We start from the raw sequence: 461,373 nt of genomic DNA, 5'->3' as shown, positions 1-461,373 counted from the left end.
AAATTGCTAGAACATGGCATTGAATCTCAATTAGACACAAGAAACGAAACGTTGGGGTATAAAATCAGAGAGCACAAATTGGCTAAAGTTCCAATGTTAATTGTTGTAGGAAAAGAAGAAGCAAATAATTCTACTATAACCCTTGAACTTTCAGATAAAAAAATGGTACTAAAGTTGGATGAGGTTGAAAAAATAATGGGGCTCTTTAATGAGAATTGATAAAAAAAAGCCTAACAATGTTAGGGAACACAAGATTAATAAAGAAATTAGATCAAAATTTGTATTTTTAATAGATAAAGAAGGCAATAAAATTGGCAATGTCTATTGGTCAGAAGCTATGTCAAAAGCAGAAGAAGACAATATGGATTTAGTGCAAATAGCAGAAAATGCAGAGGCACCAGTGTGCAAAATCATGGATTATGGAAGATTTTGTTTTGAACAAAAAAAAAGCAAAAAAAAAGCAAAAAAAGATCAAAAGATGAATGAAAAAAAAGAAATAAAAATGAATCCAGCAATTTCAGCAAATGATCTATCTGTGAAAATAAAAAAAATTATGGAATGTTTAACTGAAGGCTATAAGGTTATGGTTTTATGCGTTTTTAAGGGGCGTCAAATTGATTATCCTGAAATAGCAATGAAAATGATGGAAGAAATTATATCTGCAACAAAAGATTTAGCAAAGCCAGAAAGTGATCCTAAATTAGATGGAAAAAGGTTGATTTTAAATTTAAATCCAATAAAAAAATAATTTTTAAAACTGTTAGAAATAAAAGAAATAGTTAAAAAATCAGCTAAAAAAAATTGTTTTTATTATTAGATAACCAAAGTTTGATAAGGCAAATTAATGCTTAATTTTTTATGAGATATAATAATAATTTTTTTATTTTCAAGTTTTTTTAAAACAAAATTGAAGTTTTTTTCAGATAAAATATCCAAAACTTCATCCAAAATGAACAGAGAATAATTTTTGCTTAGAGCAAGATCTATATGTTTTAAAACACGTTCTCCTCTGCTTATGTTTGCTTCAACAATAAAAGAATCCAAACCAATATAAACGCAATTTGGAGAGCTAATTTGGCCTTTAAAAGGGATTAATCCAGCAATAGATTTTGCAATTGCGGTTTTGCCAGAGCCGTTATTTCCGCGTATAATTAAAATATTTTTTTTCATTTCAAAATTAAATGGGCCAACATTATAAACAATCAAATTACTCACTATTAAATTTTTATAATTTTGTGAAAATGAGTTTTTCTTGAAAATATTGCTTTTTAAAAATTGAAAATCATAATAATAAAGAATCAAAGTTTGAATGTTTTTAGGAAATCTACTAATGTTTTTTATATAAATATATCCAATAGAAACATTCACAGGGTTAATTAAAAAAAAATAGAAAAACAGAAAAAAAGAATAGCTTAATAAGAGAAGGTTAGAAAAAGTTGAATAAACAAACCAAGAGTTAGCTTCTTTTTCTAAAAGGATTTTAATAGACTTCATGGAAATTAAATTTTGTTGAACGTCTTCTATATTAAAGATGTTAGACTGAAGATTTTTAAGTACAACTTCAGTTGAACACCACGCCTCTTTTTTTTTGCGAATTAGCGTTTGTTGAGAGAAGATAAAATATAAAAAGAATAAGAAAAAAAACAACAAATTATATATAAAAAAAGAAATTTCATGATTTTTATAAAAATGAAAAAACATAGTTAAAACAATGAGAAGCTGTCTGTAGGTAAAAAAAACTTTGTTAATAATAACCCTAAATTCATTGATTTTTAAAAAATTAGAATTAATTACTCCAATATCTTCTTTGCTAGAAATTTGATCAACGTGATGTTTTTTAAGCTCTTTAACAATGTTATTAAAGAGTGGAAAGGTAAAAAGAGCTTGAATAGCTGGATAAGTCATTTCTTGAAAAACAATCATAAAATTTTGAAAAACTTCATTTTTACTAAATGAATAGGAAAAAAAAAAGGCAGAAAAAGTTGCAAATAAAACATTTAAAAAAACAACGATCCAATTATTCTTCATTATTTTTTTAATTTGATTTAGCACTAAAAATTACTATAATAGCAAAAAAAAAATAAGGCAAATTTTAAAGAAATTTTTGTGATTAATCAATTAATTATTAAAAAACCAGTTAAAAAACATATGATTTTTAATGTTTTTTATGGTTTTTGATCATTTTTTGATAGTTTTTTTAGTGCTTTTCTTAATAAAATAGGATCAGGTTCAATTGGATGACCAAACACAATAATAGCGGTTCCTGGTTTTTTAAATAAACACCATTTTGGCCAGAATAATCCGGTGTCAATATATACAGGAATAATTTTTTTGTTCATTAATCTCGCTAATTTAAAAACTCCCATTTTAAAAGGTACAACTTCATCGAATTTAGTACGAGTTCCTTCAGGGAAAATAACCAAATTTTGATTAGATTTTAAGGCATAAATTGCTAAATTAAGCCATTCAGGATTAAACTTAGATCTATCAACTGGTATCATTCCAATAGATTTAATAAAGTGACCTAAAAACGGGATAAATACCAAATTTTTTTGAAAAACAAAAATGGGCTTTTCAACATAAACTGTAATGGCAATTATTTCTAAAAGTGATTGATGTTGTGGCGCAATTATTGCATTTTTAGGTAGTTCTCCATATACTTTTACTTTTAAATTTAATAATTTGTCACACAAAAAAAGCAAGTGTGTTGCTAGTAATTTAGTTATAAAGTGCACATTAATTGCATATATGTAGTTTGAAAAAAACATAGCTAAAAAGCCTATGAATCCGTAAAAACAGAGCATAAAAGCAAATAATATATTAAAGCTTATATTTTTAAAAACATAAGATATAATGGGTATCTTTAATAAAATTAACACAATAAAAAATCTTTTGTTAAATTGAAATTTTTTGTAAAAACAACAAATCAAAAAAGCAGAAATTTTGATATCAATTAGACTTAAAAATAAAGCTAAGGTTATGTCCATTAAGTGAATAATATCTATTCTGCATTTAAATGCAATGTTTTTTGAGGACGAGTAAAGATGAGTTTTGCTAAATTAAAACAAACTTTCTTGTTGTGTACTTTTTTGATATGTTTTACTATACAATTATTAATGATTTCGTTATTATCTAATTAATATGTCATATATAAATGTTTTTATTAGTTTTTTTTCATTGAGTTTTATTATTTTTTTTCATGAACTTGGTCATTTTCTTTTTTGCAGATATTTTGGTGTCTTTGTTGAGGTTTTCTCTGTTGGATTTGGCGGCAACATTTTTTCTTATATAGATAAACATAAAACTAAGTGGGTTTTTGGTTGGATTACTGTTGGGGGATATGTTCAGCCTTTAGAAAAAACAAGGGAAGAGGCTCCTGAGTTAATTGGTATTGAGAACGTTCATCCTTTTAAAAATATTTTAATAGATTTTGCTGGACCTTTATTTAACTTTATTTTGGGTTTTTTTTTGATTTTAGGTGTTTCTTTATATAAAGGAATTCCTGTTATGAGGTATGAAATTTCTTACGTTAAAGCTGCTTCTACAGCTGATCAAAATGGATTTCAAATTGGAGATGTTATTACCGACGTTATCACAGAAGATGGTGGGCATGTTGTTGAAGGAATAAGAAATGCTAGAATAAAAGATGGTTCTGTTGTTGCTTTTGTTAGAAAAGGAAAAGAGTTGAAAAAAAAGATTAAACTAACACAACAAGCTTTTGATGGGGTTGGTTACAGATATAATTATAAAAAAACAACTGTGAAAAATTCTCTTTGGTATTCTTTTTTGAAAGTATTTGAAATGATTTTTATGTCTTTTTTGGGTGTTTGTCTTATTTTTAAATCTTTGTTTTTACGCTTGATTGGTTATGGATCAGAAAATTTATATATGAATGTTTCTGGGGCTTTAGGGGTTGTTGCTACTGCTAATAATTTTTTAAAAAATGGCTTTGCAGATTTTTTATTCTTTTTATCTTCTGTTTCTATTTCTTTGGGAGCTTTTAATCTTTTTCCTATACCTGTTTTAGATGGTGGGCAAATTTTGATTAATTTTATTGAATGGATTTTTGGTAGGCGATTTAACGATACAGTCAGATATATTTTATTTGTTGTTAGTTTTTTCATTATGTTATGTTTATTTGTTTTTAGTACTTTGTTAGATCTTTACAGAGCAAAAATTATACAAATTTAAATTAAAGGATTAATTTTTTATAATAAATATGTTACATTGTATCAGATATTATTTTTCCTTTCGAAAGGGGTTGTTTTGTGAATAAAAAATTTTTGATGTTTTTGCTCTTCTTTTTTAATGTTTCCTCAAATATTTCAGATGACTATAGTGACGATGAGTCGTTTGTTTCTGTAAAGCCCTCTGAAAATATTTTAAAAAGTTTCTTTACAGGTATTTTTTTTACTACAAAAAATGGATTAAAGATAAAATATTATGGTGGAAGGTTTTCTAAAAAATATTTACTATCTTTTATTATGGGCTGCGCATCTCAAGAGGATGAGTACGCTTTGCTTTCCTCTTTGGGATTTTACTCTTTATCTTTAAATAAAAATGTTTTAGAAATTCAAGATTTTTTAAATTTAGAATCCGTTACTTTTGTTGTTTCTTATAGAGATGATAATTTAATTAAAAGTAAGGTTTATGATGAAAACTCTAATAAGGTTGCATCTTATTATGGGCAATATTTACAAGTTTGTGGAATAAATTTGAATGACCAAGTTTTACACCCCATTTCTTTTAAATCTTTAAATTTTGCAGTTGAAAAATTAACTCTTCATTTTTTGAGATTAGGATATTCTCATGTTGATATAGGTTATGATATTGTTAAAGACGAAAAAAGCAGATCTTTAAAAGTTGTTTATAAAATTGATTTGGATGGTTTGAAGGCTAACACTCTTGAAATTACGGGGGGAGAAGAGAGGCTTAATTTATCCTTATTAAAAAACTGGCCTAAGTATGCTCCGGCTGTTTTTGAAATTTCTCGTAACTCACTGTATTTACCTAATATGAAAGAAATTATTAAGCCCACTTATTTTTCTAATGGATATTTTGAGGTTTTTTCAAATTCTTATTTTGATATTTATGATAAAAAAATTCACATTGAGATAAATTCTGGGATGGCTTTTAAAATTGGTGAAGTTTCTGTTGACTCTTATTGTGTTGATTTTTCTACAATTTCTCAAGATAAAATAGACAAAGCTAAAAAAGTTGTTAAAAGTCTTTTTGATAAAAATTCTGGTATTTATTCTCATAAAAAAATTCAAGGTGGGTTAAATATTTTGAATCAACTTTGTCAGAATCTTGATTATTATGTAACCGTAGAAACTAAAAAAGATTTGGAAAAAAAAGAAGTTGAAGTTAACTTTGTTTTTAAAAAAAAGAACATTGCCTTTAAGAAAACATTAACTTCTATTAAATGCAGTGGAACTTCTAAAATTTCTAGCAGTAGAATTATGTCTGTTTTAAATAAAAAATTAGGAGATATGATTTCTACCGATGATTTGCATTTTTTAAAGAGTCTTTTGCTTGCTTCTGGTTGTTTTACATATGTTAATATTCAATTGATAGATGAAAACAATGGATATTTGCTAAATATTGACGTGAAAGAAGGGCCTTTGTTTAGTCTTACTAATTGTGGTATTACTCCTTATCCTGAGTTTGGAGTAAATCTTGGCTGTGGAAAAAAAAATATTTTTGATTCTGGGCGAAATTTAGATTTTTATCTTGGTATTCAAAGTCCAAGTGAAAGTAGTAATCAATCTCTTTTTTTGCGTTTTGAAATTGATCAAATTTTACCCAATGGAAAGCCTTTTTCTTTTGGTTTTGCAGCTATGTATTCTGGAAAAATAAAAAATCTTTTTTCTAAAGATGGAGAGAAGAAATGTTTGATTTTTGATCAAGAATCTGGTGGAAGAGTTTATGGGTATTTAACAAGTGAGTTTTTAGGTTTTGATCATTGTTTGGAGTTTGGATACAAATATTTTACAATGGAGGATAAGGGGTCTGTTTTTGGAAGCGTTAAAACAAATGTTGTTAATTATTCCAGAAATCAACCAGGTTCTCATTTTTCGTTTAAGCTTGATAATGAAATTTTTTTGTTTTTAATGGAGCCAAAAAATCCTACTGATAAAATTGAAATAAAATCTGAATATTGTTCATGTTTAGCTGACAGTGATAAAATTATTTTTAGGGTGATTTTTCAAACTGGACATGTTTTAGCTTTTGAATATTCTGATTTGAAAAAACATCGTCTGTTTCAATATTTAGATTATTCTGATTTGGGAGTTTGGGGGCCAATTTCTGACAATGTGATCATAGGTGCAGATAGCAAAATTGGAATTAACGCTGCTGTGGAATATATCATTCCATTAAGCGGTTTAACTGATTTTGTTCAAAGTTTGCATCCTTATGTTGCAGTTGAAGCTGGGTCTATTTTTAATTTAAAAGATCAAGATGTTTCTGAGAATTTTATTTCTGGCGCATCTTTAGGTGTTAAAATACCATTTTTAGGTGGACAAATGACTATAAAATTGTTTTATTTTATTCCTCTTCATAATAATAGTGGTGATTTTTTAACTAAAAAAGGGTTTAATTGTGGCTTTGATTTTGATTTGGCTAAAATAATCTCTTTCTAAATTTATTTAATTTTTTTTTATTTGATGCTATTCTTTTTATGATGTTTAATTTTACAGATAAGTTTGGTCAGATTTTGGAAAAATCTTTTGAATTGGCTTCTAGTAATGAGCACGTTGAATATGAGCACGTTTTATTCTCTCTTTTAAACGAAGATTTATTTTCTTACTTAGTTGAAAACAAAAAAAATGCTATTGAAGATTATGCTGAAAAAGCTTTGAGTAGTTTAAAAAAATCTGATAAAACTGGTCAAAGAATGCCTTCTTCTAAAGTTGCAACCATTTTAAGAGAGGCTGAGGAAAAAAGTAAAAGTTATAACGATGAATATATTTCTTTAGAGTGGTTAATTTATGCTGTTTTGAAGCACTTACCTTCTAAGTTCAATATAAACATGAAAGAAGTCGAAGATAAAATAATGAGTTTTAGAGAGGGAGCTAAAGTTGATTCGGCTAATTATGAAACCAAACATAAAGTTCTTGAAAAATTCACTGTTGATTTTACTGAAAAAGCTTTAAAAGGAGAGTTAGATCCAGTTATTGGCAGAGATTCTGAAATTAGACGATTGGTAACCATTACTTGTAGGAGAACAAAAAATAATCCAATTTTGGTTGGTGAGCCTGGAGTTGGTAAAACTGCAATCGTTGAAGGATTGGCTGGTAGAATTATTGCTAACGATGTTCCTGAAATTTTAAAAAACAACAAGGTTTTATCTTTAGATATCGCTAGTTTATTAGCTGGTGCAAAATATAGAGGAGAGTTTGAGGAGCGACTAAAAGAGGTTATTAGCGCTGTTGAAAAAAGAAAAGATATTATTTTATTTATAGATGAAATTCATACTTTAGTTGGTGCCGGAAAAACTGATGGAGCTATGGATGCTGCTAATATTTTAAAGCCTGCTTTAGCTAGGGGGGCTTTAAGATGTATTGGTGCTACTACTATAGATGAGTACAAAAAATATATTGAAAAAGATGGAGCTTTAGAAAGAAGGTTTCAGCCGTTAAATGTTGAGGAGCCATCTGTTAGTGAGTCTATTACTATTTTGAGGGGAATTAAAGATAGATATGAAACTCATCATGGTGTTCGTATTACTAATTCTGCTGTTGAGCAAGCCGTAAAACTTTCTCATAAATATATCTCTGATAGAAAACTTCCTGATAAAGCTGTTGATTTAATTGATGAAGCTGCAAGTAGAATTAGAATGATTATGGATTCTGACCCTGAGGTTTTGGATTCTAAAAAAAGAGAATTAATGAATTTAGAAATGGAATATAAGGCTTTAAAAAAAGAAGACTCTACAAAAGAGGATTATTTATTAGATCTTGATAAAAAAATTAATTCATTAAAAGAAGATATCATCAAAATACAAAAAGAATGGCAAGAGGACAAAGAATCTATTGCAAATTTAAGAGCCTTAAAAAAAAGATTAGAACAATCGAAAATTGATAAAGATAGATTTCAGCGAGATGGCGATTTAGCTAAAGCTTCTGAGTTGCTTTATGGAATTATTCCTGATTTACAAAAAAAAGTTTTAGAAGCAGAAGAAAAGGTTAATTTAAAACTAGTAAAAGAAGTTGTTACTGAAAAAGAAGTTGCTATGGTTTTGGAAAGGTGGTTAGGAATATCCTCAGAAAGATTATTAGAAAAAGATGATCTTACTAAAATAAAAAAAATGAACTCTATTATTAAAGAAAGAGTGATTGATCAAAATCAGGCGGTGGACGAAGTTTGTAAAGTTGTTAAAAGATCAAAAATGGGGTTAAGTTCTGATAATAGACCTATTGGTGTGTTTTTATGTGTTGGGCCAACAGGAGTTGGTAAGACAGAGTTAGCTAAAGCCTTAAGTGAATACTTGTTTGATGATATTAATGCTATGTTAAGGATTGACTGTTCTGAATATATGGAGATGCATAATGTTGCTAGGTTAATCGGATCTCCTCCAGGGTATGTTGGGCATGAAGATGGTGGTGTTTTAACTGAATCTGTTAGAAAAAAACCATATAGAATCATTTTGTTTGACGAAATAGAAAAAGCTCATCATCAAGTTTATGATATTTTATTGCAAATTTTTGATGAAGGGCGTCTTACTGATGGGCAAGGTAAAACCGTTAATTTCAAACAAACTTTAATTTTTTTAACTTCTAATATTGGCTCTGAGTTTTTAATGGAATCTAAATATGGCATTACGGACACTGTGAAAGATCAAATTAATTCAGAAATAAAAAAGGTTTTTAAACCAGAGTTACTTAATAGACTAGATAATGTTTTGTTTTTTGATAAACTCGGTTTAGATTCAATGAGTAATATTATTGATTTAAGATTTGAGGATATAAAAAAAAGATGCTCAGAGCTTGATATAAAAATAAGTTTAACAAAAGAAGCTAAATTGTGGTTGGCTAAAAATGGGCATGATCCTTTCTATGGTGCTCGTCCTTTATTAAGGTTAATGGAACAAAAGATAACAGATTTAATCACAGATTCATTAATAGACGGGGTTATTGAAAAGGGATCGGCTTATTCAATTGATTTTGATTATTATAAAAATGAATTTTTAATTAAATGACTAATTTTTCTTAATTGTTTTTATTTTATTTGTTTTATATTATAATTAAAAAAATATGAGGAAAAAAATGAAAAAAATCGTTATGTTAGCTTTGTCTCCAGTTTTTTTAAACGCTGGCTTTACAAGTTCTGTTATGGAAAGTATGGGAAGAAGCTTTGGAGAATCTTTAGGTGGTTCAATCACTGCTTCAAGGTGGTTTCATTTGGCTATAGAGTTGGGTTTAAGTGTTGGAGGCATGTCTAAAATTAAGGAGTCTGATATAAAAAACAGTAGCAGTGCTAGTTCTAGTGCTAGTGATTATAATAAAACCAGTGGTGATTTTAGTTATTATAATAAATCCGATAATTCAACTAAAACTTCTAGCGTTTTGGAAGGACATCCTTTATTTAAAATGGGTGTGGGTTTTAAAGTATATAGTGGTTTAGGTACAGAAAATTTTCAAATTGGTTCAAGTGTGGGATATGGATATTTATTAAATAATTCATATACCTTAGATTGGAATTTGTATTTTTTTGCTAGACATTCCGTTTTTTTCACTAGATTATTTGCTGGTTTTCAATATTTGGGCTGTCGTTTTGAAGCTGGTAAAACAAAATTGGAAGATGAGCTATCAGGGTTTTCTGGATTTGTTGTAGGTTTGCAACTTGGATATGTTTTTTATGAATCTTTTTATGTTGCTTTGTCATGTTCATATGCAAATCTTAAAAATGGAGAAGCAACAGTACATGAAGACATGTTTAAAAACATCAAAAATGGAACTAAAGCCTCTAGTGTTTCTGTTAATCTTTCTATTGGTATGTTATCAAATGCTTATTCAGAAGCTATTAAGGGCACTGAAGAACTTGCAAAAGCTAAAGAGCTGGCTAAGTTAGAAGCAAGGGCTGAGTTTGAAAAAAGGCAAAAAGAAAACAGTCAACAATTATTAGCAACAAAAAAGCAATCAAAAGAAAATGTTCAAAAATCTTCTTCAACTAAAAAGAAAACCGATCAAGAGGTTTCTTTTGAAGATTATAAAAAATATTTAAACTTTAAAAAAACTCACAATCAAGATATTTCTTTCGAAGAGTATAAAGAGTATTTAAAATTAACTAAAAATAAAGCTAATGGATGAGATAATTTAATATCTTAAAAAGAGCTCTTTTTATTTTATGTTTTTTTAAATGAATTAGTCTTAGTGGTGTAAAAAACTCTCAATATATTGATCTTTTTTTGAAAACGTGTTAAAATTAAAAGACGAAGGTTTTATTTTAATGAATTCAAAGATAAAAAATATTGCAATTATTGCCCATGTTGATCATGGCAAAACAACTTTAATTGACTCTCTTTTAAAACAAAGTGGAGAAGTGAAAGAATATCAAGAAATGAATGTTAGGGCTATGGATTCTAATGACATTGAAAGAGAAAGAGGAATTACTATTTTAGCAAAATGTACCTCTATTCATTGGGATGGGTATAAAATTAATATTGTTGATACTCCTGGTCACGCAGATTTTGGTGGAGAAGTTGAGCGCATTTTAAGCATGGTTGATGGAGCTATAATTTTAGTTGATGCTGCCGAAGGTCCATTACCTCAAACCAAATTTGTTTTGACAAAAGCTTTAGCCTTAAACTTAAAACCAATTGTTGTTATTAACAAAGTGGATAGGGCTGATGCGCGTGTTTCAGAGGTTTTAGACGAAATATATGAGTTGTTTTTAACATTAAATGCTACCGATGAACAATTAAATTTTAAGGTTTTATATGCTTCTGGAAGAAATGGATGGTCCACAACTGATTTGAATAATCCAACAAATAATTTGAATAGCTTGTTTGAAACCGTTTTAGAAGAAATTCCAGACTCTAAATCAAATATTGAAGAACCATTTAAAATGCTAAATGTTATTTTAGAAGTGGATCCTTTTTTAGGTGTTTTATTAACTGGTAAAGTTGAGTCAGGGGTTTTAAAACCTAATATGTCCGTGAAAGTTTTGGACTTAAATGGTAATTTAGTTGAAAATGGCAGAATAACTAAAGTTTTAACTTTTGAAGGTTTAAATAGAGTGGCCGTAGATGAGGTTAAAGCTGGAGATATTGCAATTCTTGCTGGTTTAAAAAAAGCTACTGTAACTCACACTGTTTGCGATCCGGTGATTTCTGAACCAATAAAATCAACTCCTGTTGATCCTCCAACAATGAGTATTAATCTTTATGTTAATGATTCTCCATTTGCTGGACAAGATGGAAAAAAATGTACTTCTAGAATGATTGGAGATAGATTAGAAAAAGAAGCTGAAAAAAACATTGCCTTAAAAGTTAAAAACAAAGGTGAATATTTTGAAGTTTCAGGCAGAGGCGAACTTCATTTGGGTATTTTAATTGAAACTATGAGAAGAGAAGGTTTTGAAATGGGAATAAGTAAACCCAATGTTATCCTTAAGCGTAGTGAATCTAATAAAATTTTAGAACCATTTGAGGAAGTTTTAGTAGATTGTGACGATCCTTATTCTGGTGTTGTTATAGAAAAAATGACCAAGAGAAAAGCTGCAATGCAAGAAATGTTTCAAACTGGAATGGGAAAAACAAGAATTATTTTTAAAGCGCCAACAAGGGGACTAATTGGTTATCATTCTGAATTTTTAACTGATACAAGAGGCACAGGTATTATGAACAGATCTTTTTTATGTTACGATGACTATGCTGGAGAATTACCAGGAAGAACGAATGGCGTTTTGATTTCTAATGATGTCGGTCAATCAACGGCTTATTCTTTGTTTAATTTAGAAGATCGAGGGGAAATGTTAATTTCACCAGGTGAACAGGTTTATAGAGGTATGATTGTCGGAGAACATTCAAAAGAAAATGATTTAGAAGTAAACGTGGTTAAAGGAAAAGCTTTAACAAACATGAGAGCATCTGGAAAAGATGATGCAGTAAAATGCAAACCTTGTCGCTTGTTAACAATAGAAAGTGCTATTACATATATTGAATCAGATGAGCTACTTGAAATTACTCCCAATCATATAAGATTAAGAAAAAAATATCTTGATCCAAATGAAAGAAAGAAACATTCTAGGCAAAATAATGATATGGTTTTTGGCTAATGTAACTTTTTTAATAAAAGATATCCATACATTAATTAAATCCAATAATAGTTAAGATTATAAAAAACATGATATGGTTTTTGGTTAATTTAAAGTTTTTATTTGTTTTCATACCAATTACAATATCTTCTGAATCCTTCACACATAATTTTTTCATAATCTTTTAAATCATTAAATCTTTTTAGAGATTCCTCATATAACATTTTTAAATCAAGATAAAGTTTTTCATCTTTGAATTTTTTTGTAAAATTAGTTATTTCATAAAGATCTTTTCGCGTTCCCAAACAATCATACTCTGTTGAAATATAAGCTCTGTTTACCTCATAGGTAGTTTTAGAATCATCTTTTAAAAAGGTTACAAAATTATTAATTTCATTATCTAGTTTTTCTCCATAATATGTTTTGTTCGAATATCCAACAAAAAATAATATGTAAGATTTATTAGGCTTGTTTTCTTGTGTTATAGAATTACTACAAAATATAAAGCCTAAGCCTCCGCCTAAGTAGAAATTATTATAATTAAAATAGCTTTTAAACTCCATTTTCATGAACACTTCTTCTTTGTCAAACGAGCTTCCAAGACCTATGTTAAAGCTGGAATTAATTATTTTTGTATGCAAAGAACAAGAAAGCCCAAGCTCGAAATGGTTAATAAATCCACCAATAAAAATACCTAATGAAAAATTATTACTTAAACAGTAACCTTCTGCAAATATTTTTAAATAAGTTTGGTTAAAATGATTTAAAACTTTATTAAAAATACAATATCCAGCTTCTAATTTTAAACAATATTCTTGATCTCCTATGTTTTCTGAGAAAAAATCAGCCGTTAATCTTGAAGGACTGTTTAAAAAATAGTTTCTATCTTGGGTTTCTGAAGTTATATTATATTTTAGTAATAACATAATATAAAGATTTTTTTTGAAATTTATCATGGTTATAATATAGAAAATATTAAATTTATAATATAGTGGTTATTGCGTTTTTTAATCTTTTTAATACTAAATCAGGTCCTAAATTTTGCAAAATTTCAAAAAGACAGGGAGAAACTTTTGATTTAGTAATTGCTAATCGCAAAGCTGGAGCTATATTTTTTAACTTTAAATTTGTTTTTTCCAAAAAATTTTTTAGCCAAATTTCAGCGTTATTTGTATTCCAAGGATTTGTTAATGTCTCATCAATAAATTTTTCAATATTTTTTATATCAGTTGTTTCCATTATTTTTTCATAATAATTATCTTCATACCCATAAATATCTGACATTAATAATAATTCAGATAATGTTCTAGATCTAGATTTTAACCCATCCATTCCAAGCTCAACTCTTTTCCAACCTTCTTTAGAATATCGATTTTTATTATCAAAAGTTTGAAGTTTTTCAACAAGATCAAGATTAGATAAATTACGAATATAAATTGAGTTTATGTTTAACATTTTATCTAAAGAAAATCTGGCAGAAGAAGATCTAACATTTTTAATATCAAAAATTTTACAGCAATCTTGCATAGATATAATTTCATTTTCACCATAGCTCCAACCAAGCCTTAATAAATAATTGAGAATAGCTTCTTTTAAAAAACCTTCTTTTTGATATTCTTCAACGCTTTTTGCGCCATTTCTTTTTGATAACTTTGTGCCATCTTCTGCATGAATTAAAGAAACATGAGCAAAATCTGGAGGAGTAAATTCGCAAGCTTTATAAATTTGTAATTGTCTATAAGCATTGTTTAAATGCTCAGTACCTCTAATTACCGTTGTTATATTCATATCATAATCATCAATAACAACAGCAAACATATAGGTGGGAACTCCATTAGATCTTAACAAGATCATATCATCCATATGTTCATTTTTCACAGAGCAGTCTCCTTGAATTAAATCTTTAAAATGAAGCGCTCCAGTTAATTCTGTTTTTAACCTAATAGTAAAAGGGCCGTCTCTATCTTCTGTTAAATTTCTACATTTTCTACTATAAGTTGGTGTTTGATTATGTGCGCGGGCAAAATCTCTTTCATCCGATAACTCTTTTTCAGTGCAATAACATTTATAAGCTCGGCCATCTTTTAATAATTTATAAGCGACCTCTTGATGTCTTTTTTCCCTCTGGCTTTGATAAACAACTTCATCATCATAATCAAGGCCTAAATTGTTTAAAGTAATAAAAATATTTTCAACAAACTCTGGTTTAGATCTTTCTTTATCTGTATCTTCAATTCTTAAAAGAAATTTTCCATTATTAGCCTTTGCATAAAGCCAATTAAACAAAATAGTTCTAACGCTTCCAATATGTAAAGTTCCAGTAGGAGATGGTGCAAAACGAGTTATAATCATTATGATATTTTATTATAAAAACAGATTTTCATAAAGAATAAAATAGACCATGGACTTAGAAGTAAAGTAGGGGGTTAAAGAAATTAAAGTTATAAAAATAGATTTCAATAAAAAGTAAAAATGTATGAGACACAGAAAATGAATTATCAATATTGTTGTTTTTATTATAAAAGATCATTCCGCACTTTACAAGTAAAGTTTGAATAATATATAATAAAAAGTCTTTTTCACATAAAACTTACATAGGATAAAATTTATTTAGGAGCTTTAGTTCCAAGTATTAATTGAGAATTATCTACGCTATGAACGTAAGCGGTTACTTCTTGGTCTGTTTGTAAGGTTCCTTCAACATAATAAGAACTGTTAGGAATAATTCCATCCAACTTATCTTGTACATGAACAATATAACCTAATTCAGAAAGACCAGTGATTTTACCAATTACAGTAGAACCAATTTTAAACTGATCAAAAGAATTTTCTTGCAATCTTTTAATACTTAATACAAGTCTATTGTTTCTACTATTAATATCAATAACTCTTGTGGTAATTTCTTTTCCTTCAGCAAACTCATTAAAATTTTGATACTTTCTGTTCCAAGCAACCTCATTCAAGTGTAAAGAACCAGAAACTTCTTCGTTAAATTTAACAAATAATATTTTTTCTTCGATTTTGTTAATTGTTCCAGTAACTATTTGATCTTTAGCAAAACCTAATTCTTCTATTCTTTTCAGCCAAGGATTTTTTCCATCAACTTCTCTTAAACTAAGATCAACGCGACTTCCATCAGAAATAATTTTGACTTGAAGAGTTTCTCCAACAGTTAAAACATCAGAAATATTGTCAATTTTAGACCAACTAATTTCCCTAATATGAAGTTTTCCATTAATTCCAGAGCCAAGTTCAATCAAAGCATAAGATTCAGATATAGATTTAACAATACCTTGTACTATTTGACCAGTTGAAAAAGTGGAAAGAATTTCCATGTCGTTTGAATTTTTAGCAGAAACAACAATGTTGCTTTTATTTGCATCCATTTTGATAATGGTACAATTCAATTTTCTTTTCAACAAATCTTTTGGGTCTTTTACATCATTAGGAAAATGTGTTTTTGGCAAAAAAGCACTAATATCTAAAATTCTAACAATACATCCACCATGAACCTTTTTCATAACAACGCCTTCAATTGAAGTTCTTTTTTGGCAATATTGCTCTAAAGTTCCCCATTTGGATTGTCTTTGAGCTTTAGAGTAACTGATAACAATATTTCCTTGCAAATCTTCTAAGGATTCTAAAAGAACAGGAATAACTTCGCCTTGTTTAGGAAGAGCTTTTTTGTCATCAATATAAAATTCTTCTTTAGGAATTTTTCCATATGCTTTTAGCCCTAAATCTACAAAGACAGAGTAATTATCTTCCATCATAACAACTCCGGACATAATACTACCTTTTTTGATATTGCCAATTTTTTCTAATAAATCGTTAAAAATTTGTCTGTTTTCTGGAGTTACATTTTGTGTGCTCATTATGTTTATTTCCTTTACTATAAATGATATTTTATAAGCAAAAAAAAGACAATACTCATGAATTTGAAAGCTTGAAAAATTATATTTTGATAAAACAAATGCACTTTTCTAAAAAATAGCTTTTTCTTAAACTAAAAATAATGTTTAAATGTTTTAACTGTGCAACAACGCATATAAAATGGATGGGAAAATGCTCAAATTGCAATGAATGGAATTCTTTAGAAGAAATAGATTTGTCAAATGAGAAAAAAAACAAAAAAGCAGAAAATTATTTTCCAATTTTTTTTGAATCATTAAATTCAGACGAAATTTCTGTGGTACAAAGATTAAAAAGCAAAATCACAGAATTTGATAGAACAATAGGTGGAGGCTTAGTAGAAGGAGGAGTAATATTAATTTCAGGCGATCCAGGGATAGGAAAATCAACCTTACTGCTTCAAATTTCAGATTCAAACTTTAATGGTAAAAATGTTATATATGTATCAGGCGAAGAGTCCACATCTCAAATAAAATTAAGAGCAAAAAGATTAAACATAGAAGGAAAAACATTAAAACTTACATCATTAAATAAATTAGAAGAAATATTAAGTGGAATAGAAGCAGAAAAATCAGCAACAGCATTAATAATAATAGATTCAATTCAAACAATTTATAGTGAAGCAATAGATGGTAATTCAGGTTCGGTAAGTCAAATAAAATATTGTGCACAAAAATTAATAGAATTTGCAAAAAAAGAGCATATAGCAATAATAATAGTAGGTCACGTAACAAAAGAAGGCGCAATAGCAGGGCCAAAAATTTTAGAACACAATGTGGATACAGTATTATATTTTGAAGGAGAAAGAAATTATTCGTTTCGAGTGTTAAGATCAATGAAAAACAGATTTGGACCAACAGATGAGTTAGGTATTTTTGAAATTAAAGAAAATGGATTAAAAGAAGTGTTAAATCCCTCATTAATGTTTTTAAATCAACAAAAAAAAGATGCAACAGGATCTGTTATTTTTCCAAATTTTGAGGGTAGTAGACCACTAATGTTAGAAATTCAATCATTAGTGTCAAATTCATACCTTCAAATGCCAAGAAGAGCAGTAATAGGTTGGGATCAAAACAGACTTCCAATGATATGCGCAGTTTTAGAAAAACATTGTAAAGTTTCATTAGGAAATAAAGACGTATATTTAACAGTAATGAGTGGATTAAAAATAACAGAACCAGCAGCAGATTTAGCAGTATTATGTGCAATTTTATCGTCTCATTTAAACGTAGCAATTCCATGTGGATTAGTAGCATTTGGAGAAATAGGGCTATCAGGAGAAATAAGAAGTGTGCAACATTCAATAAAAAGAATAGAAGAATCAATAAAACTAAAATGCAAAGGAGTGTTAACAGCGAATATATCGGAAAGATACGAAGATGTAATAAAGTTTTCAAATGTAAAAGAAGTTTTGTCCTGGTTTAAATCTTTGTAATAATTATATAAAAAGTTCCGTACTTTCATTTTGTTTTTTTTCTGCCTCAAGCATATTAATATAATTATAAACAAAAACCATCGCACAACCAAACACAACTAAACCAGTAGCAGTTAATAAAAATTTATTTGATGTATTAGAAGAAGGTGAGTGTGAAGGATTCTCGGTTATAGTTTTTTGCTCAACTGAGATGCCTTGAGCTCCTTTTTTATTGCTAGAAACATAACTTTGAAGATCTAAACTGCTTTTTTTTAACCTGTCTTCTAATATTTTGATTTTTTCAGCTAATTCACTCTCTTTGTTCGTGTTTTGTTGGGTAAGATTAGAAATAGTGTATTCTAATTTATTTTTAATCTGTTGTAAGTTAGTTAGGGCTTTTTCTAGATCATCTTTCTCTTTTTTAGACTTGTCTAAAGCAGCTTTACTATTTGCAGCTTCTTGTCGAGCCTCTTCTAAGGTAGTTTCAAGCTTTTGTTGAGCATCTAAATTGGCCTTTTCTAATCTTTCAATAGTTTGTTGTAATTCAGTTTGACTATTTTCAGCATCTTGATGGCTTGCAATCTCTTTTTGAGCCTCTTTGTGAGACTGTTCTAATGCAGCTGTATATTTTTCGTGAATTTCTATAAAAGCTTGAAGCTCTTCTCGAATCATTTTTCTTTGATGGTCCTCTTCTTGAATTGTTGTAATAATTTCAATGTCAGGTCTGAATTGATCAAACACTTGATTAAAAACAGGACAACGCGCTGTAGGAGGCTCAGACCCATATATGGGGTCTCTTGGTGAACCTATATCAACTGGTTCTCTTGGTGAACCTGGTTGATCAGGAGCTGTACTATTTAAAACAGATCTTGAATCAGATACTGTCTCAGATTGTACTCTTAAATGTTGAAATGATACTTGTGGTGATGATGATGTTTGTGCTTGTGGTGATGGTGATGTTTGTGCTTGTGGTGATGGTGATGGTGTTTGGACAACCTGCAAGTTCAATGCGCTGATTGACGTCTCTCTATACGGCGATGGTGATGCTTCCATACAAAATGATATTGAGGCGGCAGTATCTGTTCTTGCTGCTCTTTGAGAAGGTTGTTGTATATTTTCTATTGAGGCAGTAGTATCTGTTCTTTCTAATATTTGAGCACGTTGTTCTTCTTGTTTCTTTTGTGCTTCTGTTAAAAATTCAATTAAAATTTGTTTTGTATTTTTATTTTTATAAAGAACTATATAAACACTGTTTTTGTTTGACGATATGGCTTCAGGTATTTCTTTGTCAAGGTTTTTTTCACGAAAGATTTTTTTTGCCTCTAACATAGCTCTTTCCAGTACTTTTCGCTGTTCAGGCTTCAAATTTATCTGATTAACTTTTCCAAACTTACACTGATTAAGCATGCTAATTGCGTTAGCAATTTTATCTGAGCTACTGTTTGCCTCATTTTGACTTACGTTAGATGCTTTTCTTTGTGCCTGAGTAGAATTTAATGTGTTGCGTCTCGAAGCTGCATTTATTTGAGGACTAAAAATTGATGAATTGTGCATCAGCAATGTAGCCAATAGTATTTTTTTTATCTTCATACGATAATTTTATATAAAAAAAAATAATTTGACAAGCAATAAAAAAACAGCAATCAAACTATTTAATAAATTTGAATAGAATATAATAATAAAAAAATGAAAATTATATTAAAAAACTTTTTAACTTTGCAAAACATATCAAATTTAGCAAAAGAAATTAGAGTTTTTTTCAAGATAGGATCAATAATTTTAATAAACGGTCCAATGGGAGTGGGCAAAACAACGCTATTAAGAGAAGTTTTAAAAGAATATAAAGTAAGTAGCCCATCATTTTTGCACGCATTAACTTATGGGGAGTTTTTACACATAGACGCATACACACTAACAAAAGAACAATTTTTATTATTAAATATAGAAGAAGAGCTAGAATCAAAATGCATAATAATAGAATGGGGTAACTTGGTAGAAAATATTGTCAAAAATTTTTTGGCAACAAAAATTAAACTAAATATAGATTATCATAATGAAAAAAGAGAGATAGTATTAATGATAGATGAGGGAAGATGAGACATTATTATTGTTATAACGAAAATATAAAAAAATATTTTTATAAATCAATAGTTTCGCATGTAATAATTTGTTTACTGTTGTTAGCGAATGATTTAATTAATTTCACAGATGGCCCATTAGAAATTACAAATTCGAATGTATGTGTGCCAATTAAATTAGGAGAAGTAAGAAATACAAAAATGAAAGAGCAAGATCTTCAAATACAAAATCAAAAAAAAGAAGAAGAATTAAAAAATGAAATAGAAAAACAAGTTAAAGAAACAAAACCCCAAGAGGAGGCGGAGCCAATAATAAAAACTCCAAATAAACCAAATCAACTAGAGTTAAGAAATAAGAAGCCCTCTCAAACAAAAAACAAACCAAAACCATCAAGTGATTTAAAACAACAGCCTTCAAATATAAATTCCAAAACCAACTCTCAAATAAAAACACCTAGCTCAGGCAAAGAGGAAGCATCTAATTCTAAAACTCAAAAAAACGCAATAATTATGAGCGATATATCAGAAACAGATGAAACAAGCAAAAGAGGAAGTATTCATGAAATAAGATTCAAAAACGATGTGATTGAATATATAAAAGCGCATTGGAATCCTCCGGATTTTTTGTTAGATAAAGATTTAAAAATTACAGTGCTAATAAAATTCAATAAAAAAGGGATATTAGTTCATTACGAAATACAAAATTATCCACAAACATTAGAATACAAAGCGTTGGTAGATAGTATAAAAAAATTAATGTACACAATGACAATCAAACCATTGCCAATAGCAGGAAAAAAAATAGGATCAGATTCAATAATCTTCACATTTAACCCAATGTATAATTAAATCTTATTTTCAGCTAAATCAACTTTAGTTGAATTTTTATCTTTCTTTTTTTTAGAAGATTCACCAGTATCAATATACAAAGTATAATAAATATTTCCAATGACAAAGGTTAAAGCAGCACAAGTGATAGCAACAACGTAAGGAGCCGCTTTTGAGCCAAAACTTGTTTTCTTCAGCTGATCAATTTCTCTGTTTTTTTCTTTTATGATTCTATCAAAACCTATATTTTGCTCTCTAAGTAATCTTGTGCAATCTGCATCTTTATATTGGATATTTGCTTCAGCAACATTATATTTGGACATCCATTCAGCAACTTCTTTTGATAAATTTTCAATCATTTCGTTCTTATTTTGAATCTCTTCCTCTTTATCTTCAAGTTCTTGAGTTAATTGTTCTTTTCTTTTTTGAAAAAGACGCTCATTATCATCAGGATTTGAAAAAATCTGATTAAACAAACAAAGCAACAAAATTTTATATGTATATTTCATTTCCATCTTTATCCTCAACTATAATGCATTTTTCTTTCTTTGCTTCTTCCTCAGTTTTTCCATCAAAAATATATTGATATATCCAAAATTTATTCCATGCTTTTATCTCTTCTTCATTTGCAATTCTAACTGGTTGATCAAATTTATCGTCAATTACACAAGGAACACCACCTGCGTTTACTCTAAGTAGTTCTGGTGCACGAGGTTCCTTAATATTTTTCCAATCAAGCTGAGGACTTTTCCTTTTTTGTGGTTCTTCTTTAGGAGGAGACCAATTCGATACAGAAACGAACAGCCCAGCCAATAAGATTTCTTTTATTTTCATATTTTCATTATAGTTCATTTTTTTTGACCAATCAACATCTTCGGGATTGCAATAAAATTAATTGTTTTTGATCACTTTTCAAGTGTTTTTAAGCGTTTTTTTAGCATTTTTAAACCTTTTTTAACGCTTTTTTTTTAGTATTTTTAACTTGATTTTTTTTATAACTTGAAAAAAGCAACTATATTTTTCTTTTAAAATAAAATACTTTTATGATAGAAGAGCAATGGATATTTTAACAATAACAGACGAAGCAAAGCAGTATATTCTTGATTTATGCGAAGAAAAAGGAGCAATAGGCATTTCAGTAGATGCAATAAAGGGAGGGTGTTCAGGTCTGCAATTTAAATTTAATTTGGAGAATGAACATATAGAAGAAGAGCGCCTTGAAATAGCGGAAAACAGGTACTTTTACATCAAAAAAACAGCTCTTTTATTTGTGATGGGTTCAAGATTAGACCATAAAAAAACAGCAATAAGTTCAATGTTAGTGTTTTTAAACACAAAAACATCAAAGCAATGTGGGTGCGGAAAATCCTTCGTTTAAAGCATAATCTTTTCATTTCATAGATAAAAAAGTACCTTATAAATAATGATAGATGCCTTTCTTATATTTAATATTCCATATGAATTTGAAACGGAAAACTTAGATGACTTGTATTATAAAAAAATCAAAGAAAATGTGGATTTAGAGGCTGTTAATTTAGCTTATCAGTTTTTAAAAGACCCTATAAAAAAATTGTTTTTTTTGTGCGAAAAGCACGGAGAAACTGCGATTGATAAGCAAATAATAAAAGACGTTTTTAATTCAAAAAACACATTAAAACAAGAGTTAGACGAAGCAATAAATGCAGCAAAAAAACATGATTGGAAACTATGTTGGTACAACTTACAAAAATATCAATATTTAAAAAAACGAACCCAATAAGTGCGCCTGGCAAGATTCGAACTCGCAACCCCCAGATCCGAAGTCTGGTGCTCTATCCAATTGAGCTACAGACGCATTTAATAATCATAATTTAATTAATAAAAAATCACAACATTCAGCAAATAAGCGCTTTAAAAAGCCTACATCTTTGAAAAAGGAGTTCAAAAAAAACTTAACACATGATACTATGTAGAATATTTATGAATATAAAGAAACTATTTTTTTTTGCTACTCTAAGTGAATTAAGGGCTCCTCGTTTTCTTGTACATTCAGCTGTTTTTAACCCTCAGTTAGTTATTCCCAAGCTTGTAAGTTTTCAAAAAGATCAAAAAATAAATAAATCAATAAACAATGCTAATTTCGATTTTTATTTAGTTTCTGGGCTTTGCTATTTAATGGGATTTTATTTTTTTGAAAAATATTTATCAACTATTAAAGAGGATATAGCCACTATATTTCTAGATCCTTATAATTTTAAAGCGTTGCTATCATATGAAAACTTTAAATTTTTATATATAAATCAAGTAGAATTACTTAATAAACCAAATTTAAGAGTAACTCAAAAAACAGATGTCTACACAACACAAGAAGTGGTTTCAGATTCTGTAACTTTCACTGTCAGGCTAGAAGGTTCGGAAGAATTGTTTACAATTCTAGGCGACAACATGACTTTCACTGTTGAGACATATGATGATGGAATGTCTCCAGGGGTGCTTTATATACAAAGCGTAAATGTTGATTCTAAAAGCATGTCTGCAGCTAATGTTTGTGTTGATAGTGATGATTTTACTATAGGGCAAATTATTTCAATGAAAAAAGTTCTAATTTATTCATATTTGATACGAATAATGTGATTGATAAAGAAAAATATCCCAAAGACTTTAATAAAATTAAGAAATATAATTTTAACGAAGCTTTAGAAATAACAATTTCGCAAACGTTTGAAGGCTGCTCAAAGGTAAAAAATACGATTCTAAAGTTTTGGTTTGATATATGTCCAGGTGAGACTCAAATACATCTCTTAGGATCTGTACACAGATATCCAGCAAAAATTTCTACCTACGCAAACCTAGAAACTTTATTTATAAGCAAAATCGCCGAAAGATTGACTGTTGAAAAAAAAGAGGTCGAAGAATTTTTACCTACTCTTCTTAAAGAGGAAAATTTATCTGAATTAATAATTCAAGAGAATTTGCCTGATTTTAGTAAACCTGTAAAAATAAATAAAGAAAATTTAATAGAAACTTTAGAAAAAGCAAAATGCATTTTACCATTAGAAAAACTACAAAATTTGTACGACAAACATAATACAGAGAAGCAACTATATCTTAAACACAATCAGCGATAAGCAAGCTGGACACTAATAAATTTCAATAAAAAAACAATAGTTGAAAGAATTTTAGAAAAAAAGTAAATGTATGGAGCTGTTCGAAATGATAAATTCCATGAAATAAGCCCACCCCCTTAAAAAGAGTGACACAAAAATTAACAGTAAAAAGAATATGTTTTCATTGTTTTGTATCTTTTTTTTATATTTTTTAATACAATCTTAAGCATGGAAAAAAAAATCAATTTTTCTATTATAGCACATATAGATCACGGAAAATCCACACTAGCAGATAGACTTCTAGAGACTTGCCATGCAGTTGAAAAAAGAAAAATGCAAAATCAATTATTAGATAATCTAGAGGTGGAAAGAGAACGAGGAATAACGGTAAAATCACAAACAGTAAGATTAAATTATTTATACAACAATGAAAAATATGCTCTTAACTTAATAGATACTCCAGGACATGTAGATTTTAGTTTTGAAGTTAGAAGGGCTTTGGCCGCTTCAGATGGAGCGATAGTGTTAGTTGATGCATCACAAGGAGTTGAAGCGCAAACCATAGCAAATGTGTATAGAGCGATGGAAGAAGGCGTAACATTAGTACCAGTAATCAATAAAATAGACCTTCCAGGAGCACAAGTAGAAGCTGTTTCTCAGCAATTGGTTGATGTTTTGGGTATAGACGATGAGCCAATTTTAATATCAGCAAAAACAGGTATAGGAATAGAGGAATTATTAAGTGAATTAGTAAAAAGAATTCCACCGATTATATCTGAAGAAACCGATTTCAAGGCGTTATTAATAGATTCTTGGTTTGATATATATTTAGGGGTGGTTTTATTAGTTAAAGTTCAATCTGGCACAATCAAATTAAACGAATCTTTTAAATTTCATTCAAAAGAAAGTATCTTTAAAATAGAAAAGCTAGGTTATTTAAGGCCACAAATTGAGTATATACAAGAATTAACAGCAGGAGATGTTGGAATAATAATTGGAAATATTAGAAACGTAAAAGATTGCTCAGTAGGGGATACATTAACCCATATAAATTATTTGGGGCCACCTCTAAAAAGCTTTCCACCACAAAAAGCAGTTGTTTTTTGCGGAATGTTTCCAACTGATGCATCAGATTATCAAGAATTAAAAGACGCAATCGAAAAATTAGCTTTGAACGATGCAAGTTTAGTGATTGAACCAACACATTCTCCAGCTTTGGGTGTGGGTTTTAGATGCGGATTTTTAGGTCTTTTACATTTAGAGGTTATTCAACAAAGATTAGAACAAGAGTTCGATATGAACGTAGTTATAACGGCTCCAACAGTTGAATATATAGTTATTCAAACAAATGATGAGACTTTAAAAGTTCATGATGCTAGTTTTATGCCAGAAACACCTAAAATAAAACAAGTTTTAGAGCCCTGGGTTAAAGTTACAATTTTTTCGCCAGAAGATTATTTAGGTGAAATTATAAAATTATGTTTAGAAAAAAGAGCAAGAAATCAACAAATAGTATATTTAAACAAAATAGGAACTCAACAAAATATATCTTGTTTATATGAAATACCATTAAGTGAAATTATTTTCGATTTTCATGATAAATTAAAATCATTATCAAAAGGATATGCAAGTTTTGATTATGAAAGCTGTGGAAATAAAGAAACAGAGGTTGTCGTCGTAAATATTTTAGTAAACGCAACTAAAGTTGATAGCTTAGCCACAATTGTACACAAAGATAGTGCAGAAGCTTACGGACGTTATGCTGTGCAAAAATTAAAAGAAGAAATATCAAGAGAGTTGTTTGCAATAGCATTACAAGCAGCAATTGGAGGAAAAATAATAGCAAGAGAGACAGTTTCAGCTCTAAGAAAAGATGTTACAGCAAAATGTTATGGTGGTGATGTAACAAGAAAAAAGAAATTACTTGAAAAACAAAAAGAAGGAAAAAAAAGAATGAAAGAAATGTCAGTTGGAAGGGTAACAATCCCAAATTCAGCGATGCTTAAAATTTTAAAACGAACTTAATTTTTTTTTACCACTTTTGTTTTACACTAATAGTCATGAGCAAATTGTTTTTTATAATTTTAAATTGTTACGCTAAAAATGATAACGATTCAAGTGATTCCCCATCTCAAAAAAGCATTTTAAAAAAGTCAGATTCCATAAAAAAGCAAAAGCACGTTTCTTTTAGTATAGACGATGATCAAAAGGCAGGTTCCACAAAAAAACATGTTTCCTTTAGCATGGCTGATGAAAAAAAAGCAGAAGATTTATCCAATTCTTGTAAAAGGACTCTTTTTAGTGATGATAAAAAAAGTTGCACAGATAATCCACCTAATGATCTTGATATACCAACGATTATTTATTCTAAACACACAGAAGCTTTAATTAATTCTTACAAACAGAGTGTTTTTAAAGTTGCTGATCTAAAAAGTTGCACAGATAATCCGCCTAATGATTTTGATATACCAAACTATCCGCCTATTTATTCTAAATACTAAAAATTTAAAGCTTCAAATTGATTGTTATTTTGTTTTTTTATATAATAAAAGAAGGCGCTTGTAGCTCAATTGGATAGAGCATCAGACTACGGATCTGAGGGTTGTGAGTTCGAATCTTGCCAAGCGCACTTTTTCTTTTTATTCAAAATGTTTTAATATAGTAAAGAAATGAATAGTGCAATTTTTGAAATTTTAGAGTCTTATAATTATCCATTAAAAAGCGCTTTGATTTATAAAAATGAATTTACATTTTTAGTTGCAATTATTTTATCAGCTCAATCAAGAGATGATTTTGTCAACACCCAAACACCCAGTTTATTTGACCAGCACGATTCTCCTGAAAAAATTTTAGAATTAGGAAATGAATTGTTTGAATATATAAAAAAAATTGGATTATGGAGAAACAAAGGAAAAAACATTTTAGAATTGTGCAAACAAATTATTCAATTAAAAAAAACATTGAATATTAAAAGTTGGTATGAATCTTTTTATGAAAAAAACTTTATCGAAGATGATTTAAACTTGTTCGGACCAATTATTTCAAAAGAAGGAATTCCATCATTTAGATCAGGATTATTAACATTAAGCGGAGTTGGAAGAAAAACAGCAAATGTATTTTTAAATGTAGTTTATAATGCAAATGTATTTCCAGTTGATACGCATGTTATAAGATTAACAAACAGATTAGGAATTTCAGATAACAAAAACCCCTTAGAAATTGAAAAAAAATTAATGGATATTGTGCCAGAATATTATAAAAATAAAATTTGCCATTTTCTTGTATATCATGGAAGAACAATTTGTAAAGCGGTAAAACCAAAATGTTCAGAATGCAAGTTAAAAGAGCATTGTTTTTTTTATAAAAATAAAGATATCATATAGTCAGATGTTAAACGAAGATAAAAGTATATATTTCGAATATTTTTCTATAGCCTTTTGTGCGTTTTCTTTTTTTTATCTTTCTCATATTTGTTATCAAAAATTTTATACGAACAAAAAAAAATCAATTGAAGTATCTTTTAAAAATTTTGAAATTTATAATGAAACAATTAAAAAATACAACGGAAAAGTAATTAGTTTTAAGATTGTTGATGGATATGTGGAAGCTTTTGTTGAAAAAAATGAATTTAATTATGAGGAGTTTGATGACAACGAACCTTATCAAATAGAACAATTTGATGACAGATGTTTAATAACATTCAAATCTATTAAAAAAGTCTCGGAAAAAAAAATATTAAAAATAGAGTATAAAAAAGAAGAGCAGTTTGATATAAACAGGATAAAAATAAATTCATTTTTCTTTATTAATGCAAATAATTGGAGTATAAACATTAATAACGAAATGTATTCTAATCAAAAATTAAAAATAAATGAACATTGTTCAATAATTGAAGTATCAGAAAATTTTGTTAATTTAAAATATAATGATCAATTTATAAAAATAGATTTTTAACATTATTTCTAATAAATTTATAAAAGAAGTTAACAAAGGCAAAAAATTAATGTCTTTTTGGTAAAATCCTGGTATAGGAGATAAAAATGAAAAAATATTTATTGATGTCATTTTTAATAAACAGCAAAGCAGAACAATTGCTTTTAACTAATAACCAACCTGAAGCAATTTTTATACAACAAGAGTTAAACAAAACAACAAATATAATAGATCACTTCACACAACCCTTTATACAACCGACAATACAAACATCATCTGTATCTAAAAACAAAAAAGATTCTAGAAAAATTATTTTAAACAAAAATAAAAATTTAATGCAAAAACTAACAAAAACTAATAAAAAAATAAAAAAATCTCATTTAAAAAATCGTATTAAATTAGAAAATAGAAATCTTCTTTTTTTAGAAGAAATAAATCAACTGAACCAAAACATTGAAAACAAATGTTTATTAAAAGCTTTAAAATTAAAAGAAAAACAAAAGAGACTAAATGCTTCGTTACAAAAATTAAATAAATCATATGATGCTTATCTAAAAAAAACTACAAAATTAAAACTTTCCAAAGAAGATCATAACTATGCAATTCAACTTGCAAATAATAATTATGATAAAATAATAAGTCTAATAAATTTGCAATATTCGTTATAGCAAAAAGGATAAAAAATTATTGATTTTATTGTTAATTAGCTTGAATTTTAAGTGTGAAATTGAAGAAAAATATATTACAGCAAAAAATTAAACGATCAAAAAAATCAAAAAAAATTTGGAGCCAACAAGTTTAACGCCTAGAAAAGTTTAATAGCCTCAGCGTGTATTTTTTTTATTTTTCGTTTTTCTTTAAAGAAAAAAAATAAATAGATAAGTGAATCAAAGTTACTGCAAATGCAAAATAAGTTAACAAACAGCAAAAACAACTTTTTAAAAGTAAAAAATAATTTTGATAAAGAACTTAGAAGTTATATTGAAAAAGAGGAGGATTTCAAAAAGAAAGAAAAAGAACGATTTTTATAGTTAGTTGAAAAAATACAAAAAAAACACAGCAATTAAAAGCATGAAAATAGATAAAATTTGCCCGATGTCAAAAAAGAACAAAACAAGAACTCTTTCTTTGAAAAAATCTAAAAAGATCCTAAATAAAGAGTAAAAAAACAAAAATAAATAAAATTTTTTCCCTTTTTTTTCAAAATCATTAAAATAAAAATTTAAAATTAAAAACAATACAAAACCTTCAAAAAAAGACTCATATAAAACAACATAATCCCAATTAAAAAAAATTGAACCTAAAATTTCATCGTTCAAATAATTTGCAATTCTGCCTAAAAACAAGCCAATAGGGGTAATAGAAGCAATTAAATCAGCTATTATTAAACAATTTTTTTTGTAGTAAAAAGAATAAAAAAGAACAGAAAAAACAACCCCTAAAAAACCACCGTGAAATGACATACCACCATTTCGTATATTTAAAAACTCAGTAAAATTATAAAAATCATAAAATAAAAAATACCCCAATCTGCCACCAAAAACAACTCCTAAAACAATTAAAATAAACAAATTATCAAGGTTTTTTTGAGAAAAAGGAAGGTTGTTTTTTTTTACCATGTTTTTAATTAAAAAATCTCCGATTAAAAATGTAAAAATATAAGATAAACTATACCAATATATATCTATACCAAAAAATGAAAAAGCAATAGGGCTAACAGCAAAAATCACAACTTGTTTTTTGGTAAAGTTATATCAACTTGATGCATATATTTACCTAGTTTGTCTTTATAAGTTACCTCACACTGTTCATCTCCTTGAAAAAAAACAAATTGGCAAACTCCCTCATCAACATAAAGTTTAATAGGAAAAGGAGTAGAATTAGAAAACTCTAAAGTAACAAAACCTTCCCATCCAGGCTCTAAAGGAGTTACGTTTAGAATAAGACCACATCTAGCATAAGTAGATTTTCCAATACAAAGAGCCAAAACATCACTTGGAATTTTGAAGTATTCTTTAGTTTTTCCAAGTGCAAAACTATAAGGAGGAACAATAAAAAAATCGTTTGACTCTAAAACATGAAAAAAACCATCTTTTTCTTTAATATTTTTAGGGTCTAAAATTAAGTGCTCGTTAAGCTCTTTATCAAAAAAAAACATTTTATTTGATAATTTAGCATCAAAACCATAAGAGGAAACACCATAAGAGATTCCAGTATTAATTGTCTCCTCAAATGGAGAAATCATTTCTTGCTCTGTAATTAATTTTTTAATCTGCTTATCCGATAAAATCATTGATTTTCCTTAATCTCAGAGTCAATTGATTCATTATTTTTCTTTATAGTGTCTTGATGTGAATTTTTATAAACAGCCAAAATACTTTCGCCACCAATTAAATTTTGATATGAAGAAGCAACCATTTCAACAGAAGAGGCGTTTAATAAAACTTTCACATGATCTCCATATAGCATCCAACCATAATTAATAGCGGGAGTCCAACTTTTTTCATAAAAACTAACAAAACAGTCAGAAAAAAAATTAAGTTTAGATAAAATAGAATTGGAATGATGAGTTATTTCTAAAACATTGTTACTCAAATCAATTTCTTCGGTTTGAATATTAGCTTTATTTTTTATTAGATAAAATGAAACCTTGTCTTTTGTTTGTTCTTTTTCCACCAATTCACCACGAGCCAAAGCAAACAAATTTCTATCGCTAAAAAATGAAAAATTCAAAGTTAATTCAAGATACAAAACATCATCGATACTAATAGATTTAACATTAGCAACATAGCCATCAATAGGAGAAAGAATATAATTATCGGGATTAAGAGGAGCAATTCTCTTTTTTTTATAGTTCAAATAAAATACAAAAAATATACAAAAACAAAAAAAAATAAAAATCATAATTCAACCTCTTCTATCTTTGCTTTTTCTTGAGATAAAAATTGAAAACACTGTTGTTTTAATTCAGATAATTCTTTTATATTTTTAGCAAAATCAGAAGCAGTACATTTTTTAATGTTTTCAGATATGTCTTTTATTTTATTAAAAGCAAAATCAAAATCAAAATCTTCTGGTAAAGGTTTGTCCAAAACAACTTCTTTATTAAAAGAATCTATTTCATCCAATATTAATTTAAGCTCTTGTTTACATTCTTCATGTTCTTTTTTGACATCAGTCCAAACAGCAGAAATTTCCTTAAAGGATAAGCTAGAATTAATTTTTTTGCGATTTTCAACCAGCCTTGTAATTTTTTCTTCCAACATTTCAAAATAATGATAGCAAATTTAAATTATATTGCAAATTAAAAGTTAATCAAATATACTTTATCAAGATGACAAATCAAAAAGAAATTAATCAATGGAAAATAAAGAAAGCCTCTTTTTTTGCAGTCACGATTTCAGTGATATTATGCATATTAAAATTTTATATATACAAAACAACAGATTCATGTTCGTTGCATGCAAGCGCAACAGATTCTTTAATGGACTCAGGTATTTCATTAATCAATTTATTCGCTGTTTATGTATTATCTTTTAAAAACAAAAAAATAGCACCATTTGGGTTCGACAAAGTGGCTATTTTAATAACGACGTTCCAATGTTTTGTGATATCATTTCTTGCTTTTGAAATTTTACATGAAAGCTTTGAAAAATTGTTATGTCAACATCATGAAATTCATAACTTTCAAAACATATTTTTTGTTGCTGTAATATCTTTTTTGTTAAGCTTTACGTTGGTTTTATATCAAAGAAAAGTGGTTAAAGAAACTAATTCATTAATAGTAAAAGCAGATATGATACACTATATATCAGATATTTATTCAAATTCATTTATATTTATAGGTTTTATTTTCATGAAATTATTTAACATAATGTGGATAGATGCCGCATTAGGGGTGATGGTAAGTTTTTACTTGATAAAATCTGTTATAGGATTATTTAAAGTTTCAATTTATTCGCTCTTAGACTTAAACTTTCAAAAAGAAAAAGAAGAAATTTGCAAGATAGTAAAAGAAAGTGGCTATGAAATAAAAGATGAAAATATAAATGTTATGTTTTCAGGGCAAATTTTTCAAATCAACATAAAAGTAGAGCCCAATTTTATTGATAATGTTAATGCATTAAAAGAAAAAATAACAACTGCCTTAAAATTAAAAGATCATAAACATTCAAGTTCATGCAACCATGATAATGAATCAATTGGTCAAAATTCAAATTTTAAAATAAAAATAGAATTAGTATAAAAGAAACAATCATTATCTTGTTTTTTATAAGAAATAATGGTACTTTCACAGTATGTCTATATTTTTAAGATCATTATGTTTTTTATTAAATCTTTTTACTTTTTTTAATATTTGCTTTGCTTTAGAAGTAATTATTAGCATGTTGTTAGCATTATTAGTTTATTTACAAAAAAATTCAGAAGAATTCAGTACTCAAACAAAATTGTCAGCACCATCAAGCAGATCTGATTTTAGAATCAAATCCACTTATTTTTTAGTTGTTTTATTTATAATTAACACGTGTATACTCAATATTCTATACCAAAGAGAATATAAAAACTATATTGTAACAGATCAAAAAAAATACTAAATTAATTTTAATGGAAAACTCAAAAAATAATCAAAGCTTAAAAACTATTTTTGTAACAGGGGGAGTGGTTTCTTCTTTAGGAAAAGGAATTTGTGCTTCGATCATTTCAGGTTTGTTATCAGCAAGAGGATTCACAACAAAATTAAAAAAAATAGATCCATATTTAAACGTTGATCCAGGAACATTAAGTCCGTTAGAACATGGAGAAGTGTTTGTAACAGAAGATGGAATGGAAGCAGATCTCGACTTAGGGCATTATGAAAGATTAGGTAACAGCAAAACTTCAAAAAACGATTATATAACAGCAGGGTCAATATATCAAAAAATTTTAACAAAAGAAAGAAAAGGTTTATACGAAGGCAAAACGGTTCAAGTAGTTCCCCATTTCACAACAGAATTAAAAAAAGCAATTTTTAAAGGTACAGAAGGCTACGATTTTTTAATTTGCGAAATAGGAGGAACAGTTGGAGATATAGAAAACATAGCAATTTTGGAAACAATTCGTCAAATTAAAGCCCAAGAAAACAATGTTATATCAGCCCACGTGGCATTAATGCCATATTTAAGCAAAGCAGGTGAGTGGAAAACGAAACCAATTCAACATTCAATAAGAGATTTATTAAGCTATGGAATTCAAACAGATATTCTACTATGCAGAATGGAAAATGAAAACAAAGAAAATTGGAAAGAAAAATTATCATTATTATCTAACATAAAAAAAGAAAATATCTTCAAAGCCTTAGATGCAAAATCAATTTATCATGCAATGTTAGCGTATGAAGAAGAATCAATTTGCGAACGAGTATTGCAGATTTTCAACTTAGAAAAAAGGGAAAAAGACTTAACTTTTTTAACAAATTATGTAAACACAATAGAAAAAGATCTCCCAAAAATCGATATAGCAATAGTAGGTAAATATGTGCAATGCAAAGATGCCTATAAATCAGTTGAAGAAGCTTTATATCATGCAGCAATAGCAAATAATATACACGCAAATTTACACATAATAAACGCAGAAGAACTCAAGGAAGAAGATCTAAAAAATATGCATGGAATTTTCATTCCAGGAGGATTTGGAAAAAGAGCAATAGATGGAAAAATAAAAGCAATAGCATATGCAAAAAACAACAACATTCCACTTTTAGGCATGTGTTTAGGGATGCAATTATCAATAATAGAAGCGTTAAAATCAATTTTTCCAGAAGCAGATTCAACAGAATTCACGCCAAACACACCAGATCCAGTTGTTTTTAAGTTGTCTGAATGGAAAAAAGAAGATAAAACAATAACCTTAGGTGAAAATTTAGGTGGAACAATGCGATTAGGCTCCTATAAAAGCACATTAGTTGAAAACACTTTAACAAAATCCTTATATAATTCGGAATTTTTAATCGAAAGACATAGGCACAGATACGTATTTAACAATAAATATAAAGATTTTTTAGAAAAGGTAGGATTAACAATAAGTGCATATACAAGTGATAATTTAGTTGAAGCAGTTGAAAGAAAGGATTGTGATTTTTTCATAACAGGACAATTTCATGCAGAGTTTAATTCAACAATAAAAAAACCAAATTCATTATTTTTAGGATTTTTGAAAGCAATTAAAAACAGACTATGATTCATCATATTTTAACATCATTTAGAGTTATAATTTCACCATTTATGATGTATTTTTTATACAAAAAACATATGAAAATGAGCATTTTTTTATCAATTTTTGCTATTTTTTGTGATGTTTTTGATGGTTTTTTAGCAAGAGTTTATAAAAAAGAATCTAATTTTGGAGCAGTTTTTGATGTTTTTGCAGATAAACTTTTTTTATATCTGTCAACTTTTGGTTTACTATTAAACACTTTTAGCAACAAAATATTTATTGTTTTGAGTCTTTGGTTTTTCAGGGATATTTGTCTGTTAGCACTTTTTTTAACGAGAAAAAACAAATTTAACTCATTAAAAATAGGAAAAATTCACACAGCACTTCAATTTATTTTCATATTAACTTTATCTTTTCTTCAAACTAATAATTATATTCTACTAAGTGCTTTTTTTGTATTGTTTTTTATTACAGGTATATTTTCAGTAATATTTTATATAAAATTATTTTTTAGGAATGAATGAAATTTTAATAGAGGAACAAAAGAAATTACCAGAAAAACCTGGAGTTTACGTGTTTTTAGGAAAAAAAGAAAAAGTCCTTTATATTGGCAAAGCAAAAAATTTAAAAAAACGAACAAAATACTATTTTAAATTAGATAATTTGTCTAATAGGTTTTTGCAGATGATAAATGAAGCAATCGAGTTAAAATTTTACATTACAGAAAATGAAAACGAGGCTTTTTTATTGGAAGCTCAACTTATCAAAGAGAAACAGCCTCAATATAATATTCAATATAAAAACGGTAGGTCTTTCACTTATATAACTTTTTCAAAACATGAATATCCAAAAATTTTAATCAAGAAAAAATGGGAAAAAGATGCAATAGGACCCTTTTTATCGTATTATAATATTCAGCAAATTATTCAAGAACTTTTAACAATTTTTCAGGTGCGCACTTGTTCAGACTTTTCTTTTAAAAGAAGAAAAAGACCGTGTTTAGAGTACTTTTCCAAAAAATGCAGTGCCCCTTGTGTTCAGTTAATTTCATCTGAAGAATACAATAAAAAAGTTCAACAAATGAAAGATTTATTTAATGGCAAAAACAAAGAAATATTAAAAACATTAACCAAAGAACTTTCTGATCATATTATTAATGAAAAATTTGAATTAGCCGCTAAATTGCGTGACAATATTAATTTGTTAATCAAAATTAAAGAAAAACAAGGAATTTTTTTTGATAATATTAAACAACTAGATATTGTTTTGTTTTATCAAAATATTTTTTACATAGAGTCTATTAAAAATGGAGCTATTGTTAATATTGAATACCGAAAATATGAGCCAAATATTGAGAAAAAAGATGTTTTATTTACGTATTATTTGGATGAGCCTAAGCATAAAATTATTGGAAAAGAACCTTTGTTTTTTTTTAAATACACAAATAAATTAAGCGATAAAGAAATGAAAATAGTGAATTTTGCTCAAGATAGATTTAATAATTTGATTTCAGAAGAAAATGAAGCTTTTTGTTGGAAAAACATTTTGAAGCTAGAGAAGCTGAATACGGTTGAGGCTTATGATTGTTCTCATTATAATGGTAAATTTGCTCTTTGTGGTAGGGTGAAATTTAATATTTATGGAGAAATCTTAAAAAATGAATATAAAGTTTGGAGATACAATCAAAATTCATTTAATGACCTTGAAATTTTAGAATTTGGGTTAAAAAAAAGGAGTGAAGAGGATGATTTTCCTGATTTAATTTTAATTGATGGTGGGAAAACTCAATTAGAAATCGCCAAAAAGGCTTTGTTTCCTTTTTCTAAAATTATCGCCTATGCAAAAGGCGAAAACAGAAGGGGTGGAATTTTATACGATTATAATTGCAAAGTTTTAGATATTAACAACGAAAATTTGTTAAAATTTTTTGAAAAACTCAGACAAGCGGCTCACAATTGGGCGAAAAAAAACGCTATGTATCGATTTTCTAGTAAGTATTAGTTTTTTTCAATGAAGGCTACGCTATATTTGTATTTTCATCATGGTTTTTTTCCTTTTTTAAGAAAAGAACAAAGTCTTCGCCTTGCATAGAATCAATTTTTGTTTCAAAATCTTCTTTTTTATTTAAAATATAATCAATATAAATTAAAGCGTTATTCTTCATAATAAAAGATTTATTTAAACACTCATGGATCAATTGTTTGTTTGACATTAAAGCATTTTATCTTCATTTTTACCAACAATTTCTTATGTTGCATATTTTCTAATACCCAAATAGTAAAGGTTAATGATTCACGGGAATTTTAACATCATCTCTAATTACAACATAAATGCAAGGCTTAAATTTTTTCAATAAAAAGCTTAAAATTTCTTGTGTATGATCCGTGTTCTATAAGGCCAAGTTGCATATTCTGTAAATCTAGAGTCTTGATAATCTACAAAAGCTTTGGACTCTCCAGAAGAAATCACTAGCATGCGATTTTCTCCTGAGCTATTTTCTGAAGATTCAGGGCTTAAAAAGACCAACGTTAAAAAAAGAATGATAAATATTTCATATATATACAATACCCAAAACAGTATAAAAAACACAGATCCGAATTTAAATCAATTTGATATTAAATTAAAATTAACGCTTTTTTCTTAACATTTCATTTATGAAAAAAAGAAAGACCTTATTTATAGCTTTTTTATCAATACTATCAATAAAAGCAAAAACTGATAAACAGCCTTTTGGATTTAATCTTCATGGAAATATGTATATACCCCTTGATGATGATGCCTTAGAATTTGTGGTTGGTGGACAAGTTGCAAGTGGATCTTATCTTTCTGATATCATTGCTTCATTTGCTGGAGGAATTCGTTTTTATGATGAAGATATTTCCGCTTCTGCAATTCTTTCTCTTCCTTTATTAGGAAACAAATTAGAAGGCTCTGCTCAAGAATATTTAAGACATATTTGCTTATCTTTGCATGTTGTTTGGGAGTTGGCTGATATACCAAATTTAATGGTGGGAGTTCAAGCTAACATAGCTTTATCTGGAATAAGCTTTGGAGTTATTGTGTCTAAAAAAATCAACAGATATGAAATAGGTGGTTCTTTATATTATATTAAAGAACTTGAATTTTGGAAAAATAAAGAAAATAATAGCTCCACTAAAAGTAATTCTAGCACCACAACTATTATAAATAATAGTTCAAATACAACAGATGATGGTAGAAAGGGTTTTAGTTACATCAACGAAGAAGTAAATAATTTTTTTGAAACTTTTGTTCCAGATGACGTAGATGAAAATTCTTATAAAAAAGCGTTTAATTTACTTTCGGAATTTGTTTATGATTCTGGAACATTAGATACTCCAGAAGATATATCAGCTTTGTTATCGTCAAACCAAGAAACAAATGAAGAATCTGATACGGACACAACCTTAGGTTTAGATGAATCTTTGCATGAAACTTTTGAAAATGATTTAAATAAAAATTATCCTCTGATGATAAGATATTTGTTTTTGAAAGATGAATTTCTAAAAGAATTAGAAGAAAATAATTTAGATGAAATTTACATCTCATCGCCAAAAATATTTGATTTAAAGTTGGCTGTTTGTGCCTGTGAAAATGTTTTTGAATCTGATTCTAAAGATTGGTTTAAGTTGTTAGAAGATTTAAATTTAATGAATTTGCCAAAAAACAGAATTAATCGAAACCTTAAAGCTCTTATTGTAAACAAAATTGAAAATTTACATTGCTTTAAAGGACTTGAAAAAAAGATTATTGCAATTGTCAATAATGATATTTATTTTCAAACAAAATTAGACGATATAATGTATAAAGATGATTTCTTCATGGGAATTTATCCAGAATGCAGAAAACAAGTTTTGCAAGATTATATTGAGAACAGGAGTAATCAACAAAAAACAGTTGAAGATTGCTTTACAAGCGATTTAACCGTTGATACTTTGAAAAATTCTCATCCTGATTTATTTGAAGTGGATGATATTTGTAATTTTAAAAACAATAAAAAACATCAATTTAAACCATTTGTATATTGGAAAAATTTCATAGAATCTTTGAGAAAATTTTCAGAAGAAGAAAGTGAAGATCAGAATGGTTTGTCAGATGAAGATGATAACAATTTGTCAAACGAGCCTGAAAATGATATAAGGCAAGAACAAAACGATATAAGAGTCGGGTTAGATCCAAAAAATTTGGAATCAGAAGATGAAGATGCGCAAGCAACGATATCTCCAGAAGCAACCACAGAAGCTGCTGTAGGAGAAGATTCAACTACGCCAGAGGGTGAAGAAGTACAAACAGAGGAAGCGCAAGCAACGGTATCTTCAGAACCAAACACAGAAGCGGCTTTATTAGAAGATGAAGCCACGCCAGAAGGTGAGCAAGTACAAGCAGAGGAAGCACAAGCAACGGTATCTCCAGAACCAACCAAAGAAGCGGCTATAGGAGAAGATTCAACTACTCCAGAGGGTGAGGAAGCACAGTCAGAGGAGGCTCAAAACAAACCAAAGAAAAAAAACAAACCTTTTAAAAAAGATAAAATAAAAGAATGGATTATTGAAAATAATTCAATAAACTCAATAAACATAGAAGAGGCAAAAGAATCTTTAAAAAAAGATTTTGACGAATCAATTTTCAATCTTTTATCTCAGCAATACTTAACAGAGGTTAAAGAAATAATTAAAGCCATACTTAATGGACAGGAAAAAGAAATCAAATCTAGTTTTTTTACTGAAAAAGAACTTAAATCTTTAAAAGAACACATAAAATCTGATCTAGAGTCTTTAAAAAATGGAAACGTTGCATACGCATTAGCTTGCAGAGAATTAAACGATTTTATAAAAAGAAAACAGAATTCGGATTATAGTTGTTTTTTTAAAAAAGCATTGTTCCAGTTAGAAGATGATGGTTTGTTGAAGAATCAGAAAATAGAAGAAAAAATTATTATACAAAACTTTGATCCAGAAAAATCTTTACCAAAAAACTCAGAATATATTTATGAAAAAATTCAAGAAGAAAAATTTTATCACGTATATTCAGAAGAAAATATTTTGACTATTCTAAAAAATTTGGGGCCGAAAATAGACTATGAATCTGTGAATAAAGAAATACAAAAAATGCAAGGTGATTTAAAAGAGTACGATGAGCAAATTAAAGGCATTGAAGAATCAGAGCAAACAGAAGAATCAAAAGGACGTTTGCAAAAATTGAAAAAAAATCAAAAAAAAGAACTAAGTGCTATTTCTGAGTTTTTATCTGAATTAGAAGATTTAAATGAAGAATTATTAAAAAAATCAGAAAACACAAAACAACAACAAGAACAACAAGTTAATCTTGCTGATTTTGCAAATGAGCTTAAAAAGATATGCTCACAAGTACAAGCGCCAACAAAGTTACATACTTCATCACAAAAAGAATGGGCTAGAGATATGGCAAATGCATTAAGATCTATACACACTAATTTAAATGGATTTGCAGAAGCATTAAGATCAATTCAGATAGATTCTTCTGAGACTACCGCTGAAGAGGATACTCCTTATGTCGATTTAAATCAAATGGCAAAAGACCTTTCTGGAATTTCATCTCAAGATCAAGAAAAGCAAAGTAAAAAAACAGAAGAACAACACAATCACACTTTATCAAAAATGCATAAAGAACTTAAAAGTATCTCTGTTTCTATCAAAACAACTGAAATGCCAAAATTAACTGTTGGCAATCTATATAAAGATAGTTTTAATGCTTTTATGAAAAAAATATGTAATGAAGAAAAAAATTGTGTATCTGGCTTTAAAGAAAGTCTTAAAAAAAACAATGATGATTATTCTTTAAAAGTACTGAAACAAATTAATGAAAAAAGAAAAATTGATGAAGTCTTATTAGAATGCAAAAAACTTCAATTTGAAACAAATAACTCACAACAGGAATCAACTATAAATCAATTAATAGATTTATTAAATAAAGATCAAAAAAAAGGCCTTCCAAGTATAAACGAAAAATTTGAGTCCGCTATAAAGATGCTTTCTTTTTATGATGTTTTTGCTTTATGGTCTTTTTGCGATCAAGAATTTTTGAACTTAATAAAACAAGCTCTAAAAAGTAAAACAGTTAAAGTAAAAAAAGTTGGATCAAAAGAATTTTTTGAACTACAACACCTAGATACTAAAAATTTCTATAATATAACATGTAAAATAAAACTTTTAGAACAAATTGTTGAAGCGTGTCAAATTTTAATATCTAAAAAACAAAAAAACCCTGTAAAAACGCTAACTTGTTTTTACAAACTAAACATTGAAAGCAAAAAATTAATAATGAAAAAACTAATGCTTAAACAACAAGGAACAGATAGTCAAGATGATTTAGCGGTTATAAACAATGATCTAAAGGAAACAAGGTTACCTCTTAATAAAACTCATAACGCAACAAACATTACAAAAGAGGCTTCTGAAATAGGAGATCAAGAAAAAATAACAAAAAACACAACACAAAATCCTGAAGAAGCTAAAAAAAACGGAACCATAAAAGTTTATCCAGTGGAAAAAAACTATAAAAATAAGAAACAAAAAAATACATAAACATTTTATGTTTAATTAAAAAATTTTCAATAGGATTTATTAATATGCCAAAAATTTTACTCATAATCTTTACTTTGTCTTCTAATAAAAATACAAATTATGATATTGGATTTTTTTCTCATATAAAAAATAACGATATTGCTTTTATTACTAATTTAAATTACGAAATAAACACGGGCCTATATGCTCAAATTGGAGTTAAAATTTATGCAAGAGATTTCATAGTGGAAGTGGGATGTTCTACTAATAAACTTTTAAATTTAAAGTTAGAAATTGATTTTTTAAAAAAAGTTTCTTTTTATATTCAAGCAAAAATTTCTCATAAAACAACAATACTAGGAATCGGTCTAAGTTTTATTGAAAATATAAATAAAAATTTTTCAATAGGTTTTTTATTAGAGGGCAATATTATAGTTCAGGATGAAAAATATGAAAGTAAAACAATAAATCAAAATTTAAATATTAATAATTTAAGAACTAATGAAATACCTCAAGCAAGCATTAAAGAAGATGAACTAAATAAAATTGAAAAAATAAAGATGTATAACTTTAATGAATTAACAAGCAAATTAAACGAAACCGAAAAAAAAGATAAAAAAAAATTGTTTTATTTCTTTTTTCACTTTTTTGTTGAAAATATTAAAGAATTAATTAAAAAAAATTTTAAAGAAAAAGAAAAAGTTGAAAATATTTATATAGAACTATTTAAAATTTTTCACTCTTTTACAAATGAACTACCAGAATATATAAAAACATTATCAAATCAAGAAAACAGTAACGAAGAGCAAAATGAAAATTTTTATAGTTTTATTGAAAGCTTAAACTTAAATTTAACATCAAAAAATAAAACTGAAGATTTAATTAGCAATTTTAATTTTGTATTTAAAAATTTAAAAAATTTAAAAGAAGAAAAATATATATTTACAATTGATAAAATTTTAGATTCACTTAACAGTAAAATTGGACTTTATCATGTTGATTACTATAATAATTTTAATGGTGATAATTTCTTTTTTTCTTTTCCTAACATTGAATCTTCAGATGAGTTTGAGGTGACTCCTGATTTAAAAAATTTTCATCCAATTTTTTCAACAAACGAATATAGCCAAAAAAATAGTATGTTTGAAACCATCAAGGATAAAGAATATAAAAATGCAAAATATAAAAAAATAGATGAAAATTTTAATTTTAATTTAATCATAAAAAAAACATTGTTTGAATTTTTTCCAGATATTAATTTAATTTATACTTATCAAAATATTTGTCATACCATGTTGGTTTTAGAAACAAAAAATGAGTATAAAATATTAGACACAAACAAAATTAACGTCAATGAAATTTTTAAAACGCAAAATAAATATACGATTAATTTTCTTACTGGTTCAAACTGTGTTGTGCATTCACTTTTTTTTGCAATTTTAATCAAATACTATAAAAACACAGCAAGAGCTCTACAAGTGGCTTTAGCTTTAGATAACATGTTGGAAACTGATTTTATTTTTGTCAAAGATGTTGTTTTAACTTTATTTGAAAATAAAAAAATAAAAGAGGAAAGTCAAAATAAAATTGATACAAAAATAATGATTTTAAAACAAAACCAAAATAAAATTCACACTCAAACAAGTAAGTCTTTTTCTAATTTTTTAAGAGAAATATTAGTTGAAAAAAATTTAGCAAACTTTAAAAAAGATAATTTTGCAAGGCTAAAAGAACGATTAAAAGTAATACTTGAAAAAAATGAAAAATATTTAATATATGCATTAATTCATTTAATATATAAAAACCCAAGCAAAGAAGATCAAATTATTCAAGTTTTTGAACTTATAAAAAATTTTATGAAAAATGAAGAGGCTATCAAAGAAAACGATCTAAATAATGATTATTTTATAAACACACTTTTGGTCTTAGAGTCGATATACACTAATGATGACGAAAGAATAAAAGAGATAATCTCTAATATGAAAAATTTTATATTAAGGAATGAAAATTTAAAAAGCACTAAAATTAGAGCTTTACTTTCTAATTTTTGTGTTTAATATAATAAATAAATGAAAATTTTTTTATTTCTTATATTTTTTTTAAAAGCTGAATATCGTGTTAGGCCAGAATTATCCTTAGGAAAATATTTTTATGATTCTTTTTTCGGTGTTTCATTGGGTTTAGTAGATGATATAGAAATAGGCTCATATACCAATTTTAAAATAGAAGGATTTGCACAATATGAATTAAAAAACAATAAAAAAATTATAATTAGATCAGGAATACAATTAGAACTAGGAACAAAAAACAGTATTGGATTAAAATTCAAAGTAATTCATAAAATAGTTGAACTATTCATAATGATAAAAATGAATAATCAAAGAAGTTTCTGTCAATTCGGATTTGGTTTTGTGAAAAAATTTCATGAAGATTATTTTTATGAAATTTCTTTAGGATTTCAAAAAGAAGAAAGAAATAAAGTTATAAACAAAAAAGAATACATTTTAAACATAAAAAAAATTGATGAAAAAAATTTTAAAAAACAAATTATTCATAAATTCATATGGAATAATCAGTCTTTTTTAGAAGAAAATCTTACTCCTGAAAAATTAGACTTTTTGTTATCTCAATATATAAAAACTTTTAATCCTATTTTTAATAAAGCAACAGAAACAAATTTAAATAGAATTTTAGATGATGTTTTTTTTGAACAAAAAAAACTTTTTAATTCTTTTTTTAAAAAAATAGACGTTGAATCATTAAACAAGAATGCAATTACTTTTTTAAACAAAAACATTTTTGACTTTGATTACGACAACGAAACTAAAAAAGAATTTAAAACTTCTTTAAAAGATTATTTTCAAAATAATGGAATTTGCAATGATCTTATAAATAGAGCAATTTCTTATCAAAAAAAAACATCCAATATCTTTTTATTAAAACCAATTCATGAAAATAAAATCAATTTTGTTGAAATTTACGAAAAATATTTAGGGAAAGTGTTAATTTCATCTTATGCAATTTTACAAAATCAAATTGGTCACATTATAACTAATCAATTTTACAACAATAAAAAAAGAACCGTAGACATACAAACAATTAAAAACTCTATTATTATTAATATTGAAAAAGATATTTTACCAGTTGGAATTGGTAACAATTGCGTAATGTATTCCTATTATATTTCAATTTTTTCTTTGTTAAAAGGAGATTTAGAAAAAAGTAAAAAAATATTCTTATACCTTTATAATGATCAAACAAACCTAAGCCTTATTAACGAAAAGCTCATAAATTGTAATCCAATAAAAAATAAAAGATTCGCTGAATATTTGTATAAAATGTTGTTTGATAATAGCATAAATAAAACAATTGAAAAACTAAACGCAAAAATAAACAAAATTGAATCTGATCAATGCATACATAATCAAAGAGAATCAGAACCTCAAGCAACGAAAGAACCAGTTTCAGGCCAAGATGAATTAGCTACAGCTGAAAACTTAAATAGCCAGCAACAAGCTTTAGCAGCGGCACGAGAGGCATTAATTGCAGATGAAACTTTAATGATAGTTCATAAATCAAATAGAGAAGCCTCAAATAGAGCACAAATTTTAAAACAAGAGTCATTAATTGCAGATGAAAACTTAAAAAGAAAACAAATTTTAGAACAAGAAGCATTAATTGTAGACGAAACCTCAAAAAGAAAACAAGCTTTAGAAGCAGAACGAGAAAAATCAATAAAGATAAAAGCATTAACGACAAGAGAATTTGTGTTCTTTAGTCATTTATGCCCACACAAAGAAACGCCAATTACATCAGAATATTTTATTGCTAATTATAATTCGTTACAGCCTTTTAATTGTTTAAATGAAAAAATAACATACGACTATAATAGTAATAACACCGAGTTAGTAAATGATCACATGGATTCCGTATTACGTGAAATAAGAAAAAGAAAAATAAATACTAAGCTTCATATAATGTATTGTTTACGAGCTAACATTGAAAATTATCAAGAATTGATAGAAAAATATCCAATAATTGAAGAATTAGTTCAAGATCTTGTTGTGAAAAATGATCAAGAGTTATTTATTCCAATTTTAAAACCAGGTCATTTTTTTGCTTTTTATATATACAGAGAAAACAATGAAACTAGAATAATAACCCTAAATTCAATTGGAATACAAGAAGACTCTACTTCCTGCGGATTTATAGTTCTTCTTTGTGCAAAATTAGCATCAGAAAATTTGTTAAAAACAATATGTGAAGAACAAGATCCAATTCAACATATAAGTAATATAACAATACACGAGAATAAAACGTTTGGCCAATCTGCTAGAGATTCTATACTAGAATCGTTAACAGAGTGGGGAATATACGATCCTAAATAATTAAAAACAAACATTCTAAGCCTCGTAAATATATTAATTTTTTATATAAAAACTAAAGATTTCCATACCTCAACAAATTGTTTTAAATCTTCAATACTAGTATCCCAACTAAATGAAACTCTAATTCCATTTTTGCTTGGCAAATCAAAATTACTTAAAATTTTTGGCGCATTCAAAGTTCCAGATGAGCAAGCACTTCCATATGCAATAATAATATTTTTTAGGTCCATAATAGAAAAAACTTCAGTTCCAGATAATCCATAAGTTAACAAACAATGAATATTATCGACAAAATCAAAGGCACCATCAACAAAATTAGAAAAAAAATATTTTTTATCTATATTACTTTTTAAATAATCAGATAAAATTTTATCATTGAAAAACCTGTTAGGAATCTCTTCAACAGCAGCAGCAAAACCAGAAATTAATGGAACAGCTTCAGTGCTACTTCTTACACCAAACTCTTGTCCTCCTCCATATAAAATCGGAGATAGCACAGATTTTGAAATAATTGCAGCAACTCCAACTGGACCACCAATCTTATGAGAGCTCAAAGTCATATAATCACAACCAAGATAATCAAAATTAATATTTTTAGCCTGAGATGCGTCTATATGGACTTTAGATCCAAATTTTTTAATAAAATCAACCAACTCTTTAGTTGCTAAAATAATCCCAGATTCATTATTCACCAAAGAAATACTAATTAAATATTTTTTGTCTTTTATTTTTTGCTCAATCAATTCAAAATTCAAATCAATAACACCTTCAACTTTAGGGTGATTATAAACAGAAGGATGTTCAAATTTGCTAATCAAAATAGGCAAATCACAAGAGTTGAAAATATGATTATTAGATTCGCTAGCAGAACTTGTAAAAATTAACTCCGCATTGTTTTTAACATTTAAACACTTTTTAATTGTTTCTCGACATTCTTTTAACTTGTAACTCATATTTTTACCAGCTTGACTTAAACTAGAAGGATTGGCCCAAGCATCAAAAGATTTAAGCATAGCAATTTTAGCCTTAGGATGTAATTTTTCGCTAGAAGCAGCATCAAGAAATATCATGAATTAAATTATATCATTATTAAACAATATATTTAATAATTAAAATTATATAAATTATGAATAATTGTTATTCTATAATTAGAAAAGTTGATAAAAAAAAGTTAATTTTTATATGTTTTTTACACTTTTGGTTTATATGTATTTAATAAATGCAAAATGTGAGATTTTTTATTTTTTTACAGTTGTTTTTACAATTGTTTTTAAAAGCGGATATTACCCTTAGAGAAATTTTAGGACGTGAAGAAGAATATGTTAGAGAAGTATCTCCAGGAGGAGATATATCAAGAATTAATGATTATAAAATTGAGGATTGGCTAAAAATATTGCTAGCCGCAAGATATTATTATGTAGATAAAGAAATAAATGATTACAATAACAAAGCAGATTTACAAAATAAGTTATCTAAACCAATTCTTATAACAAATTGCGAATATGAAGATCAAATAAAAGAATATATTCCAGATTATAATTTGAGTAATTTTTGTATTTTTATTGTTAAAAATGATTCTAATCAATTTAAAAAAAGCGGAAATTGCTCTTATAAAGCAGTCACAAGCTTTGAATCTTTTGTAGAAACATCTCCTATAAACCGGTTAAATAAAGAGCCAAGCGAAATTTTAAAAGAATTTGAATTAATTAAATGGGCCAAAAAGTCTCTTTTTTTAAAAGATTGTTTAAAAAATTCGTACTGAAAAGAATTAGATGAAGGTATAGAACAAATAACTTTGAATTTTATAGCTAATCAATATGTGCAAACAGCAAAAGATCTGCCGAACGAAATAGGAGTCTTTCAAGGTACTTTAAAAGAACAAGCAAAAAGATTATCGGGAGATCTATACGCTTTAGATAGTTCAAAAGATTTCAATGGTATCTCAGACGCACCTGACCCAGTGATTGTAGCATTTGCATTCGTAGGATTTATTTTGGCATTAGTCGTGGTCTTTGTACTTTTTATTTATTGTCTAATGGAAATATTCGGCGATCCGAACGTTACTCCTCCTAAAGAAACCACAACTAAAAAAGATTATTATTATTATAATAATCAAAGTCACAGTTTAAATAAAAATCATGGCCTAGCAAATTGTTTCATTTTAATTTTTAAATGCTACAGTTATCTTTAAAAGAAATTCAAAACAATCAAAAAAACGCTAAAAATAGTCATTATTTCTAATAAAAGCCATTTTTAAAAAAATTTTTTTAATGTACCATTAAGAATGATTAAATATTTTGATTATGCAGCAACAACGCCTTGCCATGAAGATGTCATAAAAGAAATGAACAAATATTGGAATGAAAATTTTGGAAATCCAGATTCAAGAAGTCATGAATATGGTTGGAAAGCAGAAGAAGCAGTTGAAAATGCAAAAAAAATTATAGCAACCGCACTAAAAGTTGAGGCATCTGAAATATATTTTACATCAGGAGCCACAGAAGCAAATAACTTGGCAATCAAGGGCTTTGTAAATGGAATTTCATATAATAATAAGAAAATCGCCTGTTTAGTAACTGAACATAAATGTTTAATAGAAACTTTAAGAGATTTAAACAAAACACAGCAAATTCCAATAGATTTCATACCAGTAAACAGCGATGGTCTAATAAATTGGGAGTATTTTTTAAACAATATAAAAGAATATTCTTTAGTTTCAATAGGGTATGTTAATAATGAAACTGGGGTAAAACAAGATATATCACAAATAGCTAAAATATGCCGTGAAAACAACGTGAAAATACACACAGATTGTGCACAAGCATTTGGAAAAATAGATATAAATGCTAGGGAAGTGGATTTATTAAGTATTTCAGGACATAAAATTTATGGACCAAAAGGCATAGGAGTCTTGTTTATTTCAAAAAAACCAAGAGTAAGAATAAAAGCAATGATGAGCGGAGGTGGACAACAAAACAACATAAGATCAGGAACTATTCCAACGCCATTATGTGTCGGAATGGCAAAAGCAACTGAAATTTGTTTATCAAAAATGAACAAAAACACATCGAAATTTAACGATTTTCAATCGTTTTTGATAGAAAATTTAACAAAAAACGATGCTTTTATTTCAATAAATGGCTCATTAGAGCATAAAATTCCCCATATTTTAAACCTTAATATTCCATATATAGAAGGGGAAAGTTTGATTATGAGACTAAAAAACTTCGCACTATCATCAGGATCAGCGTGTACATCAAAATCATTAGAACCATCATACGTAATATCAGCAATGCACCCAGAAGAGCGAGAGTTAGCACATTCTTCTCTAAGAATTTCATTTGGAATATACACAACTTTTGACGATGTTAAAGAATTATTAACTGCACTGCAAAAACACATAAAAGAGCTAAGAGAATTAAGCCCATTATGGCATATGAAGAAAAAGAATATCGATTTACAATCAATCAAATGGAAAAAATGATTCTTTTTAACATAAAATATGATATGCATAAATAATGAATAAATGGAAAATTTTTGTTATTTTTTTATTAAACAAAACAAATGCGCCTGAGCCTGAAAAAATTACACCTATGGCGGACAAAAAAGATATTGAAAGATTAGAAAGAATGATTAAATCAACAGAAGATTTAAATTCTATTTCTGCAAAAGACCTTGTGCAACATTGTCTTAATTTAAGAAGTATTTTTCCTTCAAATCAATATTCAAATGAAGACCTTTGGTTTTATTGCGATGATTGCCGAAAACAAACAAAAGTTATTGGCGCCACTTATTTTGATGACGATATTACTTTAAGTCTGCGGAAGAACAGCGTTATGGCATCGCAATTTAGAAATTTTAGAAATATTAGAATATAAAAAAGAATCGGATCTTATTATAACAAAAGTAAAGCCTTGGGCTATAGCTAATATAATGAAGAAAACAAAGTTCCTTGGTATAGTCCAATTAGGTATTTGCGTTGCTACACATTCTTACTCCTAAATAAAAATTAATAAAAACATATTGTAAAAACAAAAAAATTAAACTAGGATGTTATCATGAATATGAAAAATAATTTAAAACTTAGCTTGTTATCTTTGGCTTTTATAAATTTGAATGCAGAAGATTTTGGAAAAGAAAATGTTATAAAAAAAGCTCAAGAAGCTTATGATAACTTGGGAGCTAAAAAAGCTTCAGAAGGTACATTTGATCAAGTAACTTGGATGGCATTAGCAAATTTGTTGGCAAAAGATTCTAATCTTTCAATAGAAGAAGGCGTTGCATCTAAGGCTGATTCTTTTGTTTGGGATAAAAGTAAGCATACAGTTTTTTTCTCTGGAAAAAAAGCTAATGATCAAAATGGAGTTATTGATTTAACCTCAAGTCATTGTGGATTTAAAGCAAGTGATTTTAAAACAAATACAAAGACTGCTTTAGATTCTATTAAGATTAAAAAATCAAACAAAAAATACTGGATTATAGGTGGAGTCGTTGCTTTAGTTGTTGTAGCTGGTGTTGGATATTATTTTTATAGCCAAAACCAAAGCGTAAGTATTAATTTATAAGTTTCTTAAGTCTACACGATAGCTCTAATAGTTCTTTTATTATATCATTGTTATTTTTTACCTCGACATCAAACCGAGATTCTAACTCTATCAACTTGTAAACCTTTATTTTTTTTAAAATTAAATAAAAAGAATTTTTTGTGTTGTTTAGTATATCAATTAACAAGACCATTGAATCAGTTGAAAATAAAATATTATCGCAATATGTTGAAGCAAAGTCACCTTCTTTCATTTTTAATATGTTTTGTTTGTGTTTATTATAATAATTCATCGTTTTTTTATAATGATTTTTGAATTTTTCTATACAACCTTCATAAACATCAAATTTTGATACAACTTGTTTTTGATATACAACTAATTTTTCTATGTTTATATGGAAATCTTTATAAATTTTTTTATCTTTATCCGCTAAAACTTTGTTTTTGTTTTTAAAAAACAGATCAACTCTTTTTAAATTTTTATTTTTTATTTCTTCAATTTTTTTTATCGTTTCATCTATACATTTTTTAGAATCAAACTTTGAGCTTAAATATAAATTTTTAGAAGTTGTCTTTTTTGAGTTAGTATTTTGTGCATATACATACATTTGATTGAAAAAAATTTTATCTATAGGTAAAGAAAAATTTTTAATATTATCCACAAAATTATCCAATATTAATTTGTTTTTATTTACAAAAGTTCTTAATTTTTCAGATGTTTGATCTAATTTATTTGAGTAATATTTGTATTTCTTATCTTTTTGATCATTCGCATATTTAGCTTTTAATAAAACATATCTTGCTTCATTTGTTACTAAATTTTTTAAATCAAAATATATATTGACTAAATCATCAGTTTTCATATGGGGGGTTTTACTATCATAAAAAGACTGAATCAAATTAGTTTTGCTATCTTCGTTTTTACTACTTAAAGTTTTTGCCATAAAACATGATTCTTCTTTTTTTAAACTCTTGTTGCAAATATCATAACTAGGCAGGGCCAAATTAGCCTTGTATTTCATTAAAAAAACAACGAGAAACCAATTTTTATTTTTACAAAGCCACATTTTCTTTCTTTCTTATGTGTAATTTTACTAAAAGGCAACTAAGAATTGATTACCAATATCTTAGCAAAATGATAATCTTCTGTTAGACTAAAATAGTGATTATTCAAAATCTTAACAAAATATACGGAAGCAGATATATTATAAAAAACTTCTCTTATTCTTTTCCTGAAAAGGAAATTTTAGCTCTTGTTGGAATAAATGGAGCAGGAAAAACCACTTTATTAAAGCTTATTTGCGGTCAAGAATCTTTTGAAGAGGGAACTATTATTTTACCAAAAGATAAAACCTTGGGGTACTTGCCTCAAGAGCCTAATTCTAATCCTGAAGAAACAATATTAAAAGAATGCTGTGCTGGAAATGTCAAACTTTTTCAAATGGAAAAGGACTTAGCTCAAGCTGAACACGATTTAGCTTTTAACTATTCTGAAGAAATTTTAGAAAATTTTGAACATTTAGAAGAATCTTTTAAAAAACTTGGTGGATATAGCCATGAAAATAATGCAAAAAACATGTTGTTATCTTTAGGTTTTGAAGAAAATCAACTTTCTCAGCATCCAGATGAATTATCCGGAGGGTGGAGAATGAGATTAGAGTTGGCTAGGTTATTAATAAAATCTCCTGATTATCTAATTTTAGATGAACCAACTAACCATTTAGATTTGCCGAGTATTGAATGGTTGGAGGATTATTTAAAAAAATTTAAAGGAACTATTTTATTTGTTTCCCATGATGAAACATTATTAAACAATTTACCAGATAGAATTTTGCACTTATCTGGTGGGTATATTAAAGAATACGTTGGTAATTATGAAGACTTCATCGAGCAAAAAGAAAGTGATGATGCAAACAAAGAGAAAATGACTAATAGTATTCAAAAAAAAGTTAAACAATTAACTAAGTTTGTTGATAGATTTAAAGCAAAAGCTTCTTTAGCTAAGCAGGCTCAAAATAAAATGAAAATGATTCAAAAATTAAATGAAGATATTGCTAATTTAGGCCCTAACATTATTCAACCAGAAGTTGATATAAAGATGTCTTGCAAAACAGAAAGCAGCAAAAGCGTTTTAAATTTTGATGGTGAAATTGGTTATGATAAACATCCTTTGCAAAAGTTTTCATTATTTGTTTATAGAGGACAAAAAATAGCTATTATTGGAGGTAATGGACTTGGTAAGTCAACCTTTATAAAAACTATTTTAGAAGAAATTCCTTTATTGTCTGGCTCTTTAAAGTTTGGTTCAAATGTTAATATAGGTTATTATGCTCAAGATCAAACTCAAAGTTTAGATCCTAATAAAAGTGTTTTTGAGAATATGCATATTGCTAACCCAGAATTTGCTGAACAACAATTAATGAGAGTACTTGGCTCTTTTTTGTTTAAAAGAGATGATATTCATAAGCCCATAAGAATTTTATCTGGAGGAGAAAAAAGCAGGCTTTGTTTAGCTTGTTTATTAGTTAGAGATCTTAATCTTTTAATTTTAGATGAACCTACAAACCATTTAGATATAATGAGCTGTCAGATTTTAGCCAATGCTGTTTCAAATTTCGCTGGAACTGTTATTTTTGTTAGCCACAATAGAAGTTTTATTGATTTAGCTTCTTCTCATTTGTTAACTTTTGAAAAAAACAATGTTTCTTTAATTGAAAAGACAACTGACTAGAATAGAAAACTTTAAATTTAACATAATATATATTATTAAACACAAATAAAAAAATTATAGTTCCTTTTTAAACTTTACTGAAGTTGAAAAATTTGAAACAATTAAAGTAAAAGGACCCTTGAAAAATGAAAAAAATTTCAAAATCAGCTTTAATATCTATTGTTTTTGGATCCCTAATATTATCTTCGATTATTTTCAATAATGAAAAAACAGTAGAACAAAAAATGTTTTCAGATTTAACTGGTGATATTAAAAATAGATCAATAAATAAAATTGAATTTTTTGATGAGCATGTTTATGTTTATGATAAAAAAAATAGATTATATAAAGTTATATTAGATTCAAATTCAAAAGCATTAATTGCAAATAACATTCCAGAAGAAGTTCAGGTTGAATATTTTAACACCCCTTTTTGGGTTATGTTTTGTAAGCATAATTTAATTGGCTTTTTGATTGTTCTTTTGTTGTTTTTTTCTATGATGTTTGGTGGCCTTCCTGGAATAAGAAGCAGAAATAAATTTAAATTATCCTTAGACCAAAAAACATTTTTTTCTGATATAGCAGGAAACGAAGAAGCTATTGATGAACTTAAAGAAGTTGTTGAGTTTTTAAAAAATCCACAAAAATTCACAAAAATAGGGGCAAAAATTCCCAAAGGAATTCTTTTATGTGGAGCTCCTGGAACCGGAAAAACTTTGTTAGCAAAAGCTGTTTCTTGCGAAGCTAAATGCTCTTTTTATTATGCTTCTGGATCTGAATTTGAGGAAGTTTATGTTGGAGTTGGTGCTAGTAGAATGAGAAGTTTGTTTGAAGAAGCTAAAAAAAATTCACCAAGCATCATATTTATAGATGAAATTGATACCATCGGCGTTAAAAGAAATAAAATTGGTTCTGTTGGAGACCAAACGCTTAACGAACTTTTAGCTCAATTAGATGGTTTTGAAACCAATAAGAGTGTTATTTTATTTGCTGCAACAAACAGACCCGAAGCTTTAGATGCTGCTTTACTAAGACCAGGAAGAATTGGGGATCGCATAATTAAAGTTGATCTTCCTTACTTAAAACAAAGAGAAGATATTTTAAGAGTCCATTTAAAAAATGTAAAAATAGATTCTTCTTTATTAGATGTAGACTCTTATAAAAAAACATCTGTGGAAGAAACAAATTCTGATAATAACGCCTCTAACATTATCAATTTAGAAAACGATGATACTACCCAAAATAAAATAACTCCAAACACACAAAAACTTGAAAATATTTCTACAATAGCAAAAATCACTTCTGGTTTTTCTGGTGCTGATTTAGCAAATGTTGTGAACGAAGCTGCTTTATTGGCTGGTAAAAATAACGAATCATTTATTACATTAAGTCATTTAAAAAAATCAGTTGAAAAAGTTAGTATGGGATCAGAAAAAAAGAACATAAACATATCAGAAGAAGATAAAAAAAGAACAGCCTTTCATGAATCTGGTCACGCAATTATTGCTAAAATTTTTGATGAAAACAAATCTATTCATATTATTACTATTTTACCTAGAGGTTTTGCTTTAGGCTACGTATACAGAACTAATACAGAAGAAAAAGATAAGGTTTCTGAAACAAAAAATGAAATGCTAAACAACATTAAAATATGTTTTGGAGGTTATGTTGCTGAACAATTATTAAACGGAAAAAATCAAGTTACCTCTGGCCCAAGCAATGATTTAGAACAAGCAAATAAAATTGCAAAAAACATGATTTATAAATTTGGTATGGGAGAAAGTTTTTTAACATATAACCTAGAAAAAGAACAAGTCGCACCAACTTCATTATCAAGAATTGATACAGAAGTTGATAACATTTTAAAATCTTCTTACAATGAGGTTTATAAAATTTTAGATGAAAAAAAAGATATATTAAATAAATTAGCAACTCTTTTACTAGAAAAAGAGGTTCTTTATGCAAATGAAATTGAAGATTTTTTTCAAGAAAACCGTTTATAATTTAACTTTGAGCTTTTTATAAAAGATACAACTTATTCATAAAATCATATATAATTTTTTTATGTTAGATAAAAAATTTTTGCTCAATTATAGAGATTTATATGAAGAAAACATGAAAAAAAGATGTTTAAAACCAGATTATGAAACATTTGAATCTTTAAATTCACAACATAAAAAAATTACAACACAAATACAATCTCTTAGAGCTTCTCAAAATAAAAACACAAAGTTTTCCGAAGAAGCAAAAAAAAATAAAGAAGAGCTTATTAGACTAACTAATTCTGAAAAAAAGTTAAACTTAGCAATAACTAAATGGTTATATGAACAGCCTAATATTTTATTAAATGAAGTTCCTTTTGGAAAAGATGAGACAGAAAATAAAGTTGTGTTTTCAACAGAAATTCCTCAAAAAAAATCTATTCCACATTATGATTTAATTGATAACTTAATCTTAAAAGAAGAATCTGCAAATTTATCTGGCTCTAGATTTTTAATTTTAAAAAAAGATTTATCAAACTTAAAAAGAGCTTTGGTTTCATTTTTATTAGATCACAATCAAGAAAATGGATATGATCCTTATGACTTACCATATATTGTGAACTCTGAAATACTTTATTCAACAGGACAGCTTCCAAAATTTGCAGAGGATGCTTTTCAATTAACAAATGAACAATGGTTAATTTCAACTGGAGAAATTCCCTTGGTTAATCTTTTTTACAATAAAATTTTATCTGAAGATGAGCTTCCAAAATTATGCACAACTTTTTCTCCGTGCTTTAGAAGTGAAGCTGGTTCTGCTAGTCGAGATACCAAAGGATTAATTCGATTACATCAATTTCATAAAGTAGAACTAGTTTCAATCTGTAAACCAGAAGATGCTGAATATTATCATCAGAAACAATTAGAAACAGCAAAGTCCGCACTTAACAAATTAGGATTACCTTATCAAATCGTTATAATTTGTTCTGGAGACACTGGATTTACTGCAGCTAAGCAATATGATATTGAAGTTTGGTTACCTGGTAGTAATAGATTTTTAGAAATAGCAAGTTGCAGTCAATGTGGATCGTTTCAAGCAATTCGTGGAAATATAAAATATAAAGATAAAAATGGAAAAAACACACACGTTCACACGCTAAATGGTTCTTGTTTGCCGTTAGAAAGACTGTTAGCTGCTATAATTGAAAATTTTTATGATGAAAAAAACAACTCAATTGTAGTGCCAGATGTTTTAAATAAATATTTTAATAAAAATATAATTTTGTTATAAACTTTAGGAGGCCTTAATGATTAAAATTTACAAATTATTAAATATAAAGCTATATCTATAAAATTATGCTAAAAAAGTTTTTTTTATTATTTGGAATTATGTTTGTTAAATCTGGCCAATGTTGTAGTTCTTCTATAAAAGAAAAAAAGCTAGTGACTAGCCAAATAAACAATAATGAAAGTGACTCTATTCTTTCAACTCAACAATCAACTCCACAAAAACAAAATAGCGCTAAATTTGGTCTTATTATCCAAATCCCTTGTTGCGAAACAAACAATAATGAAAATTATTCTGATTTTAGTGGTCAAAGCATATTCGTAGAACGAAACCAACAAGAAGTTTCCAATATTTCCTATTTTTTTGCAAAAAACATATTTTACTTACCATTTTTTTCAGATTTAGAATTTAAAATTCTTTGTTATATTTGTCGGTCTAAAAAAGATAGCATAGATAAAAAAGAGATCGATATAGATAAAAACAATCTTTTTAAAGCATCTGATGTTTCGATCATCAAAAAATTTCACTCTGCCTTTAAAATTTTAAGCCGTTCTGACTGGAAAATATTAACAAGTTTTTTGTATTTTCAAAATAAAATAGAAGCTAAAGACGTTATATCTGATACAACCTCTTTAAAAAGTTCAGAATCTTGTGAATATGAATGGGAGGAAGAAGAAAAAGAAGAAAAAGAAGAAAAAGAAGAAAAAGAAGAGGAAGAAGAAGAAGAACAAGACTCTAAGGGAGACTTTAAAGAAGAAGAAGAGACGCAAGATAAAACAATGCTTTTGTTAAGCCAAGAAAACCTTGAAATTCATATGGCCTTGGTAATCATAAAGCAAATATTTTCACACTATAGTTTTTCTTTAATAAAAGATTTTTGACCAATTAAAACGCCAGCTGCATATTGTTCGATTTTATATATTTCTCCAGTATCTAAAAATATTTTCCACTGCCCATCTTTTAATCCATCAACATATTGCCCCTCTTCTGCAATTATATTTGAATCATAAAAAGAGAAGCTTTTGCCTTGTAAAACATCTTCAAGATATAAGTCTTTTTTAACCACTACACCAGCTTCATTATAATAAAAAAAAGCACCATTTTTTTTACCGTTTTTATACCAAGCCATAGCTTGCAATGCTCCATTATCTTTAAAAAAATACACTATCCCATTTGGCTCATTATTTTTATATTCAGTTTTTGTTACTAAAACCCCTTTTTCGTAAATTTCATAAAAGCCATTCAACTCGCCTTTACTATAAAGCTTACGTTCTTTTAATTGACCATTTTCATATTCAGAATATTCTCCTTCTAAAGAACCTTCTTTATAAGATATTTTTTCTACTAAAGCACCATTTGAATATTTTTTAATTTCTCCATCTAAAAGAAAATTTTTGTAATAACAAATACTTGAAATATTACCATTTTCATCTTTTTCAATTACTTCTCCTTCTTCAATAGCTGGAGTTTTATTTTTATTCATCGCTTCTTCCATAAACTTTACAGCTTCTTCCGATTTGTTTTTGAAATACTCTTGAAAATTATCTTTAGCTAGTTTTTTTTCTTCTTCAGTTTTAGGAACGCCAAAATCTTCAGCTAATTCAATGTTTTCTTCTTCTTCAAAATCATTAAAATTCATATCAAAATATTATATGTTTTTATAAAAAAAAAATAGTTTAACAGTTTATGAATTAGAATTTATTATAATATTAAAGTTTTTAATAAATATGATATCATTAAACCATGGCTTTTTTTGTAACTGCAAATTTTATATCTAGGTGTACAATGGGTATTGCGCCAACTCCAATTGCGGTCTTACCAAATATGTGTACCGGTTTAAATCTTGATTCTGTTAGAATAACTGATTGTATGCCTATAATTAACATAAAACCTTATGGAATGTGTAATAACCCACTTAACCCAGCTGTGGCTGCTATTATTGCCTCTTCTTTTGGAGCTGTGCGGCAATTTGCTTGTATTTCTCCATTACCAACTCCTTGGGTTCCACCTAATCCTAGAGTGCTAAGTAGAAACTTACCATCCATAACTTCTGATGCAAAAAAAATGTGTTATCCTGGCGGTGTGATTTCAATTGTTCCACTACCCAACAAAATTTTTGTATAAAGCTTTTATAAAAAATATAATTTTTTCTATAAAACCCAATGTAATTAGTAACGTTAAAGTTTAAAGGACTTTTTAAAGCAATAAGTTTTGAAGTTTTAAAACGAAATATCATTAAATAACAAAGCCAACCAACTAAATCATAATTAAAATTAGAGGTTTGATCTTTTTTTTGATTTTTTGAAACCTTAAATAGTATCTACCTCTTTTTTGCAATCAGATAGACCTTTATATATTATATAAAAAGTTAACAGCCCAATTGTTCCAAACAAAAAGAATCTATCTAAGATTCTTGATTTAGACTCCTCTTTGTATCTTTTTTGAAACCATTCATCTTTTGATTTTTCTTGTGCAAAACAACTTTCTTCCAAAGTCATTATTTTTTCATCAAGTTTTCTTGCATCAGCTAATAAATCTTTTCTTTCTTCTATAGAAAAATCCTCGGTAATCTTATGATTAGATCTTAAAATCTCAGCTAACGCCGAACAACTTGTACTAGGCTCGGTTGCTATTAATGAAAACATTGCAATTAATATTAATTTATACTTCATGCGTTAAGTATATCAGGTTTAACTTTTATCAACAAGAAATTTTGATTTTTTTCTACTTTAATAATATAAAATTTTTATTTTATTTTGCTTTCTTTCATCTTGCGAAATATACTCAAAAAAATTAACTATTATATCATTTATAGTTACTTGTATTTCAAACCAATCTTCAACATAGCCTAAACATTCGCCTTTTTTAATTTTATCGCCTTTTTTTAGATTAATATTTTTTATGTTATAGTATCTCACCAAAATTATTTCTTTTTCTGATGTTGATTGGATTTTTATATAGCCAAGCTTTTTATCTAACTTAATGACCGTTCCATCGTATATTGAAATTATTTTTGATTTTTGTTTTAAATTAAAATTTATTCTACTATTTAGTTTTATTTCGGCTATATTGTTGAATGCTATTGGCATTATAAACAAAACTATATTTTCATTTTGTTTTATTTCCGCCCCCTTTATTACTTTTTCAAAAGCAAAAGATTTTGTCCGAAAAAAAAAGAATAAAAAAATATATTTCACTGTTTTTATCCCTTATTAAACTATTTTTGCTAAAGAGCTTTTAGCATATTTACTTAAAGAAAAACTTGCATTTCCTTTTGCTGGAATTGTAATCAGATCACCTGTTTTGATCATTTTACAGGTTCTTTCTGCTGATTTTTTATATTTAAATTGTCCTATAGTGCTTAAAGGAACGTTATCTTTTTCCATTAATGTTTTTAGAATGATATCCCCTAATGCATCAAGCATTTGTTCACACAAAACCTTTGTTTGCTTTGTTTTTTCTGCAAGAGCCGCAATTAACTCATTTCTTTTCATTTTTTTTCTCCTATATAACCCATTTATAAAGAAAATTCTGCCAGGTTTCCTCTAATAAAGCTAGCCTTATCTCTTCCATAAAGTTATTCATAAAACAAATATTATGTTCGGTCAAGGCCATTAAGGCTAATTGTTCATCATTTTTTAATAAAATGTGCAAATAACTGCGCGAAAAATTTTTGCAAGTATGACAAGCACATGATTTATCAATAGGATTAGAGTCATTAAAAAACTTTGAATTATTTAAATTTAAATATCTTGCTTTTTCATGTGCTCTTACTAGCGCACCTCCATGCCTTGCTAATCTTGTTGGATAAACACAATCAAATGTATCTATTCCATATGGAATTGCCATTAAAATCGCGTCTATTGTTCCTATTCCTAGCAAATGTTTTGGCCGATCTTTTCTGCACCCTGCTTTTATCATTTCTAGCACTTGTTTCATATCTTTTATGTCTTTTCCTAGTGATCCTCCTACACCTATGCCAAAACAATCTAATTCGTTTGTATATTTGATGCTTTTTGTTCTTAGATCTTCATATACCCCACCTTGAATAATTCCATATAAGCCTTGATGCTCTTTTTTATTTTGATTAAAATAATTTGCACATCTTACACCCCATCTTTGACTTCTTTCCATTGATGATTCTGTTTCGTGTTTTGGAATATGAAACGCTGTGCACTCATCTAATGCAAATATTAAATCCGCTCCAAAATTAATTTGTGCTTGCATGGCTCCTTCTGGACTTAAAAAAATTTCTTTACCATCTCTATAAGACTTAAACTTTGCACCTTCTTCCTTTATTTTTACAAGTGTTTTTTTGGTGTTTCTTATTCCCTTTAATTCTTGGCTAACTGAGCCATATCCAAGGCTAAAAATTTGATACCCACCTGAATCTGTCATCATTGGCCCATTCCATGCTGTCATTTTTTGAAGGCCACCTAATTCATCTATTTTTTCTGACCCTGGATAAACTAACAAATGATATGTATTACTTAAAATAATTTGTGTTTTGGTTCTTTTTAATATATCTGGAGAACAGGCTTTTACAGCCGCTTTTGTACCACAAAAAATAAAAGCTGGTGTTTGTATTGTTCCATGAGCAGTTTCAATTTCACCAAGCCTTCCAAACTCTGTTTCTTTTATTATTGTGAATTTTGGATTCATTTACTAATGATACTTTTTTTATTTAAAAAATTAAATCATAATAATTTACATATGTCTAAGGAATTGAGTTCTAATTTTTTTTTTCTAAAAAAGACGTCAAATTAAAAAAAATTGAAAAAAAATATTCTGATAATGTTATTTTTTTTGTTGCGTACTGTCTATTAATCATTGGTTGTATTATAATTATTTCGTCAAGTTATAACGCTACTAAAGTCTATAAGTTTACAAACGTTCACTTTGTTTATAAGCATTTTTTATTTAGTTTTTTGAGCTTGGTTTTTATGAATATTATTCAAAAACATGAAAAACATTTAAAAAAAATAGGCCATTTTATTTGGATAATGAATGTTCTTCTTTTGCTTTGCGTGATTTTATTTGGACACTCTGCTAAAGGAGCAAAAAGATGGATTTCTTTTTTAAGTTTTAATTTTCAGCCCTCTGAATTTATAAAAATTGGAATAATTTTACAAAGCTCTTATTTTTTACAGAAAAATTTTTATTTGTATTTTTTAACCTATGCTATTCCTTTGTCTTTTATAATTTTACAACCAGACTTAGGAACCGTTTTGCTTTTATCTTGTTTAGCTTGCGTTCAATTAATTAATAAAAACAATAAAATTAATTTTAAACTTATTTTTATTTCTTTTTTATCTTTGTTTTTTATTCTGATTGTTTCTTATTTTTGTTTTTCTCATGTTTATGAACGTATTAACTTGTTTTTATATCCATCTAACGATTTGTTTGGTGTTGGATACCAAAAACACAAAGCTTTTTTAACCATTATTAATGGCGGTTTTTTTGGTAAAGGATTCGGAAAAGGAGAAATGAAAGACTTTTTACCAGATGCCCATACAGATTATATTTTCGCAGTTATTGCCGAAGAATTTGGTGTTTTTGGAGCTTGCTTGGTTATCCTTTTGTTTGTTTTATTAGGATTAAGGTGCAGAAAATTAACAACAAAAAATGATTATTTTGCCATGGTTCAATTTAGCGCTATAATTTTAATACTTGGACAAGCTTGGTTAAATATTGCTTCAACTTTATCTATTATTCCAGCCAAAGGAATTCCATTGCCATTAGTTAGCTATGGTGGATCTGGTATGATTTCTCAAGGAATCTTATTTGGTCTTTTACTGGCTGTTTCTAATAAAAAATCTAATGTTCGCAGTTGATTTAGAAAAATATATCATATCGTATTATTGTTAATTTTTAATGTTTTAGTCCTAATAATGGCATAAGCAATAACCACAAAAGATAAGCATGGAACAGAAGCAGTGTATTACTTCAACACCTCCCAATACAAGCAAGCGACTTTCAAGAACAAAATGTAAAAAACGAAGAAATTATGCCAAAAACAACAATAAGGTTTTGAAAAAGAAGAATAAAAGCCTTTTTAAAAAGTTGTTAAACCTGATTACTTTTGTAATTTTGATTTTCTAATTTGTTTATAAAAATTTCTGCCCATGTATTTAAACGATTCTCTCTTAAAATTGGAATCAACAACTCCTCTTTTGCTCTTGTTAATGCAACATACATTAATCTATCTGTATCTGATTTGAACTTGCTGCGCTTATCAGTATCTATAAGTATTACCCTTTTTGCCTCTTTTCCTTTTGAAGAATGAATTGTGTTAAAAAAGATTCCATCTTCAAATAAATTAGAATTACTAGAAAAAAAATCATTTAAATCAAATATAGCTTCATATGGAGTATACCTATAATATTCAGCATATCTTCTTAAAACATCTATAAAAAAATCATAAGAATATTTTAATTTTGAATGTAAATAATTATCAACAGGCTCATAAGCGATCCAATTAACAAATAATTTTGTTAAATCATCATAATTTAATGAGTTGATAAATTCCATTTCAGGTTCTAACATTAATTGATCTAAATCAGCTTTTTTATCAAAAATATTAATAAATATTGCCCCCAAAGAAATCGGATTATTATAGGCCAACCATCTTACTAAATGTTGAAACTCTCTTATAATTGGATTAGATACTATATATGGAGAGTTTAGTAACAAACCTCTTTTCATTAGCTTCAAAGCTAAAGCTTCAATTACAGCATGTTTTTGTTTAAATAACACCATTGAATCTGTTGTTATGTATTTTATTATGTCATCATATTCATCTAAAAAAACAACTTTCACCTCTCCATCTGTTTCTTTTTTTGTAATATGATCTTCATAGCCAATATCTAAATCTTTTCCAATTTTGTTTACAAAATCACAGAGCCCTTTTGCTAATCTATGAGTTACGTTTAGTTTAATTTCATTAAAGCTTTTTGAAATTGAAATTAATTTTATTTTAAATTTTTTAAACTCATCTATTGAAGCGCCTTGAAATTCATATATAAGCTGTTTAGGGTCTCCTGCTACATATAAATCTCCATCAGTTACTTTCCATTCGTTTATAATACTAAAAACCAACTCTAACTGATCCTTAGATAAATCTTGAGCTTCGTCTATATATATTTTTTGTATATTGCCTAAAAATTGAAAAACAACTTCTCCCGATTTTTTTACTAATGAGGCCACTTCCTTTATAAGATCATCGTAATAAACAACACCTAAAGAATATTTAAGCTCTTCTTCTTTTTTTATTAAAACATCATAAAGTTGATTTTTTACTTGTGCAGCGTATTTATGAATTAATTTTTCATGCAAATCTATTCTTTCCAAACAGTCACAAATAAAACCTTTAAAATTAGATTCTTCTGAAGAAATTTCTGGAATTGATATTTTTTTTCTCAAGGTGTCTTGTTTTGTTAAAAAAATATACTTAATTTCATCTAAATCCTTTTTTTCCATTAATGCATCTTCAAAAATTGCAGCTATTTTTTTGCTATAATACTGAGGAGCTTTTGGTGATATTGTTACGTCTGGAACTTCAATTTTTGATATAACTCCATCTGAGTTTCTATTTAACCATTCAAAAAGCTGAAAAACAACTTTGTCTTTCAATAAAATGGATAAAGCTTGAGTTGAAAGATATTTTCCAGTTAATTGATTAATTGGTTTGTATAGTTTTAATATTTCATAAGCTAAAGCGTGCAAAGTTGTTATTTTCACAGAATTATCGTTTAATCTACACTTAATTTCTTCAGCCGCTGCTTTGCTAAATGTTATGAACAAAGAGCTATTGGGAGACAATCTATAATTATTCAACAAAAAGGTTGTTTTTCCACATCCAGCCGATGCCTCGATCCACTGAACTTGCATTAAGCTACCCCACTATTTAATGAAAATTTTTTTAAATCTATATCAAATGATTTTATTAGATTTTCCCATTTTTTTTTAGAATTTGTAAAAAGCAAATTATTAGAAAATTTTTTTATTAACCAAACACCTTCTTTTATCTCTGATTCTAACTGATTCATTTTCCAATCACAGTATCCAGCAAAAATTCTATAAAAAGAAGGAGTGGCATAAAAAAACTCAACAGCATCTGATAAATTCGTTATACAAACGTTTTCTGAAACACACAATGTTTTTTTACAAGAAACATCGTTTGAGTGTAGAACGAAAAAATGTTTTGGATCAACTGGACCACCTAAAAAAATCTCTGCATTTTCAATTGGACTACCAATAATTTGAGAGTGTATTTCTTCAAAAAGTTCATCGTTATTTAAAGAATGTGTAACTAAAAAACCGTATGATCTTTCAACCTTTGATTCCGTCATAAAAATAATTGATTTTTCAAAAAATGGATCTAATAATAAAGGGGTTGCAATAATAAAATTTCCTTGAAGAAATTGCATATCATTTTTTAAGTTTTCATTCATTCTTTTCTCCAAAAAATCAATTTTATAAATATAAAATACAAGCATGTGTTTAAATCTTTATTAATTTTAACTCACCTAAAATTCAATATTTTAAATATTTTCCACAATAAGAATTTATGCCTAAAAAAGTAGCTTTTGAGGTTAAAACATTTTTTATTTGATAGGAAATATTAAATCTGGATTGCCAAAAAACAATTTCAAATTGATCTAAACATATAATAACTTTATCATATTTCATCTTTTTTATATCAATTTTTTTATCAGAAATCAAGACCCAAGCGATTGTATCACACAATAAATAGTTTTTCTTTATTTCTTCAAAATTAAAATTCCCCCCTCTTCTCATATCAAATATTGGATAAATAAAAATTTTTGAAAGACCCAATTCACGCTTGTTTTTTATAATTAAAATTCTAAAATTATCGTTCATATCATCATATTCATATAAAAAAGATGTTCTTTGCCATAACATTTTTTTAGAAAAATTTATAAAATCTTTTTTGGTTAAACGATTGTTAACATATGAATAATAGGAATTTAATCTATTCCAAGTTCGAATCCCCATGATAAAATTTTCAGATGGAAAAAAAGGCGGAAAAATAAGATAGCCTAAACTTTTTTGATATTCCAAAACGAGATTTTTGTCTACTATAAACCTAAAAGCATTGCCACTCCCATCATAAGCATATATTTTGCTTAATCCTAGTGTTTTATATGGTAAATATCCAACGGTACAATTTAAGGAGGATGTTCCATCTAAAGTTTCACTCGCATATGGCAAAAATCCATGTGTTGCAACATAACCTTCTATTGCTTTTCTTATGTAATTTGCGCGTAATTTTGTAATTTCTTTACGGCTACTTTGATGTTTTTTTTTATTAATTATTAAAAACGAATTTAAACATATTCCAATTAACATCAATGCTAATGCACACTCCAAAAGAGAAAAAGCTTTAATTTTTTTCATTTATTTTCTGTATCAAATTTTGAGCTGCTATTTTGGAAGCTTCCTGCTTTGAAATCCCAACTCCTATTGCTGAACCAAACTTTTCAACTCGAACTTCAATAGTATAAATTTTTTTATGATCCATTCCTTCTTCTCTTAAAACTTTATATTCAGGAAGACCCAATAAATGGGCTTGAGATATTTCCTGTAATAACATTTTTGGCTCTTTTTTCTCTTGTAAAGGCTTTAATATGTTTTTATATAAATTTTTTATGATATTATATATAGTTTCAAAGTTTGAATCTAAATAAATTGCCGCAATAATAGATTCAACAGTATCTGCTAAAACTTTGTTTGATAATTTTTCTATATCATGCTTTAAAAACATTGAAATTTTCCATACATTTGCAACCTTAACTAAAGCAAGAGTGTTCACTAAATTTGAAAATTCATTTGCAATAGATTTAATATCTTTTGAAGTTTTAAATAATATATCCGATATAACAAAGCCTAAAATTCTATCACCTAAAAATTCAAACATTTGAAATTCACTTTGAGAAAAGCTAGGATGGGTTAAAGCTTGTTTTAACAAGTTCTTTTTTTTAAAGGTATAACCGATAAAATTTTCTATCATATTAATTTTATCCCCGCTAATATAAATTTACTTAGACTTTATCAGCCACAAAAAACTTTCTAGACCAGTTAATTTTATAAATGTATTTTGGTATCAAATATGGCAACATAGCTATCCATAAAATTAACCCATTAACGTTCTCTCGGCTTTTAGAGTTAATAATAACATAAACCGGAGTAGCAATTAAATGATCAACAGGCAAAGCCCTTGTTCCCTTAACCAGCCCAGAAAAACAATCTAAAGAGTTTGCATGATAGTCCCCTTGCACCCAAACAAAACCTTTTGGAACTTGATATTTTGGAGTGTTATCATGTGGACCTTCTCCAAGAGGCCTATTTCTATAAACATTATAAGATTTTCCATTTTTTAATGTAATGTTCCAAATTTGCCCATTCTCAATTTTATTATCATCTGTTAACAAATCATAATTTTTTACAAATTTCATTTTAACTGGCTCGTCGTTAATATGCAAAACCCCGTTCTTCATTTGAACCCAATCTCCCTCTTTTCCAACCAGTCTTTTTAAATAGTAAGTAAAAGGATCTCCTGGCAAAGTAAAAACACAAGGAGTACCGTGATCAGGAATTTTAAAAACATACCCCTTTTTTCCAAATCTAAGCACTCCACCATAAGGAATAGATAACATCGACCAACGAATACAATGCTTATTAACAAGGACCAAATCACCAGTTAAAAAAGTAGGAGTCATTGAACAAGATGGCACCATGCTTATATCATAAACAAAAAACTTGAAAAAAAGTAAAAAACAAAAAACAATATTATCGCGAATAGTTTGTTTAGTTTCTGCAGAAAAATCAATCATAAGTGTAAGATATCAAATAAATTCCGTAAAATCAAACATTTTGGTAAAAAATTTTTAGGATATTAATAGGATAATCCTTGAGAGTTTGTTGAAAAAGAGTTGTCATCTTCATCAGAGGTTGTCTTTAAAGTTTGCATTTTAATAGCCGAAGAACAAACATGTTCATTAGTCAAATTAAATTGATGATGATTTGTTTTTAAAGACCGTCTTCTAGGATGTACATAACCAATGTGTTCATAATTAAATTTATCAAAATTTTTTGGATTAAAAAAATCGTTTAAGCATTTAATTGCAGAAAAAAAATAATCTTCTCTAATTATTTTTTTCAATGTTTTTTTATTACAAAAAGGCATTATATCAAAAGGTTGTTCAAAATTTTGATATTTTAACAAATAAATCATATCAATCATATTTCCTTCTTCTTTAGTCGCTAAAATGTAAATTTCAAGTAATTTTTTTAAAATAAATTCAATTTTTTCACTGTTTGTTGCTTCGTTATTAATATTTGAATTGAAAACAGATAAAATTTTTTCAAAAGTTACAGGTATAGGATCATAATGTTTATTGGCAAAATGAGGCGCTATTACGAACTCAAAAATAAATGGCATTAATAAAAAAACATGGTTTTACACTCAATATAAAAATATTTGTCATTACTTGTAAAACCATTAGAATAAACAACATAACCTGAAAAATATTTGATATCATTTTGGTTTTTATTCAAAGTTGGAAAAAGCCAAAAACCTTTTTTTTGTTCTTGAGTTTTAAACTTTAAAACCTCATTTAATTCAAAATAATGAGGCCTAATTGTTTTAAAAAAACATTTAGTTGCCTGAGGTTCTAGCCTTAAAATAGATAATAAAGTAGAGCCAACTGTTGTTTCTGTAATTTCAAACTCAGGAGACTTTAAGACAAAATTCAATAATGTTAAAACTTTAAGCACATACATTTTGAATTGTTTATCAGAAATAAAATTAATTTACAATAGTTTTTTTTAAAAATCTTCTAAAATTCTTGAGTTAGATGTAATGCTACTAACCAAGGCCCTTAAAGGAATTGGGTCTTTTGAAAACAACGTTTCAACCAAACATTCACCAAACTCAGTTATATCATCTATTAAATTGCAAATATAAGGCGTCCCCAAACGAATTCCATTGGGGTTTTTCCAAGAATCACCAATTAAAGCAGATTTACTTACCCATATATTGGCCTGTTCAAGTAATTTTTCACATTCAATTGCAGACATTCCAAATGCTCGACAATCAAAAATAAACAAATGATTATCGGTTCCACCAGAAACAATTTTCGCACCTTTTTTCATAAAAATATCAGCTAATTTTTTTGAATTTTTAAGCACTGATTTAATATAAAGCTTATAATCGTTTGTAAGCATCTCTTCAAAAGCAACCGCTTTAGCACCAATGTTATTAACTAAAGGACCCCCTTGAATTCCAGGGAATAAAGCTTTATCTATTTTTGATCCTATATCTTTAAATTTAGTGTTTTCAGAAGAAGAGTCATATTGAGATAAAATCACACCTCCTCTTGGACCCCTTAAAGTTTTATGAGTCGTCGATGTAACAACATGAGCATGTTTTACGGGGTTTTCACATTCACCAGCAGCAACAATACCAGCAATATGAGCCATATCAACCATTAAATATGCATCTACTGAATCTGCTATTTCTCTAAATTTTTTCCAATCCCAGTTTCTGGAATAAGCAGATGCTCCTGCTATTATTAATTTTGGTTTATGTTGCTTAGCCAAAGCTTCAACTTGCTTCATATCTATTAAACCTTCTGAATCTAATGAATAATGAACACAATTATATATTTGACCAACCAAACTAACTTTTGCTCCATGAGTTAAATGTCCACCAGCTTCCAAAGATAAACTTAAAATAGTATCCTTTTTGCCCTCTTCTTTATTGAGCAAAGCTAAATATACAGCTTGATTAGCTTGTGCCCCAGAATGAGGCTGAACATTAGCCCATTTTGCTTGAAAAACATCTTTTGCCAGCTTAATACAATAACTTTCAATTTCATCTGCAAATTCACATCCAGAATAATATCTAGCATTAGGATATCCTTCTGCATATTTATTAGTAAAAACACTTGAGAGAGCTTCCCTAACATTTTTTGATGTTATATTTTCAGAGGCAATTAATGAAATTGTTTTTTTTTGCTTTTCAACTTCTTTTTCTAAAATTTTTTGAGCAGGAGATAATTCCAATTCACCAACTATTTTTCTTTTTTTCATAACAAACCCCTTTTGCTCTTTTGATTTTATCAAGAAATATAAATTTTGTAATATGGAATATGAAATATAAATTTCAGCCTAAATAATTTTAACACAATATAATAATTTATAAAATTTCTTATTATAAAAACAAAATATTGGATTTCAATGAGAGTAAACACAACGATTTTTATATTTATCAATGTCCATGTTTATAATCACGCTCAAATATAATAGTTAATCGGCTTTTCATCTGTTGTAAAATATAATCAAACCCTTTCCATTCGAATTCTTTGGGAAAATCATTATTAAGAATTTTTAAAAAAATTTGATACCCTTTTGATTTTTTAAATTTTTTTATACTTTTTTTATAAAACAGCTGATCGTCTAGTTTTTTTTCAGAAAAAACATACAAAGAGCAAACAAAAGCCAGCGACTGTTCGATTCATTTTTAATTTCGACCAAAGACAATGGATTTACATTCTTATCAAAAGTATTTTTAAAAGCACGATCACTCCAAATTTTTGGCTTTAATTTTTTAACAATATCCATTAAATATTTATCATTTTCAGCATAAAAACGTCCGTCCACAAAAAATTCTTTATATCTTTCTCAAATTGCACAACTGAAGTTAAAAAATTTCTTCACAGTATGGTTTCAAGTAATCTTTTTCTTTCCCTAAAAAAACAGCGTCCCAAAGAAGTTCAAAGTTGATTTTTGAACGATTCGTATCTTTGCTTATTTATAGGATCCATAGATAAACATAAAAAAGCAGTTAAATAAGCAACATTCTTTTTATCTTTTAACAAAGATAATTCTAAATTAGGAGCATTAACACCTTCTTTTAAAAGATTTTCAGCCTCTTCTATACCTTTAAAATCATAAGCATTGTATATAGCCTGATTACAAACTCTTTGTGTTTTTCTTACCATCTCAAAAACCGAATCAGAGAAATCTATTGCTCGAGAAGGAGCCGTCTTTTTCTTTCTCATTATTTTTCTTTTTCTTACTCGCTCAACAACCCCACTAGAAAGGTCTTTGTGTTTAGGAGAATAAAAAAAACAAACCCATGTTAATAAAATATTTATTCTTTTGATGATTTTAAACCACCTTATAAAAAGGATACTGATAAAATAAAAAAAACAAAACTTAAATTTGATTGTTAAGTTGAAAAATATCTTATAATAATAGATCATATTATTTAAATGGATCTTTTTAATTTCTTTAAAAGTAAAAAAGTTGAAGAACTGAATGAGTTAGAATTTAAAGTGTCTGATAATGAAGATGTTGTTTTTTTTGATGAAAACACTATTGAAAACAAGCAAAAAACACTCAAAAATGATCAAAAAATGCTTAAAAAACGATCAAAAACGCTTAAAAATGACTCAAAATTTGAAAAAAAACACTACGAAGGACATAGGCAAAGGCTTAAAGAAAAAATAATTGCCAATGAAATTGAACAAATGCCTGATTATGAAATTTTAGAATGTTTGTTGATGTATTCTATTCCTAGAAACGATGTTAAACCGCTTGCTAAAAATTTACTTGAAAAATTTAAAAATTTAAAAAATATTATGCTTGCTCCTGTTGATCAGTTTTTGAACATAAAAGGAGTTGGAGAAAATACTTTGTGTTTTTTTAAAGTTTTGAAGGAGATTTATTGTAGGTTTGAAAAAGTTGAAATAATTGAGGAAATTTCGATGAAATCTCCTGATAAAGTTGCTGTTTATTGCCAATCTCGTATGGGGCATTTAAAACATGAACAATTTAGAGTTTTATTCTTGAATAAAAAAAATAAGTTGATAAAAGATTTGATTTTGCAAAATGGCACAATAGATAAGGCCGCGATTTTTCCGAGAGAATTGGTTTTATTAGCTTTGCAAATTGGTGCTGGAGGCATGATTTTGGTGCATAATCATCCTAGTGGAGACCCTACCCCTTCTGATGCTGATATTCAAATTACGAAAGAAATTAAAAATGCTTCGAATCTAATGAATATATTGGTTTATGATCATTTAATTATTGCTAAAAATGCCTTTTATTCAATGAAAGCGCATAAAATTTTTTGAATATGTCGTAAAATTAAAATTGAATTAGTTAGCAATATACAAACCCAAAAAAATAGATTATTTATATTTCTTGCTTGCTATATACATAAATGCAATATAATACGCCAGCTACAATAGCTACACCGCAAATTGTGGCTATTAAGGGTTTTTTATCAGCCCTTGCATCTTTTTTAGAATATGTTTTTGGCTCTAAGGAAGCATTAGTAAAATCACCTAGTCCTTTTTTATGGCTAGAAGCTGTATCATTTAATTGATCTTTATGCGCTTTTTCCTTATTGCTTTTTTGTGTCTTGGGCTGATTCTCTAATGGCTGAATTTGAGCTTTGTCTCGTGATTCAACTGAGTCCAACTCTGTTTGTGAATCTCTTCTTAATCGCTGAATTTGAGCTTCATATGATGATTTCATTGACTCCAAATCTATCTGCAAATCTTTTCTTATTTGCTCCTCTCCATATAGTTGTATTTTTGATAGTTTTAACTGTTCTACAATATGTTGTAATTTACCTATTAAATCGTTTTTTTCTTCTGTTAACTCTCCAACAGTTGTTTGTAAGGCTTTGTTTTCGTTTTTTAAAGATATAAGCTTGTTTTGTAACTTTTGATTTTCTTCTTTAAGTTCTTTTTGTTCTTCAAAATTAAATTCGTTAAATTTTTCTAATAAGCCTTCAAGAATTATAATTTGATCCTGAAGTATAAAATCGAAATCATAAGCTTGAGCATCCCCAGGTAAGCCCTGAGTTTCTTTTATATTATTTAAGTGTTCAATAATTTGAATTTTTAATTTTTTTATATTTTCTTCGATTTTTTCAATTGGAGATTTGTATTTAATATAATTTATAGTTGCCGCAGATAACGTATTTACTTTTGCCATTGTTTTTGAACCAACCTCTTTTACTGCTTCCATTGTGCTTGAACTAGCACCCGTTAACCGACTATAAGCCCTTCTAAAAAGACCTTGATTTGTTGTTGTCAAAGAGTTGATCTCTCCTGCTTGTTGAGATGAATGAGATGAAACTTCTAAATCTTCTTCTGTTGATTTTAAATTTAAGGTGGCGCTTAAGAACAAAAAAGATGTTAATATTTTCTTAATATGCATGTAAATATATTAATGTAATTATAACATTTGGTCAACTATTCCTCAATATACACACCTAAACTCCAGATTAAAAACAGCTTTTTTAAAATTATCGCTATCTTTAAAATTAGTTTTTTTAACCTTTAATTTTTTTATCAATTAGATTGAGTACTGTTTTTAACTTTTTATCTTCATTCTAAATTTAAAAAAAAATTATCTTTTATTCTTAAATCTTTTTTTTTACAATTGTTTATATTAAAATGTTTAGTAAATGGAGAAAAATAATGAAAAAAGGTATACATCCAAACTTTCAGATCACAAATATTTATAAAGTAAACAAAGAGATTGTACAATTAATAACTTGTTTGCCTGATAACTTTCATTTGTCTATGGACCCAAGCAATCATCCAGCTTGGACAAAATCCTCTAAAAATTCTGGATCAGTTGGAAAAGCCGCTGAGTTTGCAAAAAAATATAAAGGAATAGAAGAGCTATAAAAATGGATTACAATAAACATTTGAAAAAAGGGTTTATTGATATACTAAAAAATATCTTAAAAGAAATTAGCCAATCCGGCATCAAAGAAGGGTATGGTTTGGCAATAACTTTTTTAACCAATAGTCCACATGTTGTTATCTCTGAACGAATAAAATGGCCAAATGAAATGAAGGTTTATTTATCAGAAGGTACCTTTGAGGATTTAAGAATTTGCGATACTTTTTTTGAAATAGTTTTGTTTTTTGATGATGAAGAAGAATTATTGAAAATTCCATATGTTTTTGTTACAAAAATTGAAGATACAGAAAACAACTTTGAACTCAATTTTTTAAAATCAGAAAATGAGGATTTTTTCATAACGGATGAAAACATAATAAACATAGATTTTGAAAAGAAAAAATAAATTTTTTTACCCTGTTATAAATTTAAAACATTAGATATAAATAAAAAACACGTTGAACTCAACTTTTTATTGATGAAAACACGCTTAATTCCCTAATGATAAAAATTATTTAAGTAAGTTTTGAGTTCTTTTTTAAGTATAAAAACATCTTTAAAATAAAAACAAATCAAAAGCTTAAAAATAATTCAAAGAAAAAGATTCAGATTCCGCCTAAATATTTCAAGGTAGCAAATTTTTTTTATAAAACAATACCTATCAAGACATACTACCTTTAAAGCGAAGTTGATTTTATTTTACATTCGGAAAGAAAACAATTTCTCTTAAGTTTGATGAGTCTGTTAGTAAACCTATCACTCTATCTATTCCTATTCCCACACCTGCCATTGGTGGCATTGCGTATTCCATTGCTAACAAAAAGTCTTCTTCCGATTCCATTGCCTCTTCTTCTCCGTTACTTTTTAGCTCTTTTTGCTTTTCTAATATGCTTCTTTGTAATTCTGGATCTACTAACTCTGAATATGCGTTTACCACTTCTAGTCCATTTATTACAACTTGAAATCTATCTGAAAACAATGGGTTATCTATATTTTGCTTTGCTAGTGGCCCTAAGACTGCTGGTTGATGTGTTATTATTACTGGATCTATTAGTTTTGGACGACAATATTTTTTGTATACACCATCTATTAAGCTTGCACTACTTTTATATTGATTTACATCTATTCCTTCTAATTTTCCTAATTCTTCATATAGCTTTGATTCATCTTTTAACAATTCTTCTAAATCTAAATTAGTATATTTTTTAAACAATTCTGAATAAGTCATTCTTGTCCATGGTTGACCGATATTTATTTTTGTGCCTTCGTATGTTATTGTGTCTAAAATTGATAATTCCTTCATTAAAAATGAAAACAAATTTAGTATGAATTTCATCAAATCTTCATAGTTCCAGTAAGCTGTATAAAATTCTAGCATTGTAAATTCTTGTAGATGGGTTGTGTCTATTCCTTCGTTTCTAAAGCACTTGCCAATTTCATATACTCTTTCATATCCACCTGCCATTAATCTTTTTAAATAAGTTTCTGGCGCTATTCTTAAATATAGTGGAATATTTAATGCTTTATGATGTGTTTGAAATGGTGTTGCTAATGCTCCTGATGCTTGTTTTTGTAAAATTGGTGTTTCTACTTCTATATAATCATTTGCATTTAAAAATTCTTTCAATTTACTTATAAACCTATATCTAAATTTGAACTTCTCTTTTGATTTTTCGTTCATTATTAAATCTAAGTATCTTTGTCTTATTTTTGTTTCATCATCTGATAAACCATGCCATTTTTCTGGTAAAGAATGCAGACATTTTGTTAATAAACAAATATTAGTTACTCTTATGCTTTTTTCTCCTGAGCGAGTGAAAAATATTGTTCCTTCCACTCCTACTATATCACCTAAATCTAAATTCTTTAAATAAAAGTCATAATTTGATAAATCTTCTGCGTGTAATACTATTTGCATGAAACCTGAAAAATCTTGTAGTTTTATAAAGCAAATTTTTCCTATTGATCTCATCAACATGATTCTTCCTGCTATTGAAATTTCTGAGGCTCCTTCTTCTAGCTTTAAAGCTTCTTCTAACGATTGTTTTTTATTAAAACTATCTGGATACTTTTCTTGCAACGTTTTCCATTCTTCTAATTTAGACAATCTGTTTTTTTTATATTCAGAATCTTTTACCTCATCAAAAATTTCTTCTTCGATGATGCCATCAATATCTTTATTGCTCATATTGCCATTGCTCCCACAAATTATCGATTCCATAATAATCACGCTTTTCTTTTGTGAATAAATGAATATCTATTCCTTCTACTGAACAAATTACCCATTCATTTTCTGGTATGCCAAACACATCTTCTTTTTTTATAATTTTTAATACTTTAATTTTTTTTAAAATTCCTGAAATATGTCGTTGTGATCTTACTGTACCTACCACTATATTTATCCACTCACCGTTGTTATATGCTCTTATATCAGAAACTTTTTCTTCTTCTAAAAAATTTTTTATATTTAACTTGTCTTCTTTTTCGTGATTCATAGATTCATCTTAAATTTATCACTAAATTTTATAAAAAGCTATTTGTTTGTTTTTTTTGTTTATTTGCTGATTGATTTTTATCTAAAATTTTAATCCATTAAAAATGCTAATATATGATATGCTCCGTCTTTATCGTTTATTTCATTAATAATTTCTGATATATTGCTTTCTTTCCATCTCATTATTTTTCTTAATAATGGAATAGATATATTTTGTTTATCATATTCTTGCAATAATTCTAATGCTTCCGATATTAACTGAAATGCAGTTTCTTTATCCTTTTTTATAGAGGAATCTTCTTTTTTAGGTTTATCATTTTCATTATTTTCATCATCTTCCTCATCGTCTTCTTCTTCTACAAAACTGTTTTCATAATATACCAATATATCTTTTAATTTTTCAAATATTTCATATATTTTCGCAAAATGAATATACACCTCTCTTGTTAATAATTGAAATTTTTTTAAATAATCTGTTGTTTTTTCATTTATTTTGATTAATTCTTGATAAAAATCTTTATCTAAAAGCGACAATGAGTCGTATAATTTTTGTGGGTTAATTTTTTTATAATTTGAATATTGAAAAAGGTTATCTTCATCTTGAATTGGTTGCAGTAATAGCGCTCTTGATATTGCTTTATCCAAAAAATCTATACACCCTACTCTATCTTCTTCATCTAATAAAATTTTTATTTTCTTACTTAAGATTGCATCTAATGCTTCAAAACAATATGCTGCATTATCCCATCCATCTATGTATATTAAAGACTCTAACCAAATTGTGAAAAGTTTCCAGTTCACTCCTTTGTTTTTCATTAAATCCCAGCTTGATATTTCTATACTTTCCCATGATACTGTTTCGATTGAATCATCATATTCATCTAATAACGTTTCTTCTTCTATTTTTTCTTTTCTGTTATCAAATAGAACTTGAAATTCTAATTCATGTTGAATTTCTAGATTTAGTTTAAAACCTAATAAGTCTTCAATTTTCCTCATTGTTCTTGCTCCTCTGATATTTTTGTGAACGTTTTATCTGGCATTGTATATTTTTCACCATCTAACGTTAATTCCACTGGTATCATTACCACGACTTTATCTTTTATACCTTTATCATCTTCTATATCTATTGTAAATCTTATGAAACTTGCGTGATTTATTTCTATTATATTTTCCATTAAAAATTTCATTAATTCTTTTTTATCAAAATTTAAAATTGCATCGTTTCCTTTTATTTTGTAATTTAAATTATTTTTCACTATTTTTTTGCCGCAATTTTTTGCTAATGAAACTTTAAACTCAACTAAGTCATATATGTCTATTGTTCCTTTTTTATATAAATTCAAAGCTTTTTGTCCGTTTACTTTTGCTGAACACTCTACTAATAAATGTATGTTTTTTTCATATAAATCCCCTATTGGTTTATAATTGTTAAAAACCAAACACAAACACTTATCATTGGATATCAAAAAAGATATCATTTTGCTAATTTTTTCTAAATTTTCTATAAATCTAAAAACAGGTGAGTCATAATTTGGTTTTACTATTTTTACTAATGTTACTATATCTTCTTGTTTTTTTATTAGTTCTTGCATTCTGTTAAATCCAGAAATTCCTAATAACACTCCTTTCAAATTGAACGGAAAAGCATAGGCGTTTTGTTTATAAAAATACATTGATTCATCATATTGTTCTACCAAAATTTTCGATATCGATGAATCGACCACTTTATTTATTCTTTGACTTAAAAAAAACACTTTTGTTTCAAAAAAAGAATCTTTGTTTAGGTTTGATTCTACTTTATTTAAATCTTTTTGAAATATATCTCTCAAAGATGTTGTTTGAACTTTCATTGCTAATTCTTCAAAAGCATATAGTTTGCTATTTGCTGGGTTGCTTTTATAATCTTCCAAATTTTTTTCTATATCCTTCCATTTTACTACTAAATCATCCAATAAAATATTATCTATGAAATTTATTTTTTCTAAACTTTCAACTATTGATTTTGCTAGGTTTACTGAAAAAAATTCTATTTGTTTTTTTTGAATTAATAAATAATCTGATATATTAAAATTGAAAAAAAGTTTTTTATTTTTTGCATCTAACAAAAACATATCCTCTTTTATATCGTAAAGATTTTCTATCTGCAGCGCTCTATCTATATATGTTAAAATGTTTAGCAAGCTTTCTTTTTGTAAATCTTTTATATCTCTCCACAAATTTGAATCTATTTTTCCTGCTTGCTCCATTATTTTTTGAATCTCTTCATTTGTTATTTTTACATTTTCTGCAATGTCTAATAAATGAGAATGTTTTACATCTAAAGATAAAACTTTATGCGCTTTTATTAGATAAAATTCTATCACTTTTTTCAAGTTTTTTTTTGCTATATTTTTTATTATAACTTCCATTTTACTTGATGAAGCTGCTTTGAACTTTTCTTCAAATTCTTTGTATTCGTTTATTATTACCACTAAATCTTTTATTACTTTTGAATCCCAATATAAGGCTTGAGAGGTTGCTAACAACGGAAAGTTCATTTTTGCGACTTTTTCCATGAAAGACTCTGAAAACACATCGTTTAATATGCCTTGAAAGTCTAAAACGGATTGAGACAACTGAATTTTTAATCCATCTGTTGTATAAAACGGGCTTCCTATTAATGGTATTTGATAACATCCTAATGTGTTTTTAAATCCATTAAATGATGTTGTGGTTCTTGTCATTATTTCATTTACTGCGTCTTCTCCTCCTAAAATTGTTGATCCTTCTATTTGCCTTAACACAATCTCAAATTCTTGTGATCCAAATGATCTATGTTTCAACCAATCAAATTCTGATTCGTAGAATAATGTTATTAAATCTGCTATCAATTTTTGTATGCTTTTTAAATTATCATAACTCATTCCTTGATCACCTGACTCTATTAAAAACAACAGTCTTTCTAATTCCATAAAATATTGAGATATATTATCTTTTGAAAAACAATTTACTACAAATTTATTTGAAATTAATCTGAATTGTTTTTTGATATTTTTTTTATATCCATAAAATCTTGTTGTGTCTAATTCGCTGAAATCAATTTTAAACGAAAACATTATACTTCTTTCAAAAGCTTCTGGCATTTTTATGTTCAAAATATTTTCTAACAACCAGCTTAAACTTGTTATGCTATTACTTTCTTTAAAGGCAACAAATTTTTGCTCATACTTTTCTACTTCGCTTACTTCTGCTACTAATTTTTTTAATAATGCAAATTCATTAGAGTTTAAAGGATTTACAAAGGGTCTGTTTTCTGGAATTGTATCGTATAATTTTTTTTTAGAAATTTTTATAAATTTATTTTCTATATCATTAAACAATGTTGTTAATACTAATTTTTTTGTGGCAACTAATACCATGTTTTGTTTGCATCGGTTTACCGAAGAGAAGAATGAAGATGGTATTCCATGAAAAAATAAATCGTAGCTTGAAAGATCTCCTAAATATTGTAATACAACTTTTAACTCATCTAAAAAATCCACTCTATGAACATAATTTTTATCTTTATCGTATTCATCTAATACTTCAACTACTTTTAATGCTCTTGGATAAATTTGCTCGTTCATATAAACAAGATCTTTATATACTTTTACTGAATATGCTGATGCCACTAATGAAAAAGCCGTGAAACCTGTTTTTAAAAGTTTTAGTTCATGTTCTACTTGTTTTTTATCTACGTCTTCTTTTCCTATTTCTTTTTCTGCAAAAATTTTATTTAACAAAAGATCTTTAGCAAAAAATATTTTACTTTTTTCTATTTCAAAGCCACCCTCTATTTCGCTATCTTCACCGTTTAAAACCGGTATTTTTTCTTGATTTGTTTTTGTTTGATCAAGGGCTGTAAAATACGCTCCTCTAAAATACAAACCACTTGTGTATTTATTGTTTTGAAATGTTAGCGTTAAATATTCACAAATTTTTGGATAAATTAATTGAAAATTATTTATAAAATTCATTATATTAAAACTTATCTCTGATGGAAAATTCACCATTACTTCAGATAACAACGATTTTAATTCTTCATCTAACTTTTTTTTCATTTCTTCTAACCACTCACTTGAAAACTTGCTATCTAAGCTAAATGGATTGGACCAACCAAACATATCTTCTTTATAATTTGAAAAAACTTCTAAAAAATCTGAAAAACCTTGAATCTCATCTAAATGAGTGAAAATTAGATATACTGGTATTTTCATTTCAAATTTATTTTGTAATTGCCACAATTTTTGATACAAACTTTCTATGTTTTTTTTATTATTGAGCATTATATTTGCATCTGTTGAAAGCAAGTCTTTTAATGAAACAAAATAAATTATTCCATCTATGTTTTTCATTGGACGAACTGTTTTTATTTGGTTTAATAAGCCAGTCCAACAAAAATCATGACTACTATCGTTAAATATAAGATCTGATTTTAAATCTAACACTATGCCTTCGTTAAAAAAATAATGATTGATATATGTTGTGTCTGTATAATTTAATCTTATTGGTGTTTCTAGGCTTACGTTTGAAAAAAAAGATGTTTTTCCAGCTCTTGCCATTCCAAACGATAAATACCACGGTAGTTCATATTTATAATTTGAGCTGTTTTTTAAAAAATATTTTAAAATTTTATCTGCACTATTAAAATAATCTGCAATCGAATTTTTTTCTTTTTCTAACCCTAAAAATATTTTGAGATTAGTTATAAATTTTAACTCTCTGCCCATTGAATGTTTTTTTATCAACAGATATAAAGATAAAAATAATAAAACTAAAACGCTTATTACAAATATCATTAATACTAAAGCTACTCTTGTTTTCATTTTCAACTACCTACTTATAAACTTTCCTAATAAATCAAAAAAAACTTTCATTTTAATGCTCCACATAAGTTCTACAAATATTAAATAACTAAGAACCGTTCCTATTAATATTCTTTTCCAAAATCTTACCGAATTACCTTTTAAAACGTTTTTTTCAACAAACAAAGATTTATATGCCATTGGAAATAATAGTTGTTTTTCTTTAAATAGCTTAGAATCTTTATAATATATTTTATAATAAAGTTTTGATTTTAATTCTTGAATTTCAGATTCGTAATTTGGAGACCCAGCTTTTACGCCTCTGAATCCTAGTGCAAGGCAATAAAAATAAATAATGGATAATTCTGCCGCCTCTATACTCTGATCTTTTAAAACTTCTGATATTTTATCAAAAATAACTTCTCCAGAATTGTTGGAATTAAATATCTTTTTTTCCATAAGGTTGTTTTTCCAATAATTTTTACCCTCCCAGTTTAAAAAAATAAATATTTCATCCGCTAAAGCTGCCATTATATAACTTACTTCTTCAAAAATATCTCCCCCTATTTTTCCTGTTTCATGAAAAATTTCTGATGCTTTTGTTTTCATGAAACTACTTATTTCTGTTTGTATTGAAAATATTTTTTTTATTTTTTGTTCTTCGTTATCTAATGGATTAAAAAAAGAAGATTCTTTTATTTTTTTTCTATATTTAAATATTATTTGATGAAACTCTTCAAATGCATTCGTTAAAAAAGACTTTCTATTAATCATTTAATTAAAATTTAATAATACAATCGTTAATTTTAAATTAAATAGCTTAAATAATGTTTTTCATAGCTGAATAAAGTCAGCTAGGTAATTTTATTTTTAATAATTATTTTTTTGCCGTTTTTAATTTTTGAGAATTGGCTTTTTTTGCTGTGCTCTTAACTTTTAAAGGCTCGGACTTTTTTGCGGTCTTCTTAATTGTTAAAGATTCTGGCTTTTTCTTAGCTGTTGAAGATGCTGGTTTATTTGCTGGCTTTTTCTTAGCCGCTGTAGATTCTTGTTTATTTACTGGCTTTTTCTTTGCTGTTGAAGATACTGGTTTCTGAGTCTTAGCAGATCCTTTTTTAGTAGTCTCATTCTCAGAAAGTGATTTTTCATTCGCTTTTGCTCTTTTGTTAGCGTTTTGATTAATTGTTTTTGCAGTTGGTTTTGATTTTTTTCTATTAGCATTTATTCTATTTGCATTTGTTTCATGCGCTTGGCCTACCTCTCTTTTTTGATCCGCGTATGTTTTTGAAAGTTTCTTACCATCTTCAGTTTGTAACCATCGATTTCCTGCTTTAGTGATTTTACCGTTTTGATCAACGTAAGCTTCATTCTTTTGTTTCAACGCAACCAAACGAGTATTATTGATATTATTTATCGTATCTTTAGTTTTCATTGAAAGACTTACAAACTCTTCTGCTTTCTCTGGTTCAAGGTTATATTTATCCGCTCTGCTTCTCATTTTTTCAAGAGCCTCTTGTCGTATTTCCTTAATTTCTTTTTTTGTTTTTTGTAATGGAGGATTCTTAAAAAAAGTATTTATGTTGTTAATATAAGAATTATATACCTCTTTTTCACCTGGATTTTTTTTAATCCTTTCTTTCAAGGATTGTTTTGCTCTCATTAGATTAGAGCAAACTTGCTTCCAGTTCTTACCATGGCTGGCAGCTTGTGCTTCTAGATCGCTAAAAAATGCTTTTAATTTTTCAATTTCATGTTTACAAGCTTCAAGCTCCCGCAATTTTTGATAATTTTTTTCTGCTTTATATTTAGATATATTTTTTAAATCGTTTTCATAGTCCGCTCTATGTTTAGCCATAACGCTAGATTCTTGAGCTTTCTTTTCAATATATTCTTTAACTAATTCGGATGATGAAGAGGCAAAGCTGTCCCCGACTTGTATTTCTAATTGTATCCTATTTAACAAATCCTCAGCCTCCATTGCTTGAAAATCTTTCAAATGAATTGTAGGATGTTTTTGATCTTTTGCTCTATCACTCTTGCTTTCTGGAATAACGGTTATTAATTTTTGTTTTTTGTTGACTTTTGCAGATTCATTATCTTCTATACCTCTTTTCCTCGAACCAAAATTAAAGATTGATTTTTTGTTGACTGCTTTATTTTCTTCCTCTCTCTCTCTTTTTATAATATTATTATTTCTTGCAAATGCAGCTTCAGCGTTGACAAATGTTTGTCCCGCTGATATTATAAGAGATAGCAAAGCTAGTATTTTTTGTTTTTTCATATATCCTCCCAGATATTATTTATTATAACAAAAAACGGCCTATAAGTCAATTTTTCCTATACTTACAGGCAATCTTTTATTAATAATTTAATTTAAAAATTTGGATTCAAAATCTTTTTTATAATCTGAAAAAGGCGTTGATGATTTTGTAAAATCACCTAAAATAAATCTGTCATCAGCTATGACTAAAACTTTTGTTAGATCAAGACCTTGAGATAAACAATATGATTTTTGTAGCTCAGGATTACGGTGTCTTAACAGGCACAGCAAAAAATAAGCTACTCCAGCCGGTGACAATGAATCATATTCGTACACAAACCTCAATTGATAGAGTGCCTTAATTAATTCATTAAGACAATTTTTTGCATTTTTCACTGGAAAAGCTAAATTATCTAACAAAACCATCAAAGGACAGTGCTTTAAAGCTTCTTTTTTTGCCTTTATTTTTTGACTTATTTCTTCAATTTCTTTTGGATCTGTTAAATTTTCTTTGTATTTTTTCAAATCGTTATAATCCTTATTCAAAATATTAAAATTTTCTTGAAATTTTAAAAAATCATTTTTATTAAATTCAAGCAATGAAGTTTTTAAAATAGAATCAATCAAAGTTTGATTAATTAAACGATCACTTGGATGATAAAGTTTGAACAAGATAAAAGAAACTTCGTTTGGTGTCAAACATCTATCTTTTAAAAATTTTTCTGGATTGTTTTTTAATTCTTCCTGTTTTTTTTCATTTTTTAATTCTTTCAAAACATTTAAAGCTTTATACTGATAATTTGCATTAATTAAAACAGATTTTTTTGATTGTTCTGTATAACAACTTCTTAAATCTATTCGCTCCTTAAAAAGATATCTTATAAGTTTATATTTCATACTTTCTATATCTTTTAATACACAATAATTATTTACTGTCGAAAATAAAAGCATTAGCATTATGTTTTGAATGATTAACATCTACGACTCCTAACATAAACAGTTTACCATCAGACAATTTAACAAGCGTTAAGTTTATATAACAATAAAAAGAAACAAAAGAGCAACCGAGATACCCCTATATAAATTTTTAGTTGGCTTTAAGTCTTTTTTTTCATCTGTTTGATTGCTTTCTTTTTTAACCTCTGGTTTTTTTTCTGCCATTACTTGATTCTGTTTTGTTGTTATAATTTCATCACTTTTTTTTAACTCTATTGTCTCATTTTTTTGCACATTATTTGATTCTGAGATTTTTAACAACACTGGTTTAACTTGTTTTTTTTCTATTTTTTTTTCTATGGATACTATTTTTGTTTCAGATGAATTTAATGAGTCTTTTTTCTTTATGTTTCCTTTAGATAAAAGGCTACTCATTGGCAGATTATATGCTCTTTGTTTGTTATTAAGTTCTTCGAACTCTAAATAAGACAACGTTTTTTTATTACTGTTAAAATGTTTCTCAACAATTAAAAGATTGTCCAAAAAGTTTTTATCGAACCAAGACGAATTTAAATCAGACTTCCATCTCATCAAAATTTTAAAAATCAATAAAAAGTTTTCGTTATTGCTCAATAGTTGTTTTGTTTTTTTTAGTTTTTCTGTGTTTAAATTTCTATAAAAAGTTATAATTTCTTTTTTCTCTTTATTTGATATAGAATCAACCAAAAATAAAATGTTAAAAAAATCAGTTGTTGTTAAATCTTTATCTTCTTCGCTATATATATCCAAAACCTCAATTAACATTTTAAAATTAAAAACTTCCCTTTGAAAATTTTCTGCAACAATAAATAATAAATATTTTTTAAAATCATCTTTACTTAAATTAATTTCAAATTTTTGAAAAAATAATTCGTTGAAAATTAAGTATTTAGGAACGTTTTCTAAACAATCCAAGTTACACATTAAAGCTTCTTTATATGATTGAAACAAAAGTTCTTTTTTAAAAAATTGACTGTATAAGTCCTTACACTTGTTAAAATTTTCTGCAATTATTTCTATTTCAATTTTTAAATCATTTGATTTTAATAAATAAATTAAATTATTGTTTTCTTCAGAAGGAACTTCAGAATTAATTGAAAAATTCATTATTTGCAACAAAAAAAATGAAAAACAGTTTTTATACATAATGAAAATTTATATTAAAACCATTAATTAATTGCTAATAGTTAGCATAACTTTCTCTTATTACTTTTTTGTTTTTTTTACATTAAAATTTAAATATGAGCGAACAAATACTAATTTATTTCATAAATTTTTTATTTATATATTCAATTATTAAAGGTGTTTTGAAAGGCGGAACAAGCGAACTTGTTTCTTTAATTTTTTTAGTCATAGCTTTTAGCTCGGCTGTTTATGTTTTTCAAAGTGCTTTTTATAGAACAATTATTTCTATATTTTTATTTATATCTATTTATATATTTGGACTTTTTATAGCTTACTTAATGGAATCACATTCTACGTTTGAAAAAATTAGTGGAGCCGTTATTGGTGTTGTTAAATTTTTCATTTTTTTAACGATTATTACAATAATAGCTTTATTTATGGATTCTGTTCCAAGTATTTATAAAAACAATTTTTTTGTTTATTGGATATATCAACCATCCGTGGATTTAAAAGATGCCATTGAGAAAAAGTATAAAAAATAATGGATTTTTTTTAAAATTAATATATGGTATATTCTATCTTAAGCGCCTGTAGCTCAGAAGGATAGAGCGCAAGATTCCTAATTTTGAGGCCATAGGTTCGATCCCTATCAGGCGCACGTTTATTTGACAAAGGAACAAAAAACTATATAATAATACCATGAATATAAAAATAATGATGTTTACTCTTCTGAATATAGAAAATCTCCTTAGTAGTATTACTAGACAGCAAGTTACAGATCGTTATGGTGAAATATTTAATCAATATAATCGTGTTTTTAATAGAAGAATAAGACAACAAAATGAAATAGATGATGAAATAGAAACAATAAATGAAAAGAATATAAATATAATATTTGATAATTTTTTAAATCGACAACCAAATCAAACTGAAGAATTAAATATAAATCAATTAATTGAATTAATTAACCAGGCTCAACAAATTTTTATAAATCGAGAAGCTTCACAAGATATGACAAACAATTTAAGAAATGTCGTTAATAATAGCCAGATTGCACGCCTTATTGTATTTCATGTTTTAATTATAAATATGTTAGTTCCTCTAATAAAAGATTGTTATCATAATAGACACCCTTTCAGACAGGGAATGTTTCATCATAACATAGCTCAAATAGAACATAGCTTGCAAAATCATAGTAATACTGATAGTTTCATGAACCTTTTAATTCAAACATTAAATGATCAAGTACAACATGCTCAAGGTCTGCCAAACACTTTAGATCATATATTTGATCAAAATATAAAACGCATTCATAACCAATTTATGATCTTTATAATAAGTAGTCAACCTTTAGTGTATACGTCAAATTTTTTACGAAATATTCTTATTTTTTTTAGTAGCAGTGGAAGAAATAATTTTAACGAATGAATTTAAGTATGCATAAATATGATGTTAATGAAACTAAAAATTTGTTACAATTAAAAAGAGGGAAATTATGAAAAAAATTTTAATTATCTCATGTGCTTTTAATTTAAAAGCACCTAGAGTATCGCATACTGAATCTATTCAGGCATGCAATAAAAAACCTAAGTATAAATACAATATATTAGATGAAAATGATCATTTTGTTCTATATGATGAAAAAGGTAGTAACTTTCGCAAAATGGATAAGGATGTTCCATTTATATTAGGTTTATATTATGTTTCAGCAATAGAGAATGAATTAGATAGAGTAATACAAACATATGAAAAAGAACATTTTACACCAGAACAAATAGCTAATAATCACGCAAATGCTAAAATGCTTGGAGATGCTATATTACAAACACATGAATTAATAAGTATTAATGAAAAAAATCGTAAAAAATCTAAAACATCTAAACAAAACCCTAAAAAAGCTGATGCAGCTCCAACAAAAAGATCTCGTTAAGTATAACTAAAGAACACTTTTTTCACAAATTAGATCTTGCCTTATTACCATATAAATATAAATCTATAAATTATTGATTTAAGAAATAATTCGGATCACTATCAGGCGCACGTTTATTTGACAAAGGAACAAAAAACTATATAATAATATCATGTTTAAATTTTTTTTAATGCTTTTTTTGGCAAGTCTCACAGCTCGTATTACTAAAAAAGAAGTAATTACTATGCATAACGATTTAATTCGTGATTATAATCATATTTCTGGAAATAGAAGATTACCACTTTTGAGGGAAAATGATGAACGTAAAATTAACGTTATAAATCATGCCCAAATGAATTCATATTATAATGGTTTTGAAAGAACCTTAAATCGTTTCCTAAACAATAATGATTTAGAAAATGAACAAAGAATAGAAATTATGATAAATGCTAATCAATTTATTGAAAGATTTTCAAATTGGAGTGCAAATCTGGCTAATTTAATCAGAAGATCTTACCATAATAGAAATATTTTTAGACTAGGAAATTTTCCAAGTCTTATTAACATATCTGCAGACAGACCGAACAATTTAAATACGGCTCTTCAGAATGCAGCTGAAATTTCAATAATAATAGATAACATGTTTAATGATAATCAAGAGCGCATTATAAATTTAATTAACGCAATAAAACAAAATATTCAAAGTTTAATAGAATCTCAAAATATTGATGAATTGTACGATGAGTTTATAAATAACATAAACATTATTTTTCAAATCATTAATTCACAAAAAACATTATTTAATGTGTTCAATTTAACCAGTCACAATGAAAATTAACACTTGTTAAATATAATATAATTTCATAGCCTATTATTAGGTGGTATATAAATGAATAAAAGTTTTAAAATTTTTTTTATCTCGTCTTTCTTTTGTAACATTAGTTCAGTAACTGATCTTCAATTTGCATATTCAATTTCAGTTGAATGTGAAAAATTAGACAAAGAATTGAATGAATTTAATAAAAAAATACAAGCAAGTAAAACAAGAATAAAACAACATTCAATACAAAATCCAAAAAAAGCTGATGCAGCTCCAACAAAAAGATCTTGTCAAGAGAAAAATATATAATTAAAATAGTATGGGTCCATGCCCACTGGGCCCATATCTGAACATTTATAGTTGACTAAAAAACAAAAACCAATTAAAATAAAAACATGAAAATAAGACTAATTTTTTTATTTTTCTTGCTTAAAGAAAGCTTGCAAAGTATTACTTTAGAAGAAGTCGCAGAGCAACATACAGAAGCACTTCAGGCATATAATTTAGCCTTCCATGATCGTCGTATTAATAGAAATAATGACACTAACATATTGAGAATGCCTCCATCACCAGAACAACTGCCAGCTGAAAATAGAGGTAGCGATATATCATATTTAAACACAACAAGCATCAATCTAATCTTTGATGATTTTTTAAATAATGTTACACATAACCCAGATAATTTTAATAAATTTGATTTATGGTTTAACGATTATTTCATTGGAATAATACGAGCTTCTTATCAAAATAGAAATCCTTTTAGACAAGGATTATTAACTTCAACCGTTAATGAATTTATGCAAAACTTTCTTCCAATCATAAATTTTTTGCCTTTAAACATACAAACTTTGATTCAAAATTTAAATATAGTTGCATTGGCAGCAAAAGCTTTACCAAAGAATATAGACCATGTGTTTGACACAATGGTAAGTGTTACCCATAGCGTTATAAATGCTGATTTTATGAATTCGAATGAAACTATTAGAGATGAAGCACAGCGAAATGCAGTAATTTTTTTGAAAAACACTCTTCTAACTTTTAGTTAAAATTAATTAATTTTGCACTTGTTCTCGCTCAATACGTAGAATTCATGAGAAAAAGAGAAGAAAGAATAAAACAAATGTCTTCTGAAGAAATTGAGACTCAACAAGAGATTAATAGAAAGTCTCTTAAACGAGCTAAAGAAGAAATGAAAAAAGTAAAAGAATTACTTAATCAACAAAACGCCAAAAAGCAACTACTCAACTAACAAAAAAAAGAGCAAGACAAAGTTAAAAGCAAACTATCAAAAAACAAAAAAATAATATATCCTTTTTATAAGGAAAGATGCCAGAGTGGTTTAATGGGATGGTCTCGAAAACCATTATACGTAATTGCGTATCGAGAGTTCGAATCTCTCTCTTTCCGCACTTTAAAACCCGTTGTTTTATAAATAGTTAGAAGTTTGCCAGGGTGTTTTTAGAAGATTGTTATTGTGTTTCTATACATAGATTATTATTGCGAATGACATATTAAAATTTTAATTCAGACTAACTTTTTATAAAAAAATTATTTGATTTTCTACTTTTTTTATTTGATCAATGGTTATTAATTCTTGATTCAACTCTAAATATTCAATACCATTGATCCACTGAATATCTTTAACTACTCCAACTGTTTTTTTATCTCTACGCACCTCATATCCAATAAAGTTAAAAGAGTAATCGTCTTCTTTGTTAACCAATGCAAAAACATCTAATTCCTTCTGTTTTTTTGCCTCTTCGATTGAATTTATATTTGAAAATTTAACTATACAATTCTCTTTTATGACTCCAAAAACCTTTTCAACTTCAAAAATATCGTTCTTAAGCTCTGGTTCAAAGTCTGATTCAAAAAAAATTTTGTTATTTAATAATAAATCCACTGTATAAGGATAGTACATTTGAATTTTTAAATTACCTAATAATCCATGAGTGTTTTGAACTCGACCTATTAAAATTTTTTGCATACATATTTATTGTATTGTTTAATAAATAAAAAATATACAATCAACTTTCACACACAATGCTCACTAATTCTGGAAAAAAATATGTTAAAATTTGTTTTATTCCTATATCAATAGTATCAGATGAACTAGGACAACCAACACATGCTCCAGTTAATCTTAAAACCAATTTGTAATTTTCTAATGATATAAACTCTATTCCTCCACCGTGTAATTCTAAACCTGGCTTAATTTTTTCTTCAACAATATCCCAAATTTTTTTTCCTAAATCCGATAATTCATCCCTTCTTTTTGTTTTATTTTTTTTTGAATCATAATTGTTTAAAATTTCATCATACTGCTCTTGCGAAAGAGGAAAAACATGGTTTTCTGTCATTATAAAATTTGAAACAATGTTTTGCACTTTAGGAATAATTTGATTCCAGTCATTTTCATTTTTTTTGTTAATAATTAAAAATTTTGGACCAACCAAGATATAACAAACCCCATCTATTTGCCAAATAGCTTTAGTAAGAGGAGATTTTTGAGAAGTAAATTCATCTTTGCATTCCCAAAAAATATCAATCCAAACAATATCAACAAAAACTTGAATAGAATTAGGGTTAGGAGTATATTTAATAGAAATTAACATAAAATTAGAGTAATGTTTTTAACAAATAGAATCAATAAAAAAAATTATTTTATGTAAAGAATAAGTTTTAATATATCAACTTAATAATGAACAATAAAATTATAATCAAAATTTAACCTCAACAAGGTTTATTCAACTATTATAGCTTTTGTTTTTAAAAAAGATTAATTAAACAAAACAAGCTTTTTCGAATAAAAATATGTCTCTCTAATAATATAAAAAAACATATAAAAACTGAAAATTAACTAAATCTTGAATTAATAATTTTAAAAATATACGCAATAAAATAAACCAAAAATGCAGCCAAAACAACTGTTAAATTGGCATTATACATCATTAAACAACAACTCATGATAGCCAACAAAACCATTAAAGAGAAACCATTTAAAAGGAGGTCTGATAAAACAATTGCGCAATACAAAAACCCAACCAAAACAACAATAAACAAAGTCAATTCAATTTTAAAAGGCATCCAAATAACACCAAAACTAATCAATAAAGAAAAAAAAGAGCCTATCCAAGGAAACCCTTGAGATGTTTTTGCTCCAAAAATTTTGGAAACAAATTTTTTTTTAGAAAAATCTTGCAAAGAATTACCCTGAACGACAACCCTTCCGTTTAGTCCGGTAAGACAGCTAAGTAATGCAACAGAACCAACTATTTTTCCGCCAATTGGCCCCAACAATATAATTGCACAATCATAAACTGGCGTTTTTGTTTGCTCTAAATTAGGCAAAATAAACAAACAAGATGCAAAAATTCCAATAAAGGTTATTGAAGATAAAAACAAACCAATTTTAGTGGCTTTTATTACATTCTCCTTAGGATTTTCTATCGATCCAGAGGCAAAAATACCAAACTCTATACCTAAAAAAGCAAACATTGTAATAGCGGCCCCATCAAACAACAAAGCAGAGGTTTCAAAGCAAGGAGAGTAAGAAGAGTAATAAAAAGCTCCGCACATAGAAATTAACAAAAAAAATAACAGCTTAACTAAAGTTAACCAAAAATTCAAAGCATTTGCTGCTCCAAAACTTAAAATATTTAATAGAAAAATTGACAACAAAACAAATGAAGAAAGTAGTTGTTTAGAGCAAAAATAACAAGGAAATAACCCAAAAAAATAATCAGAAAAAGATATAGCCGTAACCGCAGAAGACATGCTCATAGCAAAAAAATGACCAAAAATCAACAAAAAAGCAACCGTGTCGTTATACCCCAACCTTAAAAAATCTAAAACAGATGGAGTTTTGTTTCCAATGTTATCTTGTATATAATTATTAATTCCAACAAAAGATAAAAAGATGCAATAAGACATTACTGCGCCTAAAAACCAACTAAAAATTCCCCAAGTTTTGCAATGAGCCATTTTATAGGGTAAAAACAAGACTCCACTACCAACCATACCAGAAAAAATCATGGCAACCGCCTGCCACAAAGACATTTTTTTTATTTCGTTCATTAAATTCTCTCAAATAAAACTAAACAAATTAGTTTTTTGAATTATTAGCGTGTAATAAAAGTTCTTTTGCAGCCCAATATCTTTTCATTAAAGCCAAACCTTCGTCTCCATAAATTTCACGAGCATTATCCAAAAAAAGATCAATTCCACCCTTTTTTTCAATAGTTTTTAACCCTCTAGGTGTTATTTTTAAAGAAATTTTACCTAAAACTCTGCTGTATAAATTAACGTTTTGAATGTTAGGTTCAAATCTACGTCTAGTTCTATTAACAGCATGACTTACATTATTTCCAAAAATAACCCTTTTACCAGTAACACAACAAATTTTCATATTTTCTCCTTTTTACACTCTTTGCAACTAAAAAATTTAATGCAATACCCAACCAAATAAATAAAAGCAGAACCAATTATCACAGGTAATGTAAAGCTATTGCATAACATTATAGCAGAACTAACAATCGCTAACAATGACTGAGGAGCTAAACCATTCAAAAGAATATCCAAAACAACAACAGAAGTATACAATACTCCAATAAAAGTAACTGCAAAAACTTCAAGATCAAGAGATGAAAACCAAATAATCAAAATACTAATAGTTAAAGAAGTTAATGCGCCCCTCCAAGGAAATCCTTGAGAAGTTTCCACGTCAAAACAATTAACAATATGCTTTTTTTTAGAAAAATTTCTTAAAGAATTACCTTGAACAACTAAGTTTCCATTTAATCCAGTCAAACAACTTAATATAGCAACAACTGCAATAATTTTTGCCCCAATTTTTCCAAAAAGAACAATAGAACAATCGTAAATAGGAGTCTTTGTTAAGCTTAAATCAGGAATAATAAACAAAGCTGCAAGATAAACGCCAATAAAAATTAAAGAGGCAGAAATCAACCCATATTTTGTAGCCTTAATAACATTTTCTTCGGGGTTTTCAATAGACCCAGATGCAAAAATTCCAAATTCAATTCCCATAAATGCAAACATGGTCGTTGCAGCACCAGAAAACAACAAGGTAGGACTACCAAAAACTGGTTTATAAGATGAAGCATACCCCACTCCTAAAATTGCAATTAATAAAAAGAATAACAATTTAGCTAAAGTTAACCAAAAATTCAAAGCATTAGCAGCTCCAAAACTAATCAAGTTAATAAAAAACATCAACAGCAAAGATAAAGAAGCTATGCTTTTTGCACATAATATTGATCCAGGGAATAATCCAAGAAAATAATTTCCCAATGCTAAAGCTGTAACAGATGCGCAAATAGCCATAGCAAAAAAATGACCAAAAGCTAAAAGAAAGGCATTTCTATCACAATATTTTAATTTTAAAAAATCCATAATATCAGGATTTTTGTTACTCATGTTTTTTAAATAATAGTTGTTAACGCCAGCAAAAGATAAAAACATACAATAAGTCATAATTGCACCCATTATCCAACTAAAAATACCCCAAGATCCACAAGATGCCATCTTATAAGGTAAAAACAAAATTCCACTACCAACCATACCAGAAAAAACAAGCGCTGTAGCTGCCCACAACCCCATTTTAGAACTGGTCACTTGGACCTTATCATTTTCCATAGTAACTCTCTTCCTAATGTAGTAAAACACAATAAAAAGAAAGTAACAAGATCTAATAAAAAACTCAACATGAACCTGTGGTGGCACCTTTAGAATCAACGACCGTATAAGTCTCAGACCTATCTGAATATTTAAAATAAAAGTCCATTTTGTCTAAAAAAATTTTAAAATTAGTAATTTTACAAGTAGCAAAGGTAATTCTAGAAATTGTTTTGTACGACCCATTGATTTTCATAATTTTAATCAACTCAATAGAGCTGAAAATGTAGTTATCTTTAAAACTTTTTAAAATTTTCACACTACTTTCGTTTCTTAACAAGCTAACTTTAACATTTGAAACACAAATACCCTTAACACCAGAATCTTGGCCAGTCACCAAATCTATTTCCTCATAATAATCATTAAGACCACAATAGCTTGAAAAAGAAGAGAGCTGACCAGAGGTCAAGCACGAAGAAGAAGTTTGAACCTTTATTAGCCACTCTTTATCGTAAGATTCAAGAACGTTTTGATTTTGCAGCTCATCCAAAATATCGTTATATTTACTCATATTAATTAACAAGTTATAAATCAATTCTTAATAATTAATAAATTTTCAAAAAACTAAATATAGAAATAAAAAAAATGGCGGAAAGAAAGGGATTCGAACCCTTGATACGCAATAAACGTATACACGCGTTCCAGGCGTGCTCCTTAAACCACTCGGACACCTTTCCAACTTAAATAAATTACTATGTACAAAAAAAAAACACAATGTATTTTTACTTTATTTTTTAATACATAGATTTTTCGATCAAAAAAAAACAGAATAATAGCATGAATAAATATAAAACATTATTAGGATTTTTTGCATTTTTAAATGCACCCAACACAGAAGAAATAACTCTTTTGGGAAATGAGGCAGAATATAATAAAAAAAAAGAAGCTGCATTACATTCATATTGCGATTTTCATGAAGCAAACGCTCAAAAAACATTAAAATCAGGAGATATAAATTTTGATTATTTTAAAAGAGGTATACAAGAAGCAAAAAATGATATGATAGAAGCACTACCCAATGCTGGCTTAAACAATAAAAACATTGATTTTAATATTGTAATCAAACAAAACATTGAAAATAAAAAAGTATTTATATATATCGCATTTTTTGCTTATTGCGACCCTTGTTTTACACATTACGTTGCATATATAAATTCCGTGCCTCAATCAACACAAAATTTAATTAATATAGCTTTAGAAAAAATAAACGCTTAAAATTTTTCACTTCTAAACATTTTAAAAAAAATAATTTATAATCAGCACAAAAGGAATTTTTTATGAAAGTTACAATGAATTGGTTAAAAGATTATTTAGAAACCGAATTAACCTATAAAGAAATAATAAAAAATTTAAACAAGTTAGGGTTTGAATTAAAAAAAGATTATTCAAGCCCAGCATTATGGAAAAGCATAGAAATAGTAAAAATAATTGAAAAAAATAAACACGCAAACGCAGAAAAATTAAATCTTTATTCAATTCAAAAAAAAACTGGAGAAATTTTAACAATAGTATGCGGAGATTCTAATTTAGAAATAAATAATTTCGTCCCGTATGCAATGCCAGGCACAGTAATGCCATCAGGAATAACATTAACAACAGCAACAATAAGAGGAATAGATAGCCCAGGAATGTTATGCAGCGCAAAAGAAATAAATCTCCCATCACAAGACAATGGAGTTTTAAAATGCGCAGAAGAAGATTGGGGAAAATCAATAGCAGAGGCATACGAATCAGAGGCTATTTTCGAAATAGAACTAACGCCTAACCGAGGAGATGCTCTATCAATCTTTGGATTAGCAAGAATATTAGCAAACGAAGATTTGGGTATTTTAAAAGAACCAAAAGAAAAAGAATTTTCATTATCAGAACAACAATTTTTTGAAATTAAAAGCTCAGATTGCAGAGGCCTGATTTGCACTTTTTGTCAACACGAACCAAAATCAACACCAAATAAAATAATAAAAAGATTAATGCTAACAGAGCATGCAATTTTAAACTTAGATGTTATAGATTTAACAAATTACTTATCTCATGACTTAGGTCTTCCATTACACGTATTTGACTATGATAAAATAAAAAACAATCCATGCTCAATAGAAAATTTAACTGAAGAGCAAGAATTCGAAACATTAGCACAACAAAAAATTAAATTTAAAAAAGATACTTTAGTGTTTAAAAGCGGAGAAAATATAATTTCTTGGCCAGCCGTAATTGGAGGAGAAAATTCAAAAGTTGATGAAAATACAAAAAATATTTTACTAGAAGCAGGTGTTTTCCCAAAAGATTCAATGCAAAGAAGAAAAAACGGAGTTATAACATCAGCAGTAAAAAAAGCAGAATATGGTTTTGATCCATTTATATTAAAAAAAGTATCAAATAGATTTTTTGAAGAGCTAAACTTAAAACCAATATCTCAACAATACAAACCATTCTTAGAAACAAAAAAAATTCCATTTAATTTTTCAAAAGTAAAAGAAATATTAGGATCAAACATTCAAGAAGAAGATTTTAAAAAAATAATGATAAAAAAAGGATTTACATTCAACTCAGATGAAACAATAACACCTCCATCTTATAAATTTTTCGATATCACAACAGAAAATTGTATAATAGAAGAATTTGCAATAGCTAGATATGATTCCATTTACTCAATCAACCTTTCTCCAAGGTATGCATCAACAATCAACAAAGAAAAAAATTACTTATCAGAACTTTCATTAAATTGCGGATTCAACGAGTGTAAAAATATATCTTTAGGAAAATTAGAAAACGAAAACTTTCAAATATCCACAGAAAATAGAAAAGTAATAAATTATTCTAATCAAAATTACTCAGTTTTAAGAGGAAGTTTAATCCCAGATTTATTAAAAAACGCATCCTGGCATGTGAAAAATCAACAAAAAATATATAACTTTTTTGAAATAGGTTTAATTTACGGAGATTTTGAAAACAAACAAACACAAATGTACACAGCTATTTCTAATAACACAGAAGATCTTAGAATATTACTAAGTAAAATTTTAAACAAAAAACAAATAGAAAAAAAAGTGTTTTCAAGAGAAGATACATTAATTGCTCATGCAAAATATGCAACAAGCTTCTATTTCAACAATGAAAAATTTGCAGCACTAAGCGCAATAAAACCACAAATATTAAAAGAATTTGGATTAAAAGAATATTACGCACTTGAAATATTTCCAGAAAAACTCATAGTTGAGAACGGCTCTTTAAATAACAACTTAGAATCAGCCCCCATTTATCAAGACATAACATTCAAATTATCAGAACAAGTATCAGCATCAAAAGTAACAAACTTTTTAAATTTTAGAAATTTAGACTATAAAATTTTAATTGTTTACCCAAATAACAATATAAACGAAGAAAGAAAATTAACCGTACAGCTAAAATTGGAACAAAAAGAAAATGAAACAAAAGAACAAATTAATGAAAAAATAGAAAATTTAATATTAGCATTTCAACAATACTAAAACTTCAAAAGCTTGATAAAAAAAAACATTTTTGCTAACATCAAAAAGTAGCCCTTGTGGCGGAATGGTAGACGCGACAGACTCAAAATCTGTTATCTTTTCGATGTGGGAGTTCGAGTCTCTTCAAGGGCACCAAAAAAATTTCATTTGGATAAAGAAGTAAAATATGGTTAAATTTAAAAATGATCATAACAAATTTATCCAAACTAAATAACGTATGGAAATTAAAACAAGCAAATATAAATTTAATAGAATCAATAAAAACAAACTATAATTTATCAAATTTATCATCACAATACCTAGCAAATAAAAAAATAGAATTCGAAGAAATTCAAAACTATTTAAATCCAACATTAAAAAATAATTGGATAAAAGCAGAAGACATTCCAAATATTGAATATGCAAAACAAACAATAATATCGACCATACAAAACAAAGAAAAAATAGGAATAATAGGTGATTATGATGTAGATGGAATTTGCTCAGCAATTATTATGAAAGAATTATTTGAAGAATTCAAAATTGAAACAAGTGTTTGGATCCCCAATAGACAAGATGGTTATGGACCAAGCCAAGCTGCATTAAATTTTTTTGAAAAAAATCCAGTAGATCTTTTAATTTTAGTAGACTGCGGAACAACATCCCATGAATTTAATAATAAATATAACAAAAAAATTTTAATAATAGACCATCACCACGCACTAAATCCAATAAAAAACTGTGTAATAAACCCTAATGCAACCGCTGAAATAAACATATCCTCAAAAGATAAACTACAAAGCTTATGCGCAACATCCCTTGCCTTTTTTATAACATCAAGCATTCTAAAAGAGCTAAAGCATAAAGATTATCAAAAAACAATGAAATCATGGCTAGATTTAGTAGCACTAGCAACAATTTGCGATGTAATGCCATTAAACAATTTAAACAGAGCACTAGTAAAAGCTGGAATAAAGCAAATTGAAAAACAAGAAAGAATAGGATTAAGACAACTAATTAATTTTGCAAATATAAAATTTCCAATAACAACAAAAGATATAGCGTTTGCAATAGGACCAAGATTAAACGCAACAGGCAGAATAGAAACACCAGAAATTTCATTTAACTTACTAAAAACAAAATCCTTTGAAGAAGCAGATAAATTAATTCATAGAATAGAAATGACAAACAACTATAGAAAAGAAATACAAAACAATAGCTTTCAAGAAGCATTAAAAATAGCCAAAAACGAATCAAACCAAATACTATGCATAGCAAACGAAAACTGGAACCCAGGAATAGTAGGAATAGTAGCAGCAATGATACAAGAAGAAGAATCTAAGCCAACAATTATAGGATCAATAGTCAACAACGAAATAAAAGCATCAGCAAGATCAAAATCAGTAAATATAGGAATGTTAATAGAAAAAGCAGTCGAACTAAGCCTATTAGAAAAAGGAGGGGGCCATAAAGCAGCAGCAGGATTAACATGTAAAATTGAAAAATGGCAAGAGTTTAAAGAATGGATAAATAACCAAAACATTAAAATTGATCAAAATATAATAGAAATAGATGGAATAGCAGATTTAAACGAAATAGAGAAAGATTATAAAACAATGGCCCCATTTGGATTAGGCAACGAAGAGCCTAAAGTTCTGGTAAAAAACCTTCACATATTAAAAATAATAGAAAAAGAAAACTATAGCCTAGTCATACTAGAATCAAATTATAAAGAATCTTCATTTTTCATACAAAAATCCAAGCAAAGATTACTAGAAGAATTAAAAAGTTTATACCAACAAAAAAGTACTTTTTCAGCGGTTTTAAATTTGTCAGAAAAAAACAACCCAACAATAGAAGATATATATTAAAATTATATCTTAATTTTTTCAAACAACTCTTCAGTTTTTTTAATACGTTCTTTATGACAATCGGAAAAAAACTGAATTTTAGGAAAATTACTAATATGAACATAGAAATGAAGATCTTTCACAATTTCTTTATGTAAAGGATTTTCATTCAAAGAATCTAAAACAGTTTGCAAGTCATTTTTCAAAACATCAATAAAAATCTTAGCATAACGATAATCAGCACTTAAAACAACATCAACTAAAAGTATGTAATTCAACCCTTTTTTTAAAAAAACTTGAGACAACCCTCTCTTCAAGTCATTTTTCATTCTTTCAGCTTTTATACTCATAATATGCATTATAAAACAAAATAGAAATTTTATCATTACTAAAACATTGAATAAAAATAAAAAAAAAACAAAAATATAAAAATGAAAAGGATATATATAAAAAACATAAACCAAAAAGAACTAAAAATTGATGAAGACAACTTAAAATATTTAACAAAAACACTAAGATTCAAAGGAGAAGAAGAAATCAAAGTTTTTGATGGAGAAAAAGAATATGCAGCATACTACGAAAACAAAAAAATAATAATAAAAAACGAAATAAAAGAAAAAGAAAAAGCCTTTTTAAAAATAGCAATTGCAGAAATTCAAAAAGAAAGATTAGAGTGGATAATTGAAAAAGGAACAGAATTAGGAGTAAAAGATTTTTTCATATTAAAAACAAAAAGAACACAAAAACAATATAAAATTGAAAGAATGAACAACATAATAATTTCAGCCTGTCAACAAAGCGGAAGAATAAGCGTGCCAACAATGCAGCAAATAAACTTATTAGATTTTTTGAAGAAGGAAAATAAAAAAGAATGGTGTTACTGCTCTTTAAAAGAAAGCGCAAAACAAATTGAACAAAGCATAAATGGAGCAATAATAGGACCAGAAGGAGGATGGACAGAAGAAGAAGAGAAAACATTAAACACAAACTATCAAGCCATATCCTTAAACGCAAACACACTAAGATCAGAAACAGCAGCAATAACAGCGTTAAATTTTATATTATATGCAAAATCAACGATCTATCTTAATCTTTAGCAATTAAATTAGCTAGCTTTAATGATACAAAAAAAAACAAAAGTAGAAAGCACCTTTACAAACATTGCATTTATTTTTTCATTAAGCGTAATAAACGTGAAACAAAAACTAAATTTCCCAAATGTTGTTATATTTAACCACTCCCTTTTCACAACAAGAATTTATCAAACAAAGAATAGAAGAAGATTTACTGTCTTTTTTAATAAAAAAAATAGTTTTATACGAAGATGCAACAAAAGATTGGGATTGAGAAAAAATATAAACTTAGGAAAACTTTTTAACCAAAGGATGAAACTTATAAATTTCTTCATACAAAAAATCTTCAACATGTGTGTACTTTTCCGTAGTAGAAATTTGTTTGTGTCCAGCAATTTTTTGAACACTAACTAAATTCATCCCATTTTTAACTAAATCAGTAAGCAGCCTATGTCTAAAACTATGAGGAAAAACAGTACTTAAATCTATATTTAAAGCCACCCCTAAATTTTTTAACAACTGAAAAACTCTTTGACGAGTAATATTAAACAAATATTCATTTTTAAAGTTCATATTAAAAACATACTGATCCAAAAACAAAATAGAAGAAGAGCTAAAAAAAACAACTCGTTTCCCCCCCCCTTTCCCAACAATTTGAAGAGATTTATTTTTTTTAATTTCATGCAAATCAACACACCTTAACTTCAAAAGTTCAGAAATTCTAAGACCAGTTGAATAAAGAACCTCAACAATAGCAGCCAACCTAAAATCATTACCACAAGATAAAAAAGACCTTATTTTAAGTAAATCCCCTCCCTCCAAAAAAGGCCTGTAAATTTTGTTTTTACGCTCTTTTTTGCGGTCTTTGATAACAAAAGAAGCCCCCTTCTCTTGATTACAAAATTTAAAAAAAGAAATAAGCAAATTAATTTTCCGATCAATAGATGGCTCTAAATTTTTTCGTTCATTTTTTAAATATAAAAAATATTCAGAAACTAAATCTTCATTAAAAATATCTTTCTTATAAAACAAAATCCAATCACTAAAAATTTTAAAATCATAAAAATAACTTTTATAAGAATTTAAAGAAATCCTTTTTTCAACCCTCAAAACCCATAAAAACGAAGAAATCCAATCTTCAAGCACCACAACAATATAATAACAAAAAATTAACAAATGAGTAAATAATATCTTTACAATTCGTTGATAAAATACCCAAAATGAATGAGGACAAGTACGATGTAATTCTTGATTCTGTGAAGGGAAAAGCAAAAGGAGTGTTAATGTCAGAGTACAATAATTACAGCACAGAAAACATTTCAAAACAAACAGGAGTAAATAAATTTCAATTGTTTTTACTATTTTTATGCGCAATTTTAATAGGATTACTAGCGTTTGGTTTTGGTTATTTTTTTTATAAATATGAAAAAGATAATAAAACAGAGGAACAGCATAAAACAAACGAAAAATATTTAATAGGATCCAAGAACACAAAAAAAATAATTATAGCAGATGAAAAAGAGCAAGAAATAACAAATATAAAAAATTTTTATATATTAATAGGAAAGTATTCATTAGCAGAAGAAGGACAGAAGGTTCAAAATAAACTACAAATAAAAGCAGGTAAACTCGCAATACTAAAACCAACAAACGAAGGAGTAGTTCTCTACATAGGTCCATTTGAATCAGAAAATTTAGCTAAAAACGAAAAAAATCTTATTTTTCAAAAATCGTATATAATGGGAAGCATAACAAATGTTGTTTAAAAAAATTATAACAATAATATTAGGAATCCTTTTGATTGGATGTGAAAAAAAAGGAACAATGAAAGGAAGAAAAGAAATAATACTAATACCCAAAAACAACATAAACCAAAGATTATCGTTAAAAATATATATAGTGCAAATATTTTCAGAAGAAGCATTAAATGAAATGAGCGGAATGGAAGCAGATCAATTTTTCGAAAAATCACAAACAATTACATTACAATTTCCAAACGAAATAAAAGTTTGGGAATATGACCTAGTAGAAAACACAAGACCAATATGCTTCGTGCTACCAAGTAAAAAAAAATATTGGGGAGTATTTGTGTTTTTCAAATTCATAGAAAACGTAGAGAAAAAATTCATGTACCCAGAAGATTTAAAATCTGTAGAAATTACATTAGAAGATAGTAAATTTGAAATAACAAACATAAATAGAAAATTTAAATATACAAAAGAAAAAATAAAAACGCCATTTTGCGAATATTTAGACCCAGATCAAGCAATAAGCAACTTACCAAAGAAAAAAACAAATAAAAAAAGATTTAGCTAAAATTTAAAAATCTAGATTATTGATGTTTTATTGAAAAGTTGATAAAATTTCGTAAAAGCTGTAGTGACTTTACTGATATAATGGGGAAAAGGTAAGAATATGAGAAAGCAATATCCAATAATGTGGTTCAAAGGAATGAACGTTGGACCAGAACCGTTTCAACAAAATTCTTTATACCTACAAAATTTAATTGTTAACTATTCAAAAATTGTTAATAATTTAGGCTGGGGAATATTTGAAGTAGAGTACGATTTATCCAACCTAGCAGAAGGTTTTTTTAAGCTAAAAACATTAAAAGGTTTAAATGAAAATTTTTTATATTTTGAAGTATCCCCTGAAAACAATTTACAAATAAATTTAAAAGAATACAAAAATGAGTTTAAAAACGATAAGGAATTATATATATATTTATCATATCCAAAAAACGATTTTACCCCCCAAACGAACGAAAACACGCCAAAATATTCTGCAGAACACTTAGAAGTTGAAGATTTAAACAATAAATCTGAAAAAACAGTAATAGCATTTTTAAAACCAAATTATTTTTTAGAAATAGGAGAATCAAAAAGTTTAAAAAATGATTCAATAACAATAGCAAAAGTTAAATATAATGGAATGTCATTTGCATTAAGCAAATACACCCCACCAATTCAACAAATACAGTCTTCAAGCTTATTAAAAACAACAATAGAATCGCTAATAATAAAAATGAAAGAAAAAGCAAAATATTTAAAAAGCATAAAAAGACTTTCATCAGAACAATCTACTCAACTATCAAGCGTTTCAAACATGCTTTTTTCATTAGAATCAGCATTAAAATCTAATGACCACCCTTTTTCAATATATAAAAACATAGTACAAGCAGTATCAAACTCTTTTATTTTAGCAAAAACTTCAGATATACCAATTATAGAACCATATATGCATGATAACATAGTAAAATCAATGATCCCATTAATAGATTACGTAAATTCTAACCTAGACTTAATATTTGAGGCGTTCAAATTAACAAAATTTGAAAAAACCAAAGGAAACAAATTCAAAGGAGAAATAAAAATAACAGATAAAAACTATATATTAATAGCAATAGAAAAAGATGCATCAACAAAATATGAAGATATAAACAATTGGATATCATCTTGCAGAATAGCAACAGAAGACAAAATGGACGCAACAAAAGAACAAAGATCAAAAGGAGCAGAAAGAGTTAAAATAGAAAACTATAAGGAATACAATATACAAGAAATACCAGATATGACAATTGTAAAAATTCAAATAAAAGATTCTTCTATAAGCGAAGATGAGATTTTATTGATAGAAAATGATAATGAAATATTTCCAACCCCACCATCAATTTATATGATAGAAGTATAAAAAAACATCAAAATGAATTTTATAAAAATATTATATTTTTATTTTTTAACAGAATTTTTAGAAATCATAATAATACTAAACCTTATTTTAATGACCAACATGCAAAACATTCAAAATGAAGCAACTAAAATACTAAAGTCACAATATATAGAAATATACGATAATAAAGGAAAGTTAATAGATAAAATAGGAAGCGAAATAATAATAATTGAAATAGAATTAATTCCAATAAACGTAATAAAAGCACTGATAGCTGTGGAAGATAAAAATTTTTTTCAGCATAAAGGAGTAGATTATAAATCACTATTTAAAAATTTATATATAAATATATTAAATAAAAAAGTAATAGCAGGTGGAAGCACAATTTCCCAACAATTAGCAAAAAACATATTACAAAATCAATCAATTTTTTCAACAACAGATAAAACACTTCTAAGAAAAATAAAAGAATTAATTTTAACTTATAAAATCGAAAAACAATACACAAAAAGTCAAATTTTATATCTATATCTAAATAGAGTGTTTTTTGGAAAAAATTGTTTTGGAATAGAAGCAGCATCACAAATGTATTTTAACAAAAACACATCCAGTTTAAATTTATATGAATCTGCATTATTAATAGGTTTATTACAAAGCCCCTCAAAATATTCAAGCGATATAGAAGCCTGGAGAACAAGAGCCAGAACAGTATTAAAAAGAATGAAAAATTTAAATTTTATAACAGAAGAAGAAGAGCAAAATTTTGAAAAATTTAAAATACCAAAAATAAATATAAACGAAACAAATATAAAATTTTTCATAAATTATGTATTACAACAAATACCAAAAAACTGCTTAGATAAAGATATAAAAATAAAAACAACTTTTGATTCTGAATTATATAAAAAAGCAAATAAAAGCTTAAAAGAAACGCAAGAAGAATTAGGAGAAGAATGGCAGTCAGACGAAGGATCATTCATATTAATAGCGAAAGACGGAGCAATAAAAGTATTAATAGGAGGATTAGACTATGCAAGTTCAAATTTCAATATAGCAGTAAACTCAAAAAGACCAAGCGGATCAATATCAAAATATTACACATATTTAACAGCAATAGAAATGGGATTAAACCCAAAAAGTTTAATAGATGATAGCCCCTACTCATTTGGAACATGGGAACCAAGTAACTTTTTGCACAAAACAGTAGGAGAAGTGCAAGTAGACGTGGCTTTTGCACAATCAATTAACTCGGTAGCAGTAAGAATAATAGAAGCTATAAAGCCTAAAAAAGTAATAGAAACAATAAGAAAATTAGAAATAATAGACCCAGCGGTATCAACTCTATCATTAACATTAGGAGGATTCAATACATCGTTGTTAAATCTAACAAAATCTTTTTTGCCAATAGCAAACAAAGGATGTTTATCAGAAATATACTGTATAGAAGAAATAGAAGACTTAGAAACAAGAGAACTTTTATATAAACATAAAAAAAAATATACAAAAATATTAGACGAAAGAACCTGCTACTATATGTGGGAAATGATGAAAAGAACCGTTTCACAATACGGAACAGGAAGAAAAATAAAAATCAAAAATGGATATTTCGGAGGAAAATCAGGAACTTCAAATCAAAATAAAGATCTATATTTCGTATTATTAAATAAAAATTTTTGCATAGGATGCTGGTACGGAAGAAAGGACTTCAAAGCAATGACTCAAAATTTTAATGGACACTTATGCATAACAGCAATAAATAAATTTTTAGAACAAATAGAAGTATCAAGCGAAGATTTGTATTTCGATATAACATTAGAAGACCTAAATAAAAAACACCTAATTGATTTAATGGATATTTAAAAAAGACAGCCAATTAAAAGAGAAAATTCAAAAATCTAAAGAAAGAGCTTATTTAAGAAAACAAAGCCTGGTTGACTTCACACTCTTTTTACCACTTTGTCATATCATAAAAAAGGAAGAAAGAAGATGAAAAAAAGAATAGGATTATTTGTAATATATTTATGCATACACTCTTTTGCAGCAAATCCAAATAAAATAGAAAAAGATGATTCGGATAGAGGTGTAATTTTAAATCAATCAGAATTTGAAGAAGACCAAAATATCACAATATCATCATTTGAGATAAAAATTCAATTAAAAGCGGAAGCTTTTTATGAAGAGTTATTAAATGATCAACCGATCGCTACTAAATTACAAATTTTATTAACAGATCTCATTTTTTATAAAGATTTATTAAAAAAAACAAATAATGATTACTATTATTTGTTAATATACGAACAAATAATCCTTTTATTAAAAAATTGTTTATCCTTTAGTGAAAAAAAACTAAGAAATCTCTCTATAAACAATGCCCCATCTCTTTATTCCATTGAAAATCAAACAAAAATTACTATAGATGAGCTCATGAAAATTTGCCAAAACACACTAAACCACAATTTAGAAAAAACGCTTTTTGGCAACACAAAGAACAATAAATATAAAACAATCTTAAACCAAACACCAACAAACAGATTAAATTTAATCAAAGAAATTCCAGAAAACCAAGAAAACCAAATTGAACAAAAAAACCAAAAAAATTTACTAGCCTTAAAAGATAAAGAAAAACAAGGAATACTAGATAACTCTGAAATAGAGCAATATAAACTATTAAAAAATTTAGAGTCTAATAAAAAAAGAAGATCATTTCAAAACACAAGCCAAGAAGCAGAGCTTTTAAATAATGCTCAAATAAGACTACTTCAAAAAATGCAAAATCCAGATATACAAGAACCACCAAGAGAAAAATTAGAAGAATTCACCCCCAAACAAGAACAACTTTTTTTCATACCTTCAAACAAAATAACAACCTTTAAACAAGCAACTGAAAAGCTAAGTCAATTAATGCAATATGAAAAACAAAAAACCCGAGTTTCCTTAACGGAAAACGTTGACGGTTTAAAAAAATTTCCAAAAGCTAAAAAAAATTGACTTGTTTTCAAAAAAACAACACTAATATAAAAAAATATCAAAAACAAATTTACTATAACCACAAAAGAACTTCTATCTAATAATAAAGTTAAAAACATTAATTTAAGGCGAATTAAACAAAGCCACAACTTTTAACACAAACTTTAAACTAAAAAAGCACAAATTTTAAACCCTTTTTTATCGATTTTTGACCATTTTTTAAGCTTTTTTTACCATTTTTTAACTATTTTTAAGCATGTTTTAATAAATTTTAAAATCTAAAAAAATAAAAACACCATTGAAGTTTTTTTTAAATTTTAGTTTAATTAAATTCAAGGGAATGTAGCTCAGCTGGTAGAGCAACGGTCTCCAAAACCGTAGGTCGGGGGTTCGATCCCCTCCATTCTCGCCAATTTAAAAATAAATGAAAGAAATTTTAGAAAAACTATCAAATCGTTGGGACATTGAATTAAAACAAACAACAGATAAAAACATAGCAGAATCCATAAAAAAAAAGCAAAAAGAGCTCAATAAAATAACACAAATACAAAAAGAAATTGAAGAATACGAATTCCAAATTTTAGAATCTAAAGATATAGAAATAAATGAAATTTTTAAAGAAGAAATACTCAAATTACAAACAAAAATAGAAGAAAATTTTGAAGAATTTAAATCAAATCAAACATCAAAAGAAGAAAGCATAATATTAGAAATACGAAGCGGAGAAGGAGGGCAAGAAGCAGAGCTTTTCGCGCTAGAATTATTAGAAATGTACAAAAAACTTTGCAAAAAAATGAACTGGATCTTCAAACTTTTTGATATATCAACCAAAGAATCTGGCGGAATAAAGGGATGTACAGGAGAAATCATAGGAAAAGGAGTAAACATTTATTTAAACCAAGAATCAGGTGTGCATTGCGTAAAAAGAGTTCCAAAAACAGAAAAAAGAGGAAGAACACACACATCCACAGCAACAGTAGCAATTTTAAAACAACCAAACGAAGTAGAGGTAATAATAAACGATAAAGACTTAAAAATTGAAGTTTTCAGATCAAGCGGACCAGGAGGACAATCAGTAAACACAACAGACAGCGCAGTCAGAATTACGCATATTCCAACAAATATAGTAGTAAGCCAACAAGATGAAAAATCTCAAATTAAAAATAAAGAAAAAGCATTGAAAATTTTAAAAGCAAGAATATATGAAAAAAAGTTAGAAGAAGAAACTCAAAAAAATGAAAATGAAAGAAGAGAAGCAATTGGAAGCGCAAAACGCAACGAAAGAGTTCGAACATATCATTTTACTCAAAATTGGATAAACGATACCAGAATAGCTTTAAAATCGCATAATATAGCTAAATTCATGGATGGAGATGAACTAATTCTATTTTTAAATGAATTAATATTAACAACAATATAACAAAATTAATTAATTCAACTATAAAAGAACTTCCAGGCAATTAATCCCACTATCATAAATTGAATAAATACTAACATTTGTTTTATAAAGCGATATTATAAAATCTTCCGTTTCTGCAGTTAAATAATCCGGAACCTCTAACAATAACTGTTTAAACCTTATATCCTTCAAGGAATTTAATAAATTTTTATAAGTTTGAATATCTCCAAACAATGCAATTTCAGGATCATTTAAAGTCTCTAAAGATAAACTAAACTCTTTTGAAACATAAGGAGGATTAGCAATAACCAAATCAAAATCACCTTTAATATTATTCGCCCAATCATTTTGAATTAATTTAACCTTATTTTGAACGCTTAACAAATTCGCGTTTTCTTCAGCAATTTTTAATGCTTCAAGAGAAATATCAACACCAGTTCCTTTTGCTTTTTTGAAATCTTTCAAAATTGATAAAATAATACACCCAGTACCAACACCCAACTCTAAAACACTTCTTGTTTTTACATTAACTTTTTCTAATAAAAATTCTGTTTCTGGCCTTGGATCTAACGTAAAACTGTTTGTTTTAAAAAAATATTTCCAGAAAGGTTTTATTTGCAAAATTTTAGATAAAGGCTCACCTGTTTTTCGCCTATTTAAACACGTGTTTAAACAAATTAATGCTTGTGGTTTTAATTCTAAAGTTAAATCAATAAAATGAACATCACATAAACCCTTAATTAAATAATCAAGCTCTTTTTTCGAAAAAAACAACAAGTTCGAATCAATCCACTCTCCTAATTTCATATTTATTAAATGTACATTAAAATTCAATTACACACAAATTGATGAAAAAAGGGAGTTTTACAGGACTCCCCAAACCTTTAATTTTAAGCTCGCTCTACTCGATTAGAAGATCTTCTTGTTTGAGAAGGCCTACGAACTGTCTGTTGAGGACGAGCTTGTTTTGCATTATTTGCATTTATTTTTTTTATTCTGTTACAGTCGAATAACATCTGGGTAAATAAAATTTTTTATTACATCATGTCGAACCTATTTCATCCCCATTTGGTGGAGATGTCGGGTACCGCCCCCGAGTCCACAATGCCTATTTTAATTTTGGTTTATTACCATATCCTTTAGTTAAAGGCACCAGTTATTATAACACAAAAATTACGTAGATCAAATTAATTTCGAAGTAAATAAAAATTTTTATGCCAGCTAAAAAAAACTCTTAAAACTTTTGCACCAAATTATATTGAATACTGACCAAGTCACAAAGTTCAAGCTCTGCTAAAGCAGCGTTGATAGATGCAACAGAATAATTTGATAAAGCAATTATTTCTGAAATGCTAATTGAAACATCGCACCTTAAATTAGTTAAAATATAATTCTTAACCTCATCTAAATTTTCTTCTGCAACTGAAAACATACCATTAAAGTTCGTATTATTAGAATAATTATTAAATTCTGATAATATATCATCTGAATTTCTAACTAATATAGCTCCGTTTTTAATCAAATAATTTGTGCCATATGAACGAATATCAAAAGGGTGACCAGGAACAGCAAAAATATTTTTACCTTGTTCTAAAGCGTATTTTGCAGTGATTAAAGAACCAGAATTTATAGCAGCTTCAACAACTAAAACCCCCTTTGCAATACCAGAAATCAATCTGTTTCTATATGCAAAAAAATTAGGTTTTGGAGAATCGTTTAAGCCAATTTCAGAAACTATCAAACCATTCTGTTCTAAAATTTTAGAATAAAGAATTTTATTTTCTTCTGGATAAATAATATTAATTCCAGAACCTAAAACAGCAATAGTACCAAAAGATAAAGAGGCCTCATGAGCAGCTGTATCTATTCCCTTAGCAAAGCCAGAAACAATCGTGATATTATTCAAATCTTTAATTAATTTTTTTGTAAAAGATATTCCCTGTAAAGAAGCTGAACGAGAACCAACAACAGCCAAACATTCGTTATTTAATAAATTAACATTACCCTTACAATATAAGATAGGAGGATAATCAGAAGCCATCAAAAATTCTTTTGGATATTGATCATCAGAAAAAAAAATTAATTTAACGTTAGATTTTTGGCAATTATCAATAAAAGTTAAAACGCTTTCCTTGGAGCTAATAGAATATTGAGTTTTTTTGCCAATTTGCTTCAAGTAATCATTTAAACCATAAATTGCCTCTATAGCTGTTTTAAAAGTTTTTAATAAATGAAAAAAAGTAACCCTTCCAATTTTAGGTGTTTTTAAAAGCCTTAATTGAGCAATTTTTTCTTCTGAAAGCATAATAATATTTAAACAAAATTAAATTTTAAAAAAAAGAGAAATGAAGATTGTCTAGTTTTAATGAAAAAAATATTATTTCAAATCTTTTAAAGGAATCGACAAACATTGAATATCTATTGGATTATCTTTTAAGATGCATTGAATGTTTAAAATAGGATCTTCTAAATTAAATGACCAAGAACAAACCGATCTTTTAATTCGTGGATCCCATAATTCAATTCCACAAGATAATTTATAAAGAAAATCTTCAGAAAATTTATCTAATTTAAAAATATCATGTAAAGCAACAATAGATTGACTATTATTATCATAAGACCAATATTCATCTGTTCTGTTTGAAAATAAAACTTGCAAATTTTCAATTATTGATTCAATAACATTTTTTTCTTTTAAACTCAAAATCTTTGTAAATAAAGACATGTTTAATATTATGATAACAAAACATTAACAGTCTATTAATTTCAAAAGAAAACATAATAAACGCCCCTCACTTAAACTAATTTTTTATAAACCAAATATTTTCCGTTTTTTTCAAAAAATATTTTTAAAACAGTTTCATCTATTTTTTCAACAACATCAACAGTCTTTTTTGCAGATTCAAAACCATATCTAGCAACAATTTCTTGTCCTGGATAACAACCTTTACTTTTTGAAATAAAACGAGATACTGATCCGTAATTTATTATTAAACTTTTTTCAAACTCAAAATCTTCAAATTCTGCCAATTTATTATTTAGTCTATTTTGATAATATAATTCTTTATCATTTTCGCAAGTCATAAAATTTGAATTTAAATTTAAGTATATTTTTCCATCCAATCTATGATCATCAAAACAAAATTCACTAATTTCAGATTGAAAACTATACCAGACAGCACGCTTATCAAACTCAAATTTAAATTTTTTTCTTATATCCATTCGTTCAAAATAATTTTTCAAACCAATTAAAATTTTTTCAGTAGAAATCAAAACATTTAAGGAATCAATAAAAAAACAATCTCCAAGATATCTTGCATTTTCATTTAAAAAGAAAATATAAGAGCATTTTTTTTCTATATCAGAAGCAGATAATTTGTTTATAAAATTAAAAATATTTTCTCCTTTAATGGTTAAACACGATAAATTTGGATACATTTGATTTAATTAATACAATATGATATGTTGAAAGTAAAGGAAATTCAAACATGGCTACACCTAAAAAAAGAAAATCTTTAACTAGAAGAAAAAGAAGCAGAGCTCATGATAAAATCGTTTTACCTAATATTGTTAAGTGTGAAAATTGTCAATCTTATAAATTACCACATAAAATATGTAAAACTTGCGGACATTATAAAGGAAAGCTTATTATACAACCTAAAGTTGTAGATTAAACTATCTTTTTTTAAATCTTTTTACTTTTAAATCGTTATTAGAATCATCTGAATCAGAATCATCTGTGTTTTCTTCGTTTTCAACCAGAACAGTAGAACAATTATAATGTCTGCACAAAAATTCAATTTTTTGATTCGTTCTTTCTTTTGGAAATTGTTTAATATATTTTTTAATTATAGCCACGACATCTTTTCTTGCTCCATCTAAACCTATATGATGTATCAATTGTAAATAGCTATATTTAATAATTTTAATTGTTTTTTCATCCAAAAAATCAGGAGTAATATTAATAATAGAATTATATAAAACGCAAGCTTCATCTATTTTTTTTAAAGCAACTAAAGATTCAGCCAACAAAAACATAGCTTCAAGTTTACATTGATTGTTTTTTATTAAAGATTTTAAAATAGGTATACATTTATTATATTGACCTAACTCAAAATATTCTAAAGCTTTAAAAAAGTCAGATGAATCAACAGTTAACTCAAGTTCTAGTTCTGCTAAAAGTTTATAAGCCTGCTTTAACAAAGATAAAGCTTGGCGATATTTAACGCGATTCTTTTTTAATGAATCTACAATTTCATTATTAGCAGATGCAGACTTAGTTAAAATAAAGAATAATAATATATGCTTAATTTTTTTCATAAAAAGCTCAAAAGATAAGATTACTCATCATCATCGTCTTCGTCCTCTTCCACAGATTCAGATGAAGGTTTTGCCTCTGAGTTTTTTACTTCTTCTTTTTTTGAAGCAGAATTTTTAGGAGCCGCAGACACATTGTTTTTTTTAACAGCTAAAGAAGAATTTTCTCCATCTATTTCAACAATAGCAACACGATTCTTTGCATATGCTTCTTCTGAATCACCCTCAACCAAAATTGTTTGACCAAGACTAATAACTTTGATTCTATCAGCACTCACGCACTTAGAAACAAAATATTTCTTAACAGAATTAGCTCTTCTTGCGCCTAGTCCCATGTTGTATGAAGCGGAACCTCTTTGGTCACAATTTCCATAAATAACAACATGAACACTTTTGTTTTCATCTGCAACTAACCATTCTGTCAATTCATCCAAATCTTTTATATCTGAGTTCTTTAAAGAATCTTTATCATAACCAAAATAGAATTTATTATTTAAATCGCTATAACAATGAGCTGCAACAACAGAAGCCTCTTCATCTTCAGAAGACACTGACTTTTCGGTGAATTCCACTTCATTTGAACCAGTTTCATTTTCGTTTTCTACAGATGTTGTGGTTGTTGATGTACTTTTTACAGTTTTCTTTTTACCACAGCCAACTAATAACAAAGCTATCAAACAGATAAAATATTTATTATATATTTTCATGCATACCTCTTATAAAGAGAGATAGCAAAAAAACAAAAAAAAATCAAACTAAATACAGAAAAATAAAAATTAAAAATTAAATTTATAAAAATTAAACACCAAATTATGTAAAAATTAAAATTTAAACCCTACCCGCTACCGGACTTGAACCAGTACGGCCGAAGCCTTCAGATTTTAAGTCTGATGTGTCTACCATTCCACCAAGCGGGCGTTACTTAAAAGTTAACATTAAAATAAAATTTTAGCAACACGAAAAAAAAATTAATCCATAATTGAAAAAAAATCATCTTTTAAATCTTCAATAGCTGCATCAATATAAATCTTAGTTGTTTCTAATGAAGAATGACCCAATAAAGATTGAATAGATCTTAAGTTACAACCAGATTGCAATAAATGAGTCGCGCATGCATGACGTAACGAATGAGGCGAGATGTTTTTTAAGTTTAATTTTATACAAACAGTTCTAAAAAGCCTTGCAACAGAGCAAGCGTGCAGTTTTTTTCCAGTGTTAGAAATAAAAATATAATCTTTTCTTTCAAGTTCTTTTTTTAAAAACTCTTGCAATAATTTTTTATATAAAAACAGCATATCTTTAATAAAAGGAAAAAAAGGAACAAATCTAACTTTGTTTCCCTTTCCCTTTATTTTTATATAATTCTCAAAAAAATCTTCTGTTTTTAAATTTAAAGCTTCATTTATTCTTAACCCAACAGAATATATTAAATAAACTAAAAACCTATCTCTTGCTGAAATAAAGTTTTTTTCTTGATTATTATCAAAAGCAGACAAAAACAAAAACACATCTTCAATATTCACATTAGAAAAATGGTCACTTTCTTTTTTCTTAAAAGACTTTAACTTTTCAATTGAAAGAATTTTTCCATTTTCTCTTTTATATTTAGAAAAAGCTCTAACAGCGGCTAAATATCTTTCTTGGCTTTTATGAGACAACCCATTATCTTGTAATTTTGCAAAAATTAAACGCCAGTCATCAATAGCTGCATTTTCAATATCAAAAACAGACTGTTTTTCACTAATTAAAAAACAGTGTTTTAAATCAGAAACATAAGAAAGAATAGTGTTTTCACTGGCATTATTAAATTCCAACCAACTTTTAAAACAAACAAGATCCTTTTGCAAACAATCAGATAAATTCCGAAAATCGGCAAACATTAATATATAATATCCAAAAAAAACAAATTATAAAATAATTAAAATAATTTAAACAAATTATTATCAAGATATATCTAATGCAAAAAAAAAATGATATCTTAAAAAAGAAAGGAGTTTTCTATGAACGGACCATTCAAAACATCAAGTGATTTCAGAACAACGCATGATTCTGGGTTAAAATCATTTTATGCTAATATTTTTACTTTTTTAGGGCTAAATATAATAGCTTTCACTTCATTATCCTATTTTATAGCACAAAACTTTAATGAGTTTGCATTCCTTTATCCCAAAGGTTTTTTAAGTTTAATATTTTTTTTCTTTATATTTTCATTTGTCATGAATGCTTTAGAAAACAGTTTAACACAAAACAAACAATGGATGATAATTATTCCTTTGCTTGCTTCTTTGATAGCAATAGAAAGCTTAATATTCGCGCCTCTTATTATCGTTTTTTCTGAATCTTCAACAATATTATTATCATTTATAATTTCAGGCAGTATGTTGGCAATATTCAGCATAATTGGAACAACAACATCAGTTGATTTGTCAGAGTATAGATCACTTTTTAGCGTTGGCATTATTATGATAATTCTAACTGAAGCAATTGGTTGTTTTTTAAATTTTGCAATAAACCTAAGAATTACATCTATAGGAATTGTTTTTGCTTTTTTATTCATTATTGCTTATGATATGCAGCAACTTAAAAAAGTATATTATCAAAATTTTGAGCAATCAAACAAAAAAATTGCATTATTAGGCAGCGTTTTATTGTTTTTAAACTTCGTAATTTTATTACAAAGAATACTAATTCTTTTAAATTATAAAAAAGACAATAAATAATTTTATTTTTTTTTAAACTCACAAAATTTTGAGTTCAAGCTATTTATTTTTGAATTCAAGTTTAATATCAGTCTATTATAAAATTCATTACCTAAACGAACAATTAATTCAGATAATTCATTTTCTTCCATTTTTTCATCTGAACATGTGGATGAATCTAAATAAGTTAAAAAATCAACAAAAAACAAACCGCCATCTTTATAAAGAACGTAATCCGTAACACAAAAATCAATGTTTTCATAACTTATACTTAATACAGGCTGTGAATAATTTTTTTCATGCAATAATTTTTTATATTCATTATTCAATAAATGAAATTCGTTTTTTTTTAAATATAAGTCTTGTTCAATTTTCTTAGAAAAATTTATAAAATCAAAACTTGAGGAAATATTGTAATTCAGTAAAAAAACAAAACATTTAAGATTTTTCATTAAAAGAGTATATTGCTTTTTTGTAAAAAAAACAACATTGAAAACTTTTTAAAAAAAGAAAAAAACATTAATATAAAGTATATGAAACCTTTTCTCGTGCTGTTTGAACCAGAAATCCCTTATAATGTTGGATCTATTATTAGATTATGCGCCTGTTTTAAAACAAAGTTAGTAATAATACGTCCATGTGGCTTTATTTGGGATATAAAAAAATTGAAAAGATCAGTAATGGATTATTATGATAAATGTGAAATAGTTTTTTTTAATGAATTTAAAGAATTTAAAAAACAACACAAAGGAAGAATTTTAAGCACATCCAGCAAAAATGGAACCATGTATTCAGAATTAAAATATGAAAAAAACGACGCAATTTTAATGGGAAAAGAAAGTCTAGGACTACCAGAAGAGGTTTTTAATCAAACAGATATAAAATTAAACATTCCTATTTTTGAAAGATCATTAAATCTATCGTTATCAAGTGCAATCTTATTATCAAATGCAATTTCAAACTATTAAAAGATTTATAATTTAAAAGATAATTCTCTCTTTGTCTCTGGATCTACCAACATATACCCTCTCCCCCAAACAGTTTCTATGTAATTGCCAGCAGATGGGTGAGCTTGTTGAATTTTTTTTCTTAGTTTACACATAAAAACATCAACAATTTTATCGCCAGGCTGCTCCAAGCAAGATTCGTCATAAAGATGACTTAAAAAACTTTCTTTATTCAAAATATGACCTTGTTTTAAAATTAAAATCTCTAAAATCGAATATTCTTTGTTAGTTAATTTCAAAGCCGCGCCAGCAACTGTTACTGATTTTGTTTGTAAATTCACGGATAAATCTCCAACCGTTATAACGGAATTAGAGAAGCCTGTTTTTCTTCTAGCCACAGCTCTCAAGCGAGCGATTAACTCAATTGTTGAAATTGGCTTGCATAAAAAATCATCCGCTCCTTTAGATAAAGCCGTAACCTTATCGTTGATCCCTTGTAAAGCAGATAAAACCACAATTGGAGTATCGTTTTTAGAAGAACGAAGTCGTCTAATAACTTCAAAGCCATCAGAATCTGGTAACATTAAATCTAATAAAACAATATCATAATCAGAAAGCTTAGAAAGTTTTAATGCATCTTCAGCCAAATCGGTTTGATTACATGTAAACCCCTCTTTTCTCAAAGCCTTTGTAATCATGTTAGAAGCAATTTTATCATCTTCAACAACTAATACTCTCACAATTTTTTCTCCCTATTCTTCATAAAATCCAATTACCCATACGTTTATTAGCTAATGTTAGACTGCACAAGTTAACATTTTATTAATCCTATGTTTTTTTTTATATCCAAAATCAACTTTTCCTCTGGATTAATAAAATTTTTGTTTAAATATTTCTTTTTTAATATGTTTTCAATAATTGGATAATGAGTGCACCCATAAATTACATTTTTTTCGTGAATTACGATGTTTAATAAGTGTTTTAAAATATTTGCAACATCCTTTTTTTCAATTAAACAAGCTAAATTATCTATGGCCAAATTTTTTATATTCAATTTATTCAAAAAATTAGATGTATAACTAGTGCAAAGAACAACTCTATCTTCAAAAACACTTTGTATAACATGTTCTAATATATAAAGCACCTTATAATTAGCGTTTAACTGATCTAAAAGATCTAGGTATACACAAGAAATCGTATTACAAGCCAAAACTAAAATATCGTTTTCCTTTAATGAAAGCTTTTTCAAATTAGATAAAAAAATTTTGGAAAGACTTTCAAAATCTTTGTTCCCATAAGGAAAGTTACCTTGATCTTGAAAAAAAACAGTGTTTTTAAAAAAGTTTTTAGACTTTTTAAAAATAGATTCCCCGCCAATTCCTGAATCATAAATTACTAATCTAGGCTCTTGATACAAACTCAAGGCCTTTTTCCCCATAAAGATTAATAATAATTTCATCGCCAGTTCCTAAATATGTTGGAACTCCAATATTTATATCCTCACAAATAACTGCATTTTTATAAGAAGACGCAGCCGTTTGGCCTTTAACTACAGGATCAGCAAACTCTACCTTTACTTTAACGTTTGATGGCAAAACAACATCATAAATAACATCATTTGCATATTCAACATCAACAATCATATCCTCAGTTGCAAATTTTCTAAGTAAGAACATAGTGTTTTTAGGAACCATGTTTTCGGTGATTTCCACAGATTCATAAGTTTCAAGATCAGTTAAAAAAACGGATTTTTTTTCAAAATATGAAAATTGAAACTTCTTTTTTTCCATCATCACCAAGTCAACTGTGTCACTCGAGGAAAATCTGTGTTCTAACTTAACTCCATCTAATGACTTTAGAACTACTTGTAAATATGCACCACCTTTTCCTGGCTTTACGTGTTGTTTGGACACTACTTTCCATATTTTATCTCTTAATGAAATACAAGACCCAATTACTAGATCCATTCCTCTAATACTCATAAAACGAGTATATAAAATTTTAAAAAAAAATGCAGCCTTGTTTTGATTTAAAAATTTTTTACTCGCTTTTTTCGATATAAATAAAGATTGAATTTTTTAAATTGTGTTTACTCTGTTCAAATTTAATTTTAATTATTATTATATATACTAATGCGGGCGTGGCGGAATGGTAGACGCGCAACGTTGAGGTCGTTGTGGATTTTATCCGTGGAAGTTCGACTCTTCTCGTCCGCACCATTTTTTGTTTTAAATATATTAAATTTTTGTATCAAAAGTGATTAAAAACGTATCAAAAAACGTTAAAAAATAATCGAAAATGATTAAAAAACGTATAAAAAACAGCTAAAAAATTAATGTTTTTATTGAATTTTTTGATCTTTATATAGTTCATTGTTGTATAATTATAGCATGAGTAAAATTTTGTTTTTTATTGGAAGTTGTTTGCTAGCTCCTAATAATAATCTTTCAGAAAGATCTTTTGATGATCATGAAAATTATATAACTCTTCCATCTGGAGATTACTTCAGCCCGAGTAGTGAAATTCAGCAAAATGCAAGATATCAAAGAGCCTTAAATATAATTCATTTTAACAATCATCTTTTTGAAGAAGGGATATTTTATTACCAACTAGATTTATATTTAGTAAGAGAAGATGGAAAAATTAGATTTATGACAACAGAAGAGAAAAAATGCCCTGGATTAAAAAACTTCTTAAAAATTGGGGAGTTAATCCTTCTAATTATATAAAAAAGCCGAGAAAGAAGGTTCTGATAAGAAAAATTAGGGCTCTATTCTTAAATTTAAAAAACAAACAGAACGACTAAAAACAGTTAAAGATATTGAGTTTTTTTTTGTTTTTTTGTTTACAATTAGGGATATGAAGAAATGTTTTTTAATCGGATTATTATCCGCTGGATTTGGGTTGATGGCGCCCGAAGAGAATGCAAAAAAGGATGAGGCAAGGACACATGAAACTTTGGTAGAAAATAACCTAATGGCGCTATTACGAGAGAACATAGTAAAGATCGCGTGCAAAAAATAGAGCGAACATAGTAAGTAATGCGTAGAGATATGAGCTCCTAGCATCTTTTCTGAAGAAATATGAGCAAACTCGAAGAGATAGCACAAAAGGCAGAATAGTTTGGGGGCTAGGTACCTTGTAAAGATTAAAAAACAGGAATCGTCTCTATAAAGGAAATACATAGTAAATCTGAAGTTTCCCGCCCGTCATTTTTGTTGCATTAAGCGCTTATTTTGTTTTCATAATATTATAAATTTAATTGATAATTGTTTTTTTTAAGTTAATAGTAAAAAAAGTTGTGAAAAATGTTAAAAAATCGTTAAAGATATAGTGTTTTTTTGTTTTTTTGTTTACAATTAGGACATGAAGAAATATTTGTTAATTGGATTATTATCCGCTGGATTTGGGTTGATGGCGCCTATTGAACAACAAATGCCACAGTTTACTTTAAATGGGGAAATGATGGCAGATGAAAATGTCAAAATAGCTATAAACTCAGCTGAATACAATAACGGTGTAAGCTATTTTGAATATGGTAAGACTGTATACCTTCTATTGAAAGATAGAAAACACTATAGACGTTTAACAGATCATGAAACAAAGAACCCAAACCTTCCAATTCTTTTTAAAGGTTGTACTCTTTGAGTTCATTTGATGTTGACTAATTTATATTTTTGGTTTACATTTTGGATATGAAGATTTTTTGGTTATCGTGTTTGGTTGGATTAAATTCTGCTAAATCTCATGATGAGATTAAAGAAGATTTTAAAAAATTAGACACAACAATTAATCCAGCACTTTCACGATTGCTATTGGATATTTATGAAAAATCGAAGGTTGATTTCGAGCATAACAAAGAGATTCATTTAGCACTTTTAAGTGATGTATTGCACTTGAGACGATTGACTTTGGAAAATGAAAACAGATCTAAAAATACAATAGAAGAAGTCAAACTTTTAAATAATCAACTCAAAACTATGGAAGATCGCCATAAACACACTGAAACAGAATTGCGTGCTGATGTGAGAGAGGCTAAAAAAGGAAATAAACTTGCTGTTACTTTGATTTGTGTTGCTTGCGGTTCAATCATTATCTTTTTTGGAACTTGTTTTTATAAATTATTCTATTCTTAATTTTTTATTTAATTTTATAAATAAAAAAGATGTTTTTTTACAAATTATTCTACAAATTTTATCTTTGTTAGCAATTTGTTTAGATTTATAATTAAAATATGATCAATTTTTTTTAAACAAGGATTTTTTTTATATTATTTCCAAATTATTAAATTTTATACTATTATATAAGTTAAGATAAATTATTTTAATGAAACATGGTTTTTTATTGTTTATCTTTTATTGGGAGATGGGTTTTAAATGTCTGGAATTGTTTCTACTAATTCAAAACATAATTTGATGCAACTTTTTGCTTATGTTAAGGATCTTCTTGCTGATCTTGAAAACGAAGATCAATCTTCCGAAAACGTGAAAAATCAACTTGTTTCTATTTTTGTTAACCATCATCCTGGTTTTTGTGCTCATATTTTTCAATTTTTGAAGGCAAGAGAGCGAAAAATATTAATTGAGTCTTTAGACACTCAATTTAATCCTGAAATTTTAAATTATTTGGATGATACTATTCAAAAAGAAATTTGCAACACTTTAGCTGGACACAAACTGGCTGGTATGCTTTCTAAACTTAAAGAAGCTGAGGCTTCTGAAATTTTGGATAATTTAACTCCTGAACAACTTAAAACTCTTTTGCCTTCTTTTAACTATTTCTTTAGAAAAAATGTTGAACAGGTTATGAACTTTCCTGATGATTCTGCTGGAAAAATTATGGATCATAGAATTGTCTCTGTTCCTGAAGATTGGAATATTGGCCAAATTAAAAATTTTATTAAAACAACCAAAAATTTTCCTAAATATTTAAACACTGTTTTTTTAGTGGACAAAAAAGGATCTCCTGTTGGTGAGCTTTCTTTAACTGACATTATTAGATTGGATAAACATAGTAACTTAGAAAACAAAATTAAAAAAATTGATGTAATTTTTAGTTTTCTTACCCCTGTTAAAGAGGTTATTTATTCATTTAATCAGTTTGATCTTTATTGTGCTCCTGTCGTTGATGAAAACAACGCTTTAATTGGTGTTATTCATATTTCTACCGTTCTTGATTTAGCTCAAGCAGAAGCTGAAGAAAATTTAATGTATTCTGCTGGTATTGATAGCTCTGATTTCCATGAAAGTTTATTTACTTCCAGTTGGAACAGAATGAGATGGTTAATTGTTGGAGTTACTATCGCTTTTTTTATTAGTGTTTTGATGGACTCATTTATTGACCCTGCTTTACTTGCTACTGCTACTGTTGTTACTAGTATTTGTGGATCTTTCGGCGTTCAGGTTATTACCATTATTGTTAACGCTTTAAATAATAGAAAATTAGTTGAGTTAAACATAAAACAAACTATTTTCAAGGAACTTTGTGTTGCTGCTATTGTTTCTATTGGCTTCTCTTTTTTATTATCTTTCGCTTTTTATCAATTAAGCTACCCTGCTTTAACTATTTTAATTTTTGATATTTCTTTAGTAATTAGCTTATGTTTGAGCAGCTTAGTTGGGGTTATGTTGCCATTCATTTTGTTTAAACTTGATGTTGATCCTGGTTTGGGATCTGGTGCTATGTTGACTTCTATTACTGATACAATGTCTATTTGCTCTTTTATCTTAATTTCTAAATTTCTTCACAATATGATTATTTAATTTTTCTTAAAAGCCAAACATTCATGCTTTAATTCAACAAATAAATTTTTTTTCAATTAATTATTTTGTTTTATAAAAAAAAGCATTACACTCTATTTATGAAATATTATTTTCTATTTTTTATTTTTTGTTTTTTATTTGGTATAAAGAAAACTGCCTTAAATTCAGCAGCAAAAAACTTATCTACTAAAAAATCAGAACAAAATTCATCTACTCAAAATTTTTCACATAAAGAATTTCAAATTCTTATTAAAAGCTGGAGATCTTGTTCTAAAGGACGCAAAAAGTTCACTATGACTAACCATAAAAAAGAAAAAATATCTGAAGGCTATCTTGAATGGGATTTAAACAAAAACGAATGGATTTTTTGTTATAAAGATGAAACTTTTATTGTTAGAAATAATGAAGTTATTGTTAGAAAAAAAAATTACAAAACAGAAAAAAAATATAAATGCAGTGGATTTTTAAAAGTATTAGCTTTACCAATTGAAAGATGGGATGAAGCTATGCCTCTTGACAATGAAATTCAAATCGACAATATCGCTTATACAGAGTTTAAAACAAACAAATCTTTTTTTATTATATGTTATCAAATTAACCCTTTTCGTTTGATAAATATTATATTTGGTGAAAATAGAGAAAATTATGTTTTGAATTTTGATTAAATTGCTTAAAATTAAAAAAAACCAAAATTTTTATTTAAACAAGCCTTAAATTCATTTATTTATCTTCTTAACATTCTTTTTTTTCTTTTTGAATTTTGCACCGCTTTATGAAATGGCATAGATCCATCCCAAAAGACTTTTCCTCCGTTTTCTAATAACATCTTCGTTTCTTTTATTAAGACTTTTACCCTAACTTTTCTTAAACCTTGATAATGAAAACCTAAAATTTTTGCCACCCTTACTGTTAAATCTATTATTACTTTTTCATTTTTAATAAATGGCCCCCTATCGTTAACTTTTAATAAAATTTTTTTTCTTGGATATTCTAATGTTGTTATTTCTACTACGCATGGCAATGGTAAAAATGGATGTGCGGCAGTATAATTTCTTGATGAAAATTTTTCACCTGTTGCGGTTATATCTCCATAATCATAATATGAGGCTAATCCTATTTCGTTATAGTTTAAGTGATTTTGTACACACACTGAAAAACATCCATACGCGTTTTCAATCATATACATTTCTCCTTTTCCTTGTTTCTTTAATTGATTGTGTTTTTTTTCTATTGCGATTTTTTGAGCCAATGTTAAGGCTCTTTTTCTTTTTACGTTTAATGGACTTCTTTTATTGCACGAGCTTTTTTTAAACATAGGACTTTTATATGAATTTTTTTTGCAAGATACGTTATTTTTATGTTTTTTTTTATAGTAATCTATTTTTGCATAGTAATCTATTTTTGCATTTATACTAAACAAAAAAACAAGCTTAAAAAAACATTTCATAATATATCCTTCTTTCATTATCAATCTATAAAATTTCTCTATTTCTACCAAACCTATCTCCTTTTGTTATTACACCTTCTTTTTCCATTTTTTCTATTAGTTTTGCCGCTCTGTTATAACCAATTGGAAAACATCTTTGCAAAAAACTTGTTGACACTTTTTTTTCTGCTTTTATTAAACTAACTGCTTCTTCATATAATGGATCATCTTCTCCTCCTTCTATACTTATATTTGGAGAGTCTATATAATCTTCTTCTGCAAATGTTAAATCTATATATTTAGGAGATGCTTGCGCTTTCAAAAAATCAACCACTAACAAAACATCTTCTTCTGATACATAGCTTCCATGTATTCTTGTTAACTTTCCATCGTTTCCTAAATATAGCATATCTCCTGCCCCTAATAATTGTTCTGCCCCACTCATATCACCTAAAATTGTTCTGCTATCCACTTTTGTTGAAAGTTTAAAACTTATTCTTGTTGGAAAATTAGCTTTTATTGTTCCTGTAATTACATCTACTGATGGTCTCTGAGTTGCTATTATCATGTGTACACCTGCGGCTCTTCCCATTTGAGCTAATCTTTGAACATATAACTCAAACTCTTTACCTGCTAATAACATTAAATCTGCCATTTCATCTATTATGATAACTATATAATTAAACTCTTCAAAAGCTTCTTCCTTCTCTTCTGATTTAAATTCTTTAACTTTTTGATTGTAAGATATAATATTTCTAACGCCTATTTTAGACATAGCTTTATATCTAGATTCCATTTCATTCACCGCCCATTTTACGGCTTTTATGGCATCTTTTGCTTCTGTTACCACTGGTAATAATAAATATGGAATTTCTTCATAAGGCGTTAACTCTAATTTTTTGGGATCTATTAAAATAAACTTAACTTCTTCATATGTTTTTTGAAACATTAATGAAAGTAAAACCGTGTGAATTCCTACTGATTTACCTGATCCTGTTGTTCCTGCTATTAATAGATGTGGCATTTTGCTTAAGTCAAAAACCTCATGTTCGCCATAAATATTGCATCCAAGATATAATGGAAGATTGCCTTCAAAATTTATATATTTTTCTGATTGCATTCCTTCTTTGAAATAAACAAGTTGACGTTTGGGGTTTGATATCTCTACCCCCAATAAGTTTTTACCTGGAATTGCAGCAATTCTTACAGAAAATGATTCCATTGACCTTGCTATATCAGATGACAAACTGATTACTCTTATTGCTTTTATTCCTGGAGCTAATTCAATTGAGTATAAGGATACAACTGGACCTATAAAAACATCTACTATTTTTGCTTCAATTTTAAATTCTTGTAATGTTTTTATCAAAAGGGCTTTTTGATCTTCTACATCTATTTTAATATCTAATTTTTTTCCAACTGAAAGCAAATTCACTCCTGGCAAGTGTATTTGTTTTTTTTTATCAAATTTTTCTTTGATTTCAGATACTTTTTTTGTTTGTAGCCTTTCTTTTTTCCTAAATTCTAAAATTAAATATAAACACAGTAGCCAGCTAAAAACAAATAAAACTATAAAACATATTAAAGTTAGTAAAAATCCAAATTTTAAATAAATTAATGTTGAAAAGCCTCCTCCGTAACTGAAAAGAGATAAAAAAAAATCAAACGAAAACATAAAGCTAAAATATAAATAAAAGTGCATCTCTTCTTGAAAAAAAGAATATAAAGAAATAATAATACAAGGTAAAAATGAAAAACCATAATAATAATTTATTTTATCTATTATGGTTGAATTCAAAACTTTTTGTGAAAAAAAAAATTCAAAAACTCCAAATTTTTCATACGTTAAAATAAAATTAATAAAAGTCAATAATGCTAAAAAAAAAACGTTAAAAAAAAACCAATTTTTCTTTTTTGAAAATTGAAACATCTATATTAATTTACATTAGAAGAGTAACTTGAGCAATCTTTTGTTTTTTTATTTAGTTTACTTATCTCCACAAAAGATAAACATAATCCGACTATTAAAAAACAAAGTCCAAAAATTTTCTGTGTCTTTTGCGCTTTGCATATTTTAGGGTTCATGGCCAGATTTTATATCAACTTTAATCATTATGTCAACGTGTTTTTTTCAACCTATTTTGCGCTATTATTATTTTTTTTTGTAAATACTTTACCTCTATCATAGACAACAATACTCCACATATAATCGCCAAAAAAGCGAGAATTTTTCGTTTTAATAAAGACACAAATATCTTATATTAAAAATATTTAAATAATAAATTAATTTTCTGATACTATTACCGTTCCATCAAAAAAATTCAAACTAAATGAATCTTTGTTTAGTTTTTTTATTTCTTCTGCTGTTACAATTTTATTGTTGTTTTTCGATAAAATTATAACTTTTTCTTTTAATTCTTCGTTTTTTTCTTTTATAAACTCATCCTCTTGCTCTAATTTTTCATTGATTTGATTTAATCTTATTTTAACTATTTCAAATGAATGTTTTTCTAAATTTTGGATTTCCTGTTTTGCTTTTTCTATCTGATATAAAATTAAATTAGAATCAAATTCAGCTAAGTTTATTTCTAGTTCTTTTATTTTATCCTTTATATTTGAAATAAAACTAAAAGATATATTATCTAATTTTTGATAAAAATTTTCTATTGAATTACTAAATAAAATATCATAATCATTAAATTGATCTAAAAACTTATTCATATTTAATAGTTTTTCATATGAAAAATCAAAGGATGATGAGAAATTTTTTAAAATCTCTTTGTTTAATTCGAATTTATCGGGAACACTTAACTCTATTGCTGCTGTTGGAGTTGGTGCCCTTAAGTTTGAGGCATAATCTACTAATGTTGTATCTGTTTCGTGTCCTATTGCTGTTATTATTGACTTTTTCAAATTGGCAACTTTTCTTACTATTTCTTCATCGTTGAATATCCAAAGATCTTCCAAGCTTCCTCCACCTCTTGATAAAATTACAATATCAACATCTTCTTTTTCTTCTGCTTTAGCTAATCCAGCTAAAATAGACTTTTTTGAATCTGCACCTTGCACGTTTATTGGATAAAAATATACATATAAACATGGGAAACGATCATTAATTCTATGCATCATATCATGAAAAACTGCTCCTGTTGGAGATGTTAAAATTGCAATTTTTTTAGGAAATTTTATTAATGATTCCTTATTTTTTAACTGAAAAATTCCTTCTGCAACCAATTTTTTCTTCAATTCTTCAAGCTTTAATAATATATTTCCCTTTGAAGAAACTTCTCGAATTTCTTTCGCTATTATTTGATAAGACGATCTTCCTCCAAATATTGTAACTTTTGCATAACACTCTACTATTTTTCCTTCTTCTAAATCTGTTGATAATGGAGTTCCTCTCCAGCAAATTCCATTTATAACATAATCATCTTCTTTTAATGAAAAATATTTATGTCCTGATGAATGTAATTTTACAGATCCTAATTCTCCCCTTACCCAAACATATGGAAACGCTTGCTCTAAGGTGTTTTTTATTTCATCAGTTAACTCTTTTACTGTTTTAATTTGCAATGCTAATGACATATTTAAAGGATATTATATTTAGAATTATAATAAAACCAAAGAAAATATTTTTTTAAGATTTCATGAGAAAATTAGTAGTAACTCATCTTTAAACAAGAAATTTTTGTTAACCACATCTATTAGAACTATTTCTTGTATTTTAATAAAAACTTCTAATTCAATATCTTCATAAAAAACTTCTATAATTTGCTCTTGTTTTATAACTTTTTTAATTTTTAAAAAAAAAGATAATAAATTTATTTTGACTATGTCCAAAAAGCTATAAACTTGCTTTGGAATATCTCCAAAATCTTTTAAGTCTTCAATTATTTTTTTTAATTCTTCTATGTTTGAAATCAAACTTAATTTTTTATAAAAAGAGAACCTAATTTTATCATCATTTATATAATCTTTTGGTATTGTTGCATCTGAAAAACCAATCCAAGCAATTTTATTTTCATTTTTCTTTTTACTCGTTTTTTCAATACACTCAGATAAAACATCAAAATACATTTCTGCCCCAAAACCATAATCTTTTCCTGATTGCTTTGATCCTACTACTGTTCCTGTTCCCCTAAATTCCATATCTTGCATTGATAATTGAAATCCGCCTCCTAATGAAGAATTTTGTTGGATCATATTAATCCTATCAAAGGCAACTTCTTTAATTGTTTCTGGAACTATAAAGTAAACCTTGCCTTGAACGTCTGTCCTTCCAACTCGGCCTTTTAATTGATGTAATTGAGCTATTCCAAACATATGAGAATAAAAAACTATCATTAAATTTGCCGTTAAAATATTCACCCCAGATTCCACTATGTTTGTTGAAATTAAAATGTTTTTATTACCTCGTGAAAAATCGCTTAATGCTCTGTTTGTTTCATCTTTTGTCATTTGACCGTGTAAAACAACATATTGAAATGAAGACACTAACTTTTCAACTTCTGATATATACTGCACCCTTGGAACGACTAAAAAAACTTTACAATTATTATCTATTTCTTTTTTAATTAAATCTTCAATTTTTAGATCATTCAAAGAACAAACGTTCAACAAAACATCTTTTCTTCCAATTGGAGGTGTTTCTAACAAACTTATATCTTTTATTTTAGATAAAGATAAATGCAAAGTTCTAGGAATTGGAGTTGCGCTTAGTTGCAAAAAATGAGCTTTCAACCTTAGTTTTTCTTTAAATTTCACACCAAAATGATGTTCTTCATCTAAAACTATTAAACCCAATTTTTCTATCAATAAATTTTCGATACCTTTATGATGAGCTGTTGTAATTAATAAGTCTATTTCACTATTCAACCATTTTTTTTTAATTAAATTATTGTTTTCGTTTAATTTTGATAGAACTGCTATTTTTTTATTAATCAATAAAAATCTATCTTTCAAAGATTCAAAATGTTGAGAGGCTAAAATTGTTGTTGGTACAATAAAAATTGCTTTATGATTATTTGTTAATGTTAATGCTATTGCTCTTGCTGCTACTTCTGTTTTTCCAAAGCCTACATCTCCACATAGTAACCTATCCATCGGTTTAGTTTTTGATAAGTCTTGATTAATTTCAGTAATAGATTTTTTTTGGCTTTTTGTTAGTTCATGCTCAAAATAATTGCAAAATTCATGATAATCATCATTTTCATAAAAATTTTGTAGAACAATTGATTCTCTAGCTTTATATATTTCAATTAATTCCTGTGCTGTTTTTGATATTTCTTCTTTTAGTTTACTTTGTTTTTTTAAAATTGAAGATTTTCCTAATGTTTCAATAAGAGTGCCAGAATCTTTATTGCTATGAAATTTAAAAACTCCTATGTTATAAGATGGAATTAATAAAAACGAATCATTTAAATATTTTATTTTGAAAAAATCTAAAAGTGTATTATTTATTGTTAATGATTCAATTCCTATAAATTGACCTATTCCATATTTTTCATGTATTAAATAATCACCTTTATCAAAACTAAAAAACATTGAAATTATTTATAAATTTTCCTTTAAAAAATTCACTATATCAGCAATATGAATTCTTACTTGTTCTGTTGTGTCTCTGTATCTAACTGTAACGGTATCTTTTTTATCACCTAACAGTGAATCATGATCAACCGTAATACAAAATGGAGTTCCAATTTCATCGTGTTTTTTGTAAATTTTTCCAATATTGCTTCCAAATTCAAAAACAACTGGCAAAATATCTTTGTTTTTCAAAGAACAAAAAATATTTTTAGCAAAATTAACCATTTCATCATTGTTTTTAACTAATGAGCAAACAGCAGCTTTTATTGGAGACAAACAATGGGGCAGCTTTAAAACCGTTCTTTTCTCGTCTTTATAATATGAATTGTATAAAACAGCTAAAAAAGCCCTATCCAATCCAGCTGAAACTTCTATTATATTTGGAATAATATTAGCACCATCTTTGTTATAACAAAGCTTTTCTGTACTTTTATTATTAGCTATAACTTTTGCTTTAATATCAAAAGAAGACTGTGCTTTAGTATGAGAACCTAAATCAAAATCTCCTCTATTCGCTATTCCTTCAACCTCATCATATCCATGAGGAAATTTAAACATAATATCTGATGTAGCTTTAGAATAATGTGCTAATTCATCAGGTGCTTGATCTCTAAAAATTCCTTCTAATCCAATTTTTTTCCAAGAGTTCATTCTTGTTTCTTTCCATTCAAAAAAGAAACGCTCTGAATCTTGAGGTTCAACAAAAAATTCCATTTCCATTTGTTCAAATTCTCTTGATCTAAAAATAAAATTTTTAGGGGTAACTTCATTCCTATAAGCTTTACCAATTTGAGCAATTCCAAAAGGAAGTTTAGGAGAAAAAGAATCCATTATGTTTTTAAAGTTAATAAACATACTTTGAGCTGTTTCAGGGCGTAAGCAAGCAAACTCACCTTCTACAGGCCCCACATTAACGTTCATCATTAATTTAAAGCTACGAGGTTCACTAAAGTTAGATGATCCACATTTTGGACAAATATTATCTTTTAATTCATCATCTCTAAATCTACATTTACAATCTTTACAATCAATAAAAGTATCTTGAAAACCATTTTGATGCCCTGAAAAAAATAAAGCATCTTTATTTATTACGTTTGAACAATCCATTCCAAACACGTCATCTCGCATTAAAACAATTTCTTTCCACCAAAATTTTTTTAAATTATTTTTAAGCTCAACGCCCAATGGACCAAAATCAAAAAAACCTTTCAACCCGCCATAAATAGACGATGAGCTATAAACAAAACCACGAATTTTACAAAAAACGACTAATTCTTCTAAAGTAACCATTATTTTACATAATAAAAAAAAATATATATATTTACAATGATACTAAAATTAAGTAAAATTTTTGCATATGGAGAATAGTTTAGTGGCAAAACTCCCGACTCTGGCTCGGGCGTCCTTGGTTCGAATCCAAGTTCTCCAGCCATTTGAATGATTTGCTATTGATGTTGATTTTTTTTTAAAATAAAAAATATTGTTAAAATATTAATTTTTTTGTTTATTTTGCCAGTTTTTATAATCAATATTTATAAAATAATCTAAAATTTTAAACGTTAACCAGCAAAAATTTTTCGATTTATTTAAAAAAAGAAGATCCACATCCGCAAGATTTTAATAATTGATTATTAACAATAAAATTCTCATAACCTATCTCCATTATAAAATCTAATTCAGAATTTAATAAAAAAGGCAAAGAATACTCGTCTGTAATCACATAATCATTTAATAAAAAAAAATTATTTAAACTGTTTGCATATGAAAATTCATAAACAAACCCTTTACAACCACCAACATCAACCAAAATTAAAAGATATTGAGCATTTTTCAAAATTTGCTTTTTTGCTGAGTCTGTAATTTTCATTATTCAGCTTTTTTAGTTTGTAACGATGGTAAAGAAGCATAAATCATCAACAAAAAGAACACCCATAAACCACAGCTTAATAAAACTACAGGCATAAAAATTGGAGCTAAAGCTATTTGATCAGCTCCATTAAATAACATGCTTAAAGAGCTTTCTAAGAACGATCCAATAGATTTTCCAAAACGAGAACCAATCATATCAACAGAAGCTTTACCTTTTGTCATCGTGTCTTCTGGCAAAGAAGAATAAACCATTTGTAAATTAGGATCTAAAACAGCGTATCGACCACTTTTAGCTAATGCATCTTGAATAAAGCCAACATGAACAGCTAAAGCGGCTGCTGAATACCCCAAAAGAAAAAAAGGTGGAATATAAGATTCAAAAACAATTAAACCAAAAAATATAAAGCTAGACAAAAACAATAAAGCTGGCGAAAAACTTGTTGCAAGCCCCCAATTAAAACGAGCCAACAAAAATTTATTTAAAAAACCAGTAGAAATGACAAAAGCGCTTAGTATAAAATAAAAATTACTTAAATAATATCCAATTTCAGCATGACAGCCGTTATATTGTTTTCGAATTAATTCTTTCCAAGTTACTTCTATTAAATTTGTAGTAACGCCATAACAAATTATAACGCCCAAAATGTACATTAAATTTTTATTTTGAATAATTGTTTTTATAGAATCAGAAAAAGAAATTTTATGTTTTGGCTTCATCTTAAAAACATTTGAAAAATTTTCAGAATTAGTCTCATTTGTTACCACATAATTGTTTATAAAATAATATACAGCAATAAAAAATAATAAAGACCCCACAATTAAATAAAAATTTAAAAACAAAGCATTATTAGACTCTAATGAACCGTGCTTAAATTTTGAAGATTTAGAAAATAACATTCCTTGTAAATAAGAGCCTATAGCAGAAATTATATAAGAATAAGAAACAAATAAAGGATAAAACCTTATTTTTTCTTCTTTTGTTACACAATAATTAGCAAACCCCCAAAATAAAAATGTCACAACAATGGTACCAATTAATTCAGCAAAAACATAATAAAAAGAAAACATCCAATAAGCAATAACTGGAAAAAAATTACGAACAGATGGATATTGTGTTTGCAGCTTTTTTAAAGTCTCAACTGACATATGTAAACTTGAAATGTTTGGTAAAAAAAACAAATAAAACAAAGAAAAAAACAACAATAACGGAAAAACAGAAAACAAAAAAGCTTTTTCCTTAGAAACTTTGTTTGTTAACCAACAAAAAAACACAAAGTACAGTATGCTTATAGGCATTACAAAATACATTTTTAAAAAACTTATAGTATTCGCTGTTGCTAGTGGTGCAGATAATATGTATGTATCTTTATGAATTCTTACAATGCCATAGCAAAATATTGACGATGTGAACATCAATAATAATGAAATAAACTTGATGTTTTCTTGCCCATAAATTGGCCAAAAAAAACTTCTCACACTCGAAAAAAACGAGCTAAACCAACTTTCTCTTTTCATTTTTCCTCCCCATTTTTTATTAATTAATATTAATATTTCATGGTATCAAGTTACCGTTTAAAAAAGTAGATCATAAAAAATTCGAAAATTCCGTAAATAAAAAAACGATAAAAAAAAAGAAATTTCAAATTAAATTTTTGTTTTTTATTTTTTTTATATATACTAATAACATAATGTCTTATAATCAAAAAATTTTAAATCATTTTAACTTGCCAAAAAACGTTGGAGAGTTAGATGAAAACAATGACCAAGTTGGATCCAGTTTAGTTGGAGCTCCTTCTTGTGGAGATGTGTTAAAATTTTCAATTAAAATTGAAAACAATATAATAATAGATGCCAAATTTTTAGCATTTGGATGCGGTGCTGCAATTGCTTCTAGCTCTCTTTTAACCGAAAAAGTTATTGGAAAAACATTAAATGAAGCTGAAGAAATTTCAAACCAAGAAATTGCTAGCGAGCTTGAATTACCTCCTATTAAATACCACTGCTCTGTTTTAGCCGAAGAGGCAATTAAAGATGCTATCAAAGATTACAAAAACAAACGTATAAAATCTTAATGAATTTGATTCTCTTTTTAAAATTTATACTAATAAAAAGTTTAATTAAGCAAACTAATGTTTAACATTTTTCGTATTTTGCAAAAACATCTTAATTGTGAAGATGTTTGCTTCTATCTGTATTATAAACATATAATTAATTAATCTAACATAAACACAACATCAAATTGTTTATAATTGCTTTTATAAACTAATTTTTAAACTCTTATTTTTAAATTTTTTTATCAATATTATAGTTTAAAAAGAGATATTGTTATTTTTTTATCGATTTAGCATATTCTTCTGCTAAAACAATTGTGAAAAATATCCACACCCCGCAAAAACATAATACTATTGGCATAAAAATCGGAGCTAAAGCTATTTGGTCAGCTCCTTTAAATAACACACTTAAATTACTCTCTAAAAAAGCTCCTCCTGATTTACCAGCTCTTGAACCAACTATGTCTACAGATGCCTTGCCTTTTGTTTTTAAATCATCGTCTAATGGTAAGTATGTCATTTGAATATTAGGATCTAATATTCCATATTTGCATCCTTTTGATATGATATCTTGCAAAAATCCTATTTGCATTGCTAAAAAACCACTTGAATACCCAAAAAGCATCCAATTTGGTAAATATGAACCAAAAACCAGTAAAAAGAAAAAGAAAAATGAAAAAATCATAATTGCAATGGGTGTTACAAGAGATGATTTTAACCAGCCAAATTTACTTGTCAAATATTTATTCACTAACCCCAAAAAAATTGTACAGAACCCTGTTATAAAGTAAAAATCACTCATATATTTGCCTATTAAGGATTCTTCCCCATTGAACTCTCTTCTTACTAATTCTTTCCATGTTAGCTCTATCAAATTTGATGTTAAACCATAACAAATGACTATTACTGCTATATACATCAAGTATTTTGAGCCAATAACAGTAAAAATACTATCTTTTAATGAGGGCTTTTTTTTAGGAGTCATTTTTATTGCTTCTATTGAAACAGTTTTATCAAAAGGTAAAACTTTGTTGTTTACAAACCAAAACAAAATTAAAAATAAAGACATTGATATGATTACAAAGTAAAAATTAACAAACAAGATATCAAAATACTCTTTACTTCCCTTTTCATATCTTGAACTATATTCATATACGTATGACTGTATTTTTGCAGCAGACATAAGTCCTATATATGAATATGATGCAAAAAAAGCATAAAATCGTTTAGATTGCTCCGCAGAACTTGCATAATTAGCAAAGCCCCAAAACAAAAAAGAAATTACAATTGTTCCCCAAAGCTCTGAAAAAACATAATACAAGGAAAAAGACCAATATGCTATGACTGGAATTAAATTTTTAAAATTTGGATATTTATTTTGCCAAAAACTTATTGTTTCAATTGACATATGCAAATATTGCGAATTTGGCAGTAAAAAAATGAAAAAAACAAAAAAAAACAAAAAAAACGGACATAAAGCAATAAAAAAAATTTTTTCTTTACTTAACTTATTACTTAATGAGCAAAAAATCATCATATATATCACGCTAAATGGAAGAACCAAATATGCCTTTAAAAAACTAGTTGTATTTGCTGATGAAAGAGGCGCTGAAAGAATATAAGTATCTTTATGAATCCTCAATGTTGTATAAATGAACAACGCCAAAGTCATCATTGCTAACATTGGTATAAATTTCCAATTCTCTTTTCCATAAATTGGCCAAAAAGTAATTCTTATCCAACTTCTTAAATTAGAGCTACTTTCTCCATCTTCTGTGTTCACCATTAAAAATCTCCTGTTCAAGAGATTATCATTAATAGAAAACTAACAAAAGATCAAAATTTTAATTCAAAGAAACAGAGACAACCCTTCTTCTGCCTTTATTGGAAAAAACAACTTTTCCATCTTTTAAAGCAAAAAGAGTGTGATCTTTTCCCATGCCTACAAAATCACCAGGGAAAACCTTAGTGCCTCTTTGTCGAACGATTATGTTACCACAAATCACTTTTTCGCCCCCAAATTTTTTAACACCTAATCTACGTCCGGCTGAATCACGACCGTTTCTACTTGATCCACCTGAGCTTTTACTTGCCATTTTTAACTCCTTTTATTTTTCTTTAATTTATTAAAGAATCTCTATTGGTTAGAAGATTCTTTTTGCTTTGCTAATTCATCAGCTTCTTTGCTTAATCTTTCATATTCTTTAGATAAAGCTATGCTAGCATAAATCCAAGATATACATAAACCTATTACTAATATCATAAATGCAAATTGTTGACCATATTCCCAACCTGGAATTGCCATTACAACCATAATTTGCAAAACACTTCCTAAAGATTTTCCTGCTCTTCCACCAATAACATCAACAGCAGCTTTACCTTTGATTTTTTCTTGTTCATTTAATGGTTGATATGACATTTGAACGGTTGGATCAAACAAAGTATATTTTGCACCTTTGCTCAATATATTTTGAATAGACCCAACAATAACAGCATAAAACAATGATGCTGATAACACTGATGCTGGCAAAATAAATTTACCAAACAAAAGAAAAATATAAAAAGACGCTGAGGTTATCAACATTATAACTGGAGTTGCTAAAGCGCCAAACAACCATCCAAATTTTTTAACAATTCCTTTACAACAAAAACCGATAAAACATGTAGCTATACCTGTCCAGATGAAGAAATCACACATGAAAATTCCATATGCGTCTTTTGATGGAAACAATGATTTTACTAACCCTTTCCATGTAACTTCAACTAAGTTTGCTGTCATACCATATGACAAAACTAAAATTGTTACATACATTAAATATTTTGAATTCCATAACATTTTTAAACTTTCAGTTGTTGATGGTTTTTCTTTTTTAACTGAAGAAGATTTAACTCCAACTGTATTAATATCAAAACCTTTAGCTGCTAAAATAACTTCATTTAAATACCAATATAAAGCAGCAAAAAACAATCCACTTAATACCACACAAGCTAAAACTGTTGTTGTTGAATCTGCAGCTTTAACACCTAATTTTTTAGCAGCAATAGAAGCTGAAAAAAAATATTTGGTTATTAAACCACCAACAACTAAACCAATGTTAGAATAAGATGCAAAAATTGTAAAAATTCTTTTTGCTTCATCTTTAGAAAAAGCTGCATTTGCAAAATTCCAAAACAATAAAGAAATAACAACGTTTCCCCAAAGTTCTGAGCAAACATAAAACAATGAAAAGCTCCAATTCCCTACAGCTGCTATGATATATCTAAACCTTGGATATGCAGCTTGCCAAGAATCTATTGTTAGATGAGATGCGTGTAATTTTTCTGAAAATGGAAAAATAAAAATAGAAAAAATTATAAAAAAAGTTAAAAATGGCATTAATGTAACATAAAAAAGATTCTTTCTTGAAACATTATTGCTTAAATCCCAAAACTTTTTAACAAAAAACAATGTTGCTGGTAAAACTAAAAAAAGCTTTAAAATAGGCAAAACATCTTTTCCTGATCCATAAGCTGTCATAACCAACGAATCCTTATTAATTCTTAAACAGGTATAATTAAAAAGCGCCAATGCTAACATGGTTATCATTGTTAGTACTTTACTCGTTTCGTGAGAATAAACCGGCCAGAATGTTTTTCTGAACCATGATAATTCCTCATTTTTTGACTTTGACTCCGTCATGTAAATTCCTTTCGAACAAATTCGATTATAACATTTAAATCGTAAAAGTCAAATAACAGAAACAATATTCAAATTAAAAATTTTTTCCATTTTTCATGAAAAAGCTATATGCAAAAATTTTTTTTCACTATATAATTATTTTCAAGGCGGGATAGCTCAGCTGGTTAGAGCGGAAGAATCATAATCTTTAGGTCGGGGGTTCGAGCCCCTCTCCCGCTATTTTTCCAAAAATCGAATTTTTTTATGTTGGTTTTCCGGCTCAAAATTTTGAATTTTTGTTGAAATCAAGACTTTTTATTTTATTGGTCAAAAACTCCCCCGAGAACGACCTTTTTTATTTTTATTCCCCCAAATCCAAATAAATTAAAATAAAACTGTATTTGTTTATTGGTTCAAATTTATTAATTTCTCAATAATAGAAAAACTTATTAACATTGAACTTTGTGATCCAAATAAAGCAATATCATTTTTTTTTGGATCGTCTAAAACTATTAAACCAATAATTTGTGGATCTTCAAGTGGATAAACAAAAACGAAGGAGCTCATATGACTATTAGAAATATATCCTTTTTGAGTATATTTTTTTGCAGTACCAGTTTTCCCCCCAACAGAAATACCTCTAAAGTTATATTTTGAAACGTGTTTTCTTACATTTTCTCCCAAAATAAATCTTAATTTTTTAACAGTGGATTTATCAATTATTCTTAAAGATTCTTCTTTTTTATAAAGCGGATTTTGTTCTATGTGTAAATCCATGTTTTTACCAGTTAAAACCCTTAAAACCGCTCGACAATAAGTTGATAAAGAGATTGAAATTCCATATCCATAACTAAAAACTGAAACATCACATTTTCTTATTTTTTTAGGAGTTATAGCACCTTTTACAAAAATTTTATCTATACTCCAATCCTCAAATAACCCTATTTTTTTATAAAATTCTTTTTGATCTTCTAATTCTATTGTTTCAGCCAAAGATATAAAGGCTACGTTTGATGAATATAAAAAAGCCTGTTGAAAAGATAGCTCAATCGTGTTTGAATGCTTTAAAGCATAGTCTTTTATTTTATGCCCACCAATTGAATAGCTTGCCGGTATAGCAAGCTTTGTTTCTGGATTAACAATATCTTTTTCAAAAAACATTGAAGAAGATAAAACCTTCATAATTGAACCTAATTCATATCTAGATTGAATAGCTATGTTGGTATCATTTTTTGCATCTAGAACATGTGGATTAGATTTTTTTTCTTTTGAAGTTTTTGAATACATTGCTAAAATTTTGCCAGTTTTTGCACATATTATTATTCCACTAACAAAATTTGCATTATATTTTAATTTTCCATTTAAAAGCTCTTGCCTTAAAATGTTTTGAACAGAAGATTTTAAAGAAAGCTTTAATGGAGGGTTATCTTCGTTCTTAAGATAATCATCGTAATATTTTTCTACACCAGTTAACCCATTGTTTTCATCTGTCACCTTACCTAAAACATGTAAAAAAAGGTTAACAAATGGATAAAAGCGAATACAGTCTTTAGAAATATATATGCCAGAATAGCCAAAAGAAGATGCCTGGTTTGCTTTTTGAGGAGAGATATGTCGAGTGATCCAAACAAATTTATTGTGCAAAGTTAATCGCCTATATATATTTCGTTGTTTTTGATTTAATATGTCAGATAAATTTTTAGATATTACATTATAATCATCAATAACTTCATGAGGCAAAGAATAAATTGAATATGTTTGCATAGAAGTTGCTATTAAGTTATTTTCTGCATCTAAAATTTCAGATCTATTTTTATTGGATTTAACTTTTACAGGTTTTGAAAAAACAAAATATAAAAAAGTCAATTTTATTGGAAAAACAGCAAACAGAAACAACAAAATCGATAAATTTAATTTGTAGCTTTTATTCATATTTTTTTCAACTTAATTCTTTTGAAATTCTCTCACTTAATTTTTGAATTCTTTTGGGATTATTTAAATATCGCCATTCTACTTTTAAGGAGCTTAAATCGTCTTTCACTTTTTTTGATTCTTGTATCAAATTATTTTTTATTTTACCCAAGTAAAAAACATAAGATTTTGAAATAAAAAGCAAAAAACACAACAAAACAAAAAACCACTTTAACATTTTTTTCTCCTTAATTTTATTATAATGCTATAAATTATCATCTTAAATATCCAGCTCCTCTTCATTCAAATTATTAATAAACCATCTAACTTTTGCAGATCTAGACCTAACATTTTCTTTTATTTCTGCCTCTGTTGGATATAAAATATTTTTATTTTGAAATTTATTTTTTATTATTCTATCTTCCAATGAATGAAATGTTATTACCACAATTTTACCAAAAGGTTTCAAAATTTTCATTGCATCATCTATTCCTTTCTCTATATGCTGAAATTCTTTGTTAACATAAATTCTTAAAGCTTGAAAAATTTTTGTTGCGTAATGTTTTTTTGAACTTTGATTAAAATCACTTAAAATTTTTAAAAATTCAAAGCAAGATTCTATTTTTTTAATTTTTCTTGAGGTGCAAATTTTTTTAGCAATTTTTTTTCCATTAAACTCTTCTCCATATTTTATAAAAATCTCTGATAAATCCTCTTCTTTTAAAGAGTTAATTAAAGTTAAAGCCGTTTCAGAATTTTCGTGATTATCATATCTCATATCTAAAGAAGAGTCATATAAAAATGAAAATCCCCTATTAGGATCCTCTATTTGATTAGAAGAAAAACCTAAATCGAACAAAATCCCATCTGGTTTAACAGGAAAAGCATTGTTTTGCCAAATTTCAAATATATTTGAAAAAGAGTCATTAACAAATTTAAAATTATCTTGAAATTGATTTTTGATTCGATTCTCATAAATTAAGGTGGAAGAATCTCTGTCTATTGATATTACAACACCACCTTGCTCAAGAATTGCTTCAGTGTGTCCTCCTTGACCAAAAGTGCAGTCTATATATAACTGACCAGCTTTAACATTTAATAAATCAATTACCTCTTTTTTCATTACTGAAATATGCATATTTATTTTTTTTCCAATAACTTCTTTCTAACTGTTTCTTGATGATTTTTAAAAGCTTCTGGCTCCCATATTTGAAAAGTTGAACCTTTTCCGACAAAAGCTATTTGATTTGAGATATTTGCATGCTGTAATAATAAATCTGGAATAACAACCCTTCCATCCTTATCAAACTTCAACATAACCGCATCTGCAAAAACAGCCGATTCAAGAGACTCTCTATCTAAAGAAAAGCCATCATAATCTCTATCAATTTTTTCGCTTAATTCTTCCATTTTTTTCATTGTAAAACAATCAACAGCGTTAAGTTTGTGTGATCTAAAAGCCACAAAAGCAGAGTAATCAGATAACATTGCACGAAAATCTTTAGGAACAACAACTCTATTTTTAACGTCCATTGCATTAACAAAGGTCGAAATAAAAATAGCCATATAAATAATTTACAAAGTTAAAAACATTAAATCAATGGTTTTAAACGGGCAGCCACGGGTTTTTTCCCCATTATTTTCCACAGCATGTGAAAAACATATTGATAAATCATATTGATAAATAAAATAAATGATTGATTATCTGGTGTTTGTTGCCAAGAAACTAAATAAAAGAATCCTTAAAAACAACAACAAATTAGCTTTAATTTGGAATTTGTGATAAGATTTGACTAATGAACTTTTTAAAAAAACTAGATACAAATAAAATTTATCAAATTCTTTTCATTTTTACTTTAATATCGTCCACCTCATTTGTAACAATTCATAAATATAAAATAACGGTTTTGTTCTTGTTTACAATTTCAAATTTTATTTTTAATTTTTTTGATTCAGGCTCAATGACTATGTTATCTATGACGGTTGGTCTTTTATTAAAAGTTTTTTCAACAAAAAGTCTTTTAAAGGCTTTTTGCCAACCGATAATATGGCAAATTATGTGTTTTTTGTTTTTATCTCAAGCATTAATAAAGTCTGGATTAGCGCGCAAGGTTTCAATATATATTATGTATTTTTTTGGCACATCAACTTTATCACTAAGTTTTGGTTTTTGCTTTTTAACAGTGGTTTTTGCTTTGGTTTTACCAACTAGCACAGCCAGAATTGGAGGAATTTTCATTCCTATAGTTGCTTCAATTTTTGATATACTCTCTAAACAAGACCAAAAATTAAAAGATACAATTATAAAAGTGATTGTTTATAGTAACACAATTGCATCTGCAATGTTTTTCACCGCTAGTTCTGGAAATTTTTATATTCAAGAAATTACAAAAACACTTAACGTATATATATCAGCACAAAATTGGATGTTAAATGGATTATTCCCCGGCATTGTTTGCTTAATTGCAACAACGTTCTTAATTCACCATATAATGGATCCTAAAACTAAAAATTTAAAAAAAATAAATAAAAAAATCGAAGAAGAAATGATTGCCTTCGATTCTTTTTCTTTTAATGATTTTTTAATTTTAACGATTTTTATATCAATATTTCCATTTTGGTTTATAGCACCTATATTAAAAATCCCCTTTCTAGGTGTTTTATTAGCATCTTTATTCGTTTTTTTGTTTTTAGATATATTAAACTTTGAAGAAGATGTTTTAAGCCATAAAGAAGCCTGGAGCCTGTTTTTTTGGATGTCTAATCTTTTAATGCTTAGCTCTTTAATTACGCAATACGATTCTTTCGCCTTTTTAACAACGCTGTTCGCAAGTTTATTAAATAATATACCAGCTAATTATGAAATTTTATTTATTTTAATTTTTTACGGGTATTCTCAATATTTTTTTGCCAGTTCCACAGTTCATGCTAGCGCATTGTTTTTAATAAGCTTTGATTTATGTATAAAATATAACTATGATCCATTTTTTAGCGCATTATTATTATCATATGTTAGCAACCTGTTTGCTGGATTAACAACTTATTCAGCTAGCGAAGTAATTTTAATCACAAAAACATTTAACTGTGACTCAAAAGAATTTAACAAATATGGATTACTATTTTCCTCATTCATTTTTGTTTTATGGCTTATTTCTGGTTTTATTTGGTGGAAAATTACAAAAATCATATAATAAATTACCATAATAACTTAATTGTTTTTTATGTGATATCATAAAAAAACGGGAGAAAAAATTGTTTTATTCAGATATAAAAGAAATAGTTCATTCAGCTTTACTTCAAATAAAAAATTTTGATTCAAATTTTGAAAAAATTAATATATTGCCTATAAACAGTAATATATCTGGCCATTATTGCTCAAATTTACTTTTCGAAAACAAATTTTCAAATGAAGAAAAAGAAAAATTAAAAGAATGTTTATTAAAAAATAAATTGATAGAAAAAGTAGAAGTAATAAAAGGATACCTAAATTTAACCTTAAAAGGTGAATATTTTCAAAAAAAAAATGATCAAATTCTAAACGAAGAAATTCTACCAAATATAGGAAAAAGAGAAAAAACAAACGTTGAATTTTGTTCTGTTAACCCAACTGGATATTTACATATTGGACACGCTAGAAACGCGATTCTAGGTGATTCAATTGCTAGAATTTTAGAAAAAACAAATTATGATGTGACTAAAGAATATTATGTAAATGATGGAGGAAATCAAATCAACTTAATGGCAGAGTCTATCTATGCAAGATTATGTGAATTAAAGAATATTCATTATAAATTTCCTGAAAATGGATACAAAGGCTCAGAAATGCAAGATGTAGCCCAAACCTTAAAAAAAGATGCAACAATAGATGAAATAAAAAAAATTGCAGTAAATTTTTTTGTAAATGAAATAAAAAACGATTTAAAAAATATAAATATAAATCATGATATTTGGATTTATGAAAGCACAATTATCAAAGAAAAATATATTGAGAAAGCTTTAAAAATATTAGAAGAAAAAGGCTATATAGAAAATAACACAAGAGAAGAGAAAAAGGTTTCAAAAGGCAAAATTTCAAAAAATGCATTAACATTATTAAAAACAACATTACTAGGAGATGATCAAGATAGACCCTTAACAAAATCAGATGGATCTTGGACGTATTTTGCTCCAGACATAGGATATCATTTTTATAAAATAGAAAGAGGATTTTCATTTTTAGTGTGCACATTAGGAGCAGATCATGATAGTTATGCAAACAGAATAAAAATCGCAACAAAATTATTAGATAATAAAATAAAGCACTATACGCCAATTTGCCAAATGGTTTCGTTTGAGCATGATGGATCGTTAGTGAAGTTTTCAAAAAGAATGGGCAATTCAATTAGAATACAAGATTTCATAAAAGAAATTTCACCAGATATATTAAGATTCATGATATTAGAAAAATCTGCAGATACACAATTTGTATTCAACTATGAAAGCGCTGTAAATGTAACGTTGAAAAACCCTGTTTTTTATTGCCAATATGCTTTTGCAAGAGGTTGCTCCATTTTAAGAAAAGCTGAAAATTTAAAAACAGAAACTATAAATGAAAAAAGTGTTTTTTTTGAAAAAAAAGAAGTTCAAGATTTTATTATAACAATGTCCTCGTTTGATTCTGTATTAAGAGATTCAACAAAAGATTTAGCCCCACACAAACTCGCCAATTATACAAAAAAATTATGCGAAAAAATGCACAAACTATGGCAAATTGGAAAAATAGATGAAAACGATAGAATTATCCTTGAAAAAAATCCAATAGAAACTGAAACAAGAATAAAAATTATAAAATCATTTTTAAAAATAGCTAAAGAATGTTTTTATTGTTTAGGAATTAACGCAAAAGAAAAAATGGAATAAAAAAATTAAGCAAAACCAAAATGTTATTACTAAATTAAAATATATGATTAATTATTAATCAAATTAATTTGTTCCAAATTTTTTCAATTCTTGCTCCAAACCAGATAAAAAGTCATTGGTTAAATCAACATAAGCGATATTTAAATAATCATCATTGTAAAGATGTAAAAAATTATTTTTATCAATAGCCAAAATTTCAGTATATTTATTTATATTCTTATATAAAAATTTTTTAATATAATCTGAAACAACATAATGAAATTTCTGTTCTAATTCTTGAGCCTTTGAAATTTTATCTCTCACCTCTTTTTCCAATTCTTGAAATGCAACTTGTTTTTCTTCATTGGTTTTTTGTGTGTCTGAAACGATTGCCTGATATTTAGCTGTAATCTGTGGCCTCAAATCTTCTAACTTTCTTCTTTCTGATTCGATAAGAGACTTGATTTTTAAATATCCAACGCTCCTTGCAAATGCGCTTTCTAAACGAACAAAAGCCTTTTGTGTTGGTATTGATATTTTTTCACCATTAGAAGATTCTTTTTTTGCTTTATTATGAGCCGAAAAAACAAACAAAGAGCTTAAAAAAGTCAAAGACATAAATAATTTTAAATTTTTCATATAATGATGGTAATTTAATTTTATTAAAAATTCAAGTTTTGAAAAAAATCTAGTTATAAGGTCCAGTTAAAAGTGTTTTAATCAACAAATTTACCCACAAAAACATTTTTAATTTAAACAACAAAATTTAAGCAAGTATACTTTCTCTAGCTAATTTATCAACATAATCATGCAAAGAATTATTGTGCCCTTTTTGCCACTGCCATTTTATTTTTTTTTCTAAAACTAAACTATCTAATTTTTTCCATAAATCTAAATTTTTCACCAATCCACTTTTTGTTTTCCAATTGTTTTTTTTCCATCCATGAATCCAAGATGTTATGCCATCCATAACGTATTTACTATCAAGTACTACTTCTATATCATTTAATAATGTTAAAGCCTCGATGACAGCGGTTAGCTCCATTTTATTATTTGTGGTAAACCTTTCAAAACCAGAACCAGAGAAGAGCTGCCTACCTAGTTGATCAATAACAATATATCCCCAAGCACCTCTTCCAGGATTTCCAGAACACGCTCCATCACAAAAAACTCTAATATTTTGCATCACAAAAAGTATACAAAATTATAAAAAAAAGCGCTATTTTTTTAATGCAAAAAGCCAATTTTCTTCATTATAACTTATATCAAAAAGATTAATGTTTTCATTATTTAAATAGGCAAGCATTAAATTTTCTTGAAAATATACATGAAAATTATCTTCGCTTTCAAGTGGCTCAAAATAATTTCCAAATAAATAAATTTTAAATTGATGACGATTTAAAAAATCATAACTAAATCCCGTATCATCCTGCAAAATAACGTTGGATCTGCTAATTAAAAAATCTCTAATTTTATTAAAGTTTTTTTGTTGCAAAATATATGAAACCCCCTTTAGAAATACAGTGAAATTCTTATGAACAGATAAAATTTCACTCCAACGTTCTTCATTATTATCAGATAAATTCATTGAATAATATGTAACTTTTTTGTTTTTTTTATTCAATTTAAAATAAATCGTAAATCCTTTTTCAAAAAACTTTATATTTATATTGGTTGCTTTTAAAGCTATTAATTGTTGGTTCATTAAAGAAATCATTCCTTCGTTAAAAACAAGTTCCATTTGCTTAGTTCCGAAATATCCCATTTCATATAAAACCCTTAAATTCAAAGAAATATACCCATGAGAATCATTTGTTTTTACTATTTTACCAGCTGGCTCTAAGCCAATTATAATAAATTCATGAATATCAGGAAAAAAAATTAATGGGTAAAGAAGATCTCCACCTCCAAATGGATATAATAAAAGCTTTGTTTTCTTTATTTTTAAATCTTTTTTTTGCAATTTCGACCAATGATATATTCTTATTAATTTAGCTTTAACTCTATTATTAAACCTAGATTGTTTTAAAAAACAAACGAAATTTGCGTTGTTTTGATATATTATCATGAAAAATATTAATAAATATTTCTTGAACATTATAACAAGATGTTATAAAAAATATATGAAAGACACAAACTATCAAATCTATCGAATAAACCACCATGTCCTGGAATTATTTTAGAAAAATCTTTAATGCTTAACTCTCTTTTTAAATATGAAACTAATAAATCACCTAATATAGCTGAAAATGTTAGCATAATTGATATAAAACAGTTAACTTCTATTAAGTTATAGTAGGCAATTGAACCACAAATTATGCCGAAAATATATCCAGCAATCGTTTTATTAGGGCTTATTTTAAATATTTTTTTGCTTTTTATAAGATTCCCACCTATGTAGGAACTTGTATCTACAACAAAAGTAGAAAGAATGAATCTTAGTAAAAAAAAACCTTTTGACACAAAAAAAGCAAACGTTAAAATAATAAAAACACTAATTGTAATAAAAACTACTTTTTTTAAACGTGAAATTTTAGCTAATTTTATTGCAAAAAACACTTCAAAAAGCATTAAAAATGATAAAAAAAGCATTAAAAATTGCATTTTTTTATTAAAAATTATTATAAAAATCATTATAAAAACACTTGATAAAAATCTTTCTAAAAAATTTTTTGAAACCTTTAACATTAGTTGAATTATAAAATAAAAACATGTTTTTTTAAACAAATGATTTCTTGTCTGTTTTCTTTTGATTGTTTAAATCGTTTTTTTGTATGTTAATCAGAAATTGCTTCGTTTTTTGAATAAAGTACTGTTTCTCTCTAATCTGACGGAGTAACTGCGTCATAAGACTGCTAATCTTAGAATGTTCTATCTGTGCATCATGAAAAATTTTATCATAAACTTGTTTAAATTTTTGTGACTCCTCAACAAACAAACTATTTCCTTTATCTCCAAAAGAGTTTGCATTAAAAATTGTTATAACTTTATAGTATTTATAAGATAGATCGCATAACGGTTGAATTCTAGCTAGTAAGAGTTTCTTTTGTTCTTCATAAAAAAACAACTTTTGTTCCAGCAATATCCTTTGATCTCCTTCTAAACAAGGATCTAAATAATTAACCGGCAAAGTCTGTGATAATTCAGGCTGCGTTGATGAAAGTTTAATTGGTTTAGACTGAGCCGATTCAGTCTCGACGGAATAATGCTGTTCCCAGTAAAGCGGCACGGAATAAGGCTGTGACAAATCAAGATGTTTTAAGAAAGATTGTCTCCAATTAGGTTTAACTAAGAAATCTTGGCACCCTTGATATTGAGTAGAGGTTGATTGAAGCAAGTTAGGAGTATAAGAAAAAGCTTGTCTTGGATCTGCATTCTGTATCAAATCAGACTGCGTTAATGAAAGTTGACTTGGGTTAGACTGGACCGATTCAGACTGGGCAGAGTAAAGTTGTCCCCACTCAAGCTGTGCTAAGAAAAATCGGCTCTGGTTAGGTTGAACTAAGGAATCTTGGCACCCTTGATATTGAATAGAGATTGGTTGAAGCAAGTTAGGAGTATGAGCTTGTATTGGATCTGCAGGCTGTGTCAAATCAGACTGTTTTGATGAAAGTTGAGTTGGGTTAGGCTGGGCCGAGAAATTTTTCCTTCCTTCATTAAACGATTGGAGACCAACTGGGCTTGCCATTTTAATAAACGAACAAAATAAAACAAAATTTAATAATTTGAACATTCTCGTAATTTATATTTATATTTAAAAAACAGGTTTGTCAACAAGGTTAATTGAAGGCTTGTGCAATTTCACACAATGTAATTAAGGCTACCTCATTATACATCGATGTTTTCATTGTTTCTAAGTGTAATTTATTTAAACTTATCAAAACCTTCACTATTTTTTCTTTTTGATTAGAATTTTCATAGTTTTTTTTAAAAAAATCTAAAAGTTGTCTTATAATTGAAATAGCTACTGTCTTGTCTTCATAAAATGATTTCATTAAGACTTCATAAAGGTTTTTATAGTCTCCAGCCAAAATTAAATTAGCTATTTTTTCTATAATCTGTTCGTCTGTATATGATAAAATTTTCATTAAACTATTTTTGGTTATTTTTTTATCTAACATTGCAGCTCTGTAAAAAACACTTAAAGCTTCTCTCATTGAGCCATAGCTCACTTTTGATATTAGTTCTATACTTTCTTCGTCAATAGTTATTTCATCTGCTTCTGCGCTTGATTTTAAACATTCGCATACATTTTCTTTATCAAGATCTTGCAATGGCACACAAAAACATCGCGACTTTATTGCGCTTGATATTTTATCTATTTCTGTTGTTGCTAATATAAACCTTATTCCCTCTTTTGTTTCTTCTAACGTTTTCAATAATGCTGCTATTGCGTTTCTTGAAAGCATATGAGCTTCGTCTATAATGAAGATCTTTTCTTTTCCTGATTGTGGAACATAATTACATAAATCTAAAATTTCCCTAATATCTTCCACGCTTGTGTGGCTTGCTGCATCAAACTCTAAAAGATCTGGAATGCTTCCGTTTTGCACTCCTTTACACATTGCACATTCACCACAAACATCACCATTTTCTTCTTTTGATAAACAAAAAGATGTTGCTGCTATCAACCTTGCTAGCGTAGTTTTGCCTACTCCTGATGATCCATAAAAAATAATTGCCCTTGGCAAAAGCTTATTCTTTAAACCATTTTTTATTAATTGAATTGGAATCTCTTGCCCTATTACTTCCGAAAATTTTTTTGGCCTGTGCATTATATACTTTCAGTTTTATCATGTTTTTTTAGTTAAATCGAGTTCATGAAGTTAAAAAAGACGACAAAAAAGGCGTTATGGGGCTTAAATAAATCAGTTTTACAAATTTTTCTCCTTGTTTTTTTGCCACTTAACAAATTTTACATATCGGCATTGTAAAATAGATAACAGGAGAAACAAAAAATGAAAAAACTTCAAACAATCTTTTTATCTAGTCTTTTAATGGGTGAAAAGCTTTTATCTGCTGAATTGCAGCAACAACCGGACCGTCCTTTCGTAATACAACCCCCAAACACTAACTTAAAAGTCACCACAAAAAAACAACGGGCTAATTCTCATGTTCAACAAAATCAAAATTTAAGCGCTAATTATGACAATACGCCTCAAGAAGAACGCATAAAAACAAGTAAACTTCATAAAAGGTTTAAAAAGAAAACAAAAACTAATCAAGTTTTAAAACGCACATATATAAATTCAAAAAGCTTAAACTCAGAGCGGAAGAAAAAATTAAATAATTATTCTTCATTACCTGAAAAAACTAACAACCAAACAACTGAAGCTTCTCCCCTAGGTTCAAACGAACAAATTTTTTTTAATGATTTTATACAAATAGTAAATTTAAATAAGTTATTTGAAAATAATAATGATATAAATACCTATTTTCAAGGCTTATCTCTACATAGAGCTTCTAATCAAACAACTTGTGATTTTTTAAAAAATAAAGAACAACTTTTTAAAAACTTTATGTCACACTCCGAACAAATACTAAAAGAAAAGAATAAAAACACAAAGGAGTTTTTAATCAATTATTTAAAAAACTCATCAAAAGACGTTAATCACGATATTTTTGTTAATTTGGTAGAAAATTTACTGATACAAATTGAATCTTTTTTTGATGCTTTTGACAAAGAATTAGAACAATTATTTATCTTTTATGAAATACTTTTTTTTAACGATCTACTTCAAAAAACAACAAACGATAAAGAAAAAGCCACTTTAGAAGAAAAAATTAGAAACATTTGGTTCGCATATCTTCAAACAAATAATCATTTGATAGAATTTAAATTTTACAAAATTTCTTCTATTGTTGATTATGCCAATAAAAAAATTACATCAGTTGCTTCCTTAATTCAGGGAATAAATAACATTAGAGATTTAGATAATGAAAATTTCTTAAATTTTTTAATGAAAATTCAAGAAACAATAAATTCAAACATTGAAAACATACAAATTGATTGCGTTTTGCCAAACACCGCTAATGCAATTAATGGTTTATATTTAGCGTTGAACGATGCTTTTTCTGGGATGTTTTTATTGTCTGTTTCTAGTGCTGAAAAAAATCACAACCTAAAAAACCCCGGTTTTTCAAATTTTTTTAAGAGATATTCCTCACCTCTTACCAATGTTGGCCTTATCTCTTTAATGAATGTTTTAATGTTTAAAAATTATTCAAAAGATCCTTCTTTTAAATACTCTTTATCTATACATGATTGGTATTCTTCAAATTATAGAATTCCAAGCATTGTCAAAATCATGTCTGTTGAAGATAGAGATAACGCTATTAAACTTTTAAACTTACAAAAATCTATTATTATTAAGTTCTTAAAAAATTTTAATACAAATTATCAGACTAAAAAAATATTAACGAAAAAAGACTATAAGCATATATTAAAATTATTATCAAAACTTAAACTTATAACTAACATGTTAAACGCTTTAGATTATGATTCACAAAAAATAAATTTAGCATCTGAAAATTTAAAAACACTAAAATTTGATTTAAATAGTTTATTAGATGCTTTAAAATACGCTAAAAGAAATTCATATAATCCCACTCAAAAATTTTTTGATTCAAAGAAAAAAACAGAATCTGAAGTTATTATGAGTTTAACTTCAGAAAAAAACAACAAGAAATTAAATATTTTAACAAAAATTATTTATGAATTTTTTTACAATAGTGCAAAGCAGATTCACCATAAAGAAAAACAAAGCTGGGATTTAGGATAATAATTTATTTAACATTATTGTTAATTTATTTGAACTTTTAAATAAAATTAACTTGATATCCTTTATATTTATTAATATCTTTATAATTAGTTTATGTTTTTATTTTTTTTAATTACTATCTCCCCTGAAAATGGTCCTTGGACAAAAGAGTGTACTTCTTTAGAAGAAACCATGAGGGCTTATGTTGGGTTAGAGTCGAACAAAGATAACTCAAACGAATGCTTTGTTGCTCAAAATTATTTATTTAAATTATCTCAAATTTTTTCTTTAAAGAAAAAAATTTTTTATTATTACTCTAAAAAACAAAAAGCTTCTAAGGCCTGTCATCAAAAAAAATATTTTTATTGTGATGGTGAAATTTTTGAAATTTTGAAATAATTTTTTCATTGGTTATTTTTTATTGTATATATTTTAAGAGAGTTTCTTACTTAGAAATCTGTTTTAACAAACTTTCTTTCTCTTTTTTTTGATCTCTTTCTTTTATTGTTTGTCTTTTATCGTATAGTTTTTTTCCTTGCCCTAATCCACACAACAATTTTGCATATCCTCTTTTATTAAAAAATAATTCTAATGGCACTAATGTTAAACCTTTTTTTTGAATTTTTGATATTATTTTATTTCGTTCTTTTCTTTTTAACAAAATTATTCTATCTCTTTTATTTTCATGCTCTAAATTTTTATAATTTCCTATGTGTAAATTATATATCCATAAATGCGGAATTTTATATCCCAAATAAGAATCATTAAAACTTAATTTACCTTCTCTTATTGCTTTTATTTCACTTGATAATAAAACTATGCCAAATTCAAATTTTTCTAAAATTTCATATTCGAATTTTGCTTTTCTATTAAGTATTTTCATTTATATCTTTTTTTTATCATAATTTCTTTATAATTTTATATATTTGATTTTTTCAGTTTTTTATGATATTGCTTTTATTAGGGCGCTTAGCTCAGTTGGTAGAGCAACTGACTCTTAATCAGTGGGTCATAGGTTCGAATCCTATAGCGCCCACTTTTTTATCAAAATTATTTTTTAATTTTATGGATTATTTAATTTTTTAGTTTAGATTCAATTCATGAAAATATTTTTCAATCCTCTGTTTTTATCTTTTTTTTTATTTATTTTTTTTTATAATGCTCCAATTGATTTAACATCTGCATCATCCTCTCGCTCTAGTTTGGCAGATTTTTCTAAAGTTCATGAAGCTCAAAAATTTCAACACAATACTCAAGGCAAAGGAGAACAATTTCATTCAGAAGAAACAACCTCTTCAAATGGGCCATCAAACACAAAAAAAAGCTTTGTTTTTGCTTTGTTTGTCTTGTTAACTGGAATTGCTATATATAATGTTATCTATCAAGATTTTTCACCTTCAAACGATATAAATATTTAAATTTATAAAAAACTTTTCCTTTATTTACTTTAATTTAATATAAAATTTAAAATTTATTGATACAATTTTCTTCATGAAACTTTATGTTCATTTTTTATTGTTTTTTAGCATACAAGCCACAAATAATGAACAGTTTATCAAAAAAGCTTTGCCCAACCTTGAAGATCTTGATAATAAAGAGCATTTTTTTTTCAAATTGTTTAAAAATCAACAAAACAGTCAGTTTTTAGCCATAAAACAACTTTTAATTGATCAACAAAACAGCATCTTTTCTTTTTTACAGTTAGATGAAGATCAAATTTTTTCTGAGCATTCAAAAAAAATAAATTTTTTAATGCAATTAATTGAAATAAGAAAGCTTTTATTCGTTAATAATTTTTTGACATTAAATGATACCGATAAGAAAAATAAAATTTTGAAAATTAAAAAAGCAATTACAAATGAATACCTATATAAAGATATCGTTTTTTCTTCTAACGTAGATTTTAATATAAAAGATAATGTTTCTTATGCTCAATATATTGGCCTAAAATTAGAAAAAGATTATTGTCCTGTTATAAAAAAAATAAACAATGAGCTTAATAACAAGGAAACTAAATCTATTATAAAGGTTAGCTCTATTTTAATCATGATTTCTGCCGCTTCTGCTTTAATTTACTTCTTTATATTAATTCAAGCTGTTACTATTGGTGATAAAAAAAATAAAAGACAGGTAAATATGAACTCGTCAAATGATGAGCTATTGGAAAATTATTTTAATAATTCTGATGAACCTTTGGTTCCAGAATCTTCATGCTTTTAAAATATTTTAAATTACATTAATAAATAGTATAATTTCACAATGAAACATTTTTTATTTTTTTTACTAAATCACCATTTATTTTCTACTAATTCTGGCACAAAAAAAACTAGTATTTCTTCTATCAAAACTACAACACAAAAAACATGTATTGATACTAAAGCCATAGCCAAAAAAACAGGTCTTGATAGTAAACCTATAACAAAAGAAGCTCTATTCAAAAAAATTTTTGTTGATCCCAAATACAGAAACGCTCTATTCTTAAAAGCACCAGAAACCTTTACAGAGTGGGTATATTTCATAAAAACCTTAGATGCTCTTTTAATTGTTTTACGATTAAATATATTGACGAACAAAGATCCTTATAAAGAAGACTTTTACATGAATTTAATTCGCTTTTTAGAGGATTTCACATCTTTTTTAAATTTCGAAAAAGATGAATTTTTCATTGTGCCAGAAATGAGATTAACACTTCCAAACAAAAATATAACCAACAAGTTCAAAAGCCCGGATATGTTTGAAAGATTAAGCAAAGAAATTTTTGAACACGTTGATAGATTTATTACTTTGTTAAAAAGCTCACCAGAATTTTTTCAACCCCTTATAAAAGAATCACGTTTTAATGATCATCTAACAAAATATGAAATTTTAAAAACAAGCATCAAAATAAATAAATAAATAATAATAAAAATTTAACTTCTATATGAAAATATTAAATTTATGAAAAAAACAATGTTTTTTATTTTTTTTAATATTTCAAGCTTAACCGATTGTCTTCAACAAAAATTAGAAAACAAAAAGAAAACTTTAACAACTGAAGAAAGTATAAGAAAAAGAATTACAGCTTTTATAAACACAGCAAAATCACCGCAAATAAATGAAAAAACTTTTCTTAATTATCCATATATAAATACAATTATTTTGAACATTCCAGATTTTGCTAATAAAGAATATTGGTTATCAGAGCTACACTCATTAAGAAGAGCTATTTATTTATTTAAAATAAATCAAAAGAAGAGCCAAAACTTAAATTTAACTGATACTTACAATTCATTTATAAAATTTAATTTAGTTGAGAAATTAGAACCTTTAATACATAATTATTTAGCCTCTTTTTTCTTAACACAAGAATCTTTGGTTGAAGATTTTTTAGACAAGCAAAAAAAAGATGAGTTTAACGAACAAACACAAATAATCAAACATGTTTTTCAAAAAAATAAATTTTTTCCTTATTTAATGGATCTTATTTGTACTCAAGTTAATGCTTTTGGAAGCAATTGTTTGCTAGATAAAAACGATGATAACACTATAAAGGTACATAATTTAAAACTTAACGAGACTGTTAAGGAAGTTAATTTTTTTACATCAGAAGTTTCAAAACAGTATCAAAATTTATATAACTCAAAAAATCAAATATTTACAAAAAACACTCAAAATGAACAACAAGTTCATTTTAACTTAATAGAAAAATTAAATAATTTATCTAGGTATCCTGTTTTTTTTGATAAAGAAAAATTAACAGAACAAGAGTTATTTGAACAAGTTCTTGCTAAAATTATACTTTCTTTTTGTGAAGAATATATAGAAGAACTTGATTTTAACAAAAAGGATATACTTGAAACATTTTTGTTAATGGAGACTTTTGAAAAAAAATATTTAGAAATAAAAATAAAAACCGAAAAAGAAATGATAGCCTCAACACAAACAGAACAAACGTTTTTTTGTCATGAAGATCAAAAAGGAAGGCCATACTTAGTCTCTTTACATAAAAATGAAATTGCTGAAACTTCTGCAATAACACAACAAAAAACCAAAAGAGTTTTGACCAAATATGATTATTGCTTGTTGGGGTTTTCTATTGTTATAATAGCTACACTTATATATCAATATAAAAATCCAAACAAAATTAATAATTTATAAATTTTTTTTTTATAAAATAACAATAAGAGGTAAAAAATGAAAAAAATAATAATTGCTATTTTATCATTAAATTATTTATGTGCTCCTAAACCTTCAACTACTAAAAAAAACAACTCACAAATTATAAAAAATTGTCTAAAAAAAGGAAAAGGAAAAATGTTCCTAAAAATAGAAATAGACAATCTTAAAAAACAGCTAGAGCAAGATAAAATTGATAAAAAAAGTCAAAATCATATAGAAATTGTAGAAAAAGTAATTTATAATTTAGAACAACATTTAAAATAAAGATTTTTTTATAAACTAATTATATTTCTTTTTGCTTCAAGCTGTTCTATAAGTTGTTTATCTTCTATTCAAAAAGGGATTAAAGGAATCTAATTTTTGTTGATTTTGCCAATAAACACAACTTTTGCTGAAAAATTTAGCTCTTTTTCTTTAAAACATACTGATTTTAACCATTAAAAACCATTTTTTATTAATTTTTGCAATATTTTCATAGTTCAATTACTTCGTTTTTTCCAAAAATTGTCTGACTTTTACTAAATTTGCACGATTTTTCATTTTGTTTTTTACAATCAATCTATAATCTCTTATAATCTGATCCTGTTGCTCCTCATTATCTGGTTGTTTAAGATCAAATGAAAAAGTAAAAGGGAATTTTTATTTCGTCTTCCTCTTCACAAATTAATAACTCATCGTCTAAACAGCCTTATCTAGATTTTGTGTTTTCACTAAAAACATTTTAAACTTCATTTTTTTTGTTTTTTTTCAAAAAACTGCCGAACAATTTTAATAAACAAGCTTTTACCTCTTCTGTTTCTGCGAAACTTTTTTCAAGACTTGATTCTGATGCAGAACCGAAAGCGACTTATCCAACTTCTCTTCTGAATCATATTCTTAGTAAACATTTTTAATTTTTCCTTCCAACTCGGAAAAAGATCCATCAAACGATCTATTAGAGACTACTCTCATTTCGTTTTCTGGTAATCCTTTTGAATCAGGTAAGGATTCCTTTAATAAATCAAACCAACGATTAGATAAAGTATTGGATAAACTATTGCAAAAAACATTGCAAGATTTAAAAGTTTCGTTTTCTAAAATTTTTGAATCATCATAAGTTCCAGATGTTGAATTTCTTCTATTCGTTATCCTCGCCTTCTTCATCTTCTTCACTCTCTTCGTCTTCTTCATCCTCATCTGCTTTTGCTTCACGTAATGCTTCTTCAATTTTAGATAAAAGCTCTCTATCTGCCATTAATAAATTTAATAATTCTGAACTGTTTTTACCAACTAGCTCATCTTCAAACATTATTCCACCTAAATCTTCATCTTCGGTTAAAACATCATATTCCAAAGCATCTGCAATTAATTCTTCAATTTTTTTCTTCATTTCTGTATTCATAAAATTCTCCTAAAAAAAATTGTAACTTAATTAAAATAAAAAAACATAAATGTATATTCTATAAATTATTTCTCAATATCTTCTTCTGAAGACAATCCGGTTACATCATCTTCTTGATCTTCCAATTCATTTTTAGAGTAATCTTCATTGATCATAAGACCAATACTTTGTTTTGCTTTATCTGTTATTTTATCAATTAAAGATTGAGGTGCTGTTTTCATATATAAAATTGCAGCATCTCTACCTTGACCAATTTTTTCATCGCCAATTGAATACCAAGAACCTGCTTTTTTTATAATATCAAAACTTAATGCATAGTCGACTAACTCATCAACCTTAGAAATACCAACGCCATACATAATTACTGTTTTTGCCACTGCTCCTGGGGCAAAACACTTGTTTTTTATAATTCTCAAAGCAATTTCTCGGCCAATAACTTTATCGTCTTTTTTTATCATTGTTAAAGGCTTAACTTTGATTCTAACAGATGCATAAAATTTTAAAGCAACACCACCTGTTGTTGTCTCTGGATCTCCAAACATTACACCAATTTTTTGACGTACTTGATTAATAAAAATAACCAAACAACCTGTTTTGGAGATAGATCCTGTTAACTTTCTAAGTGCCTGACTCATTAATCTAGCTTGAAGACCCATATGGCTTGCACCCATATCTCCTTCTAACTCAGCTTTAGGAACTAAGGCTGCAACGCTATCAATCACTACACATTTAATGACCCCTGATCTAACTAAACTATCAACAATTTCTAACGCTTGTTCACCACTATCTGGTTGAGAAATAAGTAAATCTTCAACTTTTACACCTATTTTTTTAGCATAATTTATATCCAAAGCATGTTCGGCATCTACAAAAGCACAAATTCCACCTTTTTTTTGCGCCTCCGCAATAACATGCAAAGCTAACGTTGTTTTACCAGAACTTTCCTCTCCAGAAATTTCAACAATTCTACCTTCGGGAAATCCACCAATTCCAAGGGCACAATCTAACGTTAATGATCCAGTAGAAATTGCTTCCATTTTTTCGATTTTTTTATCTCCAAAACGCATAATGCTGCCTTTGCCAAAAGCTTTTTCAATTTGAGCCATAGCAGCTTCTAATGCTTTTTGTTTTCCATTGTCTATCATAGTAATATGTTAACAATTTTTTTTATTTTTAACAATTTTAGGATTCTTTTTGGTTTAATGATAAAGTTATTTTGCAAGTGAAATATTTATTAGAAATAGCTTATGATGGTGCAAATTATAAAGGTTGGCAATTTCAAAAAAACGAACGAACTATTCAAGGAATTTTAGAAGAAAAATTAAGTGTTATTTTGAGGGACAACATAAAATTACATGCGGCTGGAAGAACAGATACAGGTGTTCATGCAAAAATGCAGTGTGCTCATTTTGAAATTTTGAAAGAAATTAATAAAGAAAAAGTCAAATATAGTTTAAATTCTCTTTTAAAAAATGAAACAATAATTGTTATTAATATAAAAGAAGTTGACAATGTTTTTCATGCTAGATTTTCTTGTTTAATGAAAGAATATAGATACAATCTTTTAATTGGGGAACATGATGTTTTTTTAAACAATAGATATTGGTTAGTTCCGAAATTTGATATAGAAAAAGCACAGGAGTGTGCAAATTATTTTGTTGGAAATCATAATTTTTCAAGTTTTAGAGACTCTCAATGCCAAGCTCTTTCACCAGTTAGAACCATTAAATCTTTTAAATTTGAACAAAAAAATAAATCAATAACAGCAATAATTCAAGCAAAATCGTTTTTACATCATCAAGTTAGAATCATGATTGGAACTATATTCGAAATAACTTCAAAAAAAGAAAATTCAAGCAAAATAATGCTAATTATAGAACAAAAAAATAGAAAATTTGCTGGATTAACTGCTCCAGCTAAAGGGTTGTTTTTGGAAAAAATACAATATTAATTTTTTAACAACAACAAGAAGTTTTTTTTACCTTTTGAGGTTGCGCTAATTTGGGATAATGAACATCAGGATTCTTTTTTTGAAGTTTGCTGTATGACTCTTGTGCAATTTTCATGTTTCTTATGCCAGTATTCACCAACTCCCTTACTTCTTGAGTTACAAACAAACGAGAATTATTCTCAAACAAGTAGCTAACTGTTGGATGTTTTTTAATATAAGACGCGTTGCTTGCTTGTATATTGCTTATTTCTTGACGAGTCATTTTTTGCAAATTATTATATTGTTTCTTTTTCTCATCATCAGATATTTTGGTGTCATTTAACAACTCTACTTGATCTTTATATAATTTCATTTCCTTATTGTTAATCTCAACCACGTTTTTTGCATAATAATGAGCAAATTGAAAACCATTGTTGTTGCCAATACTAATTTCATTGACATACGGAGTCTCTTTTATTTCTGCTTTAATGATAAACGAATTATATCCGTCTTGAGTTTGTTCTGTGTTTTGTTTTTTAATAGATTGATTAAAGGCAGCGGCACAATACATCAAATTGCCAGATGGTTGATCAAACTTAATTTCAGTCCCTAATAGGCTTTTAATCAAAATGTTATCAGCTTTAGAGAAAAATTCTGCAATTTCTTTATGATCAAAAGTTTTAATTTGGTTTAATATAGCATTTGATATTAAACCATCTAAAGTCTTACCATTAGTGTCAGTATTTGTAGTTAATAATGTGTCACTTTCTATGCCTTTTATTACTTTTACAAAATCATCCACTTTAAAAACAAACTTCATCTTTATAACATCAGATCTTTCATTAATTTCACTATTAAAATCCAATTGACAAAAAGAAACTCCATCCTTGTTTTTAAAAAGCCGTATTACAAAATTTTTTTCATCTAGTTTAATTTGTGCGATACTTGTCCTTTTTGTGTTGTTATAAAATTTCAATCTTAAAAAATCGCCATTTAAATCACACGTAACCTTAGGATTTGTCAATTCAAAATTACCTTTTAAATCATCAAACAAAGCTGTGTTTTTTATTGAAAAATTAGAACCTACCAATGGTTCATGATTATCAAAAGTCTGCAACATTTCGTTTAAAGCCTCTCTATATTTTTTAACATCAACCTTAAAGTAATCCTTATTCTCAGCTTCTGTTTTGTGTGTTTGACGAAGCTTTTCAAGCTCTTTAACAACCTTTTTTTTAGCTTCTTTGATGACCGACTCAGGTAAAAAACGTAATTTTTCACCCAACAAATTAAACAAAACTTCTTGCTCTTCAAATGAACTAGCTTCTTCACACCAACTTATTATTGTTGCATTAACAGATAAGGCTGGAGCTTTTCGAACTATTGCTGTTGAAGTTACACTTCCGTGAATCGTTGAGTCTCCTCCAGCGACATTAAGTTTTTTGACAAAGCTTCGCAAACTAGCACTACTGCTTTTATTGCTTTTCTCGCTTTTATTGCTTGGCCCTGCAACTATATTAGATGCTATTAATGACAATAATAATTTTGAGTATTTTTTCATGTTTTTTCCTTCTTTTGAAAGTTTATTTTTAAAAAGTAAAATTTATATTAATTAATTATATTCTTATAAATATAATATGAACAAGTTAAAAAGTATTAAAAAACGTTAATTTTTTATCTTTTTTTTTCAAAAACATTGCTAATACGTTGTGTTGTTTTGTTTTTTTTGGTTTAATATTTTGTATATGCTAAGAATTAGACTAAGTAGAGGTGGTAGGGTTCATTTACCAATGTACAATATTGTTGTTATAGAACAATCCTTCAAAAGAGATGGTAAATTTGTTGAAAAAATTGGCTATTATCAGCCAACGCTTAAAAACACTGATCCTTTTAGACTAAACTTAAATGCAGAGGCTTTTAAAAAATGGGTTAATGTTGGAGCACAACCTAGTGAAAAAGTTGTTAAGCTTGCTAGTCAATTAGGAATTGTTGAAAAAAAAGAAGTTTCAAATAGACCTAAAAAATCAACTCCAAAGAAAAAAGCACAAGAACGAGCTAAAGAAAAAGCCTCGAAAACTTTAGTAGAAGGATAATTTATTAATCAAAGTAAAGTTTTTTTTGCTTTTTTTGCTCTATTTTTTAAAAACTTGTGACTTACTCATTTAAAAAAGAATATATAAATATGCTTATAAAATAAAAAAGGAACCTAAAAAATTTTTTTAAACATCGAAAAACAATTAAAAATTTTATACAATTAATATTGTATGATAAAGAAAAATTTTTACAAAATAGTTGGTGTTTATGTTAGAACTTTATATTGAAAAATTAAAAAAAAGTTATCCTAAAAATAGTAAGATCGTTGTTGCTATGTCTGGTGGAGTTGATAGCTCTGTTACCGCTTCTTTAATTCATCGGGCTGGATTTGAAACAATTGGTATAACCCTTCAATTATATAGATCTGGGGACCCTTCAAGAAACAAAACTTGTTGTTCTGGCAAAGATATTAAAGACGCTCAAAATGTTGCTTTTCAAGAAGATTTTAAACACTATATTTTAGATTATACTCAAAAATTTAAAGAAAAAGTTATTGATGATTTTGTTGATACTTATGAATCTGGAGCTACCCCTATTCCTTGTGGTCGTTGTAATCAATATATTAAATTTGGATATTTACTGGATTTTTGCAAAACAGTTAATGCTGATTTTTTAGTTACTGGACATTATGTAAAAAAAATACAAAATGAACTTTTTAGAGGTGAGGATACATTTAAAGATCAATCATATTTTTTAGCCTTAACCACAAAAGAACAGCTTAAAATGCTAGACTTTCCTTTAGCTTCTATTAATAAATCAGAAGTTAGAACTATGGCAAAGGAACTTAATTTAGTTGTTGCTACAAAGTATGAAAGCATGGATATTTGTTTTATTCCTGATGGAGATTATAAGGGCTTTTTAAAAAGAATGAGACCAGAAATTTTCAAACCTGGCAATGTGATTTCAGATAATAATGAAATTTTAGGAACCCATAATGGTCTTGCTGGATATACTGTTGGACAAAGAAAAGGCCTTAATTTACCAAACGGACCTTGGTTTGTTAAAGAATTAAGAACAGATTCGAATGAACTTGTTGTATGTAAAAAAGAACAATTATATGAGCAATGTTTTTTTGTTAATGAAATCAATTTATTAGTTGACGAATCTTATTTTGAAAACAAAGAAGTTCAAATTCAAGTGCGCTCTAGACAAACTCCGGCTTTCGGTATGTTTTTTGTTAAAGAAAAAAAAGTTGTATTCAATTCACCTCAAGAAGCCATATGCAAAGGACAAATTTGTGCTTTTTATAATGAAAACCAACTACTTGGTGGGTGTATTATAGAAACTGTTAAAAACAAAGATTTTTTTGCTTAAAAAGAGAGATTGCTTTATTTAGACATAACTACATTGTTGTTAGACCAGCTACTTTTATAAAAAACATCAATAAAAAACAAGGTTATTGGTTATTAACAAAAATAGAAGTTTTTTTAAATTTTCACTTTATTCTTCTTCCTATTGAAAGTAACTTTATGCCTTTATTTTGTATATTCTTAAGCGTTTTTGCACATTCAAAAATAGTTGCCCCGGTTGTTATTATATCGTCTATTATTAATATTGTTTTGTCTTTAATAAAGAGTTTATATTTTTTATTAAAAATAAAAGCATCTTTCACGTTTGTTTCTCGCTCTTTTTGAGTTTTATTTGCTTGAGTATATGTGTTTTTTGTTCTTTCAAATAAATCATGGATACATATTATTTTTGCTTGTTTTGCAACGGATTTTGCTAAGATTAAGCTTTGATTATAACCTCTTTTATATAATTTTAATGAGTGTAACGGAATTGGTGCAATTATAAAAGATGAGTTTACCATGTGTTTAATTTTTTTAACTAAAAATGAACAAAAAACATCTGATAAATAAAAATCATTGTTGTTTTTTAGCTTTATTATGTGTTTTTTTAAAAATTCATTATATATGAAGGCACTAATCATTTCATCAAAAAAAGAGTAATCTTTATCGATACAAACACTACAAACATCAATTTCTTTACCAACATAACTTAGGGGTTGTTGGCATTTTTTACAACCTAAAACTAAGTGTTTTAACGAAGAAAAGCAAGAAAAACACAAATTATTTTCTTCATTCATTTCTCCGCAAATCTTACACCTTTTGGCAAATAAAAAATCACATAAATTGCGAAAATTAAAATTCATCATATAAACTTAAAATTTTTTCTTTTTCTTTATCTATATCTTTAAAAATTTCTTCGATTTCTGCAAAAGAAACTTGATCTACTAAAGAAACAGAAATTGAGTATATTGAAAAAACCCCTTGTTCTGGAGAGTTTTTTATGCCCGATCCAATTTTTATTTGCCAAGACTTTGTTTTTAGTTGGATCCCACAGTTTATATATGTATGTTTATTATATAAGTTTGACTTTTTAAAAAAAGACTCTTTAAAATGATACGAAGTTAAAAATTGAAATTTTAAACACTCAGAAAATGTGTATAAAATTTCCAATAAAATTTGATCTTTATATATTTTTATACCATAACATTTAGAATTTTCTAAAAAGACAAAAGAGAAGAAAATTTTTTCACCTTCTCTTTCTATTGAAATACTATCTAAATATTTTTGAAAATTTGCTAACTCTAAACCAAATCTTTTATTGTTTTTATAAAAAATTTTTAAATCAAAATCTTTAAAAGAACAAACACAGTCTCCACCTAAATCTAAAATAAAATCATCATCTATTTTTTTTTCTTTTTTAACACAATTTATAAAATCCATAATTTTTCCATCTGCATTAAAAAAAACAGAAAATTTTATGATGTTTTTATCCAAACGAATAATGGGAAGATCTAACTTCATTTCTGTGCTTAATTTCAAATTTTCTTTATCTAATTTAGTATAATCCTCTTTTTCCATAAATTTGTAGCTTAGTTTTCCCTTTGTATCAAATAAGAACATGTCAACATCTGCATAAATATTTTTCATTAAGTTAAAATTAGCAAAATTATCCCCATCAAAAGTTTTTTCTGCTGTAATATTAAAATATTTTGAAAAATCTAAAATCCATGTCAAAGAGTTTTTGCTGTTTCTTTGTAAAGCGTTTAGCTTTAAAATTCCAAAATTAAAATAAGCAAACCCCCAATAGTATTTATCTAAATGCAAAAAATTATGATAATTCATATTTTTCCAAAGTTTTTTATTATATAATTCATTGTTAAAAACATAAAAAGCTGCGTCTAAAAAATTATTGTTTGATTTTAAATTTAAAACAAAGTTTGATGGAGAGATTTGTTTGTTTTTTGTACAATTTTTATTACGTGCATATGAAACACATCTTTCTATTTGAGCATTAAACTCAATATTATGCTTTAAAGATCTTACTTGAAAAATAGAACCTAAATCTTTCCAATAAAACATTGGATAAAAAGAAAAATCAACGTCTTTATTTTCCGATAAAAAATAATATCCAAAAGAAAAATATGTTTTTTCTTCAAAATCTTTAACCAAACCAGATGTTGCAAACCATCCGCTTCTTGGCGTTTTACTAAAATTTAAGTTGAAAAATTTTAATTTAGTTTTTCCTATTCCAAATTTGTTATCTAAAAAAATAATTTCATTTTTTTTTGCATCATAATTAACAAACTTTGAACTTGCTTTCCATCCCATTGCTTCACTAGAGCCTGTTTCTAAATTTAATGCTGATAATTTTCCAACGTTTGATATTTTTTCAGCTTTAATAAAAAAACCCTTACTGTTTTGTAATTTTAAATTATTTATAACATAGGTTTTTTCAAATAAAGAAATCTTAGAAATGTTTAAAACCCAATTAGAATCATAGTGCATCATACAATAAATTTTTTCAAATATGGATTCTTCTCCCACAAACGAAAAAAAGACTCTTTGAACACTACCTTTTATATTTCTATTTTTTTTAGGTTGGATATCGGTTTTTACTTCTTTTATAAAAACCCCTTCTTCTGAACAATCTGCATCTAAAAAACTTATATTAGGATGCGTTTTTGAAACATCCGAAATTAAGAAAGAGAAAAAAAAAACAATTAAAATAAAATATTTAACAAAGCTATAAAAAACCAAAGAAGTATATTGCCCCATAACATTACGATACAATATTTTAAGGGCAAAAAAAATGCTAACAAATCAAACCAATTGAAAAACAAAAAACACATCGAAAAAAACATAAAAGATTTATCCCATGCTACAAAAAAACCACACATTAACATTATTAAAACAACAAAAAATCTTGAATAATATATGTGCTTTTGCTTATAATAATTTTCTGTAGAAAATTTGTTTTTATTCATATATTCTTTATATTCTTCTAATGAAGCTTGTGACATTTTTTTTGTTTCATTCCACACAATATAAAAATCTTTTTCTTTTACAACAGATTCGTTTTTGTTTAATTTATAATGATTTAATTCATCCCCTTGCTTAATTTCCCAAACATCGAAATAATTTTGATCTTTATAAATGAATTTAATATTTTTATCTTTTCTTTGTATTGCCCATTTAGAAACATACTTTTTAGCTTTAAAAGCTTTATCATTAAAAGGAACAATAAAAAAATAAAAAAAACTTGAAATTAAAATAGTTAAATAAAGAAACGAAAATACAAAATCTTTCTTTTTTAATGTCAAACTGATAAAAATCCAAACTCCATGAATATAAATTATTCTTTTTATCGATATATAACTGCCTATAAAGGACAAAACACCTAGCATTTGACCATATCTAAATGGAACTTTTAATAATGATTCTAAAAACGAAAAATGATCTGATAATAAAAAATCTGAAAAAAAAATAATAGGAAAAAACAATAAAACAACTAAAAAAAATATTTTAACGTACTCATAAAACAAATATTTTTTTAAAAATCCAAACATTTAATTACCATATAAAAACTAACAATAATTGTAAAATAAATTATTATAAATGTTAACCAATTCAATTGAATAAAGCCCATTGCGTTAGCTAATAAAATTATAAAAGAAAAAAAGTTGATAAATTTAACCAAATAAATTTTAGAAAAAATCAAAACAAACATTAAAAAAGCCACTAAAAGAGTAACCAAAAAAATTTTAATTCTAATTAGCACCTCTTGCCAAGAGTTTAAATCAAAAAAAGCTAATTTGTCAGGAATTGTAATTGAGTCAAGGTTTGCTTCTATAGCTGCACTTTCAAAAGTAAAATTAATTATATCAGAATTTATCAAAACTTTTCCTTTAGATTTTTTTAATGTCAACATTAACAATTTGTTTTTTTCAATAGAAATTTTTTCTATAACACTGAAAAGATAGTTTTCAACGTGCAACAAACAACCAACTAATTCATTTTTATTTCTTTCGTAAATTGAAACATTCATTCTTAGCTCTGGCACGTTTACTACGTGCCTTGGTTTTATGCTGTGAAAAACTTTGTTTTTATATAACTCTAAGCCTCTTTTTTTTAAAAAAACATTTGACCTTGGAACAATAAACAAATCATTGAAAACAAAAAAAATTCCAAAAAAAACACAATTTAAGAAAATTATTTTAAAAATTTCTTTAGAAGTAATGCCTATTTGAATAAAAAAAACTTTTATTTCGCCCAAAATAAAATCATTAAATAAATTAAAAAAAACAGATAAGATAAAAGATATAATTGTTAAAAAATTAAAAAATTCTAAAATCGATAATCCTAATAAAATAAAAAGATTGTCTATGCCAAAATTAAAACCTTGCATTTGCATTAAAAGAGTTGGAATTAAATTCATCGCAGCAGTTACACAAAACACGCATTGAAAAATAACACAAAACTTTAATATTCTTTTGATATAAAATGAATATAAAACAAACAAACTCTTAAAATTTTAACATATATTTATTATAAAAAAAACAATTTATCTTTTTAAGATAACCTTCCAAAAACTCATCATTTTTGTCATACAATTGATATCTGTTATTAAATCATATAAAGAAACTCCATTAAACCTTAAGACACTTGAATGTAGCTCTATTTTTTTATCTAAAAACTCCATAAGCTCTCGACCTTTTGGGGTTAAATCCATAGACTCCTCTCCAATATCGTTTAAATACTCCTTAAGTTTTTCTAAATTTTTTGCTTTATCTACATTCGCACCATGACTAAACATTAGTAAAAAGAAAAGCCAGCCATCCTCTAACTCACCTTTTGTGAATTTTTTCACTTCAATATCAATAATATCTGCTGCATATTCATATGTTTTTAAGCATACAGATAAAAAATCAATATAAAGATTGAAAATTTCAGTTCTTTCTTTCGCTTGCATATAATAAAAATATCAATTAATTGTTATATTTTTATAAAATACATGGTTATAATTTATTTAACTTTTAAAAATTTTTTAACATATTTTTGTCTAAAAATTTCTGTAAAATCCAAGCAGCACTTGAAGCATCTTCGTCTTTTGAGCCAAAAACCTCTTTTGTGCTAAATCTTTCATCTTCATAATATAAAGGAACTTCATCTATTTCTTTTATAATTGCAGAAACCCAACTTTTTACTCTTTCACATTGTAAACCAGGCTTTCCATTCATTAATATTGGCCAACCAATTACTAAGCATTTGGGGGATAATAATTTAAGTTCTGTAATTAATTCTTTAAACGAATACACAGTTTTGTGTGGTATTGCAACCATTAGTTTATCGTATGCTTTTGCTATTCCAGTTTTTTTTCCTAAATCTAACCCAACTATTAACTTCATTTTAGATCTTTCAAAATAAAATTTTTTTCATCCTCTGTTAAAAAACCATTGTTATAAAGATTTAAAGTTTCTAAATAAACCTTAATTCCATTTTTTGTATTTTGATTTAGAGAGCCTTCATTTAGTTTTTTATAAAAAAAAGAAAACAACGAAGATAAATCATTTGAAAAATTTTTATCTTCATTTAAATAATGCAAATCACATCTTGTGTGTATTGTAAAATTTGTAAAATTAGAAATATGAATAATGATTTTAGAAAAACAAGGAAGGTCTTCAAAAATTTTTAAAAAAACAGATTGCTTGCTTTCGCTTAAATTATTAAAAAAATAAATCACTCCAACTTTGTTGTTTAAAGAAGATTCATTTATGAATTTTTGAAAAAAATGAATGTCTTCAATCAAAGCATCAGTTGGCAAAATAAAAAGATCTTCATTTTTAACAAAATTTGTTATCCATATTTTTGCAGATTCCACCCCTCCTAATAAACAAATTGGTCTCTTTTGTATCATAATTTAACAACACCTTGCCTTAAAATTTTCATTGCTCCCCCATCAAAAGAAATAATAGTGGAAGGAGCTTGCTTTATTGTTAAGTCCGACTCAATACCATCTAAATTAAATTTTTTTTGAATATCTTTAAAATAAAAAATATTTTCTTCATCAGAGATGTTTGCGCTTGGCATAACTAATGGCTGATCAATAATTTCTAAAATTTTTAGTAAATCTTTGTTGTTAGGAATTCTAACAGCAACAGAATCATTAACAAATTGTAATTTTGAGTTTGTTTTTTTTTTTAGAATAATGGTTAAACCACCCGGCCAATGTCTTTCCATTAAAATGCGAGCCTGATCTTCTATAACGCAATCTTTTTCAATCAATGCTATATTGGCATAATGAACTGGCATAGCTTTGTTATAGTTTCGTTTTTTTAAATCAAAAACTTTTTTTACAGCAAAATAACTATAAGCTAAAGCGCCTATGCCATATAAAGTATCAGTTGGCAGTATTAAAACATTTGATTTTTTTAAAGAATTAACCGCTTCATCAATTGTTAACATAATTGAATTATACAAAAAATAATTGTATTTTAAACTCATGTTAAGATTTTTTTCATTTTTTATACTTTGTTTTTTAAACACAGCAAAACCAGTTGTTCGCATATCGAATAAAAAGTTCGGAATAAACTCATATAAAACATTTTATATAAAAAGCATTAAAGGGCAATTATCAGATAAAGTACAAAAACAATTAAATGAAAAATATTGGAAAGGAAGTAATGAAAAAGACAATGAACAAATAAAAATAGAGTATGAAATTTTTGAATTTTTAGATTTTTTATATGTGAAATGTACCATTACAATTAACGGCAAAAAAAAATCCTTTACAATAAAAAACAAATATTCAAAGAACAAAGACTGGAGACATGATGATGAACTTATTGAAAAAATATCTAAAACTATTAACGAACAAAGTAATTTTTTGGTGTGTAGATAATGATTACGTGGTTATTGGGAAAAAATATAAACGTAGATTTAATTTGGCAAAATTATGAAAATGAAATCATTAAAAACTTAAACTTGGTTCAAAACATAAATTTGTTTGAAGAAAAAAAATATAAGTATATTTATGATAAAAAAGATTCTTTTTTCTTTAAAAACAGAAAAAGAGAAATTCAAAGCGAACTAATAGTAAAAGGAGTTTCTAAAATTGATAAGGATATAATGCATGATAATGATATTATCATAGACATTGATTCTCAAAACGATAAATTCTTATTTCAATTTTTAATAAAGTTAACAAAAATATCATTTATACAAGAGGAGCTTTTTTTTATTTCAAAATTAACAAATTTAAATGATTTATCAACAATAATCAGTTTAAAGAAACTAGAAATTAACCACACACATTGGAATTATTTCTTACAAAAAGAACAACAAAATTGGTTTAAAATGCTAAAAGAAAATATTTTATTAAAAGAAGGGGTGTTTTTTCCAAATAAAATTATTCCAATCATGATTTATGCAATTAACGCAAAAGTAACACAAAAAGCAACACTATTATTTATTCAAAGCAAAATAAAACAAGGAAGCCAAATATGGCAATTAACAAAATTTTGGGAATCTTGCTTCAAAAGCTTGCCCAATATATAAAATTTGCATATTATTTTATATAAGGAGAATGTTGTTGAAAGTAGCAGTAAAAGATGGTCAAGTTGATCACGCGAATAGAATTTTAAAAAAAAGAATGCAAAGATCAGGTTTGTTTGATTATTTACAAACACATAAAAATCATGTGCCAAAAACTCAAACCAGAACCGAAAAAAAAGCTGAAAAATTAAAAGTCATTGCAAAATATCTAAAAAACAGAATGAAAAGAGAAGGTTACTAAACACAACTAAAGAGATCCAAGAAAGGAGAAACAAATGATGCATTTTTTTTTAATAGGAACTGGAATTTTATTTGTTTTTTTATTAATTTTATTATTGAGCGTATATTTTACGGTGCCTCAAAATCAAATTTTCATAATAGAAAGATTTGGTAAGTTTCATAAGTTAGCAGATTCTGGTTTAAATATGAGGATACCTTTCATAGATACAATAAAAGGAAAACTGATATTGCAAGTCTTATATCACAATGTTATTTTAGAGACAAAAACCAATGATAATGTGTTTGTAGAAATTCATTGTTCAATTCAATATAGAGTTTTGAAAAACAAAGCCTTTGAAGCTTATTACTCTTTGGATGATCCTGTTTCTCAGCTTGAATCTTATGTTTTTGATACGATAAGAGGAACAGTTCCAAAGTTAACAATTGATAATTTATTTGAAGAAAAAGATCAAATTGCTCAATCGGTTAAAAACTCTTTAGATCATGTTATGCACGATTTTGGAATCGAAATAATTAAAACCTTAATTACACATATTGATCCAGCTCAAAAAGTAAAAGCAGCAATGAACGAAATTAACGCTGCAGAAAGAGAAAGAAAAGCTGCCCAACACAGAGCTGAAGCAGAAAAACTTGTGATAATTAAAGCTGCAGAAGCACAAAAAGAAAGCCGAATTTTGCAAGGAGAAGGAGTTGCAGGTCAAAGAAAAGCTATAATTCACGGATTAAGAGAATCCTTAAACGAATTAAAAATCAGCTCAGATCCTAATAGCAACATAACAGAACAAGAAGCAATTAATTTATTACTAGTAAACCAATATTTTGACACGTTAAAAGATATAGGAGCACACTCAAAAAGCAACGCTATTTTTTTAAATCACAACTCTTTTGATGGTGATTTCTTATCAAATAATAAAGATAAAGACTCTAAAAAAAACATTTTAGAAGCAATTTTAAGTGCAGATATAGTTAGATCTGAAAACTCTGAAAACAAAAAAAATTGAATTACACTTTTAAAAAAGCATTAGTGAAATTAAACTTAAAACAATTATTTTAAAATTTGATTTATTCCAATTTTGTTAATAGCACTTATTGGAATAACCGAAAAATCATATTTGCTTTTTATAGATAAAACAGCTTGATCAACACATTCTTGGCTAACTAAATCAATTTTATTTAAAACAACTATTTGCTTTTTTGTTAACAAAGCCTCAGAAAATTCTTTAATTTCATGCAACATTAAGTCTAAAAGCTCTAATGAATTTCCCAAAGAAACATCTATAATATGAATTATTCCTCTGCATCTTTCTATATGACCTAAAAAATCATATCCCAACCCCTTGTTTTTACTGGCACCTTGTATAATACCAGGCAAATCAGCCAAAATAATTTTATCATCTTCATTCCACAATGCCCCTAATTCAGGCTTCAAAGTTGTAAAAGGATAGTCTCCAATTTTTGTGGAAGAACCTGTTAACATTTTTAAAAGAGTTGATTTACCTGCGTTTGGTAATCCAACCAAGCCATAATCACAAAACAACTTTAAAATTAATCTAATCCAAGACTCCTGTGAGGGCTCGCCTTCCGTTCTTTGTTTTGGAGCTCTATTAGTAGAAGAAACAAATTTTAAATTACCTTGTCCTCCTTTGCCACCTTCAAATAAAGTAAAAAATGTATCTTTTTTAACCGCATCAAAATACATCAAACTCATATCATCAGAATAAATTTGAGTCCCTAAAGGAATATGAATAACCAAATTTTCAGCATTTTTACCATAACAATTTGAAGAACCGCCATCTTGCCCATTTTTAGCTTTATAATGAATCTTTCTTGAGAAATCAATTAAAGTTTCTTTATTAGGATCAACATAAAATATAATTGACCCACCTTTGCCACCATCTCCACCATCTGGACCACCATTTGGAACAAATTTTTCATGTCTAAAAGAAATTTTTCCATTGCCACCTGCTCCAGACTTTACATAAATTTTTGCTTTATCAATAAATTTCATAATTTTATTATATAATTAACTAAAGATATAAATCAAAAAAATTCAAAATAATAGTACAAAAAAAATTTTTATGATATAATTACTAATATGAAATTTTTCAGTGTTTTTTTGTTTTTTTTTAATTTTTTATCAGCAAAAAGCTATATTTTAGGATTAGAGGACGAAGTAAAAAAAGACCCCAAATATTCTAAATTAAAAAATAATACAAGTTTTAAAAAAGCAAATATAATAGTTGTCATAACAGAAATAAACGATTTTGCAAAAAATTCAATTAGACCATCAAGAAATATTTTTGGATATAGCCAGTATTTAATTTTAATCTATCAAAAAGAGAAGCTGATTTACAAAAAAACATTGAGACTATCATGTTTCAATGAAAAAAACAGAAACAACATAGTTTTTAACGAGAAAAAACAACTAGAAAATAGAAAAAAGGTTGCAGATTATACTTTGAACCTACTTTCATTAAGTGATTTTTTAAAAGAAATAAATAAACAAATATCTAGACACAAATTAGATGAACCAACTTCAAATTTAATTTTCTTCAATGAAAATGGAAAAATTAAAGCAATAAGCACAAACTTTAAAGAATTTTCTAGTGAGGTTAAAAACGCTATTCCATTAACGATTATTCCCACAATCTTAAATCAACACGATATCAAAATAGTAAAATTTGAAAGAATTTTCAATCATGGAATTTATTCATATATAACAATTGATAATACATTAATTAAACTTCCAAATAAAAATTATTTTCAAAATTTATATAAAACATTATTAAAAATAGAATATATTTACTTATTGGATAAAGAGATTTTCAATAAAGATTCGTCTATATTTTTCACAGAATTTGACAAGCTAGAAAACAAAAACATAGAAGAATTAATTAAATTAATAAAAACAAAGAAAAAAGGATTTTAATGCAGCTATTAAAAATAATAAAAGCTTTTGACCAAAGATTATTTAAAAAAGCACAAAAAGTTACAGTGTTTGATGATTATTTAGAGGAATTTAGTGAAAATTTAAGATATACAATGAACGCACTTGGAGGATGTGGTTTAGCCGCCATTCAAGTTGAAGATGATCCAAAATTTCAACTGAAAGAATTTGATAATTATAGAGCTCAACCCAACATAATAATAATTCAACCATCAGATGCAGATTTTTTAGTTGCAATAAACCCTGAAATAACTCATTACAGCACTGAAACAGACTTTTCTCAAGAAGGATGTTTATCAATTCCAGGAAAAAAAAGTGTAGCAAAAATTGAAAGATCAATATCAATTAAAGTAAAATATCAAAATTTACAAGGAAAAGAAATCGAAAACACACTAACAAACGAAGCTGCAAGAATTTTTCAACATGAGTATGATCATAATATTGGAATTTTATTTCCACAAAGATTAGAATCATCAAGAGAAAATTTTTTTTGGATAAAGTATAGACAAGAGATAAAAAGAAAATGAGATTATATTTAAATATATTTTTAGTTTTCATGATTTTATCATTGTTTTTATTTAATAAAAAACAAAAAATTATGGCAATTTCAGAAAATCAATTATGTTCAACAAAATTTGAAAAAGCAACAATTTATCATGGCCCAAATAATAAAAATATAGCTAGGTTTGTTCTTAAAAAAGGATATCCTCTTTTTGTATTAGAACGTAGAAAAGGCTGGATAAAAATAATTGATCCTGAAAACAGAGTTGGCTGGATAAAAAAAGACAACCTTTCAAACGAACCAAGAGCTTTAACAAAAAATAAAATAATTATTGAAAATGAAGATATGGTAATAATGCCAAACGTAAGTGTGAAATTAATAAAAGTAAAAAATAACGAATGTATAATTGAAATTGAAAAAAAACAGATAAAATTAAATAAAAATGATTTATGGATTTGCCCATAATTAAAAAATTTTGAAACTAGTCTTTAAAAAAATAACCAAAACCAAACAATTTAATAAATAAGATGATTAATCTGAAAACAAATATCAATGTTGTAATAAAATTCATCAAAATTAATTTAAAAAGATAAAATCTGCTATATAAAAACAAAATCAAAAACTTTGTAATGAACAATATAAAAAGAACTAACACACTAATTTAAAAGCAAAAAATTCAAATTTATAACAAAAACACTAAAAAATTAAAAAAAAAACAACATTTTTCATTTTGGCAAATTATTTTTTTGATAAGATTTAACAACGTTTGATAATAAACAAGCAATAGTCATAGGACCAACGCCACCAATATTAGGAGTATAAGCTAATGAGTCAATATAACATTCAGGATCAATATCTCCAAAAGTTTCTGATTGATCCTTTGTAACACCAATATCAATCAAAACAGATCCTTTTTTCACACAATCACTTTTAATGAAATGCTTTTTACCAACAGCAGAACAAATAATATCACAGTTCAAAAGTTCTTTTTTCATTAAGTCAAAATTAATTTTGGAATGTAATATAGAAACTAAAGAATTTTCATGCAAAAACATCAAAGAAAGAGGCTTCCCAACCAAAGAAGATCTTCCAATAATTGCAACTTTTTTTGAATTTAATTGAATATTATAAAATTTTAATAATTCTATAACTCCCAGAGCAGTACAAGGAAAAAGTCCAGAATACCCCAAACACAATCTTCCTTGTTGAATAACGCTTAAACCATCAACATCTTTTCGATAATCAATTAATTGAGTGATATCAGATAAATGAAAAGGTAAAGGCATTTGAATAATAATACCATGAATGCTTTGATCATAATTTAAATTTTCGATATGTTTTTTTAAGTCTTCGTAAGAAATATTTTCATCGAATTTAAATAATTTAGTAGAAATTTCGACCTCTGTTGCCTTTTTCATTTTAAACTTGATGTATAAATCGCTAGCTGAATTATTACCAACTTGTACAATCGCCAAACAAGGCTCAAAATTAAAAGCCTGCAGTTTAATAAAACTTAAAAGATGCTCAGAAGCTGGCTTTCCATATAAAATTTTTTGAAAATTCATAAATTAACGACGAGAATATTGCTGAGGCTTTCTAGAAGTTCTAAAGCCAGGATGTTCTCTTTCTTTCTTTCTAGAATCAGAAGTCAAAAAGCCATTTTTTCTCAAAATAGATCGCATGTCAGGAAACAATAAAGTCAAAGCCTTAGAAAAAGCCAGTTTCAAAGCGTCAGATTGTCCCGATTTTCCACCACCAATCAACTTAAACTTAATATTAAAATTAAAAGCAAAATTTTGAGTTTCATCCAATAAAATCAAAGGACTAACAGCATTGTGAGACAAAGCTTCATTATTAAAATAAACATTAAAACCATCTTTAATTTTTTGAATAGAAAACTTTTCTTTTCTATTAATCGTCAACCAACATTTAGCAACAGATTCTTTTCTTCTACCCGTTGCATAAGAATCAGTTAAAGATACAGATTCAGAAATTTCATCAAGAACAGGAACCTCAATCATAGAAGTTAAAGTTTCATTATTTATATTTTTTTCAATCATAGAATTTCTCTCTTATTTTTGGTATTTTCTTCATCCAAATTCCAAACCTCAGGCTTTAAGCTTTGATAACAGTGCTGATCATCAGCAAAAACCCTTAAATTTTTCATTTTAGCTCTACCCAAGGGGCCACGAGGAATCATTCTCTCAACAGCCTTGTAAACAACGTGAGTTGGATCCTTAGACATCAATCTTTCTTTAATCGTCCTTTGCTTCAAGCCACCAGCAAAGCCTGTATGCCAATAAAATGGTTTTGCAAGTTTATCACCAGTAACCTTTATATATTTTGCATTCAAAACAATAACACCGAAACCATTGTTAGCATAAGGAGTATAAAGAACATTGCTTTTTCCATTTATAACATGTGCAATCTTAGATGCCACTCTACCCAAAATACAATCTTTAACATCAACAATCAGCCATTTTCTTTTATCCAAGCTACCTTTGGGATAAGTCGTCTGTCTCATGAAATATATCCTTTTCAGTAAAAATTTTATAGAAAAAACAAAAAAAAGTCAACAAGAACAAAAAATAATTTAACAAATTAAAAAACGCTTAAAAGAAAAAATAATGAAGTGTTTTTTTTACAAAGCTTTGAAGATATAAACAAAAGCCCCCCTCACAGAAACAACATAAATATAACAAAATATTTTTTTTCAAACCAGCCAATAAAAAGCTTTCAATAAAAAGCACCACAAAACATTAATTATGCTTTCACCCGCTTATTAATCAATTGTTCAAAAAATATAAAAAAAATAAAATAGTTGAAAACAATCTTCGACGTGTAAAAGAAACACCTTTTTTATTCCCATCAAAAAACAAGAGATAAAAGAAATCTTCAGCCAATATATTAATTTAATTTGTATAAAAAAAGTTACATAAAATTAAATTAAATCATCAACAGTATAATTTTCATCATCAACAATTTCTTCATATTTACAATTAAATCTTTGAACAAGTTCATCTTTATAAACTTTTGTTTCTTCAAGGTTGGAACAAATTTTATCAAAAGCAACCATAGCAACCTTAGGCTTATAACGAGAATTAGACAACAAAGAAACCCCAGATAAAACAATATCAGAAGCCTTACAAAACGAAATAAAAGCAATCTCATAATGACTAAAATCATTAGAGAGCTCTTCAAAAGTAACCCTATTAAATTTTTTCGACATACTCAACCCTGTTTTGCATTAAACTTTCTATTTTTTTTGCAAATATAAAAAAGCCTTCCACGTCTTTTAACTAAAAAACCATCTCCACGAGTTTTCAAACTTTTCAACGAACTAACAACCTTCATAGCACAACCTTCTTAAAAAAGCTGGGATACTAGGATTCGAACCTAGGAATGGCGGGATCAAAACCCGCTGCCTTGCCACTTGGCTATATCCCAATGAAAGAACTTTATTATAAAAAACAAAAAAAGTAAACACTAAAATTAAAAATTTTTTATTAGTTGAGCAAAATCAATATTTAATTGAAAATTTTCAGAGGCAGCTTTTTTAGATAAAGACTCAATAAGAAATTCAAGAGCAATAATTTCAGAATCTTTTTCCTTGTTTTTTTTCATTAACATAATTTTGTTTTTTTCATCATTAATAAAAGCCTTATAAGCTAAATGTTTTTGCGTGTAACAAGATAAATATGCGTACTCCGCCTCCTCCTGCCAGTCTTCGGTTTTATGTTTATCAACCAAATATTCCTTATAAGATTTTTCACGGTCTAATTCAACAAATTTCAAATCTTTTTTTAAAGAAACAGTAGAGCTTATAATAAGTTCTCTACGAGATTTTAAAGCGGCAAAAAAAAGATCTTTAAAAGAAAAAAACAAAATTAAACAAGCAAAAATAAAACTAAAAAATAAAAATAAATTAACACTCATATTTTGATAACACCTTATTAAAAATTGAATTTATAATATCATTATCAACAACCTTATGGCCCGAAGTAAAAGAGTTCAAGGATTTAAGCTCCACCTTCAAAGAGACAAGCTCTTCAGACCACTCCTTTTCGTCTTTAGATAATTTTTTAACAACATAACTATCAATTTTAGCTTTTTTAGATTGCTTAAGCTCTATTCGACGAGTGTCAAAAAAACATTTGTCTGATTTTTTTTTCTGAATCAAAGTTTTAAGTAAATGCTCCTCTGCCGACCTCAGCTTCAAAGCCCCCATAATTGGATAACGAAAAAAACAATAAAAAAAGTAATAAAACAAAGCAAAAGACAAAAAAGTCCAAAAAACCTGATGAAATATTTTTCCGTATAAACAAATATGATTGCTCATAAATTAATGATTTACTCCCAAAAGAGAAAAAGCAATAGCAAAAGAAAGTAAAGCAACTAATTCAACAGTGGCAATACCAATAAGAACCATAGTTTTTCCATTCCCGGTTTTGTCCATCTCGGGATTTCTACCCATAGCATCAACATAACTACAAATAATTTTCGCAATAGAAAAAGCAGTTGCAGCCATAGGCAACAAAGCTAAAGCACAAGCATAATTCATATCTATTCTCCTTTCCCACACCTTATTAATTCAGTGACCAAGACTCATTTCTGCAATATATATGCAAGCCAACATTATAAAAATATAAGCCTGTAAAAATGAAACTAACACCTCAAATATACTAAATCCAATAGAAAAAACAAGAGTGATTAATTTATCACCAGAAAAACCCAAAGACATTTTTCCCAATATGTGCAAAATCAAATGACCAACAATAACATTAACACTTAATCTAACAGCCAAAGTTAAAGGCCTAATGGAAAAAGAAAGTAACTCTAAAATAAACAAAAAAGGCTGCATAAATAAAGGAACATCAACCACAAAATGCTTCCAAATATGAATTCCATAATGCTTAAACCCCATAAAAAAAACCATAAAAAAAACAATTATAGCCAAAGAAAAATTAACCATAAATTGGCTAGTAGCCGCATAGTTCCAAGGAAAAAGATTACTAAGATTCAACAAAACAATAAAAACAGCCAAAGACATCAAACAAGGAATACACCGTTCCGCCTTCTTGCCAACTTGCCCTAAAATAAAAGAATATAAATTTTCATAGATCATTTCATAAAAATTTTGAACCCCTTGAGGATAATAACCAACATTTAAAAATAAATAAAAAATAAAAATAAAAAAACTCGGATAAAGTAAATTTAAAGTTAAGTTAGAAATAGAAAAATCTAGCCCGGCAAAATAAATTTCAACAAAACGATGATACTCCTTCAAAAAATCCATGAATAAATAATATCAAAACCAGCTGATTACATCAACAACACGAAACATGCTCAAAAAACTCTCATTAAAACAAAACTTCAATATTAAAAACTTAAATTAATTAAAAGATCGATTAATTCATCACTAAAAGTAAAATCTCTACCCAATGAAAAAATTACATCATAGGAGGCATTCCACCACCCATAGAATGATCAGAATCTTTCTCCGATAAGTTAGTAACAAAAGCCTCACAAGTCAAAAGCATACCAGCAACACTACCAGCATTCATTAAGGCACAACGAACCACCTTTAAAGGATCAATAACACCAATTTGAACTAAATCACCAAAGACATCATTACGAACATCTAAGCCAAAATTCAAATTTTTAGCAGCTTGAGAAGAATTAATTTTATCAAGAACCAAAGCAAAATCATCCCTACCAGCATTTTCTAAAATAGTTAACAAAGGAGCCTTCAAAGCCTGATAAACAGCATAAAAACCAATTTTTCTATCTCCAGAAACAGAATCAAGATGCCCCTTCAAAACATTTCTAGCATATAATAAAGAAACACTACCACCAGGAACAATACCCTCAGAAATAGCAGCTTTAACAGCCTGAACAGCATCATCAACTCTATCCTTACATTCTTTAGCAGCCTCTTCAGTAGCCCCACCAACATTAATAACAGCAACACCACCAGCTAATTTAGCCAATCTTTCAGCAAATTTTTCCTTGTCATAGTCAGAAGTAGCGTTTTCCATTTGATAACGAATTTGGTTAATACGATCTTCAATATCAGCCTTTTCACCCAAACCTTCAACAATTGTGGTTTCCTTATCATTCATAACAACTCTTTTAGCCTGACCAAGCTCATTAATAGTAACTTGATCCAAACGATAACCAGCCTCTTCAGAAATATACTGACCACCAGTTAAAGCAGCAAGATCCTGACAAATCTCTTTCCTGCGATCACCAAAACCAGGAGCCTTAACAGCAGCAACTTTCAAAACCCCCTTTAACTTATTCAAAATCAAAGATTGCAAAGCCTCACCATCTAAATCTTCAGCAACAATTAATAACCCTCTGCCAGCAGAATTAACAGCCTGCAAAACAGGTAAAAGCATCTGCATAGAAGAAATTTTCTTATCATAAATTAAAACAAAAGGATTATCTAACTCAACAACCATTTTTTCAGTGTTAGTAACAAAATAAGAGGAAATATACCCACGATCAAATTGCATACCTTCAACAACCTTCAAATCATGCTCTTTTGTCTTTCCCTCTTCAACAGTAATCACACCGTCTTTACCAATTTTTTGAAAAGCATCAGAAATTAACTCACCAATATGAGAATCACCATTAGCAGAAACAATCGCTACTTGCTTAATTTTTTCAAAATCGTCAGCAACAACAACTTTCAACTCATTCATAGCATCAACAGCAATTTTAATAGCATCATCAATACCAGATTTCACCAAAACACTATTAGCCCCATAAGTAACACCCTTTAAAGCAGACTTAAAAATATTAGCAGCCAAAACAATAGAAGTAGTGGTACCATCACCAGCATTATCAACAGTGTGAACAGCGGCAGTCTTAAAAAAAGAAGCAACAGAATTTTCTTCAGGATCTTTAAGATCAATAGCCTTAGCAATGCTAACACCGTCTTTAGTCATCTTAGTGGAATAACCTTGATCCAACATAACAACCTTACCAGCAGGACCCAAAGTAGTCTTAACAGCCCCTTCAATCAAATTAACAACACTTAACTTAATCTCATCTAAAGATTTTTTATCAAAATTAACTTTTTTAGCCATAATTTATTCCTCCACTCCTAAAATTTCTTCAGCTTTAATAATAATCAATTCATCTTCACTAGCCGGTGCAGAAACAATAGTACCACTCCAACTAGGAAAAACAGCAATATCTCCAACTTTAACGCTAAAAGACTTGTCTTTTTCAAATTCACCAATAGCTAAAACTTCACCACGAGAAGATTTATCTTTAGTAGCCTCAGCGATAAAAAGACCGCCAACCTTTTCTGTCTTAATTTTCTTGATTAAAATTCTACCTGTCAAAGGCCTAATACCCATAAAAAATCTCCTTAAAAATTCGATTCAAAAAAGAATCCAAAAAAATTATATCAAAGAATACCCCTCGAAGCAATTTAATAAAAAATTAATAATTGCCGCATATAATCATAACATCATAGCAGAACAGCTTTGCTATGAGCAAAAATAAAAAACATCCTTTTATTATTCGTATCGAAAGCTCTTCATTTGAAGTGCTTGAGGTTTTATATTTCTTTATAAAAAACCTCGAAAAATCAAGATTTTTAAAATATAAAATAAAAATAAATAAAAAATAAGTAAATTAATTAATTTGTTTGTTGTTTTCTTTAAGCACTAAACAAGTGATTATTAAGCTTGAAAAACACAAAAGCAACCATCAAAGAAGCAACAATGACACCCCAAAGCAATCATAGATAACTTAGAACTCTTGTCGCGAAATGCACGAAAATCACTACGCAACTCTGTGTTTTCCTTGGCAAGATTTTGCATTCGTTCTTGATTTTTGTCAGCATCATCTTTAGCATCTAATTTCGCTTTAAAAAATTTATTATTAGCAAATATTACCTCTGTTCGTAACGCTTTAACCTCTTCCTCAAGAGTTGAAAAACAATAAAAGAACAAAAACAAAGAAATAAATTTTAAGTTTTTCATTTCACACCCCTTATCTTACTTATATCCATACGAAACTGAAGCCCTTCTTTTTCGTCAAGAGTCAAATCTCTCACACGACCATCTTTTCCAACAGCAATATAACGAGGCGGAGACACGCTTAAAATACAAGGCTCATCACCTCTTTGTTTTTGCGCCGAAAATGCTGCTTCCTTATATTTCACAGTGTCCGCTATATCTTTAGGCACATCATACCAAACAGGCTCTTCCTTTGTAGGAGCAAGCAAATTCGAATGTTCTGATTGAAATTTCAAAACATTTTTTTGTAGGGCTCGAAGTTCTTCTTCGAGACCAGCAAAACAAAAAAAACATAAAAACAAAAAGACAAATTTCATGTTTTTCATAACGCACCTCTTATTTGGCTTAGATCTGCTTGATTCTTATGAACATCTTTTTCTTTTTGGTTACAATCTCTAATTAAGCCATTAGGTGCAACCATGAACATACGCATAGTACCACTACTACCAGAAATATACTTACAATCTCTTTTAAAATCCATAGCATTAGCCAATGCGGTTCTATAATCAATGCCATTAACAAGATCTTTGGGCGGATGATAATAAACATACTGCACCTGCTGATCATCGGCATCCTTTGTAGGAGAAAACAAACTGGAGCTATATGCCAAAACTACAAATAAAAGCATCTTTTTCTTCATGCCCCAATTTTATCCCACGCAGACAAAACGAGCAATACCTAATACACAAAAAATCAACCCCTAATTTTCCAGTAAAAACCAAGAAAACATATTTGTAAATAACAAAAATTATAATCGCACAATCAAATTCTAACGGTAATTATAACAAAACAATTTTCATTTTTGAATTGAGCGCGAGACTAAGGCAAATTCAACAAACAGTAAACATCTGTCAACGCAAAAAACAATAAACAATTTCTATTTTGATCAAAATTTTAATAAAAAACAGATCATTTTTTAACGTTTTTTAACCTTTTTTGATAGTTTTTTAAGCCTTTTTTAACTGTTTTCAACACGCTTTTTAACAAAAATTTAGTTAAACCTTAAAAAAATAATATAGAAAATTAAATAGAAAAATAAAAAATCAATCTTTTTTTTCTAAGAAACAATTAGAATAATCAATTTCAAGAACATCATAAGTTTTTTCGCCAGCAGGAGGAGTAAAAGAAAAGGAATCTCCGACTCTTTTACCAGCCATAGCCTGCCCTAAAGGTGAGTAAAACGATATTTTATTTTTACTAACATCAGATTCAGAATTATGGACTAAAGTATAAACAGATTTTTCGCCATTATCATCTTCAAGAGTAACCGTTGCATTAAAGCCGATAATATCGTGATTTATAGACATAACATCAAAAATAACAGAAGAAGTAATTTCAGATTTTAATTCGGCAATTTTACCCTGAATTCTTTCTAAATCATTTCTAGCTGCATCAAGCTCAGCGTTTTCGCTAAAATCACCCAAACTTCTTGCAAAAGACACCGCCTGCAAAGTAACTTGTTCGTCTTCTTCTAGACTAGCTAATTCTTTTTTCAGTTTATTCAGCCCATTTTCAGTAATTAGCGCCATAAAATCATTCCTCTAAAACGCGGAGAGAGAGGGATTCGAACCCTCGGTACGAATTAATTTTCGTACAACGGTTTAGCAAACCGGCGCTTTAAGCCACTCAGCCACCTCTCCAACGAAACAATACTATAATTTTTAAAAATTTTTATCAAGCGTGATGGTCGAAAATATTTTTCAATAAATAATATGCAAAAAACAACAAATTATTCGTGAAATTACAAAAACACGAAAAGATTTTATTAAAAAAATTTTGATGTATAAAAATTAGCACAATCATATTTTTCTATGTTGACTTAACACAAATAAAAAGATAAAATTTTACAAGAAGGAAATGTATTATGAAAAAATATTTATTAATTGTAGGAGCTCTCTTTTGCTCAAACTCACTTTTGAGCGTGCAAACAGGCGAAACAACAAGCGAATGTACAAGAAGATTTGAAAAACAGATGCAAGAAGAAGTTGGTGCCTTTGACAAACAACAAAGAGAAGATGCTAAAAAATTTCAAGAAAAAAGCATTGTCCGTGAATGTTGCACAGTCATGTAATCTTTTAAAGATTTTACATTCAACATTTCAAACGTTTTTAATGTGTTTTAAAAAATTTTTTCAATATTTAATAATCATTAAGCAATTTCAACACCAATCGACTTTAATTTATCAAAAAGGGAGCAATAGCCTCTTTCTACTATGTCTATTGAAGATATTATTGTTTCTCCTTTTGCTACTGTTGCTAAAAGTAAATTTGCCATACCGCTTCTTACTGTTTTTGCTTTTATTTCTTTTACAGAACGTATATTTTTAACTCCTTTTATTACAACAGAATGCAAATAATTGCATGAATAGCGGCATTTATTACCTATACACTCATTAAACCCAACTAGATCACAGCCAAATTTATTAAAATCTTCTATGTAATCTAATCTATTGTTGTATACTGTTTCATGTATTATTGTTGTTGTTCCATTAGATAAAGCCGCCATAACTGCTAAAAAAGGCTGGAGATCTGTTCTCAACATAGGGAACACACCGGTTTCTAAGAACACAGATTTTCTAAAATTTTTACCTTTAAAAAAAGCGATACAATCATTGGAAATTCTTTTGTACTCTCCTCCTAACATAGAATAAGCTCCTAAAAAAGAACCTATCAATTCTGGAATCACCCCTTCGACTTCTATGTATCCATTTGTGATTGAAGCTAAAACAGCCCAAGTTGCAGCCTCTAAATAATCACCATGAATAAAACCGTTTGAAATTGTATTAAAAACAGCATCGCCAATCACCCTAACAGATCTATCTGATTCATAAAACACATCAACTCCCATTTCTATCAAAAGAGTTATTAATGCATTTATTTCTGGTTCTATCGCAATGTTTTTTATAATAGATGTTCCACTAGATATAGAAGCCAAAAACAAACAGGTTTCAGTTGCACCAACAGATGGATAAGGAAGCTCTATTTCACATCCCAACATTTTTTTGTTTTTTTTTATATGATATACATCTTTCTCCTCATAAAAACTTATTCCAAATTTATTGAAAGCTAAAACATGGAAATCAGTTAATCTATCGCCTAAATTACATCCCTTCATTTTAGGAAAAGATATGAAGTCAAAATATTTTAATAAAGCAGATGCTATTAAAAAAGTTGTCATGTTTGTGTTGGAGGAATCTGATAAAATGTTTTTTAAGTTCGTTGTGTTTACTCTACACTCTCTTGCCTCAACATTAAAATCACACTGAACACCAATTGATTTCAACATTTCTAACGTTTTTTGAACATCAAGGTTATTTGGAAGATTAGAAAAAAAAGACTCTCCTCTAACTAATAAAGAAGCTGCCAATGCTTTTATTGAGAAATTTTTCGCTCCAGACAAGCGAATTCTTCCACTTATTGCTTTTCCTCCAATTATTTTATAGGAATTATTAATTTTCATAGTATAACAACAATTATAATAATTTTACACAACATTAAAAGTTAGTTTCAAAAAATTTTACAACTTTAAAAAAAAATGATAGCATAAAACGATGTCGGATCAAAGTGCAAAATGGTACATAGTAAAATGCCCAACTGGAGTTGAAACAAAATTTGAAATAGAATTTAAAGAAAATTTAGGAAAATATAAGTCTTTAGATTTGTTATCAGATATGTTTATTCCAGCTTTAACACAACAAAAAACGACAAGTAGAAGAGCAATAATGGCTAATTATATTTTTGTTAAAATGATATTAAACGAAACCATTGATAAAATTTTTGATAAAATAAAATACGCCTCTTTAATGAGAGATCAACATTTAAAAATTGTTGAAGTTGACGAAGAAACCGTTAACAATTTAAAAATTAAAGATGCAGAGGAAAAAGAAAAATTAGAATCTAAGCTTGAAGTTGGAGAAATTGTTAAAATATTAGAGGCCCCATTTATGGATTTTGAAGGAAAAATAGAAAAAATAGAAGAAGCAAGCGAAATGGTTTCTGTTTCTGTTAACATCCTAGGTAACCCTATTTTCATAGAGTTGCCATTTTCAGCAATAAAGCGTATAAATAATGAGTAAGAGGTTTTATGAGTAAAGCAACCACAAAAGGAAAAGAAATTGCTGGCTATATTTGCTTATGCCTACCCGCAAGAAAAGCTACGCCTGGTCCTCCAATTGGGCCTGCGTTTGGTCAAAAAGGGGTAAGCGGAGCTGAATTTGCTAAGCAATTCAATGAAGTCACTAAAAAATTAGAAGAAAATACTCCAGTAAGAGTAAGAGTTTCTGTTTACACTAACAGAACTTTTACGTTCGTATTACTAGGTACTCCCGTCTCTCACTATCTAAAGCAATCTGCAAAAATTGCTAAGGGTGGTTCGGAGGCTGGAAGATCAGTTGCTGGAACAATTACAAAATCTGATTTAAAAGCTATAGCTGAAATTAAAATGCAAGAAGGATTAAGCGCAAGAAGCATTGAAAGCGCAATGAAAATTATTGCTGGATCTGCTCGAGCTATGGGATTAACAATAATAGAAGAGAGGTCAAATGGCTGAGTTAAAAAAAAATTGTACATTACCAAAGAAATTACAAAACAAACATGGAAAAAGATTTTTAAATTTATATGAAAAATTTGAAAGAAAAATTTATAATCCTTTGGAAGCTTTTAATTTGTTGGTTAATAATGTAAAAAAACACGAGTCTATAGATGTTGTTTTTATATTGGGTATTGATCCTAAAAAAACGGATCAAGTTATTAAGGGCGTTTTAAAAGTTGTTCCTAATGGCCTTGGTAAGGATGTTAAAGTTGGCGTTTTCACAAAAACAAACATTCAAGATTATCTTGACAACGGCGCTACTTATGCTGGCTTTGAAGACTTAATATCTGATATTAAATCAGAAAAAGTTGATGCAGATGTTTATATTGCATCAAAAGAAATTATGCCCGATTTAGCTAAGTTGGGACTAGGAAGAGTTTTAAAGGGAAAAATGCCCAATCCAAAACTTGGAACTGTCGTTGAAGAAAAAGATTTAGTTAAAGCTGTTAAAGAACAAAAAGCTGGACAGCTGACATTTAGATCTCAAGCTACTTTAGTTCAGTCTAATATTGGAAAAGCATCTTTTTCAGGAATTGCACTATATGAAAATTATATCGCTTTAAAAAATGCTATTATAGCTGCAAGACCTCAAGTTGTTAAACCACATTCATATATAAAGAGAATATTTATATCTTCTACTATGAGCCCTAGTTTACAACTGGAAATAAATGAAAATAAGGATAACAAGCAATGATAAAACTAGAAAAACAAGAATTAGCACAAAAGCTAAAAGAAAAATTTTCGGATAAGTTATGTGGATTGGTTTTGTCTCATAAAAAAATAACTTATGAACAAATTGATCAAGCAAGAAGATCCTCTACAGGAAAAACCACTGTTATAAAAATTAAAAATAAGTTAGCACAAAAGGCTTTTGATAATACCACATACAATGATGCTGTATCAAACCTTAAGCTTGAAAATTTATTTATTTTTGGGGATGATTTTTTCGAAGCTAGTAAAATTGCGGCAACTTTAGAAAAAGACGTTAAAGATGTCAAAATAATTAAAGCTGCTTCTAGTGAAAACAAAAACCATGATTTAAACTTTGTTTATGAGTTAGCTAGCATCGGATCTAAAGAGAACTTGCAATCCAAGGTGTTAAGTGTTATAAGTGAAGTAACAAAAAAAGCTCTTCGTGTTGTTAATGCAAGGTGCGAAAAATTAAGAGAAGGAAATTAAAAAATGAGTGTTTCTAATAAAATCGATGATATAATTAAAGGGTTAGAAGGATTAACTATTGCAGAAACGGTTGAATTCGTTAAAGAATGTGAAGATCGTTGGGGAGTAAGTGCGGCTGCAGCTACTGTTGCTGTTGCTGGACCAGCTGCTGTTGCTGAAGAAGAAGATTCTGAAAAAGAGGTTCTTTTAACTGCTATGGGAGAAAAAATTAAAACAATTAAAGCTCTTAGAGAAGTTAACCCTGATTTATCTTTAATGGATGCAAAAAAAGCAGTAGAAGCTATAACCGATGCTGCTCCTTACTCTTTAGGAAAGTTTGAGAAAACTAAGGCTGAAGAGTTATTAAAGAAATTTCAAGAAGTTGGGGCTGCCCCAAAAATTAAATAATTTTCTAAATTTCAAATTCAGAAAATTTTCTGTTTTTAAAAAAGTTATAAATAAATTTGAAACCATAAATAACGATTCAAAGTTATTTTTTATTAAAAAATGCAATTAATTTGCACTATAAAATTTTTATTAAAGTTAAAAAAAAACAATGTTTTTTTCAATAATTTCTAAATCATTTTTTTGTTTAATAACATCCAAGGAGAAATATAAAAATGAGTAGCGTGCAACATGCCTTGCTGAGGATAAGACCTCCACGAGTTAAAATCACTTATGACGTAGAAAAAGGTAATGCGATTGAAAAAGCAGAACTTCCTTTTATCGTTGGAATTTTAGCTGATGTGGTTGGTGATAATGCAGAAGCCTTAGAACATATTAAAACACGTAAGTTTATTGAAATTAATAGAGATAATTTTAATGCAGTCATATCTTCATTAAACCCTAAGATCTCAATTTCAGTAGATAGCGTAATAGATAAAAAAGTAAAAGTAATTAGAGTTCCATTAGAATTTTCAAGCTTTAATGATTTTACTCCAGATTCCATCGCTTCTAAAGTGCCTGTTTTAAAAAACCTTTTAGATAGAAGAACCGCTTTAATGGATTTATCTTCAAAATTAGATAGTAATGATCCATTAAATGATAAAATTCAAGTTTGGATGACCAATAAAGAGGAAAGAAAAGCTTTATCCCTTGATATTGAAACAAAAAAAATGGAAGCAACCACAAAATGGTTAAACGAAATAAAATTAATTAAACCTGAAGTTGATTCTAGTTTTATTTTGAATTTATTTGTTGAATTAAACGAAGCGTTTAAAACAATTGATGAAAACAATGCTATAACAACTGATCCATACTCTTTCTTAATTGGATTGGTTGCTAATATTGATGCTCAAATTTCTGCCCAAATGGATGCTATAATTCATAATCCTGTTTTTCAAAAATTGGAAGCATCTTGGAGAGGATTGCAAAAATTAGTATTCAATACAGAAACTGGTACTCATTTGAAATTAAGATTGTTACCAATCACAAAAAAAGAGCTTTATAATGATTTAATGAGGGCTGTAGAGTTTGATCAAAGCGCATTATTTAAAAAAGTATATGAAGATGAATATGGAACATTAGGTGGAACTCCATACTCCTGTTTAGTTGGAGATTTCGCATTTGGTCGATCTAAATATGATATTGAATTATTAAGAGCAATTTCCACTCTTGCAGCTGCATCACACGCTCCTTTCATTGGCGGAGTTAATCCAAATATGTTTGACATTGAATCATTTGCTGATTTAGGGGTTCCAAGAGACTTAGCTTCTATCTTTGAAAGCTCAGAATTAGCTGCATGGAATAGTTTTAGACAAACAGAAGATTCAAGATATGTAAGCTTGGTATTACCTACTGTTTTAATGAGATCTCCTTATGATCCAGAAGAAAATCCTTGTGAATCATTCAATTATGAAGAAGATGTTGAAGGAACAAACAACAGTTTGTTTTGTTGGGGAAATCCTGCATATGATTTAGCTTTGAAAATTACAACTGCATACGCTGAATTTAGCTGGACAACTGCTATTAGAGGTGAAGAAGGTGGTGGAAAAGTTGAAAGTCTTCCAACCTTTACCTATGAAACAGATGGTGGAGACGTTGAATTGAAGTGTCCTTGCCAAGTTTCTATTACAGATAGAAGAGAAAAAGAATTAAGTAACTTAGGATTTATTTCTCTTTGTCACTCAAAAGGTAATGATCATGCTGTGTTCTTCAGCGGACAAACTTCACAAAAAGCAAAAAGATATAATACGCCTGATGCTTCAGCAAATGCAGTTATATCCACAAGATTACCTTATCTTTTGAATGCGTCTCGATTTGCTCATTATATAAAAATGTTAATGCGAGCTAAAATTGGTTCGTTCTTAACAGCTGCAGAAGTACAAGTTTACTTGCAAAACTGGATTGCCCAATATGTCTTGTTATCAGATATGGGAACTCAAGAAGTAAAATCTAGATATCCTTTACGATTGGCAAAAATAACGGTTGTAGATTCTCCAGATGATCCTGGTAGCTATAAAGCAATTATTTTGCTAAAACCACATTTTCAATTGGAAGAACTAGCTGTTTCCCTCAGATTGGTAGCAAAGCTATAAGAGAAGAAAGGAAGAAAGGAAAAACTAAATCATGAACGCGCCTTATAAACAACTTTTTGACAAATTATCTGTAGCTAACGATGCATCAAACGTGCCCTCGGGAGTAAATGATCCAAATTGGCTAATGGGAATTTCAAAGTTAACAAAAAGTAAAATCGAAGGATTTAAAAATTATTGTCAAATCATTGATCATGAATTTGCAATGAACAGAGGGGTTGAATCTTCTATCGTGAAAGATGTTATGAAACCAAACGGTGGATTAATTGGATATGACTTAAAAGTTATAGTACCATCATCATCTGTAAACGCTGATGCACATCTATATTTTTATCAAAATCACCCAATAAAGACTGTTTCAATAGTAAGAATAGGAAGAATAAACACAGATACACCACAAACATTAGAATCATATACGTTCACACAATGTTATATAACAAGCATGATAACAAAGGGTGATGTTTTAGCAATAAGCTTTAGATATTCTGCTGTTGAAAGAAAAACACCTGAAATCAAAAAAAATGGAAGTGCTAGAGGTATGCATGCTGCTCAGCATAACTTTATGACCATAAAATCCGATCAAGGAACTCCAGTCAAAAAAGCCGCTCCACCAAAAAAGAAGAAAAAAGCAAAGAAAAAGAACAGCAAAAAAAAATAAGTGAATAAACCATATTTCTTCTTTTGAACTTATTTGCTTAATATAAAATTAACTGTTTGTTCACCTTTTGTATTGACTTGTTTGTTTTTATGATCTACCATTTGCATAATAAGATTAAAAACATTAGGGGGATTTTTATGTCAATATATAGCAAATATCTTGATGAACTACACGAAGGTGAAAAGAATTCTGCTGTCATTACGCCAAATTTTTTAATAAAAATTGCGCAATCCAGTGGTTCAGATACAAACTCAACAGGTACAACAATCACAAGCAGTAAAATTCCAAATTTCACAGATTACTGTCATTTGGAAGAGTTTAGAACAAAAATGGGAAGAGGCATTCAAAAAGCAGCCTCAGAACCTGTAAAGCCAGATGGAGGGTTAAACGCAGGAACCTTGGATATTGTTATAAACGCTTCCTTTTTAAATGCAGATTTTAACAATGTTTTTCATCAAAATAATTGTGTAGACATTGTTATAGTAAGAATTCAAACTATAAACGCAGAAAGTCCTACTGTTTTAGAAACCAATACATTTACAACAAGTTACACAACAAATCTTATTGTACATGGTGATATCTTGGCTGTAAGCTTCAGATATTCAAGCTTCACAAGAACAACAACTTCAACAAACACAGAAGGTGGAAATGAAGGAAATGTTTCTTCTTCTTATAATTTCACAACAACAACAAAATCAAGCACTTAATTTTTATAAGCTTATTGTTTTTTTTTCTAGTAACTTGTATTTATTAATTTAGTATGAAAAAATTAAAAGCATTCTCACTTTTAGAATTAATGATTGTTTTATCAATTATGGGAATTTTAATGATATCTATTTCTCAAGGAAATAAATTGATGAATTTAGCAAAAGTTCAAAAAACAATTAATCAGATAACCTTACTAAAAAACATAGATAAAAACGATTTAACAATTGATGCAAAAAACGATGAAATATGGAACCAACTAATACAAGCAAACCAAATTTCTAAAAAAGAACAAAAACCCGCTGTAGGAGGAATCTTTTTCTTCGAAGATTTATCAATTGTATATTTAGCAGCAAACAAAGATAAAAAAGGAATTTTAAATTTAGAAACTGCTCAAAAAATCAAACAAGAAATTGATGGAACTTTAGAAGAGGACTATGGCTCAATAAAAATTAAACTAGGCTCTAATTTAAACACATATCCTGATGATAAAAAAGAAAAAGCTTATATATTAGAAATATCTATATGAAAAAAATAAACGCATTCTCATTACTAGAGTTAACATTAAGCCTATCTATAATGGGTTTAATGCTAACCAGTTTAACAATTTTACATACTCTTATTTCAAAAATGAACAAAAAAGATATAAATGAAACAAAATATCACCATATAAGAATAGCGATGCAAAATTATCTTTTGAAAAACGGTAAATTACCATATGCATCCAAAAACGAAGATGGTAATTCATCAATAACTCTTTATCAAGGATATGTTCCATATAAAACATTGGGAATATCTAAAACCTATTTATATGATGCAAATAATAGGGCTTTTTTATATGTTGTAAATCCGTTATTAACAGACACCAACATCCCGATTCAAACACCATTATCATATTACCCAAAAGAAAAAGAAAAATCTTTTTTAAGATTATATAAGCAACATGAAAATATTTTATATCATGATTATTACTCACAAGAAAATCAACTTGAAATTTTTGATGAAAAAAATATATCAGTAATAGAAGAAAATGATTATTTTTTTGTTTTAACACAACAGCCAAAAAATTTTAAGACCCAAAAAGAGCTTGATCAATGGGTGGCAAGAAATATAGATAATAAAGATGAACAATATAAAGTGCAGAACATAATAGCTTGGCTGATAATCACAAATAATCATAAAAAAAATGATAAAATGAAATTTTATATTAATAAACAAACATCAATTTTTTTTCAAACAAGGTTTGATATGGCAGCACAAATAGGTTTTTATTGCTCAGCTGAACCATTAATATATTAAAACTTTTGAACCTGAGACTAAACTAGAAAATATTAAAAAAGATTAGAAAACAAACCTAAACATCTTTTTAAATTAAATTACTTTAAAAAATCTCTTAACTTTTTACTTCTTCCAGGTAAACTTAACCGCCTCAACAATTTAGATTCTAGCTGCCTAATTCTTTCACGAGTCACTTTAAACTTGTTTCCAACTTGCTCCAAAGTGTGTTCTGTTTTTGTGCCAATTCCAAACCTCATTCTAATAAGCCTATCTTCTCTTGTGCTCAAAGTAGATAAAGCCTTTGAAATTTCCTCTTGCAAAGCAGAAGTTAAAGCCGCATCAAAAGTAGACATTACAGATTTATCTTCAAGAACATCACTTAAACTACTTTCTTCATCATCATGATTAATAGGAGCATTCATGCTAACAGGATCTTTAGCAATTCTCAAAACTTTTTTAATTTTATCTAAAGACATATCTAACTTCTTAGCCAATTCTTCATCAGTAGGTTCTCGTCCATGAACATTTACAAACTGTCTAGATAATCTAGAAATTTTATTGAAAGTTTCAATCATATGAACAGGAATTCTAATTGTTCTAGCTTGGTCAGCAATAGCCCTAGAAATAGACTGTCTAATCCACCAAGTTGCATAAGTAGAAAACTTGAAACCTCTTTCAGCATCAAATTTTTCAACCGCTTTCATTAAACCAATATTTCCTTCTTGAATTAAATCAAGGAAATCTAAACCTTTATTCGTGTGTTTTTTAGCAGAAGAAACAACTAATCGTAAATTAGACTCAACCATGCTTTTTTTTGCATTTGCAACTTTTTCAGCGTTTTCATTAAATTGCAAATATAGTTTTTTAAAATCATAAATAGCCATAGAAACTTTTGATTCAAAAGATTGAACAAAAATTTTAATATCCAAAAGCATAGCTTCATTTAATTTTTTAATAAAATCAGACCAATCATCACTCCCCTCTTCAAAAAAACCACCAAATTCAAACTTTCCCTTCAAAATTTTAAAAAAAGTCTCTTTAGAATATCCTAGTTTTAACGCATATCCCATCAACTTAACATCAAAATTATTTAATAAGACGGAAATATCTTTAATGTTTGCAACAAGTTGATTTAAAAAAGTGTAATCTAAGTTTTTCAAAGCTTCAATCAAATCTAATTTAATGTTACTTATTTTTTCAGAATCTTTTTCTTCTTTTAGTGAAATACATAATCCATAAATTTTTTTTGCATCTTCTAAACCATCAAGAACAACTTCATCCTCTTCAGCTTCTTCTAAAAACACCTCAGAATCTTCAGCTAATTGATGAATAATTTCTTCTTCAACAGGATTAGAAGCCTCCTCCTTCATTAAAACAAAATTTAACAATGTTAAAATATGGTCAATAACAAAAGGGAAATTAACCATGCAAGATAACATTCCGTTTTTACCATTCACAATATCATTAGCAAAAGAAACCTCCTCTTCTCTTGACAGCAAAGGAATAGAGCCCATTTCTTTTAAATACAACCTTACAGGATCCTCTATTCTAGCATTATCAGTAAAAACTAGATTTGATTTTTCAGGATCCTCTTCCTCTTCAACAACCTCTTCTTCAAAATCTACAGACTCATCATCCTCGGAAGCAAATTCTTTAGATTTATCCTCGATATCATCATCCTCGTCTTTAGATTCATCATCCACAATATTAATATCATTACTAATAAAAAAATCAGCAATAATATCAACATATCCAAGATCAAAATCTCCTTCTTCAACTATTTCACGAATTTCAGAAACATTTATAACCCCTTTTTTTTTAAAAGTATCATTAAATAAATGAGTAATCAGAGTTTTAAGCTCCTCATTAAAATTATAATCAATATGATCCAAATTCAACAAAACATCATTTTTTTTATTCATTATAGTCCCTCTGACTCAACCATTGTTTATACAAATCCCATTCCTCTTCAGTAAAATTTTTCAAAAATCTTGTTTCTCGCTCTTTATTAGAAACATTTTGAATATGATTAAATATTTTATACCACTCTTCAAGAGCAGTGTCAAAACTCAACCCATCAAGACCAAAATTAATTTTAGCAACCTCATCCAAAAAAGAACAAGACAAAGAACTTCCATTTAATAAAAGCAAAAGCTCTTTTTTTAAGCTATTATCCATGTTTAATTTTAAAAAATCCTCTGCAACTTGATCCAACAGTTCATTATACCCCAAAATCAACTTAAAAAGTAATAAAAAAAGAGTTTTTGTCTCATAATTTTTTAATTTTTCAACATTTTGAAATTTTTTTTTACTCCACCTAAATTGATTCCAACTTTTTTTATATTCAATTTTTAAAAAAGGATCACACATAGAGCCTAACAAATCAAATAAATTTTTAAAAAACAAAGCTTTTTTATCTGGATTTTCAGGGATTTTTTCTAAAATTAAAAAAAATTCAAAAAGAGGATAGGTTTTTAAATCACTCAAATCTTTATTGTTTAATAAGTAACTAGCAGGATCTTGATTTGAATCCAATAAAATAAAATCAATTTCTTTACCAGTCCTAATTAATTTTAAAGCAAGTAAAGCAACTTTATGAGAGGCTTTTCTTCCAGCCTGATCACCATCTAAACAAATAATAATTTTATCAGTATGCTTCCAAAGCTTTTCTATATGCTCTTTTGAAACCGCCGTTCCCATACAAGCAACAGCAGAAAATCCATTCTGCTGCATTAATATAGCATCTAAATACCCTTCAACTAAATAAATAACATCTTTTTTTTTAATAAAATTTAAACCATATAAAATTTCTTTTTTGTGAAAAACAAAAGAATCAGCACCATTAATATATTTACTATCCCTTGAATCTAAACACCTTCCACCAAAACTTACTAAATTACCATAATCATCAAAAATTGGAAAAGTGACCCTGTTTTGAAAAACTTTAAAAAAAACAGATTTAAAACCAAATTTGGAAAAATTTAATTTATACCGATTTAAAAATTCTTGAACCAACTGAAAAGAAGGACACCAACCAAGATGAAATTTCTCAACAAATTCTAAGTTAACCCCCCTATCTTTCAAAAAATCAATAGCTTCATTATTAATAGAAAAAAAATCTAATAATTTATTTAAAGAATTAGATACATTTTTTTGTTTAATCTCAACACCAACAATTTCACACAAATCATTAAAGGCTTTTTTAGTATCACAGTGATTATATTCTGAATAAAAAGAAATTAAATCTCCTCCTCGACCGCATCCAAAACAATGAAATAAATTATTATCAGAATTAACATGAAAAGAGGCTGTTTTTTCATGATGAAAAGGACAAAGGCCAACAAACTTTCCATCTCCAACACTTTTTAATTTAACAAATTTACTTATATAATCTAAAAGTTTAATTTTATCTTTTATCAAAGAAAATTTATTTTGCATAATTATCCTTATAAAAATTTAACAACTCAGTTTTAGATAACTTTCCAAAATTCTGATACCAAAAAAACTCTATTTGTTTCAAAGCATCACCAATTTGCTTACCCATATATCCAAAATCAATCAAATCTTGCCCAGAAATAGGAACACAGTCTATTTTAATCTTTTCAAAAAAAACATTTTCTAAAATCATTTTATCATTTAAAAGTTTTTCTCCAAATTTATTAAAAATAATGTTAGCATCAGTTTGATTTTTTAAAGAAACACCTTTTAATAAATTAATATATTTTTTCTGAGAATTAGATAAACAAATCAAACTTTTTTCATTCAAAAATAAACTAGTAAAAGCCAAATCTGAAAGATTGAAAATATCAATTAAATCAATTTTTCGCGAACTTTTCAGATTAAGAATATCCATAATAGGAAGAAAATCTTTAAAAAATTCAGAAAAATACTTGCCATTAATAATTTTAAACCACTCTTGAGTAATTCGTTCTTTAGAAATAGTCAACAAACCTTCTTTCAATTTAAGACAAGCAGCTAATCCAAAAGAATCAGCATTACGAAAACGAACGGCAAATCTAAAAAATCTCAAAATTCTTAGAAAATCTTCCTTAATTCTCATTTCAGGGTCACCAATAAATTTAACAATGCCATGATCCAAATCTTTAAGACCATCAAAATAATCAAAAATTTCACCAGAATAATCACAATAAAAAGCGTTCATAGTGAAATCTCGCCTAGCAGCATCTTCCTCATAAGTAGTACCAGAAAAAGAAACCAAAGCATGCCGCCCATCGGTTTCAACATCTTTTCTTAAAGTGGTTATTTCATATTTTTTTTCACCAACAATAGTAACAGTACCATGTTTTAACCCAGTTGGAATAATAGAAAAATGCGATTTAAGCAAATCATTAACTTCAAAAGGTAAAAAAGGAGTGGCAATATCAATATCATCAACTAAAGTATTAAATAAAATAAAATCACGAACACATCCACCAACTAATTTGCAATTATAATTTAATAATTGAAAAATTTTTTCCAAATCTTTATTAAAAGGAAAAATTATTCTCATTAATAAAAAAATACATTTTATAAAATATTTTTTCAAGAATTATTGATATTTTAATCAAAATCTAAGACTATATATATTATGGAACATTTTAAAGTTCAAAATGCAATAGACTCTCTGCTAACAAAAATTTGCCATGATTTAATAAACCCATTAGGATCAGCGCAAATGGCAATTGAAGAAAATGAACCCGAATATCTAAACCAATCAATAAAAGAAGCAATATTAAAAGTTGATATGTATAGATTTTTATATAGAACAAGTATAGATAACGAATTACAAACCAAAAAATTTAAAGAATTTTTAGAACAAACAAAATTTAATATATTAATCAACTTTCAACACACCAAACTAACTCCATTATTATTCTTTTTATCTCAAAAAATGCTTACAAAATCTGCAATAATAGTAAACGAAAATGAAATTAAACTAGAGTATATGTTTTTTAATGAAAGAGAAATAAAAGCAATAAATGGAATTTTCGATACTATAGATACGTTTAACATAATGTTATATCTAGCATATTTACAATACAGCATATATTATAAAATCAAATTAACGAATTTAGAGAATAATAAATGGACAATGCAAATCAAAAATATATCAAACTTGAAGGAGTTAAAACACACGGATTAAAAAATATTAACCTAGAAATTCCACACGATCAAATAACCGTTATAACAGGAGTAAGCGGATCAGGAAAATCTTCATTAGCAATAGATACAATTTTTGCAGAGGGCCAAAGAAGATACTTAGAAAGCTTATCAAGTTATGCAAGACAATTTTTAAACAAGTTTGAAAAACCAGATTTTGAAAAAATATCAGGGCTAAGACCATCAATAGCAATAGAGCAAAAAACCCAAGGATATAACCCAAGATCCACAGTTGGCACAGTAACAGAAATTTATGATTATTTAAGGGTTCTTTATGCAAGAATCGGAACACCACACTCTCCATTCACAAATTTGCCATTAAAAGCCTATAGCCCAAGCGAAATCACTAATCATTTATTATCAGTAAACATAAAAGAATTTAAACTAATATCTTCAATAATATATAAAAGAAAAGGTAGTTTTAAAGTTGAATTATTAAAATTACAAAAAGAAGGATTTAGTGAAATAATAATAGACGATAAAATTTACTCTTTAGATGAAATTCCAGAATTAGACAAAAACAAATTTCACACAATAGAACTATTAATAGGGCAATTTAACACAGAGTTTAACGAAAGATATGAAATAGAAAACGCAATAGCAAATGCATTTGAATATAACCAAATAATAAAAGTAACAACAGAAGAGAAAGAATCAACATTTTCAAAAACAGCAATTTGCCCAGTATCAGGATTTAGCTTAACAGAATTTTCGCCAAGATTGTTTTCATTTAACAGCCCAGTTGGAGCATGTAAAAAATGCTCAGGATTAGGATACACACAAGATGACTGGGGAATAAAGGAACAGTGTCATAAATGTCTAGGTTTAAGATTAAACGAACAAGCTTTATGTGTAAAATTAGAAAACAAAAACATAGCTGAAGTTTGCCATCTTTCATTAAATCAAGCAAAAAACTTTATAGACAACCTAACCCTATCAAAATCAGATCAAGAAATCGCAACCTCATTAACAAACGAAATAAGCAAAAGATTAGAGTTTTTACTCGACGTAGGCCTGCATTATTTAACAATGGAAAGATCGGCAGAAACATTATCAGGTGGAGAAAGCCAAAGAATAAGATTAGCATCACAAATAGGATCTGGTTTAGAAGGTGTTTTATACGTTTTAGACGAACCATCAATAGGTTTACACCCACAAGATCAAGATAAACTAATAAACACATTAAAAAAGCTAAAAAACCTAGGAAACACAATATTAATGGTGGAACACGATGAAGAAACAATGTTAGCATCAGATTATTTAATAGAAATAGGTCCAAAAGCAGGTGTATACGGAGGAGAGGTGGTTTTCTCAGGCACATTGCAAAATTTATTAAAACAAAACACCCTAACATCTCAATATCTTAAAAAAGAAAAAGAAATAAAAATTGAAAAAACACCTTTTGATTTTAAAAACTCAAAAACAATATCAATTAAAAACGCAACATTTAATAATTTAAATCAATTAAACGTTGATATTCCATTAAATTGTTTGGTAGGAGTCTGTGGAGTATCAGGAAGCGGAAAATCCACGTTAATTATGGAAATTTTAGCAACAGCACTAAAAGCAAAGCAAGATGACCTAGATTCTTCGTTGTGCTCATTAGAAGGAGAAATTCCTCCATTTGAAATAATTAATCAAGCTCCAATAGGAAGAACACCAAGATCAACTCCCTCAACATATACAGGAATATGGAGTTATATAAGAGATTGGTATGCGCAACTTCCAGAATCAAAAAGCAGAGGATACACAGCAAGTAGATTTTCTTTCAATGTAGAAGGAGGAAGATGTGCATTGTGTAAAGGAGAAGGAGTAAGGCATATAGAAATGCACTTCTTACCAGATGTCGAAATTCAGTGCGAAGAATGTCAAGGAAAGAGATTTAACAAAGAAACATGCGAAATAAAATATGAAAATCTTTCAATAGCTGATGTTTTAAATCTTTCAGTAGAAGAAGCATTAAATATTTTCAACTTTATACCACAAATGAAAGAAATGTTACAAACATTAAAAAACGTGAAATTAGATTATATAAAACTAGGACAAAACGCAATCACGCTCTCAGGTGGAGAAGCTCAAAGAATAAAATTAGCAAAAATTTTAGGGCAAAAAAAGAAAATACAACTATCAACGCTTTATATTTTAGATGAACCAACAACAGGTCTGCATTTTGACGATATTCAAGCACTAATGCAAATATTAAACAAATTAAAAGCAAAAGAACACTCAATAATAATAATAGAACATCACTGTGATGTATTAAAAAATTTAGATTGGTTAATAGAATTAGGGCCAGAAGGTGGTAAAAACGGAGGAAAAATAATAGCAGAAGGAACGTATGAAGAATTAAAAAATAAAAACACACCAACAAGTAAATTTTTTAAATAATTCTTCTTAAAATAAACATTTTCTTAAAAATTTTGTAAACTGAAAATTATGAATAAAATTTCAAAACTAATTCCAAATATTTTATCTTATTCAAGAATTATTTTAACCTTAATTATTGATGTTTTTTTATACAAAAAAAGCATAAAATTAGCTGTTTTTTGTATCTTTTTAGCATCAATTTCAGACTTTTTTGATGGTTTTTTAGCAAGAAAATTAAATACAACAAGTAAATACGGAGCAAATTTAGATTTAATAGCAGACAAAATTTTCTCTATAAACATGCTATTATATATTTTTTTCACCAATAAATATTTTCCAATTTTCTTTATTGTTTTTCTATTAATTTCAAGAGAAATAGCAATGGTAATAATAAGAAATATATATAAAAAAGACATACCAGCATCGAAATTAGGGAAAATTAAAACAGTTTTTCTAAACATATCATATGTGTTTTTATTAATAAACTATGAAATTTTCATAATATTTTTTATTTTAGGCTTTTTAACATCTACATTTTCACAATTTAAATATCTAAAAACATAAAAACCTTTATATATAATGAATTTGCAATTAAAATGTAAAAATGAAATATAAACTAAACATAATTTTATTTATTTTATATGTTTGCGGCTCTTTTTGCGTTAAATATTTCGGTTTTTTCATTCCTTACAATAATTGTTATACTTATATTGAAAAAATTGCCAAAAAAGAAAAAAACAATAGAATTGCTGGTGTAATAATAAAAAACAGAAAAAATTTAGAAGTTATTCCCGTTCAAAAAAAAATTATTGGAGTGTTTTCAAAAAATAATAAAATTTTTTTTATGGATAACACAGGAAATACATTTGACTCTGAAAATGATGATCCAGATGATTACATTGCAATATCTGGAAACCTTAAATATTGGCCAATATATTATAAAGAGCTAGAAAAACATCCTAAAATTTTAAAAAAAACATTTGCGGCTACTATTTTTCATTATAGAATTGATCTTTATTTAAGGCCTGGAATTTTAGTCAAACTAAATAGATCCATTAAAGATTTAAATGATTTTCATGAAATTTTTCCTGAATATTTTTTAAAAGAAAATTATTATATCGATTTAAGAAACACGAAAAAAGTTGGATATGCAGAATATAATATAATATTTTATTGACAAGAATAATTATTTTTTTTACTTAAACTAAAAACACCAATTTAAAATTTCTTTAATTCCATCTTCAAAATAAGGCTCCCATTCCGATATATTCAACTTAGATAGAACATAACTACTTACATCTAAATTAGGATTAAAATTTTTAGGATGATCTATTCCAATTTGCAACTTAGCAAATTTTTTACCTATATTATTAGCAATATCACGTAATCCATTATGCCCACCTAAACCTTCTGTTGTTTTTAATTTAAAAGTGAATTTTTTAATACTTAATTCATCGTGTAAAACCAATAAATCTTCAGGCTTAAATTTAAAAAACATATATAATTCTCTTAATGCATCAAAGGAAACGTTCATAAAAACCTTTGATTGAATTATGTTCACATTATTAGGTGTTTTATAAAAAACATACCTATTCGTTTCTTTTTTTTGTATATAACCACACTTTTTTAATAATGCATCAGATAAAAGCAAACCAAGACTATGATATGTGTTTTTATAACATAAACCAGGATTACCAATTGCAAAAACAAACTTCATTTTTTATAAATTTATAATATTAGAAGCAACCCAATCACTAAAATCTTCTTGTATTCCAATTTGCCTAGCGCACTCCACACCATTTCGAAAAATAATAAAAGTAGGGATAGATAAAATTCCATAATCTGCTGATATTTTTGATAAATTATCAATATCAATTTTATATATTTTTACTTTTTGATCTTCGGACATTGTTTGATATTCCTCACAAACAGATTCAAAAACACTAGAAAACATCTTACAAGGCCCACACCATTGAGCAAAAAAATAAACAACAACAAAAATATCTTTTTCTTCTAAAACAAATTTATGAAAATCGTTTTCTGATTTAATTATTAAAGACATATCAAAATATTAAAAAAATTTTTTTATTTTGAACAGCCTCTGTTTTATTTCATATACGGAGGCACATCGGAAGCTTCGTTTTCATCTTTGCTGCTACCAAAAAAGAAACTAAATAATCTTTTAAAAAAACCTTTCGGCTTCTTTTTTACCACATAATCCTCGGAGGCTTCATTAACTGCTGCAGAGTGAGGTTGTCCTATTAGATCATCCTCTTGCAAGCTTAATAATTCATCAAAAGATGTTGTATCAAAATCTGATGAATAACTATCATCAAATTCGTTAAAAGTGTTTTCAACTGGCTTGTTTTTTTCTGTGTAATTAGAGGTTGTTGCGAAAATAGATAACTCAACTTTTCCGCTTAAGTCATCATCTAATGTTGCTCCAAAAATAATGTTTGCTTCTGGAGATACTGATTGTCTTATATATTCAACTGCTTTGTTTATATCTGATAAAGTCATATCTTTACCACAACGAATGCAAATAATTACTCCATCAATATCTTTAGACATCATTCCGCCTAGCTCTAATAATGGACTAGCCATAGCTTCTTGTGCTGCTTTAATTCCTCTATCTTCACCAGACGAAAATCCGGTTCCCATTCTTGCTCTACTTTTTTTACCCTTCATAATTGTGAAAAAATCAGCAACGTCAACATTAATTCTAGCTGGCTCTTTTATTGTTTGAATAAAACTTCTTAAACCTTCGCATAAAATTTCATCTGTTAATCTAAAGGCGTTCTCAAATGTGGTTTCTGAATTAGATAACGAAAATAGGTTTTGATTACTAATTACAATTAAAACATCTGAGTTTTTTTGAAAAATTTCTACACCTAATCTCGCACATTTCTTTCTTTGCTCACCTTCAAATTCAAAAGGAGTTGTTACAAGACCAATAACCAAAATGCCAAGATCTAATGCTATTCTTCCAATTTCAGGTCCTGCTCCTGTTCCTGTTCCTCCTCCCATACCTGAAACAATAAACAAAACATGTGTTCCTTCTAAATGTTTTTTTATTTCATCTTCACTTTCAAGAACTGCTAATCTACCCACTTCTGGATCTGCTCCTGCACCATGTCCTTGTGTTAACTTTGGACCAAGTTGCATTTTAACTTCAGACTTCGCTCCTTTTAACACTTGAGCATCAGTATTGTAAATTATAGTTTTCACTCCTTTAATACCGCTTTCAATAACGGCATTAACAGCATTACCACCACTTCCACCGACACCAATTACCGCAATTTGTGGAGTGAAATCTTTTAAATCTGTTCTTTTAGAAAGAATATCACTCAAAGAGTTTTTGGGAGGACAATTAATATTTTCTTTTTTTAAATCTTTTGTTTCAAGATTTTTTAACTCCACCTCTACCTTTTTTTTTTGCCCTTTTTTTAGATCGTTTTCTTTTTTGATCCCCTTCATATCAACTCCCTTTATTATGTCATATTTTATCACAAAAAAAGAATTTTACACAATGAGGTAAAAAACCAATTAAGCATCCAAAAAATAACCAATAACTCTTTTCAGAAACTTTATAATTCTATTTAAACTTTTTTCATTTTTAAAATTTTTAAAAAACAAATCAGCAACTCCAAAAATATCATCCTTACCAACTGTTTTTATTTTTAATGTGGTTCCTTTTTGTAAAGACTCTATTAAATCAGATAAAAAAGAAGCGTTACCAAAACAAACTACATTATAAATTTTTTGATTTGAAAATAAAGAAATTGTTTTTTTTATTTCGTTAATAAAAATTGTTATTTCTGGTAAAATTTTTCTAATCATTTCTGATTGTAAAATAAACTCTTCGTTTGAATCTCTAACAATTCTAATCCATGAACAAAAATGTTCTGGCTTTAAAGCTGCAGCCAATGATTCGTGTTTAATTCTAGAAGCTTCTTCTAATGAAAGGTTTAGACTGCGAGCTATTTTATAAGTTATAGACTCTGATCCAAAATTAATATTTCCAGCCTTCACAGGAGCACCTTTATAGTAAAAACACCATTGCATTTTTGAATGACCAATATCAAAAACCAAAGAACCTAATCCCTTCTCATCTTCAGATAGATATCTATCTCCTAGTGATAAAATTGAAGGCACTAAATCTATTACATTAAAATTTAATTGCTCTAATAAATAAATTAAATTATTAATTTTACTTTTAAATGCATAACATATAAAATATTGAAAACTTAAATTATCACAAAACAAACCATATGGGTTTTCAATTGTAAAGTCATCTAAAATATATTTAACTGGAAAGCTTTTTATTAATACTCCGTTTTTGTTTTTTACCCACTTTTTAATATTGCGACTAATCATATCTATTTTAAACTGATCAATAACACCTTGAATTTTCAGGTTTTTCACAGATAGTGTTTTATATTCCAAAATTTTACCGCTTAATAATAAAACAATATTAACTATTTTTTTATTAATTTGAGATTCTATTCTTTTTACAAGATTTAAAACAGAGGTTTGAAATAAAAAAACATTCACAACGTACCCATTAAAAATTCCACTTTTTTTTTCTTTCACATTAATCGTTTGTTTTAAATTATCATCAAAAAACATACCTTTTATTTCATAACTTCCTAAGTCTAATAATAAAGTATCTTTTGGGAACATATCTTGTTATTATAACCACAACAAGAGAAATATTGCAAAAAACATTTTGATTTTTTTTTATAAATTTAAAAATTTTTCGACAAAAACAAATAAATTTTTTCAACAAATTTATTCATGTTTTCAAGGCCTTTTTCTGTCCAGCCCTCTATTAACACTCTCAGAATAGACTCTGTATTTGAACTTCTAATAATTAAACATCCTTGTTCTAAAAAAACTTTTATACCATCAAATTCTGTAAAGTGTATCGAATTTTCTTTAAAGTATTTTTTTAATAAATTCATTTTATTTTCTTTATCTGCAGAATCCACACAATCAATATTGGGACATTTTTTTAAAAAAGTTTTTGGAATTAATTGTAACAACGAATCTAAAGTTAAATTTGATTTTTCTAAAAGAGAAAGAAAAATTAAGCTTGAATAAATTCCATCATCTATAAAAAAGTGATCTTTAAACATATAATGACCGCTCATTTCACCTGCTATAAAACAATCTTTTTCAACTGCTAAGTTTTGAATATTAGAATGACCCGTTTTTGAAAAAAAACTTTCACTAAATTGGGAGCACCATTTTTTGATAGATAAACTACTAATATCATCCCAAATCACCTTGCTTTTTGTGTTTGTTATTTGATGATTCAGGTATAAAATCATTGCAAGAAACACATCTCCGGATATTAAGTTTCCTTTATATAATAATGAAGTTCTATCTGCATCTCCATCAATTATAAAAGCAAAATCTATTTCATTTTTTTGCTCTATTTTTTTTATTTCTTCCAATCTTTCAATACAATTTGGATCTGGTGGAAATCCGCCAAAATCTTCTTTTTTTTCCTTGTTTAATATGATGTTTTGACCTTTTAAGTTTAAAAAATCAATTATATCTCCTCCACAACCGTTTAAAAGATCCCACCCTATGTTAAATTTTCCTTCTAATTTTATTGAATTTAATCGCGCAAGATATTCAGTCTTATCTATGTTATGCTCTGTCCCTTCTTCGAAATTTTCAAAATTTTTTTCTAAACATCTGTTGATTAAACTTGTTAATCTTTCTTCTGAAAAGGCTTTGTTTTCTACGAAAAATTTTATTCCATGATATTCATTTGGATTATGTGATGCTGTTATTGATACTGCTGCATCTATTTTTTTTTGTACCGCCATATATTGAACGACAGGTGTTCCCACTTGGCCTAGTTTATATACATTTATTCCTGTTGATAGTACACCTTTTATGAAAGAATTATAGATGTTTTCTGATAATTTACGCCTATCATGACACACACATAAACTTGATTTATTTTGTATTATTAACTCTGTTCCAAAACTTTTACCCAATAAAAAAGCATCTTCTGTATCTAAGTTTTTACTTCTTAAATCGTATGCTTTTTTAACACTATGGGCAAATTCACTTGATAAAATCACATTAAAATAATAGCAAAATTTACAAAAAAAATCAAAATTGCTACATTGGTTATATGATAAAAAATAAATTAATTGTTTTAATTTTTGCGTGTTTTAATGTTTTCTCCATGCAAAATAGTGGATGCGCCCAGACAAAATAAACTAACTAGGTTGCTAAATTCACTAAAAAAAATTTCATTTCCAAATGAAGAAGGATCACTTGAAGTAATTTATCTTCAGGACTATATAACAAGTCTTCCAATAGGTCACAAGTTCACAAACAACTTAGAAAAATATTACACAGCCTTGAAAACACAATCAAGTGAAAACAAAATTAAATTTTTTAAATATAAAATATACGTATATACCAGAACACCTCTTTCTATTGAGTACGATGGAATTAAACCAACAAGAAAGAAAAATATTTATTAATTATTTGCTAAATAAAAACACACTATATGAAAGGGAAATGAAATTTTTTGTTCAATCATTTTATCAATATTCCATGAATGAAAAAAAACCTCTTCTTATAAAGATGCTAACAAAATTCAATCACACCAGGCTTTCTCAAATTTTAGTTAAATTTTTTTATCAAGCACGTGAAAAAGAAAAATTATCAACATTAAAATTAATAGTTGATGAAAATTTAATTGGATCAAACATTGAGGATTATTTAATGTTCTTTGAAGAAGAATCCCATAAACACGCCGTTAAATTTATTAATAGTAATCCTGCTTATAAAAAGCTTTATTTAACTTTGCTAGAAGTAAGGCAAAAAAAAATAAAAAAAGAAATAAAAAACAAAATAAAAAGAGGATTGGAACAAAAACGAAAAAAAATAGAAAGAGAAATAAAAATAGCAATGGAACAAAAAACAATAGAAGAAAGATCAATAGAAAGAAACCAACAAAAAAAAGAACTAGAATACGGAGAATACGCAGACAGAGAACGGGAAAAAGAAATAGAAATACAACAAATAGCAATAGAAGAAAAAGAAACAATGAAAAAAAGATTTTTTTATAATTAAATTAATCAAAAAATAAGCAGAAACACAAAATTATAACTCAAAAATAAAACGAGACGGAATTTGTGAGAAAAATTTACCATTAATCCTTCTAGAAGTTGTATATAATATATCCAAAAATCTTTTGGCTCTTGTTATTGTTACATATGCCAATCTTCTTTCTTCTTCTAACTCTTCTGTTGTTTTTGATAACATTGATGGAAAAATATTTTCTTCCCATCCTGGCGCTATTACAATATCAAATTCTAATCCTTTTGCTCCGTGCATTGTCATTATTTGAACTTCGTTTGACTCCTCTTCCTCTGTTGTGAATTGTAAATTTTCTAAAAAGTCTGAAAGTACTTCATATTGCTTTAAATGATCTTTTAATGCATCTATATTTTTCATTTCTTTAATATCTTCTAATTCAATGTATTTTGTATCTTTTAAAATTGCTTTTAAAACTTCTATTGGTTTTGTTTCTTTTAACAGCGCTCTCCATGTTTTTATTTGCATTAAAAATATTTTACATTTTTCTGAGACAGCTTTTGGTAGTTGATCTAACAAAGCTATAAGAGCATTTTCAAAACCACAGTTTAATGATTTCATTGCATCTAAAAACATACTTTGCTTCGCTTCTCCTATTCCTCTTTTTGGTGTATTTATTATTCTTGAAAAAGCTAAAAAATCTTCCGCAGAATTTATTGCTCTTAAATAAGAAATTAAATCCAAAATTTCTTTTTTATCATAAAATTTCTTACCAGCTGAAAGTTTATATTTAATGTTGTTTTCTACCAATGCTTGCTCTATTGCTAACAACTGAAGGTTTGTTCTTACTAATACTCCGATTGTATAATCTGGATAGTTTTTTTGATAATCTATAACTTTTTTTGCTATATATGCTGCTTCATCGTATTCATTAAACACTTTATTAACTTTGATAAAACCGGTTAAAGTTTCATTTGCCGATATTAAATTTTTTATATATTTCTTTCTATTTTTACTGATTACGTTCACAGCTCCCCTTAAAATTTGGCTGCAGCTTCTATAATTTTCTTCTAATTTTATTATTTTTGCTTCCTGAAAATCTTCTTGAAATGATTGAATATATTTTATGTTTGCTCCTCTGAATGCATAAATAGACTGATCTTCATCTCCTACACAAAATAAACTTGCATCTTTGCTTAAATTTTTTATCCATTTATATTGCAAACCATTGATATCTTGATATTCATCTACTAATAAATGTGAGCAAATTTCTTTATTGGCATCTTCGTTGTTTGCAAATAAATCGACTGCTTTTTGTATTAAATCTGAATAATCTAAAAAATTATTTTCTTTTAATGTTTTTTGGTAAAATTCATATGTCTTTATAAACAATATATCGTCTTTTGTTTTTCCTGTTTCTTTATATTGAGATATTTTATCTAATAATACTTTTGGTTTTTCTTCACTTCCAACACTTTTTAAGTAATTTTTTATTATTCTTTTTTGATCATCCTCTGTTAAAAGTTGAAAGTTTGGCTCTAAACTTACTAATGAACTATATTTTCTTAAAATTTGAGCTGAAATTTTGTGAAACGTTCCACAATATATCGATTTTGCTTCTTCTCCTATGATAAGAGATAACCTTGTTAATAACTCTTTTGCAGCTTTATTCGTGAAGGTTGTGGCAACTATTTGATTTGCGGGTGTTCCTTCTTGGATTATTTTTACTATTCGATTTATTACTACGCTTGTTTTTCCAGTTCCAGCTCCAGCTAAAATTAAAATTCTTTTATTTTCGCTTTTAATCGCTTCTTCTTGTGCTTTATTAAACATGATCCTATTTATTAATTATTTCAAATAATTCTTTATTGTTTTTAGTTGTTTTTAATTTTGAAAGCAAGAAGGGCATTCCTTCTGATCCCATTGAAAGCATAATTTTTCTTATAGCCCATCTTTTATTTAATTCTGATTCTGCTTTAAAAAACTTATCTTCATTTCTGGTTCCACTTTGAATTATATCTATTGCTGGATACACTCGTTTATTGGCTAGATTTGGATCTAAATACAACTCACAATTTCCTGTTCCTGCAAATTCTTGAAGAATATAAAAATCCATTTGAGATTTATTTTTATCTAACGCAGTTCCTATTATTGTTAAAGAACCTTTTTCTTCTGTTTTTCTTGCCGCTCCAAATATTTTTTTTGGCCCCTCCATTGCATGAGCATCTATACCACCAGATAAAACTTTGCCTGATGATGGGGTAACTGTGTTATAAGCTCTTGCTAATCTTGTAATAGAATCTAAAAACAAAACAACATCTGAACCTTGTTCCACCATTCTTTTCGCTTTTTCTATTGTTAGTTCTGCTATTTGAATATGTCTAGAAGCAGCTTCATCAAAAGTTGAAGAAATAACCTCTCCTCGCACCGATCTTTTCATATCTGTGACTTCTTCTGGACGCTCATCTATTAATAAAACCATTAATTCAACTTCTGGATGATTTTTTGTGATTGCGTTTGCCATGTTTTGCATTAAAATTGTTTTTCCAGTTCTAGGCTGTGCTATTATTAGAGCTCTTTGACCAAAACCTATTGGAACAACTAAATCACAGGCCCTAAGAACTAAATCTTCTTTTGAAGCATCTTCTAATTCAAAATTTATTTTATCGATTGGATATAAAGGAGTTAATTGTTCAAAATTAACACGATTTTTTTTTGAATCTCCGTTTTCTCCATTTATTGTTAAAATATTTGCTAAATTAAAGTTTTTCTCTGTTTCTCTTGGATATTTTATAACGGCCTCTAAGATATCGCCTGTTTTTATATTAGCTTTTCTAACTTTTTGGCCAGGAACGAAAATATCAAATGAAGTAATTTTATAGTTAATATCTGGAAACCTTAAAAAAGCATGTCCAGCATCTGAGACTATTTCCAAAACTCCTTTAACTATTACAACGGATCCATTGTATATATATCTTTTTAAAATTAATGTGAACAAATCGTGTAATTTATATGAATATGGGTCTTCTATTTTTAATTGTTCTCCTAATTCTAGTAAATCAGCAAGTTTTTTCGATTTTAGCTCATTAAAATCTATAAACTTTGGAAGGCCTTTGACTTCTATTTTTTCATTATCTTTGATTGAAAATGATGGATCATTTGGTTGAGAATGTTTTTTTGGATCAAATTCAACATTTGAAAAAAAGGTGTCGTTTAATATTAAATCATTCATCTTTTTTTTTATCACGGTTTTTTTGATAGCCAAACCTTCTTTTTCACTAAAACTTTTTCCTTTTATTGTCATAAAAAATATAAAATCCCTTCAATTGAAAATTAATTAAATTTATATTGTTATTATAAAAAATAAAAAATTTTAGTACAATACTCAAAAATACTAAAATTTTTTTAGGAAAAATATAAGATTTTTTAAAAATCTTGAAAATTTTGTTTTAAGTTTTGGACCAACAAAGATAATTTTTTGACTATTGATTTGCTAGAATCAACGGCTAATTTTGTTAACCTTTGTTGTTTTTTATATTGTTCTCTTTTTAATGAGCAATACATCCATTCATTATTCTCATCGTGTTGAGATTTAAAAATATCTGATAAGGTCATTTAATTTCCTCTTTCATTTTCGCCTCTCTATTTGTAGAATAGACAAACTTTATTAAAAAGTCAATAATTGTGTTTAAGTTGTTTTTTTTACTTACCTTTACTTTAACTGTTTTGATAAACTGCTGTTAGTATGAACAAGGTAAATGAACTTCAAAAAATTATTAGAAACCTTCAAAAAATATATAATTATGCTATTCAATCTGAAAATTTAGCTATTGCTTTACAATCTCAAAAAGTTTTAGCCTCTATTATTAATCACAAAAAAGAAGAAGTGTCTCTTGCAAATTTAAATAAAGATCAAATAGAAAAATTAATAAAAGAATCAGAATCAAAACTACACAAATAATGTTAATTTTTTTTTTTTTGACTTATTATGATATATAAATGCTTATATCTGAAATAAAATCTAATATCGAAGTTCTTAACAATTTTTTAGAAATAAAACCCTTTGATGGAGAACCCAAAAAAGTTATCTCAGAAATTTTAAAAAAAATTGAACACCCTTTTACATTAATTTCAATTCATTTTGTAGGAAGAAGATTTGTTCATAAAGATAATTTACATCTTTTAAAAGGCAGAAGATTCAGAATTTATTTTGGACTGAAAATAAATAAAAAAATTTATATCAAATTTGGATGGCATAAAATAAAAAATTTAAACGATATAGAATTTCAAAATCTAAAAAATAATTGGTCTCAAAATTATTTCGAAAACGACGGAAGATGTTTAATTGAAAAATCTGGAGGCGTACTGTGTTATCATAACTTAATTTATGCTAAGGCGAAAATTTCTTGTTAGTTTTAATTATAATTAGCAAACAACAAATATTTTTTAATTTTTAGGTTTAGTGTTTTTATTATCTCTAAAAGTTTTTTTTCTATCTTCTTTAAATTTAGATGTAGCAAAATTTTTTTCAATTTGTTCTTTTTTATATGAAGGATTATAAGTTTTTTTCACTGCTTTTTTATTATCTAATTTTTTATCTGGACCTTTAAAATTTTTATTGTCATTGCTTTTATTATATTCATTCTTGTTTTTTGGTTTTACTGAAATTTTTTTCTTTTTTGTTTTATCTTTATTTGTTTCAATAAATTCACTTTGAACATTATCCAATAATGCAGAATCTGTTTCTTTTAATAAATCAACATTACCATCAAAATTTGAAACAATAGGTTTATTTTCTAAATCTAAACTTGTATTATGGCCATTTAAATTATCTTCATATTCATTTTTTATTTTTTTATATTGTTCTAGCAAAGAAGTTAGCTGTAATGCCGAAGCTTCATCTTCAACCGAATTCAAAGATGATTCAAGGTTCTCTATTAAGGAATTTAATTTAACCAAAACACCATCTGAGTTTTCAAAAAATTGAGTTTCATTTAAGTGAAAAGATTTATATAAAGAGTCTTCAACAAACCTTTCTAATAAATTTTCAAATAATTTTGATGCTTCAATTTTATATTCTGTTAATGGATCTTTTTGTCCATGTGCTCGTAATTCTGTGATTTGTTTTATATAAGATAAATTTAATAAATGAGAGCTCCATAAATCATCTAATGTTGTTAATAAAATTGTTTTAAAGGACTTCATGTTTATGTCTTTCATTTTTGAAACTACAACCTCAGATGCATTATCAAAAGAAAAATCAACTCCAAATAAGTCACTCATTGAGCGTACGGTTACTGAATTTGTGTTTTGTTCAAAAAAATTCAACTTTTCTCTTACAAATTTTTCTAAATGAGAAGTTAAATCATCATCAAACAAATATTTATTCCTAAATTCATAAATCATAGTCCTCTGCTCATCCATAACACCATCATATTTTATTAAATATTTCCTTTGATCAAAACTTCTTGCTTCAACCATTTTTTGAGCTTTTTCAACTTGACGAGTTATCCAAGGATCATATATAGGCTCACCTTTCGTCATAGCACTTTTTAACCAACTTTGATTTGAAAAATTTTTCATTAAGGGGTCATCCAATGAAATCATAAACTTAGATCTTCCTGGGTCACCTTGTCTTCCGGCTCTTCCTCGAGCTTGATCATCCACCCTTCTGCTTTCATTTCTTTCTGTTCCAATAACAAAAAGCCCACCTGCCTTCAAAACAATATCTTTTGATTTTTTTATTTCAGATTTTATAGCAGGCTTTTTAGCTTCAATTTCAGCTTCACTTAAACCTTGCTCTCTTAATAATCGTACATGCATATCCAAGTTTCCACCTAGTTGAATATCCGTCCCTCTTCCAGCCATGTTTGTTGCAATAGTGATAGCCCGAGGCATTCCTGCTTGAGCAATGATATCAGCTTCTTCTTTGTTTCTTTTTGCATTTAAAACGTTAAACTTCCAACCTAATTTTTTAAATTTTTGAGCATAAACTTCTGAAAATTCAACGCTACCAGTGATTAATAAAACAGGCTGTTGTTTATCCAAAGCCTCTTTAACTTCTTTTACAATTGCATTAAATTTATCTTCAAAATCAATATAAATTTCATCGTCTTCATCTTTTCTGATAACTTTTTTATGAGTTGGAATTGAAATAGTATCTACACCATAAATTTCATAAAACTCTTCAGCTTCACTTAAACAAGTACCACTCATACCTGAAAATTTTTGATAAAGACCAAAAAATTTTTGATAACTAATAGAAGCAGAAGTTCTGCCCTCTGAATTAATTCGAACCCCTTCTTTAGCTTCAATTGCTTGGTGCAAACCATTTGAAAGCCTTCTTCCATCTAAAATACGACCAGTATGTTCATCAATTAATAAAATTTCACCTCTATTACTCACAATATAATCAACGTTTCTTGCCAGCATATATTCCGCATGCAAACATTGATTTAATCCATGAACATAATTAAGTTGCCCACTAGAGTACAAAGTCTCACCCTTTTCAACAACATTATCTTGCTCTAACATAGAATTTATTTTTTTAAGCCCAGCTTCTGAAAAAGTAATGCTTTTTTGAGACTTTTCTATTTCATAATCTTCCTCAGTAAGTTGCCTGACTAAATCAATTAAATAAGAATAATATTCTAAAGAATCATCAGAAGGGTTTGTGATTATTAAAGGAGTTCTGCCATCATCAATTAATTTATCTGCTTCGTCAACCAAAACAAAATCCAAACCTCTTTGACGAATTTGAGATTTATCCATACTCATATTGTCATATAAATAATCAAACCCCAAAGTCGAACCGGTTGCATATACAATATCTAAACCATAAATAATTTGTTTTTCTTTTGTGTCCATTGATTCTAATAAAGCACCACAAGTCAAACCTAAAAACGAGTATAATCGACCCATTTCATCTGAATCTCTTTTAGCTAAATAATCGTTCACAGTAGCAACATGAACACTTTTACCATCCAATGCGTTTAAATAAACAGCTGGAGTCGCAGCTAATGTTTTTCCTTCTCCGGTTTTCATTTCAGTCATACAACCACGGTGCAGCGAAATAGCGGCCATTAATTGTTCATCATAATGCTCTAACCCTAAAACTCTTTTAGAAGCCTCTTTTACAGTTGCAAAAGCCTCAACTAAAATATCATCTAAAGTTTCTCCATTTTTTATTCTTTCTTTAAATTCAAGAGTCTTTTTTTTTAAATCAGCGTTTGAAAGATTAGAAAAATCATCTTTAAGAATATTTATTTTCTCTATTATAGGATATAAAACCTTAACTTTTCGTGCGTTATAATCAGGATAAATTAATCTGTGAACTATGCAATAACCATAATAAAAAAACAACCAAAAAAAATACAAAAAATAAGATGGAATAAACCAAACAATATTCCAAATAAAAAAAAACGCTTTTACAAAAATATACATAAGTTACCTTTCTTTAACCAAATGCTTTATAAACTTAATTGCATCTGCTAAATTTTGAGACTGTTTAGCGTGAATACACAATTGATTATGTCCTTTTACAGAAAAAGAAACGCCTAATTTTTTGGAAAGCCAAGTCACCTCAATATCCCTTTTTAATAAAACATCTTTTAAAAAAGCTGTATCAATATTAAGAACAACGTATTCAGAAGCCATTTTATTGTTTGCACAAACATCATTATTAATAGAAGATTCATCAGAAAAACCATCAAACTTAGTTGGTTTAACGGAATCAGAGCCAAAAAAAGAAGATTGATTAGAGATATCTTTTTTTGAAATATCAACCTTAGATTTTCCATAACTTCTTTTTTCTTTGTTGTGATGCCCCCCTTTAAAAGCAAAGTTTTTTTCTCGGTTGTAAAAACTTCTTTCATTTTTTCCATTAAAGACATCATCGCTTGTTAAACCATTTGACTCAGATAATTCATTAAGCTGAAAATTTATATCAACTTCTTGAGTTAATTTACTTTGGGTTTTAGAAGCTAATAAAGTTTCCATTGAGTTCAACACTTCATTAAGTTTTATAATAGAAGTATTTAAAATTTCATAAAAATCTTTAGAGTTTAAACATGTTTTTTTAGAGTCTAACTGAATAGAAGTAATAGAATTAGTTGTTCCAGTAACTTTACAATCGATCAAACTTAAAAATTCATCTTCCAACTGATTCAAATCAACAATAAAACTTGTTTTTTCTTCATGCTTAATTAAACCAATAGAAACACCAGCAATTAAATTTTTAATAAGCTTTTTTTGATAAAGTAAAATTGAAGTTCCGCAAACTGATGACATAGAACTACCGCCATCACAGCTAACAACATCACAAACAACTCTTATTACGTTTGATTTATCTAATAAACAAGATTTTATAGCTTTTTTAATAAGCTCGCTATGGCCTATTTCCCTTCTAGAGCCGCCAACACTTTTTTTATTACTTAAATGAGATAAAAAGTTATAGTTAACAATAAAAGATTCAGGTGTTTTACCATCAATAGAATCAATCCATTGAACATTCGAACTATCTCCTATAGATATTGAAGAAATAATTTGTGTGTTGCCCCTTGAAAAGAAATTACAATTAGAAACTCCAGCAACTAATTGATTAACTAAAGATTGCTCTCTAATATCCATTAGTAAACTAGATGGATCAAACAAACTTCTTCCATCTATTCTTTTTTTATTTCTTGTTATATGTTCTGCAAAACGATAAGAAACCAAATCTCTTACATAAGAATTATAAACATAGTTTTGACCACAATCTTTTTCAAAATCTTTAAGATTAAAAGAGCTTCTATCTTTTGCTAAAAAAGAATTAAAAAGCTTTTTTGAAAACCCCCAAGCACTTCTTCTAGAAAAAAACCCAATCGAATTAGAGTTAATAGGTTCTAATTTATAACTTGGGTGCCCCTTAATTTCAGAAATAATCTTATATTGAAGACGATTCATATCTTCAGCAAAAGAACAAGTTATTTTAAAAGCCTTATCCAAAATAGATTTGTAAGAATCTGAATTTTTTAAAACAAGATCAGAAAAACACTCATAATCAACCATTGTGTTTTCAGTTAAGTAATCTAAATTATTTAAACTTGAAGGCTGAGAAGAAAAAGAGGCTAAAAATCTAAATTTAACATCTTTTTTATTAGCCTTATTAATGTTTCCACCTGAAACTTTGCATAAAGAAACAGGAAACTCAGTAACGCCAAATAAAAGCAAAGATAAAGAAGAAGCTAAAACAGAAACAACTTCTAAAGAATAGTCATCATAACTTAAAACTTGAAAATATAAATTAACATCTTTATTAAAATCGCTTGGAAACAAAGGGCGAACACACCTATCAATTAATCTTGATAAAGTTATATCAAAGTCTGAGATAAAGTCCTTTTTTTTAAAACCACCCGGTATTTTATTAATCGAATTAAACCTAGATTCAAAAGTTACTTTTAAAGGTTTACAACCAGACTCTGAAAAAGAACAAGAAACATCTTCTTTTGCAATTGTCAAATGGCACATAACACTTGTTTTTTCGGCTGTTACGATAACTCTTTTATTTTCTAAGTCAAAAAAAAAACTAAAAGGAATCGAATTAAAATTTTCTTTTATAGATATCATTTCCTCAATCCTAATGCCTCAATTAAAGATGAATATTGTTGAGTGTTTGTACGCTTTAAATACTTCAACAATTTTCTACGAGTTTCTAATTTTTTTAAAAAACCTCTTTTAGAATGATGATCCTTTTTGTTTTTTTGAAAGTGAACAGTTAAGGAAGCAATATCTTCAGTCAAAAGAGCTATTTGAACTTGAGATGAACCAGTATCGTTTTCAGAAATTCTATGTTTTTTGATTATTTCTAGTTTATTCATGTAATATTTCATATCATAAAATGTCAAAAAAAACAGCCCCTAAAAAAAACAAAGGTAATTTTTAGAAACGTTTTTTTTAAATTAAATATAATTTTTTAATAGAAAAATTGGTTGTTTTCACTAAACCACGAAATTCTTCGTTTAAATTTAAACAATAAATAGCCCCACCAATTAACCGATCATCTTTTATGCTTAATTCACAGCCATTTTTTAATTTTTCAAACTGCTCAAATGAAATAAATAAAGATGGGTAAAATTCAAAAAAACAATCCAAACCAATACCTTCAGTAGCTTTTTCAATCAAACCTAAATCAAACCCATTGCTAGCAATTCGCCTTAATGTTATAACACAACCTAAAACAGACAAGCTATTACATAAATCACTAGCTAAAGTTCTAACATAAGTTCCTTTTTCACAAACAACTTCAAAGCTTGCAACATCCCCCTCAAAAGAAATTAATTCAAGAGAATGTATAAAAACATTTCTTTTAGGTATATCAAATAAAACTCCATTTCTAGCAAGTTTATAAGCTCTTTTACCATTAATTTTAATTGCAGAAAATTTATTAGGCCGCTGTTCAATTAAACCAATAAATTTATATATAGAAGAAACAATGTCTTTTAACTCTGGCCTTTTATTGTTTTTTTCAACAACCTTACCAGAAACATCGTCTGAATCAGTTTTAAATCCAAATTGAATAGAAAAAAAGTATTTTTTAGAAGTTGGAAGATATTGAATAAATTTAGTAGCTCTTTCTACAGCAACAACCAAAAGACCAGTGGCAAAAGGATCTAAAGTGCCACTGTGTCCAACCCTTTTATAATTTTTTTTAAAAGGTTTTATACAAAAAAAAGAAGAAACGTCCAGAGGTTTATCCAACAAAAAAAAACAACCAGACATTATAAAAAAATTTATTTTTTAGCAGCAGTTTTTGCTGAAGCAGAAGAACTAGAAGAAGCTTCAGACGAAGAATCAGAAGCCTTTTTTCTTAAAGAAGAAATACTAGCAATAGTATCAGTTGATTTACTACCAACCAATAAAACATTTTTAGGTATTTCAATAGAAGAGAGCCTAATTGGTGTTTTTGCTTTAGCATTAGATAAGTCACACTCTAAGCAATCAGGCATGTTTTCCGGAGTTGCTTTTAAAACCAAAGTGGATTTTACAATGTTTAAAATTGCACCTAATTTAATATCATTACACAATTCTGCGTTTTTATAAACAATTGGAACCCTCATCTTAAACTCAACACTAGGAACAACTATTTGGAAATCAATGTGTAAAATTTTTTCAGAAACGGAGTCTTTTTGTAAAACTTTTGCAACAACAATGCGCTTACTATTATTAAAATCAACGTTTGTAAATTTATTAAATAAAGTTTTAGACCTAATTGCCCGTTCAAGATCTTTTAACTCTAAGCAGCCAGAAAAAACTTCTTTTTGACCATAAAAAGTTGCAGGAATTAAGCCCTCACTTCTCAACTTTCTTGCTGCTTTTGACCCTATATCGCTTCTTTCTTTTATAACAAGCTCATAATCATTCAAATTCATCATATTACTCCCAACGCGATTCAGCTTTTAAAATAAAAACCTTTTGACTGTTTTTTCACCTTAATGATACTGTTTTTTTGAAAAAAAAAATAGTCCAGGCATAATGTTTTTTGTCAAAAAAAGCAAAACAACAAAAAAATTTAAATTTTTGTTGAACCAAACCCTCCAGATCTACTTTCTTTTATATCGCTTTTTTTTCTAAAAACAGATAAACCATCACTTAAAACCATTTCTGGCGCTTCAACCTTAGAAAAAACCATTTGAGCAACTCTATCTCCAACGCTCACCTTAAAAACATTATCAGATAAATTCATTAAAATCACAGCAACCTCTCCTCTATAATCAGAATCAATAGTGCCCGGAGAATTTAAAACAAAAACTTGATTTTTTAAAGCAAAACCAGAACGAGAACGAATTTGAGCTTCATAACCAACTTCAATTTCCATGCAAAACCCCAAATTAATCAAACCAACCTTTTTAGGCTCAATTTCTAAATCAACACAGGAAAAAAGATCATAACCAACGCTACCTTCCGTTTGCCGCTCTGGCAGACGGCCGCCAGTCAATAAATTAAAAACAACCTTCATATAATAAAATAATAAACAAATTTACAAAAAATTTATAGAATTAATTGTCAGAATAATTATGCCAACAAGCCTCAACAGATTCGTTTTCTTCAAGTTTTTCAATCAAAGCTTCCACAGCTTCCAAACTTCCTTTTGTAGCACAAGTATTAGGCTCATAAGTAATACCAGCAAAAATAATTGGCCAATTTTTTTCAAGTTCAACTTGAGCTTGATTATGCATGTCCACAGAAAACTTTGCAATATTTCCAGAAACATCCAAAGCACCAATCGAAGCTGAGTCTAATAAAAAATCCTCTTCTTTGTCTTTTGGAACCTCACATTCAACTTTTGAAATCTTATTAAACATAAAAACAACAGAGTTTGGCTCAGCAATTGATCCATTCGCACGACTAAAAATATATCTAATTTCAGGAGCGGTCTTATTCTTATTACAAGTATGAGCTAAAACAATGATAGCAACACCATCAAGATACCCCTCATAAACAATAGTTTCAACTTTTTCATTAGGATCAATCTTAGTCTCTATAGCTTTTTTAATAATATCCTTTGGAACATTAGCATTCTGTGCCATTTTTAAAGCTAGCCTAAGCCTAGGATTAAAATCAGGATTGTTTGAAGACCCCTCTTTTACAGCAACAGTTATAATTTTAGCAATTTTCATAAAAACCTTTGCTCTTTTTTTATCCATAGCGTTTTTTTTACCTGCTACGTTCTTTGCGTGTGAATGTCCTGCCATTAAGCCCAATATACACTTTTTTTTAAATTTTGTTTAGCTAAATAAAAAAACTTACCCCCCCCATCATCTATCTAAAAAGACAAATAAAATGATTAAATAAACAATAGTAATGAAAAAAACAACAGGAGAATTAATAGGAGAACACATAAAAACAAACAAAGAAAATAAAATCATTCTAGGAATAGATCCAGGCCTACACTTTTTAGGAATAGGCATAATTGAAATCGATCCAGAAATAATAAACACAATTGAAACAAACAAAAAAAACAAAATAAACCCAATTTCATTAATTCCAATTATAACAAATCATACTCATTTGTTTTTAAAATTAAAAACTAAACGAGAAACCACAGAAAAATTGTTTTTTATATACGAGCAAATAAATCAAATAATAGAAAGATACTCTCCAAATTTAATAATTGTTGAAGATTCGTTTGTGGGGCTAAACAAAAACTCAGCAATAAAATTAGGATTAGCTAGAGGAAGCATTTTAACAGCAATTGGAAAAAACAAAGGAAAAGTAGAAATAATAGCCCCAAAACAAATAAAACTAGAAGTCACACAAAAAGGAAATGCAGAAAAACAAGAGATAGAAAGTTTTTTCAAAAACAACCTAGAAAACTGGAAAAACAGCGAAAAATTCGATAGTACAGATGCATTGGCGGCAGCTTTTTGTGGAATTAAATTTTTTGTATAGCAACAATTAATTTTAGTTCCAAAAAGACCCTTAAAAAAGCACGATTTTTTGCGTTTTATCTATTATTTCTTCAGGTAAAAAAACATAGTCTTTTTTTGTGTTCAAACAATAACATCCTTTTGGCCCTGATCTTACTATTCCTATATCATTAATTATAATTTTTCCGCAATCTTCTTTAAAAACACCTATATCTTTACCATCATAAACGGGTAAGTTGTAATATTCAGACAAAATCTCTCCATTTTTTCCACTTTTTGGATAAACATATATTTTATCTTTTAATACTAATGCTATCATAGAAGCGTTCACCAAAACAAAAGGTTTTTTGTTATATGCACGAATTATTCCTATTAACAAAAACAAATAACCCAATGCTAAAAAAACATATCTAACTCTCTCTTTTATTATAGAAAAAATTAAAAAAAACGATAAAAAAACAACAAAAAACAGATAAAAAACAGGTAAAAAATGAATATTTCCAGCTGTTTTTGATAAAAAAATGATCAATTTTTCAAAAAAAATAAACTCATAATTAATAATTAATGCAAAATATTTAGCTAAAAAACTTGGCAAAAAAATATAAATTAATAGTGATGGAGTAATTAAAAAACTTAACAAGGGAGTTGTTATTAAATTAGATAAAAAAGGCTGTAAACAAATTTGTTTAAACTGAAAAATTGAAATTGGCCCGATTAATGACATAGCTGATAAAGTCGTCCAAAACGAAGATAACACCTTGTTTTTTATATTTTTGTTTAACGAGTAAATCCCTAAAACTCCACCAAATGAAAGCTGAAAACTCAAATCATATATAGCTTCTGGGTTAATCATTAAAATTATCGATGCGGTTAACAAAACACTTTCTACATCATTTTTTCTGCCATTAAACAACATAAACAGAGAAACAGACGACATAAAAAGAGTTCTTAACAACGGATACTCAAATCCAACCAAATAACAATATATCACTATTGAAAAAATCGAGAACAACTGAGCTGACACAAACAATGGAATTGTGAAAGCAGACTTTAAGTAAAAAGTTCCAATCATAAAATAGAAAATATAAAACAGTAAAATTAAAACAACACTCAAATTTAATATAGAAACACCTAAAACATGAGATAAACCAGCTTTTTCGTATACTTTTCTTCTTTCTTTTGAAATAGAAAAAGTGTCTGATAAAAATATCGCACAACAAAAATCTGCTGCATCTAAACTTAAATAAGTATGAAATTTTTCTCTTAAATAATTCTTTAAATTATGATTCTTGGTTTTTTTAATTTTAAATGTTTTTATTACACCTCTAGGCTTCATTCTTCTATCATTCATAAATTGCATTGGAATATGAAACCTACCTATTGCTTCAATTTTTCCTGCATTTTTTAAAGTCTCTAAGTCATCAACTGCCATAATTGCTTCTTTTGGAAAAGATGGATATTTGTCTAATTCATATTCAAACGAAGTTTTTGGGATATACTTGAAGTTTTTCAGCAATAAATAATTTGCTTTTTCTCTTATTTGATAATCGATTATATCGGCTTGAAAGCTTGTATATCTATAGGAGTAATTAGTTTCAGTAACTTTAAACAAACCACGAATACAACCTAATAAAAAAAAAATCAGTATTCTTCTTATTTTTGGAGTGATTTTTTTATAAAAAACTGTGAAAATAGAAATTAAAAAACAAATACTTTTAATTCCTAGCCCCAAATACAAACCAGCCGTTAGAAAAATTGGTGCCAAACTTTGTAGTTGATAAATATTTACCATTTATTTGATAGTATATACTAATTTTTTAGCCTGTATAGTTGCTGCCAATAATCTTTATAATCAAAAAATTCTGTCAATTAAAAAATCACAACTTCAGAATTTATCTCGAAGATAAGGTGATGCTATTTTATTTATTTTAAACAATAAACAGACATTCCTTAGGCTCGATGAAATTGGGTGCTTCTTTTACCCTTCTGGAGAAAACAAAAGATCTCCATTTGTAAATGAACCGTGTTTTGTTTTTTCTTTACAAATTTTGTTGTTTTTTATATGTTTAATAAACAGGTGAAAATTTTTGAAAAAGGGCTTTTTTTTGAAAAAATTGCAGATAAAATTTTAAAGCAAAAAGGGCTTTTGATTGTTGGGACAAGAATAAAATCTAAAACTGGAGAAATCGATATACTTGCAAAAAACAACGACAAAACTTTTTATATAGTTGAGGTTAAGCATAGAAAAAACATTGATAATGCAGCCTATTCAATTTCGCATACACAATGTAAACGATCCATAACAACCTTTTTTGAATTTATGAACAAAAACAAGCTCGAATATTCAAATTTATACTATATAACAATTTTATTTGATAACAAAAAATATAAAATAATTAACGTAGATTTTTCATTTTTTGTAGATTTTGTTTAGCTAAGCTTTGTTACATAAGAATATGGATTTCTTCGATTAAGTACTGGTTGTATTGCAGGAGTTTTTGATAAGTAATTACTCTTTTTTCCCACAAAAACGAGTAATTTGAACCACTTGCTTCAGGCTCTAATTGAATTTGAGAAATCGAATTTTTTTGAACGGAAGTTTCACTTACTGCTTGCTCAACCTCTGAACTATTTGACTGAATTGAGTGTCCCTCTTGTTTATTGTTGGCTACTTACTCAACTTTTTTTAATAATATATTTTGTAACTTTTGTTCATATGCTTGTTCTTGCTCTGCTAACCTTTGCTCAAACTTTAAAGACATATCTTTTAACTTTTTTTGATTTTCTTTTTGTTGATCAGCTAACTTTTGTTCTAAGTTTGTAATTTGCTCTTTTAAGCTTTTAAGACCGTTCTTATTAACGCTTTTCACATCAACCAACTGCTTTTTTAGCTCTTCATTAGCAGCACTTTTTTGACTCAAATCAAATAACTTGGCATCCATCTTATTTTCTATTTTTTTTTGCCAAGTAATAATTTCCTCCTTAAACTTATAAGTCCATAAATTCATAGAGTCCATCTCCTTTTTTACATTTGTATGAATAGACAAAAACATACTAGGAATTTCCTTCAAATCGCGCTGTTGTTCATTATAATTACGCTCAACTTTTGATAAACGGTCAAAGGTGTACAGAAATTTTTTTTCTAATTCTGTTTCTAACTTAGCCTTCCATTGTTTTTCCGCCTCAAAAATAGACACTCCTTCGTTGCTAGTGCTTTGAAATAACCCCAATTGATTTTTTATATCTGACACATCTTTTTTAAGATTTTCAACAGAGTCCAAAAAATTTGTGTACGAAAGGTCGACAATAGTTTTAGACTGTTGTATAAGACTTATCGAATCCTGCACTAAACTATTATTTACAGGACCTTCAAAATCCAACCCTTCTTTTATCTCCGCTGTTTTTGGTGGAGATAAAATCACAAAACTCAGAAATAAGCAAAATATTTGTTTTATATTCATGCTATTACTATTACACATTTGCTAAATTAATAGAAACATATTTTTAAAGCAATATTATATGACTTCTCAAAGCTTCAATAGAAACCTCTTCTTGGCTAGCTTTTTCAAGGTTTTTTAAAACAACTGAATTATTTTTCACTTCATTTTCACCAATAATAACAGCATAAACACTTGTTTTTGAAGCTGCCTTTAACCCTTTTGAAAGATCAACTCCCCATAGCGGATTAACAGAGAACCCAAAGTCCCTAAGCATAGAAACAACCTTATAAGTATATGCATCCTCATTTAAACTTATAACAGTAACTGTTTTTTTTACATTTTTATAATTTAAAATATCAACAACTCTATCAACCCCCAAGGCAAATCCTATTGCTGGAACTTTAGGTGAGTGAGCTTGTTTTTTTGCGTCTTTATTGTTGCTCAGCTGAGACATCAAACCATCGTAACGCCCACCACCTAAAACAGTTTTTCCTTCGTGCTTATACTCAAAAACAACCCCATTATAATAATCCAATCCCCGAACTAAATATGGGTTATGCTGATGTTTTATGTTTTTTTCTTTTAGTTTTTGCAATAAAAATTCAAAATTTTCTTGATCTTCAAAATTTAATTGCATTTTAGGAACCTTCTCAAACTTTTCTAGTTTATCCAAAATTTTAAAAGGATCTTCTTTTACGTTAAAATACTCGCGTAATTCAGCCCTATAAACCTCACGATCTTCTAAAGTTCCAATAGAGTTTAGTTCAACAGTATATTCAATCCCAATTTTATCCAAAAGCTCACAGCTAGCTAAGATTATTTCTAAATCTATATATTTATGGCTTATTCCTAACCACTCCCAACCAGCTTGGTTAAATTGTCTGTACCGACCTTTTTGTGGACGGTTATATCTAAACATAGGCCCATAGTAACCTAGCCTTAAAAATTTGTTATCTTGAAGAAGATTTAAATCCTTAACAGCTCGCACACAAGAAGCAGTTCCCTCGGGTCTTAACACCCAATTTTCAAAAGATCCTTTGTATTTTCTAACTTCAAAAAGTTCTTTATTACAAATATCAGATTCTTCGCCAGAAGTTCTAAAATATAAATCCGCAGATTCAACCAAGGGCAAATCAATTAAGTCTACAGCATAGCTTGAAGAAACTTCTTCGAAAATTTTTTTTATATATTCAAATTTATGAGAAATTGGAGGTAAATTATCTTTAAATCCCCTCATATAACAAACATATCTCCTTCTTCAATTATATCCTCTTTTTTTGCCACTTTGTTTTCTTCATCTTTAAATAAGGGTGCAAAATTTTCATATTTTATTTCTTGATTTTTAGGCTCAGGAAGAGACCCTATTAACTCTAATATATTGTTAAAATCATTAATAAGATTTTCTTCGGCCTCTGACCAATTTATCATAGATTTTTTTATTAAAGATTTTATATCCATGAAATAAGTTTTACCTGAAAAACCAATCTCTTTCAAGATGTTTTTTAAATCGTTTTATAGAAAAATCATAAAAAACTATACTCAAACAATGTTAATGGCGGGAACAACGGGTCTCGAACCCGCGACCTTTGGCGTGACAAGCCAACGCTCTAACCAACTGAGCTATGTCCCCTGTCCATAAGTTTATTAATTTTTAAAAAAAAAGACAAGAAAAAAAATAAAAAAATTTTTTAACACAAAAAAAACAACATATGCTTCTATGTTTCGCAAAAATCGATTTGACCAACAGGGTTTAATCAAAAACACCGAAAAAAACAAGAAAAAACAACTTAATTACCATAGATTCTTAAGTTTTTTTATGCTAAAAAAAAAGGATAATGATACTAATCTTTGTGGAGTCTCCAAATAAAGCTAAGGCAATTAAAGAATATTTAAAAAATCAAAAAGAAAACTATAAAGTTTTAGCCACGGTTGGACATATAAGAAATTTATCAAAAAAATCTGGCTCAATTAAAACAAATGAAAACTTTGAATACATTTGGGAATTTACGCCACAGTGGAATAAAAACAAATCTGAAATTTTATCAGCAGCCAAAGAAGCCGACCTAATATTAATAGCAAGCGATCCCGATAGAGAAGGAGAAGCAATTGCTTGGCATCTTAATCAAGTCTTAAAAGAAAACAAAATAAAAACACCAACTAAAAGAATTTTATTTCATTCTGTTTCAAAAGAAGCAATTTTAGAATCTATAAATAACACAATGGAAATAAGAAGCGGCTTAGTGGAATCTTACTTAGCCAGAGTGGGATTAGATTATTTATTTGGATATTCAATATCTCAATTATTATGGAGAAAAGTTCCTTGCTGTAAATCTGCTGGTAGAGTGCAATCTGCAAGCTTAAAGTTGATTATAGAAAGAGAAAACGAAATTTTAAATTTTCAAAAGAAAAAATATATAACAATTCACAGCGAATTCAAAAATTCAGAAGGAATTGCGTTATTAACAGAAAATAACGGAGAAAAATTTGAAAATGGAAATATTTTTGAACCAGATAAAGTTAATTTAGAAGTTTTAAAAGAAAGCGTGTTTGAAATAAGCAAAATAACAACACAAATTCAAAAACAAAATGCGCCCGCCCCATTAATTACATCTAGCTTACAGCAATTAGCCTCATCTCAATTAAACTTTCCTCCTAAACTAACAATGCAATGCGCACAAAAACTATATGAAGGCTTTTCAATAAATGGAAATCATACAGGTCTTATTACATATATGAGAACAGATAGCTTCAACATTGAAAAGTCAGCGCTTGATAAAATCAGACAAAAAATAAAAGAAAAATATGGAAACGAATATCTATCAGAAAATATAATAGTTCATTCTAAACAAATAAAAAACGCACAAGAAGCACACGAAGCTATTAGACCAACAAACATAGATTTAGATCCTGAAAAAATAAATTTTCCAGATGTTAATTTAAAAAAATTATACACATTAATATGGAAAAGAACCTTAGCATCTCAATGTAAGCCAGCATTAAGCGAAAAAACTAATATATTAATAAAAGCAGAAAACAAACCTCAAAATAATCTATCGTCATTTTCTATGACAAACTCAATAATGATATTTAATAGCTTCAAAGATATAATTCAAAATGAAGATGAAGAAGAAGAAAAGAAAAATTTAGTTAATTTGAAAAAACTAAAAGAAAACCAAATTTTAGATTTAAAAGAAATATATGAAAAAGATCATGAAACCCAGCCTCCAAAAAGATTTTCAGAAGCAACATTTATTAGCCAATTAGAAAAATTAGGAATAGGAAGACCAAGCACTTATGCAAAAATTTCATCCGTCTTGATTGAAAGAGATTACGTGGAAAAACAAAAAAAAATAATAATTCCAACTCAAAAAGGTTGGATAGTTACAGCTTTTTTATCATCCTATTTTAAAAACGAAATAGCTTATGAATTTACATCCAGCATGGAAGAAAAATTAGACGAACTGGCAAGCTCAAATCAATCCTTTCTCCCCACCCTATCAACTTTTTGGGAAAATTTACAAAATTTAATAAATAATGCAAAAGACTCCTCTCCATTAGAGGTTTCAAAACTAATAGATAAAACATACTCTAATTATTTTTTAGCAAATCAAGAACTATGTGTTTGTGGTAAACCATTAATGTTAAAGGTAACAAGATATGGAGCAATGAGAGGATGCACAAATTATCCAGATTGCACGAACACAATTTCGTTAATAGAAAAAAAAACAAATTCAAAAGAAGCTATTGCAACAACAAAAGAAGGATATGATGTTTTTGTAAAAAACGGCCCATACGGTATGTATGTGCAAATCGAAAATGAAATACAAAAAAAAATTCCAATCCCAAAACAATGGCTAAAAGAAGCAGAAACAATTACTCAAGAACAAGCCTTACTTTTGTGCGAACTACCAAAAGAAATAGGATCATACAATAACAAACCGTTAAAAGTTTCAATTGGAAGGTTTGGACCATACGTACAACACGAAAAAACATTCGTTTCAATTCAAAATTTAAACATAAAAGAAGAAGAGGCTATAAAAAAATTGGAACAAAAACTAGAAAAAACAAACAAAAAAACAATTACCAAAAATTAAAAAAAATCTTTTCTAGAAACTAAATCCCATTTCTTTCCTTTTTCAACCCAATATTTTTCATTATTTTCAACAAAATCAACAAACTTTCCAATAAAGAATTTTTTATCGCACTTATAAATATTTTTAAAATTACAATCTTCAAAACAAATAACCATATCAGCTGGCATTTCCTGATCACTAACAAAAATATGATTTTGATCAAGATAAGGATCATCAAAAACAAAATGAGGAATAGAATTATTCCATAAAAACTTAGAAACATCGTCAACAACAAAAGCATCTTTACACAAAACATTGATTGTTAGTTGCTCTGTTCTTCCTTTTTTTATTAAAACCTTTAGAAGATCTTTATTATTAGAACAAGAATAAAATTGATTCATATATGTAATATAAAGATATCAAAATTTTAAATTAAAAAGGATATAGTATAAAAAATTAAAAAAATATTATAGAATCATAAATGATGAGTAAAAACACAACAAAACAACCAGAAAATATATATGTACATCAAAGCGATCTTCCAGAATGGGTAAAAATAGAAGATTATCCATCTGTTGCAATAGATACAGAATCAATGGGATTATTTCATGAAAGAGATAGATTATGCTTGATTCAACTAACATTTGATGGAAAAAACTGCCATCTAGTTCAGTTTCAAGCGAATAATCTGCAAGAATCACCAAAATTAATAAGGCTATTAGAAAATAAAAAAATTCAAAAAATTTTTCATTTTGCCCGTTTCGATTGTGGATTGTTATTTCATACTTTTGGAGTAATGACAAACAACATTTATTGCACAAAAATAGCGTCAAAACTAGCAAGGACCTATACAGAAAAACATGGATTAAAAACGTTATGCAATGAATTATTAGGAATGGAAATTTCAAAAAAAGAACAATCTTCTGATTGGGGAAAAAGCGTTTTAACACAAGAACAAAAAAACTACGCAGCAGGAGACGTGTTATACTTGCACGAAATAAGAGATAAACTAAATGAAATGTTAGAAAGAGAAGGAAGAAAAAACTTAGCAATAGAATGCTTTGAAGCTTTGAAGTGTATAATAAAATTGGATGGCTCAGGATGGTCAGAAAACCTATTCGCCCACTTATAATGATAAAAATAATTTTTATTTTAATAATAATAAATTTAAAAACAGAAGATATAATTTCTTCAATAATTAACGATGTACAACTAACACTAGAGAAACAAAAAGATATTGAAGTTTTAATAAAAAAATTACAAACAAAATATAATACATCCAGCTCAAATATAGCATTTTATTTATTTGGAATAAAAATAATTTCAAAAATGCAAAAAACACCAGGAACTGTGTTATTGGAAAAATTAACATTTTCTTTTCAACAAGATCAAATAAAAAAAGAAGAAATAACAACTTTTCAAACAATAGGATTCGGAATATCCGCAACAACGCAAGATATTTCATTAGAAGCAAAAAAAATAAACGCATATATAGATCTAAAAAACCATGAAAACATAGATATTACATTTGAATCTGATTATAAGCTAAAATATCAAAATTTTGAATTAGGCAGCAATGAAAGTTTACATTTTAAAGATATGTCTTTGTGTGGGTCAAATTTATGGGGAAGCAATACAACTTATAATATTCAAATCAAATTAAAAGAATTAAACCTTGATTTAAAAACAAAACAAGCAATTTTATGCAAAGCAAAAATAATATATCCAAACCTTGAAATAGAATCAATAATTGAGAAGATAAATGCAAATGAACAATATGTAATATTAAACAACATATTAATATCAATAAAGAATAAAAAAATAAAAATAGAACAAGGAATAATAAACATAAACAACAAAGAAGAAATTCAAATAAAAAACATAAAGTGCAACGAAAAACAAATGCAAATATTTGCTCCAGATGGTGTAATAGAAATAAAAAAAGAACAAATAACACTTAAAAACGTTATAATATATTTTAAAAAATCAAAAATAACGATAGAAAAAGTAATAATTTATCCCCCCTCAAAAACAAAATCAGAATTATTAAATATAAAAATAGAATCAAAAATAACAAAATCAATATCAACAATAAAAAAAGGTTCTTGGAATATTAGTACCAACACATTTAAATTCTCAGAGGGAAATATATAGCTTTCAAAGGTTTTATATAGTATTAATAAATAGATGTTTGAAGCAAAAAATTTAAATGTACTAAATAAAGCTAATAATTTAATTTTTGTAACAAATGTAAACTTTAAAATAAACTCAAACGAAATATGGAGATTAAGAGGACCAAATGGAATTGGCAAATCATCATTTTACGAAGCACTAATAGGATTAAGAGAAATAAACCAAGGAGAAATAATTTTAAACTCATCAATAACATTAAACAATCTGTCATCCATAAAAAGAATAGAGCTAGGATTAAAATATATTCCACAAAAAAATTCATTCTTTCAAGATCTTTCTGTTTATAACAATTTATGTATTTTTGCAGAATATTTAGTGCCCAAAGCCAACGAAAGAGAAGATACGATAAACAAAGCAATTTCAACTTTTCAAATAAATGAATTTGTATATAAAACCCCAAACCAACTATCAGGAGGACAATTAAGACTGTGTGAACTATCAAAACTAATGGTAGGAAAATGTCAACTGGCCTTAATAGACGAACCATTTGCGGCATTAGATATACCAACAATAGAAAATGTATGCGAAATATTTATAAAATTAAAAGAAAAAGGACTAAGTTTTTTAATAAACGATCATAACCTAAAAGCATTAGAATCAATATCAGATTTTGATTTAGCCATAACAAAAACAAACGTCAAAATTATATCAAATCACTAGATTTTTTAGCAAAAACTAGTAGCCTAGAAAAAGGAGGCTCAGATGAAATATATTTTCATTGCTTTTGGATTTTTCATAAACACAACCCACAATAAACAACAATACTTAACATTCAAAATACAAGGTGTTCATATCTTTTAAAAACATATAAAACATATAAAACATATCTAAAAAAATTTCAAATAATTAAAGCAAAAAGAATTTTAAATATTCTTCAAATATATTAATTCAAACAAAAATGCAAAGAAATTTTAAAATAAAAAAAAAGCAGTTTTTTAACGTTTTTTAATCATTTTTGAGTGTTTTTTTAATGTTTTTTTATCATTTTTTAAGCTAAATAAAAGCAAAAAAGAATTCCCAAAATAAAAAAAAGGAACTACAATATTATGTATGAAATTAACATATAATGACCCTGAAAAATATGAGTTAATACAAAATCAAGCAATTGAAATTATTCAAGAAACAAAATCAATTCAAAGTTTACACAAAGTAAAAGCAGAATTAATCGGAGAAAGCGGGTTTATCACAAATGAATTAAAAGGCTTAGGCAAATTAAGCTTAGAGGAAAAAAAATTTTTTGGCCCATTATTAAATGGGATAAAAAACAAAATATCAACCTTAATAAAAGAAAAAGAAGAAGAATTTTCTCAAAAAAACTGCGAAAAAACAGACTTTGGATTGTTGCCAGAAACAGATATTGGCCTAAAACACATAGTTTCAGAGTCAATCGAATTACTACATACAATTTTTAATAATATTGGTTTTGAATTTTTTGAAGGCCCAGATATTGAAAAAACATATTATAATTTTGATGCCTTAAACATGCCAGAGGACCACCCTGCAAGAGATAATAATGATACTTTTTACATGTCTAACGATAAATCAGAACTATTAAGAACTCAAGTTACCGCCGTTCAAATTAGGCTTCTGGAATCGATTTCGAGAATTAATAAAGATATACGAGCTTATTCTATTGGAAATGTTTTTAGAAATGATTCTCATGATGCTACACATTCATGTCAATTTCAACAAATAGAAGGAATAATTCTTGAAAAAGGTGTCACTATGCAACATCTTAAAGGCTTTTTAGAATATTTATTAGAAAGTTTTTTTGAAAGAAAAGTCAAGGTTGAATTTAGACCTTCCTTTTTTCCTTTCACAGAACCTTCTTGCGAAGTTTTTGCATACGCTAAAGTTGAAAATGGCAAATTAATCTTAAGCGAAGATGGTGAACCATTAGAGATTGGTGGATGCGGTATTATTCATCCAACTATTTTAGAGCGATTTAATAAACCAAACGCACAGGCTTTTGCATTTGGTATGGGCTTAGAACGTTGGATTATGTTAAAATATGGCATAAAAAACATCCACTCTTTATACAATAATCAGATAAACGAATTAAAAAACATAAAAAACAGCCTATAAACCATGTTATTATTTTTAATTTTTTCTATTTTCACTTTTTTTTTAATTTTAGTTCAGAGAAAAACACAAAATATAAATTTTTCAATCGACTTTGAAAAAGATCAATTAAAAAGTATTGCTGGCTTTTTACGTTCTCATGAAAATTACGAAAAAATTGATCAAGAAGAAGATCTTGGTATTAGCGAATCTTTTTTTTCATCAAAAATTAAATTAATAAAAAATGAAGAATGTTTACCTTTTGATGCACCATATTTTTTGTATCCAAATTTATTTAAGAATAATTCACAAATGAAAAAAACAACTTTTTTAAACTCTTCTAATCAGGTTTTTCTCAATGAAAGGCTTGTTTCAAAATATGAAATTCAATATTACTCTGGGTTTTTAAGAAATGTTCCATCTGATATTGTTGTTTTTCGTTTAATTATTTTGCCTAACACTGAAGCTTTGATTTTAAACTCAATTATATAGTTTTATACTTCCCTCTTTTAAAATGTAGCTCCTATATTTAATAGCTTTTTTCATTTTCATAATAAAAATAAAATTAATCAAATACAGAAGAAATAGCAAATACTTTATCAAGAACCTTAACTGTTAATATTCCATCACAATCTAGAATAAAATCAACATAAAACTCAACATCAGACTCCAACACAAACTCTCCAAGTTTTTTACATTCAGATGCTATGATGGAAGTACCTTGTAAAATTTTTATTACTGTTTTTTTATTTATCGGAAGGAATTTTTCTGTTTTTTTGACAGGGATTGGAGAGTTTTCTGGAATAATTACTTCTAATTTATCTCCTAAAACTTCAATTCCTAAATTAAAAGGAGTCACGTCTATTAAAAATTGAGACTGATTCAAAAAATTTTCTCCGTATAATGTGGCTCCTTCTGAAACTAATACTTGTAAGTTTTTAGACGAAATAATTTTAAAGTTTTTTTCAAAATAATTATATATATTTTTTAAATAAGATGATCCTCCTGTTAAAATAATAGCTTCTATTTTTTCTTCTAATAATTTTTCTACTATTTTATATGTTTTTTCTAAAACTATATCTAAATCTTCAAAATATTGTGTTTTTTTTAAAAATTCAGCTTCTTTTTCTGAAATTTTCAATTTTTCTGCAATATATTTATCAATATCTATTCCACCAAAGTTTTCTAATCCATCAACTTTTAAAACGTGAAAAATATCTTCATGTTTTTTTATTAAAGTTGCATCAAAAGTTCCTCCGCCTAAATCGTATACTATATATTTTCCATTTTTTAACTTGTTCTGATTAATAACAGAAATTGCTGCCGCTATGGGTTCTTGAATCAATTTAATCACGTTGAAACCAGCAGAAATTGCCGCATATTTTATAAAATATCTATTTAAATCGTTAAATCTTATTGGAACTGTTAAAACACAATTTATTAATATATCTTTTTCATTATTTTGATAAATAATTTGATTTCTTATATAAATAAAAAAATCAACTAAAATTTTTAAAATTTTATTGTTATCAGAAAAAGCCTCTTGGTTTAATTCTTTTAATAATACTCTTTTTAAATGTTTTATTCTGCTATTTTCAGTTGGCAAAAAAATAGAATCTTGAAAAGTAATAAATTTTATTTCTTCGTTTTGGAAATATGAAACTACCGTATATGTTGTTCCAAAATCTATACCGTATATCATCTTTTTATTCTAACATAAAATTTTTATTCTGATCTAACTATTTTTCGATTTTGGTCTGACGTTGCTTTTGACTCTGACCTCACTCTCTTTGTGCGCTCTTGTACTATAATATGCTTCAAATTATTTACATGATATCTATTTATCATTTGTAAATATTCTGAACGCTCTTTTGAATTTTCTAAATTAAAAAACTCTTTTTCTTTTTCCTCTTCTTCATTTAAACTATTTGTATAATATTTTACATAACGAAACACAGCATTACATTGATCAAAATTTTCTTTATTGCGAGAAAAAAAACGATTAAACATAAACACTGAATCTTTAATCATTAAATATTGAAAATTTTGAATACCATAAAAATCTTTAGAATGAGTTATATCAAAAAGATTAATAAAGTAAATATGCAGCTTCTGTTCATTTGCAGCCAACAAATGATCTAAACCAGGTTCAATATTATTTTGATTTTGATTCGCTAAACTGGGAGAGTGAACAAAATGGAATAAAAATAAAAAAAATCTCATGGACTTACAATACACTTAAAAACATAACTGATTTTATAAAAACTCAACTTTTCCAATATAACTTATCAAAATTTTTATTTACAATTTCAGAAAAAACTTCTTCTTTTATATTTAAAAACTGAGAAATAAATTCACCAACATATTTAACATATGATGGCCTATTTATTTTTCCTCTTTTAGGTACTGGCGCTAAGTAAGGAGCATCTGTTTCTATTAAAAAATTCTCAACAGGTAAAGTTTTCATTAGGTCTCGTATTGCTTCTGCTTTTTTAAACGTTATTATACCTGAAAAAGATATAAAAAAATTTCTATCAATTGCAAATTGTGCTAATTTTTTACCACCAACAAAACAATGAAAAACTCCTCTTAAATTTGGAAATTTTTTTAATTCTTGCATTGTTAATTCTTCTATTTTTCCATCTCCAGCATCTCTTATGTGCAAAACAACTGGCAAGTCATATTTAAGCGCTAAATTAGCTTGTCGTTCAAATGCTTCAATTTGTGGCTCTATTTCTGACTGAAAATCAAAACCCGTTTCTCCAATTGCATTATAATTTAAAATTACAGATTCTAAAAAATTCCAGTCTGTTTTAGCAAAATCATTCGTTGGGTGTTCACCAATCACAATCGCTGTATTATATTTTTCTTTACATTTCATTAAAAAATCATGCTCTGCAAAAGATTCTCCAGCTGCTACACAGCATATTTTTGATATACCATTTTCTAATGCTTCCTCTATAGACTCCAATCCTAAATTTTCATATTGAGGATGACAATGCGAATCTACCCATAAAATTTCTTTCATACTTTTTTACCCTTTTTTTTAATTTATTAACAAGATCACATCTAATAATCAGATATAATGTGCGCGTGTAAATGCATTACCTCTTGGCCAGCTTTTTCACCTATATTAAATTGAACATTAGCATATTCCACCTTATTTAAAAAATTTTTAATACAATCAAAAAAAGCCAATTGCTCATCTTCAGAAGCGTTGTTTAAAAAATCTTTTAAATCAGAGTAATTATTTTTAGGTAAAATTAACCAATGGTTTTTGGCTTTAGGGGCAATATCATTAATAACTAAAACATACTCATTTTCAAAAACAACTTCAGAATTAATCGCTTTTTTAATAATTTTAGTGAAAATATTTTCAGAATACATACAAGAATTATTAAAAATATAATAAAAAAAAACAATAACTAAGAAATTATATTAATATCTTACTCGCTTACGTTTGATGCTTGTGTATCGACACCTTCTTTAGAAGCTTCTTCTTCAGGATTTTCTGAATAAATAATTTTTGATTCAGGATTTTCTGAATAAATAATTTTTGATATTTCTTCTTGTAATTTAGATGTTTTTTTTTGCAGTTCTATTGCTTCTTTTGTTTTTGGTGTTTTTGTAAGAGGATTTGCAGATTCTACTTCTAGATTCTTAAGTTCAACATCTTTACTTATTAAGTTATTTCTTTTTTCAATGTTTTTTATAAGATTTTCAAAGGCTTCTTTTATATCCGCGGTAATATATTTAATGTTGTGTTTATGAAAGTATTCTTTTAAACCTTGTTGTAATTCTTCATAAGTCCAACCGCTCTTATATACAAATGGGTTTGTAAAGAGGGAAGAAGCTTCTGAAATATTTTGTCTCACCTCTTTCTCAAAGTCTATAGCATGAAAAGTGTGCTTTCCATCTATGTGCATAGATCGAATTCTATCAATCATTGATTGAATAGCAAAAAACCTATTGTTTTTATTTTGAAGATTCGAAAAATCACTAAAACATTTTTTTAATTTTGTCAAATCAATGTTGTCTGGAAAGCTCAAAATTCCCTTATCATCTTCTTTAAACAGCTCTGTATTAATATCAAGCGCATTATTATTTTCATCTGATATAGATAAATCAAGAGTTTTTATTCCTGATTCCAATTTACTAGATAAATTCACAATGCTCTCTTCAAGCTTCTTTTTTTCTTTTTTATAAAACTCTCTTAATTCATTTATTTCAATTTCAGAAACTTCTGGTTTTATTAAAATAATTCCGTTTTCTTTTACTAAAGCAATTTTTCCATTAGAACTTAAAACCTGTTTTATCTCTTCAATTACATCTGAGGATATGTTGCTTAATTCTCTATAAGTAAATGTAGCGTTATCATTTTTTTTGTAATCTAAAATTTGATAATAATAATCGTCAATAGAACATCCGCGTATTTTTATTTTTTCATTCTTTTCCAGATTGTTAAGCAACTCCCCTAATTTAGAATTTTGTAAAAACTTTTTAGCAACACCAACAGATGGATTCATTATATAGAAATATTTTGTACCTCTTCTTAACATTTCTTTTCCCATACCAGATTCTTGAAGACAGTATAAAGGATGACTCAATTTATAGTTTTCAATCGCCAACTCAACAATTCTAACAAACCCTTCTGGTTTATCTGCTAAAAACTCAAGCTCTTTACCATATTTAATTACCCTGCTATAAACATCATAAAAAGCTTCTGTTTTAATAGAATCTTCTAACTTTTTGAATGAGCCAGAAATTTCTTTTGAAAGAGCTAATACCTTGTTATCAGTAGAAAAATCTGAGAAAACTTTTTCTTTTTCTAAACCAGCAATAATTTCTTCTACTGATTTTGGGTTGTGATCATTAGACAAAAGCTCGTTAAAAATCGGGTTTTTCTTTAAAATAGTTGTTACTCTTTCACTAAAGTCTTTTGTCTTAGTTTTTAATTTATTAAACAGCTCATAAATTTCTGGATTGAAGCCTACTATTTTTTCTTTTTTAATATAATTATTTAAAGGTTTAATTAAATCACCTAACATAGTATTAGACAATAAAACATTTTCAATAACCTTTCTCTCTAACTCTCCTGACCTGCTTTCGTATGCACCTGGAAGCAATTTAAAACATCCATTAACTCGAATTTTACCAATTTTTGTTTGATAAAATTTTTTACCCTCAATAAACTCTAACAAGTTTTTTTGAACCCTGGTATAAAAATCATCGGCACCACCACGAATTCCTTTATCAGAAATACAATCAATTTCATCAATTAAAATAAGACATCTAGAAAGAGTTATTAGGTTATGTTTAAATTTATTATCCTCTATAATTGTATTATATCCATTTTCAACCTGTTTGTTTGCTTTTCCTCCAACATAACCTTCTGGAGTGAAGTTGTCTGCGCTTAGCTTAAATAAAGCAATACTATTTAATTCATTTTCTTCAATAAATTTTTCGATTAAATCATATATATATGTTTTTCCTGAGCCTGATCTACCAATGATAAAAATAGAATCACTTTTTCCTTTGCTATAATCACTTATCTTCTTATCGTCTATATAATAATCTGCAAGCGCAACGTTATAAGAACAATGATCAAGAAACGCCTTTATCATTTTTTCTTGTTGCTCATTAGGTGCGTTATTTTTTAAACAATATGTTTTGAAACCAGAAACAACTTTTTTATTATCTTCTCTCCATTTTTTAAGTGAAACTTTTGAAAAAGAGCTTTTTGAGAAAAAGTCATTTTTACCATAAGCATGATAATTTATAGATAAATCAAAATCATCATGCACAATGTTTACAAAAACAGAAACCAAAAACTTCTTGTTTAACGATAAGGCAACTGATGCTCCAACATTGAAGCCCAAAATATTAGTAGCAACACTTAAGCTTACTGGTACTTTTGAAAAATATTCTCTGCTAAACTCTTTGTTTTCCCAATCAAAATAATAAAGAATAGCTCTAAACTCTAATGGCCACCCTTGATATTCTGTATTATAAATTGCACCTGCACCAAGATAAACGTTTAAAGTTGCATCAACTCCAAATACAAATATCGAATATGGTAAAAACAATCCTTTATAACCAACCTCTGCTCTACCCAAAGATAAATCCGCAGATTTCATGCTTTCTGCTTGATTTTTCAAAGAGTCTACATCTGATTTAGACGGTTCGGAACGCATGTCAAAAATAGAGGCTAAAATTAATAAACTTTTATGTTTCATACCTTCAAATATAAATAATAATTATAAAAAACACAAACCCAACTAAATAATAAAAACAGAATAAAGCAATATACAATTAACCTTTTTTTATTGTAAAATATAGGAAATGAATCCTAAAAACGTATGCTCATTTTGTCAAAAAGACAATTTAAAGGTTGAGAAATTAATAGCCGGTAAAAACGCATCAATATGCAACGAATGCTTAGAGTTAGCCCTAGAGGCTTTAAAGCAAGAAAAAAATGAAGCCAATATTGATGAAGATTTTTGGGATATCTCTCCTAAGTTTTTAAAAAATGAGTTTGATAAGTTTGTAATAGGACAAGAAGATGCAAAAAAACAGTTGGCAGTAGTCGTTAGCAACCACTATAAAAGACTATTGTTTCAAAGCTCAGATGTTTTACAAGAAGGCAAGGTGAATCTTCTTATGATTGGTCCTACCAGCTCTGGAAAAACATTATTATTAAAAGTTCTTCAAAAATTATTTTCAAAAAAAGGAATTCCAATTGCTTTTTCAGATGCAACTACATTAACAGAGGCTGGATATGTTGGAGAAGATGTTGAAACAATGCTTTTAAGGTTACTACAAGAATGTGATTTTAACGTTGAAAAAGCCCAAAAAGGTATAATTTTTATAGATGAAATAGATAAAATTGCAACTAAAAATTCAGCAGGATCTTTATCTAGAGATGTTTCTGGCGAAGGAGTTCAACACGCTTTATTAGGTATATTACAAGGAAAAATAGCAAACGTAACACCTGGAAGTAAAAAATCAATTGGTCAAGAAACAATTCAAATAGACACTTCTGATATTTTATTTATTTGCGCTGGAGCTTTTTCTGGTTTAGAAAAAATAATTGACAACAGAACAAACATATCCTCTATTGGTCTTCATGCACAAATCAAAGAAAAAAATGATTTAAAAACATATTCTAATGTTGAAACAGAAGATTTAATAAAATATGGCATGATCCCTGAGTTTGTTGGAAGATTGCCATCTGTTGTTACTTTACAAGAACTATCTAAAGAACAACTTATTAATGTTTTAACAAAACCAGATAACGCTATTATTAAGCAATATCAACAACTATTCAAATGCTCAAATTGTGAACTTATTTTTACAGATGAAGCATTAGATGAAATAGCAACTTTAACACTAAAAAAGAAAATTAGCACAAGAGGATTAAAAGGCGTGATTGAAAAAATTTTAACAGAAACGATGTTTGAGTTAGAGACATTAAAACCTTGTAAGGTTGTTGTGACTAGAGAAAGCGTTCGTACTAATAAAGTTGAGATTCAACATGTTAACGATGGTTTTATAGAAACATTAGAAGATACAAAATCATCTAAAATTTTTAGATAACTAAAAATAAATTATAATTGTTCTAATATCATATGAAAATTAAATAAAATAAATGTTCCAAAAAAAGCATTGAAAAGAGGTCGTTTTAACTATACAGTCTATTTAACAGGACGGCCAATGAAAAAAGTTTCTTTAAATTTTCGCTCTGTTTTTTACTTGTTTCAACTGTATTCACCTCAAGGACAAAAAAACAATGAGTATAAAGAACATACAACACGACAAATAAATATAGAAGAACAAGAAGAAGAGATAAAACAACAGAAAAAATTTTTAAAAAGAAAAAAAAAAGCTTTTTTACTATGGAAAACACATCTAGAATCTTTGGAAAATCAGATAAAAAAAAAGAAAAATATTTTAGAAGCAATAATAAACGATCTAGCTTTACAGAAAACCTCTTTGAATGCTTTGACGAGTTATCTGGAGGAAAAAAAAAATAATGTGGATCCAATGGAAAAAAAACAGACTCAGAGGAAAAAAGGCTGGAAACAAAAAGAGAATATTTATCTTTTTGGAATAAATGTCTAAATGAGCGAGAAAAAATTCTAGATCTCTCAATAAAAAATCAATTAATAAATCTTTCTGATAGGTCAGATTCTGAGAATGAATTTATAGATAAAATCTTAGATTGCTCGTCATATTCCACATTAGATGAAATATCAGATTACACATCAGATGAAAACTCAGATGAAACCAGATACAAAGCTAATGCAACGCAGATAAAATAAAAAAATTACCCCGGGATAAAAAAGAGCTCTTTAAAACATAGGAAAATAATAGCACATAACTAGTAGAAAAATCATTAAAAAGTTTAGCAATATATTATTTTTCAAATTAAAACTATTTAAACCGACTCTTCTGTTTCTGTTACTCTCAATACCTGAGTAATAAAATCATTGGCTGGAAGTTTTATTAAACAAACACCAGATGTAACACGTCCACTTTTTCTTATATCGTTTAAACTTATTCGAATTGTCTGACTATTGTTACTCATTATCAATATTTCATCGTTAGGCTCAACATACACAGCAGATACTAATTCACCTGTTTTATTGTTTATATTCATAGCCTTAGATCCTTTTCCTCCTCTGTTTATTCTCCTATATTCATCAAAAGAAGATCTTTTTCCAAATCCATTTTTTGTTACACACAATATTTCTGCACTAGAATTTAAAATTTTTTCTTCTATCTTATCCACTGAAACACTTTGCAAATCATTTGAACCTAGCTCCCCATTATTTTCTTCAACATTTTTTTTATCATCTTGAACAAAATCATTTTCAAACTCAGTATGAGCATCTAGCGCCACTTTTGTTGCCCCAACAATATGCTCATCATCTTTTAAATTCATTCCACGAATCCCTTGCGAAGATCTACTCTCAAAAATTCGAACATCATCAATAGAAAATCTTATTGCATTACCAATAGAAGAAGTTAAAAGAACGTCATCTCCATCGTTTACTAGCAACACACTATGTAATTTGTTTGAATCGTTTTCTTCAAATTTCATAGCTATTTTTCCATTAACCCTTATATTTAAAAAGTCTGACGATTTATTTTTTCTAACAGTTCCATTACTTGTAACAAAAAATAAATATCCATTATCTGTTTCCATTGGTAAAATCGTTGAAATAAATTCATCATCGTCTAATTTAAACAGGTTTACAGCGGCCCTTCCTCTTGCTGTTAACGAACATTCCGGAATTTGATAGCCCTTAATTTCAAAAACTTTTCCTTTATTTGTGAAAAACAAAACAGAGGTCAAGGTGTTAATCATAAATAAATTAATAATTGGGTCTTCAACTTTTTTATTAGATAGCTTTCCTCTGCCTCCTCTATTTTGAACCTTATATTCTTCTAATTTAACCCTTTTAATGTAACCAGCTGCGCTTATCATAATAACAACATCTTCAGCTTCTATTAAACTTTCTTCACTTAAATCATCCAACATAGTTAATTGATTGGTTCTTCTTTTTCCAGCAAACTTTTCCTTTATCTTTACAAACTCATCTTTCATCAATGACAATCTATATTGCCTATTAATAATAATTTTGTTTTGTTCGTCTATAATAACTTTTAATTCATTTAATTCATCTAAAAGAAGATTTTTTTCTAATTTAGTTAATTTTTGAAGTTTTAAATCTAAAATACCTTTTACTTGCTCTTGTGAAAAATAATATGGATCATCATTAATAAAACCATCCCCTAAAATATCTAAAATAGGAGAATAATGATTTTTGCTCCATGGAAGCATCATTAATTTTTCTTCAGCTTCTTTTGGGTTTTCTGATTCTCTAATTGTTGATATGATCTTATCCAACATATTGGTTGCTAAATACAACCCCCACACTATGTGTGTTTTTGCCAAAGTCTTTTTTAAAATAAACTCAGCTCTTTTTATAACAACTTCTTCTCTAAATTTTAAAAACTCTCTCAAAATTTCTAATAATCCAAAAGTTTGAGGTTTTTCATTGTTTATTGCAACCATGTTAAAACTAAATGAAGATTGAAGCGTTGTTAAAGCAAATATTCTTTGTTTTATAATTTCAATATTTGCATTTTTTTTTAACTCTATAACAATTCTGATAATCTTACTCGATTCGTCTCGAACGTCTGAAACATCATCTAAAACACCTTCTTCAACTAACTCAACTATTTTTTCTATAATTTTTGCTTTAGAAGCTTGATATGGAATTGAAGTTATAATTAAGTTGACTTTTGAACTTACTGCTTCTTCCTCTATGGTGCCCCTTAAAATAACTTTTCCACGCCCTGTTTCATAAGCTCTTTTTAAATCTTTACCACCAAAAAATTCACCACCAGTTGGAAAATCAGGACCCTTTATAAAAGCCATAATCTCGTCTAAAGAAATGTTTTCATTTTCAAGCAAAGCGATAGTAGCATCTAAAACCTCACCTAAATTATGAGGAGGAATATTAGTAGCCATTCCAACAGCTATACCGCTTGATCCGTTTACTAATAAATTTGGAAATTGAGCAGGTAAAACATCAGGAATTTTTAAAGTTGAATCATAGTTTAACTTAAAAGGAACGGTATCTTTGTCATAATCTTGTAATAAATATTCTGAAATTTGTTCCAGTCTAGCCTCTGTATAACGAGATGAAGCAGCCTTATCTCCATCTATAGAACCAAAGTTGCCCTGGCCTCGCACTAAAGGAGATGACATTATAAAACTTTGAGCTAAATGCACCAAAGCTTCATAAATAGGAGCATCACCATGAGGATGATATTTACCCAAAACATCACCAACAATACGACCACATTTCTTGAATGGTTTGTTGTATCTAAAACCAGATTCAAACATAGAATAAAGAATTCTACGCTGCACAGGCTTCAAACCATCCTGCAATCTAGGAAGGGCTCTTCCTTTGATAACACTCATAGCATAAACACCATATGCGGTTGCTAGCTGTTCATTTAATAAAAAAGTTGATGACATATTCATATTAATTAAAACATAAAACTGCTTTGTTCTCAATAAACCAAATAAAAAAGTCATTAAGATTTATTAAATAAAAAAATGCGAGTCATATTGAGTTAAATGTCATATTTTGCATATCATATAACATGATCTTATTTATAAGCAAGAAAAATTATATAATATGTTTATTTTTTTTATTTTCAATAAAAGCACCTAACTACTATAGAGGCGTGGTTTTAGAAATAAACAGAGTAACAAATGATGAGCCAATTTTAGGAATAGTTGAAACAGGATATCAAACACGAGGATTAGACGCCCAGACAACCGAAGACTCCCCTTTCTATCAAGAGATAGTAATCCCAGAAATAAATTCACATCTAAGCAAAAATATATAAAATTACTTATAAGAACACTTCTTTTTTCTTTTGATAATACGGACTTAACTCAAGAGCAGATGCTTGAAATCAATAAAGTTTTAAATCATACAAAAGCATCTTTATATATTTCTATTTATTCTGTTAATTTGTATTTATTAAATTCTCACGATATAAAAAAAAATTCACGAATATTTTATAACCTATTAAAAGAAGATCTAGATTTTTTAGTTTCTTTTGTAGAGGACATATCTATAGACAGCAACGAAGAAAACAGACAAATCAATATCTTTCTTCAAAATAAAGAAAAAGAACTAAAAAAATTAATTAAAGAGTACAAAAGGTACTATAAACCAAGCCTTTGGTAAAGGATAAAAAACAAAGTACAAAAAGAAAAATGTTTTCAGTGTTTAAACTAAAAAAAAACTTTTGCTTGAAATAAAAAAATCCACAATATGAATTTTATAATCGAAACAATTGAAAAAAATAGTTTAATAGAAAAAATTACATTTCTCACACAACATATTACGAAAATTTACAAAACGAATACAAAAACCTTGTTGATTCTTGTTATCCTTTTTTATAATTTTAAGCATATGAAAAATATTTTTTTAATTTCTGAAAAAACGTTAAATCAAATTGAAGATAAATCAAATTTTTTTGAAAAAGCACTTGTGATTTTGTTTAAAGAAACCTATAAAACAAACTTTACAAATCAAAAAGTTAAAGAGGTGATTACTTCAGCTCAAATTGCACAAGATTTTTTAAAAGCAACAAATAAAAAAATATGGACAAACAACACAGAAAAAGCAAAAGAAATTACTGAAAATTTTGATAAGGAAAATTTCGATATATTTTTAGTATATGCAGATAAAATTTTAAATGAAACAAAACTTGAAAACAAAATTGCATTAATTATTGAAAAAAACAATCAAATTAATGATATAGATTGCGCAAAAATAGTATTACTACCACCTTCTCCTATAATAGTTGAAAAAATATTAAGCAAACATCCTGAATCAAAAATAAAAACGATAAACGAAAAAGATGAAGGCCTTTTTCAACTTAATTATTACTATCAAAACATAAATAAATTAAGCTAAAATTTGTACGTTCACAATAGGATTTTTTTTGATATGATTCCAAACAAACTTTTTAACCATATATATAATTTTTTTGCGAACTTCCATTAAATTTTTATGAGCACCTTTTTTTAAAAAATCATTAATAGAACATGATTTTAAAAGCCTATCTAATTCAATTTTGAGATGTTTATTTAAAGTATCCTTATTCTTAACATCATGTTTATCATCAAAAACACCAATATTAGAAAGCATAGAAATTAAAACCTTACCCCTCAAACCAACAGAAACAGCAACCATACCAGATGAATTTAATTCTGATCTTTTAAGAAAAACTTCACTAGTTTCATCAACCAATCTTGAACCATCAACAACAAGTTTTTTTGTTTCTACAGCTCCAAATTTAAAAACACCTTTTTTTGTAATAGAAATGATAACACCATTTCTTAAATTAAAAGTAGCAAATCCTTTTGATTTAGCAAAAGCAATATGAGAAACACGATGCTCAGCTTCACAGTGCACAGGAATAACACAAGCTGGCTTAACAATATCTAATAATTTTGCAACATCAGGTTTTGATGGATGACCAGAAGCGTGAATACAAGATTCTGAATTCCAAGGATGAATAATTTTAACCCCTTTTTCAACCAATTTATTAATAATTTTTCTAACTGCTTTCTGTCTACCATCAATAACTCTTGCAGAGAAAACTAAAGTATCATTTTTTTCTAAAATACTTCCAGCAGACCTCATTTCATTAGCCATCTTCCATAAAGCAGAGTTTTCTTCAGCTTGAGATCCAGTTGAAATAATCATTAAATTTTCAGGAGCAATTGAATTAGCCTCTTCATCTGAAACCAAAAGATCATCTTTGATATAATTTAAATTAGCAGAAATTTCAACAGACTTTTTCAAAGAAGTACCAAGCACCAAAATTTTTCTTCCAGCAGCCCTAGCAGCCTCAAAACAACCTTGAATTCTTGAAACGTTTGAAGCAAAACAAGTTAAAACAAAGCGTCCTTTTTTTGAACTCAAAACAAGATCTTTCAAAGATTTTGCAACAGTAAGCTCAGAAACAGCAGGATTATCCTGATGAATATTAGTAGAATCTGAAACTAAAGCTTGAACACCATGTGAAGAAAAAGCCTGAATAGATTTAAAATCAGTGGGTCTTCCAACCAAAGGAGAAGGATCATCCTTCCAATCTCCAGTATGCAGAACTCTAATACCATCAACTTCTATAGCTAACATTGTATTATCAGGAATTGAGTGAGTAGCATTAATCCATTGAATTTTAAAAGGACCAAGTTCTCTAGTTTCTCCAGCAACAACTCTTTCAACCTTATAATTTTTCTTACGAATATAATCCATCTTTTTTTTGATTAATTCAGCAGTAAAAGAAGTTGCGTAAATAGGAACCTGCAAATGATCATAAAGATAAGGAAGAGCCCCAATATGATCCTCATGTCCATGAGTTATAACAATAGCATTAATTTTAATACCTAAATCTTTTAAAACGCTTAAATTTGGCATAGAAACACTAGCACCAGGCAACTCTTCAAAAGTAACACCACAATCAACAAGAATAGCAAACCGTTCATTGTTTTTTTGATAAAAATAAACAGTCATATTCATACCAATTTCTTCAGCGCCAGCTAAAGGAACCATTTTCAACACGCCATCTTCAAAAACATTCACCTTCTTTTTTTTATCATCATCCAGCACAACGCCAGCATCCTTTAACAAGCTGTTTAGCTCATTAATATCTTTGCTAGCCTTCTGGATAGCACCATCTTGATATGCCATACCCATTCTCCTAAATAAAAAAGCAAAAAACCAAATTAAAGAAAAACAATGTAATATTGATTTAAGCTTAAAATATTACATGAATGGTAACAGAAAAAAGAAAAAAAAACAATTTAAAAATAAAAACCCCATTTTGACAAAAAGAAGAAATGATTGTATTCTAGAATCATATGAAATACTTTTTTATTTTCTGCTTTTTAATAAAAATACAAACAACTCTAGAACCAAAGGATCTAGAGATATTATGTCGTTACACAGAAAAAACACCAGTGCAATGCTTTATTGGCTTAGAAAAAAAGAGAGTTAAAAAAGAGTTAGAAAGAATGGAAATAACGCCACAAGAAAAATTTGCTGTTATCTATTAATACACTTTTTTTAATGCAAAGATACTCAATAATCAACGAGCTTGTGAGAGTCTCTTTACCCCAAGAAAATAGATTAGCTCTTGTTCGGAAGATTAGGAAGAAGATCTTGGGGATGATTGTGGCTCTTGCTCGAAAGAAGCTCTTATTGAATATACAAACCCAGATAAATTTTTCATTAATTTTTGGTTTTCTATAGTAAATAGAAGGCCTAGATGTGTCAAAAAAAACGAAAATTACAATCTTTTTCGTTCCTTTATAGAAGATATAAGGCTAGCAAACATTTTTTTTGAATTAAATTATAAATTAAAAATAAATCTTGCTAAAAAAAACGTGCCCAGAGCCGGAATCGAACCAGCGACACGAGGCTCTTCAGGCCACTGCTCTACCAACTGAGCTATCTGGGCTCTTGTCTTAATATATCAAACCAAAAACAAAAATAACAGCTTAAAATTATTCAAAAAAATATAAATTATGCAAAAATTAAAAATAGAACTGTTACAAAGTTGGAGTAAAACGTCCACCAAACTTTCATTTAGGTGACCGTCACAATTTTCATTTAAAAAACGCAATTTAATTTCAAAAGGCCGAACAAAATGGTTTTAAGTTATACTGACTAGAGACAAAAAACCCTTTTTGAAAAAACAAATCTGCTACAGCTGCAATCATGACCCCGTTATCTGTGCACAATTCAACTGGAGGATAATAAACAAAAGCACCAAACATTGAAGCTTTTTCTTCAATTAGACTTCTAATCACTTTGTTTGAAGCAACTCCACCCGATATTACCCAATTTTTAATTTGATTTTTTAAATAAAATTTTGCAATTTTTTCAATTAACAAATAAGCAACGTGTTTTTGAAACTGATCACAAAAATCTGCTTTTTTTTCATCTGAATCATTAATTGAAATTTGTCGAATAGCTGCTGTTTTTAAACCAGAAAAAGAAAATTCATCTCTGTCTATCATGGAGTTTGGAAAAGAAAATTCAAACAAATGAGAGGCATTTAAAGCAGCTTTTTCAATATGAACACCACCAGGATAATCAAAACCAAGGTGCCTAGCTACTTTATCAAAAACTTCACCAACAGCATCGTCTAAACTTCTCGAAATAATTTTGTACTTATCAACATCATAAACTTCAATCAAAAGAGAATGTCCTCCAGAAATTAATAAAGCTAAAAAAGGTAAATCAAAATGATATAACCAATAAGGAAGAAAAAAATGGCCTTCTAAGTGATTAATACCAATAAAAGGAATGTTTGAGCCATAAGCTAAACCTTTCGCAAATGAGGATCCCACAAACAAACTACCAATCAAACCAGGGCCATTAGTATAAGCAATTAAATCAATGTTTTTAAAAACAGATTTAACTCCTTCAAAAATAGCAACGTGATGTTGTCTTGCTGCATATTCAGGAATTACTCCGTGTTTATGATCTTGTTTTAAAACAATGTTTTCTAAAATTTTGTTATTCTCAATAACAGCAATACCTGTATCATCACAACTCGATTCAATTCCTAAAATTCTCATATCAAATTATATTATATTCAAAAAATAGTATTATTAAAATTTTAGATATACCTATAATATAAGTTTCTTGTTGTAAAAATAAAATTTACAAGGGCACTTCAAATATGCTTTAATTAAAAGCATGACAAAAATTTTTAAAAAACACTCTTTTATCGTATTAGGCACAATTTTAAAAGCTATTGAAACGCCAGCTCCCAGTTTGCAAGCAACTGAATATAAAGTTATAAACTATACCGAACAGGAAAAATATTTTCTGAAAATTAAAAAATATTCTCAATATTTTTCTCCTTTAACCACAAAATCTTTTTGTTTTTTTTCAATTTTAAAAGACTTGGATAAAATTGATTTACAAGAATATAAAATAAAACAAGAGAAATTCATTTATATTAACCGAGTCATTCAAACATTAACCGATAAATATATGTTAAATTATTATGTTCAAAATGATTTTAATATAATTTTAAAAGAGCTTTGGGATCAAGACACTTCAAGAACCGTTGATCAAATTACTCAAATTTTAAAAACACATAATGTTCTTGACAACGAAAATAATCTTAATATTGAGTTTTTAAATACGATTTACAAAGATTTTTTGCTTACACAAATCATGATTAAAAAATATCTTTCAGTAACAAAATATGGCTATTTAGATTATTTTTATTTAAACGATCTTTTATCTGATTTTTACAATAATCAGTTGTTAGATCAAAAATTATTAAAAAATTTTTTTAAGTCAAATTTAAATTTTTTTTCTAGCCCAGAAAAACTATGTTCTCTTAGCCAAAAATTTCCTTCGAAAATAAAACAAAATCTTGAAAATTTTATGATTTCAAAAAAAGATTTAATAAAACAAAACGAATTAAACAAATTCCCAAATTTTATTAAAACAAAAAAAGAAAAATTTTAATTAAAAACCAAGGCTCTTTTGTTATAGTTGAAAGTTTTATATAATAATTCGAATGAATGTGCTCATATTAGCTGGAGGATTAGGAAGTCGTTTTTTTTCTAATAATTCAAAAATTTCAGTTAACTTTTGGGGAATTCCTATTGTAAAAATGCTTTGTTTAAACGCACAAAAAATATCAGAAGAAGTATATGTTGTTTTAAGAAATGAATTTAAAGATTTACCTAAAAATACAAAAATAATATATCAAAAAGAGGCCTATGGAACAGGTGCTGCGGTACAAAGTTATTATGAACAAATTAATGAAAAAAAATCTGTTTTAATAATACCAGGAGATGCTCCCTTAGTTGATCATGAAGTAATGAAAAAATTTAAAGAAGAAAAAGAGAACGCAGATATAATATTAGGAATAATGAAAACACCAAAAGGAATGGAATATTATGGTAGGGTTTTTATAAAAGACGATGAAGTTGAAAAAATTTTAGAATACAAACAATATAAAGAAAAAACAAAATATGTTAATACGGGTATAATTTTATTAAATCCAAAAGTTTTGCACTTATTAAACGAATTAACAGAAGGAAACAACAAGGAAACATATTTAACCGAAATTATTGCAATTGCAAAGACAAAAGGTTTTAAAGTTAAAACATTAATTTTAACGCACGAAGAAGCGTTGGGTTTTAATACAATCTCTGAATTTCACAAGCTATTAGGAATAGCTCAAAGCAAATGGCGAAAAAAAGCATTAGAATCAAAAGCAATATTTTTTGATATTAAAAGAGTGTATTTAAGTTACGATACAGCTTTTGAATTAGGTTCTGTAATTGAGCCTTACACAAGATTTCTTCCTGGTGTAAAAATAGGCCCCAAAGGAACAGTAAGGTCGTTCAGTTCTTTAGAAAATTGCTATATTAACGGAACGGTTGGTCCATTTTCAAATATAAAATCAGGAGAAATTCATGAGGATGCAGAAATAGGATCTTTTGTAGAAGTTAATAGATCTGTGATTGGAAAGAAGTCAAAAGCAAAGCATTTATCTTATTTAGGAGACGCAAAAATTGGTACAAAAGTAAACATTGGTGCAGGATGTGTAATTTGTAATTATGATGGCAAAAATAAACATAAAACAGAAATAGGCTCCAACTCACTTATTGGAGGCAATACCACATTAATAGCACCTATTAATGTGGGTGAAGGGTCGTTATTAGCGGCTGGAAGTACATTTACGGAAAATGTAGAAGACGATACCTTAGCAATTGCGAGGTCTTATCAAACTAACAAACCCAAAAAAAAATAAAAAAAATATTTTGATAGAAGCAAACTTTTTTTAATAATTGAAAGTTTTAAGTCGTTCTTTAAACAATGAAAAAAATACAAAACGCTCTAATTGCTGTTTGTTTGTCAAGCATAAAAGTCTTTTTGAAAATTTTTAATATTTACATAATTTTAAGCTGTTATTTTTGTTTTTGGTTTGATATACTAAGACAAGAGCCCAGATAGCTCAGTTGGTAGAGCAGTGGCCTGAAGAGCCTCGTGTCGCTGGTTCGATTCCGGCTCTGGGCACGTTTTTTTTAGCAAGATTTATTTTTAATACACTTCAAAAACATCGCTTTTTTCTATGTTTTAATTTTTTGCAGTTTGATTTTTAAGATTGTTTTTTATTTATTAATCAAAATCAGCCACAGAGTTATAAATATACAAAATACATTCGAAATCGTAAGTTTTTTAGTTGTTTTTCAAGCTTTTTTGATAGTTTTTTAATAATCTTTTTTAGGCTTGATTAAGTCGCACGCTTGTTTTTTTTTGCATTAAGACACCTTCTAGCCTTATAAAGTTTTGAAAATTTGTTTTATAATTTTCGTTGTTTTGGAGTTTTACTTCTATTATTGTTCTTATTGTGTTTTGTGTTTCTAGGGGGGGGCAGACAATGTGTCAACGGTTAGATGGGTTTCAAACAAACCTTAATTTCTCCTTGATTCTATCAATTTTATTATTCTTGAGTTTTTGCTCGATATCATCTTTATATTTCTGCATCACAGCTATATCCAGAATATATTTTTTTTCTCCGTTTTGTATTTCGAATGTAGCGGAATAGTCGCGTTGACGTCGCTTTAGCGTATCAAATGTTCTATATGTCTCTGTATTTTTATCCTGATGTGCCAATATAGAATCTATACAAATTCTTTTTTTATATCTTCTATTATAATTTTATTGTACAAAAAATGAACCTCATGAACATAATTTTTTGGATTAATTTTAATCTTAATATTTCTGTTCTTTATTATTTCAAAGTCTTTTTTGGCCCTTTCCAAGTCCATAAAAAAAACCTGACTATAATATTTATCTTCATTTGATTTAATTTGAGAAAAAAGGTTGTGGTGCCTTATTGTTGCTTGTAAACACAAATAGCCGCTTATAAGGGACACTATCTTCAAGGTTTTGGTAAGCATAAAGCTTGTGGTATATAACAGAATGCCAAAGATGAATGAAAAAAAGTTATCTGGATCATTTTGATCATTAAGGTTGGCTTTTGTCACTTTGCTCTTGTCAAGTAAAACATCATATGTAACTTGAATTGTTAAATTATGCTTTTCACAAGCTCGTTTATTATTGAATCTCTTTTATTTAAGAAGAGACCGCTGTATAAAATGGCAAGTTTTTCTTTTGGTGTTATTCGCGTTGTTTCTAACATTTCTTTAATTGTTTCTTCTGTTAAACCAAGAAAGCACCGCACCGGTGCTTCTTTTATGCAATTACACAATATCTCTACATCCTTTAGTTCTAGCGTTGTTTGTACTTTTTATTTTTGTTTTTCTTTAATTTGAGTCTTTTTTAATATTTTTTTATACTGAAATAGTATGTTTTTTTTTAATGTTTACGCCGCGAATTCGTTTTGCTCAAAACCATATATATATGCGTATTCCGAAGATTTAGAAAAAAACACAGTAGTATCAATAAGCTTTGGAACAAAAACATGTTTTGGAGTAATTATTTCAAAATCCACTGAAATTCCAAATTATAAAACAATTATAAAGGCTTACAAATTTATTTTAAAAAGCACTTTTTTTTCGTATCTTTTGAATTTTGCATCATATTACTATTTAAATATAGGAGCGGTGTTAGAACTTGTTTTTCCATCAATTGCATTTCAAAAAGGATATCCAATATTATTAGAATATAATGAAAAAAATTATGCTTTATATCAAATATTAAAAATATTACCACTAAAAAAAATTAAAGAATTAAAAAAAATCACTTGCCAAGAAAACATAAAAAACATCGGTACAACTATAGATATTAAATTATCTGAAGATCAAAAAAAAGCTGTATTATTCATTAAAAATTCTAAAAAAACATGTCTATTAGAAGGCGTCACAGGATCAGGAAAAACGATAGTAGCACTAAAATCAATTAAAGACTTTTCAAAAAAAATTTTAATATTAGTACCAGAAATTAACCTAGCATATAATTGGGTAAAAACAATTGAAGAAACTTTTAATATTATACCATTTGTTTATAATTCTAAAATTTCCAAATCATTCAAGAAAAGCTTTTATAATTGGGCTATTTCAGACGATCCTGGCATAATAATAGGAACAAGATCAGCCCTAATGATTCCATATTCAAATTTGGATTATATAATAATAGATGAAGAGCATTCAACCTCATACAGACAAGATGTATATCCCTATTATAACGCTAGAGATATGGCAATTTTACTATCTAAAAACTTACAGATTCAAACTTTATTGCTAAGCGCCACACCATCATTAGAGACCATTTACAACATAAAAGCGAATAAATATGACCATATTAAATTAATTAGAGAACCAAAACACGGACTAGCAAAAATTTCATATATAAAAGGAAACGCTAATGAAATTTTATCTGCAGAAATTTTAAGTAAAGTAAAAAAAACATTTGAAAAAAATCAACAAGTTTTATTTTTTTTAAATAGAAAAGGCTATTCTCCATATTGTTACTGTAATAAATGTAAGAATATTTTGATGTGCAAAGACTGTGAATCTGCATTAACTTTTTATTTGGGATACAAAATAATTTGCCACAAATGCAACAAAAAAAATTATCTACCAAAAACTTGCCCAGATTGTAATCAATCAACAACTTGGTCATTTTGGGGGCTGGGAGTCCAAAAATTAAATGAATTTTTACTTTCTATTTTTCCTAACAATGTTTTTTCAGTGATAACTTGCGACTCTGAAGATATATCTGAACAACTCAATAATATATATGAAAATAAAATAAATGGTATCATTGCTACACAAATTTTAGCGCAAGGGTATGATTTTAAAAATATTGCATTAGTTATAGTTGTAGATGCAGATATGGGCCTTGTTTCAACAGATTTTAGAGCTATGGAAAAAATTTATCAGCTATGGCAACAAATTCGTGGAAGAAGTGGAAGACATGACATCCAAGGAGAAATGATTCTTCAAAACTTTAAGAAAGAAAATAGATTTTTAGAACTATTTAAAAAAAACAATGTAATTTCATATTTATTAGAAGATAGATATAAATTTGACTGGCCGCCATTTTCCAAAACTGCATTTTTAAAATTTAAAGGAAAAAATCGAGAAAAACTTGAAAAATTTGTAGATTCTTTGCAATTTAATAACCCAAAAATATTAGGTCCAATGTTTTTTGGGCTTCAAAACAAAATATTTGAATTTCGTTTTCTTGTAAAAGCTAAAAATCATTTAGAAATAAAAGAAATTATAAACCCTATCTATAAAAAATTCAAAACAAAAATCGAGATTGAAATAGACCCTTATTAAAACAAGTACCCATTATAAATATAATAAATATAGATCAACGTAAAAGTTAAAATTATACTAAAAATAAATCCACATATAATATTTGCCTTTATTTCAGATAAATCAACATCCGGATTTGTTTTTTTTAAATTTTTTTCAACAGATTTATTACCTATTGCATTATAAAACAAATAATTGGTGAAACAACTTATTACAATTGAAGTAGATAAAACAAAATTCAAATAAGGTTTTATAAAACTATTTGAAGAGTCTTCTTTATTTTTAGATTCTTGACACATAAAATTTCCTTGACTATCAAAAAAACTAGCATTTAATTTGAAAGCACAAAAAAACAAAATTTTTTTATTCATAATTTCATTATAAGTGAGCTTACAATTGTTTTTAAAGACTTTTTTTTAGATGTGAAACATCTTCAAAAGAAGCTTCATTAGGTGTTTGCTCAAGATAAGCTTCATTAGGTGTTTGTTCAAAAGAAATATCATTTGAAGAGTTGCTCAATGTTTCTTGGTCTCCAATTTGATTTAAGTGTGTGATTTTTTTCATATTACCTTCTTCATCGATAACAACTCTATATGTTTTACTAGAAAAAAAAGAATAAGGATTATGAGAGCTAACGCACTTATTGAACAAAAAAGATGAAGTTTTTGTGTTGTCAGTTGCCAATTTCGGCAACTCTTCTTTCTCTTCATTTGCTAAAGATTCTATCTGGCATATCTTTTTTGATAAAATAAGCCTCTTTAAAACAACGTAAATCATATTAGATAAAACATTAAGCACATTTTTTCTTACAGATTCTTCTTTTATTTTTGAAATTTTATCAGCTATTTGTAAGAAAAGGAAATTTTCTTTATTTAAATCTTCTTGAGAGGATTCATCTTTGGTTTTAACATATAAAAAACGAACAAAAAGACTAATCATATTTTTTTTTATATAGGCTTCTCTTATTTGTGAAATTTTATCAGAGACTTGCAAGAAAAGAAAATTTTCTTTTAAACTTTCTTGAGAGTATGTATCTTTATTTTTAACATCTAAAACTTCTTTATAAGGCCTATTTTGTGCTTTATTAATAAGCCCCCAAAAAAAAGAAAAATAACCTTTAGGAACAACTTTGAAAAATTCATTTATAGGTAAAGGAATAGTTAAAATATTATATATAATAAATGATAAAAGACTAAGTTGATTGGTTTTTATCGGATCTTCTTTTGTTTTAGATGTTTTTTGTAAAAGGCGTAAGAAAAAGAAACCCTCCTTGTTTAAACCACTTAGCAATAATGGGTTGCTGTTATTATACAAAGAAATAATCCGATTAGCTCTTAAAACTTCTCGACTTACTTCATTTTTTTTTACTGAAAAAACATGAAAAATCATTGCAATATATATGTGTAACTTCATCTTTAGATTTTATATTTTTATAAATAATTTAATTAGTTTTTTTATATTCTTTTTAGCTGCCAAAAATCAAAATTTAAAAAATTCTAGAAATATAATATTTTTTTTCTAAGTTCTAAAATACCCAAGCCTGTTTTAACACTAACGAAAAAACCGTTGTTTTCTGGCTTTTTATCTTGTTTAGTGTAAATAATTTCAGTTTTTAAACCTTTAAACATTTCCATAATAGTTTTATCTTCTTCGCAAATATTTCTTCTGCTATCCACTAAAATAAACACAATTGAAGCTCTGTTTTTTTTTATATATCCATCTAACATACTATCCCAAAATTCTCTTCTACCTTGAGAAACTTTTGAGTATCCATATCCAGGTAAATCTATGATATTTATATTAGGTAATTCTAAAAAACCTATCCATTTTGTACATCCTGGATTTTTTGAAACTTTGTTTATTTTATAATTTAATAAAATATTTATTAACGAAGACTTCCCAACATTTGATTTTCCTATAAAAACAATTTCTTTTTTTTGGTTATCAGGTAATTGATTTGCATTATAAACTTTTTTATAATTCAAAACTTGTAATTCTTTGCCAAATTCCAATAATTCTTTAAAATTTAAATTACCCATAATATTTCACGACCCTACTATAAATATAAAAAGAAAAAATATTAAACCAATGTAAAAAAACAAAACCAATTAAAGGCAATTTAGGATATCCTAAAAAAAAGATAGAAAATAAAATTGTAATAAATATCTGATTATTTTTGAATAAAAGTGCGTTATATATGACAATTGTCAGCATTACCAATAAAATAATAGAGTAGTTTATTAATTGCGTATTAGGAATTAGATTTACAAATTCAATAGTACCAAAAACAGATTGAAAAATTGTTAATGAAACAATTAACAAAATCTGGCCTAAAAAATGAGTTATTTGAAAATATCCATATCTATTATGAATTTCTTTTATCATTAAATTTTTTTGATTAAAAGATAAGTTAGAAATCGTATTAATAGCATTTAATTCTGGTTGCATTGAATCTAATGTTTTTTGCATCTTAATAGACTCAATAGAAAAAGGTAATATAATCAAGCCAAAAATAATAAAAATAAGCAAAAGTGTTAAAAAAATATTTTTAGTTTTTTCTTGAATTTTTTTTGTAATAATAAAAATTGGTTTAGATAAAAAATAAAGATAATATCCAAAATCTATTATATCATCTAAATTAGCAAATAAAGTTTGATTTTTTAAAATAGAATATTGATTACAACTAGAATGCAATTGATATGTTTCGTTAATTTGCAAGCAATTAAAATTTTCTTTATAAAAAATCATCAAATCTTTTGTTATTTCTATTTTCTCATTGTTAATTTTAACAGCTAACACATTGTTTTCTGAAACAAAAGCTAGCCAGCCTACTTTGTCCGAGATAGAAAAAGAATTTACTTTTGATAAAATTTCATCAATTTTTAAATTTGACAAGTTTGTAATTATTTGGCTTTTTTTATTTTGAGAAATATTTTTAAAGATTACAGAATGTCTTAAATTAATTTTAACATTACTAAACACAGCAACATCTAAAAGTGGCTGAAGTGGGTTTTTTCGATTAATTTTTAGTTGATAAGTAACGTTGTTTTTCTTAGATTTGTATTCTAACATTTCGAATCCATCTTTGATCTTTTTAGTCCAAACTGTTTCTTTGTTAGGAACATCTTCATATCCAAAAAACTCTACAAAAACTTCTTGATCATTTAATTTTATGATTCCCCCTTTTTTTTCGAGTTTTATTATAGATGGAATAACTTCTTGTTCTTGTTCTAAGTTTAAGTTTTCAGTTAAAAAAAATATCCCTAAAACAGAAAACAAACTTAATAATTTTGCTTTAAACATAAACAAAGGTTATCATTTTATGTGATAATTTGGAATTAATGTTTTATTTTTTTTTCAATTTGATTAAAAACAAAATCAAACTCTTCAACCAATTGCTGAAAGTTCGTTAATAAAAATTCTTTTTTCAGAATTATCATAATATGAATTGCATTATTTAATTGTTTTTTGCTTAAAATAGCCCTAATTTGTCTTTTTATTCTGTTTCTCGTTGGAGAATTGCCAATTTTTTTTTTAATAATAAAAATAGCTTTATTTTCCTTTTGTTTTAAATATTTACAATGAAAAGACTTACTTTTTATAAAAAACCCCTTGCAATTTAAAGTTTTTTTTTCTTCTTTTTGAGCAAGAGATTGAAAAAAACCAAATTTCATCATAATTCCTTTCTAGATTCTAAAGCTATTGTTATTGTGCCTGAATCTAAATAATCTAAATCAGAACCAATGGGAATTCCCAAAGAAAGACTTGTTACTGTTACGTTGTGAAATTCTTTTAAAATCGATTTTATATAATGAATAGTAGCTTGTCCTTCTATTGTCGGGTTTAAAGCTAAAATAAATTCTTGATGATCATCTGTTATTCTTTTTTTTAATTCATTTTCAATATATTGATTTTCTTCAAGAATATTAGATGATTCTAAAACATGAAACACCCCCTCATATACGCCTATATTCTCTATTGCCCATAAATTAGATATATCTGAAACCACACAGATTTGATTTTTATCTCTTAAAGAATCTTCGCAAATTTCACAGTGTTGAAAAAAACTCAAATTATTACAAATTTTGCAAGATTTAACGTTTTCATTAATTAAAGTTAATTGTTGAATAAAAGAAGTTGTTATTTTTTTTTCTTTTGCTAAAGTAATAGCGATTCTTCTAGCGCTTTTAGGACCAATACTTGGTAGCAAACTAAGAAGCTTTACTATTGGCTGAAAAGAAAAATTTTTCATAATACAGTTTCAATTATATAAAAAAATAGAAAAAATAAACATTATTTCATCATTGCATAGTTTTAGTTAGAAAGTAATATTAATATATCATGTCTTACAATGAGAATTTTAAAAAAATTGAAACTATATCAAAAAAACTTTGGGATAAACTTGATGTTTATAGTGCAAAAATCGATAAAAAAAAAGAAAAAATGGTTGTTTTAGACTTTTTCCCTTACCCAAGTGGTGTTGGTCTTCACGTTGGCCATACTCTTGGATATATAGCTACAGATATTTTTTCTAGATTTTATAGATTAAAAGGAAAAAATGTTTTACACGCGATGGGATACGATGCTTTTGGTTTGCCCGCAGAACAGTTTGCAATAGAAAACAAACAACACCCTAGTATTATTACTTATAAAAATATAGATAACATAAAAGCTCAGTTAAAAACCTTAGGTTTAAGCCTAGATGAAAATAGAACTTTTAACACAACAGATGCTGATTATTATAAGTGGACTCAATATATTTTTTTAAAACTATATAACTCATATTTTGATGAAAACTTAAATCAAGTAAAACCAATTCAAAATTTGATTGAAAAACTTAAAAGACAAGGCAAAAACGAAGATGAAATATATGAGTTAATAAAAGATTCAAGGCTCGCTTATTTAGACGAAGTTGAAGTAAATTGGTGCCCCAAGCTTGGAACCGTTTTATCAAATGAAGAAGTTATTGGTGGATTAAGCGAAAGAGGTTCTCACCCAGTTATCAAAAAACCTTTAAAACAATGGATGTTTAGAATAACAAAATTAGCAGAAAGATTAGTTGAAAACTTAGATGAATTAGATTGGCCTGTTAGTGTAAAAGAAATGCAAAAAAATTGGATAAGTCTTTCTTACGGCCACGAAGTAACATTTGAATGCAGCAATGGAAAAACAATAAAAGCCTATACAACAAGATTAGATACATTAGGTGGAGTAACCTATTGTGCTATTTCAAAAAAACACCCAGATATAAAATATTTTTACGATGGAAAACTTCCAGAAGGAGATGAGTTTCCTGGAATTTTAACAAATATTTTAGTTAAACACCCAATAAAAAATGAAACAATCCCGTTATATATAGCAGATTACGTACTTTCATATGGAACAAGTGCCGTTATGGGGGTTCCAGCTCATGATGAACGTGATATTAACTTTGCACAAGAAAATAATTTGAAAATTATAGCTGTAGTTCAACCAAACGATCAATATTTATCTAAAAACAATATAAATTATATACAATACCTCAAAAATCCAAATCAATATCCTGCTTTTTGTGAAAAAAACAAAATGATAAATGGAAACACCACAGAAGAAGAAATTAATTTTTTAGAAACAAATATGTTTATCAAAAAAAACAAGTATATGAAACTAAGAGATTGGGTATTTAGTAGACAAAGATATTGGGGAGAACCATTTCCTATCGTGTTAGATGAAGCAGGAAACCCTTATGCAATAGATGAATCACAGCTTCCAGTTGAATTACCTTACACAGATAAAATAAAAACAGAATCAGAAAGTGATGAAGTTTTCAAACCTTTAGATGATTGTAAAGAATGGAAAAATATAAAATTTATAAAACTTGATAACTACACAGCTAAAATTATAAAAGAAGATGCCGAAGCAAATGGATCAAAAATTCACAAAGGAACAAGAGAAACAAACACAATGCCAAATTGGGCAGGATCTTGTTGGTATTATTTAAGATATATGGATAATAAAAACAAAGATGCTTTTATTGGAGAAGATGCAAAAAATTACTGGGAAACACCGAAAAAAATTGGTTCCGTAGATTTATATTTAGGAGGCGCAGAACACGCAGTGCTCCATTTATTATATGCTAGATTTTGGCATATTTGTTTGCACGATTTAGGAATACTGAACTCAAAAGAACCATTTCAACGTTTGTTTAATCAAGGAATGATTTTAGGTCCAGCATATTCAAACGAAAATGGAACCTATTTTAGTTATAATGATGTAAAAAAAATTGGAAACGAATATTTTTCAAAAAGCACAGAAGAAAAGCTAACAGAAACAATTGGTAAAATTGGAAAAAGATACAAAAATGGAGTAACACCTGAAGAAATTTGTAATCAATATAGCATAGATGGATTAAGACTATTCATGATGTATTTAGGGCCACTTGATCAATCTAAACCATGGGATTATTCAGCAATAAAAGGAATGGTAAGGCTTTTAGATAAAGTTTATGCACTAAAATTTGATAACAAAATTAAAGATACTGAAAAAACTAAATATGATTTTAATAATACGCTAAACAAAATTGAAGAAGACATAATAAATTTACGTTTTAACACAGCAATTTCAGCTTACATAATATTTATTAACTCATTAAATGATGTTATAAGTGCAAATTTATATAAAAAAATAATAATAATTATTTCAGCGTTTGCACCTCACTTAGCTGAATTTTTATACCAACAAAACATAAAAGAAAAACCATCTATTATTTTAGAAAATTGGCCAAAATCTTTTGAAAAAGTGAATTATACAGCAGAAAAAATTAATTTAGTTTTAAGTTTAAATGGAAAAAAAATAGATGTGATTGAAGTTTTAAATTCAGTTTCAAAAGAAAATATTAACTTATTAGTTGAGCAATACTGCAAAGAACATAAAATAAACTTTCAAAAAATTGTTATACCAGATAAAAGAAATTTTTGGTGCGCAAACATAGTTAAAAAAGTGTAAAAATCATATATACAAATAGCACGAGATTGCCTAAGTTAAATAATTTAATAATTTTCTCTAACGCTTTGAGCCTCCAAAGAAAATCTAGCTATTGGATTAGCATCTAACCTTTTAAAATTAATTTCTTCGCCCGTTTCTTCACAAATTCCAAAAGTGTTTTCTTCAATCTTTTTTAAAGCATACTTTATTTCATTTAAAATTTTATTATAATAATTTTTTCTTTTTTCTTGAAAATCAATTATGTTTCTTTTATCAATAACATCTCCTTCATCTGCATCTTCTAAATTTAAAAGTTCGTTTTTTAACTCTAATTCTAACTCCTCTTGCATTTCAGTTTCAATATTTAACTTCCAACTTTCTAGTTTTTTCCGAAAGTAATACATTTGCTTTTTTGTCATGTTTTTTCCTGTAGAGTTATTATGCTTTCAAAAGATTGACAAAACGTAAACTTTTAAAAAATGTTTTATTGATATAGAATAAAACAATATGAATAATGATAGTTTTAATTTAGGGTCGCTACTCTCTCGAGTTTCTGAATTTAATATTCAGAACATAGAACTAAAAGAAAATAAAACATTATTATTAACAATAAATGTAATACCGGGTTTAGATCTAGAAAAAGCCGAGCAAAATATAAAAGAAAGATTTCAAGAATATGAAGTAAAAATTGTTTTTTGCGTTCAACAAATGCAAACAGAAAAGTTTAAAAAAATTATAGGAATTTCATCGGGAAAAGGCGGAGTAGGAAAAAGTATGACAGCCTTAAATTTGGCCTTTACATTAAGAGATCTTGGAAATAAAGTAGGCCTAATAGACGCAGATGCTTATAGCCCATCAATAGCAGGTCTATTAAACTTAAAAGAAGTTCCAAAATCATCAGATGGAGTAAACATAAACCCAATAAAAACGCATGGAATAGAAGTTTTATCTATGGGACTTTTCTTAAAAGAAGGAGAAAGCCAGGTTTGGCACGAAGGAACAATAGGAGCTGTTACTTCTCAATTTTTAGTGCAATCAAACTGGAACTGTGAATATTTAATATTAGACTTTGCAGGAGGTATGAACGAAGCCTATCAAGCTTGTTTAAAAACCTGTCCAAATGTTGAATTAATAATGATAAGCCAACCAAACAAAATGATTTACCGCGATGTAATTAGAATGTTTGCACTAGTAAAAGCAATGGGATTAAAAGTATTAGGATTTGTAGAAAACATGACAAATGATTATTACCCAGATGAAAAACTAAAAGAATTTGATATAAATATAAATCATATTAAAAGAATAGCAAAAATACCATTTTTAAAATCATATGAAAAATTCATTGAAAATGGATATCCAGAGGATTATAAAATGGAAGATGAGGAATCTATGCACTTTAAAACTTTAATTAGGCAAATAATATAAGAAAATTGCATATAGAGAATAAATTTTGAACTCACTATAAAAAAACAAAGTATTAAGAAAAAACATATATAATAATCAAAACATATTAATTGGATATAAAATATTAATATCCTTTGATGCTATATGCTGATATTTATGCATTAAAGAGACAGAAAAAGAATACTCAATATTATTTGTTTTATCTAAAGGAACCAAATCAGGTTTGTTAGAAATCCATTTATTATTTGATAAACAAAAATCATCTTCAAAAATAATTTCTTCTGTTGAATTTTTTTTTATCCATTTTTTAGTACCTGTAAAAAAAAAGATATCAGTATCAGGGTACTCTAATAACAAAATATCCCAAATTGAAATGCCTAATACTTGTATATTTTTATACAAAGCTATACCTTGCGCAAAAGAAGACCCAATTCTTAACCCGGTTAAAGACCCAGGCCCTTTATTAATAATAATCTTGTCGATATTGTTTTTAGTAAGTTCATTTATTGAATCAATCATTTCACAGGAAGCATCTTTACCGTTTTTTTCAACAAAAATTTCCCCATTAAAATAACCAATATTAAAATTTTTAGTAGAATGAGTATCAATATATAATATATTCATTTTCTAATCATTAAAAAAACAAATCCAGTCAATAAAGCTAATGCTGTAACCATAATAATAATATTTTTCAAAACTTCATTTGATGAATTAAAAGAATCTGTGTTGTTTAATGTTATGTTTTGCACAGGAATATTTATAGGTGGTTTTTCCTTTGTAATAAGGCTATTGTCAAAATCAGAAGTTAATGAATCATTAGTTTCTTCTTCATTTATTATTTTTTTTGGAGAATAATAAGACTTTTGTTCTAGAAAATTACAATGATTACATTTAAATTTATCGAAAGATTCTAATATTTCCTCTGGAATTTCATAGCTTTCATAGCATTTGGGACAAACTAGCTGAATACAACTCATATTGGAATTATATAAAAAACAAAATTTAAAAGCAATTTTTTTTTGTTTGTTTAAAATAAATTTAAATTGATTTTTAACTCTTTAAATGGAAAAAATCTTAACTTTTGTAATAGAGTTTGATATCAAAATATTAATTATTTTCAAAATTTCTTTTTCTTTATATTGCAAAACCATAGGATTATCCTTTGTTTTAAAAAAAACGGTCTGATTTTTAATTGAATAAGGAATAGCCTCTTTTGCCCAATCTGGAGCTATATCTTTCCATGAAGCTTTTAAAAAAATAATTGGATTACTAAATTTTTTTGTTAAATTTTTCACTGTTTTATAAATTGAATCATGAAAAAAAGTCTCTTTATAAGTTTTATTGGTCCACATATTATATCAAATTTTCCGTGTTTTCTGTTTTTTTAACATGCTTTTGAAAATTTTTATCTGCAAAGTTCCAATCAAAATATTCAAAAATTGTTTCAACAAATTTCTTTCTTTCATTAAAATAATCGATATAATAAGCATGTTCCCAAATATCACATGCTAACAAAGGTATTACCCCTTCTAAATATATCGGATTTTCCGCATTTTCTGTTTTATATAATTCTAATTCTTCCGTTGACTCATTGTAAATCAACCATACCCATCCACTGCCAAAAACACTTAAACAAATTAATTCAAATTGTTCTTTAAACAATTCAAATGACTCAAACGATGAATTCATTTTTTCCAACAAAACATTAGAAAGAGTTGTTTTTTCCGGCGTTATAGAATTCCAAAAAAAATCATGATTATAATGCTGTGCTGCATTGTTAAATAGTTTTTTATAGAATGGTTCCTTTTTCTTTGAATAAGATAATTTTATTAGTTCCTCCAATGTTTTGTCTTGTAACCCTGGATTTTTCGTGATTAAATCATTTAAATTATTTACGTATGTTGCATGATGTTTTCCATGATGATAATCAAATGATTTTTGTGAAAGATTTGCGAAAGCTGTCTTTTCATATTTTAAATTTGTAATTTTAAACATATTTTTATAGTATTTTTTATTTCAAATTTCTTCAATATTTTTGTTAAAAACAGCTTAAAAAATGATTAAAAAGGCTTAAAAAACGCTTAAAAAATACTAAAAAACGAATGTTTTTAAAGAGATTTTAAGCATAATTGTTAAATTTTTATTTATTCACAGATTAGTCCTATATTTTTTAGATATAGAGTTTTTTATCTATAGAGAAAAAATTTTAATATATGTATATAATTTAAAAATGTTCAAATTTATGGATTTAGCTATTCAAGAAGCTATAAACGCTTTTAATAAAAACAATGTTCCTGTTGGTGCTGTTATTGTTAAAAATAATAATATTATTTCTTCTGCTCATAATCAAGATTTTTGGCATGCCGAAATTTTATGTATTCAAAAAGCTCAACTTATTTTGGGTAAATTTTTGAATGATTGCTCTCTTTTTGTTACTTTAGAGCCTTGTCCCATGTGCTTATATGCTTGTAGCTTAGCTCATATTAATTCTATTGTTTGCGGTGCATCTAGAACTGATTATAGAAAAGATGAAAAAACAAAAAAAATTGAATTAATTAAAAATATTAAACAAGAACAGTGTTCTGCTTTGTTAAAAAACTATTTTAATTTAAAAAGACTTTGAATTTTTTTATTAAAGATATAAATCTCGGATACTTACTCTATAAACAAATCTGACGAAGAATCAGAATTTGATTCTTCAAACGAACTTACGTTCTCTGTTAATCCTTCTTTTTCTTCTTCAAAGCTTTCTGAATTTTTTAAGTTTTCTTCGAACTCTCTTTGCCACTGTTTTACCACAACTCCAGTTCCTGCTGGAATCAAATTTCCTGTTATCAAGGCTTCTTTCATTCCATGCATATAGTCTATTGAATTTGTTGATAAACAAGCTCCAATTAAGGCTTTATGTGGTTCTTGGAATGATGCTGCTTTTAAGAAAGAAATATCCATAGAGGATGCTTTTGTTATTCCTTGCAATATATATCTTACTTCTGGCACCTTATCTTCATCCATCGAACTATGTTTAATCAGTTGTTTATAATCTAATATATCTATTATCTCTCCGTTTACATATGTTGAATTTTTTGACTCTATTACTTCTAATTTTCTTAACATATATCGAATAATACATTCTACGTGTTTATTATCAACGACCATTCCTTGTGAATTGAAAATATCTTTTATACTTTTTAAAAGATATAGAACCAAAGCTTCTACCCCTAATATTCTTAAAATATCGTGAGATGATACGCTTCCTTCGCTTATTAAATCTCCTCTTTTTATTTGATCTCCTGATTGAACCACAATGTTTATATCTTTTGATATCATATATTCTTTACTATCTGATCCATCTTGAGATGTTACTGTGACATATCTCTTAAACTTATTATCTTTGTTAAAAACTACTGTTCCATCTATTTCGCTCATTACAGCTTGAATTTTTGGTAAACGTGCTTCAAAAATTTCAACTAATTTTGGTAAACCAGCTGTAATATCTGATGATCTTGCTGACATTTTTTGTTTTTTTACAACTAAATCACCGATCTCTACATGTGCTCCGTTTTCTACCATTATCACATCGTCTAGTTCTAGTTTATAACTTATTGGTAATCCATCTTCTGTTAATACATAGTCTCCATTTTCATCTTTTATTAAAATTGCTGGATTTATACTATTTTTCTTTTTTATTAATTTCTTATAATCGGTTACTATTCTTGATGATAACCCGGATGTTTCGTCTATGAATTTTTTCAAGGAAATTCCTTCAATTAAATCTCTATATTCTACATATCCTTTTGCTATTGCTAATCTTGGAATTATTGTGTTATCCCATTCGCAAATTATGTTACCTTGTTTTACTTGTTGGCCTTCTTCAAAAAACATTCTTGATCCATATGGCATTCTGTGTTTTGATCTTTGTCTTCCTTGTTCATCTAAAATTAAAACTTCTGCTCCTCGGCTTATTAATACCATTGTTCCGTTGTCTCTTTTGTGAATTTTGGCATTTATATATTTTATTTTTCCTTCAATGATAGCTAATACAGAAGATTCTTCGTTTGATCCAACCGATCCTCCGCCTCCGTGGAATGTTCTCATCATTAATTGAGCTCCTGGCTCTCCTATTGATTGGGCTGCTATTACTCCTACTGGCTCTCCTATACTTACTTGTTTTGCTTTTGATAGATCTAGACCATAACAAGTTGCACAAATACCAAAATGACATGAACACATAATTGGAGATCTTACTTTTATGCTTAATATCATATTTTTAGATAATGTTTCTAAGTCTTCTTTTGTTAACATATGATATCTATGAAATAAAATTTTTGCATCTGATTCTGGATCTACTATGTCTTCTGCTATTATTCTTCCTTCTGCTCCTGAATAATCGAAGAAACCTCCTTTGTTTGCTGGCTCAAAAGTTATATATTTATTTGATATATTTTCTTCTGTATCGTTTATATCGCAGCTTTTTTCTGTGATAATACAATCTTGCGCCACTTCAACTAATTTTCTTGTAAAATACCCTGCATCAGCTGTTTTTAACGCTGTATCTGTTAGACCTTTTCTTGTTCCGTGAGTTGCTGTGAAGTAACTTAGTGCATCTAAACCATCTTTGTAACTTTTATCTATTGCATTTTCAACCCATTCTCCGCTTGGTTTTATAACAAAACCTCTCATTGACATGATTTGCTTCATCTGTGCTGTTGAGGCTCTAGCTTTTGAGTGATACATCATATATATAGGATTTGGATCTTTACCTGGTTCTTTTTTCGATAAGATTCTATCCATTTCTTTTTCTAAATATGTATCACACTTTAACCATGCTTCAGCTATTTTGTTCTTTTTTTCACCCTTTGTTATTAATCCTTCTTTAAATTGTCTATCAAATTCTAATACTTTTGTTTTTGTATCTTTTACAAGCTTTTCTTTTTCTTTCAATGAAATTAAATCTTCTATTCCCAATGAAACACATGAGTTTGTTGCATATTTGAATCCTAACGTCATTAATGTATCTGCAAATGATACTACGTCTGATCTTTTACATGTATTATAAATTTTTTCAAATAGTTTTGAGCCATCTCTTCCTATAAATAATTTATTTACTTCTTTAAAAGGAATTTTATGCCCTTCTGGAAGGCTATTGTAAAGAATTACTCTTCCACCTGTTGTTTCTGTTTTTGTTGATCCTTCTATTGGACAATCTATAATTACTTCAATTTTTTGATTGAAATAAATTTTTTGCTCTTCTATAGCTTTTTCAACTTCGTTTTGGTTTAAAACAATTCCTTCTTTTCCTAATCCTTCGACTAAGTTTGTTAAATAATAAAGACCTAATACCATATCTTTTTTAGGTTCCATAATTAACTGACCATTCGCAGGGCTTAGAAGGTTGTTTGATGGCATCATTAAAATTCTTGCCTCTATCTGTGCTTCAACTGAAAGTGGTACGTGCACTGACATTTGGTCTCCATCAAAATCTGCATTAAATGCTGCACATACTAATGGATGTAGTTGAATTGCATTTGAATCTATTAACACGCATTCGAACGCTTGAATTCCTAATCTATGAAGTGTTGGCGGTCTGTTTAAAAGAATTGGATACTGATATGTCACTTCTTTTAAGATTTCCCAAACTTCTGGTCTTCTTTCTTCTACTATTTTTTTTGCTGATCTTAATGTGACGGCATATCCATATTGCTCTAATCTTGCATAAATTAATGGTTTAAATAATTCTACGGCCATTTTTTTAGGCAATCCGCATTGATGTAGTTTTAAGTTTGGACCAACAACAATAACAGATCGACCTGAAAAATCGACTCTTTTTCCTAATAGGTTTTGTCTAAATCTTCCTTGTTTTCCTTTTAATAGATCTCCAATTGATTGTAATGGTCTTCCGTTTGAAGTTAAGAATGGTTGGTCTACTCTGCTATTATCAATAACAGCATTAACTGCAGCTGCAATCATTCTTTTTTCGTTTCTTTTTACTATTTCTGGAAATCCTTCTAATGATCTTAATCGATTGTTTCTGTTTATAATTCTTCTATATAAATCGTTTGAATCTGGAGTTGCAAATCTTCCGCCATCTAATGCTACTAATGGTCTTAAGTCTGCTGGAAGTACTGGAAGAGTTTTTATTATCATCCATTCTGGCCTTGTTTTGTTTTCTATAAACCCGTTAACCATTCTTAGTTTTTTTATTAATTTTTTCTTTAGTAAATCATTTGGTTTTGAATTTAATTGCTCAACAATTTGCATTCTCATTTCGTCTAAATTTATAGCTTTTAATAATGCCTCTATTGCTTCGGCTCCCATATCTGCTACAAAAGATGTTGATCCGTATTCTTGTTTTGCTTTATCAAACTCTTCTTCTGTTAATAACTGTTTTTCTTCTAATGGTGTTATTCCAGCTGAAATAATTATATAAGATTCATATCTTAGAACTTTATCTAAATCTTTACTTGTTAAATCTAGCATTAAGCCAATACTACTTGGAAGAATTTTTGTAAACCAAATATGAGCAACTGGGCAAGCTAATTCTATGTGCCCCATTCTTTCTCTTCGCACTCTTGAAACGGTTACTTCAACGTTACATTTTTCACAAACAATTCCCCTATATTTCATTTTACTATATCTTCCACAAGCGCATCGATAGTCTTTTTCTGGTCCAAAAATTACAGGACAATGCAAACCACCAATTTCTGCTTTTTGTGTTCTATAGTTTAAAGTCTCTGCTTTTTTAACCTCTCCATAGGAATACGATTTGATTTGTTCTGGGCTCATTAATGATATTTTTAACGCATCAAATTCAGAGCCAGCTCCTGATTTTATCCAAGCTTCTTTTCCTTCAACAAATTGCCTTATTAAACAGTCTGTGTTTAACATTACAGCCCTTAATTCTTGCCTTAAGACCTTAAAACTTTCTGGAGAGTTATTTTCCATACTCACCTCTTGGCCTTTTATCATAGATTCATATGCAGACACTCTTCCTAAGTGGTCGTCTGATTTTATTGTCATTGACTCTTTTGTTAAATAAGCTGCTCCATATGCTTGAAGAGCCCAAATTTCCATTTCTCCAAGTCTTTGGCCTCCCATTTTTGCTCTTCCTCCAGGAGGTTGTTGTGTGATTAAACTATATCCACCAGTGCTTCTTGCATGAATCTTATCTGCAACCATGTGGTTTAATTTCATTAAATACATATATCCAACAGTTATTGGAGATGCATATAATTCACCGGTTTCTCCATCTCTTAGCTTTATTTTAGCTGTTGATGGAATATTCCAATCTGAAAGCAGTTTTTTTATATCCTCTAGCTTTGCACCATCAAAAGACGGAACCGCAAATGGTAATCCGTTAGCGATTTTAAGCGCTATTGCCAACATTTGGTCTTCTGTCATAGAGTCTATTTCATTGTTTGGATAGGCTTTTTTTAATAACTCTTTTAAGTCATCATAGTTCTTGTTTAATGTATAAATTGAATAAAGCAAATTTGAAACTTGTTTACCAATTTCTTTTGATACCCAGCCTAGTGCAATTTCAAAAACCTGACCAATATTCATACGAGCTGCAACACCCAATGAGTTTAAAATAACATCAACAGGCTCTCCGTTTTCATCAAAAGGCATGTCTTCAATTGGCAAAACTTTTGAAACAACACCTTTGTTTCCATGTCTACCCGCTAATTTATCACCAGCTTCTATTATTCTATTAGTTGCTATAAATATTTTAATTTGTGTTATGACTCCAGCTGGAAGCTCTGTTGGAAGAGAAATTTTTTTAGCAAGATTTTCAAAACGATCAACAATTCCTTTTTTTACAGACTTAAATTCAGAATAAATTAAATCTATTTTTTTCTGTTTATCTTCATTTTCAATTCTTATACCTTTGCATGTTTCAAAAGATAACTGATTTAAATTTTCTTCTGTTAATGTTTCTTGAGCATTTACATGATCATTTCCTTGAACAACTAATTCATCTTTTAACAGATTTAAAATTTCTTTTTCATATCGGCTTAAAATAATTTTCAACTCTAAATCTCTGTTTTTTTTAAGTTTATTCAACTCAATTCTTTCAATTAACAAGGATCTTTCGTCTTTATTTGATTCTTTTTTGTTGAAAATTTTAACATCTATAACTGTACCAGCACATCCTGGAGGAACTCTTAATGAAGCATCTGAATAATTTGTGTTTCTATTTCCAAACATAGCCTTTAGTAATTTTTCTTCAGGAGTTGAAATTGTTTCTATTTTAGGAATAACTCTTCCTACCAAAACTTCACCTTCCTTTACTTTTGCCCCCACTGTTACTATTCCTGCCTCATCAAGGTTTTTTACAAACTCATCTGAAACACCTGGAATTGATCGAATAATCGATTCTCCATCTTTAATTTGAACAACAACTTCTTCAATTCTGACAGATGTTAAAGTGTTGTTTAATAATCTTTCAGAGATTACGATAGCATCTTCAAAGGTATTACCCTTAAAAGACATAAAGGCTACTCTTAAGTTTTGACCTAGTGCCACTTCTCCATGGTCTATACTCGATCCATCCGCTAAAACTTGACCGGACTCTATTTTATCGCCCACTTTTACAATTACTCTATGATTTATACATGAATATGAGTTAGACCTTTCATATTTTTTCAAAAAATATGTGTCTATTTTGTTAGGGTTTTCTATGTGTTGAACGAAAATTTTTGAACTATCAACATAAACAACCTTTCCTGGTTCTTTAGCTAAAACGCACATCATAGAATCAACACCTATTCTGGACTCTAATCCCGTTCCTACTAATGGAGCAACCGCTTTTTTCACAGGCACAGCCTGTCTTTGCATGTTTGAACCCATGAGAGCTCTGTGAGGATCATCGTTTTCTATAAATGGAATTAAAGATGAAGCAACAGAAAGAATTTGTCCTGATGCTACGTCAATATAATCTATTTCACTTGGGGTTAAAGATACATAGTCATCCTCTCCCTGTCTGCAAACAACCTTTTCGTTTAAAATTTTTCCATCTTTATCAGTGTTAACTGTAAATGGAGCAATGTTATAATGCTCCTCTTCTTGAGCGTCTAAATAAACAATTTCATTTTGAACAACACCATCTATAACTTTTTTATAAGGAGATTGCAAAAAACCATATTCATTCACCTTTGCATACATGCTTAAATAGCTTATTAAACCAATATTTTGACCTTCAGGACTTTCTACCGGACACAATCTTCCATAGTAGCTTTCTCCAACGTCTCTCATACTATCGGCCGCTCTTGAAGCAACAACTCCACCTCTTCCCATAGCAGTAATACGACGACAATGAGCTAAACGAGCCAAAGGGTTTAAGTTATCCATAATTTGAGAAAGCTGAGAAGTTCCAAAAAACTCTTTTAAAGAAGATGCCAAAACTTTTGATTGAAATATTGCACATAAATCCACGCTATCTTCTATTTCTGTGCCATTTAAACGATCTTTTAACGCTTTCGCAACCTTATAAAGAGCCCCTCTGCATTGGTTTGAAACTAACTCTCCAACACTTCTAATTCTCCTACAAGAAAGATGATCAATGTTATCTGGCTGCTCTTTTCCATCTCTCATACCCAATAAAATTTTCACGATACAAAAAACATCATCCGACGTTAAAATTTTTGATTTTTTTGAAGAATCGTTTTTATAATAATTTCTGAGCCTATGATTTAATTTAAACCTACCAACCATAGAAAAATCATATCGATCTGGATCACAAAAAGTTGAGTAAAACAAATATCTTGCCCCCTCTAATGAAGCGACTTCACCTGGCCTTAATGTTTTATAAAAACTTAACAAAGCTTCATCTATTGAGTTGTTTTTATCTAAAATCACCGTGTCTCTTATTACACTATTAAACCTAGAGTGATCTATGTTTAATAAAACAATTTTTTTTAAATCAGTTAATGAAGATAGTAATGAATCATCTATTTCATATCCTAAGCCGTAAGTATAATCTTCAATTTTAATTTCGTTTGCTAAATACATTCCAAGCAGAGATTCATGCGCAATACAGTAGCCACCTAATTCTTCTATTTCTTTTTGTTTCTTTGTAGTAACTGTTTTACCAGCTTGAAGTATTATTTCTCCACTATTTGGGTCATGCAAATTATAAGATGGTCTAAAATTTTTTAACCATTTTTCAGAATATTTAACATACCAACCGTGTTTATGTTTTGCATAAACAGTAGAATCATAAAAAGAGTTTATTATTTCTTGTTTAGAATACCCCTCTTCTTTTTCCTTAAGCCCAACTAACATTAAGAAGGTTGAAAGACTTATTTTTCTTTTTTTATCAATTTTTGCCCAACCAAGACCCTTATAGTCTATTTCAAAATCCAGCCAAGCACCTCTATGTGGAATAATATTAGCTAAATAAATTTTTTTTATACCTTGAGATTTAAATTCTTCTATACTAAAAAAAGCACCGGAAGATTTGTGCAATTGAGAAACAACTATTCTATTGATTCCCCTAATAACAAAGCCTCCGTTTGAACACATCAAAGGCATATCACACAAAAAAATGGACTGCTCCTTTATTTCAGAAATAACCCCTTCTGAAGCCTTTCCTGCATATCTTATTAACCTAAGATTTACTTTCACGGCTGCTGAGTAAGTTTTTCCTCTAGCAACACACTCATATTCTCCATACTCTGGCTCATCAATATCATAAGAAAGAAATTCTATATGATTTTTTGCATTGGGATCTTTTAAAGTTAAAACTTCTTTTAAAACGTTTTGCAATCCTTTGTTTTCTCTGTTTTTAGGACTAACGTTTTTTTGAAGAAAATCTGAATAAGACTCCATTTGTAAACTTATGAGATTGGAACTAGGTATAAGATTTCCATCTTTACCAAAAGATCTTCGAATAGGAAAACGATTCATGAAAAAACACCTTTTGTGTTGAATGTTATCAAAAAATTAATAAAAGAAAAAGACCACTAAAAAAACGTGGGTGATAAAGGATTTGAACCTCTGACCCTTTCGGTGTAAACGAAACGCTCTACCCCTGAGCTAATCACCCTATGAAACAAATATATCAAAACAAAAAAAACAAAACAAGTGTAAATTAAGATTTTTGAAAAGTGGGTACTAAAGGATTCGAACCTTTGACCCTCTGGTTAAAAGCCAGATGCTCTACCGACTGAGCTAAGTACCCTAGACGCTAAGCATATCAAAAAAAGTTTTTTAAAGCAACCTCTTTTTGTTTTTAATAACAGATATTTTTAATTTGTGCTTTTATTGTCAAAATGCTAATATAAAAAAATATGAGTAAAGACGAAGATAAATTTGAAGTTAAAGGAACAGTCTTAGAAGTCGGTAGAAATGGTCTATGCTTAGTTGAAACAGATAATGGTAAAAAAATTCAAGGTATTATTTCAGGAAAAATTAGAACATATAAAATAAAAATATTAAAAGGTGATAAAGTTACAGTGTCAATGACAAAATACGACAAAGAAAAAGGAATAATAACACATAGGGAAAAAGTACAAAAAAATTATCCTTACTCTCAACACCCAAATAAATAAAAAACAATTGAACATATTCAAAAAATAATATATATTTTCCAAATGAAAGTAAAAAGATCGAATTATTATCTTCCATTCAAAAAAGAATCTGAATTTGATGGTGCAATAGGTAAAATGATAAAAGGAGGATTTGTTCATCAAACATCTTCTGGAATTTATGCTTGGCTAAATCTTGGATTAAGATCATTAGAAAAAACAATCAAAATTGTTGAAAAAGTTCATGAAAAAAATGGAGTTATAAAGGTTTTGTCTCCAATGCTTCAAGAAGGAACGCTTTGGGAAAAAACAGGAAGAGATCAAACTTTTGGCAATGAAATGCTTAAAATTTACGATAGAAACAACCACAAATTTATTTTTGGACCAACAGCGGAAGAACTTTTTTGCTCTTTATTACAATCTTTTCAATACAACAAACAAACCTTTCCACTAAAACTATACAACATTCAATGGAAATTTAGAGATGAAATAAGACCAAGATTCGGAATAATAAGAGGAAGAGAATTTTTAATGAAAGACGCTTATTCTTTTCACAAAGATAAAAACTGCCTATTAGAAACTTACGAACAAATGTTTTATATTTATAGAGAAATTTTTACAGAAATAGGATTCGAACCAGTCACTCTACATGCTGATGTTGGTCTTATGGGTGGTTTTATGAGCCATGAATTTTTAGTGCCATCGGAATTTGGTGAAACTGAACTGCAATTTAAAAAACCTGTCTCAAAATCAATACAATGGGAAGAAAAAGATCACGCCTACGAAGCCTCTTCAGATGTCAAATATGCTGAAATAGGACATATTTACGCTTTAGGAGATAAATACACATCAGCTTTCAAATTAAACTATCCAGGCACAAAAGAAGCAATGATGATGGGATGCTATGGAATAGGAGTTTCAAGAATTGTTGGATTAATGTTCGAAAAAGAAAACTTAGGCCCTATTGCACCATTCGATGTTACATTAATTTCAATTTCTAATGATGAAAAATGTAAGGAAATCGCAAATAAATTTTATGATAAATATGATGATATAATTTGGGACGATAGAGAAGATGTTTCTATTGGATCAAAATATTCTGAAGCCGATTTAATAGGTTCTCCATTGCAAATAATAATAGCACCCAAAGAGCTAGAAAACGAAGAAGTGATAATAAAAAAAGATGGAAAAAAAAAGACAATTAAAATTAGCGAAATTTTTTGAAAAAACAATTAGACAAACAATATAATAAAAATAAGTAATAACAAGAAGAGATAAAATAAATTTTAAATAAAATTTTGTGTTCCACAATCAGCTTTTAACATTTGTATATTTCTTTGATATTCAAAAACATAAACTAAAGAATTTCCAAAGAAAAAACCAGAACATAACAAAGAAAGTCCAGCAAAAAAACTCACACCATTAAGCAAATAACGGCCCTTCGATAAAATATAAACATACCAAATAAAAGACCAAAGAAAAAGAGCAGAAGCTAAACCTAAAGAACCAAAAACATAAAGAGCCTTATAATTAAGTTCGCCCACTCTTTTATTTCTTAAAAAATTTACAATAGATATATTTTTAAAATTTGAAAAAGAAGCAATAAAACGAGATGTCTGATCTTGTTGAATAATATCTTTGAAAAACAACGTAGGCCCAAGAATATATTTTAAGAAGCCAGCCCCAAGAAAACCGCCTAAGAAAAAATTAAAAAATCCACCAAAAAATTTAACAGCAGGATGACCACATCTATAACAAGATCCAGCCCAATTTGCACAAAACATTGAAAAAAATAAAATTGAAGAACCAATAACAATAGATGAATATAAAACAAGCGGTATATTTATAAAAAAACGAAAATCCCCTGCAAAGGTATCAAAATTAAAGCTTTTAAAAGAATAATTACATGATTTAGATAAAGCAGTAGACGAATAAACACTAACATAACAAAAAACATTCTGATCTATTTTATTAGGAACAACACAATACAAAGATCCATTAAAATAAATTAATCTAGCACAAGCCTGTGTTTTTCCAACAGAACAAAAATAAAAACATTTCTTATCAGCGTGCTGAAATGCAACAAAATTTTCTCCAAAAGAGTCTTTAGCATAGCCTAAAACAATGGCATTTTCTTTAAAAAAATCAGGAATCAAAACACCACCTAATTGGCGATAACAAAAAATCAAACTACCCTTAATATAAGGAAACCCATTTTCTGCATTTACAGTGCAACCACAAATTTTTTTATTACATTCCAAACAAATACAATTCGAAATCGGTTGAGTAACCGAAGAAATAAAAAAGCTTTTTTCATTATCACTTAAAAAAAATTCTGAGCCCAAAATCCTATCTAATAACGCTTTCATTCTTTGATCAATTTTGTTCAAACAATTTTTATATCGATTAAAATAATCCTCAAAATAAGGGCTTGGATTATTAGTAAAACACAATGAATGTTTAAGCAAAGCAACAGCACAAACAATTTGAATATGAGTCTCTTCGAGTGCAAATATTTTTTCAAAGCAACTTTTAAGACCCCATTCATCAAGAGTTTGTGTATTGAAAACACAGTGATTTATCTCTTTCAGTTCTTTTACGATTTGGCACAAACCTTCCGAAGTAAGCTTGTTTTGTTGGCCCCCAAAAGGCTCATGTTGTTGATCAGAAATTATTCCAAACGCTGGAACAGCAACTTCTTCAGCATAATCTATCCGCCCAGGAATTTTTTCTTGTGAGTTTAAATAATACATCTCTTCTTGAGGCCCAAAAGGACTTTTATTAAAACAAGTAAAAAACAAAATAAAATTCAAAAGTTTTTTATTAAACATGAATTCACAATATAAAAAAATTAAATAAAAGAAAATAGCATGAAAAAATGATCATCTAATTGTTTGCATAGGTAAAGAGGAAACTCCTTTTTGGTTTAAGTAATGATTTAAAGTTCTATCAAGAGCATTATCCTTCATTATTTGAGTATTTCCTTGAGAAGAAGCAAAATTTATGTAATTTGGAGTTGATTGGTTTTGCAAACCATTAAAAAATTGAGAACCATAATTTATCGCTTCATTGTTTGAACTTTGATTAATCTGACGTGATAAAACAGATATATTTTGAGGTCTTTCATTACGTTGTTTAAAAATATTACCAGATGCATCCGTTACACAATTAGAACCAAGTGATTCAAAAAGACCAATATATTTCATGTTTCCACTTATAAGACTATAAAGAAGATTAACATTGCCTTCACATTTAAGTATTAAATAAGAAAATTGACCAGAGTCTTTAGTTGCTGTTACAAGAGATAAAGGAACTAAAGTAAGAGTTTGCCCTGTTTGTCGTGCAGGAACAACATAAAAATATCTTGATGTTGATTGATCAAAAACAAAGATACGACTATCATCGTTTACTGCAATTTTTTTTTGTAAAGTTCTTAATTCACCATTATTAGAAACAAGAATAAAATTAAGACTAGCCTTATCATAATAACAAGATTCTGATTCAAATAAACCAGGACCATTTTCGTTGTTTGAAATATTTACTCTGTCTAGTCTTTGAGGACCTTTTTCTGTAAAACAAGAAAAAAAACCATTAACAAATCCATATTTTCTATCACTGTTGCTTTTTACCTTTTGTAGCTCGAGCTCAAGTCTTGCGCGAGTTAATTGATCATGCAAAAACTGAAGATTATTTGAAGAGTAATTATCTTGTCCTGGCTGTTGAAAAGAAAGAACTCCACTTCCTTGCCCCTGAGGCATTACAACAGGAGCAGGAGGCATTCCGTATCCTTGCCCCTGAGGCATTACAATAGGAGCAGGAGGCATTCCATATCCTTGCCCTTGAGGCATAAAAAAATTATCCTGCAAATTTCCCAATGGAACAACTTCTTCATTTTGTTGATCAACAAAAGGTGAAGAAAGAAAAGTTTGCGTGTTACCATATGCATAATTTCCGAAAGATGATGCTACTGTTCTGTAACATCCCGCCATTAAAATAAAAACTGAGTACTTCATGCTTTTATTTTAACAAAGAACGATTAATTTTCCATTAGTCAACATAACTTAATAATCAATAAACTTAATAAAATAAGAATTTCCTCTATAAGCATATGACATTGTCTCTATAAAAAACGGAAATATAAAAATGATAAATAAAAAGAAAGATAACAAATGGCTTTCAAAAAGAAAGATATAAATTAAAAGCGGTTTTTTTTCGTTGTAAATAGACCAAAAAACAAAAGTATAAACAAAAATTAAAAATAAATATGAAAAAATAAAAAAAAACAAAGAAAAACAAAAATATATAAATTTAACATAAGAAAACATAAAATAATTAAAAGAAAAACCGCTATTGATTTTTTTAATAGATTTAAACTTTTTGCTTTTAATATATTGCTCTTTAAAAAAAGAAATTCCAAATAAACCATAATAAATACAATCTATAGAAAACGGCAAAAACAACAACATTAAAATAATTGAAAAAAAAAGAGAAGAAGAATCATGAAAAAACAATGAATAAGTAAAACCAACAATTAATAAAAAACAAATAAAAGCCAAAAGAGCAAAACCAAAAAGAAAAAGTTGATAATGAGAAATAAAATATAACCAACCACTTGTTTTGAAAATTACTTTATCTCGCTTTGAAGAAAAAAAATAAGACAAAAGAAACAAAATAAAAGAACTTAAGATCATAATAACATTTTATGAACTAAGTGTAAAAATTTTTTAAACAAGAAAAAATGACTTTTTGAAAACAAAGTTGTAAATAAAAGAAACTAACCAAAAAAAATAAATAACATTTGAAAAAAACAATAAACAAAAATAAAAAGGATTAATAAGAATATAAGAAAAAACAAGAACAAATAAATATAAATTTGATAAAATTGAAAACATAAAAAAGAATAAACTGAAAAATTTACTAATGAACCCCAAAAAAGCAGAACCTTCCCAATATGATTCTAAGATAAAAAGATAATTAACAGCATCAATAAAAAACACACTAAAAGCAAAAAGCCCAATAAGCATAAAAAAGAAAGAAAAAACACATAAAGAAAAATTTAATGAAAAAATTAAATCAAAATATAAATAAAATAAATAATAAATTATTCCCCAAGAAACAGTAAAAATACATAGACCTAAATAGGCAAAAAAGAAAAAACCAAACTCCTTCAATTTGTTTTTAAAGGAAAATGGCATTATTTCAATAAATATATTATGAAAAATATATAGTCCTGATGAGATTATTAACACACCCAGCATCGATAATGTGCTTAAAATTATATTCATGAAGCTATTATATAAAAACAAAGTCTATTTGACAACAGTGTCTTTTACTGTAATTTTAAAAAGTTTTTTTTTGCAAAAAATCATACTAAATTGATCAAAAAAACATATAAAAACCCTTAAAAACAATATCAAAACAATAAAAAACATAGCAATATTTGAAAAAAAATTATCATTAAAATGATTCACAAAACTTGGGTTATAAACTAAAAAAAGAAAAAACCAAAAACAAAAAACCACAAAAACAATAGGAGTCAAAATAAAATTCAAAACATGAATGGCTTTAAAAAATTTAAAAAAAATCTTTTTTTTATCAAAAAAAGAAATAAAAAACATATTATAATAAAAAAGATCTAAGCTTGTGAAAAAACTTATTAACAAAATAGGCAAAACACACATCAATAAAAAACAATAATATAAAAAAATCGATTTCCAAAAAAAACAATATATCCAAAAAAACGAAAAAATTAAATAAAAGTTATAACTAATTAAAATAAGTAAAAAAAAATGTAAAAAACTAAAAAGAAAAAAATTAATTCCGCTTAAATATCTATAAAAATGAAAGAAAACAGGATAATTTGCGCTAAATTTTGAATTTTTTATATAAAAAACATGATATCTATAAATACATGTAAAAAAACATAATATTGAAGAAAATAATAAAAAATATCTTTTCATACGCTAAATATTATCAAATCTTTTATTTAGTGCATATTATTATTAATTTTTCTGTTTAATAAATTAATAAACTATTAACGGTTCATGTTTGATAATTATCAAGATAAATGGCTTACTATATTTGCTTTTCCATCAAAAACAAAAGAAGTTGAAATATTGGCGCATGTTTGAGCAAAAAACAATTCGTCTGTGTATAATTTCATAAAAAAAGAAACCAACTCTTTGTATTCACCTGTTTGACATCCGCCAAATTCCATTAAATTTTTTGCATTTATTTCTTGATGATTCTCAATTGCTTGTTTCCACGGAACTAAAAAACAAGGCCTACCAATTGATCCTATCTCAGAAAGAGTGTTTGCTCCACATCTTGTTAAAATTAAATGGCTTTGCTTAAAAAGAACTCTTGTATCAAAGAATTTCTCAGCTTTTAATGATTTAAACTTAAATTTATCTAAAAAACTTAAATCTTTTTCTGTTTGTATATTCAATGTGATGTTTGCAATTATTTTTTCATTCAAAGATTCTGCAAAATATACAATTAAATCTTCCCAATAGGAACTACCTAAACTTCCTCCTATTATAGATATTACAAAGTTTTCTTTTGAATGTTTTATAAATGAAAATTCAAAACCAGATCTTATTGGAGCACCGGTTAAATAAAAATTAGAATTAAATTTTTTAAAGTTTGTAATCGGAAAAACATAAAAAACTTTATGTGCATAATTTATAAAAAATCTATTTAAACGCGTTACAACTGAATCTAATTGTACTATAAAAAAATTTTTCAATAAAATTATTGATGTTAACATTGGAAATAAAGAAACATATCCACCAAAAGATATTGTTTTTTTTATTTTAAACTGAACAAAAAAACATTTAAAAAAAAGATAAGGGGATAATAAAAAAAATTTCCAATTTAATTTTGATATAGGTAATATAACAACCTCATTAAACTCTTTGTTTACATATTTTATTCCTCTTTGATCTGTTATTAAGATTGTGTAGTAACCTTTTTTTCTCAATTCAAACGAAAGAGCGCATGCTGGAAAAACATGGCCTCCTGTTCCACCAGCTGATAATACTATTTTTTTCATAAATAAAAAAACCTTACATATAAGTTACATTAAATTTAAATAAAAGCCTAATTAAAAAAAAGAAAATTTTAATTGAATTTTAAAAGTGCGCTTTGCAGGATTCGAACCTGCGACCTGCGGCTTAGAAGGCCGATGCTCTTCCGCTGAGCTAAAAGCGCTTATGTCCATATTATCATAAAAGATAAAAAAAAACAGATATAATTTTCAATTACATAACTTTATTTAATTCTTTTAAAAATTTTAAAAACAACTCTAATTCATTTTTAGATAATTTTTTATAATAAAAAAAATTAAATTTTAACGGATTTACAGGCTTATTATTGATTCTCACTTCAAAATGCAAGTGAGGTGCCGTAGAATATCCAGTTGAACCAGATAAACCAATTAACGTGCCTTTTTTTACTTTTTGACCTACTTTTATGTTTTTAGATAATTTAGATAAATGGCCATATAAAGTTATTACTCTTTTAGTATGTGCAATTTTTATACAATTACCATATCCTTTTATCCAACCTTTAAATAAAATAACCCCATTGTAAGCTGCATGAACAGGAGTTCCTGTTGGGGCCCTTAAATCTATACCAGAATGTAATTTTTTTGTTTTCCAAACTGGGTGTCTTCTATAACCAAATCTGGATGTTACTATGTTCTTTATATTTAATCCAAAATAATTAGAAAAACTCATTTTTTCCACAGAAAAACCTTTTTTATTAACAATAATATTATTAAAAAGAATACAAAAATCTTTTTGATGCTTTTGGTTAACAAACACAATAGCATGAACTTGAAAATTTAAAGTTGAATATACAACAATAATTTTTTTATATTTTTTATAGTTTCTTTTTTCTTTGGGTAATTTTTTTATAAAAATATATATATTTTCTAAAAGAGGTTTTGGCAATTTGTAAATATCAAAATCTGATTTAGGGTCTAAATTAATATTAGATAAGGTTGGAGCTTCATCAACTATGATGTTTTTTTCAAAATCCTGAAAAACAATTTCAATTTTTTTTCCACTTCCAGAAAAAGAGATTCCATCAATGTTTCTTCCGTTTTGAGTGTTTATATATAATATTTCCACTTTTGCTTTTGGGTCATGCCAATCTTTAGGTAAATGTTTTTTTAAAGTTTTTTCTAAAATTCTTGCTTCGTAACTATTAAAGCAACGAGCTACCTCTCCTATTAAAGAATCCATATTAAAAGATATAATAGACATTGTTTTTATATATCTTTCTTTCTTTATTTCTTCTATTTTTTTGAATTTTGTGGACAAAATATAATTTGTTTTTAAAGTTAAAATCAAAAAAAAACAAATTTTAAAAATCATCCTCCAGCCCCTATATTTTTATTTATTTTAATTGTCTAAAACTGAAAAGCATCTTTTGCATAAATTTTCATCAAGAGAGTTAAACAAAAATTTACATCTTTTACATTTTAAGCCTTTTATTATTTCAACTTGAAAAGCTTCTCCATAAACAACTTCTGAGACAATCAAAATTTGCTTAAGCTCAGTTAAATCAATATTAGTATCTGTTATAACAACTTTAACTTCATGGCTAGTTGTTATCAATTTTTGTTCTCTTAATGGTTCGATTTGCTCATTAACTTTTTTCTTAATATCTCTTAATTTTTCTATATAATTATTGCTATTTTCATTAAAATAATATTCAGGAATTGTTTCTTTCTCTTGCAAATGAATTGACTCTTTGTTGTTAATTGATAAATCATTTTCATTATTATAGGTTTCCCAAGCATTTTCCATAGAATATGGCATAAAAACTGATAAGTATTTTAATAAAATTGGAGTCAATAATCTAAATAAAGAAATGACAGCTCTTCTATCATAATTATTAAACTCTTCACAATACAAAGTATCCTTTCTTACATCAAAATAAAATGAAGATAAATCTTGAGAGCAAAATTCATATAAATTATTTATAAAATTATTTAAGTAAAAAGATTTTGTTATTTCAGTAAAACTTTGATCTAACTTATAAACTTTATGCAAAATCCATTTTTCTAATGCTGGGAGTTCTTCGTATGGAACAGATTTTATTTCTTTGGAAATTGATAAGTTTCCCAATAAAAATTTAATTGTGTTTTTAAATCTAAAAACCATTTCTTGAGCATGTTTAATGCTGTTTTCTGAAATACTGATATCTCCAGCCAAATTTAAAGATGAAAAAAACACTCTTAAAGTATCAATATCCCAACTTAAAGGAGAAATTACATTGCCTAAAGATTTAGACATTTTTTGCTTAGATCCATCCAAACAAAATCCATGGGTTACTAAGTTTTTCCAAGGAGCTGATCCATTTAAATTTGCTGCAACCAATAAAGAAGATTGAAACCATCCTCTGTGTTGATCTGATCCTTCAAGATAAACATCTGCTGGATATAAATTTTTCTTTTTTAAAACAAAACTTTGAGTAGACCCCGATTCAAACCATATATCAACAATATCATCAACTCTTTGCCATTCCTCATCATTATATGAATCATCAATATCTGAAATTTTAACAGAACTCCAATTTTTCACTCCAATTTTTTCTAAGTGTTTACGAGTTTTTAATAAGAATTCAGCATCTCTTAAAACAAAATCATTTTCTTTGTTATAAAAAATAGATAAAGGAATGCCCCAAATTCTTTGACGAGAAATACACCAATCATCACGATTAGAAAGCATTGATATGAATCTATTTTTTCCTTCTTCTGGAAACCAATTTAACTTAGGATCATTTGCAACTTCTAAAGCTTTTTCTCTTAAAGGTGCCATGTTTAAAAACCATTGCTTGGTTAATCTATAAATTAAAGGAGCTTTGCTTCTCCAAGAATGAGGATAAGAATGTTTAAATTCTTCATGTGCGAGACATAAACTTCTCTCTTGTAATAGATCAACCATTAATTTATCTGCTTGCTTTACATGAACGCCTGCAACTAATGGCACGGTTGATTTAAATGCACCGTTTTCATCTAATAAATCTTCTATATTTAAATGTTCTTTTACCCCTAAGTCAAAATCTTCTTCACCATGTGCTGGAGCGGTATGAACAAAACCGGTTCCTTTCTCATGATCAACATGATCACCATGAATCATTCTTCTAACTTTATTTTCAGTGTTAAATTCTTCTATACAATGTTCAACAATAGCCCCTTCAAAAACAGAACCTTCAACGCTTTTCCAAACGTTAACTTCACTGAATAAATTTTTAATTTCCTCAAAAAGCCTAACTTCACAACAATATTTCTTATCATTAACTAAAAAAATAATATATTGAAAATTTTTATTATAAGCAACTGCTTCATTTGCCGGTAAAGTCCAAGGAGTTGTCGTCCAAACGAGAACGTTAACTCCTTTTAAAACCTCGTCGTTTGATTTAACAATTGGAAAAGAAAAATAAATTGAATTAGAGGCTTTTTCTTTGTATTCAACTTCTGCATATGCCAAAGCTGTTTTTTCCACGTAAGACCACAGAACAGGTCGATATTTTTTAACAACATAATTAGAAGAAACGAATGAATGAATACAATCAATAATCCCAATAGACTCTTCTTCATGAAAAGTAACATACGGATTATCATAATCACCTAAAACACCTAATTTTTTAAAACCTTTTTTTTGCTCTTCAATCCAATAAGAAGCAAACTCCAAGCATTTATCCCAAAAATCCTGCTTAGACAAATCGTTTTTATCAATACCGTCTGCTTTTAATTTTTTTTCAACAGCATTTTCAATGGGCAAACCATGAGCATCCCACCCCAAAACATATGGAGTTGAATAGCCATGCATCCAAAAAATACGATTTAAAGAATCTTTCCAAATTTTATTTTCAGCGTGTCCCATATGAATTGGACCATTTGCATAAGGAGGACCATCATGAAGAACAAAAGGAGTTGCATCCATGTGCATTGAATCACGTTTTTTATTTAAATTAATATTATCCCAAAAATCAATAATTCTATCTTCAAAATCTTTCTCATAAATATTAAAATTGGTTTTAGGTAAAAAAACATTATACATATCTTAAATTGTACAAAAATAAATTAAGTAAAGAAATGGTTAATAAAAATAAAAATTAATAGTATTTTAGTGTTATGTCAACCCCTATTATGCAGCAATATCAAAAAATAAAATTAGAATATTTAGATTGTTTATTATTTTTCAGACTAGGTGACTTTTATGAAATGTTCAACGAAGATGCAAAAATTGCAGCAAAAGAGTTAAATATAACTTTAACAAAAAGAGCGCATAAATCTGAAGATATACCAATGGCAGGAGTACCATTTCATACAAGCGAATATTATATATCTAAATTGGTTAAAGCTGGATATAAAGTTGCTATTTGCGAACAAATTGGATCTGAATTAAATAAAGATAAAATTATTCCAAGAGAGGTCGTTCAAGTTATAACAGCTGGAACAATAACGAATGAGTCAATGCTTGAAGAAAAAAGAAATAATTTTTTAATTAGTATAGAAGAAAAAAATTTAATCGTTTCAATTGCATGTTTTGATATTTCAACTAATGAATTTTTTGTTGAAGACGTTGAAAAAATAAATTTAAAAAACGCACTTGAAAAATTAGACCCAAGTGAAATTTTAGTTAATCAACTTTTGGCAATACAATTAAAAGAACAAAAAATTAATCAAAATAAAATTACTATTATTCAACAAAAAACCCAAAATCAATCGGAAAATATTATCAATAATTTTTTTAATCTTCACTCTTTGAAATCTTTGGAGTATTTAAACGAACAAAACAAAATTACTATTGCTAACATATTAGAATATATAAAGCACACACAAAAACAACTATCTTTTAATATTAAGCTCCCTATTAAAAAACATGAAACAGATGAGGTTCAGCTTGATTTATTTACAAGAAAAAATTTAGAAATAACAAAAACATTACAAAATAATTTTCAAGGCTCTTTATTATGTTTTATTGATCAAACAGAAACCTCTCAAGGAGGAAGAAAAATATATAAACATTTAACTAATCCAATTAACAATATAGAAAAACTTAATCAAAGATATGATAACATTGAATTTTTTAAAAAAGATAATAATATTTTAAAAAAAGTGAAAGAAATATTAAAAGAAATTCCTGATTTTGAAAGAATTTTAAGCAAAATTATATTAAAAAAAGCATCCCCTAATCAAATTTATAAATTAGCAACAGGAACTAATAAATTATATGAGTTATGCGATTTTCTGAAATATAAAATAGATAAACATCCTGAAATTTTTAATCAAATTTTACAAGCTTTAAACGAAGACGCTCCAAATAATATCAATTCAGATGATTCTTATATAAATGAAAATTATAATCATGAATTAGATGAATATAAAAATTTTCTGAAAACTCTTTATAATCAATTAGATGCTCTTCAAGAAAAATACCAAAATCAAATTAAAATAAATAATTTGAGAATTAAAAAAACTCCATTAGGTTTTTTGGTTGAAATAAATCCATCTTTGCAAAATAAATTGGATTGTTTTTTTGAATTAAAACAAACATTAAAAAACGCTCTTAGATATTCAACGAAAGAATTAGATGAAATAAATTTAAAGTTTTTATTAAGCAAAGATTTTATAAAAAATAAAGAAAAAGAGCTTTTTTTTGATCTTTGTAAAAAAATAGAAACAATTGCAGAAGATACATATATTTATTCAGAAATATCTGCAAACATAGATGTTTTTTCGAATTTAGCTCAAATTTCAAATGATTTTGGTTATAACAGACCAATTTTAACAAAAGGCAATGAATTTGAAATTATTGATGGAAAACATCCAATTTTAGAAAAACACTTTAAAAACAATGGGCAAATTTTTGTTGAAAATGATTGTAACTTATCAACTCATATTATGTTAATGACAGGACCAAACATGGCAGGTAAAAGCACGTATTTAAGGCAACAAGCGATAATTTGTTTACTCGCACACTGTGGTATGTTTGTTCCTTGTAAAAAAGCAATTATTGGCACTGTTGATAAAATATTTTCAAGAATTAGTACTAACGATGATCTTCTGCAAGGTAATTCGACTTTTATGTTAGAAATGATAGAAATGGCATTAACTATAAATCAAGCTACTTCTCGTAGTTTTTTGATTTTAGACGAAGTGGGTAGAGGTACATCTGTTGAAGAGGGAGAAGCTTTAGCTCGATCAATTTTAGAGTATGTTTTAGAAAAATTGAATTGTAGAACTATTTTTGCTACTCATTATTTATCTTTAGGAAAAATTAACAATTTAAATTTGCAAAAAAAAATGATGAAAATTATACCAAACCCTTTAACTTTTACTTATAAATTATCTAATGGTGTTGCTGATAAATCTTATGCTATTGAGGTTGCCAAATTAGCTGGTATGCCTGTTGAGATCATTCAAAAAGCTGAATTTTTTATTAAAAACATTTAAAAAACACTTAAAAAATGATTAAAAAACGTTAAAAAAAGCTCAAAATTTAGTTTAAAAACAATTAAAAAACTTAAATTTTAATATAAAAAAAACAATATGATACCTTGTTTTACAAATTCATTGTTATTTTACAATATGAATGATTGAATTTTTTATAATTGTTAAAGATGGAACTGTAGATACTTTTATTATACTGAAAACTATTATCATTGCAAAAATTCCCACTAACTTTATTAATGGATTTATTGCTGGACCCGCTGTATCTTTGTATGGATCTCCTACTGTATCTCCAATAACTGCTGACTTATGAATCATTTGCCCTTTTTGTCCTTTTGCTTCTATGCTTTTCTTTGCATTATCCCAAGCACCACCTGAAACTGTCATCGCTATCGAAAAAACAATTCCTGTTAACGTTACTCCCATCATATATCCACCTAATGATAAAAATGCATTTTCTAAATTTGAAAAAAAGTATTCGCTTGTAAAAAGGCTTAGAATTGATACTATCGGCAACAAAGATGGAATTATCATTTCTTTTAATGATGCTTGTGTTAAAAGATCTATTGCTTTATTATAATCAGGTTTATCTTTTCCTTCCATTATTTTTAATGTTTTGAATTGCATTCTAACTTCTTCCATTATTGCCATACTAGCTCTATTAACTGAAAGCAAACAAAATGAAGCGAAATAAGAAACAATTGCTGCCCCTAAAAAGAAACCTATTAATAAATGTATGTTGTTTATTGTTAATTCTGTGATATTAAAATTATCTGCTAGAGATTTTGAGTATAAACTATTTAAAACAAAAGCTGCTAATCCTGCTGTGAAAACCGCGTATCCTTTTGTTGTTGCTTTTGTCATATTTCCAATTGCATCTAATTTATCAGTTACTTCTCTTACTGAGTTTTCTAATCCTCCCATTTCTACTAAGCCACCTGCGTTATCTGTTACTGGTCCGAATGCATCTAATGCTAAAATTACATGACAAACTGATATCATTCCTAAACATGCATATGCTACTCCTCTTGTTTGGTGAATATATGAAGCAATGAAAATTGTAGATATAATTGCTAATAAATTAAAAAAAACTGCTCCATATCCAACTGAAAGACCTTGAATTATATTATTTGCACTTCCTTGTTCTGATGCTGCAACAATTCCATCTACTGGTTCAAAACCGCTACTTGTGTAGTATTCTGTTAATGGCATTATTAATGATGCTGCATAAAAACCACAAATTGTTGAAAGTATTATTTCCCTTATTTCTTCTATATGACCAAAAAAAGCAAATAAAACAACTGATAATGTTATAGAAGATATTATAAAGGTTTTTATAGATATTCCTAAAGATGCGAATTTATCTGTTTCTTTAAACGACCAACCTGTTAACAACACTATCATGCTTGCTATGCTTCCTGCTGCTAAAATTGTGAAGATTAAATTTAAATGAGTTGTTAATAATTCTATTTTTTCTCTTTGAACTAACAAAAAAATTGCTCCGCTTACTAGCACTACAAACGTTTGAAACAAATCTGCTGACATGCCACAAGCATCTCCTACATTATCTCCCAATGCATCTGCTATCACAGCTGGATTTCTTGGATCATCTTCTGGGATTCCTTGCTCTACTTTTCCTACTAAATCTGCTCCTATATCTGCTCCCTTTGTGAATATTCCTCCTCCTATTCTTGCAAATACAGATATCAAAGATGCTCCAAATCCAAATCCTATAAATAATACGGACAAACTTTTGAAATTACTTATTCTTGCATAGATATATAGTAAGTAACAAGATAAAAACGCTATTCCACTTACTAACACTCCAATTATTTTTCCTACAGAAAAGGCGGCTAGAAAAGCTTCTTCATACCCATTTTTTGCTGACAATGCTACTTTTACGTTATATGTTACTGAAAAATACATCGATAAAAATCCTGCAACCCATGATAGTATTGCTCCTGCAAAAAAAGCTAAGCTTACTTCAAAACTAAGACAAAAATACAAAAGAACCATTATTATTGCTTCCACCACTAAAAGTACTTTTAATTGCGAAAATAAATACGTTATTCCTGCTGATTTTATTATATTTGAAAGATCTTCCACTTCTTTATGCTTTATTACTTTTAAGTTGTTAAGATAGGTATACTCTTTTAGCGCAAAAAGAATCATCGCTACAAAAGTTCCTGATATAAAAATATTTGAAATCATGATCTTTTTCTTTTATCATCTTTTTTTTTTATATTCAATGTTGTTTTCCGTTTCTTTAAAAATTTGATTTTTATTTTTTTATTTATTATAATTAAGTTTGGATGGGTGGCTGAGTGGTCTAAAGCACCAGACTTGAAATCTGGCGAACGATCTTCATCGTTCCGAAGGTTCGAATCCTTTCCCATCCGCGTTTTTTTTTGCTTTTTATTTTTATTGAAGTTTTTTTGTCTATGCTTAAATATTTAGCTATGATTTGGTTATTGAAATTGAATTGACCGCTAGTTCATTGCCAATTATTATTTTGTTATTAATTTTTAAATAACCGCCTCTTGTTTCTTTCATTACTAATTTTGATAATTTTTCATTAAAAGATGTGTTTTCTAATACTGTTATGTTAAATCTGTCACAGGCTGTATACATTATTGATAATATGTCTGACCCTAATTTTCTTTCAGGTGTTTTCTTTGTGCCTACTCCTAAAACAATTTTTGAAGAACCTGATAACGTTATTTTTCTATCGTTTAAAAAACATCCTTCTTCTTCTGCACAATAAAAAAATTCATCTAAAAATGGAATATAATAACTTATACTCATAATTTTTTCTTCGTTCATTAATGCAATACTTATTCCCCAATGGACTAAATTATTTGCAAAATTTTCATAATTATCTATTATTTCAACGTTCCAATATGTTTTTTCTATTCCCTCGACTAACACGCTATCTTTTGAATATATTCCGTAACTTTTATTATGAACTAATAATTCTCTTTCTACCCTTTCCATACTTCTTTTTATGCTTTCTAAGTAAAATATTTTTAATTTTTTTGCGTCTTTGATAAAACGAACTTCTAAATAATCTCTTTTACAAAAACTTGAAACATGGTAAATTATTTTGCTCTTTAATTTTTTTATTATGGAATGTGGAAACATCGTTTTATTCTATATTATGTTGTGTTTTTTCACAATGTGCTCTATTAGGCGATTGAATTTATTAGCTCTTTGAATAATGGATCTAAATTTTTTTGAATTTTTCCTCCTGTTTGGGCAAACTCTGGGTTACCTCCGCCACCGTTTGCTTCTACTATTGATGATATTTTGTTTACCAAATCTTTTGCGCTATAATCTTTCGCTTTACTCATGATTTTTATGTTGCATTTATTGTTTTTTTCTATATATAAACAACAAATATCTAATTTATATTTATTTATTAAATCATCAATTTTTTCATCTTCATTTCCACTTACTAATCCAATCGTTAAACTTTTTATTACTGCTTTATTTTCTAATTTTGATTCTTTTTTTTCTTGTGTTAATTTTTTAACTGAATTTATAAAATTTTCTTTATTACAATTTAACATGTTGCATGCTGTTTCAAAAATTTGGTCTTTTTCCTCTAAATATTCTATATATGCTTTTCCTGCTACTCCTTCAAATCTTTTGACTCCTGCTTTGACTGTTGTTATTTTTAATATTTTGCATTTTATTATATCTTTTGCATTTTTTACGTGCGTTCCACCGCAAAGTTCTAATGAATCGCCTACTTTGACTACCCTTACTTTATCTTCATAGTCAAAAAATGCTTTTGCTCCTATTTTTCTTGCTTCATTTAATTCCATTTGCATTATTTTTGTTTCTTTTTCTTCTTCTATTATTGTGTTTATTTCATCTTCTATTTTTTTTAAATCTATTTCTTTATTCGGAAATGAAAAATCTTCTCTGAATTTTACATCGCTTACATATGAGCCCATTTGTTGAATTCCTTCTCCATAAATTTTTTCTAATGCAAATTGCAGTAAATGAGAACAAGAATGATGCGCTTCTATTTTTTTTCTTCTTTTTTTATCTATTTTTTGATGGCATTTTTGATTTAATTTTATTTCTCCTTCCAAAAGTTCATATTCATGAAAGTAAACTTTATTGTGTTTTTTTGTGTTTATTATTTTAACTTTAAAGGTTTCGCCTGTTATTTCTCCTGTGTCTCCTATTTGACCTCCTCCTTCTCCATAAAGAACTGTTTTATCGAAAATCAAATATTTTTCTTCTATTCCTATTAATTCTGCTTCTGTTTCTGATTCTTCTACAAAAATTGTTTCTTCGTAATTTACTTCTAAAATTTCTTTTTCGTTTTTTTTTCGAGATTCTTCCATTAAGGTTTCAAAACCTTGAAAATCACCTGATCCTTTTCTTTCTTTTAATAAATCATAGGTTATATCTACTGTTAAACCGTATGTATCGTGTAATGTAAAAATGTTTGCTGCTGTTAATTCTTTATTTTTTTTGAACATATCATCAAACTTTTTCATTCCCTCATTAATTGTGTTTTCAAAACTTGTTTTTTCTTTTTCTAAAATAGGGAAAATTACTTCATAGTTAAAATCATATAAATCTTTCCAATCGTTATACGTGTTTTTTATCACTTCTTCTAAAATTATGTTTTCAAAGGTATAGAAAGATCTCAACATTCTTCTAATTAATCTTCTTAAAACGTATCCTTCTTGGCTTGGTCCTGGCTTTATTCCTTCCATTATTAAATTTGATGTTGATCTTAAATGATCTAAAAATATCTTACTATGTGCTGTGTGCTTTTCTATGTTTAAATGTTTTATTGGATTTTTGAAAAACGCAATTTCATAGTTATCTGTTTTTCCTTCTAAAATTGATGTAATTCTCTCCAATCCTATACCTGTATCTATACATGGAAAGTCTAAGTTGAAATTTTTTTTGCCATCATTACAAAATTGAGTGAAAACCAAATTCCAAATCTCTAAATATCTATCTCCTTCTTCTAGCGTCCCTTCTGCTTCTTCTAGATCATAAAAAATTTCGCTGCAGTATCCCCATGGACCTATATCTCCCATTGTCCAAATATTCGATGTTAATTTTGTTACTTTTTCTTCGTTTACATATTTTAACCAAAAATTTTTTGCTTCATTATCATCTGGGTGAATTGTTATATAGAGTCTGTTTTTATCTAGTTTTAAAGTTTCTGTTAAAAATTCCCAGGCATAATCTATTGCTTCTTTTTTGAAATAATCTCCAAATGAAAAATTTCCAAGCATTTCAAAGAAAGTGTGGTGTCTTTTTGTGTATCCTATTTCTGATAAATCATTATGTTTTCCGCCTACTCTTAAGCATTTTTGCGAATTTGCTAAACGTTTACTTGGTGGGGTTTCTTCGTTTAAAAAATATGCCTTTAATGGAGCCATTCCTGAATTTATAAATAAAATACTTTTATCGTTTTTAGGCAATAATGACGCACTTTTTATTATTAAGTGTCCTTTTTGTTTGAAAAAATTTAAAAATTTTTCTTTTATTTCTTTTAACATAATATTAGGAATATTATATTGTTTTTTTTACATTAAATCCATTAACTCTGAGTATAATCCTTTTTCTTGGATTAATTCTGCATGACTTCCTTGTTGGACTAATCTTCCTTTATCAAACACCAAAATTAAATCTGCGTTTTTAACGGTTTTTAATCTATGTGCTATTATGAACTTTGTGCATCCTTTGGTTATATCTGAAATACTTGTTAATATTTCATATTCTGTTTTTGCATCTAATGCCGAGGTAGATTCATCAAACAAAAATATCTTTGCTTGCCTTAATAATCCTCTTGCTATTACCATTCTTTGTTTTTGTCCTCCTGAAAAATTACAATCTTTCCCAAAAACAGAGTTATATCCATATCTTAATCCATTCACTATACCTGTTAATTTTGATTGATCCACTACTGACACCACTTCTTCTAATTTTTTATCGAATGATCCATATTTTACATTTTCCAAAATTGACCTATGAAATAAACCAACATCTTGCGGTATAAATGCAAAAGCTGATCTTGCTGATGCAAGACTACATTCGAAAATATTTTGACCGTCTATAATTATTTCTCCTGATGAAGGTTTAATTAAACCTAATAACAATTTAAATAGAGTGCTTTTTCCTGCTCCTGATGTTCCTACAACCGCTATTGTTGAGCCACCTTTTATATAAATTTCACCATCTACTCCAAATATTCTTTGAGATTGGTCGTTCGGTGAATGACAAATTAGATTTCTTATTGTTATATCTCCATTACCTATTTCAAAAATTTTCTCACGATTTTCTGCTTTTGGAATTTCTCTATATAACTGAGAAATTGAATCATTTATTTGGCCACTTACATCTGTTATATCGCAAAAATTTTCATTTAAATCGTCCAATTGAAAATACATCTCTGTTAAGTTTGTAAAAAGTAACAAAAAATTACCTGGTGTTGCTAATTTATTTGCATATAAAACAGAAAAAGAAGATATTAGAAATACAAAAAACAAAAATGTGTTTAAAGAGTTGATCTTAAAAAAAAGAAAATTATTTTCTAATTCTATACCTAGCACTTGAGTTGAATTTTTTTTACTTTCTTCCTCTTCATATTCAGACGTATTAAAGGCTTTAACCGTTGTTATGTTGTTAAATATATCACCTAAGTACATTACAAAATCATTTTTTGTTGAATATAATTTTACAGAATATTGGTATGATTTTTTTACAAAAACAACACAAATTATTACCCAAATAACTATCCAAAGACATAGAATCATTCCTATTGTTTTATGAATTAGGAATCCTGATCCTAAAATTGACATTGAAACTGTGCAGGTTTTCCAAAAAACATCTTTTAAAGAAATTAAAAGTTCTTCTGATCCTTCTGATAAATTTCTTAGCGAGTTCAACAACACATTTGAAGATTTTTTATGATAGTATTCATATTTATATTTTAACATTCTATCTAAAAACATATCGTATATATATTTTTTTATTTTTGGCAACAGATTAAACTGATAAAAACTTTTATATCTTCTTACTGATTCTGCCATTATTAAAGATACTATCAAAAATATTATATATGTCCCTTTGACCAATTTTTCTTCGCCTGTTGGACCTGTGTCCACTGAATCTACAAGTAACTTCAAATAAAGCGTTGACGCGTATTTTACTATACTCATAAAAAAATTCAAACCTAATAATACTCCTATTGAGCCATAAAAAGGTCTTAGTATTATCCAAAATTTTTTGTTCAATTTTCTTATCCTCCTAAAAATTTAGACACTATTATTCCGGATGCCACGGATACATTTAAAACCGAAAAATCCTCTTTCGTACGAATACGAATTGTATAATCACATCGCTTTTTAGTCAAGTCCCGCAACCCTGCTCCTTCTTGACCTACTACGACTACGCTTCTATCTGCTTTTTCCCAATGAGACTCACCTCTATGGTCTAATCCATATATTATAAACCCTTCTTTCTTTAAAAACATTAAAGATGTTGCTAAATTTGTTACCATTATGACATCAAAACTTTCTAGTGCTCCTGCTGTAGCTTTTACTAATGCTCCGTTAAATGGTGCACTTTTATTGTTTGTTACCAAAATTCCGTTCGCTCCTAAGGCTTTACATGTTCTTATTATTGCGCCTAAGTTGTGAGGATCGTTTAGTAGATCGCAGGCTATTAAAAAACTTTTTCTTTCTTGCTTATTTGTCCAATCTTTTAACGAAAAAAAATTAATTTGGCTTACTTGCATCGCTATTCCTTGATGCTGACTTCCATATTTTTTATTTAAAAAATTATTATCTACGATTTCTATTTGCGTTTTTTGAAAATTTTGACTATTTCTTAATAAATTTTCAACTTTTTCTTTATTTTGCATTAAAAGCTGTATTTTAAATATTTTTCTTGATCTATTTTTTGTTATAGATTCTAATACATGCCAACCCCACACCCACAACATTAGAAACCTCCTTTTTTTTCTGCATTTTTCATTCTTTTTTAAAGAATTAATTTGACAATAATGATTTTTTAATATAAAATTAAGACATATCAAGATGTATTATAATAATTATTCTCAAAGAAAGCATGATGTTATGCTTGAAAGTCCTTACGGATTACTTGAAGGTGTTTTTTATCAAGTTAAAAACTTACAAGATAAGCTTGCTCTTATTCTTCCTCCTGATCCTAACCATAAAGGAACCATGAACAATAAAATTGTCAACATGCTGTTTAACGCTTTTGAATCTAATGGTTTTACGACTTTGAAAATTAACTATAGGGGTGTTGGCAAGTCTCAAGGCAGATCTTTAAATAACGAAGATAAAATTACCGATGCCTTAATCTCTTTAGATTGGCTTATTAAAAAATGCGAATCTAATGAGATTCCTCATCCTCAAATTTGCTTGGCTGGTTTCAGTTTAGGTGGCTGGATTGCTTTACAGTCTGCTATGAGGAGGCCTGAAATCGATAACTTTATAACTATTAACACTTTGCTTGATCCTTCTTCTTTTAACATGCTTACTCCTTGTCCTAGTGGTTTGATTGTTCAAGCAGAAAAAGATGTTATATCTAAAGCTGATATTGCTAAAAGATTTCATTCTCAATTAATTTCTCAAAAAGGTTGTGTCATAGATTATAAAATTATTGATGATGACCACTATTTTTCTAACCAATTTGATGATCTTAAAACTAAAATAAATATGTATATCAAATCTATTAGTTTTAAGACTTCTAAAAATTTATTTTAATTTTATTGAAATAAAAATTTTTTTTGCATAATATCGAACTATGCAATTTTTTAAATCCCATTGCTGTAATGATGATGTTATTTTAATTAAAGTTAAGAGTTTTGATTGTTTTTGTTTTGATAATATTTCTTTAATTACCAATAGATTTACTGGTATTGGAGCTAATTATGTTTTGCTTTTTAATGAAAGTAATGATTTTAAAATTTTCAATTCTGATGGCCATGAATTAGCTTTCTGTGAAAGTGCTATTGCTTGTTTTGTTAAATACTTGAACTGTGATTACTCTGTTTTGAACTCTCAATTAGGAAAAATTCTTGTTAAAAATTTAGAAGAGGAAAAAACTTTAATTGAACTTCCTAAAAAATTCTTTATAAAAAAAACAAAAGATTTTTTTATTTTGGAGCATGATTTTATTAAAAAAAGATTTTTCGATCATTTAATTTATAAATTTTTTATTGTTGATGATTGTTCAAAGATTAATCTTGAAATTTATAGAGAGTTAAATTTTGTTGTTTCTTTTTTATCTCATCATAATAGTTTTTGGAATATAAGAACAATAAAACCAAACCAAAAAGAATCTTTTTCTTGTTGTTCAACCGCTTTTGTTGCTTATAATTTAATAATTCATCTTGGACACAAAAACTTTTACATAAAATATAATAATCAAAAAATTTTTTATAAAACAGACTCAGAGAAAACCTTTCAGGTTGCCAACACACAAACAGTTGCAGAAATTAAAGTTTTACAGGGGGTTTATGAATAAATATTTTAAAGCAAACGCGTTAGGCAATAATTTTATTTTGATTCAAACAAATCATTTAGATAAAATAAACAGCAATTTTATTTTAAAAATAAACAATTATTATTCTGGTATTGGAGCAAATCAAGTTTTAGCTATTGACCTTGAAAACAATGTGAAAATTTGGGATGAAGATGGTAGTGAAGCTCGTTTATGTGGAAATGGTCTTAGATGCTTAGCAAAATTATTAAATAAACCTGAAGTTGTTTTTCATACTAGATTAGCTGGAGATGTTTTTTTAAAAAATATTAATGATGATCTTGTTTCCTTACAAATTACTCAAAAACCTCAATTATCTTTTGATAAAGATCATTATCTTGTTAATGTTGGAAATTTAAATAAAATTTTTTTTGTCCAAGATAATTTATCTATAGATATTAATTCTTATGCTAATAACACCTATAATTATTCTTTTATTTCTAATAAAGAAAATAAATGGCATATTAGAACAATAGAAAGTTGTACTAAACAAGAAACATATGCTTGCGGATCTGCTGCTTTAGCTTCTGCCTTCGTTCTAAAATATCTTAATCATAAAGATCTAACTTTAAACTATAAACTTGGAGCTATTTCTCATTTATTTGAAAATAATAATCTAATTCAAATTGGTCCTGCTAAAATTATTGCTGAAATATTATTATTTAATTGACTTTTTTCACTGTTTTTTTATTAAAATATTATCAATGCTTAGTTTTGTTAAAAAATTTTATGAAGTTAACATAAAATGTAATAAAAATTATCAAGAGCCATCTTTCTCAGATTTTGCTATAAAAAAAATTTCATCAGAACTTAATCAACAATTATTAAATGCTTTAAAAAAAGAATATTCCTCTCGATTCTCTATTTATAACAATCAATTAGAAGATTCATGGGATCAAACAGCTAGAGAAAAACAAAAATTACCAGAAGGAGATTGGTTTGCTTGGCTCATATTAGCTGGCAGAGGATTTGGAAAAACAAGAGCTGGCGCTGAAGCGATTAAAAAATTAGTTTTATCTCAAAAGTACAAAAAAATTGCTTTAATTGGAGAAACTTTTGATCAAATAAGAAACGTTATGATTGAAGGAGAAAGCGGTCTGTTAAATTTAAATTACGGAAATTTACACCCCACTTATTTAAAATCACAAAAACAAATTATTTGGCCAAATGGTGCTATTGCCACATTTTATAGCGCTGAAAACCCTGAACAATTACGTGGACCTCAATTTGATTTAGCTTGGATAGATGAATTAGCTAAATTTAATAATGATAAACAAGTTTGGGATCAATTAATGTTTTGTTTAAGGTTAGGAAAAAAACCAAAAGTTATAATTACTACAACTCCTAGGCCAAAAAATCTAATTTTTGAACTTCAAAAAAGGACTGATGTCTACTTAACACAAGGAAACACTTTTGAAAACAAACAAAATTTATCAGAAAGTTTTTTAAAAATAATAGAAAAAGAATATGGAAATACTAAATTTGGCAAACAAGAAATTTTTGGAGAATTATTAGATAAAGATGATAATCAACTGTGGACTAACAATAATTTTATATATGAAAAGATTGATCAACAACTTATTTTACAAATGAATGTTATTATTGCGATTGATCCAGCTATGACAGCAAAAGAAACCAGCGATGAAACAGGTATTATTGTTGCAGGAAAATTAAAGGATAAGTTTTATATATTAGAAGATGCAAGTGGAAAAATGAATTGCTCTTTATGGATGGAAAAAGCTTGTTTACTATATGAAAAATATAATGCTAAAAAAATTATAGTTGAAAATAATCAAGGTGGAGATGTTTTAATGTCTATGTTAAAAACATTCAAAAATTTGCCTTGGGAAAGCGTTAGAGCTAAACAAGATAAATATTCACGAGCAATTCCAATTGCTTCTTTGTATGAGCAAAAAAAGGTTATTCATAAAGAAGTTTTTCATAAGCTTGAAGAACAACTATTAAAAGCTCATTTAACTTTTCCTGATGATAGGCTAGATGCTTTAACTTGGGCCTTATTTGAATTAAATAACTTTAAAGATACCGAAAACTTTAATCTTTTATAGTCCTCTTGGTCAAAATTAAAATATATAAAAAATTTTATAAAAAAAACAAAACTTTTGATTTTTATTTAAAAACCATCTTCACCATAAAATAACGATTCTTCATCTTCTTTAGAAAGCATTGTATTAAAATCTCCAAAAAATATTATAATATCTATGTTTTTAATATCATACAAATCCTTAGATGAATCCATATAAACCTCCTTGTTTTATTAGTATCATTTGTATTATAACACATTTAAAAAAAATAACAAGACAAACAGTCAATTTTAGTCGTCATCAGTCTCTATATTCTCTAGTTGATCTATAAATTCTTTTCTTGGTAAAACATCATCTCCCATTAACTTGTTTATTAATTCATCTGCTTCTTGCTCATTGTTATAATAAACTTGACTATAATTAACCATAGCGGTTCTTTTTAAATCTTCAGGATTCATTTCACCTAATCCTTTATATCTTTCAATAACTAAATCACTACTACTTTGCTTATTAAAAAGATCATACATATCAAAAGGATTATTAAAAATTTTTGCTTCAGAAGAACCGTATTGCATTTTTATATCAGAACCCCAAAAATCTGACCAATTTTTTATTAAGTTCCAATAAGATCTTGGAATCAAATCTAAGTTCAAATCAAAGTTATAGGTTAAACCATTGATTTCATAAACAAAAGAACTGTTTTTTACTAACCACTTACCTGGTTTTATTTTTTCAACTTGTTCTAATAATAATTCGCTATTAAAATCATCTTTTGAATTAAATTTACAAATTAAAAAAGCTTGAAATAAAACACTGCGGCTTTTTAAATCTTTGCCTACAGTTGTTAAATCAGTCAAAAACTTCTTTACTATCTCTGCATCAATTAAAGTTTCTTGATCAAAAAATTTTATTTTATCTAAATTACGATTAAAGAAAAATTCAGTTAAAGCCTCATCATTAACTAAATAAGTAATATCTGAGCCCTGTCTAATACCATATAAAGGTGGTTTTGCAACGTATAAATAGCCATTTTCAATAACAGGACGCATATACCGGAAGAAAAAAGTAACTAAAAGAGTTAAAATATGACTTCCATCCACATCAGCATCTGTCATAATAATTATTTTATTGTATTTTATTTTTGTAACATCAAAATAATCGCCAATATTAGTGCCCATAACAGCAATGAGAGACCTAATACTATCATCGTTAAGCATTTTATGAAAACCAGCTTTTTCAACGTTTAAAATTTTTCCTCTTAAACCTAAAACAGCTTGATACATTCTATCTCTAGCTTGTCTTGCGGAACCACCAGCGCTATCTCCCTCAACTAAAAACAACTCACATTTAGTAGGATCTTTTAATGTACACCCAGAAACCTTACTAGCAATAGATAAATTATTTTCTAACCCATTTTTACTTCTAAAAACCTCTTTGCTTTTTCTAGCAGCTTCTCTAGCTAAACAAGCAGTAGAAACTTTTTCAACAATTTCTTTAGCTTTATTTGGATTTTCTTCAAGCCAAGCATCTAATGAATTTGTAACAGATTTTTCAACTATACTTCTAACATTAGAGGAAACTAATTTTTCTTTAGTTTGAGATGAAAACTGAGGATCACTAACATAAATAGAAAGAACACAAACCACTCCTTCTCTGATATCATCACCACTAATTTGTAAATTTTTAAGTTTTTTTACTAAATTAGGTTCTTTGGAAATATAATTATTAACACATCTAGTTAAAGCTGTTTTAAAACCAATTAAATGAGTTCCCCCATCTGTTTGAGGAATATTGTTTGTGAAGCATCGTATATCTTCTGAGTAGCTTTTAGTCCATAAAAAACCACCAAAAACTTGAACATTCTCTTCTTTATATTCAAATTTTATATAGTCATTTATTTTCTCTTTTTTAACTAAACTTTCTACAAAGGCCTCTAAACCATTAGGTTCGTGAAAAATTTGTGAGTAATCGCACCTTTCATCTATTAATTTAATTTTTAAACCAGGGTTTAAATAAGATAATTCTTTGACTCTTTTTTCTGTTTCAGACAAATTAAAAATATTATTTTCTAAAATAGTGTGATCAGGTTTAAATTTAATAAAAGTACCCTGTTTTTTCGTTGGACCAACCTTAACTAAATCCTCAACAAGATCTCCTTTTTCAAAAGCAGCCTTATATTCATAGCCATCCTTAAAAACAGAAAGATCCAATCTATTAGATAAAGCATTAACAACAGAAACCCCAACACCGTGCAAACCACCAGAAACTTTATAAGAATCTTGGTCAAATTTACCACCAGCATGCAATTGAGTCATGATAACAATTGCAGCAGAAACACCTTCCTCTTTGTGAATATCAACAGGAATACCGCGACCATTATCTTCAACGCTAGCAAAACCATCTTTGTAAAAAACAATTGTTATTTGAGAGCAGTGATTAGCTAAATGTTCGTCTATACAATTATCAAGAACTTCTTTTAGCATTTGAAAAACACCATGTTCAAGATTACCAATATACATACCTGGTCTAGTACGGCAGGCCTCTAAACCTTTTAAAACTTTAATAGAACTTGAGTTATAAGACATATCAAGTTAAATCATACCATTAAAACAGAACATAAAACATATCATAAAAGATAAAAACATGTTGACAAATAAATAAATTTAAATATAATTTTTATAGGGTTTGTAATATTTAAACAAATATAAAGAAATTTTGCTTGTAGTATATAGAAACATATACGACTCTCCCTTGTTCAAATATTTTAACAAGCTCGTTTTTTTATAAAAAAAAGCTTCATTTCTAGTATGATAAAAAAAACAAACAAAAATCAACAAAAATTTTTAACATAAAAAGATAAAACCAAAAAAAACATGCCAAACCCAGCATAATAACAAGATTTTTTCAAACAATTAAAGTTTTTTTCATAATTTAATGATTTATAAGAAAAGAGTAAATTAGTAAACTCAGCACTGCCGCAAACACAGTTATATTCCAAATCACTTTCCATAACACAATCTGAAACAACCTCATTGTCAAGCTGAAATAAAGATAAAATCTCTCGTAATGTTTTTTTTGAAATATATTCTAATTCAGATTTGCCAACACAAAAAACAGAGATAAACTCACCATCTGCATATTCGTTTAAAATTTTAAAAGCCTCATCATAGTCACTTTTAAAAACACAAGGAAAACCATCGATAAAGCCATAAAAAAAAGAATCGTTCTCAGAAATAAAAACATATTTATAGTTTTTAGCTAAATCAAATAAATTGTAAAAAAAGACAGCTTTCTCATATTGAAGCCAACCAATCATTTCATCTTCAACTTCAACAGAAAGAATTTTATCCTTTTGAACAAAAATCAAGGTGTTTTCTGATTTTTCTCTTACTTTTTCTTTTATATAACTTTTCTTTTGAAAAAAACCCAAATCTTCTGGAATAAACTCTAATTCATATTCTTGGCTAGTAGAGTATTTGTTATAATCCATAATCAAACTCCAACTCCATATAAAGGAATAAAGAAACAAGAAATAAAACAAACAAGAAATAAAGCAATAAAAACAATTAAAAAAACAGGTAAAATTACAATAATACTTGAAGTTAGATTATCTAATTTAGATTTAAATAAATTTTCGCCAATTTCAAAAGAACTTAATAAATTATTAGCTTTTTCACCCGTACGTAATATGTCTAAAAACAGAGTAGGAGTAAAATTAAAGGAGTTAAGTCCACAACTTAATTCATTCCCTGTTAATAATTTTTTTTTAGCGTTTTGAAGAACAGATTTAAACCTATATGTAGAGCAAGAATCAATAGATATATCTAAAGCTTCTCCAACAGATAAACTGTTTTTTAAAGAAATTTTCATATAATAGCAAAAAAGATAAATATTTGAATATATTAAAAAATTTCGAATAAAAGGAATTTTTAAACAAACAAACTCAAATAAATTACTTTTAAATCTATAAAGAAAAAACAAGACCAAAAGAGAAAAGAAAAAAAAAGAAAAAAAAAGTTCCAACCCAAACAAAACTCTTTTTACTAAAACAAAATTTAGCAAAGCGTCTTCATTTAATTCGATCATACAATCTATCATTGAAGGAACAACAAACCTAGAAAAAGTTATTAAAGTAGAAAAAAAAGCAAAAAAAGTAAAAACAGGATAAAACAAAGTTCTAAATAGTTCTGATTTTTGATTTTGATTTTTTTCTAAAAATTCAACGACTAATTTCAAACTGCCTAAAAAATCATTGTTTTTTTCACCAGCCTTCATAATATTAACAACAGTTTCAGAAGTTATATTTGCATTTTTTAAAGCTAATGAAAAAGAAGATCCTTTTTTTACGCTATTGATCATGTTTATAAAAGCTTCTCTTTGATTAGAAATAGAATGCAAAGAAGATTCCAAACATTGCACAATATTATCGTATACATTAAAAAATTCAAAAACAGACTTAAAAAAGATTAAAACTTCCGAATTTGTTACTTTTCTCTTATTAAAAACACAATTTTTAAAAGACATAAAATCTTTTAAATAAAAAGTTGAATAAAATACCTTTGTTTTCAAAATCCCCCCCTTTTTTTAATTTAAATAAAAAAAATAAAAACAATTAATTTAAAAATAACTGTTATTAGCCTAAAACTCTTTTAATTTCAAATTCATCTATTAAACCAGATAATAAAAGTTTTTTCGCGTTGTTTTTAAGATCATCTTTAATAAAACTAAGATCGTTTTTTCTAATAAGATCCTTCATTTCTTCATTAAAAAACAAAGCATCTATTAATAAAACTAACTGATCATCACAAGAACTTCTTAAAAGCCTTTGTGAAAAAACACTAATTAAAGATTCTGCTAAAAGAATGTTAGATACCCCCATATCTAACAACCTAGTAACGGCTCCTTTTGTTGAATAAGCATGAAGAGTAGATAAAACTTTATGCCCAGTTAAAGCAGCTTGAACAGCAATTTTTGCAGTATCACTATCTCTAATTTCACCTAAAAAAATAACATCAGGGTCTTGCCTTAAAATAGACTTCATGCCTTCAAAAAAAGAAAGTCCATTTTCAGAAACATTGGTTTGAATGATACCAGGAACTCTATATTCAACAGGATCTTCCAATGTCATAATTGTTAAATTTTTTTTAGAAATTTCGCTAATAATAGAATGAATTAAAGTTGTTTTTCCAGAGTTAGTAGGACCAGTAAAAAGAATTAACCCATTAGGATAGTCAATTACTTTTTCAACTATTTCAATAATATTTTCAGGAAGATTCATTTTTCTAAAATTATTAACATTTTTTTTTTCAAGAACTCTTATAACAAAACGTTCACCTAAAAAAGTTGGATGAGTGGATACTCTAAAATCAACAACCTCTCCTCTAAATATTTTAAAAAAAGAAGAAGTTTGAGGTAATAACTTTTTAGATGTATCCATCAAAGATAAAACTTTAAAACACAATAATAAACATTCAAATTGTGATTTGCTTAAAACACAATAATCAAAAAGCATAGTGTTTTTCTTTACTTTAATAGATCCTTCAGTTTCATTAATGATGTTAAAATGAATATCAGAAATATTATTCAGTATAGATTCCGTTAATAAAAAATCAAGAATAGCCCGAATAGGAGCATCTTTATTGAAAATTCGAGTGTCTTTCCATTTTTTATAATTTTTTATTAAGTAAAATTTTTCATTTAATAAATCCAGGTCAATTTCTTTTTTTATTATATTTAAATCTTTTGTTTGATCTTCATTTCTGGTAAACACATACAACTTGGAGTCTTGAATAAAAACAGGAACTCTTTTTTTTATAACAGAAAAGAAGTTTTCAAACAAATCTGGATCAATTAAAATTGATTCAGGATTAACCTCTAAGAAATTTTCCATATTACTGAACACTATCATTTATACATAAATATAAAATAATAGCAATAATTAAGCATGTGGAAATTGTGGAAAACTAAAAATTAATTGAAAAAAAAGAAAAAAAACCCCTATAAGTTTTCAACTTTTTGTTTAGAATTTGTACATTTATTTTATTTTTGATAGCATTCCTGTATGAATTTTCATTATTTTTATTCAAAAATTTTAACTTTTGTGGATTATTTAAAAAAAAAGAAAATAATTCTTTTAATCTTTTTAGGTTTTGTTTTTGCAGGTGGTATTTGTCTTTATCTAAAGCATTCTTTTGAATTGGAATCTTCTAGCGCTTATTTAGATTATATATCTGGAAAATCTGAAGATTTTTTAAAAAATAAACAGTTTGGTTTTTATGAAAGAATTAGGCAAATTATTTTAGAAAAAGATAAAGAAAAAAAAGAAATAAAGAAACTGGCGCAAAAGAACGATTTATTTAAAAAGTATTTGAAATTTTTAAATCAATTAGATGGAATTTTTGGAGATGATTTTGATTCTATTTTAGAAGCAAGCGAATGGAGAAACTTGTTAATTCTTTCTAAAATTTTTTATGGTAAGTCTTTTCAAGAAGGAAAAACACCATTTTTTTTAAATGTTTTAATTCAGTATAAAGGAGAAAAAAAATGAAATTATTAAGTTTTTTATTGTTTAACTTTAGTTTTTTTGTTGCAAGAATAGCCGTAAAGTCAGAAACAACTAACAGTAAAAAAAGCACGTTTGGAGATGTTAGTGAAGAAACAGATGTTTCAGTGGTTGAACCTCAAACAGGGTTTTCTAATTTTTTAAAAACGCCAAAAAAAGGAATCATTTTAAAATTAGTTGGTGAAAATTATATTGGTTTTTCAGAAGAAAATGCTATTAATATTTTCAACATAAAAAACAATCAACACACAGTTATAAAATTTAAGGATATGAATAGAACTGATAAAATTCATTGTTTTTGTTGTGACTCTAAATATATTTATGTGAAATTTAGAAAATATATAAGAGTTTTTGATCATGGTGGAAATGAAATTGCAAGTTATAATTTTAAAAACAATGAATATTATGGAATGGATCTTTACGTCGATAATAATCGTTTTTATTTAGTCTCTCATAATAAAGAAATTTTGGGTTTCAGGTTCGATGCTCCTATGAGAAAAATTAATTTGATATTCTATAACAATGATTTTTATTCCTCTAAGTTAGGTAATTTTAGATTTGTTCTTGGACAAGATCTTTATATTTTAAATGGAAAAAGACTTGCGGTTATTCATAAATTATCTGGAAAAGTTTTAAAAAATAATTATTTGGATTATTTATTTGACAATATGGTTTTGTTAAAAAACAGTGTTTTTTTGTATGGTAAAAAAAAGTTTATTTCAATGAAATTATCAGATTTTTCGATGGTTTATAACAATAATATTGATTTGTTTAAGTCTCCTATTGTTATTGATTCTAATATCCTAAAATTTGGAAAAAAAACTTATGATGGAATTTATCTTTATAATTATTTTTTCAAAAATTTGTTTTTTAGATATTCTCAAAACACTTACGATTCTAGGTGTTTTTTGATCAAAAAAGGCAAGGTTTTTGAATTTATTTTAAGAGATTTTGCTATTTCGCATGTTTTTTATTCAAACAACACATTAATTTTGGTTGATATAAAATCAAAAAAGATTAAACTAGTCTAAGTTAATTATGTTCAAAAATTCATTTAATATTTTTTTAGTTGGTAGACCTAATGTTGGAAAATCCTCAATTTTTAATTTTCTTTTATCTAAAAATGAGGCAATTACTCGAGATGAGGATGGCACAACTTTAGATTGGAGATCTCATAAAATAGGCAATATAACGCTTTGGGATACTCCTGGTGTTTTCAAATTTGAAAATTTACCAGCTAAGGTTGATTATATATATTTCGTTGTAGAAAACGTACTTCTTGATTATGATAAAAAACTATATTTAGAGCTAAAGTCTAAATTTGAAAATATTTTAGTAATAGTGAATAAAATAGATAAAGGAGAGGATTTTGATTATTCTTTTTTTGATCAGCATATCAAAATCTCGTTAAGATCTCGTTTTAACATATATAAATTAAAAGATATGTTTATGGATCATTATAAAGAAACACCTTCTTTAGAAAAGAAAATTTGGGCCGTTATGGGTAAGCCTAACGTGGGCAAGTCTTCTTTAATTAATTCTTTGTTAAAATTTGATCTACACAAAGTAAAAGATGAAGATGGAACCACAAAAGAGTTTTTACCCGTAGATATAGACGACAACGTTTTGTTAGATACTCCAGGACAGCGACATAATGCATTTTTCCCTAGATATAACAACGTTTTCGGTATTATGGTTATAACCAACCTGGAAAATGAAAAGCAAGATTTTAGGATGATTAATTTAGCTATTAAGCGAAACAAGCCGGTTTTTCTTGTTATTAATAAGATTGATTTAATTAATAATAATAAAAAATTGGCAGAAATAAAAAACAAGTATGAGAGAATCTTTAATATTCCGATTTTATGCATTTCTTGTTTGACAAAAGTTAATTTACACTCTATAAGAAATTTAATGAAGTCGATGGAATCAAGTTTTTATAAAAGAATTTCGACTTCTACTTTGAATACTTGGCTTGTTTCTTATATAAAACCGTTAGAACCCAAGATTAAATTCATTTCTCAGATTGAAACAGCATATCCTAAATTTTTTATAAATTCGGAAATTGCTAGAGATAAAGAAATCATGTTAAAGAAAAAATTATCCAATCATTTTGGTTTTTGTGGAATTCCTATGAAGATTATTTTTAAATAATTTTGTAATTTTTATGCTAAAAAAACGTTAAAAAAGGCTTAAAAACAGTTGAAATTTGAACTTTTTTTATGCGTTTTTGTATCTAAATTTTTTATTTTTGTTCTTTTTAAAAGTAACTTTAAAAAACTAATGTTTTGACGTGTTGGAAAGGTTTTTTTTTTATAAAACATATTTATTTTTTAGGTTTAATTTTGCTTTTTTTAGCTTTTTCTATTCTTTCTATTTGTTTTTCATCATTTTTTTGAACAAATTCTTTTTGATTTTTTTCTATTTGTTTTCTTTTTTCTATCAATTCTTTTAGTCTTTTTTCTATTGATTTTGATGTTTTATATGCGTGATATTCTTGTTTTTTGAAACTAATTATTTTTCTTTGTTCATCTAATTCTATAATTAAAAGTGTTCCTGATTTTATTTTTCCTCTTAATGGAAAAACTGGATATATAGATCTTACTGATTTGAAATAATACAACGTGTTTGTTTGGCCTGGAATTATTAGTGGTTTTCCTAGAATGTTTAAAACTTCACTTTCGCTTTGTCCTACGTATATATCTCCTTCTTCTAATTCATCTAAATTGTGTCCGTTTATTATTTTATTTTCTTTTGATCTATCTTTTTTTGTTTTTATTTCTATTGTTGCTATTATTAAAAATGTTAACAAAAAATTTTTTATTTTATTTTTCATCTTGCTCTTATTTTCTTTTATTTTAATTTTATCGTCAATATCGTTTCATTTTATTAATTTTTTTAATTGGTTTATTTCTTCTAATTTTTCTTCTGTGTTTTTATTTCTGTTTTTCCATTCTTCTACAATGTTGTTTGGTACGCTTTTTGCTGTTTCTATCTTTTTTGTTAGTTCTAATCTTTCTTTTTCTAGTTCTTTATTCTCTTTTTCTATTGCTTCTTTTACTTTTTCTATATGCTCTTTTTCTATGAAGATTTTTTCTTGTTCTAAAATTATTGCAAAATTTGATGTTTTTTCATTTTTTATTTTTGTATAATTTTCAATTAATTTTTCTTCAAATTCTATATAAAATGTTTTTATATCACTGTGTTTTTTTATTTTTCTTAAAAACTTTGTGATTTTTATTACTTTTTCAAAGTTTGTTTCTTTTTTTGTTATTGTTATTTTTTTATTTTCTTTTGGGAGAATTTTTTCTATTGTTAATGGTAAAAATGGTTGTCCTATTTTTAATATTTCGTAAAAATAATTTATTGCTTTTGTGCTTGGGTTTTCTTTTAGTCCTTCTATATACCAATTGCAATAATGATTCCACATTAAGTCATAAAATAGCTCTGCTGCTTTTTGAAATTCGTATTCTTCTATGTTTGTTTCTATTTCTTGTTTATATTCAAAAATTTTTGTTTCTATCCAACTATCTAAATTTTCATTTTCTTTATAATTTTTGTTCATATATTTTGTTAAAAATGTTTCTGCATTTCTTATTTTTGTTATGAAATTTCTTGATAGTTCTACTTCTTTTTCGTTTAGTTTTATATCTTTGTTTCCTGCTGTGTTTTTTAATAATGTGAATCTTAAGGCATCTTCTCCATATTTTTCATTTAATTCTATTGGATTTATTACATTTCCTTTTGTTTTTGACATTTTTTCGTTATTTTTATCTCTCACTATTCCGTTGAAATAAAGTTTTTTGAATGGGTTTTTATTGTATAAATATAGGCTGAACATTATCATTCTTGCTACCCAAAAAAACAAGATGTCTTTTCCTGTTATTAATACATCTATTTTTTCTTCTGTTAAATTTGCCCATAATGCTGATGAAAACCAGGTGTCTAAAACGTCTGTTTCTTGTTTTAGTTCTTCCTTATCAACTTTTGCTTTGTTTGCTGCTTCTTCTTTTGTTGTTTCGCAAATTATTTCGCCTTCTTTTGTATACCATATTGGTAGTTGATGTCCCCACCATATTTGCCTTGAAATGCACCATGGTTTTATGTTGATCATCCAATTTTTGAATGTGTTTTTTAAATATTCTGGGTAAAATTTTACTTCTTCTATGTTTTCTAATGCTTGTTTCGCCATTGTTGATACATCTAAAAACCACTGTTCTGTTAGTATCATTTCTAATGGAACTCCTGATTTTTCTGTGTATTTTTTTATTCCTTCCCATTCTTTTTCTTCGTAATTTATTTGGTTTTCTTTGAAAATTTTTATAATTTCTTTTTTTGCTTCTTCTATTGTTAATCCATCTAATTCTTTTATTGTGTTATATAGTTTGCCTTCTTCGTTTATTATGCTTATTAATTCTAATTTGTGTTTTTCTCCTATTTCGTTATCTAAAGAATCATGTGCTGGTGTTACTTTTAATACTCCTAATCCTTTATCTGCTTGGCATAGTTCGTCTAAAATTACTGGAATTGCTTTGTTTATTAGTGGTATTAAAAATTTTTTTCCTTCTAATTTTTTTGCTCTTGGATCTTCTGGGTTTAGGCATAATGCTACGTCTGCAAATATTGTTTCTGGCCTTGTTGTGGCTACATATAATGATTCTTCTTCTTTGTTTTCTGCTTTATATTCAATTATATATATTTTGCTTTTTTCTACTTTTTCTATTACTTCTAAATCTGAAATTGCTGTTTTGCATTTTGTATCCCAGTTTGTTATTTTTAATTTTTTTTCTATTAATCCATCTTTATAAAGTTTTACAAAAGCTTCTCTCACTCTTTTTTGATGATCTTCGTCCATTGTGAAGTGTCTTACATTCCAATTCATATCAAATTTAAAGTTATCTACTTGTTTTTGAATTAACTCTTCTGCTTCTATTTTCCATTCTTGAATTTTTTCGTTGAATTTTTCTCTTCCTAATTCTTTTCTTGATTCGCCTTTCTCTGCTAATTTTCTTTCTACCACATATTGTGTTGCTATTCCTGCATGGTCTAGTCCTAGGATCCATTCTGTTTTGTATCCTTTTGCTTTTTTATATTGAATTAAAAAATCTTGAAGTGCCCAATTAAAATAATGACCTATGTGGAGTGATCCTGTTATGTTTGGAGGAGGCAGCAATGTTATAAAATTTTTCATCCTGAAATTTTAACAAAAACTTCATAATCTTAATATCTTTTGTTTTTTTTATTATTGCTTCGCTATTATTATTTTTTTAATATTTTTTTATATGAATTTATTATTTAAAATATCTGGTGAATTTTTTTCTGCTTCTAATGATTTAACCAATGATGGCGTTCTTTTTTTTAATACATTAAAGGAAAGTGAGATTACTTCTGGATACATGGTTGTTGGTGGGGGTAATAGAATTAGAGGGGGGCAAATTGATGTTTCTTCAAGCAGAAATTCTCCTGCTCTTACTCGAAATACTTCTGATAAACTTGGCGTTTTAAGCACTTTATTTAATTCTTTTTTGTTGAGTGAGTTTTTGAATTTTATGGGATTTAAATCTGTTGTTTTGACTCATTTTTCTGATTTTGGGGTTAAATATTCTCCTGAAGTTGCTATTTCTTATTTTGATCAGGGGTATTGGGTTATTTTTGGTGGGGGGCTTGGTTCTGTTGGGTATGTTAGCACTGATTTAAGTTCTGTTATCAAATCTCTTGAAGTTGGTGTTGATGCTATGGTTAAAGTTACTAAAGTTGATGGGGTTTATGATATGGATCCTTCTCTTAATGATTCTAAAATTTTAAATAAGGTTTCTTATAGCCATATTATTGAAAAAAAATTATCTGTTCTTGATTTATCTTCTGTTTCTATTGCTTCTGAAAATCAGCTTCCTATTGGTGTTTGTTCTGTTAAAAATTTTAAATCTTTTTTGAAGAAAGAAGATGGTTCTGTTGGTAGTATTATTGGTTATGATTGGAGATGAATCTGATTTAATATTATTTATCTAAATATTTTAGGGCTTCTAAGCTTGCCATGCATCCATATCCTGCTGCTGTTATTGCTTGTCTATATTTTGAATCGTGTACATCTCCTGCAACAAACAATCCTTTTATTTTGGTTATTACTTGGTCTTTTACGTATCCTTTTGCATCTAAATCTAGTTTGTTTGCTAAAAAAGATGTGTTTGGTTTGTATCCTATTGCTATGAATGTTCCATCTACTTTTAATGTTTGTTTTTCATTTGTTTGGTTATTTTTTATTATTATTGATGACAAAAAATCATCTCCTAAAAATTCAATTACTTCCGTATGAAATATTTTTTCTATATTTGTTTTTTTGTTTAATCTTTCTTTTGCTATTTCTTCGCTAGTTAACTTGCTTCCTCTGTGAATTAAATATATTTTTTTTGCTATGTTTGATAAATAAAGGGCTTCTTCTGCTGCTGTGTTGCCTCCTCCTATTATTGCTACTGTTTTCTGTTTGAAAAAAGATCCATCACATGTTGCACATGTTGACACTCCTTTTCCTATGAATTTTTTTTCTATTCCTAACATTATTGGTGTTGCGCCTGTTGCTATTATTAATGTTTTTGTTTTTAGTGTTTGTTTCGAAAGTTTTACTATAAATTCATCTTCTTTTTTTTCAAAATCGATTAAAAAATCTTTTATAAATTCTGTGTTTAGGTTTTTGACTTGATTGTACATTTCCAGCATTAATTTTGGTCCTTGAATTGGAGTTGCGAATCCTGGATAGTTTTCAACTTCTGCTGTTTTCATTAATTGTCCGCAAATTTCTTTTCCTTCTACTATTCCTGTTTTTTTATTTGCTCTTTTTGCATATATTCCTGCTGTTAATCCTGCTGGGCCACTTCCAATTATTAATATATCAAACATTTGTTATCTTATTTTAAAATATTTTTATGATATAGACTAATCTACAAAAATAATATAAAATCCTTTCTAAGGAGCTAGTGTTGGCTAGAAAAAGATTAGTTGAATTATACGGTGATGGTAAAAGAAATTATGAAGTTTGTTTAATTTTGCATCAACACCTTTCTGAAGATGAAGTTAAAAAAAAATTAAGTAGTTTAAAAGCTATTATTGAGACTGAAATTGTTCAAAAAAAAGATGAATATCAAACTTCAAAAAAAAGATCAAAATTAGCGGTTAATCCTTCTGATGAAAATACTTCTACTGTTCAAGTTGCTGAAGTTGTTGAGGCTTCTTTTACTAAAATTAGGTCTTTTAGTTATCCTATTAATGATAAAAGTAATTCTAAAGGATATTATGTTTGTTTATACACTAAATCTTCCCCTTCTATTGTTGATATTATTAAGAAAAAAATTTCTCTTGAATCTGATGTTTTGCGAGTGTTGATTTCTTTGGCTAATCCTAAAAAACAATCTTATGGTATTTTTTCTAATCAGTATGAAACTGATGCTTATAAAAATAAAAATAAATTTTATTCTTACGATGATCCTAATACTTTATCTAAATTTTTAGGTGAACAAGCTAGAATAGCTGAAAGAAAAGGGGCTTTGTTTAATAAGAAGCCACCTAAAAATCAATCTAAAATTCAAAGATCGGTTTCTAAAGTTATTAAAACTGCTAGATTTTTATCTATTCTTCCTTATAGGGAGGAATAATTTTTTTATGTTCCACGTGGAACAATTTTATTTTAACTTTTCTATATTTTATCTGGTGAATTTTTTTCATATAACTGAATTTTTGTTATTGAGCTTTTTTTATATTGTCATGTTCCACGTGGAACATTTTTAATTTGTTGTTTGTTTCTTTTTATATATGTTCTGTTTGTTTTATTTTTTTTTGTTATTTTAATTTTTAATGTTCCACGTGGAACAATTTTAAAATTTTTTATTTAAATGTATTGCAAATTTCAATTGCTTGATTTAGCTGATTATCATTTTGTGGGGTAATTTCTTCTGTTATTGAGTTTTCTATTTCTATATCTGGAACTACTCCATGATTTTCTATTTCTTGTTTTGCATTAAAAAAGATTGTTGCGAATTCTGGTTGAGAGGTTGTTAAGTTGTTTATTAAATTATATCTTGGCCAAATTCCTACTACTCCTCCCCAGGTTCTTTTTCCTATTATTTTTCCTAATTTCATTTGACGAAAATTTTCTGCAAAAATTTCACCATCTGATGCTGTGTTTTCATTAATTAAAAGCACGTAATTTCCATTTGTTGTGTAGTTTGGAATTGAATGTTTTGCAAAATGTCTTGGTATATCTATTCCTGTTCTTTTTTTTGTTAATTGTTCTAAAATTAATGTTGATACGTGTCCTCCTGCGTTATATCTTACATCTATTATTATTGCTTTTTTATCGTGTAGTGATATGTATTTTTTGAAAAAATTTATGAATCCAGCACTACTCATATCTTTTATATGAATATACGCTATATCTGCATTTTTGCTGTTTATATACTCTTCTTGTTGTTTTATCCAGTTTTCATAGTTCCATTTTTTATGTGTTGAAAGATCAATTGTTTTTATATCATATTCTTTTACTTCTTTTTCTGGTGATTCAATTATTAATGAAACGTGTTGATTGCTTTGATTTAGTAATTGTTCTTCTATGTTTGATTTTGTTGTTTCTTCTCCGTTTATTTTTAAAATTTGTGATCCTTTTTTTATATTTTCTAAAATTAATGGGTGCTCTTTTGTTTTGCTTGTAGAGATTATATAATCTTCAATTACTATTTTATTTTCTTTTTCTTTAGTTTTTATTGCTAAATATCCTTTATTACTTGTTTTATATGATTGAAATATATAAGAGTGCGAAGTTTTCATTTCACCTTGAATTTGTTTTAATATTTCATATAGTTCAGCTTTTGTATTAATTCGTGGTAAAAATTTTTTGTATTCTTGAATTTTTTCTTTGAAATCTATGATTATTTCTTTCGACCAAAAAAATTCTTCCATAAACCATGTTAACTCTTCAAATATGTTTTCTAATTCTTTTTTGATTTCTGTTTTAGAATATTTATTAGTTAAATCAAATTTGGATGTTTTCCAATTATCTTCTTCTGCTTTTTCATTTATATCAGAAATTAAAACTGTGTTTTCATTTATTGTTGTAATTGATTTTTTGTTGTTCGTTATTATTGTTGCTTCTTGTTTTTCTTGAATTATTTGTTCTTTTAAAGTTTTTAAGTTATAAACAACCCTTTTTTCATCTGAAATTATACCTAAAATTTGGTTTTCTAAAGCATAAATTTCTTCTAATTTATGGTTAATTTTTAATGGGCTGATTTTATCAGAGATGTTTTTTAGTTCAAAAAGCTCTTCTTGATCTTGATTTTCTTCTTTTTTATCTTTTTCATTTTCTTCTTCTTTTTGATTTGGATCTGTTTTTTTTAATTCTTTATTTTCTATTATCCATGGTTTTAATATATTAAAATTTTCTTTTAAAGGTACATAAAAGGCGTTTGTTTTTATATCAAAATTATAATCAAATTTCACTTCGTCCATTTTTATTTGAAGATTTCTATTAGATAAGAAAGCTATATAATTATTTTCTGGATCTATTGTTGGATTTGTGTTTTGATATTCATCATCTATAACATAATAATTATATTTTTCTTTTAAATTAAATAAAACAATCGCAGAAGAGTTGGCTTTTGGTAATTCATATACTAACCAATTTCCATTTTTTGACCACTCAAAATTATCAATAGGTTTTACAGTTTGAGTTATCAAGTGTTGTTCTCCTTTTTCATTAATTATAGATAGTTCTCCTTTATGGTTAGAAAAAGCTATGAATCCTTTTGTTGAAACTGCAATATGTTCTATTTTTTGTGATGCTAACTTATGTTTTATGATGTTTTCATTTTCAAAAATATGTAATTCTGTTTCTCTTCCTTCTTTTATTCCAAAAATTTTTTCATTTAAAAAACCCGTATGCACATATCTTAATTCTGATGTAATTTGTTTTAATCCACCTGAATATAAATTTTTTTCAAAAAGATTCCCTCTGATAGCGCAAATTATTTTTTCTTCATTGTTATCAATGCTTGTTAAATATTGTGTATGTAGACTTTGTTTCTTATTTGGTTGTTGTATTTTTAAATTTATTTCAATTAATTCTGTTTGATTTTTTTCAATGTTGAAAACATATATTTCTCCCATTTGAGTATAAATAATTTCATTGTCTTTTATTTCCAATCCTTGCAATTTGAATTCTTTATGATTGGTGTGTTTTATTAAATCTTTTCCTTTTGTATCGCAAGAATAAATATTTGTATCGCTGTTATCTTCATATATAAAATAAATTCTTTTTTTATAAAAAACAGGAGAAATTGCTTGACCAGGAAGATCTATTAATAATTCTCCATTTTTATAAATTTTACCTCTTGAGCCACCTCTATAATTTTTCCAGGATAGGTATCCATATTCATCTTTTTGGGTATAAATATCATCTTCATCCTTTGTTAATGCAAAAATAGAATGATAATTAATTTTTTTAATTTCTTTTGTTTGAATGTTTATTTCATAAGTATTAGTTTGATGGCTACTAATAGCTGAATATTCGCTTGAAATAAATAAAATTTGATCATTATGAAAATAAATTGGTTTGATAAATGCATCTTCTGTGAAAGATAATCTTGAAACTTGCTTTGTGTTTAGGTTCATTATATATAAATCAGGGCCGCCTTCAAACTCACTTACAAAAATTAAATTATCATTACTGATTTTTAAATGTTTAATTTCATTATTTGTTATTAATAAATTCTCCACTGTTTTTAACTCTTTGTCAAACTTATATAAGGAGTTGTTTGTTGAAAAAATAATATAATTTTTAAACAACACTGGGGATTTTGCATAAAATTCGTAACTAATCATCTTCTTATAATACGAAAATTAATTGTTTTTTTAAAGAAAAATTAATAATTAATAATTGTTAAACATTTTTTTAATGCAAGATAAACCTTTTTTTAGTATATCCATAATTTGAAAATTCATTTTTAATGCTAATAACTCTTCATAATTATGATGATCGCAGATTAAGCTTAAAAATTCTGAAGCAATCATTGGTTCAAATTTTTGTATATAATTTTTTACCAAATTCCAGTCATTTAATGCTTTTTCTTTGCTTTTGATGATTTGATTATATGAAAACTTAATTTTTACTGTCCAGGTGCTTGGTGATGCTTTTGGAATTGATTTTACACCTATATCTTTTTTCATATGAAAATATAAAGTTTCTAAATATGTGGCCATATCTCTTTCTTCCGCTGTTATTTTATTTGAGTTATAAGCTACATTCACTATATTCATATATTTAGCTTTTGAATTAGATCCAAACAAAAATTCTTTTTTTTCAATTAAATATTTGGTATTTTCAACAAATTTACAAGGTCTCCCCTTTTTTTTTATTACTGATGTAAACACTTTTTTCTCCCCCAAGAAAGATGCTTTCCTAAATGCATTTTATTAAATAACATTATATCAATGCAATCTCTTAAAAATTTTTGTTTTATTAATGATATTGAAGGGTTTAAAACCACCGTAATTTTATTGGATGAAAATTATAAAATTTTACAATATAAAGTTTTAGATAAGAATAACAATATAAAATTAAACAATATTTATTGTGGTATTGTTGAAAAAGTTGATTATAGCCTGGAAAGTATATTTGTTCGAATTGCTGAAGACACAATTGGTTTTTTGCCTTTTAAACAATTAAGCTATAAATATTTCGATAAAGAAACAAAAAAATTAAAAAAATTCATAAAAAAAGGTGATAAAATTTTGGTTCAAGTTATTAGAGATTCTTTAGAATTTAAATACTTAAAACTTACTAATAACATTACTTTTGCAAGTATTTTTTGTGTTTATATGCCTTTTGGAAATGGTGATCATGGTATTTCAAGTAATATAAAAGCTGATCAAAGAATTTTAATTAAGTCTTTTTTAAAATTATTGGCTGAAGAAGGAACAGTGATAGTTCGAACTTCTGCGACAGAATCTTGTATAGATGAGATACAAGAAGATTTTTTATCTTTAAAAAAAACATATCATTACATCTATAAAGCTTTTAAAAAAGCAAATTCTTTCAATTTATTGATGAAAAATGAAGATTTAGTTCAAGTTTTGCGATCATATTCAATTTTTTTAATTGAAAAAGTTTTTGTGAATAATAAAAAAAATTATGATTTACTTAAGTCTTATAATGATAATAACTTTATTAAATTTCCTTCAATTGAAATAAAAAAAGATATAAAATTTTTAACTTTGATTGAAAATCAGTTGAATTCCTTATATAAAAAAGAAATATTATTGCCCTCGAATGGTTCGATAATAATTGAAAAAACAGAAGCGATGATAACAATAGATGTTAATTCTAAAAAAAATACAAAAGGAAAAACGATGGAAGAAACTTCTTTTAATATAAATTTAGAAGCGGTCGATATTATTGTTGATCAAATTATTTTAAGAAATTTGGGTGGTATTATTGCTATTGATTTAATTGATATGGAACAAGAAGAAAAGATTTATAAAATTTATGAAAAATTTAAGCAGGCTTTTAAAAAAGATAAAGCTTCTATAAAAATTTTGCCAATTAATGCTTTAGGTGTTTTGCAGCTTTCAAGAGAAAGAAAAGGATTAAGTGTTTTTGATTTAGATTATGAAAGATGTCTTCATTGTGAAAACGGCCATGTTTTAAGCACTAATTTCTTAATATTTGATTTTATGCAAAAATTATCTAAATATGATGCTTCTGATAATTTATTTATAGATATAAATATAAAATTATTTAATTTAATTTTTAAAAATCATTATGTTTTTATTAAACCATATAAAAATGTAAATTGGAAAATAATTGAAGAGAATAATTTTTTTATTAAGTAATTCTGAGATTAAAACAACAAAAAAAGTTCTAAATTAGAAAAAAATTTAAATATATTTATAGAAAAAAAAGCAATCGAAATAAATGGAATTGCAGGGAATTTGTTTTTTCTGAAAACCAAGCAATAAATTAAAGAAAAAAAACTAATTAATATCAAAAAAAAACCTAATTTTGATGTTTTTATTTGTGAACTACAAGCTACAATTAATATTAAATCGGCAAAAGAAGATAAATCTTTTTTGTAATAAAATTTTGATAAAAAAACGATTAAAATCATTCCTGTTAAAGAAAAAAAAAGTGAAAAATAATTTTGTATATTTGATAATAATAATAAAATTGCACTTGTAAATGTTAATATATCAACTTCTAACGAATAAAAATCCTGTAAAGATAAAATAAATAATAAAATAAAAACAAACAAATAATAATATTGATTATAAAAATTAATAAAATTCATATAAAAATTATATTTTATGTTATTAAAAAAACAAATATTAGCAGATTATAAATATGCATTATTTGTTTTATTGAATAGAGCAATATTACTAATTAATGTATCATATTTATTATATGAAAAATAAAAACTTTTTACTTTTGTTAATTGCTCTTTTTTTATTAACTGGATGTGAAAAAAAGAAAATTAAAGCTCCATTGACTATAATTGAAAAAGAAAAAGAAACGCTTAATATCATTCCTAAAAAAGAAAAAAAATTAAGTATAAAAAAAGAATGGTTGCAGCCGTGTTCTGTAATGTTTACGGATGAAGTAGATTGTGCCGTTGTTCTAAGAAAAATCGCATCCTCATTGGGAGTAACTTTAAGCTTTAATAAAGAGCTCAAAATAAATTATAAAGCTAATAAAAAGCCTTTTATTAATGTTTTATTAGAAATATGTCATCAATTAAATAATAAGATAATTATAAATGATTTAAATGCAAATATAGAAGAAGATGTTCAATATCTTCATAATTATTATTTAGGAAATTTATCATCATCTATAGGAACAGAGTTTTCAACGTCAGTAGATCATTCGTTTGGAGATCAATCAAAAGGAAATGTTTCTAAAAGTTTCTATAAAAACAACAATAATTATTATGAAATGATATCTAATAATTTAACTGCAATTTTAACAAAAGATCATACTTTTACAATTAATGCTCAAGCTGGTATTATCTCAGTGGTTGCACCTCAAAAAATTCATAAAAAAATTTCATTATTTTTAAATTCAATAAAAAAAAGATTAAACGATCAAGTTTTAGTAGAAGCAAAAGTATTAGAAATTGAATTGTTTGATGAATTTTCGTTCGGTGTTGATTTTGATAAATTAAGCAAAGATATAAACGAAAAATTACCCAACAGTATGTTCACTGGAGGTGTAAAAAATAATATGCTTACTTTTGTATCGGATTTTGGAGTTTCAACAATCAAAAATATCATTTTAAATTTTTTAGTAAAATATGGAAAAACAAGTTCAATCTCTAATCCATATTTATTAATTTCTAACAATCATGTTGGTATTTTTAAATCAGTTGAAAACAAAATTTATTTTAAGTTTAAATCAGAAACAGTGATGAATGATAAATATAAAGTGGGAGCAACAAATAAGCAAACCGATTTTGTTACATATCCAGTGGGAGTAACTTTTTCTGTTCATGTTGTAAAATTAGAAAACAACTTAATAAAACTTTATATAAAACCGACAGTAACAGAAGTTAGTAAAGAAATTGAAGATATTGGATATGATTTTGTTTCATGTTCTAAAGGAAATAAAAAAAATGAATCAAAAATACCTATAATAAAAACAAGAGAAATGGAAAGTGTGTTAGTTTTAAGAGATGGACAATATGCAATAATAGGTGGATTAATTGATACATCATCATATGAAGAAACTCAATTAACAAAAAAAGCAAAAAAAGCAAAAAAAACAGAATTAATTATATTGTTAAAAGTGCAATCAATAGATAATGATGAAGAAGAAGATATCTATGATTATTTAATAGAAAAATAAAAAATGTTCCACGTGGAACATTATTAAAAAATTATTGATTTGAAATGATTTTTATTAAAATCGTTTATAAAGTAAGGAAAGAGTTTTTTGAATTGTTATTAAAAAATTGCAACTTAAATGTTCCACGTGGAACATTAATCTTCAATTAACATTCTTAAAATTGCATTAAGTTTTAATCTACCATTTAATGAAAGAGTGTAAACATTGTTGTTGTTTTTTATAAAGTTCTTATCAATTAATAGTTGTAAATTTGTTTTATTTACATAATTTAATTCATTTTCATATAAAAAAATTCCTTTTTTTAATCGAAACCCCATTAGCATTTTTTCAATTGTTTGGTCCTTTAATGATAAAGTCTCATATTCTTCTACAAATTGATTTTTCTCAACAGTGTTGTTTATTTGTTCTTTCCACTTGTTAGGATTTTTATAATTATTAAACTTATATTTTTGATTATTAATTATCATTCGGCTATGTGCACCAGGCCCAATACCTAAATATTGATTATAATTCCAATAACATAAATTATGTTGGCTTTCATATTCAATAGATTGAGATATATTAGAAATTTCATATTGGTTCCAATGTAATTTATGAAAAATTTTATGAGTATATCTATATAAAATGCTTTGTTTATCTTGGTTCATAGGAATCCATTTTTTGACTCTAACATCATGAGCAAATTGCGTGTTTTCTTCAATTGTTAATTGATATAAGGATAAATGTTTTATATTATTGTGTAAAGAAAAGTCTAAAATTTTATCTAAATCTTTTTTCCATTTTGGTAAATCATCATAAGGAAGCGTATAAATATAATCGGTTGAAACATTGTTGCAAATTTTAGAAGCTTCGGTTACTATTTTCTTTGCTTCTTCTGCAGAATGAATTCTTCCTAAAAAATTTAAATCCATATCGCTTAAAGATTGTACGCCAATTGAAAATCTATTAATACCAACTTTTAGAAAGTTTTCTAAATTTCCAGTTTCAATAGATGAAGGATTAATTTCTATGGTAATTTCAATCCCTTTTATATTCCAAAATTCTTTAATTTTATTTAATATTTTTTCAATTAAAAAAGAAGGAATTAAAGAAGGAGTACCACCCCCAAAAAAAATTGTATTAATTTTGTAATTTTTAAAAGTTTCTGAATAAAATTCAATTTCCTTAATTAACAAAGTGGTCCACTCTTCTGGATCATTTTTCCAAGCATAGCTATTAAAATCGCAATAAGGGCATTTTTTTATACAAAAAGGCCAATGAATATATAAACTAAATGAATTCATTAAGTTGGTCTTTTATATTCTATTTTATAGCATTTAATTTCATCTTCTTCTGAAATTTCTTTATAATTTACAAAAATTCCGCATTCAAGGCCGTTTGCAACTTCTTTTACCTCATCTTTAGATTTTTTGAGAGATTCAATTTTTCCTTTAAACACTTCTTTACCTTTTCTAAGAACGATAGCAACAGCACCTTTTAAAATTTTTCCATCTATAACCATGCACCCAGAAATATTTCCAATTTTGGATGATTTAAAGATTCTTTTTACAACAGCTGTTCCTGTATAAAGTTCTTCTTCTATTAAAGTGATCATTTTTTCTAATTCTTCTTGAACTTTTTTTTCTATTTCATAAATTATTTTACTAGAGCAAATCAAAATATTATCGTTTTTAGCTAAAAACTCTATGTCTTTGCTAATGCTTAAATTGTAATTTAGAATCATAGAATTAGTTAATTTAGCTAAATCCATATCAGATTCTTTAATTTTTCCAACAGATCTTTTTACTATTTTATATTTACTATGTTCAACATCTAAATTGTTTAATGTGTGTTCTAAAGCCTCTAAAGCGCCTTGAGTGTCTGCATTTAAAATTAAGTATAAAGTTGGTTTTTCAGTTGCAAAAAAATCTTCAATTTCATTAATTGAACTTATTGATTCTTGAGAAACAGATTTTTTAGTTAACTCCGTAGCAAAAGTATGATCTAAAACAGCAAAATTATCACCAGGAATAGGGCAATCATTTAGACCCAAAACCTCAACGGCCATACCAGGAGTAGCTTCTTTTATGCTTTTATGCATATCATTCCACATTCCTTTCACTTTTCCAAAGGTTTTTAAGGTAGAGCAAACATCACCAATTTTTAGTGTTCCTTGTTGAATTAAAATAGTAGACAAAGTTCCTATTTTTATGTCAATTTTTGATTCTAAAACAACACCAATTGCTTTTGCATCATAGTTTGCTTTGAGGTCAATTAAATCAGCATAAACTAAAATTGTTTGAAGTAATAACTCTACGTTATGACCAGTAACAGATGAAACCTCAATAAGCTCAATATCCCCACCGTAGTCTTTTACTAAAACGTCATGTTTAGATAATTCTTGCTTAATTTTTTCTATATTAGATCCAGGCAAATCACATTTAGTTGAAGCAACTATTAATTGAGTTTTTGTTTTCTGAATTTGTTTAATAGCTTCAATTGTTTGATCTTTTACTCCTTCGACAGAAGAAATAACAAGAATTGTGATATCATTTAAATTAATACCTCTTTTTCTCATATTAGAAAAAGCAGAATGACCAGGAGTATCAATAAAAGTTATATCTCCATTTTTTGTATGAACAGAATAAGCAGCTATTTTTTGTGTAATTCCACCAACTTCAGATTTAGTTAAGTTGCTTTTTCTTATTTTATCTAATAAAGAGGTTTTACCATGATCAACATGTCCAACAATAGCAACAATAGGAGCTCTTTTTTTAGCAGTGTTTTCATCTATTTTAATGCTAAAAACATCAAATTTTTCTTGATTAATAGAATCTTTTCTAATAACTTTATGACCAAGAGAAGTTGCAACCATTTCTAAAATTTCATTGCTCAAAGGCGCATTTATGTTTATAGTTTCATCATATCCAATATACTTCAATTGGTATTCTATTTCTTCAATTTTTGTTGAAAGTAAACTTGCAAGCTCTTTTAAAGAAATTTCATTTTCAAGCTCAATTGTTTTTTTTAAAACAGCTTTAGACTTTGAAAAATTGTTTTTTCTGCCTTTTTTAACTTTGTAATAAACAGAATCTTCTAAAGTTGAATCTTCTATTCTGCCAATAAAATTATTTCCTATAATATTGGAAAATTGAGTTAATTTGGGCTTAGATGATTCTTTTTTGCCATTTCTTTTTTTCTTTTCAAAAGGAGAAGAGGAAAAAAAAACAGCAGGTTTACTGAACTTAGAATCAAAATTATTTTGACCAGCGAATTTATTGGTATTATTAAAAGGTTGTCCAGAAAAGTTATTGTTTTGACCAAATTTATTTTGTGATCCAGTGTTGTTTCTATTGTTAAAAGGTTGTCCACCAAATTTATTGTTTTGAGCAAATCTATTTTGAGTTCCAGTATTATTTCTATTATTAAAAGGTTGTCCAGATAAATTATTGTTTTGACCAAATCTATTTTGAGATCCAGTGTTGTTTCTATTATTAAAAGGTTGTCCAGATAAATTATTGTTTTGAGCAAATCTATTTTGAGATCCAGTGTTGTTTCTATTGTTAAAAGGTTGTCCAGAAAAGTTATTGTTTTGACCAAATCTATTTTGAGCTCCAGTATTGTTTCTATTGTTAAAACCACCTTCAGTTCTAGGAAAATCTTTTTTTATAAAACCAGATTTAAACTGATCTTTATTGTCTCTATTAAAACCTGGGCTAGAAAAATCTCTTTTAAAAAAGCCAGAATTAGATGGATTTTGAAAGTTATTATTAAAATTATTGCGATTAAAATTGTTAAAATCTCTTTTTATAAAATTTTGTCTATCTTCATTTTTAGGCTTGTTAAACTTATTCTCATTTTTTGGTATAAAAGTTTTTTTTCGAAAAGAAGAAGAATTATCGTTTTTGTTTAAAGATCTGTTAGTTATAATTTTTGTGTTAGCATCGGTTAAAACCTGAGGCATTCCTTTAATTAACTTTGTATTAGGGTTATTTAATTCTTCTATTTTTTTATCAACAATACTTTTATTGATGTCAGAAGGATGTTTTTTTTCATCTTTTTCCATGGATTTTTCTGAATTCAACTCTTTTTTAGGAGCTTCAAATTTTAACTTCAAAATTTTTTTTGAATCCTTTGTCTTATCTTCAGCCATTTATTCCTCCTGTTTTTTTAGGTTTTATATTTCTAGCAAGTGTAATGATATTGCAAGAAGTTTCAAAATCTAAGTTTAAATTAGCTTTATCAAAAATTTCCATTAATTCAACAGCGTCTAACATGGAAAGCTCCATTTTAGAGAGTATATCATTCTTGTTTAAAAGTTTAATTTGATTAGTAGTTAAGTTTTGCATAGAAAAAAGAGAAACATCTTTATTTTCTTTTTCTAGTGAATTTTTTAGAGCTTCTCTTTCTTTTTCTAAAAACTCTTTAGCTCTAAAAATTAAAGTTTCTGCAAGCTCTTCATCGAAGCCGTTTAAAGTTGCAATTTCCTCATTAGAAGAATTCGCGATTATCTCTGCAGTTTCAAAATTTTCAGAAATTAAAAGATGAGCCATCATTTCTTCGATTTGTAAATGATCGACCAATTCTTGAGTTCTTTTTTGAAGAAGATTTTTAGTGTTGTTTTTTTCATTTTCTTCTGTGATCAATGTTATAGAGGCAACTCCACATAGTTTTTTAACTAAAGATACGTTTTGCCCGCCTCTTCCCATTGCTTTGCTAAAATCTTGATCAGCAACAACAACTTCATACCGATTCTTACTAATTTCAGTTACTTTAATAACATCACAAGGAGCAAAAGCATTAACAATGTTTTGAGGAACCCTGTCTTCTTTATCAGCAAGAACAAAGCTAATTTTTTCACCAGCTAACTCCTTAGTTATATTGTGAATTTTAACGCCCCTATCGCCAATGCAAATTTTAATTGGATCAATTGACATTCTGTTAGTTCTAACGCTAACTTTCGATAAACTACCAGGATCTCTAGCAATACTGCAAACCTCAATAATGCCTTCTGCAATTTCATGAATTTCATTTTTAAGTAGCTCTCTCAAAAAATTTGGATGAGTTCTGGAAAGTAATATTTGTTTATCAAAATTTTTTCTAACATCTTCAATAAAAAATTTAATATAAGAATTTTTTTTAATAATATCATTTGGAAGCATTTTGTTTTTTGGCAAAACAGCTTCTCCAGAGTTATCAGGAAAACTTATGATAGCTTCAGATCGATCCAGTTTTTGAACATATCCAACGCCTAAAGTGTGCATCTTTTCATAAAAAAACGAATATTCTTTTTCTTTTTGAAGTTTGTTTAATTGTTGTTTTAATTCAACGTAAAGTTTGTTAATTTCAAATGCTTCTAAATTAAAAGGAAGAACTTCTTTGATTAAATCATCAACTTTGGCATCTTTTTTCCTTTTAATAGCGTCAGATAATTTTATTTCATAAAAGGAATAATAGTTAGAATCTTGCACAATTCTTTTTTCTAGAAAAACTTCAAAAGATCCGTTCTGATCAATTTGTATTTTTAAAGAATCTCTATTTCCATATTTTTTGGCAGCAAAATCTAATAATTTCTCTTCTAAAATTTGCTTTACAACAGATTCATCTAACCCTCTATCTATTGCTATCGCACTTATAATTTCATTAAAATTTTCCATTCTAATCTCTTGTTTGTCCTTTTTTCAAATCAGTAATAGTTGAGCTTTTTTTACTTGGTCAAAACTAATTGACAAATTTTCATGTTCTGATTTCAGATATATAATACCATCTTTTATTTGTTTTAAAAAGCCCGTGAAATTACGTCTATCTTCTATTTTTGTTTTGGTTTCAATTTTGATTTTTTTTCCAATGTTTTCTTCAAAATCTTCAAAATCAAATAAAATTTTATTAATTGATTCGCTTTGCACAGATATATTTAGATTTTTTTCAATATTTTCTTTTTTACTCCAAATTAAAACTAATTTATGAACGTTTTCACAATCTTGTAAAGAAGCAAACCCACCTTTAAGTTTTAATAGTATATCTATTTTTAAAGTGTTTTGACGGCCCCATTTTGTAATTTGTGCAATTTTTAAACCAGTATCAATTTGATCGTTTAAAAAGTCTTCTAAACTTTCAATAATGTTTTTCATAAGTCGAATTATAGACGCATATTAAATTTGAGTCCATTCTTTTAATAAAAAAAACACAAAAACAATTAATTTGTAAGTTTTTAGCACTATTAAAAATTTGAAATATTAATTATAAAATAACTAATATGAACAAATACATAGTTTTTCTCTCTTTAATCGGGTTTAAAAGTTTTTCTTGCACGCCAAAAAGTGAATTTTTCAAAAAAAAGAATGAATCTAAAAAAAACAAAAAGTTACAGCAAAAAGATTTAACGAATAAAATAAACGAATTATTTGAGGATTTAAAAAATAATTCTAAAAAGTCTTTCGATAAAGATTATAAGTTTTTGGTGGTAAAATTTATGCAGTCGCCTTTTTTTAATCGCGAATTTTCTAATATTAGCAATAAAAAAAATCAAGCTTTCTTAAAAAACAACAAAGATTTTGGAAGAATATCTTCTGATTTTAAAATTAATGATAAGCCAGATTTTAAAGTAAGTTTTCCTTTGATACCCATGGTAGAGTCTTTATTAAACGTAGAAAAAAATGAGGTTGAATTTGACTTTTTAAATAAAATAGCATATAACTTATCTGAATTTTTAAACAAAGCATATGAGTTAAGGGTGAAAAAATGGGCTCTTTTAAACATTGAGTCTGATATTGAACAGTGCTATTCAGCATTAAGTAAAATAAAAAATTCATTAGATTTTGCAGGGTTGAATGAAAAAATAGATGATTTATTTGAGGAAATAAATGACTTAAAGCAAGATATAAACGATTTGGAATCAGAAATGGAAAGCCGATGGAATATTGAAAAATCTTTTTGGTCTTCCTCTAACTTTTATCCTTCTTTTGAGTTTGTTTTTTCTTTTTTGCAAGAAGATATGAGTTTTGCGTTAAAAAACACAGCTGCTTCTTTTAAAAAAGATAAAAAATTTAATCTTTCTTTTGTTTCTGTCGATTTCAATTTAAAGGTTTATCCTGATATTAAGCCTTCTTTTTCAGTTTCTTTAAAATTGTTTGATTTAATTTTTGGAAATAGTTTTGAAGATAAAAATTCCTTAGACATATCACTAAAAAACAGCTTTGAGATTTCTAAAGTTAGAAGAAACATTAAAAAAAACATTAGAAAAGCCTCAAAAAACATCAAAAAACATATGTTTTTAAAGCAAAAAACATCAAAAACAGTTGATTTTGATAAAGAAAATTTAAAGAAAAAGATCGAAGATCGGTTAAAATATATAAGACAATGTTTAGAATGTTGTTCAGATTTGGTTTTGGTTTTTGAGCAAATTGTGTTGTATAAAAAAATTAACAATGATTTAATATTAGATTGTAAGATGTTGTTAGGAGAAGAAGCATGAGTGTTGGTGATGATTCTATAGAGGGGTTATTGAAAAACCTAAAAAAAACTTTAGACGTTGACTCTAAAGATAAGGGGTTTAATGAAAAAGATGGCGATACAAATAGTTCCAATGTAAAAAAGGAGCCTCAAAGAGATTCTTTTGTTAAAAATGATGTTTCGAACAATGAAATGGTTTTTGTTTTGAAAAAAAAAGGTGAAAAAGCTAAACAAAAAGAAGAAGATCTTTTGAAAAAAAACGTTATTTCTCATGTTGAAAGTGAAGTTGTTAGGTTCGTTGTTTCTTTTTGCTCTTCAGAAGAAGGTATTTCTTATATTAAATCTTTAATTTCTTTGTCTTTGGAGTCTAAGGATGATTTGATAAAAAAAACCGTTAAAGAAGAGATTTCAAAAAAAATTCAAGAAGTTTTATCTTCTAAATAGGTTTTTGATATATATTTTTTTTTCTGATATACTTTTGAATGTGCGATTTTGCGAATTGCTTTTTTATAAAAAGAGGAAAGTCCGGGCTCCAGAAGTAAAGAATGCCAAAGAAATTTTGGCGCTGTTTTTTATAAAACGGTAGGGAAAGTGCAACAGAGAATAGACAGCTTTTTTTTTAAAGTGATGGTGAAAAGGTGAGGTAAGAGCTTACCAGGGCTTTGAGTAATTTTAGCCTGTTAGTGAAAACCCCATTCGGAGCAAGTCCAAGTAATAGTTTAACTTCTGAAAAAAAACTAAGGTGGGACGCAAGATAAAAGATTTTATCTTTCTTAAGATTAATAATTCGCTTAAACAGAACCCGGCTTAAAAAATCGCATCTTTTTTTATTGATAAAGTTATAATATAATTTTTTCATGAAGTATATTATAGAATCGGGTGGAAAACAATATTTAGCAACAAAAGGAAAAACTTTGGCCTTACCTAAAATTGATGCAGAGGTTGATTCTGTTATAGATTTAAAGGTTCTTTCAACTGTGGCTGATGAAGCTTTGGATTTTTCTGTGACATCTGTTAAGGCTAAAATAAAAGAACATAAAAAGGATAAAAAAGTTATTGCTTTTAAAAAAATTAGAAGACATGGATACGAAAGAAAAAAAGGACACAGAACACATTTAACTTTGGTGAGTGTTTTATGAAAAAAAAGAGCTTATTTATTTTTGGTCTTTTTTTTGTTTTTTTTATTCATTCTAATAAAGTGGAGTCTCAAAAAATAAATGAAAGCACAAAGGGCTCTTTATCAAAAATGGAACAGTTTAAAAAAGAGTTTTTGCAAAGTTTTCCTTGTTTTGATTTTAATGAAGACGATGTTTTTAGTATTATTTCCTATTTTAGAGTTACTTTAAGAAAAAATGAGTTTAAAAAGGCTTTTGATATTTTGGATTCCTTGCAGCTTAAATATTCCGATGATCTTGAAATAACTAGGTTGATTTTTTTCTACAAGTATGTTTTATGTTGTGTTTTTTTTGATATAGAAAAATATAGTCAGGTTAATCAGCAGTATATGAGAATCGCTTCTGTTAACTTTAAGCACGAAAAAAACATTCAAAAAATCAGTTTTTTAGTTAGAAACAAATATTATTCTAATGAGTCTGAATATAGTATTTCTGTAAAATTTTCTGATAATTATTTTTTAAAAAAAATGCAAGTTAATGATTCTTATCTTGATTCTGTTTTTGAATTAATGAAAGTTTCAAAAGAATGTTTGGCTTTGAAAGTTTTAAATGAATCTTTGAGCAGCCCGTATGGTGAAAGTTGGATTGAGTCAGTTTGGTATTGTGTTGAATGTATTAACAAAAAAGATTTTGATAATTTAGATGTTTTTTATTATGTTTTAATTGAATTTTTATTTAATCAAGGTTTAGAAGAAAAATCTTTTGTTCTATATAGCACAATGAAAGAAAAGTTTTCAAATTCAGAATTTACAAAATTAGCTGGCGAATTTTTTGAGAAAAAAATTTAATTTTATTGCACTTGACACGATTCAAAAAAAAGTTCATTATTTTCATAGACGCTTTTAGTGTGTTTGGAGAGATGGCCGAGTGGTTAATGGCAGCAGACTGTAAATCTGCCGACGAGAGTCTTCGTAGGTTCGAATCCTGCTCTCTCCACCAATTTTTATGCGGGTGTAGCTCAATGGTAGAGCTCCAGCCTTCCAAGCTGGCTACGTGGGTTCGATTCCCATCACCCGCTCGTTTTAAACACTAAAAATGTCAGTTTTTTTAGGAGATTAAAAAATGGCAAAAGAAGTTTATAATAGATCAAAACCACATGTTAATATTGGAACAATCGGACACGTTGACCATGGTAAAACAACTTTAACTGCAGCTATCACAAAAGTTTTAGCTGAAGCTGGTGGTGCTAAGTTTACAGATTATTCTCAAATTGATAAGGCTCCAGAAGAAAGAGCTCGTGGTATTACAATTTCTGCTTCTCACGTTGAATATGAAACTGCTAATAGGCATTACGCTCACGTTGATTGTCCTGGTCACGCTGACTATGTTAAAAACATGATTACTGGTGCTGCTCAAATGGATGGTGGTATTTTAGTTGTTGCTGCTACAGATGGTGCAATGCAACAAACAAAAGAACATTTATTATTAGCTAAGCAAATTGGTGTTCCTGCTATTGTTGTTTTTTTGAACAAGTGTGATATGGTCGATGAAGAAACTATGGAAATGGTTGAAGCTGATCTTGAAGATGTTTTGAGTAGTTATGGTTTTAAAGATTCTACTATTATTAGAGGTTCTGCTTTGTGTGCCTTGGAAGGAAAAGATCCAGATGGTTATGGAAAAGCCGCTGTTTTGAAGCTAATGGAAGCTGTTGATACTAGTATTCCATTACCAGCTAGAGAATTAGACAAGCCTTTTAAAGCTTTCATTGAAGATGTTTACACTATTTCTGGTCGAGGAACTGTAGTTACTGGTGTTGTCGCTAGGGGCGTATTAAAAGTTGGTGAAGAAGTCGAAATTGTTGGTTTTCATGAAAACAAAGAAAACAAAAAGACAATTGTCACTGGGGTAGAGATGTTTAGAAAAGAATTGTCTCAAGCTGAAGCTGGTGATAATGCTGCCTTTTTATTAAGAGGTGTTGGTCGTGACGATGTTAAAAAAGGTCAAGTTATTGCTAAGCCAGGGACTGTTACAGCTCATAAGAAATTTGTTGCAAATATGGTTGCTTTGACAAAAGCTGAAGGCGGAAGAAGCACTGCTTTTGGTGTTAAATATAAGCCACAAGTCTATTTTTCTACTACTAACGTTACTTGTGAAATTGTGGCAATAAAAGATAAAGAATTTATCAAGCCTGGTGATACTGCTGAGGTTACAATTGAATTATTATATCCTGTTGCTATAGAAAAAGGTTTAACTTTTGCTATGAGAGAAGGTGGAAGAACCGTTGGACAAGGTACTATTATTGAAGTTATAAAATAAACACAAGCGTTTACAAGATTTCAAAGAGATCTGTAAATTCTTTTGGAAACGGAGATTCTATTTTCATTTCTATTTTTGTTTTTGGGTGCATAAGAGTTATGTTTTTTGCATGTAATCCCATTCTTTTATAAAACAAAGTTTTCATAGAGGGACATTCTTTTATTCCATACAAACAATCATTCACAATTGGTAATTTAAACTTTGATAATTGCAATCTTATTTGGTGCATTCTACCTGTTATTGGATTACATTCAATTAAGGATAGATTTTTATCGTTATGTTGAATTGTTTTTTTTATTTTAAAATACATTTGGGCTAGTTTTCCTTCTTTTTCAGAAATTGCCATTTTTTTTCTGTTAATTTTAGATCTTGAAATATAATTTTCTAAATAGTGTTTTTCGCTGTTTGTTGTTCCATGTGAGATTGCATAATATGTTTTTTTTATTGTTCTTGATGCAAATTGATCATTTATATTTGCATGGGTTATATTATCTTTTGCAAATATAATACACCCACTAACTCCTTTATCTAATCTATGAACTGTTCCTAATTTTTCTGGTCCGTTTATATCTGATAAGCTGCAGTGATAAGCTAATTTGTTTACAAGTGTGTTGTTAAAATTTCCAGCACCTGGATGGATAATTAATTCAGCGGGTTTGTTTACAATAATTAAATATTGATCTTCAAATAAAATTTCTAAATCATATTTTTCAGGTGTAATTTTAGTAAAATTGCTTTCAATTGGTTCTAAAAAATATTCTTCTCCTGTTTTTGTTGTTTTGTTTGCTTTAAGCACTATCTCTTCGTTACATAATAATTTTTTATTTATAATAATTTTTTGAATCATGCTTCTTGAAAAATCAGATAACTCAGATAAAGCTAGGTCGACCCTTTTTCCATTGTTTTCTTCGTTTATAATTATTTTCATTTTATTCTTTAAAAAAAGCATCATTTTTCTCTATTTCGTTTTTGTTTATTGATATTTTTTTTTTATTAATTGATGATCTATATGAATTTGTTTTCTTTTCATTTTGATCTTCTTTTGAAGTTAGTGAAGTTTGTGTTTGCGTTAAGTTTAAATAAACAAGCGCTAGAATTTCTGAATCAAGCAACGCTCCATGATATTCTCTTTCAATTACAATTTTAAATTTTTTCATTAAAGAGTCTAAATTTATTTTTTCTCCTGGAAAACGAGATCTTGCTAGAATCAAAGTGTCTATAACTTCGTTTTTAAGTGGAGGAAGTTCGCATCTTAATAGTTCTTCGTTTAAAAAAGAAATATCAAAATTAGCGTTGTGAATAATTAAAGTTGCATCTTTTATAAAATCTAAAAATTCATTTACATAATCTTTAAAGGTTAAACAGTTTTTTACTTTTTCGTCTGTAATTCCATGTATTTTACTTACTCTGCTAGAAATGTGCATTTCAGGATTTATATATTTTTGGAATGTTTTTTTATTGTTTATTCCATTAGTAATATCTACACATCCTATTTCTATAATTTTTTCTGTTTTTGAGTTTAAACCAGTCGTTTCTGTATCTAAACAAATTAATTTTTTGTTTATCATAATTTTATTGTTGTTTTTTTTTGCAACTAATTCAAGGTTTGTTTTTATTAATTTATACTTGGTTGATTTATATTTGCTGCAATTGTGAATTTATAATCGTGTAACGTTTTTTTTGGCATTTTTAACTTTTTGTACACTTCAATAAGAAGCTTTACATCTGGTAATGCGTTATGTAATTTTTTTTCATCTTCTATTTTTATATCTAAGTGTCTTGCCACGTTTAAAAGAGTGTAATTTGTCTCTTGTGTGTTGCTAGGTGTTAGAGGAATAGAATCTGTCTCTTGTGTATTTTCGGGGGATGGAAGCTCACAATCTTCACTTGCTAGTTTCTCTATTTTTTGTTTTTTATTTGATGCAAAGATTAGGGGTTCTTTCTCTCTTTTTGTTTTAGTAGCGTTAATGTTAATTAAAAAAAAAATAAAAATTAAATGTTTCATATAAGTATACAATATATAAAAATAATTGCAGGTTTAAAAGCTATAAAAATAAAATTTAATTTATTTTGAAAAAAGGGGTTGACGAGTTTTTTGTTTTAGTGCAGAATAAACAACGTAAGGTTGCGAAAGCAATTAAGTTGATTTAAGTTATGAAAAAGTAAGAGATAATAAAGCCAGTTGTCGATGTTTATATATTATTTAAAACGTTGACACTTTGGATTTTCTTTTTTAAAAGAAAATTTTGTACAAGTTGAACGTCTTTTTTTTGAGAGTTTGATCCTGGCTCAGAGCGAACGCTAGCGGCACGCCTAACACATGCAAGTCGAACGAAAATTTTATTTCGGTAAAATTTTAGTGGCAGACGGGTGAGTAATACATAGAAATTTGCCCTTTTGAGGGGGATACCCACAAGAAATTGTGATTAATACCCCATAAGCTCGAAAGAGGAAAGGTCTTCGGACCGCTGAAGGAGAAGTCTATGTCGGATTAGATTGTTGGTAGGGTAATGGCCTACCAAGTCTATGATCCGTAGCTGATTTGAGAGGATGATCAGCCACACTGGGACTGAGATACGGCCCAGACTTCTACGGAAGGCAGCAGTGAGGAATATTGGACAATGGGGGAAACCCTGATCCAGCGATGTCGCGTGAATGATGAAGGCCATTTGGTTGTAAAGTTCTTTCGTCTGTGACGATAATGACGGTAACAGAAAAAGAAGCTCCGGCTAACTCCGTGCCAGCAGCCGCGGTAAGACGGAGGGAGCAAGCGTTGCTCGGAATAATTGGGCGTAAAGGGTGCGTAGGTGGTTTTTTAAGTGAGATGTTAAAGGCCTGGACTTAATCTGGGTATGGCGTTTTATACTGAAAAACTTGAGTGTGGGAGAGGAAACAGGAATTCCTCAAGTAGAGGTGAAATTCATAGATATGAGGAGGAACACCAGAGGCGAAGGCGAGTTTCTGGAACACTACTGACACTGAGGCACGAAAGCGTGGGTAGCAAACAGGATTAGATACCCTGGTAGTCCACGCCCTAAACGATGATTGCTAAACGTTGGGAATGTTTAATTCTCAGTGTTAAAGCTAACGCGATAAGCAATCCGCCTGAGTAGTACGGTCGCAAGACTAAAACTCAAAGGAATTGACGGGGACCCGCACAAGCGGTGGAGCATGTGGTTTAATTCGATAATCCGCGAAAAACCTTACCAGCTCTTGACATGAAGATCATAGCCTTATGAGAATAAGGTGTCGGTTCGGCCGGATCTTGCACAGGTGGTGCATGGCTGTCGTCAGCTCGTGTCGTGAGATTTTGGGTTAAGTCCTTTAACGGGCGCAACCCCCATTTTTAGTTGCTAACAGGTTAAGCTGAGAACTTTAGAAAGACTGCCAGTGATAAACTGGAGGAAGGTGGGGATGATGTCAAGTCCTCATGCCCCTTATGAGCTGGGCTACACATGTGCTACAATGGCGGCCACAATAGGTTGCAAAGAGGTGACTCTGAGCCAATCCTAAAAAGCCGTCTCAGTTCGGATTGTTCTCTGCAACTCGAGAACATGAAGTTGGAATCGCTAGTAATCGCTGATCAGCACGCAGCGGTGAATACGTTCACGGGTCTTGTACACACCGCCCGTCAAGCCATGGGAATTGGCTTCACCTAAAGATGATGAGCTAACCTTCGGGAGGCAGTTGTTTAAGGTGAGGTTGGTGACTGGGGTTAAGTCGTAACAAGGTAGCTGTAGGAGAACCTGCGGCTGGAATACCTCCTTTCTAGGGAAGGACAACTGGCTTTATTATCTTTTGCTTTTGTGGTGTAAGGGGCCAGTAGCTCAGCTGGTTAGAGCGCACGCTTGATAAGCGTGAGGTCGGAAGTTCGAGTCTTCCCTGGCCCACCATTTAGGGGGTGTAGCTCAGTTGGGAGAGCGCTTGCTTTGCACGCAAGAGGTAGTCGGTTCGATCCCGGTCACCTCCACCATAATTAAAGTTAAAAATGAAGAAAAAATGAAAAAAATTTAAGCTGAGTGTGTGAAAAACATGTAAGAGCATTTGGTGGATGCCTTGGCATCAAGAGGCGATGAAGGACGTGAAAAACTGCGATAAGCTGTAGGGAGGTGTTAATAACCTTAGATCTACAGATCTCCGAATGGGGAAACCCATCGTTTTAGACGATATCTACTTTGTAGAAGCAAACCTCGTGAACTGAAACATCTAAGTAACGAGAGGAAAAGAAATCAATTGAGATTCCGTGAGTAGTGGCGAGCGAAAGCGGGTTTGGCGAATTTTAAAAATGAAATCAGAATCTTTTGGAAAAAAGAACTATATAGGGTGATAGTCCCGTAAGAGATTGTTTTTTTAATCATATTAAGTAGGGCGAGACACGTGAAATCTTGTTTGAATATGGGGGGGCCATCCTCCAAGCCTAAGTACTCCTTGATGACCGATAGTGAACTAGTACCGTGAGGGAAAGGTGAAAAGAACCCCTAACAGGGGAGTTAAAAGATCCTGAAACCGAATGCTTACAAGCAGTCGAAGCTGGTAAAGTCCAGTGACGGCGTACCTCTTGCATAATGAGTCAGCGAGTTTATCTGTGAAGCGAGCTTAAGCCGTTAGGTGTAGGCGAAGCGAAAGCGAGTCTTAATAGGGCGATTAGTTTTACGGATAAGACCCGAAACCGAGTGATCTAACCATGAACAGGCTGAAGGCGTACGAAAGTGCGTTGGAGGGCCGAACCAGTGAATGTTGCAATATTCTTGGATGATTTGTGGTTAGGGGTGAAAGGCTAATCAAACTCGGAAATAGCTGGTTCTCCGCGAAATCTATTTAGGTAGAGCGTTGTGTGTTGCCCTTTGGGGGTAGAGCACTGAATAACCTAGGGGGAAGAGATTCTTACCAAAGTTAATCAAACTCCGAATACCAAAGCGTATAAGCACAGCTAGACAGACTATTGGCGCTAAGGTCTATAGTCGAGAGGGAAAGAGCCCAGACCACCATCTAAGGTCCCCAAGTTATTGCTAAGTGGAAAAGGAGGTGGATAAACCAAGACAGTCAGGAGGTTGGCTTAGAAGCAGCCATCCTTTAAAGAAAGCGTAATAGCTCACTGATCTAAATCTAAGTTTATCTGCGCCTAAAATTTAACGGGGCTAAAGCAATACACCGAAGGTGTGGATATCTTCAATGAAGATATGGTAGCGGAGCGTTCTGTAAGCCGCTGAAGGAAAGTTGTGAGGCTTTCTGGAGGTATCAGAAGTGAGAAAGCTGACATGAGTAGCACTTAAGGCAAGTGAGAAACTTGCCCGCCGAAAATTCAAGGGTTCCTGTTTCAAGGATTGTCCGAACAGGGTAAGCCGGTCCCTAAGGCGAGGGCGAAAGCCGTAGTCGATGGAAATTAGGTTAATATTCCTAAGCCGTGTTAAAAAAAAGTGACGGATCTTAAAGATTGTATTTGCTTATTGGATTGTGAATATGGTTGATAAGGTCCCAGGAAATAGCGATTAACAATGACCGTACCCTAAACCGACACAGGTGAATTGGTAGAGTATACCGAGGCGAATGAGAGAATGATGTTGAAGGAACTCGGCAAAATTACCCCGTAACTTAGGGAGAAGGGGTACTATAGAGATATAGTGGCACAGAAATGGGAGTAGCGACTGTTTATCAAAAACACAGGACTCTGCAAAGATGAAAGTTGAAGTATAGAGTCTGACGCCTGCCCGGTGCTTGAAGGTTAAGAGGAGAAGTGAGAGCTTTGAATTGAAGCCCAAGTAAACGGCGGCCGTAACTATAACGGTCCTAAGGTAGCGAAATTCCTTGTCGGGTAAGTTCCGACGCGCACGAATGGCGTAACGACTGCTCCGCTGTCTCCAACATCAACTCAGCGAAATTGAATTCCCCGTGAAAATGCGGGGTTCCCATGGTTAGACGAATAGACCCCATGCACCTTTACTACAACTTTACAGTGGTGTTTGGTATATTATGCGTAGGATAGGTGGGAGTATTGGAAGTGTTGGCTTTGGCTAGCATGAATTACAACCTTGAAATACCACCCTTAATATATTAGATACCTAACTGAGCTTCGTGAATCCGGAGCCAGGACACTGTATGGTGGGTAGTTTGACTGGGAGGGTCGCCTCCTAAAAAGTAACGGAGGCGTGCGAAGGTAGGCTCAGGCTGGTTGGAAATCAGCTGTATGAGTGCAATGGCAAAAGCCTGCCTAATTGCAAGACAGACAAGTCGCGCAAATACGAAAGTAGGTCATAGTGATCCGGTGGTTCTGTATGGTAGGGCCATCGCTCAACGGATAAAAGGTACGCTGGGGATAACAGGCTGATCTCCCCCAAGAGTTCATATCGACGGGGAGGTTTGGCACCTCGATGTCGGCTCATCACATCCCGGGGCTGGAGAAGGTCCCAAGGGTTTGGCTGTTCGCCAATTAAAGTGGTACATGAGCTGGGTTCAGAACGTTGTGAGACAGTTCGGTTTCTATCTGCCGTGGGCGTTGGAAGATTGAGAGGATCTGCCCTTAGTACGAGAGGACCGGGGTGGACATACCTATGGTGTGCCAGTTGTTATGCCAATAGCAATGCTGGGTAGCTAAGTATGGAATGGATAATCGTTGAAAGCATATAAATGAGAAACCAGCCTCAAGATAAATCTTCCCCATTAGGGTCGTAGAAGATGACTACGTTGATAGGTCAAGTGTGTAAGTACTGTGAGGTATTTAGCTAATTGATACTAATCACCCGATTGGTTTTTTACACATTCTGCTTAGTTTTTTTTCATTTTTTCTTTTTAACTTTTTATTATTATATGATTATTTATTTATGTTAGATTATATTCCATCAAATTTAGAAGCTGAGCAATTAGTAATAGGTGCTTTGCTATACAATAATTTATTGTATGAAAAGATAGCTTTTTTAAAAAAAGAGCACTTTTATTATAAAATAAATCAAGAAATTTTTGAAATTATTTTGAAATTCATTTCTAAAGGTTCTTTAGCAAGCCCAATTACAATTGCTCCAATTTTTAAAGATAATGAAATAATAAAAGAAGCCGGTGGAGGTGAATATTGGGTGAATTTGGTAACCAACATTGGTCCAATAGCTAATATTACCTCTAATGCACAATATGTTTATGAACTTTTTTTAAGAAGATCTATGATTAATATTTCAACAGATTGTATAGAGGTATGTCAAAAATTTTCAGCAGATACTTCTATAAAATCAATTATTGATGATACAGAACTAAAAATATTTCAATTACAAAATATGGAAAATAATATACAAACGCACACTTTTCAGTTTGTATTAGAAGAAGTGGTAAAAAAAGCCTATGATGCATCACAGCAACACTCTTTAATTGGTATAACAAGTGGATTAGAAAAGGTGGATCAACATTTAGGTGGTTTTCATAAATCAGATTTAATTATTTTGGCAGGAAGACCTTCCATGGGAAAAACCGCTTTGGTAACAAGCTTTGCTTTTAATGCAGCAAAACAAGCTTGCACAAAATTAGGTTCAAAAGTTTGTTTTTTTTCATTAGAAATGTCTGCAGAACAATTAGGATTAAGAATTTTAGGCCAAGAAGCGAACATTTCGTCAGATAGAATAAGAAAAGGAATAATTAGTCAAAAAGAATTTGAAAAAATTAGTTCAATTTCAAAAGAATTATATGACGTGCCTTTGTTTATAGATGATACTCCAGCATTAACGATGGCGGGTTTAAGAACAAGAGCAAGAAGATTAATGAAGAAGGAGCAAATAGGTTTAATAGTAATAGACTATTTGCAACTATTAAGATCAGATAAAGCTGGTGAAAATAGAGTTCAAGAGTTAAGTGAAATAACAAGAGGATTAAAATCCTTAGCAAAAGAATTAAATATACCAATAATAGCACTATCGCAATTGTCTAGAGCGGTAGAACAAAGAGAAGATAAAAAACCACAATTGGCAGATTTAAGAGAATCTGGTTCGATAGAGCAAGACGCAGATATAGTAATGTTTATATATAGAGAAGCTTATTATGAATCAAGAAAAAAACCACAACCAGGTTCTGAAAAAATGCAAGAATGGCAACTAAAAATGTCGAAAATTAATAATTTAGCAGAATTAATAATAGCCAAGCAAAGACATGGGCCAATAGGTTCTGTTACTTTGTTTTTTGATGAAACAACAACTGCTTTTTCTAATTTATCATCTTCAGAATATATTTAAATCCAAGTGGTTAGTCCAAGTCTGTTTTGTTGAATAAAATTGAAAGTTTTAGAAGGGGCTTTTTTAATTTTTAATTGAATATTATATTCGAGCTCTCCATTTAAAAAATATTTAATAACATCTTTAATTTCTTTTTGTTTGTTTTCATTATCTAAATATTCAATATATTTTTCAAAATTTTCAAACCAAAATATAATTTTTATTGAAGCAAAATGAACCTTAGTCTGAGAACCAAGGGCTTTGTTAACTAAAGGAGAGCGATCAATTTTTAATTGATGTTTTTTAGGAATATCAAACCATTTCTCTTGAAATTCACAAATATCAATATTAATTTTAAGCAAACCTTCTAATAAATTTTTCAAACCTTCTTTAGATTTGTTCTTCATTGTTAAAACAGATAAAAAAGGAGTAAATTGTTTTTTATACCTAAAATTACTTAAACCACAAATATTAAAAGCCTCAGAAAAAGCTTTTTCTCTATTTTGTAATGTTTGAGTGTATTTTTTTTCCAATTTATATTTTAAAGAATAATATCGATGATGAAAAATATTAAAAAAATCAGAAAAATAAAAATTATTTTGCTTTTCTTGAAAAAAAATAGTTTCAGCGTAAAAAGAAGGTAAAACACCATTAAAACCAATTAAAGCAGGAGAATTAATATGAAAAGTATTTCGAAGTGAATTAAATTTAATACAAGAACTATGAGGAGTAGAGGCATGTATATAAGGAACAAGCCTTATAGGCTCAGAAAAAGCAAAGCCAGAAGCAAATTTGTGTTTATCTTGATGAATTTTTTCAAGCAAAAAACAAGCTTGAAAAAAAGAAAAATGATAAGGTTTATCAAGTAAAGATTGATAAAGATTGTGTAAAGCGTTATTGTTCATTTTAATTCTCCTTAGTTAAGATCCCATTCTTTCCAAATTTCACCATTTTCACTTTTAATTAAAGTTAAACTAACTTTTTTATTGATAGGAATAGTTGATTTTATTAATTTAGAAATAACCCTAGCAAGCAAAAAAGCTTTTGGTTCAGAGTCTAATGTTAAAGTTATAAAAACCTTAGGAAGCATAAAGCCGTTGAAAGGAATCATTTTGTTTTCAAATTTAATATCAGAAATAGAATTCAAAAAATGATAAGAAGAGGAATAATTAGAATAAATATGAAATAATTCTTTTAATTTTTGAAGTGTATTATCACTATCTAAACCAAAATAATTAATGTTTAAGTGACCAATTAGTTTTCTTTGAGCATCAGAATAATTAGAGTTAGAAAAATATTTAGTTGGTTTTTTAAGGTTACTAGCTTTTAAATTATAGTAATTAACATTCCACTCTTCATTATCAGCAATAATTTCATTAGCGTTATTTTGAGTGCAAAGCATTTTAGCAAAAATTGTTTTAGGCTCCATAGAATCATCAAAAAAATATAAAAAAGTAGAAGAATTAATATTGTTATCTTTTTTATAATACCATAAAACATCTTTTTCGGTTTTGTTAGGAAAATCTAAGGAAAAATAATTAATGAATTTTTGATCAGGATCATTTAAATTTCTAAGATTAAAAATAGAATAAATATCAGTGTTGTTTTTAATAAAAAGTTTATATCTAAATTTTTTGTGAGTAATATTAATAGGATCAGAAATTTTTTCAACTAAATTAACGCCAACAACGCAGTTCAATAAAAAGCTGTTTTTAGAAACATTAATGCTTTTGTTGTTACGAATAGGAATTTGAATAGATTTATAAGGTGCTTTATTAAGCTTAACTTTAAAAAATAAGAATTTTTCTTTAAAAACATTAAATTCGATAACAGATTTATAGCAATTATTTTCATTTTTCAAAAAAGGCATAATCATTTGGTCATCAGCAAAATCAAGCTCACCAATTTGTTCAGAGTTTTCAAAAACGGGAGTCGGCTGATCTTTAAAAAAAGATAAAAGTGATTCATAAATTAAACAAGCAGAATGTTCCATTTTATTTATATAAAAAACAATTTCTTTTTCGGTTTCATCAAACAAACGATGTAAAAAAATTTCAATAGCTGTATCAGTGATTTTAGCAACATTTTTTGGTAAATCATTAGATGAAGTTTTTTTTATATCAACAACTTCAAAAGCGGAAGTTCTAATAGAAGAAGTGGTAAGAAAATTAAATTTTTCATTATCAGAATTAGAATATTTTGAAGTAATAGAAGTATATTGAGGAACAACACAAACTTTTCTGTAATCATTAATTTGAAAAATAGAAACAGAAGGAGTGGGCCTGTTAAAATAAGGATAAATACTATTTAGCAATTCTTGAGAAAACTCGACGTTTTTTTCATCAATTCTTTTTTGTAAATTAGCGTTTAGAAAAGCAGTACCCTCAATTAGCTTTTTAACATCAGGATCATTAGAGTCATTAGAAAAATCTAAATTACTCATCAAAGGATATTGTTTTTTTAATTCTTTACCAGATTCTATAAGGTAATTCATTTCATTTTCATAATATTCCAAAAAAGACCTAAAAGTAGACATGTAAAAATATTATTAGCATTCAATTAAAAATTCATTAATATCTAAAAAAAAGATAAAAAAAACATTTAAAAGAAGTAAAAAACAAACGGTTTATTGATTATAAAGAAATGATATATTAACCTTTTAATATGAAATTAAAGATTTACAATTCAAAAACGAATAAGAAAGAAGTGTTTGAACCAATAGATGCAAGTTCTATCAAGATGTATGTATGTGGCCCAACAGTTTACAACGAAATTCATATAGGAAATGCTAGATCAGCAATATCTTTTGATGTTTTATATAGAGTTTTAAAAGCCATATATCCAGAAGTAATATATGCAAGAAATATAACAGATATAGATGATAAAATAATAAACAGAGCAAAAGAAGAAGGAAAAACAAGCGAAGAAGTAGCACAATATTGGGAAGCATCATACTTAGAAAATTGTAAAAAACTTAATTTATTAGACCCAACATATAAACCAAGAGCAACAGATACAGTAAAAGAAATCATCGAATTTGTTGGTCAATTAATAGAAAACGGATATGCATATGAAAAACAAGGCACGGTTTTTTTTGATGTATCAGAATTAAAAGAATACGGAAGTTTAAGCAAAAACGATAGTTTAATAGAAGGCAAAAGAATAGCAGTTAATGAATCAAAAGATGATCCATATGATTTTGTGCTATGGAAACCAAGTAAAGAAACGTACGAACCATATTGGAAAAGTCCATGGGGAGAAGGAAGACCAGGTTGGCACATAGAATGTAGTGCAATGAGTAAAAAATTTCTAGGAGAAAAGTTTGATATTCATGCAGGAGGATCAGATTTATTGTTTCCACACCATGAAAATGAACAAGCACAAAATTACGGATGTTGCGGAGTAGTATCAGGTCCAACTTATTGGATGCATAATGCAATGTTGGTATTGGGAAAAGAAAAGATGTCGAAATCTATTGGAAATATAATTTTACTATCAGAAGCGTTTAAGAAATATGATCCAGTGTTCTTAAAGTTTTATATGTTAAATACCCATTATAGACATATTCTCTCATGGGATGATGAAAACATGAAAGCGTTTGCTATCAAATTCAGCAATTGGATAATGCATTTAGGATATTATTTCAAAGAAGCAACAGAAATATTTTCAGAAAATGATTTAAACGAGTTGTTAAACGATTTAAACACACCAGGTTTTTTTGCAAATTTTGAAACAAGATTAGCAGAAGCTATAAAAACAAAAAACAAAGAAGAGTATAAAATGTTGGCAGGCCTGTTAAAATTATTAGGTTTAGAAGTAAAGATAAATGAACCAACAGAAGAAATCAAAGAATTAGCAAACAGAAGACTAGAAGCAAAAAAGTTAAAAGATTATAAAGAAGCAGATAAAATTAGAGCCTGTATAGAATCAAATGGATTTCATGTTTTAGATAATGCATTAGGATATCAACTAAAGCCAAATTTTAAGTGTATTTTTGAAGATTAATAAGATTTTTAATAAAAAAAAGCCCGTTTTTTTATTAAAATTTAACGTTTTTTAAGTGTTTTTTAATGATTTTTGAACGTTTTTTAAGACTTTTCTTAAGATAATTCTATGTTTTTAATTTTTGGATGGTCAATTTTACATGTATGAGTAATAACCGTTTGAATATTTTGAGAGTCCAAAAGATTAATAAAGTCATACATATTTTGATCGTCTAAATTTGCAAAAACATCATCTAAAAGTAATAAGTTATTTTTATCTAAACTTAAATTTAAACTAATCAAAAAGAAGGATAAAAGAGCTTTTCTTTGTTGTCCTGTGGATAAGCCAGATTCGTTGGTTTTTAGGTAAAACTTAGATAAATGAGGTCCAATAAAATTATTAGGTAATGGCTGCAATAAAATTTTTTCTTGTTCTTCAAAAGAAGGATCAATTATAATAGAAACATTTTCTTTTAAAAAATCATAAATTAATTGATTGTTAAAATTATTTATTTTTTTTATAAAATCATCTCGTATTTTATTGATTTTTAAGCCATTTTCCTTAATAATAGGATCCAAAACTTTTTCCCAATTATAATTAAAAGTTGAATTATTAATAAGTAAATTGCGTTGTTTTAAAGCTTTATTATATTTACTATAAAAAGTTCCATAGCTAGGATAATGCTGCAAAATAGCTCTATTAAACATTTTTCTACGCAGAGAAACATCGAACCAAAAACCCAAAGAATTATAAGGAGTTAGACCAAGAATTGAAATATGCTCAAGTAAATTACTAGAAGAAGATAAAGAATTATTAATAAAAATTTCCTTTTTTTTGTTTTGATATTTAACAATAAAATTAGCGTTTTCAGTGAATAGTTGAATATTAAAAAAATTTTTTTGGTTAGAAATTAAATTTTCATTTTGCAAATTAAAAATGCCTTTTCCAGAATTAAAAAGACTTAAAGCCTCTAAAATAGAAGTTTTGCCAGAGCCGTTTTTACCATGAATTAAAACGATTTTATTATCTAAAAAAACTTCTTTTTTTGCATGTTTTTTAAAATTTAGAAGATCAATTTTTTTTACCATTTATTCTAATAGTATCATTGATTTTTCGTGTAATATAGATTAATATTTTCTTATGGGTTTTATTACAAAATTTTTCAAAGATGTTTTGTTTTTTTTTACAAATATAAAGAATGAATTTTTTCAGTTACAATATCCAGACATAAATCAAACAACAATATATGTGGTTGGTGTGGTAGTAATGTTGCTTTTTTTTTGCTTTTTTTTCTTTATCTTAGACTTTGTTTTTGGTTTTTGTTTGACTAAATTTTTTAGTTTTTTTGTTTAAATAAAAATAATCTTGGAATGTTTTAGGGTGTTTTTTATATACTGTTATATATGAATTTAAAATTGTGTACTCCAATTTATTTTGCATCATATGATAATATTTTAAATAAAAATTCTTTTGATGAAAAAGACAAAAAAACATGGCCTTATCAAATGTATTTATTAAAAAAAGTAAGACAACTTCGTGATTCTTTAACTAATGATAGTTATGAAGAAACTTTGATAAATTTTATTTTAATGAGCGAATCTTGTACTTTATATCCTTATGTTTGTCCAGAAGGAAGAGTAACAATTGGAGCAGGCTTTGCATTAACGAACAAAAACAACTTACAATTTACTGATTTTGGAATTACTGTTTTGAGTCAAATTAATGTTGATATTAAAAATTTAAAACAAAATCTTTTAAAACAAATTGAAGAAAAACAAAAAATAATAACTGAAGAAGATAGTAAAAAAATTTTATCATTCATTTTGAAACAATTTAGAGGCGAAATTATTCATTTTATGCCTTTTTTTGAAAAACTACCTTTAAATATACAAATTTCTTTACAAAGTTTATATTACAATAGGCATACCTTTATTAAAGGAGGTATGTTATTAAGTTTGAAAAATTTTATTGAAACTAAAAAAGATGCGTTTTTGGAAGATGTTTTATTTCGTATTTGTAGAAATTGTAATTGTGGGGCTCCATATATAAACACAAAAGCAAAGATATTTGCTTCTTATTGGAAGGGAATACAATATCGTAGATATAGAGAAATGATTATGAGTAGTAATTTAAATTTAGATAAAAAAATTTTTTTTGGCTTAGAACAAGAACTATAAATAATGTTGAAAATTTCGGCAAAAAAAGATTGTTCAAAAGGTTTTTTTGTTATATTGATAATAATTATCTGTTTTGATAGAATGCTTTTATGCCTAAGGGGGAAAATGGTATGAATTTAACAAATAGTGCTTTAAGTGACGAGGTTATTGATTTTTGTGTTGAGGGTAAAAAAGATGTAAATTCTGTTGTTCAAAGAAATGCTAAAGTTTTAAGGGCCTTGCGCAAAAAAAAGGAATATACTTTATATGATTTAAGTAAATTATCTGGTTTATCTCCTTCTTATATTTCTAGATTAGAGGCTGGGGCACGAAGATTGAACACAGAAATCATCAGTAAATTAGCGCTAGCTTTAAATTGCAAGGAAGATGCTTTTTTTCAAGGTGGTTCTGCAGAAGATATTGTTGAAACTTTTGCAAGTGAAAATGGTTTTAAAAAAAATTTGCCTCTTTATAGGGTAATTAGCGAGGGGCTTGATGTAACAGACAATCCTCATTCTGTCATAATATTAACTTCTGCTATGGACTATGTTTTTAGACCACCAAAACTTTCTTCATCAGATTTTGGATTCGCTATTTATGCTTGTAATAACAATAATACTCCTAGATACAAAATGGGTGATATTTTATATTTTGATTCATTTGCTTCTTATCAAAACGGTGATACTCTTATGATTGTTGATAATAATGGATATATGTTTATTGGAGAATTAACCGATAGTAATGATGATTTCACTGTTCTTTCAATGTATTCTAATCATTATAAACAAGAAATTTCATCAAAATTTATTAATAAAATGTTTAAGTTGGTTTCTGTTGAGTTTCAATGAATTTTAAGTTTGTTTTTTGGGATTGGATGGAAACTTTGTTTTCTGATAGTCTTTTATATAATGTTTACTTAAAAAATTTAATACAAAAAGGTGAGGTGTCTTCTGATTTAGATTTTGATAATTTAAATTTTAAGGATGCTTTTTTTATAAAAACTAAGCTCAAAAAAAACAAAGGGGTGAAAATTCCATATGCTTGGTTTCTTGTTAACGATTTTCTTAAATCTGGTGCAATTCAAGTTGTTGTTAGTAACGGAACTGAGAAATCAATTTTGAGAGAGTTAAAAGATTTTAATCCTTTTGATTTGATTTTAACTTGTGAACAATTTGACCCAAAACCATCTTTAAGTATGTTTGAATACGCAATGAATCAGTTTAACTTTCATAAAAAAGATGAAATTTTATTAATTGGAGATAGTTTTGTTGATCAAAAAGTGGCTCAAGATTTAGGAATTTCTTTTTTTAAAATTAATGATCCTTATTTAGATTTTTACAATATAGCAAAAAACTTAAACTTTATTTAAAAAACTTTTATATTTTATTTTCATATGATAACTTACAGATAAGTCGGAGTAGCTCAGTTGGTAGAGCAGTTGATTCGTAATCAAAAGGTCGGATGTTCGATTCATCTCTTCGGCAGTTTTTATTGACTTCTGTTGTATATTTTTAAAGATTATTGTAACATTTATCTTAGGATGAATTTCAATGAAGGAAAATAATGGAGTCTATATTATATTGAAGGCTTACGAAACAAAAGACGTTGAATTTGCTGTGAAAGAATTGGTTGCTTTAGCTAAACATCAAAAAGTTAAAGTTGAAGGGCCTATTCCTTTGCCTGCAAAAAAAAGACTTTATACTGTTAACCGTGGAGTTCATATTGATAAAACATCGAGAGAGCAATTTTTTCATACTGAATATAAACGTATGTTAAGAATTAAAGCTACATCTGCTTTTATAGAAGCAGTTTCTCAAATGAGAATGCCTTCTGGCGTTGGTGTTAAAATCAAAATGATGTCTACTGTTGTTCGTAAAGGTCCTAAAAAAACGGTAAATGAGTAAAAAAAATGTTGTTTAAGAAGTATGTAGAGAAGGAGATATAATGTCTTTTCAAAGTAGGTTTGGCTGGATAGGCCAAAAAATTGGTATGACTAATGTTATGCATGACGGTAAAGTATGTTCTGTTACATTAGTTAAAATATTAACTCAACACGTTCTATCTAAAATTGAGCACAATGGTGTGTTTACTTTGCGTGTAGGAGTAGAATTGGGCAAGTTGAAAACAAAGCCTCAAATAATTGAATTACAAAAGATAAACAAACCTTTATGTAATTTGGTTAAAGAGTTTAGGGTTTCTAAAGAAGAGTACGATTCAATTGATGGTTCTTATTCTTTGGATAGAATTGCTGATGAAAAGTTTTTAGATGTTACAGCTAGAAGCATTGGTAAAGGTTTTGCTGGTGCAATGAAGAGATGGAACTTTAAAGGTGCTGGAGCTAGCCACGGAGTTTCTTTAACTCATAGAGCAATTGGTTCTATTGGTACAAGAGAAAAAAGCTGGCCTAATAAAAAAATGGCTGGAAGGTTAGGAAATGAACAAGTGACGGTCCAAAGTATTCCTGTAATTGAAATTGATCAAGAATTAAGTATTGTTGCTTTACATGGCTCTGTTCCTGGAAAATCTGGCGCAGTAATATTGAGAAAAGCTATAAAAAAACAAGGAGTTATTGTATGAAAATTTCAGTAAAAAAATGGGATTTTACAGAAACTGGAGATTGTATAGATATTCCTAATTTTGTTCCTAACTTTGGAGTTGTTACTTTTCAAGATGTTTCAATTCAACCTGAAGCTATAAATGTGAAAAAAAAACTTTCTGATTCTGATGAAGAATCAAGTGAGGGGCTTTCACTGGCAGAAGAGACTTCTTTTGCTTCTGATCTCAGAGAGTATGTTTTTAGTGATGAATTTTTAGAAATGAGAAGTAAGGATATAATTTCTCAAGTTATAAGATGGCAGCTTGCAAAAAAAAGATCTGGAAATGCTTCTACAAAAACAAGATCAGATGTTTCTGGAACAACAAGAAAGCCTTGGGCTCAGAAAGAAAGTGGAAGGGCTCGTCAAGGTTCTTTGAGAGGTCCTCATTTTAGAGGTGGTGGAGTAGTTTTTGGTCCACATCCTAGGTCTTATGAGCATAACTTAAACAAGAAGTTTAAAAAATTAGCTCTTGGTTTAACTTTAAATCAAAAAATAAAAGAGGGGTCTTTAATTGTTTTAGATTCTTTTAGTTCTGATGTTGTTAAAACAAAAGATTTTGAATCTTGGAGAAAAAACAATGATTTAAATTCTGTTTTATTTGTTGGAGACACTTCCGATAATTTAAAAAGAAGTTTTTCTAATATTTACAATGTTAACTGTTTGCCTTTAATTGGTTTAAACGTTTTATCTTGCGTAAAGCATGAAGCGGTTATTTTTGATTTAAATGCTATTAATGGAGTTTTGAATAGATTTTCAAGTTCTGTATTAAAAGGAGGAGAAAATGCGTAATATTAATCAATTAAAACAAGAGAGCTCAAGCTGCATTGAAAGTAAAAATAAATTACAAAAAATGAAAAAACAACGATATGTTAAGTTTTTTTTAAGAGATAATGCTGTTAAAATGAGTAAAAGTCATGCTTTTGATGTTATTAAAAGAGCACATGTTACTGAAAAAAGTTCTATTTTAGCTCAAAATTCTTATTTAACCTTTATTGTAGACGCTAACGCTAACAAGTGTGACATAAAAAAGGCGTGTCAATTAATATATGAAGAAGAAGTCTCTGAGGTGAAAATAGTTGTAAAAAAACAAAGAAAAAGAGCTTTTAAAGGGAAAGTTTATATTCGTAGTGATGTAAAAAAAGCCTTTATTAAATTTAAAAATAAAGAAGTTATAGAGAAAATGTTTGGAGGGCAACAATAATGGGTTTAAAATATTATAAGCCTACATCTCATGGTTTAAGAGGAAAGGTCGGAATTGATAGATCTCATTTATACAAGGGGTCTCCTTTAAAAAGCCTTACTTTTGGTGTTTCTAATAGTGGCGGAAGAAACGCACAAGGAAGAATAACCACAGATCATAGATGTTCAAAGCACAGAAAAGTTTTAAGAATTGTTTCTTTTAACAGAAAAGAATTAGATGGTGTTTTTGCAAAAGTTGAAAGATTTGAATATGATCCTAACAGAAGTGCTCATTTGGCGTTGTTAAGCTATGAAAAAGATAAAAAAAATATGTTTTCTTATGTTGTAGCTGCAAAAAACATGAGAATTGGAGACGTTGTTCACACTTCTTATCATGAAAGAGTTGATTACAGTTTGGGTAATTGTATGAAATTAAAGTACATTAAAGAAGGTACTGTTGTTTATTGTGTTGAATCTAAAATAGGTAAAGGAGCAACTTATGCAAGATCAGCTGGAACTTATGCTCAAGTTAAAGGTGTGGATGATTCTGGAATGATAATTGTTGGGTTGTCTTCTGGTGAAATTAAAAAAATACATAGAGAATGCACAGCTTGTATTGGTTCTGTTTCAAACGATGATCATTCAAACATTGTTTTAGCTAAGGCTGGTGCTAATTTCTTAAGAGGAAGAAGACCAAGAGTTAGAGGTATTGCAATGAACCCTGTTGATCACCCTAACGGTGGTAGAGCTAATGGTGGAACTCACTTTAAATCTCCAACTGGTGTGTACGCTAAAGGTGGAAAAACCAGGAGAAACAAGAGAACTAGTTTTACAATAATTAAAGGAAGGAAAAGATAATGTCTAAGTCTATAGGAAAAAGATCTTCTAAGAAAGGTTTTTTTGTATCTGAAGGAGTAATGAGGGCTTTTGAAAGAAACTTTAAAAACCCAAGTTCTTTAATTAAAATTTGGTCGAGAAGTTCTACGATTCTTCCTAATTTTGTTGGGAAAACAGCTTCTGTTTATAATGGTCATAAATGGGTTTCTGTGTTGTTAACCGATGGGCATATTGGGCATAAGTTTGGTGAGTTTTCACCTTCTAAAGTTCAGTGTAAGCATTCTGGAAAGAAGAAGAAGTGAGGTGAAAAATGATTGCGAAGTTAAATAATTGGAGAGGTAGTCCAAGAAAGTTTGTGAAATATTTAAGGGCCGTTCAAAACAAAAAAGCTTTAGATGTTGTTAACAAATTAAAGTTTGTTGTAAGTCCTTATGCTGAAGCTTTAAGAAAGTTGTTGTTGTCCGCTATTTCTAATGCTGCAAATGATCCTAAAATTAATTTGGATAATTTAATTGTGAAAGAAGCTAGCGTTGGCAGAGGACCTTTTTTGAAAAGAGTTACTTACAGAGGTAGAGGTAGGGTTGGTAGAGTAACCAAGCCTCTATCAAACGTTTATGTTTTATTAAAGGAGGGTAATAATGGGTAATAAAGTTTCTCCTAATACGTTTAGGTTAGGTATATATAGAAGACATGATTCTGATTGGTTTGCTCAAAAAAATTTTGCTAATTTTCTACAAGAAGATTTTTTGATAAGAAATTTTTTAAAAGATAGATTTGAAGAGTCTGCTGGTATAGTTAAAATTTTAATTTCAAGAAATAAATCTGTTATAGAAGTTATTATAAAATGTTTGCAACCCTCAATTATTATTGGAAAAAAAGGTGGAGAAATTAATTTGGTTTCTGATGATTTAGAAAAAAAATTGGGTTGTGAAGTTAAAATTAAAATTTTTGATGTAAAAAAACACGATACAAACTCAAAAGCTGTTGCCTTGAAAATTTCTGAAGAACTGAAAAGAAAAGGCGCAAACTCTCGTAGAATAATTAAAAGATATATTCAAATGGCGATGAAAAGTGGTGTTATAGGTATAAGAATAGAATGCAAAGGTCGTTTAGGTGGAATTGAAATAGCTAGAACTGATTGGTTGCAAGAAGGAGCTATTCCTAGACAAAAACTAAGAGCTAACATTGATTATGCTTCTGTTTGTTCTAAAGCTAAATGGGGAACCTCTGGTGTTAAAGTTTGGATTTATAACGGAGATATCGTAAAAAGAGAGAATAAATTAGGAGAAAAAAATGTTAAGTCCTAAAAAAATGTTACATAGAAAAGTTTTTAAAGGAAAAATCAAAGGTGTTGCATCAGCAGGGGCTGGGTTACAGTTTGGTTTTTTTGGGCTAAAAGCTTGTGAGCCTTGTAGGATGACTGCTAGGCAGATTGAAGCTGCTAGACGTTGTATTGCTAGAGCAATGAAAAGAGAAGGAAAGTTTTGGTGTAGGGTTTTTCCTCATATGCCGGTTTCTGCTAAGTCTTCGGATAGTAGAATGGGTGGAGGAAAAGGTAATATTGATCGATATGTTGCAAAGGTTTATCCTGGCACAATGATTTTCGAATTAGCTGGTGTTACAGCTGAAGTTGCAAAGAAAGCCTTTGGATTGGCTGCCGAGAAACTTTCCATTAAGTCTAAATATATTGAAAAGGAAGAGGGTGTGTATGTCGAATATTAAAGAAGATCTTGTGAATTTTAGAGAGCAAGTTGCAGAATCAAAATCAGAGTTGTTTGTTATGAGAATGACACATTTGGACAACAGGGCCAAGTCATATCCATCAGATAAAAAAAAACATAGATACGCTATTCGGCAATTTGTATCAAAAATTAAAAGTTGCATTAAAAACAGACAAAAAGAACTTTTTGATCTTAAATTAAATAAAAACAAGGAAGAAGTGTTATGAAAACAATTTTAGGAACTGTTGTGAAATTCAATGCGTGTAATGCAAAAATTAAATACGTAGTGAATTTTCATAATAAAAAATATGATAAAAGATTAAAAAAATTTCATTATGTGATTGCTCATTCTGATGTTTCTTTGAAAGAGGGGGACAATGTGGTTTTAAACTCTTGTGCTCCTATTTCTAAGACAAAAAAATATAGGGTTATTTCCAAAAGAGAGGTTGTATGATTATAAAAGAAACTGTTCTCAGGGTTATAGATAACTCTGGTGCAAAAATGGCCAGGTGTTTTATGGTGTATAAAAAAAGCTATGCATCTATAGGAGATATTATTAAAGTGTCGATCATAAAAGCAACGCCAACTTCAAAAATAAAAAAAGGAAGTGTGTGTAAGGCTGTTGTTGTTAGAACTAAAAAGGTCTTTATTAGGTCCGATAGAAGTTCGTTGTCTTTTGCATATAATGATATTGTTTTGTTGAATGAAAAGTTGGAAGTTACTGCAACCAGAGTTAAAGGTATTGTTCCAAAAGAAATTCCTTCTAATATAAAAACAATTGCAGAGGGAGTGGTTTAAAAGAGGTATATATGAAAATAAGAATAAAAAGAGGTGATAATGTTTTTATACTTGCTGGTAAAGATAAAGGAAAAACTGGAATCGTGAAATCTGTTTTAATAAAAAGAAATAGAGTTGTTGTTTCTGGTGTGCAAGTTGTGAAATGTTTCAATAAAAAGAAAATAATGGCGGGTGGATCTGAATTTAAGGAGATGCCTATACACATATCTAATGTTGCCCATGTTGATCCAAAGAGTGCTAAGCCAACAAAGACAAAAATAGAGATTAAAGACAATAAAAAACTCTTGATTTCAAAAAAAAGTGGTGAAGTTATAAGAGTTGTAAAAGAATATAAGGAGAAAGAAAATGTCTAAATTATCACATGTTTTTCAATCATCTTATTCTTTGATTGAATCGGTTAATCAAGAACTAAAATCAAGAAATTCTTTAAAAAATATAATGATGGTTCCTAAAATAAAAGCTATTTATTTAAGTGTGGGAGCTGGTAAGTTTTTTAAAAATTCAGCAGATATGGAAAAAATACAAAAATCATTGTCTTTTATTGCTAATCAGCACGCTGTTTTAACAACGGCAAAAAAATCTGTAGCCGCTTTTGATGTTAGAGAAGGAATGAAAACTGGCGTAAAGGTCACAATGCGTGGAAAAAAAATGTATGAATTTATTGATAGATTGAAATTAATATATTTGCCAAGAATGAGAGACTTCAAAGGATTAAGCTCAAAGTCTTTTAATGGCAAGTCTTATTCTTTTGGTTTAAAAGATTCAACTTTGGTTTTTCCTGAAATTATTGCAAAATTAAATACTTATGATTTTACGTTTGGTATGAATATAACGTTTGTTTTTAATGTTGCAAACAACAACTTACAAAAAAATGTTTTAGAATCTTTTGGGTTGCCTTTTGAAGATTCTAAGGCGTTTGAATAATTAAGGATTTATGATAAGGTAAAATTATGGCTAAAAAATCAGTGTTAGAAAGGAACTCTAAGCGTAAAATTTTAGGTGAAAGATTTGCGTTAAAGAGGCAAGAATTAAAAAACAAAATAAAAGATCCAAGTTTAAACATAAAAGAAAAATTGCTTTTAATCCAAAAGTTAGACAACTTACCGGTTGACTCTTCTAAGGTAAGATACAGAAACAGATGTGCAATAACAGGAAGAGGAAGGGGTTTTTATAATAAATTTGGAGTATCTAGAATTATGATGAGGGAATTTATTCATTTTATTCCTGGATTAAAGAAAGCGAGTTGGTAATGAATTGGTTGACTGATGGTTTAACAAGAATTAAAAATGCGAGCGCTTCTAGAAAAGATTTTGTAGATGTTCGTGGAACAAAGCTTTGTCTCAAAGTTTTGGAAGTGTTAAAAGAAGAAGGGTTTATTTTAGATTTTTCAATGACTGAATCTAAGAAGTTAAAACAATGTTGTTCGGTTTCATTAAAATATTTTGATGGAGCTGCTTTGGTTGATAAGATGAAGTTTGTTTCAACTCCAAAGAATAGAATTTATAAAAAATGTGATGATCTAAAAAAATATATGCATGATTTTAAGTTTGCGGTTGTTTCAAATGATCAAGGTGTAATGCCTGTAAAAAAAGCAATTGAATCTAATCTTGGCGGAGAAGTTTTGTTTTGGATGGGGTGTTGAGTTTATGATCGCTAATGAAAAAAAGAAGGTTTCCAGAGTTGTAAAGAAAAAAACGTTCTTGCCAGCTGGTGTTACTTATGAGTTGAATGACAACAATGTGTTGTTTAAGGGGCCTCAGGGTGAATTAAACGTAGGGTTTTCTTCTAAAGTTTCTGTTATTTTAAACAAAGAAAATCAACAAATAGAGTTTTCCTCCGATTCTTTGTCATCCGCTGAGTTAGGAACTAATGTAGTGTTATTTCGTAACGGAATGAATGGGGTTTGGAAAAAATTTGAGAAGGTTCTTAATTTATACGGGGTTGGATATAAAGTTTTAAATCTTGATGGTGTTTTAGAGTTTTTTGTTGGATATTCTCATTCAATAAAAATTACACCGCCTTCGAATATAGATTTTGAAATAAAAACACCAACTCAAATTATTTTAAAAAGTTGTTCTAAAATTGATTTGGGTGATTTTGCAGCAAAAATATCAAAAATAAGAAAAGTTAATCCATATAAAACAAAAGGAATAATTGAAAGTGGAGCATTTGTTGTGAAGAAAGAAGGAAAGAAATAATGAGTGATAGGAAATGTAGAAATAGATTTAAGCTTTTGTCTTGTGCAGGCTTAGATAAATTAAGATTTTGTGTTAATAGATCGTGTAAGCATGTTTCTGCGCAAATTATAGACAGAGCTGGAAACGTTTTAGCAGATGTTACTTCTTCCAAAAAAACTTGTCCTGTTTATAATAGTTCAAAGATTGAAAAAGCTAAGTGGGTTGGCTCAGAAATTGCAAAAAAAATAGATTTAAATTTATCTTTTTATTTTGATAGAGGAAAATATGCTTATCATGGAGTGGTAAAAAATTTAGCTGAATCGGCTAGAGAATCTGGGATGAGGTTTTAGGTTATGAGTGAAAAAAACAATAATATAGTTGCTCATTTTGTTTCGATGAGAAGAGTCGCTAGAGTAAACAGTGGTGGAAAAACTTTTAGAAGTTCTGTTTTGGTTGTGGTTGGAGATGAAAAAGGAAGAGTTGGTTACGGATTGGGAAAATCCTCGGAAGTTCCAGAGTCTGTAAAAAAAGCAACCAGATCTGGCACAAAAAGAATGATAAAAGTAAGTTTGTTTGAAGGCAGAACTTTGTATTACGATGTTAAGGCTAAGTTTTGTCAAAGCTTGGTTTATATAAGAAAAGCAAGGGCAGGTACTGGTATCGTGGCGGGTGGAGCTGCGCGATATGTGTTTGAAGCTTTAGGCGTAAAAGATGTTGTATGTAAAGTTTTGGGCAACAATCCTATTAACAATGTAAGAGCAATTATGAAGGCTTTGTCAAGTATAAAAACACCAAAAGAAATTGCTAGAAGAAGGTCTGTTCCAAAAGAAAATTTATTTTATAATACAAAGAAAAAAGAGCTTGGAGAACAAATATGAAAAAGCTTTTAAAATTGGTGAAAAGTCCGAATGGCTGTGTTCAAAAACAAATTAGAAACTTAACATCTTTAAAATTAAAAAAAATAGGAGATGCTTCTATAGTTGAATATAACGAATCCACAATTGGCAGGATCAAAAAAGTTCAACACTTAATTGTTATGGAGGATATAAAAAAATGAAGTTAAATGAATTACAGTTTATTCCAGGCTCTATGAAAAAAAGCAAGAGAGCTCCTAGAGGAAACAGTGGAAAACAAGCTGGAACAGGTAAAAAAGGTCAAAAAGCCCGCTCCGGTGTTTCTTTGGGGAATTTCCAAGGAGGACAAACTCCGTTGGAAAGAAGAATTCCAAAACACAACTCTTTTTTTGTGAAAAAAGACACGACAGAATTACCTCTAAATCGTTTGCTTCCTTTGTTTGATTCTGGTTTAATTGATGAAAAAACGGTTTTAACAAGGTCTTTATTAGAGCAATTTGGGCTGGTAAAAAAAAGATTGTTTTATAAAATCGTTGGAACAATAGATAAAACAATTAATATAGAAGCCCATAAAGCATCAGAAGGTGCGAAAAAAGCGATAGAGTCAAACAATGGAAAATTGGTTGTTTTAGAGAGAAAAAAATGAAGCAAGAAAAGATAGTTAAAAGTTATATAAACGAAGTTTTTGGTTTTGTGTTAGATAAAGAGTTTTTGTCTAAAATAAAACTTACCTTTTTAATGCTTATAATATATAGGTTTATGTCTTTTGTTCCGTTTCCTGGTGTCAATTTAGATGCTTTAACGGAAAGTGTTGTTGGAGATCATTTTGGTGGATCTTTTTTAGGTTTTTTGAATAAATTTTCAGGTGGTGCGTTAAATCGTATGAGCGTAGTGTTTTTAGGTATTTCTCCGTATATAACATGTAGCCTTGTGTTTGGTTTTGCACATCATTTTTCAACTTATTTTGCGTCATTAAAAAAAGAAGGCGCTTTAGGGAGGCAAAAGGTTAATGATTACACAAAAATATCTGCTTTTGTTCTTTCTTTTTTTCAAGGTTTTGGTTGGGCAGCTTATTTACAGTCTAGAGCTGACGCCAATCTTGTAATGTTTCCAGGGTTGATTTTTACACTACAAACGGCGATGATATCTGCTTGTTCAACAATGATAATTGTTTGGTTCGCAGATCAAATTTCAATTAGAGGTGTGGGATCAGGCTCTTCCATCATAATTTATGCGAACATAGTATCGTCAGTGCCAGGAGCAACAATTGCTTTGTGGCAGGCTTATAAAAACAACTTGGTTTCAAACACAAAACTAGCATTGTTTATTTTTCTTTCTGTTTTTTTGTTGTTTTTCGTGACTTTTTGCGAAAGAGTTTACAAAACAATAAAAGCACAAAGTTTAAACAACAGGAACGCATTTTTTAAAAACATGCCAGATAATTTGGTTTATATGAAATTAAACCCTGCTGGTATCTATCCTTCTATGTTTGCTGGTAGTTTGATGGCTATTCCAGGAATGTTAGATAATATTCTTAATTTTTCAAGATACGAAAGTGGTGCCTGGGTTTTAGCATCATTAACACAAGGTTGTTATTTGTATGTTTGTTTTCATGCTTTTTTAATTTTTTGCACTTCATATATTTATGCTGAATTAGTGTTTAATCCAGAAGAAACAGCAAAAAGATTTAGAAACGATTCTATAATTGCGGGTAAAATTCCAGGTAAATCTACACAGGCCTTCCTAGAAGAAAAGTTGTTTTATGTTGCAACAATAGGTGGAACGTATTTAATGTTAGTGTGTTGTGTACCAGAGTTATTTGTTACCAAACAAAGCAATCTTCTAGCTATTAGTGGAACCAGTTATATAATTATTGTTGGAGTAGCAACCGATTTAATTGATAAAGTTTCTGCGGGAGTATATTCAAGATTTATAGAAAAATCGATGCAAGCAATCAGAAAAGGTTATTTCAAATAAAAAAAATGATTTTGTTTATTGGTCCACCAGGATGTGGAAAGGGAACACAATCAAATTTATTTCAAGAAATATATAAAATTTCAAATTTTTCTTTTGGAAGCTTTTTGAGAGAATTAACAAAAAAAAATGATGAGCTTGGTTTAAAAGTTTCAGAATTAATAGACAAAGGAAACTTTGTTTCTTCTGATTTGATTTTTAACAACATAGATAAATCAATTTTTGAAAAAAACTTAATATTAGACGGTTATCCAAGAACCTTAGAACAAGCTGTTTTTTTTAATGATTTTCTTGTAAAAAAAAAATTAAAAATTGATTTAATAGTTGAATTTTCTGCAAAAGAAGAGGATTTCCTTTTAAGAGTTTTAAATCGAAAAATTTGTGAAGACTGTCGAAAAGATTTTTGTGACTGTGGTTCAAATAGATTTGTAATTAGAGAGGATGATAATAAAACAATTTTTTATCAGAGATTGGCAAATTATAATAAAAACAGAATTTTGATCAAAAATTTTTACATTAAAAATAAAGTTAATTATGTTTCTTTTAATGCCTCGCAAACAAAAGAAGAATCTTTCAAAAATTTAGAAAAAATCTTAAAAGAAAATAAATTAATTTAAAAAAAGTCAAAAGACTTGCGGAAATTTTTATGATTTGTTTAAATCATAGAGGAGTTTAATATACAATGGCAACAGTTAATATTGCAGGGGTTAACATTCCTTCAGATAAAAAAGTTCCTTATGCTTTGATGTACATATATGGAATAGGAAAGACGAGGGCCTTTTTTATTTGTAAAAGCTTAAATATTGATGAAAATTCAAGGACTAAAGATTTAAGCGAAGATCAGTTAACAAATATTAGAAATTTTATAGATGAAAACTATAAGACTGAAAATGATTTAAAAAGAGAAAAAAGTGGACACATAATATCTTTGAAATCTATACGTTGCTACAGAGGGCTAAGGCATTTAGCTAACTTGCCAGTAAGAGGCCAAAGAACAAATAGTAATGCAGAAACAAGAAGAAAAGGAATAATCTAATTTTTGTTAGAAGAAGGATATAAATATGAAAAACACAAAAAAAAATTATAAATCAAACAGCAAAAAACAAAAAATAGAGGGAGTAGTAAAAATTTACATAATATCTTCTTTTAATAACACAATAATCACAGCTTGTAGGCCATCTGGAGAGCCAGTAGCAACCGCTTCTGGTGGATCAGCTGGTTTTAAAAACACAAGAGAATCAACTCCTTTTGCAGCACAATCAGCAGCAGACATTATATGTTCAAAACTAAAAGATTTCAAAGTAAGCGATGTAGTTGTAATTATGAAGGGAATGGGAGCAGGTAGAGATTCAGGATTAAAAACAATTGCAAATAGTTTTAATGTTTTAGAAATTCACGATGCAACCCCAATAATGCACAACGGAACAAGATTAAAAAAAAGAAGGAGAAGCTAAATGTTACAAAAAACCAAGTTAGAATCCTTATGTTCTGATGCAAAATTTCAAACATCAGACGATTTTTATAGAGAGTTTAAATACAAAGTAACAAAAAATATGGGAGTAACTTTAGGTAACTCACTAAGAAGAACGTTATTTAGTCAAATTCCTGGTAATGCAATAAGGTATGTTTTGATAAACGGTTTAAATCATGAGTTTTCTGCAATTTCAGGTGTAAAAGAAAGCGCTCAAGAATTAATAATGAACTTAAGAAAAATCGTTTTTAAAGGAGGCGCAACTTTTGCAAGAGCTACATTAAATGTTTCAAGAGCAGGAGAGGTGTTTGCTTCAGATGTAAAATGCATGAGTTATTCAATTGTTAATGAAAATCTATATTTGTGTACACTAGAAGAAGAAGCGTCATTAAAAATAGAATTATACGTTGAGCGAGGTGTGGGAATAATTTTATCAAATGAAGTAAGCGAACATGAGTATGATTCTGAGGCCATAATTTGCGATTCTTTTTTCAACCCAATATTAACAGTTAATTTTCAAATTACAAGTATAGAAAATAATTTTAAAGAAGAAAACTTAAGCCTTTTTGTGCAAACAAATGGAGCCGTTTCACCAGATGAAGCAATGGATCAAGCAATAGATATATGGAGACAAGAAATGTCAAATATATCAGAAAGAATGATAACAGCTGCACAAGATGACGTTCCAGAAAAGCAATTAAGAATTTTAAGTGATACTTTATATTATAAAATAAGTGAAATTCAAGGTATGACAACAAGAATATTAAATTGTATAAAAAGTCTTAATATTCGATATGTGGGTGAATTGGTTCAATTTACTCAAAAAGAATTATTGGAAAAACCTAATTTTGGGGAAAATTCTCTAAATCAATTGGTTGAACTTTTGGGAAATATAGGATTAACTTTAGGTATGGATGTAACTGGATGGAAAGCGCCAGTTGAAGATGCCGAAGATGATATGTTAATAAGGTAAAGGAAAAAAATCATGAAACATCAAGTAAAACATTATAAATTGGGGAGAGATACAAAGCACAGAACAGCGCTAAGATATAACTTAATTCGTTCTACGGTTTTGCATAAAAAAATAGACACAACATTAGCAAAAGCAAAATGTGTTCAACCAATCTTGGAAAAATTAATTACGAAAGCAAAGATATCAAATTTAGAGACAAGAAGATATTTGTTATCTTTTTTCAGAAATGATGAAATAGTTGTAAAAAGAATTTTTGAAATAGCAGAACAGTTAAAAGAAATTAACGGAGGATATTCAAAAATTGTAAAATTAGGACAAAGAAAAGGTGATTCAGCACATATTGCGCGTTTATGTTTTTCAGGAGATATATTATGAAAAGGGCATCAAAAAAAGTTCAATGCGTATTAAAACAGCCAATTAGAGGAAAAGGTGGAATTGGAGACGTTATAAATGCAAGAAGAGGATTTGCAAGGTATTTAGAGCGTTTTAATAAAGCAGAAAGAGCCACAAAAGAAGTTTTAAATAGTATTGATCAAAAAAAAGAAGAATGGAAAAAAGAAGAATCATTAAATTTAAAAAATGCAGAAGAAATTTTAAATAAATTAAAAAAATTCAATAAAATTTCATTTGTTAGAAGAGTATCCCACTCTGATACGTTGTATGCATCCTTAAAACAAGATGAAATAATAGAATTTTTCAAAACAAAAGGAGTAGAATTAACCAAACAAAACATCAAAATAGACAAAATGATAAAAACTCTAGGAGAACACTCAGTCATAATAAACATTTACGGTGATTTAGAGCATTCTTTAATTGTTGAGATTACAAAAGGAGAATAAAAAAGGTTAATTATTTTTTGTATTTTGGTGAAAATATAAGGTTTCAATTACAAAACAATTTAGCAGATGCTTTTCAAAAACACAATTCAAAATATTTTGATTATACATACGATATTTTTTCATTTAAAGCTGAAATAATTGAAGATATAAAGTAAAACGAAAATATAAAAACATTTATTAAAAGCTTATTCAAGTTTTATCTTTGTTCGGACTTAATATGTCAATAAAAAATTTTGTTTTAACAAAGAAAGAGAACACATAAAATTCAGATGAAACGGTTTTGGATTTAATGGAGCTTTCAAGTTCAGAAAAGGAGTTTTTTAATGATTTTCTTTCTAAACACAAAAATGATTTTGATAATCTTTTAAAAGAATCAACCGAATTAGAAAATAAATTAAAAAAAGAAATTAACATCATCGATATCTTCGTTTTTAGTGAAGAATGAAGACAACTTTTTAACTTTATTTAATAAATTCAATGTAACAAAAAATTTAATTCAAAACTCAATAGAGCTAGCGACAAATAATTAAAATTTTGATAAACTAAAAAAAGTGTTAGCAAAAATAAAAACCGTTTCTTTTTTAGGAATAGAAGTATTAGAAATAACCGTGGAAGTGCATATAGGCAATGGACTTCCGTTTTTCACAATTGTAGGATTGCCAGATAAAAACATTTCAGAAGCAAAAGATAGAATAAGAGCAGCATTTAATGTGTTAGGAGTAAGTCTTCCAGCAAAAAGAATAACAGTAAATATGTCTCCAGCAAACATACAAAAAGAAGGAAGCCATTACGATCTTCCAATAGCTATTGGAATTTTAGTTGCGATGGGAACCATTTCTCAAGATTTAGTGAACAATTGGTTAATAATAGGAGAGTTATCATTAGATGGAGGAATAAATAATACGAAAGGATCCTTGTTAGCCTCGATTTTTGCAAATTCTAAAAATTACACATTAATTTGTTCAACAAAAAGTAGTTATGAAGTTCAATTAACTGGAAACAAGAACGTTTTAATTTTTCAAAATTTAACAGAAATAATAGGATATCAAAACGGAGGAGGATCATATTTACTTGATGATTATGAGCTAAGAAAGCAAGAAGAAAAATTTGAAATAGATATGTCAGATATAGAAGGCCAAACAATAGCGAAACGAATTTTAGAAATAGCAGCGGTTTTTAGGCTAAACGTGTTAATGATAGGTCAACCAGGCATAGGTAAATCAATGTTAGCAAAAAGATTGATCACGATTTTGCCACCATTAACACCATCAGAAATTTTAGAAATAAACATGATTTATAGCATAGCAGAGAACACCTCAAAACAAGATTTTTTTGCAGTACCATATAGAGACCCACACTACTCAACAACATTAGCAGCATTAATAGGAGGAGGAACAAAAGCGCAACCAGGAGAAGTAACATTAGCACACAAGGGAGTATTATTTTTAGACGAATTAGGAGAATACACAAAGGTTTTGGAGGGATTAAGGCAGTGTATGGAAGATAAAAAGGTCACAATAGCAAGAGCAAATAAGCACATTCAATACCCAGCAGACTGTCAAATAATAGCAGCAATGAATCCATGTAAATGTGGATATTTAAACACAGAAAAACAATGTAAAAAAGCACCACAATGCTCAGAAAACTATAAAAACAACATTTCCGGGCCATTATTAGATCGATTTGATTTAATATTTTATTTAGAAAATGAAAATCATTTAAAAGAAGAGAAAAGGGAAACAAGTGAAGAAATAAGAAATAGAGTAATCAAAGCAAGAGAATTATATTATGAACTTTATCAAAAACAATTTGAAGAAATATTATTTGAAGAAATAAAAGCAGAAAAAGAAGCAATAAACTTAATAAATCAATATTGTGATAAAAAAAAACTCAGCAAAAGAGTGCGCAATAAAACATTCAAAACAGCTTTAGTAATATCATTATTAGAAAACAGTAAAGAAATAAAAACGAAGCATATGTTAGAAGCCACAATGTATAGAGCTAATTTTTAATACAAAGCACGGTTTTTTTATGGGGGCAACTTTTTTTATGTTTTTATTTTTTAATGCAAATAGATAATAAAAAAACAAGAAAAACAACTCAAAAACGAGCCTTTTTTATCAATTTTTAAGCGTTTTTTAACGTTTTTTAAGCATTTTTAGAGCCTCTTTTTGTTCCAAATAATTTAAAATAAACACAATAAAAAAAGCAACAAAACAAGCAAAATTAAAAAAAGAATCCATTTGATAATAATGAACACAAGGATTAAACTTAATATTCAAAAAACACGATATTTTACGGCAAATTCGGTAAAATTTAGATAAAGTTAAGTAATTTAAAATAATTGAAAAATGAACTAAGTTTGTCAAACAGCCAAGCATACATAAAAAATAAGTAATAAAGCTTAATTTTTTCAAATAATAAGTAAAAAAACTTGATAAAAAAAGAGCAAAAAATAAATTAGCTTGAATTAAGCACAGAAAACACGGTTCTTTGTTACTTAACAAGAATGATAAGAAAACAAAAGTAACAAAAGAAAAAAAAGAAGTGTTCATGGCAAAATTTCAGATTGTGCAAAAATTAAATTCATTTCTATTCTAGCATTTTCTTCAGAGTCAGAACCATGAACAGAGTTTTCATCAATAGATATAGCATATAAATTTCTGATAGTGCCACAATTAGCGTCTTTTGGATTAGTTGCTCCCATAATTGTTCTATAATCTAAAATTGCATTTTCTTTTTCCAAGACAGAAGAAACAACGGGTCCACTAGACATAAAAGCGCATAAGTCATTATAAAAAGGCCTTTCTTTGTGTACTTCATAAAATTTTTCTGCTAATTCTTTTGAAAATTGCATTTTTTTTAAAGCCACAATATTAAATTTAGCTTCTTGTAAAAAAGATAAGATTTTTCCTTCTAAATTACGCTTAACAGCATCTGGTTTTATAATTGAAAACGTTCTTTGAATTGTCATAACAAACTCCCTATAAAAAATGGTGCCGATGGAGAGAATCGAACCCTCGACCTCTTCCTTACCAAGGAAGTGCTCTACCACTAAGCTACAACGGCAATAATTATATTTATTTAAAATAATAAAAAAAAAGCAAGCTCTTTCATTATATTTCAAAATCTGATTGGGTTGGATTTTTATAATTTAAGTGATAAAATTATTATGTGTATTATTATAATTCTGTAAAATTTTATCTAGATTTAAAACACTTCATGAGTGATGAATTTAAATGCATAAGAAGAGCTTATTTATATGATTTATTACCAGAAGAAGATAAAAAACTTGCAAATTATATGAGATCAATTTTTGCAAAAGAATTTCTTGTGTTAATTAATATTTTAAGAAAAAAGTACAGAGCAGACAAATTAAAAGTTTATTTAAGAAAATTTTTTCATAATTTAAAAGAGCAGTTTCAAAGCACAAAATGTTATATAGAGACTCATAAAGAGTTTAATCACGAAGAACTTTTAAAAATAGAATCTGCAATTAAAGAAAAATTTCAAATACAAAACATTAGGTTTAAATATTTGGTAAATAAAGATTTACTGTATGGTGTTAGTTTTAGGTTGAATTTTAGAATGTATGATTTTAGTTTAAACAGCATGCTAAATAAGATCAAAAAAAATATTTTACAAAAAATTATTGAAAAATAAAAACAGAAGGGGAGATTGTTATGAGTTCTGAAACAGATAAAGTAAATAGTGTTATAGAGGCTTTAAACGTAGAGCTAGAGTCTTTTAAAGATAAAGTTGATGCTATCGACTATGGCGTTGTTCTTGAGGCTGGAGATGGAATAATTAAGGCAATAGGATTAGAAAATGTTTTTTTAGGAGAAATAGTTTCTTTTTTAGGTGATGGATTAGGAATGGTAATGAAAATTGATCCTGATACTGTTTCTATAATTCTTTTTAATAAAATTGAAGAGGTGTCTCAAGGTTGTAAAATTTTTGCAACAAAGAAACCTTTATCTATTAATGTAGATGAATCTTTATTAGGAAGAGTTATAGATCCTTTAGGAAATCCTTTGGATGGTTTGGGTCCTATTTCATGCTCTAAAACAATGTTGTTTGAAGCTGAAAGCCCTGGTGTTATGCAAAGAGAGTCTGTTTGTGAGCCTCTTCAAACAGGTATTAGGTTAATAGATTTGCTTATTCCTATTGGTCTTGGGCAAAAACAATTAATTTTAGGCGATCGTCAAACCGGTAAAACAGCTATAACAATAGATACTATTATTAATCAGTCTATAGTTAAAGAAAACGGTGGAAAAGCTGCTTTTTGTATTTATGTTGCTATTGCTAAAAAGGCCTCTGAAATAGCTAAAATTGTGCAATTATTAAAAGATAAAGGTGCAATCAACAACACAATAGTTATTGCTACAACAGCGTCTGATACAACCGCATTGCAATATGTTGCGCCTATGGCGGGAGTTGCTATTGCAGAATATTTTAGAGATAAGCAAAAAGACGCCTTAGTTGTTTTAGACGATTTAACCAAACACGCAGATGCTTACAGAGAAATTTCTTTATTAATGAGAAGGACTCCTGCTAGAGGGGCTTATCCAGGAGATGTTTTTTATTTACATTCTAGGTTGTTAGAACGCGCTGTTAAATTAAAAAGCGGTGGCTCTGTCACAATTTTACCAATTATTGAAACGTTAGATGGAGATGTCTCTTCTTATATTCCAACGAATGTTATTTCTATAACAGATGGTCAAATGTATTTAGATAAAGAGATTTTTTATAAGGGACAAAGGCCAGCTATTAATATAGGACTATCGGTGAGTCGTATAGGTTCAGCTGCGCAACATGCTAATATGAAGCAAATATCAGGTACTTTAAAAGGTGAGTTGGCTCAATATATTGAATTAAAAAATTTTTCAAAATCTGTCAGTGACGTAGATGAAGAAACTAAAGAAGCAATTCAGCATGGAGATATTTTAATGTCGGTATTAAGGCAAAAAATTTATTCTCCAACACCTAAAGCGCAAACTCTTTTAATGTTACTAGGTGTTGAGTGTGGCGCATTTAATGATTTATTTAATATTGAAAAATTTGCTGAAGAGATGTTTTTTTATATGAACACTCAATATCCTTTAATTATTAAAAGTCTTTCAGAAGATAACAAACTTACGAAAACAGAAAAATCAGATATATTTAAACAAATTTTAGATTTTAAAAAAATTTTTGAAGATGATGATAAAGGCAAAGATAAATCAAGGTCAAAATCAAAAGATACAAAAAACGCAGAATCTGAATTTGATGATCAAGTTTCATCGGATTTAAGTGATTTAAAAAAGAATTAAAGGGCAATGGTAAAAAATGGGAATTATTAAACATATAAAAAACAAGATAGCGACAGTAGAAGCTTATTTACGTTCAAACAACGCAATGAAATCAGTTGCAGCAGTTAGAATAAACAAATGTAAGAAAAAAATGAAAGCATTAAATGATGTAAAAGAAGTTTCAGATTTTTTTTCTAATAAAAAAGGTATTTTTGATAAAAGAAACTATCATATCATTATTGGTTGTAATCAAGGAATGTGTGGGCCGTTTTTAGGTTATATTTCAAGTTATATAAAAAATTTTATAAAAGAAAACGTAAAAGAGGATTGTTTTTATATTTTAGGTGAAAAATTTTTAGAATACGATCTTCACAAAAATATTTCTACAAACAAACTGCCTTTGAATGACATATCTATTTTGCAAATTGTGGAAGAAATAATAAACCAATCTTTATTAAAAAACAAACCAACGGATGTTTTTTTGCATTATTATAATAAAAATAAAATGGTGATAGAGCATATTATTAAAAATAGAGACCCGAACTTGCAACAGGATGTATATGATTTGTTAAATATGGTTAATATAGTAATGAGGGCGATTTATACAAGTGGTTTTCATGAAAACAAAGAAAGAGTGCTCGCTTTAGAACAAGCGAAAACCAATGCTGAAAAAATGCAAAAAAAAGGATATAATGAGCTGAATAGAGTAAGACAAGAGTCTATTACAAACGATTTAGCAGAAATAGTAGCAGGAGTATTATTATGAGCATAGAAGATAAAAAAGAGGTTTTTTCCAATCTTAATTTTGAAGAGGAAGGAGAAATTCTTTCTGAATTGATTTCTGAAAATGAAAAAATTTTAAATGCAGAAGAAGATAAGTATTCAAAAACAACACGAGTTCCATTTGGGAAAATTATTAGAATAAACGGCGTTATTGTTGATGTTGTGTTTAAAAAATATGCTCCAGCAATTAAAAATGCATTAAAAGTAAAAAAAAATGGCATTAGCTTAACTTTAGAAGTAATGCAACATTTAGGTGCAAACATCGTTAGAGCAATGTCATTAAGTTCAACTTCTTCTTTGTGTAAACATGATCAAGTTTATGATACTGGAGAGCCAATTAAAATTCTTGTAGGAGAAGAGTTACTTGGTAGAATCGTTAACGTTTTAGGAGAGCCAATTGATAATAAAGGAGAACTTGGAGCATCAAGCTTTAGTGTAATCCATAAAGCGCCACCTTTACTTAAAGATCAATCTGTTAAGACAGAAATTTTAAATACAGGAATAAAAGTTATAGATTTAATGGCTCCTTATATTAAAGGAGGAAAAATTGGTCTATTCGGTGGAGCAGGAGTTGGAAAAACAGTTTTAGTTACTGAGTTAATAAACAGTATGGCTAAAAATTATGATGGTTATTCTGTTTTTGTGGGAGTAGGAGAAAGAACACGAGAAGGCAGTGATTTATATAAAGAAATGATAACAGCAGGAGTAATTAAAGAAAACGGAGAAGGTTCAAAAGTTTCTTTATGTTACGGACAAATGAATGAAACGCCAGGTGCAAGAGCAAGAGTTGCATTAACAGGTGTATCAATTGCAGAATATTTTAGAGATGAAAAAAACAAAGATGTTGCTCTGTTCATTGATAATATTTTTAGATTCATTCAAGCTGGTTCAGAAATTTCAACTTTACTTGAAAGGTTACCATCAGCAGTTGGATATCAACCAACATTAGCATCAGAAATTGGTCAACTAGAAGAGAGAATTACAAGCACTAAAAATGGATCAATAACAAGCATTCAAGCAATTTATGTTCCAGCGGATGATTTAACAGACCCAGCTCCTTCTTCATTATTTACTCATTTAGATGCAACTACAGTTTTAAGCCGAGATTTAGTTTCAATTGGTATTTATCCAGCAATAGATCCATTAGCATCTAGCTCTAAAGCTTTGGATGCTATGTATGTTGGTGATGATCATTATGAGGTTGCATTGCAAGTGCAGAATATTTTGCAAGAATACAAAAGTTTAAAGGATATGATTGCTATATTAGGAATAAAAGAACTTCCTGCTGAAGATCAAAAAACTGTTTTTAGAGCAAGAAAGATTCAGAAATTTTTTTCGCAACCAATGTTTTCAGCTGAGCCATTTTCTAACCAACCAGGTTGTTTTGTTTCAATAGAAGAAACAATCAAAGGATGTAAAGCTATTTTATCAGGAGACTGTGATGAAATTCCAGAAATGGCGTTTTATATGGTTGGAACTTTAGATGATGTTATGAACAAGGCAAAAACCTTATAAATTAGCTGTTTTATATTATTGTTTACTTGATAAATTATTTAGAAAATTCACGGGAGTCTAAAAAACATTATTATTTTTAAGTTGAAAAATCAGTTGATGTTTTGAGCTTTTCTAATTTTTTCAATTAATTTTTTGATATTTTCTGGCTGGACCTCTTCTATTGTAATACGTAAAATCTCAAGAGCATCTTTGATGATCGCTTTTTTCTCATCTGTAGATAACGAATATATATCTTTCTTCTCTTCTTTTTCGAATTTTTTTAATTTTTTGTCTAAGCTTTGAATTATTTCAATTTGTAATAATTTGAAAAAATTATCTGTATTTGTAAAGTTTTCTTTTAAGATTTCTTTTTTTAAAAGTTCTAAAGATTCATTTAATTTTAAAAACTTTTCATGAAGTTTGTTTTTAAACTTTTTATTTAATAGTCTACAGATGGCCTCAATTTTTTCATTATTTAGTTTGAGAGGGTCGGGTATCGAATACAAAACTATAGATTCAATTAAAATAGAAGAATAAGGTTGCAAATCTGAAAGCAGTTTTTTAAAAACAGGGCTATTAGAATATTTTTCAGATATTTCATCAGAACACATAAATTTTAATTGAGTTAAGTCTCCTTGAAAAAGCTTTGTAAGAATTTGTTTATGTTTTTCTGGTTTTTTTAAAAGTTGTTGATTTTTTTCAATTGTTGATTTTATGTTTTTTTCTGAGTACATCGAGCCCAACCAAATAAAATCTTGAAGCAAAGAAATTCCACAAAAATAAGGCAAGACTTCTAATTTTAAAATAATGCTATCAGGAATTTGTTGTAATTTGACTTGAAAAGCAGACAATGCAACAGCAATAAAAAGTTTTGTTAATCTTTCAAGTGCATATGGTCTTTCTTTAATAAACTTATCAAAAATTTTATTTTCTTTGTCGTTACTTTCAGAACATAGGATTAATAAGTTAAATAATATTTCTTCATCAGAGATGTTTGTGTTTTGACACTCAAACGTTTTTAGATTTTCCTGTCGTGTGTTTAACGAAGAAAAAAAACTAAAAATTAAATATAAACTTTTTTTCATATGAAAAGAGTATCAATAAAAGGGTGAAAACACAATTAAAATGAAATTTTAAAAAAAAACATAAAAAAGCTATTGCGTTAATAAACAAAATGTAATATCCTTTGTTTAGAAATAAAGGTTGATGATTATAGCGGAAAAAGAACCACGTGATTCCATTTCGAACTCAGCCGTGAAAGTTTCCAGCGTCGATGGTAGTTAGCCTTAAGGTTTAGCGAGAGTAGGTCGTCGTTGATCTTTATTTTGTTTTTTATATTTCATATGTTAAAAGTTAAAGTTTTAAATTTTTCAGATATTATTTTAGAAGAAGATTTTTCAACTGTTAATTTTTTTTCTTTTGATGAGGGTTTTATTGGTATTCATAAAGATCATGAAAAAATGAAGTTTAAATTGGTTCCTTCAAAAATCATACTAAAAAAAGATGAGCAAGAAGTCGTTTTATATTCTGGATTTGGCTTTGCTTCTGTAATTGAGAATATAGTTTCAATTGTTGGCTATCCAGTTTCTGAAAGTAAAGATAAGTTTGAATTAATTTGTAATCAATTAAACAATTATGGAAAAAAATGCATTAAAGAGTTTTGTTAATTAAAATAAAAAGATATAATTTGCAAAATGATAAACATAGTTTTGATAGGAACTCCGAAATTTGTGATTCCATTTTTTGAAGAGATTTTAAATGATAAAAATTTTAATATTGTTTCTATTATTACAAGAGCTGCAAAAGAAAAATTAAAAGTTTCAGATATAAGTATTTGGGGTAAAAAAAAACAATTAAAGGTAATAGAATCAAAAAATTTTAATAAAGATCAAGAAGTAATGGAGGTCTTACAAAAAGCAGATGTAGCGTTAGTTTTTGCTTTTGGAAAAATAATTTCAAAAAATATGTTGTCTTTACCTAAAAATGGTTTTTTAAATATTCATCCATCTAAACTACCAGATTTAAGAGGGCCATCTCCACTGCAAACAGCAATTTTAAAAGGGTATAAAACAAGCGCATTAACTTTAATGAAAATGAACGAAAAAATGGATGAAGGCGATATAATATCTCAAAAAGAATTTAATATAAATAACAATCACAATATCAACGTTGTAATGCAAAAACTGGGATTTTGGGGGCCAAAATGGATATCTGAAGAAATTATGAAATTTTTAAAGAATCCAATTTTAAAAAAACAAGACGAAACCAAAGCCACATATTGTTATTTAACAAAAAATGAAGATTATTTCATAACGAATGAAAATGCAGATGAAATTTTAAGAAAAATAAGAGCATTGGGATATGTTTTTTTATCGGTCAATGGCATTAATATTAAATGTTTTTTGGCTAAAAAAGAAACTTCTGATTTTATGTTAAATCAAGTATCTCCTGTTTTTTTACAATTCCCAGGAAAGAAAATTATGCATGTAAGGAACTTTTTAAATGGATATAAAAACAAACTAACAAGCTAAATTAACTGTTTTTTATTTCTTTCCAAATTGATTTTATTTCAAATTTTGCAGCAATATTTGAAATTGATAGCTTTGATTTCAAATCTAAAACAGTAGCCCCCTTATTAAAAAGTTCTCTATAAATGCTTCGATCTTTCGGGCCGTCTAAAAGCTTGAAATCAATTTTTTTAGATAATTCTGCTAGCTTTTTTTGAATTTCTTTAGTGTGATTAGAAGAAATAGGGCTAGATCTATTCCTAATAACTAACCATTTTAATTTTTCATTATAATTTTTGCTATCATAAATAAATTCATAATAATTACCAAAGGTAGACCATTTTTCTTTTTCAATTTTCATAATTGTGTTGATATCAATAAAACTATCATTAATTGGAGTAATAATTATATCCGCTTTTTTATGCATTTCAAGTAAAGAAGGTTCGTATCTTCCAGGAGTATCAATAATAATAAGCTTGTCGTTCTTTATGTTTATATCCTCTTCAATTTTTTTAATTTCTTCAATAGAGGAAGCAAAAATATGGTCTTTCCAAACAGGAAGATTATAATTTTTCCTATTGTTATAATAAGTTGAAAAAGAAAATTGAGGAAAATCTAAATCAATTGTACAAATATCTGTTTTGTCTAAAAATGCTTGAACTGCAATATGAAAGGCTAATGTGGATTTACCAGTTCCTCCTTTAATGCTGCTAAAAATAACTATCATAATATCTTAGAAAGGATATCATAATTTTTATATAATTTACATATTTCAATGTTTATTTTGAATTATCTAATGTTTTAATAGCAATCTCTTTCAAGAATTTTTCATCTAAAAAGCAAGGAGATTCCATTAGTAAGTTTTCACCTTTTTGGTTCATAGGAAAAGCAACAATGTCTCTAACATTAGATTTTTTACTGAGAAGCATGATAATTCTATCAATACCAGGAGCAGCACCAGCATGAGGAGGCACACCATATTTAAAAGATTTAAAGACAGGGAACCTGCTTTCTAAATCAGATGCATCTTGTCCAATTAAAGAAAAAACTTTGTGAATCAAATTTAAATTGTGGTTACGTACAGCTCCACTAGTAATTTCATAGCCATTGCAAACAACATCGTATTGATAAGATAAAATTTCACCAAGAGGAAGATCAATATCTTGTGGCATAGAAAAAGGGTTATGCATAAAATCCCAAACACCATCAGTTTTTTCAAACATAGGGAAATCAGTAATAAAACAGAACTTATAATCATTTTTATTAATTAAATTAAGCATGTTACCAAGTTCAGTAATCAGCATACCACTAAGTTTATGAGAAATATCATAAGTATCAGCAATTAAAAACAACAAATTATGGTCGTCTTTTTGTGTAGCCTGTTTTAAAGTTTCAGTTGAAAGCATTTTAGACAAAGGTCCAGTCCAAGAGCCGTCTTTAAGATAACAATAAGCAAGCCCCTTAGCGCCTTTATCCATCATAACTTTAGTTAATTTTTTAAGCTCATTATTATTATAATCCATTTTTACAGAAACAGTTAATAATCTTCCGCCTTTTTCAACAACAGGCTTCAAAATATCAGGAGCCTCTTGTATATCAGTTATATCAAAAATTTTTAAAGGATTACGCAAATCAGGTTTATCAGTACCATAAGTTTCAATAGCTTCAGTATAAGGAATTCTAGGAAAAACATCTTCTATTTCAGCATCAGAAAACTCTTTAAAAGTTTTTGAAAGAACAGATTGAAGAACGTTCAAAACATCTTCTTGCTGAGCAAATGCCATTTCAAAATCTAACTGATAAAATTCACCAATTAATCTATCAGCACGAGAATCTTCATCTCTAAAACAAGGAGCAATTTGAAAATATTTAGAAACACCAGAAGCCATCAAGAGTTGTTTGAATTGTTGAGGAGCTTGAGGTAAAGCATAAAATTTACCAGGATGCATTCTGCTAGGAACAACATAGTCTCTAGCCCCTTCAGGAGAAGGAGAAGCAAGCAAAGGAGTTTGAATTTCTTGAAACCCCAAAGAATTCATTTGATTTCTCAAAAAATTAATCACATCCGTTCTTAATTTTAAAATTTTTTGCATTTCAGGGGTTCTTAAATAAAGAAATCGATAAGAAAGTTGTAACTCTTCGTTTAAATCTTCTTGATGCAAAGCAAACGGTAAAATTTCAGCTGAACTTAAAATATTAAAGGATTCAATTATTAATTCAATTTCTCCAGAAGGGATGTTTTTGTTAATGTTTTGATCGTCTCTTAAAACAACTTCACCCAAAACAGAAATAACAGATTCAACTTTTAAATCTTCAATTTGGCTAAATCCAGAATGTTCAGGATGAATAGTACACTGAATCATACCAGAATGATCATAAATATCTAAAAACAAAATACCACCATGATCTCTTTTTGTTCTAATCCAGCCAGCAATTTTAACTTTTTTTGAAATAAAAGATTTGTTTATTTCAATGCAAGTGTTTGTTCTATATTTGTTAAATTCATATTCCACAATAATAACAGCATACAATATGCGTAAATTTATTTGAACTAGTAAAAAAAGAGGTGAGAAAAGGAAAGGTTGTTTGACATAGAACAAAAAAAAGCATAACATAAAACATATTAATTTAAAGGAGAAACATGACAGCCAAGGTTCAAGCAAAGCATAAAGTCAGCAGAAGGTTGGGAGTAAACCTTTGGGGTGATCCAAAAAGTCCATTTAATACAAGGCCAACAAAACCAGGTCAACATGGTAAAAACGCAAGAAGAAAAAAAATTTCAAGCTATGGAACTCACTTAATTGAAAAACAAAAAATTCAATTTTATTATGATATGAAAGAAAAACAATTCAAAAGATTTTTTAAGAATGCATATAAAAAGAAGAACGTAGTTGAAACATTTTTTGGAGAATTAGAATCAAGATTAGACACAGTAGTTTTCAGAGCAAAATGGGCTCCAACAATTTTTGCAGCAAAGCAAATGGTTAAGCATAGACACGTTTTAGTAAATGGAAAATTAGTTAACATTTCCTCTTATCTAGTAAAAACAGGTGATGTAATAAGCTTGGTAGATAGAATGAAGAATCATCAAATAGTATTATCTTCTTTAGAAAGAGCAAATAAAGAAGTTCCAGCCTATTATGAAACATCAACAGATGATAAAGCCGTAACTTTTTTAAAAGTGCCAACGATTGCTGAAATACCATATCCTTTTGAACTTAATCCTTCGTTACTTGTTGAGTTTTACTCAAGAAAAATGTGATTAACAAACATAATTCAATTTTTGTTTCAAGTTATAAAATTGGAATTGAACGCTTAGTTTATCTAAAAAATTTCACACAAAATTCAAATTTAACTGAGGACGAAACTTATGTTTTTAGGAATGATGAATATATAAAATATCAAAATAATTATAGTAAAAAAATTTATTACTCAAAAAAAATATTAGAATTAGATAATAATGAAAAAGAAGAATCTTCTTGTGTTTTGAATAACGATATAATAATTGAAAATTCAGAATTAAGAAAAAACATAAAAAATATAACTTCTTTAAAAGAACTAAAAAAAGAATGTTTAAAACACAAGTATATCTTAGTTGAACAAGAACTTAAAAGTATTTTTGAGGATGATTTTGGATATGTAACATGCAATAAATATAGTGAAACAAAAGAGGGAAAACGATGGTTTCAAATTCACAGTATAAGGCATCCAGTATCAGAATTAGAAAAATTAAAAGCTTTAGCAATTTTTAAAAAAAATTATTCTTATAATAAAGAATTTTTAAGTTATATAGAAACAAATTTTGATCAAAAAACACCAAAAGAACTTTATGAAATGTTTTTTGAAGAGGTTCCAATTTTAAATGTTGTGGAATTAAATTCAGATTTTTATGATGCTTTTTATATAAATGTTAATTTAAAAGAAAGAATGATGTTTGACCCAGAGGTTTTTCATTGTTTGGACACAGATTCACAAAATCAGTCAATATACGTTGGAAGACAAGAAAATTCAACAGTTCAAAATCAAATTATTTATAATCCAAAATTTTTAGGATATCCAGAATTTCCATCTCCAACAGTGGAGGTTGTGTTTTTTCCTAAAGATGTAAATATGAAGAGCAATAAGTTTAAATCAACTTTAGATAGCACAATCGAAAATAAATCAATGCAAAAAACTATTTTTAATCAAAATAAATTAGATTCAATTAACTTACAAGATCAATATAAAGTGAGCTTTAGCTTTGATAACTCAAGAGATAATTTTGAAGTAAATTGTGATGGCTATTATGATTTAATAAATCTTTATAATAATGATTTAATAAAAATTTATGAGTCTCATTTTAATTTATTTTCAAATCAAGGTAATTTTTATAAAAATTATAAAAAATTTTTGAACGAGTTGTTATATAAAATTTGTATAAAAAAAGAACAAATTGAATTTGCAGATAAGTTTAAAATTGACAGTGATTTTTTTCAATTATTAAACAAAACGAATCAAATTTTAGCCGTTTTTGATCAATTTTTAGCAAAAAAACACATAAAAAACATCAAAAAAGATGCTTTTTTAAACAAAATTAGATGGGATTTTTATAGTTTAGAATCAAATATAGCAATAGATATAGCAACCTCAAAAGACAATCTTGACAAACATGACTTCAAAAAAAACTGGTGTCTAGCAAAAGAATATTGGGTTATAACAGAAGAGGAAGAAGTTTTCATTTAGCAAAATTAAGAGCAAGAGCAACATCCGCAAAAATTGTTAGTTTGATTAGGAATTTTTACAGTAATACCATCTAGTTTTCTAGTCAGAATAATTTGACATCCAAGTCTTGAATGTTTTTGTAGTCCAAAAGCAAGATCAAGCATATCCTCCTCTTCATCTAAAGCTGCAGGAAGAAGGGAAAACCACGGTTCTTCAATAATTAAATGACAAGTTGAACATGATAAAGATCCTCCACAAGCTCCTTCTAATGGTAACTCATGAAAATGAGCCACTTGTAATAAACTTTCGCCTTCATTGGCTTCTATAGATACTATTTCTTCATTTGGTAATATAAAATTAACGGTTATTGTTTCTTTCACTTTGTTATTTTAGTCTATTATTTTATTTTTAGGAACTGACTAGATTTTTAATTAAAATTTTTTCTGTTAACATAAAAACATGTTTTTTCGCTTAGTTTTTGTTTTTCATTTTTCATTTTGTTATTCTAGTAAACTTGAAGAAGTTAATAAATTTTTTGCAGAAGTAGATCAATTTTTAGTAAAACATGGTTTTAATTTTAACTCAAACTGTTTTCCTGAAGAGGAAAAAAATTTTTTGATTGTTTAACTGCAGAAGAAATAAAGTTTTTTAGTGAGGATAGTAAATATCCTATGGTTGTTAATATAATAAAGAGAAATTCCGCAAAAAATTCAGAGTTTATCTATTTAATTGACCTTTTTTCTAACCGTATAATAAATTTGATAAAAATAAAAAAAGCTAAAACAAGGCTCCCTAATAAAGAAGATAGAAAATTTTCTTCTTCCACATATGTTGATGAGGAAACCCAGAAAATTATTGTAGAATTTGATGCCCTGATTAAGAAGTTGGCAAAAGTTTTTAAGCCTCAAGAAAAAAACTCTCAACCAAATACTCAATTTTTTTACGAAGATCAACAACAAAATTTTCGATCAACTTATACGAAAAAAGAAGAGTTTTCTGAGTATTACAGGTGTGATAATGGCGAATATGTTTTTGCTTATTATGTTGATAAGTTTTTTTTATTAAATAAAAAGATTAATACATATCTATCTTATGATGATTATCTTAATAATGTTTACACTCTAAAAAAAGATCGTTTTGGATTGTTTTTATTAAATTATTATTATGGTTCGCTTCGTGTAACGCTAAGAAAAGAAGGGTGGGGGTTATTGGGAGTTGTTAAATTAAAAAATAAAGAGATATTTCTTCTTCCAGATTATTTTAATACTCAAAGAATAGAGGTTTTAGAAAAAATAGGCCGTTTAAAATCAAATAATCTTGAAATTTATATTTCTATAAGATCTAAATTTTCATTATATGAATTTTATTATTTTGAAGCCGCTTCTTGCTATTGTCGTTCTATATATGATATTCAAGATGCAAAAGATTTTTTAAACAGGATAAACTTAACAGAAGAAGCTTTGAAAAACAAAAAAATAATTGATATTTTAAATTATCAAAATTCACAAGATAGAGGAGATGTTCCTTATAATTATTATGAAAATTCACATCAAACAAATTCTTCAAACAGAAGAGGAGAGCCTTATTACGCAAATTACAACCAAAGAAAACCCTGTTTTTATAAAGCACAATCGATGGAAAACGATGATTTTGAAGATTATAAAAAAGAAGAAAGTTCTTTTAAAAGTCAAGATGATAAGCCTAAAAACAATCTATTTCTTTTAGCTGGTCTATTTTTTTCTTTTACATTTATTGTGGGTTTTTTATGTTTTCTTTTTTCAGATTTAAAAGAGACTAGTGTAAATTTATAAATATTTTTTTATATCATAAATTACTCTATGCATTTCTGAAAATCCATGTTTTTTAATTGCTTCTTGATGTTCTTTTGTTCCATATCCTTTATTTTTATTTAGTTTATATTCTGGAAACGTGCTTGAAATTTCTTGCATATAGTTATCTCTTGTTACTTTTGCAATAATAGATGCTGCTGATATTTCTTGAATAATAGAATCTCCTTTTATTATTGCTTCACAATCAAAATATTTTGGTTTTTTTCCATCTATAATGAATTTTCCCTCTATTTCTTCTGTTGCTCTTAAAAGTGCTTTTTTATATGCTTGAGCTAAACCTAAGGTGTTTATTTCTTCAACGGAGGCTATTCCTATTCTGTATTCGGAAATTTCTTCGATTAATGGAAAAAGAAGCTGCCTTTTTTTTTCCGAAATTTTTTTTGAATCAAAAAGCTTAAAATTAGGTGGTTCTAAAAATTTTAATGCGCAAATATATAATGGACCCGCCCATGATCCGTATCCTACTTCGTCTATACCAATAATTTTTTGCATTTTTGTTTAACTTTAAATTTTTTATACAAAATAAACAATTGTAAAATAAACAATTTTTCAGTGTGAATTGACAAAAAGTAAATTTTACTTTAATTTAATAGAGATGAGTTTTTTATTAATTTTGTGTTGTTTTAATTTTCGTCTTGTTAGCTCTAATGAATCAAATCAAAATAAGGCTGTAAATTTTATTGGAGTAGATGAAGTTACAGAATTTATAACTGATGAAAAATTTTTTAAAGATGATTCTAATACATCGCAAAAAAAAACTAATTTCACAGAGGGGAAAAGAAGGAACCCAAAGAAAAGACTAAACACATTTCAACAAGAAAGCTTTTCAAAAACAACTTTTGTTTGTGATTTCAACAAAAATAATTTTCATAAAAGATATTTATTTATATGTTTGTTTTCTATTCTTTTGATTTATATTGTTCAACATTATTGGAGCTCTTTTGTTTTTTAAATTTTGTGCCTAAAAATAAAACCTTTGTTGGTATTTTTCTTAAACTTTAAACAACAAAAAAAATCGGAAATTATTCCTTTTTCTTTTAAATTTTTTAAAATTTTTAATGTTTGTTCTTTTTCATAAAAATTTTTAGAATATCCAATTATCCAAATAAAATTTTCGTTTTCATAGAAAAAATAGTTATTAAAATTAATTTTTTCTTTTCTAAAGCTATTTTTTATCATTTGCATTTTGTGTTTTGAATCATGTTTTTTTTTAAAAGCTAAAAAGTTTAATACTTTTTTTTTATGTGCTTTTGCTGCCGTTAAAATTTTATCTAAGTTTTTATAGTCAGATAATATTCCAATCAAAATTATTTGGTTTTCAAATTCTATTGCATATATTTGTGTTTCATATATTTTTTTATTAATTATTTTTGATTTAAATTTATTGTTTAGATTACTTTTTAAATTAATATTATTTTTCGAATCTAAAAAAAAATAAAAAAAGAAAAAAAATTTTTTTATCATATTAAAAATGGCTCCTTGAGCTGGACTCGAACCAGCGACCCAATGATTAACAGTCATTTGCTCTGCCGACTGAGCTATCAAGGAACTATGCTAAATATATATTTTTTAATTTTTAAAGTCAACTCTAGTAATCTAAAAAAAAAAAACTTAAATTTATCAATATGGCGTGGTTGTTCGTTCTAATTATTGCAATAGACCAAATTACTAAAAGATTGGCCACTTATTATTTTTATAGAAATGTTTTTTTTTCTTATTATGGTTTTTCTAATACTTTAGTTAATAATAGAGGCATCAGTTTTAGCATTTTTGCTGATTATAAATATTTTTTTTTGTTAAAATATTTTGTTTTAATTGGAGTTTTTTTTTTGATTTATTTTTTAAAAAAATCTAAGGATAGATTTGAATCTTTGGCTTTAATTTTGATTTTGTCTGGAGGGGTAAGTAATTTATTGGATCGATGTTTTTTTGGTGGTGTTGTGGATTTTTTAGTGGTTAAGTTTTTTTTAATTCCTGAATTTATTTGTAATTTTGCTGATTGTATGATAAATTTAGGCGCTTTTTTGCTTATTATTAGAATTATATTGGATTTTAAAAACAGATGATTAAAAAATTAAGTGAACTTATAATTAAACAAATAGCGGCTGGAGAAGTGATTCAAAAGCCTTATAATGTTGTTAAAGAGTTGGTTGAAAATTCTATTGATTCAAACGCCACAGAAATTAGCTTGTTTTTTAAAGATTATGGTATGGGTTCTATCATTATTATAGATAATGGATATGGTTTTTCTAAAGAAGACTTAGAAATTGCTACTTTAATGCATACAACTTCTAAAACTAATGATAATGACTCTTTATTTGGCTTAAATAGCTATGGTTTTAGAGGAGAGGCTTTGTCTTCAATTGATTCTATTTCTGATTTAATAATTGAAAGTAATGGATTTATGCTTAAAAACAAATCTATTTCTATTTCTTTAGTTAAACAAGGAACTAAAATTTCTGTAAACAATTTATTTCAAAACATACCTGCTAGATTGAAATTTATAAAAAACCCATCTCTTGAGTTTAAGTTTATTAAAGAGTTATTAAAAAAGTTTATTATTTCAACACCTCAGATCAGTTGGAACGTTCATTTAAATGGTAAAAAAATTTGGAAATTACTTAATGATTCTCAAGAAAACAGAGTGGAATTTTTGTTTAAAGAGAAGCCAATTATGATAGAAAAGGAGTTTAATGGAATAAAAATTAAAGCTTTTATTTTAAAAAACTCTTCAAATGTTTCAGTAATTTTTGTTAATAATCGTATTATTAAAGATAAAGCAATTAATAAGTATCTTTATAGTTTATTTAAAGAATATACTTTTATTAATGAAAATCCTGGTTATATTTTGGAAGTTACCATTGATCCTTTGATGGTTGATTATAACGTACATCCAGCTAAAGAAGAAATAAGGTTTGTTAGTTATAGTGATGTTTTTCGTTTGCTTAGTTCTGTCTTTTCTATGCATAATTTGGTTAATGATTTAAACATTAATTTTTCTGATTACTCTTTAAATAATTATAAATCTATATCTGATGATTTATATATAAAAGAAGAATCTATTAAGGGGGTTAATGATTGTTTAGTCTCAGAAAAATTATTTGACCATTACTCTGTTGAAAAACAAGATGTTCAAAAAAAATTTGCCTGTGAGGCGGTGGCAGTTGAAGACGTTTTTCAAGAAGCTTTTCAAAGTAAGAACAAAGAATTTTTCAAAGAGCCTGTTTGTTTGTTTAAAGTTATTGGTCAATTTAGAAACTCCTATATATTGTTTGAAACACAAGATGGATTAGGTGTTTTTGATCAACATGCTGCACATGAAAGAAAAATTTATGAAGAATTGAAGCTTTCTCTTAACAAGGAATCCTCTCAAAAATTATTAATGCCAATTAAGCTATCTTTTTCAATAGAAAGAAAAGATTTTATTTTGAATAATTGTTCTATTTTTGAAGAAAAGGGTGTTTTTTTAAATGAAAAAGAGCTTTTGGGTGTTCCAATTATATTAAAAAATATTACAGATTTAGTTGAATTTTTAAATAATATTGATGTTTTTTGTAATATTGAAACGGAAATTGATCGTTTTTTAGCTAATATTGCTTGTAAAAATGCATTAAAAGCGAACACAAGTTTATCTTATTTTCAAATGCATAATTTATTGCAAAGTGCATTGCTTAATCCGCCTGTTTGTAATCATGGACGGCCGGTTTTTAAATGGTTTTCTGATAATCAAGTTATGGCTTTTTTTAAAAGGATTTAAATTGATTTTAAGTGGGATAATTTTAGAGTGAAACGTTCTTTAATTGAAAAATTATATTTATTTTGAGGATTTTTTTATTATTTACATTCTATCTTTTTTTTTATAAAATAAAAATATTCGGGATGTGGCGCAGCCTGGTAGCGCGCTTGCTTTGGGAGCAAGATGTCGGAGGTTCGAATCCTCTCATCCCGACGGTTTTGCCGAGTTAGCTCAGCAGGTAGAGCATCTGATTTGTAATCAGGGGGTCATTGGTTCGATTCCGATACTCGGCACGGTTTTTTATTTTTAATTTAGTAGTTGTTTGTTTTAAATTAGTGGTTTTTTGTTATCTGTTTGGAATTTTTTGCGCAGTGTGATATCATAAAATTATGAATAAAAAGTTTTTTGTTTTTTTGTTATTAATTATTTATAAAAGTCACTCTCCTAAAAAAAAGTTTTTAAAAGGAAAAGATGGAATCGGTGAATTGTCTAAAAAAACAAATAATAAGGATAATTTAACTAATAGTTGTTCTTTAATAAGAAAGGGAGCTTCTAAGAAAGATCAATTGCTTTTGTTTAGTCAATGTGTTTCTTTAAAAGATGATCGTGGCTTGTCTATTCAAAAAGCTGTTCTTTTTGCTTGTAATGAGAGGATGGTTTCTTTATCAGATGTTGCTTCTAATGAATTAACTGCTCCTTTAGTGGCTGATTCTTCTTTAGATTCTAATGAGTTGAGTGTTTCTGAAGCTGATGCTCCTTTAGATTATGTTGAATGAGGCCCCTGTATGAGTTTTTTTTATATTCTAGAATAAAGCTCTTGTTAATTCATTGATTCTTTTGACTTTAAGACTTAGGGATCTCTTGAGCAAGTGATTAGAGGAGATACTTATTCTTAATTTGATTTATTCGATCATTTATTGCTTTGATTAATATTCTATTTGATTCTTTTTTTTCGTTTTTTATTGATATTAAGTTTTCAAAAATTGTTCTTGCTTGTGTTTCAGAGGTTATGTGTTCCTCAGATGTTTTTAATTTTATTCCATTATGATATTTGATTTACATATTATGTATATCATTAATGAAGAAATTCAATATATTAGTTATTTCTTGATCTGGTAATTTTTCATAAGATCTTTTATTATCATTGCAAAATTCTTTTAACTCATCAAAAAGTTCCTCTTTCTCTTCTATATCAAAACCGCTACGTGTTGCTGCTTCTATATTTTCATAAAATCCATAAAATTCATCAGCATAGTGAGCATTCATTGCTTCTATCCATCCAGCTTTAACCATATTCCAAGCATATTGAGGAAAGTATTTTTTTTGCAATAAAACTATTTTTTCCTGATCCATTGCTATTGTTTTTTGCATAAATAGCAAAGTTAATATTGCTTTTTTTATAATCATATTATTTCTTTAAACTTTTTTCATTACGTAATCAAGTTGTTTTTCTTGTAGATTTTTTTAAGTATTATTTATATTTTATTTATGGATGTTTAATTTTAAAAAGAGATTTGGTCAAAATTTTTTAGTGAATACTGGTGTGATTAAAAAAATCATTGATTGTTTTGATTCTTTTGATGAAATTATTGAAATTGGCCCTGGTAATGGTGCTTTGACTAAATCTTTTTTGCAAAAAAATAAAAAAATTACTGCTATTGATATTGATATTGATTGTATTCAATCTTTAGAGGATTTATCTATTAATTTAATTCATGCTGATATTTTAAATTATGATTTGCCTAATAATCTGCCTTTAGTTGGAAATCTTCCTTATAATATTTCTTCAAAAATTGTTGAAAAAATTGTGAAAAACACTGTTCCTTACGCTGTTTTTATGTTTCAAAAAGAGGTTGCCGATGTTTTAACTGGGGTTGATTATGGTAAATTAACTGTTTTTGCTCAGTCTAGATATTCTATTCGTAAGCTTATGGATGTTAAGCCGGGGTGTTTTTTTCCTGTGCCTAAAGTTACTTCACAGGTTGTTATTTTTGAGAGAGTTCATACTTATGATTTTGTTGATTTGACTGTTCTTAATCAGATTTTATCACAGCTTTTTATTCATAAAAGAAAAAAAATTAGTTTTGTTCGTAAGAAAAATTTAAAACTTTTTGAAAAAATTCAACTTTGTGGTTTGAATTGTGATAAAAGGCCAGAGGAAATTTCTAAAGAGGAGTTTTTTGAATTGTGTAAACTGTTTTAAACATTGATATGTTTACTGTTTAATATTTTGATAGTTTTTCTGAAAGTTTTCCTGCTGAAAAACAAATTAAATTATTTTTGTTTAATTCTAAATTTGATAGGTCTTCTTTTAATACTTCTAAATTTATTTCGTTTTCTTTTAGGTTCTTTGCAAATATTTCTGTTGTCATTTTATATTTTTGTTCGTTTATTTCTTTTTCGTCTGCTATGTATATTGGGTATAGCCATATTTTAAATCCTTTGAAAATTTCTGGCCATTTTTCTTTGTTTTCTATTATTCTTGATGGTTTGTGAGCTTCAAATATTATTTCAAATTTTTCATTTGGATAGTGTTCTTTTAATGATTCTAACACTGACTTTATTTCGTTTGGATGATGTCCATAGTCTAAAAAAAACTTTAAATTATGATTCCTATATTTTATTTTTTGCATTCTTTTTTTTACGCCTGGAAATGATTGTGTTTTTTTTATAGAGCCATTTAAATTTAGATTCATTGAGTTTAGTAATGCATATATTGCTATGAAATTGCTTGCATTGTGTTTTCCTAATATTGGTAATGAAAATTGTTTATTATTTATTTCGAAAGTAATTCCTGTTTCATTTGCTTTTATATTGGAAAGGTTATAATTTGCATTTTTATTGCCGAATGTTATTATGTTCGGATGGTCTTTTATCTCTAACTTGTTTTTTGCTTCTTCGTTTATAATCACTTTTGTTGTTTCTATATTATTCATTACGAATTCACGGTGATATTTTATTATATTTTCTTTTGTTTTGTAAAAAATCATATGTTCATAATCAAAGTTTAGAAGGAGTTTATATTCTCCTTGCCATTTTAAAAAGGATCCGTCTGATTCATCTGTTTCAATTACTGTATATTGTGATTCTTTAAATTTTGATGGTGATTCTTCTCCGTTAATTATTCCCCCTAAATAATACGATGAATTTAATATGTAGGCTAATAATGAGGATGTTGTTGTTTTTCCGTGTGCTCCTGCTATTAAAATTTTTGTGTTGTTTAATGGCATATATTTTACAAAAAAATCTGTTCTTCCAATTGTTGGGATTTTTAATTTTTTTGCTTCTATCATTAGTGGATGATTTTTTTTTATTGCGCTTGAATAAACTATTAAATCCATTTTAGCGGCGGTTACTTTTTCGTTTGCTTGTTTTATATGTTTTTTTTCATAAATTGTTTTTGAGTAATTTATATTTTTGAGTTCTATAGGGGAATCGTCGTAGCCTAAAACATTATGCCCCTGTTCTTTCATTGTTTTTTCTATGCTACGCATGCTTATACCGTTTACTCCTAATATAAATATATTCATCTTGTTTAGATTAGTTTAAATTTTTTTAAATTAGTAGTCTACTAAGCTTTTAAAACGTATCCCCAACGGGACTTGAACCCGTGTTTTCGCCGTGAAAGGGCGATGTCCTGACCGCTAGACGATGGGGACGTTCTGATTATCTTAGCATATTTTTAATATAAAACAATATGTGAAAAAATTTTTAGTTATTAATTTTTTGTTGTTAGCTTAAAAAGTATGTTTAGTAAATTTGTTATGTAGATTTGAATTGAATCAAACATGAAAATTATTGAAAAGGTCTTTTCTGTTTTTTTTATTTTTGTGAAATAAATTACATTGTCGTTTTCTGTTAAAATTGTTGAAAATGAACGGGGTGCATATATTAATCCTAATGATTCTAATTTATTTATTATGTTTTGCTTTGATATTTCTTTTGTTGTCTCGAATGTGGTTATTATTGAGGATCCTTTGTTTACTGGTACTCTGCAAATGTTTAATATTGTTTTTGTTTTTGTTAATTTATTTAATTGTTTCTTTATCTCTATTTCTTCTTCGGATTCTTGATTTGTTTCGTTTTCCTCTTCTGTTTTTGTTGGATATGGAAATGATATATTAAATGCCAAGGCTTCGGAATGTTTTTTTCCGTTATGTTGAATCACTCTAAATTGACTTTCTTTTATTTCATAATAAAACTGATTCATTGCTTCTTTTCCTAGTTCTGCTATTGGCTTATTTATTGTTAGTGTTAGGTTGTTTATTTCTGTTATTGAAAGTAATTTTGCTATTGGTTCTAATGAAAAATTTGGTAGTTTTATTATTTGCTCTTCTTTTTCTTCTATTTTAAGTCCATTTATTGTTAAGGTTCCTTCGATATTATTTATGTATATTGTTTTTTTACTTTCTGCTTTTGCGTTATGTGTTTTTGTAAGATCTAACAAGAAGCTGTTTTCGTTTGATAGGTTTATTATTATTTCAAATTTTTCTATATTTATTTTTTTTATATCTTGTATTGCAATTCGTTTTGTTTTAAAACTAATTTCTCCGCTTTCTCCGTAACATTCTAAGTCTATGTTGGCAATTTCATCACTTAATCTGTTTAAAAACACTGTGTCTAATAATGTTTTTCCTCCAATAATTGCTATTTTCATTATATATATAATATTTTTTACATTTTTAATTTGCAATAATTAGCTTTTTTAGCTTGTTTCGTTTTGTTAAATTTGTACAATCTTTGTATGAAAGTAAACACAATTTATGGTCTTGGTATTTTGCTTAGTTCTTCTCTTGAAACTTATAATTATATGCTTTTTCCTTTCGTTCAAGGCCTTATTATGCCTTCTTTTTATCATGGTGAAAACAATATTGGTTTTTTAATTTTGCTTTTGGCGGCTTTATTTCGTCCTTTGGGTAGTTTGTTTTTTGGTTATATTGGTGATACTTATAGCCGTAAAACAGCTCTTTTATTGTCTATGAGTTTAATGGCCTTTGCTTGTTTGATTATTGTTTTTTCTCCTAAACATAAAACAATTGGTAATTATGCTATTATTAGTTTGATTATTGCTAGAATTTTGCAGGTTATTAGTATTTCTGGCGAACATGCTGGTGTTGCTATTTCTTTGATTGAATCTTGGAAAAGTAGTAGTACTGATGTTTTTCAAAAATATGGCTTAGCTAGTGGTTTGGTTTATTTGTTTTCTATGTTTGGTACTTTTTTGGTTACTTTTGTTGAATGTAGAATTAATATTTTTAATTGGCGATATGCTTATTTTTTAAGTTTTATTTTGGTTATTTTTTGTTTTTTTTTGAGAAGTTTGCCTTATGTTGAAGAAAAATATAGTAGTGAGGTTCAAGAAAACGATTCTTGTTTTTGGAGAAATTTTTTAGCTTGTTTATTGATTTCTGCTGCTATGAGTAGTTTATATTATTTTAACACTGTTTTTATAAAGTCTTTTTTTCAATTTAAGCAAATTGGGTTTGCTAAAGAGTTTTCTGAGCTTTATTTGTTTATTTATATGTTTGCAACTTTGTTTTTTGGTTTTATTAGTGATTTTTTTAAAAAATTATATCTTTTTATTGTTATTCCTGGTGTTTTTCTTTTTATTAATCTTTCTTTAACCTTATGGTTTTGTAATCCTGTTTTGCATTGTTTAAATATTGTTTTTCTTGCTATGTATGCTGGCCCTAGTCATGCTTATTTTTTTAAATTATTTTCTAATAAAAACAGGTACAAAGGTGTTTCTATTGCTTACAGTTTGGGGACCGCTTTAATTGGTTCCTCCACTCCTTATGTTGCTATTTATCTTATGCATAATTTTGTTTTGATTGTTTTATATCTTCTTTTTTTGATTTCTTTATCTTTGTTTGGGGTCTGTTTGTCTTATCGATCCTTGCAAAATTACTAATTTAAAAATATAATTGCTCTATGAAAAGAACATATCAACCAAGCAATTTAGTTAGAAAAAGAAGGCACGGTTTTCGTATTAGATCTAAAATTTCTAGTCATGTTTTGGCTAATAGAAGAAGTAAGGGTAGAAAAAAACTATCTGCATAAAGGTTTTTAATGAAAGTTTTATATTTAAAAGGTATTTATTCCATAAAAAACATTAATGTTTTATCTGCTTCTTTGAAAGAAGAAAGTTATGATTTTGTTGACTATTCTGGTTCTTCTTTGGACGAATATACTAAAATTTTTTTAGATTCTTATAATTCTGATATAAAAATTCCTGAGTATAGTTACAACACTTCTGAGTCTTTTTTTGATCAAATTTATTTTTTTATTGCTTCTCTCGGTTTTTGTAGAATCTTTTTTAAAAAATTTAAATTTAATTTTCAAAAAAAGTATTTTTATAACAATCTATTATCTGATTTATATATTATGGGCTATGAAACTTTTTTTATAATTGCTTTATTATCTTTTTTTTTGGGGGTTAATTTTGGATATCAATCTTATATTCAACTTGCTGAGTATGGTTTGGTTGATAATGGCATGTCGTTTATTGTTTTATCTTCTTTTAAACAATCGGGCGTTCTTGTTTCTTGCACTATTCTTTCTGCTAAGTATTCTTCCAGTTTAATTTCTCAAGTTGGATTTATGCGTGTTTCTGAAGAGTGGACTGCTTTGAAGCTTATGAAGGTTGATCCTGAAATTTTTATTTTTAAAAGTAAAATTTTTAGTTTAATTATTTTAACTCCTTTTTTTGCTTATATTTCTATATTCTTTACTTGTTTAGGTTCTTTTTTTGTTTTTAAATTGTTTTGTGGAATTAATTTACTTTTTGTTTTAAGCACCGCTTCTGTTGATAATTTAAAACATTTAATTACCCCTTTGATTAAAGGTATTATTATTGGTGCAGGTATTGGTTTAGTTTCTGCTTATGAATCTTCTTTAATTAAAAATAGTTCTGATAATATTATTAAGGGGTTGAATCATGGCGTGGTTATGTCTTTAGTAGTTGCTTTTCTTTTAAATATTACTTTAGATTTAATTTTTGGTTTTTAAAGTGAGGTGTGTGTGCAATTGAAATGTGATGATAATGTTATTGAGACGGTTGATTTAAATTATTTTAGGTATAAAGATATTAATTGGGTCTTGAAAAGAGGCCACATTCATTCTATTATTGGTGGTTCTGGGGTTGGAAAAAGCAGTTTTTTGAGAGTTTTTTTGGGGTTGTCTGATTATACTGGAAAGATTTTTGATCAAAACGAAAAAATTTGGAATGTTCAAAATCAAAATATTGCTGTTCAGTTTCAAAACTCAGCTCTTTTAAGCCACTTAACTGTTGGTGCTAATATATACTTACCTCTATGTATGAAATATGATATTTCAATTGATATTGCTGAAATGATAGCTGTTGGTTTTATGGAAAAGGTTTCTTTATCTTTGGATGACTTTAATAAGTTGCCTTGTGAGTGTTCTGGTGGAATGCAAAAAAGAGCTTCGTTAGCGAGAGCTTTGATTTTATCTCCTGAAATTTTGTTTTTAGATGAGCCTACTTCTGGTTTAGATTCAAAGAGTGCTTTTGCTTATGATGTTTTGATAAAAGAATTAAAAAATTCTTTAAATATGACTGTTCTAATGGTTAGTCATGATCTTGAAAGAGTTGAAGAAATTTCTGATATGGTTACTATTATTACAAAAGAGGGGTTTTTTACAGATACGTTTTCTAATTTGAAAAATAGTGATAATCTGGTTGTGAGGAATTTTTTTAGGTATAATGGTTAGTCAGTTGTCTTTTAAACAAAAAATGGTGTTTTTTTGTGTTTTTTGTTTTTCTTTAGGTGTTATTGGTTTTTTTAGTTATCAACTTATCTTTCGTCAAGAAAAAATTTATTATATACATTTTGATTGTTCTGTTAATGGCTTGAAAGAAGGAAGCGCCGTTACTTATAAAGGAGTTGAAGTTGGTTTGGTTTCTGGAATTACAATAGACGATTCTAATTTTGATTTAATTAAAGTTGCTGTTAAACTTAAGAAAAATTTTCCGGTTTATTCTAATTATGTTGCTAGTTTAAGTTTCAAAGGATTTTCTGGATTCTTTTCTATTGATTTAAATAAAGAGGCATCTAATAATTCTATTGAGATGGCACCTGGCTCTTTCATAACTTATAGGATTAGTACTTTTGATACTATTTTGCAAAGCGCTCCAGAGGTTATTCAAGAAACTAAAATTTTTTTAAAGAAGATGAATTCCTGTTTTACAGAGCAGCAGATTAAAAACATAGGCGATTCTCTTGAGACGTTAGCTATGAACTTGAAAGAATGTAGTGAAGATTTTAAAAACATATCAAAACATGGAAAAAAAGAAGCTGCTTTAATTTTTAAGAGGTTAAACCAAAGTCTTTTAACCTTTACAAAAATAACTAAAAAGATAGATAAAGATTATTCTAAAATTCAAACTGAAGTTATTAATAAGTTTTGCGATATTTCTGATATTTTTAAAAAATTAACTACAAAAGTTTCGGACAAGGCAAATGCTAGAGTTGGTGCTTGGAGATTTTTTTGTTAATTTTTAGATCTCTAATATGTTGTAGTGTGTAAAGTATTATGTGATTTTTTACAAGGCTGAAATATATCAAAAAAAAGATGAACAAGTGGCTGAAGTTTTTTTTAGTTAATTTTTAAATGTTATATCGTTTATGTTAATAAAAACAAATAAATTTTTAATGAAGGTTTTTTTGGTTTAAAAATCTAGTTTGTTAAAGGATACAAATGGTTTTAAACCTGGGCAAATTTCTTTTAATATAATCTCAAAACATGGTTTTGACTTTACTTTTAAATACCATATATACAAAAAATTTAACGCTTTTTCTTTCCATTGAATTTCTCCTAAATAGTCTAATGTTGCTATTGCGCTACCTAAGCTTATATCTAGATAACTGAAATTTTTATTGTTTATCCATTCTTTATTTTCCAATGTTTTTGATGTTTTTATTAAAAATTCATGTGATTTACTTTGTAATTTATTTAGGTTTTCTATGTTTGGTGTGGCTCTGAATATTAATGGTTGGATAATTCTTTCATTTCTTATTGGTAAAATTATTTGATTTATAAAATATCCTTCTATTAGTTCAATTGTTGTTCCGAGTAGGTCTCTATCTTCAACATTCACAAAAGAATCAAGGTTTGAAAAGAAAAAGGTGGCGGCTTCTTTTTGATCTATTTTTGGAGTTTTGATATCGTTTAAGACTTCATCTTTTAATGTTATTGCGCTTTGGTTAAATTCAATTTGATACTCTTTTAATAAGCACAAATATTTCCAGCTGATTGGGCATACTATTCTTGTTTCTAAGATCATATTTATTTATAATTATATACTTTTTTTTGAAAAAAGCATTCTTCTGTTTTTTTCTTTTATTCATTTTAATTTTTTTTTATGTTAAAATTCACGGATGTTAGTAAATCTTAGTATTGAAGAAATAAATTTGGGTATTTTACATAAACATTTTTCATATAAAGAGCTGATTCAGGCTTATTTTGATCAATTTGAAAAATATTCTTTTTTAAATGTGCATATTTCAGAATATTGGAATGAGGCAAAAAAAAAATCTGAAATGCTAGATAATAATTTTCGCGGAGAAAGATCTTCTATTTTGGAAGGAATTCCTATTTCTATTAAAGATATGTTTTTAATTAATGGTACGAAAACTACGGCTGCTTCAAAGGTTTTAGAAAAATTCACTGCTCCTTATGAATCTTTTGTTACTTCTAATCTTTTAAAAAATAATTATATTATGCCCTTTAAAAACAACTTGGATGAATTTGCTATGGGGTCTAGCTCTAGAACTAGTGCTTGTGGTCCTGTTGTTAACCCTTGGATTATTAGTGATGGCGTTTTAAGGGTTCCTGGTGGTTCTTCTGGTGGTTCTTCTAGTGCTGTTGCTGCAAAAATGTCTTTAGGTTCTCTTGGTACTGATACTGGTGGCTCTGTTCGTCAGCCTTCTTCTTTTTGTGGTACGGTTGGTTTTAAACCTACTTATGGTAGATGTTCGAGAAGGGGAATTATTGCTTTTGCTTCTTCTTTAGATCATCCTGGTATTTTTGCTAGAAACGTTCAAGATGCTTGTCATATTTTTGAAGCTATTGCTGGATATGATGCTGGTGAAAACACTTCGTTAAATAAAGAAGTTCCCAAGCTTTCTCAAATTTCTGATGATGTTAAGGGTAAAATAATTGGAGTTCAAACTGATCTTTTTGATAAAATTTTACCAGAATACAAAGAACAATGTTTGCGTGTTATTAAAGAACTTAAACAAAATGGGGCTATTATAAAAGAAATAGAATTGCCTTCTTTAGACACAGCTTTGAAGCTTTATTATATTATTGCTCCTGCTGAAGCGGCTTCTAATTTGGCTAGGTATGATGGTTTAAGATTTGGGCACAAACAAGGTGATTCTTTTGAAGAAATTTTGAAAAATTCTAGATCGTTATTTGGACAAGAGGTTGCTAGAAGAATTTTGATTGGTAAGTTTGTTTTGTCTGCCGATGAATACGATGTGTTTTTAGGTAAAGCTTTAAAGTTAAGACAAGAGATTAAAATGCAAATGGCTGAAATTTTTGAAAGTATAGATGCATTTCTTTTACCAACCGCTCCTGGAGTTGCTTTTGGTCTTGATGATTATTCTAGATCTTCTGTTGAGATGTATTATGAGGATTTGTTTACAATTTTGGCTAATATGTATGGTGGGCCTGCTATTCAAGTTCCAATTGGTTTAATTAAAGACGAAAACTTTAAAGAAAACACAATAATTAATAATCTTAAAACTCAAAAAGGCTTGCCTATTGGAATTCAAGTTTTGGCTAATTGCGAAAGAGAAGATAACGTTATTGCAATTGCAAAAAACATTGAAAAAATTGCTAATTTTGGAGGGTTAGAATGATGTATAAAAAAACTTTAGGTGTTGAAATACACGCTCAAATTGATACTGAAACAAAGCTTTTTTCAAGAGCTTTATTTGATGAGCATTCTGAGCCAAACGAAAACGTGGATTTTTTAGATGCAGGTTTGCCAGGTACTTTGCCTGTTCCCAATGAAAATGCAATTTATATGGCTATGAAAACTTCTTTAGCTTTAAACATGCAAATTAATCAAATTTCTATTTTTGATAGAAAACATTATTTTTATCAGGATCTTCCTCTTGGCTATCAAATTACGCAATTTTATAAGCCTATAGGCGTAAATGGTTACTTGGATTGCTCTTTTGGAAGAGTTAGAATTAACCGCTTACACATTGAAACAGATGCAGGTAAAAGTATTTACAAAGATGGTAAAACTTTTGTGGATTTAAATAGGGCGGGCGTTCCTTTGATGGAAATTGTTACTGAGCCTGATTTTCATAACGAAGATCAAGTAGTTGAGTTTTTAAAAGAACTTAGAGCTATTTTGCTTTGCATTAAAACGTGTAAATGCGATATGGAAATGGGAAATTTGAGAGCAGATGTTAATATTTCGTTAGCAAAAGATGGTGATCCTTTGGGTACTAGAGCTGAAATTAAAAACTTAAACTCATTTAGCAGCATTAGAAAAGCGGTTCAATTTGAGGCGACTTTGCAAGAAAAAACACTAAAAGCTGGGCAAAAAGTTATTCAAGAAACCAAATTGTTTGACCCAACAAACAACACAACAAAGGCAATGAGAAACAAGGAAGATGCTTTAGATTATGAGTATTTTCCAGACCCTGATTTACTACCTGTTTTTATTGATCAATCTAAAATTGATGATTGTAAAAACTCGCTTCCTAAATTACCAATAGCAATTAGGAAAGAGCTTCAATTATTAGGTATAGCAGAAGAGCAATCTAGAACTATTACTGAAACAATGGAAAGATATGAATTTTTTGCTCAATTAATTCAACAATTGCCAGAAAATTTAGTTGTTAAAGCTTCGAACTGGGTTTGTTCTGAGTTAATTGGAAAATTAGCAAAAACAGATATAGAATTGGAAGATTTTTTAAACAGAAGGAAAAATTTCTTTGATATTTTATATAAAGTTATTCTTAAGTGTGAATCTAATGAAATAACTAGGGTTGTTGCTAAGGAAATTTTAGATAAATCAATTTTAGATGAAAAAGATTTAGATTTTAATTCTTTGGTGGAAAAAAACAATTTATTACAAAAAGACACAATAGATATAAACTTTTTAATAGAAAATCTTATAAATAATTCTCCAGATGAAGTTAGCCGGTTTAAAAAAGGAAAAACTTCGTTATTAATGTGGTTTGTTGGGCAAATTATGAAAGAAACTAAGGGGCAAGTTGATCCTGAAGTTATAAAAACTAGTGTTTTAAATTTATTAAATAAATAAATACACTTTATTATTTTATAAAGAATGTGCCAGAAAGCACAGTTAGTTATATATTTGAAAGAATGTTTGATAAATATTACAGTAAATTATGAGTAAAAAATTTCGAAATATTGTTAGGTTGTTTTTTCTGCAATCTAAAATTTGGGGAATGAATAATTGTTTAATATCTGGTTTGAATGAAATGGATCTCGCGGCTTATTCTACACCAGTACTCACAATGGGATCACAATTACAGACGCTCTCAAACGAAGAAGCTACAAATTTAGATGAAAAAATCGATATTTCAATTGATGATGAAACAAAAGAATTCATGGCGTTTTTAGAAAAAACAGATTTAAAAAACTTAACTTTTTCTGATTTTTTGACCATATTAGATAAGTATTACTATAGCAACGATATTTTAACTCGTTTAATATCAAGCTTGTTTGAAACCGACCGCGTTTTTCCTAATTTGAGCTGTGATGAAATTATAAGTGTTTTTCATAGGCTTCAAAAGATGCAAAATGTTTTTTTTATTGTTAATTAAAAAAAGATCTATTTATTTTTAAGTAAAATTAAACATTAATCTTTTGTAAAAATTTCAACTCCGTTTTCTCCAATTGCTATGGTGTGTTCAAATTGAGCAGATAAACTGTAATCTTTTGTTATAACGGTCCAATTATCTTTTAAAAGCTTGGTTTTTTTTGATCCTAAATTAATCATAGGCTCAACAGTAAAAAACATGCCTTGTTGCATTTTAATACCAGAATTTTTTTGTCCAACATGTTCAATTTGAGGTTCTTGATGAAACTTTGTACCAATTCCATGACCACAATAATCCTCAACAATAGAATACTTAATTGGCGAAGAGTTAATAAAATGTTGAATTTCATAACCAATATTCCCAAGAAAATTACCATGATATGCTTGTTGAATACCAACATCCATTGCTTTTTTAGTTGTTTCAATCAAATTTTTAGCTTTTTCTGAAATTTTACCAACAGCAAATGTTCTACAGCTATCTCCAAAATAACCATCTTTAATTATAGTTACATCCACGCCAACAATATCGCCTTCCATTAAAACATGTTCTTTATCAGGTATGCCATGGCAAATGACATGATTAACAGAGGTACAAATATTAGCGGGGAAAGGTATGTTGCCGAATCCTTTATATCCAAGGCAGGCAGATTTTAAATTATATTTTTCAATGAAAGAAATAGCCTTAAGTTCAATATCAAAAGTAGAAATACCAGGTTTTATAATGTTTTCAAGTTCATTTAATAATTGATAAGTATATCTTCCAATAACCCTCATTTTTTCAAAGTCTGATTTATTGTGAATAGGAATTCCCATCTGCAAATTTTAGTTGTTTTTTTTGAAAATCGCAAATTTATTTTTTACTTTTATTGAAAAAATAAATTATAAAAGCAACAGCAAAAAAGCCTATACCGAAACTTAAGAGCAAAATTTTTTTATTTTTATTTATTTGAGGTGTGTTTATAAATTTACTTTCTTTTTTTTCTTTAATTTGATTAATTGGATTCTTTTGAGAGCTTATATAACTTTCTGTGATAGAAATTTCTGAAATTTTAGAAGATTCTATTTCGTGAGGATTGGTTTTAACTGATTGTGTTTGAAAAAATAATAAACATTTAAGAAAAAAAATTTTTTTGATAAGTTTTATAACAAGCATATTTTAACTTTATTTGATAAAATTAAAAAATGATTTAATAAAATGTAATGTTTTTTTTGTTTTTTGTGTCATAGTGTCATTATGAAGAAATTGTTTTTATGCATGTCCTTTCTTAGGTCTACGTCTGAAAAATCTGTTGATAAACAAAAAGTATTAGCTGTACGATAAAGTTATCAAAACTATTATTATTACGTTCCGTATGAAGAGTCAGAAAAAGACAATACTTTTAATGCAAAACTTAATGAACTAAAACACAAGTTGTGAAGAGTTTTTAAAAGCTTTATTTTATATAAAAGTTACGAAGACTATTATAAAAATCTTTTAAATACAGATTTGTTAAAAGAAAAAGAAGAGATAGAAAAAAAATATTTGGGAGAAACATTTACTTTTGCAAAAAAAATAGCTGATATAGATAAGCGTATCGAAACAAAATGTTTGTTCGCAGCTTCTCTTGCTAAAAGAAGAGCTGAGATAGTAGCTCTTAACTTTGTGAATTTATTTTTTGAAAAATTTTTAAGAAATTCAGAAGTATTATTTGATGAGCAAAATTTTAAACTTATTATTTCTGCTGTCCAAATGTTTGATGAAAACAAACAAAGAGCAGTGTTTAAACAAGCATTTTTAAAAAAAACCACAAACATTTTTTAATAAAGAGTTAAACTTTATTACTTCGAATTTCAACGAGCTTGATAAAAAAGAACATAACGCCGCCAGAAAAGAATTTAAAGAATTGTGCAAGACAATAGAGCTTTCAGAATATGAAGATGTTCTCTATTCCATACAAAAGTCAAGAAGTGAAACAGTCAATAAAAGTTAAAGTTAAAAAATTCAAAAACAAGATTCAAACACATAAGATTTTGAAAATAATTATTTTATTTTTTGTGGATTGATGAAACAGTTCTTAATTCTTGTTATCCTGAGATTAACTTGACATATTGAAAACAGATTAGGCCTGTGGTGTTTGATGATGAGAAACTAATACCGCAACTTCAGCAAGTGCAAGATCTGGTGACGAAAAATAAACTAATGAAAAAAAATCGTTTGCAAGAATTTAGCATTGAAGAGTGGAAGGACGATATTATTATTAAATTCCTTTATCAGCGTTATATGGGAGCAAAAGAATAAAAGAAGAAGAGCCATTTGTGAAGCAAACAAAGGGAAGTTTTTAGTGGTTGGAGAACAAATAAGATTATTGATCTCTGAAAAAAGTAAAGAACTTAGTGGCAAAGATCTTTTCGCTTTATTTTTATTGCTAAGTGAAGAATTTAGAGCAGAAAAATTTTAAAATGTCATTTTTTCTTTTGATGCTTCTTCTTATTTTGATCATGAGAAACTCTTTACTTTTTTATATGAAACCTATGCGCAAGACGTTACCGAAATAAGCTTTCTTATTCAAAAATTATATCTTGAAGTCTCTGATAAAGAATCAAAACAAAAAATAGAGGATGAACTTTTTTTAAGGCTCTATAAAACTTTTAATAACCTTGAATATCTTGGGTTTTGTACATTCTTTAAAACAAATTCAAAGTATATAAATAAAACTCGAGATGAACTTAATATAATAGAACAAGTCAGAAAAGACGGTGTCTACTCAAAAAAAAATAATAAGAAGCACAACCAGAAGAAAATAATTGGGATGATGAAGATTATGACGAATATTAAGATGAAGGTGTTTATCAAGATGATCTTACTCAGTGAAATTCATGAGGCTTTATATATTAAATAATTAAAATTTTACGGTAATAATAAAATAAAAAAAACATTAAAATTTTCTTGAAAGCTCTTTACGATTTTTGAATAATAAACTAAAAGAATAAAACAGGAGAATTAGAATGGGAGAAACATCGACAGTTGCGTTTTTCATAGTCGGCAATTTAATTGGTGCTGGATTTTTCATGATGCCAGCAACAGTAGCTCATTTAGGTTTAAATTTAATTTGGAGCTGGGCAGCGGGCGCAACAGTAGCATTAACATTTGCGTTAATTTTTGGAAGCTTATACAAATTTTATCCAAAATCTGAAACATTAGCTGATTATTTTGATAATTTCCCACTAAAACAAACGGTTGCAATACTATATTGGATAGGGGCAATAGTAGGAAACGTTGTGTTATTAACAATGGTTTTAGCGGCCTTAAAACCATCCTCATTTAAAGTATCTTTGATTGGGGCTTTTTTTGTGATGTTAATATTAACATTAATAAATCATTATTTATCATATGAAGCTGTGAAAGTGATAGAAATTTTATTATCAATGATGAAATTTTCATTGTTAATTTTTTTACCATTATTTATTTTTATTTCGAATCCATCAAAAGTGACGTTACCAGCAGCGCAAGGTAATTTTTCAGATATTGCAAAAATAGGAGCAATGTCATTTTGGTCGTTTTTAGGAATAGAAACAGCAGGAGTTTTTGGAAAAGGAAAAGCAGCAAGAAATGGATTGTTAATAGGTATTATATCGTGTTTTATACTTTATGTTTTAAGTTGTTTTTTAATAGTTGGATCAGTTCCATTAGAAACATTACAATCATCTAAAGAAATACCATTAGTTTATTTGGTTAAATTTTCGAACTATCCATATTTATCAAAATACGTGTCGCTTTTAATTTCATTTACATGTTTTGGAGCATTATATGGATGGGTGGCAGCAACAAGCAAAATGTCATTAAGTTATGCAAAAGAGAATTTATTTTCAAAAGTTTTTTTAATCCCAACAAAAAGCAACAATTCTTTGATAGGATTATGGTCATCGTCAATAATAACGTATTTAATATATTTTTTTGTTGGAAGTTTTAATGTTGATGTTCAATTCAATATAATAGCAGATTTTTGTGTTAACATAACCTTATCTATATTTTGTTTATGTGCAATGGTTTTGTTTTTAAAAACAGAATCAATTTTTGAAAAATTATTAAGCGCATTTGGTGTTTTGTTTTTAGTTTTTTTATTGTCGATGTCTGTAAAATATTCGATTATTTCAATCATATTATTTTTTATAACATTGGCAGTAACAAATTTACTAAATTAGAAAGAATGTATGATAGGAAAAAAAACATAGCTCATTTTGAATGAACATTTATGTTCAGGTTTTTTTGAGGGGTCTTAAAAGCTATACGCGTATAAAAATATTTACAATTATTCACAAGTTTTTATACTTTTTAAATTGGGGCTTTTTCAATAAAGCCGGTTGTTTTTTTGAAAATAATTTTTTACTCCTTAATAAAATTAAATAAAAAAAGGCTTCTTTAAAAACATGTTTATATTTCTATATAAGAATTTTTGTGTAATAAAAATAATAAGCAATAGCGCCTAAAACAACTAAGGCTGCAATAGAGCCACCAACAATTAGCTTTGTGTTACTTTTTTTTTGGGGTGGGGGTGCTGCTATTTTGTTCTTTAATAGCAGCGTTTATTAGATCAGGATTTTTTGCCAAGCAATTCAAAAGTTCTTCGTTAAATGCTTGTTGTTCGTTTCCTTGATTTTCTGTTTCAACCTCAAGACTGTTAAATTTATTAATTTGATTAATTAAATCTGCTAGGAGTTGTCTTTCTTGTTTTTGTTCTTTTTCTTGGTTTTTTTGCCTCTTTATTTGATGCATCTCATTTTGTGATATTTTAATAAAATAAACTCTTCAACTAAAGTGGTTTTAGTAAAAGCAAAATGTAATTTTTCAGGCTCAATCAAACTTAAAAAACTAGCAAATGGACTTTTTGTTTTGTTTTTCCAATCTTCATAAACAAGCTGAATGTTTTTATTTTTAAGTATGTCTAATACCTTTTCGTTGGTAAGACACCTTGTTTTTATCAGATTTTCCTCTTCTTCTGTTATTCCTTTACGAATTTTTTCGGCGGTACTATTTATATATGTTATATATTTTTCTAAGATATTTAACAGCATTTGTTCTTCGAATGGTAAAACTGTTTTAATTAAGGATAAAATGGTTGCTGATGTTTCTGTGGATATATTTCGATTTAGCCCCTCCTTAAAGAAAGAAACACCGTAAGCAACATTCCCTTTTAAGTATTTTTTTAAAGATTCAGAGCCATTGAACAATAGTTCATTTGAAAATAAATTAGAAAGATCTAAATTTTTTAGTATGTCAAACACAATAAGAAATGTTTTTCGATCCACGTTTTTTATTTTTTTTAATATTTCTTGAATAGAATCATCACATTCTTCTTGATCTTCAGGTGCAATTGAGCCTTCTGTTTCCACAGGGGAGCATTCCTTCTTCTTGAGCTTGAAGCGACGTTAAGTCCTCTGATGAATGTTTTTTAAGCTGATATAAAACTCTAGATATATCAAACAAAAGAGGATCTTCTTTAAAAAACGGTTCCATTAGAATTCTTCCTATGTCTTCTTCCGTTACAGTTTTAGCTGCGTTAAAACTTATGCCGAGCACTCCAAAATATAAAAGTGTTTTAATATTCATGATAATCATAAACATACATTCATACATCAAACTTCTCAAACCTTAAATAGCTTTTACTGTTTGATTTGAATTATTATTAATAAATTTTAACCACTTTTTGATGTGTTTTTTAATGTTTTTTGTATGTTTTTAAGCGTTTTTTGATCATTTTTTGAGTGAAAAACTTGAAAAATTTTTGATTTATTGCTAATAAAAAAGCTATGAAAAGTTTAAGAAAAACCCTAACAGTTGCCTCGTTTGTTATGGGGAATTTAATTGGGGCGGGTTTTTTCATGATGCCAGCAGCGGTTGCTCATTTAGGGCACAACCTAATTTGGAGTTGGATAATAGGAGCTTCCATTGCTTTTATCTTTGCATTGATTTTTGGAAAATTATACGTTTTATATCCTAATTCTAAAGATTTAAGTGATTTTTTTGAAGATATGAATATAAAACAAACAGTGGCAATATTATATTGGTTGGGAATAATAGTTGGAAACATAATAGTTTTTTCAGTTATTGTTTCTGTTTTTAATTTTGCAAATTATCGAGAAATGCTCGTTTTTGTTGTAGCTTTAATCTTTTTTTTATCAATAAGCAATCATTTTTTTTATGCTGAAGACGTGGATAAAATAGAAGGGGTTTTATCTTTCTTGAAGTTTTTACTTCTCTTTTTAATTCCAATTTTAGTTTTTTTTAGTTCTTATAATAAAATTTCTGTTCCTGTTGCAAAAGGCGGAATTTCCGATGTTTTTCAAATTGGAGTGCTCTCTTTTTGGTCTTTTATGGGAATAGAAACTGCTGGAGTGTTTGGTAATGGAAAAGAAGCTCAAAATGGTTTATTAATTGGTATTTTAGCCTGTTTTATTTTATATATTTCAAGTTGTTTTTTAATTGTTGGCATCGTTCCTTTTTCTGTTTTAACTGAGGGTAAAGATATACCATTAGTTGCTTTAATTAATCATTCAAAACTTTCTTTTTTATCAAATTATGTTAGATATCTTATTGCTTTCACAAGTTTAGCTTCTTTATATGGTTGGTTTGCAACATCAAGTAAAATTGCTTTAAGCTTCGCTAAATCTGGAGTTTTTCCTTCGTTTTTTTTAAAAGAAACAAGAAGCGATAGTTCTTTTTGGGGGTTATGGGGATCTTCTATTTTAACCTTGATAGGTTTTTGGTCTGTTAGTTTTTTTGATAAAAACACTCAATTTGAATTGATAGCTGATTTTTGTGTTAATATTTCTCTTATTATTTTTGCTATGTGTGCTAATGTTTTGTATTTTAAATCAAATAGTGTTTTTGATTTTTTGCTAAGTTTATTGGGCATTATATTAATTGTTTTGCTTTTGTCTATTAAGTTTTGTTTTTCTTTGTTTACAGTCATTTTATTTGTTTTGTTTTATTATTTTTGTAAGTATTTTATTTATTAAATTGGATTTTAAAATTTTTTAGTAACTTTTCATAAAATTAATTTGTTTTTATATTCTATTAAATGAGTTTCATTTGAAGTTGTTTAAAAACTGTTTTTTCTTGTTCACCTTGGATTGCTAAGTGTTGCAAAGCTCGAAGTACAATCCTTTTTTCTTTGTTAGCTCTTCGTGTGTTCCTGATTCAACAATTTCACCTTTGTTCATTGTTAATATATAATCCATTTTTAATAAAGTTTTGATTTTGTGTGCAATTATTATTACTGTTTTGTTTTTCATTAGTTTATGCAAAGATTCCATTACCATTTTTTCTGATTTTGTGTCTAATGAAGACGTTACTTCGTCTAATATTAAAATTGGAGTATCTCTTAAAAAAGCTCTTGCAATTAACATTCTTTGTTTTTGTCCATAAGAGAATTCTTTTCCTTGGTATTCAATTAATGTATCATATCCATTTGGTAGTTGCATTATAAAATCGTGGATATTAGCCATTTTGGCCGCTTCAACTATTTCTTCTTCTGTTGCATTTAATTTGCTATATGTTATGTTTTCTTTCACTGTTCTGTTGAACAAACAAAGATCTTGGTTCATATATGTAATTAATGAATATAAATATTCATGAGAAAATAGGTTTATATCATATCCACCGATTTTAATAAATCCTGATTGTACTGGTATTAAATTTAACAGCAAACTTGCTAGGGATGATTTTCCGCTTCCTGAATATCCTACTATTCCTATTTTATCTCCATCTTTTATGTTTATTGATAAATTTTCAAACAAAGCCGTTTTAGATCCTGGATATGTAAAATGAATATTTTCAATTGATATACTGTGAGAGGTTAATTTAAAATTTTTGGCTTTTTCTTCTATGTTTTCTGTATCTCTAAAAACTCTTTCAAGCGATTCTTTAGTTTTACCAACGGCTTCTGATAGCTCTATGCATTTTTCAACAACTTCCCATAAAGATTCTGTTATTTCTTTATTGTTACTTATAACATAAGGAAAGTAGGCTTTTGAAATTTCACCTATTTGATATTGCCAGATTAAATACACTATGCAAAAACAATGATATGCAACGAAAATACAGCTTAACAATCCATTAATGATTAAAGACCAAAAATCTTTTTTTATAGAAATATTTGTAAATTGATCTAAGTATGTTTTCAATTTTGTTTCTTCATGTTTTGTTGTGTTCAATAGTTTTACATTAAAAAGATTTGAAAAAACATCGTTAAATCTGCTAAATAAAATCATATCAAATGAAATTACTGAGGCGTTTAACTTGACTCCTTTATGATATCCAATATATGAAACAAAAAAGAAGGCTGTGTATAACATAGAAATTCCATAAAGTAAAAAATAATTTCCCATGAACATATAATAAGGTGAAATTAAAAGAATAAAGTGGGCTGCAAATTCAATGAAAACAACCTCAACCATTAGCTCTAAATTTTTTAAAATTTCTTGAATTTGATTAGATATCACGTCTAACTCTTTTTTTAGTAAAACGTTTGACTTTAATAAAACTTCTTTCATTAAAAAGTTCATAACGTTTATTTTCATTTTTGGCATATAATATATTCTTATATAGCTTGAAAACCTGAAAATGAAAAAACGAATTATCATTGATAAAAAAAACATATAAATCCATGGCAGCATTGATACAACTGCTGATTCTCTTGGTACTGTTTCAAATTTTTCAAGAACCTCTTTGAAAATCCAATTACGAAATTGAATATCAACTGCCCAATAGCAAGCTGCAAATGACACTAAAAACAAAGTGTTTGTGTAATTTTTTACACAATGATTATAAAAAAACTTAAAAAGGCTTACACGTTTATTAACTAACATAAAATTCTCAAAAATACTGAGGCCAGAACCGGAATTGAACCGATATCCAAGGATTTGCAGTCCTCTGCATAACCACTCTGCCATCTGGCCATTTTTAAATTATATTTATAAACACAATAAAACACAATAATTAACCTATACAATTTAGTTTTAAATTATGTATAGTTGAATGGATTAGATATTTAATTTATAATATAAGTATGAGCGAATCAAATATAAATGAAAACTTAGAGACCATTTCTCCACTTAACGTTTCGAATGATGATAATCAAATTGAATCTTTAAAAAAGGATTTTGATGTTGAAAGAGATAAGTTTTTGAGAATAATTGCAGATTATGAAAATAAAATGAAAAGGGTTCAAATAGATGCAGTGAATTTGATAAATTCAAAAATTTCTAATTTACTTGTGGATTTAGTTCCTCTTTTGGATGATTTAACAAAAGCTTATGAAGTATCTTCTGATGACTCTAAAGAAGGAATTAGTTTAATTATTAAAAACACGAAAAAAATCTTAAATAGGCACGGTGTTGAAGAAATTTTCCCAAAAGAAGGTGATGATTTTAATTCAGATCAACATCAAGCTATTACATCAAAGCCTAGTGATTTAGAAGAAGGTAAAATTCTTGAGATTATTAAAACTGGGTACAAAATAGGAGAAAAAGTAATTTTACCTGCAATGGTTGTTACTTCTGTTTAATCCGTTTTTGTTGTTTTGATAAAATTTGAACAAACAAGATAGAACTCATTGCTTTCTTTTGAGCTGGATTTTGGTTTGAAAAATTTAACTGACTTGAAAAAAGTTCTTGTACTTGCAATGTATTCCGTTACATCGCTTCCATCGAAAATTTTTATACAGAAATTTCCAGACTCTTCTAAATAATTTAACACAAATTCTAACACTCTATCTGCTAATGCCATTATTTTTAAATGATCTTGTCTTTTGTTTCCACAACAGTTTGGCGCTATATCACTTAAAATTAAATTGAACTTTTTGTTTTGCAAAAAATTATTCGCTTCTTCTGAGAAAATATCTCCTTTTAAAAAATTTAAATTCGAAATAGGGGCTATTTCTAGTAGATCGATTCCAAATAAGCTTGCTTTTGAAAATTTTTGTAAAACTTGTATCCATGCACCAGGTGCGCACCCAAGATCTAAAACGTTTCCTGTTTTAGGTATGATATTAAACTTTTCTTGAATTTCAATTAATTTGTAGGCAGATCTAGCTCTGTATCCTTCTTTTTTTGCTTTTAAAAAAAAAGGATCCTTCATTCTATCTTTCATCCATTGGTGTTTATCTCTACGCTTCATATTATTTTTAATGATAACAAGAAAAAAACAAATGTTAAACTAACCTTTTAAGCCTAAAATTTAAAAGTTTTTCGTGATATAATCTATCACATGGAAATTCAAGAATTAGAAGAAAAATTAAAATCAACCTTGTTTGTTTTAAAGGAAGATTTGAATGGAGTTCAAGCTGGACAAGTATCTGAAAAAATGCTTAAAAATGTTTTTGTTTGTTATGAGGACGGAAGAAAAAACTGTGTTTTAGAAGTTGCATCAGTACGCGTACAAAATTCAAGTAATTTGTTGGTAAAACCTTTTATGCACGAAGATTTAGCTATTATTGAAAAAAGCATTGCAAACTCTGGTTTAGGCGTTAATACTGGTAAGCAAGGACATGAAGTTTTGGTTACTTTTCCTCCTGTAACAACAAAAAGAAGAGAAGAACTATCAAAATTAGTTGTGGAATATGGCAATAAATCTAAATTAAGTGGTAGAGACATAAGGCATAATTATTTAAAAGATAACAAGGCTAAAACAAAAGAAGAGCAAGTTAAAATTGAAAAGCAACTTATGCCTCATATGGAGAATTTTAATAAAGAGGTTGATCGATTAATAAAAGATAAGCAGGAAAGCTTAATGAAGCTTTGATTCTCTATTTCTGCTTTGAAACTGAATGCATTTTTCATTATTTTTATAGGTTGTTTGAGGTGTTATTCTGTTGGGGTGTGAGTTTATTAGATATTTTGTTTTGAATTCTTAAAACTCTTTTTTTTAGTGTTTTTAACTCTTCTTCTTGTTTTGTTGGGGGGAATTCATATATCGTTTCAACTGTAATTGATCCGTGTTTTTCTTGTTTCAATAAAAGCCTAAAAAAAGAAAAGTTTGTATCTTGTGCGGCATTTTCAAGCTCTTCTTCAAAATCTTTTATTATTTTAAGAATTATTTCAGCCAACAGCTTAAAAAGTTTTTCATTTTTTTTGTTGTTTGTTGAAAAAAATTCTTCGTATTCTTCTTCAGATTGGTCTATTGAGAGCGAAAAAACAAAAGATTGTGTTTTAATGGGGTGGTTTTGTATTTTGTTTTTTTTATCAAAAAAAGATGGGGGGCTCCAAAAGAGGCCTCCTTCTTTTTGTATTACAATAATATCACGTATAAAATTGTTATTCCTTTGACTCGCTTCATTCGATGATTGTTCTTGTGTCGATTCGTTAAGCTCTTGTGTTTGAGATGCTTCGTTAGATTCTTGTCTTTGGTTTTGTGTCGTTTCATTTTGTATTAACTCATTAGGAGCTTGGATTTGATTAAAAATAAAAGCTGCTAAAATTAGTTTAAAAATTTTTTTCATCTGGATCACAATATTAACACAAAGGGTAAAAAAATACAAATATAAAAACAGGGCTGGTGGTTGGTACATTGTCTTTCTTTTTTTATTTTATTTTTTTATAATTTCATTATGTCCCCTTCGTCTAGGGGTTAGGACGTCGGATTCTCAGTCCGAAAACAGGGGTTCAAATCCCCTAGGGGATACATTTTATTTAACTGTTCATTTTCTTTATAAAAGGTCTTTTGTATTAAGATTTTACTTGAATTATTTTAAATTTTTTGATTAAAGTTTACTTTGTATTGGTTCAAAGCTATATCTCGAACTTTTTTCCATTCTATTAAAGAAATTTTCTAAATATTTTTTAACAGTTTTTGCATCATAAATTAACAGTGAATTTTCTGCATTGCTGAACTGAGCTGCTTTGCTAAAGTTAAAACTACCTGTAAATATTTTTTTTCTATCAATTATAATAATTTTATTATGTGCAATGCCTGGCATTTTATCAATTAAAACCTGTATTTCAGATGAGTAGACTTTGAGGGCAAATACGCTTTTTTCTTGACTTTTATCTAAAATTATAATTATTTTCACTCCTTCTTTACGTTTGCTTATTAAAGCATCAATAATTGGCTTAGATGTGAAAGAATAAGCTTGCACTAGAATTTCTTTTTTTGCACTTAAAATATGTTCCACTATTCTATCTGTACATTGATCACCGGGTGTGAACATTACTTGAATTGTTTCGGTTGTTATTTCTTGGTTCGTACTGTTTTTTTTTATGAAAGCAGGGCCATTAAAAGAATTAAAATAATAACTTATTATTGGGTTTAAAGCTAAAAACGAACAAGATCCCACTGTTAAACCAATCAAAAAGCTAAAAATGTTTAATGATGTATTTGACTTTTTTTTATTTTCATTTTTTATTACTTTGCTCATTTGTTTAATTATCTCCTGGATTATTTTACTTTATTTTGCTTTAAAATAACAAACGCTTTGTTCTGTGTTGTTTTTAATATGGAAAATTTTTGTTACAGTAATAGTATGCAAAGAATCAATATTCCAATTATTGGACTACCTAACGTCGGTAAATCGACACTTTTAAATTCTATGATAGGAGAAAAGGTTAGTATTGTTACGCCTAAGCCTCATACTACACGAACAATTTCTTCTAAAGTTAAAAAATTAGCAAATTCAGAAGAAGTTGTTTTTGTTGATACTCCTGGTATAGATAAATTTAATAATAAACTAGGAACTGTCATTTTTAACAACATGCAATCTTATTTAAAATCTTTAAACGCAATGATGTTGGTTGTGGATTGTACAAATCCAAGAATAGAGCGGTTTTTACCTTATTTAGAAAAATCAATCATAGTTTTAAATAAAATTGATTATATGCGAAAACCTAAATTATTACCAATTATTGAACAACTTCAATCTTTTAATCCCAAGGCTATTTTTTGTGTTTGCGCAAAAACTGGAGATGGTGTGAAAGATATTTTAGAATATTTAAAAAAAGAGTCTTTTTTTGAAGAAGTAGAGCAAGATTTTGTTTATGAAGAAAATAAAGAGGATGAAATTTTAAATTATGCTTGTGAAGTTGTAAGAGAAAAAATTCTTTTAGAGTTTGAGCAAGAAGTGCCATATAACATATTTATTAAAGTTAAAGATTTTTCAATTCCTCAAAACAGCGCCTGGAAAATATTTTTAGATATTCTTGTTCCAAGAGAATCATATAAACCAATTTTAATAGGAAAAAAATGTGAAAAACTAAAAAACATAGGGAAAGTTTCTAGAATTGAAATTTCATTAAAACTAAAACAATCTGGGTATTTAGGTTTGAAAGTTGTTGTTGATGAAGATTTATGGAAAAAAGAAGAAACTTATAATTCTTTAGGTTGGAGTATTAAATAAAATTTAATTAAAAATTATTCGCCACTAGGTAAAATACCCATATGGAAAACCTTGCTTTTAAAAAACACATAGAAAAAAATATGTTACTTTATTTTTCTTTTGTTCTTTTTATTTTTTCTTCTCTGTTGCTGTTTAATCAAGTTTATTTAAACAAAATAAAAAATATAGAGTTGTTTGAAAAGAATGGAAATAAATCAATAAAATTGCAAAACAATGAAGTTTCTTTTGTTTATATTATTGATGATTATGAGAAATCAAAGCCTTTTTTGCAAAATATGTGGACACTTTTTAGAGCGTCTAAAAAATTTAATGTTCCTATTTATTTTGTAATAAAAAGTGAAAACCATTCTAAACTTAAGTCTTTTTTTGAATTGAATGATATTGATCAATCTGTTTATTTAACTAATAGGTTGATTTTTTGGAAGTTTTGTAAAGGCACAGCAACATTGCTCATTTTTAAAAGAAATAAGTTGGCTTATTCTCAATCAGTTAAAAACTTAAACCAAAAATCAAATATTAAAAATTGGAAAAAAATCATACAAAATAAATAATTTTTTATTTTAATGGTTGAAAAAGAATCTTAAAAATAGTAACCATCTAATATTATGTATGACGTTGTTATCATTGGAGGTGGTCCAATTGGTATTTTTTCAATTTTTTCATGTGGTATGGAAGGTTTAAAATGTGCAATTTTTGATTCTAACTCTGAGCTAGGTGGGCAGTGTAAATTTCAATATCCAGAGAAAAAAATTTATGATATTCCAGGGCACAAAGAAATCACCGCTTCTCAGCTTATTGAAAATTTAATCGATCAGTCCTCTATTTTTAATCCTGATATTTATTTAAATGCTTTTGTTGAGTCTATAGAAGAACTATTAGAAGAAAATCAAAAATATTTTTTAATTAAATTTAAAGATAAAGAAATTAAGGCAAGGGCTGTTTTAGTTGCTTTGGGAGCTGGTATATATCAACCAGTAAAACTTTCTGTTCCTTTTGATGAAAAGCTTGAGGGCGAAAAAATAATATATAAAATAGAAAAATTAAATCGATTTAAAGATAAAGAAGTTGCTATATTGGGTGGTGGCGATTCGGCTTTAGATTTGGCGATTGAGCTATCAAAAATATCAAAAAAAATATATTTACTGCATAGGAGAAATGTTTTTAAAGCGGCTTATTACTCTATGAACAAAATAATGGAATCAAATAATATAGAAAAAATTGCACCTTATTCTCTTTCGCATATTATAGAACAAGATAACAAATTAACAATTATAGGAGAAGAAAAAAACATTTTCGTTGATTATATAATTCCATGTTATGGCGCTGTTTCTAACATAAACTTTTTAAAAAATTGGAATTTAGATTTATTTAAATCAAAAATAAAAGTGAACCCAGCCACAATGGAGAGCTCTAGGCCTGGAATTTACGCAATCGGTGATTGTATAAACTATGATGGAAAAAGAGATTTAATTTTAACCGGTTTTTCTGAAGCCTCGATAGCAAGCAGATCAATATTTAAAAAATTGTATCCCAACAAAGCTTTTCAAGTTAATTATTCAACTAATTCAGATATATTTATTTATAGATGATTGTTTTATAGAATAAAAAGGTATGTTTAAAATAAGTTTTTGTTGTTGAGTGTTTTTTTAAATGCTCCTAAGTTTGAAAAGGGAATAAGTGTTTTTCAGAAGCTTTGTTCGGAGCCTCCTTTAAAAGATCCTTGTTTAGAAGTTTATAATTCAAAAGCTCTTCCTTTAGAGGATGAAATTTTTTTCCAAAAGGAATGTTTGCAGAATCTGTCTTTTAACGAGATGCTTTTAATAAGGTGCAAATTCAAGAGGAATTTTTTAAATAAATTAGACAAGGTTGAAGATATCCAGGAAAAATTGTCTTTGATGGAGCAAACAGAGGAAGCTTTGCAAAGAGGCTACGAAAATGCTGTTGAAGTTGCGAAAAATCATTTTGATAATTGTTTAAAAAAGCTTGAAGATGATCAGTTGAGGCGAGCTTTGTCTATCTTTATGACTTCTTATCAACAATATAAACCAGAACCATTCCTTAATATAACAAAAACGCCTGAAGAGGAATTACGAGATAGAATTTTTGAAATTTTTTTGATTTTTAACTTACATTATTTTTTGATTAACGGAAAAAAAATTAACCTTTTTGCAAATGTTTGGAATTCTTCTTCTCCTGAAGAAAAGAAAACAAAATATCTTGAGATAGAAAAAGATTTTCAACAAATAATAAGGGTTATTTCTATTCTGGAAAGAAAAAAAATAGATAGTGAGAAAAAATCGGTTTTAAAAAAAACAGAACAAAAAGATGATTTTTTAATGCGTTATCTGAAAGATTTGAATGACCATAAAACAAAGATTCATAGCTTTTTATCTTTTCTTGAGAACCTTGAGTCTAATCTATTTTCTAAATTATTTTCTAAAAAAACAGAGTATATGCAGTCTATGCAGGTTTTTCAATGTTCTTATGCTAGCTTTTAGTAAATAACTTTCCAGAATTAATAAGTAAGATTATTCTTATGAAGAAAAAAATTTAAAAAACCCCTTTAAAAAACCCCTTTATCTAATATTTAAATAACAATACTTTCAGACAAAAAGTGTTGTATTATTTTCAATAAATCTTCAACTTTAGATGCGTTTAAAGATCTAATTTGAATTTTTGATAAAAAATACTTTTTCTTTCTTTCGTTATATATTTCTTTCAAATGTTGTAAAGTTAACTCTGTTGGAAAAAATGGCCTGTTTTCACTTGGTTTCAATCTTTGTAATATTTGTACTAAACTTAAGTTTATCCACACGCTTAAAGAGTTTTGCATTAAGTAATCCCAAGCTTTTTGATTATTAACGGTGTGATCTCCTGTTGAAACAACGCATTTTTTATGACAATGTTCTTTGATGATTTCAAATTCAACTGTTTTGAGTAGATCTGATTGCTCTGTGTCAATTAATTGTTTAACACTTAATCCTGTTTTAGTTTTTATCTCTTTATCTGTATCAATATGATATAAATCAAGTTTTTTAGCTAATTTTTTAGCTATACAAGTTTTACCAGCTCCCATAATTCCAACTAAAGATACGGATTGATAAATTCTCATGATTATAATTATATATTTTTTTTTGGAAGATTTATAGTTTATACTTTATGGTTAAAAATCATTTTGCAAGAATTTGATCAAACAAAATATTTTAGTTATCATTTAAATATATGAACAAGGTTAAATATTTAACAGCTCCTATTTTTTATGCTAATAGCACGCCTCATATCGGGCATTTATATACAGGTTTAGTATGTGATTTGTGGAAGCAAATTAATTTAGTCATGGGAGAAGATTTCTTTCTTTCTTCTGGAATGGATGAACATGGTCAAAAAGTTTTTCAAGTGGCAGTTAATAATGGTCTAAACCCAAAGGTTCATGTTGATAATATTAGTGAGTCGTTTAAAAAATTTTTTGAAAAATATAATGTTAGATATGATTATTGGGTTAGAACAACAGATGAACAGCACAAAAAAGCAACTCAAATTTTTTGGAATAAGTTAAAAGAGAATGGATATGTTTATAAACATAGATACAAGGGGTGGTATTCTATTTCAGACGAGAGTTATTTAGACGTATCTGAAGATTATGTTTCAACAAGTAAAAACATTGTGTGGAGAGAAGAGGAATGTTATTATTTTAAACTTTCCTCCTTTCAAGAAAAATTAGTTGAATATTATGAGAAACATCCAGAAACTATTTATCCTAAAATTCGATACAACGAAGCAATGGGATTTATTAAGCAGGGATTAAAAGATTTTTCAATTTCAAGACCCAAAGAAAGGCTTTCCTGGGGAATAGAGGTTCCGGATGATCCAGATCAGGTTATGTATGTTTGGATAGATGCTTTGGCTAACTATTTAACGCTGATTGGCTATCCAGATCAAAAATACTTGAATTATTGGCCAGCTACTCATGTTGTTGGTAAAGATATTTTAAAATTTCATGCAATATATTGGCCAGCATTATTAATGGCAGCAGATTTACTCCCTCCAAAAAAAGTTGTTGTACATGGTTGGTGGTTAAATGGCGATCAAAAGGTTTCTAAAAGCCTTAATAACGCAATAGACATTGATGGTTTAACAGAGGTATATGGAAGTGATGCGATAAGATATTTTTTACTTTCTAATATGACTTTAGGAGAAGATGCAAATTTTAAAGAATCTTTGTTTCACTCAACAATAAATGCAGCTTTATCAAACAAATATGGTAATATCTTATTAAGATTATTAGGAATAGCAGAAAATAAAAACATAAAAGAATTAAAGCACTGCGAATTAGATGAGTTTTTAAATAATGTTGTTAATAATACAAAAAATGAAGCAAATAATTTTGTGAAGAATATTAGTTTTTTTGATCAGTATATTCGATCTTTTTCAGCTGCCTTTGATTCTTTGAACAATTATATTAGTGAAAACACAATTTGGAAACAGGAAGGAGAGCAATTAAATAATTCTTTATATTCTTTGCTTTATTGTTTTAAGGTTTTGTCAGTTCTGTTTAGCCCGATTTTACCTGAATGTGCTAAAAAAATTGCAAAATATTTTGATGTAGATCTAAATTTCAAAGATGTAAGTGTACATAAAAACATAATAATTAAGGAGCCTATCGTTTTGTTTCCAAGAGTAATGGAATAATTTTCAAATGAAAAATTTTGAAATTATAACGTTGTTCCCAGAATTGTTTCCTGGCCCGTTAGGTGTATCTATTTTTGCAAAATCTTTAAATAAATTCTGGAGTATGAAAACTCATGATCTTAGAACCTATGGAATTGGTAATAAAAAAGTTGTTGATGATGCCGTGTTTAGTGGTTTGCCAGGCATGTTAATTAGACCAGATGTCGTTATGAATTGCATGCAAAATATTAATTTTACTGGAAAGAAGATTTTTTTATCTCCAAGAGGAACTCTTTTAACTCAAAAAAAAGTTGAAAGTTTAATTTTAGAACACGATAATTTTCTTTTGTTATGTGGTAGATATGAAGGAGTAGATCAAAGAGCAATTAATTATTATGATTTTGAAGAAATAAGCATAGGTAATTATGTAATAGCTGGTGGAGAAAGTGCAGCTTTTGTTCTTTTAGAAAGTTTAATAAGAAAAATTCCAGGAGTGGTAGGAAATGATGGTTCTTTTGAAAATGAAAGTTTTGTAAACGATGAAATATCAGAAGATAGATATACAAGGCCAGCAAAATGGAGTGTGGATAATAAAATAATTGAGGTTGATCAAATTTTACTATCTGGTGATCACGCAAAAATTCAAGAATATCAAAAAAATTCAAGAAAAAAAATAAAAGATTAAACAGAAAACATTAACAGTATTTCCAAGTTTTAAATAAAATGCTATATTTTAAAAAAAGCGGAGAATCGTAGTGCATCCTTTAGTGAAAAAATTTGAAGAAAAAAAATTAAGTCAATTAAAAGATAAAATTGATATAAAAAATATAAGAGTAGGAGATACTTTAAGAGTAAAGCTTTCTGTTGAAGAAAAAGGTAAAAAATGGGTACAAACATCAGAAGGAGTTTGTATAAGAGTTATCAAAAAAGGGTTGTCATCAACATTTACAATTAGAAGAGTTGAAAAAGAGACTTCTATTTTAATGTCTTTTTCTCCAATATTTCAAGATTTACATGTTGATGTTCTGTCACGTGGAAAAGTAAGACGAGCTAAATTATACTATCTTGAAAGATGTTCTGGTAAAAAAGGTCGTTTGAAAGCGTTAACTCATGATCAAGTTAAAAAGCTTGAAAAAAACAAAATGGAGAATAAATAATGGCTAAGAAGAACAAAAAAAATTTAATAAAATTAGTTAGCACAGCTACAAAATCTGTTATAAACAAAGAAGGAAAAACAGTTGAAAAGCCAACAGGTACTTTTTTTGTAAGAAGTAAGAATCCAAAGGGATTAAAGGCTGCTATAAAAATTGAGCTTATGAAATTTGATCCAGTTGTGAATAAAAGAGTTCTTTTTAAGGAAGCTAAAATAAAATAATATGAGCTTGTCTTGTGGTTTTGTTGGTTTACCAAATGTTGGTAAATCAACTTTGTTTAATGCAATTTTAAAAAAAACAGTTGCAGCATCTGCTAATTATCCGTTTTGCACTATAGAGCCAAATATTGGTAAGGTTCCACTGGAAGATAATAGATTAGAATTACTTTCAAAAATTTCGCATAGCTCTAAAATTATTCATGCATTATTAACATGTCATGATATTGCTGGTTTAGTTAAAGGTGCTAATAAGGGAGAAGGATTAGGAAATCAGTTTTTATCTCATATTAGAGAATGCGATTTAATAATTCAAGTTTTAAGGTGTTTTGAAGATAAAGAGATAATACATGTGGAAAACTCAGTTGATCCTATCAGAGACTATGATACGATTAACTTAGAATTACAATGTTCTGATTTAGAACGCTTAGAAAAAATTTTATATCAAAAAAAAACAGATATTAACTTAAAAAATCAAGCAGAAATTGCAAAAAATTTTTTATACTCTAATTCTGCATTAAGAGATAGTCAGTGGGATAAAGATTTTGTGAATTTTTTTAACACATATGGTTTTTTAACTTACAAACCAATGCTTATAGTTGGGAATGTTTCAACATCTTCTGATGATGAATTTTTTAATAAAATAAAGCATTTAAATCCTATAAAAATATTTGCAGCAATAGAAGTAATGCTTCAAGATATAGAATCAGAAGAAGATAAAAAAAATTTTTTAATTGATTTGGGTATTCAATCGAGTGGCTTAAATGAATTGGTTAGAGCTGCGTATAATAAACTTGGTTTAATGAATTATTTCACAACAGGAAAAGAAGAAACAAGGGCTTGGGAAGTTCATAAAGGTGATACAATGCAAGATGCAGCAGGTGTAATTCATACAGATTTTTATAATCATTTTATTTCAGCTGATGTTGTTAAATTTGATGACTTTATAAAATATAATGGTTGGTCAGAAGCAAGAGAGAATGGAGTTGTTAAAACATGTGCCAAAGATTCTTTGATAGAAGATGGAGATATTTGTTTGTTTAAATCTTATAAAAAATAAGAAAAAAATTTTATGTAAAAATTTTTCAAAATAAAGAGACAAATATATTTATTTGAAGGAGTATAAAAATTCAATTTCTTAAAAAGTCTTAAAAATTTGCAATAATTTTATAAAAAACAACCAAACAACTTAGATAACTAATGGCATTATTTAAATTTTTTTAAAAGGTAAGATAATTAATTGCGTTAAGGCAACAATAAAAGAATGGCAAATTTAAAAAGAAAACCCTAAGCTTATTGCTATAAAAAACTCTAAATGATTGGTTTTTATGTTTATTTCTGTTGAAGAATCATAATCCTCTTGTTCTATTTGTTCTTTTGAAAAACCTGTTTGTGTTGCTTTAATTCCTATCGGAGCCCATTTTACTCCTGTTGTTATGGCAACTTCTAGATCAAAAAGTCTTAAAACTAAGCTAACAGATAAAGAAATAATTATCGTGTTTTTTAATAACAAACTATTTGTATTTATCAAATTTTTATTTACAAAAGAAAAAAGCTCTTTGCTTTGTCCAAAAACTTTAAGTAATCCAACCATGAGATCAACTCTTCCAGCAACAAAAAAAGAATCTAAGTCATCATTTTGTATTTGAACAAAGCCACCTATCATTAATGGTATTTTCCGCTTAAGAAATAACGAACCCTCTTGATTTGCTTGATCATCATCTTCTTTTTTTTTCTTTTTACTCTTGTTTTTTTTGCCGTTGCTTTCATTTTTTTCTTCGGTTTGTTCATCTTTAGATGGTTTTGCATTAAGCATTTTTTTTGTTTTAGGATTATATGTTATAATGTCCTCTGTATAATTTTCATTTGCAAAACAAATCCCAAATGATATTATATCCATGAATTCACCTAAATAAATAGAAAAAACGAATCCATATTTTTTGCATATTTTTTCTTTATTGTTATTTAAAATTTCAACCAAAGTTTTTACATTGTCTTCTTTGCTTTCAGGATCATGAATTAAAACTAAGGCTTGTTTGATGTGGTTGTTAAATTCACCGTTTGCTAAAGCTTTTACTTGCTCTTGAGATTCATCATCATTATCATCCTTATTGGATTTTTTTTCATCATTATTTACAGATTTATATTCAATTTCTGTACCAGCAGATTGTCTAAAAAATTTAGATAAACCAATATAAGAATGCAAAGATTTTCTAAACGTAGATTCAGAGCTTAAGTTAAATAAAAGAAAAAAAAATAAAAAGCCTTTTTTTAGCATAATAAAATACTAATTTAAAAAAATGTAAAATTTATAAATAAAAAAAAATTAAGCAGCAAGTTTTTGCAATAAACTAGAGAAAGCCTTCTGATCGTGAATAGCTAATTCCGATAAAACCTTTCTGTTTAAAGGAATATTATGCTTGTTTAAAGCATTAATAAACTGACTGTATTTCATTCCATTTTCTCTGCAAGCAGCATTAAGTCTAACAATCCAAAGAGATCTCATTTCTCCTTTTAAATTTTTTCTATGATCATAAGCATATTGAAGACCATGTTTAACCCTATTAACTGCAATGCTGTAACAATTTTTACTTCTACCAAAGTAACCCTTAGACATATTTAAAATTTTTTTATGTCTAGTGTGTTTTGTGATTCCTTTTTTGACTCTTGGCATTTGAGATTTCCTTTCTTTATTTTATTCCGTATCTAGCACAACGTTTAATCAAGTTAGTATCACAATGAGGAATTACGTGAAATCCTGATTTGAATTTTTTTAACTTTGTTGATTTTTTTCGAAGATTGTGTCTTTTTCCAATACATCTAGCAACTACGGTTCCATTTTTTTTAATCTTAAAACGTTTTTTTATTGCTGATTTTGTCTTTAACTTACCCATTACTTTAGACATTATATAAAATATTTTTAATATCATCAAGTTTTTGAAAAACAATCTATAAAATTTTATAAAAATTATATACAATGGTAGTGTAATTATTGAAGGGGAATAAATAAAAAGTGAATGATTTAACATTATTATTAGTTATTAGTTTGTTTTTTTCTCTTGGATCAAAATGGCTAGGCCAACCTTTTTTATTAGGACATATTTTAACTGGGCTTTGTTTAGGCCCGTTTTTCGGTCATGTTTCTTTTTATTCAAGATTAGCGCATTCATTAGGAGATCTTGGCCTATTAATGCTTATTTTTCATATTGGAATAAAGCTTGATTTGAACGATTTCAAAAAAATGTGGAAACAAGCTCTATTAATTTTTTTATTGCAACTGTTTTTTGGATTAATTTTAGGTTTTATTTTATTGAAGTTTTTTCATTTTAACTTAGCATATAGTTTATTGTGTGCGTTTTTATTAGTTTTAAGTAGCACAGCTGTGGTAGTTAAGTTACTTGATGAAATGGACGAGTTAGCCCCAGAAGATCAATCATTGATTGTTAGTATTTTAATTATTCAAGACTTAGCAATTGTTCCAATGTCTATTATTTTGAACGGAATAGAAAACGCCTCTTTTCTCAATATAACCTGGAAAGTTGGATTATCTATAGTTGGATTATGTGGCTTAATACAATTTCTTTCTACCTATTCAAACAAATCTCAAAAAGTTTTAAAGCCATTGAAACATATTTTTGAACTAGTAGAGGATTCTGGAAATGAAAAAGTTGATGAAAAAAAGAAAAAAGAAGCAAATCAAGAAGTGATAACCTTGGCAAGCTTAGCTATGTGTTTTTCTTTTTCTTCTTTATCAGAACTATTAGGTTTTTCTCATTCCTATGGCCCATTTTTAGCTGGATTAATTTTAGGATCATTGGGTAATAAAAAACAAATTTTAGCATTTTCAAAACCAATTGGAAGCCTGTTATTAATGTCTTTTTTTATTTTTATAGGTACAAATATTGATATTCCATATATAAAAGAAAACTATGTTTTGATAGTGATCTTAACTCTTTTAACCTTGATTGTTAGATTTTTAGTGAATTATTGTGTATTAAGGATAATGAAATTTGATAGTTTAAAAAGTTTTTTTATATCAATTGTTTTATCTCAAGCCTCAGAATTTTCTTTTTCTTTTTTAGGTATTTTATTAGTTACTAATGGTATTAACAGCTATCAATACAAATTAATAACCACATTATGTATTATTTCACTTACGTTAGGGTCTGTATTGCCATTGATAGCTCAATCAGTTAAAAGGGTGTATGATAAAGTAACAAAATGAAATCTATTGCTTATATTGTTGGAGTGCCAATTGGAAATTACAAAGATATTACATTAAGGGCTTTACAAGTTTTAAAAGAGGTTTCTTTAATATTATGCGAAGATACTCGTGAAACTCAAAAATTATTAGATGAATTTTTAATAAAAAAAGACTTAATCTCTTATGTTGGATCAAAAGACTTGTCTTTTAAGAGAGGTTATGAAGAGTTAAAAAAAAAGAACTCAATTGCGATTGTATCAGATAGGGGAATGCCGTGCATATCAGACCCAGGTTCAGATTTGATATGTTATTTTAGATCAGCAAATTTTGAAATCAAAGTAATACCAGGTGTGTCATCTGTAACATCATCATTTTCTTTAACGGGTTTGAAGGGTAATTTTAATTTTATTGGTTTTTTACCAAGAAAAGCGACAGCTATAAAACAAGAGATAGAAAACAACTTAAGAATAAAAAGTCATTTAATTTTTTTTGAATCATCTCATAGAATTCAAAAAACAATGCAGATTTTATCTGATTTTATTGAGAAAAAAATTTTTATTTTAAAAGAAATTACAAAAACATATGAAGAATTTTTTTTTGATACTCCAGAAGCTTTATCTAAAATAGATATTAAAGGAGAATTGGTTGTAATTATTCCAAATTAGGAATTTCAGCATATTCTTTAGCAAAGCTTTGCATGGTTTTATATATAATTTTTCTGAGGTAAAACATATGTCTTAATTTTTTTGTTTCATTTGCTATTAAAACAGTTAAATCATCAAAATGGTCTGGTAGATAGTGAAGTATAGGAAGAATCATAATATCTTCTAATAAATATGCATATTTTTCTATTTTGCCAAAAGTACCAAACATTAAATCGTCCAGATAGCTAATTGCGCTGAGAGACATTGCAGTCAAAGAATAAATGGCCTCGAGTGCTTTTTTTGCATTTTCTTTTAATATGCCTCTTTTTTTCATATTTAACATTTTTTTGATCAAAAAACAAACTTCTTTAAAGGTGTTTCCTTTAATTTTTTCATATTCTGATACGGCTTCATGATCATAGTCTAATTGAAAAAAATATGAAAGTTGTATTTCAGGGGTTATTTTTTTAGGTATTTTTTCTATTGCAAATTTTACTTTTTCAACAAAATCGAAAGAGAAGTTCTCTGTATTAGTACGACAAGGAATTTGTTTTAAAACATTGAAAACAGCATCTGAAAATTCTTGCGTATTATGTTCATAAGGGCGATCCAAAAACTTTTTTAAATTATTAAATGCGAGTTCTAGCTCATCTTTTTTATAAGGAGCTATAAGATTTAAAAATTCAATATCTTCTTCACTATATATAATTTCTTCTGTTGTTAATGTTTCTGGCTCTTTTTGGCTGGTTTTAGCTTCTGTTTTTTCATTTTCTGTTGTGTTTTCTAAGCTTTCTTGCGGTGTTATATCTGTGTTTTCGATTTTTGGCGAGTTTTGTAAAGATGATGATTCTAAAAAGCCTTCTGTTTTTGGTATTTTTGTATCTTGTTTTTCATTTTCATCGCGGATTCTTTTATGTGCCAAACTCTCGATTTCTTTTGTGGGAGTATTTGTTGTTGCTATTGGGGCATGTAAATTCAGACAAAACAATATTATTTTTTTATTTATTATAGTCATTATTTAATATTATGCTTTTTTTTGTTTCATGGAAATATCCATATGTTGTGCTAATGATTATTATGAAAAATCCGATAAAAAAAGAAAGATTGAAAGTTTCATTAAATAAAAAACAACTGATAAAAACCGATAATGGAAATTCTATATATTTTAATGGTTGTAATGAAGATAGGTCTGCTTTTTGACTTGCTTTTAGCATGAAAAATGGTATTAAAATTGCTAAAAAACCTATTAAAATTGCATAAAAAACATCTAAAATTGATACAAAAAAAGTGTTTTTTTGATCAAAAATCACTAAAATTAAGAAAAACATCGATGAAACTAAAGATGATCCTAATAAAATATCTGTTATTTTTTTTGTTTCTTTTTCTGATTGGTTGAAGTTTTCATATATTTCATCAATTATGGTTATTTCATTGTCTGGTTCGTTTGTTTCTGAAAACGCGCCTATTATATTGTTTAATTTTTCTAATTTTTTTCCTTCTGTGGCATTTTCTATTGTGTTTTTTATTTTGTATTTTATTGTTTCTGCTTTTGTGTTTTGTATGTAATATTTATTAAAAACGTCTATTACTGCAAAACAAATTGATGCTCCTATTATTGATAATATTGCACTTATATTTATTGTGTTTATGTTTTGATAAATAGAGAAAAAAATGCCTATCGTGTTAATAACACAAACTATAAGCCTATGTTTTAAATCTTCTTTTAATATAATTGATGAAAGAATTACCACTATAATTGGGGTGCAAAAATTTAATAAAATTACTAAGGCTAATGATAATTGTTTTAGTCCATTGGTAAAAAGCATCATTCCTATTCCGAACAATAATCCTCTTATTATGTTTTCATATGTTATTATATTTCTTTCTATTTTTATACAATATCTTATAAACGTGTAAACAAAAATTACAAAACCTATTGCTAATATTGATGTTGTTAGCTTTATGTTTTTTATACTTTTTATTGATAATATTAAAAAAGATATTATTAATATTGTTTCTTTTTTTATTGTTATTGGTCTAATTAGTGATCTTATAATTATTTTTTCTGTGTTAGATGCTATTATTATTGATAATAAGGTTAATATTATTATTGTTATGTTTGAGTTTTTATAAGAAAAAAATTGTTGATTGATTAAATTTAAGTTTGTGTATGTTATATAGAACACATAAATTATCCAAATTTTAAAAATTGGATTTTTTATAAAATTTAATATGGCTTCTATTATTATGTTTTTACTCTTTAAATCTTCTTCTGTTGGGGCTTTTTTAGAGTTGGTATCATATATTTTTTTTATACTAAATAATAGGTTTAAAACTTTAAAATTAAATAATGATCCCACTATGTTTCCTATTAGAACTAATGAATTTATTGTTGAGTGTTTTTTTTTGTATTCCTCTTTCCAGTATTCATATTCAAAAACATAGTAGTGACAATAAAGTAAAATTATTGAACTTACTGAAAATCTAATTAACATTAATAAATTTGTATCTAATGAAACAAGTTTTGATAATGTATCGCTTATTATGCAGGACAAACTACACAAGAGCATATAAAATGATGCTGAGACAAAATTATTCATATTTAAAGGTTATCTTTCTTTTTTTAAAAAGTAAAAGTGAGTTTGTTTTTTTTAAAACTTTTGTTCTCTGTTTTTTTTTTGTATAATTACTTCATGTTATTAATCCATACATTTTTTTCCGCAGATTTTATTGGAAAGTTAATCATCTTAACTTTGTTATTATCTTCTATTTATAGTATTGCGATTATATCAAAGTATGCTTATTTTTTTTATTCACATGATCAACTTGGTGATAATTTGAAACTATATTTACCTAGGATGAAAAATATTGCTCGTATCAATGCCGAGCCTTCTATGTATTTAGAGGTTTATGATGAAATTTTAGATTTGATTTTTACAACTAAAACCAGGGAAACTTTTGTTGTTGATTCTGAAAAGGTTCTTAATAAAAATATTGAGTTGATTTTTTTTAATTGGGAAAATCAGATTCTGAAGGATATTGATAATATTTCTATTTTAGGTTCTATTGCTCCTTTTGTTGGTTTGCTTGGTACTGTTCTTGGTATTATGAGCAGTTTTCAAGCTATTGCTGCTTCTAATTCTAATAGTATTACTGTTGTTGCTCCTGCTTTATCTGAAGCTTTATGTGTTACTGCTATGGGTATTTTTGTTGCTATTCCTGCTAATATTGGTGCTAATTATTTTTATGCTAAGTTGGATCGTTTAAAAAAAGATTTGTTTTTATTTAAAAGTTTCATTCTAAAATCTTTTAATTCAAATGGAGAAGCTCAGTGAGTAAAAAAAGGGCTGCTGATATCAACATTACTCCTTTGGTTGATATTTTATTAGTTTTACTTGTTATTTTTATGGTTACCACTCCTATGATGGTTCGCGAAATTTATGTTGATGTTCCTAAGGTTGTTTCTGTTGTTCAATCTAAAAATGTCATTAAATATGATCGTATTATTACTATTTCTTTAAACGATAAACAGAAAATTTTTTATAATGGGAAAGAAATTTCGTATAAAGAGCTTGTCGACACTCTTTCAAAAGAGCCTAAAGATTCTGTTGTTGCTGTTGAAGCTGGTAAGTTTTTATCTTATCAATTGGTTTATTCTTTATTGGTTAAACTTCAAGATGCTGGTTTTCAGAATGTTTCTTTAACTGGTTTTTATTAAGTTTTCTTTTATTTGTTCATTTTCATTTATTTTTTTGATTTCAATTTGAAAAAAACTCTAAAACAAAATATCATATGAATTATGAAAACTATATTAACTGGTGATAGACCTACTGGTTGTTTGCATTTGGGGCATTATATTGGCTCTTTAGAAAATCGTATTAATATGCAACATGATTTTAATACTTTTATTATGGTTGCTAATGTTCAAGCTTTAACTGATTATTATGATCGACCTGAATTGATTAAATCTCAAATTTTTCAAGTTGTTGAGGATTATTTGGCTGTTGGTATTGATCCTGATAAAAGTACTATTTTTGTTCAATCTAGTGTTAAGCCTTTGTTTGAAATGACTGTTTATTTTTTAAACTTAGTTTCTTTAGCCAGGGCTCAGCAAAATCCTACTATAAAAGATGAAATTAAACAAAGGGGCTTTAAAGAAAGCATTCCTTGTGGTTTTTTATGTTATCCAATTTCTCAGGCTGCTGATATTACTGCTTTTTTGGCTGATTTAGTACCTGTTGGTAAAGATCAGTTGCCTATGATTGAACAAACCAATGAAATTGTTGATAAGTTTAATTCTTTATATCGTTGTGATGTTCTAAAACGCTGTGAAGCGGTTTTGAGTTCTAATTCTCGTTTAATTGGTATTGATGGTAAAAATAAAGCTAGCAAATCTTTGAAAAATGCTATTTTTTTAAATGATAATGATCAGGATTTGAAAGATAAGATTTTTAGCATGTATACTGATCCTGCACATATTAAGGTGAGTGATCCTGGTAATGTTTCTGAAAACGTTGTTTTTAAATATTTGGATGCTTTTTATCATGATGTTTCTCATCTTAATGATTTAAAGGCTCATTATTCAAAAGGTGGATTAGGAGATGTTTATTTGAAAAATTTACTTTTTGATGTTTTGAAAACTTTTTTGGAGCCAATTAGAGAAAGAAGATCAAGAATTAATCAAACGGATATTATTGAAATTATTTCAGAAGGGAATAAAAAGGCTTCTTTGATTGCTAATAACACTTTGCAAAAAATGCAGCAGGTTATGTGTTTGGTTTGAGGGGAATTTGTTCTTTAGGGAAATTTAAGGATTAAGACTCTGTTAATGTTTACTATATTCTTTTGATGTAGAGATGTAGAGCTAGTCTAATTAATTAGAAGTTTTCATTCTTTTTAAGTTTATCTTTAAAATTCGGTAAATACTTTATATCTATATGTGATCTAATAAAGGAAATATCTTGTTGTTTTAAATCAATCCATTGATTTTCTGATATTTTGTCCATAAATTTTAGTAAATGTTCTGAAGCTATATTATTCATTACATCAGTAATATGAGCACTAGTTAAGATATTCCACTCATTTTGTGGTATTTTGTCCATAAATTTTAGTAAATGTTCGGAAGCTATATTCTTTATTACATCAGTAATATGAGCACTACTTAATTTATACCACTGATCTTGTGATATTTTGTCCATAAATTTTAGTAAATGTTCTGAAGCTATATTATTCATTACATCAGTAATATGAGCACTAGTTAAGATATTCCACTCATTTTGTGGTATTTTGTCCATAAATTTTAGTAAATGTTCGGAAGCTATATTCTTTATTACATCAGTAATATGAGTACTATTTAATCTCTTCCACTGATCTTGTGATATTTTATTCATAAAACTTGATAAAAAACTAGGATCTTTTATATGCATGATCCTAGCAATATCATCACCCTTTAATCTATGCCAATCATCTTTTAAGGTTTTATCCAGTAACATTGGTCGGTATTTATCATCTATTCCAATAATTATAGTAGCCATATCCTGACTGTATAAAAATCCCCACCTAATTTCTGAGATTTTATCATTGATAAAAAATGGTAAATATTCTGATTTTGTATTACAAATTATATAAGAAATATCATTGTTTTCTAAGTTATGCCACTGATTTTTTGAGATTTTATTCATAAAATCTATTAGATTTGATGAACCACTCATATTTTTCATGACCTTAACAATCATTTTACTATTTAATTTATGCCACCAAGTTAACTGCATTCTATGTACAGCAGGTGTTAAATAGTCAGCGCGGTAGGAATATATATGATCTATTGCATCATTAATAAACCTATCGTCTAATCCATTTAAAAAAAATTGTAGGTGTAGTAGATGCCTATTTTTTTTCATGAATTCGATCACACTTGTCAAAATAGAACCGTATTGGTCCAACCTTGGACAAAACTCGCTTTTTTTATGAAACGTTTCATTCAAACAATCATATCCCACTTTATTCATAAAAGCCTTTAAATATTGCGGGTCTTTTATATCCAATAGAATTTTATAAATGTGCATGTAATCCAATTTTTTCAGATAAGTATTTTCAATGAGTAGTTGTAAGTATTTAGGCTCACTTATATTTTTCATTATGTTACAAATAGAATCCCCATTTAATTTTATGTAAGAATTAGAACGGCTTAAAGAGTCCAGTATACTTGGTGTTTTTAATATCTGTTCCTCAAGAGATTCCTCTGGGGATCTTACCTTTAATAAGGTAAAAGACAAAAATATAATTTTCTTTAACATACGGCTATAATAATCTTTTTTATTAAAAAAGTCAAACGAAGTGTTTTTTATTTAGGTATTATTTGATATCGATAATATCTTCTCTTAAGGTTTTGATATGATCAATGATTCCAAATTCTTTTGCAATTTCAGGTGAAAAAAAAGTTTCTCTGTAAAACCATTTATAAATAGCATCAACAGATTGTTTTGAATGTTTTGAATATAATTCTGCTAATTTTTCTCTTAAAAAACGAACTTCGTTAGCATGATCTTCTATATGCACAGAACGACCCTCATATCCACCAGATGGTTCATGAAGCATTATTCTTGTGTTAGGCAACGAAAACCTTTTTCCTGCGGCTCCAGAACAAAGCAAAAAAGATCCGCATGAAGCTGCTAATCCCATAGCCCACGTTTGAACATCTGGCTTAACTAATTGCATTGTATCATATATAGCTAATCCTGATGTTATGCTTCCACCTGGTGAGTTTATATATAAATAAATATCTTTTTCAGGGTTTTCAGCCTCTAAAAAAAGTAATTGTGCACAAATAACATTTGCAACACTGTCATTGATTCCACCTGATAAAAAAATTATTCTGTTTTTTAGCAAATAAGAAAAAATATCGTAAGATCCTCGCTCTTTTTCTGAAACAACTGTTGGAATAATCATAAATATATCCTTTCTAAAATTTATTTTGTATTTTTTATATATCTTCAGATTCGATTATACTGTTTTTTGAATCTTCAATCTTTACCTTTTCTTCGTTTAACTCTTCAGATTCATTTATAGTGTATTCTAAATCTTTTATATTAATTTTGTATAATTCATCTAAAGAAATTTCTTGAGGGGCTAGTTTTTGTACTTTATGAATTAAATGTTCTGCAATTTTAGAAAACAAAATGTTTTCAAGCATTTCTTCTCTAGCTAATTCATTTTCTTCGTAGAATTTTTTTGTTTGTTCTATGTTATTGTTAAAAAATCTTATTTGAGAATTAATAGCATAGTTAATTTCATCTTCTTCAATTTTTATGTTTTGTTGGTGTGCAATTGTATAGTACATAAACCTAATTTTTGCATGAGCAGCTGCAATATTTGTTAAATTAGCTTCAAACTCTTTTAATGAAATTCCTAATTTGTTTTTTATAAATTCTTCTAAATTAATATCTTTTATATAATTTAAATTGTTTAAAGTTTGATCTAAAGCCTTCTTGTATTCTTTTTGTATTGCACTTAAAGGAACTTCAAATTCAGAATCTAAAATCACCTTTTTTATTGTTTCTAAAATCAAATTTTTTGATGCTAATTGTGATTCAAGTTCTAATTTAGACTTAAAAAACTCTTCTAAAGGTTTGTTTGAAACATTTAGTTTGTCTAACATTTCTTCGTGTGTAAGGGGAACAGATTCTTTTATTTCTTTAATTTTTAATCTTATTTCAATATCTTGATTTGGTTTATGTGAATATTGAAAATCAATGTTTTGACCAGTAAGGGCATTTTCAATTAATGGAATAAAAGTGTTTGAGCCTAATCTTATCGATTGTTTGTTTTTTTCTGTTTGATTCATTTTAAAATCTTCAATTTCAAGTTCTAAATCAACAAAATCTCCTTTTTCAGAAGGTCTAGAAACAGAATCACCAGCTTTTGCATTATAATTTGCATAATTTTTAATTCCATTTTGAATGTTTTCATCTGAAATTAAAGCTTTAAAGGTTTTAACGCTTATGTTTTTAAAATTTATTTTAGGTACATTAGGAACTTTTTCAATGCTCAAAACAACTTCTATATCGCTATCTAAATCAAATGTTTTGATTATATAGTTTGAAGCAAAAATATCTTCAATATTATCTTGTTTTTTTATTTTATTAAGAAGATTTGAAAGGTGCCTTTTTAAAAATTCATCTTTTTTTAATAATCTTAAAGGAACTTTACCTTGTCTAAAACCTGGCGCAGATTGGTCTTTTGCCCATTCTTTTAAAAATTCAATTGGCACAAAAACTGAATAAATTTTGTTAATTTCTGTACTGGCTTTTTCGTCTAATTTAAACGTTATTTCTCTTGGCTCTAATTTACTGACACTCATTAAAATCTCTCCTAAACACTCAATAAAATTATTATAGATAAAACAATTTTGTTTTACAATAAAAAGAGAAAATGAATAAATTATATCTTTCAATTGAAAAAAAATAATAGTAAGTGTGCGGATAGAGGGACTCGAACCCCCAGAGACAAGAACCTAAATCTTGCGTGTCTACCATTTCACCATATCCGCTTGTAAAAAATTATATTTGTATTATTAAAAAAAAACAATCAAAAAAAACACCTAATTTGGTGCGGATAAAGGGACTTGAACCCTTAAAAACAAGAATCTGAATCTTGCGTGTCTACCATTTCACCATATCCGCGTCTATTTATGATAAATTATAAGTAAATATATCGCTATATTTAATTAATTTTCTTTTAACTATCTTTTTATTTTTCTTTACCGTAAAATTTCAGTTGTGAATCCTAGTATATTATTTTTAAATGGACCAGAATGTGAAGAGAAATTAAATCTTATAAGATCAATAAAAGCAAAATTTCAAGACGATGCATGCATATATATTAATCGTAAGACAATATTAAGCATGTTAAATGCAAATTCAGATTCAGTAGAAGAGTCTTTTGAGTGGGTCCTTCAAAAGATGTTAAAAAACGCTGTGAATAACGGTGTTTTTATTTTGTTCGATGTTTTTTTACCGACTAGAAGAATGAATCAATACGCCCTTCAGTTGAAAGGACTTCCTTGTTATTGGCTTGGAGTTTTTATTGGAGAAAATAAAGAAGATTTTTCAAAAGATTTTTATGACTTTTCAGTTGTAATTGAAAAAGAATTAGTTGATCAAGCTGATCAAATTTTTGAGCATGTTTCAACAAATGATCCTTGCTGTTTTGAAGCGAATAAAGTCGTAGAGCAAAAAGCAAGAAGAAGGTTAATCAAAAGGGAAAATTTTGAAGAAGATGAAAATGGAGAGTTAAACAATTCTTTATTGGAAGATAGTCTTTCAGAAGACGGAATTGAAATTGAGAACAGTTCATTGAATTATGGTCAAGAAAACGAGGCTCAAGAAAACAATAGTCAAGAAAAAGAAGATAGGCCTTTTAGATCAGATAGAGGTTATCCTAGAAATGAGAACAGAGGAGATAGACGTTTTGATCGAGGCGGCAATAGAGGTGGAAGTCGAGGCGGCAATAGAGGCGGAAGAGATAGATTTTCAAATGATTATAAACCAAGAGAAGATGGCTCAACAATAAACACTAATTCAGATGAAAAAGGGTCAGAGGAAAAAACTGAAAGACGCTTTGAAAGAAGGTCTTTTAGTGGTGAAGATCGTCAAAGAAGATTTGGTGGTGAAAGATCAAATAGAGGAGAAAGAAGAGACAGACCTCCAAGAGAAGGGTCAGAAAGAAGCTTTGATAGAGGGGGCGATAAAAAAGACGGCGAGAGCAGCGGCGGAGAAAGAAGATTTTCCGACAGAGGTTCCGATAGAGGTTCTGATAGAGGTGGAGAAAGAAGATTTTCCGATAGAGGTTCTGATAGAGGTGGAGAAAGAAGATTTTCCGATAGAGGTTCTGATAGAGGTGGAGAAAGAAGATTTTCCGATAGAGGTTCTGATAGAGGTGGAGAAAGAAGATTTTCCGATAGAGGTTCTGACAGAGGCGGAGAAAGAAGATTTTCTGATAGAGGCTCTAACAGAGGTGGTTTTGGAAGAAGAGATGGAAGTTCTGAGCGAAGAAACGATAGTTCAAAAGATGCTACTTCAACCGGCGAAAAATCAGAAGGAAGATCTTTTAATAGAGGCAGCTCTAACAGAGGTTCTTTTGGTGGCAATAGAGATAACAAAAGAGGTTTTGGCAGAGGAGATGGAAACAAATCAGATAGAGGAGTCAATAGATCAAGAGGTTCTTTTGGTGGTGGATCTAAAGGAAGATCATCAGATAGATCATCAAAAACTCGGAAGCCTTTTTCAGGTAAGCCAAAATTAAACTGATAGCTTTATTTTCAATAAATTAATATATTTTCATTATGTTAAAAGATTCTAAGATAGAAAAATTAACTGAATCGTTGGTCACAAAAATAGATTCTTTTGGAGAGCTAATAAAAGAGTGGAATAAATTTTCTCTTGTAGCAAACTCAACTTTAACAGATTTATGGGGATGGCATTTTAATGAAGCGTTTTCAATTATACCGCTTTTAAAAGAAATTTTTTTGGATAATAATAGTAAAATTTACGATTTTGGTGCAGGAGGAGGAGTAATAGGATACCCTTTGTTTTTGTATGGGTTTAATGATGTTTATTTAATTGAAAGAAGTTCAAATAAACTGTTTTTTTTCAGAAACGTTTTAAAATACATAAATACACTAGATCATGTAAATGATTATGAAAATTCGATTGTAATTGTTAGAGGTGTAACTAAAATTTTACATTTATTAAAACAATTAAAAAACGCTAAATATTTAATTCTTTTTAAGTCACTATCAGTAAGGGAAGAGATAAAAGAAGCGTTGAATTTTTGGTCGTTTGAATTTGATTTGTTTGATAGGGTTGGTAATGCAAAAGGGTATATTGTTCTAATTTATAATATAAAAAAAGCTTAAAGATATACTCCTTAAGAATGCAAAAACTCTCCTTTAAAAACCTTTAAATCAAATTTTATTCCACAGTAACAGACTTAGCTAAATTTCTAGGTTTATCAATAGGTCTGTTTAATTTTTCAGCAAGTTTAAAAGCAATTCTCTGAAGTAAAATAGTATAGCAAAATGTAGCTTCATCATAATTCATAGGGTCTGTTTTAATAAATAAATCTTTTTTTATATAATTTTCAGAGGCAATTAGCAAAATTTTTCCATCTCTACTAATAATTTCTTGAGCTGATGATAATGTTTTTTGTAATAAAACGGGGTCTTCAGGTGCAAGAATAATAGAAATTGTCTCTTCAGTTATTTTAGCGATATAGCCATGCTTTAATTCTCCAGCTGGATAAGCAAAAACATTTAAATATGTTATTTCAGTTATTTTTAACATGCCTTCCTTTGCAACCAAACTCATTTTATTTTTTCCAAGAATGAAAATTTCCCTGTGTTTCAATATATTGTCAACTATTTTTTCAACATCAATTTTAAAAATGTTTTTTACTTTTTCTTCAATATTTTTAGGTAAAGTACCTTTAATTATTTGAAATAACTTAATAATTTGAGAAGAGAAAGATTTAGTAGAAGCAACGCTTTTTTCAGTTCCCGCGTTTAACAAAACAACTTGATCAGAGTTGTTACTAATAGGACTATTTTTTTTATTAACCAAAGCTAAAGTTTTGCTATATTTTTTAGCTTTTAATAAAGCAGAAACAGTATCAGCCGTGAATCCAGATTGAGAAATAAAAATAGTAAGCTGATGATCAAAAGTTGGCGTATCAGAAATATTCCATTCAGAAGCAATAGAAGCAGAAGCTAATATGTTTTCTTCTTCCAACCAATAAGCGCCAATTTCAGCAGCAAAAAAAGAGCTTCCACAACCAATTAATTTAACATTATGGTAAACAGAAAAATCTTTTTTCAAATTTAGAGATTTCTCGTTTTCAAAAATTTTTATCTGTTCAAGAATCTCCTCTTCAAGCCAAGTATTATGTGATTTTGTTTTTTCGTGAAAAAGATTTTCTTTAGTTGTTTTTTCAGAAAATTCTCCTTTGATAATTAAATTTTTTTTAAAGGTTTGAAAATCAGAAACAAAAGAATTACTAATAATACCATATCCATTAGAGTTTATTTCATAAGTTTTGATCGGATTTTTAACACCTTCCATGTCAGAAGCAACAGTATAGCCAAATTCAGTTTCAGATATCACAATAGGGCTAAATCCTTTTTTAAGCCAAATGATTTGATCAGATGAAAACTCTAAAATCAAAGCTGCATAAGAACCTTTAATTTTTTGATCAATAATTTGCAAGGAGTCTTCTAAACTATGTTCTTTTCTTAAGAAAACAAAGTAAGCCAATAAAATTTCAGTATCAGTTTGAGTTTGAGGTTTATAGTTAATTTCTTTGATGATTTTATCGGTATCTTCAATAATACCATTATGAACAATAGCAAAATTTCCAATTTTAATAGGATGAGTGTTAGTTAAATTAACAGAACCATGAGTAGCCCATCTTGTATGAGCTATGCCAATTGTATCCTCATTATGTAAACAAGCTTTTTCCAAGTTTATTAAAGATCCAATGCTTTTATATGTGTTAAAATTTTTTGAAAAAACAACGCCAGCAGAATCATATCCCCTATATTCCATTTGTTTTAATCCAAACATAAGATCTTCTGAGGCCTTTTTGCTTTTATTAACTACACCAACAATTCCACACATAAAAACTTCCTAATAACTAAAGTTGATTTTATCTAAAAAAATTTTATTTGCAATTAATAAAAAGGTTGCATTTACTTTATCAAATTTGTTAATCTGATTTTTAATTGGATTTTTCCATCTAAAATACTTTTTTCTTTGTTGAGCTTTAAAATTTACTATGATAAAATATACTCAATAGTTAGAACAACTAATATTTTGGGGGAAAGTTAGTGAGTTATTATATGGATGTTTTTCCATCGTTAGAAAAATTCAGGTATAACGAAGATGATTTAATTTCAGTGATTCAATCAGTGATTTTTGAGAATGTGGGGCTTATGAATGTAGATGTAGAAACAAAATTTTCTGACGATCTTAAAATGGATGAGCCGACAAAAATAGAAATATTGTTAGCAATAGAACATGCAATTGGTTTCAAGATAGACAATGTGGCATTAAGTGAAATAAATTCAATAAAAGATGCGGTTGCTTTATATAAGGAGTTATATCAGGAGGTTGAAAAAGATAAAAGGAAAAATCCCAGTTTAGCGCCTTTTCAAAGTAAAATTAGCGCGTAAATGCTTGCTATTATAGGTCCAACAGCTTCTGGAAAGTCCGAAATTATTTCAGACTTGATTTCAAAAAATTATAGTGCAGTTAACTTTGATTCTTGTCAAATGTATTCTGGCCTAGAAACTTTAAAGTCCACTCCAACAGATTTAAATGAACATTACTTATATTCCTACTTAAATCATGAGAATTCTTCTAATGTGTTCGAATGGGGAAACAAAGCGAAAGAAACAATAGAAAAAATAATTGAAAGAAAGCGTAATCCAATTTTAGTAGGAGGAACAGGTTTATATTTAAAATCTTTTATAAATGGAATAGATAATCTACCAGAAAATACTGAAATTAAAAATCAAGTGAATGAAATGCCTTTTTTAGAGATGAAAAAACAATTAGAAAAAGTTGATCCAATAATTTTAAAAGTTTATAAAGATGAGCGTAGATTAAAAAAAGCGTTGTCTTATTTTCTGTTTAACAATCAATCGATTTTAGCTGGATATCAAAAACACCGATATACTTTTTTTGAAGATAAAGTCACTGTTTTAGCATTGATACCGAAAAGAGAGGTTCTTTTAGAAAGAATAAGAAAAAGGTTAATTAGAGATTTTGATGAAATGGTAGAAGAAGTAAAAAAGTTCAAATTAAATGCAGAAGCAATTATTGGTTTTTCAGAGATAAGGCTTTTGCTTTGTGGCAATATTACGAAAAATCAATGTATAGAAAAAATTGAAATAAGAACAAGACAATATGCAAAAAGGCAAGTAACTTTTATAAAAAACTGTTTAAAAGTTGATTGCACATATGAAAATGGAGATCAATTAAAAAATTTCATGGTTGAATATGATTTAGAAAAAAAACAGTTCATTTGAGTTAATATATTTAACGTTTTTTGATCGATTTTTGCTCGTTTTTTAGTCTTTTTTAACCTTTTTTGATTGTTTTTTGTGTTTTTCTATTGTGGAATTTTTATTTTTAGATGTTTCAGGTGATTCAAAAAAAAACGCAATAATAAGAAAAATTTTGCTAAGTAAAGCTTTTTTTTGTATAGGTGTTAAAAAGAAGTGAATAAAGCTAAAAATAATTCTATAAACAGAAAAAAAATTCCAATATTTCAATGCTTTATGTGTAATTTTAAGAGTGAAATAGGTTATAATTCCAGCAATTAATGAAGCTAAAAGTAATTTTGTTGTTATTGTCTGAGTGTAAACATTTAATAAAGCTGCACCAATAGTAATAGGAATGCCCAGTATGATAGAAAACAAAAAAGACTCATGTAAATTCAGCTTAAACAATCTAAAAGCTGTAAAAGTAATGCCAAAACGACTAGCTCCAGGCAACAGAGAAAGGGGCACTATAAATGCGATAAAAAACAGCTGTTTAACAGATAATTGTTTGAATTCTTTTTCCATTGGAAGGGATAAATTAACGCATAACATTGTAAGAGCGCAAATTAAATTAACAGAGTCAGAAGGGACTAAAAGTGGCTGTTTTTTTATATAAAATCCTATTAAAACAGTTGGTAAAATAATAATTAAAATTTTAAAAAAAAAGAAAATCGATTTTTTGCAAAATGGTTTTTTAATATAGGTTTTTAAAGTTTGAAAAGCATAAAATAAAAAAGCAATACCGGTACCTAGATGCATAATTTCTATATTGTTTACATTGAAAATTCTTAAATGCATAGAAGAACTAATAGGAAAAGCCTCTAAGAGCCCTTGGAAAAAAACTTGACAAAAAAAATCAGACATATCTTTACAAATTATATGTGTTTTTTTTAAAATTTTCCATTGTTTTTAAAATTTTTTTAATATAGAATCTAAATTGATGTAATATATAGTATTAAGGAGGAAAATATGGCAAAAACTGTTATTGGAATTGATTTAGGAACTACAAACTCTTGTGTTGCCTATTCTGAAAATGGTCAGGTAAAAGTTATACCAAATAGAGTTGGATCAAACACGACTCCGTCTGTTGTTGCATTTGATAAAGATGGTGCAAGAGTTGTTGGAACTGCTGCAAAAAGACAACCTCCTTCTGAAAACATATTGTACGAAGTAAAAAGGTTGATCGGTCGTCAATTTAAGGAAGTTTCTAATATTCAAAAAAACGTTTCATACAAGATTGTTCCTTCTAATAATGGAGATGCTTGGGTTGAGGTTAAGGGAAAAGCTTATAGTCCTAGTCAAATTGGAGCTTATGTTTTGCAAGCTTTAAAAGAAGATGCTGAAGCTTATTTGGGGCATTCTGTTACAGAGGCTGTTGTTACCGTTCCAGCTTATTTTAACGATAGTCAAAGACAGGCCGTTGTTGATGCTGGTAAAATTGCCGGATTAAATGTTCTTCGAATTATAAACGAGCCTACAGCTGCAGCTTTAGCTTATGGGTTAGATAAAGATCAATCTAAAACAAGAAAAATAGCTGTTTATGACCTTGGTGGTGGTACTTTTGATGTTTCTATTTTGGAAATTTCTGGTGGTGTTTTTCAAGTTTTGTCAACTAATGGAGATACAATGCTTGGTGGAGCAGATTTTGATTCTAAATTAGTTGATTTCTTGTTAGAATCTTATAAAAAAGAGAATGGCGTTGATTTAATTGATAACTCTTCTGAAGCTAAGAAAAAAGAATCTTCTATTGCTTTTCAAAGATTAAAAGAAGCTGCAGAAAAGGCTAAAATTGAACTTTCTACTGCTTTAACAACTGATATTAGTTTGCCATTTTTAAGTTATGGAGAGAGTGGTCCAACTCATTTAAACATCAGCGTTTCTAAAGCAAAATTAGAGTCTTTATGTTCGCATTTGATTGAAAAATCTTTAAATCCTTGCAAAAAAGCTCTTGAAGATGCTGGTATTTCTAAATCTGAATTAGATGATGTTGTTTTAGTTGGTGGAATGACTAGAATGCCAAAAGTTATCGAAGAAGTTAAAAAGTTTTTTGGTTTGGATCCTCATCGTGGGGTTAATCCTGACGAAGTTGTTGCTAAAGGAGCTGCAATTCAAGGGGCAATTTTAAGAGGAGATTCAGATGTTAAAGATGTTGTTTTGCTTGATGTAACTCCATTAACATTAGGAATTGAAACAATGGGTGGAGTTATGACTCCTTTAATAGAAAAGAATACAACAATTCCAACAAAAAAGACTCAAGTATTTTCAACTGCTGCTGATAATCAGACTCAAGTACAAATTTGTGTTTATCAGGGGGAAAGACCCATGGCAAGAGATAATAAGTTTTTAGGTGAGTTTGTTTTAGATGGTATTCCAAATGCACCCAAGGGAGTTCCTCAAATTGAAATTACCTTTGATATGAATGCAAATGGTATCTTATGTGTCACTGCAAAAGATAAAGGAACTGGAAAAGAACATTCAATTAGAGTTGAATCATCAAGTGGTCTTACTGATTCAGAAATTGAAAGAATGATCAAAGATGCTGAAATGCACGCAGATGAAGATAAGAAAAAAGCAGAACTAACCACAACAAAAAACGAAGCTGAAAATTTAATATCTAGTGTGGAAAAAGGATTATCTGATCATGGTAGCAAATTAACGGAAGAAGATAAAAACTTAATTCAAGATGCTTTAAACAGATTGAAAGAAACCAAAGATTCAGATGATGTTGAAGCTATAAAAGCTGATATTGATAACCTACAAAAAAGCTCAATGAAAATTGGCGAAATTATTTACAATAACTCTAAAAACGAAAACTCTTCTGATGCTTCAACCAATGATGTTTCTAATTCTGAGTCAGGTTCAAATGAGGAAAACAATAACTAATGTCTAATAATTTTCAAGATTATTATTCTGTTCTAGGCGTTAAGAAGGAAGATTCATTAGACGATATAAAAAAAGCTTATAAGAAACTTGTTATTAAGTATCATCCTGATAAATTCACAGATGAAAAAGAAAAGGAAAAAGCTAATTCAAAGTTTCAAGAAATTCAAGAAGCTTATGATGTTCTGAAAGACGATCAAAAAAGAAAACAATATGATATGCTTGGCCATGAAAATTTTAAAAATGGAGGCGGTCATTCCGGATTTGATGGGTTTGGAGGATTTGATTTTAATGGTTCTGGTTTTGAAGATATTTTTAGTGATTTTTTTTCAGGCTTTGGGGCTGAAAGATCGAAGGTTTTTAAAGGAGAAGATTTAAGGTTTTCTTTAGAAATTTCTTTAGAAGAAGCATTTACAGGATATGAAACAAACATTCAAATACCAAGAAAGGTTGGTTGTTCTCATTGTGCTTCATCTGGTAACGATGTCACAACTCCTCCAAGTAAATGTTCTAAATGTAACGGCATGGGTAAAATTCATGTTCAACAGTTTGTTTTTAGAGTTCAACAAACTTGTGATAACTGTAATGGCTCGGGCAAGAGTTATAAAAAATGTTCTTTTTGTCGCGGAGAAGGAAGATTAAATGAAACAAGCCCAATTAATATAAAAATTCCTAAGGGTGTTGAAAATGGAATGAAAATTCAATTAAAAGGAAAGGGAAATGCTATTAAAGGCGGCGTAAACGGCGATCTTTATGTTTTTGTAACTGTTAAAAAGCATTCGATTTTTGTGGTTGATAATGCAAACTTATTATTGAAGATTCCTATTTCTATTTTTGATGCTGTTTTGGGTAAAAATGTTGACATACCAACACTGGAAAAACAAAGTTGTTTATTAACTATTCCTGCTGGAACTCAACCTGGGTCAAAACTAAGCATTTCTGGAAAGGGCATGAAAAGGTTCAATTCTGAATATAGAGGAGATATTATTGTAACAATTGAAATTGAAATTCCAACATATATATCATCTTCTGAGAAAGATCTTTGGGAAAAATTACATAAAGAATATAAAAACACCTCAAAATCTAAAACTTTTTGGGACAAATTAAAATCATATTGGGGTTGATTAGGATGGATCTGATTTTAAGCCGATCTAAACTTCTATTGCAAAAGCCATAATTTACTTGATCTTGTGAGCTTTCGGTTATTTTGAGATTAAAACAGTTTTTTTAAAAGCCAATGAAACTTTTTCTTATGAGTTGATAGTAGGCGCAAACTTCTGTTGTAATTGCTATCAAAGGAGTAATATTATATGCAACCGTCCCACTACATTTTAATATTTGAGGTTCTCTCCGATTGTTGTTTAGTTAAAGCAGCCTTTAAAGCCCTCAAACTTATTTTTTTTTGAGATTATAGGGGGCCCCCCCCCCCTTTCCCCTTTTGCAATTGCTATCAAAGGGAGTAGGTGCTGCTATATATGCGCACAAAGCCCCAGATTAGTCATTTACATGTTTAACTTTTTAAGATTAAAATAGCCTTTTTTAAAAAAGAACGTGGAAGTTTCTTGTGGAGGTGACAGTATAAAAATTCTTCTTGAAAAGCCACACCTACGCACTTTTTCACTTTGTTGTCTGAAAAGGGTCTGTTTTTTAATTAAAATCTAATATAATGCAAAAATTTTAAGTGTAAAAAACATTACAATTAATTATTAATTTGTTTTTGTAACTTTTCAACCTCTGCAAGAGCTTGAATATACTTGTTTATTTCAGATATTGCTTTTTGTACATCTAATTTAACAGAAGAACCGCTTGATTTAATCAAAGAAAACAAATTGTATATCATGTTTTTTATTAACGCTCTTTGTTTATCGTTTTTTGTGTTTGCTTTTTCTTTTAATGCTATTAACATTAGACAAGAACGATAATAGCCTTCTTTTTCAGATAGTTTTTTAATTGTTGCGTTTTCTCCTGTTGGTATAAGGTTTGTCAACTTGTTTAATCCTTTTTGACTATAAAGATGTTCTTTTACATTTTTAATAAATTCTTTTGTTTTTTTTTCATCCAAATTTGATGTTTCGTTTATTTTTTTTTGTAGTTTTTCTAATATTTTTTTTAACGTGAGTTCAACCTCTCTAAAAAAGTGTGAATTAAAATTAAAATTTTTAAAGTATGCTCTATGTGTTGGTTGAAAAGAACTGAATGGGGTTTCTTCTAAGTTTGGATCATATGCTTGTTTCTCTGTTTTTTGTTGTAGTTTTAAAAATTCTGAAATTAATGCGTTGTTTATGGGTGTAGCTTCTCTTTTTGTTGAAAGTTGTGAAGCGGGTCTTCTTGTTGAGGTTGAACTTGCTCTTGCTGTTGATGGTGTTGAGGTTGTTGCAGTATTTACTTTTGGAACTTGTATTATGGTTGAACGTTGTGGAGAGGGTCTTTTTGTTGAGGTTGAACTTGTTCTTGCTGTTGATGGAGTTGAGGTTGTTGCAGTATTTACTTTTGGAACTTGTATTATAGTTGAATGTTGTGGAGCTAGTTTTCTTGTTGAGGTTGAACTTGCTCTTCTTGTTGTTGTTCTTGAACTTGCTCTTGCTGTTGATGGTTTTGAGGTTGTTTTAGTATTTACTTGTGGAACTTGTGAAGCGTGTCTTCTTGTTGGCATTGAATTTGCTCTTGCTCTTGCTGTTGATGGAGTTGAGGTTGTTTTATTCTTTGCAGCTTGTTCTTTCTGATTAATTTGTCCTATCGGAAGAGGTTTTATAATCGGTGTTTGTGCGTTCAATTCAGAGGTAGTCGTCTCTTGTAGTTCTTGCAATATTTTTTGTATTTCATTGGAAATCTCTTGTTGTTTTTCTTCAGTTAAAGCGTTTGTGTTTTCACGTTGAGCTATAAGATAATATAAGCGATTCATTTTTTGTACTTTTTCTTGTCTTGCTTGTATAATTGCATTTTTTCGTTGTACAAATGGTTCACTTATTTTTCGAAGTAATTTTTCGTTTTTTTGTGCGGTTTGTCGCGCCTCTTCAAGTTTTTTGTGCATAGCTGTTGCTGGATGTTTAGCTATGTATTGTTGCTGACTCTGCTGATTTCTAGCTGTAGAACCTTGTGATATTTGAATTTGAGTGGTAGAAGGTGAAGCATTGGCCAGAGAAGGATTCTCATCAAAAAAAACAGAGTCATTTTCGCCGTCCTCACTTGAGCGACAAGAATGAAAAGAAATACTCTCATAGTCTACATCTTCATCATTGAAGGGGTTATGTGATTTTCCGTTGCCAAATGGAGCTGTATCTGGAGTTAATGGAGTGCTGTCAGGATCATCGTTTAATTGAGCTGTAGACCTGTGATTGGGTAGATCTAAAAAGCTAGGTTCTATCGCGCTTGTTTGGCTTTTTTTCTTTTGTTTTTCTTTCTTTTCTTTTTGACTATATCCAACCAAAGCACCTACATTAAAAATTTCGTTAAATTCTTTGCTAATCACAATTGAAATAGAGTTTTTATTGAATAAAGAAAAGACAATTGATACATTTGCAAACTTTGTTTTGTGTTTTATTTCAAGCAATAAAGAAGAGTTATCTTTTATTGTTTTTTTTGAATTTTTCCTGATAATATATCCTAAGCAGAAATTCATCTGCGCTGTTTTTAATTCTAAATTAGAATAGGCAGACAAATTGTCGTTTGAACAAAAGACGCCTGCGTTCGCCATGAAAACATTAAAAGAATATAAGTTACAAGATAAGTTTAGCCCAACGAATGGATCTGTTTTTATTGATATCATTGATAATAAAGCTAATTTTTTATTCATAAAACAAATATTATATGTTCTTGATTAAAAAATATTTAAGTGTTTATATTGTTTTTATTAACTTTATATTTTTGTTTTTTTAAGGAAACAAAAGTACTGTTTGTTATATGATATCAAAAAAACATTTATATTCTGTTTTTTTTTACAGTTGTTTCTTAGAGTCTAAGGTTTCAATTTTGTTTAATATTTATGAAGACGACATTAACTCCGTTTTATCTGGGGTGGTTTTTTCAAAATCAAGATATGAAACTTTTAAAATTGGAGGATCCATAAAATTAAACTATAAAATGAATGAGAATGTTAATCTTAATATAGGTATTTATAATTATAATTTAGAGAATTCATTTGGTTATTTTGGCTTGTCTTATAAATTTAGATGTGTTTTTGGCCAGGTGTCTTTTATTTTTGGTTCAGATGGGTATCCCAAAGTTTCCTTTGGATTAGGTTATTATGTTGGAAAAATAGGCGACGATGAAATATTAATAGATTATGATTTAGATAAAAACATTTTTAATACAGATAAAAAAAACAAAGATATAAAATATAATCCAATTATTTTGGGTTATAATAGTTACAAAGAATGTTCTGTGGCCCAAACGGAAGAACACATGGCAGAAGATCTTCGTTCAGCTGGATATTCAAGTGTGCATGAAGAATATTTTGATTACAAGGTTCCCGATGGTCCTTTATATACTAATCCTAAACAACTTAGAAAAGATGAAGAAACGTTAAGCGTCTTAAATAATAATCCCAATGAGTTTCAGCAGCAAGAAAAAACAAACATTATACGAGAGTCAAACGAAAACACTGAAGTAAGGCAAAAAAATCAAGGCGTTCAGATGGGAGGCGTTGAATATAATGCGGAATCTAGCGTGATCCCTTTAACTCGCTTTAATTTAGACCAATCTAATGCCGCTTCAACTCAAACAAGTTGGCCTTTAATACAAAGAGAATCTATAAGGTTAAGTTCATCTGAACATATGGTACCTGAATCACAAGATGATAATCCAACCGTGCCACTTGAACAATTCTATAATCCAATTATAGAACTTGAATCACAGCACAATCCAACCATGGTGCCTGAATCAAAGGATAATTCAAATACAAGTAATACTATGGTCTTTGATAGAGAAGCCCAAAATACATCATTTCCTGTTACAGATAACACAACTCAAAACGCAGTTTTATTAACTTTTCCGGAAAGCCAAAGGCAAGATGTTGGTGTTGACGAAGATTTAATAATCACAGGCACACCTGATCATTTTGCTCAGCCAGTATTACAAACTCTATTAGCTACACAAGGTATAGGCGCTCAACAACCTTCACATATTCCATTAGCTTTAAGCACTGAATTAAATTCACAAGGTCAAGCAGGTAGCGGTCAGTCTCCTTCTCAAGAGTTGTTGAGAGCTATGGTTTATAGCTCGGGTCAATCAGCCACACAAGTTCCATCAGCTTCACAATATGCAAATGCTCAACCATATTTAGAAGCTCAAAAACCTTCACAATTTCCATCAGTCAGACAAGTTCCACCAGCTTCAGGAGCTCAATTAGATTCACAAATAAACGTGCCATCAGCAGATGGCAGTAAGGCTCCTTCTCAAGAGGTTTTGAAGGCTATGGTTTATGGCTTGGTTCCATCGGCCCTACCAGCTCCATTGGTTTCATCAGTATTACAAGTTCCATCGGCCCTACCAGTACTACAAACTCGATCAGTTCTACAAGTTCCATCTGTTCCAACGGCTACACAATTTCCACCAGCTAGACAAGGGGTATGCGTTCAACAACCCGCAGTGGCCTTATCAGTTCCAGCATATAACGATCCTATAACTCCTAATCCAGCGTTGTTGAGAGCTGTTGTTGGTTCGTGTCCATCTGCTCCACAAGTCTCAGGCGCTCAACCAGCGTTACAAATTCGATCAGCTTCACAATTTCCATCGGCTTCACAATTTCCATCGGCTTTACAAGTTCCATCTGTTTCACCAGTATTACAAACTCGATCAGTTCCACAAGTTCCATCTGTCCTACCAGCTCCATCTGTTCCACCAGTATTACAAACTCGATCAGCTCCAACTGGTTTTGTTGATTCAGAAGAAGAAAGTTCAACATCGTTGCCATCAACACCTAATCAAAATGCGCCTTATGGCAGCTTTGATTCTTATTGCAGTAGTGTTAAAAACGATCGCTCTGTTTCTTCTCAATCATGTGGAACAATTACATATAGAAGAGGTACTTCAGAACAGGCAGATGAAAGTGAAAGTTTAGTTTCTTTTTCAGTGAAAAACGTTGATTATATGTCCGTTCTATCAATGGAAACAAAAGGATCACAAACAGCTCGATCAACTGTTTCTAAGGGAAGCCAAACCGAAAAAACAAACAGATTAACCGATATTCAAAGGTCGCATTTGTTAACTCCTCAACAATTAGAACAAACAATTGACTCATTAAAAGCAAGGCTTCAACAGTTAGAAGTAGAAAAGGCAAGATCATTAAAAGATAGCGATAAATCAAAGCATGAATTAAATGAAAGATTAAAAGAATCACAAGAATTAATAAGTGTTTTTAATAAAAGATTAAACGAACTAGAACAAATGAAATTAAAAGAAGAACAAAAAATTAACGAATCTTTAAAGTTGGCAGATGAAAGGGCAAAGGCGGAGATTCAACTTCGAACGAAATTAATAGAAGAAGAAGCGTTAGCGAGAGAAAAACTGTACCAAGAAAATCTTTCCTCTTTTGATAACATAGCTTTATGTCACAATATTGCCGTTGGTTTGTTAGAAAAAGAAAGGAAATTAAATATTTTAATAGAAAAAGCTGAAAAAAGAGCAGAAATTGTTAATAAAAAAACAAATAATGTTAATTTTTATCGATTATACGTTGATGAGAAAAATGTTAGACAAATAATTGAAGCGCAAGAAAAAAACGAAAGAGATAAAATAGCGACACAAAGAGAACAAGAGGACGATGAAATCGAGGATGAAATTTTTAGAAAAGCAATTGAGTATCATCAAAATAATATACTGCGCTTAACAAGTCCAAAAGAATGTATTGCTTCTAATAATAGTATGCCAACACTTTCTAAAAATACGTCCCCAACTGCGGATACAGAAGCAATATCTGAAAAGGCTACTACAAAGCTAAAAAGGATTGTAAAGAAAAAATCAAACACGCCTATAACCAAAGAAGCAAGAACTAAAAACATTGACACAAAGCAAAAAAGATCGGAACAACAAACAACAAATGCGTCTGCAACTATAGAAGCAAACGCTAAAAACACATCAACAAAGCAACAAAGGGCTTCAACTGTGGATAAAGAAGCAGGAGTTGAAACAGCAAACCAAAGCACGGCTTCATCAAATCAATTGTCACACTGGCCCAATCAAACAGATGACAAAAAAGAAGATGGGCGCTTGATTCGACCAAGTCATATAGATATTTTAAAAATTTCACCATTAGAAAACTCGTCTTATTCAAATGGATTGAGTGATTATAGCTTAACACCATTAAAAGTTGAAATAACAGAATATAGTGAAGAATACAAAAAAGCTTTAAAAACATTGGCAAATCATGGTATTTTTCAAGATTTATCAATTTTTCAAGCAAACTTCAAAGAAAGCCTTTTAAGAATTTTGAATAAGACAAAAGAACAACAAGATCAATCATTATGTGATTTTTATATTTCATCATGTAGTAACAAAGGTGGTTTTTTAAGAAATACTTTAGAAATTTCAACTCCAAAAATAGAAGAATACACAAAGAAACGTGAATTTAGTGATCAGTATATAGAAATTACAGATTTATCATATATAATGTCTTTAATAAAAACCGAAAAAGCCTTGTTTTTCAATCCAATGGCGATTGAAGCCGATTATCCTTTTAATTACAAGAGACTTGAAGAAATTTTTCCACCTATTAAAAATTACATAGAAAAGTTTGATAAAATTTTAGTTCCAATATTGTTTTCAAAACATTACACAGCAGTATATTTGACTAAAACAAAAGAAGGAGCAATAAATTTCATAAAGCTTAATTCAATTAATATACAAGAAGATAGCGTGTCTTGTGGATTTTTTGTTCCTGTATTTGCAGTTTTGGCGCATTATGATGAAATAGAGCTGTTTAATGATATAGGGAACCAATCTGAAAAGGAAAAACAACAGCTGCAACAAGACATGATAAAAGAAATTTTGAAATTGTCAGAAAAACGTTCTGGTCAAAGCTTTGGCGAAGCAGTAAAAGAGGAAATTTTAAGATTAGCAAACTTAGCAGAAGAAGCGTTCGAAGAACAATATAAAAATATTTTGGTACAGTTAGAAAAAAAAAATTTAAAAGCAAAAGAAGTAAAAGCTGAAGATCCAGCACAAGAAGAAACAACAGAACAAAATGAAGAGCTAGTACAAGAAAAAGAAGAACAAGAGGAATATACGGCGCAAGAAATAGAGATACAAAATGAAGAGCCAGCCTTTGTTGTAAAAAAAGAAACATCTGAACAAAATGAAGAGTCAGTACAAGCAACAGATGCACAAAATAAAGAGCCAGACTATGCAACAAAAGCAAAGCAACAAAGAATGAAAAAACAACTCAATACTCAGCCAGAACAAAAAAAAATGTCAATAATAAAAGAATCGGTTCCAAAAACACTAATTGCTTTAAATAACAGTATAAAAAAGATGAATTTAATGATAAAAAAAATTTGGCAAGAAAAAGAGCCAGCAACGGCAAGTTTGTATCAGTTAATTAAATTAGCAAAAAAACATGGCTTATATAAAAACATAAACATCAAGAGTTTGTATGAAAAAAACAAAGAAAAAATAGAAAGTATGCAATCAATTTTAGATACTATTGTGAACAAACTATTGTTACCAGAAAACAAACTCAAAAGTTTCAAAGTAAAAACAATAATAAATCATCTAGATGCTTTGTTTAAAAACAAAGACTCAAATAGGTTTAATATTCTACTTGATACATTAAATGTGGAGGAAGAACTTAATAAATTGTCTAAGTTACAAGAAGTAATTACTAAAATCAGGCAATTTATCAAAATAACCTTAGAAAACATTGCTAATTTTATTAAAAATAAAGATACGAATGGATTAAACTTAAATGAAGATTTAACTTATATAATTAAATCCTTGCACTTCATAACCAAATCTCAAAATATAGCTGCCATAAAGCAAAATGGAAAAACAGCATCATATGCTTTTAAAAAAACATAAGTTAAATGTACAACTATAAAAAGAAATAAGTTATTTAAAAAACAAGTTTAAAAAAACTTTTTTTTCCAATTGAAATTAAAAAAGTTCCAGATTTAAAGGAATAAGAAGAATCATTAATAATTTCCTCGTTAATTTTAACTGAATTACTTTTAATTAATCTTTTAGCCTCACTAGAGCTAATGTTTTTTAGTTCAGAAACAACGTCTGATAACTTACAGTGATTTACTTTTGTTTCAATAAGATCATTAAAATTTCGATCAACAAAAATAGAAGAAGCCTTTTTTTGAGCCTCTGCAGCCTTTTCTTCAGAGTGAACCCAGGTTGTCATATAATTAGCTAATTTTATCTTTGCTTGGTTGATATCTTTTAGCACAATATCATTAATTTCCTCAATTTCAAAATCAGAAAAACGCAGTAAACAAGTTTTTACAAGTGAATCATCAACGTTCCTCCAAAAACTCCAAAAATTGTAAACAGAACAAAGTTCTTCAGATAAATAAATAGCTCCAGCAAGAGATTTTCCCATTTTGTTTCCATTAGAATCAACAAGTAAAGGAGAAGTAACAGCAACAACATTAGTATCTTTAGAATGTTTTTTTTGAATTAAATCAACACCAGTTAAAACATTGCACCACTGATCATGGCCACCAAGCTGGGCATCACAACCTTCGTTTTCAAATAAATATAAAAAATCATACCCCTGCATCAAAGGATAAAGAATTTCCTTAATGGTTAAAGGGTTTTCATTAGCAAGACGATCAGCAAAAGTTTTAAATTTAATAACATAAGAAACAGAAAGAAAAGTAGCAACTTGATCTAAAAAATCCATAAAAGATAATTTAGAGATCCAATCATAATTATTAACAATCAAAGAGCCAGGAAGAAGTTTTTTTATTTGAGATTCAAGGATGTTAATATTTATGTTTACATCATCCTTATCCAGCTGTTTTCTGGTTGTGTTTTTACCAGAAGGATCGCCAACAGTACTAGTAGCGCCACCTAATAAAACAATAGGTTGAATACCAGCCTTGCTAAGATGTTTTAAAGCAGCTAAAGGGGTTAAGTTTCCAATTTGCAAACTTCTAGCGGTACCATCGAACCCAGCATAAATTTTTTTAACTTCAACATTTTCATTAGAAATTTGAGATAAAAGATCTCTTTCTTGTAAAATTTTTTGTAAGACGCTCATCTTGTATAAGATATCAAAAACATAAAACTTAGAACATGTAGTTTTTGTATTTTTTATTTAATACCTCTATAATTAATATAAAAAAAGATCATTTTTTAACAAAAAACAAGCGTTTTTTATCGATTTTTTATAAGTTTTTGATAAGTTTTTGATAAGTTTTTGATAAGTTTTTTATAAGTTTTTGAGCGTTTTTAACTAGAATTTATAGAAATTTTAAAGTAATTTAATCAATAACGATGAGTACAAAAAAATTTGTAAAAGATAGTTTTTTAGTAACTGTATTAGGTATATGTTCAAGAATATTAGGTTGGATAAGAGATAATTATTTGTTAGAGTTTATTGGCACAGGGGCTTTTTCGGATGCGTTCAGTTTGTCTGTTAAAATACCAACATCCTTCAGAAAGGCTTTTTCAGAGGGAGCAATAAACAGTGCCTTATTGCCTAAAATACGTGATTTTGAAGAGAAAAACGCATATAAAAGGTTACATATTTTAATAATAAATACATTTATGATTTTTTCATTTTTACTGTTTGTTTTTTATTTTGGAGAACAATTTTTTGAAGATTGGTTTTTATCGAAAGTAGCACCAGGCTTTAATTTGGAGCAAAAAGCTTATTATGGTTTATTTGTACAAACAACGAGTTTTACGTCATTTATATATTTTTGTTACAGCATTTTAGGTTCTTTATTGCAATCAAGAGGCTTTTTCTTTTGGCCTTCAATTTCGGTTATTTTGTTTAATTTTTGCTTGATATGCTTAATCAAATTCTCATTAATTTTTAACGTTTCCGTTGTGAAAATAGTCTTTTTTTATTTTTTTGCAACCATAATAATGCTTTTATCAACTATGATTCCTAGTGTAATCTATGATCTTTTTCAGGAAGACAAATCAATTAAAATAAAAATAGCAAGCTTTTTATTTGGTTTTATTTTTCTTTTTATTTTCGTATCTTTTTATATCAAATTTTTATTATTTATCGGATTTTACTGTGTTTATTTGTTCTTTGCAAATCAAAATTCTTTTTTTTCAAAACAATCTCTTGGTGATTTGCGTTCATTGTTTTATTTTTTTGCTCCAATCTTTTTAATAGCAATTTTAACACAAATTAACGATGTTATATCAATGAGATTCGCATCATTATTTGGAGTAGGTAGTATGACTCTTGTTTTAAGGTCTGGAAAAATAATGCAACTTCCAATTGCTTTCATTATACCTGTTTTTATCACTCTTTTTTCTTATTTGAATAAATTTTCGAAAGACAAAAAAACAAGTAAAACTTTAAAAAGATTATCAATGCTGTTTGTTTTTTTAATAACTTTTGCATTTATGTTAACTTGTTTTTTGTTTACAGAGGGGATTATAAAAATAATTTTTTTTAATAAAGTTTCTGCAAAAGATGTCGTTATAATGAAAAAATTAGTTAAATTATATTCAATTTCTCTTCCTGCATTATTAATGAACAGGCTGTTTCAAATGTTTTTTTTTGTTGAAAAAAGCGTGATTATTCCTGCAATTATTTCATTAAATAACTCTATTTGTTATGTTTTTTTGATGAAAATATTTATTTTTTATAGTTTTGATTTATCTTCTGTTGTTTATCCCTTTGTTTTTTGTTCTTGGATAACTTTTTTTTTGTATTTAATATTAGCTTACAAAAAAGAAATGTTATAACTTAAAATGAAAAAAAAATAAAATTTAAGTTGCGGAGGCAGGATTTGAACCTACGACCTTCAGGTTATGAACCTGACGAGCTACCAGACTGCTCTACCCCGCTGTTTTTAATTTATCATAATACAAATAAAAATAAAAGTAGCTCAAAACTTTATTTTTTTGAAAGAGTGGTGGACATAAATTTTAATTTTTTTTACTATACTTGTATGTTAGAAAGCAAAGAAAATCTGCAAAACAACAACAACCAATCTAAAAATGATAAGTTTACTTCATCATTCATCATGATTATGATGGTTTTTTTTATTTTTGGTAGTGTTTTTAGGAACTTTTATAGTGATGCTCCTTTATTTAAAATTGGTTGGACTAAATATAGCATGGCTGACTGTAAAAAATATATTGCATACGTAAAAGATTCTTCTGATTTATCAAAAGAAATGAAGTTTCAGAAAAATATTTATGAAGTTATCAAAATAGCTCAACAAAAGGCGGCTATTACATCTTTTTGTAAGAAATTAGGTTTAAAAATTTCAAATTATGATGTTAAAAAAAGCATTCAAAATGATTCTAGATTTTTAGATGGAAACATGTTTTCTAGAAACAAGTTTTTAGACTTTTTAAAAAGTTCTATGCTTTCAGAAAATGAATATTATGATTTAAAAAAGGAAGAGTTGCTTCATCTGCAATTTTGGTTTTTTATTAAAAATTCTTATTCTTTGAATGAACAATTTATTAAAGAGTTTGATAAAGCTTATTTTTCTTATCGTTACATTAAATATTCTATTGTTAATCATAAAGACGTTGTTTTAAACTATTATGAAAAAGATTTGTTAGATTTTTATGAGAAAAATAAAGAAAAATTCAAAACTTATAAACAATATACTTATGAAGGTTTTAAAATTGAAACTAAATTTTTTTCACAAGAAGACCTTAATTTTTTAGATCGCGTTATTAAAAATAATAATTTTCAAAGCATCATTAAAAATTATCCACAATATACAACAAAAGTTTCTCATGATCAATTAGTATATTTGTTTAAAGGCGGTTTAAACTATCACTCTGATAAAATTAATGCTGAAAAAGGAAATTGTTTTTATTTTGCATCTGATGGAACCTTTGCTTATGTTGTTAAAGTTGTTGACATAAAGCCTGCCAAGCAACTTTCTTTTTACGAAGTTAAAGATGTTGTTCGAAAGATTTATGAGCTGGAAAAAAAACCTTTTTGCGTGAATAAAAAAAATATTAAATGGAAAAAAACGAAATTGAACGCTGCAAACTTTTATCAAGGGGATTTGCCTTATAGGGTTTCTAAAAGAATTTTTTCTTTTCCTTTAAATTCTGTTCAAGAAATACACGAGAACGGTGTTTCTTACTTTATTATTGTTGAAAAAATACTTTCTGTTGATACAGATAAAAAGACTGGTGATTTAAAAGATTTTGTGGATAATGAGCTTTTTAAATCTATTTCTAAGTATTTATTATCTTTTGTTGAGAGCGTAAAATGAATTTTGTTTTTTTTGTTCAGGATCATTTGTTTTTATTGTTTCCTTTGTTTTGTACTTTTTTTGTTGGGGCTAGGCTTCTTTATAAAAAATCATATGATAAGTTTTTTATTATAAGCTTTATTCAAGTTTTATCTATTGTTTTGTTATTTTGCTTTAAACATTTGTTTGTTTTTAATTTTTTGCTTTCTTTTTCATGCTTTTTAATGTTTTTTATTTTTTTGTTTTTCTTTTTTGATTTAATTTCGGATTTTTTGGAAGTAAATGTTTTGTTTGAAATTTATCTTAATTTTTCTTTTTTTATTTGTTTGATTTTTTTTAGTTTTTCTAAGACTTGGATTACTTTTGATTTATTTTATTCTATTTTGGGTTTATTTATTTTTGCTGTTTTGAGATCATTTTATTTTTATTGGAAGCATTGTTTAGATATTAAGTTTAAGGAGTATAAAGTTTCAAGTTTTTTAGTGAAATGGAGTTATTTTTGGGGGTGTTCATCTCTGAATTTTCTTTTTATTATTTTGGTTTTGTTTTTTTGGGATTTTGATTATTTAATTTTATTAAATCTTTTAAAATTTTTAGAAGCCAATTCCTTTTTAAGGTTGCTTTTTGGCGTTTTTAGTTTTCCTTATTTTATATATTTTTGTGATTCTACTGTTGATTTTATTTTTTATAGAATGTTTTCTTTTTCTTCTAGTTATTCTTCTCGAGCAAAAACTTTTAAATCCATGCTTCGATGGGCTATTCGTATTGTTTTTGGTTTTATTTATTTTTCTTTAATTTATGTTAATTTATCTACTGTTTCTTGGAACTTAAGTGTTTTGGCTGGTCTTGCTTCTTTAGGGTTTAAGCCTGTTATAGATGATTTTATTAATGGGGTTTGTGTGCTTTTTGAGGACAGTGTGAATATTGGAGAATTTGTTCATGTTGCTGATGTTTCTGGAATAATCGAAGAGGTTACTTTGAGGGTGATTAAGCTTCGTAATTTTGATGGATCTTTATATGTTGTTCCTTTCAGAAAAGTTGAGGTTATAAAAAACAGATCAAAAGAGTTTGTTTATATTGTTTTTGATTTAATTTTAGACACCAGTGTTAACTCTTCAAAGGTCATTGATTGGATTGCTGATTCTTATGAAAATTTTAAAAATTCTAAGGAATCTTCTGAGTTTTTTCATTGTGTTTTGGAGGATCTTGAAATTATTGGTATTACTTCTATCACCGCTATTGGTGCTGTTTACGAATCCAGGTTGAAAATAAAACCTTTTAACACTCGTTTTATTAAGGCTTGTTACTTGAAGAGTTTAAAAGATTTAGCTGAAGAAAGAGGCGTTAATTTTGGTTTTGAGTATGCAATTTTTTCAGAAAGTAAAAAAGTTGAAGTTAAAAAATAAATGGTTTTTCAGACTCATTTAAAAATTTGGCAGGAAGATTATAATTCAGATTATTATTTATTTGATGGGGCTTTAAATTTTTTGGTTAATGTTTTATTAAACGAATCTCAGCCTGTTTTTTTTGTTGGTCCTAAAAAATCTGGAAAAAAACATTTGCTTTATAAAATATCTATGCTTAGATCTTTTTCTGTTTTTTTTTTGGATATGTTGACAGATTCTGAAATTGTTTATCAATATGATAAATTAAAAACACACTCAACTTTTGCTATCTTTGTTTCTTCTGATGTTTATAATTTTTCATCAAAAGATGTTTTTTCAAGAATGGGTTCTTTGCCGAAGTTGCAAGTAGATGAGCTTTCAAGTCGATTTTTTTTAGCTTTTTTAACTTTTAGAATAAACAAAATAGGTGTTTTTTTAGATCCTTATTTATTTAATTATTCTATTACCAGATTAAATCAAACTTATGAATCTATTGATTCTTTTATAAAATTTCTTAAAATATCAAAATCAATTTCTTTAAAAACACTTAAAACATTTTTTAATAGTTGAATAGAAATAATTTATATGCATATATATTTAATATGATGTTAAATGTTTTTTCAATGTTTTTTTTATTTTCTTTTTGTAATCTTGTTTCTAAACTTTCTGCTAATAAAGTAGAAAATTTTTATTTTTATTCACAAAACATAGAAGAATCCAAGAATATAAGGGTTTGGAGATATGTAATTCCTAGGTGTGATTTGAATGTTTTTGAATCTTTTTCAACATTAGGGTTTTATACTGAAGATGATGTAATTGTTTTGTTGCAATTTTTACTTATTAATTTTAAAAATCAAGGTGCTCAAAACTCTTTTATTAAGCAAATGGGCGTTAATTTTCTTTTACAAATTGAAAACAATTTGAAAAATGGAGTTGTTGTTACTAATGAAAATATTTTGCGCGTGAGTGAAAGCGTTGTAGAGGCATATGAGTATGTTGTTTTTAAAAACGAAAAAAATGTTGAGGAGAAGATTAAGGCTTTGTGTGCTAATAAAACAGCTGTTTTTTCGCATCTTTTTAGATATGTTGGTGAAATTTCTGTTGTGGTTTTTAAAGATCAAACTGTTCAGTTCTCTTCTTTACAAGATAGGTTTCATTCTTTGAAGGTTGGTTCTATTCTAATTTTAGAAGAAAAGGATTGTTATAAAATTTACTATATTAATTCAGAACCCACTGTTTCAAAAAGTAGGTTAGCTTTAAAAAATGAAATAAAAGAATTTCTTTCAGCTGTTGTTGATGGCTCTTACGATGTTGATGCTTCTGATATTGAAAATTAATATAAAAATATTTAATATATTTAATATATGATTTATTATTTAAAAATTTTTTTATTTTTTATTATTTTTATAAATTCTAATGGAGACGCAGAGGAGCAAAAAAATAAAGAAACAGAAACAAAAAAACAAACTGAAAAAAAAACTCAGCGAAAAAAAGCTGCTATCAGCCGTGATATGACACATGGAATGTTGTTTTTTTTGGGTAAAAGACATGAGTTGAAAAATAATTTGTACGCTTTTTTTGGTGTTAATACTGCTTTATACTCTGATATTTATCAATCTGAAATTCCAAAAGAGGAATATCAATATAGTGCTATTAGAACTGCTCATTTAGAATTTGGTGTTACTTATGAGTTTTGTCCTTTTTGGGGCGTATCTGTTTCTTTGTATTCTAAAGAATTTTTAAATGGTGGTGCTTCTAATAATAAATTTATTTCGGGGGGGCGTTTTTCTCTTTTTTATCATTATGGCTCATTATTTTTCGAAAGTGGCTTTGTTATTAAAGAAAACATGAATGGAATTTTAGGTGAAAAAAACAAGTATGGTTTTTCTTTAGTCTTTTCAATTAAATTTGTTAAAGATTCAATTTCTTTTGGTAGTATGATTTTATTATAATTTTCTTTATTGTTTTTTGTTTTTTTTTAGGGTATTATTTTTATTAGGGCTTGTAGTTCAGCGGTAGAACTCATCGCTTATAACGGTGCTGTCGTAGGTTCGATTCCTGCCAGGCCCACGTTTAATACTTTATGATATGGCCATCTAATTCTTTGTTTTTTGAACATCCTGATATTTTTGGGGTTTCTTTTGATTCTCGTTTAGTTAAAAAGGGTGATTTGTTTATTGCTTTAAAAGGTGAAAATTTTGATGGGCATGATTTTGTTGAAGAGGCTTTAAAAAACGGTGCTTCTTGTGCTTTGGTTGAAAAAAAAATATGTGAAAACAATATTGTTGTTGGTTCTTGTTTAAATTCGTTTGTTCAGATTGCAAAATATAGAAGGTCTTTGTTTAAAGGTCAAATAGTTGGCATTACTGGCAGCGTTGGTAAGAGCACTTTTCGTTATTCTTTAGTTAAATCTTTGTTTTCTCAGTTTAAGGTTGAGGCTCCTATTAAAAATTACAATACTTTAATTGGCATTTCTTATTTTTTATCTCAAATAAATTTAGAATCGGATTTTTTGATTATAGAGTTGGGAATAGAAATGATTGGAGAAATGCAAAAAATATCTTCGTTAGTTATTCCTGATTATTCTTTTTTAACTAATGTTTCGACTGCACATTCATATTATTTGGGGTCTTTGTTTTCTATTCTTAATGAAAAATCAGTTATTTTTGAACATACAAAAAAATGTGCTTTTTTTATTGATAATATTTGGTATTCTGACTATTTGAGAAATTCTTTAAATGGGCAAGGTTTAAAGTTTAGAACCTTTAAATTTAATGAAGATTCTAGACTTCTCTTAAAAAATGCTGCATTAGAGTTATTTGATGAATTGAAGATTGATACTACCTTTGTTGTTGATGAGTTGGTTGGTCGAAGAGATGTTTTTTCTTTTGAAAAAAATGGGTATCAATTTTCTATTATTGATTCTTCTTATAATGCTAATATTTCTTCTATGATTAATGATTTGAATTTTTTTAAATCTTTCTCTAAAAACAAAAAAATTGCTATATTAGGTGATATGTTTGGATATAGCCAAAGACATCATGAGTATTTGTCTCTTTATGCTTCTTTTGTTGATGAATGCTGGTTAGTTGGTGAAAACATGCGAGCTTTATCTAAGATTTTACCAAAAAACATGTTTTTTGATTCAGTTGAGGATTTGATTAATTATGTTCATTCTTTTTTTCGAGATCCTCCTTTTGCTTGTGATATGTTTATCAAGGGCTCTAATAGGGTTGGTTTGACTAGATTGGTTCAAGAAATTCGATCTTTGTCTAAATTAGTTTTAGATGTTTAATTTTTTGTTTTTTTTTGGTTTAAAAACTTAGTACAAAGTGTTCAACTAAAGTTAAAGCTATGTTTTTTGATAATTGTTTTGTGCGGTTGAATTTGTTTTTGATTAAGCAATATAGTTTTTACAGATATGGTGATTCTATTCCTAAAGATGATAAAATTGTTACTTCTTTTGATTCCATTCGATTTCTTTCTTCGTTTTGTTCATGATTATATCCAAGTAGGTGTAACGTTCCATGCACTATTAAATGTGTTAAGTGTTTTGAATAGTCTTTTTTTAGCTCTTCGCTATCCTCTTTTATTATTTTTGGGCAAATTAATATTATCCCGATCATGTTTTTTAGAATTGGGTCTTTTGTCTCTTCGTAAGAAATTGAAATTATATCTGTAACCGAATCTTTATTCATATATTTTTTATTGTATTCTTTCATTTCTTGTTCGCTGCAAACAACTACTTCGACTATTGAATTTGAGTTTTGATTTTTTTCTTTATAAAGCGTTACTTGCACTATTTTTTTTATTAGTGTTTGATATATTTTTGATATTTTTCCTGTTACTTTTATCTTATAATTAATTGGAATATTTGGGATTGAAAACATCTTTTTATTCTACTTTATTTTGTTTTTTATAGATACTTTTTTTATCGTTATTTTTTTTTATAAAAAAAAGTTGCTTTTTGTACCATGTTTTTGTTTAGAATAATGTATACGGTTGATGAACGAAAATAATCATTGATCGTATTTATGTGTTTTTCCTAAAAATATATTCGAGATTCTTATGTTTAATTATGTTAAAAATTTTTTTAAAGTGAATAATAGTTCTGATAGTTCTATTGTTTTTTCTGATGTTAATTGTGATGTTCATGATTATTCATCTAACGTTGATTTAGTTTTAAAGAACGCTTGTATCAATAGATCTATTTCATTAATTGTTAATTCTATTACTAGTTTAAATTTTGTTGTTTTTAAAGATGGTGTTAAAGATAATTCTTCTTTTGTTTTTAACATTCTTTGCAATCCTTCTGATTCTGTTTATTTTTCAGATTTTATTGAAACTTTTGTTTGGAATTTTTTAATTTATGGTAATTCTTTTGTTCTTTTAAATAAAAATGAACTGAATTCTTTTGATTTGATTAATTTACCTTCTTCTACTTCTGTTTATTTGAATGAATCTAAAACTAAAGTGGCTGGATATACTTATTCAATTAATGAAAAAAAACAAAATTTTGTTGCTAACAATAAAGATTTACCTTTGGTCGGGCATTTTAAACGGTTTAATCCAACTAATACTTGGTATGGCTATAGTTTTATTGATCCTGTTCGCTCTTCTGCTAATCTTTATCAACAAATTGATAGGCATAATTTATCTGTTATTTCTAATGGTGGACGTCCTTCTGGGATTCTTTCGATTAGTCCTTCTAAAATGTTAACTTCTGAAGAAAAAGTTGATTTTGCTAAAAGGTTTAAAGAGCAGAATGCTGGTCCTGATAAGGCTGGGCAAATTTTTGTTTTAAATGGTGATTGTCAATGGCATCAATTATCTGGAACTGTAAAAGACATGGATTATAGTGATGCTGCTAGACGAGCTGTTCGATCTATTGCTTCTGGTCTTGGCGTTCCTGCTAATTTAGTTGGAGATCTTTCTATTTCTGGTGAAAATTCTAGAGCTAATATTGATGGGTTGTTTGAAATTTTTAATAAAAGTACTGTTATGCCTTTAGCCAATAAAATTTCTCAGTTTTTGACCAATTTTTTTAGAACTATAGATTCAAAAATTGAGATTAAGTTAGTTGATGATAATGGGAAAATCGAATAATGTTTTTAATTTTTTAAGGTGGTTTTTTAATGATTACTAAGTTTTCTGATAATCAAAGTTTAGTAAATAATGATTTTATAGCTAAAAATTTTTCAAATGATCAATTTTCCAAGCTTTTTTTGTTTTGTAAGATTGATTCTTTTTCTTGTAAAAAAGTTGGAGAAGTTGATGTTTTAAGAATTCAAGGTCTTGCTACTAGTTATAATAATTCTGATTTAACTAATGATGTGATTTCAAAAGATGCTTTTGCTTCCAATGCTGATAGTGATGGGTTTCTGAAAAAGATGCCGGCTATGTTTTTTGAGCATGATTCTAGACAGGTTCCTGGAAAATGGACAAGTGTTAAGCTAACTAAAATTGGTATTGAAGTTGAAGGTGAAATTTCTGATTCTAAAGTTATTGATTTGGTTCAACAAGATAATTTGAATGGTTTGTCGATTGGTTTTTTTATTGTTTATAGTGAGATGAGATATAATTTGGCAAAAAATAAAAATTATCGATATATTAAACAGGCTAAATTGGTTGAGATTTCTTTGGTTGCTAATCCAGCAAATAGCAAGGCTTTTTTCTCTCCGGTTAATCAAGTTTATTTTGGAGATTCTAACTGTTTTGGGTCTTCTACTGATGATAGTCCAATTTATGGATAATTTTAAATTTTTTTTGAAAGGGTTTTTTTATGCAAAATATTGCAAATAATGAAGTTGTAAGTAAAGGTTATGTTCAAGCAACTGGTTTTGAAGGTGATTCTGATGTTTTTGGTTCTTTTTTAACAAAGTGCAGTGAATCTCAGTTTAATGGGGCTATTAGCTTTCATGATATTACTTCTTTTTTTCCTCAGGTTGGAAAAAATAATGTTTTAAGAAAGTATTGTTTACATGTTTTAACTGACTCTTCTTCTGTTGAAGTTCCAAGAGTTCAAGGTATTGTTAATTCTAAAGACCATAATGCTTTGAATGCAGATATTTCTACTCCTGTTAAAATAGACCTCAGTGAGGAATATGCAAAATGGTTAATTCCTAAAAGTTTATTTCATAAAATTGAAGGTTATCAAGAGTATTTAAAAAATGTTTTTTCTGATAGTATTAATCATTTAGAAAATAAATTATTGTTTGATTATTTTAAAGATGAGGTTTTTCAAAGTGATGAAAATAAATTGAAGTCTAATTGTATTCGTGGTTTTTTATATGATAAAAAATTAACCTTTATTAATAATTTATTGTTGTTGAAAGGTTTGTTACCTTCTAGGTATTTAACTAATGCTGTTTTTTTAATGTCCAAAAAACATTTTAAGGATTTTTATTCTACAAAAGATGATTCTGGTAGGTTTGTTTATAATGGTGAGAATAAATTGTTTGGGCATGAAATTGTTTTTGTTGATGAGCTGGATGATAAAATTTTATTTGGAGATCTTAAGCAAGGATTGGTTTTGGCTGAAAAGTTATATCCTAAAATCGAAATGCATTCTAAATTTGAAAATCCCAATCAAGTTGGGTTGAGTATGCCTGTTTCTGTTGGTTTTGGGCTGATTAATAATGATGCTATTGTTGGGGTTAGCTTTACTGCAACAACAGAAGAAAATTCAAAAAAAACCGATGTTTCCGATGATTAAAACCATAAATAAATTTTATGGTTTTATTTGGTTGTTGTTTTGCACTATAATTTAAAAATGGTGCTTTGTTTTCTTTAGGGGATATATTTAATGAGAATTGTTTTGCAAAGTGTTAATGATGAGTTGCCTCTTAGTGTTTTGTTTTTTAGAAATTCTTTTGGTTTTTGTGAGTCAGATGAGTTTTTAATTAAAATTTTAAAGTTAGCAATAAATAATATTGAGGCTCGCGCTGGTATTTCTATTTTAAAAAAGGAATGGAAGGTTGTTCATAACAATTATCAAATTTTTCTTAAAAATGGGCCTGTTAATGAAGTTGTTAGTATTAAAAATTCAAAAGGTAAAAACATTGTCCCTTTAAGTACAGTTAGAAAACAAGATAATTTACTTTTAACTTTTGAAGAGGATTTAGGTTTTATTACTATTTATTACAAAACTGGATATGATTCTTGTAACTTACCTGAATGTTTAAAAAACAATATTATTTCTGAGTTTTTAAATGTATATGATAAAAATGAAAAAATTATTGAAAAAGATAAAAATAATTTTGTTCTTAATTTAAATAATTCTTCTAAAATTTTTGTTTATGGTTAATGTTTTTTATTGTTGTGAGTTAAGGTTATGATGAATTCTGATTTTTATTGCTTGTTAGAGGATTGTTCTAATAGTAATTTATTAATAAACGCTTTTGATATTCAATTTTCTTTTGTTTTAAAAAATAAATTTTATAGAAATGTTGATGGAAAAGGTTGTGTTTATAAAAGAAAAAAATATTCTTTTTTTTTAAGAGGTAAAGGAGAGCTCTCTAATTTTTTTGATGATTCTAATTTGAAATTTTTTTCATCTCGTTTTGTTTTGCAAAGTGATCTGCATTCTTTTTTTTGTTTATTAAAAGAAAATGATTCTTCTCAGGAAAATCAGAAAAGGTTTGAAGAAAGGTGGAAGCAGGCTTCAGAAGATTGCCAATGGACTATTCCTCTTGTTGAGAATAAAAAAAATTTTGGTTTTCCTATTTTAGATGTTTGTTTAGTTAAAAAATTTATTAATGAAAAAAATTGGACTTTGGAGTTGATAGAAAAATGAATTTTTATGAGTATAAGCATTATAAAATTAATGAATATAATTATGGATATAAATCTTTTGATAATGAAAATATTAAAGAACACGAAAGTTTTTGTTTAACTCCAGATGGAATATATGATGTTAGAGATAATAAAAATTTAATGGAAAGTTTTATTAATGACAATAATGATGAAAACTGGCCTAATTTTTTATTTTTTAAGCCGTTTTTTTTCTTTTCTAATAATAAATGGGAGTTGTTTGAATACGATTGTAAAAAAAAATTTGAAATTACTTCTTCAAATATTATAAAAAAAACAGAAAATAGAAAGCAAAATTTTAGCCTTCAATTAACTTTTTCCGTTTTTTGTGAAAAAAATTCTTTTAAATATCAAAATTTTAATTTACAGATAAACGACTCTGATCAAGGGGCTTTTTTGAATTCTTTAGAAAACTTTAAAACTCATTCTAATTATTTTTTTAATTTATCTGGGCCTAAGGATCTTTCAACTGATTTTGTAGTTCAAGATAATCTTTTGGTTAGGAAGGATTCTTTTGGTTTAAGCGGTAATATTATATTTTGTTTTGATATAAAATCTAAAGAAAAACTAGTTTTTTTGTTTAACAGACAACAAAGCACTTTTCTTAAAAAAATAAATTATTTTATAAAAATTCCTAGCTATACTTCTATTGAATTATATGAAAAAGATAAAGAATATTCCGTTGGAGCAATTGTTGTTTATGAAAATGCACTTTATAAATGTAAAAAAATTTCTAAAGATCAGATTTCTTTACATAATAATGAATACTGGGACATTTTTGAATCTTTTGACAAATCTTTTTTTAATTCTTCTGAAGGAAAAAAGACTTTAAGGTTATTAAAAAAACAAATTGCTTTTTTGGTTGAGCAAAAAATATCTAATGAAATTATTTTTCAGCTATCTAATATTGATTATAAAGATATTCCGAATTTAAATGATTTTTTTGAATTTGATAAAAAAAAATATAGAATTATAGAGGTTTTTCAAAAAAACATTGAAGGCGTTTGGTCTTTAACCATTAAAGGGATTGAGGTTTTACATTTAAATGATTTTGATTTTGAATCAATTATAAAAGATTTTGATGGTGATTATGCGGCTTTGGACAATTTAAATATTAATATAGTTGAAAACAATTTAGAGGTTACTTTTTTAGATCGTCTAATTACCAATCAAGAAAAAATTTTAAGGTTAGAAGTTGGAAAATAAAAATGATAAGAAAAATAAAAACACCCATTCTTAGAGATCGCGGAATAGATTTAGTTGGCCAAGTTGTTTTAGTGGATTCAGAAAACAAGTTAACATTTGCTAAAGATTTTTTATCACATTTAATAATTAAAGAAGAAGATTCAAATTTTTTTGTTTATTCTAATAATAAAAAACTAGTAAAAATAAGCTTTGTGCCAACGGGCCAAAACCTTGGTGGTTACGATTTGTGTAAGATCGACTCAATTGAAGAAATTAACAAAGAGGAGAAATTATGATTTTTAAAATATTTTCGTTGTTTAAAGGGGTTTCTATTCCAACCAGCTTTATTTTAAAGAATTTTTTTTCAATTTTAAAGTTTTCATTAAAAGCAATTGGTGGTGAAAACGATGATGTAAAAAATTTTGAAAAAATATACGGCGATAAAAGGTTGCAGCAGCAATTTTCTAAATTATTTCATAATTCTTATAATAACAGTATAGAAGCTGCTCGTTCAAGAGATGCTCAAATTATTATAAGAAATGGAAGAAATCTAAGAGCAGACATTATGTTTTATTCTTTGATTGTTTGTTTTGTTTTTTCAAGTGTTTTGGTTGTTTTTTTTAGAAATAGATTGCAGTCAGAATATGTTGCTGTTTTTTCAGCTTTAGTTGGTATCTCTGGTAGTTGTTTGCATGAAATTTTTGGTTTTGAATTTGGAAAAAACGACTTTGCTTCAAAAAACATTTATGTGTTGGATGAAAGCGATCAGCCTGAATTGTTTGAAAAAAAATATGGCAAATAAATATTAGGTTTGATAGTATTGTTGGATAATGAACATACTTGTTTTAGCTGGTGGAGTTGGGCTTGAAAGAGAAGTTAGCCTTAATTCTGCTAATAATTTTTTGAAGAACGTTTTTGATTTAAATTTTAATTTTTATTTAATAAGCGTTTCCCTATCTGGACATTTTTCTTATAATGGCGAAACAGGTGTTTTTATTTCTAGTGATGATAATTTGTTTTTTAAAACTGAAAATAAAAAAATCAAGGTTGATTATGTTTTTCCTATTGTGCATGGAAAAGGAGCTGAAAATGGAGAGTTTCAAGCTTTTTTTGAGTCTTTGTCTTTTAAAAAATTAATCGCGAACTCTCTTTTTAGTTCTTGTGTTTCTTTTGATAAAATTATTTCTAAAAAAATAGCAGAATCATTAAACATTCCCGTTGTTAATTATATAGATTTTTTTTTCTCTCCCTTAACCTTTGAAGACTGTAAAAAAAAACTTAATTCAGAAATTTTATTTTTAAAACCCTCAGATAATGGCTCTTCTTTTGGTTGTTCAATGGTTTATAATGAAAAAGAATTTATTGATTCTCTTGAAAATTTAAAAACAATTACAAAATATCCTTTAGTTGAATCTTATATGGAGGTTATAGAATGTTCTTGCTCTGTTTTGTTTCACGAGGTTTCTGATGTGATCGTAATTAATCATGGATTAAATTTTTTTTCATATAACGATAAATATGAAAAACATGTTTTTAAAACGGAATTATTGCAAAATTGTGCTTTAATAAATTTGATAAAAGACTATTCTTTTAGTTTGTTTAAAGCTATGAGATTAGATTTTTTATGTAGATTTGATTTTTTTATTTGTAAAAAAAGTAAAAAAGTTTATTTTAATGAAGTTAATTCTTTGCCTGGTTTTGGTGTTGATAGTTTGTTTTTTCATTCTTTTTCCAATAAATATAACCAAAAAGATATTTGTAAAAAGATCATTATGAATTATATTGAAGAAATTTAATTGATTTGATATAGTTTTTGTATGAAAAATTTTTTTATTTTTTTTGCATTTTTAATATTAAAAGTTGCGAATCGAACACACCTGCAAGTTCATGATTCTTTGTCTAAAGTTGATTAATTTTTATTCAAAATTAAACAAAGAAACTTTTTCATACTTTTTGTCGGTTTTTAAAAATTCAAACGTTTTATTGATCCAAAATTTTTCTTTCTCTTTGTATTCAAAAACACTTTGAGCATTTTTTTCCCCAAGAAATTTCAAACTTTTTATATTTGCATTTAAAAAATTTTCGAGAGATTTAAATTTTAAATTAATTTCTTTTGCTTTTGTTTTAGCTATATTAGGAAGTCCGATTGAAACAATGAACTGTTCTAAAGTGCAATATTTACTTTTTTCAACACTTTCAATAATTTTTGCAAAAGATTTTTCAGCAAGCCAATTTGGAGTATAAGAAATGTTATAAATGTTTTGTTTTAACATAAAAAAGTCAAAAGGATAATTTAATATGTTTTCTTTAACAAAAAATTGAATTTGAGCTTCTCCTAAATTTTTTATATTTAATCCGTTTTTATTTGCAAAATAAATCAATCTATTTAATTTTTGTTGGAAACAATTCCATGAATTTGGGCAAAAATCTTCAATTAATTTGGTGTTGCAAGATGGGCATAAAACAGGAATTTGTGTTAAATTATTTGACTTTTCAATAATTTCCGTAATTTTAGGAATCACTTCTCCAGCCATTTCTATTTTTACGATATCTCCAATTGCAAAATTTTTTTTCATTAAATCATTTAAATTATTTAAAGTCGCCTTAGAAATTGATCTATTGTTGATAAAAGTGGGAGTGAGAGTTGCCACAGGCGTAATTTTCCCTAATCTTCCAACTTGAAAGTCTATCTGTGTAATTTCAGAAATATTAAAAGAATTTGAAAATTTTATAGCAAAAGCAAATTTAGGAGCTTTAGCAGTTGATCCTAATACATTTTGTTTTTCTTTTGAATCAACTTTAAAAACAACTCCATCAATTTCATGAGATAAATTATTTTTTAATAAATTTATTTCTTCAAAATATTGATAACAATCTTGAATATTATAACAAACTTTGTAAGGTTCAATACAATTTAAATGCATTTTATAAAAAATTTCTCTTAACTGAATATAAGAATTCCAAATTAAACTATTTGAATATAAATTATGAGGTGCAAAATTTAATAAAGCTAGTTTTGAATCTGGGTTTTTTTTCATTAAAATTCCAGCCGCTGCGTTTCTAGGATTTTCAAACTCTTTTTTATTAAAATAAGCTTCAAACCTAATTTCTAAATGTTCTGTTAAATAAATTTTATTAGGAATATTTAAGAAAGGAATTAAGTGAGATATGTTTTCACCTAAAAAACCATTTCCTCTGGTTTTTAAGCAAATAATTTTTTGATTTTCATATGTTGCAATAACACTAACTCCATCAATTTTTAATTCTGCAACCATAGGGAATGGATCAATTTGTTTTTCTATTTTTTTTATAAACCCATCTATTGAATTTTTTCCAAAATCATGATTCAAGGAAAGAATGGGAAATAAATGAGAAGAAGGTTCAAGGGCTTTTGAACCTACGTTTTCAGATATTTTTATTTTTTCATTTTGTTCTAAAATTTCCAATTTTTTTTTATAAAAATCATAAACAAAATCATCGACAATAGGAGAGCCTTTTTCATAAGCTTCATTAAATTTTAAAATTTTAAGCCTTAAATCTTTTAAAGAATTCATCATTTTAAATATTAATTAAAAAAAGAAGTAAATTAAAGACTATAAAAAAATATATTTGTGTTTTTTTTCATTTTAAAATATAATCAGAAACATGCGGACGTGGCTCAGGGGTAGAGCACAACCTTGCCAAGGTTGGGGTCGAGGGTTCGAATCCCTTCGTCCGCTCCATTTAATTTTGCTTAAAATTCATTTTCAGTTCAATTTAATAATCATTATTTTTCAAGAGATATCCATTTTTGATCATTTTCAAAAAATAATTGTTTTAATCACCCTAAAATAACTAAATACCTTGATGTTTTGCTTAAAAATTTATATTAATTTCTATAAAAAAAATCAGCTATGTGTTTAATAATATAAGAAAAAATCAGCTTTGTAAAAGATTCAAAAATTGATCTATACAAACTTCAACATCATTAAATTTAATGGACTGTTTGTTTATAACGTTGTTTTTTAAAATTTGTTCAAAAGTTAATTTAAAGCATTGTTCATTTTCTAAATAAGCAATTTCTGTTTTTTTAAAGAGACTGTTTTAGGTATAATGTTTTGTTCAAAATATAATATTTTCAAAAAAGAAGGAAAATTAAAACAACGCCTTAAGAAAGATTAGTTTGGCTCATAACAATCAGCTTCATCATACCCCAAAAATCTAATACAAATTTAAAAGAATTATCGCTACATTCTAACAAGATGTCAAAACAATATACATAAATTTTCGATTGAGAAAATTTTAATAGTTTTTCTATGTGATTATAAACTTCAAACCTATATAAAGCAAATTTTTCCAAAATAGAAAGGCATGGTTCTAAAGACTTAAAGTCACAAAGATAGAAAGAGTTTTACAAATGAAGAAGAGAAGAAGTAATATTAAGTTCAACTTTTTTTCTTTCATTAGAGCCTTTGATGAAAGTACAAAAAACAGATATTTCCTCTTTAGGAAAGGCTTAGGAGAGTCTTTTAGATAGTTTTTCTTGAAATTGTAATTCTTCAGGTGTTTTTTTAAATCTGAAATACTCTATAATAATCAAAAAAAAACAAAATCATAATGGTCAATCCTTTATATAAAAAGATCAAATTATAAAAATAATAAACATAGTCTTGAATAAAAAACATAACAAATAAAGTATAATTTGATTTATAAAAAGAAGTCAAAAAGTGTAATTTTATAAAAAATTAAAAATGGTGGGTATAATAGGGATCGAACCTATGACCCTTACGACGTCAACGTAATGCTCTACCGCTGAGCTATATACCCATACTAATTCTCTTAAAAAATAAAAAAAAAAGCAACGTCAACTGTTGGATTATAGATAAAAATATGTTTTTTTTATTAAAGTCTTGTGCTTTTTTTGTTTAAACGTTACTTTTTTTCTTTTGCAGATTAAAAAGAGGAGTAAAAACATGAAAAAAGATTTATAAAAAATTTTTTTCTAGCTAAAAACAAGTAATTAAGATTTTTATGTGGTTTATCACGCAAATATATTTTTATATATTAAATTTTAACCAATGTAACAAAAATTCTTCGATTTCAGCGTTAAAAACAACCTTATCAAAATTCGGAATTTCAAAATTGGTGCGATGATCTTTAACCATTTGATAAGGCTGTTGAACATAAGACCTAATCTGAGAACCCCAAGAAACCTCTTTTTTTTCTCCAC

General features: G+C 27.7%; 470 protein-coding genes, 39 tRNA genes, 3 rRNA genes, 2 other RNA genes and 1 pseudogene (2 of these 515 running past the window's edge). 275 read left to right on the top strand and 240 right to left on the bottom strand.

Going from position 1 to position 461,373, the window contains the following annotated elements:
- Together thrS and infC are read left to right on the top strand one after the other, a co-directional pair.
- Nucleotides 1–219, top strand: partial view of a threonine--tRNA ligase gene (thrS, locus tag AAHM83_RS02835; RefSeq protein WP_342261980.1) — the 3' end only. 1,533 nt of this gene lie to the left of the window's left edge; 219 of the gene's 1,752 nt are visible here — the last part of the coding sequence; its start codon lies beyond the left edge, outside the window; its stop codon occupies nt 217–219.
- Nucleotides 209–748, top strand: a complete 540-nt coding sequence (gene infC, locus AAHM83_RS02830; protein WP_342261979.1) for a translation initiation factor IF-3 — start codon at nt 209–211, stop codon at nt 746–748. The genes thrS and infC overlap by 11 nt, the downstream gene beginning before the upstream one ends.
- A gap of 65 nt (nt 749–813) precedes the next feature.
- Here infC and AAHM83_RS02825 read toward each other — a convergent pair whose 3' ends face one another.
- Both AAHM83_RS02825 and AAHM83_RS02820 read right to left on the bottom strand, forming a co-directional pair.
- Nucleotides 814–2,028, bottom strand: a complete 1,215-nt coding sequence (locus tag AAHM83_RS02825) for an ABC transporter ATP-binding protein (RefSeq protein WP_342261978.1) — start codon at nt 2,026–2,028, stop codon at nt 814–816.
- A 137-nt stretch (nt 2,029–2,165) separates the two neighbouring features.
- Nucleotides 2,166–2,987 (bottom strand): lysophospholipid acyltransferase family protein, encoded by an 822-nt coding sequence (locus AAHM83_RS02820; RefSeq protein ID WP_342261977.1) that lies wholly within the window; start codon nt 2,985–2,987, stop codon nt 2,166–2,168.
- Nucleotides 2,988–3,141: 154 nt separating this feature from the next.
- On the opposite strand from AAHM83_RS02820, the gene AAHM83_RS02815 reads away from it, so the two are divergent.
- From AAHM83_RS02815 to typA, 5 genes are all read left to right on the top strand, one after another.
- Complete coding sequence (locus tag AAHM83_RS02815) at nt 3,142–4,191, top strand: M50 family metallopeptidase (RefSeq protein ID WP_342261976.1); 1,050 nt, start codon at nt 3,142–3,144, stop codon at nt 4,189–4,191.
- 77 nt (nt 4,192–4,268) lie between these two features.
- Complete coding sequence (locus AAHM83_RS02810) at nt 4,269–6,644, top strand: POTRA domain-containing protein (RefSeq protein WP_342261975.1); 2,376 nt, start codon at nt 4,269–4,271, stop codon at nt 6,642–6,644.
- Between the two features lie 41 nt (nt 6,645–6,685).
- Complete coding sequence (locus AAHM83_RS02805; RefSeq protein WP_342261974.1) at nt 6,686–9,202, top strand: ATP-dependent Clp protease ATP-binding subunit; 2,517 nt, start codon at nt 6,686–6,688, stop codon at nt 9,200–9,202.
- 67 nt (nt 9,203–9,269) lie between these two features.
- Nucleotides 9,270–10,313, top strand: a complete 1,044-nt coding sequence (locus tag AAHM83_RS02800; protein WP_342261973.1) for a hypothetical protein — start codon at nt 9,270–9,272, stop codon at nt 10,311–10,313.
- Between the two features lie 139 nt (nt 10,314–10,452).
- A complete protein-coding gene (gene typA, locus AAHM83_RS02795) occupies nt 10,453–12,282 on the top strand; it encodes a translational GTPase TypA (protein WP_342261972.1) in 1,830 nt (609 codons plus the stop codon).
- Between the two features lie 98 nt (nt 12,283–12,380).
- On the opposite strand, the gene AAHM83_RS02790 is transcribed toward typA, so the two are convergent.
- The 3 genes from AAHM83_RS02790 to AAHM83_RS02780 form a co-directional block, all read right to left on the bottom strand.
- The gene (locus AAHM83_RS02790) at nt 12,381–13,217 is read right to left on the bottom strand and encodes a hypothetical protein (RefSeq protein ID WP_342261971.1); all 837 of its coding nucleotides are present in this window, start codon (nt 13,215–13,217) and stop codon (nt 12,381–12,383) included.
- Between the two features lie 25 nt (nt 13,218–13,242).
- Complete coding sequence (gene gltX, locus AAHM83_RS02785) at nt 13,243–14,613, bottom strand: glutamate--tRNA ligase (protein ID WP_342261970.1); 1,371 nt, start codon at nt 14,611–14,613, stop codon at nt 13,243–13,245.
- A gap of 254 nt (nt 14,614–14,867) precedes the next feature.
- Nucleotides 14,868–16,136: a S1 RNA-binding domain-containing protein gene (locus AAHM83_RS02780; protein WP_342261969.1), complete on the bottom strand. Its 1,269-nt coding sequence runs from the start codon at nt 16,134–16,136 to the stop codon at nt 14,868–14,870.
- A gap of 140 nt (nt 16,137–16,276) precedes the next feature.
- Here AAHM83_RS02780 and radA point away from each other — a divergent pair, with 140 nt between their 5' ends.
- Complete coding sequence (gene radA, locus AAHM83_RS02775; protein ID WP_342261968.1) at nt 16,277–17,608, top strand: DNA repair protein RadA; 1,332 nt, start codon at nt 16,277–16,279, stop codon at nt 17,606–17,608.
- A gap of 3 nt (nt 17,609–17,611) precedes the next feature.
- Here radA and AAHM83_RS02770 read toward each other — a convergent pair whose 3' ends face one another.
- Entirely contained in the window at nt 17,612–19,177 is a 1,566-nt protein-coding gene (locus AAHM83_RS02770) for a hypothetical protein (protein WP_342261967.1), read from the bottom strand.
- A gap of 96 nt (nt 19,178–19,273) precedes the next feature.
- Here AAHM83_RS02770 and AAHM83_RS02765 point away from each other — a divergent pair, with 96 nt between their 5' ends.
- Both AAHM83_RS02765 and AAHM83_RS02760 read left to right on the top strand, forming a co-directional pair.
- A complete protein-coding gene (locus AAHM83_RS02765) occupies nt 19,274–19,684 on the top strand; it encodes a tRNA (adenosine(37)-N6)-threonylcarbamoyltransferase complex ATPase subunit type 1 TsaE (RefSeq protein WP_342261966.1) in 411 nt (136 codons plus the stop codon).
- Nucleotides 19,681–20,514, top strand: a complete 834-nt coding sequence (locus tag AAHM83_RS02760; RefSeq protein WP_342261965.1) for a hypothetical protein — start codon at nt 19,681–19,683, stop codon at nt 20,512–20,514. Before AAHM83_RS02765 ends, AAHM83_RS02760 begins: the two co-directional genes overlap by 4 nt.
- On the opposite strand, the gene AAHM83_RS02755 is transcribed toward AAHM83_RS02760, so the two are convergent.
- Complete coding sequence (locus tag AAHM83_RS02755; protein ID WP_342261964.1) at nt 20,511–21,002, bottom strand: hypothetical protein; 492 nt, start codon at nt 21,000–21,002, stop codon at nt 20,511–20,513. The genes AAHM83_RS02760 and AAHM83_RS02755 overlap by 4 nt on opposite strands.
- Nucleotides 20,986–21,327 carry a hypothetical protein gene (locus AAHM83_RS02750; protein WP_342261963.1) on the bottom strand — a complete coding sequence of 114 codons (342 nt, stop codon included), beginning with the start codon at nt 21,325–21,327 and terminating at the stop codon, nt 20,986–20,988. The genes AAHM83_RS02755 and AAHM83_RS02750 overlap by 17 nt, the downstream gene beginning before the upstream one ends.
- Nucleotides 21,328–21,550: 223 nt before the next feature.
- Between AAHM83_RS02750 and AAHM83_RS02745 the strand changes: the two genes are divergently transcribed.
- Both AAHM83_RS02745 and AAHM83_RS02740 read left to right on the top strand, forming a co-directional pair.
- A complete protein-coding gene (locus tag AAHM83_RS02745) occupies nt 21,551–21,871 on the top strand; it encodes a HesB/IscA family protein (protein WP_342261962.1) in 321 nt (106 codons plus the stop codon).
- A gap of 45 nt (nt 21,872–21,916) precedes the next feature.
- On the top strand, nt 21,917–22,252 hold the full coding sequence (locus AAHM83_RS02740; protein ID WP_342261961.1) for a hypothetical protein: 336 nt from the start codon (nt 21,917–21,919) through the stop codon (nt 22,250–22,252).
- 1 nt (nt 22,253) lies between these two features.
- Here AAHM83_RS02740 and AAHM83_RS02735 read toward each other — a convergent pair.
- A tRNA-Arg gene (locus AAHM83_RS02735) sits at nt 22,254–22,327 on the bottom strand.
- A gap of 125 nt (nt 22,328–22,452) precedes the next feature.
- Here AAHM83_RS02735 and AAHM83_RS02730 point away from each other — a divergent pair.
- From AAHM83_RS02730 to AAHM83_RS02690, 9 genes are all read left to right on the top strand, one after another.
- Nucleotides 22,453–23,106, top strand: a complete 654-nt coding sequence (locus tag AAHM83_RS02730; protein ID WP_342261960.1) for a hypothetical protein — start codon at nt 22,453–22,455, stop codon at nt 23,104–23,106.
- Nucleotides 23,103–23,600 (top strand): hypothetical protein, encoded by a 498-nt coding sequence (locus AAHM83_RS02725; protein WP_342261959.1) that lies wholly within the window; start codon nt 23,103–23,105, stop codon nt 23,598–23,600. The genes AAHM83_RS02730 and AAHM83_RS02725 overlap by 4 nt, the downstream gene beginning before the upstream one ends.
- A 207-nt stretch (nt 23,601–23,807) precedes the next feature.
- Nucleotides 23,808–25,604: a translation elongation factor 4 gene (gene lepA / locus AAHM83_RS02720; protein WP_342261958.1), complete on the top strand. Its 1,797-nt coding sequence runs from the start codon at nt 23,808–23,810 to the stop codon at nt 25,602–25,604.
- 35 nt (nt 25,605–25,639) lie between these two features.
- Nucleotides 25,640–26,080 carry a hypothetical protein gene (locus tag AAHM83_RS02715; RefSeq protein WP_342261957.1) on the top strand — a complete coding sequence of 147 codons (441 nt, stop codon included), beginning with the start codon at nt 25,640–25,642 and terminating at the stop codon, nt 26,078–26,080.
- Between the two features lie 54 nt (nt 26,081–26,134).
- Nucleotides 26,135–26,208: transfer RNA gene (locus AAHM83_RS02710), tRNA-Arg, on the top strand.
- Between the two features lie 40 nt (nt 26,209–26,248).
- On the top strand, nt 26,249–26,962 hold the full coding sequence (locus AAHM83_RS02705) for an endonuclease III (protein WP_342261956.1): 714 nt from the start codon (nt 26,249–26,251) through the stop codon (nt 26,960–26,962).
- A 4-nt stretch (nt 26,963–26,966) separates the two neighbouring features.
- The gene (locus AAHM83_RS02700; RefSeq protein WP_342261955.1) at nt 26,967–27,533 is read left to right on the top strand and encodes a hypothetical protein; all 567 of its coding nucleotides are present in this window, start codon (nt 26,967–26,969) and stop codon (nt 27,531–27,533) included.
- 86 nt (nt 27,534–27,619) lie between these two features.
- Nucleotides 27,620–28,180: a hypothetical protein gene (locus AAHM83_RS02695; protein WP_342261954.1), complete on the top strand. Its 561-nt coding sequence runs from the start codon at nt 27,620–27,622 to the stop codon at nt 28,178–28,180.
- Between the two features lie 234 nt (nt 28,181–28,414).
- Nucleotides 28,415–28,543: a hypothetical protein gene (locus AAHM83_RS02690; RefSeq protein ID WP_342261953.1), complete on the top strand. Its 129-nt coding sequence runs from the start codon at nt 28,415–28,417 to the stop codon at nt 28,541–28,543.
- Here the strand turns inward: AAHM83_RS02690 and AAHM83_RS02685 are convergent, their stop codons facing one another.
- The 4 genes from AAHM83_RS02685 to AAHM83_RS02670 are packed head-to-tail and all read right to left on the bottom strand — an operon-like array spanning nt 28,544 to nt 30,778.
- Nucleotides 28,544–29,242 (bottom strand): prolipoprotein diacylglyceryl transferase, encoded by a 699-nt coding sequence (locus tag AAHM83_RS02685; protein WP_342261952.1) that lies wholly within the window; start codon nt 29,240–29,242, stop codon nt 28,544–28,546.
- On the bottom strand, nt 29,239–29,805 hold the full coding sequence (gene dcd / locus AAHM83_RS02680) for a dCTP deaminase (protein WP_342261951.1): 567 nt from the start codon (nt 29,803–29,805) through the stop codon (nt 29,239–29,241). The genes AAHM83_RS02685 and dcd overlap by 4 nt, the downstream gene beginning before the upstream one ends.
- Nucleotides 29,802–30,416 carry a hypothetical protein gene (locus AAHM83_RS02675; RefSeq protein ID WP_342261950.1) on the bottom strand — a complete coding sequence of 205 codons (615 nt, stop codon included), beginning with the start codon at nt 30,414–30,416 and terminating at the stop codon, nt 29,802–29,804. The genes dcd and AAHM83_RS02675 overlap by 4 nt, the downstream gene beginning before the upstream one ends.
- Complete coding sequence (locus tag AAHM83_RS02670) at nt 30,413–30,778, bottom strand: hypothetical protein (RefSeq protein WP_342261949.1); 366 nt, start codon at nt 30,776–30,778, stop codon at nt 30,413–30,415. The genes AAHM83_RS02675 and AAHM83_RS02670 overlap by 4 nt, the downstream gene beginning before the upstream one ends.
- Before the next feature lie 68 nt (nt 30,779–30,846).
- Here AAHM83_RS02670 and AAHM83_RS02665 point away from each other — a divergent pair, with 68 nt between their 5' ends.
- The 5 genes from AAHM83_RS02665 to AAHM83_RS02645 are packed head-to-tail and all read left to right on the top strand — an operon-like array spanning nt 30,847 to nt 35,705.
- The gene (locus tag AAHM83_RS02665; protein ID WP_342261948.1) at nt 30,847–31,758 is read left to right on the top strand and encodes a cation diffusion facilitator family transporter; all 912 of its coding nucleotides are present in this window, start codon (nt 30,847–30,849) and stop codon (nt 31,756–31,758) included.
- Between the two features lie 52 nt (nt 31,759–31,810).
- The gene (locus tag AAHM83_RS02660) at nt 31,811–32,107 is read left to right on the top strand and encodes a hypothetical protein (RefSeq protein WP_342261947.1); all 297 of its coding nucleotides are present in this window, start codon (nt 31,811–31,813) and stop codon (nt 32,105–32,107) included.
- Nucleotides 32,108–32,117: 10 nt separating this feature from the next.
- The gene (locus tag AAHM83_RS02655) at nt 32,118–33,728 is read left to right on the top strand and encodes a CTP synthase (protein WP_342261946.1); all 1,611 of its coding nucleotides are present in this window, start codon (nt 32,118–32,120) and stop codon (nt 33,726–33,728) included.
- A complete protein-coding gene (locus AAHM83_RS02650; RefSeq protein WP_342261945.1) occupies nt 33,725–34,228 on the top strand; it encodes a CDP-alcohol phosphatidyltransferase family protein in 504 nt (167 codons plus the stop codon). The genes AAHM83_RS02655 and AAHM83_RS02650 overlap by 4 nt, the downstream gene beginning before the upstream one ends.
- On the top strand, nt 34,221–35,705 hold the full coding sequence (locus AAHM83_RS02645) for a GIY-YIG nuclease family protein (protein ID WP_342261944.1): 1,485 nt from the start codon (nt 34,221–34,223) through the stop codon (nt 35,703–35,705). The genes AAHM83_RS02650 and AAHM83_RS02645 overlap by 8 nt, the downstream gene beginning before the upstream one ends.
- Nucleotides 35,706–35,721: 16 nt before the next feature.
- Here AAHM83_RS02645 and AAHM83_RS02640 read toward each other — a convergent pair whose 3' ends face one another.
- On the bottom strand, nt 35,722–35,868 hold the full coding sequence (locus AAHM83_RS02640; RefSeq protein ID WP_342261943.1) for a hypothetical protein: 147 nt from the start codon (nt 35,866–35,868) through the stop codon (nt 35,722–35,724).
- A gap of 490 nt (nt 35,869–36,358) precedes the next feature.
- On the opposite strand from AAHM83_RS02640, the gene AAHM83_RS02635 reads away from it, so the two are divergent.
- Genes AAHM83_RS02635 through AAHM83_RS02625 form a run of 3 tightly spaced genes read left to right on the top strand, consistent with a single transcriptional unit; the run spans nt 36,359 to nt 44,652 of the window.
- The gene (locus AAHM83_RS02635; RefSeq protein WP_342261942.1) at nt 36,359–40,285 is read left to right on the top strand and encodes a hypothetical protein; all 3,927 of its coding nucleotides are present in this window, start codon (nt 36,359–36,361) and stop codon (nt 40,283–40,285) included.
- 44 nt (nt 40,286–40,329) lie between these two features.
- Nucleotides 40,330–42,321 carry a hypothetical protein gene (locus tag AAHM83_RS02630; protein ID WP_342261941.1) on the top strand — a complete coding sequence of 664 codons (1,992 nt, stop codon included), beginning with the start codon at nt 40,330–40,332 and terminating at the stop codon, nt 42,319–42,321.
- Between the two features lie 12 nt (nt 42,322–42,333).
- A complete protein-coding gene (locus tag AAHM83_RS02625; RefSeq protein ID WP_342261940.1) occupies nt 42,334–44,652 on the top strand; it encodes a hypothetical protein in 2,319 nt (772 codons plus the stop codon).
- A 41-nt stretch (nt 44,653–44,693) separates the two neighbouring features.
- On the opposite strand, the gene AAHM83_RS02620 is transcribed toward AAHM83_RS02625, so the two are convergent.
- Complete coding sequence (locus AAHM83_RS02620) at nt 44,694–45,722, bottom strand: cysteine desulfurase family protein (protein ID WP_342261939.1); 1,029 nt, start codon at nt 45,720–45,722, stop codon at nt 44,694–44,696.
- A gap of 149 nt (nt 45,723–45,871) precedes the next feature.
- Between AAHM83_RS02620 and AAHM83_RS02615 the strand changes: the two genes are divergently transcribed.
- From AAHM83_RS02615 to AAHM83_RS02595, 5 genes are all read left to right on the top strand, one after another.
- The gene (locus AAHM83_RS02615; protein ID WP_342261938.1) at nt 45,872–46,414 is read left to right on the top strand and encodes a hypothetical protein; all 543 of its coding nucleotides are present in this window, start codon (nt 45,872–45,874) and stop codon (nt 46,412–46,414) included.
- A 57-nt stretch (nt 46,415–46,471) separates the two neighbouring features.
- Nucleotides 46,472–46,843 carry a hypothetical protein gene (locus AAHM83_RS02610; RefSeq protein ID WP_342261937.1) on the top strand — a complete coding sequence of 124 codons (372 nt, stop codon included), beginning with the start codon at nt 46,472–46,474 and terminating at the stop codon, nt 46,841–46,843.
- A gap of 93 nt (nt 46,844–46,936) precedes the next feature.
- The gene (locus AAHM83_RS02605) at nt 46,937–48,136 is read left to right on the top strand and encodes a cysteine desulfurase family protein (RefSeq protein ID WP_342261936.1); all 1,200 of its coding nucleotides are present in this window, start codon (nt 46,937–46,939) and stop codon (nt 48,134–48,136) included.
- Between the two features lie 34 nt (nt 48,137–48,170).
- Nucleotides 48,171–48,530: a hypothetical protein gene (locus AAHM83_RS02600; protein ID WP_342261935.1), complete on the top strand. Its 360-nt coding sequence runs from the start codon at nt 48,171–48,173 to the stop codon at nt 48,528–48,530.
- A 186-nt stretch (nt 48,531–48,716) separates the two neighbouring features.
- Entirely contained in the window at nt 48,717–49,217 is a 501-nt protein-coding gene (locus tag AAHM83_RS02595) for a hypothetical protein (protein WP_342261934.1), read from the top strand.
- Here AAHM83_RS02595 and AAHM83_RS02590 read toward each other — a convergent pair.
- Nucleotides 49,207–50,217, bottom strand: a complete 1,011-nt coding sequence (locus AAHM83_RS02590) for a hypothetical protein (protein ID WP_342261933.1) — start codon at nt 50,215–50,217, stop codon at nt 49,207–49,209. The two genes, AAHM83_RS02595 and AAHM83_RS02590, sit on opposite strands and share 11 nt — an antisense overlap.
- 140 nt (nt 50,218–50,357) lie before the next feature.
- Between AAHM83_RS02590 and AAHM83_RS02585 the strand changes: the two genes are divergently transcribed.
- The 4 genes from AAHM83_RS02585 (at nt 50,358) to AAHM83_RS02570 (ending at nt 56,056) form a co-directional block, all read left to right on the top strand.
- Entirely contained in the window at nt 50,358–51,926 is a 1,569-nt protein-coding gene (locus AAHM83_RS02585) for an ABC-F family ATP-binding cassette domain-containing protein (protein WP_342261932.1), read from the top strand.
- A 125-nt stretch (nt 51,927–52,051) separates the two neighbouring features.
- Nucleotides 52,052–53,908 (top strand): ATP-dependent metallopeptidase FtsH/Yme1/Tma family protein, encoded by a 1,857-nt coding sequence (locus AAHM83_RS02580; protein WP_342261931.1) that lies wholly within the window; start codon nt 52,052–52,054, stop codon nt 53,906–53,908.
- A gap of 61 nt (nt 53,909–53,969) precedes the next feature.
- Nucleotides 53,970–55,178, top strand: a complete 1,209-nt coding sequence (serS, locus tag AAHM83_RS02575; RefSeq protein WP_342261930.1) for a serine--tRNA ligase — start codon at nt 53,970–53,972, stop codon at nt 55,176–55,178.
- A 65-nt stretch (nt 55,179–55,243) separates the two neighbouring features.
- On the top strand, nt 55,244–56,056 hold the full coding sequence (locus AAHM83_RS02570; protein WP_342261929.1) for a hypothetical protein: 813 nt from the start codon (nt 55,244–55,246) through the stop codon (nt 56,054–56,056).
- Here AAHM83_RS02570 and AAHM83_RS02565 read toward each other — a convergent pair.
- The gene (locus AAHM83_RS02565; RefSeq protein WP_342261928.1) at nt 56,026–56,814 is read right to left on the bottom strand and encodes a hypothetical protein; all 789 of its coding nucleotides are present in this window, start codon (nt 56,812–56,814) and stop codon (nt 56,026–56,028) included. The two genes, AAHM83_RS02570 and AAHM83_RS02565, sit on opposite strands and share 31 nt — an antisense overlap.
- Nucleotides 56,815–56,918: 104 nt before the next feature.
- On the opposite strand from AAHM83_RS02565, the gene AAHM83_RS02560 reads away from it, so the two are divergent.
- Entirely contained in the window at nt 56,919–57,299 is a 381-nt protein-coding gene (locus tag AAHM83_RS02560) for a PAAR-like protein (RefSeq protein ID WP_342261927.1), read from the top strand.
- Nucleotides 57,300–57,484: 185 nt separating this feature from the next.
- Here AAHM83_RS02560 and AAHM83_RS02555 read toward each other — a convergent pair whose 3' ends face one another.
- The 4 genes from AAHM83_RS02555 to tgt are packed head-to-tail and all read right to left on the bottom strand — an operon-like array spanning nt 57,485 to nt 59,837.
- Nucleotides 57,485–57,847: a hypothetical protein gene (locus tag AAHM83_RS02555; protein ID WP_342261926.1), complete on the bottom strand. Its 363-nt coding sequence runs from the start codon at nt 57,845–57,847 to the stop codon at nt 57,485–57,487.
- Between the two features lie 57 nt (nt 57,848–57,904).
- Nucleotides 57,905–58,372, bottom strand: a complete 468-nt coding sequence (locus AAHM83_RS02550) for a M23 family metallopeptidase (RefSeq protein WP_342261925.1) — start codon at nt 58,370–58,372, stop codon at nt 57,905–57,907.
- A 15-nt stretch (nt 58,373–58,387) separates the two neighbouring features.
- Nucleotides 58,388–58,669: an HU family DNA-binding protein gene (locus AAHM83_RS02545; protein ID WP_342261924.1), complete on the bottom strand. Its 282-nt coding sequence runs from the start codon at nt 58,667–58,669 to the stop codon at nt 58,388–58,390.
- 10 nt (nt 58,670–58,679) lie between these two features.
- Entirely contained in the window at nt 58,680–59,837 is a 1,158-nt protein-coding gene (gene tgt / locus AAHM83_RS02540) for a tRNA guanosine(34) transglycosylase Tgt (RefSeq protein WP_342261923.1), read from the bottom strand.
- Nucleotides 59,838–59,947: 110 nt separating this feature from the next.
- On the opposite strand from tgt, the gene AAHM83_RS02535 reads away from it, so the two are divergent.
- Nucleotides 59,948–61,009: an FtsW/RodA/SpoVE family cell cycle protein gene (locus AAHM83_RS02535; protein WP_342262234.1), complete on the top strand. Its 1,062-nt coding sequence runs from the start codon at nt 59,948–59,950 to the stop codon at nt 61,007–61,009.
- A 232-nt stretch (nt 61,010–61,241) separates the two neighbouring features.
- Here AAHM83_RS02535 and AAHM83_RS02530 read toward each other — a convergent pair whose 3' ends face one another.
- The 9 genes from AAHM83_RS02530 to AAHM83_RS02490 all read right to left on the bottom strand — a co-directional run bounded on the left by AAHM83_RS02530 (nt 61,242) and on the right by AAHM83_RS02490 (nt 69,262).
- The gene (locus AAHM83_RS02530) at nt 61,242–63,065 is read right to left on the bottom strand and encodes a UvrD-helicase domain-containing protein (RefSeq protein ID WP_342261922.1); all 1,824 of its coding nucleotides are present in this window, start codon (nt 63,063–63,065) and stop codon (nt 61,242–61,244) included.
- The gene (locus AAHM83_RS02525) at nt 63,065–63,628 is read right to left on the bottom strand and encodes a YqgE/AlgH family protein (RefSeq protein WP_342261921.1); all 564 of its coding nucleotides are present in this window, start codon (nt 63,626–63,628) and stop codon (nt 63,065–63,067) included. The genes AAHM83_RS02530 and AAHM83_RS02525 overlap by 1 nt, the downstream gene beginning before the upstream one ends.
- A gap of 82 nt (nt 63,629–63,710) precedes the next feature.
- Nucleotides 63,711–64,595: a hypothetical protein gene (locus AAHM83_RS02520; RefSeq protein WP_342261920.1), complete on the bottom strand. Its 885-nt coding sequence runs from the start codon at nt 64,593–64,595 to the stop codon at nt 63,711–63,713.
- Nucleotides 64,582–65,208 carry a ribonuclease III family protein gene (locus tag AAHM83_RS02515; protein ID WP_342261919.1) on the bottom strand — a complete coding sequence of 209 codons (627 nt, stop codon included), beginning with the start codon at nt 65,206–65,208 and terminating at the stop codon, nt 64,582–64,584. The genes AAHM83_RS02520 and AAHM83_RS02515 overlap by 14 nt, the downstream gene beginning before the upstream one ends.
- 31 nt (nt 65,209–65,239) lie before the next feature.
- A complete protein-coding gene (lepB, locus tag AAHM83_RS02510) occupies nt 65,240–66,031 on the bottom strand; it encodes a signal peptidase I (RefSeq protein WP_342261918.1) in 792 nt (263 codons plus the stop codon).
- A 62-nt stretch (nt 66,032–66,093) separates the two neighbouring features.
- Nucleotides 66,094–66,639: a hypothetical protein gene (locus tag AAHM83_RS02505; protein ID WP_342261917.1), complete on the bottom strand. Its 546-nt coding sequence runs from the start codon at nt 66,637–66,639 to the stop codon at nt 66,094–66,096.
- The gene (locus AAHM83_RS02500; RefSeq protein ID WP_342261916.1) at nt 66,639–66,980 is read right to left on the bottom strand and encodes a hypothetical protein; all 342 of its coding nucleotides are present in this window, start codon (nt 66,978–66,980) and stop codon (nt 66,639–66,641) included. Before AAHM83_RS02500 ends, AAHM83_RS02505 begins: the two co-directional genes overlap by 1 nt.
- Nucleotides 66,981–67,025: 45 nt before the next feature.
- Nucleotides 67,026–68,291, bottom strand: a complete 1,266-nt coding sequence (glyA, locus tag AAHM83_RS02495; RefSeq protein ID WP_342261915.1) for a serine hydroxymethyltransferase — start codon at nt 68,289–68,291, stop codon at nt 67,026–67,028.
- Nucleotides 68,292–68,974: 683 nt separating this feature from the next.
- A complete protein-coding gene (locus AAHM83_RS02490; RefSeq protein ID WP_342261914.1) occupies nt 68,975–69,262 on the bottom strand; it encodes a hypothetical protein in 288 nt (95 codons plus the stop codon).
- Nucleotides 69,263–69,475: 213 nt separating this feature from the next.
- Here AAHM83_RS02490 and radC point away from each other — a divergent pair, with 213 nt between their 5' ends.
- Nucleotides 69,476–70,339: a RadC family protein gene (gene radC, locus AAHM83_RS02485; protein WP_342261913.1), complete on the top strand. Its 864-nt coding sequence runs from the start codon at nt 69,476–69,478 to the stop codon at nt 70,337–70,339.
- A gap of 61 nt (nt 70,340–70,400) precedes the next feature.
- On the opposite strand, the gene AAHM83_RS02480 is transcribed toward radC, so the two are convergent.
- Nucleotides 70,401–71,435 carry a hypothetical protein gene (locus AAHM83_RS02480; protein ID WP_342261912.1) on the bottom strand — a complete coding sequence of 345 codons (1,035 nt, stop codon included), beginning with the start codon at nt 71,433–71,435 and terminating at the stop codon, nt 70,401–70,403.
- A 263-nt stretch (nt 71,436–71,698) separates the two neighbouring features.
- Between AAHM83_RS02480 and rpmE the strand changes: the two genes are divergently transcribed.
- Nucleotides 71,699–71,911: a 50S ribosomal protein L31 gene (gene rpmE / locus AAHM83_RS02475; RefSeq protein WP_342261911.1), complete on the top strand. Its 213-nt coding sequence runs from the start codon at nt 71,699–71,701 to the stop codon at nt 71,909–71,911.
- A gap of 2 nt (nt 71,912–71,913) precedes the next feature.
- Nucleotides 71,914–72,315 carry a ClpXP protease specificity-enhancing factor SspB gene (locus AAHM83_RS02470; protein ID WP_342261910.1) on the top strand — a complete coding sequence of 134 codons (402 nt, stop codon included), beginning with the start codon at nt 71,914–71,916 and terminating at the stop codon, nt 72,313–72,315.
- Between the two features lie 288 nt (nt 72,316–72,603).
- On the opposite strand, the gene lysS is transcribed toward AAHM83_RS02470, so the two are convergent.
- From lysS to AAHM83_RS02430, 8 genes are all read right to left on the bottom strand, one after another.
- Nucleotides 72,604–74,097 carry a lysine--tRNA ligase gene (lysS, locus tag AAHM83_RS02465; protein ID WP_342261909.1) on the bottom strand — a complete coding sequence of 498 codons (1,494 nt, stop codon included), beginning with the start codon at nt 74,095–74,097 and terminating at the stop codon, nt 72,604–72,606.
- Complete coding sequence (locus tag AAHM83_RS02460) at nt 74,087–74,404, bottom strand: RsfS/YbeB/iojap family protein (protein ID WP_342261908.1); 318 nt, start codon at nt 74,402–74,404, stop codon at nt 74,087–74,089. Before AAHM83_RS02460 ends, lysS begins: the two co-directional genes overlap by 11 nt.
- A gap of 89 nt (nt 74,405–74,493) precedes the next feature.
- Entirely contained in the window at nt 74,494–75,402 is a 909-nt protein-coding gene (locus tag AAHM83_RS02455; protein ID WP_342261907.1) for a hypothetical protein, read from the bottom strand.
- Entirely contained in the window at nt 75,399–79,250 is a 3,852-nt protein-coding gene (locus AAHM83_RS02450) for a type VI secretion protein IcmF/TssM N-terminal domain-containing protein (RefSeq protein ID WP_342261906.1), read from the bottom strand. The genes AAHM83_RS02455 and AAHM83_RS02450 overlap by 4 nt, the downstream gene beginning before the upstream one ends.
- A gap of 6 nt (nt 79,251–79,256) precedes the next feature.
- On the bottom strand, nt 79,257–80,003 hold the full coding sequence (locus AAHM83_RS02445; protein WP_342261905.1) for a DotU family type IV/VI secretion system protein: 747 nt from the start codon (nt 80,001–80,003) through the stop codon (nt 79,257–79,259).
- A 103-nt stretch (nt 80,004–80,106) separates the two neighbouring features.
- The gene (locus AAHM83_RS02440; RefSeq protein WP_342261904.1) at nt 80,107–81,510 is read right to left on the bottom strand and encodes a hypothetical protein; all 1,404 of its coding nucleotides are present in this window, start codon (nt 81,508–81,510) and stop codon (nt 80,107–80,109) included.
- 87 nt (nt 81,511–81,597) lie between these two features.
- Nucleotides 81,598–82,440, bottom strand: coding sequence for a hypothetical protein (locus tag AAHM83_RS02435; RefSeq protein ID WP_342261903.1), 843 nt, complete (start codon nt 82,438–82,440; stop codon nt 81,598–81,600).
- Between the two features lie 81 nt (nt 82,441–82,521).
- Nucleotides 82,522–83,610, bottom strand: a complete 1,089-nt coding sequence (locus AAHM83_RS02430) for a hypothetical protein (protein WP_342261902.1) — start codon at nt 83,608–83,610, stop codon at nt 82,522–82,524.
- Between the two features lie 95 nt (nt 83,611–83,705).
- On the opposite strand from AAHM83_RS02430, the gene AAHM83_RS02425 reads away from it, so the two are divergent.
- The 9 genes from AAHM83_RS02425 to AAHM83_RS02385 all read left to right on the top strand — a co-directional run bounded on the left by AAHM83_RS02425 (nt 83,706) and on the right by AAHM83_RS02385 (nt 87,725).
- Complete coding sequence (locus AAHM83_RS02425; protein ID WP_342261901.1) at nt 83,706–84,131, top strand: hypothetical protein; 426 nt, start codon at nt 83,706–83,708, stop codon at nt 84,129–84,131.
- 42 nt (nt 84,132–84,173) lie between these two features.
- A tRNA-Arg gene (locus AAHM83_RS02420) sits at nt 84,174–84,247 on the top strand.
- 41 nt (nt 84,248–84,288) lie between these two features.
- Entirely contained in the window at nt 84,289–85,017 is a 729-nt protein-coding gene (locus AAHM83_RS02415) for a hypothetical protein (RefSeq protein WP_342261900.1), read from the top strand.
- A gap of 67 nt (nt 85,018–85,084) precedes the next feature.
- On the top strand, nt 85,085–85,519 hold the full coding sequence (locus AAHM83_RS02410; RefSeq protein WP_342261899.1) for a hypothetical protein: 435 nt from the start codon (nt 85,085–85,087) through the stop codon (nt 85,517–85,519).
- Between the two features lie 151 nt (nt 85,520–85,670).
- The gene (locus AAHM83_RS02405; RefSeq protein ID WP_342261898.1) at nt 85,671–86,336 is read left to right on the top strand and encodes a hypothetical protein; all 666 of its coding nucleotides are present in this window, start codon (nt 85,671–85,673) and stop codon (nt 86,334–86,336) included.
- A gap of 51 nt (nt 86,337–86,387) precedes the next feature.
- Nucleotides 86,388–86,627 carry a hypothetical protein gene (locus tag AAHM83_RS02400; RefSeq protein ID WP_342261897.1) on the top strand — a complete coding sequence of 80 codons (240 nt, stop codon included), beginning with the start codon at nt 86,388–86,390 and terminating at the stop codon, nt 86,625–86,627.
- An 86-nt stretch (nt 86,628–86,713) separates the two neighbouring features.
- On the top strand, nt 86,714–87,364 hold the full coding sequence (locus tag AAHM83_RS02395) for a hypothetical protein (RefSeq protein WP_342261896.1): 651 nt from the start codon (nt 86,714–86,716) through the stop codon (nt 87,362–87,364).
- 44 nt (nt 87,365–87,408) lie between these two features.
- The gene (locus AAHM83_RS02390) at nt 87,409–87,567 is read left to right on the top strand and encodes a hypothetical protein (protein WP_342261895.1); all 159 of its coding nucleotides are present in this window, start codon (nt 87,409–87,411) and stop codon (nt 87,565–87,567) included.
- 71 nt (nt 87,568–87,638) lie between these two features.
- A tRNA-Ser gene (locus AAHM83_RS02385) sits at nt 87,639–87,725 on the top strand.
- A gap of 130 nt (nt 87,726–87,855) precedes the next feature.
- Here AAHM83_RS02385 and AAHM83_RS02380 read toward each other — a convergent pair.
- The 7 genes from AAHM83_RS02380 to AAHM83_RS02350 form a co-directional block, all read right to left on the bottom strand.
- Complete coding sequence (locus AAHM83_RS02380; RefSeq protein ID WP_342261894.1) at nt 87,856–88,305, bottom strand: hypothetical protein; 450 nt, start codon at nt 88,303–88,305, stop codon at nt 87,856–87,858.
- Nucleotides 88,306–88,345: 40 nt separating this feature from the next.
- Nucleotides 88,346–88,933: a NifU family protein gene (locus tag AAHM83_RS02375; RefSeq protein ID WP_342261893.1), complete on the bottom strand. Its 588-nt coding sequence runs from the start codon at nt 88,931–88,933 to the stop codon at nt 88,346–88,348.
- A gap of 241 nt (nt 88,934–89,174) precedes the next feature.
- Nucleotides 89,175–90,395 (bottom strand): APC family permease, encoded by a 1,221-nt coding sequence (locus AAHM83_RS02370; protein ID WP_342261892.1) that lies wholly within the window; start codon nt 90,393–90,395, stop codon nt 89,175–89,177.
- 28 nt (nt 90,396–90,423) lie between these two features.
- Entirely contained in the window at nt 90,424–90,726 is a 303-nt protein-coding gene (rpmB, locus tag AAHM83_RS02365) for a 50S ribosomal protein L28 (protein WP_342261891.1), read from the bottom strand.
- The gene (locus AAHM83_RS02360) at nt 90,723–91,976 is read right to left on the bottom strand and encodes an APC family permease (protein WP_342261890.1); all 1,254 of its coding nucleotides are present in this window, start codon (nt 91,974–91,976) and stop codon (nt 90,723–90,725) included. The genes rpmB and AAHM83_RS02360 overlap by 4 nt, the downstream gene beginning before the upstream one ends.
- A gap of 64 nt (nt 91,977–92,040) precedes the next feature.
- A complete protein-coding gene (locus tag AAHM83_RS02355; RefSeq protein WP_342261889.1) occupies nt 92,041–92,526 on the bottom strand; it encodes a hypothetical protein in 486 nt (161 codons plus the stop codon).
- Between the two features lie 75 nt (nt 92,527–92,601).
- Nucleotides 92,602–92,692, bottom strand: a tRNA-Ser gene (locus AAHM83_RS02350).
- 100 nt (nt 92,693–92,792) lie between these two features.
- Here AAHM83_RS02350 and AAHM83_RS02345 point away from each other — a divergent pair.
- The 4 genes from AAHM83_RS02345 to AAHM83_RS02330 all read left to right on the top strand — a co-directional run bounded on the left by AAHM83_RS02345 (nt 92,793) and on the right by AAHM83_RS02330 (nt 97,353).
- Complete coding sequence (locus tag AAHM83_RS02345) at nt 92,793–93,230, top strand: hypothetical protein (RefSeq protein ID WP_342261888.1); 438 nt, start codon at nt 92,793–92,795, stop codon at nt 93,228–93,230.
- A gap of 62 nt (nt 93,231–93,292) precedes the next feature.
- Nucleotides 93,293–95,503 (top strand): phenylalanine--tRNA ligase subunit beta, encoded by a 2,211-nt coding sequence (locus tag AAHM83_RS02340; protein WP_342261887.1) that lies wholly within the window; start codon nt 93,293–93,295, stop codon nt 95,501–95,503.
- 50 nt (nt 95,504–95,553) lie between these two features.
- Nucleotides 95,554–95,638 (top strand) — tRNA-Leu (locus AAHM83_RS02335).
- A gap of 47 nt (nt 95,639–95,685) precedes the next feature.
- The gene (locus AAHM83_RS02330) at nt 95,686–97,353 is read left to right on the top strand and encodes a single-stranded-DNA-specific exonuclease RecJ (protein WP_342261886.1); all 1,668 of its coding nucleotides are present in this window, start codon (nt 95,686–95,688) and stop codon (nt 97,351–97,353) included.
- Nucleotides 97,354–97,355: 2 nt separating this feature from the next.
- Here the strand turns inward: AAHM83_RS02330 and AAHM83_RS02325 are convergent, their stop codons facing one another.
- A complete protein-coding gene (locus tag AAHM83_RS02325) occupies nt 97,356–97,682 on the bottom strand; it encodes a ribosome-binding factor A (protein WP_342261885.1) in 327 nt (108 codons plus the stop codon).
- An 81-nt stretch (nt 97,683–97,763) separates the two neighbouring features.
- On the opposite strand from AAHM83_RS02325, the gene AAHM83_RS02320 reads away from it, so the two are divergent.
- Entirely contained in the window at nt 97,764–98,429 is a 666-nt protein-coding gene (locus AAHM83_RS02320) for an RsmE family RNA methyltransferase (protein WP_342261884.1), read from the top strand.
- Between the two features lie 121 nt (nt 98,430–98,550).
- Nucleotides 98,551–98,679: a hypothetical protein gene (locus AAHM83_RS02315; protein WP_342261883.1), complete on the top strand. Its 129-nt coding sequence runs from the start codon at nt 98,551–98,553 to the stop codon at nt 98,677–98,679.
- Nucleotides 98,680–98,693: 14 nt separating this feature from the next.
- Here AAHM83_RS02315 and AAHM83_RS02310 read toward each other — a convergent pair whose 3' ends face one another.
- Nucleotides 98,694–99,554 (bottom strand): tyrosine-type recombinase/integrase, encoded by an 861-nt coding sequence (locus AAHM83_RS02310; protein ID WP_342261882.1) that lies wholly within the window; start codon nt 99,552–99,554, stop codon nt 98,694–98,696.
- A gap of 71 nt (nt 99,555–99,625) precedes the next feature.
- Here AAHM83_RS02310 and AAHM83_RS02305 point away from each other — a divergent pair, with 71 nt between their 5' ends.
- The 7 genes from AAHM83_RS02305 to AAHM83_RS02275 all read left to right on the top strand — a co-directional run bounded on the left by AAHM83_RS02305 (nt 99,626) and on the right by AAHM83_RS02275 (nt 106,461).
- Nucleotides 99,626–100,171 carry a hypothetical protein gene (locus AAHM83_RS02305; RefSeq protein WP_342261881.1) on the top strand — a complete coding sequence of 182 codons (546 nt, stop codon included), beginning with the start codon at nt 99,626–99,628 and terminating at the stop codon, nt 100,169–100,171.
- A complete protein-coding gene (locus AAHM83_RS02300) occupies nt 100,161–100,721 on the top strand; it encodes a hypothetical protein (protein WP_342261880.1) in 561 nt (186 codons plus the stop codon). The genes AAHM83_RS02305 and AAHM83_RS02300 overlap by 11 nt, the downstream gene beginning before the upstream one ends.
- A 99-nt stretch (nt 100,722–100,820) precedes the next feature.
- Nucleotides 100,821–102,095, top strand: coding sequence for a type VI secretion system baseplate subunit TssK (gene tssK, locus AAHM83_RS02295; RefSeq protein ID WP_342261879.1), 1,275 nt, complete (start codon nt 100,821–100,823; stop codon nt 102,093–102,095).
- A gap of 12 nt (nt 102,096–102,107) precedes the next feature.
- On the top strand, nt 102,108–103,934 hold the full coding sequence (locus tag AAHM83_RS02290) for a transglycosylase domain-containing protein (RefSeq protein WP_342261878.1): 1,827 nt from the start codon (nt 102,108–102,110) through the stop codon (nt 103,932–103,934).
- 126 nt (nt 103,935–104,060) lie between these two features.
- Nucleotides 104,061–105,062, top strand: coding sequence for a hypothetical protein (locus AAHM83_RS02285; protein WP_342261877.1), 1,002 nt, complete (start codon nt 104,061–104,063; stop codon nt 105,060–105,062).
- A gap of 315 nt (nt 105,063–105,377) precedes the next feature.
- Nucleotides 105,378–105,453: transfer RNA gene (locus tag AAHM83_RS02280), tRNA-Trp, on the top strand.
- A gap of 12 nt (nt 105,454–105,465) precedes the next feature.
- A complete protein-coding gene (locus AAHM83_RS02275; RefSeq protein ID WP_342261876.1) occupies nt 105,466–106,461 on the top strand; it encodes a PCRF domain-containing protein in 996 nt (331 codons plus the stop codon).
- Nucleotides 106,462–106,479: 18 nt separating this feature from the next.
- Here AAHM83_RS02275 and AAHM83_RS02270 read toward each other — a convergent pair whose 3' ends face one another.
- The 5 genes from AAHM83_RS02270 to AAHM83_RS02250 all read right to left on the bottom strand — a co-directional run bounded on the left by AAHM83_RS02270 (nt 106,480) and on the right by AAHM83_RS02250 (nt 109,878).
- Nucleotides 106,480–107,274: a HemK/PrmC family methyltransferase gene (locus tag AAHM83_RS02270; protein ID WP_342261875.1), complete on the bottom strand. Its 795-nt coding sequence runs from the start codon at nt 107,272–107,274 to the stop codon at nt 106,480–106,482.
- 21 nt (nt 107,275–107,295) lie between these two features.
- Nucleotides 107,296–107,631, bottom strand: a transfer-messenger RNA (tmRNA) gene (gene ssrA / locus AAHM83_RS02265).
- Between the two features lie 43 nt (nt 107,632–107,674).
- Nucleotides 107,675–108,745 (bottom strand): DNA-processing protein DprA, encoded by a 1,071-nt coding sequence (dprA, locus tag AAHM83_RS02260; RefSeq protein WP_342261874.1) that lies wholly within the window; start codon nt 108,743–108,745, stop codon nt 107,675–107,677.
- 72 nt (nt 108,746–108,817) lie between these two features.
- Nucleotides 108,818–109,165, bottom strand: a complete 348-nt coding sequence (locus AAHM83_RS02255) for a hypothetical protein (protein WP_342261873.1) — start codon at nt 109,163–109,165, stop codon at nt 108,818–108,820.
- Between the two features lie 71 nt (nt 109,166–109,236).
- Complete coding sequence (locus tag AAHM83_RS02250; RefSeq protein ID WP_342261872.1) at nt 109,237–109,878, bottom strand: hypothetical protein; 642 nt, start codon at nt 109,876–109,878, stop codon at nt 109,237–109,239.
- A 50-nt stretch (nt 109,879–109,928) separates the two neighbouring features.
- Between AAHM83_RS02250 and rpmF the strand changes: the two genes are divergently transcribed.
- A complete protein-coding gene (gene rpmF, locus AAHM83_RS02245; RefSeq protein ID WP_342261871.1) occupies nt 109,929–110,114 on the top strand; it encodes a 50S ribosomal protein L32 in 186 nt (61 codons plus the stop codon).
- 1 nt (nt 110,115) lies between these two features.
- Here the strand turns inward: rpmF and AAHM83_RS02240 are convergent, their stop codons facing one another.
- The 4 genes from AAHM83_RS02240 to AAHM83_RS02225 form a co-directional block, all read right to left on the bottom strand.
- A complete protein-coding gene (locus tag AAHM83_RS02240) occupies nt 110,116–110,760 on the bottom strand; it encodes a CDC27 family protein (RefSeq protein ID WP_342261870.1) in 645 nt (214 codons plus the stop codon).
- A 20-nt stretch (nt 110,761–110,780) separates the two neighbouring features.
- Nucleotides 110,781–111,464 carry an OmpA family protein gene (locus AAHM83_RS02235; RefSeq protein ID WP_342261869.1) on the bottom strand — a complete coding sequence of 228 codons (684 nt, stop codon included), beginning with the start codon at nt 111,462–111,464 and terminating at the stop codon, nt 110,781–110,783.
- A 129-nt stretch (nt 111,465–111,593) separates the two neighbouring features.
- Nucleotides 111,594–111,674, bottom strand: a tRNA-Leu gene (locus tag AAHM83_RS02230).
- 51 nt (nt 111,675–111,725) lie between these two features.
- Nucleotides 111,726–112,637, bottom strand: coding sequence for a tyrosine-type recombinase/integrase (locus tag AAHM83_RS02225; RefSeq protein ID WP_342261868.1), 912 nt, complete (start codon nt 112,635–112,637; stop codon nt 111,726–111,728).
- Between the two features lie 120 nt (nt 112,638–112,757).
- On the opposite strand from AAHM83_RS02225, the gene AAHM83_RS02220 reads away from it, so the two are divergent.
- On the top strand, nt 112,758–113,477 hold the full coding sequence (locus tag AAHM83_RS02220) for a Bax inhibitor-1 family protein (RefSeq protein WP_342261867.1): 720 nt from the start codon (nt 112,758–112,760) through the stop codon (nt 113,475–113,477).
- 2 nt (nt 113,478–113,479) lie between these two features.
- Here the strand turns inward: AAHM83_RS02220 and AAHM83_RS02215 are convergent, their stop codons facing one another.
- Nucleotides 113,480–113,908 carry a hypothetical protein gene (locus AAHM83_RS02215; RefSeq protein WP_342261866.1) on the bottom strand — a complete coding sequence of 143 codons (429 nt, stop codon included), beginning with the start codon at nt 113,906–113,908 and terminating at the stop codon, nt 113,480–113,482.
- A gap of 81 nt (nt 113,909–113,989) precedes the next feature.
- Here AAHM83_RS02215 and AAHM83_RS02210 point away from each other — a divergent pair, with 81 nt between their 5' ends.
- Nucleotides 113,990–114,424: a TrmH family RNA methyltransferase gene (locus AAHM83_RS02210; RefSeq protein WP_342261865.1), complete on the top strand. Its 435-nt coding sequence runs from the start codon at nt 113,990–113,992 to the stop codon at nt 114,422–114,424.
- Nucleotides 114,425–114,429: 5 nt separating this feature from the next.
- Here the strand turns inward: AAHM83_RS02210 and AAHM83_RS02205 are convergent, their stop codons facing one another.
- The 3 genes from AAHM83_RS02205 to AAHM83_RS02195 form a co-directional block, all read right to left on the bottom strand.
- Nucleotides 114,430–115,143 (bottom strand): response regulator transcription factor, encoded by a 714-nt coding sequence (locus AAHM83_RS02205; protein ID WP_342261864.1) that lies wholly within the window; start codon nt 115,141–115,143, stop codon nt 114,430–114,432.
- Nucleotides 115,144–115,214: 71 nt separating this feature from the next.
- Nucleotides 115,215–115,841 (bottom strand): hypothetical protein, encoded by a 627-nt coding sequence (locus AAHM83_RS02200; protein WP_342261863.1) that lies wholly within the window; start codon nt 115,839–115,841, stop codon nt 115,215–115,217.
- Complete coding sequence (locus AAHM83_RS02195) at nt 115,804–116,385, bottom strand: elongation factor P (protein WP_342261862.1); 582 nt, start codon at nt 116,383–116,385, stop codon at nt 115,804–115,806. Before AAHM83_RS02195 ends, AAHM83_RS02200 begins: the two co-directional genes overlap by 38 nt.
- A gap of 152 nt (nt 116,386–116,537) precedes the next feature.
- Here AAHM83_RS02195 and AAHM83_RS02190 point away from each other — a divergent pair.
- From AAHM83_RS02190 to AAHM83_RS02165, 6 genes are all read left to right on the top strand, one after another.
- A tRNA-Leu gene (locus AAHM83_RS02190) sits at nt 116,538–116,622 on the top strand.
- A gap of 171 nt (nt 116,623–116,793) precedes the next feature.
- Complete coding sequence (locus AAHM83_RS02185) at nt 116,794–117,132, top strand: hypothetical protein (RefSeq protein ID WP_342261861.1); 339 nt, start codon at nt 116,794–116,796, stop codon at nt 117,130–117,132.
- A gap of 637 nt (nt 117,133–117,769) precedes the next feature.
- The gene (locus AAHM83_RS02180) at nt 117,770–118,051 is read left to right on the top strand and encodes a hypothetical protein (protein WP_342261860.1); all 282 of its coding nucleotides are present in this window, start codon (nt 117,770–117,772) and stop codon (nt 118,049–118,051) included.
- A gap of 47 nt (nt 118,052–118,098) precedes the next feature.
- Nucleotides 118,099–118,539, top strand: a complete 441-nt coding sequence (locus AAHM83_RS02175; protein WP_342261859.1) for a hypothetical protein — start codon at nt 118,099–118,101, stop codon at nt 118,537–118,539.
- A gap of 240 nt (nt 118,540–118,779) precedes the next feature.
- A complete protein-coding gene (locus AAHM83_RS02170; protein ID WP_342261858.1) occupies nt 118,780–120,165 on the top strand; it encodes a magnesium transporter in 1,386 nt (461 codons plus the stop codon).
- 98 nt (nt 120,166–120,263) lie between these two features.
- Nucleotides 120,264–120,830: a hypothetical protein gene (locus AAHM83_RS02165; protein ID WP_342261857.1), complete on the top strand. Its 567-nt coding sequence runs from the start codon at nt 120,264–120,266 to the stop codon at nt 120,828–120,830.
- A 59-nt stretch (nt 120,831–120,889) separates the two neighbouring features.
- On the opposite strand, the gene AAHM83_RS02160 is transcribed toward AAHM83_RS02165, so the two are convergent.
- The 5 genes from AAHM83_RS02160 to AAHM83_RS02140 form a co-directional block, all read right to left on the bottom strand.
- Nucleotides 120,890–121,663: a septal ring lytic transglycosylase RlpA family protein gene (locus AAHM83_RS02160; RefSeq protein ID WP_342261856.1), complete on the bottom strand. Its 774-nt coding sequence runs from the start codon at nt 121,661–121,663 to the stop codon at nt 120,890–120,892.
- Nucleotides 121,638–123,521 carry a DNA translocase FtsK gene (locus AAHM83_RS02155; protein WP_342261855.1) on the bottom strand — a complete coding sequence of 628 codons (1,884 nt, stop codon included), beginning with the start codon at nt 123,519–123,521 and terminating at the stop codon, nt 121,638–121,640. Before AAHM83_RS02155 ends, AAHM83_RS02160 begins: the two co-directional genes overlap by 26 nt.
- 353 nt (nt 123,522–123,874) lie before the next feature.
- Nucleotides 123,875–125,176, bottom strand: coding sequence for an exodeoxyribonuclease VII large subunit (gene xseA / locus AAHM83_RS02150; RefSeq protein WP_342261854.1), 1,302 nt, complete (start codon nt 125,174–125,176; stop codon nt 123,875–123,877).
- A 60-nt stretch (nt 125,177–125,236) separates the two neighbouring features.
- Nucleotides 125,237–127,135: a DEAD/DEAH box helicase gene (locus AAHM83_RS02145; protein WP_342261853.1), complete on the bottom strand. Its 1,899-nt coding sequence runs from the start codon at nt 127,133–127,135 to the stop codon at nt 125,237–125,239.
- Between the two features lie 9 nt (nt 127,136–127,144).
- A complete protein-coding gene (locus tag AAHM83_RS02140; protein WP_342261852.1) occupies nt 127,145–128,467 on the bottom strand; it encodes a glycine--tRNA ligase in 1,323 nt (440 codons plus the stop codon).
- A gap of 68 nt (nt 128,468–128,535) precedes the next feature.
- On the opposite strand from AAHM83_RS02140, the gene AAHM83_RS02135 reads away from it, so the two are divergent.
- Nucleotides 128,536–128,609: transfer RNA gene (locus tag AAHM83_RS02135), tRNA-Gln, on the top strand.
- 150 nt (nt 128,610–128,759) lie between these two features.
- Here AAHM83_RS02135 and AAHM83_RS02130 read toward each other — a convergent pair.
- Together AAHM83_RS02130 and AAHM83_RS02125 are read right to left on the bottom strand one after the other, a co-directional pair.
- Nucleotides 128,760–129,044: an iron-sulfur cluster assembly accessory protein gene (locus tag AAHM83_RS02130; protein WP_342261851.1), complete on the bottom strand. Its 285-nt coding sequence runs from the start codon at nt 129,042–129,044 to the stop codon at nt 128,760–128,762.
- Nucleotides 129,044–130,561, bottom strand: coding sequence for an Npt1/Npt2 family nucleotide transporter (locus AAHM83_RS02125; protein WP_342261850.1), 1,518 nt, complete (start codon nt 130,559–130,561; stop codon nt 129,044–129,046). Before AAHM83_RS02125 ends, AAHM83_RS02130 begins: the two co-directional genes overlap by 1 nt.
- A 173-nt stretch (nt 130,562–130,734) precedes the next feature.
- On the opposite strand from AAHM83_RS02125, the gene AAHM83_RS02120 reads away from it, so the two are divergent.
- A complete protein-coding gene (locus AAHM83_RS02120) occupies nt 130,735–131,118 on the top strand; it encodes an iron-sulfur cluster assembly scaffold protein (protein WP_342261849.1) in 384 nt (127 codons plus the stop codon).
- 253 nt (nt 131,119–131,371) lie between these two features.
- Here AAHM83_RS02120 and AAHM83_RS02115 read toward each other — a convergent pair whose 3' ends face one another.
- From AAHM83_RS02115 to AAHM83_RS02105, 3 genes are read right to left on the bottom strand one after another with little or no spacing between them, the layout of a single operon-like run.
- Nucleotides 131,372–132,883, bottom strand: a complete 1,512-nt coding sequence (locus AAHM83_RS02115) for an Npt1/Npt2 family nucleotide transporter (protein WP_342261848.1) — start codon at nt 132,881–132,883, stop codon at nt 131,372–131,374.
- Between the two features lie 58 nt (nt 132,884–132,941).
- A complete protein-coding gene (gene rpmA, locus AAHM83_RS02110; RefSeq protein ID WP_342261847.1) occupies nt 132,942–133,193 on the bottom strand; it encodes a 50S ribosomal protein L27 in 252 nt (83 codons plus the stop codon).
- A 41-nt stretch (nt 133,194–133,234) separates the two neighbouring features.
- Complete coding sequence (locus AAHM83_RS02105) at nt 133,235–134,776, bottom strand: Npt1/Npt2 family nucleotide transporter (protein ID WP_342261846.1); 1,542 nt, start codon at nt 134,774–134,776, stop codon at nt 133,235–133,237.
- A gap of 145 nt (nt 134,777–134,921) precedes the next feature.
- On the opposite strand from AAHM83_RS02105, the gene AAHM83_RS02100 reads away from it, so the two are divergent.
- Nucleotides 134,922–134,995, top strand: a tRNA-Met gene (locus AAHM83_RS02100).
- Between the two features lie 165 nt (nt 134,996–135,160).
- Here the strand turns inward: AAHM83_RS02100 and AAHM83_RS02095 are convergent.
- Genes AAHM83_RS02095 through AAHM83_RS02080 form a run of 4 tightly spaced genes read right to left on the bottom strand, consistent with a single transcriptional unit; the run spans nt 135,161 to nt 138,232 of the window.
- Nucleotides 135,161–136,687, bottom strand: coding sequence for a penicillin-binding transpeptidase domain-containing protein (locus AAHM83_RS02095; RefSeq protein WP_342261845.1), 1,527 nt, complete (start codon nt 136,685–136,687; stop codon nt 135,161–135,163).
- Between the two features lie 7 nt (nt 136,688–136,694).
- Nucleotides 136,695–136,904, bottom strand: coding sequence for a hypothetical protein (locus tag AAHM83_RS02090; protein ID WP_342261844.1), 210 nt, complete (start codon nt 136,902–136,904; stop codon nt 136,695–136,697).
- A gap of 42 nt (nt 136,905–136,946) precedes the next feature.
- On the bottom strand, nt 136,947–137,804 hold the full coding sequence (gene rsmH / locus AAHM83_RS02085) for a 16S rRNA (cytosine(1402)-N(4))-methyltransferase RsmH (protein WP_342261843.1): 858 nt from the start codon (nt 137,802–137,804) through the stop codon (nt 136,947–136,949).
- A gap of 2 nt (nt 137,805–137,806) precedes the next feature.
- Nucleotides 137,807–138,232: a division/cell wall cluster transcriptional repressor MraZ gene (locus AAHM83_RS02080; protein WP_342261842.1), complete on the bottom strand. Its 426-nt coding sequence runs from the start codon at nt 138,230–138,232 to the stop codon at nt 137,807–137,809.
- 230 nt (nt 138,233–138,462) lie between these two features.
- Here AAHM83_RS02080 and AAHM83_RS02075 point away from each other — a divergent pair, with 230 nt between their 5' ends.
- Together AAHM83_RS02075 and argS are read left to right on the top strand one after the other, a co-directional pair.
- Nucleotides 138,463–139,857 (top strand): anion permease, encoded by a 1,395-nt coding sequence (locus AAHM83_RS02075; RefSeq protein ID WP_342261841.1) that lies wholly within the window; start codon nt 138,463–138,465, stop codon nt 139,855–139,857.
- 61 nt (nt 139,858–139,918) lie between these two features.
- Nucleotides 139,919–141,565, top strand: coding sequence for an arginine--tRNA ligase (gene argS / locus AAHM83_RS02070; RefSeq protein WP_342261840.1), 1,647 nt, complete (start codon nt 139,919–139,921; stop codon nt 141,563–141,565).
- A gap of 63 nt (nt 141,566–141,628) precedes the next feature.
- Here argS and AAHM83_RS02065 read toward each other — a convergent pair whose 3' ends face one another.
- The 6 genes from AAHM83_RS02065 to dnaX all read right to left on the bottom strand — a co-directional run bounded on the left by AAHM83_RS02065 (nt 141,629) and on the right by dnaX (nt 146,319).
- The gene (locus AAHM83_RS02065) at nt 141,629–142,183 is read right to left on the bottom strand and encodes a hypothetical protein (RefSeq protein ID WP_342261839.1); all 555 of its coding nucleotides are present in this window, start codon (nt 142,181–142,183) and stop codon (nt 141,629–141,631) included.
- Between the two features lie 127 nt (nt 142,184–142,310).
- Nucleotides 142,311–142,730, bottom strand: a complete 420-nt coding sequence (locus AAHM83_RS02060; protein WP_342261838.1) for a ribonuclease H — start codon at nt 142,728–142,730, stop codon at nt 142,311–142,313.
- A 33-nt stretch (nt 142,731–142,763) separates the two neighbouring features.
- Complete coding sequence (locus tag AAHM83_RS02055; RefSeq protein WP_342261837.1) at nt 142,764–143,642, bottom strand: hypothetical protein; 879 nt, start codon at nt 143,640–143,642, stop codon at nt 142,764–142,766.
- Nucleotides 143,642–144,232 carry a phosphatidate cytidylyltransferase gene (locus AAHM83_RS02050; protein WP_342261836.1) on the bottom strand — a complete coding sequence of 197 codons (591 nt, stop codon included), beginning with the start codon at nt 144,230–144,232 and terminating at the stop codon, nt 143,642–143,644. The genes AAHM83_RS02055 and AAHM83_RS02050 overlap by 1 nt, the downstream gene beginning before the upstream one ends.
- Nucleotides 144,233–144,263: 31 nt before the next feature.
- Nucleotides 144,264–145,277: a hypothetical protein gene (locus tag AAHM83_RS02045; RefSeq protein ID WP_342261835.1), complete on the bottom strand. Its 1,014-nt coding sequence runs from the start codon at nt 145,275–145,277 to the stop codon at nt 144,264–144,266.
- A 46-nt stretch (nt 145,278–145,323) separates the two neighbouring features.
- On the bottom strand, nt 145,324–146,319 hold the full coding sequence (dnaX, locus tag AAHM83_RS02040) for a DNA polymerase III subunit gamma/tau (RefSeq protein ID WP_342261834.1): 996 nt from the start codon (nt 146,317–146,319) through the stop codon (nt 145,324–145,326).
- 183 nt (nt 146,320–146,502) lie between these two features.
- Here dnaX and AAHM83_RS02035 point away from each other — a divergent pair, with 183 nt between their 5' ends.
- Both AAHM83_RS02035 and AAHM83_RS02030 read left to right on the top strand, forming a co-directional pair.
- Complete coding sequence (locus AAHM83_RS02035) at nt 146,503–148,326, top strand: hypothetical protein (RefSeq protein ID WP_342261833.1); 1,824 nt, start codon at nt 146,503–146,505, stop codon at nt 148,324–148,326.
- Between the two features lie 93 nt (nt 148,327–148,419).
- The gene (locus AAHM83_RS02030) at nt 148,420–148,704 is read left to right on the top strand and encodes a hypothetical protein (RefSeq protein ID WP_342261832.1); all 285 of its coding nucleotides are present in this window, start codon (nt 148,420–148,422) and stop codon (nt 148,702–148,704) included.
- A 46-nt stretch (nt 148,705–148,750) separates the two neighbouring features.
- Here AAHM83_RS02030 and smpB read toward each other — a convergent pair whose 3' ends face one another.
- Nucleotides 148,751–149,188, bottom strand: coding sequence for an SsrA-binding protein SmpB (smpB, locus tag AAHM83_RS02025; protein WP_342261831.1), 438 nt, complete (start codon nt 149,186–149,188; stop codon nt 148,751–148,753).
- A gap of 80 nt (nt 149,189–149,268) precedes the next feature.
- On the opposite strand from smpB, the gene AAHM83_RS02020 reads away from it, so the two are divergent.
- From AAHM83_RS02020 to AAHM83_RS01995, 6 genes are all read left to right on the top strand, one after another.
- Nucleotides 149,269–149,341: transfer RNA gene (locus AAHM83_RS02020), tRNA-Lys, on the top strand.
- Nucleotides 149,342–149,405: 64 nt separating this feature from the next.
- Nucleotides 149,406–149,723, top strand: a complete 318-nt coding sequence (locus AAHM83_RS02015; protein ID WP_342261830.1) for a hypothetical protein — start codon at nt 149,406–149,408, stop codon at nt 149,721–149,723.
- 73 nt (nt 149,724–149,796) lie between these two features.
- Nucleotides 149,797–150,525 (top strand): hypothetical protein, encoded by a 729-nt coding sequence (locus tag AAHM83_RS02010; protein ID WP_342261829.1) that lies wholly within the window; start codon nt 149,797–149,799, stop codon nt 150,523–150,525.
- A gap of 39 nt (nt 150,526–150,564) precedes the next feature.
- On the top strand, nt 150,565–151,200 hold the full coding sequence (locus AAHM83_RS02005; protein ID WP_342261828.1) for a hypothetical protein: 636 nt from the start codon (nt 150,565–150,567) through the stop codon (nt 151,198–151,200).
- A 42-nt stretch (nt 151,201–151,242) separates the two neighbouring features.
- Nucleotides 151,243–152,442: a hypothetical protein gene (locus AAHM83_RS02000; protein WP_342261827.1), complete on the top strand. Its 1,200-nt coding sequence runs from the start codon at nt 151,243–151,245 to the stop codon at nt 152,440–152,442.
- A gap of 36 nt (nt 152,443–152,478) precedes the next feature.
- A complete protein-coding gene (locus AAHM83_RS01995; RefSeq protein WP_342261826.1) occupies nt 152,479–152,727 on the top strand; it encodes a hypothetical protein in 249 nt (82 codons plus the stop codon).
- A gap of 612 nt (nt 152,728–153,339) precedes the next feature.
- Here AAHM83_RS01995 and AAHM83_RS01990 read toward each other — a convergent pair.
- The 3 genes from AAHM83_RS01990 to recA form a co-directional block, all read right to left on the bottom strand.
- The gene (locus AAHM83_RS01990; RefSeq protein WP_342261825.1) at nt 153,340–153,606 is read right to left on the bottom strand and encodes a hypothetical protein; all 267 of its coding nucleotides are present in this window, start codon (nt 153,604–153,606) and stop codon (nt 153,340–153,342) included.
- Nucleotides 153,581–153,844 carry a hypothetical protein gene (locus tag AAHM83_RS01985; protein ID WP_342261824.1) on the bottom strand — a complete coding sequence of 88 codons (264 nt, stop codon included), beginning with the start codon at nt 153,842–153,844 and terminating at the stop codon, nt 153,581–153,583. Before AAHM83_RS01985 ends, AAHM83_RS01990 begins: the two co-directional genes overlap by 26 nt.
- 65 nt (nt 153,845–153,909) lie before the next feature.
- Entirely contained in the window at nt 153,910–154,989 is a 1,080-nt protein-coding gene (gene recA, locus AAHM83_RS01980; RefSeq protein ID WP_342261823.1) for a recombinase RecA, read from the bottom strand.
- 77 nt (nt 154,990–155,066) lie between these two features.
- On the opposite strand from recA, the gene truA reads away from it, so the two are divergent.
- On the top strand, nt 155,067–155,795 hold the full coding sequence (gene truA, locus AAHM83_RS01975) for a tRNA pseudouridine(38-40) synthase TruA (RefSeq protein WP_342261822.1): 729 nt from the start codon (nt 155,067–155,069) through the stop codon (nt 155,793–155,795).
- Nucleotides 155,796–155,799: 4 nt separating this feature from the next.
- Here the strand turns inward: truA and AAHM83_RS01970 are convergent, their stop codons facing one another.
- On the bottom strand, nt 155,800–157,332 hold the full coding sequence (locus tag AAHM83_RS01970; protein WP_342261821.1) for a hypothetical protein: 1,533 nt from the start codon (nt 157,330–157,332) through the stop codon (nt 155,800–155,802).
- A 184-nt stretch (nt 157,333–157,516) separates the two neighbouring features.
- Between AAHM83_RS01970 and rpsP the strand changes: the two genes are divergently transcribed.
- Both rpsP and mnmA read left to right on the top strand, forming a co-directional pair.
- Nucleotides 157,517–157,864, top strand: a complete 348-nt coding sequence (rpsP, locus tag AAHM83_RS01965; RefSeq protein WP_342261820.1) for a 30S ribosomal protein S16 — start codon at nt 157,517–157,519, stop codon at nt 157,862–157,864.
- Nucleotides 157,865–158,072: 208 nt separating this feature from the next.
- Nucleotides 158,073–159,179, top strand: a complete 1,107-nt coding sequence (gene mnmA / locus AAHM83_RS01960; protein WP_342261819.1) for a tRNA 2-thiouridine(34) synthase MnmA — start codon at nt 158,073–158,075, stop codon at nt 159,177–159,179.
- Between the two features lie 121 nt (nt 159,180–159,300).
- Here the strand turns inward: mnmA and AAHM83_RS01955 are convergent, their stop codons facing one another.
- The 8 genes from AAHM83_RS01955 to AAHM83_RS01920 all read right to left on the bottom strand — a co-directional run bounded on the left by AAHM83_RS01955 (nt 159,301) and on the right by AAHM83_RS01920 (nt 165,616).
- The gene (locus tag AAHM83_RS01955) at nt 159,301–160,017 is read right to left on the bottom strand and encodes a ComF family protein (RefSeq protein WP_342261818.1); all 717 of its coding nucleotides are present in this window, start codon (nt 160,015–160,017) and stop codon (nt 159,301–159,303) included.
- A complete protein-coding gene (locus AAHM83_RS01950) occupies nt 160,007–161,929 on the bottom strand; it encodes a hypothetical protein (RefSeq protein ID WP_342261817.1) in 1,923 nt (640 codons plus the stop codon). Before AAHM83_RS01950 ends, AAHM83_RS01955 begins: the two co-directional genes overlap by 11 nt.
- The gene (locus tag AAHM83_RS01945) at nt 161,875–162,720 is read right to left on the bottom strand and encodes a hypothetical protein (RefSeq protein ID WP_342261816.1); all 846 of its coding nucleotides are present in this window, start codon (nt 162,718–162,720) and stop codon (nt 161,875–161,877) included. Before AAHM83_RS01945 ends, AAHM83_RS01950 begins: the two co-directional genes overlap by 55 nt.
- A complete protein-coding gene (locus AAHM83_RS01940; protein WP_342261815.1) occupies nt 162,705–163,589 on the bottom strand; it encodes a hypothetical protein in 885 nt (294 codons plus the stop codon). Before AAHM83_RS01940 ends, AAHM83_RS01945 begins: the two co-directional genes overlap by 16 nt.
- Before the next feature lie 126 nt (nt 163,590–163,715).
- Entirely contained in the window at nt 163,716–164,123 is a 408-nt protein-coding gene (locus tag AAHM83_RS01935; RefSeq protein WP_342261814.1) for a hypothetical protein, read from the bottom strand.
- A 64-nt stretch (nt 164,124–164,187) separates the two neighbouring features.
- A complete protein-coding gene (locus tag AAHM83_RS01930) occupies nt 164,188–164,559 on the bottom strand; it encodes a RuvX/YqgF family protein (protein WP_342261813.1) in 372 nt (123 codons plus the stop codon).
- The gene (locus tag AAHM83_RS01925; RefSeq protein ID WP_342261812.1) at nt 164,556–165,068 is read right to left on the bottom strand and encodes a hypothetical protein; all 513 of its coding nucleotides are present in this window, start codon (nt 165,066–165,068) and stop codon (nt 164,556–164,558) included. The genes AAHM83_RS01930 and AAHM83_RS01925 overlap by 4 nt, the downstream gene beginning before the upstream one ends.
- Nucleotides 165,065–165,616, bottom strand: a complete 552-nt coding sequence (locus tag AAHM83_RS01920) for an L-threonylcarbamoyladenylate synthase (RefSeq protein WP_342261811.1) — start codon at nt 165,614–165,616, stop codon at nt 165,065–165,067. The genes AAHM83_RS01925 and AAHM83_RS01920 overlap by 4 nt, the downstream gene beginning before the upstream one ends.
- A gap of 37 nt (nt 165,617–165,653) precedes the next feature.
- On the opposite strand from AAHM83_RS01920, the gene AAHM83_RS01915 reads away from it, so the two are divergent.
- Genes AAHM83_RS01915 through AAHM83_RS01900 form a run of 4 tightly spaced genes read left to right on the top strand, consistent with a single transcriptional unit; the run spans nt 165,654 to nt 167,946 of the window.
- The gene (locus AAHM83_RS01915) at nt 165,654–166,052 is read left to right on the top strand and encodes a hypothetical protein (protein ID WP_342261810.1); all 399 of its coding nucleotides are present in this window, start codon (nt 165,654–165,656) and stop codon (nt 166,050–166,052) included.
- Entirely contained in the window at nt 166,052–166,708 is a 657-nt protein-coding gene (locus AAHM83_RS01910) for a hypothetical protein (RefSeq protein ID WP_342261809.1), read from the top strand. The genes AAHM83_RS01915 and AAHM83_RS01910 overlap by 1 nt, the downstream gene beginning before the upstream one ends.
- 28 nt (nt 166,709–166,736) lie before the next feature.
- Nucleotides 166,737–166,946 carry a 30S ribosomal protein S21 gene (rpsU, locus tag AAHM83_RS01905; RefSeq protein ID WP_342261808.1) on the top strand — a complete coding sequence of 70 codons (210 nt, stop codon included), beginning with the start codon at nt 166,737–166,739 and terminating at the stop codon, nt 166,944–166,946.
- A gap of 37 nt (nt 166,947–166,983) precedes the next feature.
- Nucleotides 166,984–167,946, top strand: coding sequence for an SPFH domain-containing protein (locus AAHM83_RS01900; protein WP_342261807.1), 963 nt, complete (start codon nt 166,984–166,986; stop codon nt 167,944–167,946).
- 44 nt (nt 167,947–167,990) lie between these two features.
- Here AAHM83_RS01900 and obgE read toward each other — a convergent pair whose 3' ends face one another.
- Complete coding sequence (gene obgE / locus AAHM83_RS01895; RefSeq protein WP_342261806.1) at nt 167,991–168,953, bottom strand: GTPase ObgE; 963 nt, start codon at nt 168,951–168,953, stop codon at nt 167,991–167,993.
- 87 nt (nt 168,954–169,040) lie between these two features.
- Between obgE and AAHM83_RS01890 the strand changes: the two genes are divergently transcribed.
- From AAHM83_RS01890 to AAHM83_RS01880, 3 genes are read left to right on the top strand one after another with little or no spacing between them, the layout of a single operon-like run.
- Nucleotides 169,041–169,874, top strand: a complete 834-nt coding sequence (locus AAHM83_RS01890) for a hypothetical protein (RefSeq protein ID WP_342261805.1) — start codon at nt 169,041–169,043, stop codon at nt 169,872–169,874.
- Nucleotides 169,874–170,419 (top strand): peptide deformylase, encoded by a 546-nt coding sequence (locus AAHM83_RS01885; RefSeq protein ID WP_342261804.1) that lies wholly within the window; start codon nt 169,874–169,876, stop codon nt 170,417–170,419. The genes AAHM83_RS01890 and AAHM83_RS01885 overlap by 1 nt, the downstream gene beginning before the upstream one ends.
- Nucleotides 170,416–170,859: an SH3 domain-containing protein gene (locus AAHM83_RS01880; RefSeq protein WP_342261803.1), complete on the top strand. Its 444-nt coding sequence runs from the start codon at nt 170,416–170,418 to the stop codon at nt 170,857–170,859. The genes AAHM83_RS01885 and AAHM83_RS01880 overlap by 4 nt, the downstream gene beginning before the upstream one ends.
- A gap of 260 nt (nt 170,860–171,119) precedes the next feature.
- Here AAHM83_RS01880 and AAHM83_RS01875 read toward each other — a convergent pair whose 3' ends face one another.
- The 17 genes from AAHM83_RS01875 to AAHM83_RS01795 form a co-directional block, all read right to left on the bottom strand.
- Nucleotides 171,120–171,959, bottom strand: a complete 840-nt coding sequence (locus AAHM83_RS01875; protein ID WP_342261802.1) for a bifunctional 5,10-methylenetetrahydrofolate dehydrogenase/5,10-methenyltetrahydrofolate cyclohydrolase — start codon at nt 171,957–171,959, stop codon at nt 171,120–171,122.
- Nucleotides 171,960–171,962: 3 nt separating this feature from the next.
- Entirely contained in the window at nt 171,963–172,454 is a 492-nt protein-coding gene (gene rpsI / locus AAHM83_RS01870) for a 30S ribosomal protein S9 (RefSeq protein ID WP_342261801.1), read from the bottom strand.
- Nucleotides 172,451–172,918, bottom strand: a complete 468-nt coding sequence (rplM, locus tag AAHM83_RS01865; RefSeq protein WP_342261800.1) for a 50S ribosomal protein L13 — start codon at nt 172,916–172,918, stop codon at nt 172,451–172,453. Before rplM ends, rpsI begins: the two co-directional genes overlap by 4 nt.
- A gap of 417 nt (nt 172,919–173,335) precedes the next feature.
- Entirely contained in the window at nt 173,336–173,623 is a 288-nt protein-coding gene (locus AAHM83_RS01860) for a hypothetical protein (RefSeq protein WP_342261799.1), read from the bottom strand.
- A gap of 2 nt (nt 173,624–173,625) precedes the next feature.
- The gene (locus AAHM83_RS01855) at nt 173,626–173,748 is read right to left on the bottom strand and encodes a ribosomal protein bL36 (RefSeq protein ID WP_342261798.1); all 123 of its coding nucleotides are present in this window, start codon (nt 173,746–173,748) and stop codon (nt 173,626–173,628) included.
- 21 nt (nt 173,749–173,769) lie between these two features.
- Nucleotides 173,770–173,841: transfer RNA gene (locus AAHM83_RS01850), tRNA-Gln, on the bottom strand.
- A gap of 45 nt (nt 173,842–173,886) precedes the next feature.
- Nucleotides 173,887–174,330, bottom strand: coding sequence for a hypothetical protein (locus AAHM83_RS01845; RefSeq protein WP_342261797.1), 444 nt, complete (start codon nt 174,328–174,330; stop codon nt 173,887–173,889).
- On the bottom strand, nt 174,320–174,733 hold the full coding sequence (locus AAHM83_RS01840) for a hypothetical protein (protein ID WP_342261796.1): 414 nt from the start codon (nt 174,731–174,733) through the stop codon (nt 174,320–174,322). Before AAHM83_RS01840 ends, AAHM83_RS01845 begins: the two co-directional genes overlap by 11 nt.
- 3 nt (nt 174,734–174,736) lie before the next feature.
- Nucleotides 174,737–174,955 carry a hypothetical protein gene (locus AAHM83_RS01835; protein ID WP_342261795.1) on the bottom strand — a complete coding sequence of 73 codons (219 nt, stop codon included), beginning with the start codon at nt 174,953–174,955 and terminating at the stop codon, nt 174,737–174,739.
- Between the two features lie 30 nt (nt 174,956–174,985).
- The gene (gene atpB, locus AAHM83_RS01830; protein ID WP_342261794.1) at nt 174,986–175,690 is read right to left on the bottom strand and encodes a F0F1 ATP synthase subunit A; all 705 of its coding nucleotides are present in this window, start codon (nt 175,688–175,690) and stop codon (nt 174,986–174,988) included.
- A gap of 154 nt (nt 175,691–175,844) precedes the next feature.
- Nucleotides 175,845–177,488 carry a chaperonin GroEL gene (gene groL / locus AAHM83_RS01825; RefSeq protein WP_342261793.1) on the bottom strand — a complete coding sequence of 548 codons (1,644 nt, stop codon included), beginning with the start codon at nt 177,486–177,488 and terminating at the stop codon, nt 175,845–175,847.
- Nucleotides 177,489–177,491: 3 nt separating this feature from the next.
- Nucleotides 177,492–177,764 (bottom strand): co-chaperone GroES, encoded by a 273-nt coding sequence (locus tag AAHM83_RS01820; RefSeq protein WP_342261792.1) that lies wholly within the window; start codon nt 177,762–177,764, stop codon nt 177,492–177,494.
- A gap of 327 nt (nt 177,765–178,091) precedes the next feature.
- Nucleotides 178,092–178,394, bottom strand: a complete 303-nt coding sequence (locus tag AAHM83_RS01815; protein ID WP_342261791.1) for a hypothetical protein — start codon at nt 178,392–178,394, stop codon at nt 178,092–178,094.
- The gene (locus AAHM83_RS01810) at nt 178,391–178,756 is read right to left on the bottom strand and encodes a hypothetical protein (protein WP_342261790.1); all 366 of its coding nucleotides are present in this window, start codon (nt 178,754–178,756) and stop codon (nt 178,391–178,393) included. The genes AAHM83_RS01815 and AAHM83_RS01810 overlap by 4 nt, the downstream gene beginning before the upstream one ends.
- On the bottom strand, nt 178,753–179,070 hold the full coding sequence (locus tag AAHM83_RS01805) for a hypothetical protein (RefSeq protein WP_342261789.1): 318 nt from the start codon (nt 179,068–179,070) through the stop codon (nt 178,753–178,755). Before AAHM83_RS01805 ends, AAHM83_RS01810 begins: the two co-directional genes overlap by 4 nt.
- A gap of 403 nt (nt 179,071–179,473) precedes the next feature.
- Nucleotides 179,474–179,959, bottom strand: a complete 486-nt coding sequence (locus tag AAHM83_RS01800; RefSeq protein ID WP_342261788.1) for a transcription elongation factor GreA — start codon at nt 179,957–179,959, stop codon at nt 179,474–179,476.
- A 20-nt stretch (nt 179,960–179,979) separates the two neighbouring features.
- Nucleotides 179,980–180,070 (bottom strand) — tRNA-Ser (locus tag AAHM83_RS01795).
- 224 nt (nt 180,071–180,294) lie between these two features.
- Here AAHM83_RS01795 and AAHM83_RS01790 point away from each other — a divergent pair.
- Nucleotides 180,295–180,501, top strand: coding sequence for a hypothetical protein (locus tag AAHM83_RS01790; RefSeq protein ID WP_342261787.1), 207 nt, complete (start codon nt 180,295–180,297; stop codon nt 180,499–180,501).
- Nucleotides 180,502–180,578: 77 nt separating this feature from the next.
- On the opposite strand, the gene AAHM83_RS01785 is transcribed toward AAHM83_RS01790, so the two are convergent.
- Complete coding sequence (locus tag AAHM83_RS01785; RefSeq protein ID WP_342261786.1) at nt 180,579–181,889, bottom strand: UDP-N-acetylglucosamine 1-carboxyvinyltransferase; 1,311 nt, start codon at nt 181,887–181,889, stop codon at nt 180,579–180,581.
- Between the two features lie 91 nt (nt 181,890–181,980).
- On the opposite strand from AAHM83_RS01785, the gene nusG reads away from it, so the two are divergent.
- The 11 genes and pseudogenes from nusG to AAHM83_RS01735 all read left to right on the top strand — a co-directional run bounded on the left by nusG (nt 181,981) and on the right by AAHM83_RS01735 (nt 189,374).
- Entirely contained in the window at nt 181,981–182,505 is a 525-nt protein-coding gene (gene nusG / locus AAHM83_RS01780) for a transcription termination/antitermination protein NusG (protein WP_342261785.1), read from the top strand.
- 8 nt (nt 182,506–182,513) lie between these two features.
- Nucleotides 182,514–182,978, top strand: coding sequence for a 50S ribosomal protein L11 (gene rplK, locus AAHM83_RS01775; RefSeq protein WP_342261784.1), 465 nt, complete (start codon nt 182,514–182,516; stop codon nt 182,976–182,978).
- Complete coding sequence (locus AAHM83_RS01770; protein ID WP_342261783.1) at nt 182,971–183,714, top strand: 50S ribosomal protein L1; 744 nt, start codon at nt 182,971–182,973, stop codon at nt 183,712–183,714. Before rplK ends, AAHM83_RS01770 begins: the two co-directional genes overlap by 8 nt.
- A complete protein-coding gene (rplJ, locus tag AAHM83_RS01765; RefSeq protein WP_342261782.1) occupies nt 183,711–184,199 on the top strand; it encodes a 50S ribosomal protein L10 in 489 nt (162 codons plus the stop codon). Before AAHM83_RS01770 ends, rplJ begins: the two co-directional genes overlap by 4 nt.
- Nucleotides 184,200–184,202: 3 nt before the next feature.
- Nucleotides 184,203–184,586, top strand: a complete 384-nt coding sequence (locus tag AAHM83_RS01760) for a ribosomal protein L7/L12 (protein WP_342261781.1) — start codon at nt 184,203–184,205, stop codon at nt 184,584–184,586.
- A 212-nt stretch (nt 184,587–184,798) separates the two neighbouring features.
- Nucleotides 184,799–185,224 (top strand): annotated as a pseudogene (gene tssB / locus AAHM83_RS02860) (type VI secretion system contractile sheath small subunit); the annotation flags it as partial.
- Between the two features lie 15 nt (nt 185,225–185,239).
- Nucleotides 185,240–186,715: a type VI secretion system contractile sheath large subunit gene (gene tssC, locus AAHM83_RS01755; RefSeq protein WP_425286487.1), complete on the top strand. Its 1,476-nt coding sequence runs from the start codon at nt 185,240–185,242 to the stop codon at nt 186,713–186,715.
- 31 nt (nt 186,716–186,746) lie between these two features.
- Complete coding sequence (locus AAHM83_RS01750) at nt 186,747–187,370, top strand: hypothetical protein (RefSeq protein ID WP_342261779.1); 624 nt, start codon at nt 186,747–186,749, stop codon at nt 187,368–187,370.
- 137 nt (nt 187,371–187,507) lie between these two features.
- Complete coding sequence (locus AAHM83_RS01745) at nt 187,508–188,077, top strand: hypothetical protein (protein ID WP_342261778.1); 570 nt, start codon at nt 187,508–187,510, stop codon at nt 188,075–188,077.
- A gap of 53 nt (nt 188,078–188,130) precedes the next feature.
- Nucleotides 188,131–188,604 (top strand): prepilin-type N-terminal cleavage/methylation domain-containing protein, encoded by a 474-nt coding sequence (locus tag AAHM83_RS01740; RefSeq protein ID WP_342261777.1) that lies wholly within the window; start codon nt 188,131–188,133, stop codon nt 188,602–188,604.
- The gene (locus AAHM83_RS01735; RefSeq protein ID WP_342261776.1) at nt 188,601–189,374 is read left to right on the top strand and encodes a hypothetical protein; all 774 of its coding nucleotides are present in this window, start codon (nt 188,601–188,603) and stop codon (nt 189,372–189,374) included. The genes AAHM83_RS01740 and AAHM83_RS01735 overlap by 4 nt, the downstream gene beginning before the upstream one ends.
- Nucleotides 189,375–189,451: 77 nt before the next feature.
- Here the strand turns inward: AAHM83_RS01735 and AAHM83_RS01730 are convergent, their stop codons facing one another.
- Genes AAHM83_RS01730 through AAHM83_RS01720 form a run of 3 tightly spaced genes read right to left on the bottom strand, consistent with a single transcriptional unit; the run spans nt 189,452 to nt 193,863 of the window.
- Nucleotides 189,452–191,275 (bottom strand): sigma-70 family RNA polymerase sigma factor, encoded by a 1,824-nt coding sequence (locus AAHM83_RS01730; RefSeq protein ID WP_342261775.1) that lies wholly within the window; start codon nt 191,273–191,275, stop codon nt 189,452–189,454.
- Nucleotides 191,268–192,791: a DNA primase gene (gene dnaG, locus AAHM83_RS01725; RefSeq protein ID WP_342261774.1), complete on the bottom strand. Its 1,524-nt coding sequence runs from the start codon at nt 192,789–192,791 to the stop codon at nt 191,268–191,270. Before dnaG ends, AAHM83_RS01730 begins: the two co-directional genes overlap by 8 nt.
- On the bottom strand, nt 192,781–193,863 hold the full coding sequence (locus tag AAHM83_RS01720; protein WP_342261773.1) for a hypothetical protein: 1,083 nt from the start codon (nt 193,861–193,863) through the stop codon (nt 192,781–192,783). Before AAHM83_RS01720 ends, dnaG begins: the two co-directional genes overlap by 11 nt.
- A 78-nt stretch (nt 193,864–193,941) precedes the next feature.
- Between AAHM83_RS01720 and AAHM83_RS01715 the strand changes: the two genes are divergently transcribed.
- From AAHM83_RS01715 to AAHM83_RS01700, 4 genes are read left to right on the top strand one after another with little or no spacing between them, the layout of a single operon-like run.
- A complete protein-coding gene (locus AAHM83_RS01715) occupies nt 193,942–194,496 on the top strand; it encodes a hypothetical protein (RefSeq protein WP_342261772.1) in 555 nt (184 codons plus the stop codon).
- Nucleotides 194,439–196,901: an excinuclease ABC subunit UvrA gene (locus AAHM83_RS01710; RefSeq protein WP_342261771.1), complete on the top strand. Its 2,463-nt coding sequence runs from the start codon at nt 194,439–194,441 to the stop codon at nt 196,899–196,901. The genes AAHM83_RS01715 and AAHM83_RS01710 overlap by 58 nt, the downstream gene beginning before the upstream one ends.
- 48 nt (nt 196,902–196,949) lie before the next feature.
- Nucleotides 196,950–197,444: a CDP-alcohol phosphatidyltransferase family protein gene (locus AAHM83_RS01705; protein WP_342261770.1), complete on the top strand. Its 495-nt coding sequence runs from the start codon at nt 196,950–196,952 to the stop codon at nt 197,442–197,444.
- A 40-nt stretch (nt 197,445–197,484) separates the two neighbouring features.
- Nucleotides 197,485–198,057, top strand: a complete 573-nt coding sequence (locus tag AAHM83_RS01700) for a cell division protein FtsQ/DivIB (RefSeq protein WP_342261769.1) — start codon at nt 197,485–197,487, stop codon at nt 198,055–198,057.
- Nucleotides 198,058–198,084: 27 nt separating this feature from the next.
- On the opposite strand, the gene pth is transcribed toward AAHM83_RS01700, so the two are convergent.
- From pth to AAHM83_RS01675, 5 genes are all read right to left on the bottom strand, one after another.
- Nucleotides 198,085–198,597: an aminoacyl-tRNA hydrolase gene (gene pth / locus AAHM83_RS01695; RefSeq protein ID WP_342261768.1), complete on the bottom strand. Its 513-nt coding sequence runs from the start codon at nt 198,595–198,597 to the stop codon at nt 198,085–198,087.
- A gap of 3 nt (nt 198,598–198,600) precedes the next feature.
- Nucleotides 198,601–198,942, bottom strand: a complete 342-nt coding sequence (locus tag AAHM83_RS01690; RefSeq protein ID WP_342261767.1) for a thioredoxin family protein — start codon at nt 198,940–198,942, stop codon at nt 198,601–198,603.
- 44 nt (nt 198,943–198,986) lie between these two features.
- Nucleotides 198,987–200,390: a cell division protein FtsZ gene (ftsZ, locus tag AAHM83_RS01685; RefSeq protein ID WP_342261766.1), complete on the bottom strand. Its 1,404-nt coding sequence runs from the start codon at nt 200,388–200,390 to the stop codon at nt 198,987–198,989.
- Between the two features lie 36 nt (nt 200,391–200,426).
- Nucleotides 200,427–201,563 (bottom strand): cell division FtsA domain-containing protein, encoded by a 1,137-nt coding sequence (locus AAHM83_RS01680; protein WP_342261765.1) that lies wholly within the window; start codon nt 201,561–201,563, stop codon nt 200,427–200,429.
- A 65-nt stretch (nt 201,564–201,628) separates the two neighbouring features.
- Entirely contained in the window at nt 201,629–202,981 is a 1,353-nt protein-coding gene (locus tag AAHM83_RS01675) for a hypothetical protein (RefSeq protein WP_342261764.1), read from the bottom strand.
- 96 nt (nt 202,982–203,077) lie between these two features.
- Between AAHM83_RS01675 and AAHM83_RS01670 the strand changes: the two genes are divergently transcribed.
- Together AAHM83_RS01670 and AAHM83_RS01665 are read left to right on the top strand one after the other, a co-directional pair.
- Nucleotides 203,078–203,392, top strand: a complete 315-nt coding sequence (locus AAHM83_RS01670) for a hypothetical protein (RefSeq protein WP_342261763.1) — start codon at nt 203,078–203,080, stop codon at nt 203,390–203,392.
- A 37-nt stretch (nt 203,393–203,429) separates the two neighbouring features.
- Nucleotides 203,430–203,987: a hypothetical protein gene (locus AAHM83_RS01665; RefSeq protein ID WP_342261762.1), complete on the top strand. Its 558-nt coding sequence runs from the start codon at nt 203,430–203,432 to the stop codon at nt 203,985–203,987.
- A gap of 30 nt (nt 203,988–204,017) precedes the next feature.
- Here AAHM83_RS01665 and AAHM83_RS01660 read toward each other — a convergent pair whose 3' ends face one another.
- The 3 genes from AAHM83_RS01660 to AAHM83_RS01650 all read right to left on the bottom strand — a co-directional run bounded on the left by AAHM83_RS01660 (nt 204,018) and on the right by AAHM83_RS01650 (nt 207,566).
- A complete protein-coding gene (locus AAHM83_RS01660; protein ID WP_342261761.1) occupies nt 204,018–205,784 on the bottom strand; it encodes an ATP-dependent helicase in 1,767 nt (588 codons plus the stop codon).
- Between the two features lie 4 nt (nt 205,785–205,788).
- On the bottom strand, nt 205,789–207,048 hold the full coding sequence (rho, locus tag AAHM83_RS01655; protein WP_342262233.1) for a transcription termination factor Rho: 1,260 nt from the start codon (nt 207,046–207,048) through the stop codon (nt 205,789–205,791).
- A 329-nt stretch (nt 207,049–207,377) separates the two neighbouring features.
- Nucleotides 207,378–207,566 (bottom strand): hypothetical protein, encoded by a 189-nt coding sequence (locus tag AAHM83_RS01650; RefSeq protein WP_342261760.1) that lies wholly within the window; start codon nt 207,564–207,566, stop codon nt 207,378–207,380.
- 130 nt (nt 207,567–207,696) lie between these two features.
- Here AAHM83_RS01650 and AAHM83_RS01645 point away from each other — a divergent pair, with 130 nt between their 5' ends.
- Nucleotides 207,697–207,912, top strand: coding sequence for a hypothetical protein (locus AAHM83_RS01645; RefSeq protein ID WP_342261759.1), 216 nt, complete (start codon nt 207,697–207,699; stop codon nt 207,910–207,912).
- A gap of 38 nt (nt 207,913–207,950) precedes the next feature.
- Complete coding sequence (locus AAHM83_RS01640) at nt 207,951–208,364, top strand: hypothetical protein (RefSeq protein WP_342261758.1); 414 nt, start codon at nt 207,951–207,953, stop codon at nt 208,362–208,364.
- A 33-nt stretch (nt 208,365–208,397) separates the two neighbouring features.
- Here AAHM83_RS01640 and secA read toward each other — a convergent pair whose 3' ends face one another.
- From secA to AAHM83_RS01605, 7 genes are all read right to left on the bottom strand, one after another.
- A complete protein-coding gene (secA, locus tag AAHM83_RS01635) occupies nt 208,398–211,394 on the bottom strand; it encodes a preprotein translocase subunit SecA (RefSeq protein WP_342261757.1) in 2,997 nt (998 codons plus the stop codon).
- A 3-nt stretch (nt 211,395–211,397) separates the two neighbouring features.
- Nucleotides 211,398–213,557, bottom strand: coding sequence for a hypothetical protein (locus tag AAHM83_RS01630; RefSeq protein ID WP_342261756.1), 2,160 nt, complete (start codon nt 213,555–213,557; stop codon nt 211,398–211,400).
- Nucleotides 213,554–213,820: a 30S ribosomal protein S15 gene (rpsO, locus tag AAHM83_RS01625; RefSeq protein ID WP_342261755.1), complete on the bottom strand. Its 267-nt coding sequence runs from the start codon at nt 213,818–213,820 to the stop codon at nt 213,554–213,556. The genes AAHM83_RS01630 and rpsO overlap by 4 nt, the downstream gene beginning before the upstream one ends.
- 64 nt (nt 213,821–213,884) lie before the next feature.
- The gene (gene truB, locus AAHM83_RS01620; RefSeq protein ID WP_342261754.1) at nt 213,885–214,709 is read right to left on the bottom strand and encodes a tRNA pseudouridine(55) synthase TruB; all 825 of its coding nucleotides are present in this window, start codon (nt 214,707–214,709) and stop codon (nt 213,885–213,887) included.
- A gap of 11 nt (nt 214,710–214,720) precedes the next feature.
- Complete coding sequence (locus tag AAHM83_RS01615) at nt 214,721–215,359, bottom strand: 50S ribosomal protein L25 (protein ID WP_342261753.1); 639 nt, start codon at nt 215,357–215,359, stop codon at nt 214,721–214,723.
- A gap of 140 nt (nt 215,360–215,499) precedes the next feature.
- On the bottom strand, nt 215,500–215,946 hold the full coding sequence (gene dut, locus AAHM83_RS01610) for a dUTP diphosphatase (RefSeq protein WP_342261752.1): 447 nt from the start codon (nt 215,944–215,946) through the stop codon (nt 215,500–215,502).
- Nucleotides 215,947–215,986: 40 nt separating this feature from the next.
- Nucleotides 215,987–216,682 (bottom strand): YebC/PmpR family DNA-binding transcriptional regulator, encoded by a 696-nt coding sequence (locus AAHM83_RS01605; protein WP_342261751.1) that lies wholly within the window; start codon nt 216,680–216,682, stop codon nt 215,987–215,989.
- A gap of 109 nt (nt 216,683–216,791) precedes the next feature.
- Between AAHM83_RS01605 and AAHM83_RS01600 the strand changes: the two genes are divergently transcribed.
- On the top strand, nt 216,792–217,379 hold the full coding sequence (locus tag AAHM83_RS01600) for a crossover junction endodeoxyribonuclease RuvC (protein ID WP_342261750.1): 588 nt from the start codon (nt 216,792–216,794) through the stop codon (nt 217,377–217,379).
- Between the two features lie 30 nt (nt 217,380–217,409).
- On the opposite strand, the gene AAHM83_RS01595 is transcribed toward AAHM83_RS01600, so the two are convergent.
- On the bottom strand, nt 217,410–219,149 hold the full coding sequence (locus tag AAHM83_RS01595) for a ComEC/Rec2 family competence protein (protein WP_342261749.1): 1,740 nt from the start codon (nt 219,147–219,149) through the stop codon (nt 217,410–217,412).
- 285 nt (nt 219,150–219,434) lie between these two features.
- Between AAHM83_RS01595 and AAHM83_RS01590 the strand changes: the two genes are divergently transcribed.
- The gene (locus AAHM83_RS01590) at nt 219,435–219,791 is read left to right on the top strand and encodes a YraN family protein (protein ID WP_342261748.1); all 357 of its coding nucleotides are present in this window, start codon (nt 219,435–219,437) and stop codon (nt 219,789–219,791) included.
- 238 nt (nt 219,792–220,029) lie between these two features.
- On the opposite strand, the gene AAHM83_RS01585 is transcribed toward AAHM83_RS01590, so the two are convergent.
- The 4 genes from AAHM83_RS01585 to AAHM83_RS01570 all read right to left on the bottom strand — a co-directional run bounded on the left by AAHM83_RS01585 (nt 220,030) and on the right by AAHM83_RS01570 (nt 222,427).
- On the bottom strand, nt 220,030–220,779 hold the full coding sequence (locus AAHM83_RS01585) for a hypothetical protein (protein WP_342261747.1): 750 nt from the start codon (nt 220,777–220,779) through the stop codon (nt 220,030–220,032).
- A gap of 82 nt (nt 220,780–220,861) precedes the next feature.
- Complete coding sequence (gene hisS, locus AAHM83_RS01580; protein ID WP_342261746.1) at nt 220,862–222,034, bottom strand: histidine--tRNA ligase; 1,173 nt, start codon at nt 222,032–222,034, stop codon at nt 220,862–220,864.
- Nucleotides 222,031–222,255: a hypothetical protein gene (locus tag AAHM83_RS01575; protein WP_342261745.1), complete on the bottom strand. Its 225-nt coding sequence runs from the start codon at nt 222,253–222,255 to the stop codon at nt 222,031–222,033. The genes hisS and AAHM83_RS01575 overlap by 4 nt, the downstream gene beginning before the upstream one ends.
- A 95-nt stretch (nt 222,256–222,350) precedes the next feature.
- Nucleotides 222,351–222,427 (bottom strand) — tRNA-Asp (locus AAHM83_RS01570).
- 205 nt (nt 222,428–222,632) lie between these two features.
- On the opposite strand from AAHM83_RS01570, the gene topA reads away from it, so the two are divergent.
- A complete protein-coding gene (gene topA, locus AAHM83_RS01565; protein ID WP_342261744.1) occupies nt 222,633–224,891 on the top strand; it encodes a type I DNA topoisomerase in 2,259 nt (752 codons plus the stop codon).
- Here topA and AAHM83_RS01560 read toward each other — a convergent pair.
- Nucleotides 224,888–225,271, bottom strand: coding sequence for a hypothetical protein (locus tag AAHM83_RS01560; protein WP_342261743.1), 384 nt, complete (start codon nt 225,269–225,271; stop codon nt 224,888–224,890). The two genes, topA and AAHM83_RS01560, sit on opposite strands and share 4 nt — an antisense overlap.
- Nucleotides 225,272–225,354: 83 nt before the next feature.
- Here AAHM83_RS01560 and AAHM83_RS01555 point away from each other — a divergent pair, with 83 nt between their 5' ends.
- The 5 genes from AAHM83_RS01555 (at nt 225,355) to AAHM83_RS01535 (ending at nt 229,616) form a co-directional block, all read left to right on the top strand.
- The gene (locus tag AAHM83_RS01555) at nt 225,355–226,002 is read left to right on the top strand and encodes a ribonuclease H-like domain-containing protein (RefSeq protein ID WP_342261742.1); all 648 of its coding nucleotides are present in this window, start codon (nt 225,355–225,357) and stop codon (nt 226,000–226,002) included.
- Nucleotides 226,002–227,024, top strand: a complete 1,023-nt coding sequence (locus AAHM83_RS01550) for a hypothetical protein (protein ID WP_342261741.1) — start codon at nt 226,002–226,004, stop codon at nt 227,022–227,024. Before AAHM83_RS01555 ends, AAHM83_RS01550 begins: the two co-directional genes overlap by 1 nt.
- A 33-nt stretch (nt 227,025–227,057) precedes the next feature.
- Nucleotides 227,058–227,723 (top strand): ATP-binding cassette domain-containing protein, encoded by a 666-nt coding sequence (locus tag AAHM83_RS01545; protein ID WP_342261740.1) that lies wholly within the window; start codon nt 227,058–227,060, stop codon nt 227,721–227,723.
- A gap of 390 nt (nt 227,724–228,113) precedes the next feature.
- Entirely contained in the window at nt 228,114–229,148 is a 1,035-nt protein-coding gene (gene pheS / locus AAHM83_RS01540; RefSeq protein ID WP_342261739.1) for a phenylalanine--tRNA ligase subunit alpha, read from the top strand.
- Nucleotides 229,149–229,151: 3 nt separating this feature from the next.
- On the top strand, nt 229,152–229,616 hold the full coding sequence (locus tag AAHM83_RS01535) for a hypothetical protein (protein ID WP_342261738.1): 465 nt from the start codon (nt 229,152–229,154) through the stop codon (nt 229,614–229,616).
- A 73-nt stretch (nt 229,617–229,689) separates the two neighbouring features.
- Here the strand turns inward: AAHM83_RS01535 and AAHM83_RS01530 are convergent, their stop codons facing one another.
- Genes AAHM83_RS01530 through AAHM83_RS01510 form a run of 5 tightly spaced genes read right to left on the bottom strand, consistent with a single transcriptional unit; the run spans nt 229,690 to nt 235,360 of the window.
- Nucleotides 229,690–230,826: an Hsp70 family protein gene (locus tag AAHM83_RS01530; RefSeq protein WP_342261737.1), complete on the bottom strand. Its 1,137-nt coding sequence runs from the start codon at nt 230,824–230,826 to the stop codon at nt 229,690–229,692.
- A 23-nt stretch (nt 230,827–230,849) separates the two neighbouring features.
- Nucleotides 230,850–231,347, bottom strand: coding sequence for a hypothetical protein (locus AAHM83_RS01525; protein ID WP_342261736.1), 498 nt, complete (start codon nt 231,345–231,347; stop codon nt 230,850–230,852).
- 43 nt (nt 231,348–231,390) lie between these two features.
- Nucleotides 231,391–232,152 (bottom strand): TatD family hydrolase, encoded by a 762-nt coding sequence (locus AAHM83_RS01520; protein ID WP_342261735.1) that lies wholly within the window; start codon nt 232,150–232,152, stop codon nt 231,391–231,393.
- 41 nt (nt 232,153–232,193) lie between these two features.
- Nucleotides 232,194–232,511 carry an HIT family protein gene (locus AAHM83_RS01515; RefSeq protein ID WP_342261734.1) on the bottom strand — a complete coding sequence of 106 codons (318 nt, stop codon included), beginning with the start codon at nt 232,509–232,511 and terminating at the stop codon, nt 232,194–232,196.
- Nucleotides 232,512–232,570: 59 nt separating this feature from the next.
- Nucleotides 232,571–235,360 (bottom strand): AAA family ATPase, encoded by a 2,790-nt coding sequence (locus tag AAHM83_RS01510; protein WP_342261733.1) that lies wholly within the window; start codon nt 235,358–235,360, stop codon nt 232,571–232,573.
- A 106-nt stretch (nt 235,361–235,466) separates the two neighbouring features.
- On the opposite strand from AAHM83_RS01510, the gene clpX reads away from it, so the two are divergent.
- Together clpX and AAHM83_RS01500 are read left to right on the top strand one after the other, a co-directional pair.
- Entirely contained in the window at nt 235,467–236,720 is a 1,254-nt protein-coding gene (gene clpX / locus AAHM83_RS01505) for an ATP-dependent Clp protease ATP-binding subunit ClpX (RefSeq protein ID WP_342261732.1), read from the top strand.
- A gap of 117 nt (nt 236,721–236,837) precedes the next feature.
- Nucleotides 236,838–237,245, top strand: coding sequence for a hypothetical protein (locus tag AAHM83_RS01500; RefSeq protein WP_342261731.1), 408 nt, complete (start codon nt 236,838–236,840; stop codon nt 237,243–237,245).
- A 316-nt stretch (nt 237,246–237,561) separates the two neighbouring features.
- Here AAHM83_RS01500 and gyrA read toward each other — a convergent pair whose 3' ends face one another.
- The gene (gene gyrA, locus AAHM83_RS01495; RefSeq protein ID WP_342261730.1) at nt 237,562–240,183 is read right to left on the bottom strand and encodes a DNA gyrase subunit A; all 2,622 of its coding nucleotides are present in this window, start codon (nt 240,181–240,183) and stop codon (nt 237,562–237,564) included.
- 122 nt (nt 240,184–240,305) lie between these two features.
- On the opposite strand from gyrA, the gene AAHM83_RS01490 reads away from it, so the two are divergent.
- The 3 genes from AAHM83_RS01490 (at nt 240,306) to AAHM83_RS01480 (ending at nt 241,636) form a co-directional block, all read left to right on the top strand.
- On the top strand, nt 240,306–240,554 hold the full coding sequence (locus tag AAHM83_RS01490) for a hypothetical protein (RefSeq protein ID WP_342261729.1): 249 nt from the start codon (nt 240,306–240,308) through the stop codon (nt 240,552–240,554).
- A 59-nt stretch (nt 240,555–240,613) separates the two neighbouring features.
- Nucleotides 240,614–240,901: a hypothetical protein gene (locus tag AAHM83_RS01485; protein WP_342261728.1), complete on the top strand. Its 288-nt coding sequence runs from the start codon at nt 240,614–240,616 to the stop codon at nt 240,899–240,901.
- Between the two features lie 228 nt (nt 240,902–241,129).
- Nucleotides 241,130–241,636: a hypothetical protein gene (locus AAHM83_RS01480; RefSeq protein ID WP_342261727.1), complete on the top strand. Its 507-nt coding sequence runs from the start codon at nt 241,130–241,132 to the stop codon at nt 241,634–241,636.
- Here AAHM83_RS01480 and AAHM83_RS01475 read toward each other — a convergent pair.
- Nucleotides 241,628–243,421 carry a ribonuclease J gene (locus tag AAHM83_RS01475; protein WP_342261726.1) on the bottom strand — a complete coding sequence of 598 codons (1,794 nt, stop codon included), beginning with the start codon at nt 243,419–243,421 and terminating at the stop codon, nt 241,628–241,630. The two genes, AAHM83_RS01480 and AAHM83_RS01475, sit on opposite strands and share 9 nt — an antisense overlap.
- Before the next feature lie 170 nt (nt 243,422–243,591).
- Here AAHM83_RS01475 and AAHM83_RS01470 point away from each other — a divergent pair, with 170 nt between their 5' ends.
- A complete protein-coding gene (locus AAHM83_RS01470; RefSeq protein WP_342261725.1) occupies nt 243,592–243,786 on the top strand; it encodes a hypothetical protein in 195 nt (64 codons plus the stop codon).
- A gap of 331 nt (nt 243,787–244,117) precedes the next feature.
- On the opposite strand, the gene AAHM83_RS01465 is transcribed toward AAHM83_RS01470, so the two are convergent.
- Together AAHM83_RS01465 and tsaD are read right to left on the bottom strand one after the other, a co-directional pair.
- A tRNA-Phe gene (locus tag AAHM83_RS01465) sits at nt 244,118–244,190 on the bottom strand.
- A 172-nt stretch (nt 244,191–244,362) separates the two neighbouring features.
- A complete protein-coding gene (tsaD, locus tag AAHM83_RS01460; RefSeq protein WP_342261724.1) occupies nt 244,363–245,316 on the bottom strand; it encodes a tRNA (adenosine(37)-N6)-threonylcarbamoyltransferase complex transferase subunit TsaD in 954 nt (317 codons plus the stop codon).
- Between the two features lie 121 nt (nt 245,317–245,437).
- Between tsaD and AAHM83_RS01455 the strand changes: the two genes are divergently transcribed.
- From AAHM83_RS01455 to AAHM83_RS01445, 3 genes are all read left to right on the top strand, one after another.
- Nucleotides 245,438–246,223 (top strand): hypothetical protein, encoded by a 786-nt coding sequence (locus tag AAHM83_RS01455; RefSeq protein ID WP_342261723.1) that lies wholly within the window; start codon nt 245,438–245,440, stop codon nt 246,221–246,223.
- A gap of 52 nt (nt 246,224–246,275) precedes the next feature.
- Complete coding sequence (locus AAHM83_RS01450; RefSeq protein ID WP_342261722.1) at nt 246,276–247,520, top strand: NTP transferase domain-containing protein; 1,245 nt, start codon at nt 246,276–246,278, stop codon at nt 247,518–247,520.
- Between the two features lie 193 nt (nt 247,521–247,713).
- A tRNA-Phe gene (locus AAHM83_RS01445) sits at nt 247,714–247,786 on the top strand.
- 608 nt (nt 247,787–248,394) lie between these two features.
- Here AAHM83_RS01445 and AAHM83_RS01440 read toward each other — a convergent pair.
- Nucleotides 248,395–248,649 (bottom strand): hypothetical protein, encoded by a 255-nt coding sequence (locus tag AAHM83_RS01440; RefSeq protein WP_342261721.1) that lies wholly within the window; start codon nt 248,647–248,649, stop codon nt 248,395–248,397.
- Nucleotides 248,650–248,871: 222 nt separating this feature from the next.
- Here AAHM83_RS01440 and AAHM83_RS01435 point away from each other — a divergent pair, with 222 nt between their 5' ends.
- Nucleotides 248,872–249,048 (top strand): hypothetical protein, encoded by a 177-nt coding sequence (locus AAHM83_RS01435; protein WP_342261720.1) that lies wholly within the window; start codon nt 248,872–248,874, stop codon nt 249,046–249,048.
- A gap of 33 nt (nt 249,049–249,081) precedes the next feature.
- Nucleotides 249,082–251,019, top strand: a complete 1,938-nt coding sequence (gene priA / locus AAHM83_RS01430; RefSeq protein ID WP_342261719.1) for a replication restart helicase PriA — start codon at nt 249,082–249,084, stop codon at nt 251,017–251,019.
- On the opposite strand, the gene AAHM83_RS01425 is transcribed toward priA, so the two are convergent.
- The 6 genes from AAHM83_RS01425 to AAHM83_RS01400 all read right to left on the bottom strand — a co-directional run bounded on the left by AAHM83_RS01425 (nt 251,016) and on the right by AAHM83_RS01400 (nt 255,250).
- Nucleotides 251,016–251,369 (bottom strand): hypothetical protein, encoded by a 354-nt coding sequence (locus AAHM83_RS01425; RefSeq protein ID WP_342261718.1) that lies wholly within the window; start codon nt 251,367–251,369, stop codon nt 251,016–251,018. The two genes, priA and AAHM83_RS01425, sit on opposite strands and share 4 nt — an antisense overlap.
- A gap of 31 nt (nt 251,370–251,400) precedes the next feature.
- Nucleotides 251,401–252,411, bottom strand: a complete 1,011-nt coding sequence (locus AAHM83_RS01420) for a hypothetical protein (RefSeq protein WP_342261717.1) — start codon at nt 252,409–252,411, stop codon at nt 251,401–251,403.
- Between the two features lie 83 nt (nt 252,412–252,494).
- Complete coding sequence (gene yihA / locus AAHM83_RS01415) at nt 252,495–253,037, bottom strand: ribosome biogenesis GTP-binding protein YihA/YsxC (RefSeq protein WP_342261716.1); 543 nt, start codon at nt 253,035–253,037, stop codon at nt 252,495–252,497.
- Nucleotides 253,030–254,301: a hypothetical protein gene (locus tag AAHM83_RS01410; RefSeq protein WP_342261715.1), complete on the bottom strand. Its 1,272-nt coding sequence runs from the start codon at nt 254,299–254,301 to the stop codon at nt 253,030–253,032. Before AAHM83_RS01410 ends, yihA begins: the two co-directional genes overlap by 8 nt.
- Before the next feature lie 35 nt (nt 254,302–254,336).
- Nucleotides 254,337–254,672 (bottom strand): ribonuclease P protein component, encoded by a 336-nt coding sequence (locus AAHM83_RS01405; protein ID WP_342261714.1) that lies wholly within the window; start codon nt 254,670–254,672, stop codon nt 254,337–254,339.
- Entirely contained in the window at nt 254,672–255,250 is a 579-nt protein-coding gene (locus AAHM83_RS01400) for a recombination mediator RecR (RefSeq protein WP_342261713.1), read from the bottom strand. Before AAHM83_RS01400 ends, AAHM83_RS01405 begins: the two co-directional genes overlap by 1 nt.
- Before the next feature lie 89 nt (nt 255,251–255,339).
- On the opposite strand from AAHM83_RS01400, the gene leuS reads away from it, so the two are divergent.
- Nucleotides 255,340–257,982 carry a leucine--tRNA ligase gene (gene leuS, locus AAHM83_RS01395; protein ID WP_342262232.1) on the top strand — a complete coding sequence of 881 codons (2,643 nt, stop codon included), beginning with the start codon at nt 255,340–255,342 and terminating at the stop codon, nt 257,980–257,982.
- A gap of 44 nt (nt 257,983–258,026) precedes the next feature.
- Here the strand turns inward: leuS and AAHM83_RS01390 are convergent, their stop codons facing one another.
- Complete coding sequence (locus tag AAHM83_RS01390) at nt 258,027–258,380, bottom strand: TraR/DksA C4-type zinc finger protein (protein WP_342262231.1); 354 nt, start codon at nt 258,378–258,380, stop codon at nt 258,027–258,029.
- A gap of 88 nt (nt 258,381–258,468) precedes the next feature.
- On the opposite strand from AAHM83_RS01390, the gene AAHM83_RS01385 reads away from it, so the two are divergent.
- Nucleotides 258,469–259,386 (top strand): P-loop NTPase, encoded by a 918-nt coding sequence (locus AAHM83_RS01385; protein ID WP_342262230.1) that lies wholly within the window; start codon nt 258,469–258,471, stop codon nt 259,384–259,386.
- 75 nt (nt 259,387–259,461) lie between these two features.
- Here the strand turns inward: AAHM83_RS01385 and AAHM83_RS01380 are convergent, their stop codons facing one another.
- The 4 genes from AAHM83_RS01380 to AAHM83_RS01365 all read right to left on the bottom strand — a co-directional run bounded on the left by AAHM83_RS01380 (nt 259,462) and on the right by AAHM83_RS01365 (nt 261,360).
- Nucleotides 259,462–259,989 carry a hypothetical protein gene (locus AAHM83_RS01380; RefSeq protein ID WP_342262229.1) on the bottom strand — a complete coding sequence of 176 codons (528 nt, stop codon included), beginning with the start codon at nt 259,987–259,989 and terminating at the stop codon, nt 259,462–259,464.
- Nucleotides 259,986–260,342 carry a hypothetical protein gene (locus tag AAHM83_RS01375; RefSeq protein WP_342262228.1) on the bottom strand — a complete coding sequence of 119 codons (357 nt, stop codon included), beginning with the start codon at nt 260,340–260,342 and terminating at the stop codon, nt 259,986–259,988. Before AAHM83_RS01375 ends, AAHM83_RS01380 begins: the two co-directional genes overlap by 4 nt.
- A gap of 81 nt (nt 260,343–260,423) precedes the next feature.
- Entirely contained in the window at nt 260,424–260,717 is a 294-nt protein-coding gene (locus tag AAHM83_RS01370; RefSeq protein ID WP_342262227.1) for a hypothetical protein, read from the bottom strand.
- Between the two features lies 1 nt (nt 260,718).
- The gene (locus AAHM83_RS01365; protein ID WP_342262226.1) at nt 260,719–261,360 is read right to left on the bottom strand and encodes a superoxide dismutase; all 642 of its coding nucleotides are present in this window, start codon (nt 261,358–261,360) and stop codon (nt 260,719–260,721) included.
- A gap of 235 nt (nt 261,361–261,595) precedes the next feature.
- Between AAHM83_RS01365 and AAHM83_RS01360 the strand changes: the two genes are divergently transcribed.
- The gene (locus AAHM83_RS01360; RefSeq protein ID WP_342262225.1) at nt 261,596–261,988 is read left to right on the top strand and encodes a nucleoside deaminase; all 393 of its coding nucleotides are present in this window, start codon (nt 261,596–261,598) and stop codon (nt 261,986–261,988) included.
- 32 nt (nt 261,989–262,020) lie between these two features.
- Here AAHM83_RS01360 and rpoC read toward each other — a convergent pair whose 3' ends face one another.
- From rpoC to AAHM83_RS01345, 3 genes are all read right to left on the bottom strand, one after another.
- On the bottom strand, nt 262,021–270,270 hold the full coding sequence (gene rpoC / locus AAHM83_RS01355) for a DNA-directed RNA polymerase subunit beta' (protein ID WP_342262224.1): 8,250 nt from the start codon (nt 270,268–270,270) through the stop codon (nt 262,021–262,023).
- 67 nt (nt 270,271–270,337) lie between these two features.
- A tRNA-Val gene (locus AAHM83_RS01350) sits at nt 270,338–270,409 on the bottom strand.
- A gap of 62 nt (nt 270,410–270,471) precedes the next feature.
- Nucleotides 270,472–270,544: transfer RNA gene (locus tag AAHM83_RS01345), tRNA-Lys, on the bottom strand.
- A 109-nt stretch (nt 270,545–270,653) separates the two neighbouring features.
- Between AAHM83_RS01345 and infA the strand changes: the two genes are divergently transcribed.
- Complete coding sequence (gene infA / locus AAHM83_RS01340) at nt 270,654–270,914, top strand: translation initiation factor IF-1 (RefSeq protein WP_342262223.1); 261 nt, start codon at nt 270,654–270,656, stop codon at nt 270,912–270,914.
- Between the two features lie 42 nt (nt 270,915–270,956).
- A complete protein-coding gene (locus AAHM83_RS01335) occupies nt 270,957–272,114 on the top strand; it encodes an aminoacyl--tRNA ligase-related protein (RefSeq protein WP_342262222.1) in 1,158 nt (385 codons plus the stop codon).
- 62 nt (nt 272,115–272,176) lie between these two features.
- Here the strand turns inward: AAHM83_RS01335 and AAHM83_RS01330 are convergent, their stop codons facing one another.
- From AAHM83_RS01330 to ileS, 8 genes are all read right to left on the bottom strand, one after another.
- On the bottom strand, nt 272,177–273,721 hold the full coding sequence (locus AAHM83_RS01330; RefSeq protein ID WP_342262221.1) for a hypothetical protein: 1,545 nt from the start codon (nt 273,719–273,721) through the stop codon (nt 272,177–272,179).
- Between the two features lie 51 nt (nt 273,722–273,772).
- Nucleotides 273,773–274,903, bottom strand: coding sequence for a hypothetical protein (locus AAHM83_RS01325; RefSeq protein ID WP_342262220.1), 1,131 nt, complete (start codon nt 274,901–274,903; stop codon nt 273,773–273,775).
- A 48-nt stretch (nt 274,904–274,951) separates the two neighbouring features.
- Entirely contained in the window at nt 274,952–275,581 is a 630-nt protein-coding gene (locus AAHM83_RS01320) for a hypothetical protein (RefSeq protein ID WP_342262219.1), read from the bottom strand.
- A gap of 33 nt (nt 275,582–275,614) precedes the next feature.
- Nucleotides 275,615–276,175, bottom strand: a complete 561-nt coding sequence (locus AAHM83_RS01315) for a hypothetical protein (RefSeq protein WP_342262218.1) — start codon at nt 276,173–276,175, stop codon at nt 275,615–275,617.
- 773 nt (nt 276,176–276,948) lie between these two features.
- Complete coding sequence (locus AAHM83_RS01310; protein WP_342262217.1) at nt 276,949–277,944, bottom strand: UDP-N-acetylglucosamine--N-acetylmuramyl-(pentapeptide) pyrophosphoryl-undecaprenol N-acetylglucosamine transferase; 996 nt, start codon at nt 277,942–277,944, stop codon at nt 276,949–276,951.
- A gap of 86 nt (nt 277,945–278,030) precedes the next feature.
- Nucleotides 278,031–278,102 (bottom strand) — tRNA-Arg (locus AAHM83_RS01305).
- A 50-nt stretch (nt 278,103–278,152) separates the two neighbouring features.
- Nucleotides 278,153–279,271, bottom strand: a complete 1,119-nt coding sequence (locus tag AAHM83_RS01300; protein WP_342262216.1) for a M23 family metallopeptidase — start codon at nt 279,269–279,271, stop codon at nt 278,153–278,155.
- A gap of 27 nt (nt 279,272–279,298) precedes the next feature.
- Complete coding sequence (ileS, locus tag AAHM83_RS01295; RefSeq protein WP_342262215.1) at nt 279,299–281,965, bottom strand: isoleucine--tRNA ligase; 2,667 nt, start codon at nt 281,963–281,965, stop codon at nt 279,299–279,301.
- Between the two features lie 74 nt (nt 281,966–282,039).
- Here ileS and mutS point away from each other — a divergent pair, with 74 nt between their 5' ends.
- Nucleotides 282,040–284,364, top strand: coding sequence for a DNA mismatch repair protein MutS (mutS, locus tag AAHM83_RS01290; RefSeq protein WP_342262214.1), 2,325 nt, complete (start codon nt 282,040–282,042; stop codon nt 284,362–284,364).
- 123 nt (nt 284,365–284,487) lie between these two features.
- Here mutS and AAHM83_RS01285 read toward each other — a convergent pair whose 3' ends face one another.
- Nucleotides 284,488–286,572, bottom strand: a complete 2,085-nt coding sequence (locus AAHM83_RS01285; protein ID WP_342262213.1) for a sodium-translocating pyrophosphatase — start codon at nt 286,570–286,572, stop codon at nt 284,488–284,490.
- A gap of 99 nt (nt 286,573–286,671) precedes the next feature.
- On the opposite strand from AAHM83_RS01285, the gene AAHM83_RS01280 reads away from it, so the two are divergent.
- Nucleotides 286,672–286,760 (top strand) — tRNA-Ser (locus tag AAHM83_RS01280).
- A gap of 58 nt (nt 286,761–286,818) precedes the next feature.
- On the opposite strand, the gene AAHM83_RS01275 is transcribed toward AAHM83_RS01280, so the two are convergent.
- Genes AAHM83_RS01275 through rlmB form a run of 4 tightly spaced genes read right to left on the bottom strand, consistent with a single transcriptional unit; the run spans nt 286,819 to nt 292,345 of the window.
- Nucleotides 286,819–287,502 (bottom strand): hypothetical protein, encoded by a 684-nt coding sequence (locus AAHM83_RS01275; protein WP_342262212.1) that lies wholly within the window; start codon nt 287,500–287,502, stop codon nt 286,819–286,821.
- Between the two features lie 44 nt (nt 287,503–287,546).
- Nucleotides 287,547–289,898 (bottom strand): alanine--tRNA ligase, encoded by a 2,352-nt coding sequence (alaS, locus tag AAHM83_RS01270; protein WP_342262211.1) that lies wholly within the window; start codon nt 289,896–289,898, stop codon nt 287,547–287,549.
- A gap of 27 nt (nt 289,899–289,925) precedes the next feature.
- Nucleotides 289,926–291,635 (bottom strand): ABC transporter ATP-binding protein, encoded by a 1,710-nt coding sequence (locus AAHM83_RS01265; RefSeq protein ID WP_342262210.1) that lies wholly within the window; start codon nt 291,633–291,635, stop codon nt 289,926–289,928.
- A 5-nt stretch (nt 291,636–291,640) separates the two neighbouring features.
- Complete coding sequence (gene rlmB, locus AAHM83_RS01260; RefSeq protein ID WP_342262209.1) at nt 291,641–292,345, bottom strand: 23S rRNA (guanosine(2251)-2'-O)-methyltransferase RlmB; 705 nt, start codon at nt 292,343–292,345, stop codon at nt 291,641–291,643.
- 94 nt (nt 292,346–292,439) lie between these two features.
- Between rlmB and AAHM83_RS01255 the strand changes: the two genes are divergently transcribed.
- The 4 genes from AAHM83_RS01255 to AAHM83_RS01240 are packed head-to-tail and all read left to right on the top strand — an operon-like array spanning nt 292,440 to nt 295,976.
- On the top strand, nt 292,440–293,132 hold the full coding sequence (locus AAHM83_RS01255) for an alpha/beta hydrolase (protein WP_342262208.1): 693 nt from the start codon (nt 292,440–292,442) through the stop codon (nt 293,130–293,132).
- Nucleotides 293,133–293,172: 40 nt separating this feature from the next.
- A complete protein-coding gene (locus tag AAHM83_RS01250) occupies nt 293,173–293,895 on the top strand; it encodes a hypothetical protein (RefSeq protein ID WP_342262207.1) in 723 nt (240 codons plus the stop codon).
- Complete coding sequence (locus AAHM83_RS01245) at nt 293,888–294,580, top strand: hypothetical protein (protein WP_342262206.1); 693 nt, start codon at nt 293,888–293,890, stop codon at nt 294,578–294,580. The genes AAHM83_RS01250 and AAHM83_RS01245 overlap by 8 nt, the downstream gene beginning before the upstream one ends.
- Before the next feature lie 34 nt (nt 294,581–294,614).
- Complete coding sequence (locus tag AAHM83_RS01240) at nt 294,615–295,976, top strand: terminase large subunit domain-containing protein (protein WP_342262205.1); 1,362 nt, start codon at nt 294,615–294,617, stop codon at nt 295,974–295,976.
- A 65-nt stretch (nt 295,977–296,041) separates the two neighbouring features.
- On the opposite strand, the gene AAHM83_RS01235 is transcribed toward AAHM83_RS01240, so the two are convergent.
- The 5 genes from AAHM83_RS01235 to AAHM83_RS01215 all read right to left on the bottom strand — a co-directional run bounded on the left by AAHM83_RS01235 (nt 296,042) and on the right by AAHM83_RS01215 (nt 301,860).
- A complete protein-coding gene (locus tag AAHM83_RS01235) occupies nt 296,042–296,167 on the bottom strand; it encodes a hypothetical protein (protein ID WP_342262204.1) in 126 nt (41 codons plus the stop codon).
- Between the two features lie 75 nt (nt 296,168–296,242).
- Nucleotides 296,243–298,537, bottom strand: coding sequence for a DNA gyrase subunit B (locus AAHM83_RS01230; protein ID WP_342262203.1), 2,295 nt, complete (start codon nt 298,535–298,537; stop codon nt 296,243–296,245).
- Nucleotides 298,538–298,782: 245 nt separating this feature from the next.
- Nucleotides 298,783–299,442 carry a hypothetical protein gene (locus tag AAHM83_RS01225; protein ID WP_342262202.1) on the bottom strand — a complete coding sequence of 220 codons (660 nt, stop codon included), beginning with the start codon at nt 299,440–299,442 and terminating at the stop codon, nt 298,783–298,785.
- 2 nt (nt 299,443–299,444) lie between these two features.
- Complete coding sequence (locus AAHM83_RS01220; RefSeq protein WP_342262201.1) at nt 299,445–300,521, bottom strand: type II secretion system F family protein; 1,077 nt, start codon at nt 300,519–300,521, stop codon at nt 299,445–299,447.
- Nucleotides 300,522–300,585: 64 nt separating this feature from the next.
- A complete protein-coding gene (locus tag AAHM83_RS01215) occupies nt 300,586–301,860 on the bottom strand; it encodes a GspE/PulE family protein (protein WP_342262200.1) in 1,275 nt (424 codons plus the stop codon).
- Between the two features lie 153 nt (nt 301,861–302,013).
- On the opposite strand from AAHM83_RS01215, the gene AAHM83_RS01210 reads away from it, so the two are divergent.
- From AAHM83_RS01210 to AAHM83_RS01200, 3 genes are read left to right on the top strand one after another with little or no spacing between them, the layout of a single operon-like run.
- The gene (locus AAHM83_RS01210; RefSeq protein WP_342262199.1) at nt 302,014–302,499 is read left to right on the top strand and encodes a hypothetical protein; all 486 of its coding nucleotides are present in this window, start codon (nt 302,014–302,016) and stop codon (nt 302,497–302,499) included.
- The gene (locus tag AAHM83_RS01205; RefSeq protein ID WP_342262198.1) at nt 302,496–303,545 is read left to right on the top strand and encodes a hypothetical protein; all 1,050 of its coding nucleotides are present in this window, start codon (nt 302,496–302,498) and stop codon (nt 303,543–303,545) included. Before AAHM83_RS01210 ends, AAHM83_RS01205 begins: the two co-directional genes overlap by 4 nt.
- 7 nt (nt 303,546–303,552) lie before the next feature.
- Entirely contained in the window at nt 303,553–304,668 is a 1,116-nt protein-coding gene (locus AAHM83_RS01200; RefSeq protein ID WP_342262197.1) for a GTPase, read from the top strand.
- Nucleotides 304,669–304,840: 172 nt separating this feature from the next.
- Here the strand turns inward: AAHM83_RS01200 and AAHM83_RS01195 are convergent, their stop codons facing one another.
- On the bottom strand, nt 304,841–305,350 hold the full coding sequence (locus AAHM83_RS01195) for a hypothetical protein (protein ID WP_342262196.1): 510 nt from the start codon (nt 305,348–305,350) through the stop codon (nt 304,841–304,843).
- A gap of 45 nt (nt 305,351–305,395) precedes the next feature.
- On the bottom strand, nt 305,396–307,705 hold the full coding sequence (locus tag AAHM83_RS01190; protein WP_342262195.1) for a valine--tRNA ligase: 2,310 nt from the start codon (nt 307,703–307,705) through the stop codon (nt 305,396–305,398).
- Nucleotides 307,706–307,796: 91 nt separating this feature from the next.
- Between AAHM83_RS01190 and AAHM83_RS01185 the strand changes: the two genes are divergently transcribed.
- Nucleotides 307,797–308,498 (top strand): hypothetical protein, encoded by a 702-nt coding sequence (locus tag AAHM83_RS01185; RefSeq protein ID WP_342262194.1) that lies wholly within the window; start codon nt 307,797–307,799, stop codon nt 308,496–308,498.
- Between the two features lie 13 nt (nt 308,499–308,511).
- On the opposite strand, the gene trxB is transcribed toward AAHM83_RS01185, so the two are convergent.
- Nucleotides 308,512–309,408 (bottom strand): thioredoxin-disulfide reductase, encoded by an 897-nt coding sequence (gene trxB, locus AAHM83_RS01180; RefSeq protein ID WP_342262193.1) that lies wholly within the window; start codon nt 309,406–309,408, stop codon nt 308,512–308,514.
- Between the two features lie 77 nt (nt 309,409–309,485).
- On the opposite strand from trxB, the gene AAHM83_RS01175 reads away from it, so the two are divergent.
- Nucleotides 309,486–310,160, top strand: a complete 675-nt coding sequence (locus tag AAHM83_RS01175; RefSeq protein ID WP_342262192.1) for a 30S ribosomal protein S6 — start codon at nt 309,486–309,488, stop codon at nt 310,158–310,160.
- 229 nt (nt 310,161–310,389) lie between these two features.
- On the opposite strand, the gene AAHM83_RS01170 is transcribed toward AAHM83_RS01175, so the two are convergent.
- Together AAHM83_RS01170 and AAHM83_RS01165 are read right to left on the bottom strand one after the other, a co-directional pair.
- A complete protein-coding gene (locus tag AAHM83_RS01170; RefSeq protein WP_342262191.1) occupies nt 310,390–313,380 on the bottom strand; it encodes a S41 family peptidase in 2,991 nt (996 codons plus the stop codon).
- Nucleotides 313,381–313,428: 48 nt separating this feature from the next.
- Nucleotides 313,429–313,929 (bottom strand): hypothetical protein, encoded by a 501-nt coding sequence (locus AAHM83_RS01165; protein ID WP_342262190.1) that lies wholly within the window; start codon nt 313,927–313,929, stop codon nt 313,429–313,431.
- 60 nt (nt 313,930–313,989) lie between these two features.
- Between AAHM83_RS01165 and AAHM83_RS01160 the strand changes: the two genes are divergently transcribed.
- On the top strand, nt 313,990–315,390 hold the full coding sequence (locus AAHM83_RS01160) for a ribonuclease E/G (protein WP_342262189.1): 1,401 nt from the start codon (nt 313,990–313,992) through the stop codon (nt 315,388–315,390).
- An 8-nt stretch (nt 315,391–315,398) separates the two neighbouring features.
- On the opposite strand, the gene AAHM83_RS01155 is transcribed toward AAHM83_RS01160, so the two are convergent.
- A complete protein-coding gene (locus AAHM83_RS01155; RefSeq protein ID WP_342262188.1) occupies nt 315,399–315,845 on the bottom strand; it encodes a hypothetical protein in 447 nt (148 codons plus the stop codon).
- A gap of 113 nt (nt 315,846–315,958) precedes the next feature.
- Between AAHM83_RS01155 and AAHM83_RS01150 the strand changes: the two genes are divergently transcribed.
- On the top strand, nt 315,959–317,395 hold the full coding sequence (locus AAHM83_RS01150; protein ID WP_342262187.1) for a hypothetical protein: 1,437 nt from the start codon (nt 315,959–315,961) through the stop codon (nt 317,393–317,395).
- Between the two features lie 134 nt (nt 317,396–317,529).
- Here AAHM83_RS01150 and hemW read toward each other — a convergent pair whose 3' ends face one another.
- Genes hemW through rimP form a run of 4 tightly spaced genes read right to left on the bottom strand, consistent with a single transcriptional unit; the run spans nt 317,530 to nt 323,505 of the window.
- Nucleotides 317,530–318,678 carry a radical SAM family heme chaperone HemW gene (gene hemW / locus AAHM83_RS01145; RefSeq protein ID WP_342262186.1) on the bottom strand — a complete coding sequence of 383 codons (1,149 nt, stop codon included), beginning with the start codon at nt 318,676–318,678 and terminating at the stop codon, nt 317,530–317,532.
- Entirely contained in the window at nt 318,678–321,527 is a 2,850-nt protein-coding gene (infB, locus tag AAHM83_RS01140; RefSeq protein ID WP_342262185.1) for a translation initiation factor IF-2, read from the bottom strand. Before infB ends, hemW begins: the two co-directional genes overlap by 1 nt.
- Nucleotides 321,520–323,031, bottom strand: a complete 1,512-nt coding sequence (locus tag AAHM83_RS01135; RefSeq protein WP_342262184.1) for a transcription termination/antitermination protein NusA — start codon at nt 323,029–323,031, stop codon at nt 321,520–321,522. Before AAHM83_RS01135 ends, infB begins: the two co-directional genes overlap by 8 nt.
- 24 nt (nt 323,032–323,055) lie before the next feature.
- Entirely contained in the window at nt 323,056–323,505 is a 450-nt protein-coding gene (gene rimP, locus AAHM83_RS01130) for a hypothetical protein (RefSeq protein WP_342262183.1), read from the bottom strand.
- Nucleotides 323,506–323,630: 125 nt separating this feature from the next.
- On the opposite strand from rimP, the gene AAHM83_RS01125 reads away from it, so the two are divergent.
- From AAHM83_RS01125 to tuf, 8 genes are all read left to right on the top strand, one after another.
- A complete protein-coding gene (locus AAHM83_RS01125) occupies nt 323,631–324,848 on the top strand; it encodes a hypothetical protein (RefSeq protein ID WP_342262182.1) in 1,218 nt (405 codons plus the stop codon).
- Nucleotides 324,845–325,270, top strand: a complete 426-nt coding sequence (locus AAHM83_RS01120; protein ID WP_342262181.1) for a hypothetical protein — start codon at nt 324,845–324,847, stop codon at nt 325,268–325,270. Before AAHM83_RS01125 ends, AAHM83_RS01120 begins: the two co-directional genes overlap by 4 nt.
- A 39-nt stretch (nt 325,271–325,309) precedes the next feature.
- An RNA gene (gene rnpB, locus AAHM83_RS01115) (RNase P RNA component class A) lies at nt 325,310–325,652 on the top strand.
- A gap of 31 nt (nt 325,653–325,683) precedes the next feature.
- Complete coding sequence (rplU, locus tag AAHM83_RS01110) at nt 325,684–325,965, top strand: 50S ribosomal protein L21 (RefSeq protein WP_342262180.1); 282 nt, start codon at nt 325,684–325,686, stop codon at nt 325,963–325,965.
- On the top strand, nt 325,962–326,789 hold the full coding sequence (locus tag AAHM83_RS01105; protein WP_342262179.1) for a hypothetical protein: 828 nt from the start codon (nt 325,962–325,964) through the stop codon (nt 326,787–326,789). The genes rplU and AAHM83_RS01105 overlap by 4 nt, the downstream gene beginning before the upstream one ends.
- A gap of 65 nt (nt 326,790–326,854) precedes the next feature.
- Nucleotides 326,855–326,940, top strand: a tRNA-Tyr gene (locus tag AAHM83_RS01100).
- An 8-nt stretch (nt 326,941–326,948) separates the two neighbouring features.
- Nucleotides 326,949–327,019: transfer RNA gene (locus AAHM83_RS01095), tRNA-Gly, on the top strand.
- 44 nt (nt 327,020–327,063) lie between these two features.
- Nucleotides 327,064–328,257: an elongation factor Tu gene (gene tuf, locus AAHM83_RS01090; protein WP_342262178.1), complete on the top strand. Its 1,194-nt coding sequence runs from the start codon at nt 327,064–327,066 to the stop codon at nt 328,255–328,257.
- 10 nt (nt 328,258–328,267) lie between these two features.
- On the opposite strand, the gene AAHM83_RS01085 is transcribed toward tuf, so the two are convergent.
- Genes AAHM83_RS01085 through AAHM83_RS01075 form a run of 3 tightly spaced genes read right to left on the bottom strand, consistent with a single transcriptional unit; the run spans nt 328,268 to nt 330,262 of the window.
- Nucleotides 328,268–329,206: an RluA family pseudouridine synthase gene (locus AAHM83_RS01085; RefSeq protein ID WP_342262177.1), complete on the bottom strand. Its 939-nt coding sequence runs from the start codon at nt 329,204–329,206 to the stop codon at nt 328,268–328,270.
- Entirely contained in the window at nt 329,187–329,825 is a 639-nt protein-coding gene (gene dnaQ / locus AAHM83_RS01080; protein WP_342262176.1) for a DNA polymerase III subunit epsilon, read from the bottom strand. The genes AAHM83_RS01085 and dnaQ overlap by 20 nt, the downstream gene beginning before the upstream one ends.
- A 47-nt stretch (nt 329,826–329,872) precedes the next feature.
- On the bottom strand, nt 329,873–330,262 hold the full coding sequence (locus AAHM83_RS01075) for a hypothetical protein (RefSeq protein WP_342262175.1): 390 nt from the start codon (nt 330,260–330,262) through the stop codon (nt 329,873–329,875).
- A gap of 261 nt (nt 330,263–330,523) precedes the next feature.
- Here AAHM83_RS01075 and AAHM83_RS01070 point away from each other — a divergent pair.
- From AAHM83_RS01070 to AAHM83_RS01050, 5 genes are all read left to right on the top strand, one after another.
- A 16S ribosomal RNA gene (locus tag AAHM83_RS01070) occupies nt 330,524–332,025 on the top strand.
- A gap of 48 nt (nt 332,026–332,073) precedes the next feature.
- Nucleotides 332,074–332,150: transfer RNA gene (locus AAHM83_RS01065), tRNA-Ile, on the top strand.
- A 4-nt stretch (nt 332,151–332,154) separates the two neighbouring features.
- Nucleotides 332,155–332,230 (top strand) — tRNA-Ala (locus tag AAHM83_RS01060).
- A 51-nt stretch (nt 332,231–332,281) separates the two neighbouring features.
- Nucleotides 332,282–335,011 (top strand): 23S ribosomal RNA (locus tag AAHM83_RS01055).
- Together the 16S and 23S rRNA genes with 2 tRNA genes alongside form the textbook arrangement of a ribosomal RNA operon.
- Before the next feature lie 64 nt (nt 335,012–335,075).
- Entirely contained in the window at nt 335,076–336,464 is a 1,389-nt protein-coding gene (locus AAHM83_RS01050) for a replicative DNA helicase (protein ID WP_342262174.1), read from the top strand.
- On the opposite strand, the gene AAHM83_RS01045 is transcribed toward AAHM83_RS01050, so the two are convergent.
- Both AAHM83_RS01045 and AAHM83_RS01040 read right to left on the bottom strand, forming a co-directional pair.
- Nucleotides 336,461–337,348: a type VI secretion system baseplate subunit TssG gene (locus AAHM83_RS01045; RefSeq protein WP_342262173.1), complete on the bottom strand. Its 888-nt coding sequence runs from the start codon at nt 337,346–337,348 to the stop codon at nt 336,461–336,463. The two genes, AAHM83_RS01050 and AAHM83_RS01045, sit on opposite strands and share 4 nt — an antisense overlap.
- A gap of 11 nt (nt 337,349–337,359) precedes the next feature.
- Nucleotides 337,360–338,979 (bottom strand): type VI secretion system baseplate subunit TssF, encoded by a 1,620-nt coding sequence (locus tag AAHM83_RS01040; protein ID WP_342262172.1) that lies wholly within the window; start codon nt 338,977–338,979, stop codon nt 337,360–337,362.
- 128 nt (nt 338,980–339,107) lie between these two features.
- On the opposite strand from AAHM83_RS01040, the gene cysS reads away from it, so the two are divergent.
- Nucleotides 339,108–340,448: a cysteine--tRNA ligase gene (cysS, locus tag AAHM83_RS01035; RefSeq protein WP_342262171.1), complete on the top strand. Its 1,341-nt coding sequence runs from the start codon at nt 339,108–339,110 to the stop codon at nt 340,446–340,448.
- A gap of 95 nt (nt 340,449–340,543) precedes the next feature.
- Here the strand turns inward: cysS and AAHM83_RS01030 are convergent, their stop codons facing one another.
- Complete coding sequence (locus AAHM83_RS01030; RefSeq protein ID WP_342262170.1) at nt 340,544–341,515, bottom strand: AAA family ATPase; 972 nt, start codon at nt 341,513–341,515, stop codon at nt 340,544–340,546.
- A gap of 52 nt (nt 341,516–341,567) precedes the next feature.
- On the opposite strand from AAHM83_RS01030, the gene AAHM83_RS02855 reads away from it, so the two are divergent.
- The 36 genes from AAHM83_RS02855 (at nt 341,568) to AAHM83_RS00855 (ending at nt 360,015) form a co-directional block, all read left to right on the top strand.
- Complete coding sequence (locus tag AAHM83_RS02855) at nt 341,568–341,780, top strand: preprotein translocase subunit SecE (protein WP_425286486.1); 213 nt, start codon at nt 341,568–341,570, stop codon at nt 341,778–341,780.
- Nucleotides 341,781–341,830: 50 nt separating this feature from the next.
- Entirely contained in the window at nt 341,831–342,604 is a 774-nt protein-coding gene (locus tag AAHM83_RS01025) for a hypothetical protein (protein WP_342262169.1), read from the top strand.
- Nucleotides 342,605–342,714: 110 nt separating this feature from the next.
- Complete coding sequence (locus tag AAHM83_RS01020; RefSeq protein WP_342262168.1) at nt 342,715–343,431, top strand: helix-turn-helix transcriptional regulator; 717 nt, start codon at nt 342,715–342,717, stop codon at nt 343,429–343,431.
- Nucleotides 343,428–343,952, top strand: a complete 525-nt coding sequence (locus AAHM83_RS01015; RefSeq protein ID WP_342262167.1) for an HAD-IA family hydrolase — start codon at nt 343,428–343,430, stop codon at nt 343,950–343,952. Before AAHM83_RS01020 ends, AAHM83_RS01015 begins: the two co-directional genes overlap by 4 nt.
- A gap of 42 nt (nt 343,953–343,994) precedes the next feature.
- A tRNA-Thr gene (locus AAHM83_RS01010) sits at nt 343,995–344,067 on the top strand.
- A 66-nt stretch (nt 344,068–344,133) separates the two neighbouring features.
- Entirely contained in the window at nt 344,134–344,487 is a 354-nt protein-coding gene (gene rpsJ, locus AAHM83_RS01005) for a 30S ribosomal protein S10 (protein WP_342262166.1), read from the top strand.
- Between the two features lie 40 nt (nt 344,488–344,527).
- On the top strand, nt 344,528–345,160 hold the full coding sequence (rplC, locus tag AAHM83_RS01000; RefSeq protein ID WP_342262165.1) for a 50S ribosomal protein L3: 633 nt from the start codon (nt 344,528–344,530) through the stop codon (nt 345,158–345,160).
- Nucleotides 345,157–345,969, top strand: coding sequence for a 50S ribosomal protein L4 (gene rplD / locus AAHM83_RS00995; RefSeq protein WP_342262164.1), 813 nt, complete (start codon nt 345,157–345,159; stop codon nt 345,967–345,969). The genes rplC and rplD overlap by 4 nt, the downstream gene beginning before the upstream one ends.
- Nucleotides 345,962–346,381, top strand: coding sequence for a 50S ribosomal protein L23 (gene rplW, locus AAHM83_RS00990; protein WP_342262163.1), 420 nt, complete (start codon nt 345,962–345,964; stop codon nt 346,379–346,381). The genes rplD and rplW overlap by 8 nt, the downstream gene beginning before the upstream one ends.
- Nucleotides 346,381–347,217: a 50S ribosomal protein L2 gene (rplB, locus tag AAHM83_RS00985; RefSeq protein WP_342262162.1), complete on the top strand. Its 837-nt coding sequence runs from the start codon at nt 346,381–346,383 to the stop codon at nt 347,215–347,217. The genes rplW and rplB overlap by 1 nt, the downstream gene beginning before the upstream one ends.
- On the top strand, nt 347,217–347,498 hold the full coding sequence (gene rpsS, locus AAHM83_RS00980; RefSeq protein ID WP_342262161.1) for a 30S ribosomal protein S19: 282 nt from the start codon (nt 347,217–347,219) through the stop codon (nt 347,496–347,498). The genes rplB and rpsS overlap by 1 nt, the downstream gene beginning before the upstream one ends.
- A gap of 8 nt (nt 347,499–347,506) precedes the next feature.
- Nucleotides 347,507–347,842, top strand: a complete 336-nt coding sequence (locus AAHM83_RS00975) for an uL22 family ribosomal protein (protein ID WP_342262160.1) — start codon at nt 347,507–347,509, stop codon at nt 347,840–347,842.
- Nucleotides 347,835–348,503 carry a 30S ribosomal protein S3 gene (gene rpsC / locus AAHM83_RS00970; RefSeq protein ID WP_342262159.1) on the top strand — a complete coding sequence of 223 codons (669 nt, stop codon included), beginning with the start codon at nt 347,835–347,837 and terminating at the stop codon, nt 348,501–348,503. Before AAHM83_RS00975 ends, rpsC begins: the two co-directional genes overlap by 8 nt.
- Nucleotides 348,490–348,918, top strand: a complete 429-nt coding sequence (gene rplP / locus AAHM83_RS00965) for a 50S ribosomal protein L16 (RefSeq protein WP_342262158.1) — start codon at nt 348,490–348,492, stop codon at nt 348,916–348,918. The genes rpsC and rplP overlap by 14 nt, the downstream gene beginning before the upstream one ends.
- A complete protein-coding gene (locus tag AAHM83_RS00960) occupies nt 348,905–349,144 on the top strand; it encodes a hypothetical protein (RefSeq protein WP_342262157.1) in 240 nt (79 codons plus the stop codon). The genes rplP and AAHM83_RS00960 overlap by 14 nt, the downstream gene beginning before the upstream one ends.
- Nucleotides 349,141–349,371 (top strand): 30S ribosomal protein S17, encoded by a 231-nt coding sequence (rpsQ, locus tag AAHM83_RS00955; protein ID WP_342262156.1) that lies wholly within the window; start codon nt 349,141–349,143, stop codon nt 349,369–349,371. The genes AAHM83_RS00960 and rpsQ overlap by 4 nt, the downstream gene beginning before the upstream one ends.
- Nucleotides 349,368–349,715: an uL14 family ribosomal protein gene (locus AAHM83_RS00950; RefSeq protein WP_342262155.1), complete on the top strand. Its 348-nt coding sequence runs from the start codon at nt 349,368–349,370 to the stop codon at nt 349,713–349,715. Before rpsQ ends, AAHM83_RS00950 begins: the two co-directional genes overlap by 4 nt.
- Nucleotides 349,716–349,726: 11 nt before the next feature.
- Nucleotides 349,727–350,068, top strand: a complete 342-nt coding sequence (gene rplX / locus AAHM83_RS00945) for a 50S ribosomal protein L24 (protein ID WP_342262154.1) — start codon at nt 349,727–349,729, stop codon at nt 350,066–350,068.
- Nucleotides 350,061–350,639: a large ribosomal subunit protein uL5 gene (gene rpl5 / locus AAHM83_RS00940; protein ID WP_342262153.1), complete on the top strand. Its 579-nt coding sequence runs from the start codon at nt 350,061–350,063 to the stop codon at nt 350,637–350,639. Before rplX ends, rpl5 begins: the two co-directional genes overlap by 8 nt.
- A 26-nt stretch (nt 350,640–350,665) precedes the next feature.
- Nucleotides 350,666–350,965, top strand: a complete 300-nt coding sequence (rpsN, locus tag AAHM83_RS00935) for a 30S ribosomal protein S14 (protein WP_342262152.1) — start codon at nt 350,666–350,668, stop codon at nt 350,963–350,965.
- Nucleotides 350,965–351,357, top strand: coding sequence for a 30S ribosomal protein S8 (locus AAHM83_RS00930; protein ID WP_342262151.1), 393 nt, complete (start codon nt 350,965–350,967; stop codon nt 351,355–351,357). Before rpsN ends, AAHM83_RS00930 begins: the two co-directional genes overlap by 1 nt.
- 4 nt (nt 351,358–351,361) lie before the next feature.
- A complete protein-coding gene (gene rplF / locus AAHM83_RS00925) occupies nt 351,362–351,913 on the top strand; it encodes a 50S ribosomal protein L6 (RefSeq protein ID WP_342262150.1) in 552 nt (183 codons plus the stop codon).
- Entirely contained in the window at nt 351,913–352,242 is a 330-nt protein-coding gene (locus AAHM83_RS00920) for a 50S ribosomal protein L18 (protein WP_342262149.1), read from the top strand. Before rplF ends, AAHM83_RS00920 begins: the two co-directional genes overlap by 1 nt.
- A gap of 3 nt (nt 352,243–352,245) precedes the next feature.
- Nucleotides 352,246–352,770, top strand: coding sequence for a 30S ribosomal protein S5 (locus AAHM83_RS00915; protein ID WP_342262148.1), 525 nt, complete (start codon nt 352,246–352,248; stop codon nt 352,768–352,770).
- Nucleotides 352,767–352,949: an uL30 family ribosomal protein gene (locus tag AAHM83_RS00910; protein ID WP_342262147.1), complete on the top strand. Its 183-nt coding sequence runs from the start codon at nt 352,767–352,769 to the stop codon at nt 352,947–352,949. Before AAHM83_RS00915 ends, AAHM83_RS00910 begins: the two co-directional genes overlap by 4 nt.
- Nucleotides 352,946–353,392 carry a 50S ribosomal protein L15 gene (rplO, locus tag AAHM83_RS00905; protein WP_342262146.1) on the top strand — a complete coding sequence of 149 codons (447 nt, stop codon included), beginning with the start codon at nt 352,946–352,948 and terminating at the stop codon, nt 353,390–353,392. Before AAHM83_RS00910 ends, rplO begins: the two co-directional genes overlap by 4 nt.
- A complete protein-coding gene (locus tag AAHM83_RS00900; protein WP_342262145.1) occupies nt 353,389–354,723 on the top strand; it encodes a preprotein translocase subunit SecY in 1,335 nt (444 codons plus the stop codon). The genes rplO and AAHM83_RS00900 overlap by 4 nt, the downstream gene beginning before the upstream one ends.
- Before the next feature lie 5 nt (nt 354,724–354,728).
- Nucleotides 354,729–355,337, top strand: coding sequence for an adenylate kinase family protein (locus AAHM83_RS00895; protein ID WP_342262144.1), 609 nt, complete (start codon nt 354,729–354,731; stop codon nt 355,335–355,337).
- 65 nt (nt 355,338–355,402) lie between these two features.
- A complete protein-coding gene (gene rpsM / locus AAHM83_RS00890) occupies nt 355,403–355,756 on the top strand; it encodes a 30S ribosomal protein S13 (protein WP_342262143.1) in 354 nt (117 codons plus the stop codon).
- Between the two features lie 25 nt (nt 355,757–355,781).
- Nucleotides 355,782–356,174: a 30S ribosomal protein S11 gene (rpsK, locus tag AAHM83_RS00885; RefSeq protein WP_342262142.1), complete on the top strand. Its 393-nt coding sequence runs from the start codon at nt 355,782–355,784 to the stop codon at nt 356,172–356,174.
- Nucleotides 356,175–357,164 carry a DNA-directed RNA polymerase subunit alpha gene (locus AAHM83_RS00880; RefSeq protein WP_342262141.1) on the top strand — a complete coding sequence of 330 codons (990 nt, stop codon included), beginning with the start codon at nt 356,175–356,177 and terminating at the stop codon, nt 357,162–357,164.
- A 12-nt stretch (nt 357,165–357,176) separates the two neighbouring features.
- Nucleotides 357,177–357,539, top strand: a complete 363-nt coding sequence (gene rplQ / locus AAHM83_RS00875; RefSeq protein WP_342262140.1) for a 50S ribosomal protein L17 — start codon at nt 357,177–357,179, stop codon at nt 357,537–357,539.
- Complete coding sequence (gene rplI, locus AAHM83_RS00870) at nt 357,536–358,003, top strand: 50S ribosomal protein L9 (protein WP_342262139.1); 468 nt, start codon at nt 357,536–357,538, stop codon at nt 358,001–358,003. Before rplQ ends, rplI begins: the two co-directional genes overlap by 4 nt.
- Before the next feature lie 17 nt (nt 358,004–358,020).
- The gene (locus AAHM83_RS00865) at nt 358,021–358,158 is read left to right on the top strand and encodes a hypothetical protein (RefSeq protein WP_342262138.1); all 138 of its coding nucleotides are present in this window, start codon (nt 358,021–358,023) and stop codon (nt 358,156–358,158) included.
- Nucleotides 358,159–358,292: 134 nt separating this feature from the next.
- A complete protein-coding gene (locus AAHM83_RS00860; RefSeq protein ID WP_342262137.1) occupies nt 358,293–358,448 on the top strand; it encodes a hypothetical protein in 156 nt (51 codons plus the stop codon).
- Nucleotides 358,449–358,554: 106 nt separating this feature from the next.
- A complete protein-coding gene (locus AAHM83_RS00855; RefSeq protein WP_342262136.1) occupies nt 358,555–360,015 on the top strand; it encodes a YifB family Mg chelatase-like AAA ATPase in 1,461 nt (486 codons plus the stop codon).
- Between the two features lie 126 nt (nt 360,016–360,141).
- Here AAHM83_RS00855 and AAHM83_RS00850 read toward each other — a convergent pair whose 3' ends face one another.
- From AAHM83_RS00850 to AAHM83_RS00840, 3 genes are all read right to left on the bottom strand, one after another.
- A complete protein-coding gene (locus tag AAHM83_RS00850) occupies nt 360,142–360,384 on the bottom strand; it encodes a hypothetical protein (RefSeq protein ID WP_342262135.1) in 243 nt (80 codons plus the stop codon).
- A 170-nt stretch (nt 360,385–360,554) separates the two neighbouring features.
- The gene (gene ndk / locus AAHM83_RS00845; protein WP_342262134.1) at nt 360,555–360,977 is read right to left on the bottom strand and encodes a nucleoside-diphosphate kinase; all 423 of its coding nucleotides are present in this window, start codon (nt 360,975–360,977) and stop codon (nt 360,555–360,557) included.
- A 20-nt stretch (nt 360,978–360,997) separates the two neighbouring features.
- A tRNA-Thr gene (locus AAHM83_RS00840) sits at nt 360,998–361,072 on the bottom strand.
- Nucleotides 361,073–361,177: 105 nt separating this feature from the next.
- Here AAHM83_RS00840 and AAHM83_RS00835 point away from each other — a divergent pair.
- Genes AAHM83_RS00835 through atpD form a run of 4 tightly spaced genes read left to right on the top strand, consistent with a single transcriptional unit; the run spans nt 361,178 to nt 365,592 of the window.
- Nucleotides 361,178–361,666: a F0F1 ATP synthase subunit delta gene (locus tag AAHM83_RS00835; RefSeq protein ID WP_342262133.1), complete on the top strand. Its 489-nt coding sequence runs from the start codon at nt 361,178–361,180 to the stop codon at nt 361,664–361,666.
- A 20-nt stretch (nt 361,667–361,686) separates the two neighbouring features.
- Complete coding sequence (gene atpA / locus AAHM83_RS00830) at nt 361,687–363,315, top strand: F0F1 ATP synthase subunit alpha (RefSeq protein WP_342262132.1); 1,629 nt, start codon at nt 361,687–361,689, stop codon at nt 363,313–363,315.
- Between the two features lie 16 nt (nt 363,316–363,331).
- Nucleotides 363,332–364,060, top strand: a complete 729-nt coding sequence (locus AAHM83_RS00825) for a F0F1 ATP synthase subunit gamma (RefSeq protein WP_342262131.1) — start codon at nt 363,332–363,334, stop codon at nt 364,058–364,060.
- Entirely contained in the window at nt 364,057–365,592 is a 1,536-nt protein-coding gene (gene atpD, locus AAHM83_RS00820) for a F0F1 ATP synthase subunit beta (protein WP_342262130.1), read from the top strand. Before AAHM83_RS00825 ends, atpD begins: the two co-directional genes overlap by 4 nt.
- 89 nt (nt 365,593–365,681) lie before the next feature.
- On the opposite strand, the gene AAHM83_RS00815 is transcribed toward atpD, so the two are convergent.
- Entirely contained in the window at nt 365,682–366,656 is a 975-nt protein-coding gene (locus AAHM83_RS00815; RefSeq protein WP_342262129.1) for a hypothetical protein, read from the bottom strand.
- Between the two features lie 117 nt (nt 366,657–366,773).
- Here AAHM83_RS00815 and rrf point away from each other — a divergent pair.
- From rrf to AAHM83_RS00800, 3 genes are all read left to right on the top strand, one after another.
- Nucleotides 366,774–366,890, top strand: a 5S ribosomal RNA gene (rrf, locus tag AAHM83_RS00810).
- Nucleotides 366,891–366,914: 24 nt separating this feature from the next.
- A complete protein-coding gene (locus AAHM83_RS00805; RefSeq protein ID WP_342262128.1) occupies nt 366,915–367,238 on the top strand; it encodes a hypothetical protein in 324 nt (107 codons plus the stop codon).
- Between the two features lie 27 nt (nt 367,239–367,265).
- Nucleotides 367,266–368,102, top strand: coding sequence for a methionyl-tRNA formyltransferase (locus AAHM83_RS00800; RefSeq protein ID WP_342262127.1), 837 nt, complete (start codon nt 367,266–367,268; stop codon nt 368,100–368,102).
- Between the two features lies 1 nt (nt 368,103).
- On the opposite strand, the gene AAHM83_RS00795 is transcribed toward AAHM83_RS00800, so the two are convergent.
- Together AAHM83_RS00795 and aspS are read right to left on the bottom strand one after the other, a co-directional pair.
- Nucleotides 368,104–368,805 (bottom strand): division plane positioning ATPase MipZ, encoded by a 702-nt coding sequence (locus AAHM83_RS00795; protein WP_342262126.1) that lies wholly within the window; start codon nt 368,803–368,805, stop codon nt 368,104–368,106.
- Between the two features lie 52 nt (nt 368,806–368,857).
- Nucleotides 368,858–370,591, bottom strand: coding sequence for an aspartate--tRNA ligase (gene aspS / locus AAHM83_RS00790; RefSeq protein WP_342262125.1), 1,734 nt, complete (start codon nt 370,589–370,591; stop codon nt 368,858–368,860).
- 128 nt (nt 370,592–370,719) lie between these two features.
- On the opposite strand from aspS, the gene rpsD reads away from it, so the two are divergent.
- Both rpsD and AAHM83_RS00780 read left to right on the top strand, forming a co-directional pair.
- Nucleotides 370,720–371,340, top strand: coding sequence for a 30S ribosomal protein S4 (gene rpsD / locus AAHM83_RS00785; protein WP_342262124.1), 621 nt, complete (start codon nt 370,720–370,722; stop codon nt 371,338–371,340).
- Nucleotides 371,337–372,800, top strand: coding sequence for a hypothetical protein (locus tag AAHM83_RS00780; protein WP_342262123.1), 1,464 nt, complete (start codon nt 371,337–371,339; stop codon nt 372,798–372,800). Before rpsD ends, AAHM83_RS00780 begins: the two co-directional genes overlap by 4 nt.
- Nucleotides 372,801–372,805: 5 nt before the next feature.
- Here AAHM83_RS00780 and AAHM83_RS00775 read toward each other — a convergent pair whose 3' ends face one another.
- Nucleotides 372,806–373,159, bottom strand: a complete 354-nt coding sequence (locus AAHM83_RS00775) for a 2Fe-2S iron-sulfur cluster-binding protein (protein WP_342262122.1) — start codon at nt 373,157–373,159, stop codon at nt 372,806–372,808.
- Nucleotides 373,160–373,238: 79 nt separating this feature from the next.
- Between AAHM83_RS00775 and AAHM83_RS00770 the strand changes: the two genes are divergently transcribed.
- Together AAHM83_RS00770 and AAHM83_RS00765 are read left to right on the top strand one after the other, a co-directional pair.
- Complete coding sequence (locus AAHM83_RS00770) at nt 373,239–373,406, top strand: hypothetical protein (protein ID WP_342262121.1); 168 nt, start codon at nt 373,239–373,241, stop codon at nt 373,404–373,406.
- A 131-nt stretch (nt 373,407–373,537) separates the two neighbouring features.
- On the top strand, nt 373,538–374,590 hold the full coding sequence (locus tag AAHM83_RS00765; protein ID WP_342262120.1) for a hypothetical protein: 1,053 nt from the start codon (nt 373,538–373,540) through the stop codon (nt 374,588–374,590).
- Here the strand turns inward: AAHM83_RS00765 and AAHM83_RS00760 are convergent.
- Nucleotides 374,585–375,121 carry a ribonuclease HII gene (locus tag AAHM83_RS00760; protein WP_342262119.1) on the bottom strand — a complete coding sequence of 179 codons (537 nt, stop codon included), beginning with the start codon at nt 375,119–375,121 and terminating at the stop codon, nt 374,585–374,587. The genes AAHM83_RS00765 and AAHM83_RS00760 overlap by 6 nt on opposite strands.
- A gap of 103 nt (nt 375,122–375,224) precedes the next feature.
- On the opposite strand from AAHM83_RS00760, the gene AAHM83_RS00755 reads away from it, so the two are divergent.
- Entirely contained in the window at nt 375,225–375,581 is a 357-nt protein-coding gene (locus tag AAHM83_RS00755) for a hypothetical protein (protein ID WP_342262118.1), read from the top strand.
- Here AAHM83_RS00755 and AAHM83_RS00750 read toward each other — a convergent pair.
- Nucleotides 375,578–376,093, bottom strand: a complete 516-nt coding sequence (locus tag AAHM83_RS00750; RefSeq protein ID WP_342262117.1) for a hypothetical protein — start codon at nt 376,091–376,093, stop codon at nt 375,578–375,580. The two genes, AAHM83_RS00755 and AAHM83_RS00750, sit on opposite strands and share 4 nt — an antisense overlap.
- Nucleotides 376,094–376,101: 8 nt before the next feature.
- A tRNA-Asn gene (locus tag AAHM83_RS00745) sits at nt 376,102–376,177 on the bottom strand.
- A 71-nt stretch (nt 376,178–376,248) separates the two neighbouring features.
- On the opposite strand from AAHM83_RS00745, the gene lspA reads away from it, so the two are divergent.
- From lspA to AAHM83_RS00720, 5 genes are all read left to right on the top strand, one after another.
- Nucleotides 376,249–376,695, top strand: a complete 447-nt coding sequence (gene lspA / locus AAHM83_RS00740; RefSeq protein WP_342262237.1) for a signal peptidase II — start codon at nt 376,249–376,251, stop codon at nt 376,693–376,695.
- Nucleotides 376,692–378,386 (top strand): DNA mismatch repair endonuclease MutL, encoded by a 1,695-nt coding sequence (mutL, locus tag AAHM83_RS00735; RefSeq protein WP_342262116.1) that lies wholly within the window; start codon nt 376,692–376,694, stop codon nt 378,384–378,386. The genes lspA and mutL overlap by 4 nt, the downstream gene beginning before the upstream one ends.
- 118 nt (nt 378,387–378,504) lie before the next feature.
- Nucleotides 378,505–378,578: transfer RNA gene (locus tag AAHM83_RS00730), tRNA-Pro, on the top strand.
- 7 nt (nt 378,579–378,585) lie between these two features.
- Nucleotides 378,586–378,658, top strand: a tRNA-Thr gene (locus AAHM83_RS00725).
- A gap of 96 nt (nt 378,659–378,754) precedes the next feature.
- Entirely contained in the window at nt 378,755–379,141 is a 387-nt protein-coding gene (locus AAHM83_RS00720) for a hypothetical protein (RefSeq protein ID WP_342262115.1), read from the top strand.
- 280 nt (nt 379,142–379,421) lie between these two features.
- Here AAHM83_RS00720 and AAHM83_RS00715 read toward each other — a convergent pair whose 3' ends face one another.
- Nucleotides 379,422–379,772, bottom strand: a complete 351-nt coding sequence (locus AAHM83_RS00715) for a hypothetical protein (protein WP_342262114.1) — start codon at nt 379,770–379,772, stop codon at nt 379,422–379,424.
- Nucleotides 379,773–379,857: 85 nt separating this feature from the next.
- Between AAHM83_RS00715 and rsmA the strand changes: the two genes are divergently transcribed.
- A complete protein-coding gene (rsmA, locus tag AAHM83_RS00710; RefSeq protein ID WP_342262113.1) occupies nt 379,858–380,568 on the top strand; it encodes a 16S rRNA (adenine(1518)-N(6)/adenine(1519)-N(6))-dimethyltransferase RsmA in 711 nt (236 codons plus the stop codon).
- 19 nt (nt 380,569–380,587) lie between these two features.
- Here the strand turns inward: rsmA and AAHM83_RS00705 are convergent, their stop codons facing one another.
- The 3 genes from AAHM83_RS00705 to AAHM83_RS00695 form a co-directional block, all read right to left on the bottom strand.
- Nucleotides 380,588–381,895, bottom strand: coding sequence for a Mur ligase family protein (locus AAHM83_RS00705; RefSeq protein WP_342262112.1), 1,308 nt, complete (start codon nt 381,893–381,895; stop codon nt 380,588–380,590).
- A 57-nt stretch (nt 381,896–381,952) separates the two neighbouring features.
- Nucleotides 381,953–382,024, bottom strand: a tRNA-Glu gene (locus AAHM83_RS00700).
- A 59-nt stretch (nt 382,025–382,083) separates the two neighbouring features.
- Nucleotides 382,084–383,022: a hypothetical protein gene (locus AAHM83_RS00695; protein WP_342262111.1), complete on the bottom strand. Its 939-nt coding sequence runs from the start codon at nt 383,020–383,022 to the stop codon at nt 382,084–382,086.
- Nucleotides 383,023–383,109: 87 nt separating this feature from the next.
- Here AAHM83_RS00695 and AAHM83_RS00690 point away from each other — a divergent pair, with 87 nt between their 5' ends.
- The 5 genes from AAHM83_RS00690 to AAHM83_RS00670 are packed head-to-tail and all read left to right on the top strand — an operon-like array spanning nt 383,110 to nt 386,880.
- Nucleotides 383,110–384,276 carry an MFS transporter gene (locus AAHM83_RS00690; RefSeq protein ID WP_342262110.1) on the top strand — a complete coding sequence of 389 codons (1,167 nt, stop codon included), beginning with the start codon at nt 383,110–383,112 and terminating at the stop codon, nt 384,274–384,276.
- Nucleotides 384,277–384,296: 20 nt separating this feature from the next.
- Nucleotides 384,297–384,425 carry a 50S ribosomal protein L34 gene (gene rpmH, locus AAHM83_RS00685; RefSeq protein ID WP_342262109.1) on the top strand — a complete coding sequence of 43 codons (129 nt, stop codon included), beginning with the start codon at nt 384,297–384,299 and terminating at the stop codon, nt 384,423–384,425.
- 9 nt (nt 384,426–384,434) lie between these two features.
- The gene (locus tag AAHM83_RS00680; protein ID WP_342262108.1) at nt 384,435–385,373 is read left to right on the top strand and encodes an ABC transporter permease; all 939 of its coding nucleotides are present in this window, start codon (nt 384,435–384,437) and stop codon (nt 385,371–385,373) included.
- A gap of 12 nt (nt 385,374–385,385) precedes the next feature.
- Nucleotides 385,386–386,096 (top strand): ABC transporter ATP-binding protein, encoded by a 711-nt coding sequence (locus AAHM83_RS00675; protein ID WP_342262107.1) that lies wholly within the window; start codon nt 385,386–385,388, stop codon nt 386,094–386,096.
- Nucleotides 386,089–386,880 (top strand): MlaD family protein, encoded by a 792-nt coding sequence (locus AAHM83_RS00670; RefSeq protein ID WP_342262106.1) that lies wholly within the window; start codon nt 386,089–386,091, stop codon nt 386,878–386,880. Before AAHM83_RS00675 ends, AAHM83_RS00670 begins: the two co-directional genes overlap by 8 nt.
- A 174-nt stretch (nt 386,881–387,054) precedes the next feature.
- Here AAHM83_RS00670 and AAHM83_RS00665 read toward each other — a convergent pair whose 3' ends face one another.
- Nucleotides 387,055–387,669, bottom strand: a complete 615-nt coding sequence (locus tag AAHM83_RS00665) for a hypothetical protein (RefSeq protein WP_342262105.1) — start codon at nt 387,667–387,669, stop codon at nt 387,055–387,057.
- Between the two features lie 94 nt (nt 387,670–387,763).
- Here AAHM83_RS00665 and AAHM83_RS00660 point away from each other — a divergent pair, with 94 nt between their 5' ends.
- The 3 genes from AAHM83_RS00660 (at nt 387,764) to AAHM83_RS00650 (ending at nt 391,201) form a co-directional block, all read left to right on the top strand.
- A complete protein-coding gene (locus tag AAHM83_RS00660) occupies nt 387,764–389,251 on the top strand; it encodes an amidase family protein (protein WP_342262104.1) in 1,488 nt (495 codons plus the stop codon).
- Entirely contained in the window at nt 389,248–390,675 is a 1,428-nt protein-coding gene (gatB, locus tag AAHM83_RS00655; protein WP_342262103.1) for an Asp-tRNA(Asn)/Glu-tRNA(Gln) amidotransferase subunit GatB, read from the top strand. Before AAHM83_RS00660 ends, gatB begins: the two co-directional genes overlap by 4 nt.
- An 88-nt stretch (nt 390,676–390,763) precedes the next feature.
- Nucleotides 390,764–391,201, top strand: a complete 438-nt coding sequence (locus tag AAHM83_RS00650; protein ID WP_342262102.1) for a hypothetical protein — start codon at nt 390,764–390,766, stop codon at nt 391,199–391,201.
- A gap of 35 nt (nt 391,202–391,236) precedes the next feature.
- Here AAHM83_RS00650 and map read toward each other — a convergent pair whose 3' ends face one another.
- Both map and AAHM83_RS00640 read right to left on the bottom strand, forming a co-directional pair.
- Nucleotides 391,237–392,010 (bottom strand): type I methionyl aminopeptidase, encoded by a 774-nt coding sequence (gene map / locus AAHM83_RS00645; protein WP_342262101.1) that lies wholly within the window; start codon nt 392,008–392,010, stop codon nt 391,237–391,239.
- A 37-nt stretch (nt 392,011–392,047) separates the two neighbouring features.
- On the bottom strand, nt 392,048–392,350 hold the full coding sequence (locus tag AAHM83_RS00640) for a hypothetical protein (RefSeq protein WP_342262100.1): 303 nt from the start codon (nt 392,348–392,350) through the stop codon (nt 392,048–392,050).
- Between the two features lie 333 nt (nt 392,351–392,683).
- On the opposite strand from AAHM83_RS00640, the gene AAHM83_RS00635 reads away from it, so the two are divergent.
- Both AAHM83_RS00635 and AAHM83_RS00630 read left to right on the top strand, forming a co-directional pair.
- Complete coding sequence (locus tag AAHM83_RS00635) at nt 392,684–392,998, top strand: hypothetical protein (protein ID WP_342262099.1); 315 nt, start codon at nt 392,684–392,686, stop codon at nt 392,996–392,998.
- Nucleotides 392,999–394,182: 1,184 nt separating this feature from the next.
- The gene (locus tag AAHM83_RS00630) at nt 394,183–395,379 is read left to right on the top strand and encodes an APC family permease (RefSeq protein WP_342262098.1); all 1,197 of its coding nucleotides are present in this window, start codon (nt 394,183–394,185) and stop codon (nt 395,377–395,379) included.
- A 328-nt stretch (nt 395,380–395,707) separates the two neighbouring features.
- Here the strand turns inward: AAHM83_RS00630 and AAHM83_RS00625 are convergent, their stop codons facing one another.
- From AAHM83_RS00625 to AAHM83_RS00615, 3 genes are read right to left on the bottom strand one after another with little or no spacing between them, the layout of a single operon-like run.
- Nucleotides 395,708–395,950, bottom strand: coding sequence for a hypothetical protein (locus AAHM83_RS00625; protein ID WP_342262097.1), 243 nt, complete (start codon nt 395,948–395,950; stop codon nt 395,708–395,710).
- A complete protein-coding gene (locus tag AAHM83_RS00620) occupies nt 395,938–396,567 on the bottom strand; it encodes a hypothetical protein (RefSeq protein WP_342262096.1) in 630 nt (209 codons plus the stop codon). Before AAHM83_RS00620 ends, AAHM83_RS00625 begins: the two co-directional genes overlap by 13 nt.
- A complete protein-coding gene (locus AAHM83_RS00615) occupies nt 396,539–396,784 on the bottom strand; it encodes a hypothetical protein (RefSeq protein ID WP_342262095.1) in 246 nt (81 codons plus the stop codon). Before AAHM83_RS00615 ends, AAHM83_RS00620 begins: the two co-directional genes overlap by 29 nt.
- 200 nt (nt 396,785–396,984) lie before the next feature.
- On the opposite strand from AAHM83_RS00615, the gene AAHM83_RS00610 reads away from it, so the two are divergent.
- Nucleotides 396,985–398,193, top strand: a complete 1,209-nt coding sequence (locus AAHM83_RS00610) for an amino acid permease (protein ID WP_342262094.1) — start codon at nt 396,985–396,987, stop codon at nt 398,191–398,193.
- Between the two features lie 117 nt (nt 398,194–398,310).
- On the opposite strand, the gene AAHM83_RS00605 is transcribed toward AAHM83_RS00610, so the two are convergent.
- Nucleotides 398,311–400,044 carry an ABC transporter ATP-binding protein gene (locus AAHM83_RS00605; protein WP_342262093.1) on the bottom strand — a complete coding sequence of 578 codons (1,734 nt, stop codon included), beginning with the start codon at nt 400,042–400,044 and terminating at the stop codon, nt 398,311–398,313.
- A gap of 19 nt (nt 400,045–400,063) precedes the next feature.
- A tRNA-Cys gene (locus AAHM83_RS00600) sits at nt 400,064–400,134 on the bottom strand.
- Between the two features lie 110 nt (nt 400,135–400,244).
- Between AAHM83_RS00600 and grpE the strand changes: the two genes are divergently transcribed.
- The gene (grpE, locus tag AAHM83_RS00595) at nt 400,245–400,742 is read left to right on the top strand and encodes a nucleotide exchange factor GrpE (RefSeq protein ID WP_342262092.1); all 498 of its coding nucleotides are present in this window, start codon (nt 400,245–400,247) and stop codon (nt 400,740–400,742) included.
- Here the strand turns inward: grpE and AAHM83_RS00590 are convergent.
- Nucleotides 400,739–401,353: an RlmE family RNA methyltransferase gene (locus AAHM83_RS00590; RefSeq protein WP_342262091.1), complete on the bottom strand. Its 615-nt coding sequence runs from the start codon at nt 401,351–401,353 to the stop codon at nt 400,739–400,741. The genes grpE and AAHM83_RS00590 overlap by 4 nt on opposite strands.
- A gap of 90 nt (nt 401,354–401,443) precedes the next feature.
- Between AAHM83_RS00590 and AAHM83_RS00585 the strand changes: the two genes are divergently transcribed.
- On the top strand, nt 401,444–401,977 hold the full coding sequence (locus AAHM83_RS00585) for a ribosome-recycling factor (protein WP_342262090.1): 534 nt from the start codon (nt 401,444–401,446) through the stop codon (nt 401,975–401,977).
- Between the two features lie 43 nt (nt 401,978–402,020).
- On the opposite strand, the gene AAHM83_RS00580 is transcribed toward AAHM83_RS00585, so the two are convergent.
- Nucleotides 402,021–402,674, bottom strand: coding sequence for a hypothetical protein (locus AAHM83_RS00580; protein WP_342262089.1), 654 nt, complete (start codon nt 402,672–402,674; stop codon nt 402,021–402,023).
- A 110-nt stretch (nt 402,675–402,784) separates the two neighbouring features.
- Here AAHM83_RS00580 and AAHM83_RS00575 point away from each other — a divergent pair.
- A tRNA-Glu gene (locus tag AAHM83_RS00575) sits at nt 402,785–402,856 on the top strand.
- A 79-nt stretch (nt 402,857–402,935) separates the two neighbouring features.
- On the opposite strand, the gene AAHM83_RS00570 is transcribed toward AAHM83_RS00575, so the two are convergent.
- Nucleotides 402,936–403,589, bottom strand: a complete 654-nt coding sequence (locus tag AAHM83_RS00570) for a phospholipase D-like domain-containing protein (RefSeq protein ID WP_342262088.1) — start codon at nt 403,587–403,589, stop codon at nt 402,936–402,938.
- 105 nt (nt 403,590–403,694) lie between these two features.
- On the opposite strand from AAHM83_RS00570, the gene era reads away from it, so the two are divergent.
- The 4 genes from era to AAHM83_RS00550 are packed head-to-tail and all read left to right on the top strand — an operon-like array spanning nt 403,695 to nt 407,062.
- A complete protein-coding gene (gene era / locus AAHM83_RS00565; RefSeq protein WP_342262087.1) occupies nt 403,695–404,564 on the top strand; it encodes a GTPase Era in 870 nt (289 codons plus the stop codon).
- A 41-nt stretch (nt 404,565–404,605) separates the two neighbouring features.
- Nucleotides 404,606–405,115: a hypothetical protein gene (locus AAHM83_RS00560; RefSeq protein WP_342262086.1), complete on the top strand. Its 510-nt coding sequence runs from the start codon at nt 404,606–404,608 to the stop codon at nt 405,113–405,115.
- A 54-nt stretch (nt 405,116–405,169) separates the two neighbouring features.
- Nucleotides 405,170–406,153, top strand: a complete 984-nt coding sequence (locus AAHM83_RS00555) for an NAD(P)/FAD-dependent oxidoreductase (RefSeq protein WP_342262085.1) — start codon at nt 405,170–405,172, stop codon at nt 406,151–406,153.
- A gap of 39 nt (nt 406,154–406,192) precedes the next feature.
- Nucleotides 406,193–407,062: a hypothetical protein gene (locus AAHM83_RS00550; RefSeq protein ID WP_342262084.1), complete on the top strand. Its 870-nt coding sequence runs from the start codon at nt 406,193–406,195 to the stop codon at nt 407,060–407,062.
- Nucleotides 407,063–407,151: 89 nt separating this feature from the next.
- Here AAHM83_RS00550 and AAHM83_RS00545 read toward each other — a convergent pair whose 3' ends face one another.
- Nucleotides 407,152–407,676 (bottom strand): shikimate kinase, encoded by a 525-nt coding sequence (locus AAHM83_RS00545; protein ID WP_342262083.1) that lies wholly within the window; start codon nt 407,674–407,676, stop codon nt 407,152–407,154.
- Between the two features lie 110 nt (nt 407,677–407,786).
- Between AAHM83_RS00545 and AAHM83_RS00540 the strand changes: the two genes are divergently transcribed.
- The 5 genes from AAHM83_RS00540 to ychF all read left to right on the top strand — a co-directional run bounded on the left by AAHM83_RS00540 (nt 407,787) and on the right by ychF (nt 411,661).
- Complete coding sequence (locus AAHM83_RS00540) at nt 407,787–409,253, top strand: methionine--tRNA ligase (protein WP_342262082.1); 1,467 nt, start codon at nt 407,787–407,789, stop codon at nt 409,251–409,253.
- A gap of 7 nt (nt 409,254–409,260) precedes the next feature.
- Nucleotides 409,261–409,917 (top strand): tRNA (guanosine(37)-N1)-methyltransferase TrmD, encoded by a 657-nt coding sequence (locus AAHM83_RS00535; RefSeq protein WP_342262081.1) that lies wholly within the window; start codon nt 409,261–409,263, stop codon nt 409,915–409,917.
- 70 nt (nt 409,918–409,987) lie between these two features.
- Entirely contained in the window at nt 409,988–410,389 is a 402-nt protein-coding gene (locus AAHM83_RS00530; RefSeq protein WP_342262080.1) for a 50S ribosomal protein L19, read from the top strand.
- Nucleotides 410,389–410,607: a 50S ribosomal protein L33 gene (gene rpmG, locus AAHM83_RS00525; protein ID WP_342262079.1), complete on the top strand. Its 219-nt coding sequence runs from the start codon at nt 410,389–410,391 to the stop codon at nt 410,605–410,607. Before AAHM83_RS00530 ends, rpmG begins: the two co-directional genes overlap by 1 nt.
- 1 nt (nt 410,608) lies before the next feature.
- Complete coding sequence (gene ychF / locus AAHM83_RS00520; protein WP_342262078.1) at nt 410,609–411,661, top strand: redox-regulated ATPase YchF; 1,053 nt, start codon at nt 410,609–410,611, stop codon at nt 411,659–411,661.
- A 213-nt stretch (nt 411,662–411,874) separates the two neighbouring features.
- Here the strand turns inward: ychF and AAHM83_RS00515 are convergent, their stop codons facing one another.
- The 3 genes from AAHM83_RS00515 to AAHM83_RS00505 are packed head-to-tail and all read right to left on the bottom strand — an operon-like array spanning nt 411,875 to nt 413,495.
- Nucleotides 411,875–412,879 carry a hypothetical protein gene (locus AAHM83_RS00515; protein WP_342262077.1) on the bottom strand — a complete coding sequence of 335 codons (1,005 nt, stop codon included), beginning with the start codon at nt 412,877–412,879 and terminating at the stop codon, nt 411,875–411,877.
- Nucleotides 412,880–412,927: 48 nt separating this feature from the next.
- Complete coding sequence (gene rplT / locus AAHM83_RS00510) at nt 412,928–413,275, bottom strand: 50S ribosomal protein L20 (RefSeq protein ID WP_342262076.1); 348 nt, start codon at nt 413,273–413,275, stop codon at nt 412,928–412,930.
- Between the two features lie 16 nt (nt 413,276–413,291).
- Nucleotides 413,292–413,495 carry a large ribosomal subunit protein bL35 gene (locus AAHM83_RS00505; protein ID WP_342262075.1) on the bottom strand — a complete coding sequence of 68 codons (204 nt, stop codon included), beginning with the start codon at nt 413,493–413,495 and terminating at the stop codon, nt 413,292–413,294.
- Between the two features lie 119 nt (nt 413,496–413,614).
- On the opposite strand from AAHM83_RS00505, the gene AAHM83_RS00500 reads away from it, so the two are divergent.
- Nucleotides 413,615–414,826 carry a cation:proton antiporter gene (locus AAHM83_RS00500; protein WP_342262074.1) on the top strand — a complete coding sequence of 404 codons (1,212 nt, stop codon included), beginning with the start codon at nt 413,615–413,617 and terminating at the stop codon, nt 414,824–414,826.
- The gene (rsmI, locus tag AAHM83_RS00495; protein WP_342262073.1) at nt 414,823–415,470 is read left to right on the top strand and encodes a 16S rRNA (cytidine(1402)-2'-O)-methyltransferase; all 648 of its coding nucleotides are present in this window, start codon (nt 414,823–414,825) and stop codon (nt 415,468–415,470) included. The genes AAHM83_RS00500 and rsmI overlap by 4 nt, the downstream gene beginning before the upstream one ends.
- On the opposite strand, the gene AAHM83_RS00490 is transcribed toward rsmI, so the two are convergent.
- Nucleotides 415,457–416,464: a hypothetical protein gene (locus AAHM83_RS00490; protein ID WP_342262072.1), complete on the bottom strand. Its 1,008-nt coding sequence runs from the start codon at nt 416,462–416,464 to the stop codon at nt 415,457–415,459. The two genes, rsmI and AAHM83_RS00490, sit on opposite strands and share 14 nt — an antisense overlap.
- Nucleotides 416,448–418,049 carry a hypothetical protein gene (locus AAHM83_RS00485; RefSeq protein WP_342262071.1) on the bottom strand — a complete coding sequence of 534 codons (1,602 nt, stop codon included), beginning with the start codon at nt 418,047–418,049 and terminating at the stop codon, nt 416,448–416,450. The genes AAHM83_RS00490 and AAHM83_RS00485 overlap by 17 nt, the downstream gene beginning before the upstream one ends.
- A gap of 93 nt (nt 418,050–418,142) precedes the next feature.
- Here AAHM83_RS00485 and AAHM83_RS00480 point away from each other — a divergent pair, with 93 nt between their 5' ends.
- The 3 genes from AAHM83_RS00480 (at nt 418,143) to trpS (ending at nt 420,232) form a co-directional block, all read left to right on the top strand.
- Entirely contained in the window at nt 418,143–418,784 is a 642-nt protein-coding gene (locus AAHM83_RS00480; protein WP_342262070.1) for a MotA/TolQ/ExbB proton channel family protein, read from the top strand.
- Nucleotides 418,781–419,167 carry an ExbD/TolR family protein gene (locus AAHM83_RS00475; protein ID WP_342262069.1) on the top strand — a complete coding sequence of 129 codons (387 nt, stop codon included), beginning with the start codon at nt 418,781–418,783 and terminating at the stop codon, nt 419,165–419,167. The genes AAHM83_RS00480 and AAHM83_RS00475 overlap by 4 nt, the downstream gene beginning before the upstream one ends.
- A 78-nt stretch (nt 419,168–419,245) precedes the next feature.
- Complete coding sequence (gene trpS, locus AAHM83_RS00470; protein WP_342262236.1) at nt 419,246–420,232, top strand: tryptophan--tRNA ligase; 987 nt, start codon at nt 419,246–419,248, stop codon at nt 420,230–420,232.
- Between the two features lie 94 nt (nt 420,233–420,326).
- Here the strand turns inward: trpS and AAHM83_RS00465 are convergent, their stop codons facing one another.
- From AAHM83_RS00465 to AAHM83_RS00445, 5 genes are all read right to left on the bottom strand, one after another.
- Nucleotides 420,327–421,745 (bottom strand): hypothetical protein, encoded by a 1,419-nt coding sequence (locus AAHM83_RS00465; protein ID WP_342262068.1) that lies wholly within the window; start codon nt 421,743–421,745, stop codon nt 420,327–420,329.
- Between the two features lie 58 nt (nt 421,746–421,803).
- A complete protein-coding gene (locus AAHM83_RS00460) occupies nt 421,804–422,397 on the bottom strand; it encodes an ATP-dependent Clp protease proteolytic subunit (protein ID WP_342262067.1) in 594 nt (197 codons plus the stop codon).
- A gap of 34 nt (nt 422,398–422,431) precedes the next feature.
- Nucleotides 422,432–423,808: a trigger factor gene (locus tag AAHM83_RS00455; protein ID WP_342262066.1), complete on the bottom strand. Its 1,377-nt coding sequence runs from the start codon at nt 423,806–423,808 to the stop codon at nt 422,432–422,434.
- Between the two features lie 116 nt (nt 423,809–423,924).
- Nucleotides 423,925–423,997: transfer RNA gene (locus AAHM83_RS00450), tRNA-Leu, on the bottom strand.
- A 57-nt stretch (nt 423,998–424,054) separates the two neighbouring features.
- Nucleotides 424,055–424,130: transfer RNA gene (locus tag AAHM83_RS00445), tRNA-Leu, on the bottom strand.
- 96 nt (nt 424,131–424,226) lie between these two features.
- Here AAHM83_RS00445 and AAHM83_RS00440 point away from each other — a divergent pair.
- Nucleotides 424,227–425,756, top strand: coding sequence for a hypothetical protein (locus AAHM83_RS00440; RefSeq protein WP_342262065.1), 1,530 nt, complete (start codon nt 424,227–424,229; stop codon nt 425,754–425,756).
- A gap of 35 nt (nt 425,757–425,791) precedes the next feature.
- The gene (locus AAHM83_RS00435; RefSeq protein WP_342262064.1) at nt 425,792–426,364 is read left to right on the top strand and encodes an RsmG family class I SAM-dependent methyltransferase; all 573 of its coding nucleotides are present in this window, start codon (nt 425,792–425,794) and stop codon (nt 426,362–426,364) included.
- Between the two features lie 55 nt (nt 426,365–426,419).
- On the opposite strand, the gene AAHM83_RS00430 is transcribed toward AAHM83_RS00435, so the two are convergent.
- The gene (locus AAHM83_RS00430; protein WP_342262063.1) at nt 426,420–428,120 is read right to left on the bottom strand and encodes an SIS domain-containing protein; all 1,701 of its coding nucleotides are present in this window, start codon (nt 428,118–428,120) and stop codon (nt 426,420–426,422) included.
- 209 nt (nt 428,121–428,329) lie between these two features.
- Here AAHM83_RS00430 and AAHM83_RS00425 point away from each other — a divergent pair, with 209 nt between their 5' ends.
- Both AAHM83_RS00425 and AAHM83_RS00420 read left to right on the top strand, forming a co-directional pair.
- Nucleotides 428,330–428,674, top strand: coding sequence for a hypothetical protein (locus AAHM83_RS00425; RefSeq protein ID WP_342262062.1), 345 nt, complete (start codon nt 428,330–428,332; stop codon nt 428,672–428,674).
- Entirely contained in the window at nt 428,675–429,532 is an 858-nt protein-coding gene (locus AAHM83_RS00420; RefSeq protein WP_342262061.1) for a hypothetical protein, read from the top strand.
- A gap of 42 nt (nt 429,533–429,574) precedes the next feature.
- Here AAHM83_RS00420 and AAHM83_RS00415 read toward each other — a convergent pair whose 3' ends face one another.
- Nucleotides 429,575–430,411 carry an undecaprenyl-diphosphate phosphatase gene (locus tag AAHM83_RS00415; RefSeq protein ID WP_342262060.1) on the bottom strand — a complete coding sequence of 279 codons (837 nt, stop codon included), beginning with the start codon at nt 430,409–430,411 and terminating at the stop codon, nt 429,575–429,577.
- A 105-nt stretch (nt 430,412–430,516) separates the two neighbouring features.
- Between AAHM83_RS00415 and dnaK the strand changes: the two genes are divergently transcribed.
- On the top strand, nt 430,517–432,430 hold the full coding sequence (dnaK, locus tag AAHM83_RS00410) for a molecular chaperone DnaK (RefSeq protein ID WP_342262059.1): 1,914 nt from the start codon (nt 430,517–430,519) through the stop codon (nt 432,428–432,430).
- The gene (gene dnaJ / locus AAHM83_RS00405) at nt 432,430–433,551 is read left to right on the top strand and encodes a molecular chaperone DnaJ (protein WP_342262058.1); all 1,122 of its coding nucleotides are present in this window, start codon (nt 432,430–432,432) and stop codon (nt 433,549–433,551) included. Before dnaK ends, dnaJ begins: the two co-directional genes overlap by 1 nt.
- 575 nt (nt 433,552–434,126) lie before the next feature.
- Here dnaJ and AAHM83_RS00400 read toward each other — a convergent pair.
- Nucleotides 434,127–436,220 (bottom strand): hypothetical protein, encoded by a 2,094-nt coding sequence (locus AAHM83_RS00400; RefSeq protein ID WP_342262057.1) that lies wholly within the window; start codon nt 436,218–436,220, stop codon nt 434,127–434,129.
- Between the two features lie 107 nt (nt 436,221–436,327).
- Between AAHM83_RS00400 and AAHM83_RS00395 the strand changes: the two genes are divergently transcribed.
- Nucleotides 436,328–441,439 carry a hypothetical protein gene (locus AAHM83_RS00395; RefSeq protein WP_342262056.1) on the top strand — a complete coding sequence of 1,704 codons (5,112 nt, stop codon included), beginning with the start codon at nt 436,328–436,330 and terminating at the stop codon, nt 441,437–441,439.
- Nucleotides 441,440–441,473: 34 nt separating this feature from the next.
- Here the strand turns inward: AAHM83_RS00395 and tyrS are convergent, their stop codons facing one another.
- Nucleotides 441,474–442,628, bottom strand: a complete 1,155-nt coding sequence (gene tyrS, locus AAHM83_RS00390) for a tyrosine--tRNA ligase (protein WP_342262055.1) — start codon at nt 442,626–442,628, stop codon at nt 441,474–441,476.
- A 236-nt stretch (nt 442,629–442,864) separates the two neighbouring features.
- On the opposite strand from tyrS, the gene AAHM83_RS00385 reads away from it, so the two are divergent.
- Nucleotides 442,865–444,301 (top strand): lipid II flippase MurJ, encoded by a 1,437-nt coding sequence (locus tag AAHM83_RS00385; RefSeq protein ID WP_342262054.1) that lies wholly within the window; start codon nt 442,865–442,867, stop codon nt 444,299–444,301.
- A gap of 29 nt (nt 444,302–444,330) precedes the next feature.
- Here the strand turns inward: AAHM83_RS00385 and AAHM83_RS00380 are convergent.
- Nucleotides 444,331–444,404: transfer RNA gene (locus AAHM83_RS00380), tRNA-Met, on the bottom strand.
- Between the two features lie 103 nt (nt 444,405–444,507).
- Here AAHM83_RS00380 and AAHM83_RS00375 point away from each other — a divergent pair.
- The 7 genes from AAHM83_RS00375 (at nt 444,508) to AAHM83_RS00345 (ending at nt 450,462) form a co-directional block, all read left to right on the top strand.
- The gene (locus AAHM83_RS00375) at nt 444,508–445,803 is read left to right on the top strand and encodes a peptidylprolyl isomerase (RefSeq protein WP_342262053.1); all 1,296 of its coding nucleotides are present in this window, start codon (nt 444,508–444,510) and stop codon (nt 445,801–445,803) included.
- A complete protein-coding gene (locus tag AAHM83_RS00370; protein WP_342262052.1) occupies nt 445,800–447,188 on the top strand; it encodes a mechanosensitive ion channel family protein in 1,389 nt (462 codons plus the stop codon). Before AAHM83_RS00375 ends, AAHM83_RS00370 begins: the two co-directional genes overlap by 4 nt.
- Nucleotides 447,189–447,737 (top strand): hypothetical protein, encoded by a 549-nt coding sequence (locus AAHM83_RS00365; protein WP_342262051.1) that lies wholly within the window; start codon nt 447,189–447,191, stop codon nt 447,735–447,737.
- Nucleotides 447,738–447,772: 35 nt separating this feature from the next.
- On the top strand, nt 447,773–448,504 hold the full coding sequence (locus tag AAHM83_RS00360; protein WP_342262050.1) for a hypothetical protein: 732 nt from the start codon (nt 447,773–447,775) through the stop codon (nt 448,502–448,504).
- A 27-nt stretch (nt 448,505–448,531) separates the two neighbouring features.
- Nucleotides 448,532–449,119, top strand: a complete 588-nt coding sequence (locus AAHM83_RS00355) for a hypothetical protein (RefSeq protein ID WP_342262049.1) — start codon at nt 448,532–448,534, stop codon at nt 449,117–449,119.
- A 46-nt stretch (nt 449,120–449,165) separates the two neighbouring features.
- Nucleotides 449,166–449,237: transfer RNA gene (locus AAHM83_RS00350), tRNA-Ile, on the top strand.
- A 13-nt stretch (nt 449,238–449,250) separates the two neighbouring features.
- Nucleotides 449,251–450,462, top strand: coding sequence for a Mur ligase family protein (locus AAHM83_RS00345; protein ID WP_342262048.1), 1,212 nt, complete (start codon nt 449,251–449,253; stop codon nt 450,460–450,462).
- A 118-nt stretch (nt 450,463–450,580) separates the two neighbouring features.
- On the opposite strand, the gene ybeY is transcribed toward AAHM83_RS00345, so the two are convergent.
- Nucleotides 450,581–451,057, bottom strand: a complete 477-nt coding sequence (gene ybeY, locus AAHM83_RS00340; RefSeq protein WP_342262047.1) for an rRNA maturation RNase YbeY — start codon at nt 451,055–451,057, stop codon at nt 450,581–450,583.
- A gap of 178 nt (nt 451,058–451,235) precedes the next feature.
- Between ybeY and AAHM83_RS00335 the strand changes: the two genes are divergently transcribed.
- The 9 genes from AAHM83_RS00335 (at nt 451,236) to AAHM83_RS00295 (ending at nt 457,960) form a co-directional block, all read left to right on the top strand.
- Nucleotides 451,236–452,273: a phage portal protein gene (locus tag AAHM83_RS00335; RefSeq protein ID WP_342262046.1), complete on the top strand. Its 1,038-nt coding sequence runs from the start codon at nt 451,236–451,238 to the stop codon at nt 452,271–452,273.
- Nucleotides 452,274–452,302: 29 nt separating this feature from the next.
- Nucleotides 452,303–452,920 carry an HK97 family phage prohead protease gene (locus AAHM83_RS00330; RefSeq protein WP_342262045.1) on the top strand — a complete coding sequence of 206 codons (618 nt, stop codon included), beginning with the start codon at nt 452,303–452,305 and terminating at the stop codon, nt 452,918–452,920.
- Between the two features lie 29 nt (nt 452,921–452,949).
- Nucleotides 452,950–453,882 carry a phage major capsid protein gene (locus AAHM83_RS00325; RefSeq protein ID WP_342262044.1) on the top strand — a complete coding sequence of 311 codons (933 nt, stop codon included), beginning with the start codon at nt 452,950–452,952 and terminating at the stop codon, nt 453,880–453,882.
- 90 nt (nt 453,883–453,972) lie between these two features.
- Entirely contained in the window at nt 453,973–454,473 is a 501-nt protein-coding gene (locus AAHM83_RS00320; protein ID WP_342262043.1) for a hypothetical protein, read from the top strand.
- Nucleotides 454,474–454,503: 30 nt separating this feature from the next.
- Nucleotides 454,504–454,962, top strand: a complete 459-nt coding sequence (locus AAHM83_RS00315) for a hypothetical protein (protein ID WP_342262042.1) — start codon at nt 454,504–454,506, stop codon at nt 454,960–454,962.
- Nucleotides 454,959–456,185: a hypothetical protein gene (locus AAHM83_RS00310; protein ID WP_342262041.1), complete on the top strand. Its 1,227-nt coding sequence runs from the start codon at nt 454,959–454,961 to the stop codon at nt 456,183–456,185. The genes AAHM83_RS00315 and AAHM83_RS00310 overlap by 4 nt, the downstream gene beginning before the upstream one ends.
- Nucleotides 456,186–456,187: 2 nt before the next feature.
- Nucleotides 456,188–456,460 (top strand): hypothetical protein, encoded by a 273-nt coding sequence (locus AAHM83_RS00305; RefSeq protein WP_342262040.1) that lies wholly within the window; start codon nt 456,188–456,190, stop codon nt 456,458–456,460.
- A complete protein-coding gene (locus AAHM83_RS00300) occupies nt 456,457–456,966 on the top strand; it encodes a hypothetical protein (protein ID WP_342262039.1) in 510 nt (169 codons plus the stop codon). The genes AAHM83_RS00305 and AAHM83_RS00300 overlap by 4 nt, the downstream gene beginning before the upstream one ends.
- A gap of 28 nt (nt 456,967–456,994) precedes the next feature.
- A complete protein-coding gene (locus AAHM83_RS00295) occupies nt 456,995–457,960 on the top strand; it encodes a hypothetical protein (RefSeq protein WP_342262038.1) in 966 nt (321 codons plus the stop codon).
- 120 nt (nt 457,961–458,080) lie between these two features.
- Here the strand turns inward: AAHM83_RS00295 and AAHM83_RS00290 are convergent, their stop codons facing one another.
- The gene (locus AAHM83_RS00290) at nt 458,081–459,718 is read right to left on the bottom strand and encodes a hypothetical protein (protein WP_342262037.1); all 1,638 of its coding nucleotides are present in this window, start codon (nt 459,716–459,718) and stop codon (nt 458,081–458,083) included.
- 93 nt (nt 459,719–459,811) lie between these two features.
- Between AAHM83_RS00290 and AAHM83_RS00285 the strand changes: the two genes are divergently transcribed.
- A tRNA-Gly gene (locus tag AAHM83_RS00285) sits at nt 459,812–459,886 on the top strand.
- Between the two features lie 1,009 nt (nt 459,887–460,895).
- Here the strand turns inward: AAHM83_RS00285 and AAHM83_RS00280 are convergent.
- Nucleotides 460,896–460,970 (bottom strand) — tRNA-Val (locus tag AAHM83_RS00280).
- Between the two features lie 230 nt (nt 460,971–461,200).
- A protein-coding gene (prfB, locus tag AAHM83_RS00275; RefSeq protein WP_342262235.1) for a peptide chain release factor 2 crosses the window boundary here: on the bottom strand, nt 461,201–461,373 show its final stretch. The gene runs 883 nt beyond the window's last position; 173 of the gene's 1,056 nt are visible here — the last part of the coding sequence; its start codon lies beyond the right edge, outside the window; the stop codon is at nt 461,201–461,203.

It is taken from the genome of Alphaproteobacteria bacterium endosymbiont of Tiliacea citrago, from assembly GCF_964031065.1.
Lineage (GTDB): Bacteria > Pseudomonadota > Alphaproteobacteria > CAJXXZ01 > DAHXLG01.
This window is presented reverse-complemented; position numbering and strand designations above follow the sequence as displayed.

Coding starts and splice junctions, on each gene's coding strand:
- infC (WP_342261979.1), top strand. CDS start 209: ATGAGAATTGATAAAAAAAAGCCTAACAATGTTAGGGAACACAAGATT.
- AAHM83_RS02825 (WP_342261978.1), bottom strand. CDS start 2,028: ATGAAGAATAATTGGATCGTTGTTTTTTTAAATGTTTTATTTGCAACT.
- AAHM83_RS02820 (WP_342261977.1), bottom strand. CDS start 2,987: ATGGACATAACCTTAGCTTTATTTTTAAGTCTAATTGATATCAAAATT.
- AAHM83_RS02815 (WP_342261976.1), top strand. CDS start 3,142: ATGTCATATATAAATGTTTTTATTAGTTTTTTTTCATTGAGTTTTATT.
- AAHM83_RS02805 (WP_342261974.1), top strand. CDS start 6,686: ATGTTTAATTTTACAGATAAGTTTGGTCAGATTTTGGAAAAATCTTTT.
- AAHM83_RS02800 (WP_342261973.1), top strand. CDS start 9,270: ATGAAAAAAATCGTTATGTTAGCTTTGTCTCCAGTTTTTTTAAACGCT.
- typA (WP_342261972.1), top strand. CDS start 10,453: ATGAATTCAAAGATAAAAAATATTGCAATTATTGCCCATGTTGATCAT.
- AAHM83_RS02790 (WP_342261971.1), bottom strand. CDS start 13,217: ATGATAAATTTCAAAAAAAATCTTTATATTATGTTATTACTAAAATAT.
- gltX (WP_342261970.1), bottom strand. CDS start 14,613: ATGATTATAACTCGTTTTGCACCATCTCCTACTGGAACTTTACATATT.
- AAHM83_RS02780 (WP_342261969.1), bottom strand. CDS start 16,136: ATGAGCACACAAAATGTAACTCCAGAAAACAGACAAATTTTTAACGAT.
- radA (WP_342261968.1), top strand. CDS start 16,277: ATGTTTAAATGTTTTAACTGTGCAACAACGCATATAAAATGGATGGGA.
- AAHM83_RS02770 (WP_342261967.1), bottom strand. CDS start 19,177: ATGAAGATAAAAAAAATACTATTGGCTACATTGCTGATGCACAATTCA.
- AAHM83_RS02765 (WP_342261966.1), top strand. CDS start 19,274: ATGAAAATTATATTAAAAAACTTTTTAACTTTGCAAAACATATCAAAT.
- AAHM83_RS02760 (WP_342261965.1), top strand. CDS start 19,681: ATGAGACATTATTATTGTTATAACGAAAATATAAAAAAATATTTTTAT.
- AAHM83_RS02755 (WP_342261964.1), bottom strand. CDS start 21,002: ATGAAATATACATATAAAATTTTGTTGCTTTGTTTGTTTAATCAGATT.
- AAHM83_RS02750 (WP_342261963.1), bottom strand. CDS start 21,327: ATGAAAATAAAAGAAATCTTATTGGCTGGGCTGTTCGTTTCTGTATCG.
- AAHM83_RS02745 (WP_342261962.1), top strand. CDS start 21,551: ATGGATATTTTAACAATAACAGACGAAGCAAAGCAGTATATTCTTGAT.
- AAHM83_RS02740 (WP_342261961.1), top strand. CDS start 21,917: ATGATAGATGCCTTTCTTATATTTAATATTCCATATGAATTTGAAACG.
- AAHM83_RS02730 (WP_342261960.1), top strand. CDS start 22,453: ATGAATATAAAGAAACTATTTTTTTTTGCTACTCTAAGTGAATTAAGG.
- lepA (WP_342261958.1), top strand. CDS start 23,808: ATGGAAAAAAAAATCAATTTTTCTATTATAGCACATATAGATCACGGA.
- AAHM83_RS02715 (WP_342261957.1), top strand. CDS start 25,640: ATGAGCAAATTGTTTTTTATAATTTTAAATTGTTACGCTAAAAATGAT.
- AAHM83_RS02705 (WP_342261956.1), top strand. CDS start 26,249: ATGAATAGTGCAATTTTTGAAATTTTAGAGTCTTATAATTATCCATTA.
- AAHM83_RS02700 (WP_342261955.1), top strand. CDS start 26,967: ATGTTAAACGAAGATAAAAGTATATATTTCGAATATTTTTCTATAGCC.
- AAHM83_RS02695 (WP_342261954.1), top strand. CDS start 27,620: ATGAAAAAATATTTATTGATGTCATTTTTAATAAACAGCAAAGCAGAA.
- AAHM83_RS02690 (WP_342261953.1), top strand. CDS start 28,415: ATGCAAAATAAGTTAACAAACAGCAAAAACAACTTTTTAAAAGTAAAA.
- dcd (WP_342261951.1), bottom strand. CDS start 29,805: ATGATTTTATCGGATAAGCAGATTAAAAAATTAATTACAGAGCAAGAA.
- AAHM83_RS02675 (WP_342261950.1), bottom strand. CDS start 30,416: ATGATTTTTATTTTTTTTTGTTTTTGTATATTTTTTGTATTTTATTTG.
- AAHM83_RS02670 (WP_342261949.1), bottom strand. CDS start 30,778: ATGTTGGAAGAAAAAATTACAAGGCTGGTTGAAAATCGCAAAAAAATT.
- AAHM83_RS02665 (WP_342261948.1), top strand. CDS start 30,847: ATGACAAATCAAAAAGAAATTAATCAATGGAAAATAAAGAAAGCCTCT.
- AAHM83_RS02660 (WP_342261947.1), top strand. CDS start 31,811: ATGTCTATATTTTTAAGATCATTATGTTTTTTATTAAATCTTTTTACT.
- AAHM83_RS02655 (WP_342261946.1), top strand. CDS start 32,118: ATGGAAAACTCAAAAAATAATCAAAGCTTAAAAACTATTTTTGTAACA.
- AAHM83_RS02650 (WP_342261945.1), top strand. CDS start 33,725: ATGATTCATCATATTTTAACATCATTTAGAGTTATAATTTCACCATTT.
- AAHM83_RS02645 (WP_342261944.1), top strand. CDS start 34,221: ATGAATGAAATTTTAATAGAGGAACAAAAGAAATTACCAGAAAAACCT.
- AAHM83_RS02640 (WP_342261943.1), bottom strand. CDS start 35,868: ATGAAGAATAACGCTTTAATTTATATTGATTATATTTTAAATAAAAAA.
- AAHM83_RS02635 (WP_342261942.1), top strand. CDS start 36,359: ATGAAAAAAAGAAAGACCTTATTTATAGCTTTTTTATCAATACTATCA.
- AAHM83_RS02630 (WP_342261941.1), top strand. CDS start 40,330: ATGCCAAAAATTTTACTCATAATCTTTACTTTGTCTTCTAATAAAAAT.
- AAHM83_RS02625 (WP_342261940.1), top strand. CDS start 42,334: ATGAAAATTTTTTTATTTCTTATATTTTTTTTAAAAGCTGAATATCGT.
- AAHM83_RS02620 (WP_342261939.1), bottom strand. CDS start 45,722: ATGATATTTCTTGATGCTGCTTCTAGCGAAAAATTACATCCTAAGGCT.
- AAHM83_RS02615 (WP_342261938.1), top strand. CDS start 45,872: ATGCAAAATGTGAGATTTTTTATTTTTTTACAGTTGTTTTTACAATTG.
- AAHM83_RS02605 (WP_342261936.1), top strand. CDS start 46,937: ATGATTAAATATTTTGATTATGCAGCAACAACGCCTTGCCATGAAGAT.
- AAHM83_RS02600 (WP_342261935.1), top strand. CDS start 48,171: ATGAATAAATGGAAAATTTTTGTTATTTTTTTATTAAACAAAACAAAT.
- AAHM83_RS02595 (WP_342261934.1), top strand. CDS start 48,717: ATGAAAAATAATTTAAAACTTAGCTTGTTATCTTTGGCTTTTATAAAT.
- AAHM83_RS02590 (WP_342261933.1), bottom strand. CDS start 50,217: ATGAAATACAAGGCTAATTTGGCCCTGCCTAGTTATGATATTTGCAAC.
- AAHM83_RS02580 (WP_342261931.1), top strand. CDS start 52,052: ATGAAAAAAATTTCAAAATCAGCTTTAATATCTATTGTTTTTGGATCC.
- serS (WP_342261930.1), top strand. CDS start 53,970: ATGTTAGATAAAAAATTTTTGCTCAATTATAGAGATTTATATGAAGAA.
- AAHM83_RS02570 (WP_342261929.1), top strand. CDS start 55,244: ATGCTAAAAAAGTTTTTTTTATTATTTGGAATTATGTTTGTTAAATCT.
- AAHM83_RS02565 (WP_342261928.1), bottom strand. CDS start 56,814: ATGAATTTTAATGATTTTGAAGAAGAAGAAAACATTGAATTAGCTGAA.
- AAHM83_RS02560 (WP_342261927.1), top strand. CDS start 56,919: ATGGCTTTTTTTGTAACTGCAAATTTTATATCTAGGTGTACAATGGGT.
- AAHM83_RS02555 (WP_342261926.1), bottom strand. CDS start 57,847: ATGAAGTATAAATTAATATTAATTGCAATGTTTTCATTAATAGCAACC.
- AAHM83_RS02545 (WP_342261924.1), bottom strand. CDS start 58,669: ATGAAAAGAAATGAGTTAATTGCGGCTCTTGCAGAAAAAACAAAGCAA.
- tgt (WP_342261923.1), bottom strand. CDS start 59,837: ATGAATCCAAAATTCACAATAATAAAAGAAACAGAGTTTGGAAGGCTT.
- AAHM83_RS02530 (WP_342261922.1), bottom strand. CDS start 63,065: ATGCAAGTTCAGTGGATCGAGGCATCGGCTGGATGTGGAAAAACAACC.
- AAHM83_RS02525 (WP_342261921.1), bottom strand. CDS start 63,628: ATGAATGAAAACTTAAAAAATGATATGCAATTTCTTCAAGGAAATTTT.
- AAHM83_RS02520 (WP_342261920.1), bottom strand. CDS start 64,595: ATGAAAAAAATTAAAGCTTTTTCTCTTTTGGAGTGTGCATTAGCATTG.
- AAHM83_RS02515 (WP_342261919.1), bottom strand. CDS start 65,208: ATGATAGAAAATTTTATCGGTTATACCTTTAAAAAAAAGAACTTGTTA.
- lepB (WP_342261918.1), bottom strand. CDS start 66,031: ATGATTGATTTTTCTGCAGAAACTAAACAAACTATTCGCGATAATATT.
- AAHM83_RS02505 (WP_342261917.1), bottom strand. CDS start 66,639: ATGCCATTTATTTTTGAGTTCGTAATAGCGCCTCATTTTGCCAATAAA.
- AAHM83_RS02500 (WP_342261916.1), bottom strand. CDS start 66,980: ATGTATGTGCTTAAAGTTTTAACATTATTGAATTTTGTCTTAAAGTCT.
- glyA (WP_342261915.1), bottom strand. CDS start 68,291: ATGAAAAAAAGAAAAATAGTTGGTGAATTGGAATTATCTCCTGCTCAA.
- AAHM83_RS02490 (WP_342261914.1), bottom strand. CDS start 69,262: ATGAGAAAGAAAAAGACGGCTCCTTCTCGAGCAATAGATTTCTCTGAT.
- radC (WP_342261913.1), top strand. CDS start 69,476: ATGGATCTTTTTAATTTCTTTAAAAGTAAAAAAGTTGAAGAACTGAAT.
- AAHM83_RS02480 (WP_342261912.1), bottom strand. CDS start 71,435: ATGCATATTAAGAAAATATTAACATCTTTTTTGTTCTTAAGCGCCACC.
- rpmE (WP_342261911.1), top strand. CDS start 71,699: ATGAAAAAAGGTATACATCCAAACTTTCAGATCACAAATATTTATAAA.
- AAHM83_RS02470 (WP_342261910.1), top strand. CDS start 71,914: ATGGATTACAATAAACATTTGAAAAAAGGGTTTATTGATATACTAAAA.
- lysS (WP_342261909.1), bottom strand. CDS start 74,097: ATGAGCAATAAAGATATTGATGGCATCATCGAAGAAGAAATTTTTGAT.
- AAHM83_RS02460 (WP_342261908.1), bottom strand. CDS start 74,404: ATGAATCACGAAAAAGAAGACAAGTTAAATATAAAAAATTTTTTAGAA.
- AAHM83_RS02455 (WP_342261907.1), bottom strand. CDS start 75,402: ATGAGGAAAATTGAAGACTTATTAGGTTTTAAACTAAATCTAGAAATT.
- AAHM83_RS02450 (WP_342261906.1), bottom strand. CDS start 79,250: ATGAAAACAAGAGTAGCTTTAGTATTAATGATATTTGTAATAAGCGTT.
- AAHM83_RS02445 (WP_342261905.1), bottom strand. CDS start 80,003: ATGATTAATAGAAAGTCTTTTTTAACGAATGCATTTGAAGAGTTTCAT.
- AAHM83_RS02440 (WP_342261904.1), bottom strand. CDS start 81,510: ATGAAAAAACAAAAAATACTAGCTTTGCTATCTCTTATAATATCAGCG.
- AAHM83_RS02435 (WP_342261903.1), bottom strand. CDS start 82,440: ATGCTTTTATTTTCGACAGTAAATAATTATTGTGTATTAAAAGATATA.
- AAHM83_RS02430 (WP_342261902.1), bottom strand. CDS start 83,610: ATGTATAAAAACTGTTTTTCATTTTTTTTGTTGCAAATAATGAATTTT.
- AAHM83_RS02425 (WP_342261901.1), top strand. CDS start 83,706: ATGAGCGAACAAATACTAATTTATTTCATAAATTTTTTATTTATATAT.
- AAHM83_RS02415 (WP_342261900.1), top strand. CDS start 84,289: ATGAATATAAAAATAATGATGTTTACTCTTCTGAATATAGAAAATCTC.
- AAHM83_RS02410 (WP_342261899.1), top strand. CDS start 85,085: ATGAAAAAAATTTTAATTATCTCATGTGCTTTTAATTTAAAAGCACCT.
- AAHM83_RS02405 (WP_342261898.1), top strand. CDS start 85,671: ATGTTTAAATTTTTTTTAATGCTTTTTTTGGCAAGTCTCACAGCTCGT.
- AAHM83_RS02400 (WP_342261897.1), top strand. CDS start 86,388: ATGAATAAAAGTTTTAAAATTTTTTTTATCTCGTCTTTCTTTTGTAAC.
- AAHM83_RS02395 (WP_342261896.1), top strand. CDS start 86,714: ATGAAAATAAGACTAATTTTTTTATTTTTCTTGCTTAAAGAAAGCTTG.
- AAHM83_RS02390 (WP_342261895.1), top strand. CDS start 87,409: ATGAGAAAAAGAGAAGAAAGAATAAAACAAATGTCTTCTGAAGAAATT.
- AAHM83_RS02380 (WP_342261894.1), bottom strand. CDS start 88,305: ATGCAAAAAATTTTAATAGGTCGAGTTCAAAACACTCATGGATTATTA.
- AAHM83_RS02375 (WP_342261893.1), bottom strand. CDS start 88,933: ATGTTAATTTCTATTAAATATACTCCTAACCCTAATTCTATTCAAGTT.
- AAHM83_RS02370 (WP_342261892.1), bottom strand. CDS start 90,395: ATGAACGAAATAAAAAAAATGTCTTTGTGGCAGGCGGTTGCCATGATT.
- rpmB (WP_342261891.1), bottom strand. CDS start 90,726: ATGAAAATTTGTTGTGTTACTGGTAAAAGGGTTATTTTTGGAAATAAT.
- AAHM83_RS02360 (WP_342261890.1), bottom strand. CDS start 91,976: ATGGAAAATGATAAGGTCCAAGTGACCAGTTCTAAAATGGGGTTGTGG.
- AAHM83_RS02355 (WP_342261889.1), bottom strand. CDS start 92,526: ATGAGTAAATATAACGATATTTTGGATGAGCTGCAAAATCAAAACGTT.
- AAHM83_RS02345 (WP_342261888.1), top strand. CDS start 92,793: ATGAATAAATATAAAACATTATTAGGATTTTTTGCATTTTTAAATGCA.
- AAHM83_RS02340 (WP_342261887.1), top strand. CDS start 93,293: ATGAAAGTTACAATGAATTGGTTAAAAGATTATTTAGAAACCGAATTA.
- AAHM83_RS02330 (WP_342261886.1), top strand. CDS start 95,686: ATGATCATAACAAATTTATCCAAACTAAATAACGTATGGAAATTAAAA.
- AAHM83_RS02325 (WP_342261885.1), bottom strand. CDS start 97,682: ATGAGTATAAAAGCTGAAAGAATGAAAAATGACTTGAAGAGAGGGTTG.
- AAHM83_RS02320 (WP_342261884.1), top strand. CDS start 97,764: ATGAAAAGGATATATATAAAAAACATAAACCAAAAAGAACTAAAAATT.
- AAHM83_RS02315 (WP_342261883.1), top strand. CDS start 98,551: ATGTTGTTATATTTAACCACTCCCTTTTCACAACAAGAATTTATCAAA.
- AAHM83_RS02305 (WP_342261881.1), top strand. CDS start 99,626: ATGAATGAGGACAAGTACGATGTAATTCTTGATTCTGTGAAGGGAAAA.
- AAHM83_RS02300 (WP_342261880.1), top strand. CDS start 100,161: ATGTTGTTTAAAAAAATTATAACAATAATATTAGGAATCCTTTTGATT.
- tssK (WP_342261879.1), top strand. CDS start 100,821: ATGAGAAAGCAATATCCAATAATGTGGTTCAAAGGAATGAACGTTGGA.
- AAHM83_RS02290 (WP_342261878.1), top strand. CDS start 102,108: ATGAATTTTATAAAAATATTATATTTTTATTTTTTAACAGAATTTTTA.
- AAHM83_RS02285 (WP_342261877.1), top strand. CDS start 104,061: ATGAAAAAAAGAATAGGATTATTTGTAATATATTTATGCATACACTCT.
- AAHM83_RS02275 (WP_342261876.1), top strand. CDS start 105,466: ATGAAAGAAATTTTAGAAAAACTATCAAATCGTTGGGACATTGAATTA.
- dprA (WP_342261874.1), bottom strand. CDS start 108,745: ATGCTTTCAGAAGAAAAAATTGCTCAATTAAGGCTTTTAAAAACACCT.
- AAHM83_RS02255 (WP_342261873.1), bottom strand. CDS start 109,165: ATGTCTTTATTTACAAAGATTTTGAGTTTAAAAGAAAAAAATGTTATT.
- AAHM83_RS02250 (WP_342261872.1), bottom strand. CDS start 109,878: ATGTATCCAAATTTATCGTGTTTAACCATTAAAGGAGAAAATATTTTT.
- rpmF (WP_342261871.1), top strand. CDS start 109,929: ATGGCTACACCTAAAAAAAGAAAATCTTTAACTAGAAGAAAAAGAAGC.
- AAHM83_RS02240 (WP_342261870.1), bottom strand. CDS start 110,760: ATGAAAAAAATTAAGCATATATTATTATTCTTTATTTTAACTAAGTCT.
- AAHM83_RS02235 (WP_342261869.1), bottom strand. CDS start 111,464: ATGAAAATATATAATAAATATTTTATCTGTTTGATAGCTTTGTTATTA.
- AAHM83_RS02225 (WP_342261868.1), bottom strand. CDS start 112,637: ATGTTTGCCGATTTTCGGAATTTATCTGATTGTTTGCAAAAGGATCTT.
- AAHM83_RS02220 (WP_342261867.1), top strand. CDS start 112,758: ATGAACGGACCATTCAAAACATCAAGTGATTTCAGAACAACGCATGAT.
- AAHM83_RS02215 (WP_342261866.1), bottom strand. CDS start 113,908: ATGAAAAATCTTAAATGTTTTGTTTTTTTACTGAATTACAATATTTCC.
- AAHM83_RS02210 (WP_342261865.1), top strand. CDS start 113,990: ATGAAACCTTTTCTCGTGCTGTTTGAACCAGAAATCCCTTATAATGTT.
- AAHM83_RS02200 (WP_342261863.1), bottom strand. CDS start 115,841: ATGGGGAAAAAGGCCTTGAGTTTGTATCAAGAGCCTAGATTAGTAATT.
- AAHM83_RS02195 (WP_342261862.1), bottom strand. CDS start 116,385: ATGAGTATTAGAGGAATGGATCTAGTAATTGGGTCTTGTATTTCATTA.
- AAHM83_RS02185 (WP_342261861.1), top strand. CDS start 116,794: ATGAGTAAAATTTTGTTTTTTATTGGAAGTTGTTTGCTAGCTCCTAAT.
- AAHM83_RS02180 (WP_342261860.1), top strand. CDS start 117,770: ATGAAGAAATATTTGTTAATTGGATTATTATCCGCTGGATTTGGGTTG.
- AAHM83_RS02175 (WP_342261859.1), top strand. CDS start 118,099: ATGAAGATTTTTTGGTTATCGTGTTTGGTTGGATTAAATTCTGCTAAA.
- AAHM83_RS02170 (WP_342261858.1), top strand. CDS start 118,780: ATGTCTGGAATTGTTTCTACTAATTCAAAACATAATTTGATGCAACTT.
- AAHM83_RS02165 (WP_342261857.1), top strand. CDS start 120,264: ATGAAATATTATTTTCTATTTTTTATTTTTTGTTTTTTATTTGGTATA.
- AAHM83_RS02155 (WP_342261855.1), bottom strand. CDS start 123,521: ATGTTTCAATTTTCAAAAAAGAAAAATTGGTTTTTTTTTAACGTTTTT.
- xseA (WP_342261854.1), bottom strand. CDS start 125,176: ATGTCATTAGCATTGCAAATTAAAACAGTAAAAGAGTTAACTGATGAA.
- AAHM83_RS02145 (WP_342261853.1), bottom strand. CDS start 127,135: ATGTTTTTTAGTTTTGATAAAGGTGATTATTTAATACATGAAAAATAT.
- AAHM83_RS02140 (WP_342261852.1), bottom strand. CDS start 128,467: ATGGTTACTTTAGAAGAATTAGTCGTTTTTTGTAAAATTCGTGGTTTT.
- AAHM83_RS02130 (WP_342261851.1), bottom strand. CDS start 129,044: ATGAAAATTACAGACTCAGCAAAAAAGCAAATTTTGAAAAATGCTCAA.
- AAHM83_RS02125 (WP_342261850.1), bottom strand. CDS start 130,561: ATGAAAAGAGAAAGTTGGTTTAGCTCGTTTTTTTCGAGTGTGAGAAGT.
- AAHM83_RS02120 (WP_342261849.1), top strand. CDS start 130,735: ATGTCTTATAATCAAAAAATTTTAAATCATTTTAACTTGCCAAAAAAC.
- AAHM83_RS02115 (WP_342261848.1), bottom strand. CDS start 132,883: ATGGTGAACACAGAAGATGGAGAAAGTAGCTCTAATTTAAGAAGTTGG.
- rpmA (WP_342261847.1), bottom strand. CDS start 133,193: ATGGCAAGTAAAAGCTCAGGTGGATCAAGTAGAAACGGTCGTGATTCA.
- AAHM83_RS02105 (WP_342261846.1), bottom strand. CDS start 134,776: ATGACGGAGTCAAAGTCAAAAAATGAGGAATTATCATGGTTCAGAAAA.
- AAHM83_RS02095 (WP_342261845.1), bottom strand. CDS start 136,687: ATGAATAAAAGCTACAAATTAAATTTATCGATTTTGTTGTTTCTGTTT.
- AAHM83_RS02090 (WP_342261844.1), bottom strand. CDS start 136,904: ATGTTAAAGTGGTTTTTTGTTTTGTTGTGTTTTTTGCTTTTTATTTCA.
- rsmH (WP_342261843.1), bottom strand. CDS start 137,804: ATGCATATTTCAGTAATGAAAAAAGAGGTAATTGATTTATTAAATGTT.
- AAHM83_RS02080 (WP_342261842.1), bottom strand. CDS start 138,232: ATGGCTATTTTTATTTCGACCTTTGTTAATGCAATGGACGTTAAAAAT.
- AAHM83_RS02075 (WP_342261841.1), top strand. CDS start 138,463: ATGAACTTTTTAAAAAAACTAGATACAAATAAAATTTATCAAATTCTT.
- AAHM83_RS02065 (WP_342261839.1), bottom strand. CDS start 142,183: ATGAAAAATTTAAAATTATTTATGTCTTTGACTTTTTTAAGCTCTTTG.
- AAHM83_RS02060 (WP_342261838.1), bottom strand. CDS start 142,730: ATGCAAAATATTAGAGTTTTTTGTGATGGAGCGTGTTCTGGAAATCCT.
- AAHM83_RS02055 (WP_342261837.1), bottom strand. CDS start 143,642: ATGTTCAAGAAATATTTATTAATATTTTTCATGATAATATATCAAAAC.
- AAHM83_RS02050 (WP_342261836.1), bottom strand. CDS start 144,232: ATGTTAAAGGTTTCAAAAAATTTTTTAGAAAGATTTTTATCAAGTGTT.
- AAHM83_RS02045 (WP_342261835.1), bottom strand. CDS start 145,277: ATGTTCAAATTATTAAATTTTGTTTTATTTTGTTCGTTTATTAAAATG.
- dnaX (WP_342261834.1), bottom strand. CDS start 146,319: ATGCACAGGCCAAAAAAATTTTCGGAAGTAATAGGGCAAGAGATTCCA.
- AAHM83_RS02035 (WP_342261833.1), top strand. CDS start 146,503: ATGAAAAAACTTCAAACAATCTTTTTATCTAGTCTTTTAATGGGTGAA.
- AAHM83_RS02030 (WP_342261832.1), top strand. CDS start 148,420: ATGTTTTTATTTTTTTTAATTACTATCTCCCCTGAAAATGGTCCTTGG.
- smpB (WP_342261831.1), bottom strand. CDS start 149,188: ATGAAAATACTTAATAGAAAAGCAAAATTCGAATATGAAATTTTAGAA.
- AAHM83_RS02015 (WP_342261830.1), top strand. CDS start 149,406: ATGAAAATATTTTTCAATCCTCTGTTTTTATCTTTTTTTTTATTTATT.
- AAHM83_RS02010 (WP_342261829.1), top strand. CDS start 149,797: ATGAAACTTTATGTTCATTTTTTATTGTTTTTTAGCATACAAGCCACA.
- AAHM83_RS02005 (WP_342261828.1), top strand. CDS start 150,565: ATGAAACATTTTTTATTTTTTTTACTAAATCACCATTTATTTTCTACT.
- AAHM83_RS02000 (WP_342261827.1), top strand. CDS start 151,243: ATGAAAAAAACAATGTTTTTTATTTTTTTTAATATTTCAAGCTTAACC.
- AAHM83_RS01995 (WP_342261826.1), top strand. CDS start 152,479: ATGAAAAAAATAATAATTGCTATTTTATCATTAAATTATTTATGTGCT.
- AAHM83_RS01990 (WP_342261825.1), bottom strand. CDS start 153,606: ATGAAGAAGGCGAGGATAACGAATAGAAGAAATTCAACATCTGGAACT.
- AAHM83_RS01985 (WP_342261824.1), bottom strand. CDS start 153,844: ATGAATACAGAAATGAAGAAAAAAATTGAAGAATTAATTGCAGATGCT.
- recA (WP_342261823.1), bottom strand. CDS start 154,989: ATGATAGACAATGGAAAACAAAAAGCATTAGAAGCTGCTATGGCTCAA.
- AAHM83_RS01970 (WP_342261821.1), bottom strand. CDS start 157,332: ATGAAAAAATACTCAAAATTATTATTGTCATTAATAGCATCTAATATA.
- rpsP (WP_342261820.1), top strand. CDS start 157,517: ATGCTAAGAATTAGACTAAGTAGAGGTGGTAGGGTTCATTTACCAATG.
- mnmA (WP_342261819.1), top strand. CDS start 158,073: ATGTTAGAACTTTATATTGAAAAATTAAAAAAAAGTTATCCTAAAAAT.
- AAHM83_RS01955 (WP_342261818.1), bottom strand. CDS start 160,017: ATGAATTTTAATTTTCGCAATTTATGTGATTTTTTATTTGCCAAAAGG.
- AAHM83_RS01950 (WP_342261817.1), bottom strand. CDS start 161,929: ATGGGGCAATATACTTCTTTGGTTTTTTATAGCTTTGTTAAATATTTT.
- AAHM83_RS01945 (WP_342261816.1), bottom strand. CDS start 162,720: ATGTTTGGATTTTTAAAAAAATATTTGTTTTATGAGTACGTTAAAATA.
- AAHM83_RS01940 (WP_342261815.1), bottom strand. CDS start 163,589: ATGAATTTAATTCCAACTCTTTTAATGCAAATGCAAGGTTTTAATTTT.
- AAHM83_RS01935 (WP_342261814.1), bottom strand. CDS start 164,123: ATGCAAGCGAAAGAAAGAACTGAAATTTTCAATCTTTATATTGATTTT.
- AAHM83_RS01930 (WP_342261813.1), bottom strand. CDS start 164,559: ATGAAGTTAATAGTTGGGTTAGATTTAGGAAAAAAAACTGGAATAGCA.
- AAHM83_RS01925 (WP_342261812.1), bottom strand. CDS start 165,068: ATGATACAAAAGAGACCAATTTGTTTATTAGGAGGGGTGGAATCTGCA.
- AAHM83_RS01920 (WP_342261811.1), bottom strand. CDS start 165,616: ATGTTAACAATTGATGAAGCGGTTAATTCTTTAAAAAAATCAAATGTT.
- AAHM83_RS01915 (WP_342261810.1), top strand. CDS start 165,654: ATGTTAAGATTTTTTTCATTTTTTATACTTTGTTTTTTAAACACAGCA.
- AAHM83_RS01910 (WP_342261809.1), top strand. CDS start 166,052: ATGATTACGTGGTTATTGGGAAAAAATATAAACGTAGATTTAATTTGG.
- rpsU (WP_342261808.1), top strand. CDS start 166,737: ATGTTGTTGAAAGTAGCAGTAAAAGATGGTCAAGTTGATCACGCGAAT.
- AAHM83_RS01900 (WP_342261807.1), top strand. CDS start 166,984: ATGCATTTTTTTTTAATAGGAACTGGAATTTTATTTGTTTTTTTATTA.
- obgE (WP_342261806.1), bottom strand. CDS start 168,953: ATGAAATTTATTGATAAAGCAAAAATTTATGTAAAGTCTGGAGCAGGT.
- AAHM83_RS01890 (WP_342261805.1), top strand. CDS start 169,041: ATGAAATTTTTCAGTGTTTTTTTGTTTTTTTTTAATTTTTTATCAGCA.
- AAHM83_RS01885 (WP_342261804.1), top strand. CDS start 169,874: ATGCAGCTATTAAAAATAATAAAAGCTTTTGACCAAAGATTATTTAAA.
- AAHM83_RS01880 (WP_342261803.1), top strand. CDS start 170,416: ATGAGATTATATTTAAATATATTTTTAGTTTTCATGATTTTATCATTG.
- AAHM83_RS01875 (WP_342261802.1), bottom strand. CDS start 171,959: ATGAATTTTCAAAAAATTTTATATGGAAAGCCAGCTTCTGAGCATCTT.
- rpsI (WP_342261801.1), bottom strand. CDS start 172,454: ATGATTGAAAAAAATATAAATAATGAAACTTTAACTTCTATGATTGAG.
- rplM (WP_342261800.1), bottom strand. CDS start 172,918: ATGAGACAGACGACTTATCCCAAAGGTAGCTTGGATAAAAGAAAATGG.
- AAHM83_RS01860 (WP_342261799.1), bottom strand. CDS start 173,623: ATGTCGAAAAAATTTAATAGGGTTACTTTTGAAGAGCTCTCTAATGAT.
- AAHM83_RS01855 (WP_342261798.1), bottom strand. CDS start 173,748: ATGAAGGTTGTTAGTTCGTTGAAAAGTTTGAAAACTCGTGGAGATGGT.
- AAHM83_RS01845 (WP_342261797.1), bottom strand. CDS start 174,330: ATGAGTGTTAATTTATTTTTATTTTTTAGTTTTATTTTTGCTTGTTTA.
- AAHM83_RS01840 (WP_342261796.1), bottom strand. CDS start 174,733: ATGAGCAATCATATTTGTTTATACGGAAAAATATTTCATCAGGTTTTT.
- AAHM83_RS01835 (WP_342261795.1), bottom strand. CDS start 174,955: ATGAATTATGCTTGTGCTTTAGCTTTGTTGCCTATGGCTGCAACTGCT.
- atpB (WP_342261794.1), bottom strand. CDS start 175,690: ATGGATTTTTTGAAGGAGTATCATCGTTTTGTTGAAATTTATTTTGCC.
- groL (WP_342261793.1), bottom strand. CDS start 177,488: ATGGCTAAAAAAGTTAATTTTGATAAAAAATCTTTAGATGAGATTAAG.
- AAHM83_RS01820 (WP_342261792.1), bottom strand. CDS start 177,764: ATGGGTATTAGGCCTTTGACAGGTAGAATTTTAATCAAGAAAATTAAG.
- AAHM83_RS01815 (WP_342261791.1), bottom strand. CDS start 178,394: ATGAAAAACTTAAAATTTATTTCTTTGTTTTTGTTCTTTTATTGTTTT.
- AAHM83_RS01810 (WP_342261790.1), bottom strand. CDS start 178,756: ATGAAAAACATGAAATTTGTCTTTTTGTTTTTATGTTTTTTTTGTTTT.
- AAHM83_RS01805 (WP_342261789.1), bottom strand. CDS start 179,070: ATGAAGAAAAAGATGCTTTTATTTGTAGTTTTGGCATATAGCTCCAGT.
- AAHM83_RS01800 (WP_342261788.1), bottom strand. CDS start 179,959: ATGGCGCTAATTACTGAAAATGGGCTGAATAAACTGAAAAAAGAATTA.
- AAHM83_RS01790 (WP_342261787.1), top strand. CDS start 180,295: ATGAAAAAATATTTATTAATTGTAGGAGCTCTCTTTTGCTCAAACTCA.
- AAHM83_RS01785 (WP_342261786.1), bottom strand. CDS start 181,889: ATGAAAATTAATAATTCCTATAAAATAATTGGAGGAAAAGCAATAAGT.
- nusG (WP_342261785.1), top strand. CDS start 181,981: ATGTCGGATCAAAGTGCAAAATGGTACATAGTAAAATGCCCAACTGGA.
- rplK (WP_342261784.1), top strand. CDS start 182,514: ATGAGTAAAGCAACCACAAAAGGAAAAGAAATTGCTGGCTATATTTGC.
- AAHM83_RS01770 (WP_342261783.1), top strand. CDS start 182,971: ATGGCTGAGTTAAAAAAAAATTGTACATTACCAAAGAAATTACAAAAC.
- rplJ (WP_342261782.1), top strand. CDS start 183,711: ATGATAAAACTAGAAAAACAAGAATTAGCACAAAAGCTAAAAGAAAAA.
- AAHM83_RS01760 (WP_342261781.1), top strand. CDS start 184,203: ATGAGTGTTTCTAATAAAATCGATGATATAATTAAAGGGTTAGAAGGA.
- tssC (WP_425286487.1), top strand. CDS start 185,240: ATGACCAATAAAGAGGAAAGAAAAGCTTTATCCCTTGATATTGAAACA.
- AAHM83_RS01750 (WP_342261779.1), top strand. CDS start 186,747: ATGAACGCGCCTTATAAACAACTTTTTGACAAATTATCTGTAGCTAAC.
- AAHM83_RS01745 (WP_342261778.1), top strand. CDS start 187,508: ATGTCAATATATAGCAAATATCTTGATGAACTACACGAAGGTGAAAAG.
- AAHM83_RS01740 (WP_342261777.1), top strand. CDS start 188,131: ATGAAAAAATTAAAAGCATTCTCACTTTTAGAATTAATGATTGTTTTA.
- AAHM83_RS01735 (WP_342261776.1), top strand. CDS start 188,601: ATGAAAAAAATAAACGCATTCTCATTACTAGAGTTAACATTAAGCCTA.
- AAHM83_RS01730 (WP_342261775.1), bottom strand. CDS start 191,275: ATGAATAAAAAAAATGATGTTTTGTTGAATTTGGATCATATTGATTAT.
- dnaG (WP_342261774.1), bottom strand. CDS start 192,791: ATGCAAAATAAATTTTCTTTGATAAAAGATAAAATTAAACTTTTAGAT.
- AAHM83_RS01720 (WP_342261773.1), bottom strand. CDS start 193,863: ATGAGAATAATTTTTCCTTTTAATAAAGATTTGGAAAAAATTTTTCAA.
- AAHM83_RS01715 (WP_342261772.1), top strand. CDS start 193,942: ATGGAACATTTTAAAGTTCAAAATGCAATAGACTCTCTGCTAACAAAA.
- AAHM83_RS01710 (WP_342261771.1), top strand. CDS start 194,439: ATGGACAATGCAAATCAAAAATATATCAAACTTGAAGGAGTTAAAACA.
- AAHM83_RS01705 (WP_342261770.1), top strand. CDS start 196,950: ATGAATAAAATTTCAAAACTAATTCCAAATATTTTATCTTATTCAAGA.
- AAHM83_RS01700 (WP_342261769.1), top strand. CDS start 197,485: ATGAAATATAAACTAAACATAATTTTATTTATTTTATATGTTTGCGGC.
- pth (WP_342261768.1), bottom strand. CDS start 198,597: ATGAAGTTTGTTTTTGCAATTGGTAATCCTGGTTTATGTTATAAAAAC.
- AAHM83_RS01690 (WP_342261767.1), bottom strand. CDS start 198,942: ATGTCTTTAATAATTAAATCAGAAAACGATTTTCATAAATTTGTTTTA.
- AAHM83_RS01680 (WP_342261765.1), bottom strand. CDS start 201,563: ATGTTCCCAAAAGATACTTTATTATTAGACTTAGGAAGTTATGAAATA.
- AAHM83_RS01670 (WP_342261763.1), top strand. CDS start 203,078: ATGTTTTCTCCATGCAAAATAGTGGATGCGCCCAGACAAAATAAACTA.
- AAHM83_RS01665 (WP_342261762.1), top strand. CDS start 203,430: ATGAAATTTTTTGTTCAATCATTTTATCAATATTCCATGAATGAAAAA.
- AAHM83_RS01660 (WP_342261761.1), bottom strand. CDS start 205,784: ATGTTTAATAAAGCACAAGAAGAAGCGATTAAAAGCGAAAATAAAAGA.
- AAHM83_RS01650 (WP_342261760.1), bottom strand. CDS start 207,566: ATGACCTTATCAGATATTTTTAAATCTCAACACGATGAGAATAATGAA.
- AAHM83_RS01645 (WP_342261759.1), top strand. CDS start 207,697: ATGAACAAGGTAAATGAACTTCAAAAAATTATTAGAAACCTTCAAAAA.
- AAHM83_RS01640 (WP_342261758.1), top strand. CDS start 207,951: ATGCTTATATCTGAAATAAAATCTAATATCGAAGTTCTTAACAATTTT.
- secA (WP_342261757.1), bottom strand. CDS start 211,394: ATGTATATTTTTGTAAAAGCGTTTTTTTTTATTTGGAATATTGTTTGG.
- AAHM83_RS01630 (WP_342261756.1), bottom strand. CDS start 213,557: ATGATATCTATAAAAGAAAATTTTAATTCGATTCCTTTTAGTTTTTTT.
- rpsO (WP_342261755.1), bottom strand. CDS start 213,820: ATGAAATATTACATGAATAAACTAGAAATAATCAAAAAACATAGAATT.
- truB (WP_342261754.1), bottom strand. CDS start 214,709: ATGTCTGGTTGTTTTTTTTTGTTGGATAAACCTCTGGACGTTTCTTCT.
- AAHM83_RS01615 (WP_342261753.1), bottom strand. CDS start 215,359: ATGAATTTGAATGATTATGAGCTTGTTATAAAAGAAAGAAGCGATATA.
- dut (WP_342261752.1), bottom strand. CDS start 215,946: ATGAAGGTTGTTTTTAATTTATTGACTGGCGGCCGTCTGCCAGAGCGG.
- AAHM83_RS01605 (WP_342261751.1), bottom strand. CDS start 216,682: ATGGCAGGACATTCACACGCAAAGAACGTAGCAGGTAAAAAAAACGCT.
- AAHM83_RS01600 (WP_342261750.1), top strand. CDS start 216,792: ATGAAAAAAACAACAGGAGAATTAATAGGAGAACACATAAAAACAAAC.
- AAHM83_RS01595 (WP_342261749.1), bottom strand. CDS start 219,149: ATGGTAAATATTTATCAACTACAAAGTTTGGCACCAATTTTTCTAACG.
- hisS (WP_342261746.1), bottom strand. CDS start 222,034: ATGAGGGGATTTAAAGATAATTTACCTCCAATTTCTCATAAATTTGAA.
- AAHM83_RS01575 (WP_342261745.1), bottom strand. CDS start 222,255: ATGGATATAAAATCTTTAATAAAAAAATCTATGATAAATTGGTCAGAG.
- topA (WP_342261744.1), top strand. CDS start 222,633: ATGATACTAATCTTTGTGGAGTCTCCAAATAAAGCTAAGGCAATTAAA.
- AAHM83_RS01560 (WP_342261743.1), bottom strand. CDS start 225,271: ATGAATCAATTTTATTCTTGTTCTAATAATAAAGATCTTCTAAAGGTT.
- AAHM83_RS01555 (WP_342261742.1), top strand. CDS start 225,355: ATGAGTAAAAACACAACAAAACAACCAGAAAATATATATGTACATCAA.
- AAHM83_RS01550 (WP_342261741.1), top strand. CDS start 226,002: ATGATAAAAATAATTTTTATTTTAATAATAATAAATTTAAAAACAGAA.
- AAHM83_RS01545 (WP_342261740.1), top strand. CDS start 227,058: ATGTTTGAAGCAAAAAATTTAAATGTACTAAATAAAGCTAATAATTTA.
- pheS (WP_342261739.1), top strand. CDS start 228,114: ATGAAATTAACATATAATGACCCTGAAAAATATGAGTTAATACAAAAT.
- AAHM83_RS01535 (WP_342261738.1), top strand. CDS start 229,152: ATGTTATTATTTTTAATTTTTTCTATTTTCACTTTTTTTTTAATTTTA.
- AAHM83_RS01530 (WP_342261737.1), bottom strand. CDS start 230,826: ATGATATACGGTATAGATTTTGGAACAACATATACGGTAGTTTCATAT.
- AAHM83_RS01525 (WP_342261736.1), bottom strand. CDS start 231,347: ATGAGATTTTTTTTATTTTTATTCCATTTTGTTCACTCTCCCAGTTTA.
- AAHM83_RS01520 (WP_342261735.1), bottom strand. CDS start 232,152: ATGAAAGAAATTTTATGGGTAGATTCGCATTGTCATCCTCAATATGAA.
- AAHM83_RS01515 (WP_342261734.1), bottom strand. CDS start 232,511: ATGTATTCTGAAAATATTTTCACTAAAATTATTAAAAAAGCGATTAAT.
- AAHM83_RS01510 (WP_342261733.1), bottom strand. CDS start 235,360: ATGAAACATAAAAGTTTATTAATTTTAGCCTCTATTTTTGACATGCGT.
- clpX (WP_342261732.1), top strand. CDS start 235,467: ATGAATCCTAAAAACGTATGCTCATTTTGTCAAAAAGACAATTTAAAG.
- AAHM83_RS01500 (WP_342261731.1), top strand. CDS start 236,838: ATGAAAAAAGTTTCTTTAAATTTTCGCTCTGTTTTTTACTTGTTTCAA.
- gyrA (WP_342261730.1), bottom strand. CDS start 240,183: ATGAATATGTCATCAACTTTTTTATTAAATGAACAGCTAGCAACCGCA.
- AAHM83_RS01490 (WP_342261729.1), top strand. CDS start 240,306: ATGATCTTATTTATAAGCAAGAAAAATTATATAATATGTTTATTTTTT.
- AAHM83_RS01485 (WP_342261728.1), top strand. CDS start 240,614: ATGCTTGAAATCAATAAAGTTTTAAATCATACAAAAGCATCTTTATAT.
- AAHM83_RS01480 (WP_342261727.1), top strand. CDS start 241,130: ATGAAAAATATTTTTTTAATTTCTGAAAAAACGTTAAATCAAATTGAA.
- AAHM83_RS01475 (WP_342261726.1), bottom strand. CDS start 243,421: ATGGCATATCAAGATGGTGCTATCCAGAAGGCTAGCAAAGATATTAAT.
- AAHM83_RS01470 (WP_342261725.1), top strand. CDS start 243,592: ATGAAATACTTTTTTATTTTCTGCTTTTTAATAAAAATACAAACAACT.
- tsaD (WP_342261724.1), bottom strand. CDS start 245,316: ATGAGAATTTTAGGAATTGAATCGAGTTGTGATGATACAGGTATTGCT.
- AAHM83_RS01455 (WP_342261723.1), top strand. CDS start 245,438: ATGACAAAAATTTTTAAAAAACACTCTTTTATCGTATTAGGCACAATT.
- AAHM83_RS01450 (WP_342261722.1), top strand. CDS start 246,276: ATGAATGTGCTCATATTAGCTGGAGGATTAGGAAGTCGTTTTTTTTCT.
- AAHM83_RS01435 (WP_342261720.1), top strand. CDS start 248,872: ATGGCAAGTTTTTCTTTTGGTGTTATTCGCGTTGTTTCTAACATTTCT.
- priA (WP_342261719.1), top strand. CDS start 249,082: ATGTTTTTTTTTAATGTTTACGCCGCGAATTCGTTTTGCTCAAAACCA.
- AAHM83_RS01425 (WP_342261718.1), bottom strand. CDS start 251,369: ATGAATAAAAAAATTTTGTTTTTTTGTGCTTTCAAATTAAATGCTAGT.
- AAHM83_RS01420 (WP_342261717.1), bottom strand. CDS start 252,411: ATGAAGTTACACATATATATTGCAATGATTTTTCATGTTTTTTCAGTA.
- yihA (WP_342261716.1), bottom strand. CDS start 253,037: ATGGGTAATTTAAATTTTAAAGAATTATTGGAATTTGGCAAAGAATTA.
- AAHM83_RS01410 (WP_342261715.1), bottom strand. CDS start 254,301: ATGTTTAAAGCAAAATTATTAAGTTTGTTTTCTGTTTTAGGGATATTT.
- AAHM83_RS01405 (WP_342261714.1), bottom strand. CDS start 254,672: ATGAAATTTGGTTTTTTTCAATCTCTTGCTCAAAAAGAAGAAAAAAAA.
- AAHM83_RS01400 (WP_342261713.1), bottom strand. CDS start 255,250: ATGAAAAATTTTTCTTTTCAGCCAATAGTAAAGCTTCTTAGTTTGCTA.
- leuS (WP_342262232.1), top strand. CDS start 255,340: ATGTCTTACAATGAGAATTTTAAAAAAATTGAAACTATATCAAAAAAA.
- AAHM83_RS01390 (WP_342262231.1), bottom strand. CDS start 258,380: ATGACAAAAAAGCAAATGTATTACTTTCGGAAAAAACTAGAAAGTTGG.
- AAHM83_RS01385 (WP_342262230.1), top strand. CDS start 258,469: ATGAATAATGATAGTTTTAATTTAGGGTCGCTACTCTCTCGAGTTTCT.
- AAHM83_RS01380 (WP_342262229.1), bottom strand. CDS start 259,989: ATGAATATATTATATATTGATACTCATTCTACTAAAAATTTTAATATT.
- AAHM83_RS01375 (WP_342262228.1), bottom strand. CDS start 260,342: ATGAGTTGTATTCAGCTAGTTTGTCCCAAATGCTATGAAAGCTATGAA.
- AAHM83_RS01370 (WP_342262227.1), bottom strand. CDS start 260,717: ATGTGGACCAATAAAACTTATAAAGAGACTTTTTTTCATGATTCAATT.
- AAHM83_RS01365 (WP_342262226.1), bottom strand. CDS start 261,360: ATGTTTAAAATTACAAATTTAAAATATGAAAAGACAGCTTTCGCAAAT.
- AAHM83_RS01360 (WP_342262225.1), top strand. CDS start 261,596: ATGTTCAAATTTATGGATTTAGCTATTCAAGAAGCTATAAACGCTTTT.
- rpoC (WP_342262224.1), bottom strand. CDS start 270,270: ATGAATCGTTTTCCTATTCGAAGATCTTTTGGTAAAGATGGAAATCTT.
- infA (WP_342262223.1), top strand. CDS start 270,654: ATGAGTAAAGACGAAGATAAATTTGAAGTTAAAGGAACAGTCTTAGAA.
- AAHM83_RS01335 (WP_342262222.1), top strand. CDS start 270,957: ATGAAAGTAAAAAGATCGAATTATTATCTTCCATTCAAAAAAGAATCT.
- AAHM83_RS01330 (WP_342262221.1), bottom strand. CDS start 273,721: ATGTTTAATAAAAAACTTTTGAATTTTATTTTGTTTTTTACTTGTTTT.
- AAHM83_RS01325 (WP_342262220.1), bottom strand. CDS start 274,903: ATGAAGTACTCAGTTTTTATTTTAATGGCGGGATGTTACAGAACAGTA.
- AAHM83_RS01320 (WP_342262219.1), bottom strand. CDS start 275,581: ATGATCTTAAGTTCTTTTATTTTGTTTCTTTTGTCTTATTTTTTTTCT.
- AAHM83_RS01315 (WP_342262218.1), bottom strand. CDS start 276,175: ATGAATATAATTTTAAGCACATTATCGATGCTGGGTGTGTTAATAATC.
- AAHM83_RS01310 (WP_342262217.1), bottom strand. CDS start 277,944: ATGAAAAAAATAGTATTATCAGCTGGTGGAACAGGAGGCCATGTTTTT.
- AAHM83_RS01300 (WP_342262216.1), bottom strand. CDS start 279,271: ATGATTTTTAAAATTTGTTTTTTTTTGATTTTAACTTTAAAAACAAAT.
- ileS (WP_342262215.1), bottom strand. CDS start 281,965: ATGTATAATGTTTTTTTACCTAAAACCAATTTTAATATTTATGAGAAA.
- mutS (WP_342262214.1), top strand. CDS start 282,040: ATGTCAACCCCTATTATGCAGCAATATCAAAAAATAAAATTAGAATAT.
- AAHM83_RS01285 (WP_342262213.1), bottom strand. CDS start 286,572: ATGATTTCAAATATTTTTATATCAGGAACTTTTGTAGCGATGATTCTT.
- AAHM83_RS01275 (WP_342262212.1), bottom strand. CDS start 287,502: ATGTTTCCACATTCCATAATAAAAAAATTAAAGAGCAAAATAATTTAC.
- alaS (WP_342262211.1), bottom strand. CDS start 289,898: ATGTTAAAAGAAATAAAAGAAAAATTTTTAAATTTTTTCAAACAAAAA.
- rlmB (WP_342262209.1), bottom strand. CDS start 292,345: ATGTTGTGGGTGTGGGGTTGGCATGTATTAGAATCTATAACAAAAAAT.
- AAHM83_RS01255 (WP_342262208.1), top strand. CDS start 292,440: ATGTATTATAATAATTATTCTCAAAGAAAGCATGATGTTATGCTTGAA.
- AAHM83_RS01250 (WP_342262207.1), top strand. CDS start 293,173: ATGCAATTTTTTAAATCCCATTGCTGTAATGATGATGTTATTTTAATT.
- AAHM83_RS01245 (WP_342262206.1), top strand. CDS start 293,888: ATGAATAAATATTTTAAAGCAAACGCGTTAGGCAATAATTTTATTTTG.
- AAHM83_RS01240 (WP_342262205.1), top strand. CDS start 294,615: ATGCTTAGTTTTGTTAAAAAATTTTATGAAGTTAACATAAAATGTAAT.
- AAHM83_RS01235 (WP_342262204.1), bottom strand. CDS start 296,167: ATGGATTCATCTAAGGATTTGTATGATATTAAAAACATAGATATTATA.
- AAHM83_RS01230 (WP_342262203.1), bottom strand. CDS start 298,537: ATGTCTTATAACTCAAGTTCTATTAAAGTTTTAAAAGGTTTAGAGGCC.
- AAHM83_RS01225 (WP_342262202.1), bottom strand. CDS start 299,442: ATGGATTATAACAAATACTCTACTAGCCAAGAATATGAATTAGAGTTT.
- AAHM83_RS01215 (WP_342262200.1), bottom strand. CDS start 301,860: ATGATAGTGTTCAGTAATATGGAAAATTTCTTAGAGGTTAATCCTGAA.
- AAHM83_RS01210 (WP_342262199.1), top strand. CDS start 302,014: ATGAATTTTCATTATTTTTATTCAAAAATTTTAACTTTTGTGGATTAT.
- AAHM83_RS01205 (WP_342262198.1), top strand. CDS start 302,496: ATGAAATTATTAAGTTTTTTATTGTTTAACTTTAGTTTTTTTGTTGCA.
- AAHM83_RS01200 (WP_342262197.1), top strand. CDS start 303,553: ATGTTCAAAAATTCATTTAATATTTTTTTAGTTGGTAGACCTAATGTT.
- AAHM83_RS01195 (WP_342262196.1), bottom strand. CDS start 305,350: ATGAAAAATAAAATAAAAAATTTTTTGTTAACATTTTTAATAATAGCA.
- AAHM83_RS01190 (WP_342262195.1), bottom strand. CDS start 307,705: ATGAAAAATTTTATAACATTGCTGCCTCCTCCAAACATAACAGGATCA.
- AAHM83_RS01185 (WP_342262194.1), top strand. CDS start 307,797: ATGAATTTATTATTTAAAATATCTGGTGAATTTTTTTCTGCTTCTAAT.
- trxB (WP_342262193.1), bottom strand. CDS start 309,408: ATGTTTGATATATTAATAATTGGAAGTGGCCCAGCAGGATTAACAGCA.
- AAHM83_RS01170 (WP_342262191.1), bottom strand. CDS start 313,380: ATGATTAGTTACGAATTTTATGCAAAATCCCCAGTGTTGTTTAAAAAT.
- AAHM83_RS01160 (WP_342262189.1), top strand. CDS start 313,990: ATGCAATCTCTTAAAAATTTTTGTTTTATTAATGATATTGAAGGGTTT.
- AAHM83_RS01155 (WP_342262188.1), bottom strand. CDS start 315,845: ATGAATTTTATTAATTTTTATAATCAATATTATTATTTGTTTGTTTTT.
- AAHM83_RS01150 (WP_342262187.1), top strand. CDS start 315,959: ATGAAAAATAAAAACTTTTTACTTTTGTTAATTGCTCTTTTTTTATTA.
- hemW (WP_342262186.1), bottom strand. CDS start 318,678: ATGAATTCATTTAGTTTATATATTCATTGGCCTTTTTGTATAAAAAAA.
- infB (WP_342262185.1), bottom strand. CDS start 321,527: ATGGCTGAAGATAAGACAAAGGATTCAAAAAAAATTTTGAAGTTAAAA.
- AAHM83_RS01135 (WP_342262184.1), bottom strand. CDS start 323,031: ATGGAAAATTTTAATGAAATTATAAGTGCGATAGCAATAGATAGAGGG.
- rimP (WP_342262183.1), bottom strand. CDS start 323,505: ATGAAAAACATTATTGAAAGTTTAGAAGACTTTTTAAACGATCAAATT.
- AAHM83_RS01125 (WP_342262182.1), top strand. CDS start 323,631: ATGAACAAATACATAGTTTTTCTCTCTTTAATCGGGTTTAAAAGTTTT.
- AAHM83_RS01120 (WP_342262181.1), top strand. CDS start 324,845: ATGAGTGTTGGTGATGATTCTATAGAGGGGTTATTGAAAAACCTAAAA.
- rplU (WP_342262180.1), top strand. CDS start 325,684: ATGAAGTATATTATAGAATCGGGTGGAAAACAATATTTAGCAACAAAA.
- AAHM83_RS01105 (WP_342262179.1), top strand. CDS start 325,962: ATGAAAAAAAAGAGCTTATTTATTTTTGGTCTTTTTTTTGTTTTTTTT.
- tuf (WP_342262178.1), top strand. CDS start 327,064: ATGGCAAAAGAAGTTTATAATAGATCAAAACCACATGTTAATATTGGA.
- AAHM83_RS01085 (WP_342262177.1), bottom strand. CDS start 329,206: ATGCTTTTTTTAAAGAATAAAATGAAAATAATTATAAACGAAGAAAAC.
- dnaQ (WP_342262176.1), bottom strand. CDS start 329,825: ATGATAAACAAAAAATTAATTTGTTTAGATACAGAAACGACTGGTTTA.
- AAHM83_RS01075 (WP_342262175.1), bottom strand. CDS start 330,262: ATGAAACATTTAATTTTTATTTTTTTTTTAATTAACATTAACGCTACT.
- AAHM83_RS01050 (WP_342262174.1), top strand. CDS start 335,076: ATGTTAGATTATATTCCATCAAATTTAGAAGCTGAGCAATTAGTAATA.
- AAHM83_RS01045 (WP_342262173.1), bottom strand. CDS start 337,348: ATGAACAATAACGCTTTACACAATCTTTATCAATCTTTACTTGATAAA.
- AAHM83_RS01040 (WP_342262172.1), bottom strand. CDS start 338,979: ATGTCTACTTTTAGGTCTTTTTTGGAATATTATGAAAATGAAATGAAT.
- cysS (WP_342262171.1), top strand. CDS start 339,108: ATGAAATTAAAGATTTACAATTCAAAAACGAATAAGAAAGAAGTGTTT.
- AAHM83_RS01030 (WP_342262170.1), bottom strand. CDS start 341,515: ATGGTAAAAAAAATTGATCTTCTAAATTTTAAAAAACATGCAAAAAAA.
- AAHM83_RS02855 (WP_425286486.1), top strand. CDS start 341,568: ATGGGTTTTATTACAAAATTTTTCAAAGATGTTTTGTTTTTTTTTACA.
- AAHM83_RS01025 (WP_342262169.1), top strand. CDS start 341,831: ATGAATTTAAAATTGTGTACTCCAATTTATTTTGCATCATATGATAAT.
- AAHM83_RS01020 (WP_342262168.1), top strand. CDS start 342,715: ATGAATTTAACAAATAGTGCTTTAAGTGACGAGGTTATTGATTTTTGT.
- AAHM83_RS01015 (WP_342262167.1), top strand. CDS start 343,428: ATGAATTTTAAGTTTGTTTTTTGGGATTGGATGGAAACTTTGTTTTCT.
- rpsJ (WP_342262166.1), top strand. CDS start 344,134: ATGAAGGAAAATAATGGAGTCTATATTATATTGAAGGCTTACGAAACA.
- rplC (WP_342262165.1), top strand. CDS start 344,528: ATGTCTTTTCAAAGTAGGTTTGGCTGGATAGGCCAAAAAATTGGTATG.
- rplD (WP_342262164.1), top strand. CDS start 345,157: ATGAAAATTTCAGTAAAAAAATGGGATTTTACAGAAACTGGAGATTGT.
- rplW (WP_342262163.1), top strand. CDS start 345,962: ATGCGTAATATTAATCAATTAAAACAAGAGAGCTCAAGCTGCATTGAA.
- rplB (WP_342262162.1), top strand. CDS start 346,381: ATGGGTTTAAAATATTATAAGCCTACATCTCATGGTTTAAGAGGAAAG.
- rpsS (WP_342262161.1), top strand. CDS start 347,217: ATGTCTAAGTCTATAGGAAAAAGATCTTCTAAGAAAGGTTTTTTTGTA.
- AAHM83_RS00975 (WP_342262160.1), top strand. CDS start 347,507: ATGATTGCGAAGTTAAATAATTGGAGAGGTAGTCCAAGAAAGTTTGTG.
- rpsC (WP_342262159.1), top strand. CDS start 347,835: ATGGGTAATAAAGTTTCTCCTAATACGTTTAGGTTAGGTATATATAGA.
- rplP (WP_342262158.1), top strand. CDS start 348,490: ATGTTAAGTCCTAAAAAAATGTTACATAGAAAAGTTTTTAAAGGAAAA.
- AAHM83_RS00960 (WP_342262157.1), top strand. CDS start 348,905: ATGTCGAATATTAAAGAAGATCTTGTGAATTTTAGAGAGCAAGTTGCA.
- rpsQ (WP_342262156.1), top strand. CDS start 349,141: ATGAAAACAATTTTAGGAACTGTTGTGAAATTCAATGCGTGTAATGCA.
- AAHM83_RS00950 (WP_342262155.1), top strand. CDS start 349,368: ATGATTATAAAAGAAACTGTTCTCAGGGTTATAGATAACTCTGGTGCA.
- rplX (WP_342262154.1), top strand. CDS start 349,727: ATGAAAATAAGAATAAAAAGAGGTGATAATGTTTTTATACTTGCTGGT.
- rpl5 (WP_342262153.1), top strand. CDS start 350,061: ATGTCTAAATTATCACATGTTTTTCAATCATCTTATTCTTTGATTGAA.
- rpsN (WP_342262152.1), top strand. CDS start 350,666: ATGGCTAAAAAATCAGTGTTAGAAAGGAACTCTAAGCGTAAAATTTTA.
- AAHM83_RS00930 (WP_342262151.1), top strand. CDS start 350,965: ATGAATTGGTTGACTGATGGTTTAACAAGAATTAAAAATGCGAGCGCT.
- rplF (WP_342262150.1), top strand. CDS start 351,362: ATGATCGCTAATGAAAAAAAGAAGGTTTCCAGAGTTGTAAAGAAAAAA.
- AAHM83_RS00920 (WP_342262149.1), top strand. CDS start 351,913: ATGAGTGATAGGAAATGTAGAAATAGATTTAAGCTTTTGTCTTGTGCA.
- AAHM83_RS00915 (WP_342262148.1), top strand. CDS start 352,246: ATGAGTGAAAAAAACAATAATATAGTTGCTCATTTTGTTTCGATGAGA.
- AAHM83_RS00910 (WP_342262147.1), top strand. CDS start 352,767: ATGAAAAAGCTTTTAAAATTGGTGAAAAGTCCGAATGGCTGTGTTCAA.
- rplO (WP_342262146.1), top strand. CDS start 352,946: ATGAAGTTAAATGAATTACAGTTTATTCCAGGCTCTATGAAAAAAAGC.
- AAHM83_RS00900 (WP_342262145.1), top strand. CDS start 353,389: ATGAAGCAAGAAAAGATAGTTAAAAGTTATATAAACGAAGTTTTTGGT.
- AAHM83_RS00895 (WP_342262144.1), top strand. CDS start 354,729: ATGATTTTGTTTATTGGTCCACCAGGATGTGGAAAGGGAACACAATCA.
- rpsM (WP_342262143.1), top strand. CDS start 355,403: ATGGCAACAGTTAATATTGCAGGGGTTAACATTCCTTCAGATAAAAAA.
- rpsK (WP_342262142.1), top strand. CDS start 355,782: ATGAAAAACACAAAAAAAAATTATAAATCAAACAGCAAAAAACAAAAA.
- AAHM83_RS00880 (WP_342262141.1), top strand. CDS start 356,175: ATGTTACAAAAAACCAAGTTAGAATCCTTATGTTCTGATGCAAAATTT.
- rplQ (WP_342262140.1), top strand. CDS start 357,177: ATGAAACATCAAGTAAAACATTATAAATTGGGGAGAGATACAAAGCAC.
- rplI (WP_342262139.1), top strand. CDS start 357,536: ATGAAAAGGGCATCAAAAAAAGTTCAATGCGTATTAAAACAGCCAATT.
- AAHM83_RS00860 (WP_342262137.1), top strand. CDS start 358,293: ATGGAGCTTTCAAGTTCAGAAAAGGAGTTTTTTAATGATTTTCTTTCT.
- AAHM83_RS00850 (WP_342262135.1), bottom strand. CDS start 360,384: ATGCTTGGCTGTTTGACAAACTTAGTTCATTTTTCAATTATTTTAAAT.
- ndk (WP_342262134.1), bottom strand. CDS start 360,977: ATGACAATTCAAAGAACGTTTTCAATTATAAAACCAGATGCTGTTAAG.
- atpA (WP_342262132.1), top strand. CDS start 361,687: ATGAGTTCTGAAACAGATAAAGTAAATAGTGTTATAGAGGCTTTAAAC.
- AAHM83_RS00825 (WP_342262131.1), top strand. CDS start 363,332: ATGGGAATTATTAAACATATAAAAAACAAGATAGCGACAGTAGAAGCT.
- atpD (WP_342262130.1), top strand. CDS start 364,057: ATGAGCATAGAAGATAAAAAAGAGGTTTTTTCCAATCTTAATTTTGAA.
- AAHM83_RS00815 (WP_342262129.1), bottom strand. CDS start 366,656: ATGAAAAAAAGTTTATATTTAATTTTTAGTTTTTTTTCTTCGTTAAAC.
- AAHM83_RS00805 (WP_342262128.1), top strand. CDS start 366,915: ATGTTAAAAGTTAAAGTTTTAAATTTTTCAGATATTATTTTAGAAGAA.
- AAHM83_RS00800 (WP_342262127.1), top strand. CDS start 367,266: ATGATAAACATAGTTTTGATAGGAACTCCGAAATTTGTGATTCCATTT.
- AAHM83_RS00795 (WP_342262126.1), bottom strand. CDS start 368,805: ATGATAGTTATTTTTAGCAGCATTAAAGGAGGAACTGGTAAATCCACA.
- rpsD (WP_342262124.1), top strand. CDS start 370,720: ATGACAGCCAAGGTTCAAGCAAAGCATAAAGTCAGCAGAAGGTTGGGA.
- AAHM83_RS00770 (WP_342262121.1), top strand. CDS start 373,239: ATGTTTTTTCGCTTAGTTTTTGTTTTTCATTTTTCATTTTGTTATTCT.
- AAHM83_RS00760 (WP_342262119.1), bottom strand. CDS start 375,121: ATGCAAAAAATTATTGGTATAGACGAAGTAGGATACGGATCATGGGCG.
- AAHM83_RS00755 (WP_342262118.1), top strand. CDS start 375,225: ATGAGTTTTTTATTAATTTTGTGTTGTTTTAATTTTCGTCTTGTTAGC.
- AAHM83_RS00750 (WP_342262117.1), bottom strand. CDS start 376,093: ATGATAAAAAAATTTTTTTTCTTTTTTTATTTTTTTTTAGATTCGAAA.
- mutL (WP_342262116.1), top strand. CDS start 376,692: ATGATTAAAAAATTAAGTGAACTTATAATTAAACAAATAGCGGCTGGA.
- AAHM83_RS00720 (WP_342262115.1), top strand. CDS start 378,755: ATGAATAAAAAGTTTTTTGTTTTTTTGTTATTAATTATTTATAAAAGT.
- AAHM83_RS00715 (WP_342262114.1), bottom strand. CDS start 379,772: ATGATTATAAAAAAAGCAATATTAACTTTGCTATTTATGCAAAAAACA.
- rsmA (WP_342262113.1), top strand. CDS start 379,858: ATGTTTAATTTTAAAAAGAGATTTGGTCAAAATTTTTTAGTGAATACT.
- AAHM83_RS00705 (WP_342262112.1), bottom strand. CDS start 381,895: ATGAATATATTTATATTAGGAGTAAACGGTATAAGCATGCGTAGCATA.
- AAHM83_RS00695 (WP_342262111.1), bottom strand. CDS start 383,022: ATGAAAATAGCAATTATTGGAGGAAAAACATTATTAGACACAGTGTTT.
- AAHM83_RS00690 (WP_342262110.1), top strand. CDS start 383,110: ATGAAAGTAAACACAATTTATGGTCTTGGTATTTTGCTTAGTTCTTCT.
- rpmH (WP_342262109.1), top strand. CDS start 384,297: ATGAAAAGAACATATCAACCAAGCAATTTAGTTAGAAAAAGAAGGCAC.
- AAHM83_RS00680 (WP_342262108.1), top strand. CDS start 384,435: ATGAAAGTTTTATATTTAAAAGGTATTTATTCCATAAAAAACATTAAT.
- AAHM83_RS00670 (WP_342262106.1), top strand. CDS start 386,089: ATGGTTAGTCAGTTGTCTTTTAAACAAAAAATGGTGTTTTTTTGTGTT.
- AAHM83_RS00665 (WP_342262105.1), bottom strand. CDS start 387,669: ATGATCTTAGAAACAAGAATAGTATGCCCAATCAGCTGGAAATATTTG.
- AAHM83_RS00660 (WP_342262104.1), top strand. CDS start 387,764: ATGTTAGTAAATCTTAGTATTGAAGAAATAAATTTGGGTATTTTACAT.
- gatB (WP_342262103.1), top strand. CDS start 389,248: ATGATGTATAAAAAAACTTTAGGTGTTGAAATACACGCTCAAATTGAT.
- AAHM83_RS00650 (WP_342262102.1), top strand. CDS start 390,764: ATGAGTAAAAAATTTCGAAATATTGTTAGGTTGTTTTTTCTGCAATCT.
- map (WP_342262101.1), bottom strand. CDS start 392,010: ATGGGAATTCCTATTCACAATAAATCAGACTTTGAAAAAATGAGGGTT.
- AAHM83_RS00640 (WP_342262100.1), bottom strand. CDS start 392,350: ATGCTTGTTATAAAACTTATCAAAAAAATTTTTTTTCTTAAATGTTTA.
- AAHM83_RS00630 (WP_342262098.1), top strand. CDS start 394,183: ATGGGAGAAACATCGACAGTTGCGTTTTTCATAGTCGGCAATTTAATT.
- AAHM83_RS00625 (WP_342262097.1), bottom strand. CDS start 395,950: ATGCATCAAATAAAGAGGCAAAAAAACCAAGAAAAAGAACAAAAACAA.
- AAHM83_RS00615 (WP_342262095.1), bottom strand. CDS start 396,784: ATGAATATTAAAACACTTTTATATTTTGGAGTGCTCGGCATAAGTTTT.
- AAHM83_RS00610 (WP_342262094.1), top strand. CDS start 396,985: ATGAAAAGTTTAAGAAAAACCCTAACAGTTGCCTCGTTTGTTATGGGG.
- AAHM83_RS00605 (WP_342262093.1), bottom strand. CDS start 400,044: ATGTTAGTTAATAAACGTGTAAGCCTTTTTAAGTTTTTTTATAATCAT.
- grpE (WP_342262092.1), top strand. CDS start 400,245: ATGAGCGAATCAAATATAAATGAAAACTTAGAGACCATTTCTCCACTT.
- AAHM83_RS00590 (WP_342262091.1), bottom strand. CDS start 401,353: ATGAAGCGTAGAGATAAACACCAATGGATGAAAGATAGAATGAAGGAT.
- AAHM83_RS00585 (WP_342262090.1), top strand. CDS start 401,444: ATGGAAATTCAAGAATTAGAAGAAAAATTAAAATCAACCTTGTTTGTT.
- AAHM83_RS00580 (WP_342262089.1), bottom strand. CDS start 402,674: ATGAAAAAAATTTTTAAACTAATTTTAGCAGCTTTTATTTTTAATCAA.
- AAHM83_RS00570 (WP_342262088.1), bottom strand. CDS start 403,589: ATGAGCAAAGTAATAAAAAATGAAAATAAAAAAAAGTCAAATACATCA.
- era (WP_342262087.1), top strand. CDS start 403,695: ATGCAAAGAATCAATATTCCAATTATTGGACTACCTAACGTCGGTAAA.
- AAHM83_RS00560 (WP_342262086.1), top strand. CDS start 404,606: ATGGAAAACCTTGCTTTTAAAAAACACATAGAAAAAAATATGTTACTT.
- AAHM83_RS00555 (WP_342262085.1), top strand. CDS start 405,170: ATGTATGACGTTGTTATCATTGGAGGTGGTCCAATTGGTATTTTTTCA.
- AAHM83_RS00545 (WP_342262083.1), bottom strand. CDS start 407,676: ATGAGAATTTATCAATCCGTATCTTTAGTTGGAATTATGGGAGCTGGT.
- AAHM83_RS00540 (WP_342262082.1), top strand. CDS start 407,787: ATGAACAAGGTTAAATATTTAACAGCTCCTATTTTTTATGCTAATAGC.
- AAHM83_RS00535 (WP_342262081.1), top strand. CDS start 409,261: ATGAAAAATTTTGAAATTATAACGTTGTTCCCAGAATTGTTTCCTGGC.
- rpmG (WP_342262079.1), top strand. CDS start 410,389: ATGGCTAAGAAGAACAAAAAAAATTTAATAAAATTAGTTAGCACAGCT.
- ychF (WP_342262078.1), top strand. CDS start 410,609: ATGAGCTTGTCTTGTGGTTTTGTTGGTTTACCAAATGTTGGTAAATCA.
- AAHM83_RS00515 (WP_342262077.1), bottom strand. CDS start 412,879: ATGCTAAAAAAAGGCTTTTTATTTTTTTTTCTTTTATTTAACTTAAGC.
- rplT (WP_342262076.1), bottom strand. CDS start 413,275: ATGCCAAGAGTCAAAAAAGGAATCACAAAACACACTAGACATAAAAAA.
- AAHM83_RS00505 (WP_342262075.1), bottom strand. CDS start 413,495: ATGGGTAAGTTAAAGACAAAATCAGCAATAAAAAAACGTTTTAAGATT.
- rsmI (WP_342262073.1), top strand. CDS start 414,823: ATGAAATCTATTGCTTATATTGTTGGAGTGCCAATTGGAAATTACAAA.
- AAHM83_RS00490 (WP_342262072.1), bottom strand. CDS start 416,464: ATGACTATAATAAATAAAAAAATAATATTGTTTTGTCTGAATTTACAT.
- AAHM83_RS00485 (WP_342262071.1), bottom strand. CDS start 418,049: ATGAATAATTTTGTCTCAGCATCATTTTATATGCTCTTGTGTAGTTTG.
- AAHM83_RS00480 (WP_342262070.1), top strand. CDS start 418,143: ATGTTATTAATCCATACATTTTTTTCCGCAGATTTTATTGGAAAGTTA.
- AAHM83_RS00465 (WP_342262068.1), bottom strand. CDS start 421,745: ATGTTAAAGAAAATTATATTTTTGTCTTTTACCTTATTAAAGGTAAGA.
- AAHM83_RS00460 (WP_342262067.1), bottom strand. CDS start 422,397: ATGATTATTCCAACAGTTGTTTCAGAAAAAGAGCGAGGATCTTACGAT.
- AAHM83_RS00455 (WP_342262066.1), bottom strand. CDS start 423,808: ATGAGTGTCAGTAAATTAGAGCCAAGAGAAATAACGTTTAAATTAGAC.
- AAHM83_RS00435 (WP_342262064.1), top strand. CDS start 425,792: ATGTTAAAAGATTCTAAGATAGAAAAATTAACTGAATCGTTGGTCACA.
- AAHM83_RS00430 (WP_342262063.1), bottom strand. CDS start 428,120: ATGTGTGGAATTGTTGGTGTAGTTAATAAAAGCAAAAAGGCCTCAGAA.
- AAHM83_RS00420 (WP_342262061.1), top strand. CDS start 428,675: ATGCTTGCTATTATAGGTCCAACAGCTTCTGGAAAGTCCGAAATTATT.
- AAHM83_RS00415 (WP_342262060.1), bottom strand. CDS start 430,411: ATGTCTGATTTTTTTTGTCAAGTTTTTTTCCAAGGGCTCTTAGAGGCT.
- dnaK (WP_342262059.1), top strand. CDS start 430,517: ATGGCAAAAACTGTTATTGGAATTGATTTAGGAACTACAAACTCTTGT.
- dnaJ (WP_342262058.1), top strand. CDS start 432,430: ATGTCTAATAATTTTCAAGATTATTATTCTGTTCTAGGCGTTAAGAAG.
- AAHM83_RS00400 (WP_342262057.1), bottom strand. CDS start 436,220: ATGAATAAAAAATTAGCTTTATTATCAATGATATCAATAAAAACAGAT.
- AAHM83_RS00395 (WP_342262056.1), top strand. CDS start 436,328: ATGATATCAAAAAAACATTTATATTCTGTTTTTTTTTACAGTTGTTTC.
- tyrS (WP_342262055.1), bottom strand. CDS start 442,628: ATGAGCGTCTTACAAAAAATTTTACAAGAAAGAGATCTTTTATCTCAA.
- AAHM83_RS00385 (WP_342262054.1), top strand. CDS start 442,865: ATGAGTACAAAAAAATTTGTAAAAGATAGTTTTTTAGTAACTGTATTA.
- AAHM83_RS00375 (WP_342262053.1), top strand. CDS start 444,508: ATGTTAGAAAGCAAAGAAAATCTGCAAAACAACAACAACCAATCTAAA.
- AAHM83_RS00370 (WP_342262052.1), top strand. CDS start 445,800: ATGAATTTTGTTTTTTTTGTTCAGGATCATTTGTTTTTATTGTTTCCT.
- AAHM83_RS00365 (WP_342262051.1), top strand. CDS start 447,189: ATGGTTTTTCAGACTCATTTAAAAATTTGGCAGGAAGATTATAATTCA.
- AAHM83_RS00360 (WP_342262050.1), top strand. CDS start 447,773: ATGTTAAATGTTTTTTCAATGTTTTTTTTATTTTCTTTTTGTAATCTT.
- AAHM83_RS00355 (WP_342262049.1), top strand. CDS start 448,532: ATGATTTATTATTTAAAAATTTTTTTATTTTTTATTATTTTTATAAAT.
- AAHM83_RS00345 (WP_342262048.1), top strand. CDS start 449,251: ATGATATGGCCATCTAATTCTTTGTTTTTTGAACATCCTGATATTTTT.
- ybeY (WP_342262047.1), bottom strand. CDS start 451,057: ATGTTTTCAATCCCAAATATTCCAATTAATTATAAGATAAAAGTAACA.
- AAHM83_RS00335 (WP_342262046.1), top strand. CDS start 451,236: ATGTTTAATTATGTTAAAAATTTTTTTAAAGTGAATAATAGTTCTGAT.
- AAHM83_RS00330 (WP_342262045.1), top strand. CDS start 452,303: ATGATTACTAAGTTTTCTGATAATCAAAGTTTAGTAAATAATGATTTT.
- AAHM83_RS00325 (WP_342262044.1), top strand. CDS start 452,950: ATGCAAAATATTGCAAATAATGAAGTTGTAAGTAAAGGTTATGTTCAA.
- AAHM83_RS00320 (WP_342262043.1), top strand. CDS start 453,973: ATGAGAATTGTTTTGCAAAGTGTTAATGATGAGTTGCCTCTTAGTGTT.
- AAHM83_RS00315 (WP_342262042.1), top strand. CDS start 454,504: ATGAATTCTGATTTTTATTGCTTGTTAGAGGATTGTTCTAATAGTAAT.
- AAHM83_RS00310 (WP_342262041.1), top strand. CDS start 454,959: ATGAATTTTTATGAGTATAAGCATTATAAAATTAATGAATATAATTAT.
- AAHM83_RS00305 (WP_342262040.1), top strand. CDS start 456,188: ATGATAAGAAAAATAAAAACACCCATTCTTAGAGATCGCGGAATAGAT.
- AAHM83_RS00300 (WP_342262039.1), top strand. CDS start 456,457: ATGATTTTTAAAATATTTTCGTTGTTTAAAGGGGTTTCTATTCCAACC.
- AAHM83_RS00295 (WP_342262038.1), top strand. CDS start 456,995: ATGAACATACTTGTTTTAGCTGGTGGAGTTGGGCTTGAAAGAGAAGTT.
- AAHM83_RS00290 (WP_342262037.1), bottom strand. CDS start 459,718: ATGAATTCTTTAAAAGATTTAAGGCTTAAAATTTTAAAATTTAATGAA.